Below are 461,373 nucleotides of genomic sequence, written 5' to 3'. Positions count from 1 at the left end.
AAATTCAGCATAAGAATGCATGTAATGCGCATCTATATAGTCTTTAAGTTTTTTGATTTGATCCTCTGTACCAGCCCCCGATATAATCAACCGAATATCTGGATTGTTTTGATGAATCTGTTCAAGAGCACTTAAAATCAGATATAAACCCTTACGTTCTGTAATACGCGCACTATATCCAAATGTAGTAACTTTAGATTTCATTGGCACATTATCTGCAAATGAAAGAAATCTATTTGGATCAATACCATTATAAACAATATAATATTTACTAGTATTCTTAATAATAGGTGTCATAAGGTCATCATAAACGAGTTTAGATACACATACAAAGGCATCTACTTGTGAATTGATCCATTTATGATACATATCTATTTTACCAGGTACAAGATTATGTTTAATAAACATCAATTTAGCACCCGTTAACTGCTTAAGAGCAATACAGAATAAGATATATTTACCAGAGTGGCATACAATTGTATTAATTCCTTGTGCTTTCATCTGTTTGGCTACTGCATTAACAGATAGAAAACCCTTCAAAGTATAGAGATTGGCAGTCATCACATGGCCGACTTGAGCATAGCGAGATTGCATCTCTTCATTTGATTGGTCTACTAAGGTATAAGCAGCCCTATGTCGTTGTTGTAATTGTTTACAAATATCATATACATATTGTTCACCACCGCCCCAAATTTTGGCGCCTACAATATTGATTATAGACATAGGTTCCTCCTATCATATACAGATCAATACACATATAGTGGCATCCATTGATGTATTCGAAATAATGTTTACATATACATCAATAGATATCATCGTCTAATTATACTACGACTTATTCATACTGTCCTCATGATTAATGAGCCACATGGTCAACAATGTCCAATCACGAGCATCATCCCCATGATTATCAATAGGCCGAATTGGCTCAACCGGTTTATAGGACGGTATGTTGCTTTCACCATAATCCATGCGAACATCGCCCATCATATGCGGCGTAATCCACTGGTACGGCGTAACTAAAGTTTCTGGCTGCTCATCAAACAAGGACGGCACAATGGAATAATATTCAAAACCCTTTGGTGCAATGGTTTCAATAATGGTAGGCATGAGGCTCATATGCGTGCCAATGGGCACCGTAATCACATCCTTAGTGAAAGCAGGATGTTGTAACAACCCTACGGTACAGAATGTATCGCGCAAGGTATAGTCCCGTTGAATTAAAGATGTATTATTCAATGAGCCAAATAGATTAGAGTGATCACCTGTAACAACAAATAAACTATCTGGAAAGGCCTCTTTCATAGCATTTACAAAGTTAAATATTGCCTTATCACTATAGCGATAGGTAGCCAATTCTTTATTGCGTTTCTTATTAGATTTTAGATCATCCCCAAGATTCGGCATGACCTTTTCAGGATCATAATCTAATAAGGAATCCTCCATTTTATAAGGACCATGATTGGATGTAGTGTAAATAAAATGGAATGTCGGATGATCTAATCCTTTAATTTGTTCCGTTATATTCTCTAAAAATACGTGATCGTATACGCCCACCCAAGTTTTAGGTGCATCAGGACCACAGAAAACAGAAGCGCTTTCCACACGGTCAAAGCCTTGAGCCTTACCGAAGTGATTAAAGTTGCCGTACGACGCATTACCACCATACCAATAAATCGTATCATAGCCTAATCGCTTCATTTGAGCTGCCAAAGAGGTCGGCAACGGTTCATGCCAAAAAGCTTCCCGTTCATTGATTTCCATACCCGCATCATAGACGCCGGATAATAGACTTACAATGGATGGACGAGACACATTACCAGCAGGCAAGAAATTAGGTACTTGCACCGTATGAGGATTATCTTTAAAATCCCATAAACCAGGACATATATTGAGATCCTTATAAGGTTCATCAAGAGACCATTGAGGGATACTTTCACCAACAATAAAGAAAATATGCTGCGGTTTATCAATACGAGGACTTGATGCAACACGTTTAAATGCATGAAGCGGTGTACTCAAATCCTGCCAGGAATCTTTGTATTTGTTAGGAACAATACGATGTATAGCGTCATCAATATCCTCAGGTGATGCGGTATATTCATCACGTAGCGGATGTTTAAACACCGTTTCTAAGGCACATAAATCTGGCACTGTAGCACGAGCAAAGAATATATCTTCTTTTACCACTGTAGGAATCGTATCCCATTCTGGTTTATCATCATGAGATAAGGTACCACCGTAGCGGAACCAATAGAATCCTAGAACAGATGCCGCCACAAGTCCTATATTCCAAGCTACAGTAGGCCAGGTTCCTTCAATATTTGGATATGGTATAGATGGCAAGGATAAGAAGAAACCTCCCATGAACCAGGATATAACTGCAATAGGAATCAATCCTAGAATGACAAGAATTCCTCGGTCTTGATTAAAGAATACATCAATCAAATTCCGTTTCTCTGCATGATTTCCATAATGAACCATATAGTTGTACGTATCATGGAAATGCTTGTAGAAGATCATTTTTCCTGCAAAGGCTGCGTACAGTACACAGGAATACATCGTTAGACCTACTAATCGTATGGAATCTTCTATTTGATGGTACCCTTCAAACCATAGTGCAGGGAGTGTCACCAAGACTAAAGGTAGTAAGAATACATAGGCATCAAAATCCATGCCCCACCAAAAGCCGTAACGCAATGAACCTAGAGCTGATTTCCAACGACCTTTCCATGTTGGATACGGATTATAAATAATCATAAAAATGATTCGAAAGATACTACTCAATATGGGTGCCCAAATCATTAATTTTATATTTTGTTGTAGGGATAGAAAAAATTGTTCACTCATTTATACTTCCATATCTACTTAAAGAACAATACTTCCCCATAGCAACCTACTTATACTACATTACTGATTATAATTGTCCATTAGATTTATTCAAATAATACAATTTTACATACTTTGTCATGGTGTACATCATATGATAGATCGATAATAAAAAACCTATTTTTCCGTCTAATATGCCACCTTGCAAAATATATATCTTGAAAAATGCCCATGTAGGGCGCAATATAATATCCCCTAAAAAATTACAAGACTTCCCTTGTGCCTTGTATTTATTAGCTGCTACCGTCGTATACTTATTGAACTTCTCAAAAATTGATGCCAGTTATCATACGTATAATGATACAATTTTCCCTCTAATGTATCTTGTGGATACGGACTGATAAAAGCTTCGTGAACAGCCCCTTCCACAGTTGCTCCCTCTCGAGGCATCAATCGTAATACCTTATCAGGCCTCACCACACCATGGGTTGCCTGATTATAATGGAATAGATTATATCTGCGTAACCAATACGCCTTCGGTTCACCTTGAATAGCTCGTTGAATAGACTTTGCTAACTCTAGTGATACACGTTCATCAGAATCGACAAATAGAATCCATTCACTCTGGGCTTGTAAAATACCAAACCGTCGTTGTTGTGACCAATCTCCATTTAAGGGATGTGGTATAACCTTTGCACCCAATCCCGTAGCAAGTGATACTGTCTGATCTGTACTGCCATCATCGATGACTAAAATTTCATCAGCAAATTGAATACTCTTAATACAATCTACAATATGTTGTTCTTCATTGCGCGCTAAGATAATAGCCGTCACAGTACTCATAGATAATCCTTTAACTTACAAATCAATTAAATTTAATGGATAAAAATGTATATTTCTTTATTTGATGACATCCCCATGTTTAATGCGCCATGCCGCAAGTTCACGCATGTTTTTAATCATATCCCCATAGGATTGAGGCATGCTCGCACTTTGTTCTAACACTTTGCCACTTTTATCAAGATATAGTCTATGATTAAATACAAATTCCTCTTGTGTAAACAAGCTTGGTACCATCGCTTCATAGGTTTGACCAGGTCGGCCTACCAATTCCGCCAAGGTTGGAATGATTTGAATGCTCATGCCGAACGCATTAGGTGCAAGCCAATCTTTATGAATACCACGACCATAAAAAATAATAGGAATAGTAGATGCCACATTAGGACCTACTTCACGAGCAAAGTTAAAGCGTTCGCTATGGTCACCTGTAATGACGAACAGTGCAGACGGATCTGCTGTTTCTTCGCGAGCGATAAAATCACCCATTACGTGGTCTGCGTACCAAATATGGCCCATTTCGTTCAATTGCTTATCGTTTTCTTCGATAGAATCTGGCAAATGCCCTTTTACCTTATTCACATCGTAGCCTTCCTTAGCCACATTGATGCTATACGGTGGATGATTAGAGGTGGTCATAATCACATTGAGGATTTTTTCCCCTCTATGCTGATCCATGTAGGCAGAAATAGCTTTAAACAAGTCTTTATCGCCTACGCCCCAAGCATTGCCGTCTTCGCTTGGCATTTCAGAGGCATCGTGGAATTCATCGAAACCTTGAGATAAAACAAAGTTTTTAACATTTTGCCATGTGCTAAAGCCACCATACCAGAATACAGTCTTGTAGCCTAGCTTTTTCATAACAGGACCAATGCCTAAACCGTAAGGTTCTTTGAAACTTTCACCTTCATAATTAGGATATAGCCCTGTATCAGGCATCCCCGTCAACAAACCATTGATGGCCGGCATCGTACCGGTGCCTTGGGCAAGGGCTAGCTGCGTGCTCATCGCTTGAGGGCTGGCAGCGTATTTACGACCTTGCTCAACGAGGTACGCACCAGGCCCGTTATATTCAGCGAGGAACGGCCACAAGCCATAGGATTCTCCAAGAACGAGGTTTATAGACTGCGGTTGATCCGCTAATCGTTGTGTCGTAATGGTTCTCGTGAAAGAACCGTCAAAATTTGTACCGTTAAACTTACCACCAACGGCAGTGATTTTTTCATTTAACTCTTGAGGCGTTAAGTTAATAACCTCAAGCTCAGCCGTCCGTTTTGCAATGCTTTTAACACGATAGAGAGCCTGCACATCGTCTAGAATATTTTCGTTCAACAAATTGGAACTAAGTCGGGCCGCACTTTCCCAGTTAATAGAATTTGTATAGCTGAAAGCACCGCCAAATCTAAAGAATAGACCTATTACACCGATAGCGACAGTTAATCCAATGCCCGTCATCCATTGCGTTTTCTTCGTTTTAGGATACCAAGTAGTACAAAGTCGTTGATGATCTGCAAAATCACTATTTCTTACATTATCCGCATCATCACAATTCCTTAGATCAACAGCGTAGTCACTATATTTCTTGGCCCCCCACGCTAGGAAACGAACTAGAAAATAGCAAAGCGCTGCGCTCAATACAACGGCCCCTATGATGTACATGAGGGCATTATATTCATTGATAGCGGTATTTACAATGGCGCCGATATCATCGTTTTTACCGTTGATGAGCATCGCATTGTAGGAAGAGTTAAATATCTTGTAGAACGGAATGCGTCCCAAAAACAGGAAGGTCAACAATATAGTCGCAATGGAGTAGAGGACCTGTTTAACGCGCAAGGACGGCCATTTTGGCACAAAGGTATGTACCAACGTCCCCCCTAAAAAGCCTAGTAAACACAAAGAACCGACGGTCTTGAGACTCAATCTAAATCCTAGCCACAAGGATGTAAGGATATTCTCCATCGTCACGGAAGCTAGTTGTGATTGAAATACTGCAAGAAACACGATTCTAAATGCAGTCAACAGAACAGAGAAAAAGATAAATACCTTAATCTCTGTTCGTATGCCTTCAAATAATCGCTGCCATCGGTTCATCATTAACCCCTAACTGTTGAATCTTATAACCAAATTGTTAATTCACTAATCCAACTATATTGTTACAAATGTAACAAAACTACATAACTATCAATTATTTCGGATATTTCTTACATTTAGGACCTTTACATCGTTTGCATTTACCGCATCCACGGTCGATAGTCTCAGCACCTGCTGATTTCTTTGCACTAGCACTCTCCTTGACCATCTTTTCAGAGGCCTTACTATTCCATACGGAAACTATCGATTCTGCTTTTTTGCGGATTCATCCTTTTTGGATTTTTTATCCTTTTTCTTGTCTTTCTTCTTATCTTTTTTCTTGAAAGTATCAGCTAAAAAGACTGTTTTTAACTTATCATTTAAAACTTTAAGCTTCTTTTCAGCCTTGTCTTTCTTTTTCTTTAACTTTTCTTCGTCTTTAGAGCGTTTTTCTTCCTTAGACTTCTTGTGTTTTTTCTCTTTTTTATCTTCTTTATACTTTTTATCTTTCTTAGATTTTTTGTCGTCCTTGGACTTTTTGTCTTCTTTGGATTTCTTATCCTCTTTAGATGTTTTATCTTCCTTGGATTTTTTATCGTCCTTAGATTTCTTATCTTCAGAACCGTTAATACGCGCCCATTCATCGTCAACGCGTTTCAATTTCTTTTTAAGAAGCTTCTCCATCTTCTTATTTGTTTTATCGGACTCTAAACCGGCTTTACCAAATAATAAAGCATTCACCGCCGTGTATGGATCGATAGAGGACATATCCTCATCATCCACGTTAGCTGCCTCTAATTTCTTATCTTTTGAAAGTTCTTCAAGACCATCTACATCTATCGCTTCATCTTCATCTAAATGATGAATTGCTAAACTTTCAACGCCTTCTAATGGTTTTACATCAAGGTGCTCAATCGCAGTATCTTCAAAATCCGCCATTTCCTTACCAGAGCTTTCACCAAAACCAGTAAAGAGACCACCTATAGATTTTAATTCATTCAATTTAATATGATTCATGCCCACCGTAGAATCATGATGCACAGGAACATCAGATAATTGTACCTGTTCCATAGCATATGCATCATCATTATAACTAGCGCCCTTGCCAAGTTCAGATGTATTAGAAATAACGATATCTTCCTTATCGTCGCCTAACACATCACCAAATAAATCTTCTTCTAAAGATTCGTAAGAATGCAATAAGGCCATACGTTTTTGAACATCTTCAATTTGATTCCACAAATCAACGAGAGAAGATGTATAGTACACCCGTTCTTTTACCTCTAAATACGCTTGGTAAACGATAGATAATTCGGTTTCATTAAGGCCTTCCTCTGCACCAATTTCTTCAATCATTTGTTGAATCTGTTGATCTCGGTCATATCGTTTAATTAACGCCTTACGAATGCGTTTAATCAACATTGTATCGATGAGTTCCATATGCACCTCCTATATTCAATACACTCAGTCCTACCCGCTACATTAGCGTATACGAATCAATGTATAGAATCATAAAAATGAATTGATTTAATAATCTCTAATATATTATTATAGCAGAATTTATCTGCTTTTTCCTTAATAATATGTGTAAAAGTTCCTTAAAAATAGAATAAAACCTCAATTTAAATACGTCCCTAATTGTATGCATTTCATACTACTAAAACACTATTCAAACCGAGGTTATTTAATTAACTGTTACATCAAAATATATCTAATTGTTACATAAATGTCTTAAATTACTGCACTAAAACAAGTTAACTGAATAGACGAGAATTCGCTCCTTTGCATCGCTAGCCTCAAAGAGGTCACTACAATCAATAGCTTCCTCTTGTTCCAAGCGCACATGGTTATTTAAAAAGTTCTCCACCTCTTCATTAACATAGTAGAAAAATAACTTAATCTCCCGAGGATTATGATATAGCGAATCAAAGATATTTCCTAATACCCGCTTAATCGTATGGAGTGCAAAGGGATTAAAGAAAAAGCATCGATCAGACTGATCTGGCAATTTATACAGCGCCGCATCACCTAGTACAAAGCTTACACGATTACGAGCAGCAGGGCTTTCACCATTGATTAAAGCCTTTTCATAGAGCCGTTCATCATATTCGATGCCTATGGAATGGCAGCCCGTTTGGTAAGCCATAAAAATACTCACTCGGCCCTTGCCACTGCCATAATCGATGAGCGTATTTTTCTTGCGAATATGACCGCTATTTGCCAAGCGCTCCAGCACGCAATAATCTGTCGGCTCGTACGGATGATGCTCCGTATCGGAACGACTATCATCGCGACCAGAGGTTTTAATTTGTAATACACTTTCCCACTCTTGCTCTGTTGCCATCTATATAATCCTATTATGAGGCCAAAATATATGACCTAATATTTAATACTAATCTTAATTTCTATACATACTATACCCTTATTAGGGCACTATTTACTAGTTCAGTAACACCTATAGTATATAACAAAAATATCCACAATCGGGTGCTTTTGTTATATGAAACACTTATTAATGTCGATATGGTATACTAGGAGTAATATTTCTATTATTCTCATGTGCAGAATTATATGTCATTAAAAAGGAGTATCTACTTACATGGACAGTGATCTGACCTTAGATTTTATCATTATCATCGTATTAATCATTGCAAATGGTTTATTCTCCATGACGGAGTTAGCCATTGTAAATGCGAAAAAACGTAAGCTTGAAGAGTTGGCAGAATCAGGCAATGAACGTGCGAAAACAGCCTTTGAATTGTCAGAGAACCCAAATGAAATGTTCTCTACCATTCAAATCGGCATTACCCTCGTAGGCATTTTAACTGGTTTGTATTCTGGTGCTACCTTCTCTGGACCTTTAGAAGATATATTAGTAGCAAATATTCCAAGCATCGAACCATACGCAGCCTCTATAAGCTCCTTCATTATCGTTGCTATCATCACCTATTTATCCCTCGTTATCGGCGAACTCGTGCCTAAACGCTTGGCCTTAAATAGCCCTGAAAGCATTGCCGTTGTAGTAGCAAAACCAATTTACTGGCTATCTGTGGCGTTAAAACCAATCGTTAGCTTCCTCGGCGTTTCCACAGAATTCCTCTTAAAAATGCTAGGCGTTACTGTAAAAGAAGAAGCACCTGTTACAGAATCTGAAATTAATAAAATGCTTACCGAAGGCGTTGCTATGGGTGCTTACGAAGAGGAAGAACCTATCCTCGTAGAAAATATCTTCCATCTTGCAGATATGAACGCAGGTGATATAATGACTCCTCGTACACAGCTCAAATGGATTGATCTTAATGGCACGGAAGACGAGATCATGGAGGTCCTCAAGAATGCCAACCATTACCGCATTCCTGTAGGTACCGATTCCTTGGATGAATTAAAGGGTCTCGTTACCGTATCCGATGTATTAGTTCAAATTATGCAACGTCCTAGTGAAAGTTCCATTCATGATATCATCAAAGCTTGTTTGAAAGAACCTGTTCTCGTTCCTGAATCCATTTCACTCATGAAATTATTGAACGTTCTACGTACAGAAGGCGTTCATGAAGCAATTATCCTCGACGAATATGGTGGTTTTACTGGCCTTGTCACCTTGCATGACATCATGGAAGAAATCGTAGGCCTTATGCCTTCCGGTGAGGAAGAAATCAAGGAAGAAGAAAACAAGATCATCGAACGCGATGGTGCATGGCTCGTAGATGGCCTTCTCAACGTAGATGAATTTAAAGAATTCTTTCACATCGATCAAGAATTACCAGGTGAAGAAGACGATTTGTACAAAACTATGGGCGGTCTCTTAAACGTCCTCTTCGGTCGCATTCCAAAAGAATTAGACAAGGCAAAATGGAACGGCTATACCTTTGAAGTCATCGATATGGATCATACTCGTATCGATAAAATCCTTGTAACCTATGAAGAACCTATTGTAGAACAAGAAGAAGAAAAATAAAGTTCAAATTATATAGACAAAATCTAAAGAAGTGAGTTCTCTTACTATGAACTATACCCCAAAAATTGTACATATTTTTGGATACAGCTCAATCAATAGAGGACTCACTTTTTTGCTACATTTTTGTATTCATAAAATGAGTAATACATATACTAGCAAATACTAGCAAAATATAGATTACTTTTAAAAATTATCGTTAAAATATATCATCAATTATATAAATTAAGTATATAATTCTTTTATTTTCTGCATAAAGGCTAGAACTTTCAATATAAATATAGTATTATTAAATTGTATAAAATATATAATTATTTTTTTCTATAAAATATATAATTAGAAATTAGAGTTTTCTAATATACATATAGAGTCCTATGATTACTACCTATGTGTAGTTCTGTGTCATAGGGCTTATATGCGGTAGTCAAAGGAGAGATTCTATGAATCAACGAATCATAGCAACCATAGGAGCCCTATTAATAGGGACCGCCATCATAAGTGGTTGTGGATCAGAAAAGCCCCCTGAAGATACAAGTCTCAAGGTGCGTACCATCACTATAGGTGAAGAGTCTGGAACTACTGATGCTGGCTATGCAGGCACCATTCATAATAAAACAGAAACAAACTTAGCCTTTCAAATTGGAGGGCGTGTCATCAACAAATTTGTAAATGTTGGCGATGTAGTGCAAGCAGGCCAAGTGATTGCTCAAGTCAATGGTTCCGATACATCAGCTCAGGTGCAAAATGCTGAAGGTGCTGTAAAAGCTGCTCAATCGGCCTACGAATTGGCAGAAACCAATGCTAAACGATACCGCGAGCTTTATGCACAACAAGCGATTAGTAAATTACAATTAGACCAAGCTGAAAACCAATTGAATGCCACATCTGCTCAATTACAACAGGCACAAGCAAGCCTTAATTTGAGCAGCAATCAAAATAGCTATACTAATTTGACGGCTCCTGATACAGGTATTATTACAGCTTTCAATATTGAAGCAGGACAAGTCGTAGCAGCCGGTCAAAGCGTTGGTACCTTAGCGGCTGGTCACGACCCAGAAGCAGTCATTGCCCTTCCTGAACAAGAGTTGAGTAAAATTCATGTAGGAAGCCCTGCTACTATTACCTTCTGGGCCTTACCAGATGTAACAGTACAAGGCGTAGTACGTGAAATTTCACCAGTTCCTGACCCTGTAGCGAGAACGTATACCGTAAAAATCACCTTGCAAAATGCGCCTAAAGAGGTACAACTAGGTATGACGGTCAATGCTAATCTATCTACCACAGATAGTACCAATATTTCTATTCCGTTGACGGCTCTTGTGAAAGACTCTAACGGTAATAATGCGGTCTATATCATCCGCGATAAGAAGGCTCATCTCGTGCCTATCAAAACTGGTGAGTTCGGTAAGAACTCCGTCATCGTCACATCTGGTTTAGCTAAAGGTGACATTGTCATCACCGCAGGTACCCAACAATTACAAGAAGGGACGGCGGTTAGTCAATGAAACAATTTAACTTAGCCGAATGGGCTCTTAAACACAAGTCCATTATCTACTACTTCATGGCTGTGCTCCTCACCTTCGGTATCTTCTCATTCACCCATATGGGACGCATGGAAGATCCTGATTTTACGATGCGCACCATGGTGGTCGGTGTTGCTTGGCCGGGGGCTTCTCCACAAGAAATGTCGGATCAGGTAACGGACAAACTCGAAGAAAAACTACGCGACCTTCCTGGTGTAGATTATACAAAATCTTTCACAGATGGCAGCAAATCCGTTATTTATATCAATTTAAGAGAGGATTTGCCATCCGATAAAATTCGTCCCGCTTGGGAAGAAGCGCGGAATATGATCAACGACGAATGGAAATCATTGCCTGCAGGCGTTCAAGGACCGACCATTAACGACAGGTTCGACGATGTATATGGCATTATCTATGCCATCAGTGGTGATGAGTATTCGTACGAAGAAAAACGACAACAAGCAGAGGACTTAAAACGTCAGCTTTTATCTGTTCCTAATGTTAAGAAAATCAGCCTCATTGGGGTGCAACAACAAACCCTCAATGTAACCATAAACAAGGATAAACTCGCATCCTATAAAGTCAGTACACAACAGCTGTTAACAGCGCTTAAACAGCAAAGTATGATGGTTCCAGCTGGTGTGATTACAACGGATACAAACAATGTATATCTCCGCGTCAATGGCCTATTCGATAGTCCTCAAGCGGTGCGAGATATGCCGATCCGCATCAATAATCAAACGTTGCGCCTCGGTGACATGGCTGATGTAACCATGACCTACCAAGACCCTAGCGATCCACAGTTCTATTACAAAGGTAAGCCAGCCATTGGCATCGCTATCTCCATGGACGCAGGGGGCAATAATATCGAATTCGGCGAAGCCATCGACAAAAAACTCGGGGAATTACAGAAAACGATTCCTGCCGGCCTCGAACTCAATCAAGTATCAAATCAACCGCATATCGTTAAGGAATCTATTGGCGATTTCTCTCAATCCTTATTTGAAGCCATTGCCATCGTATTACTCGTAAGCTTTGCATCTCTCGGCTTACGAACCGGTATCGTTGTAGCCCTCACCATTCCAGTCGTTGTGTCTACAACGTTCATCTTGATGTATGAAAGCGGCATCTATCTACATAAGGTTAGCTTAGGTGCCTTAATCCTAGCTTTAGGCCTCCTCGTAGACGATGCCATCATCGTTGTAGAAATGATGAGCGTTAAGCTCGAAGAAGGGTGGGGCCACTTTAAATCGGCTACCTTTGCTTACCAATCTACAGCATTCCCAATGCTATCGGGTACGCTCATTACCTGTGCAGGTTTCTTGCCATTAGCATTGGCACAAGGTATGGTAGCAGAGTTTACAAAGTCCCTATCCATCGTTGTATTTATGGCACTCATCCTATCTTGGTTCGCCTCTGTTCTCGTCAGCCCTGTATTGGGTTATAAAATCATCGAAAACAAGGCTCCCAAGCCAGAATCGGAATGGACTAAACGAGACCGTATCATGCACAAACTCAATGTGACCTTCTATGATAAGTTTGAAAAACTATTACATTGGGCTCTAGGACATCACAAGGTAGTCTTGCTGGCCACATTAGGAGCTTTCGTTTTATCCTTGCTTTCACTACCATTGATCAAACAGGAATTTTTTCCATCATCAACGCGTAATGAAATCATTGTATCCATGCAATTTCCTCAAAGCTCGTCTATCGAGTATACTGCTAACCAAGCAAAACTCATCGATGAACATTTGAAAGACGACGAGCGCATTGCAACCTTCACCTCCTACATTGGACAAGGTTCTCCACGTTTTGTCCTCACCTTGGAACCGGAATTACAACGGAACAACTTCTTACAATATGTAATTGTTACAAAATCCTTAGAGGATCGCGATAAACTCTATGCTGAATTGACTCCGTATTTAAACGAGCAATTCCCATCGGCCCTTGTAAATACGCAATTCTTACAAATCGGTCCACCATCCAAATTTCCAGTTATGCTTCGCGTTGCTGGCCCTGATCAAAAGATGGTAAAAGAAATTGCAAATCAAGTAAAAGCTAAAATGCAAGACGATAAAGACTTACAAAATATCGCCTTTGACTGGCCAGATACAGAACCTGTAGCCAATATTCACATCGATCCAAACAAGGCACGTTTACTCGGCATCGATAGCTACGCTGTATCCTTGCACTTGCAAAGTCTATTGTCTGGTACTAAATCTGGTGAATACTACGAAGGGAACCAAACCATTCCTGTTACCTTCCGTTTAGGTGACAACGAGCAACATAACTTAAGTGCTCTTTCATCCTTGCCAATTCAAACAGGAAATGGCTCCTATGTACCACTTAGCCAAATTGCAACCATTACCATGACACAAGAGGATGGTATTATTTGGCATCGCAATATGATGCCAACCATTAGTGTGCATGCCAATGTAAAAGCAGGTGTATTGGGTAATGCGAAAACGAAAGAGATTTACAAATCCTTACAAGACATTCGCGATTCCTTGCCTATAGGCTATTCTATTGACCTAGACGGCGCCGCTGAAAAGAGCGAAACAGCCGTTCAAAAGCTATTAACACCAATGCCGATTATGCTCTTTGTAATCATGACAATCCTCATGTTCCAATTAAAGCGTATCGCCCTCATGGTAATGGCTCTACTCACGGCTCCATTGGGGCTAATCGGTGTTGTATTAGCACTCAATATTACGAGAACGCCATTAGGCTTTATGGCTATTCTAGGGATTATCGCCCTCTCGGGTATGATCATCCGTAACTCCATTATCTTATTAGACCAAATCGAAATCCACAAGGCAGAAGGCCAAGAACCTCGTGAAGCGATTATCAACTCCGCTACACTTCGTTTCCGCCCTATCATGCTCACCGCTATCGCAGCGATTTTAGGCATGATTCCTCTCATGGGATCTGTATTCTGGAGCCCATTGGCCATCGCCTTCAGCGGCGGCTTACTAGTGGCAACGGTTCTAACACTCATCGTATTACCTGTCATGTATGCAAGCTGGTATAAGGTAAAATAGGATACCATAAGACAAGATAAGATAAAACACAATACAAAAACCCCCTTAAAAAAGTATTAGAAACTTTTATAGGGGGTTTTTAATAAATATCATATAAAAAAACAGCAGGGCTTTCCCCTGCTGTTTTTTTAGTCACAATAATACATTACGACTTACTTATTTCCCTTAGGATTATATTAATAATTATATCTGACTTAGTCTATTATTTATTAAACTACAACGGCTGTACCATTGCATGTAATCATAAGCATGCCATTTTGTGCACCTACTGTGCTGTATTGGAAGGATACGCCAATAATAGCATTAGCACCCAATTTAGAAGCTCGTTGAGACATTTCATCGAGAGCTGCTTTGCGCGCATTCATCAAAGAATCTTCATAGCTGCCACTACGACCACCAACGATATCGCGAATGCCAGACATGAAATCTTTCACAAAGTTACGGCCTTCTACGACTTCACCAAATACAATACCTTTGTACTCTTGTACAGGTTTGTTTTCAATATGCATAGTTGTAGTAATAATCATAATTGTATCCTTTCTAATTGATTACAATATATTTTAATTTATTATAACAAGACTTTTAGATAAAAACAAATATAGCTTTCACATAAAACAATTACATAGTATATCTCCAAAAATTACATACTATATATCAAAAATTTACATATTATACATCAAAAAAAGACCTGTTCACTACTTTCATAATGAACAGGTCTAATTTTATGTTATCTATCGAAGTCACGATCAAGGTTAACTTCTTTCAACGGCACAACTTTAGTTTTGTTGATGTATTTGTAACCAAGGTACACTGCGAAGAAGATTGGTAAGCCAATGTAGGCAACGGATACGCCGTACCAGTCGATGGTATCACCTGTGAAAGCGGAGTAGTTTTGACCACAGATGATGATGACGCAAAGAATGAACGCCAAGATTGGGCCAACTGGGAATAACCACGCTTTGTATGGCAATTCACTAAGATCTCTGCCTTGTGCGATGAAAGCACGGCGGAAACGATAGTGAGATACTGCGATACCAACCCATGCGATGAAACCACATAAACCAGAGATATTAACAATCCATGTATAAGCTGTACCTTCACCGATAAAGCTTGTTAGGAACGCAAATAAACCGATTGCTGTCGTTAAGATTAACGCAGGCACTGGAACACCGCGTTTATTTAACTTAGCAAAAATTTGAGGTGCTTGACCTTCCTTAGCGAGTGCGTACAACATACGCGTAGAAGAGTACAGACCAGAGTTACCAGCACTCAATACAGCTGTTAAGATGATAGCATTGATAAAGCTAGCAGCAAAGGCAAAACCAAAGCGGTCAAATACGAGTGTAAATGGAGAAATAGATACGTTCTCTACACTAGAGTTCAACAAATTTGGATCTGTGTACGGAATCAAGAAACCGATAACCGTGAAAGCACCGATATAGAATAATAGAATACGCCAGAAGATTGTATTAATCGCTTTTGGCACATTCTTTTCAGGGTCTTCCGCTTCACCAGCGGCTACACCGATCAGTTCAGTACCTTGGAAGGAGAATCCTGCCACCATAAAGATAGCAAGAATAGATTCCCAGCCACCTACAAATGGAGCTTCACCTACAGTCCAGTTTGCAAATCCTGGAGATGTGCCACCAATGCCAAAGATGAGCATAAAGCCACAGAATAGGAATACAAATACGGTAATCACCTTGATGCTAGAGAACACATATTCACTTTCACCAAAGGAACGAGTAGATAAATAGTTCAAGCCGAATAAAATGAGCAAGAACAGAGCAGACCATACGATGGCAGGTACATCAGGGAACCAATATTTCATGATGAGCGCCCCTGCTAATACTTCAGCAGCCAAGGTAATAGCCCAATTAAACCAGTAATTCCAACCTAAGGCAAAACCAAAGGCAGGATCTACATAGCGTTTTGCGTAAGTCCCGAAGGAACCTGGAATTGGCAAGTATGTAGCCATTTCCCCAAGAGATGTCATGAGAAAATACACCATGATACCAATGAGGCCATAAGCTACAAGAGCACCACCAGGGCCAGCTGTACTTACCACTTCACCACCAGCAACGAATAAACCTGTACCGATAGCACCACCTAAAGCAATCATATTCATATGACGCGCTTTTAAGGACCGTTTTAGGTGTTGATCTTTGTTAGACGTAAACTCTACGTTACTATTATGATTTTCAGACATGGGTCACCTCTTACAAATCTAGATTACGCACGTATTTCGCGTTATCTTCAATAAATTTACGACGAGGCTCTACCTTATCACCCATGAGGACTGTAAAGATTTTGTCAGCTTCGATAGAATCTTCTAAGCTAACTTGTAAAATCGTACGATTATCAGGGTTCATTGTAGTTTCCCATAATTGTTCAGGATTCATTTCACCTAAACCTTTATAACGTTGAATTGTAGTACCATCGCGACCTACTTCATCAAGTTTAGCAGTCAACTCTGCATCAGAGTATACATACCAGTGAGATTTACCCTTCTTGATTTGATACAAAGGTGGTTGAGCAATATAGATATGGCCTTCCTCTACCAATGGTTTCATATAGCGGTAGAAGAATGTTAATAACAAGGTACGAATGTGAGCGCCGTCAACGTCCGCATCTGTCATGATGATAATCTTGTTATAACGGGATTTTGTAATATCGAATTCATCGCCAATACCTGTACCAAAAGCGGTAATCATGGAGCGAATTTCGTTATTAGCCAAAATCTTATCTAGACGTGCTTTTTCCACGTTGAGGATTTTACCACGCAATGGCAAAATCGCTTGGTAACGACGATCGCGACCTTGTTTTGCAGAACCACCTGCAGAATCACCTTCCACAAGATAAATTTCAGTCATAGATGTATCTTTTTCGGAGCAGTCCGCCAATTTACCAGGAAGGCTAGATACTTCCAACGCATTTTTACGGCGTGTTAAGTCGCGGGCTTTACGAGCAGCCTCACGAGCACGGCTCGCCATCGTTGCTTTTTCGATGATTTTCTTCGCATCTTGAGGATGTTCTTCGAAGAATGTTTTAAGACCTTCTGTAACGATAACGTCTGTAATACCTTTAACTTCGCTATTGCCAAGTTTAGTTTTTGTTTGGCCCTCAAATTGAGGTTCCAACACTTTTACAGATACGACAGCTGTCAAACCTTCACGTACGTCTTCACCGGAAAGATTAGACTCACTTTCCTTGATCAAACCAGATTTACGGCCATAATCATTGAGGGTACGAGTCAAGGCAGCACGGAAACCAGATAGATGTGTACCACCGTCAATCGTATTGATGTTATTTACGAAGGACAACAAGTTTTCGCTATAGCTATCGTTATATTGCAATGCTACATCTACCACAACATCGTCTTTTGTATTTTCAATGTTGATAACAGTTGGATTAATTGCTTCTTTATTTTCGTTCAAGAAGGTAATGAAAGAAACCAAACCACCTTCATAGTGGAAGCTTTCAACACGAGGTTCCTCTAAGCGCAAATCGCTCAATGTAATGCGAAGGCCTTTGTTAAGGAATGCCAATTCTTGTAAACGCATTTTCAATGTATCAAAGCTAAATACGGTAGTTTCAAAGATTTCTGCATCTGGCTTGAAAATAACTGTAGTACCAGTGCCTTCGGCCTTGCCAATTTCGTGCAACTCGGAAGTTTTATGACCACGAGCAAAGGAAATCTCTTGAACAATACCATTTTGAGATACTTGAACCTTAGTCCATTCACTCAATGCATTAACTACGGAAATACCTACGCCGTGAAGACCACCAGATACCTTGTAGCCGCCACCACCGAATTTACCACCGGCATGCAATTTCGTTAATACTAGCTCTACCGCAGACATACCAGATTCATGCATCCCTGTTGGGATACCACGACCATCATCGACAACGGTAACACTATTATCTGGATTGATGGATACTTCGATATGTGTAGCATAACCAGCAAGCGCTTCGTCTACAGAATTATCTACAACTTCGTATACGAGGTGATGCAAACCACGCGCAGACGTACTACCAATATACATCCCTGGGCGTTTACGCACCGCGTCTAGACCCTCAAGAACCTGAATATTCTGAGCGCCATAATTTTGTTCAGGCATGAAACAAACTCCTCCTAACAATCTATCATACTGCACTTGATTGAAATAAAGTAACAAAACATGTACAGGATTAAACTTTATCTCTTTATTATACTATAAAACTCATCAATCCGTCTCATTAAAGTCTTAATACTGATACCAGATCCATACACACAATCATCTGTGACCACATAAGTCTTGATTTGCTCCTCTGGCACCATGGCGATATATTCTAGTGTTTCATAGTAATGAATAGGACTTTTATGGGACTTTCCACCCTTAGCATGCACCATCGTAATAATGGATTCTATGGGCACGGAAATGGTATCTCCAATATGAACGTACATAAGAATGCCCCCTCTACTTATCTAATGTCCCATTAAAGGCATCGATTTTGCGCTGTTCCTCTTCAGCAAGGAACTTTGATCGATATTTATTACACAAATTAATAACGTGCTGATCCGTCAACTCATCAGGCTTTTTGTGAGTGATGAGCATGGCCACCATAAACATATGACGGCGATTGATAGATCCTTTATAAATCTTATCCAGGTAAAAGTATATGGATTCTCGCATCGCTTCTGCAAAGTCTGAAAAACTACACTGTATAAATTGCTGGCAGTCGCTATATTTAAAGTACGGATACTTTCTAATAACCGCCTTAATCTCCTTGATATGAGCCCGATGCAATTCATATTCACAGGTTGGACAAATTTCCTTTTTAGATTTCATATGCATGCCACATCGTTTACAACGATGGTATCCATGCTGCTCTAAATAAATTTCTCGCTTTCGAGCCGTAATCTGTACTTTTCGGAAAGCAGCTTTTAATGCTTCGTTATCCGTTTGTTTCAACGATGTATCGATGGCGTCTACATCCTCTTTTGAAAGCACGATATCTGCAAAATTAATACGTTTTGTAATAATTTGTTCATCAGGAATCGTGAGAGATGTGTTAGTTTCTACTTTCACATAGCTTTGACGTTTCATGATGAAGCGAATATCAGTGATTACATCTTGGCGATAATACTTGTTGATAGCCTCGATAATACGTCGTTTTTGCATCTGTAATTCCTGCATCCACATGGAATTATCTGCACTAATAACCATATTTGGAGGCTTGATGGACACAATTTTTGTATGATCCGCAATGACATCACCTACTACATCACGCCACTTGTGAACAAGGGTATTTAATTTATATTGTTCCAGTAAATTCAGTTCTGCTAAGGCCTTTGGTAAACAAAGATCAAGGCTGTCCATACTGAACTTGTCCCCCTTCACAAGAAATAAATTGAACGGATTTCAAATCTTTAAAATCGTGAATATCTGTAGTGGTAATAAATGTTTGAATTCGTTTATGAATAAACTGCAATAAATTCGTTCGTCTCGACTCATCAAGTTCGCTCAATACATCATCCAAGAGAAGAACTGGATATTCTCCTACCTCTGACTTGATAAACTCAAGCTCACTCAACTTTAAGGACAATACAGCGGTTCGTTGCTGACCTTGCGATCCAAATTTCTTTAAATCCATAGCATCGGAAAAGAATCTTAAATCATCGCGATGAGGACCTACACTAGTGCTCAAACGATGACGATCTTGCGGCAACGCTGCTTTGATGCGTTCGTAAAAGCCTTCCTTTGTATATTCTAGTGAACCAATGTCCATATACGGCTGTTCATAACCGATGGTCAAATTCTCGAGTCCACCCGTCAATTTACGGTTCATCAAATCGATGAGCAGATTAATTTTCTTTAAGCTTTCTAATCGTTTCTTTACGATAAAGCTCGCCATATCTGCTAGCTGCAAATCCCATTCTTCAAGAGGAATAGTATTCTTTCCTCTATATTCTTTTAGGACTGCATTTCGTTGCTGTAACAGCCGATTGTACTGCATCAATTGATGATAGTATATAGCACTGGTCTGAGAGATTTCCATATCGAGGAAACGCCTACGTCCAGACGGAGTCCCCTTGATGAGCTGTAAATCTTCAGGACAGAAGATAACTGTATTTAATGTACCAATCAGTTCTTTTTGAGATATTTTTGTGTCGTTTAATCGAATATCCTTAGGGCCCTGACGGAATAATTTAATATTTACCTTTTGAGGCGTATCTTTTTTCTCGAATTTTACAACTATGCCTGCTTCTTCGGCATTGAACATGAGCATATCTGACGTATCGTTCGTACGATGGCTTTTACCAATCGTACCAACATAGATAGATTCGAGGATATTCGTCTTACCAGCCCCATTAGTGCCATATAGAACAATAATCTCAGGATTAAACTGTATCTGTACATCCTTATAATTACGAAACTGAAATAACTGCAGTGAGTCAATTCTCACCGATTATGCCTCCTCTTGTTTAATCACGAGGTCTACATCGAGACCTTCACAAGAAATCACATCACCAACGCGGCATTTCTTGCGTTTTTCCGTTACGACCTGACCATTCAAGGTAAGGATGCCTTCATCGATGAAAGATTTAATTTGACCACCTGTTTCAATGATGCCTTCTAACTTCAACAACTGATCAATTTGAATGTACTCCGTATGAATGGGTACCTGCTGTTGCTCTTTCATAACGTCCTCCTAAAGTAGACAATTAACATAAGCATATATATCATACTGAGTCCAGGTCGCTCGCTGAGCATTTTTCTTTGAAAAATTGCACGCTCCGACCAAAGTGATGTGTGTCTCCCATCGTCGCTACCGCTCCTCTGTTAGCTCACACCCTACTTTAAGCATTTGTGCGAACTGGTGTTACTACGTATGTATAGTTTGGATTATTGTCTTGGCGAATGACAACAGGACCATTTTGTTTTAAGAACAAGTGGATATTGTCACCTGTGCTGTGACGCAAGATGTCAGAGATGTAGCGACCATTGAAGGAGATTGTGAAAGGTGTGCCTTTAAATTCAACAGCTACGTCTTCTTTTGCCATACCGATTTCAGTATTTTGAGTAGACAATGTGACATTACTTTCAGACCAATCATAACGAATTACATTATAGCTGATGTCTTTAGCCAACAAGGATACGCGATCAACAGCACCAGCAAATTCGCGGCGATCAATTACAGCGCTAGAATCGAATTGAGAAGGAATTACCTTTTCATATTCAGGATATGTGCCTTCGATTAAGCGAGAAATAATATAAATAGATTCAAAATTAAATACGATTTGTGTACGATTCCAAATGATATTGATCATAGCTGGATTATCTGTTGGTAATAAACGAGATACTTCAGCCAACGTTTTTGTAGGGATGATAGCGCGCATTGGAGTCGTTGCTGGTTCATCGATGGTAATTTTTTTAACAGCCATACGGTGTGTATCGGTAGCAACCATAGTCACTTCGTTTTCTTTGATTTCAAGAAGAGCACCGGTAAATACAGGTCGATCTTCATCAGTAGCAGCTGCATAATTTGTTAAATCGATGAGTTCTTTCATAGCAAAGCTATCGATGTTTACATGATCTTGGTCGTGAATTTGTTCCACCAAGGAAAAATCATCTGGATGTAATGTAACAAGGTTAAATTCGGAAGATCCAGATGTGATGGTCAAAGAACTTCCGTCTTCTGGTTTGTAAAGTTCAATAGTATCGCCAGGCAATTTGCGAATTAATTCTTGGAAATAGCGGGAACCTACCACTAAAGTACCAGGTTCTTTAATGTCTCCATCGATGGTTAAGCGAATGCCGAGTTCAAAGTCGTTACCTTGCAATTCTACTTGACCATTTTTTGTAGTCATATAAATAGCGCCTGGTAAGTTGGAACTTGTTTTATTTTGAGATACCTTTTGCAATACGTTAATTGCTTTTTGGAGATTTGCTTTAGGGAATGTAATATGCATATGTTACTCCTTTATAATTTTTATATATTGTAAAAGCACTAATAATTAATTGCTTTGTTTGTAATATTCTATGTTTACTATCTTAGATGCTCTATAGATATTCTACGGTAGATCTATTTCTACTGGTTTTTTGATTGTTTGTTAGTTTTAGTAGTAGTAATAGTAGGGGCCTGTTTATATGTGTAAAAGTGATTTGGCGCTACTAACTGTGTGAATTATGAGTTGTGTATAACTATGTTGATAGTTTGTACCTACTTATCCACATATTAACATCAAAGTATGAGTTTTAGGATATCCACAAAGTTATTCACCGTATATCCACAGAGTTATCCACAGGTTGTTAATTTCTGTTTAATTTCTGCAACCATTCGTTTAGTTTCTTCGTTTTTTTCAATTTCCTTCGTTATTTTATCGTACGCATGGAGAATTGTCGTATGATCACGAGAAAAAGCTGCTGCGATTTGAGGATAGCTTTCATTGATCATATCGCGGCATAGATACATGGCGATTTGCCGTGGAAATGCGAATTGGGCTTTTCGTTTCTTGCCGAGTAGGTCTTGCTTTTTAATATTGAAATAAGAACTAACAAAATTCTGGATGCTTTCAATATTAACCATATTCACCTCTTCGGTATGAACGAGGCCCGCCAAGGCGTGTTTTGTGTATTCTAGGTCGATAGATTCGAGACGTTGATCGATGGATGCTGTACCGATGAGCTTGGTAAAAGCACCTTGCAATACGCGGACGTTTTCGCTAAATTGCAATGCTACGTAGTTAATTGAATCATTATCGATACGAATAATGCGATTCTTTTTATATTCTCGTTCGAGCAGTGATCTGAAGATGGCAATGCGTGTTTCTAAATCTGGATTTTCCATTGTGGCAATGTAACCAGCTTGGAAACGAGAGCGAAGACGATCTTCGAACTGCTCCATATCGTTTGGCATCGTATCAGAGGTAAGAACGATTTGCTTGTTGTTATTTAATAATTCATTGAACGTATTAAATAGTTCAGTTTTCGTACTTTCACGGCTTTCAAGGAACTGAATATCGTCAATCATGAGCACATCGATATTGCGGAATGTGTTGCGGAACAATTTACCTTGGTTGCGCTGTAATGTTTCAACGAAAATATTCATAAAGTTTTCGCTCGTAATAGACATGACCTTCATATGTGGATGATTTTCCTTGATAGCATTACCGATGGCGTGCATCAAGTGTGTTTTGCCGAGGCCCGATGGACCATAGATAAAGAGCGGATTATAGTCTCCACCTGGAAATTCAGCTACATTTTGAGCGGCTCCAAATGGTATTCGGTTCGCATTGCCCGTTACATAATTATCAAAACGGTATGCCGGATTGAGATTAGATAGTGATAAATCCACAGGTACATTGTCAGACTGTAATGTTGGCGTTGTTTCTGATGGTTTCTTTGGTGTCGCTACCATTGGTTCGTCTGGAATCTCCACAGGCGCTGGCGTGCGGTCGATATAGACAGGATCTTGATAGACTGGTGTGTAAAACTCCTCTTGATGAGCCTTTTCCTCTACTATAGGTGGTAAAGGCATCGGCGGTGCTACAACAGGCGTATCGATGAGATTTTCATCAACAAAGGTAGTATCTACACTTTCTTGATTGAAATCGAATAACACCATATCTCGATGGGAACCGATAACCGTAGTAATCGCATCCTGCAAAGCCTTGCTAATTTGCGGCTGCTGGTCGATTAAGTTTTTTACAAATGTTTGCATGACCCCAATATGGATTGAATGACTTTCGAGAGACATGGGAATCAACGATGATGTGACGCGCAAATACAATGCATCAGGTAAATGTTGCATATTCTTTTTCGCCTCTTGCAATATATGCTCCCATATATTATTTAAATCAAATGATTGCATGACGTGCCTCTTGTGAATAACTATTGCAATAAATGTGTATAACTTTAGGAATAATGTGCATAACCATTGTAAAAGCTGTGGAAAAAACTATTATTCCTGTGAATAACTTGTGTATAACCTGTGAATAAGTAAAAAATAAAAGTCTATTTTATATAGATAATTACTGACTTTTCAGTTTTTATAAACTAAAAGAGAAAAAATGTGGATAACTTCGAAAGTTATCCATCAAAAACCTATAAAAATATATAATTTTTCCTAATTTCAAGTATGATTGTACCAAAAAATAAGTAATTTGTCATTCAATCTGTGGATAACTTTTGATTATCTGAAGGAAATGTGTTAATAAATCAATAATTATCTTATCATTTGTTCATCAATTACTTTTGGGGGAGGAATGAAAACTACTTTTATCGCTCCATTCTAACGCAAGTCGCTCAAAAAGTAGTTTTCATTCCCCTCCTCCAATAAGATAATTTTTATGATTATTATACACATAGATGGAAAAGTAATTGATGAACATAACAACATCAACCTTCAGATAATCAAAAATAAATGATAGATAAAAATGACAAACTAGTGATTTTTCTAAAAGGGAGTGTTAGGAGCAGGAATAGATGTGGATTTTTGACCGAAACGATGAGTATGGAGGGAGAAAACCACATCTATTCCTCCCCTCTCTTCAACTGGAGATCAAAACATAAATTTGCCAAAGTATAAAAAGATTTGAATTGTGAGTTCTTGTATGTTGATAAATTGATGTTACGTTTACATCGTGTAGTGGTGTTGAAGGTGACATTAGGGTTGTCTTAGGGAGGGAATATAGGGTCCTTTTGAGCGACTTTACGATGAGTATGGAGCGATGAAGGAGCCCTATATTCCTCCCCCTGGAAACGTAACATCAATTATTCCCATTTCCTCTCTCCTCAAGAGGTTAAAAGGTAAGATTTGTTAAATCTTAGATCCGTATTCTGAAAGACTTTTAGATTTCCTATAAAAACTGATACTACTTTTTATACTGGTGGTAGGTGTATGAGTAGTCATTAGAGTGTGTTAGGAGCAGGAATAGATGTGGATTTTTGACCGACTTACGATGAGTATGGAGGGAGAAAACCACATCTATTCCTCCCCCTATAAAAGTAGTATCAGTTTTAAGTTCTATCGGATTTAAGTAAAATCCACATGAAAGTCTTTCAGAATAGCCCTAAATGATTGACAAATTTACGTTTTACCTCTATAATTACCCTGTTATGGTATAAGTAAAACAATACAGAATGACGAGGAGGTGTTTTACTAATGAAACGTACTTACCAACCAAATACTCTTTGGAGAAAACGTACCCATGGTTTCCGTGAACGCATGAAAACTATTGGTGGCCGTCTCGTTTTGAAAAGAAGACGTGCAAAAGGCAGAAAACGCTTATCTGCATAATATAATAGCTGTTAGGCAGGAGAAAAAACTTGGCGCTGCTGCCAAGTTTTTCTATTCTTAGGACTTAAGGACAATGCATATGGATTATTGCCTTGATAAAGCAAGACGACTGACGCACAATAATGAATATCGCCTTGTGTATAAGCACGGAAAATACGAAGTAGGCCGTATGTGTGTACTGTATCGTATGCCCGTGGCAAAGCAACCTACGCGCATTGGTTTTGTAACAGGCAAAAAGGTTGGTTGTGCAGTGGAGCGCAACCGAGCTAGACGCCTGATGAAAGAGGTATATCGCCTCAATCAGCACGCCATTCGCGAAGGGTATCATATCGTAATTGTTGGACGTGGCCCTCTGAAAAACGCTACCTACGAAAAAGCGGAAAAGGAGATTTTGTATCTCTTGCGAAAAAGCAAATTATTGATACAAAATGATAAATAGGACCACAAGTTAGAGGCTTTGGTCCTTTTTGTGTATATGGAGGTTTCCATGAAACGCTGTATAACCATGCTTTTACGACTTTTAATTAGGTTTTATCAGCTCGCCATATCTCCCTTAAAACCTGGATGTTGCCGTTATTATCCGACATGTTCCACATATACTCTGCAGGCCATCGAAAAATATGGTCCTTTGAAAGGTAGCTGGATGGGGTTAAAACGCATTCTTCGCTGTCATCCTTTCCATAAGGGTGGCTACGATCCAGTTCCCTAACCCACGTGGGATTAGGCTGGATGCGTTCTGTGAAAGTTACTTTCACCATCACCATCAAGCACAGTTTTGGAAATACCTGAGCATCTGTATGGATGAAATTTAGACCATACCATAACGATATATAGATGCGCAAAGGACGATTTCGGACTGTATGAAAAAGGAGAAACAATGGACTTTTTAAGTGGTATTTTCCAACCTATCGTTGATTTAATGAGCACATTGGTAACTTATGCATTCCAATTGACTCAAATGATAGGTTATCCAAGCTACGGTGTGGCTATTATCCTTTTAACAATCGTTATTAAAGCGATTTTGGCACCACTTACTGTTAAGCAAATCAAATCCATGAAGGCTATGCAAGAATTGCAACCTCGCATGAAACAATTGCAAGATAAATACAAAAACGATCCTGCAAAACTGCAAGCAGAAATGGGTGCATTGTACAAAGAAATGGGCGTTAACCCATTGGCTGGTTGCTTGCCATTGTTGGTACAAATGCCATTTTTGATCGCGATTTACTGGGCTTTGAAAGATTACCCATACGATCCAAACTTTGTACAATTCTTGTGGTTGCCTAGCCTTGGCGATCCAGATCCAATGTATATCTTACCTATTTTGAGTGCATTATCCACATGGGTTATGTCTCGTCAAACTAGTAATGGTGCAACTGGTGCAGCTGCGCAACAACAAAAGATTATGACAATCTTTATGCCTTTATTCATTGGTTACATTTCTTTGAGCTTCCCATCTGGTCTCGTTATCTACTGGGTAGTTTCTAACGTATTCCAATTGATTCAACAGCATTTCATTTACAAAAATTTGAACGCTAAGTAGGAGGCAATTATGGAATTTATCGATGTATCTGCTAAAACCATTGAAGATGCCATTGCTAAAGGTGTAGCTCAATTAGCCGCTGAAGGCCAAGAATTGGTAGAAACTAAAGTCTTAGAACAACCTTCTAGTGGATTTTTAGGCATTGGTCGTAAACCAGCAGTTGTTCGCTTATTCTTCACTGCTTTGGCTCAATCTGCTACTGCAAAAGAAGTAGCTAACGCAGAAGAACAATCTGTAGCTATTGCTTCCGAACCAGTGGCAACAAGCGAAATAGAAGTACAAGATACAGCAGTTGAAACTTCTGAAAGTACTGTAACGGAAAAACCTTCTAAAAATGAACTTTCAAAAGAAGATCAACAAGAAATTGCTGAAAAAGGTAAACAATTCCTCGATGATATGTTTACGCAAATGGGCCTCACTGTGGTTATCGAAAAGATGATGACCAAAGACAAGATTACATTCCAAGTACACGGCGAAGAGCTAGGTATTTTGATCGGCAAACATGGTCAAACCTTGGATGCTATTCAATACTTAACAAATCTCGTGGCTCACAAGGATGTATCTGGCCACTGCCATATCGTGGTAGATGTGGAAAACTATCGTTCTCGCCGAGAAGAAACATTGGTAAATCTCGCGAAACGTTTGGCTTCTAAGGTGAAACGTAACCGTCAAAAGGTTTCCTTAGAACCGATGAATGCTTTTGAACGTAAAATCATTCATACTGCCCTTCAAGGGGATAAAAACGTTGTTACCAACAGTGAAGGGGATGAACCATTCCGTCACGTTGTGATTTCGTACAAAAAATAAAATATAGTGGTGCAGCTTTCAAGTAACTGATATCCTCGGTTGCTTGAGGGCTGTTCCCTTTATTCTTTAGGTTATGGTGAAAGCTAACCTAAGTTAATCTTCGCATGCAAAGATTAGTTTAGTTTAACTTTCACAGGCGAAGAACATATACAAAAACAAATACTAGATAATCGAAATACGGAGATATGTATGTATATAGATGATACAATAGCAGCCATTGCGACACCGCCCGGCATCGGTGGGGTTGGTATTATTCGGGTCAGCGGCAAGGATAGTTTTCCTATTGTAAATAGCCTGTTCAAGAGCACTGGCACCGTTCCTTTGATGGACCGCCAAAATAGAACGATTCAATATGGGACCATTGTGGATCCAGCGACGAACAAGACCATCGACGAGGTTCTTGTGTTATTAATGAAAGGCCCTCATTCCTACACGGCAGAGGATGTAGTGGAAATTCAGTGTCACGGCGGTATTGTGCCTGTTCGACAAATTCTGAAATTGCTCGTCAATCACGATGTGCGCATGGCTGAGGCCGGCGAATTTACGAAGCGCGCCTTTATGAACGGACGTATCGACCTCACTCAAGCGGAGGCGATCATTGATATTATTGAAGCAAAAACAGAGGACTCCCTCTCCCTCGCTGTGGCACAGCTAGATGGGACTGTTTCGTCTTTTGTGAAAGATGTGCGAGAACAGCTCATCGCCATGATTGCTCATTTAGAGGTAACCATCGACTATCCTGAGGAGGATATCGAGGAAGTAACGAGCCAAGAAGTTCGCGATCAGTTGCAGCCTATTTTGAAAGCTATGGATGAATTGTTATCCACAGCTAATACGGGTCGCCTTATTCGGGACGGTATTACAACGGTTATTGTAGGCCGTCCAAATGCAGGTAAATCGAGCTTGATGAACGCTCTTTTGCGTGAAAACCGCGCTATCGTAACGGATATTCCGGGGACGACGCGGGACAGCATTGAAGAATATATGACCGTAGAAGGCATTTCTCTGCGCCTCATCGATACGGCAGGTATTCGGGACACACAAGATACGGTAGAAGCCCTTGGTGTGGAGCGTGCTCGCGATTATATCAACAAAGCAGACATCGTGCTCTGCGTTATTGACGGATCTACTCCGTTAAATCCTGAAGAAATCGAAATTTTGACCTCTGTGAGCGGTTTAAACACCATCGTACTCCTTAATAAGTCCGACGTGGCACAAGTCGTTACAGATGAAAATATTAAAGAACATGGGAATTTTACAGCTATTGAACGCATTAGTGCTAAAGAAGGGGAAGGCTCTGCAGTTCTCTCTAAATGGGTACAAGAACTCGTCTATGGCGGTCGCGTAAAACAAGACAACAGCGCCATGATTAGTAACGTGCGCCACATTAGCCTTATGGAACAAGCAAAGGCACAAGTCGAACAAGCCCTCTCCTCCATCGACATGGGCATGCCAGTAGACTTTGTAGCTACCGACCTGCGCAGTGCCTGGGAACTACTAGGCGACATCACAGGCGATACCATCCGAGAAAGCATGATAGATGAATTGTTTAGTCGTTTTTGCCTTGGTAAATGATTTAAACTTTCACAATAAGATAAGTAACAAATATAAGGAATTTAATTGATATGTACACAGTAGATAATTATGATGTCATTGTCATCGGCGGCGGTCATGCTGGTTGTGAGGCGGCTCTCGCTACTGCCCGCATGGGTCATCGCACGTTGCTGGCGACCATCAGTTTAGATAATATTGCGCTTATGCCGTGCAACCCTGCCGTGGGTGGTCCTGGTAAAAGCCATCTTGTTTACGAAGTTGACGCATTAGGCGGTCAAATGGGTATTAATGCGGATGCTACAGCTATCCAAATGCGTATGCTCAATATGGGCAAAGGACCTGCCGTTCATTCTTTGCGTTGTCAATCCGACAAGATTAAATACCAACATTTGATGAAACAAACATTGGAGAATACAGATAATCTCAATGTTAAGCAAATCATGGTGACAGAGCTTAAGGTTGAGGATGGCAAGGTCACAGGTATCGTTACGGAGCTTGGTGAATTTTATGGCGCTAAGGCGGTAATTCTTTGTACAGGTACCTATTTGAAAGGTAAAATCCTCATCGGCGATATCGATTATGTGGGCGGTCCAAATGGCCAACGCGTAGCGGAACATTTCTCTCAATCTTTACTCGATAATGGTGTTGAATTGATGCGCTTTAAGACGGGTACACCAGCACGTGTAGATAAACGTACTTTAAACCTCGAAAATATGGTAGTTCAAGAAGGCGATGCACATCATCACGCATTTTCCTTTATGGATGAATGGATTAACCGTAATGAAGATGTATGTTGGTTGACCTATACTAACAAAGAAACGCACGAAATCATTCATAGCAATATTCACCGCGCTCCTATGTATAGTGGCAAAATCGAAGGCGTAGGCCCTCGTTACTGCCCTTCCATCGAAGATAAAGTAGTGCGCTTTGCCGATAAAGAACGCCATCAATTATTCGTAGAACCAGAAGGTATGGGTACAAATGAAATGTACGTTCAAGGCATGAGTACATCCCTTCCTATGGACGTACAATATGCATTCTTGCGTACTATTCCAGGCCTTGAAAATGTAGAAATTATGCGCCCTGCCTATGCTATCGAATACGATTGCTTGAATCCAACGCAATTGACACCAGCACTTCAAGTGAAACATATTGAAGGTCTCTACTCTGCGGGTCAAGCCAATGGTACATCTGGCTATGAAGAAGCGGCTGCTCAAGGCCTCATGGCTGGTATCAACGCAGCATTGTGGCTTGAAGGTAAAGAACCGTTTATCCTTGCTCGTTCTGAAGCGTACATCGGTGTTCTCATCGATGATCTTGTAACAAAAGGTACAAATGAACCGTACCGCATGATGACAAGCCGCAGTGAATACCGCTTATTGCTTCGTCAAGATAATGCAGACATGCGTCTTACGGAAAAAGGCCGTGCAATCGGTCTTGTAAAAGATGATCGTTGGGATAAATTTACAGCTAAAAAAGCTGCTATCGAAGAAGCAATGGACATGTTACGAAATACACCTGTCAATCCATCCAAAGAAACACAAGCTTTGCTTGAAAGTTTAGGTACAGCACCTATTAGAACAGGTATTCACGCTTATGATTTAGTAAAACGTAACGAACTCTCTTATGCCGTCGTAGCCGATGCATTTGGTTTGAAACGCTATACACCTGATGTAGAGGAAGCTGTCGATATTTCCATTACCTACGAAGGTTACATCAAAAAGCAAATGGAGCAAGTCGATAAGGTTCGTAAACTAGAAGAAAAAATTCTTCCAAAAGAATGGGACTATACACAAATAAAGGGTATTTCCCTTGAAGCTCAACAAAAGCTCAACAAAATTCGTCCTCACTCCATCGGCCAAGCAAGCCGTATCTCTGGTGTATCACCTGCGGACGTATCTGTTCTGTTGATCCAACTCGAACAATACAATAGAAGTAAATAAAAATAGCATGTAATAACATGCATTTTATATGAACTTTTTAGAAGCTATTTCTTATAGATTTTAAAAGATATTTCCTATAGATCTTATTGTCCTATACATATTAGACAATTCATTAGGTGTACTTATGAAAGAAAAATATGATGTGCCTATAGCACCTCAGTCTGAATTTGTTTCGTACATGATGGAGCAAATGAGCCATTTTGGCTTGCCTTGTACGGAAGAGCAAGCCAAAGACTTTTACATGTATTATGCGCATATGATTGAAACAAATAAATATCTCAATCTAACGGGTATTACGGATATGAAAGAGGTCGTGGTTAAGCACATGATTGACTCCCTCTCCTGTTATGATTCTGAAATTATCAAATCTGGCATGACGATTATCGATGTTGGTACCGGTGCAGGTTTCCCTGGTATTCCATTGGCTATCTATGACCGTAGCCTCAAGGTTACCCTGTTTGATTCTTTGAAAAAGCGGCTTACCTTTTTGGAATCGGTTATAGATGAACTAAAACTGACGAACTGTACTACCTTACACGGACGTGCGGAGGATTTGAGTCATCAAGATTACCGTGAAAGCTTTGATATTGCTACGAGCCGTGCCGTGGCACGCTTGCCGATTCTTTTAGAATGGACTGTGCCATACGTAAAAGAAGGTGGATACATAGTTGCTTTAAAAGGAGCTATCTACGAAGAAGAAGTGAAAGAATCTAATAAAGCCCTTAGCACACTAAAAGCTACTATCGAAGAAGTAAGGACCGTTACTTTGCCAACCTTAGAGGATAAACGAGCAATCGTGTATATAAAGAAAATTGGAAAAACACCAAAACAATATCCACGAAAACCAAAAGAAATCAAAGACAAACCGTTAGTATAGCAGTTAATGATTTAGGCGTAGAAACTAATATAAATAAACTCTATGCTATATTGCTACATAAAGAAAAAGAGGATGCAAATCTTAGATCTGCATCCTCTTTTTTTTCTTAGTAACGAATTAGTTCGCATTCCCTCCCCTACCCTATATCTATTAAATGATATCGTTTACAACAAAATTATATATTTTGTTCACTATATGAGGCGGAGATAAAGATACATATAACACCTTTCCCTAAGAACGACTTAGTTCACTATGGAGGTCGTGGGAAAGGTGTTATATGTTAATCTTAGAATGACTTTATACGTGGTCAATAATATATAATGTTGTATCGATATCATTTAAAGGCATAATATGTACGCCTGCTGCCATTTTCTTGATTTGTTCAAGTGTTTCGATTGCAATTTCTGTACCCGCCTCTTTACCACCTTTTTCCATGCGGTCCAAGATTTCTTGAGTAAGATTGATTCCAGGCACTTTTTCATGGAGGTATGTAGCCATTTTAAAGCTTTTAAGTGGAATCAAACCAAGCATGATAGGTACATCGAATTCAGACATCTTGTCAATGTAGCGTTTTGCCTGTTCTAAATCGTAAATTGGTTGTGTTTGTACAAAGTGAGCGCCATTTTGAATTTTAGCAGCTAATTTTTGGCGTTCAATCTCTAAATCTGGAGCACCAGGATTACCAGTTGCACCGATGTAGAAGTTCGTAGGTGCGTCTAGGTCATTACCTGCAAGGTCTTTGCCTGCATTTAATGTCTTAGCGATGTTGAGTAGTCCCATACAGTCGACTTCAAATACGGATTGTGCAAATGGATGGTCCCCATTATCTGGTTTATCACCAGTGAGTGTTAAAATATTATGCACGCCCAAAGCTGCTGCACCGAGTAATTCAGATTGCAATCCGATAATATTACGGTCGCGGCATGTAAGGTGGAAAATAGTTTCAATTTCTTTGTTATGTTGTAATAAATAAGAAAGAGAAATTGGGCTCATGCGCATTTTGGACATAGGGCTATCAGCGATGTTGATAGCATCCACCTTCCCTTTCAAACGGGCTGCTTGTTCGAAGGTCTTTTCTGCAGAACTGCTTTTAGGAGGATCCAATTCAACAGTAATGGTGAACTGCCCTTGTTGATGTTTTTCTCGTAATGTCATCATGTACCTCGTTACTATACATTATTTTTCTAGTGTTTCAAAGAAATCGTTAGCATGGTTAACAGCAGCGATGCCGTCCTTAGCGTAGATATCCGCGCCTGCTTGGTCTGCGTAGTCTTGAGATACTACGGCGCCACCAACCATGACCTTAGTTTTAAGGCCTGCTGCACGGATAGCAGCGATAGTATTGTCGATTTGTGGCATGGTTGTCGTCATCAAGGAACAGATGCCAACGAGGGCAGCTTTGTTATCTTTAATAGCTTGTACGATAACTTCTGGGTCAACGTCCTTACCCAGGTCGACGATTTTGTAACCATTGTTTTCGAGCAATGCTGCTACGATATTTTTACCTAAATCGTGAATGTCGCCTTTAACTGTAGCCACGACAACGGTGCCTTTATCTAAGCTTTCACTAGCAGGAATAATTTCTTTAATGGTGTTGAAAGCAGCCTGCATTGTTTCAGCAGCAAGCATTACTTGTGGTAAGAATAATTTACCAGAACCAAACTTATCCCCCACTACGTTCATCGCTTCAGATAAGCCTTTTTTCGTAAGATCTAATGGATCGATACCATCTGCTAAGGCTTTTTTTACAAGATCAATGATAGCTTCTTTTTCGCCTTGTTCTACACATGCGCGAATATTGGCTAAAGGATCATTACTATCGAAGGACTTTTTATCTGGCCCTTTAGGAGCAGAGTTACCAGGAGCGGTAGTTTCGTCTTCATAGCCGTATTCTTTAATAAATTCAGCAGAACCTGGGTCCCAGCCTAGTAAGGTAGTACTAGATACAAATGCTTTTTTGGCTGGATAATTGAGTGGATTCATAATCGGTGTTGTTAAGCCACATGCAAGGGCCATAGTTAAGAATTGGCCGTTCAAATATGGACGTTGAGGCATGCCGAAGGAGATATTGGACAAGCCCATTACTGTTGGGAAGCCAAATTTTTCTTTATATAATTGTAGCGTACGCAATGTTTGGCGTGCACTATCTTCCCCGCTGGCAAGTGTTAATACTAATGGATCGAGTAATAAGTCATGTGGTTGAAGACCATAACCATAAGCGCGATTTATGATGCTTTCAGCTAAAGCAACGCGGTCCTCTGCTTTTTCAGGTAAGTCACCACTACAGATTGGCAAGCAAAGCAATGCTGCACCATACCGTTTAGCCAATGGCATTACGTGAGTAATAGACTCCTCCTCCCCATTTACAGAGTTGATGAGGGCACGACCTGGATAGTTTTTAAGAGCTACTTCCATAGCTGCTGGGTCTAATGTATCAATGGATAAAGGTGTTTCTACGAGCATCGATAATTCGAAAATAGCGCGTTCCATTAAAGGAGTTTGATCCATGCCAGCTACGCCCATGTTTACATCGAGGATATCTGCGCCTGCTTCTACTTGATCTAATGCATCCCGTTTAACACGGATGAAAGAACCATCGCGTAATTCTTGAGCAAGTACTTTACGGCCCGTTGGGTTAATACGTTCACCAATGATAAGTGGTTTTGTATGATGGCCCAACTCTAAAAGTTTAGTACGACTTGTAATAATTGTTTTAGGTGTAATGTGGGTACGTTCTTTTGGCGTATGAGCTTTCACAGCATCGGAAATAGATTGAATATGGGCTGGTGTTGTACCACAGCAGCCACCAATATAACTAGCACCTGCATCAACGATATCAAGCATTAATGGGCCCATTTCTTCTGCTGTAAGTGGAAATACAGTTTGCTTGTTGATTAATTGTGGCATACCGGCATTTGGTTGGCAGCTTATAGGTAAATTTGTAACGCTTGCAATCTCCTCGATAAGAGGTGTAATTTGTTCAGGTCCAAGAGAACAGTTGATACCGATGATATCTGCACCTATAGCTTCTACGATGGTAGTTGCTACTGCTGGCGGTGTACCAGTAATAGTACGACCGTCTTCACTGAAAGAAAATTGACAGATGATTTGAATATCTTCTTTTGTTTTTCCCGCTGCTTCACGAGCATCTAAAGAGGCTAATAAAGCGGCACGCATTTCCTGTACGTCAATAATAGTTTCAATGATGATGAAATCAACACCACCTTCGATTAAAGCCTCGGCTTGCTCGCGGTATGTGTCGTAAATATCATCAAAACTCATATTGCCTAATGGTTGTAAGAAACGACCTGTAGGACCCATAGAGCCCGCTACACGAGCAGATGGTTTAACTTCTGCAATCGCTTCTTTGGCTACTTTTACAGCAGCAATATTTATTTCTCTTACACGATCTTGTAAGTCATAATCTTCTAGTTTAAGCCCACAAGCGCCGAACGTATTTGTTGTGATTACATCACTGCCATGTTGTAAGTATTGAGCATGAATATCCTTTACTACTTCTGGTCTTTCAATATTAAATAGCTCTGGACAATAGCCTTCTTCTAAGCCTGCAGCTTGAAGCATTGTGCCCATAGCACCGTCAAATATATACATAAACATCTTCCTTTAACATCCTAAATTACAATGTTTCACGTGAAACACTATTGTATTGGTTGCCCCTTCATGGCAATACCAGAAATGTCGGCAGTAGTTTTACTACCTTCCTCTTCTCCCCCATCTTGGGTGTTGACTGTTGCTTTCTCTGGTAATTTTCGAGATGCACAGTTTTGTTGTGAACAAGATGTACAGCCTCGTTTAGTTTTAATATCTTCGTTTGCTGGCATTAAACCGATGATAGCCGTTACAGACTTACGTGGGAATAATAAATAGTTCTCTGTTACTTGTAAGCCAATCATCTCTGTTTTGATGATTTTAGCTAATTGTGGTTGGATTTCTAGTGGCCAGTTGCCATAACCAGGGCTAAAACGCCAAGTTGGCTTATAGCCTTGTTTTTTAGCAATTGTATTGATTACTTCGTTTACCTGATCAGCTACCTGTTCTACAGCAGTTGTGGCTGCTGCATCAAGTAATAAGCCTACCGTATAGTTACCTTGTTTAAATAACTGTTCACTACGAATTTCTACATCTTCTCCAACTGTTACGCCTAATACGTATACTTTAGTAGATTTTTCTAGATGCTTTTCGATGATAGACCCTTCAATTTTAAGCGGTGGATTGCTTAAAATTGTTTTTGTTTCTGCATCGTAATCATATTCTTGATATACACCTCTAGGTGTAGCCAATAATTGGATTTCCTTACATGCTTCGTCAACATAGTTTTGTGGAAAATCCTCAGCGTGACGAAGTCCTGCGTATCGTTTTACTTCTGCTTTATCGATGGCAGGAAGCATTCCGTTATAGATGGGCATAGAAACGCCTCCTCTTCAAAATAAAAAGCTCTGCGTGTCCGTAGAGCGTGTGCTTACTGTTATTAATTGTATATATAAATCTTATAAAGTGATTTTTCTAGACTCTTAAGATTATCAATCTAATTACTATCTAACTAATAGTATATAGATATGAATAATACCTGTCAAAGTATATGGGGCCTGTATTCTCATATAATTTAGTAGTATATAGGTATAGTTTAAAGTTATATCAAAATGATTTTTGTTCATAAAAGTTATTGATAATGAAGGTTTTATATGTTTAATGTTAACCATAATGTTTCACGTGAAACAATTTATTAAATATAATCTAATAATTTGTTATGAGTATATAAGTATATTAATATTAGTTCATTACATTTCGTATATTATTGTTATATATAATGTTACCGATCAAAAGTTGATTACTTTATACCTTTCGCTAATGGTGTTGTTCTATAAATAAAAAAAGATGATATAAAATAATTTTGTGTATATTTGTCTATTGGTATAGATTTATATTAATATGATAATTTTTTACTGTAAAATTTTTTATTAATTTTACAACTTAATTTTTGCGTTAGATTTTAATCCTTAAATGTTTCACGTGAAACATTTAATCGTAAAACTTATAGAACATTTGATGTAATTTTTCTTATTTTGTGTTGTACTATATAGTAAAGGAATAAATTGCTATGTTTCACGTGAAACAATAAAAAATAAGTGTTGTAATTATATTAATGAAGTTATTTACCTATAAGTTTATGTGCGTAATATAAATGTAAGTGGGAAAAATGTAGTAGATAAATAAAATAATATAGTAGAAAAAAATTAATGATAATTTGATTTATAAATACCGTAATTAGCATTGTTTTATGTTATAATGGAAAAGAAATATTTTGAACGAAGATGTGAGGTGAATTAAGTGGGCAAAGTTATAGCTATTACTAATCAAAAAGGCGGTGTTGGTAAAACTACAACATCAGTAAATTTGAGTGCTTGTTTAGCTGATGCAGGTAAAAAAGTATTACTGGTTGATTTGGATCCACAAGGTAATGCTAGTTCTGGGTTAGGTATTGAAAAGGATGATTTAGAGCTCTGTGTGCATGATGTTCTAATTGATGGAGAACCAATTGCTGATATTGTACAACCTACAATGCTTGAAAACCTATTTGTGGCGCCTGCAACAATTCAACTAGCTGGTGCTGAAGTAGAACTAGTTTCCGTTGTTTCACGTGAAACAATGTTGAAAAAAGCATTAGCGTCAGTAAGAGATACATATGATTTTATCGTTATTGACTGTCCACCATCTCTCGGGTTATTAACATTAAATGCCTTCACTGCTGCTGATAGTGTATTGATTCCGATTCAAAGTGAATTTTACGCATTGGAAGGGGTTAGTCAATTAGTTAAAACGATAACAATTGTACAACAAACATCAAATAAGGATCTTGAAATTGAAGGCGTGCTATTGACTATGTTTGATGGCCGCACAAATTTATCGATTCAAGTAGCCGATGAAGTAAAAAAATTCTTTGGCAATAAAGTATATAAAACAATTATTCCTCGTAATGTACGTTTAAGTGAGGCACCTAGTTATGGGGAGCCAATCATTGTATATGATCCAAAATCCAAAGGTGCTGATGTATATACGAAATTAGCTAAAGAGGTAATTAAAGCATCTAAAACTAAATAAGCACTAGAGATAAATAAGTATTAAAGCTCAATAAACACAAAAGCGAAGTAAGTACCTAAAGGTAATAAGTATCTGTTATATGTATGTATCTAATGCTAAGAATATTAGTTTTTGGTGGTTTGCGTGATTTACATATTTTAAATTTGTAAATATTTGTAAGGCCGAGAGAGGTTAGTTGTATGCCAAGAGAAATTAAAAGCAAAAAAAGCAAAGCGTCTGGATTGGGGAAGGGCCTTGAGAATTTAATGAAGGTTGACTCTGTAGAGTCTGTATTGCCTGAAAAGGAGATACATGAACTGCCAATTTCTGAGTTAGTTCCAAATGTAGATCAACCGCGTAAAAGTTTTGATGAAGATAGTCTAGCTACATTGGCTGAATCAATCAAGAATCTTGGTATTTTCCAACCGATTGTAGTTCGTAAACAAAAGAATAAATATCAAATTGTAGCTGGTGAGCGCCGTTATCGTGCTGCTATGATTGCTGGATTGAAAACAGTACCAGTTATTGTTAAAAAATATAATACCGAAGAAATGACAGAGGTTGCTCTTGTAGAGAACCTACAACGTGAAGGATTAGATCCCATTGAAGAAGCATTGGCTTATCAAGGATTGATGGATACTTATAAGCAAACGCAAGAAATGATTTCTGCTCGTCTTGGCCGTAGCCGTTCATATATTGCTAATATGGTTCGTCTTTTAAAATTATGTGATTCTGTACAAAAGGATCTTATCGAAGGTGATTTGACGGTTGGTCAAGCTCGTCCATTATTAGCGTTAAGAAGTGCAGCTCAACAAATGGAAGCAGCTGAACGTATTAAAGAGGGTGAGCTAAGCGCTAGACAAGCAGAGGCCCTTGTTAAGTCTATGCAAAATAAATCGTCTAAAGCAAAGGCTGGTAAACCTCAAAATACGGCAGAAGTTCGTGCTCTAATGGACCGTTTAAAACTAAGCTTAGGATCCCCTGTGAATATTAAATTTCGTGCAGGTAAAAAGGTACAAGGAAAAATTGAAATTGCTTTCTCCTCTGAAGCTGAATTAGAAAGACTTATTGCATATATGGATGGGCAAGATCAAATAGAAGATGCGGAAACAATAGAGTTTAGAGTATAATTGGCTAGCAAAAGCAATAGCAAAAGCAATAGCAATAGCAATAGCCGTAACACCAACAATAATAGTAACGATAATAGTAACAACAATAACAATAATAACAGCTATAGCAATTGCAATAGTCGTAATAGTAATAATAACAATCTGCAGTAAAAGTGTAGTCTACGGGCTGCGCTTTTACTGTATTTTAAGAGATTATAATAAATAATAGGATAAGTTATTAGATAATTTATCAGAAGCTTTATAATATATTTGTAATATATGTGAAGGTTAAGTAACAAGGATAGGTTATGGAACAAACACCTAAGGCAAATCGCATACATATTGGCTTTTTTGGCCGTTGTAATGCCGGTAAGTCTACATTGATCAATATGTTAACTGATCAGCCTGTATCGTTAGTATCCGATGTGGCAGGGACTACAACAGATCCTGTAAGCAAAGCTATGGAAATCTTACCACTTGGCCCTGTGGTGATTACTGATACTGCTGGTATAGATGATACAACTGAATTAGGTGCATTGCGCATGGAGAAAACAGAAGAGGTCGTGAAAAAGATTAACTTGGCTGTTTATGTGCTTCGTACCGATGAAGAGCCAACCTCCGACGATATGCACTGGTTAGGTCTTTTGAAACAAAATAATATACCTGTTGCACTTTTCATTAATGAGATTAATGCGGTGCCAAACAATTTAACGGAGTCTAAAGCTAGTGTAGGTAGAGATATACTGGGAGAGCGTTATATAGCAGAGCATACGGGTTTATCTGATTTGGTTACTGTCATTGGCTCTGCTGACTTCACATCTGATGCGAAACGATTAGAGTTGCTTGATCTACTCGGTGGGCTAACACCACTTGATGTAGAAGGGGAGCAAACTCTTTTACAAGGTTTAGTTGAAGAGGGGGATACAATCATTCTTGTATGTCCTATCGACAGTGCCGCACCAAAGGGGCGACTCATCTTGCCACAGGTACAGACTATCCGAGAAATTCTCGATCATAAAGGCCTAGCTTTAGTCTGCCAAACAGAAGAATTACCGGCTATGATTCACTCGCTTAAGAATCCCCCTAAAATGGTAATCTGTGACTCCCAAGCGTTTGATCGGGTTGATGAGTTAACACCTGATTCGATTCCGTTGACGTCTTTTTCTATTTTGATGGCGCGGTTCAAGGGAAAATTACAGGATTTAGTAGCTGGTGTTAAGGCTATTAAGAATTTGAAAGCTGGTTCCAAGGTTCTCATCAGTGAAGGTTGTACACATCGCCGTCAATGCGATGATATTGGGACTGTAAAAATACCTAATCTTTTAAAGAAGCAAGGCTATACAGATTTACAGTTAGAATTCACTAGTGGGGGAGCATTCCCTAAGGATGTATCACAGTATGATTTGATCATCCACTGTGGTGCTTGTATGTTAACACGCCGTGAGGTGTTACGTCGTATAGAATGCGCTGTTGTACAAGGTACACCCATTGTAAATTACGGTGTACTCATAGCAGCTCTACATGGTATACTAGAACGAGCAATAAGCCCATTTGTTGACGAACTAGAGGGCTGATAAATAGCCTAATAAATAGCATTGTAATATGTATGTAATACATACATTTAGATATACATTACATGCTTGTTATATACATTATTATATAGGTATCATTTATCTATATTAGATATATTAAATATTAGATATATTAAATTAAATTGCATGCAGTCATTTAACTTTCACAATAGGAGTGGTATAATTAACTGTTGGAGTTTTGATGATTGTATAGGAAGGAAAATACATGTTCGAATCGATTCAACCGTGGATAGGCATGGTTACCATCGTTCTTGTTATAGTGTTATTCGTATATTGTGTAATCTTACACATTCGTTTAGGTAGCTTGAAAAAGAAATACGATTTCTTTATGCAAGGGGAGCATGGTGCGAGCCTAGAGCGTAAATTATCTGTAGAGGTCAGTGAAATTCGCGATGCTGCGAAAGGCCTTGAGTCCTTGTTATCCGAGCAAGTGGCAATTCGCAATATTCAGAGTAATACGATACAAAAAATTGGCTTTATTAAGTATAATGCCTTTGAAAATATCGGAAATGATTTGTCCTTTGCGCTTACCTTGCTAGATGGCAACAATAATGGTATCTGTATCTCTAGTATTTACGGTCGTAGCGAATCTCGTATTTTTAGTAAACCTATTGTGAAAGGTAAAAGTTTAGTAAGTCTTTCACAAGAAGAATTAGAAAGTTTGAACGAAGCGTTGGGTGAGCGTACTAATGAGGAAGCGTTGACGAGCGCTATCGTTTCGAAATAAGGAAGTTTTATGTTGAAAATACCGGCATTCATTTCAAACAAAGTTGAAAGAAATGGTGACAACTGCATATTGACATTAACTACCAAGCAAGCGAAACTCGTTGCCATTATTGGTTCCGTAGTATTGGTCTTGGCATTGGTACTCGGTATTTGGGGCATCGTGCGCCAAGCTGAGATTGTGCAATTACGTCAACAAACGCAATTGCAATCGGAACAGTTGAAATTGTTACAACAAAAAACAGAAGTTCTGGATAAGAAAATTCAAAACTTAAATCAAATTAGTGAAGAGAATAAGCAAATGCTGAAGGGCGCTGAATCTGGCACACCAGCTCAAGGTGGCGGGGATGGTAGCGACCCAAAGCAGGAAGCCGCTGATAATAGTGAAGCACAGACGTTAACAGCGGCACAATTATCGGCTCGACTATCCAAAATGGATAAGGAAGCACAAAAATTGCTTGTTAGTTTCTATACGATGCGCAATATCCTTCGCGATGGTGGCGCACAAGATTTGATGGCATTACAATCCATCAATTTCTCCGCTGGTTCTGGTGGTGCTGTGAATAGTACGACACCTAGTATTTGGCCAAGTAAGGGCGTTATTACATCTCCATTTGGTAGCCGTGTTGACCCTGTTACGGGTGCTATTGGTGCATTCCATGAAGGTATCGATATTGCCGATGACTATGGTTCCCAAATCGTGGCTACTGCGGCAGGGGTGGTAACCTTTGCGGGGTATACAAGCGGCGGTTATGGTAATCTCGTTGAAATCGATCATGGCAATGGCTTTGTTACCCGTTATGGCCATAATAGTGCCGTATTGGTAACGGTAGGGATGAGCGTGAAACAAGGTCAAACCATAGCTTTGATGGGTAGTACTGGTAAAAGTACGGGTGCCCACGTTCACTACGAGGTACGCCTTAACAATACGCCTGTAGACCCTATGATCTTCTTACCAATTAGCAATTAGAAATATAAAAGCTTATATAAGACCTAAAAAGAACTTGTTATGCGTGCATATGCGCTTATAGCAAGTTCTTTTTCTTTCCTTTTGTATATATATATTGTAAAATAAAAGTATATGAACGGAGGTATATCTATGAAGGCCTATGTACAAGTTTATACCGGCGAAGGCAAGGGCAAAACAACTGCCGCAATCGGCCTAGCCATTCGTGCCATCGGCGCTGGCAAGAAAGTCCTCTTCTTACAATTTATGAAATCTAAAGTATATAGTGAGCATACTATTTTACCTACCTTAACAAATTTAACCTTAGAAACTGTGGGCAAGCCATTCTTTATCATCAAAGAAGGGATGAAGAGTAAGGATGAACTTGCTAAATGGGGCGATGAAGTCGTTGTCTTTGAGTCTGGTAATCCTCCGAAGGATTATGTAGCGCTCATCGAAAAAGGCTATGAACGTGCACTCGCTGCTATCAGCAGTGGTGAGTACGACCTCGTTGTACTTGATGAGTACAATATGGCTCTCTTCTTTGAACTCATTACATGGGATAAAACTAAAGCTTTACTCGATGCTCGTCATCCAGAAACGGAACTCGTATTTACGGGACGTGGGGCTCCTCAAGAATTAATTGATGAGGCCGATCTCGTAACGGAGATGAAAGAGATTAAACATTACTACCTACAAGGCGTAATGGCTCGAAAAGGCATTGAAAACTAATCATAGGAACACCTAAGGAGGTGATGTGGTTGAGTACAGTGGCTATTGTGGCCCTCGTTATTGTGGCCATCATTGTAGCACTCATCTTGACTATCCTACTGGCACCAATCACATATAGCATCGAAATTGATGGGCGGACACCATATCGTGGCGAGCTGCGCATCAAATGGCTGTGGCGCGTATTTTCACTCCACTTAGCGTACATTCAAAATAAACCATTTTTTAAGGAATTATACGTTTTAGGTGTACTTAAGATCGGTCCTGTGAAAGACTATGAACAATGGCTTGAAAATCGTGTAGATGAAGAATATCAAAAGGTAATGGATGATGACGGCGACATATCACAGGCAGAAGCTTTTGCAAAGGCTATGCAAGGAGGCGGACAAGGTCCAACTGCAAGCTCTAGCGGCACAAGCTTTGATGACTTGAAGAGCGCCCAAGGCTCCGATACAATCTTTGATGATGACGAATCACCAGGGGCGGGGAGCGCATCTAGGGCAAAGGAGCGCATTGAGCGACCTGATGCGGCTTCTAAGGATATGGATGCACAAGCTCGTGCTGAGCGGTATGATTCGATACAACAAGATCCAACGGCTCATATTCAAGATGATGATGAAGTAATAAGTCATGTTACTTTCAATAGTGACGGCTCTATCAAGGAAAAGGTCTTTACAAAGGTAAATGATATTAAAACGACTGTGAAACAACGTTTTGGAAAGCCTGATTCCAATGATCCGGTAGCATCATTCAAGTCTGAAATTCCTACATTCTGGTTCATGAAACACTTGAGAAATACAGAGTTGTGGCGTCAGATATTCCTTGTGTCGAAACGATGCTATAATCACTCTAAACCACGTGATATGGCTATAGAGGGCCGATTTGGTATTGGTGATCCGTATCGGATGGGGCTTATTGCCTCTATGTTATATAGCATTTGGCCTGAGCAAGCAGAGTCTATTGAGATAGATTATGTGAACTGGGTAGCTGAAGGCAGCGGCCATATTAAAGGTCGTATGATTCTTGCCGTATTGGCATGGTATGGTACTAGATTCTTGGTATCTAAACCTATGCGTTCCCTATTGGGTGAAAGTGCTCGTGTCTTCTGGGTTAAACGGAAGGAAGCAAAGCAGCTAGAAAAGCTAAAAGCCGAACAGGGTCAAACAGCGTAAGGATATATAAAGTCAATTGAGTATATGAGCTATATTATTATAGCTATAATACTTTCACAAAAAGCGGAGGTACTGTGATGGAGAACAGTAATGTAAAAGAGAATTTGGAAGTCCTATTCGAGAAGTTTAAAAATATGATTAAAGTGGAAACTGTAGTTGGTGAAGCTGTGCAAATTGGCGATACTACGCTCGTTCCATTCGTTGATGTAACCTTTGGCTTCGGTACTGGTACAAACCATTGCACAGCCAACAAAAGCCAAGAATCTGGCGGCGGTGGCGGTGGTGCCAAAATGGAACCAAGCGCAATCCTTGTTATTAAAGGTGACCGCATCGAATTGTTCAACATTAAGGGCAACCCTTACAGCAGCAGCTTTGATCGCCTTATCGGTTTGGTGCCTGATCTCGTGTCCAAATTGAAATCCGATAAATACATCTATTTAAATGATGAACAATAATTCGGTGAATAATAAACCATAATTTGATGACAAATTATAAATAATTGGTGAAAGTCGAAATGCCCACATGTGTGTTCTGAATATGTCTGTATCGATTGCTTTAAGGGTCTCAGAGTATGCTTGTGGGTATTATTTTAAGTTCTAATAACTTTCATAAGTAGTTCATAGGGCTTTATTATGCTATTTATCATAGTCTTGTGAAAGTTAGCAAGATTTGTTATAGTAAAAATAGTACACTATTGGATTGTATAGTGACACTTTTAATCGAGGAGGATTTCAGATGAAATTATCTAAAAAATTGACTACCTTAGCTATCGTTGGTGCTATGTCTGCTACTGCTGCAGTAGCAAGTGCTGCTAACATTGGCTTAGTAAATATGAGCCAAGTAGTAAATAGCTACCCTGGCTACGGTGCATTAGATATGAAAATGCAACAAGTAGACGCTCAATACCGTCCACAAATTGAAAAAAAAGTACAAGAAATTGAAAAAATTAAAGACTCTGCACAAGCAGAAGCAGAATTCAACAAAACTGTAGCTCCATTGCTTCAAAAAGAAAACGAAGAAATCAATAAAATTGCTCAACCTATGATGCAAGCAATTCACAACACTGTTGAAGCTATCCGTGTTGAAAAACAAATGGACGTAGTATTGGATGATCCATACACAATTCGTGCTGCTGACGCTAACAGCAAAATCGAAAACATTACTAACGAAGTAATTAGCCGTCTTAAAAAATAATAAGCACGAAACCCCCTAACTGAGGTATCAGCTAGGGGGTTATTTATTAAAATACATTTTAATAAATCCGATAAAGGAGTGAGATTTAATGAAAGATTTTAAAGTATTAGCCACAGAGCGGTATTCGGTTCGAAAATTCGATACTCGACAAGTGGAGCAGGAGAAGGTAGATATGTTACTAGCAGTCGCTCGATTAGCACCTACGGCGCACAATTATCAGCCACAACGACTGCTCGTGTTAAATACAGAAGATAGCTTAAAGAAACTAAAAGATTGCACTAATGGTCACTTCAATGCACCGTTGGCAATTATCGTTTGTTACGATAATACGGTGAGCTGGAAGCGAGAATACGATGATGCAGATATGGGGGTTGTAGATGCTAGCATTGTGGGATCCCACATTATGTTTACCGTAGCCGATATCGGTCTAGGCACAACGTGGATTGCTCATTTTGATCCTGCTAAAGTTCGCAAGGCATATAACTTGCCTGATAATATCATCCCTGTAGCTATCTTCCCAATTGGTTACCCTCATCCAGACTGTGTTCCTGCACCAGGCCATACAAAACGCTTTGATGTGAGTGAATTTACAATCTATAATTCCTTTTAAAAGAATGTTTTTAGACTATGTATTACTCTATAAGTATTTAATAACTATGGATATAACTGAACTATTGAACAGTTATATAAAACTTAATAACTATATGATTTCTCTTTAATACATACTCCATATAAAAAGGACAGTTGCTTGTATCAACTGTCCTTTGGTATTTTATTCTGGTTTATGAATGAGGTTTACAACGAATTCGCTGTCTTCTACGAGTGTAGCTTGGATGTAGTTGTCGCCATTGAATTCCAATACTTGGCCTGGTACAAGTACATGCTCTTCCGTTTCATTAAGGAACACTTGTACTTTACCTTTTACAACTGTAAAAATGACATTAGCTTCTGGATGGTTGTGTTTTTCCACCTTTTCACCAGCCTTACCGCCTTTTTTTACGATTACATAGTTAGGGCCTTGGAATAATAAGCCTAATTCTTGATTAACTGTGCCTGCCATAATAGACCTCCTAATTCTAGCTTTTTATGTTCTGAAAGCTTACGCTAACACTTAATTTTACATTGTGTAATTACCTTATGATTATATTATAAATGATATTGCTTATCAATGCTGTGCCTATAGCTACAGTTTTGAAAAAATATGTTACATTCAACATTGTATGCTTTTTTTACCTATATTGAGTAAAATAGGGTGGAGTAAATGTTGGTAGATTGGATATATAAAGATTAATTAAATATACAACGATATATTTACTATATAAAAAACGAACGTAACATGTTACGTTCGTTTTTTCGTCCATTTTCATCCGTTTATATTTTCTTAATCAAACGAACTGTTATGGATTTATTTTTTCTTAATTGTATATAAACGTATGCCGTTTTCTTCAGTCGTTACAAGTTCAAAGGCTGGATCGATAGCTTTTACAAAAGCTTCGAACCATGTTTGGTAAGCTAATGCCATAAACTTAGGGTCAACGCCCGCTGTACGCCAGTAGCCTGCTTGTAATCTGTGGTCGCCAACCCAGGTAAATTCTTCTGGACTTTCAGAAACCACTTGGTCACCACCATCACAAGGCATGCCATTTACGTAGAAGTTTTGTAACGCATTGTAAATCGCTGGTGCAGTGTGTTCTTCAAGGTTATCTTGAGCCACAACGCCACATGCTTGGCCTTGTACTGCAAAGGCATCTAGAATAGCGGTTACTACGTGTACTGCTTCATCGCCGGAATTTGTGTCGAGCATATCTTTGATGAAAGCTGCTTCACGAACGGAAGCAATATTGATTTGGTTAGCTAACCAGCCGTGAATATTGCCATGGTCGATGATGTTTTCCAAGGGAATGCTTGGATTAATTGGCTCGCCGTATGTATCTACGGAGATGGAGTGTAGTTCCTCCGCCAAATCATCAACAACTTTAGAAGTTTTTTCTAAAATCAAATTTTCACGCTCAACGAGCAATTGAATTTTGCGATATAACCAGTAATGGATGTGACCTAAGAATGCGGACATATTAAGCTCCTTTTCGTGCTGTTTCTAATTTCTCTACTAAATCGTATACATTAAAACCGTGGATTTCTGCGGCTTGCCATAATGGTTCAGCTGTTGCAGATGGGCAACCTAGGCAGCCCATACCAATACCTTGTAATACAGGTACAACATGTGGGTAGGTTTCAACGATGTCGCGAATAATTGTGTCTGGAGTGATAGGGGAACCTGCTTCGAGGCGTGGTGCTTCTACTTCAGGATCGTTACCTTGACCAGGCAAGAACACAGCTGGTTCTTCGGACTTACTTTCAGCTGGAGCCCCTTCAAGGTCGCCCAATACAGCTGCTTTGAAAGCCTCTAAACCAATGCGGTCGATGAATTCGCCCATGCGTTCGATTTGTGCGTTTTCTTTATAGTATGCGATGATTCGATCAACTAATGCAAGAGCTTCTTTTTCTGTTTTAACTTCTGCGATGAGGTCACCGATGCGAGGATGCGCACCGCCGCTACCGCCAGCGTATACATTCCAACCGTCTACAGTACCGATAACGCCCACATCTTTCATGCGGCTTTCAGTACAAGAGTTTGGACAACCGGACACGCCGATCTTCATTTTACTTGGCATTTCAAGAGATAAATATTTGCGTTCAATTTGCATGCCAAGGTGTACGCTGTCTTGTTTAGCGCGTTTACAGAAGGTAGTACCTGGGCAGATTTTTACGCTGCGCACGCGGTTGGACACAGTGTACGCTGGCTCCATGCCAAGCATTTCCCATGCTTTATCTACGTCTTCTGCTTTCAAATTCGTAATCATAATGCGTTGGCTGCCAGTTAATTTAAGAACTGCGCCGAACTCATTTGCTACGTCGATATATTTTTGTAATTGATCTGGTTGAATAAAACCTGCAGGAACGCGAGGTGTAATTGCATAACGGCGTTGACCGTTTTTTATGCGTTGTAAATTTGCTGCAATTTGTGTCATATTAAATCCTTTCTCGAGCCCTCTCTGCGGAGAATAGTGGCTAAAACTACTTAGTTAATCTATAAAACTCTTTATATATTAATTATTTACGCCCTAGGGTTTTGTGAAAGCTTCGCACATATATACGGACAAGTGGGATGAGATCAACTAGGCGATGCCTTATCAAAACCCGGCGTAATGATCAGTATGGGTATTTAGAATACTGACCCGACGCTCTTAGTATAAACCATTTTAACAAACAATAATGTAACTCAAGCTACAAAAATAGAACTTTTTTAATATTAATTATTGATTATTTACTAACTATCATTATATACGATACTGTTTACAGATGAAACCCAAGGTTACATATCGTATAATAGACATATAGAGTGTTCTTGATGTAGGAGAAACGATGAAAGTCCTTTACGATACTATTTTAAAAGCAACATACATAGGCCGCCCGAATCGTTTTGTGGTGACTTTAGATTTGAATGGTGAAAGTGTGCTCGCTCATTTGCCAAATCCTGGTCGCATGTGGGAGCTCTTGTTTACGGGGGTAACGATGTACATCGTGCCTCACGACAAGCCGGATGCAAAGACGAAATATCGCGTGGTAGGCATCGAGCGCGATGGCGTTGTTATCATGCTCGATACAAACTACAGCAACGATGTGGCGCAACATTTGATTGAAAATAAACGTATCCCTGGTTGGGAGGAGTGGTGCGTAGTGAGACGGGAGTATACGGTTAAACTACACGGCACATCATCTCGCTTTGATTTGCTCCTCACCAATGATAAGGGGGATGAGTTTTTATTGGAGGTTAAGTCCTGCACCTTGTTCTCCAAGACGGGAGCCATGTTCCCTGATGCCATTACAGAGCGAGGCCGCAAGCACTTATTGCATCTGAAAGAATTACAAAATGAAGGCTACCACACGGGTGTTCTATTCCTCGTACAATGGGACCAAGCGCAGTGGTTCTTGCCAGATTATCATACGGATTTGGAATTTGCCAAAACCTTTAAAGAGGTGGCACCTTCATTAGATTGGAAAGCCGTTGCTGTGGCGTGGGATGAGACTTTCACCATGCCTACGGTGACACATGAATGTTCCTATCCTAGTAGTATCCTCGACACAGAGGCTCATGATAGTGGCGTGTATGTGATGGTCATGCACCTCAATTACGATCTAGATCTCGAAATTGGTTCTAAAGGGATGATGCATTTTAAACCTGGTTACTATATGTACGTTGGTTCCGCGAAGGCAAATTTAACGAAACGCATTGAACGTCATAAACGAAAACGGAAGAAAATGCATTGGCATCTAGATTACTTCCGCGGTCACTGTGAAATGATAGCGGGCTTGCCGATTCGTACTAGTGGGCGGCCGCAGGCTATGACAATTTCTGCTCAGGAACGGCGTAAAGGTAAACTCTCTGATGATTCGGCTGCTCGTGAAAGCACAGATGTAGATTTAACCAAAATTGACGTAGAATGTGCTCTCGCTGATGCGGTGCGAGCTATTGCGGAATGGAATGTATCGAACTTTGGGTGCAGCGATTGTGACTGCAACAGCCATCTATTCGGAATGAGCGAAAATCCGATACATAATAAAAAATTTATGAACGTAATAGAAAATTACAGGATGAATATGCTAGATGAACTAGTTAATAGGTAATTATTATTGATGGGGCCCGAGAACTATATACGTAATTAATTAAAAAGTGCTATTACCTATCTCTTCGCTCCATAGTGACCTAAGTCGCTCATCAATAGGTAATAGCACTTTTTAAAACACTAGCTATAGAGGTGTCCCATCAATAATAATATAGTTCTATCCATAGTTATCCCAGCATATTCATTCTATAGTTTCTACATAGAGAGAGGGGAGGTTTTGTGTATGAGGTTGTTTGTTAAGTTTGTGTTGTTAGGTATCGTTAGTGTTTGTAGTGTAGTGTTGAGTGGTTGTTCTTTCATTTGGACGACGGAGAATGGTGATCCTGCGACACCAGAGGATATCAAGTCTAGCGTGGAGAAGGAGTTCTCGGTTGTACATCCGAATCTTGTTCTTCAGTCATCTGTTGTGGAGAAGGAGAAGCCATTCCAGCGAAATGTGTATGTGTTTTATGATGAAAGCAATGGTATTTCCTTTACTACAAATTCTGTAGTCAAGTGGCCAACATTGCCGGCCCCTGGTGGCGAGCGAAAAAATGATGCGGATTTTGCGTATTCACAAGCGTATTTAGTTCATTTGAATGGTTCGTTAGTGGAACGTGCTAAGCAGTATGGCATGCGGATGGCGACGCACGAGGAAGCCTTGGAGTTAGCTAAGTCTAAAGCGACACGTGTAGCAGGTACTAATAAGATATCTCTATTCACATATGATGAGATTATCTTTGTAGACGAATCTGTAAAGGGTGGAGATATTCTAACCTTTATGAAATCTATATATAGCCTGTATAAACCGCAAGACAACCCAGCCTTATTGCACCCTCGTTCTGATAGAAGCGTAGGATTTTATTATCTACCAAAAGGAGAAGCGGACAAAACAAAAGCTAAGTATTTGATCGCCTTTCGATTTATGGCAAAAAATGATTGGAAAGAAACCATGCTAACAGGTATTGGTAGTACTGGTAACGACACTTCGGCTGTAGAACGAGACTTTGTTAGCATTTTAAATCATATGATACAACATGCAGTGCATTAAATAAGAGATAGAGGTTACTATAAGTGTGAAATAAAGTGAGATATAAATATAGAGGGGAGCTAGATGCGTCAGCAATTATTTCCAAAATGGAACAAGTTCAAATAGAAGGCACTTATATCATAAAAGGGCGTGCAATTCAATCTGATTTGCACGCCCTTTATATATGTTAAGATTTTTATATGAATTTTTACTTTTCTTCGATGGTTGGTATGTTTGTTTGAGTTGCTTTCATGATGAAAGCAACAATCATTAGGATAGCCTCAAAGGTCATAACGACGATGTATAGTGCAATCATATATAAGTTTATATAACCTGGATTGATAAATTAGCATAGTTTTGATAAATTAAGGATATGAAATGCTTTATGACTAAAAGATGAAGAGAAAGGTCTGAGTAGTAATATAGTGAGGATATTATTATGGTAACGATTGCAATTGGATCAGCAGGAAGTTTTGCGAGAGTTAGAGAGTCTATGGTTCCAAATGATAACCTAATAGAATGCGATATTAGTTTATTAATTAGCTTAGTATATGACTCCAATAGTTTTTCTAGTTTTAATAATCATGAAAGTATAGATGGTAGTGATTCTGATTGGTTAGATGATACAGATATAGAGCGTGAGCGGATTAGAGAATACTTGTATTGTTGTTGTCAAGATCTTGGTATAAAGTATCCGGAGGGTTTATTTAATTTAAGAGGTAGTATTTTCTGGCCCAAAATACAAGACCACTTATTTAAAAGCATCGAAGAGTTTTTAGTTTTTGGTACGTATGCGAGACGGCCATTAGTTTCTACTGCTAGAACTGGTAACTATCGATTTTATGAATTATTAAATTATTCGTTTAGTGATAAAAAATGTAAGCTCGAAGAGACTGGTAGATATATCCATCATAGATATATAAGTATGATGCAAGATTTTGTAAAAAGGCTATATTCTACAACTAAAAACTTTAAGGGTATAAAATATATAGAGCTACCAAATAAATATAAGGGGATAGATAGTTCTAGAAAGAAGTTAGATGAGCAAGATTTTTTGGAGATGGGCTATAGGTTAATTAAAAATCCAATAGGATATAGAGGGAGTTGTAGTAGAGGTTTCTTAGGAGAAGATAAAGAGTTTATAGAAGCTAGTTTAGAAAATATTTTAGATAGTGAAGATAAAGGGATATATTCAGTAAGAAGTCAATCTCCTTTTATAGGGTGTCCCTATCAATCAGTTGGTGTTTCTGAATTTGTATTTTTAGCAGACCTAATTGGAGCGTATATTTTCTCTAAATTATCTGATAATTCAAACACAGAAATACTTGAAGTATTAAAAAATATTAGTTTGTATAAATCTTTATATTGTGCTCTTGATGTGCCAGAAATTTTAGCAAAGAATGTATCTTTAATTAACTGGTATCAAGGTGGATTTGAGACTTTACAGACATCTATTTCGGAATTTTATAATAAGGATTATTTTAATTGCTATTCCCCATTAATGAAAGATAATCGAGCTATTTATGGGTATCAAAGCGAGTCATTTGAGGTTTGGAGAACTGTACTAACAGAATTTTTTATATCTCATTGTACCCCTCCAGGACTAATATTATCGTTAACAAATACCATAATAAAAATAAAAGAACAAGGATTTAAATATGATTTTGTTTATATGGTTGATTTCTTAGATAAATGTATTTTTGAATTGCTGAAACGAGATTATTTTTTGCGTAGTCATTTTGATATAAAGACTTTAAATCAATTACTTGATAGTATAGTGGATTTTTATGGATATATTAAAGACGCTTTATCAGAACCGTCATATTATTCTAATGAAACTATTTATGATATAGTAGAGTCACATTTTCAGTTTTTTAAGTTTATTAAGAAAAATAGTCTTTGTGATTTTGATGATATAAATCTATGTAAAGACTTTCTACTTAATCGAGATATAAATAGTTTAAAAATTTTATCTGCAGAATATAAACATTCTCAATTAAAGGCGATTAAGTATTCAAAATTTGAGAATGAGGAAGCTATAGCAAAAGAGTTACAAGGTTTCTTTTCGTTTATGTTGGCTATAGGTAAAGCATTTGAAGGTGAAAAAAATCTTAATACTGATTTTAATCGATTGATGAAAACACAGATTCCAAAAGAAGAAATATTTTTTTATTGGTTGATGTATTGTATAGATCAAAATGATCATAATACATTTGCTAAGTATATTGGAGTATATTTAGGGGAATCTGATACAAGCCTTTTAAAGCCTTATTTTATATTTGATTTAATTGATAAAATTAACAGGAAGAAGATTAGTAATAGAATTAATCATAAGCAACTACTAGTAATAGTTAAAGGTGTGTATTTATTGTATTATGAGTATCTCACTATAGATAATTGGTATGTATTAAGGACGTTTATAAAAAATATTCCATTAAATGTTGATAATAATGACGATATTCTTAGATTAATATACAAGTATATGAGTTTTATTGCTTTAAAGTTTAATGATAAAAAATCAGTTATGTTATATAAGAAATTAATCTTGAAAAATGAAAGGGGAACTATCGAATATAAAAAGACAAAAAAATATTCTTATAATTGTTTATATCAATATCTACAAATCTTAGAAGCTATTGGGAAAACAGATAATATTAATGATTTGTATAAAAGACTTTGTGAACAGTTGTTAGAAGAAAATAAATCTTTAATGATCAAAAGAAGCTCGAAATTATTTCTATCATCTATTTATAGGTATATAGATAATTAAAGTAGATTAGTGTTTTTGGAGTAATGATAAGTTATTGTTTATTACTCTAAATTATCATTTGAGATAAAATTATAATTTTAGATAGATTGTATGCTATAGACATAGATTTGTAATTTTTAGATTTTAGTCATAGCATAATACTTTATTAATATAGTCCCTTCTTTTACAAAATATAGCGTTAAACCTTTAAAAATGCTATAATTATATGATGAATTAGTATCAGTGTTAGTAAAATGAGGTGAGATTGTGGCAGACCAACAATGGTCCCACGGGAATATTCATCCCGTTCAGATTGATAAAGAAATGAAGAATGCGTACATCGATTATGCAATGTCCGTAATCGTTATGCGTGCGCTTCCAGATGTGCGCGATGGCTTGAAACCAGTACATCGCCGTATTTTGTACGCGATGCACGAAACAGGCATGACGCCAAATAAACCGTACAAGAAATCCGCTCGTATCGTCGGTGATGTACTCGGTAAGTATCATCCACATGGTGATAGTTCCGTTTATGATGCGACAGTTCGCTTGGCGCAAGATTTCAATACTCGTTACCTCTTGGTAGACGGTCACGGTAATTTCGGTTCCATCGACGGCGATAGTGCCGCTGCGATGCGTTATACTGAAGTGCGTATGGCGAAGATTACAACAGAAATGCTTGCCGATATCGACAAGGAAACTGTTGATTTCATGCCGAACTATGATGAAAGCTTGCAAGAACCAACTGTATTGCCGGCGAAGATTCCAAATCTTCTCATCAATGGTTCCAGCGGTATCGCCGTAGGGATGGCGACAAATATTCCACCACATAATCTCAATGAGGTATGTAATGGCCTAGCGATGCTCATCGACAATCCGGATGTGACGGTAGATGAATTGATGACCGCTATTAAAGGTCCAGACTTCCCGACTGGTGCACTCATTTTGGGCCGAGAAGGCATCAAAAAAGCGTACTCCACAGGTCGTGGTAGCGTTAAAATGCGTGCTCGTGCAACCATCGAAGAGATGTCCAAGGGCAAGCATAAAATCGTAGTGACTGAGATTCCGTACCAAGTGAATAAGGCTCGTGTGATTGAAACCATTGCGAACTTGAGCCGTGATAAGGTCATCGATGGCATTACAGCACTTCGTGACGAATCTGACCGCCAAGGTATGCGCATCGTCATCGAATTACGGGCTGACGTGCAACCAGACATCGTACTTAACAAATTATATAAACACACTCAACTTCAAGAAACATTCGGCGTGATTATGCTAGCCCTTGTGGACGGTCATCCTCGCGTATTGAATTTGAAAGAAGTATTGGGTTACTACTTAGATCATCGTCTAGATGTTATCGTACGCCGCACTCAATTCGAGCTTAATAAAGCCGAAGCTCGTGCTCACATCTTGGAAGGCTTGTTGATTGCCCTTGACCACATCGATGAAGTAATCGCAACAATCCGCAGTTCCCAAACTGACGAAATTGCACGCAATGCATTAATGCAAAAATTCGGGCTTTCAGAAAAACAAGCAGTAGCCATCCTCGACATGCGTTTACGCCGTTTAACAGGTTTGGAACGCGAGAAAATCGAAGAGGAATACAAGGAATTGTTGGCATTGATCGAAGATTTAAAAGCTATCTTGGCTAGCGAAGCGCGTCAACGTCAAATCATCAAAGACGAACTCGATGATATGAAGAAGAAATACGGCGACCCTCGTCGTTCTGAAATCACCATCGATACGTCTGACCTTGATGTAGAAGACCTCATTGCTGACGAAGAAATGGTTATTACCTTGACTAAACAAGGTTACATCAAACGCATGAACGCGAACGTATATCGCAACCAACATAAAGGCGGCGCTGGCGTTATTGGCATGAAGACGAAGGAAGACGATTATGTAACGCAAATTATGCATGTGCGGACCCATAATACATTGTTATTCTTCACATCTGCAGGCCGTGCATATCGCCTCAAGGCGTACGAAGTGCCGGAAGCAGGCTCTCGCAACTCTCGCGGTACTGCTATGGTTAACGTATTGCCGCTCGCGGTAGGCGAATCCGTTACGACTATGATTGACCTTGAACGGGTCCATGAAGATGTAAATTTATTCATGGTCACTGAGTTCGGCGTTGTAAAACGTACGGCTATTGAAGAATACCGCAATATCCGTCGTTCTGGCCTCAATGCAATTAACCTCGACGAAGGCGATCGTTTGATTTCCGTTAACGTAACGACTGGCAACCAAGATATCTTGATTGGCACTAAGTTGGGTATCGCTATTCGCTTCAGCGAGCACGATGTGCGCCTCATGAAACGGGCGGCTCACGGCGTGCGCGGCATTAAATTGAATGCAGGCGACGTAGTTGTAGGCGCTGGTGTTCTTAATACTGATGAAAGTGAAGCACAAGTGTTTACTATCTCTGAAGAAGGTTTTGGTAAACGCAATGATGCGGAAGCTTACACATTGCAAAAACGCGGTGGTAAAGGCTCTAAGAACTTCAAGATTACAAATAAAACCGGTGATGTAGTAGCCGTAGAGGTTGTTCATAACGATGACGAAGTCATGCTTATTTCTGAGCAAGGCAAAATCATCCGCTTCAATATGAATGACATTGCTGTGAAGAAGGGCAAAGCTATTTCTGGTGTGAAAACACAAAATCTCGACGAAGGTGATAAGGTAGCTAGTATTGCTGTTATTCCAGGCGCTGAAATCGAAGAAGAAGTAGAATAATATAAAACACTATATAACTATTAAGTAACCATGGGCGACCATCTTAGATGGTCGCCTCTAGTGTTGAGGAGTTTAAAAATGAAAAAATGGTTAGCTGCTATGTTTGCAGCAGGGGTTTTCTTTGTAGGTGGCTTTGGTCAAGCTAGTGCTGCTGACTGGTACTATATCGATGCTGATGCTGACGATGCGGCATGGTTTATTGACAACTCTTCTGTATATAAAACAGATGATGCGGCTACAGTACTTGTTAAAATTAACAATGTAGAAGGCTTTACATATATCTACACAGTACGGATCGATCGCAAAGAAAAAACATGGACAGAACTTGATACAACAGTATATAGCAATGCTGGTATAGCATTGTTATCCAGTAAACAAGCACAAAAACCTACGAAAATTGAACCAGATACCATGGGGGCGGAAGTTATGCAGGCCCTATGGGGGAAATAATCCAACAATTTAATAGAAGCTGATATTCGCTCTGTCTATTTAGATACTCAGAACGTATAAGTAGCCCCGAACTATCCTGAAAGCCTCCATAGTGACCTAAGTCGTTTTCAGAATAGTTCGGGGCTTTCTATATTATTAGTACTCTTACAGAGCGAATATTCATATTCAATCGTGTCAGATTCATTTTTTTCATACAGAGAGAATATTCCAAGGTGAGTGTGTTTTTGTTTTAGGTAGGTGTGTTATTGAATAGATATGACAAAGAGGCTGTAATTAAAACTTAGTTTTAATTACAGCCTCTGGATTAGATTGTATTAACTATTATGATGGGAAAATTTAAATACTTCTTTTAAACTTATAATAACCAGAATTAGTGTAATTCCCCATCCAATTCGAGTTGCTAATAATAAATCATTTGACCAGATATTTAAGCAAGTTGCACCAATAGCTGAACCGATTGAAATCGCAACATTTTGCAGCATTCGTTGCAAAGCTCCTGTACTTCCTTGGATTTCCATAGGACTGGCTTGCATAATACTGGCAATATTAGCAGGTTGAAAGTATCCTCCACCAATACCGTAGATGAATAATCCTAATGTTAAGAGTTGATAAGGCCAGTTAGGATTGATCAGTAAGAGAAAAATCAAGGATATGATAATAATACTTAGACCAATATGGCTAAATAGCTTATTTTTATTGCCGTTATTGATTTTACTGGATATTCTTGAAAAAAGCACCAGCCCTGTAGGAGCTCCTAGAACAAGAAATCCAGTTTGCCCCACTTCTAGATGATATGATTGTTCAAAAATGAAGGGGGGAAGTAAAAAGATCATTGCAGAGGCAAAGCCAAAAGTAACTGTTTGAAAAAGGTAAGAGATTACTTGAGGATTATTTTTTAATCCTTTGATATCGATAAGTGCGTGTTTGTTCTTAAGTTCCATATAGTAAAATATAATTCCGAGCAACAAGCTAGATAGTATCAGGATTATACCAACTACAAATAGATGTGATTTGTTTAATAAAGATAATCCTAATAAGAGAGAAACTAACATGAGAGTGTTTATAGTAATTCCAAGCATATCTAATTGTCGGTTGTTGTTTTTTTCGGAGAGTTTATTGAGAAGGAAATTATTACATGCAATTCCGAGAATTACAAAAGGAATATTTATCAAAAAAATAAGTTGCCAGAAACTTAACGAAAGTATGATCCCGCCTAAAGAGGGCCCTAGAATAGGGCCTAAACCAATCATAATTCCGAGGATACCAATAGAGCTATTTTTACGTTTTTCAGAAACTAAAGTTGTAATTAGTGCGGCAGAAGTAGCTTGTAAAGCAGCCGCTCCTATGCCTTGAAAAATTCGTCCAATAATTAATAAACTGATATTGTTAATTAAGCCACAAAATAAAGAACTTAGACCAAAAAGCACGAATCCTAAATACGAAATTTTTAATTTTCCAAATTTATCGCTTAATACGCCTAAAGGTAGGATAGAGATAGCTAAAGCTAAAGTATAACCGGTTATTGTGAAGGCTGCAATATCAGTTGAAGTTTGAAATTGTTCTTTTAAAAAGGGTAATGCTATATTGATAATTCCTGTATCGAGAGTGGATAATAACATTCCCATACCTGCAACAATTGTTATGAGTAGATCTTGCAATTGTTTATTCATAAAGATTTCTCCTTTTCTTTAAAACTATTAAGTATAATATAATAAGTCTAAAGTCTATAATCAAACGATTCAAAAAATATCGAATCGTTTAGGAGGATGTTTATGTCTATTACAATTCGGTTTAGCGATTATGCTTTGGAAACAAATGAAACGTTAATACAAAGAATACAATTTGTGTATTCCCCTTTAAATGAACTTTTTAGAAGTTTACATGTGCTTTTAAATCCGCGCCATCATGGAACTAATATTGATTGGGTGATTGAGATACAAGATAAACTTACTGAAGAATTTTATGAGAATCTTCATTATTTCCAACTTTTTTATGAACTGGGGGTCTCTCCTATTTTACTTTGTAATTTTCGTTATCATATGACAACGATTGAAGAGGAAATACAAAATTTAAAGAAATTTCTGGTTAATTATCCGACTATTCAATTAATTGAGTATTTGGAGAGAATAATAGATGATAGAGAAAATGCCTTTATTCCAACATTAGCAAAAGGACTAGAGTGGAAAGATTTTTCTTTAAATGAAAATGATCAATTGCTTAAAGATTTGAAGCGAAATGCTACAAGTGTTTATAGGAGATTTTTTTCTTTTATTGATTGGTATAGAAAATCAATTTTTGATGATACTTGGAAAGAAAAATCAATTGAGCAAAAGCTTTTAATTGAAATACAAAAGCAATCTTCATTTTTGAGGGAAAAAGGTTTTATAGAGATGTTTAATCATTTACAAATTGATCGAATCCATTGGGAAAAAGGAGCTTTAGCTATTATTAAACCTTTTAATCAAGAGGTTTATTTAAAGGACAGTGACTCTATTATGTTGTTACCAAGTTATTTTATTTGGCCGCATCTGTTTGTTGAATCTTTTAATCAAGGAATTGCTATTACTTATGATATTGCGGAGCAACCAAGTTATTATAACTCCACACCGGAGGGATTAGTTACTATTTTTAAAGCCTTGAGCGATTCAGTGCGGTTGCAAATTATGAATTATGTTTTGGAAAAACCAAGTACGACACAGTCTTTAGCGCAAATTTTATTAATGACTGAATCAAGCGTATCGAGACACTTACAAATTTTAAAAGACGCAAAGTTATTGAAAGCAAGAAAAGTGAAGAAGTTTGTTCTATATGAACCGACAGAGTTAGTTACTCAACTTATGCCGAATTTCTATCGCTTCTTTCGAAATTAAGAGAAGATGAATTACCATGTTGTGGGTTGATAGAGATAGTTTTCATATAACATTTAGTTTTTCCTTATATACTATTTTGTATATTTTTATATTTTCTTTGAGAGGTATTAATATGAAAAAAACATTGGCAGCTGTTTTGGCAGCAGGCGCATTATTAATCGGCGGTATTGGTAGTGTTGATGCGGCTAATTGGTATACAGTAGGCACAGATAGTAATGGTGTTACTTGGTCTATCGACAACGATTCTGTTAAAAAAGATGATAAAAAAGCGGTAATGGACATTAAAGCTATGGACTACGAAGGTTACCACTACATCGTGACTGAAGAGTTTAATCATAAAAAACGGGAAGTTAAGGATCTTAAGGTGACTCTTTATAACCCACAAGGTTATGTTGTAAAAGAGGAACAAGTTAATAAAAATAGCCGTAAAGTTGAGCCAGGTACGCCTGCGTACGCTGTATTCCAACTTATTTGGGGCGGTAAATAATTGAATCCTACAGACGAGTACACTGTTGATCAGTTTAGGCTTGTTTAGATTGAATGATTTTGTAAAAGCTTCACTGGCGCACGTTCTTTTAAAGAGCGTGCGTTTTTTAGATGAATTATTCATCTTTCTATGGTAAAATGTGATTTATATTACACTTTTTGGAGGTTTTGTGCAAAAGTGTAACAATTCTACATAGTATAAACTTTCACCATAGCGTATACTATAGGTAAGATGCAGAAGTATGGCTTGGGCGCAGTGCTCCGTAGTTTAGCATATTTCGCCCCAATAGGTTTGGTAGTTATAGTTTGTTAGAGGAGGTCCTCATGTCTCAATACGAATTTATCGATAAACGCGTGCCGATTGCACTGGACAATCCATCCATTTATCACGACATTTCCAAGTGTAAAAACTGTACGTTATGCCGTCGCGCTTGTGCGGATGTAATGAGCGTACTTGATTACTACGACCTTGATGCAAACGGCGATGTGCCTGTATGTATTCATTGTGGTCAATGTGCGGCAGCATGCCCATTCGACTCCATGCATGCTAAATCCGAGCTTGAAAAGGTAAAAGCAGCCCTTGCTGATCCTGAAAAAATCGTCGTAATCCAAACAGCGCCAGCAGTTCGTGTATCTATCGGTGAAGGCTTTGGCTATGAACCAGGTACATTCTTGGAAGGCAAAATGGTTGGTGCCTTGCGTAAACTTGGTGCAGACTATGTAGTAGATACTAACTTTGGTGCGGACTTAACTATCATGGAGGAAGCATCCGAGCTTGTGGAACGCCTTAAAAATGGCGGTCAAATTCCTCAGTTTACAAGCTGTTGCCCAGCGTGGGTGCGCTTTGCGGAAATTTATTTCCCTGAATTGATTCCTAACTTGTCTTCTACACGTTCTTGTATCGCTATGGAAGCGGCCATGATTAAAACGTACTTTGCAGAGAAAAAAGGCATCGATCCTCGTAATATCGTATCCGTATCTGTAAACCCTTGTACGGCTAAAAAAGCAGAAACGAAACGGGAAGAAGAAAATGCAGCGGCTCGTTACCACAATGACGAATCCCTTGGCATGGACACAGATATTTCCATCACAACTCGTGAATTCATCCGTTGGATTCAAGAGGAACATATTGACTTCAACACAGTAGAAGAATCTCAATTCGACGACTTAATCGGCATGGAAACTGGCGCATCCATCATCTTCGGTAACACAGGTGGTGTTATGGAAGCGGCGTTGCGTACGGCTTACAAGCTCATCACTGATAAAGAGCCACCTCCATACGCGTTGACTCACCTTGAAGACGTTCGCGGTATGGAAGGCGTAAAAGAGGCAACTGTTCAATTGGGTGATGACGTAACATTGTCCGTTGCCGTTGTTCACGGTGGTAAAAATACACGTGACTTCTTGAATGCATTGAAAGATAGCGGTAAACACTACGACTTCATCGAAGTTATGGCGTGTCCAGGCGGCTGTATCGGTGGCGGCGGTCAACCGCGCACTAAATTGCCGCAAGCTGTGAAAACTAAAGAAGCTCGTATCGGCGGTCTTTACGAAGCTGACGAAAACTACAAATGGGTTGCGTCCTATGAAAATGAAGAAATTCAAACATTGTACAAAGATTTCTTAGGCGAACCATTGGGCCATAAGGCACACGAACTTTTACACACACACTACACAGACCGCAGCGCGGTTCTTGGTACTCGTAAAGACGTAACACCTGAAACATGCCCAACATCCCCTAAATTTAAAGGTTAATGATAGCCGATTACTCAAACAGCAGGCTGTTATAAAGTAATCAAATGTTTATACACTCATAGTAGAGTTAGCCATTTAGGGTATAACAACATAAAATAGAAAATCCTACGGGTCATGAGTGACTTGATACTCACGTAGCCTTTTGTTACAGTGCGGTCACTTTTTAAACGATTCGTAGGATTTTTTTATATAATTATTCAAAATTCACATATTTTTACTGTATAACTTTATTATAATAATTCAGTATAAAAAAAATTATTTTATTATGAGGAAAAGATGAATCATTTAGTGTATAATATAAAAATATACTGTACGGATCAAGAGGGGACTTATGGGTGTTGCATTGGGAGAGCAACATAGAAAGCCCATAATATTCATAATATTGCGTAAGCATTAAGGAGCTTTTAGGAGAGATGAACCAGTTTTTTCGGCGGGTCCTGAGTGGCCTCGCCTTACTAGTTGCTGTCGTTGGTACAACTGGATGCCAACATGAGAGTCAGGCAGAACAAGAAACGGTACGAACCGTATCGTACCGTGCCGTCCTGGAGTCCAACAAACCCGTGTCTGAAAAGGTGGACACTTGGATTGCGGCCATGTCTCAAGAGGATAAGGTGGGGCAGCTGATGATGATCAGCCTTCATGGTAGCACGATAGGACAATCCCAAAAGGATGTGATCCGAAAATACCGTGTCAGTGGCGTTATGCTAACGAATGAAAATCTTATTAATAAGAACCAAGTGAAAACTTTCACCAGCGATATTATGCAAACGGCGATAACCTCTAGCATGGTGACACCCTATATTGCGGTGTATCGTGATCGCATATTGCATGGGAATGAAAGTTTCTTGCGGTTGCCGAAGCCCAATCGGTGGGGGCAATTGCCTATGGATCGTATCATTAACTTGGCCACGCGATCTGCCATTGAAATGCGGGATATGGGCTTTAACTTGGTCATTGGGCCTAATGCTAACCTTGGCGTACCGAATATGTCCTATACATCTGACCCCACGTGGGCAGGTCACATAAACCTTGCCATGGTGGAGCGTTACCAAATTAATCATATGTGGTCCGCTTATAACTACTTTCCGGCAGTGACCTTAGGGGATGCATCCTTTGGATCAGCTAATGAGGCGAAAGCGTATCTCAGCAATAATGATGTAGCCGTTTTTAAACGTCTCATTGCGCAGACGACGGCGAATAGCTATATGCTTGTGATGAGCCACATTCAGATTCCCGCTATCGATAACGAACACTTGGCGAGTTCCTCTAAGCCGATTATAGACGGTTGGCTTCGCAAGGAGCTCGGTTATAAGGGTATCGTTATGACGGACCGTATCGATGTGGGTGCGTTGCAATCCAATCAAAAGATAGGCGATTACGCTGTGGCTTCCATTTTGGCGGGCAGTGACCTCATTCTTGTTGATGCGGATACGATTCATATCGATGAAGTCCATCGTGCGCTGACGCAAGCGGTGGCGGATGGAACGATTACGACCGAGCGCCTTAACGAATCGGTTAAGCGCATTTTATTGATGAAAATGCAAACGCAAATGGATCCATAAGATATTTAAGAATATCAGATTTTGTAATTAGGAATTTATGAATTAGATATTTACCATTAAGAAACTTAGTATAAGAAAATTCAGTAACAATTTAATATGCTTAATATGCAAATGACGTGCTATACCTTTTAGGTAGCACGTCATTTTTAAAATATATGGATTAAACTATATAGATTAAACTATATAGATTAAATTATATAGATTAAAATCTATAGTTTAATATGTATAATTTATCTTATAATGTATAACTTATATAACCACGCCTTATAGGATATGTTGATATCAAAGGTATATGAAAATAAAGTAATCATAAGGCCTTTTATGATGATAAGGCAACACGTATCGCATGAAAGCTCTGATTTGATGCGTAAAAAAATTAACATAATAAAAAGCTATGTTAACTATATGAAAAAAAGTTTAATAATGATTTAAAATTATGATATAATAATTTCCGTAAATAGTTGGAGGTGAGTATATGAATTTTGTGGGACGTGCTGAAATTATAGAGCGTATCCAGTCCCGAATTGCAATGGGCCAAATGAGTTTATGTGTTGTATATGGTCCTCATCGCAGTGGTAAATCCTATGTGGCTTCGCAACTTGTACGCCGTCATAAGGCGATATATTTGGCGGGGCGTATGGCTAATGAATCCGTCCATGTGGCTGATATAAATAGAGCTCTTGAGGCACGTTTTGTTCCTGCTAATGCTCAAGATACATTCGAGCCTGTAGAGAGTTTGCAGCAGGCTTTTGTGAGACTTTTTGAAAGCAGTGTGAAAACACCTCAGACTGTGGTGATTGACGATTATCCATCCTTGGTGGAAGCAGTTCCTCAGTTTCCCATTCACTTGCGCGATTTATTAGATACCTATAAAGATACGAGTCGTTTGAACATCATATTGATGGCTAATGGTCTGGAACAGCTCGATGGCCGCATCATTGGCGATCGCAGCCTTATCGGTCCTTTCGTGTCCGAATATCTCGAGGTGAAACCTTTTTCCTTGGTTGATATGAAATCTTTGGGGCTTCACTATGCAAAGGATGATTTGCGCACCGTCTTTGCCGTAACCGGTGGGTTGCCTGCCTATGTACAATACTTTGATAATGGTGAAAGCATCGATACGAATATTATTAACTTATTCTTCTCAGTAACGGGAGCTCTCTTTGAAGAAACACAATATATCTTGCATCGAGATATGAAAAATATAACCGGAGCCAATGCTATTTTAACGGGCCTTGCTAGCTTGGAAAGACCGTATTACGTGGAGCTTTTACAAGAAAGCCAAATTAAAAGTGGTACCTTTACATCCCGTTTGAACGATCTCATGTCGATGGGACTCGTGGGTCGCATTCAAGCAAGTAACCGTGGGAACGCAAAGTACGCGGATTACCATTTTACGAACAGTATGTTCCATTTCTGGTACCGCTATGTATATAAATACTGGGGCGATATCGTGCGCGGTTATGGCGCTGATGTATATTATAATCATGTAAAACCGCAGCTAAAGGACTTTGTCCAAGCCGCGTGTATTGCGATTTAATCAGACAATTTCAGATTGAATACTACTACCTAAAGATTGAATACTATTACCCAATGATAGTATATTTCCTCTTATAATGACACCACATTGCGTATGTGGTGTCATTTTTAGTAATAATATATTTTCAGCAATTACCCTTTGAATCGCATACGTATGGTGTACTGTGGATGGAAACTAAGTCTCAAATATAACAGAATATAGGGAAATTCCGAGGAATTGCCAATTTGTCAAAACACTCTTTCCGCGGTATTGTGTACATAAGCGCTATGCCATGGCAGGAAAGGGGATTTATGTTATACACAAACGAAGAACCTTTAGTACAAAAAATATGTATTAAAACTGCAAACTTACAACATGACAACTATCAGTCAGAAACGTTAGAAACACAGGCATTACCATCTCATTCTTTACTATCGAAAGCTGATGAGTCTACCCGAAGTATTCCAGAGGAATTGAAATTACAGACCCTTGTCTGTGGTCATCAGGTCTTATCGTCCTTGTCGGACAAGAGTCTCGTGTCCATCTGTCAAAAGCCAAACATGAGGATTCAGACGGTAGGGTATCAGCCGTGGTCCGTTGACGAGCTTCGTCATGATGCGGCACAAATCGAGCTCTGTCGCAGGTATCGACCGCTCATCTTGCACTATACGAATCGCATGGGAAACCGTGAGTTCCGCGAGGACGTAGAGAGCTATCTTTGGGCCATCCTCATAGAATCGATTTATAGCTTTGACTTGAACGGGACCGTACCGTTCCCAGGCTTTGTGAAAGCTGGCATCATGTACGGTTACATGCGGTACTGGAAGCGTGAACGATTGCGTTATCACCGTGAAATTCACATCCCAGATCGCACTACCGATGATGGAGAAGTCGCCTTTGGCATGGATATCTTCGCATCTGGCGAGAATGTGGCGGATATGGTGATGAGTGCCGACGAAGAGCATAGGCTGCGAGCGCGCCTCGTATGGGCCTTGGGCAGACTATCTCCTGATCAACGAGACCTACTGCGCCGTGTCTACGGTGAGTGCCAAAGCTTGGTATCGGTTAGTGAAGAACTGAACTGCAGCCGCCAAGCCATCCAACGGCGTCACGAACGAGCTATTCGGAAGCTGCGTAGGTATTTGAGTACGGACTTTAAGGACGTGCGTGTACATTAGTTATTATAATTTAATTTCTTATTTATATCCTATATATTGCATATTTCTTTTAATCTCGATTAACGAATATACATAAAATATGCAATTCTCAATTTAAATGAGAAAATAATGACACATCAAGGTATATATAACTGTTACAAGATCATAAAGTCATTAAATATACATAAATTTCTATAGTTTTGTATATATATTTACAAATTATACAGACTGATATACAATAAGGTCAGTAGCAGATTAAAGCATGCTAATCTGCTTTCACAGAACACGTGTTCATTGTATTGTTGAAAGGAATGTTCCTGATCAGATTGGAGAGGATTCCATGGCAATAGATGATAAACCAACAGATTTGATGGCTGCTCGGCTATCTAAGGGAGAAGATTTGGATTTGATCTACACGAATCCAAAGAATCACATTGTTTGTTTTATTCCTACCTATCAACCTAGTGGTGGGGACAGTACGAAGTGCTATTTTGTGGATGGACGCGAAGAAATGGTCCATTTGCCGATGCGAACGATTACGCGAGAGCTGGCGATGCAGGAAGGGCTGAGGCCCAATTACATCATGACCAGTGATGGTCGGCGTAGCAGCTATACCGCGCCTAAGACCTATGGTCCGCATCTAACCTTTGCTCATATTAAATGTCGCCGCCCTATCGGCAAGGACGTGGTGTACGGCCTCTTTAACGTGGCTATACCCTATGAATATATCGTTACGGAAGGTCCAGAACCCGATACGAGCTATATTCATGTGGCGGACTTTGCACCCATCTTGGTGTACCAATCCCCGCGTCATGTCAAACACAAATTGAACGAAGCGATGCTAGAACACTGCAACTACGTGCGAAAAATGCTAGCCCGCATCAAACTCAGCCAAAACCCTCAAGTCGTGGCCGAACTATTTATCGCCTGGAGAGACCTAACGAGATAACTCGTTGGACGGTGAAAGTACAAATAGGAGGGTGGAGAGAAATCTGGGAAAGGAGGATAGGCGTATAAGAAAATAAACGAAACTGCGGGAGCAGATGAATTATTGAAAATAAGTTACATATGGCACCTCAATAGAGCTACCTTATATAAGGTGGCTCTATTTTCATATGTTTTTCATTAATGTTAGTGATGTGCTATAATAGACCTAGATTTAATCTCTGAAAAACTAAATCTGCGCCGTTGTGATAGTGGCGCGGTTAAACGGCATTATTTTAGTTTACTAAAGTGCTTTTTAGAGAAGATTTACAATCTCCGCCGTTTTTGGCATTTTAGAACCAGTAAATATCTGTTGTTTCAAAGACAGGGTTAAATTAAATGATCCCCATTAGGGGACGGAAACTTTCTTCCTTTAATAAAACTAATGATTTATACGCACGTTTTATCGTTAAATTAAATGATCCCCATTAGGGGACGGAAACTTACATCTATTTCTGATTTGATATTATGGAATACAATATTTGAAGTTAAATTAAATGATCCCCATTAGGGGACGGAAACATGGTAGATAATGAATATCAAGAAGCTATTGTTAGAAGTACGTTAAATTAAATGATCCCCATTAGGGGACGGAAACTAGTTTCTAGAATCTATTCAGATAAAGAAATCTATGTAAACGTGTTAAATTAAATGATCCCCATTAGGGGACGGAAACTTGTAGAAATAATCTTGAATTGTTCTATATGTATATTCCATATAGTTAAATTAAATGATCCCCATTAGGGGACGGAAACAATAGAAAGGTAGTTAATATGAATAAACAAATTGAAGAAACAGTTAAATTAAATGATCCCCATTAGGGGACGGAAACTTTTTATGGCGAACTTGACACCAATAAAAGAAATTTGATGTATGTTAAATTAAATGATCCCCATTAGGGGACGGAAACGAATTAACTCTGGTCTCCGCATCAGCGATTTAGTCGGTCTAACGTTAAATTAAATGATCCCCATTAGGGGACGGAAACATTAACGGAGTAGCGTCTCCGATCTTTAAATCACCTGGACTTGTGTTAAATTAAATGATCCCCTAATGGGGACGGAAACACTGTGTTCATCGTTGTAAATGAACGCATCATATTGATGAATTGTTAAATTAAATAATCCCCTGATGGGGACGGAAATACGTTACCATTCAACATGACATTAAACATCTTGAATCGTGCTAGTTAAATTAAATAATCCTCATTGGGGGACGGAAACCAATTAACATATAGCCCATTATTCCTCGTCCTCCTTAAGTTAAATTAAATAATCCCCTGATGGGGACGGAAACCAAAGACAACTCCTGTTGTCATCATTGAAATTACAGCTAATGGTTAAATTAAATAATCCCCATTGGGGGACGGAAACGAATACCATTTTTTTGTATTCTTTACCCTCTACTTTTTCGTTAAATTAAATAATCCCCTGATGGGGACGGAAACCATAAAACCCAGCAATAATCATTAGCGTTCATACTACGTGATTATTAAATTAAATAAACCTCTGATGAGGACGGAACCCCTTTTTCTTGGCCGCTAGTTTTGCCGTCATTGAACACATATTGAGAGTTAAATTAAATGATCCCCTTTAGGGGGCGGAAACATATGGAAATCATCATTAATGATATGCAGCAATTCATGTCTAATGTTAAATTAAATAATCCTTTTACGGGACCGGTTCTTATGTCAAAAACTCATATAGGTACAAAAATATAGCCAGTATATTCTTTTTAGTGGATATACTGGCTTTTTGTATAAATTAGATAGTTTTCTATTGGTTTTAATCAGAAATGAATATATAATGAAATCGATAGACTGTGAGTGTTATATATTCAGATATGCGTAACATAGAAAGGAGGGATTTTATTGTCTGATAATGTAGAGATTATGTCTATAGAGTTGGTTATAGTTGCAGATCTATCTATCAAAATTGTACAGTCTATAGGTAGTGTTTTACATGGTGTACTAATGGAGCTTGTGGGAACAGAGTATGCAGGCCAATTACATGAGACTGGTTTACGTCCTTATAGCCAATATATTTACTTTGATAAACATAAAAAACAATATATATGGCGTCTTTCAGCTGTAACAGCTGATGCAGTTAATCGTATAGTAAGACCTACGTTAGAAATGCCTGAGAAAATCTTTTTAAAGCAAAAGCGAGGTTATTTATATATTAAAGACAGAACCATTTTGGAAGAGACATCTTATGAGGCTTTGATACATAAGTTCTGGAGTAGTGATGCATTCTACTCTCAGACCAAGTTACAGTGCATGAGTACCACAAGTTTTAAAGTAGATCAGCAATATACAATCTTCCCCGAAGCATTTCGTATATACCGCTATTTATTGCGTCAATGGAATCACTTTAGTACTTTTGGAACGATGGATGCTGATTCCCTTATAGATACTTTTGAGAAGGGAGTATTTATACGAGACTATAATCTACGTATGGGAATTTATAGTCTTGAAGGCATAAAGATAAGAGGATTCCGAGGTCAAATTGTTATGCAATTTAAAAGAAATATAGAATTGCAAAAAATTTTGGCACTATTGAGTTATTATAGTCAATTTACTGGACTTGGTATTAAAACGGCACTTGGTATGGGTGGTGTGAAGTGTGAAATTATAGAATAGTTTCCACTAGAAATATATGAATGTTAAAAAGCTAATATTCATATATTATTGGCTTTATCTGAATTTATAGATAGAGTTTTTCGTACAGTTTTACTTGTTTATCTAGGTATAGTAGATAGTATCTTAATTGTCTAAATATGGTATTAAATGAGAAGAATTGACATGGATATTATGGTATGGTCTTAGACTAAGGGTAATAAGGGTAGATGATTGATTATATTTTTCTTTAAACTCAAATGAAAAGAAAATGAACTTAATTGTTGACGTAAAATCTATAAACCCTTATAATAACTGTGATCTTAGAAAAATCATTTACCACTAGTATTTACCTATGCTCATCGACATTTTAGAGCCAATGGGAGTACAATTTGACCGTTTACGGTGTGAGGTTTGCCAAAACCTATTTTTAAGCCCCATGAATACTGGCTTTCTAAGACACGCTGTTGCAACAGTGCTTACCGTTTACGGTATTGAAACCAACTCGGTCTTAACAGCAGTAGCGATACTGTTGGAATTTGTTGCAACAGTGCTTACCGTTTACGGTATTGAAACCATCTATATTCGACCATTTTTTCAACTCTCTTTTCCGTTGCAACAGTGCTTACCGTTTACGGTATTGAAACTGACCACTAAATGCATACTCATCAGTAAGTGCTATATTAGAAAGTTGCAACAGTGCTTACCGTTTACGGTATTGAAACTATAATTTTATTTCAATTCCTTGTCTTATTGAGCTGAAGTTGCAACAGTGCTTACCGTTTACGGTATTGAAACTGACATTTGATCAGATAGATAAAATTATTCAAGAAGGTTGCAACAGTGCTTACCGTTTACGGTATTGAAACATTTCGACCGCCCCATCGGGACGGCCTTCCCAATCAGGTTGCAACAGTGCTTACCGTTTACGGTATTGAAACTGTCCAATCAAGCTTGGAGCTATGATTAGAATGTCTACAAGTTGCAACAGTGCTTACCGTTTACGGTATTGAAACTTATCGGAGTTGAGCCAGCTCCACGCATCAATTAGTTTTTTGTTGCAATAGTACTTACCGTTTACGGTATTGAAACTCCATTAGATCGTTATGGATATACCCTTCTGTTGGGCGTTGCAACAGTACTTACCGTTTACGGTATTGAAACTGGCATACGTTAGCACTAGATGCACTTGTTTTATCGTTGCAACAGTACCTATCGTTTATGGTATTGAAATCTAGCATATGCAATTACACACATATTTTATTTACCCTCGTTGCAATAGTACTTACTATTTACGGTATTGAAACTGCATTTCGTTCAAGGGAACTTCTTGCTTCATTAAGTGCGGTTGCAATAGTATTTATCGTTACGATATGTGTATACTACAGATGGTGAGGTAGAAGTGGCACAGCACAACGATGAAATCTACCATATTGCAGTTATCTATACAGATTGAAGGTAAATAAAGGTGATAAGGGGTTGCACTATATTTTTATATCTAATAGAAAACGAGTGAATTTTTTGATTCACTCGTTTTTTTAGTCTTAGTTTTTTTGAATTTGGTTATATTAGATTTCATCCTATACTAAAGATGTAGCCGATAAGCGGTAATAATTTTAATATGCTTAGGGTATCTTAGTTTTGTATTAAATCATTGGTAGCTTGTTGGGGATTGTAGAAAATATGTATAGTGTTAGGTATAGGAGGTAGTATATGAACGTTAATTGGAATGGATTATCCCAATAATAGTATATTTAGTTGTAATGATAGGAGGGATGTTATGTCACCTTTAGCAGTGGATTCTGCAGTAGCAGTGTTAGTAGCGGTGCTTGATGCACTTGAAGAGTAATTTTATTTATGTATGTTGATCGGTTAAAGTGTGTAAGGTGGTGATATTTTGAGTAAGTATAGAATTGGATTAGAAAAGTAATTATTTTGTTAAATTGTATAGACAGTTAATCATATGTCAGGCTTCATACTATCTCGAACAGAGCGTAGTAAGTGACCTCGGTTTTTTGGATTCGTTAAGTTTTAGTACATAGTATTATTGTATAATTGGTGTAGATTTTGATTTGGATACAAGAAAGTTAAAGGACCTAGTGCATAGAGATATGTGACTAGGTCCTTTAGTTTATTAAAAGGATACCTCTATTGTATATAAAGGTATCCTTTTAATCGTATAATTTTATAAATATTAGATACTAGGTGCATGAATGAGTGCTGTTTTATAAATTGTTTCCAGTTGCTTTTTTAACGGACTATCATCTGTAATTCGGACTGCACATCCTAGTTTTAATAAATGTCGTAAGATATCTATTTCCTGGAAGGGAAGATAGCTAACTTCAATGGTAAACTCTTCATCGTTGATATCTTTAGCTTGAATTGTATAGTTGCTAAAATAGTTAAAGCAACGATCAACTGCATTGTTTGCATCGTACAAGGTAAATGTTACGGTTCGCTTTGATTCATCTCTATAGTTAGCATATATAGTTTCTATATCTTCTAGTCGTGGTGCAGCCGTTTTTATGATATTAGATTCATTGCGTAGTGGATAGTCTAAAAAGGTATCCGTTGCATGGTCATAGGCAATAAGTGTATAGCCATTGCTTCCTACAGAGTATTCTATCCGACAAGGAGATAGCTCCTTATCTTGAATCATGATACGTTCGTTATTTTGGATAGCTTGTAAGCACTGGGTGATTACTTGCATTGTTAACGGAGTATCGTCTGTCATGGTTGGAACACGTGTCCATGATCCTCTTGGAAAGGTAGTGTCTACAGTTTCTAATTCAGTAGATAATATTTGACATAGCTCTGGTGAAAGCAGCCAGTTAGCTCGAGTATCAGAAATGAGGTCCTTTAAGAACATTCTTTCAGCATCAGAGATAATAACAAGAGGTAAATCTGGAAGGATGGACTCAACCTCTTCACCATTTTCATTTGGCTCTACTAATGCATCGGCTAGAAATTGCTCATAATCATCATTCCGCAATACTTTTTTGTATGGGGCTGGCGTGAGCAGCCTACGATGATTAATTAATCCTTCTATATCTTGTTTTGTATGGACAACACCATTAATTAAGTCTAATTGCAATTGGTATTGTGTCGTAAAGGTAATAGCGTTGATATCGTTTAAAACGGATGATACATAGGTACCATCTAAGTCTTTGTCTTTTTTTGTTTTGTTATTATCAGATTCTTTTCTTTGAAGTGGATGAAGGAATCGATTAATTTTCTTTCGCTTTTTATATCCTTCTGGTTCTACAAAATCTATATTTAAAGAGGCGTATAAATTATTGTAGAATTTATCCTTAATACTGGATTTGTTTGTGTATGTAATATATACATAAGGTAAATAGCTACGTAATTGCGGTAATAATTGTAATGCATCTTGTACTTCTAGTTGTAATTCTATATATTCATCTGTGCTTGAGAGCACTGTTAGTGACTCTTTGAAATGACGAATAAATTTATCGTAGACCAAATCATAATCTTTTAAGGTCAAGAAGTGAATGATACAAGTATCAAATGTTTTATCTTTTGTTTGTATTTGGGGTACAGTATTAGTACTGTTATATTTTGTAACCTCAAGAGACTTGATGCGATCGATACGATTCCATTGGATACGTCCATTATTAATACTACATAGCATATTTTTATTTTCCCCATAATAGGTTTGTAACGCTAATGGACTAACGATTTCCCTAGGTTTCCCAGATTCATAAAAGGATAGACGCACCTTTTTTTGTCGATGTAAGGCATCGGCTAAAGGGTAGAAAATATCTCCATCAATTACATTATTTGGGTTATTATCCTTGAAAGAAAAATATGTATTATTAAAGTCATAGTACATACACTTTTGTTGGTCTTTTAAAGAAAAGTCATTAATTAAATACATAATTTTCTTGAGTAAGATATGACCTGCTGCTGAAGTAATAGAAACATTAGTATAAAAGAATACTGCCATTGCTAGCTCTTGCAACTGCTGTTTTGATAGTTCCTCTATAATAGTTGGTTTTATTGAATATGTATAGCCTTTTGTGAGCTCTGTTTTGGTGATAGCACCTAAAATTTCTAATGTCTTTACTTGGCGTTGAATATATTGTTGGTCAATAATGCAAGGTGGCTCTTGTTTTTTATTTCGTTGTTCATATAGGTTTTCTACTAAATCAATATAGTGATCCAAGTATGGTTCTTGGTTTAAATTAGTATATAAATCTGTAATAGTTACATCATCGTTTGCTCCAATATATGATAAGATGCAGAGCTGTACATAAATTTGTTCTGGAACGGCAGCATATAATTCATATAAATTGTTAAGATAATTATAGCCATCTACAAAATCATCTTTTGCCAAATGATGAATGGATGTTTTCCCAATTCTTTGCGTGTAAATGTGACGTATGATATCAAAATAATCAAGGCGACGAATCACATCGTCGTGCTGACTTTCTTTGATACCACGAACTGTTGCTTTACCTCTATTATGGTTCCCGAAGGTTAAGCTGCGGATAAATTGGCGCATACTAGCTAAATCATTTAGATAATTAGTTGTTGTTGCCATTATTGACTCCCTTTTAAATATGTACATTCCCGACTGTACAAAACGATTCTTAATTATGAATATAACATGATACAATATAAAATGTAAGGATAAAATTCGAGGTTAGGTTCTGATAATGCACGGATGACTAAGTGTGGTTAATCAATTAATGTAGGTTTGGTGAAAGCTATGGCAATTCATAATATATTTTTATCTTTTTTGAGTAAGGTGTCTAATACGAGTATAAAGACGATTGTAAATACAGATATAGAAGATGCTATTCGTAGTAGCATTGCCACGAATGAGTCGTCTTTGAAATATATTTTATACCATACATGGAAGGATGAAAAAACAAGAGATATATCCTTTGATAAGATATATTTATTATGTACTGATGGTGTAATGGCACATCAAAGTAATAGTCCATCATCTTATGATATCTTTGTTAATCAAATGTGTAAGTTTTATAACGTGATGGGCCACAATGAGCAGGCCTTTTTTGATGCTCTTGATCATGTCCCATGTGGTACAGACTTAGATGATATTAGTCGTATTAAGTCTAGCATCATTGAGATGTCAAAGAAGATTCTTGATTTTAAAGATACTTTCACCAATGATAAAGATGAGGTCCGCCTCTATATGGATATCACTGGTGGCCCACGCAATGCAGCTATGATTCTCCTTGTTATTAGTAGACTGCTCGCCTATCATGGTATCATTGTTGATGATGTATATTACTCTGGTTATAAGGAGATTGAGAACGGCCCAGGAGAAATTACAGTTCATAAAGTGCTAGATATTTATGAGCTTTTTGATATTATTGCAGGATTTGAAGAGTTTAAACTATTTGGTAGTGCCAAAAAATTAAATACTTACTTTAAGTCTCCTGAAAATATTGGAACAGGTAATATTGAATCGACTGCTACCGCTACAAAAAAATTGCTAAAAGCTATGGACAGCTTTTCAGAAGCTATTAATATTTCAAGCCGTGGTGCATTTGAAAAATCTATAGCTCGTCTTGATGATAGCTTATCCTTAGTACATAGTATGGCAAATAATACAGATAACAATAAGACCTTTGACCAAGAATTAATTGAATTATTGCATAAACCTATTGAGCAGTCGTATACTACCCTTTTACAACATCATCGTAATCATGCCTCTGATGAACTAGCCTATATTGACTGGTGTTTAGATCATGATTATTTGCAACAAGCACTTACTTTATTTTGTGAATATGTACCGGAATACGCAGTAGATAAAGGTATTATAAAGTGTGATTCACTCGTGTTTAATGCATATTATGAAGATACGCAACAGAATAAAGAAAAGAGATTGCTCCAAGCTGCTATAAAAGCATGGAATAGAGCGGGAAATAATATTCATTTTAGTACATTTTATAATGTAGTCATGCCCGATCATGATAAGAAAACTTCTGAAAAAGATGCACGGTCTATGCCTATGCGCTTATTTAATTCTATTAATAACGCTCGTATGCAATACTTGGCAGCTATGATAAATGCAAAAAAAGATGAAGTAGCTCCTAATATCGATAAAGTAATTACTTATTATATTAAATTCGTAAGAAACGAAAAAAAGAAAATACAAATTGTTGAAAGAGACCTCCAAAAGCAGAAAGAACGTATTCATCTGATGGTGGATGAAGAAACTACTAAACTTAGAGAAAAATGTGAGGTTCTTTTAAATCAATATGGGTTTACACTTTATTTACAAGACGATAGATATGCTGAAAATTATACATTATTAGAATATATCTTGTTTTTGCAAGATATTCTTGAAAGTGTAGAGAATATAGAAGCCTTTAATAATATCTTAGAGTCATTACGTAAAAATATAATATCTGAAGTCTTAAGTAAAGAGGAATTTAAAGAGTATATTATTTGTGATGCAGATAATTCTTCATTTAGGTTGAAAAAAACAAGTATGTTAGCGCGTAATGTGGTATGTAATGCTATATTAAATCATTTAATTGAAGAAAAGAAATATAAGGCTTATAAAAGTTTGATTATGCATCAGTTACCAGATACTAAAGATAGTGCAGTTACTGCGGCTGAGCTTTTGTTATCACAGAAAAAGTCTAATCATAGAGGAGTTCCTTTATTTGAGGTCTCTGGCGTGTACATTCCACATGTTCTATTAGATGATATAGCTAAGACTATGAAGTTTATTGAACAATACTTTGAGATAAAAAAAGCACGTAATGATAGTAATCATGCGAATAAAGAAGTATTATGTAAATATACTACTTCACAAGAATTGCTAGATGAGATGCGTAAATGTGTGGCAATGGCAAGAGAATTGAGTAGAAAATAGGATATTTAATATAAGAGGCTATAGATAGTAATAATCTATAGCCTTTTGGTTTTTATGAAATTATTGTTGATTATACGTACAGATATATTCACGAACCTTACGAATATCATTAAGACATTGTTTTAACTCCCTTTTTATGTCTTCACTTTCAATAAACTGGCCCCGTTTTTCTTCACGTGCATGTGCCGTATCATTTCGACTACCTTTTAATGTTCTATAAAGGTTTAATATGCGAGCTACTTGTGTTATTTTTTCTGGATTGCTTTTTAATACTGAATTAAGTGTGAGTCCATCTATTCCATAAAGTTGATGGGGGAATAAATCTATTGGATATTGATATGATACAAAATTAGCAAATAGAAAACGATATATATCATCATTGTTTGAGTTCGTGAAGATTGAAATAAATGCATCTCTTACCTTAAAGAGTTTATTAGTGTCGTTAAGTGTAATTTCATATTGATCATTAACTGTTACAACATCGCTAGGTAAATCTTTAATTTCTTTTAATTGATGTACAAGTGCAGCAGTAAAATATCTTCTAATATCTTTACTGAACTCATTTATACCTACAATAGATTTGGTATTTATACCTATATTACTGATAAGTCGCAGTAGCTTACTAGGCACATTAACATTATTATTGGTAAACGTTTTGTATTTCAAATAATTATGTGGCTCTTTTTCTGCTTCTTTTAAGATTATTTGATTAATATCGTTTATTAGTTGCTCCTCAAATTTAGGGTATTGTGTATCCTCTCTAGTAATGTTAGTGCTAGTGTTATTTTTCTTGTCTTTTAATACTTCTTTGATAATTCGCTTAGACTCTTTTGAAAAATCACCACTAAAGTATTTCAGTAATACGCTTTTTATTTTATTATTAATCTTAGTCGCTCTATTGTTTACGATTTCCATTGTTTTGGCGGTATACTCATTAATCGTATTAAAGTTCTCCATAGAGGCACTCAATTCATTGTCTGAGTCTGTAGGGAAGATTGTGTCATCTAAAATAATCATTTTAGATTCTAAAATAGCACGAGGTACAAATTCAGCGAATAGTGCTAAGGCTTGCTGTAAATAACCATTATCTAGGCACCAATCAATGTATGCTAAATCGTCTTCTTTATTAGCTAGCACTGTTTTATAGTTATTTTGAATTTTGCCACTCATTAATTTGAGTGCCTCAATTTCAAAGTTTTTATGGTTTTCCCTATTATTTGCAGGTATTTCTTGTTTAGAGGATTCGATATCTGTTAAAAGTTTATGAATGTCCTCCATGGATCTTTGGAATATACCGCGACTAGATAGACGAACGGCTTCTGAAAAATCTCCCATGCTAGAGATTAGTTCTTTGATTTGGACATCGGGATTATCTAAGGTGTTTACATAGTTTTTTAAGGTATCAACACTACCAAATTGGTTGAACTCAGCAAATCCTGTAATCATATCGTAAATATTATAGATGGAGTTCCCTTCATATACTCGAACTATGCTATTGTTATTTGCATTTACATTGGCATATAAAATAGATCCAATTTCAATACCTTGAAAAGCTACTAGTCTAATGATGGCAATCATCAGCATAATAGCTGTTCGTGGGCCACCAGATAAGTCTACATGTAAGATAACCCTGTCATCAGATGACTTGCTTTTATAATATTCCATTATAGCTTGAGACATATCTATAATGCTGTCCTTTAGATTGTCTATATAGTCGATGTCACCACAATCTATATAATTAATTGTTTCTGGGCTCCACGTAATAGGTATACTTGTTTTATTGATATAATCACACATTTGCTCTTCAAATACGTTGAGGCTTGATATGGTAGATTCTTTAAATGTATTCTCCATTTCTGGTGATTTAAAAAAGAATAGCTTATCTAATTTGAAAGTGGAGTTCTCTTTTCTTTTATTATGTAAAAGATACTTTAAAGCTGATTCATTGGTTTGACGGATGACATTAAAGGGAGCTATTTCAGTAAGATTAACAACCGTTTTTTCTAGCTTTTGCGGATTATATGGATTATTTTTCGTATGTAAGGTGCTTAAAAATGTTAGGTAAATATGATGTTCCATAATATGGCTCCTAGAGAATCGAGAATAAAAAATGAAGCTTTTATGAATACTATACCAAATTTTATATAAATTACATAGAGCCTAGCCCACAGTAAAATAATAGATATATAAGCGAATCTTAAAATTTATGTTTACGTCTTAGTTTTCTTGAATAGGGATATATGGGTTCACATTTTATAATAACCTTGTAACCTATATACAATACCTTTTGATTCGTAAAACTAAAGATTCGTTCTACTTTTATGAACTCATAGGTAGACTGGATTGGTTCATACTTTAGATGGTTAATTTAAGTTTATATAATAAGGAGGTAACATGTGTAGAAAGATTGGTCGTGTAGATTTGTAATTGTGTTATTCGAAGCTTTTAATATAGGAGGAGGTGTTTGTATGGGACTATTTGTTGAGTTTGGTTTAGTTCATGTTTGTGTTGAGGAGTAATTTTGATCATTATAATTGAATCTGATGTTAATTAGACCTATTCATATGATGTCATATGAGTAGGTCTTTTATATATGTAACATTCGGTCACAATCATTTTCTACTGTAATAAATGTATTATAAAATTTGCTGAATATAAGTTTTATCTGTATTTGGCTAAGATGATCAAAAAAGAAAATGATGAGGAATATTGACGCCAAATTCAAAAAACCTTATAATAACTGTAATCTTAGAAAAATCATTTACCACCAGTATTTACCTATGTTCATGAGCATTTTTAATCTAAGGGGAGCACAAACTGACCGTTTTCGGTATGAGGTTTTCCAAAACCTATTTTTAAGCCCCATGAATACTGGCTTTCCAAGAGACACTGTTGCAACAGTACTTACCGTTTACGGTATTGAAACTTATGGCTACTGCAGAAGTAGATCCTGTTCTTAAATTGTTGCAACAGTACTTACCGTTTACGGTATTGAAACTCTCATTTTATTTACCCTCTTTATACATATTCAAAACAAGTTGCAACAGTACTTACCGTTTACGGTATTGAAACCTATGGAACTATAAACAAATTTGCTGATTTTTTAGGTAGTTGCAACAGTACTTACCGTTTACGGTATTGAAACCATCTTGAAAAGTTCACTACCAGTACATATAAAACCACTGAGTTGCAACAGTACTTACCGTTTACGGTATTGAAACTGGTGCAGCAAACAAACCTACATAAGTATTCAATTTTTGTGCTGTTGCAACAGTACTTACCGTTTACGGTATTGAAACTTTAGATTTAGATACCATCTCTGACACAGCATCTCGTTGCAACAGTACTTACCGTTTACGGTATTGAAACTCGATATACCTCAATGGGTATGTATTGACATCCTAGGAAGTTGCAACAGTACTTACCGTTTACGGTATTGAAACCTGTACCATTGCAAATGTTTTCATCTGCTAATGGTAAAGTTGCAACAGTACTTACCGTTTACGGTATTGAAACCTAATACCATGGATTAACGAAGACTCTTAGTAATAAGGTTGCAACAGTACTTACCGTTTACGGTATTGAAACTCTGTGGTGAAGTTATAGTAGACGATGTATTATTTAAGTTGCAACAGTACTTACCGTTTACGGTATTGAAACAACCAGGCGATAAGGTAGCAGTACCTATCTATCGCGTTGCAACAGTACTTACCGTTTACGGTATTGAAACGGACACGACTAATGAACAAATAATTAGTGTACTCTTTCGTTGCAACAGTACTTACCGTTTACGGTATTGAAACTTACCAACCTTAAGAACCATGGCTTCATCAAAACTTCGTTGCAACAGTACTTACCGTTTACGGTATTGAAACTTTATTCCTTTCGATAAACTCAATAATATGAGTAATGTTAGTTGCAACAGTACTTACCGTTTACGGTATGCGCCGAAGGGTGCGAGACAGCAGAGGCGCAAAGCGACGATGAGGTCCGCACATCTCAAGTACCTGAACGAAGTGAAGGTAAAACGAAGGTGATAAGGGATTCAGCCTACCGTTTACGGTATTGAAACGCAATCATGCATACCAATACTGCATATTGCAATGTATTAAAGTTGCAACAGTACCTACCGTTTACGGTATTGAAACTTTACTCCTTTCCCGAAGATTTCACGAACTTCTTCGAGTTGCAACAGTACTTACCGTTTACGGTATTGAAACTCCATAAGCATTGCATTCTGTGCTTGCATTGCGGCAAGGTTGCAACAGTACTTACTGTTTACGGTGTTGAAACAGCCAGATGGGCCGGGATTCTTCGAAAGTATTATATTGTTGCAACAGTACTTACCGTTTACGGTATGCGCCGAAGGATGCGAGACAGCAGAGGAGCAAAGCGACGATGAGGTCCGCACATCTCAAGTACCTGAACGAAGTGAAGGTAAAACGAAGGTGACAAAGTAACAGTTTTTATCGTTTATGATTGTGTATTTTCATATTTAATGTAAAAGGGTGAATCTTTAGATTCACCCTTTTTTGCGTCTTAGTTTTTTTGAATATGGACTCGTCGATTTTCATTCTATAATTATTTTGTAGCCCAAAGGGAAATACTATGAATTATAAAGATGATAGTTCGCCTTAGTTTTTATGAATTCAATTGTATCTTTGATAAGGTTATACTATGGATAGTTAATTTAGTCATATGAGTTGGGAGGTAATGAATGACTTGTAGAATTGGATATTTGAAATTGTAAATGTCAAAGGATTTGTTTTGTTTATATGTATTTTAGGAGGAATTAATATGCTACCATTATTTGCAGCAGCAGCGGCCGCAGCCGCATGGGAAGGTTTTGCAGCAGGTGTATTATTAGGTGTGTCCGTATATCAAGCCGTTAAGTCTGATGACTAGTTGTTGGTTGATATATTAAGAAAGGTAGATGATAGTATGTATCCATATATAGGCTTTGCCGTAGGATTAATAGTATGTAAATTATTTGAGGACTAATGCAAGGAGAAAATAGTATGAAACAATTGTTACAATACAAATTAGTAGAAAACAGGAGATGTAAGTTTTAAGGATTGTATTAAAAGGTTTTAATTGTAATGAGGTGAAAATATGGATGAACTATTGGATCTAGTAATAGAAATAGCTGTTGATGAAGCAGTAGATTTTGTACTAGACGAATTATTTGATTAGGGATAGGTGGGTGTTGTTCATGTCAGCTTTAGTAGGATTATTATTGTTGTATATATTCGCTTGGTATCTCGAGGATTAATAGTAAAAGTAATGATGGAATTTAATTGTATATAGGCCTATTCGTATGATGTCATATGGGTAGGTCTTTTTTATATGTTGCAGATAGACTAAATCCTTTTCTAAGGTATTAAAATTAATTTAAAGCTTGCTAAACTTAGATAATACCAGTATTTTAATAAAAATAGGACAAAAAGAAAATGATAAAGAATATTGACGTAATATTCAGAAACCCTTATAATTACTGTAACCTTAGAAAAATCATTTACCATCAGTATTTACCTATGCTCATCGGCATTTTTGATCAAATGGGAGCCCAATCTGACCGTTTACGGTGTGAGGTTTGCCAAAACCTATTTTTAAGGCCCATGAATACTGGCTTTCTGAGGCACGCTGTTGCAACAGCTCTTACCGTTTACGGTATTGAAACTACCTTCTCGCCTGGTTTAATAGAACGAGATGTTGCAGTTGCAACAGCTCTTACCGTTTACGGTATTGAAACTGGCATCTTGGCAAACGCAACTAAATCTATCGGCATCGGTGGTTGCAACAGCTCTTACCGTTTACGGTATTGAAACTGCCAAAATAAAATAATTTTAATTAATTAAATGAGGGTTGCAACAGCTCTTACCGTTTACGGTATTGAAACGTATTCAACGCCGTGATACATATGGTCATATGACTAGTTGCAACAGCTCTTACCGTTTACGGTATTGAAACTTAAAAAATATCGATGTTGTATGTTGAAAGTTTTCTATCGTTGCAACAGCTCTTACCGTTTACGGTATTGAAACCTTGAATATAACCAACTTCGATGTCTTCTACATCAGTGTTGCAACAGCTCTTACCGTTTACGGTATTGAAACAAAATCTAAAGTCATCTTTTCGATCTTTTTGTTCATGTTGCAACAGCTCTTACCGTTTACGGTATTGAAACGAGAAATAACTACCTAAAACTAATTGTGCAATAGCACAAAGTTGCAACAGCTCTTACCGTTTACGGTATTGAAACAGTGCACAAGACAGTTCACCCTTTCTCTTTATTTTAATTGTTGCAACAGCTCTTACCGTTTACGGTATTGAAACCGCTTATTTTCTTGTATTAAATATTCTAAATCTTTTTTGTTGCAACAGCTCTTACCGTTTACGGTATTGAAACCTATATTCAATGGAGAGTCTCACCGATGAGAATTATGTTGCAACAGCTCTTACCGTTTACGGTATTGAAACCTATAGCGTTCTTTATCTACATACATCGTATCCATATCGTTGCAACAGCTCTTACCGTTTACGGTATTGAAACTCAATTAAATCAGTAGCGTTCCATTCTTCTTGAAGTTGCAACAGCTCTTACCGTTTACGGTATTGAAACCGCACAACTTCAGCTGGTACTAATAAATCGCTACGTTCTGGTTGCAACAGCTCTTACCGTTTACGGTATTGAAACGATTACTATCTTTATCATGGTGTTTCAGAATGATTTGGGAGTTGCAACAGCTCTTACCGTTTACGGTATTGAAACTTGAAAACCGGACGGTATACATCGACGCCTTCCACCTTGTTGCAACAGCTCTTACCGTTTACGGTATTGAAACTTGAAAACCGGACGGTATACATCGACGCCTTCCACCTTGTTGCAACAGCTCTTACCGTTTACGGTATGCGCAGAAGGGTGCGAGACAGCAGAGGAGCAAAGCGACGATGAGGTCCGCACATCTCAAGTACCTGAACGAAGTGAAGGTAAAACAAGGGTGATAAGGGATTCAGCTTACCGTTTACGGTATTGAAACATCGGTTGCACACGTTTATCACTAGCGAATTTCGCGATAGTTGCAACAGTGCTTACCGTTTACGGTATGCGCAGAAGGGTGCGAGACAGCAGAGAATCAAAGCGACGATGAGGTCCGCACATCTCAAGTACCTGAACGAAGTAAAGGTAAAACGAAGGTGATAAAGGATTCAGCTTACTGTTTACGGTATTGAAACTCTTTATCAATTTCAGTAGCTTTAGGTAAATTTACAGTTGCAACAGCTCTTACCGTTTACGGTATGCGTCGAAGAATGGGAATATCTAACTTAAAAATTACATAATAATAAAGAACTGTGTTCTTGTGTATGTTACACAAAGATACAGTTCTTTTTTTGTTCCTAGTTTTTCTGATTAGTTTACTTTTAGTATGATTCGTATAATGAACTCAACAAGTTTAATTGGTCTTATATAGGAGGTAGTATATGGCAATGTTGTTTTTAACTTTATTGGTGTGGTTTGTATTACCATCACGGAATGATTATTAAGGAGGGTATTATGGAAAATTTACAGCAAGAATTAAAGTCTATGTTGTCCTTATCAGGGCGTATGAATCGTCGCTCTTATTTTATGAATTTGTTGATGATTATTGGTATTGGCTATCTTGGGGGCCTTTGTATTAGTCTTGCCCCTGTATCAAAGTTTTTCTGGGTATTGGGTTGGTCAATCATAGGGTATTCTGTTGTTCGAGAGTTAGCTATTGCATCGCGGCGTATTCATGATTTAAATGGACCAACTTATTTAGCAGGTATTTATATTGTAGCCGCTATAATAGCTATTTTTGAGCCCACTTTGGCTAAAATAATGGGATTTGTAAAAATTGGTTTAGTGCTTATGCCAGGGGATGAAGATCCTAATAATTATGGTGAAAGACCGGATTCAATGATTGTTGTTTAATAAAGGAGTAAATGGAATGACTGGCTTCATAGGGATATTTTTGTGTGGGATTGTATTGCTTATGATTTTTGATTCTCTGACTAATGGTAGAAAGTAAAGATACAGGAGGTTCTGATGCGGTATCTTATTTCTTATGATATTTCCGATACTAAAATTAGAAATAAGGTAGTTAAGTATTTAGAATCCTTCTGTTACCGCGTACAGTATAGTGTGTTTTTATGTGTTCATGCTCACGTTAGAGTAGAAACGATTGCCAAAAAGCTCGAGGTACTAACACAAGGGGATGAAACACGGCGCCTCCTCATCGTCTCTATTTCTGACACAGCTAAGACACCTATATGGTGTAATAAAATGATTCCATTAACAGAGGATAAGATGTTGATTATTTAATTTTTTAGGAGGTTGTGATGTTAGAAACTTTATATGTAATGACACCTGGTATATCGATACGGCAAGATGGAGGATTGTTAGTACTTGAAAAAGATCATTCTGTTATTAAAGAAATTCCTATAGCGACTGTATCAAATCTTGTATTAGGTCGAACGATTCAAATTTCTACGCAGGTTATGTTTTCTTTAGTGAAGCAAGGTTCTCTCATTCAGTTTGTAGATCATAAGTATCAGCTTGTAGGGACCTTAGGGGATGAGCATACGACTTTACAACGTTTATTGTGGCAAGTAGCATGCTTTCAAAATCAAGAATTTGCCTTAGATGGGGCAAAATATATTGTTCGTCGTAAGATTAAAGGTCAGATAGCCTTGTTGAATCAGTACAAAAAGAGTAAGTGCATTCCAAATTTTGTGGTCGTACATAGAACGATGCAAGCATTGCTGAAACGTGTAGAAAGAACAAAAAAAGTAGACACATTACGTGGTATAGAGGGTTTAGCATCTAGGACTTATTTTTCTGTATTAGGGCATGTATTATCTGAACCATGGGAATTTTCTGGTCGTAAACGTCATCCTAGTCCTGATCCTGTTAACGCTATCTTGAGTTATGGCTATTCGTTTTTAGAACGGGAAGTCCGTGCCTGTTTGTTGACTGCTGGTTTAGATGTACGTATAGGTGTTTTACATAGCACGAATAATCGAAAGGATAGTTTAGTATACGATGTAATGGATATATTTAGACAAGATATAATCGATCGCTTTGTATTAAAACTATTGAATCGTCATATGATGCTCCCTGAAGATTTTGATCTATCAGAACGAGGTTGTTTTTTATCTAAAGAGACCAATAAGAAATGGGTGGAGCTTTATGAGGACTATATGAAAGCGGAGCTTTCTCGTCTTGATAATCTAGCACCAAGAAAATGGATTCAACAAGAAATACAAGCTTTTATTTCATATCTCAAATCGTTAGGTGAAACAGTAGATATTGAAAAATCTGAGAATATATCTTGATAGTAGGGGTCGATGTATATGTAAAAATATGGTATCAGCCTATACATTCGTGTAATTATATACAATTTATAAAATATGAAAAATCTTTCATAAATCATGTATTTATGAGTGATTTTTTTTATACGATTTGCTATTATTAAAGATGAATAATAAATGAATTTTGTTTTGTAGTTTGTATAGTGAGGAGTGGTTATGTTTATCAATCATACGAATCATCCTTCTCAATATTGGTCGGATGAACAGTTGGCAGCAGCTCATCAATATGGTGAGGTGGTAGATATACCATTTCCCCTCATTGATCCAGCGTTACCATCTGGTGAAATTGGGCAGCTAGTACAGGAATATGCAGGGAGGATTATAAGTCTCAATCCACAGGCTGTCTTGTGCCAGGGGGAATTTGTATACTGTCACGCTTTAGTGGAACGACTATTAGCAGTGGGAATTACTGTATTAGTAGCCACTAGTGAGCGCTTGGTGAGTGAATCTTACGAAGCAGGCATAAATGAGAAAATCGTCAACTTTCAGTTTGTTCAATTTCGAGAATATTGTCATTTATAAATGTTGTGTTAATAGGTAAGGAGTGAGCCTATGCAAGTAAATGCCATATTGTTTGATGTGCAGTCTATTCAAAAGTATATTTTTGCTAACAATAAACTGAAGGCCAATGTTGGAGCATCGTTTATTGTGGATAGATTGTTTGAGGATGTATTGTGTAAAGAAATTATCAATAAGCTTGGGGTAGAGGCTGACACTACATCCTGGTTGACACGTAGTGACAGCATTACATCTCTTCCAAAAACTATATACGTTGCGTATATTGGCGGCGGTAATGCTCTGGTTCTTATAGATGATAAACATGAAAGTTTGGTTCAAGATATTGTTAAGAAATTTACGACTCAAGTTTTGGTGCAGTATCCAGGTCTAAAAGTAGGTGCCACAACTGGTTACATTACTCTTGATGGAACACAGTTTTCTGCAGATCTCGGCAAATTATATAAACAATTGAAAGCTAATCAATTTGCATTGAATCCAATAGTGCATCCTGCTAATACAGGTTTGACAACTATTTGTGATTTCAGTGGTGATGTAGCAGATACAACGCAAAGCTTTGGCGATGAAAAGCGCTTAGTTGCTACATCCTTCACAGCTAAATTTGAAGCCTTTGAGGCTGCGAATAGCCGGTTAAAAATAGACTTATTTGGTACGGAAACGACTGATTGGGTATTTCCATCTGAATTTGAAGAGTTAGGTCAAAACCAATCTACCGAAAAGAGTAAAACAGGAATTAATGATATTGCTATTGTTCATATCGATGGTAATAACATGGGTGCTCACTTTAGACAATGTAAAACATTAGAAGAACGCAGTGCTCTTTCTAAACGTGTAGCTACAAAAACATTGGAGAGCTTTAAAGCATTGGTGCAATGGATTATTGATAAATACGATATTCTTGATGAAAACCTCGAATTGTCTAAGAATATGTTGCCAATCCGTCCGATTATCATTGGTGGCGATGATATTACTTTTATTTGCAATGCTCGTATTGCAGTGCAAGCCTCTCACTATTTAATGCAACAACTCTTGAGTGATAAGAACGGCATATCCATTTCTTCTTGCGCTGGTATTGCTGTAATTCCTACGTCTTACCCATTCTTTAGAGGCTATGAAATGGCAGAGCAGCTTTGCGATAGCGCTAAATCTAAAATGCGTGAATATAATGCGGTGCACAAGGTTAATGAGTCTTGTTGGATGGATTTTGCGTTCCTTCATGGTGAGACCGCACCTACTTTGGAGCAGTTTTTTGCTAATGAATATAGCAGTTTAACAGGGAATATGCATTTTGGGCCATATCAAGTGTTTAACGATAATATTGAAGCTGAAAAAGATATATTTGCTCTTTCAAAATTATTAGAGTGTACAAATCAATTTATTTTGGTTAAGGATAAAGCATATTCAGGTGATTTGCTGGCTCATAATAAGGTCAAAGAATTGCGTTCTGTATTACAAGATAATGAACATATGTGGACTGTATTCCTCGAGCAGCTGCGCAACACTAATAAATTTATGCCTACTGTATCTGGTTGGGATGCTTTCAAAGAAAAACTGTGGGCTAAGGTAAATGGTAAAATGCGTACGCCATATGTTGATGCCATAGAATTAATGGATTATGTTTTGCCTGGATTGGAGTAAGTATGTACACATTAACTATTAAATTATTGTCGCCAACGATGCTTATGTCCGGCCAAGGCGATGTCAACACGGACAGCACTATCGTCCATGATCGTTATGGAATTCCTTTTATTCCTGCTAAACGTGTGCGTGGTGTTTTATATGAAAGTGCCATTGAAGTAGCTGAAATGATGCATGCCGCAGGTTTGAATACCTTTACTATTGATGATGTAAAGGTATTGTTTAATCGCCTTGAAGGTGCAGAGGATAACCCTAGATTATCTATTTCTAATTTAACAATTGCTGATTATGACGTGGTAGCTAGTGAATTAGCGGCTCTTGAAGAGCAATATCCAGCAGTGTTTACGAAGGAACGTGTCCTCGAAGAGTACACATCTATGCGTTATTACACATCTATCGATCAAGTAACAGGTACAGCACTAGAGGGGACGTTGCATAACTCTCGCGTTCTCAATAGAGCTCTTGCTTTCAGTGGTCAAATCGATGTGGAAGATATGACGGAAATAGAACGATTGATTTTAGCATGTGCGGTACGCAATTTGACTGGCATTGGTGGTAAACGTAACCGCGGCTTTGGCCAAGTAGAATGCACAATTGATGATGCGTCTTTTGATTTAGAATCTTTAGGGGGTACATTATGGAACAAGTAAATATTACGATTACTGTTAAATCCCCAACGCTTATTGCGAATTCCTCCACGGCAGGTGTATTAACATCTACGCGTGGCTCTATTGATGGACGAGTATTGCGCGGTCTTTTCGCATCTCAGTTTATTTCCTCTCATAAGCTTGGTAGAGAGGCTCATAAAAACCAAGATTTTATGAATTTATTCTATGGTGACTTGCGATTTGTTGCGGCCTATAAGCATACGCCAAAAGGTACGTCTTTTCCAGCACCGTTGAGCTTACAAAAGAATAAAAATGCAGAAGGCTATGCCAGTGATGATGTCGTAGACTTCTACACCGGTAAAGATCTTTTGGGTTTTAAAGGTGTTAAAGGTTTTGTCATTGTAGATGGCAAGGAATGTAGTCCTGTACAAATTGAAACGGCTATTAAATTACATATGTCTCGTTCCTTAGAGCAAGAACGTGTGCAAGGTCGCAGTAATGAGGGCAGAAATATTTTTAACTATGAATACATTGAGCCAAATCAAGTATTTGTAGGTTCTGTGGTGGGGCCAAAAGCTGCATTAGAAGAGTTTGTTCGTCAATTCCCTAAACAGTTGGATTGTCATATCGGACGCTCTCGTCGTACTGAATATGGTCATTGTATCGTTGAAATTGGTGATATTACAGCTGTTCCAACGCCAGTAAATAGTGGTAACTCTATATATGTAAGACTTCATACGCCATTAGTGCTAGGTAATGAGTCTATTGGTCATGTAGTAGCTCAAGCAGTCCAATCAATTGGTTCAGATATCTCTGTAGGTACTGTGTTTGCCTCTTATCAAGAGGAGCAAAGCTTTAATAGTATTTGGGGCGTTCGTAGTAGTGCTGAAGCGTCTGCATCTGCTGGTAGTATCGTAGAGCTTGTAAAGGAATCTGGTTGGTCTCAAGATGATCTAGATAAACTACAAAATATTTTGTATAACGGCATGGGTACTCGACTTCAAGAGGGCTACGGTCAAGGCCGTTTATGGACTCCTGGCGAGTTCAAGATGGTGAAATTAGGTAAGCAAGAAGCACCTAAGCTCAAATCTTTACATACACTAACACAAGAAATTGCTAAAAAGGTATTGGAAAAACAAGTTATTGTAAATGCTCGTTTGCGTGCTGCTCACGATGTAGATACGTATATTAAACGTACTATGTCTAGAAGTGGTATATCTAAGCATTTTGCATCTGTACTATTGACTGAACTTGGTACAAATCATGAAACTGGTCATAAGCAATTACAACAATTCTTGGAAGACAAGAAGGCAGAAGGGCAAAAGAAAAATGAGCCTAGAGTTATTGAAAAGAACTTGCGTGAGTTCCATTTAGGGCATGCTTATACGCGCAGTGAAACAAAACGTGTTAACTTGATGGAGTATATCATTGATTTTGATGCTCCTACATTAGTGGCCGCTTGTTTGGCAAAATCTGGTGAAAGTGGAACATACTACGAAATTCCTGCTGAATTAGTCGATATGGTAGGGCTCGACAAACAAAAACTTTCAAATGTAGTGGCCTACGAATATTGGACATATTTCTTTAGACATATTAGAAAGATTAAGTAAGGAGGACCGTCGTATGTTAAACTCTGCAAGTGTAATAGGGCGGTACACTCTAACTGGTACTGTCAAACTCACAAGCCCTCTCGTTATTCGAGCTGGTGTTAGTAATGATATTTTAAATGATACAGTAGATGATATCGTGGTAACCTATCACGATGGTCAACCATTCATTCCTGGGACATCCTTAGCAGGCGTATTGCGCCAAGCGATTCAAGGCCTTGAACCTGTATCTGAAGATGTATTATTTGGTTCCATTGATGACAAAGGTACACAAAGCGCATTACAGATTAATGATATTCCATTAGATAATACAAATATTGTCGTTCGTGATGGCATCTGTATAGACGATGTGCGTGGTGTCACTAAAGATGGCGCAAAATATGACTTCGAGGTAATCGAGTCTGGTGCGACTGGTCGATTGCGTATTGATTGCGTGATTCGTCAATGTCACGAAAATCAAGTGGATAAGATTGAGCGAGCTCTGGTAGCACTAGCTAATCTACTTAAAAATGGCATCTCCGTTGGTGCTCGTACGGTGAATGGTTTAGGCCGCATAGCATGTAAAGATATTTCTTTAGAGCATTATGACTTCACTAAGCCAGAACATGTAAAAGCGTGGTTACTACGTAAAGCGGGTACATCTGTTGCTATTCCTGAGCGATGCATGATTGCTGAAAAAGACCTTGTTATAGATATAGAATGCTGCTTAGAAGATACAGTTCTTATTAAATCTATTTTCGAAGAGGCTTGGGAAGATAAGTCCGTAGCTCTCTTTATTCCAGGTACATCCATTAAGGGCGTATTACGTCACTATTGTAGCCGTATACTACAGGCATTAGGCCGTAGTAATCAAGCGGTAGATGCACTCTTTGGCTATAGCATTGAGAAAACTAATGAAAGTCGTAAAGGTCGTGTCATGGTAGATGAAGTTTACTTTGATAAATCTTTTACACAAGAGGAACAACCTCGCATTCGAGTGGATCGCTTTACAGGTGGTGCCATGAATGGTGCTTTATTTCAAGACCATCCTGTACGTAAGGGTAAAGGTAAAGAGTTAGTATTCCCATTGCGCATGACTGTTAAAGATTGCAGTGATAGTGAAGCGGGCCTTGTGCTACTCCTTGTAAAAGATCTTATGACAGGTCAAATTACGTTGGGCGCTAATCGTACAATCGGTTATGGCCGCATTAAAGGTAACTCTGTTGCGGTTCAATATCATGGTGAAAGCTATGGTATCGATGGTACTGGTAAGGTTACGGAAGGTGAATCCACTAAACTTGAAGCTTTGGTACAAGCATTACATCAATCTACAGAAGATACAATGTTAGCTAAGGAGGGTGCTCATGAGTAAACAATTACATAGCTATGAAGGTGTATATACACGTACTTGTGGCATATGTGGTCCTACAGCTAATGTGAATGTACTAGCTGTAGCAAAAGAACAGATGAAACAAGAGGGCTTAGTGATTACGTGGTCTGTCCATGAAGTTAAATGGGGCTATTACAAGCAAGGTGGGTTCCAATTTTCTGATGGAACAACTGATGTAGACTTAGCATATCTACAAGATATGCGTATCTTTAATGAAATGGAAGAATTGCGTCTCACTGTACAACATGGTGAGGTTGTGTACCGCTATATTAACGATGAAGCTGGTAAAGCTGTAATATATGTTGATTCTTCCTCTCGTATGATTGGTGAAGTTGATGCGGGTCGTACGCAGCTAAACCGAGTAGAAAGCTTTACAAGCTTAATTGATACAGGCCGTAAACTTTCACAAATTATCCCTGTATCCACTACAAAACAATACTGTTATTTAACAACACGTAATTACATTGGCTATTTAGATAATCATCAAGCGAGTTATACAGATTATCGATATGTCAAAATTGAAGCTAAGGAGGTCTAGTATGGCTGGTAAAGGTAAAAGTAAAAATAGACATGCTGCTAGTGAGGCCTTCTTTGCACGAAATAACCCAGGGATGGATGTTGAAAAAGTAGCCAATGAAAGACATTACGGTGGCAATCGTGGCGGTCAAAATCGCTCTGGTGGCTATAATAATTCCTACAATAATCAAGGCGGCAATCGCAGTGGTGGTAATAGCAAATACCCAAGTGAGCCAGCAAGTGCAGCGTATAATTTTGTACGCTTGCCAGAGCATGTAATTCCAGCTGAGTTTTACAATGGTCACTTTGAAGGGGTTACAAAAGATGTGCTAAAAGCATACTGTGATCATGTACAACAAGCTGACACACATACAGGCTATATCGACCTTACGATTACTACTGAAACACCATTATTCATTGGGGGACCATCTAAACAAGACGAGGATACACCACTTGAATTCTATGGTGGCCAAGATAATCCTACAATTCCGGGGGCAAGCCTTAAAGGTATGGTAAAAGAAATCTTCAAGATTGTTACAGCTAGTAGCTTTAGACCATACCAGCGGGGAACGGGTCTTGGTGATTTCGAAGATAGATATCTTTATTTCCGTGATTTTGCAAGTTCTATTAAATCCCTCAAAGAATACTATGCTTCTCGCATGGTAGGGATGGAAAAGAATGGCAAAGGTGAAATGAAGGCGGCTACAAAAGCGACACCTGGCTTTATCATTCAGACTGTAGATAATAACTATTTTGCTGTACCTAGTGAATCTAGAAAAATGTCGTATTCTGGCGATTATGAAATGCAAAAGAAGAAAGATACGCCATCTATTGATTGGAATGATCAGTATGTAAATATCCATACAGGTAGAATGAACTCTAAAAAATCTTACATGCGCATTACTCGACCTGGTAATTTTGAAGGTAAGCGTATTCCGATTCTTCAAGAATGTATCGACAGTTATAAAGACGATAAGAACCGTGGTACATTAAATCTATTGGATAAAAAAGTCGGTAAATCTGGTGATGCAGCCAAGAATTATACTCGTTGTGATGATGTTAAGTTTGTAGTGCCATGTTTCTTCTCTGAAAAAGATGGTATTGTAGAGCATTTTGGTCATGGTCGATTCTATCGTATTGCATATGACTTGAAAATTAGCGATCACTTACCAACTACATTAGAGCAACATAATAATGGTGTGGATCTTTGTGATAGTGTATTTGGCTACGGTGATAATTGGGCTGGCCGCTTATCCTTCTCCGATGCTCATGTTGTGGGACCTGTGAGAATGTGTCAATCTGATTACCCACATCCATTGATGGGGCCTAATCCAACATCCTTTCAATTGTATTTAGAGCAAGATGTAGATAATCACTCTACTTATAACCATTGGGGACACGAAGGGGCATCCATTCGCGGTTATAAAATGTACTGGCATCAACCTTTAGCAAAAGCAAAAGATTGGACTCGTACAGAAGCGGAAAAAGCCATTCAAGGTACTCGTAAAATCCGTCCAGTTGATACTGGCGTTACCTTTAAAAGCCGCATTCATTTTGAACGTTTAAGTAGCGTTGAACTAGGTGCATTGTTGATGTCCCTAGATTTAGATCATTACTCTGGCGGTAATCGTCGTACATACTATAAACTTGGTATGGGGAAATCCATCGGTTTTGGTAGTATTAAACTAGAGTCTGCTGTAACGGTTTTCGATAGTAAAGAACGCTATGGTAGCCTATTTGGTGGGAATACTTGGAATACTGGAGCTAGCATAACTACTCCTAATGAGTATGTGGAATCCTTCACTCAGTATCGCGATAATGCATTAGGTTCTAACATATCCTCTTATAAAGCTATGCTAGATGATTTATTCATGATGCTAGATTGGAATATTGCGAATGGTCCAAATGCAGCTAAGAACTGGACCGAAGGTATTTCTATGATGACTATTAAGAATAATAAAATGGATCCTCGTATCAAATACCGTAGCAAGTTAGATACACCTAAATCCTTCATCGCAAAGTGGTCTAAATAATGCTTGGAACAGTTACGATTGCTTTAGAGGTTCAGAATAGAGGCAGCTTGCCTGCCTTTCCTGGGCGATATCTACATGCGGCACTTTTCTCTATTCTTAGTCATGTAGATGCAGATGAGGCTACATGGTGGCATGATATGGAAGGAATAAAGCCTTTCTCACTACAATTATCCTTTAAAGAGCCTCGTCAAGATAATATCATTCGACGTGGGGATATCTTATATTTACATGTTTCTGTATGGCATAGTGAGTTATGGGGATTACTAGAAGGTATATCTGAGGGCTTAGAATTAGTCTTTGGTAGACTACGAACTACAATTGTAGGGGTTCGTTACGGGGCACCGTTTAATCTACTGTTGAAAATAGATAATGAACTGGAGCTTATTAGTCGGCGCCTTTCTGCAAAACAGGTGGGACGTATTACTTTTGAAGTTATGACGCCTACGTCCTTTAATGGAACACATGGAGATATAACCTTCCCTACAGCAAGTCTTATTTTCTCCTCTCTCGTAGACAAATGGAATGCTGGTGATATGACCGACGCATTAAATAAGGATTTAATACGGACGGTCGTTGAGAAGGTTACCCTTGAACGTTGGGAAGGTTATACAAAACGAGTGTTTTATGGTCGTGATCGAGGGCTTACTGGTTTTGTAGGTAAGTTTATCTTTAATATCTCCAGACTAACAGAAGAGGAAAATCAACTTATCACCATTTTGGCTCTTTTTGGACAGCATTGTGGCATAGGTCGTTTGTCTAGCCAAAGTCTTGGTCAAGTGCATGTGACATTACAAAACAAATAGGGTTTATAGCCCGTACAGCTGAATTCTATGGGAGTTCAAATATAGTTACTCTCAAGTAAAGAGGTCTTAAAGGCATCTGTTATAGATGTCTTTGAGACCTCTTTTTTTGTTCCTAGTTTTTTTGATTATCTCTATTTTTGTTTAATCCGTATAATGAACACACAAGTTAAACCTGAGGGGTTGAAACATCAAGTAGCATGATAGTTCTCCTTTTAAAAATAAATTTTCTTCTCTCTACACACATAAATCTCCTTTGTTTGGAGACCGTCCTTGACGGTTTGAAATTGAGTGATGGACACCCCACAGGTTTAACAATAATTATGTAGTTTTTTATATATATGGAGGTTCATATGGAACAGTTAATTAGACGTTTTACTTTATCTAGCAATGAATATTTATCTCGTGATTGTGTTGGTTATTATCGTGACTTGTATTTGCGCTTTCGTGAGCCAGGAAATCCTGATTTTCTTAATACCTTAAAAAATACATTGAACAACTATTGTCCTAGTGTCTTAAAATCTGCCCGTCAGGAAGTGTATGATAGAGTAAAAAGGGATATACCCGATATCATGAAGGCTGAAAAGCTTGAGGAGGCGGTTGTTGCTGTTGTACCTAGATCTAAAGCATTTATGTCACCTAACCAGTTGGGCTTCCGCGATGCGGTGCAAGAGTGTGTCAGAATATTACAGGCCAACGGATACTCAGGTATCACAGATGGCATCAGTTGTATTATGCGACATACAAATACGAAGACAACACATATTCATAAAAATTTGCCAGGCTTTGATAATTGTGGTAGCGAGCCCTATGTGGGGATTACAAATGACACTTGTCATATCAATGCCGATGTAGTTCGAGACAAAACGGTTATTTTAATTGATGATATTTATACAAAAACAGTGAACGTTGATGAGGATTGTATTCAGGCATTATATGATGCGGGCGCAGCTCGTGTTGTATTCTATGCTGTGGCATACACCTACCGTCGTTCTTCTTATAGAAAAGGGGCATAATATGAACATTTCACCGATAGCTTTAAAAATCTGGGCCGTCCATAATACGACGAGTCGCATTACAACGAGAAAGAGCTTTCATGATAACTGGAAAACAGAGGATGAGTTCCTCGCTATGATGAGCGATATTCCAAACATCGATGATGTAGTGCATGACCTATCCGTTGCGGTAGATGACATGGACTGGATGGACGGTGCGGTATGCTGCTTTGATGCGGATTTTCCAGTTATTAATGAAAGCGCTCCTAAAGGGGATCGTCCGTATCTCTTGTTTTATAAGGGTGACTTGTCTTTGTTGAGTGATTTGAATCGGAATGTGGCTGTTATTGGTTACACAACGCCGAACGAGGACATCATGGCTCGTGAAAGTAAGATTGTTGAGCAATTAGTACAGCGCAGTCAGCATATTGTGAGCGGCCTTGCAAAAGGTTGTGATGCTATTGGGCATACCGTTTGTATGGATTACGGAGGAAAAACAATTGCCATCTTGCCATCACCATTAAATGCTATTTCACCGGCAGACCATCGGGACATGGCCCATCAAATTATCGAAAAAGGTGGTCTTGTTATTTCTGAATACTACAATGGGCCACGTAGTCGTAATGAAGCGATTAATCGTTATGTAGAGCGAGATCGGTTGCAAGCGTTATTTGCCAAGGCTGTAGTGCTCATCGCAAGCTATGAAGGCCGTGATGGAGACAGTGGATCCCGCCATGCTATGGGAAAAGCATATTCTTACGGACATCTTGCCTGTGCTATGTACGATGAAACGACAGATAGCGAAGTGTTAGAGATGAAACTGAACCGTAACTTGATTTCACGACAAAAAGCGCGGCAATTAGTGACAATTCCAAGTGTGGTAAGTGCTGCGGGGTATACATCGGTAACGGTGGATGACCTAGTAGGCCTTGTAAATCCAGCTCTAGAGGCACAGCAAAAACTATTTTGATATGTATATGACTAAAGGAGGTTCTCATGTTTCACATTGTAGATGTAGATAATACATTGGTCTTTACCGATGAATTAAATACAGCTGGCTATGTACACGCTTTGGCATGTATGGCATTAGAACCCCGTAAGGTCGTGCCACGTATTACTCGTGAAATCGTACAGGAATGGTATCCACAGCTGTCAGAGTATGACTTAGTTCATATCGCTACCCTAAAACAATCATATGTAGAAAGCCACTTAGATATGTCTCAATTGAATTCCTCTGTAGCTCGTGTGCTCAGCACATATGGCAGAGAGCGATGTGCCTTATGGACAGCGGCTAATCCTGAACGGATACGCATGTTGCTAAGACACCATATGGTCACTGATTATAGAGCGATACGCTTTAGCAATAAAACAGAGAACGATATATCCCATGCGGTACAAGATTTCTGTGTGCTCTTTGATTGTGAACCAGAGGAACTATGCTTTCACGAAGACAATCCTGAGGTCATTAACCATCTGCGAAAGCTAGGTATGACTGTAATGGCTGTTGAAGTGAAAGCGGAAACAGTTGCATAGGGTATTAAATAGAGAAATAAGATTTAATGTAATAATTGAGCAAATAGCTGTCATATGTTAAACCGTTTGAATAAAGAGAGTTTGTTTTTATGTAGTATTGCGGACAGGGAGGGTTTATGAGATTTTTAACCTTAAGTACAACAGGTATATTTAATGCTATTCGACCATCGTTGTTTCCACCTATAGAAGGAAAGGAAACAACGACATTTTTGCTTGCTTTGGATTATTATGTACCAGATCGATGTTTCCTAGAGGATGAACAAGAGGATGTGGAGGCAGCTCGAAAAAGTTATGATTTAGAGTGTAAACGTATTCGTGCTTTTGTAAAAGCACTTTGCAATGACTGGGGAAAGCCTATAGAGGAGTTGCGAACAGAAATTATCAATTGTTTGCCAGAGTTTATTAGTCATGGTACCTATAATGGGGAACCATTATTATCTGAACCTCGTGATGGATATTATACTATTTATCCTATGTATAAAAGCTATCGAGGTAGGGATATGCTATTCCCAACACATCAATCTTCTAAAGAGGAGGCTCAGTATATATTCGATCATATGCTTAGATATTTTTTAAAGGCCTTCTTTGAACCAGATGCTTTTTTTGGTTATTTAGACGGTGCATTTCATATTGATACCCCCTTATCTGTCACAACAGTTCAACAGATTTTGGAAGATCTCGAGCGTGAAACAGTACCATCTCCATTGTCGGTTTCCTCAATTTCCAATACCCATACCATGGACGAACCTACGATAATTAATACAGAGTTCCTATTAATCACTGATGCCTTTGGTGCTTACATGGTACAAGCAATGGAAGGTGATACAGAGAGTGAACAGTTAGCTGCTTTAACAGAGGATCCATTTGTCTGTGAGATGTGTTGTAGTTTACATAAGTGTTTTATGATTAACAATAGATGTTTTAGCATATCCATTTATGATGAATGTAATATTTGGATAGATAAATTATTAGATGCCTATGCTATGCATGATTATTTACAAATTCTTAGCGTTTATAATGATGATTTTCCATGCTATGACAATGGGGTAATCGGCTATGAGAAACAATATCTTGTGGAACCTTTACTTGATAACCTTGTAAAAGACCTTACACGAGAAAAACTGTTAGTTCAGTTATCTCCCCAAAATGAGCAACGTAAGGACTATCTTAACTTTATACTCACTCATGATGAGTCCGTGCAGTCTATTTTTGAGGAGATATATGAAAAACGTTTGGATGGACGAGATATCTATAAGCAGCAAGATTTAGCAAAAGTACTAACTCTAGACGTGCGTCTGTGCTGTACCTTTTATTGTATGATTGACGCATGTCGACATGCCTTTAATAGACGTATGTATGCCTCTATTCTACCGATTGTAGATAAGTTAGATACTCAACTTGCAAAGGTACAAATTTCTGCGACAGATACTTGGCAAGTTGAGTATTTGGTGAAAGCATCTCGCATATCTCAGTGGTATCGAGCTTTAGCCTATGCTTGTTTAGGAGATGAAAGAATAGAGCCAATACTACAAGATCTAATGGTTATGCAACAGCAAGATCCAGTTTTGTATAAAGAACAGATGGATTCTATTTTTGAGAATTTAGACGATCCAGAACATGCTTTTAATACAGAAGATTTACGCTATGCTTTGCTACATTATTATGTAGAAACCAATAATCAACCTGGCTATGAACGGTATATTAAAGAACTATATCCACCAATATTGGGGATAGATTCAGACTACAAAGTACAAAAGAATATACTGTTATACGGTGAAAATGGTAAATATTGTGAAAATTATTCTAACAGAGATTTCTATTTATGGCTGAAAGCGTTGTGGACGTTCTACTTAGATGATATTGATAAAGAATTTTGGAATGAAATAGCAGATCAATGGGAACAACAGGACTATATACCTATTTTTTATGGCATAAATGACTATGAGCTATGTGCTAACTATATGATTAAACTAGCTGTTCATTTTGGAGATATCCAACGAGCTGAGAAATATAAAAAAGAATTTGATATGGCTATTCCTAATAAGAAAGAACCTATGGAGGATGCACCAAGTGGGTATAGATGGCCTTTCTTCGACTACTACCTAATAGCGCAAGTTAATGAATCGTTAGGAAATATAGAGATAGCGAAAGAACACTATCACAAAGCCCTTTCCTTGGCTACTTTCGGCGAAGCACGCTGGGAACAATACGAAGAACAACATGGTGGCATATGGAAGACCTACAAAGACTTCGGCTATAGTGGACCAGATTTGAAATTTGAAGATTGGATTAAAGATAGTACCGTGACTTATGACACCATAGAAGAATATAAAAAAGTATTAGATAAGTATGTATTTTATATGTATAAATAGAGACTATATAGAGAAATTTATATACCTGTTTTTATAAAGGTTTCCATGCAAAATTTTATATATAGATTGAGGTTGTGAGCCTAAAATATAACTATATAGTTATAATCTTTATGCCTTAAAGATAAAAAAATAACCCGCCTAACAAAATTTTAGGCGGGTTATTTTGTTTAAACTATTTATTGAAAAAGATTAACTATCAAAATTTTATTAATAGTATTTCCTTAAAATATAATGAAAAGAAAATGAATTAAATATTGACGCAAAATATGAAAAACCTTATAATTACTATAACCTTAGAAAAATCATTTACCACCAGTATTTACCTATGCTCATCGGCATTTTTAATCCCATGGGAGTCTAATTTGACTGTTTACGGTGTGAGGTTTGCTAAAACCTATTTTTAAGCCCTATGAATACTGGCCTTCTGAGGCATGCTGTTGCAACAGTGCTTACCGTTTACGGTATTGAAACTACTATCCAATTTGGGAACTATAGCAATACAATTTTTGGGTTGCAACAGTGCTTACCGTTTACGGTATTGAAACGTTCGCCCCAAAGTTTATCAAGACCATCTGTATTAATTGTTGCAACAGTGCTTACCGTTTACGGTATTGAAACTAATAATAAATATGAAAGAGTCGAAAGAATTAGGGTGTTGCAACAGTGCTTACCGTTTACGGTATTGAAACTATGAATACAACAATTAAACTTAAGATGACTAATGAGTTGCAACAGTGCTTACCGTTTACGGTATTGAAACGTCTATGTCATATGGTCATCACGTATTCGATGACCTTCTTGTTGCAACAGTGCTTACCGTTTACGGTATTGAAACTTAAATCCATTTGTATTTTAAGCATTGGTTTTTTAGAGTTGCAACAGTGCTTACCGTTTACGGTATTGAAACCTCAACACAAAAATAAATTGTGTCGTAATCGTTATTATGTTGCAACAGTGCTTACCGTTTACGGTATTGAAACTGATTAGTATCTTTTAGCTTTTGAAGCCATTTAGGTTGCAACAGTGCTTACCGTTTACGGTATTGAAACGTTCCATATTGACTTCCATCTATACCAATTTTAGCCAAGTTGCAACAGTGCTTACCGTTTACGGTATTGAAACGGTAAACGATTCATGATCGAGGAATCGTTATTGCCAAAAGTTGCAACAGTGCTTACCGTTTACGGTATTGAAACTTTTTCAACTAAATATTCTTTTTTCATAATATCCTGCTGCAACAGTGCTTACCGTTTACGGTATTGAAACGAGTAAGCTTCAAGCATACCACAAGTATCAATGATTAGGTTGCAACAACAATTAACGTTTATAGTATATTAATAGAACCATTATTTTTAGTTTGACATATTGATAGAGTTATCTCACTAATGCCAATGGTTCTATTTTTTTTGTTTATGGTATAATATAGCTAGATTTAAAACTCGGAAAACCAAATCTGCGCCGTTATGATAGTGGTGCGGTTAAATGGCGTTATTTTAGCTCGCTAAAGTGCCTTTTGGGGTGGATTTACAATCTCCGCCGTTTTTTGCATTTTGGAACCAGTAAATATCTGTTGTTTCAGAGACAGGGTTAAATTAAATAATCCCCTGATGGGGACGGAAACAATAAATTATAAACTCATCAAAACGATATATACTTATCATTATGTTAAATTAAATAATCCCCTGATGGGGACGGAAACTGACTAAGTGAAACTGGCGTAATAATTAAATCTGCAGTTTCGTTAAATTAAATAATCCCCTGATGGGGACGGAAGCGTATCAAAGTGGCTAGGTGCGAATAAGGTTTTAGGCGTTAAATAGTTAAATTAAACAATCCTCATTAGGGGACGGAAACAATACTCAACCCCTTTCGCTTTAGGTCTTGCCATTATATAAGCGTTAAATTAAATAATCCCCATTAGGGGATGGAAACCGTCAAGCGTCATGAATAGCATTTTTTCAAAGCCGTTGGTGAGGTTAAATTAAATGATCCCCTGATGGGGACGGAAACATAATTACGTTAGGTTTGGTACGTAATTACGTGCTTGATTAGTTAAATTAAATAATCCCCTAATGGGGACGGAAACAAGCTATTGTTTGAGGTCTTAATACATCAACAGGGACATTTAGTTAAATTAAATAATCCCCTAATGGGGACGGAAACCCTACATTAATACGTGCTGCATTATTCATGCTGCGGTATGGCGTTAAATTAAATAATCCCCTAATGGGGACGGAAACAAGTACCCTTTAAGGTCTATCGGTATTTGTTGATGGTTGGCGCTGGTTAAATTAAATAATCCCCAATGGGGTCAGAAAAGCACTATCTTATTATTTGTAGATAGTGCTTTTTCTTATTTTATATAAATATTAATTCTTTAAGGCTGCCATTTTGAATATCCAAATCCCATCATAATAATGCTCACCACGAGCATGCCGTTACCAAGGGTAATGGTGCTTTCACTTGTGGCTAGACAGGTAATAAAGGATCCGATGCCCATAATGATTGTGCCTAGTATAGCTGATAGTTTATGAATTGCCATGATAATCACCCTTTGCTTTTACTAACAACATTAGGTTTAACAATATACGTAATGAGTGCGTACAGTAGGGCACCGATTACAATCCCGTTCAGCGAAGCCAGTCCGAATGGAATGAATTTAACACAGACCAATGCGATGGCCCATGTGATCCATGGAACTAGATTCCATTTTTTGAAAGTCGCTTTGTTGTAATCGATATATTTTCCACGATGAACCAGGTAAAAGTCCGCTAAGATAATACCGCATAGTGGCGGAACGATGATGCCTAGTGTACTTAAGAATACAAAGAGGGAGTCGATTTTATATGGTTGTGTCATTGTTGCTAATGCAGAGATAGCAATGAGCACGGCTAGCATAATATTTCGGTTCAGTTTGAAAGAGTTTGCTAGGTTCAATGATGTGGAATAGAGGTTCGCACCATTTGTAGTGAAGATATTTGTAGTCAACAATAGTAAGCTTGGGAACACGAGGCCAAAGCTTAATAGTACGTTGATTAAGTCACCATCATTCATAGCAACGCCTGCGATAGCACCGCAACTAATCATCAACGTATTGCCGCCCAATAGACCGATTGTGCTCGCTGTAATAACATCTTTCTTGCTTTTACCATAGCGCATAATATCGGCGATACATGTGGCAGTGGATAGAATCCATGTACCGATAACGATGGTAATGCCTGACAGTAAATCGATAGATTGTAATGGCACATAGTTAAATAATTCTTGCCAGCCACCGATTGTTTGAACCGAGCGAGCCGCTGTTCCTAGGGAAAGGAATACGATGGACGGAATTGCAATATAGCCGAATACGGCGAGGGATTTAATGCCGAGAACTGCAAAGATACCCATGATAACGGCGCTGAGCATCATAGCAATAATTTCGCCTATGTAGGAAAGGTTGAATACTTGAGCAATAAAATGTCCGTATAAAGCCGCTTGAATCGTGTACCAACCTAGATTGACGATAGGTACGAAGAGAGAGGCAATTCTAGATCCTTCCTGACCGAAGCTGTATCTCGTCAAAAGGGCAAAGGTAAGGCCTGTTTTATAGGCGATTACACTCACTAGCCCTGCGATGATACATAAGAAAATATTTCCTAGAACCATGGCTAATAGTAATTCGTTGAAAGTCAGCCCCGCAGCTAACCCGCCACCAGCCATCATACTAGTAACAAGAAACACGAACCCAGTCCAAACGATAGTGAGAGAAAAGCAGGACTTCCTTGACCCTAACGGGACAGGCTCTCTAGAATACTCATTATCTGTGTTTGTATTAACTGGTTCTACAAACTCTAATTTCTCCTTACTCATACATCTATACTCCTTTACGTAATAAAAAATCTACCATGATGTGTTTAAGATTTATATAAGCATGGTAGTAAAGACCTATTATGTAGCGTAAATATAGTGAATTCTTCTAATAAAGGATAGATATTTAATTTGTCATAAACGAATGGTATTTGTCTTCATTAAAACATACGTAGAATGAATATTCAATATGTATACTATGCATATTAAGCAATGTTGAGAATAATAGCTTCTATATTATAGTTCCTATATTACTAGCAAGTTTTAATGTTACAATAGGTATAGATTACGTATCGTTCTTAGTGTTGCTGTGCTGATTCAAAATGTAGTTTCAAGGTGTAGTATCAAGGTGCAGTATTCATATAGTGGCGATTATTAAATAAATGCAGAGCAGTATGCATGTTAGTGTGTATATAGTTTTATAGTAAAAGGATGTTGTATGTATAATGTAACAATTACGACGACAGGCATTTTTGATGAGATTCGTCCGTCTTTGTTCCCACCTATAGAGGGCAAAGAAGGGATTACGTTTATGAATGCCTTAGTGTATAGAGTGGATCCTAAGTCATCTTTTGAAGAGGGCGATGCTATTACGGATAATGATCCAGAATTCGCACTAGAGCGCGAGCGTATTCGTGCTTTTGTAGCAGCTCTTTGTGAGGCATATGGTAAACCGTATGGTGAATTGCGAGATGAGTTCGTAGAGGCTTTGCCTGAGTTTATGTTGTATGGTACCTATAAGGGACAAGCGTTGCTTTCAACAGGTAGAAATGGGTACTATCAAGTGTTTCCCATGTATAAAAGCAATAGGGGGCGTCGCTTATTATTTCAAGATGGATATGCACCCAACCAGATTACGAAGTATATTTGTGACCATATGTTACGCTATTTTGTCATAACTTTGTTTAGTAATATTGGTGCCTTTGGATCGGATGCAGGGGTACAGCATATTGCCACGCCATTGTCACTATATGGACTTCATCAAGCCTTAGATGATGTGGATAGAGCGTATTTGTCTGAATTGATTACCGTTAATAGCTTAGATAATACATATTCTATGGATGCATCGAATCAATCGGAATTCTTATTACTTGCCGATGCTTTGGGCGCTTATATGGTGCAGGCCATGGACGGTTATACGGAGTCCGAGCGGCTCGATAGCTTGTCTCAAGATCCATTTTTCCGTAAGATTTGTGAACCTGTTCATCGGTTCTATATGAGTCTAACCGGTGATGCGGTTCTTTCAGTATATGATGACAGCAACCATTGGTCAGATTGCTTGTTAGACCATTATATATATGACAGATATTATAGATTTGCTTATGATTTAGAGTTCTGGGAAGAGGGCGATGAAGGCGTACTCGCCTATGTGAGAGGGCGTATTCTTCTACCTTTGGCAAATGATCTGATTAATCAACTGTCTCAGGAGAAGCTACATGTTGATCTATACCCTACATTGGATAAGACTTTAGAGTATTTGAACTTCCTGATCCACTATACGAGTAAGGCACAGGAGATGCTTGACGCCATAGAGATTACAATGGGCAGTTCTAATAGTATGACTGAGCACAAGGATGAAAGTGCTACTACATATGAAGCTGAAGGTACTACGTTATTAGCTAATTCAACAGTAGGTCTATCTGTCTATGACCAGATATATTGTTTGCTTGAAGCTTGCTCTACTGCTATTCGAAAGTATGGGGCGTACGGTTCTCTACTGCCTATCGTTGATGCTTTGGATACGGCTATCGGTGAGGTAGATATAGAATCCCCTGACTCTTGGCAGGCCGAGTATGTGCAGCGGGTGTCTCGCCTATCCAAATGGTATCGCATGTTAGGACATGCTTTCACAGGCAATGATACCTATGAGCGGTTGCTGCAAGAACTCATCACAGCTCAGGAAGAAAGTCCATTCATTCATGAAACATATTTTAATAACTATATTCGTGATTTGGACGGTCAGGACAATGTGTTTAATCTCGAGTGCTTGCAATATTTACTGTTGCATCATGATATTGAAAAAGGTGACTGTGAAAGCTTCGAGCAGCATGTTCAGTCTATCGATCATCCGTATTTCAAGATGCCTTTCGAGAGATTTGGCGAGATACATGGGCTCGTAGACCTTAAGTCTCGTGAGGATAGCAATGATATTGTATATTTCTTGCTTCTTTTAAAAGCAATCTATCGTTTCTATTTAGACCAATTAGACCAAGATCTATGGCAGGAGCTGTTGCGGTTGTGGTCTATGTATGAGAAACGAAAATTCCAAGATTATCACGCACAGTGGTTATGTGCTAAGTATATGGTTGCGCTCGCTGTGCATATGGGGGATAGAGAACAGGCAGAGCTCATCAAGCAGGATTTAGCGATAACCTTTGATGAACCATTACATAGACGTAATTACTCAAGCGCCTATCAATGGTCTCCACTTGCGTTCTACACGATGGCTCAAATTGACGAAGCCCTTGGTCACCTAGACCTTGCACAGGATAACTATGATAAAGCCTATGTTACACACGCCTATACACAAGCTCGTTGGGCTTACTATAAAAGCAAATGTGCTAGCCTTTGGAATGTAAATCAACTATCAACAGCTGAAACGAAATCTGCAGAAACTGTAACAAAACCTATAGAACTTGAACGTAAACCTACAACAACGGTAATGAAATCTACTACAAGTGAAATTAGAACTACAGTAACTGAAATAAGCCTTGTGGTAGCTGAAATAAAACCAGATTTTGAGGCTGTTATACAAGAGAATAAAGGAAAATTCTTCACTATGGATGAATATAAAGAGTACTTTAATGCACATATGATTTATCTATATAGATAAATCGTTGTATAGGATAACTAAAAAAGCCTTACAAAAAATAAATAGCCCTTCATTTCCACTAATCTGGAGATTAGTATAAAACGAAAAGGCCATTTCTTCATGTTTTTGTGTAACTAGAGATGCGCCTGACGTTACGACTCGTCTGACTATCTTCTTATATTATAGTAAGGTTATTATATATCGTCAAATTATGATGAACATGTGTATGGCATACAGTTTGATGAGGGTATTATAAAATGAGAAAACTCCTATTGGCTTTTACCGATAGGAGTTTTTGGTTTTATAATTGTAATTTTTTAGCACTTTTAAGTCTATTATTAAGTTACAGATTATAATAAATTGATTATATTTCTTTTACATCATCAGGTATAGCCGGAGGAGCCGGTGGTTTACCCATGGCTCTTTCAATGCATACGACAGCTACAAAGACGATGAGGCTGACGATGGAACCGAAGATGATGGACATAATACCATATGGGTTGCCAACAAATTCCCAGTACACACCTGCGATGGAGCCGAGCACGATGGACCAAATGCCAGCGCCAGCTGTTGCATTTTTCCATGTGAGACCTAGTAGGAATGCGGCGAATGGGCCAGCGGATCTCATGGTGAAAGCAAATACGAGCATCGGAATGATGGCTTTGCTTACGAGGGAGATGATGATGGCGATGATACCGAGGAATAGCACGCACAGACGACTGTAATTTGTGAGCTGAGCGTCAGTGAGGCTTTTACCAAAATGATGTTCCACAATATCCTTGGTAAATACAGTAGCGGCGCCTAAGAGATCGCCTGCGCCTGATGAAAGCGTAGCCGAAACGACCGCAGCCATAACGAAGCCTGCCATTATAGGAGGCATGAGGTTAAGCGCTACCGTTGCCACCGCATTGTTCGCTTCGATGTTCGGAAATTCAGCCAATGCTACGAGGCCTAAAATTGCAGGAACAAAGGCGAATAGAGCCATGATAATACCACAAATGATAGAGCCGAGAACGGCCGTTCTTTCATCCTTCGCTGCAAAGTACCGTTGTACGGATTCTTGGCCGGTGGAGAAGGTCATGAAGTACATAATGATGAGGCCGATGATGGTTTTCCAACCAACCTTCGTAAATCCTAATTGTTCAGGCGGCAATTTTGCAACTACCGATTCCCAGCCGCCCACATTGTGCAATACGAATGGCACAGCGAGGGAGAAGCCACCAACGAGGACGAAGAAATGGATAACATCCGTCATCGTAACGCTCCACATACCGCCGGACATGGTGTAAATTACGAGTACCGCGCCGCAGATGAGGATGGCGAGCTCTGTTGAAAGCCCGGTGAGAACGCTAATAATGGTTGCAGTTGCTGTAATCTGTACGCCTGCTAGTGTAATCGTTGCCAGCATGGACAGAATAGAAGTAATGAGATGGCTAGACGCGCCGAAACGACGGCCGATGATCTCTGGTACTGTTGTTGCCATGGCACGCCGTAAGAGCGGTGCAATCAACGCAACGAGGATAACACCAATCCCTGCAGATACTACGTACCAACCTGCAGATAAACCCCAAGAACCATACGCTTTCGCTGCTACACCTACGGTACTCCCACCACCGATTTCCGTAGCTGCTAATGTGCCTGCCGTCATAAGAACCCCAATACGACGACCTGCGAGTAGATAGTCAGTACTATCTTTTACACGAATATGACAATACACGCCGACTAATAAATTCAGTAATAAATAGGCGCAAATAATAACCCAAATAATAGTCAGAGAATCCATATGACACCTCCAAAAATTTACACTATCCAGAGATTCATACTAAATCACCCTTACTACTTGCGGTGCATATATCAAGTATAGTTTAATTATCCATAAAAACTGGGGAAAATACAAAGAGGAGTTTTACTGCTCGTTGGAGAATATATATATATTAGGAACTAAAATATAAAATTATTAATCATAGGCACAGCCTTATTTACATAGTATACTTATGCTAATAAGACTGTGCTTATTTTATTGAGAGACAAGATTCATTTTTTGAGAGAGGTTTTTATGATTCAACGTATTTTGATGCTAGCTCTTGTGTTGCTGGCTTTCACCATGCCTACAGAGGCAATTACATTTCAGGAGCTGAAGACATCACCACAGTTTAAGTTGGTTCATCAGCATGAGTATGAGAAACCGAGTGCAATTGTTAATGATGGTGGTATGTATGTGTATTTAAATACCTATTCTGTGGAGGTCCAAAAGTATGCGCCGCCACAGTATACATTGAGTGCTATTTATTATGTGGTACATACGTCGCACTATCAGGCTGAGATTATTGAAAAAAGGCTCACTGTAAATTATGATGCAAACTATTCATTGGCCACATTGATTAAATCATCTCATACGATGAATCCGAGTCCATCTATGTTGGCTTTGATTGAGGCTAGTGAAAGTAAGTCGGGCTTATTTATGTCTGATTCAGACCGTGCAATTTATACACTGGATGGTGCGCTTAAGAAGAACCCATCTTCGGAAGGTACTAGGAATCTTCCGCTTAATCGCAAGAATATTATTATGTATGATTTAGCAGATGCTATGTTTATGTCTGCCTATCAGCAGCATTTTGATGATATTGTGGTACAGTGAGGTGGACGATGAAACGCATATATTTACTTTCACTATGGTTATTAGCCTGCCTTGTATTACCTATGAAAGGTCAAGCCGTATCACAAGCGGAGTTACTAAATCCGGAGCATTATCAACATATCGACTCTACCGTTGATTCTGGCCGAGGAGATGGCAAATACCTGGATCTTAGTTCTATTAAAGCTGTGGATGCACCCGATGGTCATCGACGTGTGGAAGCGACCATTTACGTGTTAATGCCTGCATCAAATCTCATTCAAGGCATTCAACTGCAATATGATTACGACTTAGAGCAATCCTTACGTCATTTGATTACAATTCATGACAGAGGATTACAACAAGGAGCTAATACTCCATACATCTCTATTTGGCGTGCAAAACAGGAAAATTCCGGTATCATAGGAACCGTTACCGGTGGCATTGCTTTTAATAATGAAGGTAAAACACGCCGTCAACGACTTCAAAAAGAACATTTAGAAGCGATGATATTACCACCTCAATTTGGAATGGAACGGTATACAATAGCAAACATAATCTATCAGAAGGCCTATGGCGTAGCCTACGATGATGAGCCTTGATAGCTTATGAATAGCACTGGAATGGTTGAAACAGTGAATACAATCAGAGGAATAATTAAACTTGTTTTTGGGCTTTTATTAGTTAATTCGTATATTTATATAATATAATGCTTATTGTATCGTATATTAGTTCGTTCTATAATAGACTTAGGATAGTTGGACGAGGTTGGGTCTCTCTTCGTTTTTGAAGGGAGGGTTGCTTATGAGTGGTTATAAAATCATTATGATTATCCTTGGGATTTTATCAGTCATGATATCCTTTGGAGCACTTGTGGCGCTTATTTGTCTAGAAATAGCAAAATAGCCCTTCGTTTCTTCGGAAATTAGATAAAACGAAAAGGCCATTTCTACATATTATTAAGTTTGTGAGATGAGCCTGACGTCACTACTCGTCTGACTATCTACTTATATTATAGGGATAAAAGTATATATCGTCAAATTGAGATAAACCTTATAAATACTAAATATATACACAAAACTTATACATACTAAAATATAAAATTATTAATAATAGGCACAGTCTTATTTGCATAGTATACTTATGCTAATAAGGTTGTGCTTATTTATGTTGTAAATGTGAGAGAAAAAGAGAGGTTTTTATGTTACGTAAAAGTGTAATGATGATGGCATTAGCAGTTACTTTCACCATGAATGTAAGTGCTATTCAGATCGAAGTGCCAGCCGGACAACCGGCTATGCCTGGGTCAGATGCGAGCATTCCTGCCAATGCGTATGAAAATTATCGTCATGTTAATGAAGTAGCAGAGCAGAATGCTGAGTCATATAGCGAGTTTATAAAATCACAGCCTATGAATCCTAAGTCAGGGATGGATAAGCTATATCGGGAACGCCCTGGCTTGGCTAAGGCGTTGGAGTTAGCAGATTACTCTCAATCTACGGTAGTACTGATTCATGAAGGGAATAAGAATATTCGATTATCCGTGCCAAATGTTAGCTTCCGTGGAGATACTGTAGAGTCTAAGTCTGGAAAAGGGCCGTTATATGCGGTGCGAAGCCTTAGTTCATTTTTAGTGGTAGGGCCGCCACATGGTAAAGAGCTTAATAAATATGCTGAAGAAGAAGGAAAATATACATATCCAGGTTTGCACGATACATCTTGGAAACTAATGTCAAACAATGCCCGTGTAATGTATACGGAATTTACACCGAATGATTCAAAGACTACCTATGGGATTACTTATGGCGGTTGGGTTAATACGGAAGATCCGTATCAAGATAAATCACCGGAAGTTGTGATGAGTAATTATATTATTCCATCCATAGAATCCTTGTCTGGATTAGATACTTATAGTCGTGTTGAGCATTGGGGTAATTTTAGTTATCGCGTTCCTAAGACTGCAAAGCTAGTGAGTGAGACTGTAGAGAATAGTCAATATGATGTGAGAACCTATGAGGATACAGGTTCCAAGATACGTGTAGTACGTACTTCCATATTGGGTGAAAAACGAGATGGAACGGTCATCAAGAGTTCAATATTATCTTTTTTGAGAAAGTATAATGATTTAGAAACACCTACACAATATGCAGTCGTATGGAATAATGGAATCGCAGGCTCTTTGATCGATTCTTACAAGCCTAATGGAGAGTCTTATCTCCGTCATGTGGTGAAAGATTCTGTGTACTTTTACAGTTATCGTATTAATTATGATGAAAGTAAGACCTCTTATACACATAAACAATGGAGAGATATGATTGAATATGTAGGCTTTGATGATGCGGTCAAACTCAGAAAAGGTCCACAATGGAGAGAAGATGGAACCTATAAAGAGAAACTAGAAAGTGGGCCTATATTTATTCCTTGGTATATGGAGTGGGTTAAACTGTTGAATCAATAAGAAATTTAGTTTTAAAGTTTTTATGGTATTAGATAGGAGAGAGCCAATGAGTAAACTCAAATACATCAAAACTATATTAGTGCTTTTGTTTAAGGCTTATCTTGTCTATCTATGGATTAACTTTGTAGAGACGTTTACTCAGCTACTCTATGACATCTATGTATTAAAAGTATATTCAGTGGAGCATTTTGGCCTGTTTTTATTCTTTCTATTTGGTAATATATGCTGTATTCTGTGGCTTGTTTTATGGTGTAAGCGATTATCTCCAGCCTTTAATAAACCAAGCATATATTATAGGGTTAAAAACTGGATACGCTTAAAAAAAGAAGAAGCACCTATCTATAAAGTTCTGTTTGTCAGTTTAGCGCTTTTGTTAAAACTATGTCTTGTGGTGTATATCTTAATTGTCGTCTCCACTGTGTTAAGCATTCCACTGGTAAACTATTAGTCTATTTCATACTTTAAATACACTAAAAAAAATGAGCTACTATTTGATTAGTAGCTCGTTTTTATTTGTCTCACAAAAACAAATAGCCCTCCGTTACTTAGTGTAACTAAATAACTGAAAGGCCATTTCTTCATGCTTTTGTGTAACTAGAGATGCGCCTGACGTTTCGACTCGTCTGACTATCTACTTATATTATATGAATAAAGATATATATCGTCAAATTGAGATAAACCTTATAAATACTAAATATATACACAAAACTTATACATACTAAAATATAAAATTATTAATAATAGGCATAGTCTTGTTTGCATAGTATACTTATGCTAACAAGGTTGTGCTTATTTATTTTATAAAAATTGAGAGAGGGTACTATGTTACGTAAAAGTTTGATTATGATGGCACTAGCAACTGCTTTCACCATGAACGTAAACGCTGTGCAAATCAAAGTGCCAGAGGGGCAACCACCTGTGCCTGGGGCCGATGCAAGCATTCCTGCTAATGCATATGAAAATTATTCCCATATTAATGAAAAGGCGATACAAGAAGCAGAGGCATTTAGTGCCAAAGTACAGAAGACCGTAGAGAAACCTAGCATTGCGATAGAAAAGGTTTTCAAAGAGAAATCTGGATTGGCTAAAGCGGTTAAGCTGGGGGAGTACTCACAATCTACTGTCATCTTACTTCATGATGAAAAGAATAATATCCGTTTAGCTGTTCCAAATATTAGCTTACGTGGAGACACGGTTGAATCTAAATCGAGTGACGGTCCTTTATTTGTGGTTCGTGGTTTTACAAGTATTTTGATGGTGGGGCCACCACATGGTAAAGAATTTAGTAAACGTATGCACAATGAAGGTGTCTATACCTATTCGGGCTTAGAAAATGCATCTTGGAAAATCCTTAAAGCCAAGACACATGTAATGTATACAGAGTTTACACCTAAGAACACGAACACTACCTATGGTATTACATATCTTGGAGGTGGTGATGTGAAGGAACCATACCAAGATAAAATAGCTGAAGTGGTAATGAGTAATTATATTATTCCATCTATTGAATCTCTATCTAGGCTGGATAATTATAGCCATGTTAAACATTGGGACAATTTCAGTTATCGTATTCCTAAAAAGGCTAAGTTAGTGAGCGAGGTTATGGAAGATAACAAATATGAGGTTCGTACTTATGAAGATGCAGGCATTAAGATCCGTGTGTTACGCTTTCAAATAGACCCTAATGTTGTTGATAAAAGTTTGGCAAAAAAACAAATTTTTGCATTTTTGAATAAATATGGTGACCTTGAGGCGCCTACACAGTATGCAACAGTTTGGAATAATGGTCTTCCAGGCTTCCTAGTTGATCGCTATAAATCTAATGGGGGATCCTATTTACGCCATTTTACAAAGGATTCTGAATATTATTATAGTTATCGCATTGACTATGATGAAAGCAAATCTTCGTATAAGCATAAACAATTGCGCGATATGGTTGAGTATGTAGATTTTGATAATGTTGAAAGTTTACGAAAGGCACCTCAATGGCGTATAAGTGATAGCCATAAAAAGAAGCTTGATGCGGATCCAATCTTTAATCCGTGGTATATGGAATGGATTAAAATATTAACTCAATAAGATTATGTATAAAATAAGTGGTTTGAGTTGTTCATAAAATAGTTCAGGAGAGAGATCATGAAAAGAAAATATTTGATTACAGGGCTTGTTATAGGCCTGCAATTGGTAAGTGGTTATAGTTATGAATCGGATGCAAGTTGGCTGAGTAAAACTTGGGACCGCCTTGAAACAAATGCAGCGAAGCAGTCTTATGATTGGCCCAAAGCTGAGCAATATACTCATTATGCTGGCGGGCAAATTGTAGGTACTACCTTGCCAGATGAGGATATGATGATCCTTGGTGTTTCGTTGGGTAATACATTTGATAGTGTGAAAGCTAGCTTAGGGCAACCAACTAAAGAGACAAGTAGAGGACTTACCTATGGTGGTGTTACATTTGGGAACTTTAAAATGGATGGTGTGGGCCCTATTGTCACCTATATGATGATTGAGAATCGTGATGCTACTACACATAGAGGTATTGCCGTAGGCGACTCCATGCGAAAGGTCCTTAATGTATATGGCAGACCCGATTTAGTAGATTCTAATAATCGATGGTTTTATGGGAAATACCGCTATCGAACTGATATGATGCATGGCATACAATTTGAACAAAAAGGCGATAAAGTCAGTAAGATTTTGATTTATAAATGATTATATTCTTACCATATCTATGAAAAAAGCCGAGCTTTTAATTCATAGAATTAGCTCGGCTTTTATTACTGTATTCATATATTTGTATAATATAATGCTTATTGTATCGCATATTAGTTCGCTATATAATAATCATAGGATAGTTAGACGAGGTTGGGCCTCTCTTCGTCATCGAAGGGAGGGATAAGCCTATGAGTGATTATGAAATAATCATGCTCTTATTACAGGTGATAACTGTGGTTATTGCTTTTGGAGCTTTAATAGCGCTTATTTGTCTCACAAAAGACAAATAGCCCTTCGTTATCTTAGATGATTCGATAACTGAAAGGCCATTTCTCAAGCTTTTTTGTTTTCAGAGATGAGCCTGACGGTACGACTCGTCTGACTATCTACCTATATTATAGGGGTAAAGATTTACATCGTCAAATTGAGATAAACTGGAGGTTCTTATGAAACCATTTGAAACAAAGGATTATAAAGCTTTTACCATGTTTGAGAATCATTGGGCTCTTGTTACGGCTGGAACGCTTGATAATTTTAATACGTGTACGGTTAGTTGGGGCAGTATGGGCAACATATGGGGCCCTAATGGTGGCGATATATCCACTGTGACGGTGTACATCCATCCGGCGCGTTACACTCAAGAGTTTATGGCGAAATACGATACCTTTACAGTTAGTTTTTTCCCTGAAAGCTATCGCAAGGCTCTTGGTTATTTAGGTTCTCATTCTGGCCGCGACGAAAATAAGGTGGCAAATTCTGGCCTAACGCCAGTTGCGGTAGGCGATGGGGTGACTTTCAAAGAAGCAGAGTTAACATTTGTATGTAAAAAGCTATATGAACACCAATTCGATGAAGCCCATTTGGCAGAAAAGGTAAAAGATTATTACGCATCTAATCCTGCTGTATATACACAAACTGGGCATGATCGTTGGGAACCACATTATATGTACATTGGCGAAGTAGTTGACGCCATAGAGGACTAGTCTGTCCACATAACAAATGAAGACATACATACAATTCTTTGGGATACCGTGAATGCTGCATCTTAACTAAGTATATTTTAGTTTTCTAGTACTAAAAAAGTCGAGCTTCTATCGTTTAGTTGCTCGACTTTTGTTAGTTAATTTATATATTTGTATAATATAATGCTTATGAAAGCTATTTTATAATGGTGTTGATATAAATCGTCTATGCTTCTGGAAATAGAACATGTTCTTGCATTTTAAAACTAGGATTATTGGTAGAATCAAAGAACTCAATCATATTTCGTAATTTTTGAACCTCTTCAGCATGTAAAAAACTTGGATAAAAGATGATATAGGTAAAGCTATAGGTCCCATCATAGGAGTTAAAGGTTAGGATGTGATTATCCTTATGAGGTGTATAGATGTGTGTGGATAATCCAGGAATATTATTATTCCATATAACGGCATAATTAATATAATCTGATGTTGGCTGGGAATAGTAAATATCCCAGAACGTATCTAAATTAATTTTAAAATTGTAATGACCGTTTACAACAAGATCACGCGCATATGGGTTTTTAGGAATATTATTTGTAGAAACAAAGAATATTATGTCCCCCTTTTTGTAGTATCTAATATCTTGGTGTTCAGAGCCCTTACTTTCACCTTCGTATATGGCGTCTTTTGGTACGCGGTATTGTACACCGTTTAAGCTTTCTATGCGTGAATATTGATTTAATTCATTTAGGTTTTGTACAGAGGGAAGCACATAATTAGCCAATAATTTATCTGTAGGAACCTTGTTCAGGACGGGGTTGTTATCATAATAGACAAATCCTGCGTGATATAAGGGATGACGCATGTTATAGCCCTTAAATTTAAAATTGATCGTGTCGATGGTGAGCGTTGTTTTTTTACCGTTTTTAAAGTGTGGCATCTTCATGCTATCCCAAGTGCTGTAGGTAACAGTAGGATATGAAAATACAGTGCCCTTTATATCAGAAATCTGTTTGGAGGACTTTCGTTTCGCATTGTCTTGCAAGAAATTACGGACGTCTTTGTCTGTTAGCTTTTCATAAGCTATTTTGGTGTTGCGCCAGTCGTAATCTTTAAAATCTGCGTAGTCAATTTCTAAATTGAGACTTCCATTATTGGTTAACACTCGATAGTCCTCAATGGTTCGACTTGGATTTTGGTAACGTCCTATATGATAATCACTTTTTATGCCCGCTACTGGGAATGAAAGGCGAATTTGGTTGTATTGATCATGAACGGAAATGACCGTATTATGGTAATTTTGACCGCGATATATAGAGGCTGCTTTAGTATACTCAATTTCGTTTTTATTAATACCGTTAGCCTTGTCCGTTAACTTTAATGTTTTCACATAGTTTGCTACATCCTTTTCAATATCAGGGTTCGTGGTTTGGTAATTTATGTAGGCATCCTTGGAAAACTTAGAATCTGCACCAGGAATATTAACATCGATGGCTCCTATTGGTGATAATATAGTGCTCATGATGAAAGCACACGCTAATAGTGGTAGTTTAGTCATGGTGGTATCTCCCGTTTACATTTCTATATTTATTAGTATTGTAGTAATCCGTAGGTTATGTCATTAAGTATAATTATATAACTAAATGAATATATTTTTAAGTGACATGGAGCGTGTTTTGCTTACATGCTATTACTTCCTGTAGGACATGAGTGCTTTTTTATAGATATTGTAGGTATATTTTTTGAGCACAATGGCAGTAAGGTGACGAAAATTATTATTAGTGACAACTAAACTGCTTTTATTAGTGAAAGCCTTAATACATACATGTAGCCCTTTATCTATTAAAATGGATAAAGGGCTTTTAGAATGATGAAATAGAGAGGAATAGCTTTATAGTAACTTCTTTTGTTGATCAGTACTATAAATAGTGTAAATTGATAAAATTTTTATAAAATATAATCCCACAAGAACTGCAAAATCTGATATAATATTAATATGAAAATCGATGTATGTAAGGACTAAACAATGGTGTATATGAAGTGATTTTCTAGCCTAGAAAATCGCTATATCCTTGGTATTCAGTCGATATAATCGGAATGTTGTATATATGAAATGACTACGCAAATGCGTAGTTTTTATTATTTTTTGTTTGGTGTAGGTAGTCCCATGAGTGTAGTGAAGCCCTTATTATGGCTATTAGAACCGTATATTGTATACAAAGCCTATTTGTGGGGTGCCCGTTTCATGGCACAACCCTTCACGTGGGAAGGCGAATTAGATTGGTTTGCTTTTATGTTAACCCTATTGCTCGTCATTGATGTGGTGGCGTTGCCCTTGGTGATCTTCTATTGCCCTGGTTTGAATCCTGGGGTACGTGTTCCAGACTGGATTCGCCGTTTAGGAATGCCTATTTACACCGTCCATAATTGGCTTGATAGTAAGGTGGGTGGCGACACATCTACGCCGATTATATGGCTTCGTAAAGCCTTGCATTCCTTGCTTTTATTCATTTATTATCTAGTGTCATTTTATGTGGGTGGTCATCTCATAATGGGCCTCGTAGTAGCGCTCATGTATGACGTCCTCGTATGGGCTCATGGAGGTGTGTGATGACGACTTGTGAATGGCCGACGACGCCTTTATATCAGGATTACCACGATTACGAGTGGGGCCGACCAATTCATGATGACCAACATCAATTTGAACATCTTTGTCTTGAAAGTCTCCAATGTGGACTCAGTTGGCTTACGATTTTGAATAAACGGAACATCATTCGAGCATGCTTTGATCATTTTGATATTGATGCGGTGGCTGCTTATGGTGAAAGCGACATTGAACGCATCATGCAGACGGTGGGGATGCTTAAGCATCGTCCTAAAATTGAAGCCATTATCAATAATGCTGCTGCTTTTAAACGTATTCAATCTGAATTTGGTTCGTTTTGTAACTATATTTGGGGATTTACAAATCATAAAACGATTATTTATGAAAACCATCCAGAAGGTCATTTTCCTACAAAGAATGGTTTATCTACGCGGATAAGCAAAGACTTAAAGCAGCGGGGCTTTAAGTTTGTAGGTCCTGTTACAATTTATTCGCATCTACAAGCTAGTGGCCTCATCAATGATCACGGTAAAGACTGCCCTTGCTTTGAAGAGATTAATAAAACAGCAGATATCGTATGGTTACCTGTAGACGATGAAGCGTAAGGGCGATAAGTATAAATTAGTTAACAATAGTTTTTATGCATACTTGTGTTTACATAATTGAATTTGTTGTTATGTGGAATTGGGTGTACACTAAAGTCGATGAGGCGATAGCGACTCATCTCATGTCGGCCCGCTTTATATATAAACACATATACTCTCTCTCTCCTAAGTGGGTCTATCATTAGTTCTCTCTCAACGCTATAAACTATACAGAGCCTCTACCTTATTAGGTAGAGGCTTTTTGCTGTATATAGTGTTATAAGAGGAGCAATACTGTATTAGGGAGCCATATAACAGCATTAAACAGGCTATATGTATGGTCTTAAAGAATCTTTAATTAATTCAATTTCATAGTATATATTTTATACCATATAAATTGATTTCTTTCGATGTAGTTGTTATACTGAAGTAAATTGATATTGTTACTTTCACAATTAAAGAAGGGAAATATATGATTGGTTTGGGAACGGCCATTAATATTGGCCTCATTATAGCTGGCAGCCTATGTGGTCTCGCGTTTGGTCGCTTTATGAAAGAAAATTTAAAGCAGACGCTCATGATTGTGAGCGGTATTATCGTGCTCCTTCTCGGTATGAGCGGGGCCATGCAGTATATGCTCGTCATTGTCAACGGATCTCTACAGACAACGGGCCCGCTGTTGATGATTATTAGCATGGTCGTAGGCGCCGTTATTGGCGAAATAATTGACCTTAATCATTGGATTACTGTGTTTGGTGACTGGGTGAAAGCTCGCACTGGCAATGCTGGTGATCCAAAGTTTACACATGCTTTTATTACTGCATCTTTGACGTTTACTGTAGGGGCTATGGGGGTACTGGGCTCTATTCAAGACGGCCTTACTGGAAATTATCAAACGCTATTATTGAAAGGCATCCTCGATGGTATTATCGTTATGGTTATGGTATCCTCTATGGGAAAAGGGGCGCTGTTCTCCTTTATTCCTGTAGGTATTACGCAATGGCTCATCACGGCAATGGCACATATTGCAGCGCCTCTGATGACACCTAGTGCCATCGATAACCTATCCTACGTTGGATCTATTCTGATTTTCTGTGTTGGTATCGACCTCATCTGGCCTGGTAAAATACGTATTGCCAACCTCTTGCCAGCCATCTTCGTGGCAATGGGGCTTACATTTTTGCTATAATTAGCATTACAATAATATATAGATTTTTATAAGAGACCTATATTCTCTGAACCTTTGATGTGTACTTTGTACATGATACGGTCGAGGATGTAGGTCTTTTTACATTTTTAAAATCAATTTAGTAGATGTGCGAATTAATGATAGTTTTAATTCAATTATGACAATAAGGTAAATTTATTACATTCCGAAATAGGTGACCAATAGAGTCATCGCAAGTGTAGGATTTAGATAATGTTTTATAGAATCTTTTTACCAAAATTGTTTGTAGAATAATTTTAATTTTATGTATAGTTATTATTCAAGTATATGTTATTGAATTATACCTGTTAAACAGGTATAATCAAAGGAGAGATTCTATGATTATCGGATTTGTAGATTATCATTAATAGAGAGGAAATTAATATGGAAAAGTTTATTCCTACACCTACCATTAGTGAAATATTAAAAGAAGAGTTTATGGATCCATTAGGACTATCTGCATATCGATTAGCTAAGGATATACATGTGCCTGTTTCACGGATTCAAGAAATATTGAATGGTACACGATCTATTTCAGCAGATACATCGTTGCGTTTAGCGAAATACTTTGGTGTTTCGGAAGGGTATTTCTTGCGTTTACAGATGGATGTTGATTTGCGTACAGCAAAACTTAGTGAGGGGATGGATGAAGTATTATCCTCTATTGCACATTGTGCTTCATTAGAACCCGTAGATTGTCAATAAGAGATTGATAGTTTTCGATGTATTTGGTACAATTATCTTAAATTAGTAAGTTGTTACAACAGTGAATATTGATATAAGGAGAACCTATGTTATTCGTTGAATATCCTAAATGCACAACATGCAAAAAAGCAAAGAAATTCTTAGATGATCATAACATTAAGTACACAGATCGTGACATCAAGTCCGAAAATCCTACAGCAGAGGAAATCGCTGCTTGGTATCCACAATCTGGCAAGGATTTGAAAGCATTCTTTAATACTTCTGGTATGATTTACCGTGAACAACAATTAAAGGATAAATTGCCAAACCTTAGTGAAGAAGAAAAACTAGCTTTATTAGCATCTAATGGCATGCTTGTAAAACGTCCTATCTTGGTTCTTGAAGACAAAGTACTCGTTGGATTTAAAGAAGCAGAATGGGTTGAGGCGTTGAAGCTCTAATTTCATAACCTTGGGTCAAAGCCCCTATCTCTAAAAGCCTCCATAGCGAGCTAAGTCATTTTTAGAGATAGGGGCTTTTCCTTTTATATGAAATTAGTATCTCCAACTAGGACCTATTAAAATAACCTCCATAGCGAGCTAAGTCATTTTCAGAGATAGGTTCGTTCCTTTTTTATACAATTTATGAAATTAGAGCAACAACTGGGGACTCTAGGGAGGCTAAGTTATTTTTAAAGATAGGGGTTTTCATTTATTAAAAAATTTGATTTGTATATTTCTTTTATGTTTTGTATAATAATTACACTATAGCAATACCCCTATGGGTATTTTAAGTGTTAGCAATATTAATTATAGAAGTAAAAGGTATTTCCGGATTAAGTAAGGCCGGTATCTCATTTATAGAGAGGTCTATATGAAGTTTTTACAGTCTTTATCAGCGCAGGTTTCTCTGCGTACGCAGGGGGCTATTTTGGCACTCGGCTTGTTATTTATTATATTAGATGCGCTTACGGAGCCTATGAACCCAGCTATTGATTTGGCGTGGGTAACGGTCATCATTTGTGGCTTGCCATTGCTCATTAACAGCGTGCAAAGTATTTTGGATCATTTAGAGATTCATGCTAATTTTCTCATCGTGATAGCCATGGTGGCGCTTATTGCGATTGGAGATTACCATACGGCGGCTTATGTAGGACTCATCGTACATGGTGGCTTTTTCTTAGAGCAGCTTATTACGGGTGACGTACATTATACATTGGATGATGATATGTTGCCGACCATGCCTACACAGCTTGTAGCCTTGCGTCAGGGCATTAACAATTATTCATCTGTTATTGTTGTGGCTGTTATGTTGCTTTCCATGGGTTCCTATGCATTGACGCAGAACTTTATGCATACCATTACATTGCTAGTTATCCTTTGCCCATGCTCTTTGGAACTCGTTCTTGTGGCACTCATGATGGGTTCTCTCGTAGATGAAAACTCTCCAACAGCGGGGCTTTCAAAAGAGGCAAAACAATGCCATTTGGGCCTACTTATCGTGTCCATAATGTTCCACGTTGCCATCATCGGTGCTGGTGTGTTAGGATCTATCAATCCAGTAACAGCTGCTGCATTACATGGCTTGGCTCGACTTGGTCTCGTGTATAATTTGAAAGTATTAAACGGTTCCTTGTGCGTCGCATAAATAATTAAACTCCCCTAGTAATCATAAGTATTACTAGGGGAGTTTTGTATATACAACAGTGAGTTGTACAGTACGTATTTATACATTACGTATTATACAGTACGTATTCTATTGTTGTCCTTTGTCTCCAAGGGTGAGGAGTAGGAATACGATGGATAGGATACATGCACCAACGAGGGCAATGAAACCACCATCCCAACCGTAGAGGTCAACCATGAGACCCATGAAAGCACCAGCACCGGCAGAACCGATGAGGTAACCAAGAAGGCCTGTAAGGCCAGTAGCTCCACCTGTTGCTACGCGTGGCACCATATCTGCTGCTTGAAGGCCAATCATCATAACAGGACCGTAGATGAGGAAGCCGATAGCGATGAGTGCTAAGTTATCGATGAGAATATTGCCTGCAGGGTTAAACCAGTACACGAGGATCGCCAAGATAACGAATAGCATGAAGCAAATTGTAGCTGGAGCACGACGGCCGCGGAATACGCGGTCACTCAAGTAACCACTTACGAGCATGCCTGGAATACCAGCCCATTCGTATAAGAAGTAAGCCCAACGGGAACCTTCTTTTGTGAAGCCTTTCACAGCGGTTAAATAGGTTGGTGCCCAGCTAACTACGCCGTAACGGATGAAGTATACAAAAATGTTTGCAATCGCAAGATACCATAAGTATTTATTATGCAAAATATATTTGTAGAAGATTTCTTTGAAAGTACTTTTTTCTTCATTTTCTGTATGTGTATGAACGACTTCGTGTTTGTATTCTTCGATAGGAGGTAAGCCACAGGATTGAGGCGTATCTTTCAACAATACAAAGGTAATAATCGCTAACACGATAGAGATAAGGGCAGGGAAGAAGAAGATACTATGCCATGTACCGAATAGGTAGATGCCAAGCGTAGCAAGAGGAGCGATGATGCCGCCACCTAGATTGTGGGAAACGTTCCACCAGGACCACCAAGCACCGCGTTCGGAACGGGAGAACCAAGTTACCATGTTTTTCGCATATGGAGGGTAGCCCATACCTTGGAACCAACCGTTTAATAAGGCAAGAACGCACATGATAGGAATACTGCTCATAACACCTGGTAAGGTGCCGAATAATAACATAACTAAAGCACTAAGCAATAGACCTACTGTGGAGAAGTATTTTGGGTTAGAGCGGTCAGACGCATTACCCATAACAAATTTACTTACGCCGTAAGCTACGGATAAGATGGTCATAACTATACCGAGATCCGCTTTGGTGTAGCCGTACTCAGCAATCATGTACGGAACAGCCAAGCTAAAGTTTTGACGGATCAAATAGAATGTAGCATAACCAATAAATGTACCTGCAAAGACTTCGCGACGAAGACGTTTGTAGGTGGAATCGATTTGCGCCTCTGGTAAACGTTCAATATGAGGAGCAGGAGAGAAAATCGACATCGTTACACATCCTTTCTACAACATGTCATTTGTAATAATACCATGTAGGGTATGTAATCGACTATACTTAATTTTTTATTATAATAAATAGTTATTAGAAAACTGAATTATGGATAACATTAATTAGGGTGAAATAGGATTGAATAGGTTGAAAATATCTTCTATGTAAAAATTATCAATTTGCAAATATATATATGAATAACTGTTCATGCATTTGCGTAATAAGGCTATGCATGAATAATATAATCTTATTGAATCCGCATTTTTCTGTACTTTTGAGTGTATATGAGTAATTGTACATATTTTGTTATTGACACAAGGTAATGCGAAAATCGTTAGCTTGGCTGACCGTTGGGTCACATGGATTGTAGTGATTGCGTTATTGGCCGCGGTTGGCACCTATGTGGTAACTGGAGAAATCATTCGTGCCGTAACCATCCTCGTTGTGTTCTGTCCTTGTGCTCTCGTATTGGCAACGCCGGCAGCGATTATGGCGGCTATTTCTAATGCGAGCCAACACGGTTTCCTCGTGCGCCGTGGTAATATTATGGAACGCTTGGCGAAGGTTGATACGATGACCTTTGATAAAACAGGTACCTTGACCTATGGTACACCTGAGGTGACCGCCGTTGAGACTGTGGGTCCCATGCCTACTGATGAGTTGTATCGATTGGTTGCTTCGGTAGAGACTAAATCTGAGCATCCATTGTATATGTTGCTGTTGATGGTGTATTGGCTGGTTATGTGGCTTTGGCGGATCGTGTTCGCCGTGAAAGTCGCGCCGTAGTAGAGTCCTTAAACGAACTTGATGTGATGCCTGTTCTTTTAACAGGTGACCATGTGGCAACAGCGAAAACGATTGGTAAACGATTGAACGTATCCAATGTGATTGCAGACTGTTTGCCAGAAGACAAGATGGATACAGTGGCTCAATTACAACAAGACGGCAATATTGTAGCCATGGTTGGCGATGGTGTAAACGATGCACCAGCCCTTAAAAAATCCGACGTTGGCATCGCCATGGGTGGTGTTGGTAGCGATATCGCGGTAGAGGCAGCAGATATCGTTCTCGTAAACGACAATATTACAGAAATTCCTCACCTCGTGGCCTTATCTAAACGCATGATGACTACCATCAAGGTAAACCTTTCCTTCTTGTTGATCTTGAATTTTGTGGCCATCATCTTGGCAATGGTTGGTACTTTATCTCTAGTGTGGGGGGGCCTTGTTCATAACGGAGGGAGCCTTCTCGTAGTTGCAAACTCTGCATTACAATTGCGTTGGGCTTATAAATCTAATTACATAGTAGATGATGATCATTCCGTTCTCATGAACGCAGCTCGTAAACGCGTGTTTGAGGCTTAATAGTAGTTCATTATAAATATAAGTATGGAGTGTGTGTATCGATTTGATTACTAAATCGATGAGCGTTAAAAAATAATATAGTCAATAAAAAGCGCTATCTATCCCTAAGGAAACTCAAATAGAGTCGTGGAATAGATAGCGCTTTTGTTTTATATATTATGAGTTTCGATTAATCAATGTATGTTACAGGATAGCCTTTTGCTTCGATTTCGCGGCGGTTAAGGCCGTTTGGCATATCTGGATAACCGATAGCTAGGCTAGCGTAGACTTTTTCGTCTTCGCTAAGACCTAGTTCATGCATTTTGGCTTGGATGCGTTCATTATCTTGAAGATGACGGATTTGGTTAACCCAGCAACTACCAAGGTCAAGTTCATTGCAAGCAAGCATCATGTTTTGCATAGCACATGACACGTCAGCAAAGTTGTTGGCATAACTTGGTTTACTAGCCAATACGATGAGTACAGGCGCTCCATAGTTGAATACAAATTTGCCTTCGGCGGACATCTTAATGATATTCACCATGTAAGGTAAAGTATTTTCTGTAATCGGCATTTTGCCGTATTCTTCCTGAACAAGAGTTACTAATTCGTTGAGCACATCTTGGTTTGTGATAACCATGAAATGTGTTAATTGTGTGTTGCCACCAGATGGAGCACGACGACCTGCGTCGAGCACTTGATCGATGAGCTTTCTAGATAATTGATCAGCTTTAAATTTTCGCGTACTATGACGAGTTTTAATACATCCTAAGGTGTTCATGTGGTCCTCCTATGACAAATGGGATTTGATATAGAGTTTCTTTTATTATACTACGAGGAAGGACCTAGTAGGGGACATATAATTTCTTCCTATTAATTCTATAGAAGTGCCTAATTCTTAACGAATAAGAAAATAAATATTAATTAATTGACAAATTTAAAAATATCTGTTCAAAGTGGGCTTTTTGCGTTGACTGTTTACCGTAAAATTGTGTACAATTAATTAGTAGATAATTGTGTGCATATGGAGGTAGAATATGGCAGAAATTGGTGTACTTGAAGGGTACAAACATAAAGAAGATGTTCCTGATTCAGAATATTTAAGATTGGAAAATCAATTGAGCTTTCCACTCTATGTAGTGGCAAAGGAAATTGTTAATGCATATCGTAGTCACTTAGATCCTTTAAATTTGACATATACTCAATACGTCGTAATGATGGCATTGTGGCAATATGGTGATTTATCCGTTAAGGAATTGGGACAAGTATTGCGCCTTGATTCCGGTACATTAACACCGCTTTTAAAGAAATTAGAAGCCAAAGCATTCTTGAAACGCAAACGCAGTCGTCAAGATGAACGCGTAGTTATGGTAACCCTTACTGATACGGGCAAAGCATTACGTGATGTAGCGGTTCATATACCACGCCGCTTGGCTGAATCGTCAGGTCCTATATTTGACGTAGAAGAGACACGTCAATTGCGTATGTTGCTTAATAAATTGCTAGAAGCAATCGATAACGCAAATGCAAAAACAGCAGAGAACATGAAGGGCTAATTTGATACAACCTCATATGCATATATTCTGTAACCTTGGAAATCTAAAAATTTTATTAAAAATGTGATATACTATACATATAGCGTATTGTATTCAAGTCATGTGAGAGTATGACTGATTCGTGATTTGCCCTCGTGGCACAAAGGAGATCATTATGAATAAAAATTTATTAGGTGCATTTGTATTAGCCGGTACATTATTAGTAGGTGGTGTTGCAAACGCAGCAAACTGGAATGGGTTAGCTAACTACCCAGAGGTTCCAAATAGTGCAAATGGTACAGAAACGTATTTCTTTGATAAAGCATCTGAGTTTAAAGGTATCGATAGCAGCCGTAACAACGTATTTGGTGTTAATGTAATTAACATGCATAATAACCAATACGGGGAAGCTACATTGTTCAAATATCTTGTTAATCCAAGCTTACATACTGTATATCGTTACGCTCCAGATGGTCAAGTTTACCAAATTCAACCTGGAACAAATGAGTTCAATATGTTTATGGCTGCTTGGAAAGAAGTATACGGCACAACTTTCGAATTCCCAGCGTTATAATCTGATGGCCCGTGCCGTAATAATTACATAACTATTGCTGGTGAAAGCTCCTTTTGGGCTTTCACCAGTGTTGTTTATGGAGGTTTTTTATGTCTAAATCTGAATTTGCTCAAGCCTATACGGAGCGTATGTTCCCTGATATTGCAGCCCCAGCAGGTTATATTGATCCAGAGTTTGAAGTATTGTTTGATAATTTTGCCTTTGATGAAGTCATCACCGAAGAAGACCGTAATGTACCGGCAAAGGATCGCTTCTTAGCCATTCTCGCTACATTAGTAGGCGCCTCAGCTGTTGATGAGTATGCATTAATGCTACCGGCAGCATTAAACTTTGGCCTTATTCCTGATGAAGTGGTAGAGCTCATTTATCAAGCGGTGCCCTATCTTGGCATCGGACGTGTGCGCCCATTCTTTAAGGTGACCAATAAGATTTTTGACTATCGAGGAGAGGCTATTGTTGATCCCTCTCGCAGCACAATCACTGGAGAGTCCCGTCTTGAAAAAGGCGTAGAAAAACAAGTGGAAATCTTTGGGGAGTCTATGCGTAACTCTTACCAAGAAGGGCCAGAAGATATTCGTCATATCAACAAATGGCTTGCCAATATGTTCGGCGATTACTATACGCGTAAAGGCCTTAGCGTGGCTCATCGTGAAATGATTACCTTCTGTTTCCTCGCAGCTCAAGGTGGCTGTGAAGCTCAACTCAAGGCTCATGTAGAAGGCAATTTGAACGTAGGGAACAGTAAACAATATTTGATTAACATCGCATCCCAATGCGTGCCGTATATCGGCTATCCTCGTACCTTAAATGCCCTTCGTTGCATTCAAGAAGGCTACACCGCATGGGAAGCTAAACAATAAAGGAGTTCTATGTTTGATTTAAATCCGGTTCAGATATTAGCAAGTATTCCTGCTATTATGATCGTTTTTTCTATCTTTGGATATGCAGAGGCAAAGGTAGCAACTTGGTTTGGTGATCCAACGCCGCGTCTGGCGGGACGCCTCACATTGTCACCAATGGCACACCTTGATCTAATTGGTACCATCTGTATTATTCTTGTTGGCTTTGGTTGGGCAAAACCTATGTCAATTAATCCATCTTACTTTCAAGATCCACGACGTGATATAAGCTTGCTTGCCTTTGCAGGTCCTGTGGCAGGTCTTATAGCAGGCTTTATATTCACCTTTATATATATGCTCCTTGGAAAATTAGGCCTCATGGAGTCCCAAGGTCTTGCCATGGTTATGCAATATATTATTTTATATAGTATTGGCTTATCAATCTTCTGTTTGATTCCGTTCCCACCATTGCCTGGTTTTAATATTATCTTGCCGTGGTTGCCTACAGAGTGGCAGATGAGATATTACCAATTAGGGATGCTTAATTTATTATTCTTTATCATCCTTATTAACACACCCATTATTTCCATCGTTATTCGTCCATTACAACAAACGATATTTAAAATCTACTTTGCCATTATTGGGCTCATACTATAATTATATTTTGTGAAAGTTTCTACCATAAAGATAATATCTTTATGGTAGTTTTTTATAGTTTATAGATAGATTTAGCTTATCTTTACATATAATGTATTTGTAAATTTTTTTCGTTTTTTATAGTAACAATTTTACTTTTGACTGTTCTTTGGATTTTATATTAAAAACTATCGATATAGTTCCTCAATTGTGTTATAATAAATAAAGAAATCGTAAATTTTCGATATATTAATATTACAGTGTATTATTAGATACTATCGATAGAGTAAATTGATCCGCTACATCGATATGTAAATCAATACACTAAATCGACACGTAAATCGATATATAAAATCGATACAGTATATAGATATTCAAGTGAATAAATGAGGAATTACATATGAATTTTGAAGAAAATCAAGTGCCAGAGGCGATTCTGGACAAGCTTACAAAGGTGTGCACATGTCGTAGTATTACGCGCAAAACGATTAAAGAAGCCATTTTAAATGGTGCTCATACATTTCCACAAGTAAAAGAAGCAACTCGTGCTGGCACGGGTGCTTGTGGTGGCAAAGGCTGTGGGCCTCGTATCGTAAAGCTCTTAGCGGAAATGAAAGAGCAAGGAAAAATTTAATTTGCGAAATGTAACATACACATTTTACACATCCAAAATGTAAGATACATAGTTTACACTCCAAAATGTAAACTATAATGTTTACACAACAAAAATGAAACATATAAAGATTGTTATTTGATTCTCTCAATGGATATACCCATTGGGTTTTCGAGTAACAATCTTTTTGTTTTGTAAGATACATGTACTATAGTGCTGCTTGTCGTGTGTTGGTTATGTTGGGCTCGTTTATATTTTTTGATATACTATACATAATACTTTTTAGAGATTTGAGGGAGGTATGCATGTTTCGACGTTTCATAGCAGTCACTATGATTGGTGCATTAGCACTCACAACGGGCTGCGGTTTACATAATCCATTTACTTCAAAGGCAGAGCCTGTGACCTATGAGTCCGTGGCACAAAGCGAGCTTTCACCGGAGCAAAAGGTGGACAAGTTAGTGGCTAATATGTCCGATGCAGACAAGGTAGGCCAATTGTTGATGATTGGCATTCACGGCACAACGTTAAATGATGACGCTAAATTTATGCTCAACGAGTATCGTGTGGGCGGCATCATCTTGTTTGATCGTAATATGGAGTCCAAGGATCAAGTTAAAACGCTCATTGCAGATATTAATAAGGCTGGTAAAAGCGTCGGTTTAACGCCATTGTTCCTCGGCATCGACCAAGAGGGTGGTGCGGTAGCGCGCATGGATGATAAGCTCATCAAGGTTCCTCCTGCAGAAGAATTGGGCAAGACATCTGTTGAGCAAGCGGTATCCTTAGCAAAACAGTCTGGTGTGGAACTAAAAGACTTGGGATTCAATATTAACTTTGCTCCTGTGGCGGATTTGGGATTAACCTATGGCCGTTCCTTTAGTACGAACCCTGATGAGGTCGTTCGCTATGCAGGTGCCGTTGGCAAGGCTTACGATGAAGCGGGCTTGTGGTATTCCTATAAGCATTTTCCAGGCATTGGTAAGACCGATGTAGACTTGCACGCGGATACAAGCATCGTTCCTGTATCTAAAGAAACATTGCTTTCAGAGGACACAAAGGTATTTATAGACCTTATCAAACAGTCTAAACCGAATACCTATACAATCATGGTGTCTCATGCGATGTACCCACAAATCGATCCAGATCATCCTGCTAGTTTATCGAAAGCGATTATTACGGATTGGTTGCGCAAGGACATAGGCTATAATGGCGTTGTCGTAACGGATGACATGGACATGGGGGCCCTCGCAAAACACTATACCTTTGGTGATATGGCAGTGCAATCCATCCTCGCCGGCAGCGATATCTTGCTCGTATGTCACGAATACGAACACATGCAAGAGGCTTATAATGGCCTTATGAAAGCCGTGAAAGACGGTCGTATCTCGAAAGAACGACTCGATGAATCGGTGAAACGAATCTTGCTTATGAAAATGAGCAAAATTTAGAATCATTACAATAGAAAAATATATAGTGTATACATAGCAAGATATCAAGGATTTTATTAAACCGATAGAGAATTAATAGGTAAAGTAATTCTCTGTCGGTTTATTTTTTATTGTATAGTTTGTTTTGTTAGGAGTGAGGTATATGGCTCGCAGAATTATGCTGAACGGTACGTCCTATTTTGGACAAGGCGCGATTCAGGAGATTGTGAACGAAATTAAGAATCGTCACTTTAAAAAGGTTCTCGTTACGTCTACACCTGATTTATTCGAGTTTAAGGTAGCTACAAAGGTTACAGACCTACTTGATGCGGCAGGTATTGCTTATGAAGTCTACGACGGTATCAAACCAAATCCTACCATCGAAAACGTAACGGCTGGTGTTGAGGCTTGTAAAGCGGCTGGCGCCGATGTTATCGTTGCTGTTGGTGGCGGTAGCCCGATCGATACAAGCAAGGCGATTGCTACTATTATTACGAACCCTGAGTTCGCCGATGTACGCAGCCTTGAAGGTTTAGCGCCTACTAAGAATCCGTGCTTGCCAATCATCGCTGTTACTACTACATCTGGTACGGCAGCAGAGGTTACTATCAACTATGTTATTACAGATGTTGAAAAGAACCGTAAATTCGTTTGTGTTGATCCACATGACATCCCAATCGTTGCCATCGTAGATCCTGATATGTCTGCGTCTATGCCAACAGGCCTTTGCGCTGCCACAGGTATGGATGCCCTCGTACACGCCGTAGAAGGTTATATCACAAAAGGTGCGTGGGAGCTAACTGATATGCTCCATTTGAAAGCTATCGAAATTATTGGTCGGTCCTTGCGCAGTGCCGTGGCCGGCGATTACGCAGGTCGTGAAGCTATGTCCTTAGGTCAATATATTGCAGGCATGGGCTTCTCCAACGTAGGCCTCGGCATTGTTCACTCCATGGCGCATCCATTGAGTGCTGTGTACGATATCCCTCATGGTAAGGCTTGTGCGATGTTGTTAACAGCAGTATTGAAATTCAATGCCCCTGCTACAGGTGAAAAATATCGTGAAATCGCGCGTGTTATGGGCGTTCCGCATGTAGATACTATGGATGAAAGCACCTATCGTCAGGCTGCAATTGATGTAATTCAAAAATTAGCTGACGACGTAGGCATTCCTAAATCTCTTAGCGAAGCAGGTGTAAAAAGGGAAGACATTTCATTCCTCGCTGAATCTGCTTTCAATGATGCATGTACACCTGGTAACCCACGGGACGCATCTTTAGAAGAAATAATCGGCATCTATGAATCCATATTCTAATTAGCGTCTTTACATATTTCAAATGCCTCCGAATGTGTAAAGAAAATACATTTACACACTTGTTTAACAAAACTAGCCATCTCTTTTTAGAGGTGGCTAGCTTTGTGTTTAAAGCGCTATCTATTGTTTTATGACTCGGACCTTTGACCTCGTGTTCAGTGAGAAAGCTATTTTTATACGTAATCCTTTCTTGAAAATGGTAGTTTACATAAGTATACTAAGGATATGAATAGATAGTTTGACTGAGAGCCGAGCGATTTTGGTAGATGGCACTCAATGACTAGGTGCTTAGTTCAACTCGTTAAATCGCTGAGATGGTTACATGTGATGTTTAGATAGGTGTTAGATAGTAATGCTAAGGAGAATCTTATGAAATTATGGAAATTTAATAAGCGGAGTTCTACCTTGGCAGATATGTCTATGAATCGTGTGCTTTTAACGGAGCTTATTGCAAAGGGGGCCCTTGTTGGGGTGATTGCAGGTTTCTTTGGGGCATCATACCGTTATTTGATACTTGAATCAGAGCATATTAGGTGGCATCTGATGGATGGTATTACTATGGAATGGGCCATAGGTTGGCTTGTGGCCATGGTCATTTTTGCGTTTATCGTAGATCGATTGCTCGCGTGGGCCCCATTGTCCGGTGGTTCAGGGATTCCTCAAATCGAAGGGGAAATGCTTGGACTCTTTGATATGAAGCCCTATCGGACACTAGTATCTAAAATGATTGGTGGCGTACTGACCGGCTTTGCAGGATTTTCCGTAGGTCGTGAAGGGCCAGCCGTACAGATTGGTGGTTCTGCTGGGAAGATTGTGTCTTACTGGATGAATTCGGGGCTACGAGAACAGCGTATTTTGACATCCGCAGGTGCTGGGGCAGGCTTAACAGCTGCCTTTAGTGCGCCCGTATCGGGGGCGATGTTCGTCTTTGAAGAGGTACATAAAAGCTTTTATCCGTATCTCGTTGTACCAACCTTCGTGGCAACTTTGATTTCTAACTATATTACAGTTAGTATCTTTGGACTTACACCAGCGCTGGGCTTTACGGTGACCTCAGGGGTTCCTCTTGAATATTTCCCGATACTGCTCATGGTTGGTGTTATCATGGGGCTATGTGGCGTGTTATTTTGCCGTATGATTTTTGCTTTCAAGAGGTTCTTTGACTGGCTCAAATGTTCTCGATTCTTGAAATTAGCCCTTACCTTTGTGGCGGTGGCAGCCATTGGTTTTGATTCGCAGCTCCTCTTGGGTGGGGGCAATGACCTTGTGGGTCAGCTTGCCTTTCAATCTCATGGCGTATTGCTCTTAGGTGGCATCGTATTAGGCAAGATTTTACTTACCACCTTCTGCTATGGCAGTGGTGCTCAAGGGGGCATATTTTTGCCCATGCTCGTAATTGGTGCTGCAACAGGTGCTTTTTGTGAAAGCTTACTTTCAACCTTAGGACTTATTTCTCCTGATTTTGTACCACAGTTCGTTATCTGTGCCATGGGAGGTATGTTAGCGGCCGCTATGCGGACCCCAATTTTGGCGATTTTGCTCGTTCTTGAAATGACGGATAGTTTCTCTAATATTTATGCTATCGGTATCGTTACGCTCGTGGCCTATCTTGTGGCGGAGCTTTTAAAAGAACCGCCGATTTACGATTCCTTGTTGCAAGCCATGAGTGGTCAAAGCAATCTAGAATCGGTGCAAACCTTCTTTCAAACGAAGGTGCCTGTGGTGGCAAATTATACGGATGTACAGCTACAAGACTTGGCATTACCAGATGGTACATTGATCGTAAGTATTCGCCGTAATGGTACCTACATTGTGCCATTAGGCGATGTAAAACTCGAGCCAGGCGATGAATTACAAGTCTCCTGTGAACGTGGCCGATTGAAGGCGGCTAAGGAATTTTTCCAATCAAATTAGTCATTATATCTAAAGCTAATCGTTGATTCGTGGTATATATTAGGAGTAGTTTATGAAAATTGTGAAAGCTACTGAGTCAGATGTATTGGATCTGTACCGTTTGCAATTGCTTACATTTGAAAGCGAAGCGGAGATGATTGGAAGTCGAATGGTTCCTGCATTGATGGAGTCGGAAGAGGAGTTTAAAGCTACTTTCACCCAATGGCATACCTATAAACTAGTAGATGATGGGGGAAGAATCATCGGAGGTATTCGCTATCAATATGACGATGGAGTGGTAGAGGTCGGTCGCTTGATGGTGCATCCAGACTATCGGCAACAAGGGCTGGCTCGGAAATTATTAGCCTTCGTAGATGAACAATGCAGTCAAGATCGGCGCGTATTATATACATGTACGAAAAGCTGGATTAATATAAAGTTATATACAAAAATGGGGTATAAAGCCGTTAGAGAAATACAGGATGACACGGGATTATCCTTTGTATATATGGAGAAGCAATAATTCAAACGGCATGGGAGGTCTTAATGTGCTTGATAATATAGTGGTATTCTATATATTCTTTACCATAGTTGGCTTTTTAGCGGCTATGCTTGGCACCATCATCGGTGCCGGTGGGGGACTCGTATTCGTGCCTCTCTTTATGTATTGGTTCCCTGAGTGGTCTCCGTCCATGATTGTAGGGACGTCACTCTTTTCTGTTATGTGTAATGCTATTTCTGGATCTATAGCGTATCTAAAACAAAAAAAGGTATATATTAATGCTGCTATTGTATTTAGTTTAGCTACATTCCCAGGCGCCATTTTAGGGGCTCAAATGTCGGGATGGTTCTCCGGCAAGGGCTTTATGTTTGCCTTTGGATGCTTTATGCTGTGTGCATCTGTATTGATTGGTTTTAAAAATTTTAGAAAAGGGGAACGCAAGGAAGAGTCTCTGACTCTTGAGCAGTTGAGCTATAGTAAGCCCATCGGTATTAGTATTAGCTTCTTTGTAGGCTTTATTTCTAGTATCTTTGGTATCGGTGGAGGACTTATTCATGTGCCGGCTTTGATTTATCTCATGGGATTTCCTACACATATGGCAACGGCTACAAGTCAATCTATTCTCGCCGTATCAACAACGGTGGGGGTTATTACACATTTGATTGAAAGTCATATTGTATTTAGCATTGCTATCCCTACTAGTATTGGCGCTATCTTTGGCGCTCAAGCGGGGGCCCGTATTGCAAAACGTCTCAAAGCAAAAGCTATCCTCGCTCTCATGAGCGTAGCTGTCTTTGCATTGGCGGTACGCCTCATTCTTAAATCTGGTATCTTGGGATGATATAATTTAATACAAGCCCTCTAATGGTGATTCGTAAGCATGTTACCATTAGAGGGCTTTCTGTATTTTCAGCATTTTATAAAAGGGTATAACTAAAAGTCATAGAGAACTATAAATGAGAATGAAAAATTTAAAATATATAAATCATACTATTTTTATGCATAATGTTAGTAATGTATTTACTATAGAATTATAGGTAGTACGAATCGTTATTTAGAGAGGTTTTAGCATATAATTACTGACTATATCTATACATGCTTAATAAATAAGGATTCTTGATTGTATATGAGGAAAAATGGGTACATGATAATGCTAATGAGATGTACTTTCAACTGAGGGAATAAAAGGGGAATGCATATCGATTTTTATTAGAAGAGATATAAATTATGCATAATTATAGTGAGGAGAATGAGAACGGCGTATACTAAAAGTAATAGATTCCTTAAGAAAGGATAGGAGGAAATAGAAGTGAGTACACTTATTAGAGATTATGAACGTTTTGCCAAGGAGGCAAATGAGATTTGTAAAGGTCGCGTATACACCGATCATTTACGTCGTTATGCATATGGCGTTGATGCGTCTTGCTATAGCTATTTACCAAAGGTAGTTGTTAAAGCTGAAGATGAACGAGAAGTAAGACGACTTATTCGTTTGTGTCAACAATGTGGGACACCATTTACATTCCGTGCGGCCGGCTCCTCCTTGTCTGGTCAATGCTCCAGTGAAGATGTGCTCATCGTATGTAATGATGGCTTCAAGAAAATGGAAGTTATTGATGATGGGAAAGCCTTGAAATGTGAATGCGGTGTTATCGGTTCCGATGCGAATGATTTATTGAAACCGTACAATCGTAAAATTGGTCCAGATCCTGCAACGCTTGCTACAGCATTAGTAGGTGGTATCTTGAATAATAACTCCTCTGGTATGTGCTGTGGTACGGCGCAAAACTCTTATAAAACAATTCGGTCCATTCGCGTTGTATTATTAGATGGCTCCATCCTTGATACGTCTGACCAAAAGAGTATTGATCAATTCCTTAAAGAAAAACCTCAAATGGTAGAGGATATCTTACAATTGCGTAAGGATATTTTGGCCGATGAAGAATTGACACACTTGATTCACCATAAGTACAAAATCAAAAATACCACAGGTTACGGCTTGAACTCCCTTGTTGATTTTGAAGATATTATTGATATCATCAACCACTTGTTCATCGGTTCTGAAGGTACATTGGGTTTCGTATCTGAAATCGTATATAACACTGTTGAGGACGTACCTTACAAAGGTTGCGGTCTCATGTTCTTCAAAACATTGAATGATGCATCTCTTGCGGTTGTAGCCTTGGCTAATATGGGTCGTGACAAGGTTGTAGCTGCTGAAATGATGGACTATCAATCCCTTAAGGCCGTTCAATCGCTAGATAATGTGCCTGAATTTGTTCGTGAAGTTCCTGAAGGTACAAGTGCTATCCTGTTCCAAACTGAAAGCTACTCCAAAGAAACTGTCGATGAAAACTTAGCTTTCATTAAAGACAAATTGAAAGATATTCCAACGGCTATCCCAAGTCTTTACTCTCAAGATCCTAAAGAATACGATTCCTGGTGGGCAATCCGTAAAGGTATCTTGCCAATCGTTGGTGGTCAACGTAGAAAAGGCACCACTGTTATTACAGAAGACGTATGCTTCCAAATCGAAGATTTCACGAAGGGCATCGAAATGCTTACCGAATTATTCCACAAATACGATTTCGTAGACGGTGGCGTAATCTTCGGCCATGCGTTATCTGGTAATGTTCACTTTAACATTACGCCTGATTTCAGTGATCCTAAAGATACTAAGAACTTTGGCGATTTGGTAAAAGAAATGTCCGAACGCGTTTCTGGCTTCGGTGGTTCTTTGAAAGCTGAACATGGTACGGGTCGCATGGTGGCACCGTTCATTGAAATGGAATGGGGCCGTAAAGCGTACGAAATCAACCGTCGTATTAAAGCTATCTTTGACCCTGAACGCATCTTGAATCCTGATGTTATCATTACTGATGACCCAGATGTGTATAAGAAAAACCTTAAAGCTCAATGCGTTATCGATGATGCTTTCACAATCTGTATGGAATGTGGTTTTTGTGAAAAACATTGTCCAAGCCGTAATTTAACATTGACTCCACGCCAACGTATTGCATTGTTGCGCGAAACGAAACGCCTTGAAAACGAAGGCAATTTCACATTGGCTGCAGAGCTTAAAAAAGGCTATGAATACTTTGGTGTAGATACCTGTGCTGCGTGCTCCATGTGTAAAGGCCTTTGCCCACTCAGCATCGATACGGCTCAAATTGCATTATCTATGCGCCGCATCGATCCTCCAGCACCAGAATTGGCTAAGAAGATTTACGATAATTTCCCTACTACACTTCAAATGGCTCGTGCCGGCGTAAGTCTCGAAGGTATTGCAGGCTCTATTGTTACACAAAAAGCGATTTCCAAGATTACAGAAGGCTTACATGGTGTAACTGGTATTACTCCGTACATTCCTAAGACTACGCCTAAGGCCAACCGTTACAGATTAAGAAGCCGCATTAAACCGACTAATTTTGAAAAGGTTGTATACTTTAGTACCTGTGCGAACCGCGCTTTCAAACCTAATCAAGGTTATGACGATGAACGCAGCTTACAACAAGTAGTGGAAAGCCTTTGCAACAAGGCCCATATCGATATTATCTACCCTGAACATATCGAAAACCTCTGCTGTGGCTTGAGCTTTGAAAACTACGATGACGTTCATGAGCGTGCTGTAAAAGACTTACACGATGCGTTGATGAAAGCATCTCAAAATGGTAAATACCCAATCGTGATTGACCATAGTGCATGCTTTAATCATGCTTTCAAACATATGCCAGACTTAGAAATCAACGATATTTCTGAATTCTTGTGCAAATACGTTGTGCCTCATCTCGACATTGAAAAATGCGATGAACGGGTCATCGTACACAAACAATGTAAGATTAAATCCTTGAATAAATCTCAATATATTGAAGATTTGGCTCGTCTATGTACAGACCATGTATTCAACATTAAATCCTTTGCATGCGATGGCTTTGCTGGTCAAAAAGGGTTCTTCACACCAGAACTCAACAAATGTGCTACCAAAGACCTTGCAGCTGAAATCGCTGAATACGGTGCAACACTAGGCGTAAGCTCCAGCTCTACCTGTGAAATCGGCCTTGGCGAAAACGGCGGCATCCCATTCATTGGTGTTGCATTCCTATTGGACCGTTGCTCTAAGGCTAAGAAATAAGTCTTGTATAGCTATTGCTATTTACGTTAATGTTGCTAGTAGTTTACACTAAGGGTACTAGTAGGTTGGGTTAAAGTAACTGGTAGTTTATATTAATATTGCTTTAATATTGCTCGTAAATTATGTTAAAACTACTAATAGTTTTTTAGGAGTTTTATGAGATTTATTGCTAATTCTTTATTTTTCTAAGAAATGTGGTATACTAAACGTAGGTAGTAGAGTGTATGAAATTACCTGCAATATAACCAAAAAAAGGACGAGTGGCAGCTCGTCCTTTTTCTTGCTTATTTTTTGTTTTTATTGTTAAGCCAGTAGCTGTAGGTAGTTACAACTAAGGCAACAATAATAGGGGCAAGCAAGGTGCCCCAGAGTGTATAAAACAGCTCCTGCAATATACCACCTCCTTTCGGGAGGTATTTTATATTATATCATCATGCTATGGAGTCTTGTACATAATTAATGATTGGAGAATTCTTAATGAAGAAGGTTGTGCTTTTCTTTCTTTTAATAACAGCCCTTACGGGATGTGGATTGAATCAAAATACGAATAGTAATAAAACAGAATCAAATGCAACTAGTTCTGCTACTGGTTCCTCTACATCTGCTGCGGGAATCAGCCAAGCGACTACCAAGCAAGATGGACATCTAATTACAGCAAAGCAAGCCTTATCCGCTGGTGAGTATGCGAAAGCCATAGAGGAAGCTACAGCGTCCATTAAGGATAATGCTAATAATGCAGAAGCCTATTCTGTACGTGGCTTTGCAACAGCATTAAACGGTGATGCGGCTAAAGGGTTGACAGATACTAAAAAGGCTTATGATTTAGACCCTAATAATGTGGCTAATTACTATAACATGGCGATGGTCTATAAGTTGCAAGGGCAGTTAAACGATTCTAAACAATGGTTTGAAAAGGTATTGGAAAAGGACCCTAGTAACACCTGGTCTGTGTATGGTATTGCTACCATTTATGCAGACCAAGGGGAAGATACTAAGGCCCTTGATTGGTTAGAAAAGGCTATAAAAATTGATCCCTCTGTAAAATCCGTTGCAGCCGAACAAGACCATTTTGAACGCTTTCACAATAACGGACGATTTAAAACGTTGGTAGAATTATAGACATGGATGTGAAACAGATGATTCGCCTTATTATAAAGGTGATAGGATTTATATATTGGCTTATTTTTCTATACCTTGGCGGTCTAATGGTCGTAGACTGGTCAGGGTTTATGACTCGGTACAATATTGAAACACCAATTTTCCTTAGCTATATAGTGGTGGTAGGGTGTATTGTTATGCCTTATTTGGTGTTTTATTGGAAAAAACTGAATCCTAATGTTAAACCGCCCTATTTGGTGCGATGTCTTAGTGCCTATATGAACCGTCTAGAGGACCAACATAGTATATGGTTTGATGTGCTATATGTACTCAAGCTACTGCTCTATTTTGTAACAATCCTGTGGATGATCTGTATACTATTACTCATCTTAGCAGCTATTGCATGGACAATAGTTCTAATTTTACTGAGCAATTGATGATGTAAATTACATTGTTTTCTCTACTAATGCTTCTTGTAAAAGTTGAGAAAAATTAATTCCTTTAGCCAATGCTCTGTCGTTAAGCCATGCAGGAATCGTTAAGGTTTTCTTTACGGACTTACTATTTTTAGCTAAATCAATATCTGTTTGCACTAATGTAGGATATGTTGTATCGGTACATGGTAAGCTGCGAATAGATGTGGGGGTAGGTAGAGTTTGTCCATCTTCTAAAGCGCCTAATATATAGAGTTCCATAGCCTCTTGTGCATTGGTTATTAATTCTGTTAGTGTTGAGCCGGTGCTACTAGTGTATTCGAGATCTGGAAATTCGGCCCAGAAACCATCGGCATCATCATGGATTATGGCAGGGTATATAAATTTCATAGGTCCTCCTTATTTTAGTCCCGTACGTTTCAAAATGGCATTTAATAAACCGATAGGTACATCTTTTCCATGTACGGCAATAACTTCAACTTGATCATCCTTTTTTAAACGATGATGACTACCTCGTTGCCGTACATCCTTCCAGCCATTTTGCAGTAATAATTTAAGTAAATCCTTATCCTTCATATTCTCTCCTTTTATGATAACACGTGTATACGTACAAAACAATTATTAGGAGTTATACATTCTTATTTATAGTCTAACAGTATATAAAGGAAAATAGGGGTGACCATTGGTCACCCCTGATTCTATTAGTCACTTGACAAAATTGATAAATGACCTTCATATATTAATCCTATTCATAAAAATTATATCAGTATATAATTAATATATATAAATTAGGTTGTGTATTGATGGAAGGAGAGGATTCATCATGAAACTATTCGGTAAAAGGGTAGCAATGGCTGTATTGTGTGCGGCGACATTGGTATCCCCATTTTTTTTGAGCGGTTGTAGTATGTCAGAGCTATGGCAGGGTACTGAACAGAGCCGCAAGGAAATTGCGCAGCGGTCTGAGCAGGATCAGGTGCAGTTATTTAATCAATATGTGAAAGCTGTAAGTCGATACAATCGCATGGCTGTCATGTTTGATTATGCGAATACGCCAACTCTTAATGAGTTAAAAGCAGGGCAGCATTTAACTGTATTTAGTGCACCGAACTTTAAGCAGCTACAAAAAGAATTAGAAGAGGCTAAGCAAGCCGGTGTTCCGTATGATGAAATGAAGGAGCCTTTAGATAAGCTGCTTTCAAAATTGAACGAAATTACACCAGTAGCCGAAGAGCTCGATGCATACTATAAATCTAAAGGGTATACCACAGATAATTATGCTAAGGAGCAACAATTAGGCCCTAAATATGTTCAATTATATGAACAATTTGTTCCTATTTATGCTGACTTTGATAATGTTATGCATAAAATTAATACAGACCGCTTGCAACAACGGTTGCAACAATTGCGTGATGCAGGCAAGAAAAATGCCGCTGCAGCACAAGAGGTTCATTTGCGACTTACTGCGGTCCTAGAAAAGATCGATAGTGAAAAACAACTAGATGTAAATGCTATCAATCAAGAGTTGCAATCTATTGGTGATGTATCAAATGGTATTACTAGTCCTAAGTATGATTCTGTTAAGACCTCTGTAAACTCTACGATTGGTGCAATCCGTACCTATATGGGTTCGAAACAAGATAATGACTATAATCGTATGATTGAGGCCTATAACCATTACATTTCTAATCTGAATACGACCAATATGAATGAGTTAGATTAAAATAAGTTAGATTAATACGTCTATATAAAAGAAAGCTGTATCAAATGAGAGTATCATTTGATACAGCTTTTTAGTTGATATATAGGATATACCTTACTTTTTTAGGCTAATGCGTGTTGTAATTTGGCTTGATAAGGAGAATAATACTAAGGCTATCCAGATACAACCGAAGGCGATCATCTGTGGTGTGCCAAAGCTTTCACCAAAGTAGAAGATGGCTAGCAATAAGGCAATGGTAGGGGATACATATTGCAAGAAGCCTAGTAGGTTAAGCGGCAATAGCTGTGCACCATAGGAGAATAGAACCAATGGGACAGATGTAGTTAGACCGCAGGCTATGAGCAACATGGTTGTATACCAGTTTGTGCCGAAATAGGACCACACGGTATTATCGACCATGGTCGTATATAGTAAGGCTAGCGGTGTTAATAGCCAGGCCTCAAAGGCGATGCTCGTAAAGGGAGAGATGAGTAGTTTCTTTTTTACGGCTCCATAGAGGCCGAAGGAAATGGCGAGAATCATCGACACTAATGGCAAGGATCCCACTTGATAGGTGAGTAAGGCGATGCCGATGGTAGCGATGAGGACACTCAGCTTTTTCGGTATGGATAGAACCTCTTTAAATAGGATGACACCTAATACTACATTGAAGAGTGGGTTGATGTAATAGCCAAGGCTCGTATTCATAACTTGATTATTGGCGATGGCCCAAATGTAGGTGAACCAGTTTACACTGATGATGACTGCCGCAATTAACAGTAGGAATAGTTGTGAACGTTGTTCTTTTAGTAATTGAAAGTCCTTTTTGAATTGTTTAAAGTGTAAGCCAAATACAACGATAGCCATGCAAACACCTGACCAGATAATGCGCTGTGCCAGTATATTATACGGTGAAACATGGTTTAATAATGCCCAATATAGAGGGAGTAAGCCCCAAATTATATAACAACTAAGGGCTGTGATTAACCCTTTTTTACTTGTATGGTCCATAATGCCTCCTCGTGATAGTACTTATTATATCACTAATACTCAAGTCATGCGTTTTAGTTATTGCATATGATTTTCAGTTATAACTTTGATTTTGGCACTTATGATTAAATGTTATGTTCATTGACTTTGTGCATATTGTTACACTATATTGGACTTAGAACAACGAATATAGAGAATAGGTGTCGTAAGACTTAATAGAGAAATCGGTATAAGCCGATGCGGTCCCGCCACTGTAAGGATGAGTCTGCTTTCATACATGTCACTGGAGTAATCTGGGAAGGCGAAAGCGAGGTGATGATCCCGAGCCAGGAGAACTGCCTATTTGATAATCACCGTTATGTACCTACGAGCGATAGGAAGGGGATTGGGGTATGCTGGCTACAGTATTTTTTAGTGTACCTTTCAATAAGAAACCTTACGTGTCACTTTAGGTGGCACGTTTTTTATTGCCCTTAGAGTGGATGTTGAGTATAGGAATCAGGTTTTATAGATATTAAACAGATGGACACATTTTGAGGTTGATGTGGTCCAATAAGATAAAGCTCGAGTGATTCATATATCTAACAATTCGCAGGTACGGTGCGCTGTTTCTCGGTATGGTTTCGAGTTGAAAAGGAGGCACATATATGTCTGACAAAAAGACTTCAAAGGATGCTGAACGTGATTTATTAGCACCTGTATCCTTTGATGAGTTTAAGAAACCTACGTATGAACAATGGCAGGCCGAGGTTGAAAAAGCGTTAAAAGGTGGCGACTTCCATAAGAAGATGTTCACTAAAACCTATGAGGGAATTACGTTACAACCAATTTATACGCCTGCATTGCATGGAGAAAAAATTCCAAAGGGTGTATACCCTGGGGCAGGTGAGTTCCTACGTGGCACAAAGGCAAGTGGTTATATTAAAGACTCTTGGGGAGTATCCCAATATGTAGACGAATCTTTTCCTAAGGATGCTAACCATGCAAGTTTATACGAAATTGTAAAAGGTGGCACCATTCACAATATTCGTCTTGATGAAGCAACACGCCATGATCAAGATGTGCAAGTAGGCGCAGCTGTTGGTATCGGCGGTACATCTCTGTCTACTATGGATGATTGTAGCCAATTGATTGAGCGTTTTAATTTGAAGGAAAACCCTTTATACATTGAAACAGGTGCTTCTGCAGCTATCTTGCTCGGTATGTTAGCGGCTACGGTGAAAGGCTCTAAAAAACAGACCTCTGACTTGAAAGGTCTCGTTGGTGCAGACCCTATTGGTGTTTGGGCTAAAGATGGTACATTGCATATGTCTTTAGATACAGCCTTTGATGAAATGGCACATACTGTTGTATGGGCTAAAGAGCAAGCTCCAGAGCTTAAAACTGTACTCGTATCTGGTGATGTATACGCTAATGGTGGCGCGAACGATGTGCAAGAGGTTGCGTATGCATTGGCGACAGCGGTTTGCTACGTACGTCAATTGGCACAACGTAACATCGATATTCACACTATTGCTAACAGCATGATGTTTACATTCTCCTTGGGTGCAAACTTCTTCATGGAAATTGCTAAATTACGTGCATTACGTGTGCTTTGGGCGCGCATCATGGAAGCGTTCGGTGCCGAAGAAGCTGACCGTGCTGTTCATGTACACGGCAGAACATCGGCTTTCACAAAAACTGTATACGACCCATATGTAAACTTGTTGCGCAATACAACACAAGCATTCTCTGGCGTTGTAGGCGGTTTGAATAGCCTTGAAGTGTCCCCATTCGACCAACCAATTCGCAAAGCTGACGATTTCTCTCGCCGTATTGCCCGTAATATTCAAGTGATGTTACAAACTGAGTTCGAGTTACGTCAACCAGTGGACCCTGTAGGTGGTTCTTGGTATGTGGAAACATTGGCAGCTGAATTATGCGAAAAAATTTGGGCCGAGTTCCAAACTATTGAGTCTAAAGGTGGTATCATAGCAGCCTTGAAAGAAGGCTATCCACAAGCTCAAGTTAAAGCAGTTCTTGATGAACGCTTCAAAAACCTTGCATTCCGCAAAGATGTGGCTGTAGGTAACAACATGTATGCGAATATGACTGAAGAATTGCTTGATCCAAAACCAGAAAATCAAGAAACATTGCGTCAAAAACGGGTTGCTCAAATCGAAGAGTACTTGGCGAGTGCGGAGCCAGATGCGGTTGTGAAAGCACAGGCTACCCTAGAAGCAGGTACTACGGAACCAGGCGCTTTGATTGGCCTTATTGAACTCGGTGCATTACATAAATTAACAATACGTCAAATCCGGAAGGCTTTAGACGCTGGTGATATTGCTTCTGAAACGATTGAATCCATTTCAGCTCATCGTTGGACTGAACGGTTTGAAGCACTTCGCATGCGCACCGAGAATTATAAACAACGTACGAAAGATAATGTGAAGGTATTCTTGGCTAATATGGGCCCAATCCCTCAACATAAACCTCGTGCGGACTTCTCCACAGGCTTCTTCGAAGTAGGTGCTTTTGAAGTTATCAAAAATGATGGCCATGAAACAACGGCTGATGCTGCGAAAGCTGCTCGTGAAAGTGGTGCTGATGTTGTCGTTATCTGTTCTACAGATGATACCTATCCAGAATTGGTGCCACCACTCGCTAAGGAATTGAAAGAAACTATGCCGCATGTAACGGTTATTTTAGCAGGGGCACCGCCTAAGGACTTAGAACCTGTGTACCGTGAAGCTGGCGTGGACGACTTCATTTCTGTTCGTGCAAATTGTTACGAAATCTTGAATACGTTACAAGATAAGAAAGGGATGTGAGCTCATGTTCAAAAATCCAGACTTCTCCTCTCTTGGCTTGGAATCTCAGAAAGCAACATCTCGCGATGCATGGCTTGCTGAACTTCAAAAAGAAACAGGAAAAAGCTTTGAAGATTTATATAATACAACAATGGAGCAAATCCAACTAAAACCTCTCTATACAGAGATGGATTATGAAGGGATGACACACCTTGACTATATGGCTGGTGTACCTCCATTCTTGCGTGGACCTTATTCCACAATGTATGTTACTCGTCCTTGGACAGTACGTCAGTACGCTGGTTTCTCCACAGCGGAAGAATCCAATGCGTTCTATCGTCGTAACTTGGCAGCGGGCCAAAAAGGCTTGTCTATCGCCTTTGACCTTGCTACTCACCGTGGTTATGACTCCGATCATCCTCGCGTAGTAGGTGACGTTGGTAAAGCGGGTGTTGCGGTAGACTCCATCCTCGACATGGAAATTCTATTCTCCGGTATCCCTCTTGATCAAATGTCCGTATCCATGACAATGAACGGCGCCGTATTGCCAGTAATGGCGTTCTACATCTTGGCTGGTGAAGAACAAGGCGTAGATAAAAAGGTTATGGCTGGTACAATCCAAAATGATATTTTGAAAGAGTTCATGGTACGTAATACCTATATTTACCCTCCAGCTACATCCATGCGTATTATCGGTGATATCTTTGCGTATACATCCCAGTACATGCCTAAGTTCAACAGTATCTCCATTTCTGGCTACCATATGCAAGAAGCGGGCGCTACTGCAGATATCGAATTAGGTTACACATTGGCCGATGGTCTCGAATATATCCGTACCGGTGTTAATGCAGGTCTTCACGTTGACCAGTTCGCACCACGGTTGTCCTTCTTCTGGGCAATCGGCAAAAACTACTTCATGGAAGTGGCAAAAATGCGTGCGGCTCGTATGTTGTGGGCTAAGATTATCAACAGCTTCGGCTCTGAAAATCCTAAATCCATGGCACTTCGTACTCATAGCCAAACATCTGGTTGGTCTCTTACAGAACAAGATCCGTTCAACAACGTGGCTCGTACATGTATGGAAGCGATGGGTGCCGCATTAGGTCATACGCAATCTCTACATACAAATGCGCTTGATGAAGCGATCGCGTTGCCTACGGACTTCTCTGCACGTATTGCGCGTAATACTCAGCTTTACATCCAAGATGAAACTAAGGTATGTAAGGTTATCGACCCATGGGGCGGTTCCTATTATGTAGAAGCATTGACAGACGAATTGATTCGTCGCGCTTGGGGTCATATTCAAGAAATCGAATCCCTTGGCGGTATGGCGAAAGCTATCGATACAGGGCTTCCTAAGATGCGTATCGAAGAAGCTGCGGCACGTCGCCAAGCTCGTATCGACTCTGGTCGTGAAGCGATTATTGGTATCAATAAATATCGTCTAGATAAAGAAGATCCATTGGATATCCTCGACGTAGATAACACAGCTGTACGGGAAGCGCAAATTCGTCGCCTTGAACAATTGCGTGCTAACCGGGATGAAGAAAAGGTTCAATCCTGTCTTGAAGCGATTACAAAGGCTACAGAATCGGGCGAAGGCAACTTGCTTGCCCTTGCACTTGAAGCAGCTCGTGCTCGTGCGTCCTTGGGTGAAATTTCCTTTGCTGTTGAAAAGGTATGCGGCCGTCATAAAGCGGTTATTCGCTCTATTTCCGGTGTATACTCCAGTGAATTTGAAGATGACGATGTAATCAAAGAAGTACGCCAAATGGCGGATAACTTTGAAGAACTCGAAGGTCGTCGTCCTCGTATCATGATTGCGAAGATGGGCCAAGACGGTCATGACCGTGGTGCCAAAGTTATCGCTACATCCTTCGCGGACATGGGCTTTGACGTGGATATCGGACCTTTGTTCCAAACTCCAGAAGAAACAGCACAAGATGCGGTGGATAATGACGTTCATATTGTCGGATTTAGTTCTCTTGCGGCGGGGCATAAGACATTATTGCCTCAACTTGTAGAGGAACTCAACAAGCGGGGCCGTGGAGATATTTTAGTTGCCATCGGCGGCGTAATCCCTGCTCAGGACTATGAATTCCTACGCGAACATGGCGCAGTGGCTATCTTTGGCCCTGGTACAGTTTTGCCAGTAGCGGCGAAAAAATTACTAGAAACATTGACTAGTCACGTTCAAGACGAGTCTCATGACTGATAACAAACGGCCTACTCCGGATGAATTGCGCAATACACAGGACACAACTTTCACCACTGGTGAAGGCAAAGCCCCTGAATTAGGTGTAAAAAACGCAAGCACCGAGGGTAGTACCTATCGTCCCGACTGGGTGCCAGAAGAAGCGAAAAAAGATGACACTTACGCGTGTCACGTAATGAAAGGCGTCAAGGAAATGCATGACGGCCTCTTATCCAGCTCTGCTCATCTGGCTCCAGCGGTACGTCCCGTACAGCGGCGAAAGAAATTAACTGTCGCTGATTATGTACGCGGTATCGAGCAGGGGGACCGCGTTATACTTTCACGGGCTATCACATTAGTAGAAAGTAATAATAAGGACCATTTCAAACTAGCTCAACAGGTGTTGCAAGCCGTATTGCCTCGCACGGGCAAGGCATTGCGCATCGGTATTACTGGTGTGCCTGGGGCCGGTAAAAGTACGTTTATTGAAGCCTTCGGTAACATGCTCATTGAAGCGGGTTACAAGGTTGCCGTACTGGCTGTAGACCCTACGAGCCAAGTCACAAAAGGCAGTATCTTGGGTGATAAAACGCGGATGGAAACGTTGACGAAACATCCAGAGGCTTATATTCGTCCATCGCCGGCTGGTGGTACGCTAGGCGGTGTGGCTCGTAAAAGTAGAGAAACTATGCTACTTTGCGAGGCTGCTGGGTACGATATTATTCTCGTTGAAACCGTTGGGGTTGGGCAAAGCGAAGTTACCGTGCGTTCCATGGTAGACTTCTTTATGCTCATCGTTTTAACGGGGGCAGGCGATGAATTGCAAGGCATCAAAAAAGGCGTTATGGAACTTGCTGATGCTATTGTGGTCAACAAGGCTGATGGGGATAACCTCAAACGAGCTCTCATTGCTCGTAGCGACTATGATCGGATGTTACATTACATTCGTCCAGCTACGGAAAAATGGAAGACTCAAGCCTATACATGTTCAGCTGTCACAAAGGATGGCCTCGATGAATTGTGGGATGTTATCCAAGAATTCACTGAACAAGGCAAAGAAAATGGGGTCTTCTTAAAACGCCGTCAAGAACAATCCCTCCGTTGGGTACGCGATATGATTGACGAACACTTGCACAACCTATTCTTTAATAATGTAGTCATTCAAGGTCGCATGGGCGAAGTCGAAGCTGCTGTCTTAGACGGTGAAATGAGCGAATCTCAAGCCGTTGAAGAGCTTATTGGCGTTTTCGATAAGTCTTTACAATAAGTAGATCGGTAAATACATATTGTATTGTTAAATATATATTAGATAAGCCGGCATAACTTATCTTAATACGCACTCCGTTAGCAATCGTATGTATTTCGATATAATTAAAGATGTATTTGTAAAAGGCATAGTATTAATTTCACTGTTGGATTTGGACCAATAGTAGTTGCATACTATGCCTTTTTCTATATCATAATAACTAGTTCCCATTAATTGTCTAATAAAAGATGATTAATATATAAGTTCATCTTTTTAAAATGCAAAAATCAGTGTATAATTAAGTTATATTATTTATTAATCGTTTAATGTTACGAGAGGGGCATTCAAATGAACAAAAAATTATTATTACCTGTAGGTGTAGTCGTTCTAATTATTGGTATTGCGATTCTATTATTAAATCCAGATCCAGGGGCGGCTAATTTGGAAATTGCGAGAAATGCTACAAATGCTCAAGCGGCAGCAAAGGCGATTTCTGAGAATAACCAATCTTACACATTGTGGTATACTATTGGCATGTTCTGTAGCGGTTTAGGCATTGCACTGTCAGTAGGTGGCTTCATTGTAGGCTTTATTAAAAAAGACTAATCTATTTAGGAACGCATAAAAGGCTGTACTAGAATGTATATCATTTCTAGTGCAGCCTTTTTGTATTTTAATTTTATCCTGTGGACTTTAGCTAGCTTATGTCTATCTAGCGAATTAGTCTATATTTATCTTGTAAGTCGTCCTATATCTATTTATGTTGTGGTTTTACGCTCTATATCTGTTTTCGGTGGGATAAAACGTGGTATAATTAACCCGGATAGAGCCTAAAGGTATGTGGCTTTTGGAGGTTAGTATGAGTAGTATAGCGCATTTATTTGTAGCTGGTGGATTTGTTATGTATCCGCTGGTGATTTTTTTACTGTTTACCTTGATGATTGGCATTGAACGTATCTTTCTATATCGCAAGTTTACAAAGGACTTGCGCCGTTTTAATAAGGTCTTAGAGAAGAATCAATCTTGGATTATGTTACCAAGTGTTTTAGAACGGGATACAGAGGAACTTGGTTCTTTATTTGCCCGTGCTATCCGCAATGCAAAGAATTATAATGGCTTGGAAAATCGCCTTCAAGATGTGGTGTCGTACGCTGATGAACGTTTAAAACGCGGCCTTAGTTGGCTCAGCATGGTTGTAACAATGGCTCCGTTATTGGGGTTGCTAGGGACGGTCCTCGGCATGATTCGTGCGTTTGCTGTGGTAGGCGGCGATATTGGGGCTCCGACCATTATTACAGGTGGTGTTTCTGAAGCCTTAGTGGCAACGGCTACAGGTTTGACCGTGGCCATTATTGCCCTTGGCTTTCACAGTTACTGTGCAGCAAAGGTTAATGATTCTGTGGCGACATTAGAACATGAGTGCGGCAACATCCTTGATGCGTACAACGAGGAACATGATATATGAGACGACGCACGTTAGGGGTTAAAAAAGAGCCTACCATCATGATTATTCCTATGATTGATATCGTATTTTTTTTATTAGTATTTTTCATGGTAGGCACGCTGTATATGAATACAGAGCAACAAATTCCGCTAAATTTACCATCTGCATCGACGTCTACGGCGAAGTCTATCGAACCTATCACCATCACCTTGACTACAACGCACACGCTATATATTGATAATCAGGAAATTTCTTCGGATCGTTTGGCGCAAGAGGTCAAATCTATCGTTACACAAGCGCCTCAACAAGCTTTTGTTATCCGCGCCTCAAAAGATGTGTATTATAACGAGGTTATTGAACTTTTGGATATGCTCAAGGTGAACGGTGCTAAATACATTAGCGTCGCTACGGAACGGAAGTGATTCCATGTTTGAATCACATTATCTGAAACCTTTTATTGTGTCTTTAGGCATTACAATCATGCTTATCTCTGGCATGGGGCTTTCCTTACGTGGTATCGTTGGAACAGGTGTGGCTTATGATGCCGCAGAGGTTAGCTTTCATCTGCCTGAGGATAGTGAAAGTGATGCGGAAACTACCGCTATTGAGTCTATACCTAAGGATAAGTCACCGGTTGAACCTCCGACTCCAGAAGGGCCTGCGCCTAAGGCAGATCCTCTTGTAACGGAAAATACAGGTGATGAAAGTGCTCACAATTTAAATGCCAATAAGACTACATCTAATGCTCGTCGTGAATGGGCCGTTCCAAAGGCCATAGAATCGGAAACGACTAATAATGAACAAGCTGTAGTTACGGGTGGAAATGATTCCAAAGACGGGAAATCCTCTAAGCCTGACAATGCTCCTATGGGTAAGGATATAACATCTGATCCGAATGCCAATGGAAACGGCTTTGCCGAAGCTAGTGATTTATCCTTCCTATCTGATCTTGCGTGGGGGCTCCTAACACCAGGGCAACAAGCGCTTTTACAAAAGTCGGATATCAACCCCCAAGAATATTTACGAACTGTACAAGAACAGGGGAAGGGGTCAATCGTAACAGGTAAGGTTGTAGTGCGCGTTAACTTTGACGTTAATGGACATGTCATCGTGGGAGAACATACACCGCTCATCGCAGAAGATGTGCCGCAACCTGTAAAAGAGGAAGCAATGCGCATCGTTAAAAGCAGTGGTTCTATTATCAATCGAAGAGGGGAACCTGTATATCTAGCAGTTCCTGTTGTTTTAGGACAATAAAGAGGCATATCTTACATACATTAGTATGGGATATGCCTCTTTGTTATGGTTGTGAAAAAAGATTGTATTAATTTTGATTGGTAAGCATTGTTTTTGTAGAGTTGAAGACCGCTAGATATACGATGGCGCCGCCGATGAATAATGTGACTTGCATAGGGGTGCTGAATTGATCAGCTCGCCACAATGCAAAAGCGTAGAAGAACATGGTAATCAACATGATGAGAAATGCGATGATAACGCGTATATTTGTGTTTACTGCCAAGGATGTAGTAATACGCGATTTATTCGTCATTACGTAAATTAAAGATACTACGATGTCTGCCGTAAAGATGGAGAAGATAAAGTTGTAATCAAACTCGCCAAAAAGGACTATCGCCAAGCCGATAAAGCTGAGCCCAAAGAATAGGCGTAATAGCATTCCTATAGTATTAGATTCGTTGCGCTGTGCGCGGCGTTCCTTACGATTTAAAGTTGCCATGAAAGCCTCCCCCATAGTAGAAATGTTTGTTACTATTAGTATAAAGCTCGTGTATAGATTGAGCAATTATTCGCAGTACATTTAGTCTGTATGTTTATTATATATCACAATGTATAGCTATGATATAGTATTGATTAATTTATTACTATATAACTATATGAGGAATTAAAGAGAGCGTATAGATCAAGTTATTCTTATCTATGTTATTAATGGTATGATCGTGTTTGTTTTTTTCTTATTTTAGAATCTGTAGTTCAATATGTGCATCCTTTTTTCTAGAAGTGGACAACTACGGTTTGACAACTAAAGTCGAACGATAAGTAAAATTAATATAATTATCATTCGGAAAATTTAGCTCCGTTCGTTGAATGGAGCTTTCACATATGGTACAATAATCCTATAAATCTAGCTTTTATCATGCAAAGGAGATATCATGATACCACGTTATACACGAGAAGAAATGGGCCATATTTGGAGCGAACGCAACGAATTCGACACAATGTTATTGGTGGAGACCCTCGCATCTGAGGCACAAGCTGAGTTGGGCGTTATTCCTAAAGAAGCGGCGAAAACAATTCGGGAAAAGGGCAATTTCGACGTTGAGCGCATTCATGAGATCGAAAAGGAAACGAATCATGATATCATTTCCTTCGTAACAGCAGTGGGCGAATACGTAGGTCCTGAAGCGGCTAAATACATCCATCTTGGTCTTACCTCTACAGATGTGAAAGATACGGCGCTTGGGTATATGATGAAACAAGCCTGTGATATCTTAATTGATGATTTAAAGCGTTTGCACGAAGTATTGCGTCGTCGTGCAGCTGAGTTCAAATACACACCTATGATTGGCCGTACCCACGGTATCCACGGCGAACCAACTACATTCGGCTTGAAATTGGCGTTGTGGATGGCAGAGGTAGAACGTGATATTGAACGCATGGAACATGCGCGTAAAAGCGTTGCCGTTGGTAAATTGTCTGGCGCTGTTGGTACATACTCCAATATCGATCCATTCGTAGAACAATATGTGTGTGAAAAATTAGGTCTTGAACCTGTTAAAATTGCTACACAAGTGGTGCAACGTGACCGTCACGCTGAATTGTTGTCCACTATTGCTGTTGTAGGCGGCACATTGGATAAAATCGCTTTAGAAATCCGTCACTTACAACGTACAGAGGTGCGCGAAGCAGAAGAATATTTTAGCCCTAAACAAAAGGGTTCCTCTGCGATGCCTCATAAACGCAACCCTATCACATGTGAAAGAATTTGCGGTATGGCTCGCTTACTTCGTGGCTATGCACAATCTGCTTACGAAGATCAAGCATTGTGGCATGAACGCGATATTTCTCATAGCTCTGTAGAACGAGTTATCTTGCCGGATGCGACAATCTCGTTAAATTATATGTTGCACCTAACAATCCGAACCATTGATAAATTGTTGGTATACCCTGAAACTATGCTTAAAAATCTTAACCTTACAGGGGGCCTCGTATTTAGCCAAACAATTTTGACACACCTTGTAGACAAAGGTGCGGTACGTGACGAAGCATATCGTTGGGTTCAAAAACATGCTATGGAACGCTGGCTTGAAGGCAAAGATTTCGCAACAGGTTTAAAAGCTGATGAAAACATTAAGAAGTACATGACTGATGAGGAAATCGATGCATGCTTTGATCCGTATAAATTGCTAAGACATGTAGATACAATCATGGCTCGCTTTGGCCTATAATTGTAGGGTACTTCCCACATAACATATGAAAGACTAGGGTAGGTATAGACCAACAAGCCTATGGTACATGCAGTAGGTGTTGGCTATATCTACCTTTTTTGTTTTGAAAGCAATATGCCATTTTAGATAGAAGTATATTATTTTAACAGATAATTATAAATTAGTTTTCTAGCAGGCTTTTATATACTCGTCTTACATTAGGAAACCATCTATCTGTTTTAGGAGGTTATATGAAACGTATTATACGGAAGTACGGACCGCCTATTTTTCACTGTATTAATGACTTTGGTCAAGGTTCGCTGGCGGCCCTCATACCGTTTTTTATCGCTAACTTTGGCCTTAATTATTATCAATCGGCTTCCATCATTTTCTGTAATACCGTGGTGGCTTCCGTGGCACAGCCCGTATTGGGCTATGTGGCAGATCGGTGGCGCGTACCCTGGTTTATTCCCGTTGGGTTTACGGTGACTCTTGTGTCGATTAGCGCTATGGCATTGGCTACGAGTTACGAAATGATTCTTGCTTTGTCGCTCTTGGCCGGGGTAGGTGCTGCGTTATTCCATCCCGAGGCGGCTCTTCTTGTAAATCGTACGCAATCTCATGAAATCGGTAACGCCATGGGCCGCTTTGCAGTCGGCGGCAGTGCGGGCTTTGCGTTGGGACCCTTTATTGCTGGTGGTGTTTACGTCTTTGGGGGACAATTCCTTTGGGTATTTACGCTTATCGCTCTACTTGGTGTATTGTTATATCTTTATGCCTTTATGGGTGAGGGTGAAGCTGATACCGATGATACTGATATTGCTGATTCTGCTGATACTGGTAACCGTGAAAGCCGTGCTAAGGTTCTTAGTACCGGTACAAATGATTGGGTGAGTTTCGGTAAGTTATTTTTTGTGATTGCTTCTCGATCTATACTCTTCTCTGTATTGGCTATCTTTATTCCTATTTTGTATATTACTGTTATTAATGGTGAAGCCGGTGCATCTAGTTTGGCCCTTACTGCGTACTTCACGATGGGGGCAGTCCTTACCTATATGGGTGGTGCCTTATCTGACCGTTTGGGCTTCCTAAAAACCGTGCGCTTAGGGTATCTTATCTTCTTGCCATCTGTACTTGTATTTATCTTTGTACCTAATATATGGGGCTTCTTTGGTGCTATGATACCGATGGCTTTTGGTGTATTCTCACAATACGGACCAATTACGGTACTAGGTCAAAAATACCTTGCAAAAAATGCAGGCTTTGCATCAGGTATTACGCTAGGTCTTGGGATTACCTTAGGGGGCCTTGTGGCACCTTATGTAGGACATCTAGCAGATATCTATGACGTACAAACGGCATTGATGACCTTGATACCGGTAGGTGTTATAGGCTTATTGATGAGTTTTTGGTTAAAAGAACCAAAATAGCCCATGCGTTTGGGAAGAAACTAAAGATTGAATTTGTATAAATACTTTCACAGAATCCGAACATTGTTGTATAATGATATTGAATTATTTAGACTTTCATATGGAGGATATAGATATGGCAACTAGTATGGTTATCGGCACTCAATGGGGTGACGAGGGGAAAGGTAAAATTGTTGACTGGATCGCAGAACGTGCGGATGTTGTGGTGCGCAGTCAAGGTGGTAATAACGCGGGTCATACTGTTGTAGTTGATGATAAAGCGTTTGCACTTCGTCTTTTACCAAGTGGTATCTTATACGATAACAAACAAAATATCGTGGGTACTGGTGTTGTTATCGATCCTAAAGTTTTGCTACAAGAAATTGAAGGTCTTGAAAAGCAAGGCAGATCTGCTAAATCCCTTCAAATTTCCGACCGTGCACATGTCATTATGCCATACCATATCGCTCTAGATACTGCGGAAGAAGCATCTAAAGGGGATGCTAAAATCGGTACTACTAAAAATGGTATTGGTCCTTGTTACGCTGATAAAATCAATCGTATCGGCATCCGTATTTGCGATTTGTATGATATGGAAACATTTAAACAAAAATTAGCGTACAATGTAGAGTTTAAAAATAAAATGCTTACGAAGGTATACGATGCTGAACCTGTTAACTACGATGAAATCCTAGCGGATTACACCAAATACGCTGAAGCGTTGAAGCCTTATGTAACAGATACTAATGCGGCTGTTCTTAAAGCTGTAAAAGAGGATAAAAAGGTATTGTTCGAAGGTGCTCAAGCTACTATGCTCGACCTTGATCATGGTACCTATCCATTCGTAACATCCTCTCATCCAATCGCAGGTGGTGCTTCCACGGGCGCTGGTGTGGGTCCTAACTACTTGAAAAACATCTTTGGCGTTGTAAAAGCATATGCTACACGTGTTGGTGCAGGCCCATTCCCTACAGAGCTCCTTAACGAAACTGGCGATAACCTTCGTGAACTTGGTCATGAGTTCGGCACTGTAACGGGTCGTCCTCGTCGTTGTGGTTGGTTAGACCTCATGGTTGTAAAATACGCAGCAGGTCTTAACAGCCTTGATTACTTAGCAATTACACGTTTGGATATTCTTGATACCTTTAAAGAATTGAAAATCTGCGTAGGTTACAAATTGAATGGTAAAGACGTAGAAGGGTTCCCAGCTAACTTAAAAGATCTTGAAGCTTGCGAAGCAGTTTATGAAACATTGCCAGGTTGGGAAACTGATATTTCTGGTATCCGTGAATATGATAAACTGCCTGAAAATGCCCGTAAATATGTAGAACGTATTGCAGAGGTAACAGGCGTGCCTTTAGGCATTGTATCTGTTGGTCCTAACCGCAGCCAAACTATCGATTTAGTAAATGTATTCTAAGCTATACTAATTTGATATAATAGAAAATTTGCATTTGGTAGCATTGATAGAGTGTTATATATTTTAACATTTTTCGCTATGCAATCGATTTATAGAATTATACAGATTAGACCCCTCACAGAGGGGTCTTTTGTATTGAATGGATGCAGAATACAAACGTGGATCCTCTATATCTAATCCTTTAGGTTGCTACAGTAGTGCGGTATATCGAAGTATGCTTTATAGTTATTAAAGTGTGAGTATATCGAGAAATATATAACAAATAATAGAGTATAATTATTATATATGCAGAAAAATGTATATTCAAATAAATCTATCAAATAAAAATTTGTTTAAAATATTCATTTTATACAAATAGCTACGTGCTTAAATTAGTTTACAATGAGGCAAAATTTACTTATCTATAATTTTTTTTGTATTCATAATAAATTATTAAGATACAAATATAAAGAAAAAAATAGATTTACATTAAGAAATAGTATATAATAGTACCAAGAAGTAGATTGATATTTTTTGATAAGGATCTGAGGAGTTAAAGATATGGTTGAAGTTTCTTACGAACGTTTAGCGACGATTTTTAAGGCATTAAGCGATGAAACAAGATTACACATCATCGATATGTTGTCTTGCAATGAATTATGTGCAGCCGATATTTTAGCGAGCTTCAATTTGTCTCAATCTACGTTGAGTTACCACATGAAAATCTTAATTGATGCAGGTGTAGTTAACTCTCAACGTAATGGTTTATGGACGCGTTACTCCATTAATGAAGCTACATTTGCAGATATTTTAGATATTCTCCCTCAATTATACAAAACTAAAGATGAGTGCATTTGCGCGCAAATTAAATACTGCCGCATTTCTGAGCACGAAAAAGAAGCGTAACAATGAGACGTTGGATTATGCATGTTGATATGGATGCATTCTTCGCGTCCATAGAACAACTGGATCATCCAGAGTATAAAGGCCACCCCGTAATCGTGGGTGGTCTTTCTTCACGTGGTGTCGTAGCTACCTGTTCCTATGAGGCCCGAAAATTTGGTGTTCACTCTGCGATGCCAATATCGAGGGCTAAGAAACTCTGTCCTGATGGGATTTATGTATATCCTCGAATGGATCGCTATAAAGAGGTGTCGAACCAAATTTTTTCCATTATGAAAGAATTTACCCCTTATATTGAGCCTTTATCTATTGATGAAGCCTTTCTTGAAGTGAGCGGCATGTCCACCATGTATAGCGGCCCCAAAGCGCTAGGACGAGCCATTAAAGATCGTGTATTCGAGAAAACAGGACTTATTATTTCTGCAGGCTTAGCACCCAATAAATTTCTTGCTAAATTGGCCTCTGATTTAGATAAACCTGATGGTCTTGTGGTCATCCCATACGGTCGTGAAAGAAAGGTGCTAGCTCCTTTGCCTGTTAAACGTATTTGGGGCGTCGGCCCTCGTACAGAGAAAATTTTGAGAAATGGCGGCTTTCATTTGATGCGCCATATTCAGGCCTTGCCTGATGAGAGCAGTTTGATTCCTCTCGTTGGGAATCAGGCAAAGCGCATATGGGAACTAGCGAATGGTATCGATGATAGACCTGTTGAAACAGATCGCAAGATACAATCTATTGGAGCCGAGGAAACTTACGAAGAAGACCTCACCGATGGCCGTGCTATTGAACTAGAGTTTAGGTACTTTGCGAATCGTTTATCGAAACGGCTTCGGAGGCGTAGTCTTCATGGACATACTGTATCTATCAAGGTTCGGTATGATGATTTCACTACCGTATCACGGCAGAAGCGGCTAGATACGCCGTCAGATCATGAGCATGTATTTTTTGAAACTGCGCTGCTCTTGTGGAATAAGCTCATGCAAGATAAAACGAGTAAGAATCCGAAAGGTACAAAGAAAGACGTAGAAGCACTAGGGGCAACTATGAAAGTGAAATCTACTGATTTTAGATATAGTAGTTCTAAAGATAATCGTTCTAACCATATTGGGTCTAAATATAGTAGTTCCAGTGAGATTACTTTTATGGATCCGCCTGGTCCTATCCGTTTATTAGGTCTTACTGTGAGTGGTCTCGATGAGGAGGTTCCTATGCAGGACAGTCTCTTTGAATCCCCACAGGATAAAACAGAGGATAAGCTATCTAGTGTGTTAGACTCCTTAGAGTCTAAATTTGGTGAAACCGCTGTCATGAGTGGGGCGTTATGGCAACGCTTTCACGGAGACAATGGAATACGCAGAAAACGGTCAGAGTTGAAAGCGGCAGTGGATGCACAGCCTGATCAAGAGGATGGGGAGTCTACTAACGTTGATGTAGTCTCAACTAAAGAGGCTAATCGGTCTACATTTGCAGATACACACCCATCTATTGAAGGACCTAAAAAGACCGTCAAAAAGGACTTATAAAGATTATATTGAATACTTTCGCTAATATAATTGTTCGTGTTACAATATGGGTGTAGTGTTAATAAATTACCGCAAGAGAGGTATAGATATGAGTTTATTTCGTGTGGCCATTCATTATGGCGTAAACAGCAATGGTTTCTTGTCCTATGATACAGAAACAAAAACAGTGTCCGTAGATTTACCTGAACAAGAGTGGGTGGATAAGGTAATCGCTTACTTGAATAATGAACATGCTATTGAGCATGCTACAGGTCTTGATACGTATGAACGATTGACCGTAAAACCATTAGAATCTTTGGATAATCTTAAGTTAGCTTTAACACGTATGTGGGAAGCAATCGACGTACAAGTTGATTGGAGTCGTCCGGCATAAATTGAATGAAAACACCTTGTGATCTACAAGTTAGTAGAAACAAGGTGTTTTTTGTTTTGCGTATTTTTGTAGGTACATCTTAACAGCATTTAAATATATAGCATTGAAATTCTCATTTTAAAATTATAAATGATATCGTGTATACAAAATTTATAAAGGTTTAGGGTTGTTCTGTTAAAAAATTTGTGCTATTCTAATTATATATTAATGGATAATAATTATCCGTTAATAATTTTTATCGTAATTGAGATATATGATTTAAAAATTATGTAAAGTAAATTACTTTAATTTTGATCTCTAAGTAGGAGTTTGTAACATGAATAATGAAAAGAAACTAACAACCGCCTTTGGCGCTCCCGTACCAGATAATCGCAATTCTGCTACAGCAGGTAAACGTGGTCCTGTATTGATGCAAGATGTTTGGCTCATGGAGAAATTAGCGCATTTTGAGCGCGAAGTGATTCCTGAACGCCGCATGCATGCTAAAGGATCCGGTGCATTTGGTACTTTCACAGTAACTAACGATATTACAAAATATACGAAAGCAAAAATTTTCTCTGAAGTAGGCAAGCAAACGCCGTTATTCGTACGTTTCTCCACCGTTGCCGGTGAGCGTGGTGCGGCCGATGCAGAACGCGACATTCGTGGCTTTGCCGTAAAATTTTATACGGAAGAAGGAAACTGGGACCTCGTAGGTAACAATACACCGGTATTCTTTATCCGCGATCCATTGCAATTCCCTGATTTGAACCGCGCTGTAAAACGGAATCCGAAAACAAATCTTCGCGATGCGACAGCAAACTGGGATTTCTGGACTAGCTTGCCAGAGGCAATCCACCAAGTAACTATCGTCATGAGTGACCGTGGTATTCCTAAATCCTATCGCACGATGCATGGTTTCGGCAGTCATACATACAGTCTTATTAACGAAAACGATGAGCGCGTATGGGTTAAATTCCACTGGGTTTGCCAACAGCCGATTGAAAATCTTTCCGACGCTGAGGCGGCTAATGTGGTAGCTAGTGACCGTGAAAGTCACCAACGTGACCTCTTTGAGGCTATTGAAAAAGGCGATTTCCCTAAATGGAAATTATGCATCCAAGTGATGACCGAAGAACAAGCTAACAATATGCCGTACAATCCATTCGATTTAACTAAAGTATGGTATCATGACGAATTCCCATTGATTGAAGTTGGTGTAATGGAACTTAATCGCAACCCAGAAAATTATTTCCAAGATGTAGAACAAGCTGCATTTGCACCGACTACTATCGTTCCTGGTATCTCTTTCTCTCCTGATAGAATGCTTCAAGGTCGTTTGTTCTCCTATGCGGATGCGCAACGCTATCGTCTAGGGGCAAATTATTATCAAATCCCTGTTAATGCCGCTAAATGCCCTGTAAATATCTATCACCGAGATGGGCAAGGTCGTATAGATGGAAATCATGGGTCTACAATTGGCTACGCACCAAATAGCTTTGGTGAATGGGCTGAACAACCAGAATTTAAAAATCCTCCTCTCGACGTATCTGGCCCAGCCTACCAATATGACTTCTATGAAGACGACTCTGACTTCTTTACACAACCAGGTAAACTGTTCCGCCTCATGAGCCCTGAACAACAACAAGTCTTATTTGATAACACCGCAGCAGCTATGAATGGCGTACCTGATTTTATCAAAGAACGTCATGCAAAACATTGCTACCAATGTGATCCAGCTTATGGCGAAGGCGTTGCTAAAGCCTTGGGTATGAACATCGATTTCAGCGATGTGAAATAAGATTAAAGATATTATTTAAGCAGCATTAAAATAGTTTATCTAAACAATACTAATGCGATAAAAGAACTTTCTTAAACTAACACGAAGCCCCTCCTTGCTATGTAGCTCATAGTAAGGAGGGGCTTTTGTTGTGGAGAGTGTATTTAAATATTACTAATCAAATTTTTTACTTGTTAAGTCTTGATACATGAGCTTAGCAATTTCATATTGTGGATCACCCGGTTGTAGCTGGTGTGTCGGTAGTTTAAATACGGTTTCAGCTATTTCACTTTTCTTGATATCGATGCCTTTTACATCTTCAGAACGACTTATGGAAATCGTATGCGTTGTTGGGTCTATGAAGTACGCATTTACATCGATGCTGAAAGCTTTATTTTCGTCCTTTCTCATGATTGTACGTAGAATCATGGCTGAAATAGCAGTAGTATCATTTTTTTCACCTAATAGTTGCTTAGATGTATAGTCCACATAATCTGCATAGACATAAATATCGCCGGGTTTGGCCTTGTCGTAATCTTGTGTGTAGGCCTCTACTAAACGCAAATCGAGTTGTCTCCCAAATGGTTGAGAGAACATTTCGCTTTGTAATGCTCGTGTTTCATTAACAGGTGGATACATAGGTATTGCTTTTAAACCTTTTAGCATATCCGCGCGAGTTTCATTTTTTCGTTTAGCACGACGTTCCGCACTGACCTTGTCTAAGCGTTCACGCTCCTTTAACATGGCCTTTTCTTGTTCTTCTTTAGTTTTGTAGGTCTTTACGGATACAACACGGTTACCGGTCATAGTGACTGTCGAATAGACGGGCTTATCTTTAGTAGGCTTTCCCTTAGAAGCAGCAAGAGTAGATTGGACCATAGCCGGTGTTGCACTTTCGATAGATTTTTTTAGCTCTGGAAGATTGGAGTAATCCATATCAACCATAGCAGTATCTGTGTTTTCGGTAGATTGCACAGGGGCAGCTGCATATGCAGATGATATAGCTAATACAGCTAATAGTGAACTGATAATAATTGATCGTTTACATAGTTTCATTACATATACCTCTCTTTAGTAAGAAATCTCTAATACCATCAATAGCTGTATTATAGCATAGTTTTTGCATAGATAGATTTAAAACTGTACTTATTAACTCCTAAAAGAGCCTAAGCAACTATCTGAATCGAATCGATTTATGGTATGGTGCATAGGATCTTTTTTTGCTTTTAGAAATATACAAATTTTAAAAGGATTTTAGTATAACTATGTAGAATTATATGATGTGTTGAATTTACACGAAATGTTACATGTGAATAGGAGGCAGTTATGAAATCTAGTAGTTTGGCATGGTATGTGGCGGTGGCTTGTATTGGAGGAAGCCTTTGTATAGGGCCTGTGGTACAAGCGGATTCTCCGACTAAGGTAAAAATGAATAGCTCTGTTTCTGCTGCTGTTGTAATGCAGGCTCAATCAGTTCAGCCTGTTACTGTTACAGCAGTTAAGAATGATGGAGTTAGTGCTACAACAAATCATACAGTAACTAATAATGTAGTAGCTAATGATGTAGCGGCACAGGAAGCCCTCAAGCAAAAGCAACAGTACCAAGCCGAAACTGAAACGATGGGCTTGCTATGGATGCGTACCTCTGCAGAGTACAGAGCGTTGGCGTATCAAGGGTATAATGTGGCAATGAATGCCGTTAAGATGGCCGTTACTGATCCATCTCATCAAAGAAAACCTTTAGCTATCGTTCTTGATGCGGACGAAACCGTAGTGGATAATACCAAGTTGATGGGTGAAAGCATTGTAAATGGTAATGGCCGTTTTGATGCTCCTTGGTGGCGTCAAGCCGTGCATCAAGGCAAATCGCAAGCCATGCCTGGCGCTGTTGAATTCCTAAATGAAGTACATAAACAAGGGGTAGAAATCTTCTATGTTTCAAACCGCTACGCACCTGTAAACCTTGATGTAACGATACAGAACTTTAAAGAACTAGGATTCCCCTCTGTCGATAAAGACCATGTACTACTATTCGAAAAAGACTCTGATAAACAACCTCGCTTTGATATGATTGCTAAAAAATATTATGTCATTGTATATATGGGCGATAACGCCGGTGATTTCCCAATCGGCACAAAAGGTAAGACACTAGCTGAAAGAAATAGCATCATCGATGCTCATAAAGAAGACTTTGGTACTACCTTTGTGGTATTCCCAAACCCTGCTTACGGATCTTGGGTAAGTGCATTAGCTAAAGGCTACCAAAACTTCAGCCCAGAAGAACAAAAACAAGTAAATAACCAATACCTACAACAATAAGGACGCCTTGCGTATACTTTATTAAAAACGATATAATAAAGTATACATGCGTCTATAGCTCAGTTGGATAGAGCGGCAGTTTCCTAAACTGCGTGTCACTGGTTCGATTCCGGTTAGGCGCACCAATTAAAATCTATTAGACATAAGGCTTTAAATGCCTTGTGTCTTTTTGTTTTACCATTTAATATTGTTATAAATAGGTAACCTTGTATTTATAGTCTATTTTTTATATTATAAAAAGATTGATAGTATTTTTGTATAATGAAGGGTGTAAATAAACAATTTGTACAATTAATTATTATGGACCCATTTAGGAAGGATAATATAGTGTTAGAAACGAAGTTATATAATGAAGATTGTATAGTAGCAATGAAAAAAATTGATACAAATTCTATTGATCTAATCATCACAGATCCTCCTTATAATTTGGGAAATTTTATGAGAAACCGCGATACGAATCTTAGTAAAATGAGAGATAATTTTTTTGGATCAGCAGGCTGGGATGATATGGACTTTTCGGAATGGGAAAAATCTATGGATTGTTTTTTTGAAGAGTCAGCTAGAGTTATAAAAAAAGGCGGTTCAATGATTGTCTTTATGGCTATTATAAAGGTAGAGACAATTATAAGATTAGCTCAGAAGCATGGATTTTATTATAAAACAACGGGGATTTGGCATAAAACTAATCCTATGCCAAGAAATATGAACCTACATTTTGTGAATTCTACAGAGGCTTGGATATATTTTACGTATAAAAAGAGAACGGGTATTTTTAATAATCAGGGAAGACTTATTCATGATTTTATCGAAACTTCGGTTACCCCTAATGGTGAGAGACGATATGGGAAGCATCCTACGCAGAAACCCGAAATTCTAATACAACACTTTATTGATGTTCTATCTAATGAAGGGGATTGTGTACTTGATCCATTTATGGGAAGTGGAACTACAGGTGTTGTAGCACAGAAAAATAATCGACAATTTATTGGAATTGAGTTAGATAAAAAGTATTTTGATATAGCTGTTTCTAGAATAAAAGGATGACTTATGGAACCAACTGTTATAGATTTATTTGCAGGCGTAGGAGGACTTTCATTGGGATTTGAGATGGAAGGGTTTGATATATTATTAGCAAATGAGTTTGACCAATCAATTGCGACTGCATATAAGGAGAATCATAAGAGTACAAACGTTGTTGTGGGCGATATAACGTCTTTAGATTTGAGTAAAGTATTTGGAGAATATGTTAATAAAATAGATGTAGTAATAGGTGGACCACCTTGTCAAGGATTTTCACAAAAGGGTAAAAGAAAAACAATAAATGATGAAAGAAATTTTTTATTTAAACATTATGTTGAAGTAGTAAAATTCGTAAAGCCTAAGTATTTTGTAATGGAGAATGTTCCTAATTTATTAACAGCAGAGAAAGGTTTCTTTCTTAATGAAATTAAGGGGTTGTTTAAGGGCTATGGATACTCTATACGATATGGCGTTCTGAATGCAGCAGACTATGGGGTACCACAAAATCGTAGAAGAGCCATTATTATTGGAAAATATTTAGCGACTCCACCTGAATTGCCCCTACCTTGTAAGCAAAAGGTCACTATTTGGGATGCGATAAGTGACTTAGCATATCTTGAATCTGGTGAAGGTGAATTTGAACAGGAATATCGAAATTCACCTAAGAGTGATTATGAAAAGAAAATGCGTAAAGGATCTAAAATCCTATATAATCATATGGCAACAAAACACTCTGCATTGGCATTAGAGCGTTTATCATTGATTCCTCCAAATGCGGGGAAAGAAATACTTCCGAAGGAACATATTACGAAGTCTGTATATAGTGGGACTTGGAGTAGAATGAAACAGAATGATGTAGCAGTAACAATAACAACTAGATTTGATACTCCTTCCTCTGGAAAATTTACTCACCCATTTTTAAATAGAGCTATTACCGTCAGAGAGGCGGCTAGATTACAATCTTTTCCTGATACTTTTAAGTTTATTGGCAGTAAAATGTCCCAAATGAAGCAAGTTGGAAATGCTGTTCCGCCGTTATTAGCTAGAAAAATAGCACGTGTAATTATGAATGATATAAAGAGAGATAATAATGAATAGACCAAACCCCTTGAATATATATCCTGATATTGATTTAAAATTAGGTATAAAATCTTCATTCCCTAATATTAAAAGTGCTTTAGCTATGATTATTTTCCTATGGGTCGTTTCTGATTCTCCAGGAGAATTAGAGTATTCAGTTCAGGATAAGGATCAGATTATTTTAACTAATGATTTAAATGAAAAAATAATTAGTATGATAGATACTTTTGAAATTATAAGTATTGATAAAGATAATCTATTGAGTAATCTTAATGCAAACCCAATATTTACAGCGCAAATAGAATCTTTAATTGTTGCTTTTGAGTTGATTTGGAGATTGGCTAAAGTTGAATTTTTAGATAGTTCTAAGCCTTATAGTGCTGAAAGAACTGGAAGGGTTAGATACCCTAAAAAATTAATATATACAATCAATATAGACATTATTAATTCTTTGATTGAAACTGATAGAGAGTTATATTTAGGTGTGTTGTTATATTGGTTGGGTATTGAAAAAGATTATAGTCAACAAGATAATTATGCTAACCGTTTGAAACAAGCAGAAAAGAATTTGATAGAGTTAATAACTGTATTATCTGAACCTGCTGTATTTAAACTTGTAGATAATAATAAGGATATTATTTTTAATTTGGATAGCATATATAGAAAAATTCTCGATGCTAATGGACCAATAGATATTAATGGTGATGAAGAGCCTAAGGGCTCATTAAGAATATTAAAGTCATTGTTAAAGGATAACTTAAATTCGTTTTTAGAGTATTCCAATAATGTAGTTGATATTGTGCCTGATAAAGATATTGATTTACAGAAATATGAGAGCAGAGTTAGATGTTTTTTGCGGTTATCTTCTAACAATATTAATATTAGTTACTCCAATCAATTTAATATAGACTCAGCTATTAGCTCAAAATTAGATGAGCCTATCTATATAGATAATAATATATCTAGACAAAGAATTTTTTTTGGCGCACCAGGGACAGGGAAATCTTATGCATTAAAGCTGGAAGCAGAGGCTCTAGTTAGCAATAATGATGAACAGATTGAAAGAATAACATTTCATCCAGATTATACATATGCAAATTTTGTAGGTTCTTATAAACCGATTATGAAGACAAGTAAATTTGATGGATTAGATGAAGATACGAAAAATGTTATCTCAGTATTACTAGATGAGACTAAGACTACACAAGAAAAATATGATACTCTTGTAGAAACCTTTCAAAATAATAATGATTTGACACGGTTACCTGCTCTTTTAGGATTATATTTTGATGATGAGTTTACAACGATTAAGCAAGATGGGACTCAGGCTGCTAAGAATAATTCAGTTGAACGAAATCATGGACGAGCATTAAGAAAATATGTCCAGTTGTTATCAAAAGATTCATATAAAGAAAAAATTTCATATGAATATGTGCCGGGTCCGTTTATGCGACTCTTAGTAAAAGCATTAAAAAACCCTCATAAACCTTACGTATTAATTGTAGAGGAAATTAATCGTGCTAATGTTGCAGCTGTGTTTGGAGATATATTCCAATTGCTTGATCGAAATGATAATGGGGAAAGTGAATATAGTATAACAACAAGTGATGATATGAGACACTTTTTAAAAAGCCAGCTTGTGGGCAAATATGATGTTAATACTATCAAAATACCTTCGAATATGTTCGTCTGGGCAACTATGAATAGTGCAGATCAAGGTGTATATCCTATGGATACAGCGTTTAAACGGCGTTGGGAGTTTTCCTATTATGGACTTGATGATGGAGAAGATAAGCTATCTGATCTTGGGGTACGGCCAAGATTTAAAGTCGGAAAATCGGACAAGTTGATTTCTTGGAATGGGTTGCGTAAGGCAATTAATGATGAGTTGTCTACTGAAAGTTATAACATTAACGAAGATAAATTAATGGGGCCATTTTTTTTGAAAGAATCTGCATTACAAGATAATGATAGCTTTAATAAAACCTTTAAAAATAAGGTGTTAATGTACTTGTTCGATGATGTAGTTAAACAAAAACGTCGATTATTTTTTAAATGTGAAACTAGTAGTAGATATTCTTCTATTTGTAGTGCTTTTGATGAAGTTGGAATTGGAATTTTCCCCGAGGGAGTTGTTAATTCTAAATGGTTAAAGAATACAGAAGAAACAATAACTGAAAATAGTGAATCGAAGGTTGTAGAAGTATGAAGTCGGTTTACATCCGCGAAAGAAAACTTTATACAAAGTCAGAACTGATGGAGTTGTTTTCTGAGTTAGATGCTAATCAATTAAATATATTTATAAGTAATCTTAAGGCTTATGGGATTTTAAAGCTGGTTAAAGGAATATCTAAGCATTTAGAATTATCTAATCTTGTTATTTTAGATGATTATTTATTTTGGGAAAGTGATAATCAAGATAGTTCATGTTATATCTTTAACTATGTAGGAATTATAATTGTTGATGGGTATTTGTTATGTTGTTATCCCAAGTATCTACTTTCACATGATAAGATAGAGGATAAAACTGAATGTAGGCAGTTATTAAAACAGGTTCTTAAGGTATTACATCGATATAATACAAATACTCAGTCTATACAATTATATTGTGAAGGTCTCCAAGCATCATCATTTAGTAGATTATCACTAATTATAGCTTTGTTAGATGATTATTTCCAAAATGGAATTTATATTAATACACAGAATGTACATGAATTTAATGGTGTTGGAGAAATTAATTGGAATCGAACTATTAACTTTATTCACCCCATGTGGCAAGAGGAAGAGCCTTATTATATAAATTTATGGACACGCAAAAATACAATTGATGATAAAAACTTCATTCAACGAATTCATGAGTGTTTGCTTACTCATTGTAGTCGTGAACTTGAAGAACTGACATTACTTGAATTATTAGATATACAAGGTGTTGATTTGACAGATCTTTTGTTAGAGGATTTGGGCGATAAAGAATATCTTCTTCATCGTATTTCTAATGAACTTAATATTGAATTTAATTCGAGAAAACAGTATGTACTGAAGCTCATGTCAGCATTGATAATGGAATACTCATCTGTAAGTGAGGCTAATAATATCAATTTATTTGGGACTAATAGTTTTAATCTAGTATGGGAATGTGTTTGTGCAGATGTTTTTGATAATAAGTTGAAAGTACCTTTATCATCATTACCTTTACCACAACCGGTAAAGATTCCTAATAATATATTAGATACTAAACCTAAGACTTTACAGGATTTAATAGAACGCCCCAAATGGATATCTACAAAGAATAATATTGCTTTTTCAGATACTCTTATACCTGATTTGATCTCTGTAGAGCAATATGGGAATGGATATAGCTTTGTTATATTAGATGCTAAGTACTATACAATACGATTAGAAAATAATAAGATAAATGGTCAACCAGGAATTGGGGATATCACAAAACAATATTTATATCAATTAGCCTATAAAGATTTTATTGAGTTAAATGAAATACAACATGTAAAAAACTGTTTTTTGATGCCTACGGAAAAAGATGATATTACTCATATAGGCTATGCTCAGTTAGAGATGCTCAATAAAATAGGTTTAGAATGTATTCAAGTGCGAGAAATTCCTGCGCATATAATGTTTGAATATTATTTGCAAAGAAGAAAAATGGCTATTAGCAGATTGCATTTGTAAAAGTAAAAGTTAAATTATATCTTGATATTGAGATATTTTATTCTTAATACGTGTTCCTAGTTTGATTTTTAGCTGAGTGCATAAAGGCCATATTTATATTTCATGATCAATTATTTTAGAGGGAGTATATTGTTATTATGGGTGATTAATATGATAGAAAGTATTATTTATGATTTTAATTGGACTCTTATTATAGCAATATTTAGCTGTTTTATTTCGGTAGTAAGCTTGTACAATAGTTGGAGATCTCGTACAAACAATGAAAAGTTTTGGCTGAAAGAACAGTATTATAAATCACTTAGTGAAGCAGTAAAGATAGAGTCTAGCTATGACAATATATTTCCTGATGAAAATAGAAGTTTGATTATGATTCATAATAAATCTGATTTTAAAGTATATGATGTTATTGTCCTTCAAGGCTTGAATAATATGGATATATTTAATGGGCAATGCACTTCAAAAGCTTGCTATGTTAGGGAGATATGTGGGCAGTGCCGAGAATACTTTACGATGCAATATCGAGGGCTAGGAATGTCTAAATTTTTAGTGGTTGGCGTATTTTTTAGAGATTTTCAAGGAAATGAATGGTATAGAGATAGTTATGGAATAACGAAGGTGGGGGACGGTTATAAAGAAAAACTTTCTAAATTGAAGTTAATAACTCCACCATATCCTTATAAAATAGATAATCGATGATTGCGTTTAAGAATTTTAAATTGAAATTATAATTTATGTATTTAAGCTATAAAATAAAGTAGCTGTCATTAGGAAAGTCTAATGACAGCTACTTTTGTAGGCAAGCTACTCTTTAAGAAACAGATATCTGTAAGGGGCTAGCCCTTGTCTATATCTATATTATAAATGGGCTTTACTCAAACGTCAATTCGGCTTTGTGAATTTAGAAATAATCTCCTGATCAAGTCGATCTAATGTAGATGTAGATAACATTAATTGGTATAAAGGGTGTGATTTATACTGAGGAGAAATAATTCGTGCTTTACTAATAGTCGTGATATCTTCTACTTTTAAAAAGCTAGACTGTAAAAGCTTAGGGGAGGATTTGTAAAAGTTATCAAATTTTTTTAGTGATATTAGTATTTGTTTTAGAGTATTTCGTAATTCAATATCTTCATCTGATAAATATGTCATGGCATGATTGATGAAGTTAGTACAATTAGGAAGTATTGTATCATATGCTCCTATAGCTGGTGAAATTGCTGTAAAGCCTCTAGTCTGTAATTCGGGATATATCATTCTAAATGGTTTCCAAAAGTTAGAGCGTTCTTTATCTCTAATTATAGTTTCTAAGTTATCTGCGAGTTCGTAACTGATGGATAATTGATGGGGATGGTATTTAGATGTTATTGGAACTACTGTTACTTTAGGATTGTTTTTGGGACTATTATTTAGTGCTACACAATAATGTTTATATCTGAATTCACTTAGAACATTATACCCAAAATTAACATAAAGAATTTGACCGCGTTTTATATTTGGAAGCTTTGTTTCACAATTTTTGTTTTCTAGAGGAATAAAATCAAGATATGTATTTATCCAATCGTCGAGTTTTTTAAAATGCACATGTGAATTTCGGGAGATGGAATCTAACTTCTGAACTATACTTTGAATAGACATATTCATCACCTATTTTATAGTTTGAAAATAGTATTAAGGATATTATATTGTTATAGTAGCGGATTATTTATCACATTTCAATATGTATTTAAAATCTTTTGCGGGTACTAATTTATGATACTGGTGTTATTCCTAAAAATTATACTTTTGAATATAAAGGGAAAGTAAGATGAGTATATTAAATACAAGATAAAGGAGAGTCTTCTTATTATTAAGTTATAATTATAATCAATAGATACACTCGTATTAAATAGATATATGATGAAAATTGTATATCTATTTATAGTTAATAGATATCACTGGTTCGATTCCGGTTAGGGGTACAAAGATATGAAAGACCTATCTGAAAAATATAATGAGTTAGAACGAAAATATAATGAATTGGCAGCTAAGTTAGAATCTAAATAAAAATATAAATATAAATAATGTGATCAATACTCCTACAAGATGTACTTGTAGGAGTATTTTTTTATCCTATTAAATATGAAAGTACAGTGCCTTTATGATAAGCATTCCATTTAAATTTAAAAGTGCCGTCCTTTTATTATAAGTATTTCTTAATAATGATATAATTAAGATACATATTCAGTTACATAGTCAGTTACATAGTCAGTTAAGTATTATATGTAAGCAACAGTATATAGTGGAGAGTGTATATGAGCTTTTACAATTGGATTCAAGAAAAGCTCTTCGATAACTACGAAGAGTGGCGTATGAAGAGCCCTGATTATAATCGAAACGGTTTTAACATAGTTGGTATAGATAATACTCTAAAGGCCATGCATGATGGATTTTTCATGTACATGGAGTTATACCCATCTCATGCGATCAATGGTTGTACTGCGATGAAAGCTCGTGTAGGGAAAACGCAGGACGCAGTGGATATATTCTTAGACATAGATGGTAAGACCTATCGTATGGCAGATGTGAGTTATCCTGATGCGGTGAAGATGATGCGGGCTTTTGTGAAAAAACGCAGAGTACCTGATCGTAGTTTGTGTGTAGAAGTAGCAAATCTAGATATAGAGCAGATGAAACCAACATTTACAGAGCTAGCAACGTTATTACTAGGCGATGCTAAACAAGCTAAATCTTTTATGACCGAGGCTAAGTTGCGCTCCATGGAAGAATTAGAAGATAGCTGGTGGAACCTCTATGAGAAACTAGTCTCTAAAGGATATGCCGTAGAGTTAAGCTATAAATGTGAACTAGAGGATTTTATTTATTATGTACAGATGTTAATACGTAATAAGTCTTTAGATGCTGGCGAAGATTTAGTTGTTGATACCGCTACACTAGATGAAGAGCAATGCATTACAGATTGGAGTACAGATCTTAATTCTACGTGGAAAAACTATAAGTTAGTAGATATGGACATAGGAACAGATAGCTTTGTGCTAATAGTGCTTTCATATGAGGAATTCAAAACAGCCCAAGAACTAGCAAAAGAGCTGTTACATAGAATCGATGTAGCTGAACGCTCGTGATATAACAGAAAATTATGATGAGTAGCGTGATTATAATGTGGCAGTATCCATAAAAGGTCGTAATTCTTAACTGTAAACAGTTTGCACCGTATAAATGTGATGAATAGGAGAGAGTATTATGAGTATTGTACGTTTGCCAGAATATGAAGCCGAGTTTGAATCGGAAGAGTTTGAAATTTATGCATTGCCGCGCAGTGATGCGAATGGGGCTAGTCCTTATTTGGATAAGTACCATAGACCATTAGTATCCACCGATGCTATCCTAGATACACGAACTGGAGTACTTGACCGCAGCGAAGGTATTTTGACGTGGATTATTGATGGTCTTAAAGATAGATGGGGTTATTCTTTTGAGCCTCATGGTGTCTATAAATTGTTAGTTAAGAAAGCAAAACCCTTGGAGGACTTAGGCTATATGCGTCCTTCTTGGAATAATCGCTATTATGTGCTTGAGGTATTAGAGGAACATGCTAAACATAGCGAGTTAGAGGCATTGTCGGCTTATTTGAAAACCCCTAAATACCTTCATACTGACAGGGGCAATTTCCTGTTAAATCGAGAGTATCAATATTACACAGCGAGAATTGATGATTATGCATTCACTCTTGATGTGGACGAGGGTTCTGATGAAAGCTGCACCGTTGCATTGGAGGCTTTCAATAAAATCGATAATTTCAAAGACTTTGAACAACGAATTAGTGCATACATTAGTGAGCACTTATTAGACCTTGCTAATGATTGGCTCGACAATGATGACCAAGACCCGATTACAGCGGACGTATTTGCCAAGCGTATTACTATGGGCGAATTGGCGTTTCGTAATGATGGCACCATAGAGGTCTATTATGACGACGATGATATCTTCTGGGGACACTGTATCATAGCCCATATTGATGCGGATGGGAACCCTGTTGATGCAGATATTGCAGGCTGATTAACTAATGGAGCGTCCTAATGAGAAAATCGGAATTAATGACATTATGGAATGTTGAAAGCTGGTCTGAAGAACCGTATGGCGTTTACTTTGTATCTCGCCGATTGGGTACTAATCGTTTAGAGAATGTAGGACAAGCCTTTAAAAAACTTAATATTAGTTGTACCGGTTATACTGAAGATGATGTACTTTCACTATCAATATGGGAGCAATTATATGTTCAATTAGATGAATTAGACCAACTGGCGAAGGGGCTCATACAAAAGGGAATACCGCAAGAAGAGTCTGTTGTACTAACGTTAACGGATATAATGCTGGATAAATCAGGTTGTTACGATGCATTTGCACTAGGCTATGACGTGGGAGAATCTCTGGTAGGGCATTTGTATATATTAGTTAGTTTTGATGATAACTTTATTGCTCAACAAGATGTGATTTACGAAACATTCTAGAGTTATGTTAAAGTGGCGAAATGGGTGTAGTAGCCTAGCTTAAGACATAAAAGGTATATAGGAGAGTGACGATGGAAGGTATGTATAATCTAGTCAAAGATTTCTTTAGTAATGATATGAATCTAAATGATTTATTTGATTCCGAAGCTATCAGCTGGATTGACTGGCGCGAGGATGACGAAGATGTGGTGAACTATTTTAATGACATGATGGATGAGCCTATCGATATTCAACCCGTTAGTAATGGCAAACCCTATGGTGACGATATTATGCTACAAAAAGGCGATAAAGAACTCTTAATTCCTTACGGTAATGAGAAAGATCGGGATGTGACCATCAAATACTTCAACGACTTCGTTAAACCTGATTATGAGGTGCGTTGGTTTGTTGAAAGCCTTGGAAATGATACGCTCGGATTTACCGTGCTTTCAGGGGCAGAATGGTCCAAATTAGACGATGAATTTGGGGCGGATACGGTTCGCTACTATTTTGAGCCAATTGATCTTGAAAGTAATATGTTTAATCTCGACATGGATGAAGTTTCTGCATTATTGGCATTACGAGAAAATAATAGATGAAATAGAGAGATGAGAGAATCAATAAGAGGGAAGAATATGGATTATTTAAAACTATTGTGTGAAGATTCTAACTTGGCAGCAAATTTTGATGCTCTATTTGATTTCTTTTTACTCGATGAACCTACAAAACGTGATGAGGTAGAGGGGCGATGTACCTTTTCCGTGGACGGAGTAGCTTTTGCTCGTGATGGTGCCGGTGGCGAATATCATCAATTAGAGGATGGCTCTATCGGATATATGAGTAGCGAGGGGGAATGTGGTCGTATAGCTGAAAGTGTAGATGATTTAATCCATTTGTTGGTGTATAGCATTTGCTGGCATGATTATTGTGACGCCAGCCAATATACGGACATATCTACTCTTGAAGCCTATGCCAATGAGCGACATGATCAAATCGCTTCTTATACAGAAATGGATGTATGGGAAACCGTTGTTCAGGTGCTAGGCATGCCTTTAGAAGCAAATGTGGCTGCTGAATTACAAAAATTCTATGACGCTGCACATCGAGTTCCTTTATATATTTGTTATTTCCATGAAGATGATGGAACCGTTACAGAATCACATAATCTGTTTTTCTAGACGTATTGTTTAAAAGGAGAATTATATGGCTATTGATGGAGTAAAAATCATAGATAGTGATGATGGCCATGATATTTATAATTTGATTGTTGAGCGCTATAGAGATGGTATCAGTATTGATACCATTGTTTCAGAAATTCTGGCTGAAGAGCAGAATTTTTGTACTGACGAATTCTATACAGAAATTTATTGGACTGCCGTAGCCTATTCGCTGTGGAAGATAGGTCATCTGCCGCAGGATATCAAAGAGAATGCATTAGACATAATCGCGAAGGGCGCTCATGAGTTTTGGCTAGAAATTGATAGTAAGGCGCTCAAACAACGGCAAAAGGTGTTAGATACATTAGCCGTACAACTACAAAGTGAAAATCCAAAGCCTCTAAAGGTTCGTAAATCTAAAACAAAGCGAGAACCTCATTTTAAGGTGGGCGACGTATTAGCTGTTAAGTTTGAAAACGAGTATGGAGCTATTTTTGTATCTGACGTGGATCAATCACCGCGGAAAATCGAGTACCATTTGGCCTGTACAAGACTTTTACAAGCGCACAAACCTAGTATGGATGATTTTTTAAATAGTCAAATTTCCTGTCGTAAAGATAATACAAATTTCGGTATCGATACCGATTGTTGGTTTAATCATAAAGATCTAGGCCTATTGCTAGACCATTTAGAAATCATTGGGGCTGTTGAACTGTATCCGTGCAAGCTGTGGAAACTAGCACCGGCAGGCACATTGGACGATATCTACACCGAGATTACAGATGAGCCTAGAAGAGGTAGAATTCGCCTGATAGATACTAATGAATTGGTGAAAGATATTGTTCACCAATAATTATTGCGCTAAAAAAGGGAGTAGATGCGATGAATGCAACAACTCAAACATATATAGAAACTGTGAAAGTCAGTGATATACCCTGGCATCGTTTGACCACAACTTACGGCCGTGCTACAGATTTTCCTGCTCATTTTGAGGTGTTGTGGGATATGAAGGACGTTGATGCCATTGATGCGGCAGGTGAAGAGCTGGCCCAAAACATTGAGCATCAATCGACTTTATGGCATGCTACGCCCTTTGCGTTGATTTTTCTATTACGTATTTTAAAAAAAGCCGTTGAAGAACAAGGCCATAATCAGATCGCAAGATATTTAGTAAAAGAATTAGCTGAATTATTCATCATTATTGCTGAGTGTATTAGAGATGGTCTTATGCTAGAACATGTAGATCAATTATCGAACTTTGAGGATATGCTCAACGAAGAGTATCTTTGGTCTGAAGAATATGATGAAGATGAAGATGTTCTTAGATATGAGGAAGAAGAGGTATTTCCGGATGATCTGTTCTTTAGCTTCTACTACTATTCTTTACAAGTGCTTCTATTATGTAAGCCATTGTTAGACAAAAATAACAAATATGAGGTTACGTTGCTAGAATTGTTGACAGAGATAGAGAACTAACTATCAGTGGAGGCTTCGAATTATTCGGCATTTATGGAGATTATAGATTCCTAAGTAACTATGTAAGTTTTAGATTACTGAGTATCTAGGGAGGTTTTAGAGTATGGGACTCATTGCAAATTATAATTGTATAAGTGATGAAAGCTTAAAAGAACTCAAAGGGTTAGGCTCATCAAAGAAGGATCTTTTTGAAACCGTTGAAGAGTGGAGCGATGAGGACGAGTTATTGCTCGACATCGATAAGATGTGGGATGTCCTTCACTTCGTGCTTACTGGTGTGAGTACTGATCATAGAATAGATGATAATCCACTTAGTCAAGCTGTGCTTGGTGTAACGTCTATAGAGGATTTATCAGACTATATGGCCTATACGGAACATTCTCAAATAGCTGATATCGTAGCGGCTCTAGAGCAGTTTGATATGGATCAAGCACTCGAATCTTTCGATATGAAAGCCTGTAAAGAGGCTGAGTTATACCCAAATATTTGGGACTATGACGAAGAAGAGGAGGAAATCATAGATGAGCTTCTCCATGACTTCGAGCAGATGAAGGTGTTCTATAAAAAAGTGCTAGAAGCGAAGGGCCACGCAGTAGTTTCGATTTGTTAAAAAGGTGGTTATAATGGACAAAGCGCGTAAAAAGGAATTGCTAAAGGCTTATGCTGATGAGCAAAGGCAATCGTTTAAAGATAATCTGCCTATGGATGAAGAGCTATTTTGGAATCTCTTTGACTATGTAGATGAGAAATTAGAGACAAATGATGGTTGCGATCATAGTTTGACTTTCACAAGAGAATTTTTGGAAAAGCAGAGCGTAGATGTTGAAAGTGTACTAGCCTGGATTATTAACGAAGGTGGCGGGTGTGATTGTGAGGTTCTCTACAATGTAGAAGAGAGATTTGAAGAGTAATATCTATGTAATTGGGAAGGTTTTCGTATACAGTTTGTTTTTGACTTAGCGCAAACTGTAAGCAGTCTAATGTAAATTTATTTGTGATTTTGGTAACCAAGTAATCTTTGGTAAAAAATCATAGTATACTAGAAATGTTAAATACTGCTGGCGATCTTAGCGATTTTATCTAAGAAACGCCGGCGTTTTTCGTCCGAACTGTTTTCTGTGCCCGTCAACTGGGTATGTGTAACAGGTTTAATGCCACAGGATTTCAGAACCTGATTTTTTAATACCTTGCCATAGTCCTGAATAAACGGCGTCAAAAAGACGGGAGTGTTATGTGTGGTGATAATCCAGGCTGATTTCCCTTGTAAATGACCTATAAGGCCTCTTTTGCCGTATGAATAGGCAAAGCCTGCTGTAAATACGCGATCAATAAAGCCTTTGAGCATTGCGGGCATACCGCTCCACCAAATTGGGTAGATAAAGATGATATGGTCTGCCCAAGTAATCATATTGCGGTACTTTTCCATGTCTGGCACAGTGCTTAAATCTCGACGTTTGTGCGTGTTATCAAATCGCAATATAGGATCGAATTGCTCCTCATATAAATCCAAGATGTTCACATTGTGATTCTTTGAAAGATTCTGTTGCACTACTTTCAGAATAGCGCTATTAAAACTTTGATGATTAGGATAGGTGTAAATGATTAAAATGTTCATGACTAGTTCCTTTCTGATTAATCATCGTTGCTTGAGGGAATCTGGATAATAAAATGGTATCTATATTAAGTTAAAGTCCAGTGAAGAGTATTTATTCTGAAAGTAAATGACGATAGAATTTGCTAAGGAAGTATTGTTAATTTCTTTTATTTGCAGGTGTTACTATAAAGGTATATAGTATAGACATGTGATGGATATAGTCACATGTCTATTTTTATAAGGAGGACGCTATGCAACACGTTCAAACCCGCAGTACTACGTCCGCGTTAGTACTCACAGCCGTATTGATTGCCCTCGCAACATTGTTTACCATGTACACGAAAATTCCAGTACCTGGCATTCGCGGCTATTTCAATGTAGGAGATGTCGTTATTATGACGTCAGCTCTATTATTAGGTCGAAAATATGGCGCCTATATTGGTGCTATCGGTCCGGCGCTAGCTGATTTATTTCTCGGCTATGCAGTCTTTGTACCTATCACCTTCGTGGTGAAAGGCATTGAAGGCTATCTTGTCGGTACTGTCTATAACAATAAGACAACTACCTCTGCCTTGGTAGCAACTATCGTAGGCGGTATTGTTATCGTAGCAGGCTACTTTATCGCCGAATACTTTGTATTCGACCCAGGCGTAGCCATTGCAAGTATTTTAACTAATACTATTCAAGCTGTTATGAGCGTTATTATTAGCATGATACTCTATGCGATTTTGCGTAAACGACTTGGATAGTAAATTGACAGTCTTTAGAATTCAGACTATACTATAAGTACAAAAGAGCCAATTAACGTGTTCTAGGCGTTAGGCTCATCAAAGAAATTGTGAATTTGATAAACCTAACGTGTCTAAGTATTGCCGTACTTAGTCTTAAACGTTAGGTTTATCTTATTTTATAATCAATATATTGATTATTTCTTAAGAATTAACACTACGAGGGTAGCGAATAAAATCATTAATGATAATGCTTCGTATACAGTCATAATGTCACCTCCCTCAAAAGACGGAGATGAACCCAACTCACGTTAATGGCTCTTTCGTTATTAGTATATAGCAGAAAATATTGATTGAAAAATATGGATTAATTTCGTACAACTTGTACACAAATAAAAGGGAGACTCTATCAAGAGTCTCCCTTTTATTAGTTATAAATAGACTAATATTTATTAATAGATTTTTATTGCATAGAACATAAGTTCGGTTTATAATAAACGTAAGATAGTCGAACGAGGTTGGGATACCCTTTTTCTTTGAAGGGGGTGAAAGCCTATGAATGCTTATGAAGTCATTATGATTGTCCTCGGGATTTTAACTGTCGTTATTTCCTTTGGCGCATTGATAGTGCTGATTTGTCGTAATAACGACAAATAGCCCTTCGTTACCAACTGGTAGCTGAAAACGAAAGGCCATTTTTGCATGTCTTATAATGTTTTGGGATGAGCCTGACGGAACCACTCGTCGACTATCTCTTTATTACATTATAATGAGATTGTCGTATATCGTCAATCTGGATGCGTCGTGTAATGTACATAATATAATAATGCTGTTGAGAGGGTCCGTCGGGATCCTCTATTTTTGTTGCCGTCGTTATAGTACGTTTCGTTCTTCAAAGACTGCTTTCACCGTAAATAGTGCATTCAGTACGCGTGGAAATCCTGCATAGGGGATGCAGTGGGTGCAGACCTCTACGATTTGCTCGGGCGCAATACCGACATTGAGTGCCGCATTAGTGTGTACTTTCAGTTGAGCCTCGCAACCACCCAGCGTTAAGAGGGATGCGAGTGTAATCAGTTCCCGTTCCTTGAAATTCAAGTTGGGGCGCGTGTAGATGTCGCCGAATAGCTCGACCAATAAAGCGGCTATGGCCGGTGAAATCTCTTGAATTGTGTTATACACCTCCTCGCCGTGCAGTCCGTCAATTTGTTTCAATGTGTTCATACCGATGTTAAAACGTGTTTCTTTCATAATTATTACCTCCGTCTAGACGTATGATATATGCTCGAGTATACTTGAGGTCAAGGTGGTGAAAGTATGAAAATCGGTGAATTTTCAAAATTGGTAGGACTGTCTATTTCTACATTGCGATATTATGAGGATCAGGGGTTCCTTCACATCGAGCGACAGAACGGCATTCGCAATTACCATGCGGAGGACGTGGGTTTTGTACAGTTTGTTAAACGCTTGAAAGACATGGGGATGCCGCTTGTGAACATCAAGCGATATGCGGACTTGCGGTATGCCGGAGCTCATACGGCCCGTGAAAGAATGATACTGTTGCAGGAACACTATCGGTTTATTGAGGCTGAAATCAAACGATTGGAAGGCTATAAGAACAATCTTGAAGATAAATTGAAGTTATATGAAACTTTAGTAAAGAAAAATGAGATTGAGTAGTTTTGTATTGTAGATATTATATAGCCATTGTATTAATATGAAGCCAGTGGTCATCATATCAATATAGAGCTCGGTTTCCAAGGTATGGTATAATACTTTCATTATGTAGTGAAAAAGGAGATCTAAATGGCAAATTTACCTAACTGCCCTAAGTGTGGCGATGAGTACACATACGAAGACGGCCATATGTTTATCTGCCCTATGTGTGGCAACGAATGGACAGCGGCTGATGCACAAGCTGCAGCTGAAGCGGGTATCATTCGCGATGCTAATGGCAACGAGCTTGCTGATGGCGATACAGTTGTTGTTGTAAAAGACCTCAAAGTAAAAGGTGCGGGTGTATTAAAACAAGGTACGCGCGTAAAAAATATTCGACTCATCACCGATGCAAGCGACGGTCACGATATCGATTGTAAAATCGATGGCTTCGGTGCGATGGCATTGAAATCTGAAATGGTTAAGAAAATCTAATCTAAGGAATCCCTACCGATAAAAATTCGGTAGGGATTTTTTCGTGGTATAATCAACTTATAATGCATATAGTATGAGAGTATTTAGATGAGAGGAAACTATGTTTAACCGTGTTATATTGTTGGCTTTATTAGTGTCTGTGATGAGTCCTATTAGTTCTATAGCTGCAGATATAAAGCCTGCGGACAAGCGTAATTATGAATTGCAACAACAGATTTCTTATAATGTGATCATTCCACCAGAGGCTTTTGAAACGAGTGCAGATGGAACATTAATCGTTCCTATAGAGATTAAGACGGATGATAAGGGTAATATTGTAGCTGTTGAAGCAGGTCCTAATAATTGGAAACTAGATCGTGAAGCGTACCCTATCTTTGAGGAGGCTGCTAAAGAAGCGGCTTGGAATACTAAACATGTTGATACTGATGAAGCGCTTGTTGTAACGATTCCCGTTAGTATTGTCATGCTACCTGATACTAATTCTAAGAAACGATAAAGGAGGGCTTATGGAAACTACGAAAGATTTAGAGAAATATACTTATGATCTTCTCGCTGAGCGTGGTGTCACATTAGATGACATTGCAGAGCTTGTTTTTTACGTACAAAAACCGTATATGCCGAATTTAAAACTAGAAGAGTGTCGCACAAGTGTGGCTTCTGTACTATCTAAACGCGAGGTGCATAATGCGATTATTACGGGTGTAGAGCTTGATAAGTTAACGGAGCAGAATAAATTATCTCAGCCATTGCAACGCATTGTTGCTAATGATGAAAGCCTGTATGGGATTGATGAAATTTTAGCCTTTTCCATCGTTAATTTATATGGGTCCATTGGCTTTACAAACTATGGCTATTTAGACAAGGTGAAGCCAGGTATCATCAAAAAACTAGATAGCGAAGAAGGGGGACGCTGTAATACATTCCTCGATGATTTGGTAGGTGCCGTAGCGGCAGCAGCGGCAGGAAAATTGGCACATAATGAACCAAATCGCGTGCAACATGCTATAGCAGAAGAATAGAAGTCCATTATATATCTACTTGTCGATAAAGTATGAGGTGGGCTTCGATGACTCATTGATAACACTTTCACAATAACTTGATGACACTTTCACAACAACATGATAATAATGTATAGAGTTGCTAGATACTATTGATGGTATAAAGAATAAAGAGTATAAATAATAAAGAGTATAAATAATATTGATTGGAAATAAGTACTTTGTTTTGTAGCCTATATACAGGAGGAGCTATGCAAAAGGTTCTAGTAGTTATCGATATGCAAAATGATTTTGTAGATGGTGCCCTTGGTTCATCGCAAGCACAGTTAATCGTAGATAATGTGCGTAAGAAAATTGAAAGCTTTGATGGTCCTATTATCTTTACTCGCGATACACATGATAGGGATTACTTGGAGCGTCAAGAAGGGAAGCTTTTACCAGTGCCACATTGCGTGAAAAATACCGAGGGATGGCATATTGTAGACGGCTTGATCGAGGCGGCGGAGAACCGTAAAATTATGAGCCCCGTATCCTTTGTGGATAAACCCAATTTCGCATCTTTTGAATTGGTGAATCGACTAGAGGGGATGAATACCGTTAATCCTATCGAGTCTATTACTCTCATCGGCTTATGCACGGATATTTGTGTTGTTTCCAATGCAATCTTGTTGAAAGCAGGCTTGCCAGAGATTCCTATTCATATTGATTCGAATTGCTGTGCTGGCGTAACAGAGGAGTCCCATCAAGCGGCATTAACAACGATGAGAATGTGTCAGTGCATTATTGACTAATTTGTAGATTAAATTTATATAAAACTATGTGTTTTTGCTGATCAAAAGTCACATAACAATTAACTAATTAAAGGCTGTAGGAGTTCCTATGGCCTTTTTATGTTCGTCTTTTATATTGACGTTTTTCTATATAATGTGTACAATTAGATAAAGAATGATAATTCATATCAATTTGTTAGCTAAAAGATTATATCCTAACTTCTGGTTACGTTAGGATAATCAGTCTCTTCTTAAAGTATATATGCTATGCTAGTAGATTGATTCTATATTACCGATGCAGGTGCATCGAATCGCTTTCACAAGAACGATGATACGAAATAGTTAGCATTGTTCTATGCCCTAAATTTAAGGAGGACTACTATGAAACCTTTCGAACTCGCACCATTACCGTATGCTTATGATTACCTTGAGCCTGTTATCGATGCTGAAACAATGAAATTGCATCATGACAAGCATCATCAAGCATATGTTAATAATTTGAACGCTGCCATCGCGAAATATCCTGATCTTCCGTATGGTTGTGTAGACTGCATTCTCGGCGATATTGCTAATGTGCCTAAAGATATCCGTCAAGCAGTTATCAACAATGGTGGCGGTCACAAGAACCATACCATGTTCTGGGAAATCATGACAAAACCAGATACTTCTAAATTGCAAGGTCCTTTGAAAGAGGCTATCGACGCTGAACTTGGTGGCTACGATGCTTTTGTTGAAAGCTTCTCTACTGCGGCAGCTACACGCTTTGGCTCCGGGTGGGCTTGGCTTGTAGTTAACAAAGATGGCAAGCTAGAAGTGACATCCTCTGCGAACCAAGACAACCCTCTATTGGAAGGTAAAAAAGCAATTTTATGTTTGGACGTTTGGGAACATGCATACTATTTGCACTACCAAAACCGTCGCCCAGACTATATCAAGGAATTCTTCCGCGTTATTAACTGGGACAAAGTTTCTGAAAACTACGAAAAAGCATTGAAACCACATCATGATTAAGTGGTACACTTGTTAGAAACAGAAACAGAAACAGAAACAGAAACAGAAACAGAAACAGAAACAGAAACAGGCATAATAATATAATGTAACGTAAATACCGGATAGTTGGTCTACATGATCGATTATCCGGTGTTTTATTACTGTTATTTCATCTTATAAATAACTTTCAAAAGTATAGCCATGGATACAGATTTTCTAATCGATATCGTTTATCATAGAACCATAGGTCATTACATATAGACCTTTTACCGTAAATAAATAGCCTCATATGTGTGATATACATATATAGAGGGATGATACTATTTTATAAGTATAGTATAGAAATTTTTGACACGAGGGGAACAAAATGGAAAAGAAATTAGATTTATCCAAATCTGTATATGATTTGGTAAAAGAATATCCTGAAGTAACAGATATTATGAAGGAATTAGGATTCAGCGAAATCACAAATAAGGTGATGTTGAATTCTGTTGGCAAAATCATGACTATCCCAAAAGGGGCTAAGATGAAAGGTGTATCCATGATTGATATCGTGGGTGCTTTTATGAAAGCTGGTTTTACCTTAGAAGGTGACATGCCAAACCTATCGGGTGATGATGCGGAATCTACGGGTCATCCTGGCGTGGCACCTACTGCAGCGGTTACAAAGTCTAATGTTACGGATGCATCTGCTAAGGTAGCTTCTAGTACAGTTGCAGCAGACGCAGTAGAAATAAATGCAGCAGCATCTACTACAGCGAAAGCTAACACGGAAGAAAATTCCGAAGCTAAGGCTGAAGATGCTGTTCAAGATAGCGAACGTGTAGAGCAACTTAAAGGATTCCTGAAACGTTTAGGCACAGGCGAAGACCTGGGTGCCGTTCGTGAAGATTTTGCTAGTCAATTCGCCCATGTTGAGGCTAGTGAAATTATGAAAGCTGAGCAAGGTCTCATGCGTGAAGGTACACCGTTAGCTGAGGTGCAACAATTATGTGACCTTCACTCCGCCTTGTTCCACGGTTCTACCATTCATGAACAAATGGAGTCAGAACATGCTAAGGTTGAGGCTGTGCTAGAGGCTCAAGAGAAGAGCAAAAGTGTGGTGTCCTTGATTGAAACTGTAGGACATCCACTCCATCAATTAACAGAGGAAAACAAGGCTCTTGATGCGTTAATTGAATCCATTCGACCTAAGGTGGCAGATAAAACGGCAACCGTTGATGATGTAAATGCAGTGCGTCAAGTATCTGTTCACTATGCTAAGAAGGGTGACCTTTTGTATCCGCATTTGAAAGTAGCCTATGATATTTCTGGTCCATCTATGGTCATGTGGACTGTTGATGGTGATATTCGGGACCAACTAGGTGATTTAGCTAAGTCTAGCCAAAGCGTAGATGATTGGTATAGACGTTTTGATGAGCTTCTTACACGTGCGCAAGAAATGATTTATAAAGAACAAAATATTTTGTTCCCAATCTGTGCAGAAAACTTCAGTACTGAAGAGTGGTACCAAATCTACAAAGATACAGCACAGTATGAAGAAATCTTTGGGGTAAAACGCACTGCTTGGCTAGAGGCTGAAACCGCATTAGCAACACAAACAACAAAAGCAAGTAGCGATGATAATACCATTGCTCTAATCGGTGGTAGCTTGACTGTGGATCAATTAAATGCCATGCTTAATACAATGCCAATGGAAGTAACCTTCGTTGATCACGAAGACATTAACCGTTACTTCAACGATGGTGAAAAGGTCTTCAAACGCCCTACGACAGCTATTGGTCGCGATGTGTATTCCTGCCATCCACCAAAGGTAGAACCAATCGTACGTGGTATCATTGATTCCTTCCGTAAAGGTGATCGCGACAATGTAGCTGTATGGCTTGAAAAACAAGGTCGTCCGTTCTATGTTAATTACATGGCTGTTCGTGACCAAAACAATAACTATATTGGTACATTGGAACTCGTACAAGACATGCAATTTGCAAAAGATCATTTCGCTAGAACTAAATAAGACCCTATATATGTGGTAACCTGAATAGGTAACATATATGAGACATATATAGAAAAGTAAGACATATATAGAAAAAAGGCTGCTCTACACGATTTGGTGGTAGAGCAGTCTTTTTGTATGCCTTATAGTTTACCGCACATACATCGCTGTATGTACTAAGGTTGTGTAGGGGATAGTATGATTGGATACAATTACTATGCTTAATATGACTGATATGTTAAATATTTCTAATAATGCTGTGGGTAGCGGTTTTTATGTTTTCTAGGCTTGTAGCCAAGTTCAGACGTACAAAGGTTGCGTAGTTTTCGTCTCCGAACCATTCGCCAAAGCTTGGTGCGAGGTGGCATTTGTTTTCAAATAGGTCGTGCATATCTTCGGGCTTTACATAGGCACTAAAGTCAATCCACGCTAAATAGGTGCCATCCATAGGGCTGATGCGGATTTTTGGTAATGCCGTACAAAGCTCTCGGCATAGATATTCATAGTTTTCACGAACCATGGCCAGTACATCTGTTAACCATGCTTCGGCCTCTGGGTGAGTGTAGGCTGCTGTGATGGCAGTTTCGGCAATAACGTCTGAGTCCGTATGGTATACATGAGCTTTATAGGCGTTGAATTGGCTTCGTAGCTTTTCGTTAGGAATGATAACCTCTGCGTGGTGCAAGCTAGCCATATTGAACGACTTGGACAAGGAGGACATGGCAATCATGTTATCTACATAGGCTCCGCTCTTTACGGTTAAGGATGATGTAAAGGCTGTTGGGCCTGTAATAAGGTCTTGATGGATTTCGTCGCTTATGATGAGCACATGGTGGCGCTTACAGATGCCAAATAATCGGCCCATCTCCTCTTCCGTCCACACATGGCCCACAGGGTTGTGTGGGTTGCAGTGAATGAACAGCTTCACATCGTGCTCGATAATTGCTATTTCAAAGGTCTCATAATCGACAGTATAGCGATTATCTTCGTTCCGTTTCATCGGAACTGCGATGATGTGACGTTGTGCATCGCTGGCGCTCGTATCAAAGGCGCCGTATACAGGACTTAGAACGGCGATGGAATCGTTTGGTTTTGTGAAAGCCCCAATACACCACATAATACCGGTAATGACATTGGGGGTGCTAGCGAGCCATTCTTCTTGAAGATTACAATGATGACGACGTTTATACCAGCTTATAACAGCCTCTATATAATTTGGATTTGTCATAGTATAACCTAACGGATTGGCTTTCACATAGTTACAGATGGCATTTTGGATGCACTGAGGTGGCATAAAGTCCATATCGGCTACCCATAGTGGTAATAGGTCGGTACGAGTGAATTTTAAATGCTCACCGTCCCATTTGCGGGAATGAGAACCGTGGCGGTCTATATAGTATTTGCTAGTGAATTCTGCTGTGTTCATAAGAAACCTCATATAAGGATATACCTTGGCTTTTATATCTTTAATTCTTATATGTATATTTAATTACGAAATAGATATTTCTATTCCGTAAGGTGTATCTCTAATTCTTATTACTGTATCTATTATCAGTATACATGCATCCTATTATATGTAAATGGACTTGTATAAAATCTATGCAATCCTTGCATGAATAGGGGCTATATTCGTATACAAAAGGTGTTATATTTGCTTGACTGTTGGGACTTTCACAATTTAGAATATACTATAGAATAGTGTGAGTCTGACCAGTGACCACACGTCTATCGAATGGTTACAAAAGATAAATGTTAGCAGCATGTGGCGGCGTCCCTATGTGAGAGGGCTCATCGGAATGCTTAGGTGCATGCAACGCTGTAAGTATAGTATACTGGATCCTTGTTAGGAGGCATGTGCCATGAGTAACGAATTAAAACCACTACATTTTGATGCGGATTATACGATGGAGGAAGCGCTCGCGGAGGCGAAACGTTGTCTAAATTGTCCAAAACCTTTATGCCGTATGGGTTGTCCTATTGAAAACGAAATACCTCGTTTCATCCAAGCTATCGCACGTGGTAATTTTGGTGAAGCTAATGATATCTTGGCGGAACGAACAAATTTACCGTCTATCTGCGGTCGCGTGTGCCCACGAGAAAATCAATGCGAAGGCAACTGTATCATGAATAAGGCGAAAAAACCGCCTATTAACATCGGTAAATTGGAACGCTTCGCTGCTGACTTTGAAAGCATCAATGAACTTCGCAAACCTAAGAAGATTAAACAAGATCTTGGTAAGGTAGCGGTAGTAGGGTCTGGTCCTGCAGGTTTGTCCGTAGCAGGTGATGTGGCTAAACTCGGTTATGAAGTAACCGTATTTGAAGGTCAATCTGAACCAGGGGGCGTACTCTTATTTGGTATTCCGGAATTCCGCTTGTCTAAAGCCGTTGTACGTCGTGAGATCGCTCGTCTTGAAGGGTTAGGCGTTAAGTTCGTATGCAATACATTTATCGGCCAAGATAAAACTTTGGATGATCTCTTTGCTGAAGGGTATGATTCTATCTTCATCGGTACTGGTACGCATATTCCTCAAGACGTGCGCATGGAAAACGATGAAGTACCTGGTGTATTCCAAGCAATGTACTTGTTGACGAATGTACAATTGGCAGAAAATGGGGAACTTGATGAAAATCAAATTCCTGTTAAAAAAGGTGACCGTGTTATCATCATCGGCGGGGGTAACGTAGCGATGGATGCGGCTCGTACATGCGTACGTTTAGGCTGCGAAGCGGTAACAGTAGCATATCGTCGTAGCCAAGAACAAATGCCAGCCTTGTTGTCTGAATACGAAGAGGCCCGTGCTGAAGGCGTTCAATTCCAATGGTTCGCTTCTCCAGTAGGCGTAGAAGGTACAGACAAGGTAGAAGGCTTCAAATATGAAGTGATGGCGCTTAATGAAGATGGTGCAGGTATCCACGGTACTGGTAACTTCCAAGTCATGCCTGTTGATAAAATCATTATCGCCGCAGGTCATAAACCAAATGCTCGTCTTGTAGGTGAAGGTAATAACTTAAAAGTAGATGAAAAAGGTTATATTATTACATCTGAAGATCCATATGGTATGACTAGTCGCGAAGGCGTATTTGCAGGTGGTGACGTTGTTCATAAACCTGCTACCGTAGTATTGGCTATGCGTGAAGCTAAAAAAGCCGTTGATGGTATGGTTAAATACATGGAAATCAAAAAAGCACAAGAAAGCGCAAATCAATAATTTTATATAAATACATAGAAAGGACTATACAGTTCAGCTGTATAGTCCTTTTGTATTGTTAATAGACTTATTATTTCTAAATGTATTTTAACAATATTGCGTATTTACTATATATCGCATTTACTATATATCGCATTTACTTTATATCGTATAGTCTTCTTGTATTATGAATAGAACTAGGTAATTTTATAAATCAAGTGTATGCATAATGTATGAATACTGTATAAAATTTGCAATATATAGATAATACCTGTATTTTTGATTTGCTATCTGTATTTTTAATGATAATAACTTTTATATATACTAAAATTCCACGAAATGATGAAATCCTACGCAATGAAATCTGCATAGTACAAAAGCCTTAACTAAAATGATTTACACATTAGTTTTTGTTAAGGCTTTTGTGTTATCGCTTTTCAACCACTACTAGGAAATGATTGAGCCCAGATTTATAGTAAAGGCATAAATATGTGTTGAGGGAGAAAGTAGATAGAGGTTGGCATGAATCCTATCGTATGTTGTCAAGATCTACAAGTTCGACAAGAAGTTCACAAGCTTGGTGTATTGATTTTACTTTGGCGCAGACAATTGGGAATGACTCAATATCAATTGGCAGATAAATCTGGTTTAGCCCAATCTTATATTAGTGACCTTGAAAGTGGTGCCGTAGATCCTCGGTGGTCCACAATTTATAGAGTAGTGTATGGACTTGGAGAAATGAATATACAAGATTTTTTGAATGGGCCGCAAACAATTAGAAGCCTAAAGATTCATTAATGATGATGACTTCCATAGTTTGCATATTGCGCATCTTTTTATAGTAAATCGTTAATGCATTGCATATACGGTCTGGAGAACCACAGTCATAGCATTTCTCTTCTAATGTGGCACATGGATTGAGAGAGCTCTTTTTGTTCTTTTTGCTGTTGAGCGGAGCGGCTACATTTCGTGCGCGATAGATGGCGGAAGCTAAATCTGGCGTGATTTTGTTGATGCCTAGCACAAAAAATACCTCCTGAGAGCCGAATAAAGAGGCTGCAACACGATTACCCGTACCATCGATATTCACCATCTCTCCCGTCTGAGCAAGAGCGTTGACTGAGGTGAGGAATACATCACGGCCCATGGTGCGTAATGCGGTGTCGCGGAAGCTTTCACCGGGAAGCGGACGTTGAATATCTGTTATGTCATCGTTGACCTGGGCTAAGACATCATGAACCTTGAGCTCCAATAAGGTGTGAGAATCACCGATGGCTACACGTTTATTTTGAATACGGCCTTTTAAATAGGAAATAGCTTCTGCGCCTGTTTCAAAATAATGAACTACAAATTTATTTCGCTCCAAGGCTTTAATCGTTTTCTCTATGTCTATAGGCGTTTCGTTATTTTCTGGATTTATAACGGCGTTGATTGTTGTCTCAGTATTTGCCATAAGCCCTCCTAAATGAGTGTATAAGGAATATAAATTGGCATTTTGCTATCCGTATTTTATTTCTATTATTGTAGCGTGTATGTGTAAAGAGTTCAATTATTGGTATGTAGTTCGTAGATAAAACTTATTTGAGGCGTTAGGTTTTAAATTAAAAAATTAGGAATCTAATCCAATCTTATATTTAAAATGATAAAAAGTTGGAATGAAATCCAAGTTGATAGTTAAAATTGAGAAAAGTTGGAATGAGTTCCAACTTTCACAAAAGAGTATAATACTAGGAATGATATGTTAAGAAATAATTTTTACTTTTACCAATAGGTTGAATTTGCTATAATAATAGTATTGATATGGCGTAAAGCCAATGTTAAGGAGGCAAAAATCGTGGATTTAATTCAAAAATTAAAAGACCAAGTAAAACCATTAGGTAAAAAAATCGTGTTGCCAGAATACAAAGATGAACGCGTATTGAAAGCAACTGAAATTATTTTGAAAGAAGGTTTTGTAACACCTGTACTCGTTGGTAATCCTGCTGAAATCGCTGAGGCTGCTAAAGCTGTTGGTGTATCCATCGAAGGTGCTGAAATCATCAATCCTGCTAACTACGATCGTTACCAAGAAATGGTTGATACATTCGTAGAATTGCGCGCTAAAAAAGGTATGACTCCTGAAAAAGCTGACGCAACTATGAAAGGCGATTGCTTGTTCTTCGGCGCTATGCTTGTTCGCCTTGGCGCAGTAGATGGCATGGTTGCTGGTTCCGCTTGCCCAACAGCAAACGTATTGCGCGCTGCATTGCAAGTTGTAGGTACTAAACCAGGTCTTAAAACTGTATCTTCTTCCATGTTCATGTTCACAAGCAAAAAAGAATATGGCGACGACGGTATGCTTGTATTCTCTGACTGCGGCGTATTGCCTAATCCAACTAGCGAACAATTGGCTGATATTGCAGAATCCACTGTAGAAAAAGCTCGCAAAGTTGTTGGCATGGCTGACCCTCGCGTATCCATGTTGTCCTTCTCCACAAAAGGTTCCGCTTCCACTCCAGAAGTAGATAAAGTGGTTGAAGCTGTTAACATCTTGAAAGAACGCAACGTTGATTTCAAATTTGACGGCGAATTACAATTGGACGCTTCCATCGTTCCTTCCGTAGCAGAAAAGAAAGCTCCTGGCTCCAACGTAGCTGGTAAGGCTAACATCTTGATCTTCCCTGATCTTCAAGCTGCTAACATTGGTTACAAATTGGTACAACGCTTCTCCGGCGCTGATGCTCTTGGCCCATTGATTCAAGGCTTGGCTAAACCAGTTCATGACCTTTCTCGTGGCTGCTCTGCTCAAGACGTTGTAGACGTTGCCGCTATCGCTGCTATTGAAAGCATCTAATAGTTACTCACACAATTATATATAAACATATGTCATATATATTTTGATATGCTGAAAGCTGGCTCTATGGGGCCAGCTTTTTGTATGTTCAATATATATCTATGTATTTTTATATTCATTACTTTATGTTATTTTCTACAGCATTACCATTGTTGTCATGTTACTTTCAAATTCGTAGCCACTGCGACAGACAGAATCCATGGTTGATCGTATAGTATAACTATAAGAATATAGATCGGCGTAAACCATTGGAGGTGTATCTTATGAGTTTTGAAACTATTAATAAATCCATGACCGTAGCTGATGCGGTTAAAGTAAATCCAGAGTTAATGGATGTATTAGCAAAAGATGGAATTGATTTTTGCTGTGGTGGTGGACATCCTTTAGCAGAGGCTATTGCAGAAATAGGTAAAGATGTGGATGCATACATTGCTATGTTAAATGATGTACAAGTTGCTCAGAAATCTTCTCGTGCAGAGGTGCTTAGTTATTCTAAAGACCAATTGATTGACTACATCGTTCATACCTATCATCGAGAACAATTGAATATGATTGATGAAATTGACCAAGGACTGGCAAAACTACTAAATGTACATTATGACCATCATGGTGAGGAATTGACAAAGATTTATCAAACCTTTTTGCAACTCAAATCCGCTCTTGTACCTCATTTCCGGCATGAAGAACATGTAGACTTTCCTGAGTTTAAAGCGGGTAAACCAATAGACTTTGATGAACTTCGGGCTGAACACGAAGCTGCAGGTGTACTTTTGGAATCCTTAAGTGCATTGACCAACCAGTACACAGCACCAGCAGATGGCTGTGCTACTTATGTCTATGTATTTAAGACCATGAAAGCCTTAGAAGAAGGCCTGCATGAACATATTTTCTTAGAAAATTCTGTTTTGTTTGACATGAAATAGATTATAATATCATCTGTATAATGACAAGAAGCTATTACAAAATGGCTCCTTGTATGTAGTAAAGACACCAATCGAATGGTTGGTGTCTTTTGTTATCTTGAGAATCATGAGTTTGTAGCTATAGTATGGGGAAATACATCATTTGCGTAAATTCATATAGAAGGTGTATGATTAAGTTAACTATATTTGATTAATATCTTTAATCAATATATTGAGTAAATGCACTTGATATATACAGGTGTAGTTATGTTTGAAGTCGTGAAAAGGAGAGGGCTATGATTTCTGTATTCGACACAAATCCTGTTGTTTTTGAAAGTACGGATCGTATATTGACGGTTAGTTACAATGGTGTACTCTGTAAAGATTCGAATGGACAAGTTATAACTGACATTGATTTTGATGATGTAAATGAGCTTCATCTTACAAGATATTTAAATTCAAATAGTAACTATTCGATTATATTTAGAGACCATAATTGGAAAAATATAGAAGGTCAAGATTTAGATACTGACCGTACAGATTATAATACTGGTCATAATATTCGTGAAACCAAAGCAATCATTGCTGCCTTTGCTCGCCATAAATTGACAGCGGACTTCCCTACAAATTTAGACACCCTTCAATTGCCACTAGATTACTCCTATATGGGGAAACGAGAAATTACCATTAAAAACGGTGTTATCTCGAATGGTAAGGTAGATATTCCTATTAATGAAATTCGTCGCGTAGTATGTGCATCTAATGGTACAATTAGTAAACTATTAGTATATAAAGAAGAAAAACCTAGTTCTTTCTTTAAAAAGATTTTCGACAAATGTGATATGAAAATTACGTTGAATGCCATTACGTTGCCTTTGTTGGAAGCTATTGTAACACGCAATACTGGTCATGGTATCGACTTCTCCCGCGGTAATGGGTTTGATCAAAAGGATTCCAACTATATTATTATTCGCTATCTTGACTCTGGATTCTTCCTTGAAAAAGATGGTACAGCAACAACAGAATGGCAAAAAACTGCGGCGGAAACAACGGCAAAATTTAATTATGATGTGAAAACATTATTAGTGTAATAAAGATTTTTAATTTAAATTAGGAGATTCCATGTCTGTATATCAATTTTCCCTGCCTACTAAGTCTGGTGAATTACAATCCTTACAAACTTATGAAGGTAAGGTTCTTATCATTGTTAACACGGCGAGCAAATGTGGATTTAAATTATCTCAATGGTATCGATCCTAATTATTTAAAGGACGATGAGGTAAAGTGGAACTTCACTAAGTTTGTTATAGATCGTAAAGGTAATGTGGTAGGGCGCTTCGAGCCTGTTGTAAAACCGATGGAAATGGAAGCTTTCATTAAAAAACTCATTTAGTAGAGTCATTAGTATGGTAAAGAAAAGAACCGCTAGTTTTTGTAACTAGCGGTTCTTTTGCGTATATAAATATATATATATTTATTTTTTTATTTTGGTTTATACATAGTAATGTAAGGTTTTATGTGAATAGGAAATAAAAATTTCCTAGGAGATTTTTGTATCTTTATGAGCTTAAAGTATGCTTTGAGGCTCATCCTCAAAGATAAATCCCGTCATTGATAGGGAGCCCAAACTATAGGTTTGATTAAATACAGTCGGTTTTGCACCTTCACTAGCGCCCATAATATAAATTAGTGGTAAGTAGTGATCTGGTGTAGGTGCTGCATAGCTAGCCTGAGGATGTCGAGTGTAATTAACAATAGCATCTATATCGTTTTCTAAGACGGCCTTAGAAATGTATTGGTCAAACTCAATTGTGGCAGAGGTGCCGGATGGACTGTCCCATTCTATGCGTCTTAGATTATGAACGATATTACCGCTGCCCATAATAAGATAGCCTTCATCGCGTAATGACTGAAGTTTTACGCCTAATTGATAGGCTTCTTTTGGGCTTAGGTATTTATTGATAGATAGTTGGACAACTGGAATTGATGCATCAGGGAACATGTGAACTAACACAGTCCACATGCCGTGATCGATACCCCAAGTGTCATTTATAGAAACGGAGTTACCCAGTAATTTTTGTACTTCTTTCGTTAAATTGCTGTCACCCTTTGCAGGATATACAACTTCGTAGAGTTCTTGCGGAAATCCATACATATCGTAAATTTGTTTTGGATTCTCTGTGCTTTGAACATAGGTGCCATCTGCATACCAATGAGCAGAGATGGCACCTATGGCTTTTGGTTTGCCATAGTTGTTAATTATATTTTGTCCTATACTTTTGAAAGTATTTGTTGTTTCTGTATGTTCTAACGCCATCATAGGGCTGCCGTGACCGACGAATAGTGTAGGCATGCGTTTCATAATATCACCTAATCCTTCAATTGATAATGTGTAATCTGTTTAATGCTGTAAAATTGATACAATTGTTTAGCTATAAAGGTTGATGACTAAATCTAATAGTTATTGATTCACCAACCGATAATTGTATTTAGTTAGTGAGTTTATTATATATTGGTGCAAATATTTTGAATAGTAGAATTATTTGAGATAGGTACTATCAAATATGATAGAATTGTGATATTTACTGATTAAAATATTTTCAAAAATTTTTGTACCCTAAAAAAAGATACTATAAAATACTTGCAATTCTAAAAAATTGTGATATGATTTGAACTACATTAAGTGGAAATATTTCTAATACCGAAATAGAAATTGTAGTATAGCTATAAAGAGTAGCATAGTTATAAATGTTAATTTTGTTATAACAAGCTACTTAAGCTAGATATATAAGGAGAATGATAATGGCAGAGCAACTCGTAAATGTTCATGATCTAGTTGGCAGATGTCCTTTTGCAACGAGCCAAAAGTTATTGGCTGGCAAATGGTCTTTGTTGATTATGCATGAATTATCTGAAGGTCCTGTGCGCTTCCGTGAACTAGAGCGGAGATTACATCCAATTACACAAGCTACACTTACAAGAGCGTTGCGCCAAATGGAAGATGACGGCCTTGTACATCGTGAAGTGTATGGAACCATTCCACCAAAGGTTGAATATAGCCTTACCGAAGTGGGAGCTGGTTTTAAAACTGTATTAGCTTCCCTTGAAAACTGGGGTAACCAATATATCGACTATATGAAAGCCGCTGGCCGCATCTAAGAAATGCCAGCGGCATTTCTGCCCTTATTATGATATATATGGGGCACTATATATTTGATAGGACATTAAAAAGTCCTTTATATGTGTCATGAATAGCCATTTGTTTATGCCATGCATTTAGAAAAATATGGTATAATAAAAAATACGAATGATATAAATTCTCAATAAATTAGAGGTATTGATAATAATGTTACATGTTACTTTTTTAGCGCATAGCGGATTTCTCGTAGAGGATGGTAAGCGTTGCTATGTGTTTGATTATTATAAGGATCCTAATAATATTGTTTGGCAGTTGGCTAAACGAGGTCGTGAACTTTGGTTCTTCGTAAGTCACATTCATGGAGATCACTTTAACCCATCCATTACGGAGTTTGATGGTCCTCAAACGCGCTATATTTGTCATCAAGATGTGCCGTTAGAGGGCAAGGTAAAAAAATGTATTACCATGCGCCCTGGCCAAGATGCACTATTAGATGATGTAGGCATCCATATGTATGGCAGCACCGATGAAGGTGGTTCTTTTTACGTAAAGACAAATACGGCGAATATCGACTCTGACTCTATCTTCCATGCAGGCGATCTTAATTGGTGGCATTGGCTTGGCGATACGCCAGAAAACAATGCGGATGCAAAGCGTATGGCTTGGCGTGAGTTCAAGGAATTAGACGGCTTATCCGTAGATGTAGCGATGTTCCCAGTAGACAATCGTTTGGAAGACGCTATGGAGTGGGGTAGTATTGAGTTTTTGCGCCGTGTACAGGTGAATAAAGCCTTTATTCCAATGCATTTAAATGGTCCATTATGGGCACCGTCTGTATACTTTAAAGCTCTCTTTGGGGAGGTGCCGATTTGGGAACCTCAAAAAGATGGCGATGAGGCTACTTTTTAGATTGTAGATATAATTTGTGAAAGTCCGTAGGCCTCGAGGTCACTACGTTATATAGGGATAGTCTATATGCGTAATTGAGTAAGTTAGGATCAAGTGATGATGAAAACCAAACCAGTGGCAACCACCCTATTGGTTGTCATGGCTATTATATTTTTAATTTCATATCCGCAACGACATGATACATTTTGGGCCTTTATCATGCATATCTCTGGAGCAGCTATGATAGGTGGCCTCGCGGATTGGTATGCAGTAACGGCTCTCTTTACGAAGCCTTTAGGTATTCCTTTCAAAACGGCAATCTTGCCGCGCAGTAAGGAACGATTAATTCAGATAGGCCGCACTATGCTCAGCGAAGAGCTATTGCGCGTGCCACAGATGTATTATGCTATCAAAAAAGAACGCGTTATGGTCCGTATCGTTGAATACGGCATGAGCGATGTGGGACAAGTTCAAATTCGAAATCTCTTGTACGGTGTGGGCAATCAAGTTTTATCTCATATGGATATTGAACCGATGCGCCAAGAGATTAATAAGGCCATTTATAAGGGGGTTACAAACTGGAAAGCAACACCCCTTGTTATTCTCTTTGGTCGTTGTATGCTAGAACGTCACACAGCAAGCGTGTTTTGGCTTTATTTTAACCGCACATGTCAGCGTGTTATCGCATCAAATCAGGTATATCCCTATTTGTATCGCGTCATGCTAGACATTATGAAAACTTATACAAAGGATTCTTTCTTTCGTGAATTGGCCATCGCCTTTGGCGGAGATGGACTTTCACCAGAACGATTGGTAGAAACGGTACAGAAAAAGGCCGTTCAATTCTTGAAGGAAAATGAATCTATTGACTCTGCATTGGGACGCTATGTATGGGGCCAAGCTATTCGCTTTTTCAATAATTTGGAAACTAATACAGAGTGGCAAGCTTTCATTGAAGAACATAAAAATCAGTGGATTAGAATGGTTCTTGAAGAATGGGAAGGCAAACTTATCGATGGGGATACATTGGATTGGAAACGCCTCATGGACATCGTTATGGAGCGCTTTAATGTGCTCGGTACCGAAATTTTGTTGAATCCAGACAAGCAGGCGCCTTTTGAGCGGTTCTTCTTGTTGCGTAGTATTCCGTGGTTGCAGAAATTGAACCCCCTCATCGACAGTGTGGTAGGTCAAGAATTATCCCGCTATTCGCCTGATGAAATCACTCAAATTGTTCGCGGCAAAATGTACTATGACCTTCAAATGGTGCGTATTAATGGTTCCCTTATAGGGGCTGTCCTTGGCGGCATCTTATACGGTTTGACCATCATTGTAGAGGGGGTGCTCAAATGATTAGTTATTTGAAATCCCTTACCTTGAAACAGCGTGCTAATGGCATTCTAGGCTTGACTGCCGTATTGTACTGCTTTGCTTTCGTAGGACAATTTTTCTTTGGCTATGAAAGTTGGTATCAACCGTTGTACTGGGCGGTTCAATCTGCCCTCATCGGCAGTGTGGCTGACTGGTTTGCTGTAACGGCTTTATTTCGCAAGCCACTAGGCTTCCCATATCATACAGCGCTAATTCCTCGCAATAAAGATCGCCTCATTAATGGTGTCATTAAACTTGTAGAGACGAAGATGCTTACCAAGGAGCGTTGTAAGGTATTATTGAAAAATGTGCAATTTGTGCCATTGTTTGAAAAGTTCTTGTTGTCTCCTGAGGGGCAGAGAGCAGCGCGCCTTGTGATTCATCAAGGACTACACCTTTTATGGAAATCTCAAACTAATGAAGAATGGGCACAATGGGGGGCAAAACGCATTCGCGGGTTGCTTCAACAACATTCTCTCGTGCCTGTTTTGAAACACGTATTACTCGATTTATGTGAGCATAATCGCTATGAAAGTATGGTTGTGCAAGTTTTAAACGTGATTCAAGAACGGATTAATCATCCAGCTATGGTTACCTGGCTTACCGCTGTCGTAGCAGAAGAGGCACATAAGAAAAAGCGAAAAGGCTTCTGGTCTGATTTCCTTATTTCTATGTCCGAAGCTACCGATGTAGTAAACTATCAAGAAATGGCAGAGGCTATTGTCCAAGAGGCCTATGCTATGTTGGAAAGTTGGAAACGACCCAATAGCCCTGAACGAACAGCTTGGTTGCGACAATGGGTAGAACCAATTCGTAATATTGAAGAGAACCATGAAGTCTGCGATGCTCTTGATGAAGCGTGGGAACGTTGGATTCGCGAACAAGATTGGGAATCTGTTATCGAAAACCATTTATGCCCTTATATAGAAGAATTATTGCTCATAGGGGATGAAAATGGGGAGACGCCAGCTCAGGTTTTAGTCAATATTGCTCTTGAATTATGGAATGTATACGGTCAATCAGAAGATCTTAGAAATCGTATTGAAAAAACCTTACACGATATTGGCGACTACGTACTTGAACAAGGGTATGACCTCATTGAAACTATCATACGTCAAGTATTAGGTGGCCTCAGTACAGATAAATTTATTTACTTTATTGAATCTAAGGTGGAGGATGATCTCAGCTGGATTCGTATTAATGGCGCTATTGTTGGTGCTGTAGCGGGTCTACTTGTATGGACCTTCCTAGAATATGTATATATGCCGTTTTGGCAACAATTTGTAGGCTAAAGTTAATTATCTGTAATAAGTTGCTTTAAAACTAAATACATAAAAACTAGCATATAGAAGGAGCTTCTATATGCTAGTTTTTTATGGTTTAATTAATTTCTACATTATGGGCTTTTTGGATTAAAATTGATATAGAAAAGGGACTGACCAATGGTCAGTCCCTTTTATGTTATTCTTCCGTTGTGTTGTACGGCAATCGCACTGTAAATGTAGTCTTTACTTGTGGTTCACTCGTGGCCGTTACTGTGCCATGGTGTAAGTTAATAACTTTATTTACAAAGTATAGACCTAGACCTATACCGTGATTAGATTTTTTGTTTCGCGATTGTTCCGTCTGATACATACGATCCCAAATATGATCCAGGGCTTCAGGTTCGATGCCAATACCATTATCTGTTACGGTAATGACTAAGTCTCTGCCTACGAGTTTAGCCGAAATATCAATAGTAGAGTTTGTAAACTTAATGGCATTGTCCACTAGGTTTGTGATAGCTCGACGTAATGATACTTCGTGAGCATTCATATGTAAATTAGGCTCAATGTGAGATGTAATCGTAATCTGTTTATCTGTATTTTCTGTACAAAGTCTTGTATAGTCGTGCACCATATTGGATAACATCAATGATACATTGACAGGTGCAAAGCTTAGACTTTGTGCATTTTCAAGGCGGGCTACATCAAGCAGTTGGCTTACAAGATTAGTCATGAACTTGGCTTGCTCTAAGATATGTGTTAAACCTTCCCGTAGATCTGCTTCCGTACGACCGTATTTTAAAGCAAATTCACTTTCTGCTTTAATAACAGCAATTGGTGTTCTCAATTCATGAGATACGTCAGAACTAAACTGTCTTTCACGATTGGAAGAATCCTCAAGACCTGAAATCATACGGTTAAACGTTGTGGTCAGTTCGTAGATTTCATCTCTTGCCGTGCGAGCAGGGATGTCGATACGACGGCTCAAGTCGTTGTTTTTACCGATGACTTTAGCTGTTTTCGTCAAAGTTCGGACGGGCTTAAGTCCTTTTTTGATAAAAAGATAACCACCTAGGGAGGAAATTAGTAAGAAAATGATATTTCCTAATAATAGGCTGTATAAAAGGTTTTCCGTCTTTTTAGAGGCTATTTTTACTTTTGTAACAGCACGCAAAATACCACGATAGTTTGGTTCATTGACAGGCGTATCGTAGTAGTAGAAGGTATCGTCACCTGCAGCAATTTCACCAACTTGGCCTAAGGAAAGAATTGTTTGGTTTGGAAACCCATCTGGCAAGGCTCCTTTAATAATATAACCGTCTTGAGTTGATACAAAGAAGAATGTATTATCTTGGTACGGTTTAAACTTGCGGATATCCGTAGCCATAATCATCGCTTGCTGCTGTAAGCGCTCGCGCACTTCTTTGTTGTCGGATTCATGTGTATATGCGTAAATCCATGCGGATGCAACCATCAAAATGATAAGCAAAAAGATGGTATACCACGACATAATTTTAAAGGTTAGGGGCAGCCGATTAAATAAATCGGTGGCTGCCCCAGACATGGTATCTAGATCTCGGTGAGGATCATTAGTTTTCTGTTTTGAGGACATACCCTACTCCACGAACCGTTTGAATGAGTTTTACATTTTCATCAGTATCAATTTTCTTGCGCAAATCTTTAATGTATACGTCGATAAGGTTAGAGTAGCTTTCATAATCGTATTCCCAAACATGGTCAAGGATTTGTTGACGAGATAATACGATATTTTCGTTACTTGCTAAATAGAATAATAGGTCGAATTCTTTTGCAGTCAATGTAATTGTTTCGCCGTCGCGTTTAACTGTACGTTGAGGAACATTGATGGTAAGTGGACCTACATGGATATCGTTTTGTGCATGACGCGCATTACGACGAGCTAATGCATAAATACGAGCAGTTAACTCTTCAAGATCGAAAGGCTTTACAAGATAATCATCTGCACCAGTGTTAAGGCCTGTAACTTTATCTTGCAAGGAATCCTTTGCTGTTAAAAGCAATACAGGTGTTGTATTACCGTCGTTACGCATTTGTGCAAGAGCACTGATACCATCGAGGATTGGCATCATAATATCCATTACAATAACGTCATAGCTGGATGTGTTAACGTAATCGATCGCTTGTTGTCCGTTGAAGCATGTATCAACTGTCATATTCTCTGCACGTAAATATTTAGCCGTGATACCATTCAGCATTTCTTCGTCTTCTACAAGTAAAATTTTCATTCTCTGTTCTCCTTATGTATGATTTAAAAATATAGCTCTCCAACTACATTAATTATAGTCATTATATATATATAAACTTCCTTTTTTTGAAAGCTACAACACCATATAAGGTGACTATATATATAATATTATATAACTTATTTATCTATTATCATACCTTATACAATAGTAATGAGCAAAAGATGAATGTACATGCGAGTTTACAAGACTTTTCTTCATCTTTAAAAGCCTTAAAAATGGTGAAAGACAGAAACTTAATGAATTCTGCTAATGAATAAAATCTAACTATATCGAAGATTGCCGTATGCGCATAGATGAGGATGATTTTATCGATTTTAGATGATGTGCGATAAATCACTAAAAAAACTTATGATAATTATTATCACAGAAATAAATGCTTGTTATGAACGGAGAAATACGATAATTTTCGATGATTAAATTCGAGGTAAATTTAGTAGGAATTTAATGGATATTAATTATTAGGAATGGTTAGCAATAATTAAAAAGCTAGTGTTTATGCGAATTCTATAGATACCAAAGGAAATAAAAACATAGAAAAATTTCGGAACCGAACTACTTTCGTAAAATCCTTAACTTCTTGTAAAAATTATTCATATAGGTAATTTTTTGACTCCTTTTTTTACCTTAAAAATGCTAAGTGAAATAAATTATCAATTAGATTAATCAAAATTAATTATGCATAATAGGGTTTAGACATGACCTGAAATGCTCTCTATAATTATAGGTAAAGAAATAAGAAAAATCGCATAAGTATGGGGTTTTTCTTGAAAGAAAAATGATTAGGTTATCAAAAATTTTTATAAGTTTTTGAAATGAGATAGTCTAACAGGTTTCTTATTAATAGGTAGTTATGAGGAGGTCATTATGGAACAGTTTGATGTTCTAGTAGTAGGTAGCGGTGGCGCCGGCATGCGTGCGGCTCTTGAAGTAGGTCGTCGCAAAGGCTTAAAAGTAGCTCTTATTACTAAAATTTTCCCAACTCGCTCTGCAACAGCAATGGCGCAAGGCGGTGTAAATGCATGTTTGAACAACGTTGCAGCTGAAGATACAGTTGAAACTCATACTTTCGATACTGTAAAAGGTTCTGACTATCTTGGCGACCAAGATGCAATCGAATTCTTCTGCTCTCGTTGTCCAGAAGGCGTACTTGAAATGGACCACATGGGTGCTCCATTCTCCCGTACTGAAGAGAATAAAATTGCGCAACGTAACTTCGGTGGTCAATCCTATCCACGTACTTGCTACTCTGCGGATAAAACTGGTCACGTTATTTTGCACACAACTTACGAACAATGCTTGAAAGAAGGCGTACACTTCTTACAAGAATGGTATCTTTTAGATCTTGTTAAATCTGCAGAAGGTCACGTTGGTGGCGCTGTTGTGTGGAACATGAAAGAAGGTCGCGTAGAACAAATTAAAGCGAAAGCTATTATCTTGTCTACTGGTGGTGCAGGCCGTATCTTCTGGACTCGTACTACAAACCCATTCCTTTCCACAGGCGATGGTATGGCAGCAGCATTCCGCGCTGGTAACGGCTTGAAAGATATGGAAATGATCCAATTCCATCCAACTGGTCTTGGTCGTACTGGTATCTTGATGTCCGAAGCGGTTCGTGGTGAAGGTGGTTACCTTCTTAACGCTGAAGGCGAACGTTTCATGAAAAAATATGCGCCTAACAAAATGGAATTGGCATCTCGTGACGTTGTAGCGAAAGCGATCGAAGATGAAATCGCTGCAGGTCGTGGTTTCGGTTCTGGCCTTAACGCATATGTAGTAGCTGACCTTCGTCACTTGGGCCCTGAAGTTATTATCGAAAAACTTCATGGTATCCGCGACTTAGCTATGTGCTTCGAACATTGCGATCCATTGACTCAACCGGTACCTATTCGTCCTACATGTCACTATACAATGGGCGGTATCGACGTAGTGGATTACAAAACTTGTGCATGTGAATTGCCTGGTTTGTTCGCTTCTGGCGAAGCATCTTGTATCTCTATCCACGGTGCGAACCGCTTGGGTGGTAACTCCTTGGCAGACGGCGTAGTATTCGGTAAAGTATCCGGTGCTGGCGCAGCTGATTATGCTGAAACACATGAACAACCTAACGTAGATGCGGAACTTGCTGCAGCTGCAAAAGCTTGGGAAGCTCGTTTCACAGAAGTAACATCCCGTGAAGGCGGTCGTCCGGTTGTAGAAATCCGCGATGCATTGGCTGATGCAATGTGGAATAAAGTAGGTATCTTCCGTAATGAAGAAGGTATTACTGAAGCCTTAAAAGAAATCGAACAATTGATTGAAGATTATAAAACTTGCTATGTAGGTGACCCTGAACGTACTTACAACATGGCATTCGTAAACTATTGTGAAATCGGCTCCATGTTAACAGTAGCAAAAGCTATTGCTATGGGCGCTTTACACCGCCGTGAATCTCGTGGTGCTCATATACGTGAAGACCATCCTAAACGTAATGATGAAAGATACTTAAAACATTCTTTGATCAAATTAGGTGCTGACGGTCAATACGAATTAACAGAACGCGACGTAGTGTTCACTAAATACGAACCACAAGAAAGGAAGTACTAAGATGAGACAAATCACCTATCATATTCACCGTTACCAACAAGGTCGCGCGTTTGTACAGACTTTCAAATTCGATTATGAACCTGACCGTACAATCCTCTGGGGCCTTCAAAAAATTAAAGATACTCAAGATCCAACATTGACATTCTTGGCAGCTTGCCGTTCCGCAGTTTGCGGCGCTTGCTCCATTCGTGTAAATGGCGAAGCGATGCTCGGCTGTGAATCTAAAATCGATGAATTAACAGAACGTTATGGCACAGACGAATTGACAATCGCTCCAATTGGCAACTTCCGTGTTATCCGTGACTTAGTTGTTGATTGGGAATCCAAAGTTGATCGTTTGAAAACAGTTGCTCCTTGGATTTTCCTTAAAGCTGAATTCAACGAAGGAGACAAAATTGTTCGCCAAACTCCAGCTGACTTCAAAAAATTCGTTGCTGGTACAGAATGTATCCTTTGCGGTTGCTGTGCGTCTGAATGTAACAAATTGACTGCTCGCGAAGACGACTTCTTAGAACCATATGTATTCACAAAAGCTAACCGTTTCGTATTGGATAGCCGTGATGATGCACCTATGGCTCACATTCAACCTGCATTCGACAACGGTCTTTGGAAATGCGTTCACTGCATGAACTGTATCTCCCGTTGCCCTAAACACTTAAAACCTGCTCAAGACATTTCCAACTTGCGTAAAGAAGCTACAAAAGCTGGTCTTACTAATAGCAAAGGCGTTCGCCATGCAGTTGCTTTCAAAGAGGATCTTTACAAAACTGGTCGCTTGAAAGAAGTTTCTATGAGCTTGAAATCTGATGGTGTTGTAGATTCCGCTAAACAAGCATTCTATGCATTGCGTTTGTGGAAACACAGCAAAATCAACCCATTTGAACTTGTAGTACCTCAAAAACCTGTAAACGGTATTGATGGTGTTCGCAGACTTATGAAAGCAGCTGAGGAGGTAAGCAAATAATGAAATACGCATTTTTCCCAGGTTGCGTTCTTGAAAGCGCTGCCAAAGAAGATTACTTAGCAACAGTTGCTGTAGCTAAAAAATTAGGTATTGAGTTGGAAGAACTTGACGGCTGGACTTGCTGCGGCGCTTCCCACGTTCAAGATATCGCTCCAGAAGTTACACTCGCTACAAACGCACGTAACATTGCATTAGCAGAAGAAAAGGGTTTAAACCTTTTAACTGTATGTAATACTTGTACTTTGATGCTTCGTGAAGCTAAAAATGAACTTGATGCAAACGAAAAAGAAAAGAACGAAGTTAACAAAAAATTGGCTCAAATCGGTAAACAATACCGCGGTACAACTGATATTACTCATTTCTTATGGGTATTGATTCGCGATTACGGTTTGGATAAATTGAAAGCTAAAGTTGTTAAACCGTTAACTGGTTTACGTGTAGCTGAATACTATGGTTGCCATATTCTTCGTCCTCAAACTGAACTGGGCTTCGAAGATTATCAAATGCCTACATCTTTAGCAGATTTGATCTCTGCTATCGGTGCTACACCAATTGACTTCTCCCGTAAACTTGATTGCTGCGGTTTCCATGCTGTATACCCTGCGCATGATTCCGTAATGCAAATGACTGGCTCTATCAATAAAGATGCGGCAACAGAAGGTGCAGATTGCGTAGTTACTCCTTGCCCACTTTGCCAAATGCAACTTGATATGTTCCAAAAAGAAGCTAAAGAAGTTGTTGGCGGTGGCAAAGATATGCCAATCTTGCACATGTCCCAATTAGTAGGTCTTGCTCTTGGCATTTCTCCTGCTGAAATGGGTATGCCTAAACGTCACTTAACTGATACTGCGGCAGTGACAAAATTTGTAGGTTAATTCGTTTGATTTAGACATGATCAGAGTTGGTCTATATAGTAGTCTGAATCTAAACCTATTATCATAATTACCAGAAGAATCCCCTAGCTTAGGCTAGGGGATTTTTCTTTTTTATAAATAGAGCTCCAGTAATGTTAATGGTAATAGATTTGGATTTAAGTGTACTGAAATATTAATCGTGAAATATATATAAACCGATAAATGTAAAATAAATACAGTAAAATACTAACTTTATAAATAAATTTGATTTTGATATCGATTGATAATTGTAGTATAATAAGTACACAAATTGTATACACTTATATGAGTAATAGCTAATATGTTGTAATTCATAAATTATTATAATGCTATATATACTAGACTATACAATATAAATTTGGGAGATATTATATTGGAAATACTAGTTATTATGCTTTGAGAGGGTGATTAGCATTATAGAGTGTATATACGGGGGGAAAATAATGAATGATATGCTATTAGAATATATCGATCGAATGATTGATCAAGAGACAGAACATCGTGTTTTTTCTGTGGATTTTAACAACAAACAGTACTTTGTAAAACAGGATATAAGTAACCATCGCTCTAGTTGGATTAAGCCCGCACCTAGAGCTTCTTTTGATTATGAGTTTTACAAGATTTCTTTTGTGAATACGCAATTACCAGTAGCTCCTGTTATTGCTGGTTTTAGAGAACATTATTTTGTTACAGAAGATTGTGGCAAAACGTTAACATATTATAGCCAATTGCCTGCTCAACATCCAGAGGATGATAGTTTGCAAGATATGTTAAGTCATATTTTTTATATGTTTGGCAAGACATTGGGTCGCTTGCATGATTATGGTTTGAGTCATGGCCGTCCTGCTATGCGCGACATTACCTATGAGCCTGAACTAGATAAGATCACATTGCTCGATTGGGAGAATAGCCGTCGTTGGCCTGAGTTAACACCGCAAGGCTGGGATTTACTCGTCTTCGTTCACAGCTTCCTTCGGGAGGATAATTTATCCATTTCGTATCTATATGCTATGATGAATGGCTATAGCTCAGCTTGTACAGCCCGTGAGACAGTGCTACATATAAAAGACATTTTGCGTAAACATGAATATCTTTTTAAATTCTGTCGTATGTTAAACCCTCTACATTTTGTGGACACTGAAGCCGCTGTTAAAGCATATGACTTTATATTGGCGTTGAAAACCGAATAATATGTATATGGATAGTACTCGCAGTAAGAGTACTTTGTAGACCTTTACTGGTGGTATCTAGAATATTAAGTTTCTAGATAACACTTGGTAGAGGTCTTTTTCTATTTCAATTCATCATATTACAAGTAGAGTTCAGCTACTTTCACCATAAGTACCTTAAATAACGGCAAAGGGGTTGTCGAATGAGGACCTCAGGAATATAAGAGGGTGAAAGGAGGTGATACGATGGCTAACATTAAACGCACTAAATTGGTGTTGCGTTTTAACATCGGTACCGAAGATGCGCCGAAGTACAAAGACGTAACCTATACTCGTGTTGCAGAAGAAGCGTCTGACGATAATGTGAAAATCGTTGGTAATGCGCTGGCAGCCTTGTATGACCACAGCTTGTCCGACGTGGTCCGCGTCAATGAAGTATCCTTAGGGCATTAAGTGTAGGTTTTCTACCATTTTGTTTTAGGTGATCCAAACACATTGTTAATTGCTGATTTCATACAGCCTCACATAGTCGTAAAGAGGTGTAGAAATAGCAAGTCCACACATTCCCATCCTTATTGATATGAATCGAAGATATGTATATTTGTAATCTAACATGTTTACAGCCTATCTAGATTCGATGAACTTGTTTATGAAACGTGAAAGGAGGCGCCCACATGGCGGAAAAACGCGTTGTATATCTTACATTTTCTACGGTCGGTGGTAAAAGCACATCAGTCACAATTAGTGCTCCTCGTGCTGGAATTACTTTACAAGATGCTAAAACAGCGGCTAATGCGTTAGTGGCTAATAAAGTAATTCTTGGTTCTGGTGATGCAGAATTAGCAGCATTTACTACAGCTCGTGAAGTAAAGACACAAACTACTGAATTGCAATAGTACTGCTTCTATGATGTAGTCTAGAAAGGTACAAATATAATCTAAAGGTAGTATAAAAGCGATCATGGAGAAATCCTGGTCGCTTTTTTGCGTATTAATTGAGATATAAATTCAAAATTATTTCAGATTCATAGATTATAATGCTCTTAAAGTGCTTGTTATACATATAAGATTGGAAAATGTAGTATGATATGATAGACTTATTAAGTGATTTTATTTATCAATTAACAATAGCATAGTCTGTTTGCAATCAGTTTGTTAGTGTAGGAAATTAGTATATAGAATTAAGCTACTTATAAAGGAGGTTTACGATGAAAGAGGCGTGGGAATTATTCTTACATGGTGGATTTGTTATGTGGCCGCTACTAGTGGCACTTATCATAACCGTAGCTATAGCGATAGAACGTATAGCTTATTATCGACAATTGAAGCGGGAAATGTTTGCTCTGAATGATGCATTAGAAGAGAGCGAAATAAACTGGCAATCCTTATTAACTAGCTTAGAATCTAAATATACAGCTAATATTTCGTATAATCTGACTCGCGTGCTTGGACAGTGTCATGATCGCAATGTATTGCAATCCAAAATGGAGGATATGGTGGCCCATGTTTATACGCACGCTTCACGTGGCCTTGATTGGCTCTCTACTATTGTTACGATAGCACCATTATTAGGCTTGCTTGGTACTGTAACGGGTATGATTGGTGCCTTTCAGGTGTTCGGTGCTGACGGTGCGGTACCTACTGCTATTACCGGTGGTGTGGGGGAAGCCCTTGTCGCAACTGCTTCTGGTCTTTGCGTGGCTATTGTGGCATTGTGTTTTCATGCCGGGTTTACTCATCATGTACGTATGACAATATCTCGTTTAGAAGATTCGTTTTCTCGTATTTTAGATTCTTATGATCGGGGGCATGCTGCATGAAACGAATGAGCCGTATGGAGGGAGAAAAGCCTACTTTGATGATTATCCCTATGATTGATATCATCTTTTTCTTGCTCGTATTTTTTATGATTAGCACCATATATACGATTCCACAACAATCCTTGTCTATTATGCTACCAAAAACGAAAACGCAGCAGTCTGCTGAGTTGCGCCCAGTTTTAATTGATTTTGAAAAATCTGGGCAGTTGATGATCGATGATGGATATGTGACGAAAGAACAGCTTATTAGCTCTGTGAAAGCCAAAATTGGAGAGAATAAAAATCAAAACTTCCTTATTCGTGCTGACAAGGATTTGAGTTATGGCAAGGTCGTGGAATTAATGGATGATATGAAATTAGCCGGCGCTGCAAGTATTAGTATTGCCACTGTTAATAAATAGGTGATGCTATGGCAAAAAAATATGTAGATGTGTGGAAATATCCACATATGACCTATAAAAAAGCCTTTGTTATTGCTACCATTATAAGTATTATTACGGTGGGTATTGCTTTTATTTCTTTTTCTGATTATATCGAATCTCAAATGACCGGATCGTTACAAATTAATTTTCTAACGGAACAGGAAGCAGAGAAACAAGTAGAGGAAATTAAAGAGCATATTAAAGAAGAGAAAGCTCATGAACTTCAACACCAAAAAGAATTGGAAAATAATAATGTTCAACCTGATAACGGTGGAGCCGGTCATGGAGGACAAAATGGAAACTCTGCTGTTCCTACAAAAAGTGATATAAGTCCGTCTAGTCAACAAGCGAGTATTGGTGAAATAGGAACGGTTAAACAATCTTCTGTTGGTAGCAATACGGGGAGTGGACTTGTCGGAGCTGAAGGTTCTGGGATCGGGTATGCACCAACAGGTAGCGGAGAAGGGCTTAGCGATCGTGAAGGTACCGGAGGTACTGAAGTTGATGTCGGTGATGGCGGCACATTCAGTTATGATGGGTATTGGAGTAATTTACAAAGTGCAATTAATAGTAATTACCCTACAGATGCATACACTATGGGAATTCAAGGTGATGTAACACTAAGAATTTATTTTGCCCCAGGTGGCAGTGTTGCCAGTGTGGAGGTACTCAATTCTGATGACCCTATGTTATCAGAGCATGCTAGGGAATATGCTCATAGTGTAGGTGGGGCTGAAAATTCTACAGGTACACAGCAATATGCAGATATCACAATTCACTATAATTTATAAGTATAATAAAAAACTAGTATCTTTATAGATACTAGTTTTTTTATATGTATATATATTACTTTAATAACATAAAATAATATTGATAGTTATTCCTGATGAATATATAATTGAGATTAGATATCGTTTTATACTATTAGAGCCCTAATATATTTTCTGGAGGTGTGTGATGAAAAAGTCATGGGCAGCACTATTGTGTGTTGTATATCTAACATCTGCTGCAGGTGTGGTAGGTGCAGAAAATAATAGTTCTACAAGTGTAGTTAGTGTAAATGAATCTCAAAATAATGCGAGCGATGAGCAGTCAAGACGTATGAAAGATATTACGGTTACTGCTACTCGTACGGAGGCTTTGGTTCGGGATGTACCAATTGCGACAACGATTATTTCACAAGAGGAAATTAAAGATCGTCAATATCGTAATTTAGAGCAAGCCTTACAAAGTGTGCCAGGCGTTGCTTTCAGCACCGATGCTCATGGTGGACAAAATATTACGATGCGTGGCGCCGAATCTCGTCATACATTAATTCTTATTGATGGACGACGTGTTACGGGAGAGTTGACGAAAACGAGAGCTAATGCCATGGGCTGGCTTCGTCAAGGCATGGATAATGTGGAACGAATCGAAATAACTCGTGGTCCGTCGAGTGCCCTTTATGGTTCTGAGGCGAATGGTGGGGTTATTAATATTATTACAAAGCAATCTAGAAAGCCAAGTGTAGAGGTTAATACTGAAATTTCTCGTCGTGATGCATCGAGTGCGACAGGATATAACTTCAATGTATTGGCTCGTAGTGGGCAAAAAGGAAAGTGGAACGGATCGATTGGTGCAGGTATTCGCAGGAATATAGCGGGTAATAATGATTCTGGCTCGGATAATAATTATCATGGTGACCGAATACCGCTTCATTTTGACGTATCTTATCAAGCGGGAAAAAGGGATAAATTTTCCTTCTTTATAGATCGAGAAACTGAAGACTTGGATATGAATACGAAAAAGGGTAGCGCATTAACTCAATCGGTTGATAAAAATACGACTACTACAAGCACAGGTCTTCGTTGGAATGGCCGTCGCGGTCGGTCATCGCTTATGGTGCAGTCTTACTACAATCATTACAAAGACACTTATGATCAATATAAGCGCACGGGTGGCATAAAAAAACTATCCATTTGGGATGAATATTATAATAAAGAATGGATTACAGACGCACAGGTTAACACGGCAATTGATAAGAAGAATCTCTTGACGTATGGCGTTCAATTCCGTCGTCAAGAAGCGATTAGTACGCGTATTAATAATGGCTCCATAGCATGGTCAAGAACTCGAGAAGGTATTACAGATACCGCGGGTAAGGCAACCATTAATTACGGTAGTTACTTTGTGCAACATCAATGGAAACCTAGTCGTAAATGGGTAATTATTCCTGCTGTTCGCTACGATACGTCAAATGCATTTGATAGCCATTGGTCGCCTAAGATTGGTGTTACCTATAAAGCAAATGATAGTCTTCGCTTTAAAATGAATTATGGTGCAGGCTATTCCACACCTGGTATGACGGAAATGTATCATCATTGGCTTATGGCATCTAATGTGCCGAGAGGACGATTAGGAGCTTTCGATATATATTTGCAAGGTAATCCTAATTTGAAACCTGAAAGCTCATATAACTTTGATTTCTCTGTAGAAAAAGATTGGAAACGGACAAATGTTAAGGCGTCCTATTTCCACAATGTTATTAAAAATTATATTGAAAGCGGTGCTAATCGTATTGATATGGCAAATCGCCGAATTTATGTTTCGTATTCCAATTTACCTCGTGCTGTATTGCAAGGTGTGGAATTATCTGTAAATCATAGACTCAATGATAAATGGGATGTATTCGGCAATTATACATATTTGGATGCGAAAAATGACGTGACCCACGACCGTCTGTTAAACCGTGGTCGCCATGTATTCAGTGGTGGTGTTAATTATCATCAAGGTCGTTGGACTGGTGCGTTCTGGGGTAATTATTACATTAACTACCTTGATGGCATTGATGCTATTGTTGTTAACCCACGTCTCAGCATCCCGAAAAAGAAAAACATTCAAACATGGAACATCATGGTGACTCGTCAGTTGAATGACAATGCATCCATGTATGTAGGGGTTGAAAATATATTTGGTGAAAAACAAGACTTACGAGATATTCATGGCGCCACTTACCGCATGGGCCTTAACCTGCGTATGTAATAGTGAGATATTAATGTGTGTATGAAATGCTGAGGCTTTAATGCATGTATTTCATACATAATATAGTGGTATTAATTTGAAATTATAATCTATGAGGTTTAGCTTGCATAAGTTATCTGCGAGGTGATTATTATCAATAGGCCGTTATTATGTTTATTGGGGATTGTGGCCGTTGTGGGAGCTTTCACTACGGTTATAAGTTTTGAAGGCAAGCGAGAGGTATTCAGCGAGGCAGGTGCTATTCAGATTGAAGATGATACGAAGCAAATAGTGTCGTTGCCAAGCGTAGCAAGTCGTGTAGTATCCATTTCTTCGGCGGATAGTGAATTACTCATCGCTTTAGGTGTTAGCCCCGTAGGCGTAGTAAATTCAAGGGAGTTACCGGCAGATGTGCAGGCTAAAATCGCACAGTATCCAAATATGAATAGTGCTGTATCTCCAAGTATTGAACGAATTATTATGTCCGACCCAAATCTCGTTATCGGCATCGCCATGCCGTTTCAAACGGCGTTGCGCAAAGCATTTAATGCGAATCATATTCCTAGCTTTTACCATCTATCTTCCAATTATGATGACATTATGGACCATATCCGACATGTGGGCACCATGACTGGTCATGATAGGGAGGCGGCTGCGTTGGTCCAGAAATATAATGATATCCTAACGGAAATCATACAGCGTCATAAAGATGAGTCTGCACCGCGTGTCCTCATCGTTTTTGGGACGCCTACGAGTTACCAACTAGCCTCCAGTAAAACATATGTGGGAGATATTTTCCAAAGATTAGGGGCAAAAAATGTGGCTGATGTATATTTGCCGCAGGATGTATCGGAGAATGCTTTGGATGGATATATTCCGCTTAATCTGGAGACGATGGCCGTTCTTGATTGTGACAAGGTTATCTTGATTAATCATGGCAGTAGCGGTGAGAAAGATATAGCAGCTTTTAAAAAGGCTTTTAAAACGCCGGCATGGCAGAATGTACCTGCTGTTGCTAATGGGAATATAGAGGTCTTGCCGGGTCCTTTGTTTGCGTCGGTGCCGACCGCTCGAATGGATCAAGTGTTATTATATGCGGAAAAGGTGTTATATGGACAATCTCATTAATGTGCAGGAACGTCGTGGCTTACGCATTTTTGTGGCTGCGCTGATTCTGTTAATAGCAGGGGTGTTGCTGAGTATGAAACTGGGCGCCGTTCCATTAACTTGGGGCGAATTATACCAAATCATAACGGGGGGCGACACATCGAAAATTGGTCAAATTATCATGACTATACGCTTACCACGTGTTGTAGTGGGCTTTTTAGCCGGCATGAATCTTGCCTTAGCCGGTGTGATTTTACAAGGTATCTTGCGAAATCCTTTGGCAGACCCCGGAATTATCGGCATTACCTCTGGCGGTGCTTTGGCGGCTATGATTATCATGATTCTCATGCCTACTTACGTTATGCTTGTTCCTATTGGTGCTTTTGTTGGTGCATTAGTGGCATCGTTTTTGGTTTACGGGATTTCTTGGCAAGGTGGGCTCAATCCGTTGCGCCTTATCTTGGCCGGTGTGGCGGTAGCTGCTTTCTTCGGCGGATTTAATACGATTCTATCCGTGTTTTATCCGGATCGTGTTCAAGGAACGGTGAGCTGGATGGCAGGTGGTTTTGTAGGGCGCAGCTGGGACGATGTAATGATGATCTGGCCTTATACGGCTATAGGAATTATTGGATCTATGATATCTATCAGATGGCTTACATTGCTTAGTTTAGGCGATGATACGGCGCGCACTTTAGGTGTGCATGTTGAAAGATGTCGATTGTCCTTACTCGTATTAGCTTCTTTATTAGCCGCATCAGCGGTGAGCGTGTCGGGAATGCTGGGCTTTGTAGGCCTTATCGTGCCTCATGTGGCGCGTCTCATTGTAGGTGTGGATTATCGCTATTTGATTCCTACGTCTATGGTTTTTGGTGGCATATTAATTGTTTATGCCGATACTTTGGCGCGCATGATGATTGCGCCTGGTGAAATCCCTGTAGGCGTACTGATGAGCTTTTTGGGTGCTCCATTCTTCTTGTATCTATTGAAAGGGGTGGGGCGAAGATGAGTGTGTTAACAGTCGATAATATAACGGTAGGTTATGGAAAACGATTGATACTGGAAAATCAATCCATCGTCTTTGATAAACCGGAAATAATATCTATTATCGGTCCGAATGGTTCGGGAAAATCAACGTTTTTGAAAGCTTTGGCCCGACTTATTAAGCTAAAACAAGGCACCATATCGCTGGATGAAAAATCTTTACATTCGTGGAATACAAAGGAATTAGCGCGCCATATAGCTTTGTTACCGCAAATTACGACAGCCCCTGAAGGAATGTTAGTTGAGCAGTTGGTTCGATCCGGACGAAATCCGTATGTATCTATTTTTAAGGAACTATCTGATGCGGATTTAGCTGCTGTGGAGCAGGCGATGAAATGCACAGATGTATGGAAATATCGGTATCGGCAAATAGGGGAACTATCCGGCGGTGAACGGCAGCGTGTATGGCTTTCATTAAGTTTGGCGCAAGAACCGAATATTCTACTCCTCGATGAACCGACTACCTATCTCGATAGTCGCCATCAAATTGAGTTGATGGAGCTAGTTAAACGCACACAGCGGGAACGAAATATTATGGTCGTTATGGTGCTCCATGATTTGAATCTAGCTTTGCGCTATAGCGACCGCATTATTGCCCTTAAAGAGGGTGCTATCGTAGGTGATGGAGCTCCGCATATGATGATGACCCCAGAGAATCTAGCAAATTGGTTCGGCATTAAAGCGGATATTTTACAAAGCCCTCGCAGTGAAGAAACATGTCCTATATGTGTACCATATGGTCTTGCTTAGACCGAGGAGATTAGGTACCGTATAGTCAGTTAATTGTTAGCTGTTTTTACTGAGATGTATACAATAGCAAAAAAGTTATTGCGAAAATTGCATACTGTTTATACCTTAAAGAGGCCCCACCTGTGGTGAGGGTCTCTTTATTATGGTAAAATATATGGTGTACCAAATGGTTGGGTGAAATTTTCACGAAATGATGTACCAGAATAAGTACATTATAGAACCCGGATGGGGATTTTTAATGAGGTAAAATAGTGGAATATATTATTTCGTTTATGGAAACATATGGCTATACGGCCATGTTTATTGCAATGGTTCTAGAAAATGCTAACGTGCCTATTCCAAGTGAAATCGTACTTGGTTTTGCGGGGTATTTGATAGCTCAAGGCATATTTGATATGCATACAACAATGGTGGTAGGTATCTTAGCAGGTATTGTTGGTTCTATAGTATCCTACTGGATGGGTGAGCATGGTGGGCGCCCTTTATTATTGAAATATGGTAAATATATATTCTTTAATGAACATAAATTTGAACTGGCAGAAAAGATGTTTAATAAATATGGCGGTGTAGCTGTATTTTTTGGTCGACTTTTACCTGGTGTTCGTACCTTTATCTCCTTCCCTGCAGGAATGGCACGCTATCCCATGTGGCATTTCATCATCTGGACGGTACTCGGTACGATTCCTTGGACGATTTTGCTCGTTTACTTAGGTAAGGTACTTGGTGAAAATTGGCAAGACCTTATCGAGTACAATCATGAGTTCTTGATTGTTATGATTGTTGTATTTGTCATTATAGCTGTAGTACTGGGCTTTAGATACTATCGTAATCGTCGATAAGGAGGCCCTTATGAAACTCTCTCGATTAACACCAGTCGTATTTATTGTGTGGCTAGTGTTTTATATGTTTGGCAATAATATGTTGCCTGTTACAGATCCCGTTGAATCTAATTATGCGTTAACGGCAAAGGAAATGGTTCTTTCAGGTGATTGGCTATCTCCGCAGATTTATGGTACTTATTGGTACGATAAACCCATCATGATTTATTGGCTCATTGCTCTTGGCTTTAAAATCTTTGGAATTGCTGATTGGGTGGTGCGCCTACCGAGTGCTATTTTCGGTGCTTTGTCGGTGGCGACCATGTATCAATCTACGCGTACCATGAGCGGTAAGTGGGCACTTGGTCTAATTGGGGCATCCGTTCTGGGCACATCTCTTATGTTCTGGACCGTAGCTCATGGCGTTATTACGGATATGGTGCTCCTTTATACGACATTGATGGTCATGATTTACTCCTACAAGGGACTGGTGGAACAGAAACCGTATGCTATGATTGTGGCCTATGTATTCGCTGCGTTAGGCGTACTCACTAAAGGTCCTGTAGCGATTGTATTGCCTGGTATGATTCTGCTTGTTTTTGCAGGTATTAATCGTTCTTGGTCTATGGTGAAAGCCATCTTCGATTGGCGTGGCATTTTAGCTTTTTGTGTAGTTTGTTTGCCGTGGTATGTGTACATGTATAGCGTTCATGGTCAAGACTTTATCAATGGCTTCTTAGGACTTCACAATGTAACGCGTGCTACTCAGTCGGAACATCCAGAAGATAATGTGTGGTGGTATTATCTCGCTATCTTCCTTGGTGCTTCTATGCCGTGGACGGGTGCTGTTATTTACGGTATAATCGATGGCTTTAAACAACGTCATACAGGGTTTATCTATAATATGACTTGGGGTGTTGGAATTGTGCTATTCTACACCTTGATGGCAACAAAATACCCTCTATATACCTTTGTTAGCTTAGTCCCATTTAGTGCTATCGGTGCTTTGGGTGTTATGAAGCTTATTCGCAAAGGCAAATCTAGAGCCTTAAAATGGATTATTATGGGGCCGACGTTGCTTTTGTGGATTGCTTATGTAGCAGGCTCTTTCTTCGCACCATGGGGCTTCTATTTCTTGCTCTATGTAGTGGTTGCTATGGCAATATTGGCTATGTTCTATACATGGTATACGAAACGAGGATATCGTTTAGTTACAATTATTGTCCTTGGTACGATGGTTATATCTTCTATAGTTGTTATGGAAGGTTTAGAGCCATTCGTTAAGCAACGTAGTAATATTGATGTTGTTCCAGTAGTGGATTCCTATGAAGGGGATGTCTATTACTATAACGGCTATAGTACGGCTGTTGTGTATTATACGGGCCATAAGGTTATCAAGATTAATGGTGATGAAAGCCGCTGGGATGATCGAGATAAATTAAAAAAACGTAGCGCTGAATGGCAGAAGAAATATCTTATGGAACAAGTAAGTGAAGAGGAATTTAACAAGATTATCGAATCTGGTAAGCCACTTATGTTAATCGTTCCAAAAGGGGAAATTAAGCATTTCCGTCAGTCCTCCATTTATCCACATGTATCTGAGTCTAGTGAAGCAGGTACATCTGAAGTTTACGTATTAAATAAAAAGACTCTATTCAAATAATTGTGAAAACTTAATAAACATTAAAAACAGGTAGTATCCAATGGATGCTACCTGTTTTTTGTTAATTAGCGCCTTACCACTTTTTGTTAATTAGTTGTTTGCTGTTTTTGGTTGATTAAAATCTTGCGGCTTTATGTTATCTGAACGTTTACTGGTGTTGATCCTCTACATACTATCTATTTATTTGCCTTTTATATTAAAATGCTTATTTAAATGAATAGGCTCTTGTCTATATTGACATTTTTCGTACATAAATAATAATACCTACAATATTAATATGATTTATTGACATAATTAATACATATTGTTATAGTAGGTTATATTAAGTTTAGAAGACGAGGTGTTCTAAAGCCTGATTTCATCTAAGGTTTAGAAAAATGCGGAAATTGATATGAGTCATAAACGCCCCTTGTTGTGAGGTAGAAAGAGGGGACATTATGAAGAAAATTTGGTATCTAATCATTGCTGTTGTGCTTCTCGTTATCGGAGGTGCGGCGTATGCATATTATCAGCATACGGTACCGAAGTCAGCACAGGAGCTGAAGACCGTGCGCGTTGCGTATTTACCGATTACGCATGCGCTACCCGTATTTGCTACGAAGGAATTGGAGACAGCAGATGGTCCTGTCCATGTAGAGCTTGTTAAATACGGTTCCTGGCCGGAACTCATGGATGCGCTCAACACCGGTAAAGTAGATGCTGCAGCCGTTCTCGTTGAGCTCGGCGTAAAGGCTCGTGAACAGGGCATAGATGTGCGCGCGGCGGCATTAGGTCATACGGAAGGCAACATTATCGTTGTAAATAACGATATTAACTCTGTACAGGATTTGAAAGGTAAATCCTTTGCTATCCCTCATAAGCAATCAACTCAAAAAATCCTCGTAGACCTCATGCTTGAACGGGCGGGTCTTAGCGAGAAGGACGTACAGATAGTGGAGATGAGTCCTCCCGAAATGCCGTCCGCATTGTCGGTCGGTCAAATCGCTGGATATAGCGTGGCGGAGCCATTTGGTTCTCTTGCTATAGAAATGGGAGCTGGGAAGGTCTTTGAAGACCCTGATCACTTATGGCATGACAATATTTGTTGCGCCCTCGTGTTCAACGGTCAATTCGTCGATGAACACCACGATTTGGCGAAGGCTTTCACAAAAGCTTATCTCGATGCAGGTACATATTTAGACGAGCATCCGGAGGCGCAAAAGGAGATTTCCTTAAAATACATGAAGTTTAAGGATCCTGTTATTGAACGTTCCCTCAAAGTGATTGGGTTTAAAGATTTAGCCCTTACAGAGGAGCGTTACAATGCGCTCGTGCATCACATGACACATATTGATTTAATCAAAAATGTGCCGAGCTATTCAGAGTTTGTAGATCAAACATTGTTACCATAGGAGGGGGACCATGAAGAAATATACATATGTGCCAGGCTCATTTATCGCAGCGTGGCTAATTTGGGAATTAATCGTTCGCCTCGGCGGATTTAACGAAGCCTTGCTGCCGACGCCATACAAAGTGTTGCTCGGCTTTGGGGAGCTCATCGGAGACGGCGTGTTATTCAAGGATGTTGCGGACAGTTTGGTGCGCTTTTTCATAGGCTATATCATTTCCGTCGTAGCCGGCGTGTTTTTAGGACTTATTTTAGGCTGGTATAAAGGCATTTGGAATTATATCAATCCCATCGTTCAGGTGATTCGTCCCATTTCACCGGTGGCATGGTTGCCGTTTATCGTCCTGTTCTTCGGTATCGGACAGGCGCCGGCCATCGTCATCATCTTTATCGCAGCATTTTTCCCAGTTCTATTGTCCACGGTGTCCGCGATTCAGAATATCGACCCCGTATACATCAAGGTGGCTCGAAATTTTGGTATCAAGCAGCCGGAACTGTTATTTAAAATTGTATTGCCCGCCGTGTTTCCCGGTATTGCATCGGGACTTCACATCGCGCTCGGAACGGCGTGGATCTTCCTGGTGACAGGGGAAATGGTAGGTTCACAGACGGGGCTTGGATTCCTCATCATCGATATGCGGAATAATTTGCGTAACGATCTTCTGATGGTGGCGATTTTGACAATTGGCTTTGTAGGACTTTTGCTCGATTGGGGCGTATCCCTCATCGAAAAATGGATTTATAGACGTTGGGGCATTGAGAAATAGGAGGTGGACGCATGGGTTACATTTCGGTGCGCAATGCACACAAGGAATTTATGAAAGATGGAGAACCGCTCACCATCCTTGAAGATATTAATCTGGATATTGAACGAGGCGAATTTATTTGCCTTTTAGGTCCATCCGGGTCCGGTAAAAGTACGCTTTTAAATGCTATGGCAGGCTTTGAGCTCGTTACCTCGGGCTCCGTTACCATCGACGGCGCGGAGGTGAAAGCACCTCAACTGCGGTATGTAACGGTCTTTCAAAATTACGGACTGTTGCCGTGGCGAACGGTGGAAAGCAATATTGAACTGGGCCTTGAAAGTAAGAATGTGCCTAAGGAAGAGAGACCTGCTATTATCGACAAATACGTGAAAATGGTGGGGCTCGACCATGCGCGCAATCGCTATCCGGCGGAGTTGTCCGGTGGGATGCAGCAACGTGTATCCATTGCGCGGGCGCTGGCGGTCGATCCGGATATTATCTTCATGGATGAACCGCTAGGGGCCCTCGATGCGTTGACACGCATCAATTTGCAGGACGAAATCTCCCGCATCTGCCGTGAAGAGGGTAAAACGGTCGTATTCGTTACGCATGACATCGAAGAGGCTGTAGTCCTTGCAGACCGTGTTGTAGTGCTTGCCGCTAATCCGGGACGGGTGCAAACGATCATCCCTGTCAATCTCATCGATAGAACGGACCGGACCTCGGCGTCCTTCGTCAATATTCGAAACCACATATTTGAACAATTCCAACTCGCCAAAGAAGACAAAATCGAGTTTTATATATAAATGTGATGTCGCATGTAGATATATTTGAGTATTAATTTTGCATCAAATTTTCAGAAATGGATGCTATTATAAATATAGTAACAGCAACATTTTATGTAGTGCGTGATTATCGGATATAGTATCACATATCATGATTGGGCATCGTAATATATGGATTGTATTACTATAGGTTTTAGTGTATAAATACAGTATATAAAAGCTTGGTAATCATAATATACAGCATTATTAATTATATGGTTCGATAGTATAAATTGGAGGAGAGCCCATGTCCTTATTTGCACCAGAGGAAGAAAAAACGCTGTCTTTTGATGAATATATAGCCTCGTTTGATACGAATCAGATTGCAAAAGTACAGCAGTTTGTAGATTGGCTCGGTCAATATAGGGGCGAGCTTGTTCACAATCCGTGGGGTGAGGTGAATACTGACCTTGAAATTGTTCGGCCTGGCTTTGATGCGGCTCAGGTGCGTCGTAATAATTTGATGGCGTATTTGTTGCCGCGGTTGGGGCGCTCCAAAATCTTTGTAGTGGCGGAGGCTGTCGGATATCAAGGTGGGCGCTTTTCGGGCATTGCCATTACTTGTGAACGCATGTTGTTGGATAAGCATAAAACGATTCGGGCTCATCAGATAACACCTGTTACATTACACAGAACTAGCTCCCCTGTGAGTCCTATGCTGAAACGGACTCAACAGGAACAAGGGTTTAACGAACCTACGGATACGGTAGTATGGAGTGCCATCATTGAACAGGGAATCGATCCGTACGATGCACTGTTGTGGAATATATTTCCCTTTCATCCTCATAAGGCGGACGAACCGCTCACTAATCGGACACCGACCGAGTCGGAGCAGCAGCTGGGCTGGGAATATACGAAAAGACTGCTGGCATTGCATACCGAATTAGGTGGACCGAAGCCGCTCGTGCTCGCTGTCGGTCAAAAATCGGCGGACACGATGGGGCGATTCGGCCTTTCAGCCATCGGTCTTAGACATCCGGCTAACGGTGGGGCTAATTTATACCGTGAAGGTTTTGCTAAAGCTATAGGCCAATCAATATGGTGAGGCGTTGAGGAACATCGCCATTGACAAACGGTTGGCATCTATTATGAAGATATCGCCTACGAGTAGCGCTTTCACTACTCGAATTCTCGTTGCATTGCTGGTGAGTGCATATTGAAGGATTTTATAAAAGTATGCCAGATGATAAATAATGAAATGCTTTGGGGCGGTTCAGTTTGAGCCGCCCTTTTAAGTAGTAGTAAAATTTTATGTTACTTTTGATGAATCAAGCGTAGAACTCTTTTGTTTATGTTGTTTTTATGTTATAATGAGCACAACGTATGAAAGTGAGGCTTTCATCAAAACAGATCGGACTATATTGCACTGCGTATCGGATTGAGATAAAAATAGAAGTCTCTTGCGGTTGAAGCATCTGATAGTGCACTATACTCATTTGCTACGGCAAATGGCACACAAACTAGGAACGGCAAAATTTGATAGCGCATTTTTGCGCCCATTTGACGAGACGCTAGTATAATAGCGCCTTTTTCTTTGTGTGACATTTCCTCGTGGCATAGATCAATTCAAGTGATAGGTGAGAAAAACTATGTTAAATAAATTAATGAACAAAATTTTAGGAGGAACTGTGAATACAACAGATAATCAGGTTACTGCGCAAGTGAAAGCAGAACCAACAGTAGCAAAAACTGCTACTCTTACAGCTGCGGCTGAAGGCGAGCAAAAACAAACGCGTCGCCGTACAAATACGCGCCGCCCTGCTGGCGAAGGTCGTACGCGCCAACAAACAGCTAGTGAAGGTGAAGGTGCAACACGCCAACGCCGTTCTACAAATACTCGCACAAGTGCGAATGGTGGCCGTACTAATACGACTCGCCGTACAAATACACGTCGCAATGCCGAACAAGGTGAAGGTCAAGAACGCAAAACTCGCCAAACTCGTGCACCGCGTGGTGAAAATACACGTAATACGCGTACTAATAATGGTCGCAATGGTCAAAATGGTCAGAACCGCAATAATAACCGCCCAAATAACCGTTCTACAGGTTGGAATAATCAAGAGGAACAAGTGGAATTAGTCGGTCGTACGCCAAATGGCGCCAACAAGGGAAAATTCCAAATCATTCCATTAGGTGGGCTTGGTGAAATTGGTAAAAATATGACCATCTTCCAATACGAGGACGAAATTATCGTTCTTGATTCAGGGCTTGCATTCCCTAGTGAAGATATGCTTGGCGTAGATATCGTTATTCCTGATATGAGCTATATCATCGAGAATAAAGACCGCGTGAAAGCTGTCGTAATTACTCATGGTCATGAGGACCATATCGGTTCTTTGGCGTACCTTATGAAAGAAATTAGTTGCCCAGTATACGCAACAAACCTCGTTTGTGGATTAATCGAAGGCAAGTTTAAAGAACATAAGGTATCTCCAAAATGTCTTCGTACGATTGCTGCCGGCGATGAAGTTCAAATTGGTCAAGTGACTGTTGGTTTCATCCAAACAAATCACTCCATTCCTGACTCCTGCGCTGTATACTTTAATACACCAATCGGGACGGTTCTTCATACAGGGGACTTTAAAATTGACCAAACCCCAGTTGATGGCCGTTTGATGGATATGCACAAATTTGCTGAGCTCGGTAACAAAGGCGTATTAGCGCTATTATCGGACTCTACAAATGTAGAAAAACCAGGTACTACCGGTTCTGAAAGTTCTGTAGGTCCTGCGATTAAACAAGCTGTTGGAGAAGCAAAAGGCCGCGTTGTTTTGGCAACATTCGCATCCAACGTATCCCGTATCCAACAAGCTATTGATGCGGCGGTTATGTTCAACCGTAAGGTTGTAGTTATGGGCCGCAGCATGGTCAATGTTACAGAAATCGCCCAAGAGCGCGGATACTTGAATATTCCACCAAATACAATTATCGACGTAGATGTAATGCACAACTACACAGATGACCAAATCATGATCTTAACGACTGGTTCTCAAGGTGAACCGATGGCAGGCTTGTCCCGTATGGCAACAAGCAATCATCGTACTGTAGAATTGGCACCGAATGATACTGTTATCATCTCCGCTACACCAATTCCAGGCAACGAAGGTGCTGTAGGTAGAACTATCGATAACTTACTTCGTTTAGGTTGTAATGTGGTATATGGTAAAGACCGTGGTATCCACGTATCTGGTCATGCGAGCCAAGAAGAGCTTAAAACAATGCTTAACCTTGTTCGTCCAGAATACTTTATCCCAGTTCATGGTGAGTACCGTATGTTGCGTCGTCATGGTGAACTTGGTGTGGCCATGGGCGTAGATCCTAAGAAAGTTCTTATCGGTGATAATGGTCAAATCTTTGAATTTGATAAAGATGGTGGTCGCAAAGGCGGCCGCGTACAAGCTGGCGCTATCTTCGTTGATGGCCTTGGCGTTGGTGACGTAGGTAATATCGTTATCCGCGACCGTCAACAATTGGCACAAGAAGGTATGGTTATCGTTGTTATGGCGATGGACAAAGCTTCCGGTACTATCGTAGCTGGTCCAGACCTCGTATCTCGTGGCTTCGTATACGTTCGTGACGCAGAAGAACTTATGCTTGCTGCAGAGCGCCGCGTAGAACAAGTTCTTGAAGATTGCGAAATGCAACGCATCAAAGACTGGACAACTATTAAGCAAAACGTACGTGATGCATTGGGTAAATTCTTCTATGATAAAACCCGTCGTCGTCCTATGATCTTGCCGATTATTCAAGACGTATAATCTTATATAATACAGAAAAGTACCGCACCTCATGGTGTGGTACTTTTGACATTTTAAAAGAGCAATAAAAACTACCATTAATAGCACTGCTATCGCATTCGTCTACTATATGGGGTATTTGAAGTTACCGTTTTAAACTGTTATAATTAAAAGATACCAATTAATATATCTTCTTATGTAAGAATGGTGATTTATGAATAAAACAAATACAAGAGCGATGGTGGAAACTGCCTTTGTATCGACCATTGTTGCTATGTTGACTATAATTGGGGCAGTCATGCCGTTTTCAGCTTTTCTAGCAACTATGGTAGCTCCAGCAGGTATTTCTATCATTGGTATCCGTTGGGGTAGTAGATATAGCTGTACTTCCTCAATAGTAGCCTTTATATTAGTAACACTCTTTCTTGGACCATTAATTGCTATGTCTACCATTTTAGTATATTCATTGCCTAGTATATTTTTGGGGGAAGCTTTTAGAGCAAACTGGTCTTTTAGAAAGTTAATATTAGTGCCTGCTGCTGTATTGCTTGGTATGGGCCTCTTACAATTAGTGGTTGCTAATAGTTTTGCATCTGTAGATTTTATTAGCTTAGGACAAAATGTAAATAATGAGTTAAAAGAAGCTATGATTGAGTCTATACGACAGCAATCAGCACCGCAAGAACAGATTGATACGATGATTCAGCAACTTAATTATTCATTTGCTCAAGCAGAACGTATGATGTTGTCATTATGGTTCTGTGCATGCTCTATCATAACGTATATCATGGCTAAGTTAGTATCTTATATTGGTCGTCGAACTAATACAGTTCATAGAGAATTACCTCCCATGGCTACTTGGCGTATGCCGATTTGGGGTGCTGGAGTTCTAGCCATAGGGATTATTATTATTTATGGCTTATCCTATATTGGATATGATAATAGTTTACTTAAAGATATCGGAATGAATGTTGCTTTTGTGGGGGCTTTCATTTGCTTAGTTAATGGTATTACCTGTTTAATGGCAGTTATGAAAAACTATGGAGTAAATGGATTCTTTCAATTTATAATTCTTTTCTTCTTATATACAATGAGTCCGTATGGTCTTGTTTTCTATGGTATTTTTGATATGTTTTTAGATATGAGAGCACGTTTCGAAAAACGTAGCTCATAATAGAAAGGAGGCCGTTATGAAATCCTTTCAACGGAGATGGAAAGGTTTAGAAATTACCATTGTTGCCGTTCTCGTATTATTGCTATTATTGCTGGCCTATTTAAATTGGGCTATTGCGATTTTAGCATTAATCATTGTAGTAGCGGCGTATTTGGTTAATTATAATACCCTTCATAACCGGCGTCGTTTAGCAAGAGAACAGTTTAGTGCGATGATGAAAAATGTCACACAAGCTTCTAATTTTGCTTTACAAAATTTGCCAATGGGGATTGTTCTTGTTAATAAACAAGGCACATTGGTGTGGAATAATAGTGTTTTCGCTGACTGGGTTAAGGTCGACTGGAATAAGCTCCAAAAAATGTCTGCCTTGTTACCTGGTTTCCGTATCGATAAAATCTGGGGTAAGTCCGGATATATGACGGAAAAATATGAAAATCGATATTTTCAAATTATTTATAAATTTATCGATCCTCGGGATACCCGATCAGATATTGATAGTGAAGATGAACTGGCAGAACATGCAGTGATGGCATTGTACTTCAAGGACATTACAGACCTAGAAAAAGCCCGTATTAAAGCCGAAGAGGGGCAACCTGTATGGGGTATGATTCAAATCGATAATCTCGAAGAATTGACAAAAGGCCTTAGTGATCGTGAGTATACTAGTATTTGGACAGATATAAATAATATCATTATGGATGAAATCGATCGCTACGAAGGTTTTATTCGTAACTTCCAAGATGATATGTATACCTTTGCCATTTCTCGTGGTGCGCTTCATGAGATGGAGGAAGATGGTTTTAAAGTGCTCGAACGAATCCGTAAAGTACCATCTCCACGTCAAGTACCAGCTACGATTTCCATTGGTATTAGTGAAAATGTAGGCTCTGTGAAAGATGTATCTGGTCGTGCTCGTGCAGCCTTAGATATCGCCTTAGGTCGCGGTGGTGACCAAGTCTGTATTATGGATGGTGAAAGTACACGTTTCTTTGGTGGTAATACGGCAGGCGTTGAAAAGAATACGCGCGTTCGTGCTCGTGTTGTATCTCAAGCAATACATGAGCTTATGATTGATTCTGATAAGATTCTTATCATGGGGCATCAACGTGAAGACTACGATGCATTAGGTGGTATTATCGGTGTAGCCGCCATTGCTCGAGCACTTGGTAAAGACGTGCGCATTGCACTTTCAAAAGAAACTAGCGCCATTGATAAAATGGTGAATGTTCTTAACGAGTCAGAGTTCTGGAAAGAGAATATTATTACTGCAGAAGCTGCAAGAGTATGGGTAGATGCGAATACGCTCACTGTCGTGTGTGATACGCATCGTCAGGAAATGGTGGCGGCTCAAGAGGCGCTTGAAATTTCTGAACGACGCATCGTTATCGACCATCACCGTCGTGCAGCGGACTTTGTAGAAAATCCATTACTTACCTATTTGGAACCATCTGCATCGTCTACATCTGAGCTCGTAACAGAGCTTGTACAATATGCAGGTGTTCCTGTGAAACTTTCAAAAGCGGAAGCTACAGGCATTTATGCAGGTATCGTATTAGATACGAAGAACTTTGTTCAACAAACTGGTGCGCGTACCTTTGAGGCTGCAGCATTTTTGCGCCGTGCAGGAGCGGATATCGACAGAGTTAAACAATTGTTTATTGAAACTTTCGATTCTATCCAATTGCGTGCTAAAATGGTATTTGAAGCAAGTCGTACTGAAGGGATTGCTATTTCCGTAGCGCCTGAAGGTTTGAAGGATATGATGGCGTTGGCTGCACAAAGTGCGGACATGCTCATTAGTAATGAAGATATTGAAGCAGCTTTTGTACTATATTCCCTAAATGATGGCGGTATCGGCGTCAGCGCTCGATCCAAAGGCAAGGTGAACGTACAAGTTGTAATGGAAGCCTTGGGTGGTGGCGGTCATAGAACTGTGGCTGGTGCTCAATTACAAGGTATGACCATAGAGGAAGCGAAGCAGGCCATTTTGGAGCATGCTCTTGATGCGCTTCATTCCGTAGAACAAGAGGAGGAACAACAATGAAAGTAGTATTGTTAGAAGACGTTAAAAAAGTTGGTAAAAAGGGCGAAATCGTTGAAGTTAGCGACGCATATGGTCGTAATGTATTGATCAAAAAAGGCCTCGGCCTTGAAGGTACAGCAACTAACGTAAATAATGCGAAACAAAAACAAGAATCCATTGCTCATAATAAAGCCGTTGCAAATGACGAAGCTAAGATCTTGGCAGCTCAATTGACTAAGGTTGAAGTAACTGTAAAAGTTCGTATGGGCGAAGAAGGCCGTGTATTCGGATCCGTTACTGCTAAAGATATTTCTGATGCTGCTAAAGCTCAATACAAAGTAGATATCGATAAAAAGAAAATCGAAATTAAAGAACCATTGAAAACATTGGGCGTACATGACGTACTAGTGCGTGTTCATCCTGAAATTACAAGTACTATCAAGGTTAATGTGGTAGCCGAATAATAGTATTCACCATGCTCTTGGAGTATGGTGAATTCTTTTATCCATAGTGGTTGTGTGAAGGGGATTATCATGGATGTACGCATTCCGCCGCATAATTTAGATGCGGAAAAGGCCGTTTTGGGGGCTTTATTAACTAATGGATCCAATATGGGCGCCGTTGTAGATACGGTGACAAGTATTCTTAAATCTGAAGATTTTTACCGCGATGCACATCGTATTATTTACGATGCCATTTTAGAAATCGTGCATGCCAATAAGACAGCTGACTTTATTACCGTTGGTGAAGAGCTAGATCGTCGTAAGCGCCTCGATGCGGTAGGAGGTCTTGCTTATATTACATCTCTTGCGAATGAATCGGTGTCATACAATGTTGAGGAACATGCGAAAATCATTAGCGAGAAAGCTCAGTTGCGGCGCCTCATCGATGCAGGAAATAAAATTGTTGGCATGACGTATGCTGGCGAAGATGAGCCGACGGCTATCCTTAACAAGGCAGAGCAAATGGTATTAGATGTAAGCGGTCAAACCCAGTCTGAATCATCCTTTGCTGCCATTGGGGAAGTGGTTTTATCTAATCTAGATAAACTTAATGCATTGCAACAGCATGATGGCGCTATTACAGGCGTGCCAACAGGCTTTAAAGATGTGGACCACATTTTTAACGGCTTACAAAAATCTGACCTCATCCTCGTAGCAGCTCGTCCTGCCATGGGGAAAACAGCTTTCACCTTGAACATTGCTCAAAATGTAACGATGTTGTACGACAAGACGGTGGCGTTCTTTTCCCTAGAAATGGGCAAGGAACAGCTTGTGGGCCGTATTTTGTCCTCCGTGGCAGGTGTGAGCTCTGAAAAATTGCGCCGTGCGAATATGGATCCTGCTGACTGGGAAAAGGTGATTGCCGCAGCGGACCGCATGAGCAAATCCAAGCTTTTTATCGATGATACACCGGGCCTTACTGTACAAGATATGCGTTCTAAGTTGCGCCGTCTCAAGGTGGAACATGGCCTTGATCTCGTTATCGTCGATTATATTCAGTTGATGCAAGGTCGAAATGCTGGTAAGGGTAGCGAAAACCGTCAACAAGAGGTGTCCGAAATCTCTCGTAATCTTAAATTGATTGCTCGTGAATTTAACGTGCCGGTTATCGCTTTGTCGCAGTTGTCTCGTAGTGTTGAAAGCAGACCAGATAAACGGCCTGTGCTTTCGGACCTTCGTGAATCTGGCTCCCTCGAGCAGGATGCAGATATCGTTATCTTCTTGTACCGCGATAAATATTACGATGAAAACTCCGAAAAAGGGGACAATGCAGAAGTCCTCATTCGTAAACACCGTAATGGCTCCGTCGGTACCGTGGAACTCCAATTCGTTGGAGAATTAACACAATTTAGAGACGTAGAATTCCGAGACTTAGGGCCGGAACAATAATGAAAACTATCGTGGGGGTGCCCTATATTGATGGGGCCCCATAACACAGCTACATTTTAATTAAAAAGAAAGGACTATACTTCTTTGCTCCTCGTGACCTGATGTCGCTGCATAAGTATAGTCCTTTCTTTTTATCACTGTAGATATGAAGGTGTCCCATCAATATAGTGGCACTCGATAGTTTTCGTTGTATTGTTGGGAGAGGAGCGTATGATGGTTAGAGGTACTGAGTTTTTTGTGTTTTACTTCTTTTGTGTGGCTCTTGGGTTAATAATTAGTGGGTTGTATTTAATTATCAAACGATTTTTATTACGTCACAATGGAACTCCAGTAACGATTGTGTCTATACTTCCACGAGTTACAAAGGAAATACCATTTAGAGTGATTGGTGCGGATAGATATATTTATGGTTATGATATTAAGTATATTTTGAATGGTGAAACTCATACTGCTGAGAGTGTAGAGTTTTATATTCCTTTTGCACCAACCAGTGGACCTATGGTTCAATTTAGTCCGACAGGTGTGCTTGCAAAAAATGGAGAAGTAAGTATAGATAATGTGACGATAACTATTGAGTATGGCGCTGTTTCAATTGTATTAGGGGGATTAGTGTTATTAAGTTTGTTTTGATAGAAATAAATTAGCTATCTTTAATAGTCTGTTAAACATATGGCATCTAACATTAGATTATATATCTAGAGTTAGGTGCTTTTATTTTCTATAAATTTACTAGCATAAAAACAAACATATGTTTGAAAATACTTTGTTTTTTTGTTATACTAGTCATACAAATTCTTGTGTTCTTAATTTTTGTAAAAGCTACTTGTTTAGCGGTTTAGGGAGGTGTTTGTATGGGTTCAGGTGATACGGATCGGATGTATATGTGTATTGATTTGAAGTGTTTTTACGCGTCTGTAGAGTGTGCCGATTTAGGACTGGATCCGTTTACAACACCTCTGGTGGTGGCCGATGGTTCTCGTGGCAAGGGGGCTATTACGTTGGCTATTTCTCCAGCCTTAAAAAATTTAGGTGTGAAAAATCGCAGCCGATTATTTCAGATTCCACCGCATATTGAGTATTTGACGGTGAAGCCACATATGAAGCGGTATATGCAGGTGTCTGCTGAGATTTATGGAACCTTGCTCAAGTATGTGGCGCCCGAAGATGTACATGTGTACTCTATCGACGAGTATTTCATCGATATCACGCCCTATTTACCACTATATAAAAAGACGCCTCGTCAGTTGGCGCAGATGTTACTCGATGCTGTGCTAGAGGCAACGAAGATTTATGCCACCGTTGGGATTGGTACGAATCTGTTTCTCGCCAAGATTGCCCTCGATATTTTGGCGAAACATGCGCCTGATTTTATAGGTTATCTTGATGTAAGCCTTTTTAAAGAGAAAATTTGGTATCATCAGCCCTTGACTGATATATGGCAGATTGGTAAGGGTATAGCTAATCGCTTGCATAAGTACGGTGCTTATGATTTACATGGTATTACCATGATTCCAGAAGCGAAGTTGTACAAGGAGTTTGGCATTAATGCAGAGCTCATCATTGACCATGCTTGGGGCCGTGAGCCTTGTACGATTGCGGATATCCATGCGTATCGACCTATTAAGCACTCTATCTCGCACAGTCAAATTTTGTTGCGTAATTATACCTATGAAGAGGCATACGTGCCTATGCGCGAAATGGTAGAGTCCTTGGTATTAGAGCTTTTACAAATCAAAGGGGTTACGAACCATATTCACGTTCATATCGGCTATGCTGATGAAATGATGCGCTCTACAGGAGGTTCTAAAAAGCTTAAGCAGTACACTGACTCTTTGCAGGTGTTAACGGCGGCAGTTATTAAATTATACGAGCAGCATTGCCGTAAAAATGAGCTCATCCGTCGCATAGGAATCAGCTTTGAGGATTTAGTCAATCAATCCGCCATACCTCAAGAGGTGGACCTATTTAGCACTCTTACTACAAATGAAGAGGAAAAAGAGCGACAGGTACAAGAGGCTATGCTATCCATTAAGGAACAGTTTGGTAAGAATTCTATTTTGCGTGCATCGAGCTTACAAGAGGAAGGAACCATGCGCTTTAGAAATACCTTGGTAGGCGGTCATAATGGGGAATAGATATTATAATGGATACATTGGAAATACATTAGTCGCGTAAGGGGAGGTATAAATTAATGAAACATCGCATGTCTCGGTTACAGCGAGCAAAACAATTTATGCCCTTTGCGGCATTGAGGGGATTTGAAGCGTTATTAGCCGCTGTAGCAAAGCCAAAAGAAAATCGGGCAGAGTTATCAGAGGATCAAATAGACGAGTTAAATACAGTTTTACAATCTGTACGTTGTGGGGAATGGGTACGAATCGTTTACTACAACAAACGAAAATATACGGAACTTATAGGAGCTGTTGATATGATTAGTGAGCAATTACAAATTCTATCTGTACAAGAAACTGTTATTCCTTTCAGATATATTAAAGAGCTGAACTTGTATGATATATAAATATAAATGATGGCTTTTACTGTGTATGGTAAATAGACTAGAGTTAAGAAATAATTAGGTATACAATAGTATCATGGGTAAATATAGCTTTATAAAGATTTCTTGAGTTTTGTTGACTCTAATATACCTATATAATTTTTCGTGTTTTTTGACTTAGAAAGGCGGTGTATGTAATGCATGATGTCATATCATTACTTATAAATCGCTATGATTTTTTCCTCCAGCTATTATGGGAGCATATAGAAATTTCAGTATTAGCTTCTGTTATTGCTACCATCATCGGTGGATTATTGGGTGTGTTTATATACGAATATAAACGGCTAGCTGCGCCAGTTATGGTAGTGGTTAATTTCCTATATACAATTCCATCTATATCGATGTTAGGCCTTTTGTTGTACGTATCAGGTGTTGGTAATACGACGGCTATCATTGCATTGGTTATATATGCTTTATTACCGATGGTACGAAATACATTTACTGGTCTTAACCAGATTGATCAAGCCATGTGTGAAGCGGGGATTGCATTAGGGCTCACGCGGATTCAACGTTTGTGGAATATAGAGATTCCTTTGGCTATGCCGACGATTATGGCTGGTATACGGACTATGCTCGTTATGACCATTGCCTTGACAGGTATTGCATCCTTTATTGGTGCTGGTGGTTTAGGTGTGGCGATTTATAGGGGCATTACAACGAATCAAAGTGCTTTGACGATTGCCGGTAGTCTACTGATTGCACTATTAGCCATTACTGTTGATGCGCTCTTTTCTCTAGGTGAAAGAGTAACGCGTATTAGCCCTCATATGAAGCGTTATACGATTATATTTGTTTCGATTATGACGCTAATTGCAATGGGTATAGGTGGCTGGGCTATGTATTGCCGTCATGTGAAGACCGATGTTATTCATATTGCAACGAAACCTATGACGGAACAGCTTATTTTGGGGAATGTTTTAAAAGAATTAATCGAGAAGAAGACTGATTTAACCGTAGAGGTTACAGAAGGTGTAGGCGGTGGTACATCAAATATTCAACCAGCTATGCTTTCCGGCCAATTTGATATATATCCTGAATATACTGGTACGGCTTGGTCTGCTGTGCTGAAACGTACGGATGCGTATGATGAAAGCCTATTTAATGAGCTTTCACAGGCCTACAAAGAGGAATATAATTTTGAGTGGGTCGGCATGTACGGCTTTAATAATACTTATGGCATAGGAGTGCGCAATGAGATTGCTCAGGCCTATGGTGTAAAAACGTATTCCAATCTTGCTCGTATAGCACCATCCCTAACATTAGGTGGGGAGTATGATTTCTTTGGTCGTGAGGATGGCTATGCTGGATTACAACGTGTGTATGGCATGAGCTTTAAAGCTACTAAAGATATGGATATAGGGCTAAAATATACGGCTATTAGTCGTGGTGAGGTGGATGCAATGCCGATATTCACGACTGATGGCCAATTAAGTATTGCACCGATTACGGTGTTACAAGATGATAAACATTTATATCCATCCTATATGGCTGGTAATGTCGTACGTAGCGAAGTGTTGATTGCTCATCCTGAACTGCGGCCTGTATTAGAAAGTTTAAATCATACGATTACAGATCAAGAGATGGCGAAGATGAATTACGCCGTTGAAACGGAACATCAACTGCCAGCTGATGTAGCACATAAATTCCTGGTAGAACGAAATTTGATATAAGGTGAATATAGTTAGAACTAAAGTAAATAAAATTTGATATATATTGAATATGATTTTGTATTGACATTTAATTTCCTTCGATGTAATATAAACATATGAACAGATATTCATATAAATAAAAATATCTGATGAATAATGTTTAGGAACATATATAACAAGATATGAAACAAGATATGTCTAATAAGTATTAGAAATAGACAATAAATTAACTTATAATACAGGATAGAAGCTTTCACTATTATCAAAGGAGATATCATGGAAGAAACATTGTTATTGAAGGATTTGAACTGTCCGAACTGCGCAGCAAAAATTGAAGATCGTATCCGTAAAATGGATGTGGTAGAGACTGCCAATTTCACACTTGCTACACATCAATTAAAATTAACCGGCTCTTGGGAAGACCGCGAAGCTCTTAAACGTGATATTCAAGAGATTTGTGATGCCATCGAAGAAGGCGTTACAGTAGCAGATTATGAACGTAAATCTAAAGCGGCTATGGATGATCATGGTCCTGACCAGGATCGTGGTAGTGATGCTGTAACAATTGCAGTCATCGTAGCAGGCTTGTTATTCATGCTTTATGAAGTTTTGTCATCCTTTGTCCCATCCATCAGCTTGCCAGAGAGTATTGAGACTCCAATTTACTATGTTGCGTATATTCTTCTTGCGTTCCCAGTATTGCGCATCGCAGGTCGTAATATCCTAAAAGGTGAAGTATTTGATGAAAACTTCTTGATGTCTATCGCTACATTGGGTGCTATTGCTATCGATGCATTACCTGAGGCCGTAGGTGTTATCTTGTTCTACCGTATTGGTGAGTTCTTCGAAGAAAAAGCAACTGATCGTAGTCGTACAGAAATCATGAACGCTGTCGATATGCGTCCTCAAGAGGTGCGGGTTGTAGATACAGACTGCGGTGGTGAAATCGTAGTTATGGCTCCTGAAAAGGTTGAAGTAGGCTGGACTATCGAAGTTCGTCCTGGCGATTTAATTCCTCTAGACGGCACAGTGCTTGAAGGTGAAACACGCGTTAATACAGCACCTGTAACAGGTGAACCTGTACCTGTTCGCGCCGTACCTGGCACTCAACTTATGTCTGGTTGTATCAACGAATCTGGTCGCATTACAATGCGTGTAGATAAGGTTCTTGAAGAATCCATGGTTACTAAAATTCTTGATGCCGTGGAAAATGCAGCATCCTCTAAACCTAAAATCGACCGTTTCATTACGCGTTTTGCTCGCGTATACACACCAATCGTTGTAGCTCTTGCATTGGCTGTAGCTATCATCCCATCCCTTATTACTGGTGAATGGCATAAATGGATCTACACAGCTTTAACATTCCTCGTTATTTCCTGTCCATGTGCATTGGTACTTAGTGTGCCACTCGCATTCTTCTCCGGTATCGGCAATGCTTCTAAAAATGGTATTTTGCTTAAAGGTGGTCGTGTTATCGAGGCTTTGGCTAATGTGAAAGCAGTAGCTCTCGACAAAACTGGTACCATCACATCTGGTGAATTTAAAGTACAAAACGTAGAAACTGTAGGCTCCCATGTGAGCAATGCTCAATTGCTATCCATGGCTTCAGCTATTGAAGCAGTATCTACGCATCCAATCGCAACAAGCATCGTTTCCGAAGCAAAGGCACAAGGTATTGTAGTAGAAGCGTCTGACTTTGTTCAAGAATTAGCCGGTGAAGGTATGGTGGGCACCGTTGATGGTCAACAAGTCCTCGTTGGTAACCGTCGTCTCATGGAACGCTATGCTGTTCAAGGCTACCCAACAGAAGCTACTGAATACGGCACAGAAGTATTAGTAGCAGAAGGTAATGTATACCTTGGTCGTATCATCATCGCCGATGAAGCTCGCCCAGACTCTGCTGAAGCGATTGCTAATCTTAATGGTCAAGATATTAAAACTGTTATGCTTACAGGTGATGCTGAAGCAAGTGCAAATTACATTGCTAAAGAAACTGGCGTAAGTGCTGTACGTGCTCAGTTGTTGCCTCAAGATAAATTGTCTGTTGTACAAGATATTCGCTCTGAATATGGTCCAACTATGTTCGTAGGGGATGGCATCAACGATGCTCCAGTACTTGCAGGTGCTGATGTAGGTGGCGCGATGGGTAGTGGTGCTGATGCGGCTATCGAAGCGGCAGACGTCGTATTCATGCGTCCATCCTTGACTGCCATTGCACACATTCTCGACTTGTCCAAAGCGACCTTGCGCGTTGCTTGGCAAAACGTAGTGTTCGCTATTGCTGTTAAAATCCTTATCATGGCGCTTGGCCTCATGGGCTATGCATCCATGTGGTGGGCGGTATTTGGTGATACTGGCGTATCCATTCTTTGTATTTTGAACTCTATTCGTATCTTGCGCCGTTAATTTGGTGAAAGTAATCTTATAGATTAATGCAGAAATATAACAAATGACATGATTCTGATTTGACAGAGTAGGATAAAACAAATAACCTCTATATTAGCGATAAGCTAGTATAGAGGTTATTTTTATAAGATTTAACCTAATGATATATTGCTGATTATTTGTTTGCATGCTTACTCACTGTAAGTTTTAGTGGTTTAATCTTTTGGTGGATTTTTTAGTTTAGCAGCTTTATCAATCTATCTGTTTGCTAGATTTTTTTGTAGATTTGATATAAGAATAGTTTTGAGATGCTTTTAACATATACAGTTGTGCATTGTTAATAGACATAAAGCGGTTTATGTATATACTATATAAACAAAACTTTCACAATTGAATTGAATAATAGCTATAAAATAGTATATAATTTATTAGATGATTACTATATGTTCGTTGGAAGGAGGGATAGCATGATCACGGTGTACAAACACATAGAAGAAGAGTTGGTTTCAGACTGCACTGTATCAGATGCCACAAAAGGTTCTTGGGTAAATTTGGTGAACCCAGACCCCGATGAGTTGTCCCTCATCAATATTTTGACGGAAATTCCAACGGACGTTTTAAAGACCGCTCTCGATATGGAAGAACGTTCTCACGTGGAATTAGAGGACAACTATATTTTCGTGGTTATCAACATTCCTGCGATTCGCGGTAATGATATGTACGATACGGTGCCACTTGGTATCTTTTTGACGCCTGACTTCTTCATTACTGTATGTCTTGAAGAATCCGAGGTGTTGTATCCGTTCATTTCAAACCAACTGTCTACATTCTATACATATAAAAAGACGCGGTTCTTGTTCCAAATCTTGTACCGTACAGCCACATTGTTCTTACGTTACTTACAACAAATTAACCGCCGTACCGACGATATTGAAGTTCAGTTGCGTCATACGACGAAGAATAAAGACTTCTTCCAACTATTGGAATTGCAGAAATCCATGACATACTTTACCTCTGCGTTGCGTACGAATGGAACTGTTATGGAACGCCTATTGCGCTTGCGTGGTCACAGCACTTATAGACATTTGCTTAAAATGTACGAAGAGGATGAGGATCTTTTGGAAGACGTTATCATTGAAAATAAACAGGCCATCGAGATGGTTGAAATGTACTCTAATATCTTGATGAATATGATGAACGCCTTTACATCGATTATCTCAAATAACCTCAATATGGTGATGAAAATGTTGGCGGCCCTTACGATTACTTTGGCAGTGCCCACAATCATATTCAGCCTGTGGGGAACGAATGTGGCGTTGCCATTCCAGGATGATCCAAATGGATTTTACGAAGTAGTAGGTATTTCTGTGGTGTGTTCTATCATTGCTATCATTGGCATGTGGAAAAAAGACCTATTCTAACATATATGATAAATAACTAATAGATTAGGGCAATACTAAATGTTAAATACAAATGAAAAAGCTGGCTGTAAGTCAGCTTTTTTGCTTGCTTATGTATTATATTATTGCTTATTTACGTATTACGTTGTTGCTTATTATTAGACCAATTTGATATAATAGTACCGTTATGGAGAGGTGTCCGAGTGGTTTAAGGAGCTGGTCTTGAAAACCAGTGACTCCGCAAGGGGCCGTGGGTTCGAATCCCACCCTCTCCGCCACCAATACATACAACTATCACAGATTATAACAAATTGTAACGAACTACAACAAACACAGTAAAAATAAAGGTTTATAATGATATTATGGAGTTGGAATTATAACGAATTGTAACGAATTATAACACAATTTTGCCACCATTTTGCCACCAAAAGAATAAAATAATTTGCCCCCATTGTATGCAGTATGTAATGGGGGCATTTTATTTATATTCTATAAACTAACACTAAAATGTACTGTCAAAATCTATCTTATCTTGAACAAAGTTAACAAATACCTTCTCAAAATTATTCATAAAATCACTCCAGTTTTTGGAAATTCTCATGATTGCAATGACTTGCATAAGGTGGTCATGTAAATCACGTTGACCAATGTCGTTAGTTAAATGTTGATGGCGGGGTGCTTTTAACATGAATTTATATCTTATTTATATGAGTAATTAATAAAGATACGCTTTGATAATATATTGACTATAAAAGCATTGATAGATAGATTTATCAAAATTATCTTTCGTATATACATGAAGTTTTTCTTTAAGTTTTGGCAATGGTTTATAACATTTGATACAAGTAAGTCTATTGCTTTTTGATATATATGCCAGTATAGCAAATGTTTTTAATGGCAATTGTATGGGGAAAGAGATTATTTTTTTTCTAACTTTTTCTGTTCTTTTTCTAATTGTTTAATACTTTTTGGTGGAGTAGGTAGGTCTTCAGGCATAGTACCACCTAATTCTTTAATTGTTTGACGCACTTTTGCACCGACTTCTCGATGCGCTATGTTTGCATTTTCTTTACCTTGAATATTATCGCGACGTAATTTGCCTTCTGTTTGTGTTAATCTAAACAAATTGGCCGCTAATTCCTCACTTCCCATATGATCTAATATTTTTTGTGAAGGTTTCAGCCCTTTTCGCTTATGGATTTCCTTGTTACCTAAGCCACCATATAAACCTTGATAGCCTGAGTTATGGAATTTAGCAAAGTCCTGAGGTGTTTCAACTCCTGCATTATTGGCTGCTTCTGATAATGCTGTATTATGTTCCTTTATATCTTGCCTGATTAGTAATCGACGTTCATCCTCGGACAAGGATATAAATTGTTCTTGCATTTCACGTTCATGAGTTTTAACTGCAAAATAGGTTTGGGCCTGTGCGATAACCGATTTTTTTGAATCGCCATTCATCGCTATCAGGTAACAAGCATATCTAGATAATACAATATCTTGTATCTCTCTATTAGCAACCCCAACATGTACTATTTTCCCGACGTCGGCAAAATGGTCGGAAATAGATAATTCGCTATTTTGACAAGCTATTTTGGCTTTTTCAATAACATTTAAGAAGTTATCCCATTTTGTATATTCTAAAATAGCTTGTAAATCTCGTGCATACCAAAATTCATTTCCATTAGCATCAATTTGTTTGATAGAGTCGAAAGAGTTTTCAGTATTATTGCCTATGGGCCGAATATCATTAAAGAAAAACATAATACAATCTCCTATGCGGGTAATTACAGATTAGTAATATTTTTAGCATCTATAGTTATATTGCTGGAGATACTAAATTATACTATGAATATTAACAACAAAGACTCTTTATTGCTTTCAGTATAGCATAGGTGAAAGCAAATGAGAATTGACGATAGAGAGAATAGTTTTATGTAGCCAATCTTTACTCACTATGATATGCTATCGATATATTTATTAGATATTCTGTAGAAAGGAGCTCGTATGAATCGACTTAGTTTCTCGCGAACTCAAATATTAATTCTCCTTAGCGTGTGGCTCACGTTCTTGTTGAGCTTTGTTATGCGCTTGTCTTGGGCATCTGTTATGCCTATCCTCAATGAGGCATTGCATTTTACAGCTAAAATGGGGTCTCAACATATTTCGGCCTTTTACTTTGGTTATGCGTTAACGGTATTACCAGGCGGTATTTTAGCCGATAGAATCGGTTATAGACGTACTATCTTGTTTAGTTTGATTGGTATGGCTGCTGTAACGGCTTTGATGAGTACCATTACAGACTATAACATGGCTTGGGGCTTGCGCTTCTTGTTAGGCGTTATGTCTGGTCCTGTACAAGCTTCTTGTTTGAGTGCTATCGGCGATCACTTCGGTCCGAACCAACGGGGTGCGGCCGTAGGTATCTTCATGAGTTGTACCTCCTTTGGTATTACTACGGTAAACCTTTACGCACCTTATGTGGCTACACATTACGGTTGGCAAACTGCATTCCTTGCTACAGCCATCTTGCCGTTGGTAGTACTCGTATTATGTTACTTCACGGTGCGTAAGCCGAGTGCAGAAATTCTCGCACAACGAGAAGCAGAGGCTTCCGAAGCGGCTGCTAAGCTTGGCGTAGGACAAACGTCTTTAGTAGAAAACTTGAAGCATATCGTTTCTAACCGTAACATTCGTTGCTTGGCGATTGCGGGATTCTTCGCAACAGGTACGACTTGGGGCGTAACACAATGGGCGAACTTATACATGGTTAAACAATTAGGTGTAACGGCTATCTATGCAGGCCAGGTCATGAGCGTGTTCGGTACGGCTGCGCTAATTGCGAAACCAACGATCGGTATTTTATCTGATATCTTACCAATTAAGAAGAACCATTTAGCGGCTCTCGTTATGTTCTTGTTTGGGCCAGCTTTAATTTTGTTTGCAAGCACGTCAAATCCAAATATGCTCTTTATAACAGGTCCGATTCTTGGTATTGGGGCCTTCATGCATAGTGCGTTGACCAATGCTCTCGTAGTTCAATCTGCAGCACCTCATTTGCGCGGTACTACAGCGGGCTTTGTAAACTTGTTTAACCAAATTGGTGCACTCTTGGCACCACTTCTCTTGGGCAATGTCCTTGTCATGACGGGTAGCTACCAAATGTCTTTGATGTCTATCGCTATAGCTCCTATTATTGGTGCATGTGCATTATTCTTTATTCGTCTTAAATAATATAAATGGATCCGTACATGAATTGCTCTTCTAAAAATTGCGTCTAATTGGAGGGCAGATCAAAACGGATCCTTTTTTGTAATTAATATGTATATTGTGTATGGTATTCTTTTATTATATGATTAAGTCATAGTACAGGAGGGAGGGGTGAAGATGGGAATCATCTGTTTTGGCGATAGCATTACGCGTGGCTATGATGTGCCCTATGGACGCGGTTGGGTCGAAATCTGTGATGCATCCATAGAGGGTGTTAATTTTACAAACTACGGTGAAGATGGCTGCTCCGTACAGGGTATGATTTATAATATTGAAAATTGGGCGGTTACTGCTGTATCCGATCCAACACGTCATATTTTCTTGATGTGTGGCACTAACGATATTTTACAAGGTCGAGATAGTACCTATGTGTACAAGACTTTGGTCAAAGCTATTGAGCTAGCTAGTACAAAAGGGACGGTAATCATCGGTTTAGAAACTCAAATTGATAGCGATATGGACGGATTGGATCTGGTTGTACGAGAGGTTAATGAACAGCTAAAAGCTTACGCAGAGGCGCATAATATTAAAGTTATAGATTTCTATACTACCTTGTTTGAAGCAGATCAAATTGGACAAATTGTCTTTGCCGGAGAGGTTCATCCCAACGAGCGTGGTTATCGATTAATGGCGTATAAGGCATTAGAGGTCTTTACGCGATTATAACGGAGCTATAATAGAACTGGAACGGGATTATAATACAACGTAATATAAAGAACATAAAAACTCCCCTAATGAGTTGCCTCATTGGGGGAGTTAGTGATTTATAGTCTTTTGTGCTAGTGAAAGTTGGGGGCTTTCACCAGATAAAAATAAATTCGTAACGAATTATTTTTTAGATTTAGTAGATACTTTGTTATTGGACACCTTAGCAGATTGTGCAATTGCGTATGCAGTGCCTTTTACTAAATCAGAAGCTTCAGCAGTGTTGCCAGATACGGTTACAGCTGCTACAGTGTCTTCAGTTACTGCGAATAATGCAGTTGCGTAAGGGTGTTGCGCACCATTTGGTACAGTTACAGCACCGGATTTAACAACAATGTAACGACCGTTGTTGTTGAAGATATCGTAATGAGCTGCTTGTTTTACACCATCATAGCTTTCATTGTAAGCGAACAATGCAGCTACTTCACCACTTGCTACTTGACCAGATTGTTGCATGGAACGCAATTTAGCGGCTGCCACAGCTGTTGGTTGAGTCATGTTTACAGTGATGCGCAAAGAGTTGTTATTTACAACTGCTTCAGTGATTACGTTTGTAGAGAATACATTCGCAACACCGTTGCCAGCACGGTTGTAAGAGCTAGCAGTTTTAACTTGGTAGCCATTAGTGTATGCAGGCAAGTCATATGTATAAGTTTTGCCATTTAACAATAAGTCAAACGCATTCAATTGGTTAGCTTTGTAGCGAGAAACGTAGGAGCTGCCGTTGCCATTAGCTGTTACGGAGTTTACAGTTTCTTGGTATACAGGTTGGGCTTCAGTAGGGATAGGATCCATGATTTGAAGACCTACAGCTGTTGTTTGAGGTGCCACAAAGATTGGATCACCTAATTCTTTAGATACAGGCATTTGTTGAGCCATATCGCCTGCTGTATAAGGCACTGCTGGCAATGGTTTGTAACCAGGACGTGGTGCACTTGTGGCATAACTAGTTTGGTAAGCTGGCGTAGCCGCTTGTGGTGCAGGATAAGAATATTGCTCTGCTGAAGCACGTTCATAAGCGCGTGCATTAGCATCGATAGTTGCAGCAAAAGCAGAGAAAGACATTGTTGTAGCTGCAAATACTGCAAAAGCAGTTGCTAAATGTTTTTTGTTCATAATAATTTACTCCTAAATACATGATTTTACAAATAACACAGATACTAACTTGTATTATATAGGAATTCATGCTAATTGTAAATAAAATATAAAATATTATCTTAATTATAAATAAATATAATCAGATGAGTCAAATATTGTACAATTAGCCATAGAATGTCATATTACTATATAATAATAATCAGTATAGTAATTTATTATATCGAAAAATTTCGTTTAATGCTATATCTAATTCGTATAGTGCTACAACTAATTTGTGTAGTGTTATATCTAATGCGTTAAATGATATGAGCAACATACATTTGTGAATTACATCAATTGAGATGGTGAAAGTTTCACTAGGGAGGTCTCATGAGTATTAGCGTCTATTATGGACGGGCTGGATCAGGCAAGACACGTGCCGTATATGAGCGCATACGTCAGGTCATGACAGATTGTCCAGGGGAACCAATAATTTTACTTGTTCCTGAACCTGCCACCTATCGGGTAGAACGGGAGCTAGCTGAATTTATGCCTGAAAAAGGCTTTACTACGGTTCGTGTCGTAGGCTTTGGGCGTTTGGGTTATCAGGTATATCAATCGATAGGCTCAAAAGGGGCTGGTCAATCAAGTTTATCAAGCTTTGGCCGGTCTATGTTGTTGCGCCTTGTAATGAAACGAAAGCAAAAGGAACTGGGGCTGTTAGAACAGGCTACAAAGCGGCCTGAGTTTTCCTCCGTATTGCAACAGCTCTTTTCTGAATTCCGTGCCTTTCGTGTAGGCCCTGCTGACCTAGAACGAGGGGCAGAATCTGTTAAAAATAATGTATTACAAAAGAAATTACGCGAGCTAGCTATCTGTATGTCTGCTTATGAAGAGGAACTCAGTCATCATGGGGAGCGCGACATCGATCCTATCATGGAAATCGTAGAGGCTTTGCCACAATCTCCTCTCATGGAGAATAGCCACGTCTTTATCGATGGTTTTCATTGGTTTACGCCCACACACTACGAGTTGATTTATACCTTGTTTGACTTGGCAAAGGAAGCCGTTATTACTATCGATTTACCGATGGCCCCAAAGGCGTTAAATTTAGCTCGTCGAGGGGAGCATCTTTTCAGCCGCCCTTTAGAGATTTACGACACCTTAGTTGCTCGTTATGGCTCTAGTATCAACTGGGTTGGCTTTGATGGGAAACGAGGCCCTCAAATCGTTCAAGAGCTAGAGGCTAATTATTTTGCTAGCCCTAGTAAGAAAAATACTACAGATGCAACGATTCCGCTTATTCGAGGCTATAACAGGGAACGCGAAGCCGATGCGGTGGCTCGTCGTATTTTAGCCTATATAGAATCATCTGAAGAGGCTCGTTACCGAGATGTATGTATCATGCTCCGCGAGTCTGAAACCTATGGTGACACTTTAGAAAAGGTTTTTGCTCGCTACGGCATTCCGCACTTTATCGACCGTCAGCGGCCTATGAAAAACCATCCATTAGGTGAGCTATTGTCGGCTCTCTTTGATATCGTGCGTTATAACTATAGTCGGGACAGCATGTTCCTCTTGCTCAAGACAGACTTGATGCCGCTTACTCGTGAGGCTGTAGATGAGTTAGAGAACTATGTTCTCGAGTTTGGTATCGACCATTATAAATGGGAACGTGAAAGCTGGCCGTACTTACGAGGCTTTCATGAGGGGCAAGATGAAGAGAGCTACGTAGATGCACCACGCAGAGCACGTGTTAACAAAGCAAGAGAAACTATTATGGATATATTATCTCCATGGTTTGACTTTGCTGCTAATGCGGAGGGTCATACAGGGGCTGAGTGGGGTACACAACTTTATGGTTTATTAGAAATCTTACAAGTGCCAGAGCGGCTCTATGAATGGGCGAAGGACGCAGAAACTATAGGTGATCAAGAATCCAAAGCTAGTCATGAACAGATGTATAATGCGGTTCTTTCCTTTATAGACGAAATTTCTATGGTCATGAAGGATGAAATATTGACTCTGGATGAGATGATGCTCCTCCTCGAAGAAGGCCTTAGCGATGTAAACTACTCTATGATTCCGCCGTCTTTAGACCATGTGGTGATTACCACTATCGAACGTGGTTACAGCCAGTGGTGGCCTAAGGTGTTCGTAATGGGCCTCAACCAAGGCGTATTCCCTCAAAGTATGGGAGATGAAGGCCTCATCAAGGATAAGGAGCGTCAAGAATTGGCCGATGCAGGCATTACCTTAGCAGAAGGGGCCTTGCCGAAGGCTTTCAACGAGAATTTTCTATTATATCTCGCCATGACACGGGCATCCGATTCGTTGACCTTGTCCTATGCGGGCTCTGGTGAGGATGGAACAGGTCTTGAGCCATCCCTCGTTGTAAAGCGATTAGAATCTCTTGGGTACGTAGATCAGGCAGTAGATATTCCTCTCTCCATTGCACCTGATACAGAGGCAGATTACGTGTGGCGCCCACTCCAAAGTCTGTCATTGCTATCTGAGCGTTGGGGGGCTCTCTTTAGTGGTTATGAGGTCAATCCTCTTTGGTGGGGACTCTATAACTGGGCTCGTGAAAGCGAAACTTATCGTCCTCGTTTAGCGGAGGTGTCACGTGGCATTCGAGATAATAACGATGTGCCTGTCATAACGCAGGATTTAGTGAATGGGCTGTTCTTGTCTAAAGGCTACATGTCTGGTTCTGTGACACGCCTTGAACGATACCAACAATGTCCGTTTAAGTTCTATGCCCAATATGGTTTGAAACTAGAACCGCGTCCAGTACGCTCCTTTGGAGCTCCTGAAATCGGTACGTTCTTGCATGCTAATTTAGAGCGCTTAGGTAATTATCTACTAGAAAATAACAAACAATGGCGTGACCTCGACGAAGAGGAACAAGAAAATCTATGCCGTACTGTGGCAGACGAAATCTTGCAAGAAAATCAGCTAGGTGAAGAAACGAGCGATGCCTACCAAAAGGCCATTGAACAGCGTGTACAGAGAACATTACATGTGACGGTAGACCGCCTCATAGAGTGGTCTAAGCGCAGCGATTTTGATACGAAGTATTTAGAGCAAGACTTTGGTCGTCAAGGTGGCTGGGATCCTATTCGGGTCCCTCTTGGTGAAGACCGTTACTTGCGACTCATCGGTCAAATTGACCGCATCGACGAATATACACGGGATGATCAAACCTATGGCATGGTTATCGACTACAAGTCGGGTGGTGCTCATGTGACGGCCCAAGATGTGTATTATGGACTTAAACTGCAACTCATGACCTATCTGTTGGCTTTGGAGTCCGCTTATGGTAAAACACATGGCGGATCTATGTCCCCTGCGGCGGTGGTTTACTCTTACGTGAAGAACCCTAAAATCCCTGCTGATGCGCCTATATCTTATGAAGATGCGGTTTTGTTGGCTAATGAAAGCGATGCTTGGCAAAACAGTGGGTACTTCTCCGATGATATTGAGTTGTTGACGCATATTGACAATAAGTTCTTGTCCTATGGTTCTAAGCGAGGGCCTTATGTGCCGATTGCTACGAAAAAAGACCAAACCATTTCCAGCAGAGATTTGCGGAAGGTTAAGTCTACAGGCGAATTTGACGTAATGTGCCGCTATACAAATCATGTGATGGCTGAGACGGGACGTAACATTGGGGACGGGCAGTTCCCAATTAAGCCATATCAATTGAATGGCCTTAGACCTTGTACATACTGCGACTACAGAACGGTATGTCGCTTTGATTCTAGCCGTAATCGATATAATTATTTGTCTAGATTGTCCGAAGATGATGCATTAGAACGGATGAAAGAGGTCTTAAACGACGGAAATAATAGTAGCGAAGGAGGTGAAAACCATGGGTGTTAAATGGACACCAGAGCAAGAGTCTGCTATTATAGCGCCTAAGGATTCCTCCTTAGATAATCAGACCTTACTTGTTGCGGCCGCTGCCGGTTCAGGTAAGACCGCGGTTCTTGTAGAACGCATTATTACGCGTCTTAAGGACATGGATAATCCCTTATCTGTTCAAGAACTCATGGTTGTAACTTTCACAAAGGCTGCAGCTCAAGAGATGAGCGCTCGTATTGGCCTTGCCTTGGCTAAAGCCATGGAATCTACAGATGATGCTGCACTACAAGCGCGCCTTGAACGACAGCTCAATCTGTTGCCCTCGGCTCATATTTCTACATTGCACTCCTTTTGCCAATGGGTAATCCGGTCCTATTTCTATAAGCTCGACATTAATCCGACAGCGCGCATCGGCAATGAAGCAGAAATGACATTGCTACAACAAGAGGTATTAGCCGATTTATTAACTAAATCCTATGAAGAGGGCCTTTATAATATCTATGAGCTAGCAGATTTCTTCAGCGATGATAAATCCGATGCAGGCTTAACGGCGAAGATTATGTCCCTGTATAACTACGCCATGTCCCTCGCCAATCCCGATGGATGGCTACGCAAAGCCTTAGAGCCTTATAAAGAGGCGATGGACATAAACCCTAGTGATACGTTGTGGGGTCAATATATGTGGTCTAATTACATGGCTGTCATCGATCGCATTCGCGAGCGCTTAGAGCGGATGGAACAAATCTTGCTCGATCCAACAGGACCTCATAAATGGCAAAACATATACGATAATCAACTGGCTGCACTAGGCATGCTTTCAGCGGCTCAAACTTGGGACGACATGGGGGAAGCTTGTAAACATATGGATACCTTTATTAAAGATCAGTTCCGTATGGGCTCAAAAGAGGCGCAAGCCTATGACCCTATATTGGTGGCAGAGTTTAAATCTTTGGGTGGTCAAAATAAAGATGACCTCAAAGCTATGCAAACCGCTATATTCACCGTTCCGGAGGCTACCTTGCAAGAGCAGTTTAAGGCTCAATATCCAATCATAGAAGGGTTAGTAGAACTGACGATTGCGTTCCATCAAGCGTATCGGGATATGAAACAAGAGCAAGGCATCATGGATTTTAGCGACCTTGAGCATCTATGCTTGGCCCTTCTCGTTGAGCCTGGCACAGAGGATGATCCTCAGCCATCTGAAGTAGCGAAGGAACTACAAGATACTTTCAAAGAAATCATGGTTGATGAATACCAAGATACGAACGGCGTGCAAGAGACGATTATTAACTTGATTTCTCGCATCGATAATAGGTTTTATGTGGGGGACGTGAAGCAGGCTATTTATAGCTTCCGTATGGCCGATAGTTCTCTGTTCATGGAGAAATATAATACGTACGGCGGCAATGATGCGGTAGAACGTCGTATCGACTTGGCAAAAAACTTCCGATCTGACGCAAATATTTTGGCGGCTACGAACTTCTTGTTCTACCAAATCATGACGGAAGACGCGGCAGAGCTCAATTACACAGAGGCTGAATCGCTCATTCCTGGCCGTATCGTGGAGGATGCGCCTGAGGATTGGGTCGGTGGTGACGTAGAATTGCAACTCTTAGATGTGAGTAAGGATACCCTTGGTGCTAGTGAAAGTGACGAAGATGAAGGGGATGACCCTGAAAACAACGAGCGTGAGCTAGATTTTATCATTCAAAAAATCAAAGAAATCCATGCTGCTAAGAAGCAGGTACAAAATCCAGATGGCACATTCCGTCAAATCGAGTGGCGAGACTTTGCTATTTTGCGCAGATCCTTAGCGGGCTGGGGGACGCGTGCCGTAGAAGCCATGCGGCAAGCGGGGATTCCTGCGGTGGTAAATGAGCGAGACGGTTACTTTGAAGCCCAAGAGATTCAACTCTTATTGGCGTTGTTATCCGTCATAGATAATCCGGAACAAGATTTGCCGATGGCTGCCGTGTTGCACTCTGGCCTCGTAGGCCTTGATGCCAACGAACTAGGTGCATTGCGCCTGTCTGGTGAGGGCTCCTTATGGTCTCTTATGCCAGCCTATGCAGAAGAGGCTCAAGATGAGCGTTTATTGGCCTTTATTGAGCATATGGAAAGGTGGCGCACCTTATCGCGTCGTCACGGTGTGACCGACTTGTTGTGGGATATTTACGAATCTCAAGACTATGTAAACTATGTGGGAGCTATGCCGAATGGCCTCGTTCGCCGTGCCAATGTGCTCGCCTTATACGATAGAGCCAAGGGCTATGAAGCCTCTGGCTTCCGTGGGCTCTTTAGGTTCTTGCGCTTTGTGGAAAGCTTACGCGACAGCAACCAAGATATGCCTCTTGCCAATGTGGTGAGCGAGGCAGACAATGTGGTGCGCCTTATGACCATCCATAAGAGTAAGGGCCTTGAATTCCCTGTAGTGTTCCTATCTGGTGTACAAAAAAGATTCAACATGATGGACTTGCGTTCAGAGCTTCTTATCGATAAAAATGCAGGTCTTGGTTTGAAAGGGTATTTCCCAGATATTCGAGTGTCCTTCCCGACCATGCCTTGGTTTTATGTGAAAGACGTAAAAGAAGCGGCCCTCAAGGCGGAGGAGCAGCGCATTCTCTATGTTGCCTTGACACGGGCACGAGATAAGCTGTTCATGACAGGCTTTATTAAAGGCTTTAAAAATTCTAAAGGTGTGTTAAGCACCATAGGTGAGCTCATTAAAAATGCGGCTTCCGTAGAAACTCAACAGTTACCGACAGATATTATTACACAAGCTAATACCTATCTAGACTGGATGATGATGGGCTTTGCTCGTCATTTAGATGGCGGTAATCCATTGCGCGTAGCCATCGAGTACGAAGGCCCCACCTATTTTGATTTGCCTGATAAACAGTGTCGTTTAAAGGTTGAAATTCATGATGGTTCTCTCTATGGTGATCTCGATTACAAAGCGGATATTGACGAGACAACAATCAATAAGGTGCGGGACTTAAAAGCTGTTAATTCCGTAGAATTACCGCAGAAAATCGTGGACCGTTTTAACTATATCTATCCATACAACGATGCTACACGACGTACTGCTAAAATTTCTGTTAGTGAATTGAAGCGACGATTCCAAGAACGAGAACTTGAAGCAGGAACTATTGATACTTTGAATGAACCGATTGCAACGGTAGAAGTTTCAGCAGATGCCCTAGCAAACTCCGTATTCGGTCGAAAGCCACAAGCATTACAGTCTGAAGATGATGTATTGACCGGTGCTCAATGGGGTACCTTGATGCATGAGGCTATGCAATGGCTACCTCTTGTGAAGTATACGCAAGCTTCTTTGACGAAAGAACTCGATGCATTGGTGGCGAAAGGGACTTTTACAGAGGAAGAACGGAATTTATTAAGCGATACAAGTTTGTATAAATTTTTCAACTCTGATCTTGGTAAGCGCCTTATCAATGCAAAACGTATCGAACGAGAGTTGCCGTTTAGCATGCTCTTTGAAGGAAAACGCGTATACGATACTTTAGAGGACGGGGAAAATCTGTTCCTTCAAGGTATTATTGATACGGCCTTTGAGGAGGATGGCGAATGGGTTCTCGTAGATTACAAAACGGATCGCGTTACATCCGGAGAAGAACTCATTAAGCGCTATAAAATCCAAATGGACCTCTATAAAGAGGCCTTGCAGCGATTGACGGGAATGCCCGTGAAAGCATGTTACATTTATAGCTTCCGCTTGCATGATGCAATCATTGTGGACTAATGCGCATAGATTCTTATAAATTAATAAACACAAAAGCTCTCTATCCGTTGATAGAGAGCTTTTGTGTTACCAATTACTTATTATATATGTGGTAGTTTAGGCAGATTTAAGGCTTTTTTCTTTTTGTGCTTTGCAGGTGCAAATACTTTGAGTACGCGTGGCAATACTTCAATATCCACAGGCATATCCGGACCTGCATCACCATCCATATTAGTCGATAAATCATCGACGTCAGATAGAAGTTCGATATGAGCTTTTTTTACCGTTAATGTCGTTGTATAACGAGAATTATAGATGGCACCACTGATAATGAGTGGTAATACGCTGAGAATATCGAGGATAAAATATTCCTTGAAGATGATGATACGCATATAACCATCATCTACAGAGGCTTCTGGCATAAAACGTTCAAAGCTAGAGACTACATTGGTAAGTAGGGCTAAAACGAGAGGGGATTTGCAGATGAAATCGTCGTTCTCTGTTTTGATGCGGTACGTGTAGTCCTTTGTAGTGAACAACGCTTGGCCTGCTCGCAAGAAATACGCAAGAGGGCCGAGTATGCTTTTTTCCTTTGGCGTAACTTCATCCACAACCTTAGGAATAACACCAGCTGCAATATTATTGCAGAAATACCGATCATTACAACGGCCGATATCAATGGTTCGAGTTTCATTGATATCGATACGCCTGATAGCTTGTGTTGGATTTTGGTGAATGCCGAGCGCACGAGACATATCATTTACTGTACCAACGGGGATAAACCCAAAGGTACAGGAGAATCCACCTTGGGCAATACCATTAACGGTTTCGTTAACAGTGCCGTCACCACCCATGCAGAATACGGCATCAAACCCGCGCTCACAAGCGTTCTTAGCGAAACGTGTAGCATCGCCTTCACCTCTGGTGAATTTAACCTCAATCGTTTCGAACAAGGTGCTCAATTTCCATTGTAAATCGAGGGCGTAACGGCGCGCTGCACCGCCTCCTGAGACAGGGTTGATGATAATCAAACAACGGCTCATAGTATACTTCCTTACTTTCAAAAATGAGATATAGCTATTATCTATAGTTAAATTGACAGTCTTAATGATGAGTTCTATAATTGTAATGTATGTACTTAATTTCGCACAACATACTGTCTAAGATATGTTGTATACTATATTATACTCATTTTAACCGTTCTTTGAAAGTCTGAAAGCACGAATGGTTAGCAAGGTTTAGGGGCTAGTAATGGGAAGACAAAGTTCAAAAGATAAATACAAATTGTCCGCAGTGGATTCTATCGAAAGATTACCTCTCAGTGAACAAGTATATTTAACATTAAAAACAGCTATCTTAACAGGCGAATTGATGCCTCAAGAGAAGCTTAACGAAGTAAAGATTGCAGAACAATTACAAGTGAGTGCTACACCTGTGCGTGAGGCATTTCGCAAATTGGCTAAAGATAATCTCGTAGTTATCGTTCCTTGGAAAGGCGTTACTGTAAAAGCTGACACGCCAGAAGAAATCGTAGCGCTTTACCAAGTTCGTGAAGTAATGGAAGGACTTGGTGCTAGATTATGTGCTCGTCATGCTACACCTGAGCAAGTACAAGAGCTAAGAACTCTTTGTAAAGAAATGCATGAAATTGAAGATGCCACAGAACGTGTTGATGTGAATAGCCGATTCCATACAATGATTGCTCATTACTCTGGCAATGAACGCATTGTAGATTATCTAGCAGGTTTCCGTGAACGCGTTAATCGCGACATGTACATCAGTTCTTTCAATGCTGTACGTACACATGATTGTGATGACGAACATGATCAAATCGTAGACGCTATTGAACGTCACGACGAAGTTGCTGCAGAAACAGCTATGCGTCAGCATATTAACAATGCATTTATCTTTAAAAAAGCAAATGCAGAAGTACAACATAAAAAACTTAATGAAGTGTAATGCCTGCTGATGCTGATGATGATGTAATAGGCATAATAACATATGAAAAGCTCCGCCATTGACGGAGCTTTTTTGATTGTTATTTTGAATAGTTAATTCAATTTTCATTTAGAGTATTTCGAGCATCTTGATATAAATTAGTTATCATTTGTTGTATTTAATTAACTGTTCTTTTAGTCTATCAGATTAGTTTGTTCTTGTTTTGTTTCGAGACGTTCTTTTGGTGTGGTTCAGAAGCTCTAGTCGTTTATAGTGTGATGTTAGGTGCGCATTACAGTTTTTATAATCTACAACACGCAGTCTTACGAGTTGACCTACGTTGATTTGAAAGGCTTGGGCGATTTTAAAAAGAATTTCCAAAGACATGCCAGAGATGCCTGTACCACATTCTAATTTACTTAAATAACTACGACTGATACCAATGTGACGAGCTAACTCTTGTTGAGACATATTTAGGGATACGCGAATAATGGCAATTTTATGACCTAAACAAACATATTGATGTTGTAAAAACGGGTCTTCGTATGTGTTGATCCGCAGTTCGGTGAGCGGTGTAGACGAGGGGTGCATAGGGACTCCTTTCTTTTCCCTACTCTCTAAATATAGTATACTGAGATTATTAGCATCTGACTAATATAGAAAAGTAGATAATTATCGGCTATTACAGATAATTACACGAATTGTGAAAGTAGTATTACATGTATGCTATAGTAATGTGATCATACCATCTAGTATGTTATCTTGAGTAGAGGAGGCAATATGGAAAAATACATAGCCGTTGCCCTCGGTGGCGCCACTGGGGCCTTATGCCGTATGGCTCTTGGTGAATGGGTGATGACAAAGGTCAGCTCGTTTCCGTATGGTACGGTAGTAGTAAACCTCGTTGGTTGCCTCATTATCGGTCTAGTCTTAGGCCTTTATATGCAAAAGCCAGATCTACCTCAATGGGCGAGATTCTTCCTCGTTGTAGGTGGGCTAGGTGCATTTACCACCTTCTCAACCTTTGCCTTTGAAATGCTACAGCTTATGATGGCTGAATCCTATGTACAAGCATTATGGTACGGTGCAGTACAAGTCGTAGGGGGCTTAATCCTCTGTTGGGTTGGTATGCTAATAGTGCGTCTACTCTGTACTATGTAAACATATTAATATTGAATAATAGTATTAAATACATTTTGATGTTATACAGTAACGTATTTTGTTATTAATGACTTGGGAGATATTATGAAATCTATTAGAACACAAGATGCCGTAGGGCAAATATTATTACACGATCTCGTAAGAATCGTCATCGGTGAGGTGAAAGACACGCCCTTCCGCCGTGGACATGTAATTACAGAAGAGGACATTCCTAAACTCTTGGATCTTGGCAAGGAACATGTATTTGTAATGGAGCCAGAAGATGAGGGGTTCTTGCACGAAGAGGATGTAGCTCGTGCTTTATACCATATGGCAGGCGGTGAAAACATGCACGATGGCCCTATGGCACAAGGTAAAATTGAAGCCATTGCGGATGTAGATGGCCTTTTCAAGGTCGATGTAGACCGATTATATGCTATCAATAGTATTGGTGAGTTGACTATTGTAACGAGATTTAATAATACACCTGTGAAAGCTGGTGATAAACTAGCAGGCATGCGCTGTATTCCATTGTTGTTAGAAGAACAACAAGTAGAAGATGCAAAGAAAATTGCTGATGGTAAGCCTTTGTTACATGTAAAGCCGTTCGTGCGCAAAACAATGGGTATCGTTACGACTGGTTCTGAAGTATTTGAAGGTCGTATTAAAGATGCTTTCACACCAATCATTGAAGAACGTTGTGCTGAATTTGGTGTTACAAAGGTAGCTCACGAAATTGTAACGGATAATACAGACGATATCGTGGCGGCTATCGACAAGGTGAAAGCAGCAGGCGCAGATATCATTTTCTGCACTGGCGGTATGAGCGTTGACCCAGATGATCTCACTCCAGGAGCGATTAAACGCTATGCAGATCGAGTAGTTACCTATGGATTACCTGTGTTACCAGGGTCCATGGTTTGCATTGCTTACTGTGCAGATGGCACACCAATTCTTGGTGTACCAGGTGGTGTATTGTTCAGCAAACCGACTGCTTTTGATGAAATTGTGCCACGCCTCATCGCAGATGATGAAATCACCAAAGAAGATTGTATAGCTATGGGCCATGGAGGATTCTTGGGCTAATAGGCTAGTATAACAAGATTAGCTAGAATAACCAATATAGCTATTCTAAGTAATATAGCTAAAGCAAATAATATAACTAGAATAATTAGTATAGCTAATATAATGAATATAGTTAATATAGCCAATATAAGGAGATAAGATAAATCTTATCTCCTTATATTGTTATTATGCTATTAATTTATAGTATGATGAATTTGATAGAATTTTTATTTATAGATAAAATTGATAATTTTATCTATTTTGTTAAAAAATTCGTTTACTTCATTTAATATTTAAAGTACAATAATAGTTAAGGATAATGATAATACATTAGTTAATAATGGACATATTTTATGCTGAGTTTTGTTGAATATATATTATAAATGATAATATATTATCCGTTGTATTTATAATTTTAGATGTAGGGAGGAATAGTAAACGATGAAAAGAAAACAAGTTGCATTATCATTGGCAATACTACTTGCGTTAGGCACGGGAACTGTATTACATGTAGAAGCACAAGGAAATCCGACAGAGTATTCACGTCACTTTGGTGATGAAAACACGGTTACCAGTGACCATAGTTTAGCAGTAGGTTTCAGAAATACGGTATCCGGTTCATATTCAACTGCTGTAGGACAGTCTTCTACCGCATCTGGTGAGACTTCACTAGCTATCGGACGAAGTGCACAGGCAACTGCTAATAATACCAATGCTATTGGTCGGAGTGCACGAGCAGAAGGTGAAAATGCTACTGCAATAGGCCATGGATCAGTTTCTTCAGGGCGTAATTCAAATGCCTTTGGTTCATCCGCTAAAGCATCTGCTGAAGCTTCTACAGCGGTTGGCAATAGTACAAAGGCTAGTGGTATTTCAAGTACCGCTACTGGCTTTAATGCTGAGGCATCTGGTAATTTCTCTTCAGCATATGGTAATGATGCTAGAGCAAAGGGAAATCGTTCAGTAGCCGTTGGATATAATGCAAAAGCTGAAGAGAGTGCAACTGCTGTAGGTAATAATGCTAATGCTGGTGCTGCAAATGCTGTTGCAGTAGGTTCAGGTAATACGATTACTGCACGTAGTGGAGTTGGAATTGGTAGCAGTAATTCTGTTTCTGGCATTGATTCTGGCGCTTTTGGGGTTAGAAATAACGTAGCGCAAGCAAATACATATGTACTGGGCAGTAATGTGACGTCAACACAAGGAAATAGTGTTCTCTTAGGCAATGCATCTACCGATAGAGCTGCCACAACAGAAACACAAGCTAATATAAATGGTATCAACTATTCCGGCTTTGCTGGGGTAGGGTCAGCTCGTAACGGCGTTACGAGTGTTGGTGCATCTGGTAAAGAACGTCAGGTGATTAATGTAGCATCTGGGAAAGTATCTTCTGATAGCACGGATGCTATAAATGGTAGTCAATTATATGCAGTAGCAAATACAGTGGGCGGAATTCTTAATAATCACAATACATTAATTCAAAATAATATTAATGAAATCGATAAAAATAAAGAAAAAATTGCCGACAATGAACGAAAATTAAAAGATCATACAGATGTCTTACAAAAACATGAAGATATTTTAAATGGACATAGTCAAGAATTAGAAAAACATAATAAATTAATTGTAAATCATGATAATCAAATTACTCGTTTAACTAAAGAAAATCTTCGTCAAGATGCTGATTTACTTCGTCATGAAGATCAAATTCAAAATCATGACATTCAATTAAAAAATCAAACTGAACGTATGAATAATCAAGAAAAACGTATTGACAATCAAGATAAGCGTTTAGATTATTTAGATAATCGTGTTGATAATCATGATGCTCGAATTGAAAATCATAGTGAGCGTATCGAAAGTCATGAACGTCGTATTGAATATAATAAGACTTTAGCCACAGAAGCATTAAAAGAAGCTAAAAAACATACTAGCATTTCTGCAGGTAATAATGTAACTGTAACTACAAGCACAAATGCTGCTGGTGGTACTGATTACAAAGTATCTGTAGATAAAGTTAAATTTGGTAATGTTTCTTTGGACAATAAAGGTCTAAATAATGGTGGCAATAAAATCACTAATGTAGCCGATGGTGAAGTATCCGCTACATCTAAAGATGCCGTTAACGGTAGCCAATTGTATCAAGCTACTAGCGGTATTAGTAATGGTGTGAACCTATTAAATAGCAAAATAGGAAAAGTTGGTGCTGGTGCGGCTGCATTAGCGGCTATTCATCCATTGGATTTTGATCCTGATGATAAATGGAATTTTGCGGCTGGTTACGGTAACTATGCCGGTGAAAATGCGATGGCATTAGGTGCTTTCTACAGACCAAATGAAGACACTATGTTCAGCGTAGCTGGATCCATGGGTAACGGTGAAAACATGGTCAATGCCGGCGTTTCATTGAAATTAGGTCAAAAAAATGGTGTATCTACTTCTAGAGTAGCTTTGGCTAAAGAGGTTCAAGACTTAAAGGCCATTGTAAAAGCCCAAAATGTAGAGATTCAACAAATGAAGGTATCCATGGGAATGGCACCTCAGTATGACAAGAAAGATGTGAACTTCCCTGATGTACCGGCTAATCATTGGGCTTATGAATATGTGAAAGACTTGGCTGATAAAGGTCTTGTTGAAGGTTATCCTGATGGCGAATTTAAAGGCGATCGTGCGATGACTCGTTATGAGTATGCTGCAATCATTTATCGTGCTTTACAATTGGGTGCTCCAATTGATGGCAAAATGGGGCGTGCGATTAACGAATTTAATCCTGAATTGGCTCGTCTTCGTGATTTGGATCGTACTCGTGTAGATCGAATCTCTGGTAAAGATAATGATCGTCATAAGGTAGAACGACTTCGTGTCAACAATAAAGACAATAAGCAAACTAATGATTACAGAGACGTTTATGGTAGTCATATCGAGCGTAATGCGAAGTAATTACTTGTCATGAATTAACCTTTTAAACTAAAAGGAAGACAACAAAATAGTTCTTGTATAAACTAAAGAAAAAACAAAGGAGGCTGTGATAAACAGCCTCCTTTGTTCAATTAATTGCATTATTAATTGCGTTATTAAAATGATTTTTTACCTAGTGTAGGGTGGCTACAACGTTTTAGCGTTAGGGTATCAATCATATGGACGGCTTCGTCCAATGTAATATCTTCGCGCTTCGTTGGTGTTTCTAGGACAGCTAACGGATGATCCGTGCCTACCTCACCAGAAGGCAAGTATATATATTCTTGGTTGACGGCGTCACCAAAGATATAGCCGGCTTGTAAATGTTCTTTGTGAATGCGACTCATGGTCTCTCCTTAAATAATTTGCTTTAGCATGAAGTCTAGATAGTCTGCAGATACTAACTCTAGTTTTGTCGTACCAAATTCCTTTGGAATCCGGTTAAAGGAAATTTGATCGTGTAAGTGGCCAAAAATGCAGATATCTACCTTATATTGCTTCATGAGGTCCGTAAATCCCGAAGGGGCGTTGGACTCGTTGAATGGAGGGTAGTGTAGCAACAATAATTTGGTTACTGGAATATTCTCTATATCTATAATTAAATTAGATGTTGTAATTGAATCAGATGTTGATGAATAGGCCTTTTTAGAACAGGTCACATCTGTGACCTTTGTTTCCTCCTTAAGTTCTTCAAGCATATTATGTATAGCCTTATCTATTTCTTGAAGTGCCGCTTCAGTACGCATCACTTCTCTATCGTAAATGGATTGGTCCGTTTCTGGGGAGAAGTGGGAGTCTCCAGGACAGAGGTAGGCACGCGTTCCTCCGAATGCAATAAGACGCGGACCTTCTTCGGTTTGGATGAGTTCTGCGGTGCCGTGACCTTGTATAAAGGTAATAGCGTCGCCCATGAGATTATGCATCTTGTTTGCCGATGCCCACCAATAATCATGGTTGCCGCGAATCATATATTTTTTACCAGGTAAAGATGCAATTTCTTGTAAATCGCAGGCCGCTTCCTCGAGGCGGAGGGCCCAGCTCATGTCTCCTACGAGAAAGACGATGTCTTCATCGCTTACATTGGCATTCCAATGCTCTTTGATGCGGGCCCAGTGATCATTCCAGTGAGGACCAAAAATATCCATCGGCTTTGTGGGGGGATTGCCAGATAGATGGAGGTCGCCGATGGCAAATACTTTCATAAAAATCCTTTCAAATATGTATGGTTAAAACCATATATCAAATTATCTATCAAATTATGTACAGTATATAGTTAGTGCTATTTAGTAGCTTGAAAATAAGGTGTAATATCGTGCTTGATTTTGGCGGCTCGTCCCTCATCGCAAGTTTGTGGAATTTTGTAGCCTACATAGAGGGGCGTTGTTACATAACGCGCCACTACCTTGATGTAATCATAGCCGTCCTCAAGATTATATACAAAGTAATTATAGGACTGGCTAAAGTTTGCTACACTATGCAATACATAGCGCAAAATTTGCTGTAGTCGAAGGGCTACAGCACGAACCGGTGTATCTGGTTTAAAGCGAATATTGTACTCAAAGAACCCGATAATCGGATGGGTAGACAAGGTGATGCGTACATCTTGATCCTCGTGCAAGAGCCAACCCTCCATATTTTGGGCCGTAATATCTTTGTGGTAATCGTAATTCTCAAGTCCTATGATTTGGCTGTGAGGATGACGAATAGAGCCACCGGACATATAGCCATGATTCTTGAAGAACAGTACGGATTTGAACTCTTTACGCTGACGAGTTTCGCGCCATTTATCGAGACCAAATTGGAGAATATGGGCGGCTTCGTCTGTAGGTAAGGTAGAAAATTCGCCTTCGTCAGTTTCCGTTTCGATAATGACGGTAGGCCAAGTTTTTTCTAATACAGGATACTTGTTCATGAGCCATATAATATGGCCTGATGTATCGAGAATATCCGTTAATTTGGAACGATCACAGAAGGGACAACGCACTTGTTCATTGCGAATATTGACGGGCTTTGTCCGTCCTAATTCGATATTAAATCTAAGTGGTTTGTTCATCATGTGCCTCCTCCCTTGTAAGAAATTCTATACTCTTAATCATACCACAACTAGCACATTCGTACATGAAATAATGGTATAATAATAGTGTGTTATTTTTGTAATTAAGGAGACCCTATGAAACCAACGACACTCGTATTTCCCATTGATGAACAAAATCGTATATTGTTAGGGCGTAAGAAGCGTGGTTTTGGGGCTAACAAATATAATGGTTTCGGTGGTAAACTTGATGATGGTGAAAGCTTCCGAGAGTGTGCCATTCGCGAACTCTATGAGGAATCTGGCCTTCAGGGAACCCCTGAAGACTTAGAATGTGTCGCGGCTTTTGATTTTCAATTTCCTTTTGATGAAAGCTTAACGCACGTGAGTTATGTGTATTTCTTGCGTGCTTTCACAGGCAATGTAGAGGAAACAGACGAAATGGAGCCTCATTGGCTAGAACCGAATCAAATTCCTTATGGACATATGTGGGATGGTGACCGCAGATGGTTGCCGATGTTGTTAGAAGGTAAGAAATTAAAAGGACCTATTGTGTTTGGACGAGATAATAATATGGTGGATAAGATGGATTTGACCACTGTTGATACTGTTCTTGAAAGCGAACACTTGGCGCGCATCGATCTGTATATTAATGGATGATGAATGTACGATTTGTTACAATTTAACGTTAAAATCGTTATCTGGTGGGTATTGGAGTATAAAATAGGGATTATGTAGCCGTGAAAGTGGTACTAGGCTCCTAAATTTATAATATATTGAGGTAATATGACTGATAAAAAGAACCCAAAGTGGGTGCCACAGCTATTGGCGTGGTATGATGTACATAAACGGGAGTTGCCGTGGCGCGGTTGTGGGGACCCTTATAAGATTTGGGTTTCCGAGGTGATGAGTCAGCAGACCCGCATTGAGGCAATGAAACCCTATTATGATAACTGGATGCGTCTATTTCCAACCTTGGAGGATTTGGCAAAGGCCTCCGAAGATGAGGTGGTTCACGCATGGCAAGGGCTTGGTTATTATAGTCGTGCTCGTAACTTGCGTCTTGGCGTAAAGGACGTCGTTGAAAATTACGGCGGTATCGTGCCTCATGACCGTAAGACCATGGAATCCTTGAAGGGCGTAGGTTCTTATACGGCAGGGGCTGTGCTATCCATGGCGTACAACGAACCAGAGGTGGCTGTAGATGGCAATGTACTGCGCATTTATGCTCGGTTGTATCGCATCTTTGATGATATTTTGAGCACTAAAGGTAAAAAGGCTATTACGGCTATCGTAGAGGAGACTTTACCTCACGATCGACCTGGCGACTTTAACCAAGCCTTGATGGACTTTGGGTCTGCCGTATGTATTCCAAAGACACCCCGCTGTGGCGAATGTCCTATTGTAAATATGTGCGAAGCATACCAACATAAGGATACAGATAAACTACCTGTGCGCATCAAGAAAACAAAGGTAGTAGAGGTGCCTTTATTCGTGGGGATCTTGCAGTATAAAGGCTATTATTTATTGCATAAACGGCCGAACCGTGGACTTTTACGATCCATGTGGGAATTCCCATCTGTGGAAATGGTATCTGCCTTTGAGGACGGAGAACGAGGCCTTGAGGAATTAGTTCAGGCCCTTGGCTTTGATCTATCTTTGCAACCAGTACTTGTGAAAGAAATAACACATGTTTTCTCTCACCGAAAATGGTTTATGAAAGCATTCCGCGGTGATTTAACGTACACAGGGGACGCTAATAATATATTGATTGCAGATATCCAACAGCAATTGCCAAAGGACTGGATGCTCATCAAGCGCGATGAGTTCTCCGACTATGCTTGGGCGGGACCTCATGGTAAACTGACGGAAATCGCAAAGTAATTTGTAGGAGCAATGAATGAGAATTCTATTTAATATCATTTTTTCTGCCATCCTCGCAATAGGTCTGGTAGGATTTTGGACTCTATTCCTCAACTTGTGGAAGCCTAAAAAGAAATGGCCTGCCTGGGTGGGCTATATCATCATTATCGGTGCGTGGTTCGCGGCTATCCGATACTATATACTCAATCAAGTGGATTTATATGGTACGATGTACTATCCTTTGATGAATATGTTCCGTACTGAAAGCTATGGATTCCTCTTTGGCGTATTCCTAGCGATTCCTGTATTTATCATACTTAGTCTATTATATTGGACAATTAATAAGATTTGGAGCAAAACACCAGAGGAAAATAGAACGGGTCGTCGTGCTTTCTTTAGAACTGCTGCAACTATAGTGCCGTTGGCTACTATCGGTGGTTCTAGCTATGCTGCCTTTGCAGGTCAACAAGAGGTAGTAGTAACGCATGAAAGCTTTGGCTACACGAATCTACCACCTGGTTTGAAAAACTATAAAATTGTTCAACTTAGTGATATTCATATAGGTCCGAGTATCGACTTAGATGACTTTGATGAAATCCTGAAACTAGCGCTTTTACAAAAGCCTAATCGCGTTGTTATCACTGGTGACCTCATTGATAAGCTTGCATGGTTGCCGCAAGTCTGTGAAAGACTGACAACCTTTGCAAAACAAATCCCAGATGGGGTTGACTTTATCTTGGGAAATCACGAGTATCATCACGATGTAAATAAGGTGCTGGATTCACTTAAACGAAATACACCTATGAATATTCTTGTGAATAGTAATATTCAAATCATGGGGGGCAAACAACCTGTATATATTGCGGGCGTTGCGTACGATAACGATCGGGAAAAAGAAAAGCGTGAAGCTATGATTGATAAGGCTTTATCTGGAATTCCAGACTATGCCTTTGTTATCCTATTGGCTCATCACCCTGAATTCTTCGAAGAATCTATTGAACGAAAGATTCCGTTGACTCTATCTGGACATACCCACGGAGGTCAAATCGTATTTATGGGCGTACCATTAGTACCAACGGGCACACCATATACAAAAGGTCGCTATGTAGAAGAACAAAGCGTATGCTACGTTAATAACGGCACAGGACACTGGTTCCCAATTCGTATCAACTGTCCACGAGAAATTACGGTTATTACATTCTTTGATGGAGTAGCTTAGTTTGAAAGACAAACTCACTATAGGTATACATTAATGTATAGTAAATCCTTTATTTATAAAATCCTTATATGTATTATTGTGCTTATGCTATTTGATATCTCTCTAATCTACGATATGACAGCGGATATATATAAGAGATATCTCAAAATAGCAATACTAGTGGCAATTGGATGCCATTTAGATTTATACCTGGAACTTAGTAAACAAGAAATACTGCTAATACAGGCGTTTAAGAATGATACATTTAACGAGACCTATGAACTGTTAAATACAAAACAGGCTATTCTCATCATATTCTTGATTATATTAATGACTATAAACCTTGTGAATATATAGGTTTTATGTTGGGAGTAAGCATATGTTTTTAAAACTTTATAATTATTTTGTGCGAGGCTTAGTACTTTTTTTACTTATATGTATTCCATATAGTCTTGTCACAAATCCAGAGTTGATTGAAGATGAAGTAGATTTTTATTTCTTTGTTATCGCATATGTTATAATACTTTTGTTTTATGTGGTATGGAACTATATTTATAACTATTTAAGACGTAAAAGAGGGTAGCATTTGTGTGCATTCATTTACCATTAGTTCTGGAATCTATCTTTTTTCGGTGATTGTTTTATATTGGATTATATAAAATACTGCTAAAAACTTTCACCATTATTGGTATCTATATGATAATTAAAAGTATGAAACAGTTTTTAGTTGATGAATTTAGTAAGTTTAAAATTGAAGTAGTAGCGTTAATTCAATATGTAAGAAATCTTAAAACACTTACGATGAATGTGCAAACTTATCTTTCAATAAATATTTTAGTTTTCTTGGGCATAGAAGCAAATATTTTCATGCTTTCTCTTCCTTTTGATAGAATATATAATCAAGAATACTATAATATGTTATTTTATGTAGGGCATACTCTTTATATTCTTTTTGTTTTTATTACAAATTACATGCGGTTGAATTATTATAAAAAGGCTTCTTTTAATTGGCTTAATGTCATTATAATGATTTCTTTAGTAATGGTTTTACTTTTGGGTAAAAGTATTACTATTTCTAGTTCTAATTTTAGCTTTAGAGGCACTACTGATTATATATTGGGGAATGAGGTACTATGGAGCGTAGATACACCTGAGATGTTCTTTCCTTTTCTGATGGGGTTGATACTATTTTGGGCATTTGGAATCGATAAATTATGGTCTGCTCATAATACTATTGAAACTAATGGGATTATTTTTGATAATAAAGTTATTGATGTGTGGTGGGGCAATAGAAATGATTTAACCGATGGGCAAATTAAGACCTTAAAGTTATATTATAGTCGACAGGAGTCCTACCCTTTTTGGATTGATATCTATAAAAGTATTTTAATAGATAGTTTATGGTTTTATGGACGCAGTACTGTTCGTCAGTGGCATATGTTTAATGTGTTTTTAGCTTTTATTATGTATAATTTTGTTGTAACTTATACTATTGAGCCATCCATTCTAAGATATACTTTATACATTTATCTTACATATACTGTAATTACTATGATATGTAGACGCTTGATGGATACCAATAGTAGTATTTTTTGGCTTATTTGCTTATTTGTACCTTTAGTTAATATATATGTGCTGTATTTACTATATAATAAAACATCTGCATTATATGATCAGGAAAGTAACTCAATCTTTTATTATCCTTTATAACTGATATTCTCCTGCTATGAGAATCTAGTAGCAGGGGGTATGAAAAAGCTGAATTAGTGAGAGAAAATGAATAAACTAGAAGAGATAAGATGTTATCTAGACATGAACGAAGAGGTTGAGTTTAGATATAAAGGATTAGAGTGTTTTATAACTCCAAATAGTGTTATTTGGGAGTTTTGGATTAATGATGAATGTGTCATTAAAGAGCCAGATTTAGACACTTTTTTAATGATACCTTGCTTAGAAGATCACACAATTAGTGATATTTTTGCTAATGAGTTATATGATGAAAAATCTTTGTACATTTTTTAAACCTTTAATATCAGTGTTTATAAGGTAATTGGCAGCATCTTAAGGCTAAGTATGTTTGACTAGAAAAATTAGGAAGGAGTAAACATCAATGAGTGATTCGGGTGCTTCTTTATATGATGAAGTTTTTGAAGGCTTGAAATGTAACAGAGAGTTAGAAATATATTATAATGATTCCACATATGGGGTTGTTACTTATAGGACGTTATGGCAACTCTGGAAAGATGAGGATCTTTTAGTAGAATGTAATGATTTTTTACCATTATTAGAAAATCCATTAATAAATGGGAGGAGTTTAAAAGATATTATAGAGCAGAGCGAGTGTGGATTGCTTTTAATGTAAAGGGTCTGAATTATAATCTAATGAAACTATAGAAGGAATGTAGATGATAGAATTAGAATCTATTAAGCAGATAAAAAGTCCAAGTTTAGAAAATGTTATAATTTTTGCTTTGCGATGTGCAAATTATATGATTATAAATGATAAACTTAATGGTTTAATTGTTTTGGACCTGGAGTGGAGAGAAGTTAATAGAATTTATATAGGCGAACAATTATTACTTATTGAAGCAATTTACACAGATGTGGTGAGAAATAGAATTGTATTTAAGTTAGAGTCGTCTTTATGCTTTGTAGATATCGATGCACATTTTGTTAAGATAATACCTATTCCTAATAATATTAAGGAATTCTATTTTTATCAATTATATAAATTTAGTGATGACATAATTTTAATGCGTACCAATAAAGGGGTAGTATCTTTGTCATTGATTGATTATTCTGTTCGTATTATAGATGAAATAGCAGACTATGATGAAAAATTTGCATATTTTGTTTATGAAAGTGAAATAAAAGAGTCCTTTCTTCATAATGGAAAATTAGTATGCTTGGATACAAATAATATTACGATATTAGATAATCTAAAAAAGATTCAGATTCAAAACCCTATTTCTGTTCCGTATTATGACATATCTGTGACTGATAAATATGGATTAGCTGTTGCAGAGAATCAATTACAGATTTTTAATCTCAATGGAGATATAAAAAGCAAGATATTATCATATAAAAGACCATGGTATGGTGGGAGAGCTGATATAGTTGAAAAAGATGATGGACTTCATCTATATGTAATAAGTCGTAATGATTTGGACGAATTAACAAGTCTTTCAGAATATGTAATGCCGTTTGATAAGATGCCTAATCATGTAGTGTTGTTATAAGATTTATATTTAGAAAGTCGTTTCTAGAAATGTCGGTTCTTTTACATCTGTTGCGGCAAGTGAGAGTGTGCTACAGATAAAATTAAATCTGATTAAAGAAGGATGTAGATAAGTAATGTATCAAGATCTGATTATAATATTGGGGATTATATTTCTCATATACAAACTTATTACGCATGAAGGTAAGCTTAGTATGGCTAGAGTTATTGCAACGTTTTCTATTATTGTCGGTTGTGGATTAGTATTGCTGAGTAAACTGATATCTCCATTTGTTTTACTATTTTGGTGGCTAATATGTATCGGGATTTCTTTGATAGGAATGTATTTTGTGCCAAGTAGTGAGAATTATGATGAGGATAAAACTCAAAAGCATCAAAAGCTATATAGAGGGGCTTTATACTCCTGGATATTTATGATAGCTTTATATATTTTTCTATATATTTTGATTTATTATTAGCTATATCCTTATTATTGAGCTAAGTATAATACCAATATAATATCAGGTGTATAAATCCACAAGGGAGACGCTAGCGTTAATATTCAAACACTGTAACGAGATACAAATGATAGCTTGAATAAGCTTGATGAAATCTTTGATAACAAGAAAATTGAAGAACGTCAAGAATTATCTAAATTATTTGCAAAAGAAGCCTTTGGCCAATTACATAATTTGAATCCAACCTCTAAAGAAGGTAAAGTTGCAAAAGCGATAGCCCATGGCATAGTCGCTGAAGTATCTTCCCGTATGGCAGGGAATAAACCAGGTAGTGGTTTTTATGCTGGTGCTACCAATGAAGCATTAATTGGAGAAATTCAAAAAATTGCAAAAGAAAAACCTGATGTAGCTCAAACATTAAGTGCATTACTAGGTGCTGCTGTAAATGGTACTTTAGGTTATTCTCCTGTAACAGGTGCAGCTGAAGCACAATATGGGACTAAATGAAATCAATTGAGTGAGCATCAGATAGAGTCTTTAAGAATTGCAATTATTAGAAACCTTGATAATAATGGTAGTGTTGAAGAGTTAATAAGAATACTTGAAAATGGCGTAACTATAAGTTATATTCAAGAAGCTGAGAATCCTTTTCTTAGTAAAAATGTAGATGGAACTTATACTATTAAAGCTGAAGGTTATTTTTATGATGATGATATGTTTCTAGGGGTTAAAGGATTAGGAGCAAGGATAGTCAATAAGCTAGGCATAAATTATCATGTCACTCTTATGAATAAAGATGTATCATTAGGTACTACAATCATACTAGATGAAATGGCTACTTTGGCTAGAGCCAAATACAGTAATGGATCCAATAATGAAAGATTCATTTTTGTTGATACATCTGATAAAGTGAGTGTAATGCCTGTATCTGAATCTAAGTCTATATTTGTTTGGACTAAGGATGCCTTAGGCAAGTCTGTTGCTCAAAATGTATTATCTGAAGTAGCAAATCAACCATGGGTTGGATATGTGTATTATGCAGAGAACGCATCAAAAATTACTCGAACTGTAGCGAAAGTTGGAGGGCCTGTTTCAATAGGTTTCTTACTTAACGATATACAAAATGATTACCAAATGTACAGTGGGCGTGAACTAGTAAAGGCTTGGGGAGCTAATTTGATTCCAGTAGCTACTGGATTAGGGGGTGGAGTTGTAGGAGGTAGTGCGGGCCCTGTAGGGTTTTTGCTGTTGGTGTTGCTGGAGCGTCATTTGGGGATTATTATAAGGATAGAATCAAATCTAATTTAAAAAAGGATATAGAGAAGTAATGCTTCAGGACTTAATTATAATAATAGGAATAATATTTTTTGTATACAAATTAATTACTCATGAAGGTAAGCTTTCATTAGCCAGAATTGTGGCAATGTTAGGTATGTCTATATGGCTTGGGGTAGGTTTGCTCCATGAAGTCGTTTCGATATTTGTATTATTCTTTTTGTCTTCAGTTGTTATGGGGATTTCTTTAATCGGAATGTATTATATACCTCGTAGTGAAAATTATGATGCGGTTGAAACACAAAAGCATCAAAAATTATTTAAAGGCGCCTTATACTCTTGGCTTTTTCTAGTAGCCTTATACATATATTTATATGTTTTAACCTATTATTAAATATTATACTTTTGCTTGGATTCGTTTAGCGTGAGTTTTTGCAAGTGGTAATCTAGAATTCGTGAGAAATCTGGATTTGGTATTAGACATGCGGATATTAAAAAATATTCTTATTACTATTCTAATTTTATTTCCTTTTTGTTGGTTCTATAATTTTGATTTAGATGGCACAATGAATTGGGCTTTAGGGCGATATGAATGGCCGTATCAATTTAATATAGCATTACGGGATAATTGGAAAAGAGTAGGAATAGAAGGTTATGTCTTTTCTTATGAAACACATTTTCCTTTTATATATGTTTATGGGGCTGGAGGGTTCACAAAAATATTAAATGTTCCGTTTATAGGTTATATAGAGAAACTACCCAATGATAGTTTTTATAATCAAAAAGGATACGGTGAAAAGTTAAGTTATGCTGATGATACAATAGCTGATATGAAAAAAGCCTATGGTAGCACATTAGTTATTTATACATCATTTAATGATTTCTCTATACACGACCAAGAAATTTTTAGAAATATGGTAATAAATACAAAAGCAAATGATTATAGATCTCCATATAACGCAAACGCTATTCAAGAAGGATATATTAATATTATTAAAGTTTTCAAAGGGTTAGAAGCTTTATTAGGTCAAAAAATTACAATCTAATTTTTTTAGTCTTATAAAACTCAAAAGAACGCTATAGTCTAATCTTCAGTAATAAGTAGTACTGAAGGTTTCAAGACTATAGCGTCCTTTTATTTTCCGTTCATTTGAGGTATGAGAGGATGTTACAGATATGTCATAGAGGTGAGAGATTTTATTTCATGCGAACTGCTTCGGCAAATTCGTCTTCGGTCATGAGTTTTTCTTCCAAGATGATTTCTTTAATAGAGCAACCGCGTTTGTACGCTTCTTTTACCACCTTAGCGCTCTTGTCGTAGCCAATATATGGTGTTAAGGATGTAGCAATCATGAGAGATTGTTCTACGAAGAAGTTGAGTTTTTCAGGTACAAATTCTACGCCGTCGATACAATGTGTTGTGAAAGAGTTCATAGCATCTGCGAGGAGGCGACAGCTTTCAACAAAGTCATAGATCATGATAGGCATATACACGTTCAATTGGAACGCACCGCTGCCTGCACAGAGCGTCATAGTTGTATTGTGGCCGAATACTTGGGCGCATACCATGGTCAAAGCTTCACATTGAGTAGGATTTACCTTGCCTGGCATGATGGAGGAGCCCGGTTCGTTTTCAGGAAGATGCCATTCGCCGTAGCCACAGCGAGGACCAGAGCCTAAGAAACGGACGTCGTTGGCGATTTTAAATAGGGTAGTCGCTAATGTGTTAAGTGCACCGTGAGCCATCATAAATGCATCTTTGAGAGCAAGTCCTTGGAATTTGTTATTCTTAACACGGAATGGAGCACCTGTTACCTCTGGCAATACAGTTTCCATAACGTCTAGATAGCCCTTAGGTGTGTTCACACCTGTACCGACCGCAGTACCACCGAGTGCTACGTCGAGTAGGTGGTCAGCATTTTGAAGGAGCATAGTTTTGGCAGTTTTTAGGCCGTCCACAAAGGCGCTAATTTCTTGGTCTACCATGATGAAAGTAGCATCTTGTAGGTGGGTACGACCAACTTTTTGCAATCCTTTTCCTTTTTTTTGCAATTTTTCAAAGGATCCGATAAGGCCGTCCAATGCAGGAATTACGCGTTTTGTAATTTCAAAGTATGCACAGATATGCATTGCCGTAGGGAATGTATCGTTTGTACTTTGACCGCGGTTTACATCGTCGTTAGGATGAAGCGGATTGGATTCATCTAACTGTTTAGCTCGGTGAGCGATGACTTCGTTCACATTCATGTTAGTTTGTGTGCCGGAACCTGTTTGGAATACGGTTAACGGAAATTCATCATCCCATTTTCCGTCCACGATCTCATCTACTACTTGAGCGATGAGTTTCGCTTTTTCCTCAGTTACTGCGCCACACTTTGCATTGGTTAAAGCACATGCTTTTTTTACAAGCGCAAGCGCCTTGATTTGTTCAATAGGGATGCGGTGGTCACCGATCTTAAAATTATTGAACGAGCGTTGCGTTTGAGGTCCGTAAATTCGTCTAGCGTCGACTTCGACTGGTCCCATTGAATCGTATTCAATTCTTGTTTCCATAATGTTTACAACCTCCTTAAAAGACATGCCGACCCTACTGTCGGTACTTTAATTATATAAAATCCTGTATATTTGTACAGAATAAAAGAGAATGATTTCTATTTTCATATAATTGATAGGTGTATATGCATAATGCGCATATACACCTATCTCCTCCCTACAATATATATGTGATGATTTATATTTAATTTGTATATATGTTTTATATAATGCTGATCTGAGAGGGAGAAGGCGATAGCCCAAAACCGACTTAGCGGCCCCGCGGAGCGGGGTGGGTGGCTTTGGAGGCTTTTGGGCTATTGCCTTTTCCATAGATCAAGAGTTGGAGAAAATATGTATACATTATAAATGTCGCATATATATTGAAATCATCGCTTTAACACGATAAAATGGAAGTAGCTTAGTATATTGTTTTAAGTTTATGATTTCACAGAGGAGGTAAGTACTTATGAAACATGACTTTACGAGCCATGACCTTCATCTGCCGGAACTGACGTTACGTGGGATGCTACTTGGTGCATTGATTACTGTTATTTTTACAGCATCTAACGTATATCTTGGTTTGAAGGTTGGTTTGACGTTCTCGTCATCCATTCCGGCTGCTATTATTTCAATGGCGATTTTGCGTTTTTTCAAGGATTCTAACGTTCTTGAAAATAACATGGTACAAACGCAGGCTTCTGCCGCTGGTACATTGTCCGCTATTATCTTTATCTTGCCAGGTTTACTCATGCTTGGGTATTGGAATGGCTTTCCATTCTGGCAAACATTTTTGCTCTGTGCCTGTGGTGGTTCTCTAGGTGTATTATTCACCATCCCATTGCGTCGTGCCATGGTAGTGAATAGTGATCTACCATATCCTGAAGGCCGTGCAGCAGCAGAAATTTTAAAGGTTGGCTCTCACAATGGTGAACAAGGCCCTCAATCTAGCTCCGGTATGACAGACATTGTGTCCGGTGGCTTTATAGCTGGCCTTATTAGCCTTTGTGCAAATGGTTTCAAAGTACTTGGCGATAGCATGAGCTTCTGGATTCCTGTAGGTAGCAAAGGTATTACTCAAATTCCTTTGGGCTTCTCTACAGCGTTGTTAGGTGCTGGTTACCTTATCGGTATCGCTTCTGGTATCGCTATCCTCGTTGGTGTACTCATCGCGTGGGCTGGCTTCGTGCCTTACTTCACTAATATGTTTGCTCCAGATGGCGGTGCTACTGCCAAGTTTGCAATGGCTGTTTGGAAATCTAAAGTTCGTTTTATCGGTGCTGGTGCTATCGGTATTGCTGCGATTTGGACTTTGATTACCTTAATCAAACCTATCATCGAAGGTATGAAAATTTCTGTTAAATCCATGAATAGCAGTTCCGCAGAACGTGAATTGCATCGTATGGATACAGATATGAGTACAAAATCCGTTTTAGGTGTATTCATACTTATTCTTATTGGTTTAGTATTTACATTCTGGGATTTCGTATCTGTCGTACCTATTAGTGCAGGTTTAATGTGGACACTCGTTGTAGTAGGTATCGTAGTAGCTTTATTAATTGGCTTCTTCGTAGCTGCAGCGTGTGGTTATATGGCGGGCCTTATCGGTACATCTGCTTCTCCAATTTCTGGTATCGGTATTTTAGCGACTATTATTTCTTCCTTAGTTGTATACTTTATCGCAGCGGAAAATAATTTATTTGCTACACAAGAAGGTGTTCAGTTCGCTACTGCTATGGCTATCTTTATGACATCCGTAGTTATTGCGATTGCATCTATTTCTAATGATAATTTACAAGATTTGAAAACTGGACAACTCGTTGGTGCTACACCTTGGCGTCAACAAATTGCCTTGTTACTTGGTTCTGTAGCCGGTGCCATTGCAATTGCTCCAGTTCTTAACTTGCTTTACCAAGCATACGGTTTCACAGGTGCGTTACCACGTGCTGAAATGGATCCAAGTGCTGCATTATCTGCTCCTCAAGCGACTTTGATGACTACCATTGCACAAGGTATCTTCAACTCTAGCATGGATTGGGACTATATCTTAATCGGTGTTGGCGTTGGTGTTGTGGCGATTATCGTCAACTTGATTCTCAAGAGCACAACTGCAACCTTAACATTGCCTCCATTGGCTGTTGGTATGGGTATTTATTTACCACCTACTTTAGAAGTACCGCTTATTATTGGTTCTTTCATCAGCTACTTCGTAGGTCGTTATCTTGTAGCTCGTGCTAAAATGCGTGCCGGTGAGCTTGCTGACTACGATGTAGAGCAATCCAACCGCCGTGGTGTTCTCTTTGCTTCTGGTCTGATCGTTGGTGAAAGCTTGATTGGTGTAATCATAGCTGTTATTATTGTATTGTCTGTTACAACTGGTGGTGGGGAAGCTCCACTTGAATTAGTAGGGCCTGAATTTGAAAGCACAGCACAATGGTTAGGATTGCTTGCATTCATATTCGCTGGTCTCTATCTTGTTCGCCGTGTTGTTACACACAAGTTCAATAAAGAAGAAGCTCTTGCTATGAAAGCTGAGCAAGAACAATAAGAGGTTAAACAATGAAATTAAAACAGTCTGTACTCATCATTATGGCTGCTGCATTGCCAGTAGCCTCCTTCGCAGCAAGCGAAGTAATACCTGTAACGCAAGATACTGTAAATGTACAAGCAAATCAAACAAATGCGAAACGTGTTAACCGTAATGATTTAACATATCGTATTTCTAGTACTGCTACACCTGAGCAAAATCGTGCGTTGCGCTCTAAAGCGTCTAAAGTAGATCGTAATGCAGTGGAAGTGGTAGCTCCAAATGCGGACCGTTATATGGATCGTAAAGAGGTTGCTGTATCACCTGTGGAATCTACTACAGATCATTTGGATTTAGTATTCCCAGAGGTTAAATCTGTTAGCCCTGCGGTAGAAAAAGCAATCAATACGACCATCAAAAAGTATGTTTCTAAAATACAAAATGATGTAGAAAAGTTAAATGCTAAAGAATCTGATAAAACAAATGTAGTTATGTACTATGATGTTAAAACAGATAAAAACGGTATTTTCAGCGTATTGATTCACACATATACTATGCGTGATCATGATGCCAATGGTGTAAACTATGTAAAAGGCTTCACATTTAACACTACAACAGGGCGACAATTGTCCTTGTACGATCTTGGTGGTCTTAATAAAAAAGAACTGGTGAATGCGATTAATAATAATCAAGATGTGAAAGATAAATTAGGTGGCGATGTAAATATCGATAAAATGCCTACTGAATTCTACACAACAGATGATTATTCCGTTGTAATGATCTTGCAACAAGATGTGGATGCAATCCATAGCGCAGGTACGGTATATGTACCAGTTGGTATCTTGCGTGACCGCGAAAATGATGTAACAAAAAAATAATCGAACTGTGTAAATTCGATTATGTGTGTATAGTAACAGCTGTTTAATTGTGAAAAGAACCGCTCCTAAGGGGGCGGTTCTTTTTTGTCTATGTTATTGTTTGTCGTTATAATAGTTTACGCGTGGTGGTAATGGGAATTGAATGTTTCCGTCTGACTTTGTAAGTGGTTCTGGTGGTAACTGTAAGAATACATTATCATGGAATTTCTTTTTAAATGCTTTCAATGTCGATTTTTGAATAGAATCAACGGTAATGAGAAGGGCACTTGTATCAGTATTTGGGGAGATGGAAAGAATCTTTCCTTGAGGTTCTTTTTGTTGGTAAAGGGCGATGGCATCGGATTGATACTCCTCTAGTTGGGCCTGATTTAATTTACCTTTTGATACGACTACAGTTCTATCTAGCTGTGGATCATGAGCCTCTGTAATCGCTTTGGAAACAAGGTCAGTTTTCTTTTGATCCGTTAAAGATGCATGTAATTGGCCTGCCTCCCAGAATAGAGCTCCGTCTTGACGGAATTTGGTGAAATCATTGCCATAGCCTAATGCTTTGTCGATGATATTAGCTGTTTTGTTTTCTACTTGTTGCTTGAACAATGTATTGTGGAAGGCAAGTGCTTGTTCTGTTTGTGTCATGCGGTACGCAATTTCCGCTGCTTCTGCACGAGTCACATATTTTTCAGGGTTAAACAATGTACCTGGAGCGTAGTTTGTGAACCCAAGATAGGCAAGCTCGCGAACGGCATCTTGTGCCCAAGGAGCTACAAATTTTTGGTCTCCATAGGCTATATTATCAAGAACTGTTGGGTCTTCAGTGGTATATCCTAAGTAATGGATATAGTTATCTGCTACTACCGCAAACTCTTGGCGGGACATATATTTCTCAGGTTTATAAGTGTCATCACCATAGCCGCTGATGATATTCTTGCGAGCTACAGATTCAATAGCAAGAGCAGACCAACGGTCAGATGTAATATCTTTAAATTTACTTGATAAAAAGGCGGCCGTACCATCATCCGTAATATTGTTGAAGAGCGCTGCTACTTCTTCACGTGTCATAGGTTGGTTAGGTCGGAATGTACCATCAGAATACCCTTTCATTAGGTTTGCTTTTGTTACAGTGCTAATCGAGTTAGCTGCCCAAAAATCACTAGGCACATCTGTAAAGATGTGGGCGCGGATTTTTTGAATATCTTGAGGTGTACCGATAGAGGTGTTTACAATTGCAGGTGATGCGGTATTAGTAGATTTAACGTTAGCCGCTTCTGTTTTAGTAGTCTCCATCTTCGTAGCATCTGTTTTAGCCATTGGTGCTTTAGTTGTTTCCATTTTAGTGGCTTCAACAGTAGTTGCAGGAGCATGAGTTGTAGTGGTTGTGTTTGCAGAAGCAAAACCAAGGCCTGTTGTAGTCAATAATGTGCCGAGTACGAGGGCACGTAATGCGTGAGGGGTATTCTTGTACATAAAAATCCTTCCTAATCATGGTAAAGGCTAGCGCTTGATAGCCGTAGAATATAAACTTTCACCAGCATAAAAAGCTATATCCGTCGCATCATAGTCAATTAGTTGGCATGCATAGTGATATACAACAAAGCAGCGTAGTACTGTCGAGTATACGCTGCCTTGGCTGGTTAAGTGTAACGCCGATTAGCGTTTTACTGTCATTTTTACTTTGGAACCGAATAATTTAGAGATCCCTTGTTGTGTTTCTTTAGATGCTGTAGATACAACTGCGTAAAGTTGGTTATTTTCTACATCAGGGAATGTAGCTAGAATTGTACCTGCTTTTTCATTTTTGTTGTAGTAGTTGCGGAAGTTTGTATCGATTGCATCGTATTCAGCTTGGCTGTATTGGGAGGATTCAACTACAACATAGTTATTTACAGTAGAATCACCACGGTTTGCAAGGTTAGCTTTTACTGTGGAAATATCGCTGTCTGTTTTCAAAGCTACGTGTAATTGATTGTCACGCCAGTACATTACGCCATAATTTTGGAATGCATCTTCTGTTTTATAAGTTTTATTTAATTCAGAAAATACTTTGTCTTCTAATGCAGCTTGTTGTTTTTGATCAAGTGCTTTTAGTGTGCTGCGACGAACAGGGCGAACGGTGCGAGTAGGTTCAGCTTTTTCAGCTACTGCAGCATCTTTATTGCCTTTTACGTCTTTTTCAACTTTTTTTGCATCAGATTTTACAGCTTTATCAGCTTTAGCTACATCCTTTTTAGCGTCTTTACTTACTTTAGATGTATCTTTCTCTAATGCTGTATCAGCTTTTTTGGCATCTTCTTTTACAGCTGTCTCAGCTTTAGCTTCAGTTGTACTGTGTTTCGGTGTTGCAAGGCCAGCACCATTAAGCATGCGGTTCAAGATTGTTGCCGCTTGTGCTCTTGTTACAGGTTGTTTAGGGTTAAAGTTTTCTGTTGCCCCAGATGCTACGATGCCTCGTTGTGCCATGTATTGGATATCTGCCAAGTAAGCAGAGGAGATGCTAGCTTCGTCTTTGAATGTTACTTTTTCTGCTTTTACAGGTGTAGAAAGATTCAATTTTTTAGCTAGACTAGCAGCAGATGCAACGAATTGTTCGCGGTCCATAGTTTTGCTAGGTGTGAAAGCTGTTTTAGATGTGCCTTCCATTACGCCTGCAGCACTAACTAATTTGATAGCAGAGCTAGACCAACGATCTGCTTCCACGTCAGAGTAGGAGGTAGAGGATTCTTTTGTTGCAATCTCTGCTAATTCTTGTTCGTTTAAGTTGTGTTGTAGCACTTTGCCATAAATAGCAGCTGCTTGTTCACGAGTAATTTGTGCACTAGGTTTGAATGTATTATCAGCATAACCAGAAAGGTAACCAGCTTGTGTCATTGCTTGGATAGCATCGCGAGCCCAGTTATCTTTTGTGTCAGGGTATACACCAGTAGGTAAGTTTTCTTTAGTTTTTACAACTTTTTTACCTTCTACCTTTGCAGCATCTTCTTTTACATCATTTTTTACGGAAGTATCAATGCGTTTAACGTCATTTTTTACAGAAGTATCAACGCGTTTAGCATCGTTTTTTACGGATGTATCAGTGCGTTTAGCAGCGTTTTTAGCGGATGCATCAGCATGTTTTGCATCACGTTTTACAACTGTGCTACCATGTTTAGCATCATTTTTGACGGATGTATCAATACGTTTAGCATCGTTTTTAACAGATGTATCAACACGGTGTTCATCCGCTTTAGCAGATACCTCAGCTCTAGTAGCCACATTAGATACTTCAGATTTTATATGAGTCGCAGTTGTTTCAGCGTGAGCCATGCTGAATGTAGAACCAAGGGCCAATGTAATTGCTAAAGACAAAGATAATTTATTTAGTTTCATGAAAAGGGCTCCTTTCAAACTATACTTATATAAAATAAATTATAACACTTTTTAAATTTATACACTACTATAAGAAAATGTAATCTATAAGGATAAAACTTACATGAATTTGAAAATTTGAGTACCATTATATAAATATAAAATGAAATATAGATAAAAGTTGATTTTCTAGTAGTTAAAAATGCAAAATGATAAACATTCGCAAAATCTAGATTTTATGGGGCTTTTACAAGAAAAAATGATAAATGAAATAATAGATGTGATAAAATTCAATGTTTGTTATTACAAAAAGTCATAACGATATAAGAAATAAAAGGGTACATACGAATATAGCAATTCTTTGGACAATATCTACATGATTAATTTATAATTATAGCGATGAGCTTTTGAATATTTATTTGAAAGCATAAGTAATGTTCAGGGCAGAAATTTAGTCGAAAAATTCACTACTAAAAATTGCCATAACACATACATATCAAAATTTTTTATTAGGTTAAGTACTAGAAAAGACGAGGAAGATAATATGAAAATTCATCTTTTCCAACAGTGTTTGATTGACATGTTCTACCCTCATGTAGGTATGGCTGGTGTAGAAGTACTTGAAAGATTAGGTTGTGAGCTTGTAGTACCTAAGAAACAAGTATGCTGTGGACAAATGTTCACTAACTCCGGTTATAATGACGCGGCTATGGACGCAATTAAGAATACAATCGAATGCTTTGAGAACGCTGAATATGTAGTCAGCATGTCCGGTTCTTGCGCTTTTGCAATCCGCGATGAATATCATCATTTCTTAAAAGATCAACCAGAGTGGTTGGCGCGCGCAGAAAGATTGAGTGGTAAAATTTACGAATTCACTCAATTTATTACTGACGTATTAGGTGTTGAAGATGTAGGGGCTCGTTTTAACGAATCCGTTACATACCATACATCTTGCCACGTAACTCGTTTGATGGGCATTAAAGAGCCTCCTTTCAAACTCCTTAAAAACGTTAAAGATATCAACTTGATTGAATTACCACGTGCAGATCGTTGCTGTGGTTTCGGCGGTACTTTCTCAGTTAAAAACCCTGAAATCAGTGAAGTTATGACACGCGAAAAAGCATTGGAAATTGCTGGCACAGGTGCCAACGTTATCTCCGGTTCTGACCAAGCGTGCTTAATGAACATCGCTGGTATGCTTGATCGTCTTCATAAAGAAGGCGAAATTGATCGCCGTATCAAAGTTATGCATATTGCTGAAATCTTAAACTGCCGTTAAGGAGGAGACGACATGGCACTTATATATGACAATCGCCCCTATAAAACACGTATAAAAGAATGTTTGGCTGACGATTTCAAAGTTGCAGCTATTAAAAAAGCACAAGACGTGTTTTATGATAAACGTAATACAGTAGTTGCGGATGTTCCTGAATGGTTAGATTTCCGCGCTGAAGCGGCTAAAATTCGCGATCACGTACTTAACAACTTGGATTACTATGTAAGTCAATTTGCTGACAATGCTGAAAAAGCTGGTTCTAAAGTTCACTTTGCGTTCGATGACAAAGAAGCGACTCAAATTGCATTAGATATCCTTCGCCAACGCGAAGCAAAAATGATCGTTAAATCCAAAACTATCTTAACTGAAGAAATTGGTTTGAACGAAGTATTAGAAGAAGCTGGTATTGAAGTTAACGAAACTGACTTGGCTGAATTTATTTTGCAAACTGCAGTAAGTCCTCCATCTCACATCGTAGTACCAGGTCTTCATTTTGAACGTAACAAAATCCGTGAAATTTTTGCTGAAAAATTAGGTTATACAGGAACTGAAAACCCTACGGAAATGACTCACTTTGTACGTGGTTATGTACGTGAGCGCTTCTTAAAAGCTGATGTAGGTGTTAATGGTTGTAACTTTGCAGTTGCTGAATCTGGTACATGTACAATCGTTTCCAACGAAGGTAACGGTCGTATGGCTAGTTCTATTCCTAAGACTCAATTAATTTTCTTAGGTACAGAACGTATTGTTCCTGATTTCAAAGCTCTTGATGTTATGATGGAAATGTTGAACCGTTCTGCAGTAGGTTCTAAGATTTCTAACTACTTCTCCATGATGACTGGTCCTGCGCGTCCTGGTGAAGCTGATGGTCCTGAAGAAACTCATATCATCATTATTGATAACGGCCGTTCTGGCATCTTGGGTGGTACATTCCAAGAAATGCTACGTTGTATCCGTTGTGGTGCATGTATGAATATCTGTCCTGTATACCGTCACGTTTCCGGTCATGGATATGGTTCTGTATATCCAGGTCCAATGGGTGCTGTATTGACTCCATTATTCAAAGGTTACGATGTAGCCGGCGATCTTCCATATGCTTCTACATTATGCGGTGCATGTACAGAAAACTGTCCAGTAGCTATTCCATTGCATGAATTGTTGATGGAGCACCGTCATATCATGGCTGATATTGAAAAGACTCGTCCAAAAGCAGAAGAAGCTATCTTCACAGCAGCTGCTAAGATGTTTGGTAATGCAACATTATTTGATCTTGGCACAAAAGCTGGTGCTATCGGTATGAACTTAATTAGTAATAAAGAAGGTAACATGCCTGAATGGACTCAAGCTATTCCAGTTATGAACGGTTGGACTAAGTCTAAAGAGTTGGGTTCCTTGAAATTCAAGAAATTCCGTGATTTATATGCTGAACATGAAAAGAACAAGAAGAAGGAGAAAAAATAATGGATGTAGCTAAACGTAATCAATTTATTGCACGTTTATCTCGTGCATTAGGCCGTGATCAAGAAATGTGCCCTGCTTTTGTAGAAGGCTTTGATTATAGCCATGGTCCTCAAGAAACTATGTTCCAAGATTTGAGTCGGGATCAAATTTTGACAATGTTTAAGGAACAATGTCAACGTGTTGGTACAAAATTCGTTGAAACTACACCTGACAAACTAGGTGAAACAATTTTGGCAGCTATCGAAGACTGGGGAAACGGTAAAATTGTATTCCCAAGCTCTCCTGAAGTAGAAGAATATAAATTAAAAGAATTGTTCGAACAAGATGCAGCTAATAATGGCGGCACTCGTACATACTTCCAATGGGATCCAGCTAAAGGTCGTGAAGAATGTATTTCTAATACTGCTAATGCTGATATTGGTATTACATTCCCATACTGCGGTATTGCGGAGACTGCTACTGTAGTACAAGCTTCTGGTGAGGACTCTGGCCGTGTGATTAGCTTGTTGCCTACAACACATATTGCTGTGTTGTATACTGATACAATCAACCCTCGCATGACACAAACAATGGAACATTTGGCTGAACGGTATCACAACGATCCAGCTAAGTTCCCTACAAATATCTGCTTGATTTCTGGTCCGTCCCGTACGGCGGATATCGAATTGGTAACTGTAGATGGTGCTCATGGTCCTATCCAAGTAACCTATATCTTAGTTAACAGATAATATAATAGCTAGATTTACTAAAGGCGATTTTCTTCTGGAAAATCGCCTTTTTGGTGTATATATTACAGAATACATTAAATATTACCAAAAATTAAATATTATACTTGTATTTTTTTCGATATATGCTATACTAAGTTCATAACCTATTGTTGTGATATGAATTAAAGAGGTGTATTATGAATATTCCATTCTTTACAGATTACCTCATGTTAAGCAATCCACTAAGTATTGGTATTATCGCGGTGTTCGTGCTCGTGTTAATAGGTATTTATGTATTGCAACGCAAGGGCACATCCTTCGGTAATCTCGTTATTATTGGTACTATTGTTGGTGCCGTACTTGGTATAGCGGTCCAAATTATTGCAGGCTTCCCTGATGATCCATCCAAAGTGGTTTACATCAAGGAAAGTACAAAGTGGTTCTCTCTCGTAGGGGGCGGTTTCATCGACTTAATCCGCATGCTTGTTATTCCTATCGTTTTTATCTCTATTGTTCACGTTATTTTGCACATGGAGGCAGGTGCTAACCTCAAAAAGTTAGTAGTTGCTATGATTTCTACAAATCTCGGCATGGTAGCCGTTGCTGCTATAGTCGGCCTAATTTTGGGGAATGCTTTCGGTTTAGGTCAAGGTTTTGATATTGTTGAATCTGGCAAGAAGATTCGTGAAATCAAACCTATGGTTGATACATTCCGAGCACTAATCCCAAGCAATCCAATTCAAGCGGCTGCTGAAACAAATGTTATCGGCATTGTCGTATTTGCAATTATCTTGGGTAGCGTAGCTCGTCTATTAAAACAAACAGGGACAAACTCTATGGAGGTGTTCACAAAACTATTTGATGAACTTCACCAATTGATTTCCTGGGTAGCTGATTTCATCATTGGTCTTATGCCATATGGTGTAGTTGCTTTGTTAGCTTCTACATTGGCAACACGCGGTGTACAAGCTATTCTTGATATGGGCTTGTTCGTAGTATTGCTTTACGTTGGTCTTTTGATTATGTTTGTCGTACAAGCAATCTTGATTACTAGCTTTGGCTACAATCCGATTACATACTTCAAGAAAGCGAAAGCACCACTCTTATTGGCGTTCACTTCTCGTTCTTCGATGGGTGTATTGCCATTAACTGTAGAGACTTTAACAAAACGTCTTGGTGTAAATGCTACAACTGCTAATACAGTAGCTTCCTTCGGTACTACTGCGGGCATGCAAGGTTGTGCCGGCGTGTTCCCAGCACTTGTTGTGGTGTACATCTCTAATGTAGCCAATATTCCATTCGATATGACTATGTATATCATGAGTGTTATCGTTATTGCTATTGGTTCTGTTGGTATCGCAGGCGTGCCAGGTACGGCTACAATGGCGGCATCTGTATCCCTTAGTGGTACAGGACTTGGAGCGTACTTCACCTCCATTAGTCCAATTCTAGCTATCGATCCATTGATTGACATGGGACGTACATGTTTGAACGTATCTGGGTCATTAACAAATGCTTTGGTAGTAGACAAAATTATGGGAACCATCGATAAAGACGCATACAATAATCCTAACGAAGGTCGCGTATAAAAACTAGCAACACTTAATCATATAATTATTATAAAAAGGGGCTGTAGCTGAATGTGGTAAAACCACATTTGGTTACAGCTTCTTTTGCCTTTTTAAAAGTGATAATTATTACAGATTGTAAACTATATTATTAATAATCGATATTGAAATTGTGAGCTTAGCTACTAACATACTTATGCATATATGGTATACTAAGCGTTATAAAGTTACGAATTATGCTTAATAAATATAAGCCAAGAGGGTAATAGTATGATTACACAAGAATTGAAAGATCGATTAATTGCAGATTATCCAAAGTTTGAGGATATGACACATAAGTTCTATAAGAAAGAATTATCCATTGCAGACTATAAAGGACAATCTGGTGCTTATGGTAGTTACGCTGAGCGCGGTGCAAATACTGGCATGAGCCGTTGGCGCTTCAACGGTGGTCGCATGACGCGCGAGCACATACAGTTTTTAGCGGACTCCATTCGTAAATATAACCTGCAACATGTACATTTCACTACCGGCCAATGCTTACAAATGCATGGCCTTGATGGTGATACTATATTGAGTCTCTATAAGGAATGTTATGACCACGGTATCTATAACCGTGGTGCTGGCGGTGACAATCCCAATGTGGTGGCTAGTATTTTACGCGGCATTGATCCTCGTGAAACTTTAGATATTACGCCATATACAACAGCTATTAGTGAATTTCTTATGGAGCAAATGTTCTATATCAAGATCCCTCGCAAATTTAAAATGGGTATAGATAATGGTTTTGATAGTACCCCACATTCTACGTTCAAGGACCTAGGTTTTAACTTAACAAAACACAATACTTTTGATGTGTATGCTTGTGGTGGTATTGGTCCTAATCCTCGCATTGGTATTCCGGTGGCACATGATGTAGCACCTGAGGATGTTTTGTATCATGTGAAAGCTATGCTTATGGTTTTTGCTAACCATGGTAATTTCAAAAACCGTGGTAAGGCTCGTACCCGTTACATGCCTGCTGAAATGGGTGGGGCGGAAGCTTTCATCAAGATCTATGAAGAAACCCTAGCTATGGTAAAAGAAGTAGAACACCTAACTATTAATCCGGCTGATTATGCTTATGAAATTACAAAAACTGGTAAACGTGATGATTCTGTGGAAAACTATCGTATTCACCGTCAAAAACAAGATGGTTTATACTATGTAGAATACCATCCGGCAGGTGGCGATGCGAACGTTGAACACTTGCTGGCGGCCCTTGACTATGCGGTGACACTTGATCAAGTTGAAGCACGTATTGCGCCAGACCAAGCATTGTTCTTCATCAATCTCACCGCTGATGAAGCACGCAAAATTGCGGAATTAACTGATGATAGTGCTAAAAATGATTTCCGCCGTTCCGTATCTTGCGTTGGTTCTACTATATGTCAGATTGGAATGCAAGACTCTAACGGTCTTTTGAAAGATATCTTCGCACACCTTGAAGAAAAGGGCATAGATACAAGAAAACTACCTCGTTTACATATATCTGGTTGCCCACACTCCTGTGGTACACACCAAATCGGTGAAATTGGTTTCCATGGTGCTGTAAAATTAGTAGATAAGAAACCTATGGTAGCATTTATCCTTGTAGATGGTGGCTCAGAACACATGGGCTCTGAAAACTTCGGTAAAATGGCCGGTAATATTGTAGCTACAAAAATTCCAGAATTTTTGGAATCTTTGGCAAATATTCTAAACCAATCCGCAGAACCAGACTTTGGGACATGGAGAATGACACACAAAGCGCAATACATGGAGCTTATAAAAGCATTTGAGTAAATGTGTGTTCCGCTTGTGATGGGGCCCTAGCATATAAGTAGTTTCTACGTCGATTGCTATGGGGCCCCATTTCATTGCGACAACTTAATTAAAAATAAAACTGGGTACCTCTTTGCTCCGTCCTTCGTAAAGTCGCTGCATAGGGAACTCTTTTTATTATTTGATCGTCTGCTATTAACCAGTCCCATCACAAGCTACATTCGATATTTACTCAATATGCTTTTATAATTAGAGGAGCGGAGAGGCGAGAGCGGCTAAGTAGTTTTGACTGAATTTGCATCAAGACAAGCCAGTAGATTAGCCTCTGGCTAGTCCTTCCCATACGGTGGGCATGGCGCCACTACTATAAAGTTTATTATAATGTGTAAAATGATAGTGTTGTCTATGATTTATTTCAAGGTGTAATTGTAATGACTCTACATAAGTATTAGCTAGATTATTTACGCTTTTGGATGGGGCATCTTTATAAATACAGTGATAAAAAAGTAAGAATACGCTTGTGCAGCGACTTTGCGAAGAACGGAGCAAGCAAGCGTATTCTTACTTTTTTTACCAAGTTGTATTAACGAAACGAGGCCCCATCCAAAAGGCAAATATAGGAACAGGGATTAGCTCCATTACAATTAGAATAATTGTTTAAAACTAGATATGACTTGATTTTGTATGTTATAATAGGCTTTATAGTAGTATTTGGAGGATATTCAGATGTTATTTACCGTCAATACAGAAGTCTGTACACGATGCGGCCTTTGCGTTGCTGACTGTCCGACCGGATTGCTGGTGATGTCCGATGCTGGACCTGTAACTGGCAGGGGAGGTTGTATCTCCTGTGGGCATTGTATTTCCGTATGCCCAACGCTTGCTCTCGATAGCGATATGACACCGCGTAAGGAGCAAATCGATATTACAAAGGAACCTAAGTTAACGCCTGAGCAAGCTGAACTATTTATGCGTAGTCGCCGCTCTATTCGTAACTATCAAAATAAACCAGTCCCTGTAGAGCTCATTCGCAAAGTGCTAAACGTTGCAAGAATGGCGCCAACAGCAACTAACACACAAGGTATTTCGTATATAGTAATCCGAGATAAACAAACGTTGCGCCGTATTGCTGATCTCGTTCTAGAGTGGATGCATTTAGCTGCAAAAACAGTGCCAATTATGCGCCTTTATGCTCGTGCGGCTCAAGCAGAAGTAGATAAAGGCAAGGAGTATATTTTGCGCGATGCACCGGCTCTCGTAGTGGCTATCGGCTCTAAAAAGGATATTCACCGTACCCATGATAGTGGTCACTCTTGCTTGTCTTATGCTGAGCTATATGCGCCGACTTTAGGCCTTGGTACTTGTTGGGCAGGCTTTTTTGAACATGCTGGAGAAGCTGAATACCAACCATTATTAGATGAATTAGGTGTACCTGATGATAAAATTGTAGCTGGTGGCATTCTTATGGGATATCCTAAAGTACGATATCGCAATATTGTAGAGCGTCAACCATTAGATGTTACATTTGATACAGAAGAGTAAAAAAGAGATGCCCCAATGATTGTAATCATTGGGGTATCTCTTTTTAGTTATATAGTGACGATATAAACTTTATTAATTGGCAGTTGTAATAGTGCCTTTGAATGTTTCGTCGATGTATTGTTTAATAGCATCAGATTTGTAAATATCTGCAATTTTTTTGTATGTTTCGTTGTCTTTGTCTTCACTACGAACTGCAAGTACGATAACTGTTAGTGGTTCATCTTTAGATTCGAAGAAGAAACCTTGTTTTTCTACACTAAGACCAGCACTTTGCACATAGTTCATTGGAATAACTGCAATTGTTACATCATCTAGACTACGAGGTAATTGAGCTGCTTCTAGTTCTTGAATCTTTATATTCTTCGGGTTAGATGTGATATCTGCAACTGTTGCTTTGAAGCCGACACCATCTTTTAACGTAATTAATCCAGCTTTAGCTAATAATGCTAATGCACGACCACCATTAGTAGGGTCATTTGGGATAGAAACAGTAGCGCCTTCAGGTACATCTTGTACGCTGTGTACACTATTACTATATAAGCCCATACGCACCAAAATTGTTTTACCGATTGCTACTAAGTTGGAACCATTTTGTTTGTTAAAGTTTTCCATAAATGGTACATGTTGATAAGCATTCAGTTGAATATCGCCATCTGCAAGGGCTTTATCAGGTGTTACATAGTCTGAGAATTCAACTACTTTAAGATCGATTCCTTGTTTTTTAGCTTCTTTTGCTACAGCTTCAGCTACTTGTGCATGAGGACCAGATGTAGCACCTATTTTGATTTCTTTTTGTGTTTGTGTTGATTGATTTGATGTACTACCACAACCAGCGATAGCAAATGCAAGAGCACCGATAAGTAATGGTGCTAACAATGTTTTTAATTTCATATAATCATCCCTTTCAAGTCTTATAATGGTTATATCCTATCATGGATGAAGGGGATTTGTATATGATAAAAGCATATCAGTTAGCTATAGATTAAAACTATGGTGAAATTCTAGCTCATTTATAATACAATTCAATATAATATATTGATTAATGTGTTATATTGAATGTGTGATCGCTAGGTAGTAAATTTATATTTTAAATATTTTTGTATAATTCTAATATGGATTCATATATCTATATGTCGGATATATAGAATTTCATTTAAAGAACCCAGTAGGCATCGATGCTTACTGGGTTCTTCGTTTTATAAATCGGCTAAAATTCTTTAAAATTTAATCAGTTGCTCAACCGTTGCTCAACCTTCATGCCTTTTGATAACATCCTTCACAGATAATATCGCCTCGCCATGCGGTATTTGGTTAACAACGGATATCAATTCATCGACGTCTCTATGAATATACACCTGATTCGTAACATCTTTATGCGAATGCCCCATTAGCGTTTTTGTCATAGCATCAGACATGCCTATCTGTGTAAGAAGAGTGGCGAATGTATGTCTCCCGTCATGGGGCAAATGCCCTGGTACTTTCATTTTTAAATACCGGCTGAGCGCCATTTGTATGTTTTTAGGCGTGGATGTCGGAAGCATATACTCTCCGTGCTCGAATCGACTCGCGCTGTACCATTTTCTTATAAATGGCATAATACAATTGGCTATCGGTATGATGCGGTTTTTACTCGCATCCGTTTTAATACCGCCAATCATATAGCGTTCCTTTATATGCACATCAGCAAATTTTATTGACTTAATTTCGCCAGGTCGCATGCCTGTGTATATTAAGCATAACATGATTCTTGCATATTCATCTGTATTCGATAATTGCCATAAATCATAAATCTCTGCCGGTAAAAATGGCTTATGTAAAGTTGACTTTTCTTTTGCGGGCAACGTGACTAGGCTAGCGTAGTTTTTGTCAACAATGTCATTTCGTATGGCTGCCAGAAAACATCCGTTCATGGCTGTTTTAATCTGTGCTAACGCAGGCCCGCTCATGTGGCTATGATCATCAATAATTGCTTGTAGATGGGCTAATCTAATATTTTTAATTGGGATATTCATAAGATGTAGCATTTTCTTTTTATTGTGAGGGTAACCGCCTTTGTCTAGTTGTATCCCTTTGCGCATCTTATCTTCAATCATCCATTCCCAACATTGGCCAAAGGTCGTATCCTTGGTCTCGTATTGCGGGGCGTTAGCGTCATAAGCAGATAGTGCATTATATGCCTCTTTTTGCGTTGCAAAGGTTCCTATCGATTTTCGCAAGGGTTTACCCTCGGAGTCATATCCAAGGGTCACCACGGCTCTATATGGGCGCCGTAGAGGCTTGTGTTTCATCTTATATACGGTTCCAGTACCATTGGCTCGTTTCATGGCCATAATTACATACCTCCTATAACTAAGCCCCTATCTGAGTAGTATCGGATAGGGGCTTTACGTTTATTAATCATTTGTCTTATAGACTAATTTATTTTCTTTATCCATAAGTTCTGCTAATTTATCAGTGGTAATAGGTATTTCAATTTTATCGCCATTTCCATTAATAAATTTAATAGTATACGGTGGGTTCATAATTATTTGTTTAGGTATTGCATAGTAGACAAGGGCATAGCTATGCGGCATCATATCATAGATTTTGGTATCCATCGCTACTGGGATTATATACTGATTGTCCTTTTCTATAAGTAATCGTTGTGATGGTAGTTGAGGCATTACCGTGCCCGCTAATGGATTCTTTAGATGAAGTGCATATGTAGCTATGTATACATAATCATTACTGTTTAGTATGGCTTTCTTAAAAGATTCGTCTGGAAAAATCAGACGATCGTCTTTGGAATATGATACATATTTAGTGATTGTAGCTGGGGTAATTAATACCGCGGCGCCACCAGCTCCACTCCGAAGTTCAACTCCATAATTAATTGGGCTTTCAAGTTTACGATCAGTTTTATAATTTTGCCAGGTGCTCCAGATTTTATCATACGTTTCTGGGGTTACATCAATAAATTGTGCAAATGAAGAACTAGCAACTGTTGCAAATAATGCCGCGATAGATAAAATTTTATAGAATTTCATTGTTTATCTCCCTTAGTAATCTCCCTTATTAATCTCTTACAAAGTCACATTGTACATAACAACCTTACCAATCAGGTATAAGTCATCTGTATTCTCGTAACTAAATATGATGTCCCGAAATGCCATATCCGAGCTATCAGGTTTAAATACAAATTCTTTATGTTGTTTATCATTGTAGAATCTTTTAACTGTATAATCCCCTCCATTCTTAATAACTACAATATCTCCGTCATGGATATCTGGCAGTTCTATATTTCTTAATACGGCGATAATAGCACCATTTTGGATAACATTATTCATGCTTTCACCGTTAATCGACATAAGTATAATATTCTTATTGCCTGCGTAACGACCCATCATGAAGTCTGGGATAGATATAGTAGGCATGAAGTTAATGGCGTCTATCGTGGTCAACGCGCCCGCTGATACAGATGCAGGTACGTATTTGTAAGTACTGATAGGCATATCCGTTATATTATTGTCAGACTCTTCACCTAGTAATTCCATAATATTGACACGGAGTATATCGGCTAGTTCGTATAATTTACCTACAGGCGGCTCGGCCATACCTGTTTCCCATTTTTGTATAGTTGTAAAGGATTTATATCCTAGCTTTTTTGCTATATCTTCTTGTGATAGATCACGAAGTCGTCTAAATCGTCTAATATTATCTGAAAGCCTCATCTCTTCCTCCTTAATCTCTCTCCCAAACTATATTTAAATTATAGTATATATTTGACTTAAATTCAAATGAATTTAATATTTTTTTGTAAAAACTTGAAAAAAATTCAAATTAACGCTTGACCTTGAATTTAATTCATGTTAAGATGATGTCACAAAAGGAGGTGATATTAATGCCCGAGAAATTTTATTTAGCTGAATTAAGGGCAAGAAAGGGTCTCACACAAGCCCAAGTAGCCGCGGATTTAGGTGTATCTTTACCGACCTATGGCGCGTGGGAAAAGGATATCTCCAACGTGGCTATAAGTAAAGTTGTAGCAGTGGCTGCATACTTTGGGTGTACCGTAGACCAAATTTTTTTGACCAGAAACTTGAATTAAAATCAAGTAAAGGAGGGGCAGTAAATGACAGACATGGAAATTCTGTATAACTCCTATCGTGATAGCGGGTTACAGACCAACGAGGAAATGGAAAATTTACTCGGATGGCCGAACGGTAAGATTAGAACTATGAAAGCCCGGCTAAAGGCAAGAGGACTTATTGATTATGATTTCGGTAAGCCGGTTACGATTTTAAAGCCGTATCGAGAAGATGTGGAAAAGCCAGAAAGCTTCAAAGCAGCTATATACCGAGAGATGCTAGAAGTTTACATGGATGATTTCCGTAATCAAGATACTTTTAAAGATCGTTTACAAGTAGGCCAAGAAATCAGAATGATTTTGAAGGCTATATGAAAAGGAGGGGCAGTGCACATGATTAGAAAAGTGATTTCAGTCGCCCAAATGTCGACTGTGCTCGGTGTTAGCCTAACAGCTATCCGGGAGGGCATCGCAAGAGACCGATTCCCGTTCGCATACGCCTGGCAGTCACCAGGTAAGAAATCCCGTAGCTTTGTCATCGATAAAGAGGGGTTTAGAACATTCCTTGTTCATTCGCTAGGTTGGGATGTGAAAGTAGTTGATGCGGAGTTTAAATCCGCAGGAATTCATTAGGAGGAATTAATCATGACATGGATTGACGCAGGAATGCATTTGAGCTTAGTTGCAGCAGCAGTAGCATCTATTTTATCAATGGTGACGATATAAAGGAGATCAATTTATGGGTTATATGTTAACTGGCACGTTTTTAGTCGCAGGTTCTATGGGAGCCTTAGAACTCGACCAAATTGGATGGGAACAGTTCATATTGCAATCGTTAATCGGACTGGTTATATCTCTATACGGATTTAAAAAAGATATGGCAGAAGTTGACGCAGAAGAGCAGGAAGATGTCACATACATCCCAAGAGTGAGAACTCACGGTGATTATTGTAAAAACCCTTATTACAACTAAAAGGAGACAGAAAATGACAAAACCTTATATCAGTAAACAAAAAGTAAGGGACTTCGTATCTCGTGTCAGTTGTGACAAAACCGATGCGATTGAAAATGAATACGAAGCTCTATTGACTAAAGAAATTAAGTCGCTAGATGCTTTTAAACGTCTGGAAGAAGCTTTATCTGAAGCCCGGAAATCGGCTATGGAAATTAAGCGAGCAGGGTTTGGTGATAGCGTTTTGTATAGTATGCCGGCTTCGGAATTTTTAATCGATCGTATGATTAGTCGATGTAAAAGTTGCTATGATAAGCCGCCAAAAGAATGGGCTGCTATTTGTGAACTCTTAAAGCCGTTCGCGGAACGACTATCAAAAGTACGCAACGCCAGACAAAGCGCTTACAGAATTATTGATGAAGCACAAACAGGTAGAGCTGCTGCGGATGCGTTAAAAGAAGCAGGCTTAGATTATTACACATGGGAAGCTAGAAAGCCTGAGATGGTGCTTGATTTAAGCGCGTTGAAAGGTGGTGATTAAATTGCGAAATTGTAGTACCTGTCCAAAGCGAGATTATTGCATTCCTGATGAATGTGAGGATTTGGGCATAAAAAATGAGCCTGATGATGCGGCAACATCAACAAGCTCAAATTAGAAAAATATCCATTTAAAGTATACCACAGAAAGGACATATTATGGAATTCTTATTAGTTACTTACGATACTAGCGATTATTACTGGCCAAATAATACGCCAGCTCATGACTATGATGAATTTTGGTTTAGATATTACGAATCCGATACAAACGTTCCAATCGATAATATTGGTGTTGGTGATTGGGTGGTTGTTAAATCAAGAAACGGCTTAGGCATTGCTCGTGTTTTGAAAAAGGCAAAAGACCTTGATACTGTTCGGATGCAAGGTTTCAAAGGAAATGTAGTTAAACAGGTCATTGCAGTTATCGATACTTCTAAATGCGATAAACGTGAAAGTGATCGAGCTAAATTGGAGGACATAGAAAAGAAACTCGAACAAAAGGCTAAGAACGCTGAGCGCTTGACCATGTATCGGTTACTTGCAAAAGATAATCCGGAATTCTCAGCGTTACTTACTGAGTATGAATCTGTAAAGGCGTCTGTCGATGAATTATAACGCTTTCATCAACCTCAAGTCTAAAATGTCAGAATCTCACGGATTTGATATTGATACAGGTATGCTAAACAAACACCTATTTGATTTTCAACGAGATATCGTTAAGTGGGCCTTGGCAAAAGGTAAAGCCGCCATATTTGCGGATTGTGGATTAGGTAAAACTTTAATGCAGCTGTCCTGGGCGTATGAGATTTATTTACATACAGGTGGATCAGTACTCATATTAGCACCGCTAGCTGTGGCCGCTCAAACACAATCCGAGGGTGAACGTTTCGATATTCCTGTGACTATATGCGAATCCGATGATGACATTGTACCAGGCGTTAATATTACGAATTACGAGAAATTGGGCCGATTTAATACCGATAATCTGATAGGTGTCGTGCTTGATGAATCGAGTATCCTAAAGTCATTTACTGGTAAAGTACGTACAGATTTAATAAATCGATTCAGTAATACACCATATCGCTTGGCATGTACGGCAACACCTGCACCAAATGACTATATGGAGCTTGGCAATCATGCGGAGTTCCTCGGCATTATGAGCCGTAATGAGATGCTATCTATGTATTTCACGCACGATGGTAGTGATACTGCTAAATGGCGATTAAAAGGCCATGCAGAGAATACCTTTTGGGAGTGGATGGCGTCATGGGCAGTAGTGCTAGATAATCCGGCATCCCTAGGTTATGAAGATGATGGCTATGAATTGCCTGAGTTACATGTACATGAAATCGTCGTTGATAAAACTGGTGAAGATGTTCCTACTTTATCATTACTAGAACGCCGCAGGGCTCGCAAAGCATCTCTTGAATCAAGATGTAGAGCAGCAGCTGATTTAGTCAATGCATCTAATGAGCAATGGCTAGTGTGGTGCGACCTTAATGATGAATCGACTACTTTGAAAGAAATGATTGATCTCGCAGAGGACGTCAAAGGTAGTGATAAGGCGACTCGAAAGCAGGGCATGATGTTAGGTTTTGGTTCTGGATTCCTAAAATGTTTGGTAACAAAGCCAAGTATCGCCGGATTCGGAATGAACTGGCAAAACTGCCACAATATGATATTTGTTGGGCTATCCGATAGTTATGAACAGTATTATCAAGCACTTCGCCGATGCTGGCGATTTGGCCAGAAGCATGAGGTGAACGCATATATCGTAATCTCCGAAAAGGAGGGCGCGGTTAAAGCAAACATCGAACGTAAGGAAGCGGATGCTATAAAAATGAGGGACGCTATGATTGCGCTTACTCGTGACGCTGTTCGTACTGAATTATCTAAAACTAGACGGGAATCAACGGAATACAATCCGTGTGTGCCGATGGTGTTACCTAACTGGGCAGAAATGAGGGCTGTTATATGACTAAAATTTACATAAGCCATCCATTCGGGGGATTGGCTAAAAATAAAAAGAATGCTGACTCTGTATTAAAGTGGCTGCAGGACAATATGGGCGTATTTCCAATAAAAGAACCTTTTGGTAGTGATACCCATAACATATTCCTATCACCCATACATATATTGGGGCATTTGTACGATAAGGTCGATTATGATACCGGCATAGACTGGTGCATTGACCTTCTAAGTGGCTGCGATGCAATCGTAATGTGCAACGGCTGGGAGAACTCAACCGGGTGCAACTTGGAATTAGCTTATGCTAAGGGGCATAACATAAGAGTCATCCACATCAATGAGTTAAAAGCAGCCAAATTAACTAAATTAGCTGTTGACGCAGGCATGAATATAGCTATAGCCTCCCTTGCTGGAGTCGCAATGCTGCAAGCGCTAAATAAGAAATCAAAGGAGGACCTACAACATGAACGTGCTAAATCAGTTAATTGAGTCCCGATTTGCAATCTATAATGGTGACTCAGTAGAAGTGCTGAAAGGGCTACCTGATGATAGCGTTCATTACTCTATATTCAGCCCTCCATTTAGTAGCTTGTATGTTTACTCTAATTCTGATAGGGATATGGGCAACTCATCTACTGATATCGAGTTTTGGCAACATTTCAAGTATTTAATCGCAGAACTATACCGTGTAATAATGCCAGGGCGATTAGTATCGGTCCATTGTATGGATTTGCCACTCACAAAATCTAGGGACGGTGTTATCGGAATGAAAGATTTTCCTGGTGACATTATTCGAGCCTTCCAGGATGCTGGATTCGTGATGCATTCCCGAGTCACGATTTGGAAAGATCCTCTCATTGAGGCTACTCGGACAAAAGCGCTAGGGCTTTTACACAAGCAAATTGTAAAAGATTCTGCCATGTGTAGAATGGGGGCGCCTGATTACATCGTGACATTGCGTAAACCTGGTGACAATCCGGAGCCCATCGCGCATCCAGAGGGGTTTATCCAGTTCTTCGGTCAAGAGGAACCTGAGGGAATCAAAGGAATTGAAAGACCTGCGCCCAATCCAGTTTTGTTTGATAAAAAGCAAAAATATAATACAGAGCCTATATATAGCCATCAAGTATGGCGCCGATATGCTAATCCTGTATGGGCCGATATCCGCCAAACGCATACGCTGAATTATAAAGCAGCTCGTGACAATAAGGACGAACGTCATATTTGCCCGCTGCAGCTAGATACTGTGGCTCGATGCATAGAATTGTGGAGTAATCCAAATGATATCGTACTTGATCCATTTGCTGGTATTGGTACGGTCCCAGTTATGGCACTTCGTATGGGCCGTAGGGCTTTAGGTTTTGAGTTAAAAGAATCGTATTACAACCAATCAATTATTAATATTCAGGAGGAGTTAAAGAATGATTAAAGTTGAAGTTCAAGGAGTTAATGTACTAGATGTATATAATCAGCTAAAAGCTGTGTTAAATCAATTCAAAAGTTTTGTAGATAGCGATAGAGCAATGGATGATAAAGCCCCTGGCATGGTAGATACAGTGGTATCTACAGTAGCAGCACCGTCCGTGTGCGTATCTAATTTAGCTCCGCAAGATACAAATCAAGGTGTACCTACTACAACAGTAGCTGTGCAACCAAACTCGGTATCCATGACGGTACCTAATGCAGCTGTACAAGTTACTCCTACTCAAGTAGCCGTTACAGCACCAACTATCAACGTGGCAACTGATGCCCCGGTACAAACAGTTACTGCACCTGTGCAAACACCTGTTACTGCTCCGGTATCTCAAGAAGTTAAGAAGTATACATTGCCTGAAATTCAAGCGGCGCTTGCACCATTACTTGACGCAGGGAAGGCTGTAGAATTGCAACAATTAATGACACAATTCGGTGTTCAATACTTGGGTCAAGTACCTGAGGAGAGATACCCTGAATTAGTAAATGCAATTAGAGGATTGGGGGCAAGAATCTAATGGCACCTCGATCACATGCATTATTAAACGCATCGGGGTCACACCGGTGGCTGCATTGTACAGCCGCCCCTCTCCTAGAGGAGAACTTTCCCGATAGTACATCTGTGTATGCAAAGGAAGGAACCCTGGCGCATGAACTGTGTGAGTTAAAACTACAGAAGTATACCACGGCCATGGCTAAATCCACATACACTCGCAAATTCAACAAAATCAAAAAGGATGAATTGTGGCAACCAGAAATGGACGATACCTCGGAAACATACCTTGAATATGTCAAAGGTGTTATGTTAGGTTGCACGGCAACTCCAGTAGTAGCCATTGAAAAACGCGTTGATTTTAGTCGTTATGTACCCGATGGATTCGGCACGGCTGACTGTATCATCTTATCTGGGGATACCTTGCACATTGTTGATTATAAGCACGGAAAAGGGGTAGTCGTTGATGCGGAACACAATCCGCAAATGATGTTATACGCCCTCGGTGCGATTGACGCATATAGCTTACTCTATATGTTCAATACGGTCAAAATGACTATCGTGCAGCCTCGTGTTAATAATATCAGCGAATGGGAAATCCCTACGGCAGAATTACTGGATTGGGGTAATACATTTGTCAAACCTCGCGCAGATGAGGCTATGTCTGGTAACGGTAAATTTGAACCCGGTGACTGGTGCAGATTCTGCAGGGCTAAGCAGCAATGTAAAGCCCGATATGAGGCAAATGACTCATTGCACAGTGCGCTAGTTTCTAATCATGATCCTCGGCTTATCTCGATGACAGAACTCGGCGAATATCTTCGTCGAGGTAAAGACGTCGCTGCTTGGCTCGAAGACATGAAAGACTACGCACTCACCGAATCCCTTAACGGAGTGACAGTCCCTGGCTGGAAAGCTGTAGAGGGTCGTGGTAGTCGAGCCTTTCAAGACACTGATGCTGCTATTGATACTTTAATCAAGGCTGGTATCGATGAAAGCATTCTGTATGAACGTAAGACATTAACATTGGCACAGATGGAAAAGACCATCGGTAAAACCCAATTTAATGATATGGTAGGCGACATGATAGTTAAGAAAGCAGGCAAGCCTACCCTAGTTGAGGAATCCGATAAGCGCCCTCGGATTACCAATCAACCTACTGCGGCGCAAATTTTTAATATATCTAATGATAATAATGGAGGTAATTAATTATGTCATTCGTTCCACAACCAACTGAAGTATTATTGCAAAATGTTCGTGTATCCTATTGCCATCTATTAGAACCTTGGGCCAACTCCACACAGCCTGGTGCTAAACCTAGATATTCAGCTACTATTCTATTACCTAAAACTGATGTAGCTCAACACCAAGCTCTCATGAATGCTATCGAAGCTGCTATCCAATCAGCTCGTACTAAATTCGGCGCACGTGTTCCAGCACAGCCAAAAACACCAATTCATGACGGTGATGGTTACACACAATCTGGTAAGGAGTTTGGTCCTGAATGTAAAGGCCATTGGGTATTTACAGCAGCACAAGATGCTAGCTATAAAGTTGAAGTAGTGGATCTTCAAGGTAATCCTCTCACAAATCCTACGCAAGTATACTCCGGCATGTATGTCAATGTACTCGTTCGATTCTTCTTCTACTCCAATCAATCCACTGGTATTGGATGTGGTTTGGGCCCTGTTCAAAAAGTACGCGATGGTGAAGCGTTGGGCAGTATGCCTGTTGCAGCATCCTCTGTATTTGGTGCACCTCAAGGTAGTGCGGCTAATGTTTATACCGGTGCTCCAGTAGCAGCAGGTCAACCTGTGCAACAACAAGCCGCTCAACAAGGTTATGTACAACCGGCATATGCTACGACACCTCAGCAATCCGTGCAGCAAGCTCCTGTAGGGATTAACCCTGTAACTGGTCAACCTTACTAATAGGTGCCTGATATGAGGCATCTAAGTATTGATATAGAAACATATTCATCGACCGATATCTCATTCGGAGTGTACAAATATACTGAATCGCCTGATTTCACCATATTACTATTTGCGTATTCCTACGACTTTGGTCCTGTTGAAGTTGTAGATTTAGCGCAGGGAGGAGTAATTCCTGACAGTGTAATTCGTGATTTATTAAACTCAGATGTAATCAAGCACGCTTACAATGCACAATTTGAAATTACGTGTCTAAATCGTGCAGGGTTACTCACATCTGTTGATCAGTGGCAGTGTACGATGATTCACGGTGCCTACTTAGGATATCCTATGGGCCTAGCCTTACTCGGCAAGGCCCTGGGGTTACCTCAGGATAAGAAAAAGGACACATCAGGGAAAGCACTTATCAAGTACTTTTGTACACCATGTAAGCCCACCAAACGAAATGGTGGCCGTACACGTAATCTACCTAGACACGATACGGATAAATGGAATGCTTTTATCGAGTACAACCGCCAGGACGTTGTGACTGAGATGGAATGTTATCACAGATTAGCCTCGTTCCCTGTACCTGATGATACGTGGAAAGATTGGTATCTTGATATCCAAATCAATAGTAGAGGGGTACGCATTGACCATGAATTGGTTGAGGGTGCCTTATACGTTGATGAGGAAAATCGAGAAATGTTGATGAATGAGGCTTATCGAATTACAGGACTTAGCAACCCTAACAGCCGGAATCAATTACTTGATTGGCTAAACAATAATACTAATGTCAGTCTTGAAAAGTTAACTAAGGACACTGTGGCCGATGCTCTGACGGATGCGGATGACGTTGCCACAAAAGTGCTTATGATTCGTAAAAAGCTAGCTAAGTCATCTGTATCTAAATATACGATGACTGATAGTGCCATGGGCGCTGATCTTCGACTCAGGGGAACATTGCAGTTCTATGGTGCCAACCGTACCGGACGCTGGGCGGGTCGTCTTATCCAGGTGCAGAACCTGCCGAGAAATTACATCGAGAACCTCGACACGGCTCGGCATCTCGTTAAAACCAAAAACCGTCAAGGGTTAGAACTTCTATATGGCGATGTATCGGATACGCTATCTCAATTAATTCGTACCTCAATTATTGCTGAAAAGGACAATACATTATGTGTGGCCGACTTCTCAGCCATTGAGGCTCGTGTTATTGCTTGGTTATCGGGAGAACATTGGCGGCAACGTGTATTCGCTGAGGGCGGAGACATATACTGTGCTTCCGCATCATCGATGTTTGGTGTTCCCGTTGTTAAGCATGGCGAGAATGGTCATCTTAGACAAAAAGGTAAAGTCGCTGAATTGGCACTCGGCTATCAAGGCGGAGTGAATGCATTAAAAGCCATGGGAGCTCTTGATATGGGACTTCATGAGGAGGAATTACCTGAAATCGTAAATTTATGGCGCAACGCATCGCCTAGAATAAGAGATTTATGGTATGCCGTTGAGAATGCGGCCGTGTACACCGTTACTACCGGGAATCCTATAGGCCTTGACCACGGCATTATGTTCCGTTTGGAAATCGATCCAATATACGGTTACCGTTATATGACGATTGAGTTACCGAGTGGACGTAAGCTATTTTATCCTAGCCCAAGCATTAAGCAGAATGCATTCGGTAAGGATGCTGTACATTTTAAGACTAAGGTAAATGCTGCATGGGTTACTGAAAGCACCTATGGAGGCAAATTAGTCGAAAACATCACACAAGCAGTCGCTCGCGATTGTTTAGCGTTAACGTTACGCCGATTGGAGGATGCTGGATATCAAATTATCATGCACATTCATGATGAGGCTGTACTTGAAATCAACAAGGAGAATGCAGAATCTACGTTAAATGATGTTAATGCTATATTCTCAATCGCCATACCTTGGGCAGACGGGCTGCTATTATCATCCGCAGGATTTACTAATGACTATTATATGAAAGATTAGGAGGGGATACACTTGCAAAACGATAAACTGATTACCATCAGTATCGGTGCGAGTCGCACATCAAAGCAATGGACCCGTACGGAGATGATGTGGTCCGAGTTTTGTGAACGCCTCAAAATCCCCGTTCGTACAACAGAAACCGTGGACGAATACCACAGATTGCCAAAATCTGAGAAAAGCAAGCTAAAGGACATAGGTGGCTTTGTTGGTGGTACGTTAAACGGTCTGCAGCGTAAAGCTATTAACGTGTCTGGGCGTGATTTGATTACTCTTGATATGGATGCCATATCGCCTGGGGAAACTGAGAACGTCGCTCGCACGATTGACAGCCTAGGCATGGCTTATGTCATATACTCAACCCGTTCTCATACGGTGCACCGTCCGCGGTTACGTGTTATCGTCCCTACTGATAGAACGATGACACCTGATGAGTATGAGCCTATTGCTCGTAAGCTAGCGGAGCTCATCGGCATTGGTATGATGGATGGAACTACGTTCGAAGCTTCTCGGCTCATGTATTGGCCATCATGCCCGAACGATGCGCAATATGTATATTACGTAGGCGATAAGGCATTCTTATCTGCTGACGGTATGCTCGGCCAATACACTGATTGGCGAGATGTGCGTTCTTGGCCACAAGTACCGGGTAAGGAAGCATCTCAGCATGAAAAGCAGCTACTTGCAAAGCAAGCTGATCCGAGAGAAAAACCAGGTATCGTAGGTGCCTTTTGTCGAATATATGGTATCCGTGAGGCGATTGATAAATTCATACCTCATGCATATGTCGATGTTGACGGCAGCGAGGACCGCTTAACGTTCGTTACTGGCTCAACAGTAGCCGGGGCGGTTATATATGATGACGATACATTCCTGTTCAGTCACCATAATACTGACCCGTGTAGTGGTCAATTAGTTAATGCCTTTGACCTTATTCGGCTGCATAAGTTCCACAGCTTAGACGAGACTGCTAAGGATGGGACACCTGGGCATAAGCTACCATCTTACATGGCTATGTCTAAACTAGCTATGCAAGATACGGTAGTCGTTAACGAACTCAACATGGCCCGTGCCCGAGAATCGGCATCAAATGTATTTGCTGATATTATCACGGATGTATCGGCTCACGCTGAGACATCCGACCTCGACCCTAATGCGTTAACGAACGTCGACTGGATGAAAAGTTCGACTTTAAAGTACGACGAGAATGGTCGACCTAAGAACACACTAGATAATATGCTTAAAATCATGCACCATGATCCGGCGCTTGTCGGTAGACTTGCCTATGATAGATTTGGTTCGAGATACGTGGCAAAAGGGGCCCTACCATGGAACCCAACACCAGGACTTCGCATATGGACAGACGCAGATGATGCAGGCTTACGGTGGTACCTAGAAAATAAATATGATATCACCGGTAAAGATAAAATCATGGATGCCCTCATTATGTGCGCTGAGCAAAATGGATTTAATGAAGTACTAGATTACCTTAACGGGTTATCCTGGGACGGCATTGCCCGATTAGATACCATATTCATCGACTACTTAGGGGCTGAGGATAATGTATATACCCGTGCAGCCGCTAGGAAGTCATTTACAGCGGCAGTAGCGCGAGCGTTTGAGCCTGGATGCAAGTATGACACGATGCCAATTCTTATTGGCGGTCAGGGTATTGGTAAAAGTACTCTTATCCGCACAATGGGCAAGAAGTGGTACGCTGACGGATTAAATACCTTTGAGGGTAAGGAAGCTGCAGAAGGCATTCAAGGTAAATGGATTATAGAAGCTGGTGAAATGGCTGGGTATTCGAGGGCTGAAGAAAATGCATCCAAGCAATTCCTAAGCCGTCAAGTAGATGTATTTCGTCAAGCCTATGGCCGACGTACGCAAGAGTATCCACGGCAGTGTGTGTTCTTTGGTAGCACGAATCAATATGAATTCCTAAAGGATATTACAGGCAATCGCCGATTTTGGCCTATTGATCTTGAGATGACGACTCCACGAAAGAATATATTCGTTAATCTTCCAGGGGAAGTAGACCAGTTATGGGCGGAGGCTTTGTATCGGTATAAAAGCGGGGAAAGCCTCATTATCGAGGATGACCCGAATGTACTAAAACTGGCTGATGCGGCTAGAGAGGCGCATATGGAATCAAACACCAAAGCAGGACTGATTAATGAGTTTTTATTAATTAAGGTACCTTTAAATTGGAATGTGATGAGTCGGAGCGCCAGGAGGACGTATCTTAGCATGAATGCTAAACCTGCCGAGGGTCAAGAGTTAGTATATCGTGACCGTATTTGTGCGGCAGAGGTATGGTGGGAATGTTTCGGTAACGACCCAAGTCGCATGAAGAAAATAGAGACCAGGGAAATTAATCAAATACTGGCGGACTCCCCATATACAATGGGCGGAAGTCAGTTGATGAGATTTGGTGAATATGGGCATCAAAGAGGGTTCAGAATCAACGAGTCAAAACTGAAATTATAGTGTTAACATTCTCAATTAAGCGTTAACATTCTCAGTATTTTTGTTAACATTAGAATGTTAACGAATTCGGAGAATGTTAACGTACTATGTTAACGCATAAAGTCAGTATTTATCTATATTCATATAGGTTGGTTAACATTGTTAACATTATATACTGGTAAATATCAAAACAAAGAGTTTTAAGAAAAAATACGCCCTTTACAGCCTTAATTTGAACCCTCATATACGCGTATGTAAACATGTTAACGTTTAAAAATTTCAGAGGTGAGAAATGTTAGAAAAGGATATCGAGAGAAAATTAGTTGTAGGCGTCAAACGCGCGGGAGGTAAAGCGTATAAGTTTGTATCCCCTGGTAATGTCGGTGTGCCTGATCGTATCGTCATATGGCCGAACGGCGTTATTCATTTCGTAGAGTTGAAGACGTCCAAAGGCGTACTTTCGCGGTTGCAGGGTGTCCAAGCCCGTGAACTTCAAAAGCTAAATCAAAAAGTATTTGTGTTAAAAGGTGATGATGCCGTGTCTGGTTATCTGGAACAATTCACAGAAGAATTCGGGGTGAAATCGTAATGCAGTTTAATCCGCATGCGTATCAACGATATTGTATCGACAAGACCGTTAATCAAGATAAGATAGGGTTATTCCTGGATATGGGTTTAGGGAAAACGATTATCACGTTATCAGCCATATACGAATTGAAGTACTCTAGATTTGCCATCCGTAAAGTGCTAATCATAGCGCCTAAGAAAGTAGCGGAGGCTACATGGCAACGAGAAGCGCGAAAATGGGACGGTGTAGGTATATTAAGGATATCTACTGTATTAGGCAGCTTGAAAAAGCGTATTAAGGCTTTAAACACACCTGCTGACATCTACATCATCAATCGAGAGAATGTAACGTGGTTAGTTGATTACTACAAGAATGTATGGCCGTTTGACATGGTAGTTGTGGATGAATCTAGTTCCTTTAAAAACCACACAGCTAAGCGTTTTAAGTCATTAGCCTATATGCATAACCATATCAAGCGCATGGTGTTGTTAACAGGTACGCCAGCCCCTAACGGATTAATCGACCTATGGGCGCAAGTGTATTTATTAGACCGCGGCGAGTCATTAGGGAAAACGTATACAGGATTTAGAGATTACTATTTCGAGCCCGATCAGAGGTCACGCGAAATGGTGTACTCCTATAAACCTAAATCCGATTCAAATGACAGCATTATGACGGCAATATCTGGGTTATGCATATCCATGAAAGCTGATGACTATTTGGAATTACCTCCAGTAATCAACGATATTAAATATGTGCAGTTAGATGCGAAAGCCAAAAAAGCCTACGAAGATATGGAGCGCACATCTGTATTAGAGTTGATTGAAGCCGACGAAGATATCACAGCTTTGAGTGCAGCAGCATTATCCACAAAGCTACAACAGCTAGCGAACGGTGCTGTATATGATGGCGACAGAAACGTTCACGAGATACATGGTTGTAAAATTGAGGCATTTATGGAACTCGTAGAACAGTTAAACGGAAAGCCTGCATTAGTGTTTTACAACTTTAAACATGACTGTAAACGGTTAAAAGAAGCATTAGCTAAGACTAAATTACGAGTCTGTGAGTTAAAGGGTGCCGATGATGAGATAGCGTGGAATGCTGGAGAGATTGATATTCTATTAGCACATCCGGCTAGTACGGCATACGGGCTTAACTTACAGGACGGTGGTAACCACGTAATATGGTTCGGGTTAAACTGGAGTCTTGAATTATATCAACAAGCTAATAAGCGGTTACATCGCCAAGGTCAAATGGAGAAGGTAATTATCCATCATCTAATATGTGAGGGAACTCGTGATGAGGATATGATGGATGCACTAGCCCAAAAAGACCGAGCACAGGAATATGTGCTGCAAAGCCTAAAAGCAAGAATCGATAAATACAGAAAGGATGATTAATATGGGTCAATTTATAACGGCAGGATTAATCGTAGTAATAGTGTGTTACACGACTATTCAAGTTATAGATATCATTGATAATCGAAAACACAAGACAGTATATGAGCTAACCCCAGGTAGATTGTATGAGAGACCTAATAGACCACCGCCACCACCTATTAAGTTATCAGCTAATGAAACTTTAAAACGTTTGGCAGCTAACGAAAATCTAAAACGATTACAGAATGTATCGAATCAATCAGGATTAACAATAGAGAAAGTTATAGCAGATAAATCTCCTAATCGCATAATTAATCAATGCGATGATATAAACCACCCAAGCCATTATACACAAGGAAATATCGAGGTTATCGATTACATCGAAGACAAGAAACTAGGGTATCGATTGGGTAATGTAGTAAAGTATGTATCCCGAGCTGGTCATAAGGACGATGCTATTAAGGATTTGAAAAAAGCCCGTTGGTATCTAAATCGGGAAATCGCAAAGAGGGAAGAACATGACAAAAGTCGAGCGACTACTAATTAACAAAGGGCACTATCTAGATGACACGTATTATCTTGTCATGGATATAGTTAAGGTTGTAGATAATCTTAAGGATAATGTTGCCGAGAGATTAGATGATGACCTGAGTGATGATGCGTACGCCATGTGTGAGGAGATGTTTACCGCTGTTGAGCAATGCAAAGCAGATATGGTAGAAGCCATCGAGGATATTGTCGAACGTATGGAGGTAAATGATGCAAAAGTGTAGAAGCAGGGCAGATGTGATTGTAGGTGCTGTACAGTCAGATTTAAGTCTTGCCATCATACGAGCCCGGAATAGACAACTGAGATCACCTATGCTATATGATAGAATTCGTGAAAGCGGATACATTGACGGATTACTACGAGCACAGATGATTATCAGTAAATATGGGGACTATCGCATATGATGGATATAGAAGAATTACAAGCTGTCCGTCATACTGAGCAGCGAATGCGTGCGTTAGAGATTCAGCTAGGTGCGATTAACCGAGATTTACATTCAGAAGCTATACAGATATGTGAATCGGGAGATGCTATGCCACGAATCAGTAAGCACTTACAAGAATGTAGGGAGGAGCTGAACAGAGAATGGGATGAATTGATTGATTCTCGAAACAAGGTCAAGCAAGTCATCAACCAAATAACTGACGGACAATACAGAGATGTACTGAATCTCAGATACATTAATGCATTGCCATGGGAGCAGATAGCTGTCGAACTAGGGTATTCGTGGCGACAAGTTCACAGACTTCACAAGAAAGCAATAGCTGAATTTGAAAAGATGGCATAGAATGGCACACTCTTAATTTAATATAATGTAAATGTAGTAGATAGCAGGCAGTGTCTGGCCCGCACAATATGTCTGCCTGCTGCACTGCCCCGGGGTAGACCTTACTTAGTTGAGGTCTACCCTTTTTTATTGAGTATCAATGATAATACCTAATTGAGAAAATAAAAATTTGGAAAAGGTACTCCGAGGGCGAAAAATGGCCGCTGGTCGCCCCCGCGCGATGGTCCTCTCTCTGTGAGAAAAATTTTCCTGTTGAATGTAGAAAGACGAATTTAGAAAGGAGTACACCTATGGCGGACACAAAACCGAGAGTGAAATTTGATGCTGCGGGCAATCTGCTCGTATCAAGCACTCAACTATGTGACCTCTTGCGGGTCACTCCGGAAATTATTTCTCGACATCATAAAGCAGGGATGCCTAAAGCCTCTGTAGGTTGGTGGAATCTCCGGGAAGTCCTCGTGTATTTAGGACAGGCGAAAGGTGATAACGCTAAAAGCAAATCCGCATCAACTCGTAAGTTAGAAGCCGAAGCAGATTATAAAGAAGCAAAGGCCGCGCGTGAAAAGAAAATGCTAGATGTGCTTAATGGCGAATATGTCCCTCGTGCCGATGTGGCGCAGGCATGGGCTAACCGAATATTGGAATTAAAAACATCGTTTACCAAATTAGGTAAGCGTATCGGAAGTGAATTCACGGATCCTGAGGAACGTGCTCGTGTAGAAAAGGTGGTGAATGGCCTTGTCGAAGAATACCTCGAAAGCTACGCACGCGCAGGCGAGTACACGCCGAAAGTCAAAGCCACGGGAAAAGGTAAGTCCAAAGGTTGACTGGTTCCCTGAGGAATTAGAGGCATTCAAGCCACCTGAAAGATACACCGTTTCGGAATGGGCGGATAGGTACAGGGTACTGACTAATATATCTGCTGAACCTGGACGATGGCGTACAGCGCGGACACCTTATCTCAAGGAGCCTATGGACAAATTCACAGACCCTCTCATTGAAAGCATCTCGTTATGTTTCGGAGCGCAGATTGGTAAGACGGAAACTGAGCTTAATATGATTGGATATGCGTTACATCAAACCGTATCTCCAACCATGATGGTTTATCCGACGGATACTATCGCGAAATTCGCTAGTGATAAACGTGTACAGCCAATGATTAGGAGCGTAGAGCCGCTTGCGGATATGTATGACGAAAGCAGTAAGCTACTAGAGTTAGACTTCGTTAACGGGAATTACATGGTGCTCGTAGGAGCGAACTCACCAAGTAGCTTGTCAAGTCGGTCAATTAAGTACTTATTCTTCGATGAAATTGATAAGTACCCAGCTTTCTCCGGTAAGGAAGCGAATCCGATTAAGCTGGCTGAGGAACGTACCAAGACATTCGTTGATAAGAAGATTGTAAGGGTGTCAACTCCTACGATTGAAAGTGGCAATATTTGGCAATCCTATATGGGCGCAAATGAACGTAAGCAGTATTACGTGCCATGTCCGCATTGCGGGGTGTCGCAGACCCTCAAATTCAAACAGATAAAATGGCCGGAAGAACACCATGGCAATGCGGATATGATACGTGATACCGCATATTATGAGTGCGAACATTGTAAGCACCGTATTGATGATAAGCATAAGATGGATATGCTCCGGCAAGGTGAATGGCTGGCGGTGAATGAATCGCAAGTTCGAGTCGTCCGGTCGGTCGCCTATCAGCTATCATCTCTATATTCTCCATGGGTCACCTTCGGGGATGTAGCGTATGAGTTTGTCAAATCAAAAGATACGCCAAGTGAGTTAATGAACTTCATCAATTCATGGCTAGCAGAGCCGTGGAAATCTGCGAAAACTAAAAGCACGCAGAACCTCGTGTTTACGCAATCGGAAGTTCCTCGAGGTGTTGTGCCACAGCATGCGCCACTACTTATCGCCTCTGTCGACGTGCAGCAGGATCATTTCTGGTGGGAGGTTAGAGCCTACGCCCATGGTGTATCAAGCTACTTAGTCGATTATGGTCAAGCAAGTAGTTGGGCAGACTTAACCGAGATACTCATCGATAGAGAATATCCATCAGAGTATGGTGAGGCCCGTAAGATTGTGAGGGCCGGTATCGATAGTGGCTACCGAACAGATGAAGTATATCAGTACTGTGCGCAGTACCCAGAAGTATGCGTGCCAGTTAAAGGTGATTCATCGCACAGTCCTCTAGCGCCGCCTTATAAGATGAGCAGCATCGAGAAGGGCGTCATCGGAGGCATGAAGCTGTACGTAGTGAATACCGATTACTGGAAGGACTTTATATTTGCACGTATGGTACGTCCGGCTAATGAGCCTGGCACAATCCATTTATTTAAGGATTGCCCGGAGGAATATTCGGAACACCTCCGGTCGGAGGAAAAGCAAGAAATCCGAAATGTAAAGACCGGAGCAGTTACAGTGCAATGGAAACCATTAACCAGTCATCCAACAAATCACTTGTTGGATACGTGTGTATACAACGCCATGGTGGCGGACTCGGTAGGTGTTAAATACTTACCCGAATATAATCTGGATACCGATGAGGAGGACGAAGATACGGATGTTGAAGACTTTAATGCAGATAGCCGAGGTTGGTTTAGCTAAGAAGGAGGTGAGACCATGAGCGCAAGAGAAGACTTGGAGCGTATTCGAACGATAATCGAGGAAATCGAGACGAATGGATACGCCGAGATGTCTGTAGGTGGTAAGCGTTTTAAAACGCATGACCTACCGACATTATATGCCCGTGAACGTGAGTTAATGGTTCGCGTTGATGATGAGGAATGTAATAGCACGACATCCTACGTGTCATGGGAACGACGATGAACATACTTGATAAGGTAATAGCTTATTTCAATCCAGAGCGTGCTGCTCGCAGGGCATATTTCCGTAGTTCGCTTGAACGTGGATATGATGCGGCGTCAACAGACCGATTGAGTGGCGACTGGATGCCAGTATTTGGTACAGCTGAACAGGTAGCATCAGGCCAACGTGATTTGATCCGCGGTCGTGCACGTGCAGCAGAACTTAATAGTGACCTCGCTGAAAGTGTTGTATTGGCATTACTACGGAATGTAGTAGGTACCGGAATAAAGCCACAGTGCAAAATTAAGACCCGCGCAGGAAAGCTGAATGAAAGACTCAATAAGAAGATTGAGGAGGCTTGGTCTGACTGGGTGGATAAAGAGAATGCGGATATCAGAGGGATATCTACGTTCTACGAATTGCAGGAAATGGCTCTGCGCCGAATGGTCTATGACGGGGAAATCTTAGTTAATATGACCTCCGAAGGCGCAGATATACCACTATCATTACAGCTTATCGAGGGCGAGAATATCGGAGCCGTATCGGTAAGCGAGAATGGCAACAGTATTGTTAATGGCGTGGAAGTTAATAAATACGGAAGACCAATAGCATATCACGTATTCCAAACAGACCCGTTAGGAATACGGTCATTTAATGAGGCACGATTACCAAGTAATAGGGCTTTCCTGTTACATAAGCCTCGTAGACCTAGTGAACTGCGCGGGGTTAGTATGTTAGCCCTCGTATTAAAGCGTATTCACGACGTAGATGAATACATGGATGCCGACCTTATAGCGGCTCGTGTAGCCGCATGTTTCGGCGCGTTCGTAACAAGTAATACTGGGGGTAACCCGATGGTTGCAAGTAAGATTGACAGTAAAGGCAAAAAAGTCCGCTCGATGGCACCAGGGATTATCCAGCATCTACGTGCCGGTGAATCTATTTCGTTTGCGGAGCCTAAGCGAAATGCAGGAACCGCATCAGAATACTCAGCGACACAAACAAGACGCATAGCGTCAGGTATGGGTCTAAGCGCGGACATAGTGACGCGCAATATTAGTGGTAACTTCTCCGCAGCTCGGCAGAATATGCTGGAGGACCAGCAATCATTCAAGCAGATGCAGCGTTTTATAATTGAGCATTTTTGTATGCCGGTATGGCGGGCTTTCATTGAAGCGTGCTACCTGAAGGGAATTATCCCGGCCAATGACTATGCAGCGAACCCAAAACTTTATAAAAAAGTAGCGTGGTTAGCTCCAGGCTGGTCTTGGATTGACCCTGTTAAGGAAGTTAATGCTAACAAGGAAGCGATTAAGGCAGGACTCACAACGCTCGAGGATGTATGTAGTGCATCAGGTAAGGACTGGGAAGAAGTATTAGAACAGCGGAAGCTGGAACAAGACCGCATTAAGGAATTGGGTGTTGCCCTTGATATGAATGGGGACATAACGAATCTAGCGGATGATAACGCCACTGATATGAAAGGAGATGATAGCTAGTGGGGAAATTTGCAAAGAATCAGCTCTTAGGTAAATATGCCCGAGAGGCGCAAATTACAAACATCGAGGCGAATGATGACCGTACCGTCGAATTGTCCTTTTCCTCTGAAGAACCATATGAAAGATGGTTCGGAACAGAGATATTGTGTCATGACGAAGGATGCGTTAACCTAGACCGATTTAATAACGGTTTAGGAACATTACTATTCAATCACAATCGCAGTGCAGTTGTTGGTCACATCGATAAAGTGTGGATTGAAGATAATCGCGGCAAGGCGATTGTTCGATTCGATGAAGATGATGAATCTGAAAAGATTTATCAAAAAGTGTTAAAAGGCACGTTACAAGGTGTGAGTGTCGGATATGACATAAGTCGATATGAGGAATTAATCGATTTCGATTCTAAAAGCTCCAATGGTCGTTTTACCGGCCCAGGATATGTAATTACAGGCTGGGAACCATTGGAAATTAGTATTGTGTCCGTCCCTGCAGATCCAAGTGTAGGGGTAGGCAGAAGTGTAGATGATAATGAGGAGGAACCTATGAAAGGTGATGCAAAAGCAAAAGGCACTGAGCAAAACGTGCCACAAGTAGTACCGGAAGTACCAGAGTCCGGAGTTAAAGGTTTTAATGCGGATGACGCTAAAAAATTGATTGCAGCAGAACGTGAACGTGTATCCACAATCACTAGCCTATGCCGTGATTTCGAAGTTGACGGTGTAGATGAATTCATCAAATCCGGCAAATCTGTTGCCGAAGTTCGTGAGGCAGTAATGGATGCGTTGCGTGAACGCAATAAACCAGTATCCGTTAAAGTTGGTGAAGCAGATTCTGATAAGTTCCGTATGGCTATGCAAGATGCTTTGATGATGTCTGCAGGCATCCCTGTTGCGAACCCTGCACCAGGCGCAAATGAACTTCGTTCTATGTCCTTGATGGAATTAGCTCGTGAGTCTTTAGTTCGTGAAGGATTAACCGCTAACTATGCTGACCGTTTGGAATTGGCTCGTGAAGCTATCAACTCCACGTCTACCTTCCCAATTGCTTTGTCTAACGTAGCAAATAAGTCCTTGGTACAAGGCTATGAAACTGCACCGACTACATTCGATGCATGGACCGGCAAAGGTAGTAATCGTGATTTCAAACCGGCAAAACGTATTTTACTTTCTGAAACAGCTGAATTGAAACTCGTTCCTGAAGGTGGACAATTCAAGGATTCTAAGTTGGAAGAAGCTGGTAACGACGTTCGTGTATTAACATACGGTCGTACATTCAGCTTAACACGACAAGCTATCATCAATGATGATTTGGGTGTGTTCAAAGATATCGCTTCCAAATTTGGTCGTTCTGCAAAGGATACCATCAACAGCATGGTGTACGGATTGCTAACAGGTAATACCGTATTGAGTGACGGTAAAGCACTATTCGGTACTGACAGAGGCAACTTGGCGGCTACTGGTGCTGAATTAAGTGTTGCCTCCTTATCTGCGGGTGTAGCAGCAATGCGCCGTCAAAAGCATATTGGCGAAAATCGCAATTTGAACATCGCACCTACATATTTGATTATTCCGCCAGAACTCGAAGCATTGGCTTACGAATTGGTTAAATCCACAGTGGACCCAGCTCGTAGCAATGGTACAGTTAACCCATTCGGCGGTCGATTCACTATTGTAGTTGATGCGGCATTAACAGATCCACACGCATGGTATTTAGCAGCTCGTCCTACAGATGTTCAAACTATCGAAGTAACGTACTTGAACGGTGTTGAAACACCTCGATTGGAAACACAAACAGGCTTTAAAGTTGACGGCATTGAGTACAAAGTAGCAATGGATTGCAACGCAACAGCGCTCGACTTCCGTGGCTTGTACAAAAACCCTGGTAAATAATTAGTAATTGATTTAGGAGGTAACTAGATATGGCACAATTCATTCAAGAATTAGATCGTATTGATTTTAAAAATACAGCATCCGATATGATTGCCGTAGGGGACATTGTCCCTGTCGGCAAAATGCACGGCGTGGCAATAACTGATATTGCTCCTGGTGCAATCGGTGCGGTTAAGGTCACAGGATGTTTTACAGTTGATGCAGTTGTGACAGATGCATTTGCAGTAGGTGATGTTGTGTATTTTGATAAAACGCAAAAGCGTGCAACTAAAACAGACACAAATCCAGTATTGGGCATTGCCATTTCTGCAAAATCTGCAAGCGCTAAGACTGTTGATGTAGCTCTTTGGCCTAATGTAGAAAAGTAATGTAAGGGCGGGCATACGCCCGCCTACTTCATAGGAGGTAATGCACTATGAAATTAGGATATAAGCCTAATGCACTGCTTTCTGTATTTGGCGAAAAGATTACCTACAAAGGCCAAGCTATCAAAGCTAGCGTGGAGATTGGCGAATATGATGGCAAAGGTTCCGGATTTGTCGATAAAGCATTAGCTGATAAAGCTCAGATTTGGGTGCGTGCTAAGGATGTTCCCGAACCTCGGTCAAAAGACGAAGTGTATATCAATGGCGAGAAATGGTACGTTGATCATATTTCCAATTTTGACGGTACGATGTATTGCCTTGAAATCGTGCATAACGTGAGGGCGGTGAGACCGTGAGTAATGAACCTATTACGATTACAGACACAGCCACGCCGTATCTGAATTTCATTGCAGAGACTAAACCGGACTGGATGCGTAAGGCATTAAAGTCAACAGGTTGGATGATGCAAAAGGAAATCAAGCAGGGCATTCGGTCAGGTGCACCGGGCGGACGTAAGTATCCTAACTTCATGGCGCCCGCGCGACGTGCTGCATTTGAGTCAGCATTTGGTGCGAAACTTCGGAAAGCTTATCAAAGCGGAGGACGGGCAGAACGGGAAGCCTGGGGCTCGAAATCGCGAAATGCCTTACTTGATATGGGTATTAGCGCCAGGACAATCGGCTACAGTCCTCTCGGTAAGCTATCGAATGCAGTCGGATATCAATATGACAAAGGCAAGCAATCCGTCCGTGTCGGGTGGTTATCAAATTCGGCTAAACGGTTAGGTGAACGTATCGAGGAAGGATACACCAAGCAGATTACGGAGCCTATGCGCAAGAAGTTATTTGCTGCAGGTGTACCGTTACCGAAGGGAAAATCGATGTTCAAAATTCAGCCGCGTCATACTTATGGTCCTATGAAAGCAGCGTTACAGCCTAAGCTTAAACCTTATATCGAGGATAAGATAGGCGACTACGCTATATATGGATCGGTAGCACAATCTGCATCTCGACGTAACTACAAGGTAAGGTGATTTGATGCAACAGACAATTCCACTGACGCGCATCGTTGAGCGATGGGCTGAGGCCTTAGCGAATGATGAGGCGTTGACTAAATTTTGTAATGACAAATACGGAAAGCCGGCGCAACTGTATGTCGGATATGATGACGTCGAAGCACCGCTTGAAGAAGATTGCCCTTGCATCATATTACTGCCAAGTAGTAAAAGCGAAGGGCTTGCGGATACTTACACATATTCATTAATAATCGTTTGGGGTATTGTCCATGAAGGCGCAACTCGTGTTAAGAATATCATTCGATACGATGGAGCGCTAGAATCAGATAACCTAGGGCAGTTAATTATTGAATGCATTTGTAAGGTGAATCCGGCGTTCCCAGTAATCGATATTGACTATGAATTAGACTCAATGAATTGGCGCCCGGTGTTTACTGGTCGTTTAACAGCTACTATAGAAATTCCGCATGTAATCGGCGGAAATATTGAATATTAAAGGAGGAAATGCATATGGCAACAGCAAAACGTGCACAGGGCTCTCAGTCCCATGTGGCGATTGCGTTTGAGGCGGATTTTGGTACAACGCCAACCACTGGCGGTGTAATCACTCCGATTATTTCTAGCTCCGTAAAAGCTAGTCAAAATTTAAACGACTCCACCGTAATCCGTGGAGATCGTAATCCTGCAGCGCCATTCCGTGGCAACATTGACACGTCCGGTAGTTTAACCGTGCCTGTTGGTGTAATCGACATCGGATATTGGCTAAAAGCTGCATTCGGTCAACCGACTTCTAATACAACTGGCCAAGCACCAAATAAGAAGTCTGAGCACGTATTTAAAATCGGTAATACGATGCCGTCGTTAACTATTGAACAGGGCTATCCTGATGTTAACGTGTTCCAACAATTCGCCGGTGTGCGAGTTAGTAAATTAGGCTTTAAATTTGGCGGTGATGCTGAATTAACTGCATCTGTGGATGTAATGGGCTGTAAGGAAACATTAGCGGCCACTACATTCGACGCCGCAGCAAAAGCAGTTAATTTCCTACCATTCCAAAATCTAAACGCAACAATTAAAGAAGGCGGCGTTACGGTAGCCAACATTTTAAGTTGCGATATCAATTTTGACTTTGGCTTGGACGGTGACTCTTACGCTATTGGCGGCAAAGGTTTTAGAACATACATTGACCCAGGTATTGCGACTATTTCAGGCACGGTTAAAGCGTTCTTCCAAAACAAAGACCTTTTGAATAAGGCGGTTAACGGTACGGAATCCAGCTTGGAATTACGACTCGAACAAGACGACTGGTCACTTACATTTAAGTTGCCTGAACTTGTATATGAAAGACAATCCCCAGGTATCGATGGCCCTAGAGGCGTTAATATCGAATTACCGTTTAAGGCGTACTACCGTGCAGATGCAGGTAAGTCCGCTGCCATCATTACATTAGTTAATAACCAAGAACAATACTAGGAGGTGCCCATATGGCATTTGAAGATATTAAATTAAGAGGTTTAACATTTGCTGAGCGTAGCGAATTGATTAAGGCTGAATTAGATCCGTTATACACACCACTTCCGGAAGAAACCCCTGAACCGGCTAAATTATTGTGGTATCGCGATTTAGCCGAATGGATTATGAAAAATGTGTATAAGATGTCTGATAGTGAAATCGCAGAAGCACCAAACGATGGCGTTATGGAATTAGCAATTGAAACTATGCGTTTCACTAATGAAAAAAAGGCTGAAATCGAAAAAAACTAATTGATGCGTGGAGTTGGCTCAACTCCGACAAACCAAAATACTGCTCTGATTGTATCAAGATGCAACGTGAGACTAAACAGAATTTTGACTGCTCGGAGTGTGAGTTTAATTCCCCGCATCAATTAGATGGAACGAGACAAGCAATGCGAGTATACAACGCTAGTCGTATGCAACGACGATGGCATTCAGGCGGTATTGCAGGATTCGATATGCCAGCGGTATTAGAAGTGGCGAAGGCTTATGGCATTGAGCCACTACCGCACCTTATCGACTTACTCGTATTATTAGAAGCCAAAGAATTGGAGGTGGCGCACAAGAATGGCCAATAATTTAATTGACATTGTCGTTCAGCTGACAGATAAAAATACGGAAGCCGGACTCAAGAAAATTACAGCTAGTGCTGAAGGCGCCAAATCCGCCCTTGGCAAAATGAAGAATGACCTCATGGCGATAGGTGCTGGTGTCGGTGTTGTAGGCATCGGTGCTAAACTTGCCAAGGAGGCTATCCAATGGGACGTAGCTGTTAAAAAGTTATCAGGCATTACCGGTGCTACGGCAAAAGAAACCAGTGAACTATTAGCAGTGGCCAATTATATGGGCGTTGCTATGGAGGATAGTGCAGGTGCCTTTGCTAAGTTTTCAAAAAACGTCGGAGCGGCCAAAGAGAAAATGGAAGTCGCTCGGGCAGAGGGGAAACTCGGCACTGATATATTCAGTAAATTAGGCTACACGCTTGAAGATATCAAGGGTAAGAATACTGTTGAAGTGTTCAAGATGATACAAGAACGCTTAAGAGGGATGAAGGACGGGGCTGAGAAGACTCGTGTCGAAATGGAACTCTTTGGACGTACTGGGTATCAGATGCACGCCATGCTTAATATGTCCGCTGAACAGATGGACAAAGTGGCTGAACGTGCCAAGGCAATGGGGCTTATCATCGACGATGAGACTGCAGCTAAATCTGCAAAGCTAAATCGGGAATTAAAAGATTTAGAGAATACAGGGAAAAGGCTTGCAGTATCTATCGGCCATGAGTTAGTTCCTGTTTTTAATGATTACGCAAAGGGCGTGTTAGACGTTGCTAAAGAATTCGAGTCGATGACCGCTGAGCAGAAGGAAGCTATCGGCGGAATTGTCAAATTCGGCGCAGAAGCAGGTGCAGTAATCGTAGTTATGAGGTCACTAACCAGCGCACTCGGATTTATGCGATTAGCTACAATTGCTGCTGCAGGTCCTTGGGTAACATTGGCTACGGTAGCAGGGCTCGCAGCTAAGAACATATATGATGCAGTGTATGCATCTAAAACCGCAGGTTCTTATCTAAATGTAGAAGTTGATGGTATGAAGGCCCATCGGAATCTGAACTCCGATAAGGGCACAAGTGAAGCATACATGGCAAACCACGACGGAAGGTATTGGGTTGAGGATAGTTCCTTCTTCGGTTTTTTTAAGAATGACCGCTTAGCTACAAAAGAAGAAGGCGCTAGAATCGATGCGGCTTTAAAGCAAAAAGAAGAGGCGGATGCTGCGAAAGCGAAACTCGATGAAGATCTTGCAAAAGCGAAAGCGGACCTTGCTAATGGCGGATTAACGAATACCGAAGCTATCAATAAGGCAAATGAGGAAGCAGCGAAAGCGGCTAAAGCCCAAGAGCAGGCAGCTAAGAAAACTCAACAAGCGGCAGAGAAGTTAACGAGTGCCGTGGAGCGTATGTCTGAGTTATATCGGTCTCTTACCTTGCAGAGTTTACAAATTGACGGCAGTCAATACGAAATCGATAAGTTAAATGCTAAGAACCAGTATGAAGCTAACAATAAGAATATTCGTGATATCATCCGTTCTGTTTCTGGATTGAGCGGAGGCGTTACAGGGGAAGCCGTGAGTGTGCTAGATGCGGCTAATGAGCAACTTGGCAAGGCATACGAGTTAGGTGCTGATGGTACATGGGCAACGGATTGCGGAAAGCTGTTCTCTGATTCGGTATTGCAGGCATTTGGTAAGGACGTACCTCGATATGTCCCATCTATCATGGATGCAGCTAGAGCCGCAGGTGCATGGCACGATGCAGGCGACGGGTACACGCCTAAGGCCGGCGATGGTGTAGTTGTACTTGGTGATAATCACATCGTCATTAGTGATGGTGCAGGTGGATATACTGGTGCTAATTCTAGTACTGGTGTAGTTAGCAAGCCGAGTGTATCAGGCGATTTCGGTACTATTACAGGATATGTAGACACTAGCTTATTAGCAGGGCATACCGGTGGTGCAGCCGCAGATACAGCTGGAAGCGCAACGAACGCTAAGAAATTAGCCGAGTCTGACCTAACTGCTTCTGTTCGAGCTAAGAATGAAGAGGTGTACCAAAAGCGTTTAGCTGAGGCACAGCGAAATCAAACTATCCGTGTTCGCAAGATGAATGAGGATATTAAGAAACTCGATTTCGAACGCACAGGCGACCGCTTGCAATTACTCAAAGCCGAAGCCGAAGCACAAAAAGCTCAAATCGATGATAACGTTCGCGAGTACACAAAGGCTGTAGGCGATAAGGAACTCGCTGAAAAGAAAGCTCAAGCGGAGCGTCTAAAATTGGCGTCTGATACTGAGCAGAAAATCAGAGAGTTAGCCTACACGCAAACGAGTGAAACCGTTGACCACTTAACTAACATGGTTACACTTGGTCGATTATCTCGCAGTGATGCGGATGCACTACTTGCTGAAGAGTTAAAGACCTATATTGACTATGCACGTAGTGAAGTCAATGAGGCCCAGTTAACAGCTACGCAAAGACTGCAAATTGAAAAGAACCTATTAGAGTCTCAACAGAAGCTATGGGAACTTGCAGGTCGCAGTCTGAAAACGAGCCTACAAGAAGCAGCACGCCAATATAAGCAAGAGACTACCAATTATGCTGATTTAGCTAAATCGACTTTTGACAGTACGATGAGCTCTATCAATTCAGCATGGACAAATAATCTCGAGGCTATGGCAACAGGAACGAAGTCGTTTAGTAAAGGCATTAGGGACATATTCAAGGATATGACAAATGCCATTATTAAGATGATGATTCAACTAACATTCCAACAATATGTAATGCCTAAGTTACTAAGACTATTCGGCGGAGTCGTTAACGGCATCGGTTCTCTAGGTGCTGCAAAAGGAACGTCATCCTTTGCCGGTGGTAGTTCGTTTAGTTCGGTGTTTACGGGAAATCGATTTGCTGCTGGAGGAAAAACAAATCCAGGACTTATGTTGGTCGGTGAAAACGGACCAGAACTATTACAGTCCTCTGGATCACACCGCATTTACACGGCGAGCGAAACCCGTAGATTGATGGGCGGTACTACAAGTAACAACGTAGTTGTTAATATCGTTAATCAGTCTGGTCAAGAACTCGAAAGTAAGCAACAGAATTCTCGGTTCGATGGTGAGAATTATGTTATCGATGTAGTAGTTCGTGCTATGGAATCAAACAAAGGAGGTATGCGTGACGCTATCAAGGCATCCGCAGTATAACTATGGCAGTATTTCCAGATATTCGGTGGCCGATATACCCAATTCAGGAGACTACTCCAGATATTTCGTATAAAGGCCAAGTTGAAAACATGACGCTAATCACCAGGAAGAAGACGACAAAGGCCCGACGGACATATTCCGTCGGGTACAAATTGCCAACAGCTGATTACTATAAGCTTCGGGCGTTCTATGACGAAGTTAACTGTTCGGGTGTATTCGACTGGGTACATCCAGAAACACGGGAAACACTAAATGTACGATTTGCTGATCAGTTAGACTTTGCGGCGAATGACTACGGAGTGTGGCTGGGAACCGTGAAATTACAGGAGGTATAACATGTTACCGCTCTCAACGGCATCGATTTTAGAGAAAAACCAAATATCGGCCACAGGTGTGTGGTTAATGCTGTTAGAAATATCCTATAAAGGGGATACGATTCGATTGGTATACAATACGGAGAATATCCAATTTCAAGGCAATACCTATATCGCATTTCCATTTACCATTCAAGATGTTACAGAGAATGCGACGGATTTACCTAATATCAAGCTATCCGTGTCTAACGTGACTCGTACAATTCAGCGCATGGCAGAGTCTAATAATGGATTCACTGGAGCCAATGTCATCATTCGCGTAGTGAATACGAACATACCTGGTGTGTGCGAGCAAGAGGAGCATTTCGTAATTACGGGAACCCATGCGAATGCTGAATGGATGGAGTTTACGTTGGGGACTGACTTTAGTTTCACTCGACGATTCCCATTAATTCGTGTGATGAAGGATTTCTGTCCGTTCAAATTTAAAGGAGTTCAATGTGGATATAAAGGGCGCGAAACTCAATGCAATAAAACCCTAGCACGATGTCGTGAATTGGGGAACAGTACACGATTTGGCGGAGAACCTACTATACCGCAAGGAGGACTGTATGCATCCAATAAGTGACTTGACTGATATCATAGGCACCCCATTCTCGGAAATGAAATGCTGGGATGTAGTTGTTGAGGTATATAGGCGTAGCGGAATACCACTACCCGAATATACCCAAATCCAAATGGATGAATGGCGCGAGGTTCGTGAGCCAATGCCAGGGAGTGTTTTGGTATTTGCGCTATATGGTAAAAATCTCGATCATGTAGGGGTTTATCTTGGTGAAGGTAAATTTATACACGCTACTGAACACAGCGGCACCTGTATAGAGCACATATCAAAGTACGTGCCTCGATTGAAGCACATTTATGAAAGGAAGGAGTAGCAGATGGTTAACGTAATTATTATAAATAATCCGTTCAAGCCAGAGCAACGGGATACAAAATATTTGCCATTTAAACAGGGCAAGTCTATCAGCTATTACTTCAGTGCACCTGGTGAATGGGTGTACTCAGTAAATGGACATGAGGCGGCACCAGATACAGTTGTAAACGATGAAGACTACATTGTAGTAATGCCCCGAGTTGAGGGTAAGTCCTTTGGTATTCTTCTATCAATAGGGCTGGCTGTATTTACCGGGGGTATTGCTTCGGGTGCTATCTTTGGTATACAAAGCTTAATTTGGCGGTCAGTAATTGCTATGGCGGTAGGGATGATAGGTAATGCTATTGTCTCAAAGCTAACTGCTCCTAAGGTTGACCGTTCGAATTCCGAACAGTCAAATACATATGGCTGGGGAGGTACTGAAACTGTTACTGGGCAAGGCTACCCTTTAGCCGTAACATATGGCCGAATGAAAAGTGCGGGGATATTATTATCCCGCCATGTAATTAGTGATGGTGAAAAGCAATATCTTAATCTTTTATACTGTGCGGGTGAGGGCGAATTATCAAAAATAGAAGATATTAGTATTAATGCTAACCCAATCAGTAATTATAAAGATGTGCAGGTGGATATCAGAAAGGGCACAAATGACCAAACAGTTATCCCAAATTTCAATGATAACTTTGCGGATCAATCTCTAAACTATGAATTGACTGAATCATGGAATACGCAACAGGTACAAGGCAATGCGTGTGACGCGATAGAGTTAACTGTTGGATTTCCAAACGGATTATATTATTCAAATGATAGCGGCGGCGCTGACCGTACGTCTGTCACGTTGAAAGCAGAAATTCGTAAGGTAGGTGATGAGTCCTGGCAGGCATTACCTTTAGCAAATCAAAAGGGAATGGCCGGGCATATTAAGCGCCGTGACGCGTGGAACTTTATTAAGTCAGATAATAACGTGACAAATACATCTGATTACGCAGGACGAATTGAAGAGGCGACAAATAATGCGTTTTATCGTGTATTTCGCTTTGACAATCTCGAAAAGGCGCGTTATGAAATCCGTATGCGATGCAGTGCGAAAGATGGAAAAAGCCTGCGCCATATCAATAAGGTCTACTGGGTACAGCTAACCCAAATTATTTATGACGATTTCGTGCATCCGGGGAAAGCCCTCATTGGAATTAAGGCTTTGGCTACATCTCAGCTAAGCGGTACCGATCCAAAAGTAACATGGATTCAAGAACGTTCAGAGGTGTATGTGTTCAATCCGTACATCAATAAGTATGAAGCGCAACCAGCTGACAATCCGGCTTGGGTTGCTTATGATTTAATCCACATCTGCCGTAAGATTGGCGGTGAATATGTTGTATTCGGACAGCCCTATATGCGCCTTGACTATAACGCATTTAAGGCATGGGCAGATAAGTGCAATACAAATGGATTTACATTCAACTATATATACGACACCGCTATGCGATTATGGGATGCGTTAAAGTATCCAGAAGCAGTAGGTCGAGGAAAAGTAATTCCTGTAGGAACCAGGTTCACATGCGTTAGCGATTATCAATCTACACCAGTACAGTTGTTTACTGTGGCCAATATAAAACACGGCAGCTTTACTGAAGAGTTTCAAGGTGTGGAGGCTAGGGCTAACTCTGTTGAAATATCGTTCCTTAACAAGGATAAGGATTATGAGCGAGACGTCATTCCAGTATATGGGGATACTTACGACGAGTCGGATACGCTAACAAATCCGGCACAAGTTGAACTCATGGGGTGTACTAGTCTTGAGCAGGCCTATAAACACGGTAAGCATTTCTTGCGATGCAATAAATATGAAATACGTACTGTGACAATAGAGGCGTTTACCGATGCCATAGCGTGCACGGTAGGAGATATTATTCTAATTCAGCACGACATACCTGAATGGGGCGAGGGCGGTCGTGTGGTTGCGGTAAGTGGACAGACGATTACACTCGACAAGGAAGTGTCGGTACAACCAGGAAAGAATTATCAATTGCTGATTCGTAGCAACTCTACGGATATCGTCTCTACGTTTAATGTAGTAAATGTATCAGGTCTCAATGTGATTGTTAAAGAGGCTATACCGGTGCAGCCTGATGCGGTATATGCATTCGGAGAAATTTCTAAATCGGCTAAGCCATTTCGTGTGTTGGCTATTACAAAAACACTATCAGAAATGACCCGTAAGATCCAATGCATGGAATATTATCCAGAACTCTATGTATCAGATGATGGCACGGTGCCAAGTATTGATTATACAAATCACGGTGTATCTGATATTCAAGCAGTGGGATTAGTGAGCGATGTATACGGTGCTAACGGCATCATGTACTCACGTATAGGTGTAACATGGCAGTTACCTCGAGACGGAAAAGTCTCAAACGTAGTCGTGAATTACCGAAACGTAAAAAGCGATACGTGGACATATATCGGAAACTACCCAGCATCCACAAATACTACCACGATATCTGATGTGCTACTAGGTGCGACCTATGAGGTGCGAGTGCAGGCTATTAATGAGTTAGGACAGTTAACTACTGGCGTAACAAAATCTATAGCCATACCTAAGATGCAAGCACCTGAGGATGTGCAAAATTTGCACGTACTCAGTCGATATAATCAGACTGCCGATAAAAGTGTTTACTACGACTTACAAGTGCTATTTGACCCGCCTAGTAATCCTGCCAATTTCGATGTGGCCGAGGTTTGGTATCTCTTAAAATCAAAAAGTGGAAAACCTGTAGCGGGGCAAGAATGGCAGTACGCTGGCAGTAGTAATAGCCAGGTTATCATCAAATCATTAGGTCCTGGTGAGGAGTATCGAATCAAAGCAATCTCGGTTGACCGATTTGGCAACCGAGCAGAAACAGCCCAAATGGTTGATGTGATAGTCAAACCTATGGATGCGATACCTGCCATGCCTAGTAATTTTGGTATTGCGTTCGGCAGAAATGCCACCGCATCATGGGATGAGGTGCTGAATGCTGACGTCGACTATTACGAATTACGTACCGATAATAATCCTGGTAAAGATACGAATGCTTTATTGGCAAGAGTTAAAGGTACATCTGCTGTACTTACTCTATCTAAACGAGCGGATACTGTTTATTTATATGCTCGAAGCACGTTGGGCAAATACTCGACTGCAGCAACATATGAGTATAACGTTCCTCAGTTGGCCGCGCCTGAGCTTGTAGTAAAAAGCCAGTTAGGGGGATTTAATCTTTATTTCTCAACTAAACCAGCACAAGCATATGCAATCAGATGCCACGTGATCGGAGATGAACGCACCGATGCTTTTGAAACTACTAGCACCATGCTGACATATTCGAACTCAGCCGGAATATACCGGATACGTTGCTCGTTTGTTGATGTGTTCGGAGATGGATTCGTTAACGAGAAGCAAGTCGTGATTAAGACACAAATTGATGCGAGCTTGCTAGATCTTGAGTCTCTCGGGCTGAATAAAGTTGATGAGCGAATTAAGGAGCTTGATAAGAAATTCAATACGAATTCTAAAGAGACCACTAGAAGAATTACGAATTTGGCGTCACATACGGAATCTCGCATTACTGAGTTAGCTGGTAGCATCGATTTACAAGTTAAAAAAAGTATTGGTGAGATTGATGGTGGTGAGTTGGTGTCTCGCATTAACCTCAGTCAGTCCGGGGTATACATTGCGGGGAAATTGATTCACATCACTGGAGCGACTAAGTTCGATGACAACGTCATTGTTAATAGGATGATTCAGGCTAACGCAGTCACTGCCGATAAATTACAGGTTGATAATTTATCGGCGGTGTCCGGTACAATCGGGTTACTTCGTTCGAAAGAGACCGGCGCTCGTGTTGAGATTCAGGATAATCTTATTACAGGTTTTGATGATGATAACAACCCTCGGATTAAACTTGGGTGCTGGTAGGAGGTATTATGGAACCGCATGTATTAGCTTATGATGCTAACGGCAATATCATACTAAATCTCAAGGAAAGGCTCACACGTATTGATGGGCGGATGTATGTATCAGGCATTCCTAATCGACGTCAGCAAATTACTGTGAATGGATTGCAGCCTGGTCAACATGTCTGGGCTGCAGCCATGGGGCAGTACTTAGTGGCAGAGGTTAGGGGCAATATCATAACATATTATTTTGCAGTGTCCCAGGATGAGTATAATATCAATCGTCAATTTAAGGGTCTTACGTATGAAGGGTGGCTGGCGTATGGAATTTATTAACATCCAGAATAAAGAAGGTGTCACGATTATAAACGATACCTATGACAATCTAGTATATCTTAGTTTCCCTAAACAAAAAGATGCAGTTCTTTACACTGGGGCGATGAGGGGGATAACGCCAACGGTTCAAATCCCGCTCAAACCTGTAGCTTACGCACCTATGCTGGTGCCTACAAGTAAATACCAATACGGATATATTGCAGGGGAAGCTAATGTAATCCAGGTCTTTTATATTACTAATCGCATATATCATGGCGATGCACCTCTTATCGCAGTATCAGTTCCGCAAGGATTTGAATTCGCGGCTCAGTGGGTTCATAAACGTCGTGAGCAGTTAATGGTACTAGTAGTGGATGTAATTAAGCCAGGCGAAAAGGTAACGCAAGCAATGGTTGATGAAGTAAAAGCTGGCATCAAGTTTTACTGCTTCGGTTATTTCGAGGATGTTATGGCTAATGCAGATACGCCTCGTATTCGATTTGTTGACAAGGTAGGAAGTAGTAAGCCTAATACGGCATTGCAAGTTCTTGGCCGTCACAAATATTATAAAGCGTCTTGGGCAACAGATTACAATCTGCACAATGATGTGATATATGATAGCCGCATCAGGTACCTACGTGTAATTGATCACTATGTGCATGATTGGTATAACCAGTTATCAAACTACATTCCGGATACTTTTACAGACATGGCTCGTGACCCAAAGACATATGGCGTCAAGGTTGCAATTATTCCTATGTCCGTAATCGATGCATCCGTTTGGGGGCCTAATATTAATAATGGAGATAAAAAGTCACACACGGGGCGAGTGTGGCAAACGTTCAGATTTCACGATGAGAGTACTGTATCGCTGAAATCGTATCAGTTCATTAATTGGAATACAGTCACTACGTATCCTGTAGGTTGCTCGGGTAAAACCACATCTCAGTATTTGGTAGTCGATGTGACCGGGTACGATAAACAAGGTACGATTCCATTCAATTAAGGGAGACGATAAGTAATGAATGTAAAAGATATAGACCTCAATATTGGCGAGGATTTCGGGATAGTTTACGCAGTCCAAGATGACAATGTGGATTTGACAGGGTTTAAGTCAGTATTCGCCATACGAAAGCGAGCAAGTGGTCCGCTTGTTATTAAAGTGCAAGGGGTAGTATCTGGGAAGATTGCGACATTCAATATTTCCGGAAAGGATACCCTAGAAATTAAGTCCTTTGGTGAGCATGTGTATGATGCTTTTGCATATAAGGAATCGGAGCCTAGCCGATATTATAAACTGGGCATGGGGGTAGTCAACATAATTCAGGATGTGGCCATGCATGATTAGAGGAGGAATGTATTATGCAAAACAAAGCGTTACCAGTAAGAATTGAAGGTCCGATTAAAGTAGAGGCGGAAGTAAAAGCAACCATGGTAGGCGATAATGGAAAAAGTGCTTATGAAATCGCAGCTGCTCACGGGTTTAAGGGTACTGAACAGGAATGGCTTGATAGCTTAAAAGGTCCTAAAGGTGATAAGGGCGAGGACGGACGAGACGGCGCAAGTGCCACAGCTGACAACGCTCATCAGTTATTGCTACAAGGTAACGTATGGTGTGAAAGTGCCAGTGTTGACGATGTACTCACCGCCTTAATTGGCAATATTGGTAAGCCGTTCCCTCGGACTGAATTTAAGCCGTTGACTATTCCAAGCGTAATCCAAAGGCAACAGGTGGTATCCGTTACAGGCGAACCACATTACAGCGTTAAGGTAGTCGGCAACGATACACCTTTCACGCTAGATAGTACTGGGGCTTGCACTATTACAATTCCACCTCTAGGTGAAGATGATATAAAACTCACCTATCACAATTTCACAGGTGCGAAAGTAGGCGATTATACGATTGCTGGCGTTCAAACTGGTGCAGCTGCTGATGAAGAATATACCGAAAATGGTATTGTGTACAAACGCTATGGCGATGTGTTGAAAATGGACATTACCAACAACACAGTGAATGGTAATTTTAAGGGTAACCCTAAGAATTGGGACGTTACGCAAAAGGTAATTTACGCCAATAAGCCTTCAACGCTTAATTTAGGTGATAACTGGAACAGCTACGGCCCTTATTATATTGAAACGCCTGAAAATATAACATTTAAAGGATTTAACAACAATATGCGACTAACCATAGTTACATCAACACAGGGGACTACAACGCTGGCCTTTGATAAGAATACCATTGAATGGAATGCGACTAACCATAGTTACATCAACACAGGGGTCAAAAACAGCGACCATTTGTAATTAATTAAACCACAGGGGGAACACATGCAAGAATTAACTGATTTCATGGGCGAGGCTTGGCGGACATTGACGGATTCGTTCGTTCTAAAGGCCTTGCTTGCATGTGTCCCCATTACGTAACTATCACACTTAGGGGGAGTGAATGGATATATTGAACGACATTTTAGTAATGCTGATTAGCGGTGTATCACATGAGCATATTGTCAGTATGGGCGTTATCATCATCTTAACAACCGTATTGCTATTCATTGACGCCGCGCAACGCATTACGACGGAGGTGCTTAGGTATAACAAGGATAATCACAGGAACAATACGCCTATAACATTACTTACAACGCTCGCATGGTATGGCTGGGGGAAAGGTGGATACGTTGACGCGACTACAGGGCTGAAACGTAGGTACCTTATGAGTGAACGCTTACGATCCGATTTACTAACGAAATTATGCGTACAGTATCCAGCATGGATGGTCTTATCGGTAGTGTTTGAATCGCTACCGGATATCCCGATTCCGAATACTGAACTATTCCTGGACCATATCTTCTCATTCCTATTCATGCTGATTCCGTTCTTCTCAGAATGTTGGTCAATTATCGAAAACTTACGAGAAATGGTTGAAGATGACCTCGTGGACTTTGGAAAGATATTCCAAGGCGTATTAGAGATTATCAGAGCATGGAGGGGTAATGGATAAGTTAGCTATCATTAACCGCATCAAGCGGTCCTATCAGTCAATTAGAATAGCTGGCATACGGCCAACTGGAGTATTAGCAACGAGGGCACTAGTCCTCGTCATGCTAGTACCGATGATACTCGTAGTTGCCCAGTATGCGCTATCAACAATTAGAGGTTATGTATCGCCTGAAGCAAATCAACTTATCGATAAGGGTGTATTAATTATTGACCATATTAACGTTCCGTCGGTACTTATGGCTATCGTAGGGCTGTGTGGCATGTTTATTGACAAAGACCATAACGGGATACCAGATAAGCTGGAGGAACCGAATACGTTGCCTACGAACAGACCTGGCATACAACAATTAGCAGATGACGTTAACCATGATGAGAGGGGGAAATAAATGTTTAGACAACTTACAATGGACGAGTTAAAAGACCTAGCACTAGATGCATACGGCCAAATTGAAAAGGCATACCTGCATTGGACAGGCGTCAAAGGTGGTAAGCACTTCAAGGATTACCATATTAACATTGACAGAGATGGCACGATGTGGACCGATATGGAGGCTTTAACCAATTATAAGGAACACACCTATATGCGGAATAGTAACGCAGTAGGCATTGCTATTGAAGCATGTTGGGATGCAGTCAGTGAAAATAATCTAGGTAGCGAACCACCTACAACAGCACAGTTAACTACTATGGCACAGATTATGGCTGTGTTAACTATTAATGCTGGTGTGCCACTTGACCTACAACATCAAATGACACACGCCGAAGCAGCAGATAATAAGGACGGCCTAGACCTCTATTATTTAGATCCGACTGGATTCCCAAATAACACCTACGGCCCAGACTCCAACGTTGACCGATGGGACCTCTTAGTGTGCCATGAAGGTGACGAACGATGGAGCGGGGGCGACTGGTTACGTGGTACTGCTCGATGGTGGGGTGCTCAGTGGGGTAGTACGATTTAGGAAGGAGCAATTATGTATGAAACTATCAAGAACAAAATTATATCTGCGATTACTCGTAAGCGCGTTATTCTTGGTGTGCTTAGCGTTCTTATCATCTGTTTCGCATGCAGCCTCCTTAGAGGGTACCTCGACACAAGAGCCGACTATCAGCGTACCCGTGAGCAGTTGGAACGAACTCAAAGGGCGCTTGACGAAAGCAGAAAGCTCAATCAACAACTCAGAGAAAGCGTTGCAACAAGCCAACGACTTAACCGCGATGCAGGGAACAGCATTAACAGAATTGAAGATTATCAACGAAGAACGGACGAAGGAATTGAACGCGCTCAAAGCAATCAACGAGAAACAGGGGCAAGAATTAACGAAAGCCTCCAATCTCTTGACAACGCAAGAAGCGAAATTGAACGAAGCCTCGACCTCATTAGAAGAATTGACAGAGCAAATCAAACGCAACAAACGAACCGAGCAACGCCTTAAACGGCAACGGGATACATGGGCCGTGGTAAGCGGTGTGTTTGGATTAGCAGGTGCAATTCGTCGATGACTGAGAGGTGATCCTTATATCTTCTGAGCAGGAGCAGGTGGACTCCTGGTAGTATAGTTTTGATAAAATCAATAGAGCCTACTAACCTAGATTAAATCTAAGTTAGTAGGCTCTTTTTTGTTTGTAAAAATCAAAATAAATACTTGATTATATACACGATATAGGGTATAATATAGACATAGGGAAGGAGGTGATGATAGTGGACATAATAGAAAAGCTAACAAGCTTAGCAAATGCGTTAACGCCACTGGTACTGGCACTAGCAATACTAAAACTTGTTAGCAAGGAGTAGTAAAAAGCAGGCGGGTGAAAGCCCCGCCACCTTTTCAACATCATTGTAAATCAACGAGGTGAATTATGCAATATATAGAATGGTTGATTAATATAGCAACTATTATTATTTTGATACTAGCTGTTAAACGTTTAGTTAGAAGGTGATGAAATTGAAATTTGAACTAGATGATATCATGACAACACAAGAGGCTGCAGAGCGGTGGAATGTTACTGCTGATTCATTAAAACAGAATTGTAGAGGTCGTGTAAAGAATGGATTTAAGGAGGGCGAGTTTAAGAAGTCTGGGAAAATGTGGCTAGTTACACGGCAAGGTATGGAACGGTTATACGGAAAAGAATCCGCTTTAAGTAGTGTAATAAAAAGCGTGTCAGACGAACATTAGGCCTCTAAAACTCTGCAAAATTTGTAACGGTTGCTCAACTGTTGCTCAACTTTTGTCGTACTAAAACGCAAATGGTTGTTGAATTATCAATGTTTTTATAATATAATTCATATGTAAGGGATATATCTATATGTTGGATTAATGGAGGATGTATGTATAATTTTGATTTTTATAACCCTACACATATCGTATTTGGTAAAGACCGTTTAGATGAATTAGATACATTGGTACCAAAGGATGCAAAGGTGCTCATTACTTATGGTGGTGGCTCCGCTGTGCACAGTGGTCTTATTGATCACATTGTGAAAGCTCTTGGTAACCGCAAGGTTGAGCAGTTTGGTGGTATTGAGCCAAACCCATCTCTTGAAACTTGTGAACGTGCGGTAGCTTTCATTAAAGAACATGGCGTAGATTTCGTTCTCGCTGTAGGCGGCGGTTCTGTAGTAGATGCTACAAAACTTATCGTTATGGGTGCTACCTATGATGGTCCCGTTATTGAGGTAATGAAAGCTGGTGTGCCAGAGGTTCCGGTAGACATGGTACCAAATCCATTACCATTTGGCACAGTTATGACACTACCTGCAACTGGTTCCGAAATGAACAATGGTGCAGTTATTACTTATGGTGACGGTAAATACCCTGTATTCAGTAGCTTAGTATTCCCTAAGTTCTCCATGCTTGATCCAACATTGACTTTCACCTTGCCTGAAAGACAAGTTAAGAATGGCGTTATCGATACCTTTGTGCATACCACAGAGCAGTATTTAACATACCCTGTAGAAGGTCGTATTCAAGATCGTTTCAGCGAAGGTATTTTAAAAACTATGATTGAAATCGGCAAAGAAACAGTAGAAAATCCAGAAAACTACGATATTCGTGCTAACCACGTGTGGGCCTCTACATTGGCATTAAATGGTTTAATTGGTGCCGGCGTGCCACAAGACTGGGCAACTCATCTGATTGGCCATGAGTTAACTGCGGCGTACCATCTTGACCATGGTATTACATTGGCTATCGTATTACCTGCATTGTTAGAAGTGAAAAAAGCAGACAAACTTGAAAAATTGGCACAATATGCTACACGGGTATGGCATATTACAGAAGGTACAAACGAAGAAAAAGCGGACAAGGCTATCGCTAAAACTCGTGAATTCTTCGAGTCCCTTGGCGTATCTACGCATTTGAAAGACTATGGTCTTGGTGAAGAAGCAGTTGATAAAATTGTGAAACAATTAGAGGACCATGGCATGACACAACTTGGTGAAAATGGTGATGTAACACCAGAAGTAGCTCGCGAGATTTTAACGCGTGCCTTATAATTAAGGGGATTAACAGTGTAAACTTGTATGATATGGAAAGGAGGCGCTCCCTATAAATAAAATAAAAAATAGAAGTGCATTTTCTTTTGCACTTCCTATTATGATTCCCATGGGGCTTAGTTTCCTTTTTCTTGGAGTAGGCTTTGGTTTGTATGCTACCAGTCAAGGGTTTCCTTGGTGGACCGCTCCTGTTTTAGCTAGTACCATATTTGCAGGCTCCATGGAGTTCGTAACTATTGGGCTGTTAATGGCAGGCTTTGATCCAGTGAATACTTTTATGTTGACCTTGTTTGTCAATGGGCGCCATTTCTTCTATGGTCTATCTGCACTACAGCGATATGTGCATATGGGATGGAAATGGTTTCCTACAGTTGCGTGGATGTGTGATGAAAGCTTTGCAATTAATGTATCTACGAAGTTACCCGATGATGTAGATGAAAAATGGTTCTACTTCCATGTATCGTGGCTTAATTATATCTTCTGGGTGGTGAGTACTCTTGTAGGGGGATTGTTCGGCGATTTATTAGCATCTGTAGATTTGCGAGGTATTGGTTTTGTATTACCTGGCTTATTTATTGTTATATTCCTTGAAATGTTATTTAATGCTAAAAGTAATAATATTCGAGGCTTAGGTGCTGTTGGAGCCGTTGTAGCACTAGCAATGCTTCTATTAACGGGAAAATCCTTATTTATGCTTGCTTCTATGGGGTGTATGCTCGTAGTATGTTATATAGCGTATAAGTGGGGAGGTGTACATCTTGACTAGTTTTGAAATAGTCATTACTGTTGCTATTGTTGTAGCGGGCACATTACTTACACGTTTCTCTGCTTTTCTTATTTTCCCACCTGGTAAGAAGGCCCCAGATTTTGTACAGTATTTAGGCAAGGCATTACCTGCAGCGGTTATGGGGATGCTTGTTGTGTATACCTTTAAAGATACAATTGTGTTATCCTATCCATATGGAGTACCGGAACTTATTGCTTTATTAGTGACCGTTGGCATGCATGTATGGAAACGAAATATGTTTATGTCTATTGGAGCCGGCACTGTAGTATACATGATACTTGTTCAAGCCGTATTTAATATACCTAAATAAAATAAAGTATACTAACATAAACTACAATAAAATAAAGAGCACTAAAATAAACCACTTATATCTATTCCTAAAGGAGGATATAAGTGGTTTTGTTTTTATGTTCTATTTAAGTTGTAATAATCTTTCAAGACCTGGCGCAGTATGATGGTCTTCCAAGAAGTCTTGTTGGTCTAGTAGTTCCATAACGTCCATATCGATGTTGGTGAGTTTGAAATCGAATACATCGAAGTTAGCTTCCATATGGCTCACGTTATTTGCCTTTGGCAATGGAATGATGCCTTGTTGGATGTGCCAACGCAAGATGATTTGATGTTTTGAAACACCGTATTTTTCCGCCAAGCTTTTGATGATTGGATGGTCAAAAATCGGTTGGCGATCACGGGTAAATGGAGACCATGCCATGCCTACAACTTGATGCTTTCTCATCAATTGTAAGAGTGATTGACGTTGGTTGAACGGGTGGCATTCGATTTGGTTGACCACCGGCTTTACATTGCAGTGGTACAGCAAGTCAATGAGGCGGTCTTCGTAAAAGTTAGATAGACCTAACCCACGGAGTACATTTTGATCGTATAATTCTTCCATGGCGCGCCAAGAACCGTAGTAATCACCTAGTGGTTGATGTACTAGCATGATGTCAATATAGTTGGTATCTAATCTCTTTAAGGAGCTTTCAACAGCACGCATCGTATTATCGTAGCCTGCATCAGTGTGCCAGATTTTAGTAGTGATGATTATATCTGTTCGTTTAATACCAGATGCTTTGATTCCTTTAGCCACGGCTTCTTCGTTGCCATAATAGGCGGCCGTATCGAGTAAACGATAGCCTACGCCAAGTGCATTGGCAACGGCCTGTTCAGTCTCTCCTTCGGTACCTGTTTTATAGGTACCATAACCGATGGAGGGAATGAAGCTACCATTGTTTAAAATTCTAAAGTCCATCCGTTCTTCCATGAGAACCTCCGTTATATCCATAAATTAAAGGAATTAGCTTTCATACAATTCTAACTGATTTTATGATATACTAAGGTATTGATAAAAATCAATATGATAGGAAGTGACAGAATGCAAATAAATCGTTTCTGCTCTGTAATTGCTATCCTTGGTGTCATGATTATGGCGCTCGCTATTGCGGGATGTGGTACGAAAACCGTATCCGTCGCAGAGGTAACGTACAAGGATATGCCGTTGCAGATTCATAATGATGCCAATGTAACGGCTCTTAATAAGGCGACGATAACGCCGACATTGACGGGGCAGGTCGTGTATGCTGTGAAAGTAGGCGACCAAGTACAGCAAGGTCAAACTGTGGCAACTGTAGATACATCGGCTTTACAACAACAGCTAGCATCCTTGCAAGGACAATTGGCACAAGCCCAATCACAATCATATGCCACAGCTGTGACGACTACGACTGCAGCATCTATAGACAGTACTCAACTGGAACAGGCTCAACGCATGCGCGAAGCAGGCATAATCACACAAAAAGAATATGATCGTATTTTGGAACGATCTCAACCACAAACTACAACAGTCACAACTGGTGGTGGGGGAGGCGTCAATACGGCGGCTATCGAGGCACAAATTGCTCAAGTATCTGCACAGATGGCAGCTTCTACAATTGTGGCCCCTATAGCCGGTACGGTGACATCTATTTATAACGAAGACCGTCAAATGGCGATTGCGGATCGTCCGTTTATGATGATTCAGCAATCCACGCCGATGGTAGCATCCCTCAGCATTCCCCGTGATGCGGCTATGAAGTTAGGTACAGCTGAAGCCAAGAATGGTATGAAGGTACTTCTCAAGGTGGGGGACCAAGAAATACCAGGTGAATTGACTTATGTAGATATTACTCAGCCTGAAAATGTGCCAAGTGTCCTCGTAAAAGCTACTTTCAACAATGAGAAAGGCCTTATCAAGGCTGGTGAATTCTATACACTTGTTATTGAATCTAATGTGAAAGCCAAGATGCTGACCGTTCCAACTAAGGCGGTTCGGGAAAATCAAGATGGCAAATATGTATATGTATTAACTGAGAATAATACAGTTGACGTACGTGTTGTTGAGGTAGGTATTACTGAAGGTGATGACGTAGCTATTATTTCTGGCCTCAACGAAGGTGACAAGGTTATCGCAACGGATGGCACCTTTGAGTTAGGTGAATCTGTAAAATTGTGATTACGACCCCTATGGGTTTAATACTAGATTGTTAGGATTATGTTTAAACATAATAGAATCGAAACTTTCACAAATCGTGAAAGTAACCTCAAAAGAGGAATCTGATAGGAGGGATTATTATTTTAGAATTTAAACGTTTTGAATTGCGAGATAAACCATTAATCGACAAGTATTTTGAACAACATCATTATGAAGCATCCGATAATTGCTTTACTACATTGTTTATGTGGCAAGATCCATACGGTATTCGCTGGGCTGAAGAGAATGGCGTATTGTATATCCAAGGTGGTGGCAAGCGTGAGCCATTCCTATTGCCTCCATTTGCTGGTAAAGATGCAAAGTTCCTTGATGGTTTGTTGCGTGCTAAAGAATGGTTCGTAGAAAATAAATTGCCGTTCCGATTTAAAGGCGTTAGCAAAGATGTAAAAGAACGCATGGAAGACCTATGTCCTGGTCGCTATGCATTTACACCTGACCGTGACAATTACGAATATATTTACAAGTCCGAAGATCTTATCAACTTGTCTGGTAAGAAATTCCGTCAAAAGAAAAACCATTTAAACCAATTCCGCATGCAATATTCTAACTATGAATATGTGCCGATTACAGATGATATTATTCCATTATGTCGTGAAACGGCAGCATCTTGGGTAGAAACGCATCATGAAGAAGGTATCGAAGATGAATTGATAGCCATCAATTTGTTATTTGATAACTGGGATGTGTTGGGACTTAAGGGCGGTGCTATTAAACTATTCGGCCGTGTCGAAGCCTTTAGTATCGGTGAGCTTCTCAATGACAGAATTGCTTTGATTCACATTGAAAAAGCAAATCCAGATATTCGTGGTTTGTATCAAGCTATCAATAATGAATTCATTCGTCATGAATTTAGCGAAGTAGAATTTATCAACCGCGAAGAAGATATGGGTTTGCCTGGCCTTCGTCAAGCAAAAGAATCTTATAACCCAGATCATTTTGCTGAAAAATATGACGCAGTATATGCTAACGAAGCTGATAATGCGACAGGCGGTAAATAAAAATTTGAGCTATGAAGCCGATGTGCTCCATAGCTCATTTTGTTATAATAGAATTGTTAGCCTATCTATTTGAATGTAACTATTGTATCATCATGGCGATATGATGTGCTTAAATTAGATCAGATTAGATATTATACGCTGTGACGCGACAGATAGATAACGGCTCTTATGATATAACGAGGACATAATTATGGAATTTAGAATTGCGACGGCTCAAGATACGCCTCATGTGGAAAATCTATGGGCGTACTGCTTTGAACCAAAGGAAGATCTATTCTTCCAATATTATTTTACAAATTGTTATGAACCAGAGAATACAATGGTCGGCCTAGAACAGGACCAATTGTTGAGTACCGTTCATTTGCGTCAATACAATCTTAATGTACGTGGTGCCGTATTGCCTACGAGCTATATGGTAGGCGTTGCAACGCATCCAGCAGCCCGCCGTGGTGGTGTAGGCGGTGCACTGTTAACTGCTGCACTAGAGGAGCTTCGTAAACGCGGTCAAGCTATGACGATTTTGATGCCATCCAAGGCGGCGTTCTATCAGCAATATGGTTGGGAACTTTATGCTCATCAATGGGTGAACACCATATCGCTAGAAGACTTGCGCCCTATGACAGATAAAACGTTGAGCTTTGGCTTGCTAAATAGCGTAGATCAATGGACTTTGTTAGATCCAGTATATAAAACATATACGGCTCGTCTTTCTGGCTATGCAGAGCGTGGTGAAAAGGAATGGAAACGTTTGTTAGGCAGCTTTTTTGCAGAAGGCGTAAATGTTGCTGTAGTGCGCAACGATGACCATGTCATTGAAGGCTACGCAGTGTATCGTTTAGGTCAGCCTGAAATTCCTGTTACTGAGCTGGCTTACACGACACGCCGTGCACAACGTGCATTATTGAATTATTTCTATAATCACCGTTCCCAAGGTACGTCTATCCGTTGGAATGAAGGTCTTCACGATACATATTATCGCTTCTATCCTGATGGTAGAACTGGCCACGCTACCATGCCATATATGATGAGTCGTATTGTAGATGTAAAAGCTGCTTTCGAAGCAATTCCTGTCAATCAAGAGGCATTGATGATGCCTATAACAATGACCTTTGCTGTAAAAGATGGGCTTTGCAGTTGGAACGAAGGTCGCTATGAAGTACAATATGGCAGTGCATTAACTCCATCCGTTAAAAAGATTTCTGATACGATAGAGGATGAAACAGATATTACCATTGAGGTCGGTGCGTTGAGCCAGTTATTAATGGGCACAATTACGGCTCGAGACCTTGCGTTTGAAGGGAAACTTTCAGTAAGCGAAGAATGGTTAGACTATTTCGATATTCTCTATCCTGAACAAAAAACGTATATTAACGAATGGTGGTAATATGAGTTGGAAAACATATACGGTGAAAGAACCAACTGAGTTGACGGTTTCTAAATATGTAAAGGAACGATTTTCCTTATCCTCTCGGGATATCCAAATGATGTTTCGCAAGAAACGGGTAAAAGTTAATAGCCGTGTGGCTCATTCGCAGCGAGTACTTAAAAAGGGTGATGTATTAACTTTGGAGTTACCACAAGATAAGGATTATGGGGTTGATGTAGAAAAGGGGCCGATTACCGTTCTCTACGAAGATGCTCATACCTTAGTTGTAAATAAAGCTCCTTTTATGCTCGTTCATCCAGCAGGGCAAACAAAGTCTTGCACTTTAAGCAATTATATAGCTGGTTATTATGCGAAAAAGGGTGTAGTTCATAAGGTTCGCCCTGTGCATCGCCTCGACCGAGATACATCGGGGTGTATTCTATTTGGTAAAACAAAGGAAGCACAACAATATTATACGGATGAGCTACAAGCAGGTCGTATCGATCGTATTTATACAGGACTTGTAGAAGGTCATATTGATGCGGATGGCATGGTAGATGAGCCTATTGGGGTAGATCCAGTATTCGATAATCGCCGTGTTATCGATGAGTTTGGTCAGCCTGCTCAAACGGAATATACCGTTCTCGGTTATGAAGGAGACAATACTCTGTTACGTTTTAAATTGTTGACTGGCAGAACTCATCAAATTCGGGTTCACATGGAACATATTGGCCATCCTATTATTGGTGATGCTATGTATGGTACGCGCAATAAGCCCTATACACGCCAATGTTTGCACGCATCGGAGCTAACCTTTGTACCGTATGGTAAGGATGAAGCTATTACGATTACTTGTGAAGTAGGGGATAATTTTGGTCGAGAAAAATAACTGTTGATTTTTCCACTCAAAATAATAAGACTATCGTATTTATTGGATGAGAAGCTTATTATCCCTGTATCCTTGTATACAAAAAACAATAGTGATAAAAACTCATAGTCTATGCATGAAAAGCATAGACTATGTTTTTTTTATATTTTCAATTCACAGTGGACAGGAGTATACTGTGTATAGACATAAAATTCTATAGAATGTTAAATTGATAATTTTATAGAGAAATAGTTTGTTAGTTATACTTTTACCAAGACCGAACGGAACGATGCCGCAGTGCTTGGAATGATCAAGTGATATGAAGGAGTGCACGTTATGGATATGAAGCAAAGCACAATAGAGCAACAACGTCTAGATCAAGCTAGACTCGAAGCCAATGGCATGTACAGCAGCCAATTTGAAAAGGATGCGTGTGGCATGGGCTTCGTTGTTAATATTAAGGGGAAGAAATCTCATGATATTATCGACGATGGTTTGCGCATTTTGGAGCGCCTTGAACATCGTGGTGGTGCCGGTGCCGATAAGGACACAGGGGATGGTGCCGGTATTTTGGTACAAATTCCGCACGAGTTCTTCAAGCGTGAGTGCGAAGTGCTTGGTATTCAACTGCCTGCAGCTGGCGAATATGGCGTAGGTATGGTCTTTGCTCATAAATATGAAAGTCTCCGTAACGAGCAAAAACGAATTCTCGAAGAGGTCGTACGCGAAGAGGGGCAAGTTGTCCTCGGCTGGCGTGAAGTACCGGTTGATGGTACAAAGGTCGGTAAAGAGGCAGCTGCGATTCGACCTTGGATGATTCAAATCCTTATCGGCAAAGGTCCCGATGTAACTAACAATAAGGAATTTGAACGTAAATTATATATCATCCGTAAACTGGCGGAAAAACGCATCATTCCATTAAGCAAGGAATTATCTAGCGATTTTTATATCGCATCTTTGTCTTCTAAAACAATCGTATATAAAGGTATGTTAACACCTGGTCAATTGCGAGACTTCTACCTTGATTTGAGCGACCTTGACTTTACATCTGCGTTGGCAATGGTGCACTCTCGTTTCAGTACGAATACATTTCCAAGCTGGGCTAGGGCACATCCTAACCGTTTCTTAGTTCATAATGGTGAAATCAACACCATTCGCGGTAATGTAAACTGGATCAACGCTCGTGAAGGTAAAGCGGAATCTCCATTGTTCCCAGATATCAAAAAGGTATTCCCCGTAGTAGATGATAGCGGTTCTGACTCGGCTATGTTTGATAACACATTGGAATTCTTGCACATGACAGGCCGTTCCTTGCCTCATGCGATTATGATGATGATTCCTGAGCCTTGGGAACGCAATAACCTCATGAGCCGAGAAAAACATGATTTCTATGAGTTCAATAGTTTTATGATGGAACCATGGGATGGTCCTGCGGCTATGGGATTTACGGATGGTACAGTTATCGGCGGTGTCCTTGACCGCAACGGTTTACGTCCTGCTCGTTACTATGTGACAACAGATGACCGCGTTATTATGGCTTCCGAGGTTGGCGTTGTAAACGAAAATGCTGAAAATATCCGCGCTAAAGGCCGTTTGGAACCAGGTAAAATGCTTCTCATCGATACAGATGAACAACGCATCATTTCCGATGAAGAAATCAAACATCGCGTTGCTACTGAATTACCGTACAATGAATGGGTAAAAGAACACGTCATTCACTTATCTGAAATTACTCAGGCCGATGAAAGTACCATTCCAAAGGTAGAGGATTTGTTCAAGGAGCAACAAGCCTTTGGGTATACTCAAGAAGACCTTGTGCGCATGATTGTGCCTATGGCAAAAGATGGTAAAGACCCTGTAGGTGCTATGGGTGCCGATGCACCTTTAGCTATCTTGTCCGATAAACCACAATTGCTATATAGCTACTTCAAGCAAATGTTTGCGCAAGTAACAAATCCTCCTATCGACTCTATCCGTGAGGAGATGGTTACATCTACACGGGTTATGCTTGGTAACTCTGGTAATCTAACAGAGCCTAACAAAGCAGGAACCTATGCGCTGTCTATGCGCACACCAATCCTTACGAACCAAGAGTTGGCGTCCATCAAAGCTCTTGATTGTCGTCGCATGAAATCCGTAACCTTGCCAATTCTCTTCGATCCTACTAAGGGTGCTGAAGGCTTGCGCGATGCGCTAAATGATTTATGCGAAAAGGCAGAAGAAGTAGCTCGTACAGATCAAAATGTGTTGATCTTATCCGACCGCGGTGTCGATGAAAATCATACACCAATTCCAGCGTTGTTGGCTGTAGCTGCTGTTCACAATCACTTGATTAACAAAGTGTTGCGTACAGAAATTGGCCTCATCCTTGAATCTGGTGAACCACGCGAAGTTCATCACTTCTGTACATTAATCGGTTATGGTGTAACAGCTATCAACCCATACTTGGCGCTTGAAACAGTTCGCGATTTGCAAGCTCGTAAACGCCTTGGCGATATTACACCAGAACAGGCAGAAAAGAACTACATCAAGGCCGCTGTAGGTGGCATCATGAAAGTTATGTCCAAAATGGGTATTTCCACAGTTCGTTCCTACCACGGTGCACAAATCTTTGAAGCGTTGGGCTTGAATACTAACTTCATTAATAAGTTCTTCGTAAATACACCAACACGTATTGGCGGTATTGGTCTTGGTGGGGTAGCACATGAAGCATTAGCTCGTTTTGAACGTGCTTTCAAATCCGATGAAACAGTACTCGAACCAGGCGGTTGGTATGGTCCTGTAAAAGATGGGGAAGAGCATCTATTCAATCCTAAGACAATCGAACTTTTACAAGAATCTCTTATCAACGGCGACTACACAAAATATAAAGAATACTCCAAAGCGATTCGCAACGATTACCACGTTACATTGCGTTCCTTGATGGAATTGAACTATCCTGTAGGTGGCGGTATTCCTATCGAAGAGGTTGAACCTGAAGAATCTATTGTAAAACGCTTTAAAGCTGGTGCTATGAGCTACGGTGCCATCAGTAAAGAGGCGCATGAAGCTATTGCCATCGCAATGAATCGTTTAGGTTCTACATCTAACTCTGGTGAAGGCGGCGAGGATGTAGATCGTTTTAAACCATTGCCAAACGGCGATAGCATGAACTCCGAAGTAAAACAAATTGCATCTGGGCGGTTTGGCGTAACCGCAAATTACCTCATTCATGCAAAAGAATTGCAAATCAAATGTGCTCAAGGCGCTAAGCCAGGTGAAGGCGGTCAATTACCAGGTAAAAAGGTATATCCTGAAATTGCCAAGGCTCGTCACTCCACTCCAGGCGTTGAGCTCGTATCTCCACCACCGCATCATGATATTTACTCCATTGAAGACTTGGCTGAGTTGATTTACGACTTGAAATGTGTTAACAAAGATGCGCGTATTTCCGTTAAATTGACTTCTGAAGCAGGTGTCGGTACTATCGCTGCTGGTGTTGCGAAAGCAAAAGCAGATAATATCTTGATTTCCGGATACGATGGTGGTACAGGTGCAGCAGGTCGCACATCTGTAAAACATGCAGGTGTACCTTGGGAACTTGGTCTCTCTGAAACTCATCAAACCTTGATGCTCAACAGATTACGTGACCGTGTTCAATTAGAGGTAGACTCCAAGTTGATGACTGGTTTTGATGTGGCTGTAGCAGCCATGCTCGGTGCTGAGTTATTCGGCTTTGGTACATTGCCTCTCGTAGCGGTAGGCTGTAAAATGGCTCGTGTATGTAATCTTAATACATGCCCTTACGGTGTAGCTACACAAGATGAAAAATTGCGTGCTCGTTTCATAGGTAAGCCTGAATATGTTGAAAACTTGATGATTTTCATCGCACGTGAATTGCGTGAAATCATGGCTCGTTTAGGTATTCGCTCCGTAGCTGAGCTCGTTGGTCGTATCGATCTTGTGCGTCAAAAATCTCAAGATGATAACTTCAAATTGTCTCGCGTCGATCTTAAACGTATATTGTTCCGTCCATACATCGATGCCTCTGTAGGCCATATGCACATGGTTGACCAAGATCACGAGTTGGAACGCACCTTGGATATGTCCAAACTCTTGCGTATGTGCCGTCCTGCTATTGAGGATCAAAAACCGATTCGCGCTAAATTGGCTATCACTAACATCAACCGTGTTGTAGGTACCTTGGTTGGTTCTGAGGTGACTCGTCGTTATGGTGAAAGCGGCTTGCCAGACAATACAATTAAGTTGAATTTCGAAGGCTCTGCTGGTCAATCCTTCGGCGCTTTCATCCCTAAAGGCATGACACTAGAACTTGAAGGTGATGCGAATGATTACCTCGGTAAAGGCTTGTCCGGTGGCACCATCACTGTATACCCACCTAAGAAATCCATCTTTGAAGCGGATGAAAATATCCTTATCGGTAACGTTGCATTTTATGGTGCAACCTCTGGTACATCCTACATCAATGGTGTGGCCGGTGAACGTTTCGCCGTACGTAACAGTGGTATCACTGCTGTTGTAGAAGGTGTAGGTGATCATGGCTGTGAATACATGACTGGTGGCGAAGTGCTCGTGCTTGGTAAAATTGGTCGTAACTTTGGAGCAGGTATGTCTGGTGGCTATGCGTATATCCTTGATTGCGATGAACGCTATGTTAACACAGGTCTCGTAGAATTACGTACTGCTAATAATGATGACCTTAAACGCATTAAAGAACTGATAGAACAACATGTATTGCATACTAACTCCGCTAAAGGCCGTCACATCTTAGAAAACTGGAATAACTTTGTAAATAGATTTACAAAAGTTGTGCCTGTAGCCTATGAAGAAATGCAAGCTGCTATTGAACGCTTCAAAGAACAAGGATTGTCCTTGGAAGAAGCACAATTGGCTGCATTTAAAGAGAAATATGCAAAATAATTTTTAATTTGATTGAATATCGTTTGGATAGGATATATGAAAAGCCTCTATAGCTTTGACTATAGAGGCTTTTTCATGTATAATATTTGTATTGCAATATTGGATCATGGCAGTTCTCGGGCCTGTGCAATGGGGGCCTGTGAATCGTGTCAGGACTGAGAGGTAGCAGCACTAAGCGGTAACCTTCATGTGCCACGGGGAACCCGGGGACTGTCGTGATCGAATATTGCAAGGCGGCCTGTGGGGCCGCTTTTTTTATAGAGGGTTTGAAAATGTTATAGAATTTTGTATAATGAGTATGAAGTGAGGTGATTTTCTATGGCAAAGGCATCAGATGTAGCTAAGTTAATGATTGAAATTGCAAATAGTAATCCTAATGAGGATTTAATGACTAATCTTCGCTTGAATAAGCTTTTGTATTTTGCACAAGTTGGTAGTTTAAAGCGTTTAGGCTATTTACTTATAGAAGATGAATTTGAAGCTTGGAAGTTTGGACCAGTTGTAAAACAAATATATGATTCATACAAAATGCATGGACGAAATGGAATTCCAACTGCTCCTTGTAATAGAGAATCCTTAACTAGAGAAGAACAATTATATATAATTGATGTTGTTAGAACTTTTAGCCCAAAATCGACATCTACATTGGTTAGTGACAGCCATTTATCGGGTGGGCCATGGGAAAAAGCTTATAGTTCTAATGAAATAATAATATCAAAAGACTATATAAAAGATTATGATAATAAGGCTATTGAGATAAAGCCATTTAAAAGTAAATTTAAAGAGACTGATTTTATTGGGCATAGAAATGAGTCTAATGTATTAGTACTACCTAAGGAATTGGACTATGCCGAATGAATGGGAAGTTTGGTGGGCCACCGTAGCCTTTGAAGACGATGATGATAGTAAAGTTAGACCGGTTATAGTTTTTGAAAATCGAGAGGCGTATATATTATCTTTAAAAGTTACTAGTCATCCACCAAGACGAAATTATCAAGGGGAATTTGAGTTATTGCGTTGGGATGTGGCCGGATTAGAGATCCCTTCAACTGTTCGCTTGAGTCAACCACTTCAATTAATGGAATCTGATTTTATTAGTAAAATCGGTGAATTGGATTCCTTAGATATCTATGGAATTCAACAACGATTAGAGTTAATGTGATAATAGGCGGCCCGTTATAAACGGGTCGCTGTTTTTATTATATGGTATAATAAAGTATTGTAAGTTTCGGAAAAAGGGGGTGTTCCAATGGCATATATTGCGCTATATCGTAAGTATCGTCCGCAGACATTTACCGATGTAGTTGGTCAGCATCAGGTGTCTGATACATTGATGCGAGCTATCCGGGAGGATAAGGTAGCTCATGCCTATTTATTTGCCGGTCCGCGGGGGACTGGTAAGACGAGTATGGCGAAGATTTTCGCGCGCGCTATCAACTGCGAGCATGGTCCAACGGATCACCCTTGTAACGAGTGTAGTGCTTGTAAATCGATTTTGAGTGGACAGTCCATGGATGTTCTTGAAATCGACGCCGCATCAAATCGTGGTATCGATGAGGTTCGTGCTCTTCGTGAAAGCGTCAAATTTATGCCTGTTGAGGGGCGTAAAAAGGTTTTTATCATAGACGAAGCCCACATGCTTACTACAGAGGCGTGGAATGCGCTTTTAAAAACCATAGAAGAACCTCCTGCTCATGTGATGTTTATCTTTGCTACTACAGAAATTGAAAAATTGCCTGTTACTATCGTGTCTCGTTGTCAACGTTATACCTTTAGACGCATTACTTCTGATGACATCGCGCAACGTTTATCTTACGTAGCAGAAAAAGAAGGCTTTGGCCTTGATTCTGCGGCGGCTCAGCTTATCGCTGTTCATGCAGACGGTGGTTTGCGTGATGCCTTGAGTATTCTAGACCAATGTGCAGGTATGGCAACAGGCTCTATTACACCGCAAGTGGTGGAAGAGTTAATCGGTCTCGTAAGTAAGGAATGGATTATTCACTTCCTAGATGCTTTGCGCAATGGCGATGGCCCTAAAGTATTATCCTACGTTCACGATGCTTTGGCAGAAGGTCGCGATGCGACGCAGATTATGGAAGCCCTCATTCAACATGTACGCGCCTTGCTCGTTGGTAAGGTGGCTCCTGATGCGGATGAACTCAAGATATACGACGCCTTTAAGGATGAGTTTCTAGCTCAGGCCAATAGCGTTGATTTCAATGAACTTAACCAATATGTGCGCAGTGCTCAATCCATCATGAATGATGCGAAACAAGTGGATAATCCACGAACCATCATTGAAATGGGCCTACTCGTGCTTTGTGCTAAATTAGGCTCTGTTGATGAAAGCTTAGAAGACCGTATATATGCTCTAGAAAGTGCTGAGCGATCTGAACGAAATGATTTATTGAACCGCATGGCTCAATTGGAACAACGAGGCCCAGCGGCTCCTACACCAGCTTATGGTGCTAATGCATTTGGTCCACCTAGCGGCTATGCGAACAGCTTTGTTCCTGTAGATAATGCTGCTGTACAGAATACTTCCATGAGTAGTATTCAAAATACTGCTGTCGGTACTGTGCCACCTCCAAGCAGCGTAGGCATGACACTACCGCCTGCGAATGTGGGTATGACTCCACCGACTGCGAGTGTAGGTATGACGCCTCCACCGATGGGAGCACCAGGTAGTACACCTCCTCCGATGAATGGAGTGGGTATGGCTCCGCCACCGATGGGCGGGGTTGGCATGGCGCCACCGCCAAATAATGGGGACATGGCTTCCCGAAAACCTACAAGAAACCAAGCTAAAGGTCGTGCTAAAAAAGGTGTTAGTACACAGGCCATTATTAGTGAACAAATCTTATCTGCTCAAGAGTATCGCAATGTACAATCCAATGTGATTAAATACTTGAAGGATAGCAATCGTAATATGACCTCTACCGTTATTGGTCAAGGTCAACTTGTATATGTAGACCAAAGCAAGGCGGTCATGGCCTTTAAAAATACATTGCATCTCAATGTGATGACTAATGAAGTGAATTTGGCGGAAGCAGCTGATGCTTTCACTTATACACTGGGCTATGCAGTACACGTAGAAATCGTGGATGCCCTCACGCAAGTTTATAAAGACTATAAAAAGGCTGCTGGTAGCACCACACAACGCCAAGTAAAAGCACCCCAACGACCACAAGAACCGATGGTTGACGTAAAGACGACCTCCGGTGCGGAACCGACACAAATGGATTTAACCAATGATTCGCAAGAGAGTAAACCTGATTCTGCAGCTGTGGACGCGGCTAAGGCTGCGGCGATGGCATTCTTAGCTAAGAAAACCGGCGGTGCCGTTGCAAATACGGTAGTTAGTGATAGTGCGAATACAACTACAATAGCTGCATCAGAAACTGCATTAGGAGCTGGCGTAGAAACAGAGCCAGCATCCGGTGGTGATGTGCCAATTACATCCTTTGATGGTAGTCCTGCGACACAGGTGCCAGATGGTGAAATTCCTATTGAGTCTCTAGCAGGTTCTATAGAAGGGGATGATATTCCAGTTCATTCCTTTGATGATGTGCCTGTAGATGATATGGAGGGTTCTTATGTATCATCCTTAGATGATATGCCGCCACATCCATTAGATAGTGTGACTGTTATCAGCGAGGATGGCGAAGTGTTAGAGCGCCCTATGGATAGCGGTGCACATATCGAGGTGGAAGCTGTCCCAAAGTCTGATGGGGGTGAACCTCATGAGAAAACCCCGCATCAAAGTGATGACAAAGCTATGCTTTCATCAGCACCTATTGAAGTAGAGGCTATCGATAGTGTTACGGTGGCTCGAGAATACGCTTGGGATCCAGAGCATATGACAGAAGAGGAACGAAACAATCCTCTCTTGGCGGAAACGCTAGAAAAATTATCTGAAGACCATGACATCATAGTCGAGGTTATCGAAGAATAGATAAAAAATTAATTGTTAGATAATAACCTTTGGCCTTGGGGCTATTAGGTGACACATATGTTATAAATCTATGTCATATATTGTTAATGATGTGGACTTAGAATGTTAGTATAGGACGATGTCTTAAAAGGAGGAAATACAATGTTTGGTAAAGGTATGGGCAACATGGCTGGCATGATGAAAAAAGTTCAAAAAATGCAAGAAGACATGAAGAAAATGCAAGAAGAGTTAAAAACTCGCACTGTAGAAGCTTCCGTAGGTGGCGGTGCAGTAACCGTTGTGATGAACGGTGAAAAAATCATCGAATCTTTGAAATTGAATCCTACAGCTGTTGATCCTGAAGATGTAGAAATGTTAGAGGATTTAGTAATGGCTGCGGTAAATGAAGCTAGCAAAAAAGTAGACGACCTCTTGGCTCAAGAAATGGGCAAAGTAACTGGTGGTCTTAACTTGCCAACAGGTTTATTCTAAATGACAAACGCTTTAGAACGGCTCGTAGAACAGCTGCGCCGTTTACCTGGCATCGGTTCTAAGTCGGCTAGACGCTTGGCTTATCATTTGGTAGAAATGCCGAAGGAAGAGGTAGACCGCCTCGTGGAAACTATCTTAGAAGCGAAGGGGGCTACGCGTCACTGTTCTATTTGCTTTAACTTATCAGCTCAAGATCCTTGCGAATTCTGTAGCAATCCAAATCGCGACCAAACGACGATTATGGTTGTTGAAACATCTCGTGATGTCATTGCTATCGAGCGCAGTGGTGATTATAAGGGCTTGTATCATGTATTGGAAGGCGCTTTGTCCCCTATGGAGGGCATTGGTGCTGACGATATTCGCGTAAAAGAATTGATTGCACGCCTTCGTGATGGTGTTGTACAAGAGGTTATCCTCGCAACAGACCCGGATGTCGAAGGGGAAGCAACTGCTCTGTATTTGGCGAGATTATTAAGTCCAAGTGGCATCAAGGTAACGCGCATTGCCCGCGGTGTTCCTGTGGGTGGCGATATCGAATATGCCGATGAATTAACGCTAGGCGGTGCCGTAGTGAACCGCCAAGAAATGAAAGGATAATAGTATGGGAGCTTTATTAGCATCACCGATTATATCGGCGGTTATTTCCATTGCTGTAGCCTACATTGCTTTCAAAGTAGCATTTTTCACCATTAAACGGGTGGCTATAAATGTTGTGATTGGTGGGTTAACCTACTGGGTATGCGTTCATATACTTAATATTCCAATGGATATTGGGGTGGGTATTTGGGCATTAACAGCAATTTTAGGCCCTATTCCTATGGTCTTAGCTGCTATATATTACGGCATTAAATAACAGGAGGTTTTTATGCTTATCAATCGTGAACAACAACGCGTTATTGATGAAGTGGAACAGAATATCCTCTTGTTAGCGTCCGCTGGGACGGGAAAAACGAATACACTTGCTTATCGGGTGGCTCATCTCATCGAGGGTGGCTATGCGAAGGCGGAGAATATCTTGTGCATGACCTTTACGAACAAGGCCTCAAACGAGATGAAAGGCCGCATTCAATCGCTCGTGGGCAGTCCTGCAAAGGCTGTGGAGGTTAGTACATTCCACAGCTTTTGCTTTTTCATTCTCCAACAAGAGGGCAAGCGCAACGAAACCTTGTACACGGATGTGACCATCTTTGACGAAGAAGACTGCAAGGAACTCTCTGAACCGTACCGTCCTGGTAAATTGCGAGAAATGTCCTTTGCTAATGTTATCTCCATGGTGAAAGAATATCGTTCCTTATATGGCTTTTATTCTGATGATCTCGTAGGTGACTACAAGCGGACAATTGAACGCTTACAGAAGGAACAGCGCGAAGCCATTGAACAGCTCTTCTCTAGCTTTGGTAATGTCCTCTACAGTGAACTCCATGATTTCTTGAACCATGGTCACGAATGGATTGCTGCGTATGATGAAAGCTTAGCTTCCGTGCACGGCCTAGATTTTACAGACCTCATCTGCGGTGTTCATCGCCTATTCCAAGACCCTGTAGTTCGCGAGCGCTGGCGCAGTCGTTACAGCTATATCTCTGTAGATGAAATGCAAGATACAGGCGTACTGGAGTACAAGGTTCTAGAAATGCTGTGGGAAGGTAATTACGTGCTACTATGTGGCGACTATTTCCAAACGATTTACGAATGGCGTGGTTCTGATCCGTTCCGCTTGCTCAAGCAATTTGATGCGGATTTCAAGCCTTTAAAAATTATCTTCTACGAAAACTATCGTTCTAATTGGACACTCTTTACGATGGCTTTCAAAACCTTACAAAATATGTTCCCTGACCTGGTTGGGTCTATCTACACTGAATTGCCTCGTGCCAATAGTGAAAGCAAGGGTAAGCCTGTTCTCATTAAAGGTTGTAAAAATAGCTACCTTGAGGGCCGCTATATCTACGAAGCTATCTGCGCCTTACCGAAGGATGCTAATATCGGCGTTCTCGTGAGGGATAATAAAAAGGCACAGCAGCTAAGTGATTCTTTTGAACGTCTTAACGGCGAACGACCTGAAGAGGAACGTCGTCACTTCATGATTATCGACGAGTTTAAATTCTTTAGACGTCAAGAAATTAAAGATGTTATGGCCTACTTCAAACTGCTCATGAATCCAAACGACTCTGTCAGTGCGAAGCGCATTATCAAGCGATATGTTGCTGGTATTGGTGACGCTCGTATCGCTGCGATTGAAAGCCCAGAGACGCGCCAAGTAGGTTTAAAATTGACAGATTTTATGGATATGCCTATCTTTGAGGCGGAGCCTTATGCAAAGCTTGTCAGTGGCTTAGAGCAGCACGAAGTAGTTGTTTATGACGTGGAGAGCACCGGCACAGATACGTCTCAAGACCGCATCATTCAAATTGCAGCTATTCGCATCGATGAAAATGGACAGGTCTTAGAGGCCTTTGAACGCTTTATCGATCCTGGTGTACCTGTTGGTCAATCCGAAGAGGTACATGGCTTCTCCGATGCGTATTTACAAGAACACGGCGAAGAGCCAGCTATAGTGCTACAAGCCTTTAAGGAATTCTCCAAGAATGCTATTATTGTAGGTCACAATGTAAACTATGATGTGACCATCTTTACGAATGAATTGGCGCGTCATAACTTAGGCAATCCTGAGTTCAAGGCTATTTACGATACCCTCGATATTTACCGTCGTTTCTATCCTAATTTGCCAAATCATAAATTGGGCTTCCTAGCATCTAAGTTCCCTATACATCATGAGCCAACACATAATGCAATGGATGATATCTTGGCTACTGCACAGCTTTTAATTTATGCGGTGAAAGAAAAAATCGTACCGACCACAACGGATCGCATGGTAGCTATAAATAAATATAAAGCAGCTTTCACGGATATCGCCTCTCAAATGGCGACATTGCGTAGAAAAGCCTATACGGAGATGCCAACGAAATTATTGGCGTATATCATGAACCAAATGGGGGTTTTAGAGTACTATAAATCTCATGGGGAAGCGGCTAAAGTAGAGCATATACGCGATTTGTATCGCATCATGGAAAAACTAGATGCGGCTTATGAAGGGCCTGCAGGTTTGGCTCGATTAAATCAAATCTTACAGATGGCGGCCCTTACGGCGGGTGAGCCTGCGCAGCAAGTACGAAATGAAGATCGCATTCCTATCATTACCATTCACCAAGCGAAGGGCAGTGAGTTTGACCATGTATTCTTGGCTGGGCTAAACGAAGGAACTTTCCCGAGTCCCTTTGCCATTGCAGAAGGTCGTGAAGACGAGGAAAAGCGTTTATTCTATGTGGCCATCACTCGACCTAAACAAGAATTGACCATTACCTTTGAACAGACGAACATACGAGGGAGGGCAGTTCAACCAAGTTCGCTACTCAACTATATGCCACGAGATCTTGAACTCGTAGAAAGGAGATACTAATGGCGCGAAAAACACATCGCCCCGATGATATTCTGTGGACCGTGACAGCTGTAGATATAGAAGTTGTACTTAGCAAGAAAAATGCAAGAAAAAAGCTAGTAGGTGATGGTCAAGATATATCAAGTAAAAATCGAGATATATCGAGTAGCAATCAAGACATATCAAGTCGTGATTCCGAGCATATTGGAGAAGTATGCGATATTTCACTTGGTGAAGTGTTAGATACTAGATATCCTCGAAAATCTTTAGTTAAACTTTTTGAAGAGAAATTAATTCATATTAATGGTCATAAGGCTACGCCAAAAGATGCAATCTCTGAAGGCGACGAGATTTGGATTGCTATGGCGAAGGAAAAAATAGATCATGACCCTATCGAAATGGACTTACGCATTCTGTATGAAGATACTGATCTCCTTATTGTGGATAAACCAAGTGGTGTAACGGTAAACTCTAAAGATCAAATATCCCTTGCCAATGGTGTGGCGCATTATTTTAAAGATAATGGTATCAAGCGAAAAGTACGTTTCTTGAATCGTCTTGATAGAGATACGACGGGATGCATTGTCATTGCAAAAAGTGGGTTAGCTCAAAGTCTTTATCAACAGCAAATGGATGATAACACCTTTGAAAAGTGGTATATGGCGACTGTGGAAGGTATTTTAGAAGCCGATGAGGATTCTTTAGTATTCCCTATGGAACGCAGTGCTGATGGGATTCATTACGAAGTGAATCCTAAGGGAAAAGAGACTCGTACAGATTTTTCCGTCCTATGTAGACATTCTTCGCAGGCTGTGGATAACTCTGTGAATAAGTCTAATAATTCTGTGGATATAGCAGCAAAAAATGTGGATATAAACTTAGGAGATGTTGATAAAAGTAGTCAAAATGTGGACAAAACTGTGTATAAGTCCAATAAATGTGGATATACAGAGGTTTTAGTTCGTTTGTACACAGGGAAAACACATCAAATTCGAGTAGCTTTCAGTCATATAGGGCACCCTCTTGTAGGAGATATCTTATACGGTGCACAACCTACGGGACAGCCATTCCAATTACGGGCTCAAAAGGTAGTATTTACACATATGCGCACAGGAGAGCGTATTACGGTTACGGCATAATCTGATTTCCTTAAATCATTACGCGAGCCTAAGTACTGGTTTGATAATAGGTCTGTATTATATATTGTGAAGTCACAATACCTAAAATACTCTAATTGAGAAATGAGAATTATTGATAACTCAGCGAAATCAATAAGTTTAAAAATATTTTTCAAGAAAAATAATGACAAATGATAATCGATAAGCTATAATAGGATTATAAGTAAATCGATATAGTTCAATTTAAAAACTATAAATCAGAATGTAAGAGGTGTAGTATGATTTTACAAGATAATAGTGCAGCACGTAATCGGGGGATTACGCTTGCCAGTATAAAAGGCATTATAGGTAATGTCGTTCTCGTTATTTTTAAAATGATTGTGGGCCTTGCGTCTAATTCCATCGCCATTATCCTTGATGCGGTAAATAACTTAACAGACGTATTGTCCTCTGTATTAACTATTGTGGGTACAAAATTAGCCGCCAAAGGGGCTGATAAGGAGCATCCATTTGGCCACGGTCGTATAGAATATATGACTACCATGGCTATAGCTTTCATCATTCTCGGTGCTGGTATTGGATCCCTTAAGGAATCTGTGGAAAAAATTATCCATCCTGAGGTATCTACATTTGATATTCCAGGTCTTGTTATCATCGCTGTTGCCATCGTTGTGAAAGTAGTGATGGGTCGTTATATCAAGGCACAAGGTGAGAAATATAAATCCGATGCACTCGTAGCATCTGGTATAGATGCCCTTTTTGATGCAGTGATTACCTTTGCTACATTGGTATCTGCAGGCTTAGTATTTTTCTTTAACTTTGATATTCAAGGTTATGTGGGCGCTGTTATTTCTGTTTTGATTTTAAAAGCAGCGTATGATATTTTACGTGAAATGTACAATCATTTGCTTGGTATTCGAGCAGATGATAATTTAATCCGTAATATTAAAGAAACTATTGCACAGCATCCAAATGTGGGTGGTGTATATGACTTGGTATTAAATAGCTATGGTCCGGGAGAAACAATTGGTTCCGTTCATATTTCTGTACCAGATTCTATGACAATGGCAGAAGTTCATCCATTAACAAAGGGCATTGCGGTTCATCTTTATAAAAAGTTTGGCATCAATATGACTGTTGGTGTATATGCTGAAAATAAACCAAGTGTAGAAGTACTTGAAATTAGAAAGGCTCTTGATCAAGTTATTAGTTTATATACACATGTAGTACAAGTACATGCCTTCTACGTACAAGAAGAAAAGAAGGTTATCTACTACGATATTATCTTTGATTTTGACGAAGAAGATCCACATAGTACATTAGAAAAAATCAAGACAGAAATGCAAAAACGGTACCCTGACTATACACAATTCGCCATTGTGGATACGGATTTTAGTAACTAGTTTAGTAATATTGATTTTAGATATCTAAGCGAATAGAAACTTCTAAGTATATCTCTTTACTATATGGGATAATTTCATAACTAATATTATAAAATTAAAGGCTTTTACCAGTAATTGACCGAATATAATCGGTCAAGAATCGGTAGAAGCCTTTTCTTTTATTAGTCGACAGATTTAGTTATACTATAGGTAAGAGAGAGGTGGTCCTATGTTGCAATGGATAAAGAAACATTATATTGTAAGTCTTTTAATTATCCTTATTCTTATTTTGTGTGCCTTACACCTCAATGGTACGAGAAATGAGAAATGTATTTTACCAAAACAAGGGATAATTTTAGAAAAGGATATTACAGTTGATATTAATCGTAATCCTAATGCAATCTTAACAGTTATAAATGCAAGTAATTACCCTGAATCTTATGCCATTGATGTATTACCTATTATGAAAAAATATAACTGTTATATTTTTGATTATCTTATCGTTAATGATGAATTATATCTGCTTGCACGCTCTAATGATACTATTTCTAATATGAATTTATATCCGCTTTTGATTTTGAGGGTCACTGATACATCTTTGACTGCTAATGTTATAGGATATGACTTTGATAAGTTTTCTGCTTCATTAGACTATATCAATGGTAATATTATAGCCTCTAATAGGGAGGGGAAATATATTTTAGATGCTACTTTATCTGCTACTAAAATAGTTGATACAGACCCACGTTTGGTTCAACAAAAGAACGAAAGTAAACATGGTATTAAAAATGATAAAGTAATATTAGATTCTCTTATTCCTAGAGAATTATATATAAATGGTAAGGTAGGAGATACTTATTTGCTCACGGTTACTCCTCTTATATATGCGAAACCAAATTTGAATTTACCTTTTGATTTTTTTAAAGCTGAACAGTATTATGGTATTCCTATATATGAAAATATGATGTTGTTTTGGAATGTTAAGACTAATAGAATGGAAAGTTATGATAATCTAAAATCTATAACTTCTTTCAATATAAAATATATGGATATGAATTATAATACTGAACTTTTCGAACAATGGAATCAAATAATTAAGAAGGTAAATACTGAAAAATCAAATTAACTTGATAATATATAGTTAAATGAATATAATATAATGTGTTGTATAAAATGTAATTTGTGTTGATAAATTCTCTAAGGAGAGGTGGAATGAAAAAAATTGCTCTTACCTCATTAGCTGTAATGGCGGTTGTTGGCGTGTTTGCGATTCAGCCTGTAGATGCAAAAAAGGTAGAACAAGATCCAGTAATGACACCTATTGAAATGCCTATGAATGATGAAATTCAACAGGTTAATGGTGTATCTAAATCTACTAATCAAGAAACACGACGTTTGTCTAATAATTTAGCACAAGCTACAAAAGTGATGATTAAGAAGAATTGGAAGATTATTTATATTAAAGCAGTTCCTGCGGGGGATAAGGATGCTGTGCGCTTCTATTACAAAGATAATAGAGGGCAAGTATATAATGGTCAAGTCATTAGAAATACAGGCCTATCCAAGGGTAAATATATGGCAGGTTCTTTACGTCAAATAGAGGCATTGCAAGAATTAGTTCACCATTTGCAACAGAATGGTCAAGAAGTACCATCCTCTATTGATATCATAATCACTCAAGAAGGCTATCGCATTAAGACTATCTTTAATTACAATGAAGATACAAGTAACTTACCAGCATATCTACAACAATATGAACAACAAAACTTCCCGTCAATGAAGTAAAAGAAAAGCTCGTGCATAGCACGAGCTTTTTTGTTAGATTACGTAATCATCGGAATCGTCTTTTTTAGGTTTTTTGTAAAGTTCTTTTACGCCTGCCATTTCGATGAGTTCTTCCCCAAGGGCATCTTCATCGTCCGTGTTAAGCATGGAGTAGAAGGCCCAAAGAATAATAAACCAAATTGGTGTGAACAAGAGGGCAATTCGCGTATCTTCGTTTAAGGCTAGAATGGCTAAAACGAAAACGAAGAACGCGAGGATAACGTAATTCATTACTGGGTATAGAGGCATTTTAAATTTAGACTGTGCCACTACATCAGGATTTTTTTTGCGATATTTGAGATGGCAAATAACCATCATGGCCCAAATAAAGATAAAGCAGAACGTAGAGATTGATGTAATCATAACGAATACTGCTTCAGGCATTACGTAGTTGAGTACAACCGTAATCAATAATACGGCTGCCGAGAAAATCGTTGCTTGGTATGGCACACTGCTGTGAGTCAAGCGGCGCATCGAACTCGGGGCGTGACCGCGTTTTGCCAAGGCGTAAATCATACGACCAGTACTGAAGATACCGGAGTTTGTAGCAGATGCTGCAGAGGTAAGAACAACGAAGTTTACGATACCTGCAGCGGCTGTAATACCAACGGCGGTAAATACAGCCACAAATGGACTTGCAGCAGGGTTAACGGCAGTCCAAGGGTAAATACTCATGATGATGGCTAAAGAGCCTACATAGAATAAAATAATACGCAATGGAATATTGTTTATGGCCATTGGAATAACCTTTTCAGGATCTTCTGTTTCGCCAGCCGTTAAACCTACGAGTTCTATGCCTGTGAAAGCAAATACAACCATTTGGAATGATAGGATAAAGCCCATCGTTCCATTCGGAAACCATCCTCCGTAATTCCACATATTACTAAAGGCGGCGACGCCAGCATCTGTAGTAAAACCTGTAACAATCATGATGATACCGATGATGATAAGAGAGATAATAGCGATTACCTTAATCAAGGCAAACCAGAATTCCATTTCGCCGAAATGTTTTACAGCTATCAAGTTCATTAACAACAAGACGATTAAAACGAGTAAGGCGGGTATCCATTGGGGTAGCCACGGTATCCAGTACTGCATGTAGAGGCCTACGGCCGTTAAGTCTGCCATGGCTAGTGAAAGCCAGCAAAACCAGTATGTCCATCCCGTGATAAATGCTGCTCGATCCCCTAAGTAATCTTCTACAAAGTCGATAAAAGAGTGGTGGTTTAGGTTAGATAACAGTAATTCGCCTAGTGCTCTCATAATAAAGAAGCAAATAACACCTGTTATTAGGTAGGCGAATATAATGGATGGACCAGCCAAGTGAATGGCGCGGCCGGAGCCTAAGAATAAACCTGTACCAATAGCACCGCCGATAGCGAGCAACTGTACATGCCTGTTCTTAAGACCCCGTTTTAACTGATGAGTATCAGACATAATAAAGACCTCTTTTCTACAAACTATCTATAAACATAAAGGCTATAGATTACCACAGCTTTAACAATCTATAGAATCTTTAAAACTATTTTTTTATAATACAGTATCTATTCTAAAAAGTCAAATGTATTTTTACAGTAGACAAAAGATGATATGATTTTCTGATAGAGTATATCCTTATATTGATAAAAGCAAAGAATATTCTTTTTTTATGAAGTTTATTGACGAATAATATAAAATAATTTATAATAAGTACACTTATAATAAAAGGAGGATATAAAATGGAATTTAGTTTTAGTTTGAAAATAAAAGCAACAAAAGAAGCTGTGTGGGCGTACTATGCGAATATCGAAAAATGGTATGACTGGGAAGAGGATCTAAAAAATATTACATTAAACGGTAAATTTGAGACCGGTTCATGTGGTACAATGGAGCTTGAAGGTATACCACCTATGGAATATCAACTTACTCTTGTAAAACCTTTTGAAGAGTTTTGGGATAAGACTGAAACTCCATTTGGTGCTATTCTTTTCGGACATCAAATAATTGATAATCATGACGGAAGTGTAAATGTAAAACATACTGTAAGTTTAGAAAGTGAAGATAAGCAACATTTGGAATTTTTAAGTCAAGTTTTTTCGGATGTTCCTCAATCTATATTTATTCTAAAAAATTGTTTAGAAAGATAAGGTGATTGCTGTTTGTTTACATCAAAATATAAAGACAATTCAGAAAAATCAACAGGATTATTGTTCATGAGGGTGTACAATAAATGGCATTTTACTATAAAACAAGCGTTAAAAGAGTTGAACTTAACACATCCTCAATTTGTTGTTTTAGCGTCTCTTGCTTATCTGTCACAACATGATAACGAAGTTACACAAGTTATGATTTCAAAACTTTCAGGGATAGATGTTATGACGGTATCTCAAATATTGAGCTTATTGGAAAAACGTGGTTTTGTAGAGCGAAAAGAGCACTCTAGAGATACACGTGCGAAAGCTGTTCTTTTAAATGAAGAGGGCGGTGCAATATTACAAAAAGCAGTTCCATTAGTTGAAGAAATTGATGAAGTCTTTTTCGGAAAGCTAAAGAGTGATGAAGCTCAATTTAAACATCTTCTTGGCAGATTACATGAAGAGTAAGGTGTATTAATTTTCTGATTCTTGTGGAGGCTATTATGAGACGTCAAGATCGTATGGTTACAAATATAGATGAAATTAAGGGCATTTTAAATAGCACTCGCATCATTCACTTAGGTATGATGGATGGTGATTATCCTTACGTGGTACCTTTACATTTCGGTTATGAAATTGTAGATGATATACTCTACATCTATGTACATGGCTATCATGAGGGGAAGAAGTTTAATTTGATTAAAGTGAACCCCCATGTATTTATCGAAATTGACGGTAATGATGAGGCCCTCGTATCAGGTGGAGATATTCCTTGTAAATATAGCTCGGTTTATTCTAGTGTGATGGGCCGAGGAGAGGCTACCTACTTAGAGCGTGTTGATGAAAAAGTTCATGGTTTACAAGTGTTGATGAAGCATCAGACTGGTCGAGAATTAACCTTTACCGATGCCATGGTAAACTCTGTGGGCGTAGTTCAAATTAAGGTTGTAGACTATACTGCAAAAAGACGAAGACAGTTTGAACAAGATATTATTATGCCTCCATTAACTAAATAATGATAAAACATCCTATTGAACTCTATTGTAATATAGCGTTTAGTAGGATGTTTTATTATGTATAACTAGTTAGAATTAAAGCAGCTAATGGCTCATAACTATACTTTCACAATAGGAAAGATAAAAGTTTTGTGAAGTAGCTAGGGCAACAGAATAGGTGGCATGTTTTTGATATAAATAAGAAAATATATCATTATATGTGTAAAGTATATATCAAGTTTTTATAAAAGGAGAGATCATGAAGAAGCTTCTATTTAAGTCCGTATTATCTGCTATGGCTGTAGGTTTATTGTCTGCAGGATATGTTTCAGCTGATGTTGTTAATGATTCAATATCTACCGATAATGTTGGTGTTTCCGCTACTGTTACAAATGATATGCCTAGAGTTCATCCTGATTCAGCAATCAAAGCATTACCAAGAAAGTCTTTATTAGAGTGGCCTATGAAAACTCAAGAAGGGGCTCGTAATTGGAAAGGAATAGTAGAAGCTGCACAGCAACTGCCGTATGAGGTCAAGGCGCCTAGTTATATACCTTATGGTTATCAGCTTTATACAGCACGTCAAGATCGAAATGATGTATTAGAGGTTGTATATTACAAAAAAGGTGTGACTATCTATCGGGATGGGAAAAAATATATAGATAGTATTATGGCCTATAGAATGGGATATTCCTTAGATACCGTAAGAGATATACCATATGTTCCATCTGAGTACGGCGATATTGAATGGTCTAAATCAGGTGATTCTAGTGAGGTTTATTTTACAGGTGATCCTGAAACACATATGGTTCGCAGCATTTCGTGGACGAAGGATGGGATGGCTTATTCTCTATTCTTCTTAGAACGGGTGAAAGAGGCTGATGCGGAATTCTATAAAGAGCATGTAGTACCGTTGAAGAGTATTGATAGCTCTCGTTATGAACTAGTTGGTAACTATCCGACAACACCTAAAACAATTGAAGAAATAAAAGAGGAACATGTAGTGCCTATGAAAGCATAGACTGGTGTGATTTATTAATGGTACGTAATACTCTTGAAAGTCAGTGATCTGAGTTAAAAAATGTAATAGATAAATGATTACTTCGGTAATATATACTTATAAATATCTAAATTTAGAGAGAGCAGAAATTATGAGATTGAAAACAACAAAATCATTATTAGCAATGGGAATACTAGCTGCTGTGTTAAGTAGCTTTGGAGTACAATCAGCTAGTGCGTTATCCCCTTTAGTGGATGAAAATGGAAATACTGTTACCACTGACACAGTGGAAAAGAATAAAGAGCTAGTGAATCGCTATCGGTGGTATGATCAAATTGATAATGGTGATATAGTACTGCTTAATGTTGACGCCAGTACAAATTATTTTGGATATGATTTACAGATTCCATCTTATATGCCTGAAGACTATGCAGTACGCGATGTAAAGTCAAGAGATCATGACGTATTAGAAATCGTGTATACGGAAACGGGCCATAATGGAGAATATGGTCAGAAATTAACCTTCTCTAATACAGATATTGTGTATCGTATGGGGTGGGCTATCGATACCGTAGTAAAGCCTATATTGGAAAAGACAAAATACAATGCTGATGATGTCGTTAGCTTTACTACCCCTAATGGAATCTCTGTACATACGTTAGGCTCTAGCAACGATTCTGTTCAAATTGCTTATTGGGAAAAAGATAACAAAGTTTATATGCTCTACTTTGCTTCCTCAAGAAACCAAAACTATGTAAGCAAAATTGTAGATTCAGTAGGGTCGTTAAGTAATGTGGCTTCTGATGATACTAGATTACGTGGTGACCGAAATGATAAGCAAAATGTTAAAGGCAATAATGCGCAAAGTTTTAAACAAAATGGAGAACAAGATAGACCTTATTTTGAATCTATTGGGCTGCCATTGCGTACACATACGAATTCTGAGTGGCCTATACTTACGAGTAAATCCATCGGCTTACCTAGCGGTGTAATTGATGCATCTCGTAAGCTGTCCTATAACGTATCTGTACCAAGTTACTTGCCTCTTGGCTATACATACTATGCTACACATTTTTATGATAATGATGTATTAGAAACTGTATATTGGAAGCAAGGTCAAGAATATCAAGAACGCAGCGGGCGTTGGGTAAATCATACGATGGTCTTTCGCATGAGCTACTCTATGGATACGGTATGGCCTAAAGAATATGTTCCAACGGAATACCATGACGTACAGTGGATTGACTCTACGCCAACCGGTGATGTGCAGTATACAGGTAATGTAGATAAGGGCTTAGTACGCAGTATTGCGTGGAGCAAAGATAACATGGCATATTTCTTGTTTTTCCAAGTGCCTGTAAAAGTATCTGAAGCAGAGTTTTATAAAGATCATGTAGTACCATTAAAAAATATTGATTTAAGTCGTACAGACTTAATCGGTGTAAAAACGATTCGTTAATACTAAACCCTAATAAGACTCTATAGTACGATTCGGTGATGTCATACGACGTTAGCGTTTAGTAAAAGAGTATATAATAAAAAGAACCTATTTCCTAGATATTAGGGTAATATTTTTGGAGATAGGTTCTTTTAGTATAGTAATATATATTTTGGGTTTGTAGCGTATTAGTGATTTTATAGCTATCGAATATAAAGTAGCTTTCACTAATAGCATCATTATGGGTATACGTTAATTAGAAGAATACGTAGCGAATAATAACGAGAACCGCCAATACGTACATAATCCAGTTAACTTCTTTTGCACGGCCTGCAATGATTTTGAGTAGAGGGTATGCAATGAGACCTGCAGAGATACCGTTAGCGATGCTGTATGTGAACGGCATCAATACGATAACGAGGAATGCAGGGAAGCCTTCTGTCCAATCATCGAAGTCAATATTGCGAATGGCACCTAACATGAGGGCACCTACGATGATAAGAACAGGAGATGTGGCTGCATTTGGAACCAAGGATACCAATGGAGCCAAGAATAAGCAAATTAAGAAAAGTACGCCTGTTGTGACAGCTGTTAAACCTGTACGGCCACCAGCCCCTACACCTGCCGCACTTTCAACGAAAGCCGTAATTGTAGAAGTACCGAGCAATGCACCGGCACTAACACCGATAGCATCTACGGTCATGGCTTTCCCAAGACCTGGGAATTTACCAGATTTAGGATCTGCGATTTTCGCCTCTGTAGCGGTACCAATCAAAGTGCCCATAGAGTCGAATAATTCTACAAATGTGAAGGAGAAGATAATCGTAATTAAGCCCATGTGAAGAGCACCAGGAATATCTAATTGCAGGAATGCTGCTTTGGAGAAATCAGGAATAGCCAATACGGTGAAGTTCTCAGGCATTGTGGAAAGGCCTGTCGCATAGGAGATGATTGTTGTTACTAAAACGCCAATCAAGAGGGAACCTTGAATTTTGCGAGCCATCAATAAAGCTGTAAAGATGAGGCTGAATAGTGCTAACAATGTTTCACCACTGTGCAAATTACCAAGCGTTAAGAGTGCCTCAGATGCTGGAGGGACTAAATTACCATGTGTCTGTACAACCTGACCTAAGGAGTTTGGAGACAAACTAATGGAGATGGCCATCAAGCCGGATAACTTCAAACCGATGATAGAAATGAAGAGACCGATACCAACGGTAATGGCAATTTTCATGGAGGTAGGGATGCCTTCAACAATCATTTGTCGCACCGACGTAAGTGTTAATACGAGGAATACGAGACCTGAAATGAATACCGCACCTAATGCTGTTTGCCAAGATACGCCCATACCGAGAACTACAGTAAAGGAGTAAAATGCCAAGAGGCCAACTCCTGGAGCGAGAGCAATTGGGTAGTTTACGAATAAACCCATAGCAATCGTCACAAGACCTCCACCTAAGGCTGTGGCAATGAGGACCGCATCCTTATCCATACCTGCAAGACTAAGAATGTTTGGCGCCAAGAATAGGATGTACGCCATCGTGATAAACGTAGTGATACCTGCTAAAATTTCTGTTTTAACGGTTGTACCACGTTCACTGAGTTGAAATAATTTATCTAACATTAGATAAAATCCTCCCTATATGAAATTAAAATCATACCTAAATAAAGATATTTCGATATATGTATAGTGTATCATATTTCCCACCATTTTTTGTATGAATTTGTGATATACTATTAATATATTATGAATGATATAGAGGTTAACTTATGAAAATATCTACAAAGGGGCGTTATGCCTTACGGATATTGGCGGATATTGCAGAACATGGGGTAGAAAAAAATGTACCGATTCGTGAGATCGCAGAACGCCAAGGATTTTCCGATAAATACTTAGAGGGGATTGTATCTCGTCTATCCTCCGCGGGCCTCGTTAAAAGTGGACGTGGCAAATACGGTGGATATCGTTTGGTGAAAGATCCATCTGAATACAATGTATATGAAATTTTATATGCCGCAGAGGACTCCATTGCTCTCGTGTCTTGTTTAGAAGATGATGTAGAACCGTGTCCTATGTTTAATGACTGCTTGACAGCTCCATTGTGGCAGTATTTACAAGATGAGTTCCGACATGTTATGGAACATGTTTCCTTGCAAGATGTAATGGATCACAAATTTCCAACGGAATAATTGATAGCTTTTAAAGTTTTTGTATGAGCAATTTTTGCGAATTACTACATTGTATAGCTATCTTTTAAGTTAGTTTTTATGGAAAGAGTCGCGTTTCGTATGCGGCTCTTCTTTATATATGAAATTAAAATGTAATAACATCTTATGAATAGTAACCTAGATTGAAATCTAAGTAGAACTGTAATTTAAATGGAACTGTAATTAAAAGTGATTTATGTGTATATTAGTTTATCTAAACGATTTTATGCGGAAGGGAGGGTACTATGAGTACAAGTGTATATGATGATCGAGGCGGCATGCGCAATGTATGGATTATTACAGCTAGTATGACGGTGCTAGCCATATGTTATACAATGATAATTCCTTTTCTGCCAATATATCTGTTGGAACTCGGTGTTCCTAAGGATGATGTGGCACTTTGGTCTGGTCTCGTCTTTGGTATTACATTCCTAATCGCTGGCATTATGGCGCCAATTTGGGGGAAAATTGCAGATAATAAGGGCAAGAAACGGATGGCTCTACGAGCTGGTTTCGCAATTGCCTTTTGTTATGTTCTCATCGGTATGGTAACGGATCAGTACCAATTGTTGATGGGCCGTGCTTTAGTAGGTTTTGCTAACGGCTTTTATCCTGCGGCGATGACCATGGTCTCCCTCAGTGTGGATGAAAAACAGGTGGGCCGCGCTCTTGGCATATTCCAAACAGGTCTAATTTTAGGTAATGTCGTCGGTCCATTTTTGGGCGGTGCCGTTGAAAGTGTTGTAGGTATGCGTCCTGTGTTTTATATTTCAGGTATAGCCGTATTCATTGCTACTTTGGCAGTATTGTTCCTTGTAAAGGAGCCAAAGCTAAATGTAGAAAATATAGCTTCTAATGAACAGTCCTCAAAACCGGTAAAATCTACCTCTTTACGAGAGGATTTTAAAGTAGTTCAGGAACAACCTGTATTAGTAAGACTTTTATGGATTTTCTTCTTTATGCAATGTGTGATCATGATGCTACAGCCTATCTTGGCGCTTTATGTAGGTGATATGCAAGGCACTATGGAAGGGGCTGCTATCATTTCGGGTACAATTCTTAGTATCGGTGGTTTAGCTGGTTCTTTAACGACTAACTTATGGGTGCGCCTTGGTGAGCACCGTGGCTACTTTAGAACCATTTCCTACTGTATGCTTGGTAGTGGTGTTGTTCTCTTACTTCAAAGTTTACCAGTAGGTATTTGGTGGTTTGGTGTACTACAAGTGCTAATTGGTTCTTGTATTGTGGGCATCAACCCATCTTTGAGTGCAGCCGTAACTCTCAATACGGATCCAAGCTTTAGAGGTCGCATGTTTGGTATGACGACGACAGCTCAACAATTTGGTTCTATGGTAGGGCCTGTGTTCGCAAGTATTGTATCTACCTACATTGGGATATCCTATGTATTTAGTATTACAGGTTTGTTATTACTCTATATGGGATTCCAATCACGGAAACTATCTGTTCAACATGATAAATATAGTGTGTGAATTAGAGTTTAACAAGCTCCTTACTAATATATATTGGTAAGGGGCTTTTACTTTTTTATGCTTTTTTTATAATACGAGGCTTTCAGGTACAGACCGTTTATTGGTAAGCGGTCTTAATCTAGGGTATAAGAAAAAGTGATGTTAATCGTTAATCTAAGAATACTGTTTTAGTGCATAATAGCAGGCTTTCATACGTTTTTAGTGAATAGCAATTCAATATGAGCCGATTGATTGCTTTTACAAAAATATTGGTATATAGTTAGTTTAAGGTAAGTCATTAGTCTCACCGTGTGGGACAGAAAGGAGTTATTATGGTCCGTATCGGTCATACTGTACTCGGCGAAAAGGGCACAAAAATATGCGTGCCTATTGTGGGCACAACAATGAAAGAGATTCTAGATGCCACCGCGGTCGCATGTAATACACCGTGTCACGTAGTGGAGCTACGCATTGACTATTTCGAGCGGGCCCACTCCATTGACGCTATTATTGAATTATTAATGCTCATCAAGCCACAACTGAAAGGTCGTGGGTTGCTCTTTACATGGCGCACCAAAGGTGAAGGTGGGGAAAGAACGATTTCTACACAAGATTATTTTACAATGCTAGAGCGTTTGATTCCTACAGGATTGGTGGATGCTATCGATATTGAGCTGTTTTTTGATCAAGATAGAATGCTTAAAACGATAGAGTTTGCTAAGGTTCATGGAATCACTATTATCATGAGTAACCATGATTTCCATGGTACACCGAGTCGTGAAGTCATTGTAAATCGACTCATTCAAATGAAAGAGTTCTTGGCCGATGTGCCAAAGATTGCCGTTATGCCCCACACAACTGGTGATGTATTAACGCTCCTTGAAGCAACGGCTGAAGTGAAAGCTTTGTATCCTTCGGATCCAATTATTACGATGGCAATGGGAGAACTAGGTACTGTTACACGCACTGCAGGTGCTCTATTTGGAAATGCCATGACCTTTGCCTCTGCTGGTAAAGCATCGGCGCCAGGTCAAATCGATGTGCATGCTTTAAAACGAATTTTAGATACTATTGATGTAGATGGTGTATTTGACGAACAACAACATAAACGGGTAAAAGTGCATTAAAAAAGTCGGCGAAAGCCGACTTTTTTATATGTTTTGTATTTCTTGTAGTATATTCATTTTTGAAGGGCGGATATAAAAAATATATATGTTATTATTAATGACTTTATATAGAATATTTCAGCTCTCCAAATTTATAAATCTTCAAGGAGTTCATTAAAAATTTTTTCCGCAGGTTCACCAATTTCTTTTTCTGCTTGATTTAGCCCTAATTGTATTCTTGTAGTTAAATCTTCTTCAGTCCAGAAATCATTATTAATAGCATCAATCCATTCTGGACGGAGGATAGTAGGTGGAATATCCTTATTAAATTGTATTTGTTTAGATACAAGTGTAACTGTTTGTGACATGGTTAATCCCATTTCTTTTAGAATAGCTGTTGTTAGTGTCTTAACTTTAGGATTGATACGGATGTTAAGAACTCCTGTCTTATCGATTGTATCGAAGGATATTTCTTGATTTTCTTCTCTTGGTGTACCATACGCACCTATATGATCTGAGGCTTTTAATGTAGTTTGTGGTTGTTCATAGGTGCCGTTGTTGAGTGTGCTTGGTGTAGGTGTTTCATCTATAGGTGCCGTTGGTAATGCAATGGCAAACGGAATGCGACGCTCTTTGATGATTTGGCGGAATAGTGCATCTAGCATAGAGGTGTATGATAGACCTTGTGCTTTTAATATGCTAGATACTTCTTGTTTTAGATCTTCGTTGATACGGACTTGTAGGTTTACGGTTTTCATAGTATCTCTCCTAGTATTCTTTTGGCTTATGACTGAAACATCTTGGTTATATTGTTGATTTTATGTTAAAAAGTATTTAAGTTACTCAATCCTATTTGTAATTACATTGTAATTGCAAATGTAGTTTTCTACCAATATATATAATACATAGGAGACCTAAAAAAGCAGTAGTTACCCTGAGGATAGCTACTGCTTTTCAGTTTATATCATGTATGTCATGATATGAGTTTTAGTTTTATCTAAAAATACAGATGTAAATGCTCTCACTTCTAAAAATGTAGAAGTCCTTACTTATATAGAGGAAACAATCTTATAAATACCGTTATATAAACTCTTACAATAAGTTTGCTTCGAAGTCTTCTAGTATAGCCGCTACTGTTTCCGGTGCATTACGATTATGTTCTACGATGCATTGTGCAAAGCTTTCATACATTGGAGTGCGAGTTTCTTCGAGTTCACGTAAGCGCTCTATACCGCCACTAGAGAGAACACGACCTGACGTAGATAGCTTTTCTACAGGCTGCGTTAATTGGTAAATACGACCATTTTGACGTAGATGTACATAGTTTTTAGGTACTGTTACACAGCCGCCACCAGTGGAGATGACAAGGCCAGTTTCTGTGCCTAATTTTGCAATCATTTCTGCTTCTTTTTCACGGAATGCTGCTTCCCCTTGCTCCGTAATATATGTGGATATATCACCGATTTCTTTTGCTAACTCTTGATCGACATCAATACAAGTACGGCCCATCTCTTTGCCGATTGCCTTGCCTACAGTTGTTTTCCCAACACCAGGCATGCCGATGAGGATGATATTTTCCTTTTCACGGCGCATATCTCGCAAAATTTGCTCGATTTCCTTGGTGCCAAAGCTTTCACCTTGGAAATGATTAGCTGCCTCAACGCCTTGTGCCACGAGGAAAGGTAGACCATCACAATGAGGAATATCCATCATTTCTGCTTGTAAAAGCAAAACGGTACGGCGCGGATTGTAGATGAGATCTACAACGCCTTCTAATTTGGAAAATTGCATAATATCTATCAGGCTAGCCGGATTATGCGGATACATCCCGATAGGCGTGCAGTTAATGATAATCTGTGCTGTTTCGTAGTAATTAGGTGCATCGGTATAGAGCGGAGCTGTTTTACGGGATAGATGCGTGATGCTCTTAGCACCTAGATCTTCAAGAGCCACGTGAACGGTAGCAGAAGATGCGCCATCGCCAAGGATGATGCACTCCTTATCAGATACATCGATACCAGCGTGTTTTAGGGTGAATACAAATCCATCGTAGTCTGTATTGTAACCATGCCATTTGCCGTCTTTACGGACCATAGTGTTTACACAGCCAATGCGTTCCGCGCGAGGGTCAACTACATCGCAAGCCTCAAGGGCATTAACCTTGTAAGGAAAGGTAATATTAATACCTTGTAATTCTGGATTTGCGAAGAACTCTTGCAGTTGGCTCGGTTCTCGTTCAAATAATTCATAATTAGTATTTCCCAAAGCATTGTGGATGCGTGGGGAAAAGCTATGGCCCAACGTACGGCCAAGTAAACCAAATTTCATAGGACCTCCTAGGTCAATATACACAAAATGGCTAATAGGCTGTCACCTATTAGCCATTGGAGTTTTAAAACTATATCCATTGTACTATATATGCCATTAATAAGCACTACTATAGAGGAAAATATTAATTTTCAGGATAATTACCGAGCAAGCGGAATTTATCTTGCGATGCGTGGAGTTCTGCCAACACGGAGAGTACTTTTGGATCTGCTAAGGATGCTTCCAAATCAAGGTAGAACAAGAATTCAAAGTTATGTCCTACGATAGGGCGGGACTCAAGTTTTGTAAGGTTTACACCGATGTTAGCAAATTTGGTGAGCAATGTACCAAGGCCACCAGGTGCATGACTTGCAGTGGTTACAACAGAGATTTTATTGGCTCCTGGGTATACGTGGAAGTCCTTACTAATACAGATAAAGCGCGTATAGTTGTTGTCGCTATTTTGGATGTTTCTTAGCAATGGAGACAAATTATATAGGTCTGCACATTGAGGTGCTGCGATAGCTGCCACACCTGGGTCATCACTAGCCGCTACGAGCTGTGCAGCTCGAGCCGTGTTGTCATAGGAGCGTAATTCTACGCCTTCTAACTTATCTAGGAAGTGACTGCATTGGCCCAACGCTTGAGGGTGGGAAATTATGGTATGGATATCTTCTAGTTTAGTGCCTTTTTTTACGAGCAAGTCATGAGAAATCCAAAGGCGCGTGCCGCGAACGATATAGCATTTGCGCTCTTCTAAGAGGTCATATACTTCTTTTACAGAACCATTGGAGCTGTTTTCAATAGGCAATACACCGAATTGACATTCGCCTGACTCTACGGCATCGAATACGGCACGGAAACCCGTTACATAATGGATTTGGCTGAGGGGTAATAATTTATCACACGCCATTTGAGCATTGCTGCCGAATACGCCGGCGCAAGCTACACTGCCCCGTTGAGGTGGCAAAGTAGGGGATTGGTCAATGGCTTTTTTCATTTTTAAAGTGAATTCATTGTCTTGGAATAGTTGCTCAGATTGGTAGGTACGACTCAAGCTAAATAATGCTTCAAAAAAGCGGCGTGCATATAGATCGAGGTCTGGACCTGCATCTTTTGTTACCTTGTCGAGGATGTCGCGCTCTCGTTTGGCATCGTAAATAGCCTTATTCATTTCTTTTTTTGCAGCCGCTACGTCCTTAGAGAGTTCCATGCGCTCTTTGAAGAGGGCTAGCATTTGGTCGTTTATATCGTTAATCTTAACGCGTACTTCATCTAAGTTCATGGTCAATATCTCCTAAGAAATCAAGAATGACAAGGGCCGTAACGGCTTCGATAACAGGTACAGCACGAAGCGCTACACATGGGTCGTGACGACCTTTAATGGTGAGCAACGTGTCCTCTTTTTGTGAAAGAGACACAGAATATTGTTCCTTATAAATGGATGGAGTAGGCTTGATGCCCACTTGCATAATGAGGGGCAAGCCGTTGGTGATACCGCCTTGAATGCCACCGCTATTATTGGTAGTTGTTGTGATTATATCGCCGTCCATGGTGAAAGCATCGTTCACTTCTGATCCAAGGCGAGAACACATGTCGAAGCCACCCCCAAAGGACACGCCTTTGATGGCAGGTACGCCAAAGATCACGCGAGCTAATCGGTTCTCGATGCCATCAAAGTTTGGATTGCCTAAACCAACTGGCAATCCTGTAGCGATAACCTCTACGATACCACCGGTAGAGTCGCCGTCTTTTTTTAGTTTCATGACCAAGTTTTCTACTTCAGAACGCTTGTCTGCATCGACCATAGCGATAGGTTCTGTAGCGATTTCAGAAAGTGCTTTCATATCTGGATGAACCATATCGATAGGAGTATCTTGGATTGTACCAACTTGTTTTAAATGACCGTGAATTTCGATACCTTTTTCACGTAGTAGTTGAAGGGCGATGCCACCAGCTACGCAAAGAGGTGCTGTAAGACGTGCCGAGAAGTGGCCGCCACCGCGCATATCTACCTTGTCACCATAGCGCATGCGAGCCGTAAAGTCCGCGTGAGATGGGCGAGGAATGTCGCGCAAGTTATTGTAATCACCGGAGTGCTGCGATGTATTGCGAATCATAAATGCTAATGGAGATCCACTGAGCATGCCATCTACCATACCTGATAAAAATTCAGGTATATCGGCTTCTTTACGTTGCGTTTGTAATTGGTTTTGACCTGGCGCACGGCGCTTTAAGAAGGCTTGTAGCTCGTCGATATCGATGGTATGTCCACAAGGGAGGCCTTCTACGATACCACCGATGGCGTACCCATGAGACGCGCCAAAGGTAGATACTTGTATGGTTTTACCGAAATTAGATGCCATTATATTAACTCCTACTTATAGTATGTATGACTAGTATTCTTATCTATTGAAACGCATTAGCTGTTACTAGGACGCTATACTTGCTGTGCATTGCCACCTAGCATGTTCCAGTCTTCAAAGAAGTCTGGATAGGATTTTGTGATAGCTTCGCTATCTTTTAATGTCACAGGATTTTCACTAATGAGAGCCATCAATGTGCCTGCCATAACGAGGCGATGGTCGTTAACACAATCACCTTGTCCTCCTTTTAGTATACCACTACCGATGATATATAGGTCATCACCATCTTCTCGGACAGTACCGCCTAAATCTCTCACGAGATTAGCAACGGCTTCGAGGCGATCTGATTCTTTTAACCGTAAGCGAGCACCATTAACAAAGGAGCTTTCACCTTGGATAGAGCAAGCGAAGGCGGCCATAACTGGCAACATATCGGGCATTTGCTCGAGGTCGGCATGGATTGGCTTACTAGCGCGACCTGATACAGTGATATTCATGTCGTCCCATGTAATAGTGCACCCTGAGGATTCGATGACCTGCATGATGCGGCGGTCAGCTTGTACAGAATTCTTGTTCATACCTGTAATTGTAATAGGTTTGCCTGTCATAGTAGCGGCCACCATCCAAATGGCCGTGTTAGACCAATCCCCTTCGATTTGGTAATCGTTCTGTCCTTTGAAAGTAGCATTAGCCGCTACCGTAAAGGATTCTTGGACTGTGTCAGCGGCAGGTATATGGTCGACTGTTACGCCGAAGTCTGCCATCGTTGTAGTTGTCAATGTGACATAGTCGCTAGATTGAAGTGGTGTCGTAGATATAATTGTAGCGCCTTCACATTGTGGAGCTGCTAACAATAATCCAGAGAAAAACTGGCTACTCACATCGCCAACCATACAGAACTTTCCACCTTGGAGACGACCTGTCATGGTGAATGGTGGTTTATCTTGGGAGAATGTTACGCCGTGAGCTTTCATTTCACCGAGCATGGGCTCTAAAGGGCGATCTGGTAAACGCCCTTTAGCATCCACATCTACCTCATTACAAATGGATGCTGCTACTGGTAATAAGAGGCGCAATGTAGTGCCTGATTCGTGTGGAACAAGATTGCCCTTTGTTGGTGCAGGACCCGGTGTAACAGTGATAACTTTATTTTCATACACAATATGTGCTCCTAAGCCTCGTAAGGAGTCCATAGTGGCATCGATGTCTTTAGAGGTGCGGCTCAGTAGTATGGTAGATGACGAGTTTGCGAGAGCTGCGCAAATCAGCGCACGGTGTGCATGAGCTTTTGCAGGGATGGACGCGATAGTCCCTGTAGGGATGGCGTTCGTTACAGAATGCATATAAATCTCCTTAATCTAAATAGGTAGCAAGTTCCTCGTGCGTTATTACCTTGAGTTCGCTGTGACCATAGCTAGTAGGTACTACGATTTTAATGGTTGCTCCTTCGCTTTTTTTGTCGTGCTTAGCGGCAGCTAGAATCTCTTCTTTGCTTATCGTTGTTGTGGTTGGCAAATCGTGTGCTTTGATGAGGGCCTTTAATTTCTCTAAAGCCTCCGTATCTAATTCTCCATGTTTGACAGCACCTTGTGCCATGAGGACCATGCCAATGGCAACGGCATAGCCATGATGCACTTCAAAGTGGCTCGCTTTTTCAATACCGTGACCAAAGGTATGACCCAGGTTTAGGAGAGCACGTACGCCAGACTCGCGTTCGTCTTGTTCCACGATATCCGCTTTTGCTTGTACGCAGCGGGCAATAACGCCACTTACACTACTGCGATGTTTAATTAGTGGTCTGTTCTCGAGTTGAGTGAGTAAACCCGGTACGTCGAGGAAACCGTATTTGATAATTTCACCGCACCCATTAATCCATTCCATTTCAGGTAATGTATTGAGTGTAGCTGGATCACAGAGGACAAGGATAGGTTGTTTGAAAGCGCCCCATAGGTTTTTGCCGGCTTCGAGATTGACCGCTGTTTTACCACCTACAGAGGAGTCTACTGCGGCTAATAGGGATGTAGGAACTTGAACATAGTCGATACCACGTAAATAGGTCGCTGCCGCAAATCCTGCCATATCGCCTACAACACCGCCGCCAAGGGCGATGAGCAAGTCTTTGCGAGTCAATGATTGGGCCGCCATGTATTCTACTAAATCGATGAGTTGATGAGCATTTTTGGAGCTTTCACCAGCAGGGAAAACATAATCACAAACAGCATAACCCGCATGTTCCATATTAGCTTTCACAGAGTCCAAATAGTGGGGCGCTACATTACTATCACTGACGATGATAACACGACAATTTGGTTTTAATGGTTTAATATAATCGGTGATGCGTTGTAAAGCGCCTTCCTCGATGACAACGTCATACGGTGTGGACGCGTTAATATGGATGCGAGTCATGATGGTTCCTTTCATAAAAGAATAAGCTAGTATCTATTATAACGGATACTAGCTTATTTGTGTGGTATTTGAGATTATTTAGTGCATTCCACCAATGCTTGGCGCAATGCGATAATTTCTTTCATAAGGCTAGTGAATTGGTCTGGACGCAATGCTTGAGGGCCATCGCACAATGCTTTGGAAGGATCATTGTGAACTTCAATCATAAGTCCGTCTGCACCGCCGCCTACGGATGCAAGTGAAAGCGGGCGAACCATGCGGCTCATACCTGCTGCGTGGCTAGGATCCATGATAATTGGCAAGTGAGATAATTCATGCATCATAGGAATTGCTGTTACGTCTAAGGTATTGCGAGTCTTAGTTTCGAATGTGCGGATACCGCGTTCGCATAATACAATTTGTTCATTGCCTTCGGACATGATGTACTCAGCAGCCATCAACCATTCTTCGTATGTGGCAGATAAACCCCGTTTTAATAGAACTGGTTTATTCAATTTGCCCACTTCTTTTAAAAGCGTGAAGTTTTGCATGTTACGAGCGCCGATTTGAAGCATATCTACATTATCGAAGTATTGTAATTGGGAGATATCCATAACTTCGGAAACGATAGGAAGACCTGTTTCTTTTTTAGCAAGCTCTAACAATTCTAAGCCTTCTGGGCCCATGCCTTGGAAGGAATATGGGGATGTACGAGGTTTGAAAGCGCCACCCCGAAGGATTGTGGCACCAGCTTCTTTACAAGCTTTAGCAGTGGCTAATACTTGTTCAGGTGTCTCTACAGAGCAAGGACCGGCCATTACTGCGAAGTGACCACCACCGATAAGTGCACCACCTACATTGATTACAGAATCATCGGGATGGAACTTGCGGTTTGCTTTTTTGTATGGCTCTTGAATGCGAGTTACTTTATCTACGAAATCTAGGGACTCGATTTGACGCGCATCAAGAGATGCAGTATCACCAATCAGACCTAGAATATTGTATCGTGTTCCTTCTACTGGGTGGATAACAAATCCTTGAGCCTCTAATTCACTGCGTAAACGAGATACTTCTTCTGCTGCTGCATTTTGTTTCAATGTAATAATCATGATAATTCCTCCTTGTAACTACAGTGAATAGTTGGGCTGACCATACGGATAGCAAACAAAAAAGGCTACCCGTAATCTAATACGGGTAGCCCTTTTACTATTCTAAGCAACTAATGTTGAATAATCCTTAATTAGCGCATCACAAATAGTTCCTTACCCGTACGTTGGATAAAGAACCAATAAAAGTATTGCTTTGCTGTGAGGCTAATTTGGTTAGTCATCTTTGGTTGCTCCTTTCTAAAATGTTGGGTATAGTATAAACCCAAATGATAAAATTATGCAATACCTAAAAATGAATTTCATGGAAGTTTTAAAATATTTTTGATGTGGGAATTAATAGGAACTGAGATGCTTTGTGGTATTAATCGTATTTTTGATATAATAAAAACAAGAAGTTTTCATTGTTTATAGAGTATTTCGTAATACGCCTAAATCGATTCTTATAAATATGCTTATAATCAGAAAGGGCACCTATGATTATTCAAATCTTAGATCATATAACAGAGGAAATAAAACAAATTCGTGTCGATGTATTTATGAAAGAACAGGGGTTTGAAGACGAGTTTGATGAAATCGATGAGACTGCAAAGTTTGTGCTCTTATCCATTGATAGTAAAGCGGCTGGTACGTGTCGATATTTTCCAAGTGACACAGTTGGAGATGCACATATTGGGCGCATGGCGGTACGTAAGTTGTATCGTGGACAACATTTAGGTACTAAGATCATGATGGCCTCCGAAAATGCTATTCGTCGTGACGGCTTTAAAACGTGCTCTTTGTCAGCGCAAGTACAGGCCAAACCATTCTATGAATCCCTTGGATATCGTGCTGAAGGGGACGAATACCTTGATGAAGGCTGTCCGCATGTGATGATGCGGAAAGTATTATAAGCTGTTCAATAGTGTTGTATAATAAGAATTGATGGATATATTATTATTGTACATAGTATTTTATAAGTAAATTGATATATCTTTTTGAGAGGTGAGAGTTTATGAAACTAGCAGAAGCATTACAAGAACGATCTGATTTAAATTATAAAATAAGCGATTTAGAGCTTCGCTTAACTCAAAATAGTTTAGTGCAAGAAGGGGAAGTACCGAATGAGAACCCTGAAGAACTTTTGAAAACATTAGAACAATGTGTAAATAGACTTCAAAAATTAATTGCAGATATTAATTTAACAAATTGCAAAACTATTATAGAAGGTCGATCTATTACTGAAATCATTGCCGAAAAAGATTGCGCTGCTTTGCGCCTAACTGCTTATCGAACATTGGCATCTAGCGCAGGTAGTATTAATTTCCGTGCGAGAGGGTCTGAGATTAAGCTAATGCCGACCGTGAATGTGGCAGACGTCCAAAAAGAAGCTGATCATATCGCAAAACAAGTCCGCTTATTAGACAATCTATTGCAGTCTGCTAACTGGACAACTGAATTGATTGAAAGCTAATCATAGTTGGTAGTTTGAAACAGGGTGGACACAAAAACTTTTGCTTTTACCAAGCTTATTATGAATACATTCATGGGGCGAATGAAAATCTACGGTGTAGGCCTATTTGCGCACAAATGTATTGATACAATTTACAATGTATAACCATGTGTCAACTGTAAAAACGAGGGTGGCGTTTGGGGACTATATTTCTAGCAACATATACACTGATATGATAGTATTTTGTTTTTTAGAGATAAATAGGAGAGAGCTGTTTAAACTTGCAGCAATTCCTCATAACTAAGGTTTAAAAAATCATGAAAAAAGAGCTGATAGCGTTATAGCTATTAGCTCTTTTCTATTGGCCCGTACGTCCTTAGATATTGTATTTTATAACGTCTATTATTCTAAATCGTCAAAGTCAAATGCTGCCGCTTTTGTATAGTTTGTAACTTTTGCTTCGAAGAAGTCAGTTTTTGTACTATTCAAGTTGGAGAAGCTTTCAATCCATTCCATAGGGTTTTCCTTGATTTCAGGATATAGATGAGGCAAGCCGATTGCTTCTAAGCGGATGTTTGCAAGGTATTTGATGTAACGTTCGATAAGAACATTGTTAAGGCCGAGGATTTTATCATCAGTGATGTACTGACCCCAAGCGATTTCGTTCTCTGCACCTTGGCGAATCATGTCCGTGATTTTTGCTTCTAGTTCAGGTGTGAACAAGTCAGGGCGTTCACGACGTAACTCGCGGATGATGTTTTGGAATAATACGAGGTGAGTTACTTCATCGCGGTTGATGTATTTGAAGATTGTGGATGTAGCTGTCATCTTACCTTGGCGTGCCAATGTGTAGAAGAAGCTAAAGCCAGAGTAGAAGTAGATGCCTTCTAAGATATAGTTAGCGATGATTGTATGAATAAGGTTTGCTTCACTAGGATCATCGCTGAAACGTTGGTATGCATCGGCGATGAAACGGTTACGTTCAAGCAATGTTTTATCTGTACGCCATTCGTCATAGATTTTGTCACGTGTAATCGGATTTGTTACAGTGTCCAAAATGTAGGAATAACTTTGAGCGTGAATTTCTTCTTGGAATGCTTGAATATTTAATAAGGATGCCACTTCAGATGCTGTAATATAGCGGCTCAAGTTAGGCAAGTTTTCAGATTGAATAGAATCAAGGAAGTTCAAGAATGCAATGATTTTGTCAAATGCACGACGCTCGTAATCTGTTAAGTATGGGAATTGCTTAACGTCTTCGTTTAAGGAAATCTCTTCAGGAATCCAGAAGTTGTTGAGCATTGTGCGGTACATTTGGTTAGCCCAGTCGTACTTGATACGGTTCCATTCGCGAAGGTTTGTGGTATTACCGCCAATCATGGATTGCGTGCCACGTTCGCCATGTTCGTTAAAGATCAGTTTTTTATCCATAGTAGGACTCCTTTATACAATGATGCGACCTATACGGCTATAGGTCGTCATCAGATTTATAGTGCTGGTGAAAGTATCCTTCTCGAAATCGGTACTCTCTATTTATAGTGAATAGGTTTTGCAAAATATAGCAATTATATTTCCAATATTAGGAGGAGCAGCTAGTGCACTCATCCATTTCGAGGGATTGATTACGGATATAGTAGATTGTTTTAATCCCTTGTTTGTAGGCTTCTACGTAAAGGTCAAGAATTTCTTTCGCTTTCATTTGAGGCGTAATGTACAAGTTGAAAGATTGTGCTTGGTCAATATGACGTTGACGTACGCCACAAGCTTTGATGGACCATTGTTGGTCGATTGTATGCGCCTCTTTGTAGAGCCAGAATGTTTTGTCGTTCAAATCTGGTGCAGTTTTTGGTGTGAAAGAACCTTTCTTTTCTTCGATGAAGAATTTTTTGAAGATAGGGTCGATACCAGCTGTTGTATTTGCAATGTTAGATGTAGAACCTGTAGGAGCTACGGCCATTAAGTAACCATTGCGGATACCGTATTTTGCAACGTCTGCAGCCAGTTGTTTCCAACGATCAGATGTGTAGCCACGACGAGTGAAATATTCACCAGTTTCCCATTCGGAACCTTTGAACGCAGGGTACGCACCTTTTTCTTTAGCAAGCTCCATAGAAGCTTTAATCGCATAGAATGCGATGTTTTCAAATAATTTGTCCGCTACTTCGATATGTTCATCGGATTCCCATTGGATATCATGATTTACGAGGTAGTGGTGATAACCAGAAGTACCAAGACCGATAGCACGGTATTTATCAGAAGTCATGCGAGATTCTGGTACTGGCGCTTGGTTGATGGAAATAACATTGTCTAACATGCGAATTTGAAGGGCAATATTCTCTTCCAATTCTTCGTCCGTAATGCGGCCAAGGCTGATGGAGTTTAAGTTACATGTAACCATGTCGCCTGTATTTGTTTTTGTAGTAATTGTACCATCTTCATTGATGATTTCTTCAGCTAAGTTAGTGAAGCCAACGTTTTGTGCGATTTCGTGGCACAAGTTAGACGCGTAAATCATACCTGCATGTTTGTTAGGATTTGCAGCGTTTACAGTGTCGCGGAAGAAGATGAATGGTGTACCAGTTTCAACAGCAGAACGCATGATTTTTTTCATCATATCTAATGCTGGTACTTCGATGCCGTGTAAGTTAGGATCTTGTTCACATTCGAGGTAACGTTTTGTGAATTCTTTATTGTCATCAGTATCGTAATAGTCCTCTAAGGAATAGCCCTTTACAGCCAAGATTTCATGAGGATCGAAGAGGGTGAAGTTTTCACGAGCTAACATACGTTCCATGAAGATATTTGGAACGGAGATAGCAGGGAAGATATCGTGCGCTTTGCGACGATCATCACCATTATTTGTACGAAGTTCTACGAATTCATAGAAGTCTTTATGCCAAATATCAAGTGTTACTGTAGCGCCGCCCTTACGTTTACCCAATTGGTCTACTGCAACTGCAGTATCATTGTACAAGCGGATCCAAGGAATAACGCCACCAGAGGAGTTTTTAAAGCCGCGAATATCGGAGTTCAATGCACGAACTTTACCAAGGTAGATACCAAGAGCACCACCGTGTTTAGATACGCGAGAGAACTTGCTATTTACGTCGTAAATGGACCATAAGTTATCATCTACACCAGAGATAAAGCAAGAGGACAATTGGTGGAATGGTGTACCAGCATTTGCCAAAGTAGGTGTAGCTGTCGTCATTTTTAATTGACTCATCAAATCGTAGAATTTCTTAGCGTATTCTACTTTATTTTCCCCTTCTACAAGAGCCAAATGCATTGCGATAGCCATGAAACGTTCTTGAGGTAATTCAAAGATTTCTTTGTTAAAACCTTTTACCAAGTAACGGTCAGCCAATAATTTGAGACCTTCATAGTTGAAGAGATAGTCGCGCTTAGGTTTGATATAATCGCCTAATTCTTGCAATTCGTCAGCTGTGTACTCTGTAACGAAGAAGTCTGCGTATTTTTTCTCTTCTACAAGCATGTTGACTAGATTTGGGAAGTTTCCGTAGCCAAATGCTTTGTAACGGCGAGTAATAGCGGCTTCTTTATAGAGATCGAACAAGAATAGGCGGGCTGCTACGAACTGCCAATCTTGGTTCATTTTATTAACTTGGTTGCCGAAGCCGTCGTCTTTTTTAGATATAACTTTTTCGATAGCTGTTTGGACTAAAGTCTTTTGAATTTCTTTAGTAGTCATGCCATCAACGAATTGCAACTTCGCATCCATTTCCAATTCTAGTGGATCACAAGAATCTAACCCCAAACATGCGAAGGCTATCATTCGTTTCGTTTTTTCAACGGACAACGGCTCGAAATGGCCATCCCGTTTCTTGATCATAATCTCCATTACTGTTCCCCTTGAGAGCAAAAAGTCATAAAACTGTTAATATAGTCGTATAAGCATATATAAGATTAGAATGAATTATATAAAATATCTTTAAGTTGAGTCTAATCAGAAAAATAAGAAAACTACTATATATGGTAGTTTTCTTATTTGGCTTATACATTATGTTACGATTATAGCGAAAAAAATCTATATATTCAATATTGACATTTGGAAATTTTTTAATATAGTTTTACAAAAAAATGTCGATATGGCTGAAGATGCCTTAAATTACTAGCTTTCATAATTAATTATATAATACGCTAAAAATAATTCTTCGTGCGCTGTCTTGATATGCGTAGTAGGAGTGGATTAAGAGTTTATATCCCGTGCCTTCTATAATGACTGAATCTGAAGCTGTTTTTGGTACAGTGAGGAATTTTTCATATATATGATGAACCTCGGTCACGCCATTTGGTAGAGATACCTCTAAATCAAGGCCTTCATTGATGAATCTAAAGTTGATAGATTCATAGGATGCTGTTGGTATGTCAGCTGTACTATCAGCAGGCTCACGTACTTCTAATTCGATGTTAGAAATGAATTTATTATATCCTACAAGCGAAATAACATGAGGTTCTTCAACGGCCGTAAAGCTGATAAACTGAATATTTCGTTCCTTATATATTTCCGTTGCTCCTAGTTTTGAAGAATCCCCCTGTATAATCGTCCTGCCATAGTCTGTAAAATCAGGGTTAAATGTTTCTGTAATAGGCAAGTATACGTGCCATTGACCGTCAATTTTCGTATAGTTTGTAAACTCTCGATGGGATGTGTAACCGATAAAAGGCATTAAAAGGACTGCACCTAGGGCGAGCGCCATAATCGTTGTATGGATCGATGGAGTCAAACGCTTTACAAAGGAGTATACATTATGTGCTAAGAAGATTAGATTGAATGCGGCTACGTAAATCGTATTGAGCCAGAGTACGGGCTCATTTATTACACGCTTGCCAATCAGGATTAAGCATAATATTGTAATCGTAATAAATAAGAAACATAGGATCTTTTGTGTCTTGCTGCTTTCACTAGACCTGAAACTAGCCAAGTAAAATAGATAGAAAATGGCTACATACGGATAATATGTGTAAAGGAACCGTGCATCTTCACGGAGGCCTAAGAGGATCAATACCAAGTAGACATTAGCTAGAATACCTGTAATGATGGAAGCCTTTGGTAGTATGATTCCAAAAACAACATTATAGAATGTATTTGGTTCTGGCGGTCCATCAAGCTCCTCTTTGTAAGTGCACAGCATGGACATACAGATAAATATATTAATAGCGGCTAGTACTTTAAAGATTAGATCATCAAAGGTAAATGGTTTGTTCAGAATGATGAAGAAAAACCATAGAGTCATTATTATGACGACATTGTACAGTGTTGATGTAACAATGGTAATACCAATTCGTTTCAGGCGATTGATGATTTCGCCGATGTAGTATTCTCCAGGCGATGTAAAATATAGAGCAATCATAGAGTACAGCCATAGATATGATATGTTTTCTGTGGCTAGCTCAATGCCTCGTATGTGATGGTACGTTTCATGAATCGTATATAGACCAACGCTGATACCTATGCTTAATAATGTATATACTACGGAGAACTTTCGATCTCGTGTTATATATGATTGTAGTATGACGATGAAGAAATACAGCCCATAGAACCAAAGGTCTATATCGGTAAACCAATCTTGCTCTAGATAAAACGGTGTACATGAAAATACGGCAATTAATGCCAGTAATATAGGTGACTGCGTTGCTAGGTCACGCAGCGAAGACCATAAATGTGTAATTGCAGATTTCATAGATTCTCTCCCTTTATAAAAATAAATGCCCCCTCTTATCTGTAGTATACATGTTTTCTAGTGAAAGTCCTATGAGGTTTTACAGGCGTCTGAATATACATTACAATAACATTAAGATCTAGTATTTATAGAAAAGAGGTCGTTCACATGGAGTTCTCTTATTTTTTACCAGTACATATCCAATTTGGTTGGGATAAAGTCGATAGTGTTGCTGATTTTGTTAAGCCTTATGGCAATAAAGCGCTCATCGTAACAGGGCGGACAAGTGCCAAAAAATCTGGACTATATGACCGTGTGACGGCAAAACTTGATGCGGCACATATTGAACATGTATTGTTTGATCAAGTGGATGCCAATCCCTTAACGACGACTGCATTGGACGGCGCTGCTTTAGCTAAATCTGAAAGCTGTGATATGGTTATTGCCATCGGTGGCGGCTCTATCATGGACTGTGCAAAAGGCATTGCATTTATGTCCGTTAACGAAGGTGACATTAACGATTATATCTTTAATCGTAAAACCAGTGATAAGGCGTTGCCTCTTATTGTAATTCCTACAACCTGTGGCACTGGTTCCGAAGGTAATGGCTTTGGTGTACTTACTAATTCCGAAACAGGAGACAAGAAATCCTTGCGATGTAATGCCATCGTACCAAAGGTATCCATTGTAGATCCTGCTGTAATGGGTACAATGCCTCCTCATGTATTGGCATCTGTGGGCTTTGATGCACTCTGTCATAATATCGAGGCGTATACCTCTAAAACGGCACAACCTTTTACCGATGCATTAGCTCATTATGCGGTAACCTTATTAGCACAATATCTTGTGCCTCTATATAAACATGTGAAAGCAATGGCTGAAAGCAAAACAGCTGTTCTCAACGAAATTCAACTTACAAAAGCTTGGGAGTCCGTTACATTGGCTAGCACAATTGGAGGCATGGTTATTAATACTGCCGGTGTAACACTTGCTCATGGCATGGAACATCCTGCTAGTGGGCTTAAGGATATTACTCACGGTGTAGGCCTTGCCGTTATTGAACCTGTTGCGGTGGAATATACATGGAGTGCAAACCCTGATAAGTTTGGTGCCTTAGCTCGCATATTCAACCACGGAGATGGCTCCGAACTAGGTGAAGCATTACGTTTGATTGTACATGACCTAGACCTTACTACGAACCTTACAGAACTAGGTTTTACGAAAAAAGACATTCCTTGGCTTGTTGATAACGTGTATGTCGTAGCAACCGGCAATATTGCTAATACAATGGCCGATGTGAGTCGGGAAGATATAGAAATGTTGTATAAGAAAATGTTCTAAGTATTGTCATGATAGGAGAGAGTTTTGTTTCAAGGATTTTATGGTTTATTAACGGTTATGCTATGCGTGTTGTTTGCAATCGTGGTAGCGCTATTTAACATAGCACCTATTACATACATGGTTTTTGGTATAGCCATAGTATTGAGTGTGTTACTGCAATATGGTCGCTTTAAGAAACAAACCATATCTGAAAAAGCCCATAGCCGACTAGCTTGCGGTTTATTTATTGTTATAACCCTTTGTATATCTTGGCTCGTAGCTGATTGGCTTAAGTATGATATTAATACAAGCGTTGAACAGTTTGAGGATTTTGAGTACAGCACAACTGATTGGAAACGAGGATGGCCTAATAATAGCGAATTACCAGAAGGTCTTAAATCTCCTGAGCAGCTTCCAGAAAGTATTGATAAGGTATCTATGGTGCGAACAGATGTTGCTTGGGCTACTGCGTACCCTTATCGTTATGTAGTTTTAGAGGGAGACCCTAAAGTAATTGCTCAATATGAGGCGATTGCAAAACAACATGCAGCCTATACAGCTCAAATTGATAAATATAATAGATTACTCGATTTAGAAAGTGGGGAATTGAAGCGGTTTATATCTCATCCTACCAGCTATCGGATTATAGATAGCATTGATGAAGAACCTCTAAACTTACCACAACGAAATTTTATAGAGTGGCTACGCTTTGCACCTCGAAAAGAAACAAAAACAGTAGTCAAGGATACATATAATTCTACGCGGAATCATAGATTATATGTATTTGTTGATGATGGTAATACAAAGAGACCTCATTTTGTGGAACTTTTGATTAGTGATGATGGGACACGGGCTGTGTTTTATCAGTCTAAGTAAGGATTATATATTGTGAATCGCTTTATTAAACTATTACAAATGCTAATAGCCCCTCCTTGTGGTAAACATATCATTCTATCAATCTTATTCTTTGCCTTTTTTCTTTGGGGAAATGCATATATTCAATTACCAGGATTATGGTTTGTAATTGTAGGTGTAATCTTATTATTATCAATAAGAATACAGTTTTATTACTACTTCTATCATTTAATATTACCGAAGAAACACATTTTATATGCTTGGTGTACATTAGTTGTAGCAGTACCTTTATTGCTAATGTCTATTTTTATATATGAGCTCCTTTTTGGAAGTGAAGTTAATGATATATCACGATGGAAACAAAGATGGCCAGTAAAAGCAACAGTATTACCAGAACATTTTAGAAATCCTGATATAATTCCGAAAGGATTGCATCCTATATCTTCAAGGGGGACAATAGAAAGTTTTTATGACTTCACAACTACTATTGTCTTTGAAGGTAGTCCCGAAGATGTAAGAGCATTTGAACACCTTGTTGCTGAATCTTCGGCACCGGGTTTAATTATTACGCCAGAGTTGTTTAAGAATAGAGTTTATTCGTATGAGGCCAACTCTATATTTTTAAAAGGGGATATACAAAGTACCTATGATTTTTTAACAGAAGATTATACAAAGTGGAACTTATTTGTGTGGCTTCTATATGGTCGTCAACTAGCAGGTGGATATTATCAACTTGAACGAGTTCCTACCTATGGCTATACGGTTTATGTTCTACACCGAGAGAGTGGAATTGATCCGTATGTGATTTATTTTTTGTTTAGTCCTGATCGTACTCGTGTTGTCTTCTATGATTTTAAAGTGACGCATTAATTGAATATATTAATCTATATATCAAATTATTTTGGTTTGACAGTGTTAAAACATATCTTTATAATATGTTTTAACAAGAGACTAGGATATAACTACTGTCCCAGCCCTAAGGGCTGGGGTTTCTTTTTATAGTCTCATATAGTTTAGTTTGTAGAGAGGTGTTATTATGGCAGATCAAAAAAATAAAAATGTGGATGCCTTAGCGCAAGAGATTACCTTGAAAAGTCGTGGACAAGGAAAATTGCGTCAGTTCATTTTATGGATGGGGGCTCTCATCATAGGCGCTATCTTAGGATGGCAACACATTCCAGCTCTAAATGAGCTCTTTAATTTTATTGCAGCAGTCTTTACTCGCTTGTTCCAATTCATTGCGATTCCAACAGTGTCTTTAGCGGTTATTACTACATTATCTATGCTAGGTGCTAAAAAGGACACAGGTCGCATCTTTGGTCATGCCGTAGTGTATACATTACTTACTACCATTTGTGCAGCGGCTGTTGGTCTTGGCTTATACCTCTGGATTGCTCCAGGTAACTTACCACTTGATGTAATTGGTGCTGGCGCATCCCAAGTACCAGAAAAACTCGGTACCGTTACCTATTACGATCATTTCTTATCCGTTATTCCAAACAATATCTTGCAACCTTACTTACAAGCTAATGTATTGTCCGTGATGTTCATCTCCGCATCCGTTGGTTTAGCCTTTGCTTTCATGCCACGCACAGAAAATCGTGAAGCGGTGTTGAAAGTGTTATTTGGTTTACAAGAGTTATTGTTCACCTTGATTAAAGCATTGCTTTATGTATTGCCAATCGGCATCCTTGCCTTTGCCGGTCAATTATCTGCACAAATCGAAGCGGGCGTAATTGTTGGTGCCTTAGGTAAATATACGGCTGTTGTTATTGGCGGCAATTTAATCCAATTTTTTATCGTAATTCCATTGTTCTTGTTATTCCGTGGTTTAAACCCTGTAGACGTATTCCGTAAAATGTCTCCAGCCGTAGCTGTTGCGTTGTTCACAAAATCTTCTGCAGCAACGTTGCCTGTTACATTGGCATCTGCTGAGGATAATTTGAAAGCGCATCCTGCAGTAGCTCGTTTTGTATTGCCAATTTGTACAACAATTAACATGAATGGCTGTGCTGCTTTCATTCTTGTTACATCCTTATTCGTAATGCAAAATGCTGGCATGGAATTAACGATTGGCACAATGACAGCCTGGTTATTTATTGCAGTTCTCGCTGCTATTGGTAATGCAGGCGTTCCAATGGGCTGCTATTTCTTGACCTTGTCCTTGATGAGCTCCATCGGAGCACCAATCGGCTTGCTGGGTATCATCTTGCCAATCTATACGATTATCGACATGATTGAAACCGCTGAAAACGTTTGGTCTGATGCATCTGTGTGTGCCATGGTTGACCATGACCTTCAGGGTAAATTGGACGACTCTAGTGGCGACGATATGCCACAATTCCAAGGTGCTTAATTTCGTAGGTTAGATAAGCTTAAGAAAATACCTAATTATATAACTCAAATAAAAGGTTATCCTGTGAGGGGATAACCTTTTTTATCTGCTAGATTGATTGTAATTATATAATGATAATTTCAACTAAAAATATAGATGCTAAAAGACTAAAATTCAAAACTAAATTATATTTTTAAAAACTAACAATAGTCATATTACTAGGTATGTATTTTATGTTATACTTTCAGATAGAATAATATCGAATTAATAGAAGGCTAGTTGGCACATTAGTTGTGGACTAGAGATTAGAATGAAAGATAAGTCAGTATTACCTATAGAGAAACAATTAAATAAATTTCTCCAACCGAAATGTCTCATCCCAGGAGGTCTTGGTTTATGGGAAATGTATTTTCGCAAAATTTGCACGGCTTGGGGCGAGATTAATGGTGAAATTCGACCACAGCATATCATATTTTCTGCCGATAATGGTTGTAACATGGAAGGCTATGTAGGTTATAACTATGAGGTGACACAAAAGCAGTCTCGTAATATGTTACTAGGGCGTTCATCGGCGACACAATTTTGTAACTTTAACAATATTCCTTATGAGGTTGTAGACGTAGGAATTGCCTCAGATGATGGTATTGGTGTGGATCGCAAAGTAGCGAAGGGTACAAAGAATATTTTGAACCATCCTGCCATGGCTGACGATGAATTTAATAGCGCCTTTCAAGCTGGATATGAACGGATTCAACATTATGTAGAACAAGGAATCAATCTGTTCTCCTTTGGTGAAATGGGGTTAGGGAATACAACAACCTCTGCTTGTGTTTTGTCTGCATTAACTGGAGCCAAGCCAACGGAAACCGTAGGCCCTGGTTCCTGGCCAGACAAACCAGAGCTGATGAAGCGTAAAATTGATTTTGTTCGGTCTGTTTTAGAGCATCATAAGAACAATATAGTTTCTGAACATGAGTCTGACCGAGTTCGTAAAATCGTAGCTCATGTAGGAGGCTTTGATATTGCTGCTATTCTTGGGGCGATGCTAGCTTGTGTAGATTTTGAAAAGCCTTTTGTTATTGACGGTTTTATAACATCTGTGGCAGCTGCTTGTGCAACGCACATAAACGCTCGTGTTAAGGACTATGCATTGCCATCGCATTATTCTAAAGAAAAAGGTACGGAAATCGCTTTAGCTGAGGTGGGAATCACTCAAGACATGGTTCCTATTCAAGCACAAATGTCGATGGGAGAAGGCACAGGAGCCATTTTGATGGTGCAAATGCTAAAAACAACGCAGCATATGTTTGTAAATGTGGGCACCTTTGCAGAGCTGATGAAATTATAAGGAAGAAGAATGGAAATAAATAAATACTTTGATATACATTTTGAGCGAGCCGATGATGCAACCATTGCTAAAAGGTTGATAGGTGGGGCTAAGATTAAGGGACCTGCTTTGGTTATCCTGATCCTCTCCATGTTTATTGCCTCTATTGGGTTGAATATGAATAGTACGGCAGTTATTATTGGTGCTATGCTTATATCGCCGTTGATGGGACCTATTCTAGCAACTGGTTTTGGCTTCGCTACGCTTAATTTTACAGTTGTGAAAAGCGCTATTTTAAGATTATCCTTACAGATTACGATTGCTGTTTTGGCATCTACTTTATATTTTTATATTTCCCCCGTTCAGACGGCTACATCTGAACTATTAGCGCGTACAGAACCGAGTATTTTTGATGTCTTTATTGCTATATTTGGTGGGTTAGCTGGGATTATTGGACAAACGCGTAAGACCTTAGATAATGTTATACCAGGGGTTGCGATTGCAACTGCACTTATGCCACCACTATGTACGGCAGGGTATGGCCTTGCTAATGGAAATTGGAACTATTTCTTTGGGGCGGGCTATCTATTCTTTATAAATGCATTCTTCATCTTCTTTGCATCTTTTATTGTTTTAAAGGGTGTATATAGTTTGCCATTCCATAAACAAGCAGAAGAGCTTATTCGTCGTAATCAGCTAATATTTCTTGTGATTGGCCTTATTATGGCTATACCAAGTATTTATGCAGGCTATGATATGACCATCAAGTATTCTGAGTCAAATCATATAGAGCAGTTTATTAAGAACGATATTAATCAAGATGGACGTCGACAAGTGATTGATTATTCATTGGATCGAACGAATAAGCTAGTAGACTTAGTAGTTATAGGAGCTCCTGTGAATTTAGAGGAGCAAGCCCAGTTGGATGACAAGTTACAGAAGGATGAGTACTTGCAGCCTTATACATTACGATTTGTTAATAGCGTAGATGAGAAAAAATCTACTATGGATAAGACGAACTTGAATAAATCTTCAGAGAATCTTGAAACATATAAAAACTTGAGTAATCTGTACCAGCCGACTTATCAACTAGTAAGTGAAACTATAAACACTATGAAAACGACAGAAGCTGAAGCAAAGGCGTTGTTCCCATTTGTAAGTAAAGTGGAAGGCATGCCTTTGATAGATAATTTAGAACAGCCTAAAGCGAGTCGCTATATGGTGATTATCTATACCACGTCCACTGTATCTGATGCAGATTTGGAACGAATAAAAGCTTGGCTAGAAGCTAAATTATCAGCACCTGTAACTATTTCTATCGAGCAAACAACGTCAACTCTATAAGTTGATTTTTTGATTTTGATTAGATTGTTTATTATATAGAGCGACATTTATAACGGTACTAAGTTTGATTTTAGCTATTAGGTATATTACCTAGTAGTACGGGAAATCATCTTAATACCGTTTTTATTTGCTTGGTATAGTTAAACGTTATTATTTTATCCTTGCTATAGATTTTAGTTATAAAGATTAATATATAAAATCTATTATGCAAGTAGGATTTAAATTGCTATACTTACAACATCGAAATTATTAAATAATTAAATGTAGATACATGAATAAGAAAATATAAATTTATTACAATATCTACGTGTGTTGTATACGCGTGAGTCCTCGTCAATAGATGCAGGTGTTCATCGTAGATAGGAGGATTACATGAAAAAATGGTTAGCATTAGCAGCGACGGCCGTACTAGGGGCGTCCTTATTGATTAGTGGTTGTGGTTCTTCCACAACCAATGAAAGTTCCAGCAATGCTGGTAGCTCTAAAGCAGAGGTGTTAAAAGTGGCAGCGAACCCTGTACCTCATGCTGAAATCTTAAATCAAATCAAGCCTTTATTGGCTAAGGAAGGTGTAGATCTTCAAATCATTGAATTTACAGACTACATTCAACCAAACATGGCATTATCTAGCCATGAAGTAGATGCAAACTTCTTTGCTAACGTGCCTTACCAAAATAACTTCAATAAAGATCATGGTACAAACTTCGTAAGCTTTGCCCCAGTTCACATCGAACCATTGGCTATTTACTCTCAAAAAATCAAAGATTTAAAAGATTTGCCTAATGGAGCAAAAGTAGCGATTCCATCTGATCCAACAAACAGTGCTCGTGCACTTCTCTTGTTACAAAGTGCAGGTCTTGTAACTTTGAAAGACCCAACTGGTTTGACTAACACACCATTTGATGTGACTAGCAACCCTAAAAACATCCAAATTACAGAGTTAGAGGCAGCTCAAATTCCTCGTTCCATTCAAGACTTAGACGCAGCTGTAATTAATGCTAACTATGCATTACCAGCAGGTCTTAATCCTACAAAAGATGGTTTATTCGTAGAAAAAGCGGATTCTCCATATGCAAATCTTCTTTCCGTAAACCCTGGTGATGAAAATAAACCAGCTATCCAGAAATTAGCTAAAGCATTACAATCTCCAGAAGTTAAGAAGTTCATCGAAGAGCATTACAAAGGAGCTATTATTCCAGCGTTTTAATCAATTAATCGTTAATAACATATATGTATTTAATACAATACTCTCTCATGACATAACTTTATAGATACGAGTAAGATGTACTGTCTTATAAACTAACCCCCAATTAGAATCCATTTTGGGGGTTAGTTTTTTATCTATTGCATATTGTCTAATGCAATTAATATATTTGATTTGTCCTGTTATGTTGCAAAAGTTACGTTGTTTTTCATTGTAAAATGGTATAATATTTTTTACATCCTATTATATATATGACTTTTATATGACTTTGAAATTCAAATCTTAACATATTTTCTATAACATTTTAGATATAGAAATAACTTAGATTTTAACTGCTATTGTTGTATAATAAAGATAGGATATTTAAAAATTTAGATATTTAGTGGAAGTATTATATCCTTATCTATTTTAATTTTTTATTTTAGATGCTTAGTACAGTATATATGTTGTACATATTACATGTGAGACTTTCACAAAAATAAGTATGGTCACTTAGGTGGTCATACAGTCGTTAAAAAGAGAGGTATTTATGCAGCACATGCTACGCATGGGGATTGACGTGGGGTCTACAACGGTTAAAGTTGTATTATTGGACGAACACGATAATTATTTGTATAAAAAGTACATACGCCATTATGCAAACATATTGGACACAGTATATACCTTGCTACAAGAGGCTCAAGTAGGTCATGAAGACGCTCTTGTTCATGTATGTATTACTGGTTCTGGTGGGATGGCTATGGCCGAAAAGGTGCGCATCCCATTCGTACAAGAGGTGATTGCTGAAACGCGAGCTGTAAAAGCCCTCTATCCAGAGACAGACGTTATCATCGAACTTGGTGGTGAAGATGCGAAGGTTACATATTTAGGTCAAACTGCGGAACACCGCATGAATGGTTCCTGTGCTGGTGGTACGGGTGCTTTTATCGACCAAATGGCGACCTTATTGCAGACAGATGCATCTGGTCTTAACCAATTAGCCATGAATGCTGATACGATTTATCCAATTGCGGCACGTTGTGGCGTATTTGCTAAAACAGATGTACAAGCTTTGTTAAATCAAGGCGCATCTCATGAAAATATTGCAAAATCCGTATTCCAAGCAATTGTAAACCAAACGATTGCTGGCCTTGCCTGCGGACATAAAATCGAAGGTAATGTAGCATTCCTTGGCGGTCCATTGACATTCTTATCCGAGTTGCGCCAATGCTTCTGCGATACTTTAGAGTTGGATGAAGCGCATCGCATTATCCCTGAGAATGGTGAGTTGTTCATTGCTTTAGGGGCGGCATTGATGAAAGATGGGTGCCGTGAGATCACTGTTGGTCAATTGACAAAGGAAATCGGTGCACTTATCGGTATTCCTATGGAAGCTACAGACCGTGTCGATCCGCTATTTAAGAATGAACAAGAATTAGAAGAATTTCGTGCTCGTCACGCTAAGGCGGTAACGCCAAAGGCGAATATTGAGGATGCTCAAGGTCCTTGCTATCTTGGTATTGATGCTGGTTCTACTACGCTAAAGGTAGTACTCATTAATAGCAATAAGGAAATTATCTTCTCCCACTATGGTCCTAACCACGGTAAACCATTAGAAAAATCTCGTGAAATTATTGAGCAAATTTATACATTATTGCCTAAAGGTGCTTATATTGCACACTCTGGTGTAACTGGCTACGGTGAGGCCTTTCTTAAACGCGCCCTCGGCATCGATATTGGTGAAGTAGAAACGATGGCTCACTATCGTGCGGCCCGATTCTTCTGCCCTGATGTGTCCTTTATTTTGGATATTGGCGGTCAAGATATGAAATGCTGTAAGGTTCGTGATGGGTATATCGAAGATATCGTGTTGAACGAAGCTTGCTCCTCTGGTTGCGGCTCTTTTATTGATACATTTGCATCCGGTCTACGAATTCCAATCGATCAATTCGCAAAAGAAGGGTTATTGGCGCCTATGCCAATCGACTTAGGCTCTCGTTGTACCGTATTTATGAACTCTAAGGTTAAGCAGGCTCAAAAAGAAGGTGCTACGGTACAAGATATCGCAGCAGGTCTTGCTTATTCTGTAATTAAAAATGCCCTTTATAAGGTTCTTAAGGTGAAAGATCCTAAAGAATTAGGCGATCATATCGTTGTACAAGGTGGTACGTTCTATAATGAATCCGTTTTGCGTGCCTTTGAGAAATTGATGGGCGTAGAGGTGATTCGCCCTGACGTATCTGGGTTGATGGGTGCATACGGTATGGCTCTTCTTGCAGCAGAAACGGCGGAAGAGTTACAAAAGGGTGAAAGCACATTGCTAGATAGTGAAGGTCTTAATTCGTTACAAGTATCTACGACAATGCGCAATTGTGGCCTTTGCCCAAATAACTGCATGCTTACTATTAACGCTTTCTCCGATGGTCGTACATACGTAACGGGCAACCGTTGTGACCGTGGTGCTGGCGATATGATTCAAGAGAAACGTAAGCCAGTTCCTAACTTGGTAGATGTAAAATTACGTCGTTACTTTGATTACTACTTGAAGAAAAATATTCCCGAGTTTGAAGGTAAAATGCGCGTAGGTATTCCTCGCGTTCTCAACATGTATGAGGATTTTCCATTCTGGTTCACATTCTTCAATAGCTTGGGTTATGAAGTAATCCTTTCAGATTATACGACTAAGGATCAATACAATAAGGCTATCGATACAATTCCATCCGATACAGCTTGCTATCCTGCAAAAGCTGTACATGGTCATATTCGAGATTTAGCGAATGCACAGGTAGACTTTATTTGGTACCCTTGTATTCAACATGGCCCTAAGGAATTTAGTCGCGACAATAATTACCATTGTCCAATGGTTATTTCCTATCCAGAACTTATCAAAAATAATATGCAAGAGGTATTGGGCGATACTCCATTCCACGCACCATTCTTGCCGTTAGCTGATAAAAAATCCCTTGTTCCGGCTCTTGTGAAAGCATTGGATTTTTTAAACTTAAAGAAGAAGGATATTGCTAAGGCTGTAGACCTTGCTTGGGAAGAGCAGGAAAACTGTAAAGCGTCTTACCGTGAAACGACAAAGAAAACTGTGTCTCGGCTCGTGGCAGAACAAATTCCGACAATCGTATTGGCTGGTCGTCCATATCATTTGGACTCCGGTATTAACCACGGTATTCCTGAACTTATCACATCTCTTGGTATGGCTGTTCTTACAGAAGATGGCGTTGCACCATTAGGCAATGAAATCAAGCATTTACGTGTTGTAGACCAATGGTCCTACCATAGTCGCCTATATCGTGCCGCTGAATTTGTAAGTAGAACTGAAGGATTCCAAATTGTAGAGCTTAACTCCTTTGGTTGTGGCCTTGATTCTATCGTAGCAGATCAGGTAAAAGATATACTTTCAGCAAATCACAAAATCCATACCTTGCTCAAAATCGATGAAGGTACAAACCTTGGAGCCGTGACAATCCGTTTGCGTTCCTTGCAATCTGTAATGGAACGTAGCTTGCGTCGTCATCATAATCCTGAGGCGCCGGAAGAGGTAGTGGTAGAGAAATTACCAACTTACGATTACAATCGCGTTGTCTTCACAGAAGAAATGCGTAAGACTTATAAAATTTTGGTGCCACAAATGTCACCATTGCATTTTAGCCTTTTAGAGCCAGTACTCAAAAATGAAGGATATGACTTTGAAATGTTGCCAGCGCCTACGCGTGACGATATCGAAGTGGGTTTAAAATACATTAATAACGATGCATGTTACCCAGCGATTATCGTTGTAGGGCAGCTCATGTCCGCACTGTTATCCGGTAAATATGATGTAGATAAGACGGCTGTTATCATCTCTCAAACTGGTGGTGGTTGTCGTGCTACAAACTACATCGGTTACTTACGTAAAGCATTGATTGATGCTGGTATGAAACAAGTGCCAATCCTATCCCTCAATGCGAGCGATATGGAACGTCAACCGGGCTTCAAATTGACAAAAGGCTTCTTACATCGCATGATTCAAGCCGTAGTATACGGGGACGCTATCATGCAATGCGTATTGGCTACACGCCCATACGAAAAGAACCCTGGTTCTACCGATGCATTATGTGATTACTGGCTTAAAAAGATCCGTGAAAACATTACATCTGCAAGCCTTCGTCAATACAACAAGTATATTAAAGAAATCATTCATGACTTTGATAACTTGCCAGTCAACAAGGATGTACAGAAACCTCGTGTTGGCGTCGTAGGGGAAATTTACGTTAAATTCCACCCAAGTGCTAACAACCATATTAATGAACTCATTGAAAAGGAAGGCGGCGAAGTCGTTACATCTGGCTTGCTAGATTTCTTCTTGTATTGTGCAATGGATAGCACATACCGTGCTAAGCACCTTGATGGTACATGGCTATCTGGCTTCTTCGGTACATTGGCTCGTGAAGCCCTTGAGCTCTACCGCTTACCATATGCAAAAGCCGTAGCAGCGTCAAAACACTTTGACCCGCTACAACGTATGACAGAAGTAGCAAAAGAAGCAGCTCAATTCATCGGACTTGGTAACCAATGTGGTGAAGGCTGGTTCCTCACAGGAGATATGATTGACCTTATCGAAAAAGGGGCTAAACAAATCGTATGCTTACAACCATTCGGCTGTTTACCAAACCACGTAACAGGTAAAGGCATGGTGAAAACACTATCCGCTGCATACCCAGACGTGCGAATTGCAGCTATCGACTACGATCCAGGATCCAGTGCGGTTAACCAAGCAAACCGATTGAAACTATTACTATCGACAATGTTCGAGTAAGTAGTTAGTGTATTGCTAATTTTAGCCCAAATAATAGTTGTGTAACTCGATGGAGCTATTGTAAATAAGCGATAAGGCGCTTTCATTTTATAATGGGGCCCGGATATAACTGCATATCATTAGTATAGAAAAAATACAGCCCTCTCTTGGCTCAGTACGTCACTATGTTCCGTAAAATCGCTGCAGAGAGGGCTGTATTCTTTTCTATATACATTCACTATGAAGATGTCCCATTATAAAATGTAAATAATCCAATCTACTATATACCTAATAGCTCCATCGAGTTTGTTATTACATTATTTATAAAAAATTAGCAATACACCTAACGGAGATGGGAGAGGAGATGTGGCTATGCCACATCTCCTTTCGTCTACAACCAGTTGGACAGGTGATTTCTTTTATTGTGCTTATGGTGTTTGTAGGGAACAGGAATTAATCTATTTTAGACATAAGTTATACAGCCCCACAATGGGGCGGCTCTACAGGTAGTGTTAATATAAATAAGATACCCCTTTCCAAAGCGATTTTACGAAGCGTAGCGCCGTACTGAGCAAGGAAAGGGGTATCTTATTTATATACTAAAATATGCTGTTGTAACGGGGCCCCATTGTAGGACTCACACAAATGCTTAAAAGAGATTATTCTTTCTCTACCAAACTATATAGGCACAATAAGGAAAGCGCTGCACATACTAGCATTGTAATCCCCATGGGAATACCCGTATATTCCCCACCAATACCAACAAGTGGAGACACAATCCCTGCAGAGAACATGCTGGCAAAGCCTAGAAGAGCAGAAGCACTACCAGCCATTTTCCCATATTTAGTCATAGCCATAGAGAATGAGGCGGAGCCGAATAGGGATACTGTACATACGGTAAAGAATAGAATAATTGTTACGGGAATAAGGGATAATTCTAGAATCATAGCTACTAAGAATAGTAAAGAACCGATTGTAAGTTGCCATAGGCTGAATGTAAGTAATTGACGGCTTGTTACAACATTACTTACTCGGCCGCTGATGGCACTAGCTAAAATAATGCCACAGCTATTAATACCAAAGAGATAGCTGAATTCTTGGGCGGATAGTTGAAAGATATTTTGGTATACAAAGGATGAGCCTGAGATATATGAGAAGAATGCACCAAAGGCAAAGAATTGGATTAAGGTTTGTCCAAGGAATGGTTTATCTTTCATCAGCGTAAGATAATTTTTTACAGATGTAGTGATACCACCTGCAATACGTTTTTCTTTGGGTAAACTTTCACGGAAGAGAAGAGAACCTACTAATAGAATGGCTGAGAATACAGCAAGGATAATAAAAATAACGCGCCATGTAGTAAAGAGTAGTAACTGGCCACCTACTAATGGAGCAAGTACTGGTGCTAGTCCATTAACCATCATAAGCAATGCAAAGAGTTTGGTTAATTCCTGACCAGATGAAAAATCTCGAGCGATAGCCTTCGCGATAACAACACCAATAGATCCTGTTAAGCCTTGTAAAAATCGACCTAGTAACAGTATTTCAATACTAGGTGCGTAGGCACAGATGATACCAGAGATGACACACAGCAAATTACCAACGATAAGAGGCAGTTTACGCCCCATTGTATCACTAATGGGGCCACCAAATAGTTGACCTAGTGCGACACCAAAGGTCATGATGCCTATGGTCATTTGAATATTAGAGGCGGTTGTATTCAGCTCCCCAGGCATAATTGGTAATGCTGGTAAATAAAGATCTGTTGCGAGCGGTGTTATGGCTGTTAACATGCCAAGGAATACTACCAAGATAAAAGAAACCTTAACAGAATTTTCTTGATTCATAAAACCCTCCTATCTTAAAATGGGAAAAATAAAAGTCTGCGAATCGCACTTCGCAGACTGCATTTAATTTTGCCTTATAATGAGAAGTATTTTAACATAATTTGATGAATTATTCTATAGATTTATATGTAAAAGCTTTTTCTATTCTAGTCCATATATACTTCTCGCCTTTATATACTATTTTACTTAGATTAAATTTTTGTATTTATATATAAAATATTTTTGTGAGTATATAAATAATAACGTAGTGCATAGTGTTTGAGAGGTGGTTGTATATCAAAAGTTTAAGTTTGATGTATTTCGATTTATAGATTAGAATAAATGTATAGAGTAAATCTAAAAAAATCAATATAATTTATCGTATATAGGAGGTTATTATGAAAAAGTTTATGAAAGCCTTGGTATTGGCTGCTGTAGCTGCTGTTGGATTGACAACATTTGCGTCTGCTCAAGGCATTGGTGAGCAAGAGGCGTTAAATCATGCATTGGCACGCGTACCAGGAGCAACACAAGCTAATGTAACTGAATTTGGTCATGACTATGATCATGGTCGATTAGAATACGAAGGTGAAATTCGATACAATGGTTACGAATATGACTTTGAAATCGATGCAGCAAGTGGCAACTTCACAAAATGGGAAGTTGAGCGCAAGTATTTCTAATTATAATTAGTAAGAATAAAAATGTAGTATCTTAATACAGACAAAAAAGAACAGCTCGTAATGAGCTGTTCTTTTTTGTTTCACTAATTCTTAGAAGAAGAAATGATGAATTTCATGAATGAAATGTTGACCGAAGAAGGATATACAACCATGCATTACGATGAATACAATAAAGTATTTGAATGCACTGTTCATGATAACACTTGCTTCGATTTCATGTTCTAGTTTATGAGCTTCTTCAGAGCTGATTTCTTTGTGGTTTTCTAGGTATGCTTTTAAAGCAGGTCCTACGGCACCAATAGAAATCGCGATGGATTGTGGGGACAACATTTTGCCGATACCAGCTGCACCGGAGTTAACTGCTGCCAACCAGAAGCCAAGGTCTTCGAAGTTTGTAGGATCTAAACCTTGAGCTGCAGCGATTTGAAGTGGACCAAACAATACGTTGGAGTTTGTACCAGAACCAGTTAAGAATGCACCCAACGCACCCACGATAGGAGCGAATAGAGGATACAATGTACCTGTACCAGCAACCATTGCTTTTGCAATGTCTGCAGTCATACCAGAGTAAGTCATCAATTTAGCTGTCATAACAACTGTGATGATTGTAAGGTATGTGAATTTCAAGTTTTTAACTGTGCTACCCAATGTACCGAAGATTTCGCCAGCTTTTGCTTTTTGGATGAAACCACCAACAATACCAGCGATAAAAATCATAATACCAGGAGTTGCAATCCATACGAATGTGTAAGGTTTTGCACCAGCACCTTGATAAATAGGTACAGATGTTTTAATGGACGCAAGAGGACCATTAATTGCAGGGAACAATTTAGAAGTTAATAACAATAATACGAAGATTAAGATGAATGGCATTGCAGCTACAAGGCCTTCGCCACCAGAAACTTTAGGGACTTCGCCAGTTTGTTTAACTGCGTATTTAGGATCATTAGGAGGCATGATTTTTGCACAACCAATGATAACTGCCATGATAACGATGGATGCAGAAATTACGGATAATTCTGGACCCATTACAGCGTTGATTACAGTTTCAGGAACTGCTAATGCTAAACCAGAAAGCAATGTTACAAGGAATACGCCTTTTAACGCTTTAATACCGCCACCAATAATCATAACAACAAAGAATGGAGCGATAAGGTTAAGCAAGAACAATTGTACGGAAATGAATGTACCTAAATGGCTTGGATCAAGGTTTGTTAAGGATGCCAATGTAGTTGTTGGAATCCCGATAGAACCAAATGTTGTTGGTACGGAGTTTGCAACGAGACATGCGATGATAGATTTAAGTGGGTCAAAACCTACGGCAACCATCATAGCTGCAGGAATTGCAACGGCAGTACCGAAGCCAGCCATACCTTCCATGAAGGCACCAAAGCCCCATGCAAGTAGTAATGCAAGTACACGAGTATCAGATGTTACAGAAGAAAGCATGGTTTTAATAGTTTCCATTGCTTTCGTATGTACTACCAAGTTATAAACGAAGATAGCAGCTGTAATAACTAATAGGATTGGCCAGATTGCCAATGCGGCACCTTCAAGGGCACCAGTGACCATAATAAATGGGTCAGCTTGGAATGCTGTAATAGCGATAATGAAAGAACCAATCGCAGCAACACTTGTTGCTTGCCATGCAGGTAATTTCAAGATGGATAACGCTACAATCAACCAAATGATTGGAGATAGCGCTAATAGAACGGTGATAGCACTCATTTCTAAGATCATCCTTTCAAGTAAAACAAAAATATATGCTCAACAGGACGACGTAGTTTAATCAATTTAATTGATGAATAAATCGCTATGATGTTAATTTGTAAAAGTTCAGTTAAAATAAAAGCTTACAATAAAATAACAGATATACTTATCATAAAAATTGATATAGTACATAAAATTTTTTAACCTCATAGCCTATGAGGTTAAAAACATAAGAGAGGGGACATAAACAGTGTTTATGTCCCCTTCTGTACTAACTACAAGTCCTTGTTAGGGCCATTACTAAGTTTAGGTATTAGTAGTTACCTTTGAACATTGTAGCAGGAGCTTCTGGTACATAATCGCCGAAGTAGGATTTGAAGTCTAGACCTAATTCATTGCAAAGGTCTTGAACTTCAAGCATTGTACCGTTAAGTACAGGGATGCCTTCAGCTTTAACTTTTTCAACGGATTCATGTTCTTTTTCGCCATGAGTATAGATACGATCTTGACCTTGAGCTTTAGGTGCTTCACGTAATTCTTGTAAGAATTGGGAGAAGTGTTTTTTGATTTCCGCAGGGTCACCGAAGAATTCAGGGTTGATAGCCATGAAGCCATGACAGATGTTGGATTTACCACCAACCATACATTTGTTGGAAGTACCACCTTGGGACAAGATAGAGGAGAACAACTCAGCAATCATGCCGTTACCATAACCTTTGTGACCGCCAAGAACTTCTGTAGCACCACCTAAAGGAAGGATACCGCCACCTTCATGACGGGAGATGTTGCCCAATACTTCAGCTGCATCAGTGGAAGGAACGCCGTCTTTATTAACAGCCCAGCCATCTGGAGTAGCTTTGCCCATTTTGTTGTACATTTCAAGTTTACCACGAGTTACTACTGTAGTGGAGCAATCGAAGAAGAAGTCAACTGGATCAGCTGGTACAGTCCAAGCGATAGGGTTAGAACCAAGCATAGCTTTACGAGCATATGTAGGAACCATGATTGCTTCGGAGTTTGTACAAGAGAAACCGATTAAGCCTTGGTCGGATGCCATTTTAGCATAGTAACCAGCGATACCGTAGTGGTTGGAGTTACGTACAGATACGATACCAACACCGGATTTTTTAGCTTTTTCGATAGCCATTTCCATAGCTTTATGACCCAATAATTGACCCATGCCGTCATGACCGTCGATAACTGCAGAAATTGGAGTTTCTTTTACGATTTCAGGTTTAGCATCGATTTTAATCAAGCCATTAGTGATACCTTTATGGTAACGAACCATACGTTGCATACCATGGCTTTGAATACCGAATAAGTCAGAAGTCAAAAGTACGTCTTGGATGATGTCAGCTTCTTTTTCGGAGAAACCAAATTTTTGGAAAGCGTCCATGCTCAATTTTTTTAGTGTTTCATAAGGGAATAACACAGTGTTTTTTGCGTCTGCCATCGTTAAAACCTCTTTTCAGAAAATATGTACCTGATATAGCTACTTCACATTAGATAACCATGAATTCAAAATGATTTCTTGTGAGTTCTATATCCTCTCAAATGACACTGTCAGTATAGCACAGAAACAAGTGAGATTGAATAGTCTTACAGTCTGAACGACATTACTAAATACGCATACGTACCGGTGATTTTTGTCACATAATCTATACGACACTATTAAAATGTCTGATTATACCTAAAACTATATGGTTATGACTTTTAGTAATGATTACATGATTTTTTTGAAGAATTTTGGTATTTTTATAGAACTTATTAGTATATCTGTTTAGGCATTGGACAAGAATGATAATGGATAGATATCGATAAAACTTGAAATGTTTAACTACATATATCAAAATAAATGATGAGGTCATAAATGTAATGTGATAATTGAATGCATTGATATACATAAAATAATCATTTCTAAAACCTTTTTAATTCAGAATATGTGCAAAAGGTTATACTTATACGAGTCATACTATAATATAATATAAATATACATCCTATAGTTTATACAATTTATAAGCGAGGTGCTTATCATGAAAGAATATAAATCTGTATGCCCTTACGATTGTCCTGATGCATGCGGACTCATTGTATCAGTCGATAATAATAAAGTAATATCTGTTCGAGGGGATAGAGCACATGCTTTCACAAGAGGTACACTATGCCCTAAGATGGCACATTATGAAAAAGTAATCCATTCTCCGTTGCGCTTGAAGTACCCTATGAAGCGTGTCGGTAAAAAGGGAATTGGTGAAGCTCAGTACACTCGTATTAGTTGGGATGAAGCCCTTGATGCAATTGTCAATAATTTCAAAGAAACTATTGATACTTATGGCAGTGAAAGTATTTTGCGTTACTCTTATGCAGGAACAATGGGGGTTATTCAGAGTCCTGCAGCAGATTATTTTTTTCGCCGTATTGGTGCTACAGACCAAGATCGAGGTATTTGCTCTCCTGCTAAACAAGCGGGGTTCCGGTCCGTTTATGGTGAAACATTAGGTATTAAACCACAAGAGGCGCAACATAGCGACTGTATCGTCTTGTGGGGGATAAATGCGACAGCTACAGATGTTCATATTTTACACGATGTGAACATTGCGAAAAAGAAGGGGGCTCGCGTTTGGATTATCGACACTCATAAAACTTATACTTTTAGCCAAGCTCATGAACATATTTACGTTAAACCAGGAAGTGATGGGGCACTAGCTTTAGGGATGCTCCATATCATTCATCGTGATGGCTTGGCAGATATAGATTTTATTAAGAAGCATGTCCAAGGCTACGATGAGTTGGTAAAAGAGGTGTTGCTTGACTTTACGCCGGGAAAAGCGGCTGAAATTTGCGGTGTTTCTGTGGAGCGGATGACTGAGTTTGCTCATGCTTATGCAAAGTCAAAAGCGCCGTTTATTCGTCTCGGCAGTGGACTATCTCGATATGGCAATGGTGCTATGACATGCCGTGCTATTAATGCCTTGCCTGCTGTGGTTGGAGCATGGCAATATCCTGGGGGTGGATTGTTGTCGAGTGCTAGTGGTAGTAAATTTATTGGCAAAGATGTGATGCAACAGGCTCATGTTCATGCGCCAGCTAAACGATTGATGCCTATGATTAAACTGGGTGAAATGCTTATAAACCCTGAAGGAACTAAAGTTCATAGTTTATATATCTTCTCTTCAAATCCGGCTATCACAGCTCCTGACCAGAATGTTGTACGTAGAGGGTTGATGCGCGATGACTTATTCACTGTGGTACATGAGCGTTTCTTTACGGATACTTGTAAGTATGCTGATATTATTTTACCAGCCACAACATCTGTGGAGCATGATGATATTTATAATTCTTATGGTCATTACACAATTGGGACGGGTTACAAATTGATTGAGCCAATTGGTGAATCTCGTTCCAACTGGCAAGTTATCGCCGAGTTAGCAAAACGCATGGGGTTGGAGGATGATTTTTTTGACCTTAGTGAAAAAGATCTTATTGAACAAATTGTGCGGACTTCGAGTCGTATATCCAAGAGGGACCAAGAGTTGATTTTAAATGGTGAGCCTGTGGAGATGACGGTACCTGAGAGTTATAAGATGGATTTCAAAACACCGTCTGGAAAAATTGAATTATATAATCCGCAGGATGTAGAACCATTAATTCGGTATATGCCTCCATATGGTGATAATGCACCGTTTTGGCTTATAAATGGTAATGATATTCGAATTTTGGACTCTAGCTTCTGCGAATTAGACTTTAATGATCCTGAGTTGATGAAACTTCGCATCCATCCAGAAGATGCAAAAATGTATAACATAAACGATGGTGCTGAGGTAGAAATCTATAACGATCGTGGCAGTGTAAAAATTAAAGCATACTACGACGATGAAGTACAGAGAGGGACATTGGTAACACTAGGTGTATGGTGGCAATCTCAATCGAGTGATCCTCACGTGGCAATCAATGCGCTTACCGCAGCTCGTCCTACCGATCAGGGATGGGGGAGCACCTTTTATGATGTACAAGTTCATATAAGAAATCTTTTGTAGTGAATGACCAATTAATAGTCTGTAATGATTACTGTAAAATAGGAATTTATCTACTTATTTCTATAAGTAAAAGTTAAAGTCTGTTACTTATGGGAATAACTCTATACGGATATAGAATAGTGAGGATATTTTTCTTGTATACCCAAGCCCCTTTAGATTATAATAGTAATATTATTTTTATATAACCTAAAGGGGGTTACATTTATGAATGGTAACGATAATCTGTCGACCCGTGCTTATCTGGCTATAGGCATGATGTTATTTGCTCTATTCTTTGGGGCAGGGAACTTGATCTTCCCAGCGGCCTTAGGTCAACAAGCTGGTGATAATGTCGGTTGGGCATTGCTCGGTTTCGTATTAACTGGTGTAGGACTTCCACTCTTAGGGGTTGCAGCTATGGGTTACTCTTCCTGTAAAGATGTTGAAGAACTTGCAAGTCGTGTGCATCCGATTTATGGCTTGTTGTACACAATTTCTTTATACTTGAGTATTGGTCCAATGTTTGCGACGCCGCGTACTGGTACTGTAGCTTATGAAATCGCAATTAAACCTTTTGCTGAAGGTTTAAGCATGAATATGAATATGGAACCAATTTTCTTGGCATTATTCTTTGGTATTTCTTTGTGGTTATCTATTAGTCCGCAAAAACTTGTTAACCGTATCGGTAATATTTTGACACCAGCTTTACTACTTGTAATTTTGTTGTTGATTGTTAAATCCTTTATTACTCCACTTGGTGGGTATGCGGTACCACAACCGGCATATGGTGATGCACCAACGGCTGTGTTACAAGGCTTCTTAGATGGCTACAATACAATGGATGCCTTAGCTTCCGTAGTATTTGCTATTCTTGTAATCGATTTTGTACGCCTCAGTGGTGCTACATCTCGTGCTGTGATTACAAAAACAGTAATGGAGGTAGGTGCAATTGCGGTAGGCCTTCTTGGTATCGTGTATGTATTTATCGCTAATATCGGTGCTACAAGTGTTGAACGCTTTGGTTTGTTCGAGACAGGGGCTCCTGTATTGTCCGTAAGTGCTAACTATTTGTTTGGTGAGTTCGGTCAAATCATCTTGGCTATCATCGTTCTGCTAGCTTGCTTGTCTACAAGTATTGGCCTTATCACTTCTTGCGGTACGTATTTCCACAAGCTGACACCAAAGATTAGCTACAAATTATATGTAGTAATTTTCTCTCTAGCGGCGTTTGTCCTCAGTATGTTTGGCTTGAAAACAATCATCAGTGCAGCAATCCCTGTGTTGATGCTCTTGTATCCGTTGACTATCGTAATCATTTTGTTGGCACTTCTTCATAATGTGTTTGGTGGTCGTCGTTGCGTATATGCATGGACTATGGCTTTCACAATGATCTCTGCCCTCATGACTGGTCTTGAAACTGCAGGTATTGCACCTACAGCTTTGGAACAGCTCTTTGCTCAATATATTCCATTCCAAAGTGCTGGTATGGGATGGGTGAGCTTTGCGGTATTAGGCTTCGTTGTAGGCCTTATCCATAAAGGTCTTGCTTCCGATAATAAGTAATAAAGATAAAGGCTCTATGCTTTCATTTTGTGAGAGTATAGAGCCTTTTTATGTTTTGATTGTTGTCATATAAAATTGATTTTGTGTGTAGAAGTTTCTATAATAAGGATAAATAAGGATATAAATGATAAAAGAAGGAAGGAAATTTTATGCGTAGTACTCATTGTTTACCTAGTTATAGTTTTGGAGGTCATGATGTATTTGACGCTATTCCAAAGTTTACAAAATTATATGGCAAGTCTGTAGCTATCATCGGTGGCGAAACAGCTCTTTCTAAAGCTTTGCCACACATTCGTCCCGTGCTTGATAAAGCGGGGATTAAGGTGCTAGATATTATCCACTTTGGTGGAGAGTGTACTTTTGCTCGAGGCAAGGAAATTGCACAAATGGCATCTGTAAAAGATGCGGACTTTTTGTTTGCTGTTGGTGGTGGTAAGGCCATGGATACAGTAAAAGTAGTAGCTATAGAGTTAGATGATAAACCATTCTTTACAATTCCAACCATTGCATCTACTTGTGCGGCAACGTCAGAAGTGGCAGCTGTATACACGGCAGATCATACTTTTGATGACGTAGCTTTTGTAAATCATCCTCCTGTGCACTGCTTTATTGATGCTGATATTCTCGTAGAAGCACCAAGCCGTTACTTGTGGGCAGGAATGGGAGATACTATTGCAAAACACTATGAAACTCATCTTTCTGCTCGCAATCGCGAGCAAGACTATAATACTCAGTTAGGCCTTACTCTAGCTTCTATGTGTAGTGAACCAATTTTAGCACATGGTATACAAGCCTATAAAGATAGTCAAGCTAATAAACGTAGTGATGCCTTTGATACCATTGCTATGACTGTTATCTTTACTACCGGTGTTGTATCAGGTTGTGTTCCTATGGCATATAATAGCAACATGGCTCATGCTGTATGTTATGGCTGTGTTACTAATAAAGAAACAGAAGAAAATCATTTGCATGGTGAAATAGTAGCTTATGGCTTACTTATTTTGTTAACCGTTGACCAACAAATGGATGAGTTACAACGGTGGTTGCCAGTATATCGCGAATTAGGTTGGCCTACTAAACTTTCACAATTAGATCTTACTGCATCGCATATTCCTCAAATTGTTGAAAAGGCTACATCTGTTCATGATATTGATGTATCTCCATATAAAATTACAGCAGATATGTTGACTAAAGCTATTCAATATATGGAATCTCTTGATTAATATGGTTTGTAACTATTTGTGTATGTTATGTGATGAGGTTATAAATGCAAGAAATTGTAAAGGGTGGCTTATATCGTCATTTTAAAGGCATGTATTATTATGTGCTAGATGTAGCGACTCACTCTGAGACGGGTGAAAAGTTTGTAGTATATCAGAAACTGTATGATGAGCGCGATATGTATGTACGTCCCTTAGAAATGTTTGTGAGCGATGTGGATTGTGAAAAATATCCAGATGTAGTGCAAAAAGAACGATTTAAGTTAATGAGTGGACGTGATTAGGAGGGCCTGTGGAGCAGAAGTTTTTCTTTTTTGATATCGATAATACCTTAGCTGTATGGCCTGAAGGTAAAATCCCTGAAAGTGCTCAATACAGTTTAGATGAGTTAAAGCGTCGTGGTCACCGTGTAGCCTTAGCAACTGGTCGTATTCAAGTGGATGCTAAGCGTTTCGCAGAGCAAGCAGGCCTTACTGATTTCGTAGCAGATGGTGGTCACAGTATCACTGTTAATAATGAATTGGTATCCATGATAGGTATGGATCGTGATGCATGTATTAAATATTTAGAGTATTTAGAATCACATAATATTCCTTGGGCCGTAACTGACCGTAATAAACTCGGTCGTATTACGCCGTATAAGGAAATTTTAGAGTGGCATCCAAATTGGGATGTATTTAAAACAACTGTAGACCCTAATTTTGACTTTCATAGTGTTGAAGAATTTTATAAGATATATGTGTTTTTCAAGGAAGGAGAGGAAGAGGAGAAGGATATCGAGCATATGACACATAAGCTCATTCGTTATGGTGATGGCTGTGTTCTATATGAGCCTATGGAAAAGGCGTTGGGTATTCGTAATATGCTTGAACACTTTGGAATGAAGCCAAATCAGGCTGTTGTATTTGGTGATGGGTATAATGATTTGTCTATGTTTAGGCCTGAGTGGCTAAATATTGCTATGGGTAATGCGCGCCCTGAATTAAAGGCAAAGGCTGATTATATTACTACAGACTGTGATAAAGATGGTATTTATAATGCGTGTAAGCATTTTAAATGGATCGATTAATTATTGATAATTCCTCTAAACTAGGTGAAGCTTATATGAAGATTTGTTTTTGTAGCTGTGGCTACAGAATTGGTGTAGTATAGTTAGTATAATGCGCTTAGTTCAATATTCATGTGTTAAAAGGAGAAGAGAAGATATGAACAATAAACGCAGATTATTTTCAACTTTACTTTGTGTAGCAGCATTGACAGCTGGTTTATTTGTTTCTGGTTGCGGCAGTGATAAAGCGGGTGGCATTGGCTCCGTAGTATCCTCCGTAGTTGATGGCGGTAGCGATGAGAAAGCAGCTGCTAAGCTTAATACACTTATTGATGCAACAAATCGCTTCAATGGTGACAATGCTACTTGGGGTCAAAACTATGCAGACAGTTTGGCTAAATTAAAGGGTGGTTTCCAAGAAGGTGCTATTGGCCGTCAACCTCACTATGATACTTTAAAAGAAGCTTTGGAACAATCTAAAAAAGAGGGTTCTACGTTCAAAGAAGTTGATACAGAACGCGATAATGTATTAAATGTTCTTAATGAATTAGTACCAACATTCAAAGATTTGAAAGCTTATGATGATTCTAAAGCCTACATGAACGATGGTGGTGCTAAAGGTAAAGAACTAGCAGCTAAATATGTAGCACAAGTAGAAAAATTTGATGCAGCTTATGCGAAGTTCAATGATGCTCTTAACAAAGCTAACACCGAACAAACTAAGAAACAAATCGAAAAATTGAAAAAAGACGGTAAAAAAGGCTATGCAGCAGCAATGGAATCTACGCTTCGCTTGACTACTCTTGTAGAAAATGTAGAAAAAGCTCCTAAAAATGCAGATAAACAAGCTGTAGAAAAAGAACTTAATGAAATTCAAACATTGCTTAAGAGCATAAATAATGATCGTGGAGAAGTGCTTGTTAACTCTTATAACTCTGTAGTTGGTTCTGTTCGTCAAGTACTTAACGATGCAAATGAAAACAACCTTAACGACATGATTGAGAATTTCAATAATTATATTGAGTCTTATAACAATACAACTCCAGACCAATTTGACTCTAAATAATCGAATTAACTAAGTGATTAGTTGAGGCCTACAAAAACAGAGCTCCTTTGAAGCTCTGTTTTTTGTTGTTATATTATTTTTTTATATTTTTAATCTCAATAGCGCCATAATATGATATACTAAAAAAGAGCCGCTCATGGGTTGAGCGGTTTTTCTATGTAAATTTTAAATCTACATTTAGTTAAATATAATATTAGTATTTTGGGGGACATATGAACTGGAAACGCTTGGCTTTATGCGCAATGTTGGGGATTACAGTACTTGGTACAACAGCATGTAGTACCAAAACTGGGGAGCAACCACAAGGTAATACTGTGAAAGCAGAAACTGTGGCGATGCCTAATTTTACGAATGCGCCAATTGCAGATGAATATGCTATTTTTGATACAAACTATGGTCAATTTAAGGTTCGTTTGTTAGGGTCTAAAGCGCCGATTACGGTCAAAAATTTTGATTATCTCGTGAAAAAAGGCTTCTATAATGGTGTAACATTTCACCGCGTTATCGAAGGCTTTATGATTCAAGGTGGAGATCCTGATGGCACAGGTGCCGGTGGACCGGGCTATACAATTCCTGATGAATTCTCCAATGATTTACATTTCAATAAAATGGGCGTTCTTGCCATGGCAAACCGTGGCCCTAATACAGGAGGTTCTCAATTTTTCATTACCTTGGGACCTACGGATTGGTTAGATAATAAACACACCATCTTCGGTACTGTAGTACAAGGTATGGATGTAGTTGAAAAAATTGGCAAGGTTAAAACCGGTCGCAATGATAAACCAGTTGAACCTGTAATTATCAATTCTATCACATTGGAACCAATCACTGATGATGCGAAAAATGTCAAATAAGGATGCTAAGTCTGAAGAACGGCACTATGTGTACTTGGTGCGTTGTGCAGATGATTCTTTGTATTGTGGATGGACTACAGATCTTAAACGTCGAATAGATGCTCATAATGGACATATCTCAGGCGGTGCAAAGTATACGCGAGGACGTCGTCCTGTGACCTTGGTATATGCTGAAAGCTTTCACCAAAAACAAGAAGCACAACGTAGGGAATATGCTATTAAACGGATGACGAAGACTAAGAAATTGAGACTCATTAAGGGTGCAAAATAGTCCTTGATTATGGTATAATATGATGATTAATTACTACCATGGAGGTTGAAAATGAAGCGGGTTCTAGTGTCCGTAAAGAGTGTACAACGAGATATGGATGGCAAGGATACCGTAGTGGAACTGATTTCCCCAGGTACGTCACATGAAAAGGGTAATGCTCAATATGTGCGTTACGAAGAATCTAGTGTGACTGGATTGGATGGGGTTAAGACGACCATTAAAATCCATGATGATTCTATCGTGTTGCTCCGAACAGGGGCTGTCAATATGCGTCATCAATACGTCCGTGGTGAAGAACGCGAAGCCGTGTATGAAACACCATATGGTGATTTACATATGGCCGTAAATACTCATGAATTAACAGTAGACTTTCACGATGGCGTAGGTCATGTTCATTTAGGATATGATATTTCCGTCGAAGGTGAATGGCAATTTTATAATCAGTTAGATATAGACGTGCGGGAGGATATAGAGCATGGACATGAAGGAAATCCTGAAATCGGGGATTGAACAGGCATTACAAGATACGATTAACAGCGGTGATTTGCCGGCTGGGGAATATCCAGAAATCGTTCTCGAACTGCCACCTCAAAAGGAATTCGGTGATTTTTCTACAAACATCGCTATGCAATCCGCTCGTGTAGCTCGTCAAAATCCTCGAGCTATTGCTGAAGCTTTGATTAGTCATATGAATTTTGATTGGCTTGAACGTGCTGAGGTTGCCGGCGCAGGTTTTATTAATTTCTTTTTGAAATCTGATATGGTGTATGATACGTTAAAAGCCATTTTGAATGCTGGTACTGAGTACGGTGTTCAACCATTGCGTGCGCGCGATACGATTCAAGTAGAGTACGTAAGTGCAAACCCTACAGGACCATTGCATGTTGGTCATGGTCGCGGTGCTGCATACGGTAGTGCTCTTGTAAACTTGTTACGTGCAGCGGGTTACAATGTACAATCTGAATACTATATCAATGATGCAGGCAATCAAATCGACAACATGGCTATTTCCATTGAGTACCGTTTCCAAGAGTTACAAGGTGCTAAATTAGTATTCCCGCCTAAACGTAATGAAGACGGTTCCATGCCTGAGTTCGATATTCCAGAAGGAGCATTAGTGTTCCCTGAAAATGGCTATCGTGGTCCAGATATTATTGAAACAGCGAAAGCAATTGCAGAACGCGAAGGCTTTGATAAATTAAATGCTATGAACGAAGCAGATCGTATAGCCTTGTTTAAGGAAGAGGGCTTAAAAGAAAAATTAGCTCGCTTAGAGGAAACCTTAAGAAATTTTCGCGTTACTTTTGATAATTGGTTCTCTGAACGTACAGTTCATGAAACGGATGAGATTCATCATTCCGTAGAGGCGTTAAAGGCCCTTGGCAAAGTTTATGAAAAAGACGGTGCTTTATGGTTAAAATCTACTGATTATGGTGATGATAAAGACCGCGTAGTTATCCGTGATAATGGAGTTCCTACGTATTTGGCGGCAGATATTGCATATCATCGCAATAAATATGATCGTGGCTTCAAAGAGATGATTGATATTTGGGGCGCTGACCATCATGGCTATGTATGTCGTGTAAAAGCGGCTATGGCGGCGTTTGGTTATGACCCTGATAAATTAACAGTATTGTTATTACAAATGGTAGCATTGTTCCGTGACGGACGACTTGTTAAATTGTCTAAACGTAGTGGTGATAGCGTTACATTAGATGAATTGATTGAAGAGGTTGGCGTAGATGCGTCTCGCTATTTCTTCTTGATGCGCTCCTTAGACAGCCAACTTGATTTCGATATTAACTTGGCAAAATCTCGCAGTAATGACAACCCAGTGTATTATATCCAATATGCTCATGCTCGTATTCACAGCATTTATAACCAAGTGCATGAAGCTGGCATTGCATTTGGCGATTATAATGAAACTGATTTCACAACACTTACAAGTGAAATGGAATTAGAATTAATTAAGAAATTAGCTGAATATCCGGAAGAGGTCGTTCAAGCTGCCGAACATCGTGCACCTCATCGTATTGCTCGTTATCTATATGATTTGGCAAGCATGTTCCATTCATTCTACCGTCAAGGTCGTATCATTGGCGTAGATCCAGCATTACAACAAGCTCGTCTTGGATTAATTACAGCGATTGCCCTCGTTCTTCGTCAAGGCTTGGGTATTTTAGGTATTTCCGCTCCGGAAAAAATGTAATAGGTGGGAGGCATCATGGCAACTAAGTATATTTTCGTAACTGGCGGCGTTGTTTCTTCTCTTGGGAAGGGAATTACAGCAGCATCTTTGGGTCGCTTACTAAAAAACCGTGGTTTCAATGTAACGATTCAAAAATTTGACCCATACATTAATATCGATCCGGGTACGATGAGCCCTTACCAACATGGTGAAGTATTTGTAACAGATGACGGCGCCGAAACTGACCTTGATTTGGGCCATTATGAACGCTTTATCGATATTAACCTTAGTAAACGTTCCAATATTACAGCTGGTAAAGTATATTGGTCTGTAATCAATAAAGAACGCAAAGGTGATTACCTAGGTAGCACTGTACAAGTAATTCCACATATTACAAATGAAATTAAACAAAATGTTTACCGTGTAGGTAAAGAGGATAATGCTGATGTAGTTATTACAGAAATTGGTGGTACCGTAGGTGATATTGAAAGCTTGCCATTCATGGAAGCCATTCGTCAGGTGAAAAAAGAGGTAGGTCGTAACGATGTACTTTACATTCACGTTACATTAGTGCCTTACATCAATGCCGCAGGCGAGTTGAAAACAAAACCTACACAACATAGTGTAAAAGAATTGCGTAGCATTGGTATTCAACCAGATATTTTGGTATGTCGTAGCGAAAAACATATCTCTGATGATATGAAAGAAAAACTTGCTTTGTTCTGCGACGTAGAACCTGAAGCAGTTATTGAAAATCAAACTTGTAGCTCTATCTATGAAGTGCCATTGATGATGCAAGATCAAGGTCTTGACGATATTGTTATCAAAAAGTTAGGTCTTGAAGATCGTCCATGTGATATGACTGCATGGAAAGAAATGGTTCATAAGATCTTGAATCCTAATAAAGATATTACAGTTGCTATTGTTGGTAAATATGTAGCGTTGCATGATGCGTATTTATCCGTAGTTGAAGCTCTAGATCATGCTGGTATTGCTACGGGTACTAAAGTGAATATTCGTTGGATTGACTCTGAAGAACTTGATGATACATCTGTAGATCCTAAAGAGGTATTTGAAGGTGTTGAAGGTATCATCGTACCTGGTGGATTTGGTTCCCGTGGTGTAGAAGGTAAAATCCGCACAATCCAATACGCTCGTGAAAACAATATTCCATATCTTGGCCTATGCCTTGGCATGCAATCTGCAGTAATGGAATTTGCTCGTAACGTATGTGGCATGGAAGGAGCAACCTCTAGCGAATTCGATGAAAATGCTAAGTACAAAGTAATTGACTTGATGAGTGATCAAGTTGATGTAGATAAAAAAGGCGGTACAATGCGCCTAGGTATCTATCCATGCAAAGTGGAAGCCGGTACGAAAACTCACGAAGCTTATGGGGAAGATTTGATTTATGAACGTCATCGTCATCGCTATGAGTTCAACAATGAATACCGTCAACAATTGACCGATGCAGGTCTTGTGATTTCAGGTACATCTCCAGATGGCCGTCTTGTTGAAAGTATTGAAGTAAAAAATCATCCATTCTTTATTGGTACACAAGCACATCCAGAACTTAAATCTCGCCCAAATAATGCACATCCATTATTCCGTGGTTTCGTAGATGCAATCTTAGAACTAAAAAAATAGTACGTAAAAAGAAGAAAGCTGCTCAGAAATGAGCATCTTTCTTCTCTTTTTTGCTTACATCGAAAAAAGTTGGAAAAAATATATCGATAAATTTAAAAATAACGCTTGCAATATTGAATGATATTTGTTATTATATAGACAAAGATAGATATAGATATGGTGTTAAGTACACCAATATAAATATATTCGTTACATATGGAACTCAAATAAGGAGGACATAACATGTCTATTATTGGTAAACAACTTCCTGAATTTACACTTGATGCTTTCAAAAAACCTGAATTGGTAAAAGTTAGCACTGCAGACGTGTTGGGTAAATGGTCTGTATTTGTATTCTATCCAGCAGACTTCACATTTGTATGCCCTACTGAGTTGGAAGACGTACAAAACTCCTATGCAGAGTTGAAAGAATTGGGTTGCGAAGTTTACTCCGTATCTTGTGACTCCGAATTCGTTCACAAAGCATGGTCTGATGCTTCTCCAAGCATCAATAAAATCGAGTACTACATGTTGGCTGACAAAAAACATGAATTAGCTGATTTCTTCGATGTATTCCAAGAAGAATCTGCTATGGCTTACCGTGGTACATTCGTAGTAGATCCAGAAGGCTTCGTGCGTACAGCAGAAATTCATGATATGGGTATCGGCCGTTCCGCTGAAGAATTGGTTCGTAAAGTACAAGCTGCTCAATTCGTAGCTAAACATGGCGATCAAGTGTGCCCTGCACGTTGGAAACCAGGTAAAGATACTTTGAAACCAGGTCTTGATCTTGTAGGTAAAATCTAATTAAGAAACTTATACTTAAATGCTAGAGTAATCTAGACAACTCCTCAAATGACATAAACACGGGCGCGCATCGTTTTCCTGACGATACGGTAAGTCCCAATACCAGATGAACCCTCTCCAATTCATCATGGTAAACCTCATATAACAAACTACAAACTATACGCAAAAGGACTGGCCTTCGGGCTGGTCCTTTTGTGTTGTTAATATCCCTTTATAAAAGTAGGAAATAAGTTCTTGCATTTTTATAGTGAGTGGTCTATAATGAAATTAATTCCTATTAATATGAAAGGTTTTATAAATAGTTTTATAAATATAATAAAAGCACTTTATAGTATAGGGTGTGTTAATACTAATATTTACAAAGAAAGGCAAAATATATGAGGATTTCCACAAAAGGTCGGTATGCATTGATGGTCCTCATCGATTTGGCAGAGCAAGGTCAAGATAAACCTGTCTCCTTGCGATCTGTAGCAGAACGACAAGGCATATCTGAAAAATACCTAGAAGGTATCGTAGCTCGTTTAGGCGCTGCAAAACTAGTGGATAGTATCCGCGGTAAGTATGGCGGCTATCGCTTATCTAAAAGCCCTAAAGAATATACAATTATTGAAATTCTACTTGCTACAGAGGAATCTATGGCTATCATCTCTACCCTTGATGAAGGGGTGAGTACTGATACAGTGATCAACGAACGTACCGTTGGTTTCTGGGCAGGATTACAAAACTATATCCATGATTATTTAGAAAACGTAACCCTTCAAGATGTAATCGATGGGACTTACGCAAAACTTGATACAAAATATGATAACTGGGATGGTTCTATTTAATAAGGAGTGACCACTATGTCTAAAATTGCAAAATCTTTTGTTGAATTAATTGGTAAAACACCATTATTAGCTGCTACACGTTTTGGTAAAAAATATGGTGCAAACGCTAATATTTTCGCAAAATTGGAATACTTTAACCCAGGCGGTTCCGTAAAAGACCGTATCGCAGCAGCAATCATTCAAGCTGCAGTTGAATCTGGTGAATTACAACCAGGCGGCACAATCGTAGAAGCTACATCTGGTAATACTGGTATTGGCTTGTCTGCTGTAGGTGCTGCGCTTGGCTATAAAGTTGTAATCGTAATGCCTGAAACAATGTCCATTGAACGCCGTAAATTAATGCTTGGTTATGGTGCTCAGCTCGTATTGACTGACGGTTCTCTTGGTATGAAAGGCGCTATTGCAAAAGCTAAGGAAATCGTAACGGCTACAGCTGGTGCTATTGAAGCCGGTCAGTTCGTAAATCAAGCTAATCCTGCAATTCACTACAGAACAACTGGTCCTGAAATCTGGCAAGATACTGATGGTACCGTAGATATCTACGTATCTGGTGTTGGTACAGGCGGTACGTTGACAGGTGCAGGTCGCTACTTGAAAGAACAAAACCCTGATGTACATGTGGTTGCCGTAGAACCAGCAGATTCTCCTGTATTGTCTAATGGTAAACCAGGCCCTCATAAAATCCAAGGCTTAGGTGCTGGCTTTATTCCAGATACATTGGATACTAACATTTACGATGAAGTAATCCAAGTTTCTAACGAGGATGCTTTTGCTACATCTCAAGCTTTCGGTCACACAGAAGGCGTATTGGTAGGTATTTCCTCTGGTGCTGCGCTTTGGGCGGCTCAAGAATTGGCAAAACGCCCTGAAAATAAAGGCAAAAATATTGTAGTAATTCTCCCTGATACAGGCGAACGCTACTTATCTACAGCATTGTTCCCTGAAGTTTAATCGCCTATCATGGTGAAAGCATAATAATTGCTTTTACCTGGCTCAAACACATAGATGCCCCCTGTATTTTACAGGGGGCATCCTTTTTTGATTGAATTCTTTTATTATTATAATAGGGTGATGTACTGATTAAATAATGGTGCAGATTATTCATAGTCGGAGAGGGACTTTCACAATAACATTTATAATTGAATACACAAGAAAATTTATAATTGTATATGAAAAAGGAACTACTAGGTAGCTCCTTTAGTATTTTGGTATGTATTTAATTGTGATTATCTACCGTTTTTAACGATATTATCCATCCAGTTGAATAATTCTTCTAAATCGTAGTCACCAGAGTGATCTACATTAAATGGTGTTGCCATATCTACTCTGTACCCAAGGTTTTGAGCACGTGTACCTACGATTAAAGGAATTGCAACAGATGTATTACTGTCGGCTGTGCCATAACGAATACGATAGAATCGTGCATTTGTCGCAGCAGGAGAACCAAGATAGTTCATTGGGTTCATCATAGTAACGATCTTAGCATTTTCTACGTATACATCTTGGTTAGCTGTTGAATCGTGTAATGCAGCAGTAATGGTAAAGTGATTATTATCTGTAGTACTTGTACCAAATAGATTGTTTTCACCTGTATCATTAGCACGAGAGTCAAAGGCACCAGGCGCTTTTGAGCGACTTACAAAGTGGTTATATGCTTCCCAGTTTATGTCTTTGATAGTTCCTGTTTTATTATCTCGTACAAGGTATGTATGCTTGGATAAATCAGTACCTTTAGCTGCTGCTTTATTAGCGGCAGCAACAATAAATTCTTTTACATAATTTTTGAAAGTACCGTTACCGTTCTTGTCAAGTTTTAGTACACGACCTAGAGAGTCACGTAATTGTAAGTTATTTACGTAATCAGGGAAGTGTTCGCTGAGCATTTTAGAGTATGATAGATCGTCTGCATTCAAGTTTACACGTTGCATCGTGCGTTGTGGTGGAGCAGAGTTGCCACCTACATTAGCTTGTGGTAATTCGCCTTGGCCCATAGTTACTTTGTTAAAGGATGTGATACCATTATAGCTCCATTCGTAAGCCATATCAGCCGCATCAAGGTTAGTGATAGGGGCATACGCAGATACTGCGTATACATTAGTTGCCGCTGTAGCTGCACCTAATGCTTGTAAATATGGTTGGAAGTCGGAACTGTTACCAGTTGCACCTTGTAACAAGGATACACCACCGCCTGCACTTGTACCATTTGTGATAATGCGGTTTGCATTACCTGGCATAGCGGAATCGTTAGCGTGTAAGTAGGCTGTAGCCGCTTGTAAGTCAACGATTACTGCCGGGGCCTTACCGATGAAGTTGCCATCGGAAGCTTTATTGGTACGACCACGAGTAGATGGGGAAGCTACTACATAACCACGGGATAATGCATAAAGAACACTGTTAGGTTTTCCATTTTCCACCTTAGGCGTCATAGCTTGGCTCGGCATGTAACCACCTACTGCATTTGGCATGAAGATAGGGGCTGTTTGGGTATTGTAACCATTGATTGTACCGTTGTTGAAATATTCCTCTGGTACATAAATGTTCATGTATTGCTGATCTATGTCGATTGGATTAGCCACGTAAGGGATATACTCGAAGGCGCGATATTTAATTTCCTTATTATCTACTGTGGTAGACATGGATTCATAATTTTTCGCGTCGAAAGCAAGACTAATCTTTGCAGACGCATCAGCTTGCAATGGGGGTTCAATTGGTTGGGAGAGAATATTTTTCTCTTCTGTAACAGTAGAGCCCTTTGTGGAAGCTTCATTACGAGCGTTTACATAAGATTGCGGTAATTTACTTTCTTGAACCTGTTTAGTCTCTGCGTCAGATTTAGCTTTTGCTTCGGCTTCAGATTGAGCTTTAGCCTTAGCCTCGGCTTCAGCCTGAGCTTTAGCAGCAGCATCTACTTCTGCTTTAGCTTTTGCCTCTGCTTCAGCCCGAGCTTTAGCTGCAGCGTCTGCTTCTGCTTTAGCTTTTGCCTCTGCTTCAGCCTGAGCTTTAGCTGCAGCTGCCGCTTCTTCTTTTGCTAGTTGTTCAGCAGCTAAACGTTCTTGTTCTTCTTGGATCACAGCTTGTCTTGCAAGTTCCGCTTGTTTAGCAGCAATACGTTCTTGCTCCGCTTTTATAGCGGCTTCGCGTTCAGCTTTAGCTTTCTCGGCCGCGATACGCTCTTGTTCAGCTTTTAAAGCTGCTTGCCGTTGAGATTCAGCCTGTTGTGCGGCGATACGTTCTTGTTCTGCTTTAATAGCTGCTTGGCGTTGAGCTTCAGCCTGTTGAGCTGCCATACGTTCTTGTTCTGCTCTAATAACTGCTTGTCGTTCGGCTTCAGCTTTAGCGGCGGCTTCAGCACGTTGGCGAGCTGCTTCTTCAGCCGCTAAGCGTTCTTCTTCAGCCTGTTGAGCGAGGATACGCTCACGTTCAGCTTTTAAAGCTGCTTGGCGTTGAGCTTCAGCCCGTTGAGCGGCAATACGCTCTTGTTCAGCTTTAATAGCTGCTTGGCGTTGCGCTTCGGCTTGCTGAGCGGCGATACGTTCTTGTTCTGCTTTAATAGCGGCTTGTCGTTGCGCCTCAGCTTGTTGAGCGGCGATACGTTCTTGTTCAGCTTTAATAGCTGCTTGGCGTTGAGCTTCAGCCTGTTGAGTGGCAATACGCTCTTGTTCAGCTTTTAAAGCGGCTTGGCGTTCAGCCTCAGCTTGTTGAGCAGCGATACGTTCCTGTTCAGCTCTAATAGCCGCTTGACGTTGAGCTTCAGCTTGTTGAGCTGCCGCCATACGCTCTTGTTCAGCGCGTAAAGCTTCTTGTCGTTGCGCCTCAGCTTGTTGAGCGGCGATACGTTCCTGTTCAGCTCTAATAGCCGCTTGACGTTGCTCCTCGGCTTGTTGAGCGGCGATACGTTCTTGTTCTGCTTTAATAGCGGCTTGACGTTGCGCTTCGGCTTGTTGAGCGGCGATACGTTCTTGTTCCGCTCTAATAGCCGCTTGACGTTGAGCTTCAGCTTGTTGAGCAGCGATACGCTCTTGTTCCGCCTGTTGCTCAGCAATACGGCGTTGTTCCTCTTGGATACGAATGCGTTCCAGCTCTGCCGCTTGACGACGTTCTTCTGCAATACGCGCTTGCTCAGCTTGTTGGGCCGCAATACGTTCCTGCTCAGCACGTAAAGCCGCTTGGCGTTGAGCCTCTGCTTGTTGAGCTACCACACGTTCTTGTTCCGCCTGCAAAGCTGCTTGCCGTTGGGCTTCTGCTTGTTGTTGTGATTGTAGTGCGGCTTGCCGTTGTGCTTCAGCTTGCTTTTGAGCAAGTTGTTGTTGATCAGCTTGTGATAAATTTTCTTGTTGGGATGCTTCTTCAGCGGCTAGTTGAGCTAGACGCTCACGCTCAGCTCGTTGAATATCTCGAATCGTAAGCCTCTGTTTTGCTACTACGGCTTTTGTTACTGTAGTATTTGATACAGTTAATGGAGCTATGGATTCTTGTTGAATAACAACAGGCGTACGCTCTACTTGTGTAGTTTGTACTTGTTGCTTACCATCCACTGGTTTCTCTACAGTAACAGGTTCAGTTTTTCGTTGTACATTTATCAAACTGTGCATTGCTAATGTAGGCTCCATGACAGTTTTTGTATCTTTATTGACAACATACTGAGGTTGAGTTTGAACCTGTTGTTGAGATTGCATTGGTACTACTTGTTGCGGTACTGATTGCAATGGTGTAACTTGTTGAGTTTGTACAGGGCTAACCGTTGCTGGTTGCATCACGTAGGATGGTTGAGGTTGTGCCATCGGTGGTGTTTGTTGTTGTACAACGGTGGCCGGTTGTGGTGTAGCTGGTAAGACTGGCTGAGTTGCAATTGGTTTCACGACTGGAGTTGCTACACTTGTAGGACTCTGTGTCGTTGATTCAGCACTGGTACTCGTACCTACTAAATCATTCATGTTAAGTGTAGGCTCTGCATGGGCAACACCACCCAATGCAGCTGCAGCAAGAAATGCAGCAGTGACCTTACAATTTTTGGATGATTTCATGAATTAGCTCTCCGAACTAGATTTCTAATAATAGTTTATAATTTTAAAGTTTATTAATATTTATATAGTTTAACATAAATCGATGTGATTGTACAATTTTGAGGACTTGCTTCCACTTTTGAAAGTAGTCTAGATTATAAAATATAAAATAATATTAATTATTTTTGAATATCAGAAAAGGACTAGATCACGTATACTTCTGAATTGTTGTTCCAAAATTGTGTCCAATTTTAGGTCAGTTCAGAATACGTATATTCTAGTCCTTTTACTATATCTACTGGTGTGACACCAGCTTTCACCATCGATAAGAGTCATTAATCAATTAGTCGCTAAATGTTAACTATTAGTTACTAACTGCTAATCGTCGAAACTCATCATAAACAATCAACAATTATCAGCCATCAATCAATCATATATAAGCTATAATTGATGGTTAATTTTAATGATTTATTTTGTGATACTATTTTTTAAGCTTGGCTTTACAAGTGCTAAGATAAAGCAAGCCACAACGGAACCGATTGCGATGGACGCAAGGTATAGTAGTGGATTACCAATTGTTGGTACTACAAAAATGCCGCCGTGTGGAGCGCGTAGTGTGCATTCGAAGAACATGGATAACGCACCGGCTGTACCAGCACCGATAATACAAGCTGGTAATACGCGAACTGGATCGGCTGCTGCAAATGGGATGGCACCTTCTGTGATGAAGGAAAGGCCCATGATGTAGTTTGTGATACCAGATTTACGTTCAGCCTCTGTGAAGCGGCTAGGGAAGAATGTAGTACAAAGAGCGATTGCCAATGGAGGAACCATACCGCCTGCCATGACAGCCGCCATAATACCGTATTCGCCAGTTGCAAGAGCACCAGTACCGATAACATAAGCCGCTTTGTTTACAGGGCCGCCCATGTCAACGGACATCATAGCACCAAAGATAAGACCTAACAATACGCGGCTCGTTGTGCCCATGGATTGCAAGGAGTCCATCAACCAGTGGTTAAGTGCGGATACAGGAGGATTGATGATAAAGGTAATGGCGATACCAATGAATAATACGCCAAGCACAGGGTAGAAGAGAACCGGTTTTGTACCTTCTAAGGCTTGAGGTAAACCAGATACTAATTTCTTAACTAATAATACCAAATAACCTGCTGCGAAACCGGCAATCAATGCACCTAGGAAACCAGAGCCACCTTGGTTAGCTAATAAGCCTCCAACAAAACCAGCTACAAGACCTGGACGGTCCGCAATACTCATAGCGATGTAACCCGCTAATACGGGTAACATGAAGCCAAAGGAAGCGCCACCGATTTGCATTAAGAAAGCTGCAAGAGGTGTACCGGAACCAAAGTTTTTAGGATTTGCTGGGTCGAATACATCGAATAAAAAGGCAAGGGCAATTAAGATACCGCCACCGATAACGAATGGCAACATGTGGGAGACACCATTCATCAAATGTTTGTAGATTTGACGACCAAAGTTATCTGCCGCATCGAATGCAGCCACTGCACCATTTTTGTCAGATGGGGAAGCATGGTATACAGGTGCTGTACCAGCCATAGCTTCACGCAATAACTCTTCCGCTTTATTGATGCCGTTCGCAACCTTAGTTTGAATCATAGGTTTGCCATCAAAGCGTGCCATCTCTACTTGACGGTCAGAAGCTACGATAATGCATTTAGCGTGCTCGATTTCTTCTGCTGTAAGAGCGTCTTTAACACCAGATGCACCATTCTTTTCTACTTTTAAAGAAACACCCATTTCTTTAGCTTTGCGTTCTAAAGATTCAGCCGCCATATAGGTATGTGCAATGCCTGTAGGGCAGCCAGTAACAGCAAGTACATCATAATGCGGGTTATCTACAGAAATCTTAGGTGCTACCTTTTCAATTGCTTCTGTAGCCTTTGCTTCGATAGCATCGGTAATGCTGGTTGCTTTTTGATCCTCTGCTGGTTTGATATATCCTTCTACGGATGGGTCAAAGTTTCCTTCTTCTTTAGCTGTAATGAGCTCTAAGAATCGATCAACAGTAGCCGCTTGAATTAGGGCTTCTTTGAAGTCTGGGTCAATCACCATAGTTGCTAGTTTGCTCAATACCTCAACATGAGTGTCAGCGGCGCCTTCTGGAGCCGCAATCATGAAGAATAGGCGAGAAGGTTGACCATCTAATGCTTCAAAGTCTACCCCATTAGGTACAACCATAGCGGCGAGGCCTGGTTCTTTTACTCCTGCAGATTTAGCATGTGGTGTGGCAATACCGTCGCCAAGGCCTGTAGAACCAGACTCTTCACGAGCGAAGACAGCTTTTAAATATTCTGCCTTGTCTGTCAAATAGCCTCCTTTGTCCATCAATTCACCTAAGGTGTAAATGGCGTCAGCTTTTGTGACAGGATCTGCATTCAGTAGGATAGATTGAGGTTTTAATAGATCAGTGATTTTCATATGTGTACTCCTTGATGCACATAAAATATAAAACTATTTAACTCGTACTTGTGAAAGCAGTGTTTCTACTTCTTCAAGGGTTGCGAGGTTTTCAGAGTAAGCGGAGGCAGAGCCACTGGAGATACCCCAATAGAGCGCCTCTTGTAAGTCACCCGTCTTTTCATAGCCCGTAATAAAGCCGGCTACCATGGAGTCGCCAGCACCCACGGAATTCACGAGAGTTCCTTTAGGGGCAGGACTGGTATATACAGTGCCGTCAGCGGACACCAAAATAGCACCATCACCAGCCATGGAGATGAGCACGTGTTGTGCGCCTTTCTCTTGCAATGTTTTTGCTGCTTCTACAAGCTGATCTTTTGTAGATAAAGTGCGCCCAAAGATTTCACTAAGCTCGTGATTATTTGGCTTAATTAAAAATGGTTTATAAGGCAAGACTTTTGTGAGTAGATCCTTTGTAGCATCGACTACGATGCGAATATTTTTATGTTGTAAGCGCTCCATAATGAGTTCGTACATATCGCTTGGTAGGCTAGAAGGAATGCTGCCAGCAAGGATTAAGGTGTCCTTTTCGGTCAACGCATCAAGCTGTTTGTATAGAGCTTCTAATTCGTCGGTAGCAATGATTGGGCCGCGGCCATTAATCTCTGTTTCCTCATCAGAGGCTTTTACCTTAACATTGATGCGGGTTAATCCTTCGCGAAGCCGGATGAAATCTTCTTTCACGCCGAATTTCTTGAGTTGTGTTACGATTTCTTCGCCTGTAAACCCTGCGATGAAGCCGAGTGCTGTCGTATCCATGCCAAGATTGTTGAGCACGATAGATACATTGATACCTTTGCCACCACCGAGAACGTATTCTTGGATGGTGCGATTAATAGTACCCGTCTTGAGGTGATCAAGGCGCACGATATAATCGAGAGCTGGATTAAAGGTAATGGTATAAATCATACAATTTCCCCTTTTGAGATAATACTAATTAGCGTATGATTGGTTGATCTTGCTTCCGTAATCGTAACCAATAGATGAGTGGTACTAGATATAGGAAGAAGGCAAATGGTACATAACCTGTTGAACTTGTACCCATCATGACAATGGGCACGTAGGCAGCGATATTCCATGGTTGTAATGGAGCGATGAGAATGCCACTATTTTCAAAGTCTAGCATTACATCTTCATCTTGAATACCTCGCTGTGCGTAGGTAATACGCATAATAGAGTGCGTCATAACTACCGCAATAGCTTGGCTGCATCCAACCGCACCTGTTAAGAAAGCAAGACCTACATTGGCAGCAAATACATCGCTCCGTGTTTTAGCTCGCTCTAACAGTTGTCGTATATCGTTCCAGAAGCCAACCCCTTCGAGCATGCCTGAAATGGCAGTAGCCATAAAAATTGAAAGGGTAGGGATAAACATCGTTTGTAGACCGCCGCCATGAATGATATTAGCTAGTGGATTATAGTGCGGTAGTTCAAAGCCTGTTAAGGTATACCATCCCAACTCTGAGAGGCTCGCATCCTGATTGGTATAGGCTAGAATGGCCGCCGCTAATGCACTGAGTCCGATAGGCCAACGGATAGATACTTTCAAAGGCAATAGGCCAATGACGATGATGACTGGAATCCATAATGTCCAATCGATATTAAAAATAAAGTGAATTGTATCGGATAGTAAACTATTTTCGTAATTGAGTGGGTACCACTGAGATAGTAATAGATACAGCACTGTAGAGATGATGAGTGCTGGAATACCATCTTTAAACATGATGGGAATATTCGTCGATACCTTTGTATGGGTCAAGGCTGCTACAAGAGATGCACTAGAGGATAGTGGACCGTTTCGATCACCAAAGTAAGCGCCTGCAATAATAGCACCGGCCACAATATTTTCTGGAATACTCCCAGCTCTTGCCATGGTGATGAGTACGATGCCTATCGTTCCTACAGTGCCTAGTGCAGTACCTAACAACATACTCACTATAGCTGTTATTAAAAAGGCACAGACGATAAAGATGGATGGATCAATTAAATCGATACCTGTGGAGATAATCATAGGAATAACGCCTGCTGCTTGCCACATGGCGATGAGCCAACCGATGAGAAGGAAGATTTGCATCACTATGATGGATGTTTTCGCACCTGTCCAAGATAGGTTTAATAATTCTTTTAGTGTATATCCTTTGCGGTAGAACACGTAGGCCATGATGCTCCATACGACAATCAAGGCATAACCAATAGCGATGCTATTGGCTACGGCTATGAGGATGACGAGAATGGATGCAAGTAGTCCCAAAAGGGGCTCTATATTCCGTGGCATGAGTGTGCGGCCCTGTTGGTACCTTAGGAACGCATTTAATATAAGTTGTAACCACTTCATTTTAATCGATAGGAAGTTCTGTTTCGAAGACTTCCTCAGCCGGGCCTGTCATGAGCACCGTGCCATCCTCCAAGTATGAAATATGCAATGTACCTAAATAGAGTTCCACATCTACTTCGCGGCCTGTTAAGCCCTTTTCAAAGGACATAACGGCAGAGGCACAAGATCCTGTTCCACAAGCTAAGGTAGCGCCAGCGCCACGCTCCCATGTGCGCACCTTGATGTGTTTGTCATTTATTACTTCAATGTAGTTTACATTTGTGTTAGCAGGGAAAATATCGTGCTTTTCAAGGATTGGGCCCTGTGTTGTAACAGGGGCCTTTGTAATGTCGTCGATGAATACCTCTGTATGAGGCACACCGAGCAATACAGAACTCACTGTTACGGTTTCACCGTTTACATTGAGGTCTACGTCGATAACCTTATCCATGTTTACATTCATAGGAATGTCTTGGGCCTTAAAAAATGGTTTGCCCATGTCTACAGTAACTTGTGTGACTATACCGTTTTCGATAGTCAATGTAGGCTTCATTACGCCAGCTAAGGTTTCAATGGTGAAAGTCTCCTTCGTTGTTTCACCGTGTTCATAAGCGTATTTGGCAAAGCAACGGATGGCATTACCGCACATTTCTGCTTCACTACCATCGGAGTTGATGATGCGCATGCGCACATCACAGGTTTCGGAAGGAACTAGGATAGCAAGACCATCAGCACCAATACCCGTGCGACGATCGCAAAGGCGGATGGCGAGGTCTGTGTAGTCTTTAGACGTCCCTTGTGGGTCGGCAAAGAGGATGAAGTCATTGCCGAGACCATGCATTTTCGTTAATTTCATAAAGTCTCCTATCAATAAGTAAGACTTTCACCATGAAGCCCGTGAAAGTCTCATATGTTTATTATTATATATTCTATATTATAATATTATATCATAAATAGGTCCTAAGCATGGCATGGAATCGTATAAATTTATAGCAAAATAAAGGGAAAATAAGGAAAGCTTACAACGTTTATTGAGAGTTATAGTAAAACAAAAAATGCCCCATATGGGACGGTTATTTAAGGGAGTATAGGTATTTGGATTACTTTATTGTTTAACAGAGAAATGATAAAATAAAGAGTAATGTAGTTAATCGTAATAGAAAGAGGAACACATATGCGAATTCAAGGGATTTCTGGATCTCGTGGCGTTGCAGTAGGCAATGTATATAGATATATTCAAGAGGAAATTGTCATTCCTGATTACAATGTAACGGAAGACAAGGTAGAAGAAGAAATTGGCAAGTTTGCAACTGCTATGGCATCTACCTTAAAACAATTGGATACTATTCGTAAAAAAGCGTTGGATGAAATGGGGCCAGAAGAGGCGGCTATTTTTGAAGCGCATATGCAAATTGCTCAAGACCCATCCTTATCTGACGGAATTAAATCCCTTGTTGAGTCTAGCCATATGAATGTGGTCGCGGCTACGGCTCAAACAATTGAAACCTTTGCAAATATCTTTCTCGGCATGGAAGACGCCTATATGCGTGAACGAGGCGCAGATATTAAGGATATCGGTGATCGTTTGATGCGTAATATGTTAGGCATGAACCCTCGCGGTTTATCACATATTTCTGGCGAGGTTATCTTGGTGGCTCATGATTTGGCACCATCTGATACGGCATCCCTTGATAAAGCGGTAGTAAAAGGTATCGTTACGGCAGCAGGTGGCCCTACATCTCATGCGGCTATTATGGCTCGCACCTTAGAGATTCCTGCAGTTATGGGCGTTGGTGATATTGAAAGCTTTGCAGATGGCGATAAGGCAGTCGTTCTTGGTACGGATGGTATCGTGGAAATCAATCCATCTGATGCGGATTGGACGGAGTATACAAATCAAGCGTTGGCGTTCCAAGAAGAGTTAAAACGGTTACGCGAATCCGCTAATCTTGAAGCTACTACCATTGATGGTCATCATGTAGAACTATTCGGCAACATTGGTAAGGTGAAGGATGCTAAACATGCGCTCACTATGGGCGCACAAGGTATTGGTTTGTATCGTACAGAATTCCTTTACATGGAAAATGACGAATTGCCTGCAGAAGAAATACAATTCGAAGAGTATAAAAAGGTAGCCCAAGATATGAAGGGGCAGCCTGTTATTATCCGTACCATGGACATCGGTGGAGACAAGGAATTGAAATGCCTTGATTTACCAAGTGAAATGAATCCATTCCTAGGATATCGCGCTATTCGTATATCCTTAAATCGTCCAGACATCTTTAAGGTACAATTGCGTGCCTTATTACGAGCTAGTGCGTTTGGTGATATTCACATCATGTATCCTATGATTGCTTCCGTTGAGGAAGTGAAGCAAGCGAATGCTATGCTTAGTGAATGTAAGGAGGAACTGGAGGCTGAGGGTAAGGATTTCAACAAGGATATCAAGGTTGGCATCATGATCGAAGTACCAGCGGCAGCTGTTATATCTCCAATTCTTGCTAAATATGTAGACTTCTTTAGTATCGGTACGAATGATCTTTGCCAATACACATTGGCAGTAGACCGTATGAACGAAGCAATTGGTAGCTTGTATCAACCATTGCATCCAGGTGTGTTACGTCTTATTAAGCACGTCATTGATGCTAGTCATGAACAAGGTAAATTTACAGGCATGTGTGGTGAGCTTGCTAGCGACCCTGTGGCGACCATGATTCTGTTGGGCCTTGGCCTCGACGAATTCTCCATGACGGCTTCTTCGATTCCTCTTATTAAAAATATTTTGCGTTCTGTTTCCAAAACAGAATGTGAAGAGGTAGCAAATAAAGCACTTACTATGGACACAGCAGAAGAAATTACAGAATACGCTAAATCTGTATTAGCTGAAAAAGGTTTATTATAATTTTACTTTTGTTAAATAGGATTATTACATAGTAAATAGGATGTAATATACTTGAATTGAAATGCTTGATATTGATACAATATATCTATTAGAACGTATGGATAGGCACCGCCTATCGAGATAGAAAGAGGTTATCATGAAAGAATTAACAGTAGAAATTACTAACGAATCCGGTTTACATGCTCGTCCTGCTACAGCTTTCACACAATTGGCTGCTAAGTTCGCTTCCAAAGTGACTATCGCTGCTAATGGCAAAACAGCAGATGCTAAATCCATTTTAACTGTATTGACCTTGGGTGCTACAAAAGGCACATCCGTTACCTTGACTGCTGACGGTGCTGACGAAGACGAGGCACTCGCTGCATTGAGCGAATTCTTAACAACTAACCACGATTAATATGAGGGTAATAAAAAGGACCCTACATTTTGAACTGCACCTCCAAAAATTATGTCCAATTTTTTGGGTGCAATTCATTTGTAGAGTCCTTTTTTATTTACCCATATTTGCAAAGCGCTCTACAGCTTTTGTAAAGTCGCTAATGGTTTTTTCTACGTCACCATGTTCGATACCATCTCGTACGCAGTGGTTGATATGTCCTTCAAGAATTACTTGTCCTACTTTATGTAGTGCAGACTTAGCTGCATTAATTTGGCTCAACACATCTTCGCAGGGAATGTCTTCTTCAATCATTCGATCAATAGCTTGCACTTGACCTAAGATTTTACGCAATCGACGATGCAGATTTTCTGAATCCATACACTGTTTCATTTTACTCCTCCATAGGCATGTTTTTATCATCTCATACATTATACTCTATTTAAAGTTTTTAATACAACTTAATAAGTATAACTAATATGCATTAATCGGTATATATAGATATAGGGTATCATGCCATTATAAGATATATTAAATATATTTGTAGTATGAGTAGACGTAAAAACTAGTGTTTTACATATCTTCTTATTGATTGATGTGATACAATACATTTAATATACTTTATATTTGTATATGTATATAAGGTATTGTATAGATAGCTAGATTATAAACCTATAGTTACATGTGTTTATATTACAGACCTTTAAGAAATAGGTGAAAGAAATGAAAGTATTTCGCTACCTTCGAAATCTAGTTGTGTTCGTGGTGGTCATGATTTTGGCTATGTTTATATATGACGGATACCATAGCTTTCAAGGGACAAATCGTGAGAGTAAAGCTCATACAATTGTTGAAAAACAAATAGAACAAAGTGAAGACACGCTCAGTCGTACGGATCGAATTATACGACTGTTTACATTTAGAGATAAAGTACAGATAGCTCTTAATCAACGTGTTTCAAAAGAGCATTGGGTGAAAGGGGATGTTATTCCTGAGTATACAAAAAATGCATTAATCGCTATTGAAGATAAGCGGTATTATAAACATGGAGCTATTGATGTACTCGGTATTATTCGCGCCTTGTACACAAACACTATAGCAGGTGAAACGCTAGAAGGCGGTAGTACTATTACGCAACAACTTGTAAAAAATCTGTTCCTTTCCTCGAAGCGCATCATGAGTCGTAAGGTGGAAGAGGCCATCCTCGCTAGTGAAATGGAACATTACTACTCTAAGGAAGAAATCCTTACCATGTATTTGAATACCGTATATTATGGTCATAACTATTACGGTATCTACGAAGCTGCTCACGGCTACTTTGGAACAAGCCCTAGTCGATTGACATTAGGACAAAGTGCTATGCTTGCAGCATTACCCAATGCACCGTCCTATTTAGATCCTTATACGAACTATGAAGGTGCAAAGGCTCGACAAAAGCTGGTGCTCGAACAAATGGTAGACCAAGGCATGATTACACAAGCCGAAGCAGACTATGCGTACGAACAGGACTTGGAGCTTGTGGAAGAATAACTTAATATATTTAATAAGCTATATCTGGTGTTCGATTACTAGATATAGCTTATTTATTAGTTCGTAAACGAAATATATTATTAAAATGAATAAAAATAATGCTTGCATTTATAATTATACAGGTGTATACTATTTTTTGTCAGAAGGAGAAAATGCCTGTCGGTAATAGAAGATACCAAGGTGCTTTCACAATTATCTGATATTGTATTGATTATATGAGTCTAAATAGATAGTGGTTTATGAGGTGTTATCATGGGTAAAGCAAATAAAGTAGTACTCGCATATTCTGGTGGCTTAGATACTTCTGTTATCATTCCTTGGTTAAAAGAAAATTATGGCGCTGAAGTTATTGCTGTGTGTGTAGATTTGGGCCAACCTGAGGATTATGATGCAGTTGAGAAAAAAGCAATCAAATCTGGTGCTTCTAAAGCGTATATCGTTGACGCTAAGGAAGAGTTTGTAAAAGATTATGTATGGCCTACAGTAAAAGCTGGTGCAATCTACGAAGGTAAATATTTATTAGGTACATCCTTCGCGAGACCTTTAATTGGTAAAATCCTTGTAGATATTGCCAAAAAAGAAGGTGCTGATGCAATCGCTCATGGTGCGACTGGTAAAGGTAATGACCAAGTTCGTTTTGAGTTGACTATCAAAGCATTAGCTCCTAACATGAAAATCATCGCTCCTTGGAGAGAATGGGATTTGAAATCTAGAACAGACTGTATGGAATATGCTGCTAAACACGATATTCCAGTTGTAGCTACAAAATCTCATCCATATTCTATGGATCAAAACGTATGGCATTTGTCCCATGAAGGCGGCGATCTTGAAAATCCAGCAAATGCGCCTAAAGATGATGTGTACTTGGTAACACATACTCCTGAACAAGCTCCAGATGAAGCTGGTTATGTAACTGTATCCTTCAAAGAAGGTGTACCTGTAGCTGTAGATGGTCAAGAAGGTACTCCATTACAAATATTAGAAAAACTCAACGAAATCGGTGCACACTATGGTGTAGGCGTTGTAGATATCGTCGAAAATAGATTGGTAGGTATGAAATCCCGTGGTGTTTATGAAAACCCAGGTGGCTCTATCATCATGTATGCTCACAGAGAACTTGAATACCTTTGCCTCGACAGAGCTACATACCACTACAAAGAACTCATTGCTAACAAATACGCTGAACTTGTATATGATGGCATGTGGTTTGCACCATTGATGAACGCGTTACAAGCGTTTGTTGACGAAACTCAAAAAACTGTAACAGGTGAAGTAAAACTTAAATTGTACAAAGGAAATATCATTTCTGCAGGTAGTACTTCTCCATATTCTTTGTACAGCGAAGATTTCGTAACATTTGAAGAAGATGACGTATACGATCAATCTGATGCAGAAGGTTTCATTAACTTGTTCGGTTTACCTCTCAAAATTAATGCATTGATGAAAGAGAAAGCAGGTAAATAATGGCTAAATTGTGGGGCGGGCGTTTCACAAAAGGCACTGATAAAGCGGTAGAGGATTTTACATCCTCTATCGCTTTTGATGCGCGGATGTACGCCGAAGATATTGCAGGCAGCAAGGCACATGCGACTATGCTGGCAAAACAACATATTATCTCCGACGCAGATCGAGATGCTATTTTAGCAGGGTTAACGAAGATTAAAGATCAGATTGATAAAGGAGAGTTCCCGTTCTCCGTGGCTCTTGAAGATATTCATATGAATATTGAAAAACGCCTTACTGATGATATCGGTGAAGCGGGTGGTCGTTTGCATACAGGTCGTAGCCGTAATGACCAATGCGCAGTAGACTTGCACATGTATGTGCGTAAAGCTGTTGTGGAAATGGGCGAGCTCATTGTAGATATGCAGAAAGCTCTCATTGAAACAGCTGAAAAATATAGTGACGTTATCATGCCTGGCTATACGCACTTACAACGGGCTCAACCTGTATTGTTTGGGCATCATATGATGGCCTATTTTTCTATGTTGGAACGCGATTTTGATCGTTTGTTGATGGTATTCAAACATGCTGACATCATGCCACTTGGGGCCGGCGCATTAGCTGGTTCTACATACGGCATTGATCAAACATATACGCAAAAGCTTTTGGGCTTTTCTCGTATTTACGAAAATAGTATGGACGCCGTATCTGACCGTGACTACGTAGTTGAATTCTTGTCCTTTGCATCTCTAGTGATGATGCACTTGAGTCGTCTTAGCGAAGAGTTGATCTTGTGGTCTACCAATGAGTTCAATTTTATTGAACTTGATGATGCTCACTGCACGGGCTCTAGCATCATGCCTCAAAAGAAAAATCCTGACGTTTGCGAGCTGGTTCGTGGCAAAACAGGCCGTACCTATGGTCATTTGTTAGGCCTTTTAACAACTTTGAAAGGCTTGCCTCTTACATACAACAAGGATATGCAAGAGGATAAAGAAGGTATCTTCGATGCTAATGATACAGTACACTTCGCATTGTCCATTAATGCGGCTATGATTCGTGGCATGAAGGTCAATGGGGCTCATATGAAAGCAGCTCTTGCTGACGACTTCTCTAATGCTACGGATATGGCAGATTATCTTGCGAAGAAAGGTGTCCCATTCCGTGAAGCCCATGAAATCGTAGGTAATGCGGTGCATCATTGCATCGAAAAAGGTTGTGTACTCCTTGATCTATCCGTAGAGGACTTCAAAGCTATTTCCAACCATTTTGATGCAGATATTCTTGACGCTATCTCCATCGAAGCTTGTGTTGCAGGTCGTAATAACTATTCTGGTACGGCTCCAGAATGTGTGGAACGACAGCGTAATAATGGTAAAATTATTATCGCTGCTGAGGAAAAGCAAATTGCTGAATGGAAAGCAATCGTTGAATCTGTACAAGAGTAGAGCTTAGTGCGGAATAAGCAGTAGATAAAAATAAAGAATAGTTATCAATAAAATCTGAAAAAATAAGATCGATATACATATAAGGATTTCATTAAGGGACTAATATTGCCTATTATACTTATATGTATATCGATTTTTTATTTAAAAGCTAGACGATACCTATAAATCCCAAAATTCTAATTGATAATTCACTATTAAAATGATGCATTTGTGTGTACACATATAGTGGACTGTGAGGAAATAATAGTCTTGTACTAGGACACTATAACCGTGATAGATAGGAAAAATTACATCTATACACAGAATAAAATAGGGTAAAAATATACTTTGCCACAATTAAAATGAGTTCTGTTCAATTTTGATGATAAATTACCTATGATTTATTCAATTCGTGTAATATAGCTTGTCCGCCAATAAAGTACTTTTATTTTGGTTTCATAGGTGTTATTATTTAACTCGTAATAAGAATAAAAACGGTAAATTCACATTCAAGCCCATCACAGCACGAACTGGATTTACTTAGCGGTATATATATTTTAAGTGAATTATGGACGAGAAAAAATTCACCTTAGTGAAAGGGGATTGATACATGAAAACCACCGCTAAAAAAATGTCTGTATTCCAGCTAACCACAATGGTAGCAGCCAATATGCTAGGAGCTGGGATCATTATGTTACCAACTAATTTGGCTCAAGTTGGTACTATTTCAGTTTTATCTTGGCTCGTGACAGCTGTGGGTGCGCTTTTACTAGCGTATATTTTTGCTCAAGCGGGTATGTTCTCCCAAAAACAAGGGGGCATGGGCGGTTATGCAGAACATCGCTTCGGTAAAACTGGACATTTTATGGCGAGCTATGCTTACAGCATATCTCTCATCATTGCTAATATCGCCATCGCGGTATCTGCCGTAGGTTATGGCGCAGCTTTCTTTGGCGTTGACCTCAATGCGACACAAACAAGTCAGGTAACAATTGTGCTCTTGTGGTTTGCAGCGATTCTAAACTTCAGAGGGAATCGTTTCACAGGTCGACTCAGCAATATGACTATTTGGGGCTCTATTGTTCCGGTTTTATTAATCGGTACAATCGGCTGGTATTGGTTTGATCCATCTATTTATTGGGCGGCATGGAACCCAAATGATCTTCCGCTTTATGATGCGGTAAAACAATCTATTTCCCTAACTTTATGGGGCTTCCTAGGATTTGAGTCCGCAGCGGCTAATGCTGATGCTGTTGAGAATCCAAAGAAAAACGTACCTATCGCAACTGTGGCGGGTACATTAGCAGTGGCCGTGGTTTATATCTTGTCCACAAACGTTATGGCAGGTATTGTGCCTAACGTTGATTTATTAAATTCTAATGCACCATTCGGTTTGACATTCGTATACATGTTCAATGATACAATTGCAAACATCGTTATGGCTGCTATGGTTATTTCTTGCTTTGGCGCTTTGCTTTGCTGGCAATTCACATTGTCTCGCGTCTTCAAAAGTGCAGCAGAACATGGTTACTTCCCTAAAATATTCGCTCGTGTAAATAGCAAAGATGCTCCTGTTCGTGGTGTATTGATTTTACTCGCTGTTGAAACATTACTTACTTTATTCACTGCAAGCGAATCCTTGCGTGAGCAATTTGAAATCTTAGTAAACTTAGCGGTTGTAACTAACGTAGTACCGTATGTATTGTGCATTTTGGCAGTACCTACAATGATGCGTATGGCTGGCGTAGCTGAAAGTCGTATTAAACGCTCTAATTACTTGTTCGGTATAGGCGTTCTTTATTGTCTATATGCAATCTACGCATGTGGTTTTGATGCTATGGTAGGTAGCGCAGTGGCAGTAAGCATAGGTTTGGTGATTTATGTTTTGCGTAAAGCGTGGGATACACGCAGAGCACACCGCTTACAACAAAGTATTGATTAACTGAATACATCTCGTCTTATTAGAGGCTATTACTTCGGTAATAGCCTCTTTTTTATGATAATTATAAATTAGACTTATAATTCATGAGTGTCTAATTTGAAAAAACTTAAAGAGCATTTTTATTATTAATCAAATTTTTGCTGTGCATAAAAAGATTTTATAATAAAGTTTTTACGTTGCTTTGTTATTATTAAAATTAATATATATACCGTCTTATACAGTAAATATAATAAAAAATTATTTATATAAGTTAATTTATATGGTTTTATGCAGGATTGTGAATTTAATCACTAATCAATATTTTTTATCAGTATAAAAATTATATTGAAAATACGTGAAATATATATACCCATAAGGGGTATATGTATTGTAAATAGAGTGTTAATATAGTATATTTATAATCGATAAAAATGAATGAACTAGTGAGTGTCGGTATTTACCGAGCGTAAAAGAGGAAAATGGGTGAAAAACCCATACTATGCAAATAGCTGTAATGAGGAGCAAGGTTTCATTATAGGGTCACTGGGAAACTGGGAAGGCCGAAATGTTGCGATGAATCAGAGTCAGAAAGCCTGCTCTAAAGGCATGGTATACATATGCTGTGCTTAATTTGGGTTAGTCGGGCGACTAACCTTTTTTCGTTCCCTAGCCTTTAAGCTTCATCGCTATATAAAAAAGCTAGTACCATTAGTTTGTCATTTGAATTGTTGTTAGTGTTTAGAGAGTTTAGGAGGCGCCTATGGGCAAACGCTTTGTCAAACAATTGGGGCAATTTATTGTTACCTTGTTTGGCATCACATTTTTGACATTTTGTCTCACCTATTTAGCACCAGGTGACCCAGTAACGATGTTACTTGAAACGGCAGATACTATCGTATCTCAGGAGCTTATCGATGAAACTCGAGCTCAGCTTGGGTTAGATAAACCATTTGTAGTACAGTATGCAAACTGGGTCGTCAATGCCGCACAAGGTGATTTAGGGATGAGTTATTCTGCTAAAAAACCAGTAGTAGATCGTATGTTGGAGGCTTTACCAGGTACATTAATGTTAGCGGGTACGGCTTTAGTATTTACGCTGCTCTATGCATTGCCTGCAGGTATTATAAGCGCCTTAAATCGTAACAAATGGGTTGATTATGTGTTGAGATTTCTATCCTTCGTAGGCGTATCTATGCCTACGTTCTGGTTAGGTCTTGTACTGATTTACATCTTCGGTCTTAAATTGGGCCTTGTACCGATTGCATCCTCTCGAGTGACTGCGTCTGGTGTTATTTTGCCCGCTATTACTTTGGCAGTTGTTGTTGGGTCTAAATACATGCGTCAAGTGCGGCTCGTTATCCTTGAGGAAATGCAAAAGGATTATGTTATTGGCGCTCGTGCTCGCGGTGTTAGTGAGATAAAAATTTTATTCGGTCATATTTTACCTAATGCGGTGTTACCACTCATCACTATTCTTGGTGTTGTTATTGGTTGGTTACTAGGTGGTGTGGCAGTCGTAGAAATGGTATTCTCTTGGCCGGGACTTGGGAATATGGCAATTTATGCTATTACTATGCGCGATTATCCATTGATTGAAGGTTTTGTGTTGTGGGTTGCTTTAGCATATATGTGTATTAACGCATTGGTTGATGCATCATATATCTTATTAGACCCTAGATTGAAAAGGGAGAGAGCATAATGGCAGAATTTATTCAAAAACATAAATTGTTCTCTTTCTATAGTGGGTTGATGATTATCATTGTTCTCATCGCTATCTTTGCACCCTGGCTTGCACCGGGCGATGCTTTCACCTCAAATATAAATCAGGCATTGCAAGCACCAAGCAGCCAACATTGGTTTGGTACAGATAAATTAGGACGTGATGTATTATCTCGTATCATTTATGGTACTCAATTATCCTTGTTCATGGGCGTATCCATCGTCGTTATCATGGTGAGCATTGGTACTATCATCGGTGCTATAGCAGGATATTTTGGCGGCAAAGTCGAAATGGTCCTCATGCGCCTAGCTGATATTATGTTATCATTCCCTGGTATCGTATTGGCTATTGCTATTGCTGGTATTCTAGGTGGTAGCATTGTAAATACGATTTTAGCCTTATCTGTTGTAGGTTGGGCAAAATATGCTCGTATTGTACGTTCTATGACGCTCAAGGTGCGCGGTGAGGAATATGTAACGGCTGCTGTTATGATGGGCGCATCTACGACGGCCATCATCAGACGTCATATCATTCCTAATATTATGCCTCTCGTTATTACAACAGGTGCATTAGATATCGGGGCTATCATGATTGAGGTAGCAGGTTTATCCTTCCTTGGCTTTGGTGCTCAGCCACCGACTCCAGAATGGGGTCTTATGCTTAACGAGGGTCGCCAGTACTTGCAAACGAGTCCATGGCTCATGGCATTCCCTGGTATGTCCATCCTTATCGTGGTTGCTATTTTTAATCTTTGGTCCGATTCCTTACGTGATGTAGTGGATCCTAAAAACCAAGGATAATATAGTATATCTATTCATGTTTTGAAAGCTTTTGGTGGTAATTTCTCTTGTAAAAGCTTCTATGTGAATAGGTATAAATAATGGTTTTTCCATCACTGACTATTTTGGATTATCATAGTCTTGATGTTTAAATGTTTTTATGTTTTGTATGTAATTGTACAAGGAGATTTTACATGAAAAAATCTTGGAAAAAGGCTCTCTTAGCAGGCCTCAGCATTGTAATGATGGGTTCCTTCATCGCTGGTTGTGGTTCCGATAACAATGGTGCTGCTAATAAGGATGTTTTAAAAGTTGGTGTAACTAACTTTGCCTCTTCGTTAGATCCTACGGAAAATTTCTTCTCTTGGGTTGTCATGCGTTATGGTATAGGTGAAACATTGACTAAGTTTGATGAGCACATGAAGCCTCAACCTTGGATTGCATCTAAATGGGAAGTGTCTCCAGATAAGAAAACTTGGACTTTCACAATTAATGATAAGGTGAAATTCTCTAACGGTAAAAAAGTTGATGCCGCAGCGGTAAAAGCTTCTATTGAGCGTTCTTTTGAAAAGTCTAATATTGCAAAAACGTTCTTTAATTATGATTCTATTGAAGCAAATGGCCAACAATTAATTATCAAAACAGATAAAGAATATCCTAATATGCCAGGTCTTTTGGCAGATCCAATATTCTTAATTGTTGATGTGCAATCTGAAAAAGATGGCCGTAACTTCGCTAAAGAAGGTCCTATCGGTACAGGCCCATATGTAGTTAAATCTTTCACTAAGGAACGTGCTGAAATGGCGGCGAATGAAAATTACTGGGATGGTGCAGTACCGTTTAAAACCGTAGAAATCCCATCCATCGACGATCCTAATACGCGTGCTTTGAGCTTGCAATCCGGTGATGTAGACATGGCTGTTAATATCGGCCCTGGTGAAATTGGCTTGTTCCAAGGCAATGACAAATTTAAAGTAGATGAAATTGCATCTCTTCGTGTTGTGTTAGCACGTATCAATCAAAAAGGTATTCTTGGTGACGACAAGGTTCGTGCTGCTGTAATCTCTGCAACAGACCGTAAAAACTATGCAGATGTATTATTAAAGGGTACATTCATTCCTGGTTCCGCTCCAATTCCACCATCTATGGACTACGGCTTCAATGACTTGAAAGATCCTAATGCGTATAATCCTGAACGTTCTAAACAATTGTTAGCTGAAGATGGCTGGAAAGATACTGATGGCGATGGTATCCTTGATAAAGATGGCAAACCATTAACATTCAACTTCGTTGTATATAACTCTCGTGCAGAATTACCACTTTATGCAGAAGCTGTCCAAGCCGATCTTAAAAAAGTTGGTATCGATATGAAAATCAAAACAGTTGACTACAACTTGATTGATAAAATGGGTCAAGATGGCGATTATGATATGCTTATCTCCAACATCGTAACTGCTAATACAGGTGATCCAATCTGGTTCTTAGCTAACTACTGGCATACTAATAATAATGGTTCTAACCCTCAAAACGGTTCTGGTTACTCCAATCCACAAGTTGACCAATTGTTAGATGCTGCTCAAACTGAATTCGACCCTGTAAAACGTCGTGAATATGCAATTCAAATTCAACAATTATTGATGAATGATGGCGCTGCATTGTTCTTAGGTTATCCTAAAACTAATATAATTACTGGTTCTTACTTGAAAGGTGCTGTCATGTACCCAAGTGATTACTACTGGATTACTAATAAAATTACAAAATAGTAAGGAGCTATAATGGCAGAAAACATACTAACTGTAGAGAACCTTAGCATTGCGTACCAAGGTGTGCCTGCTGTTATGGATGTAAACTTTACCTTGGAACGCGGTAAGGTATTGACCATTGTAGGGGAATCCGGATCCGGTAAAACTACCGTGATCCGGGCCCTCATGGGTTTATTGCCTGTAGGTGGTGAGGTCACAGATGGTACAATGCTCTTTAATGGTCAAGACCTTCGCACCCTATCTAAGTCAGAATGGAGAGCTATACGTGGTAAAGATATGGCCATGATTTTCCAAGATAGTGGTAGTGCTTTAGACCCAATAGTTCGCATTGGTAAACAGTTTAGAGAATTATTCAAATCTCATATAGAAATTACCAATGATGAATGTGATCGACGAGCAATTGAGTTATTAGAATCTGTGTCTCTTCCTAATGGGGCAGATATATTGCGCCGTTATCCACATGAATTATCCGGTGGTCAACGCCAACGTGTGGGTATTGCTATGGCATTAGCAATGGATCCTGCGTTATTAATTGGTGATGAACCTACATCTGCTTTAGATGTAACAACACAATCACAAGTTGTTATGCAAATGCTAGAACTTGCTAAAGAGCATAATTCTGCTATCGTAATGGTTACGCATAACCTTGGTGTAGCGGCCTATATGTCCGACTATATAATTGTTATGAAAAAGGGTCGTGTTGTTGATGCTGGCACACCGCAAGATATTTTGGAAAACCCATCTAATGAATATACGAAGCAATTAAAAGATGCTGTACCAACATTGGAAGGAGGTCGTTACATTGACTAACTACGCTGTAGAATTAAAAAATGTATGTAAACGATTCCCACTCCCTACTGGTGGTGAGCTCGAAGCGTGTAAGAGTATTAATATTACCTTAGAAAAAGGCGAGTCCCTTGGGATTGTAGGGGAATCTGGCTCTGGTAAAACGACTTTGGTTCGTATGATCATGAAGATGCTGCCTATTACGGAAGGCGAGATTTATGTAGATGGTGTAGAGATTCAACATATGAACTCTGAGCAAACGAAAGAATACCGCAAGAAAATTCAAATGGTATTCCAAGATCCATCTGCGGCCTTCAATCCTCGTATGAAGGTAAAGGATATTATCCTTGAACCGTTATACAATTTTGGGCTTCTTGAAAAAGGAAAAGAAGAACAAATTGCAGGTGACTATTTGGAAATGGTAGATCTACCACGTGAGTTTATGCATCGCTATCCTCATGAAATGTCTGGTGGTCAACGCCAACGTGTTGCCATTGCTCGTGCTATCGTTTTAGAGCCTGAAATCCTCGTACTAGATGAGGCTACTAGTGCTCTAGACGTATCTGTACAAGACTCCATTGCGTACCTTTTGGCGCGTTTACAAAAAAAGAAAAATTTAACATACCTATTTATTGCTCATGATATTGCCTTTATTCGTACGATGTGCCACAAGGTGGTCGTAATGTACAAAGGCGCTATCGTTGAAGAACTAGATGCTTTTCACTTGGCGGATGCAAAACATCCATATACAAAGGTTTTATTGAGTTCCATCTTTGAAATTGGTCAAGATCATAAGCCGCTTACCTTGGATGAGGCTGCATTAGAAGCTTAATAGGAAAATTTACTTTCAAAATTTCAAAAGCACAGATTTGAAACGTAGAGATTTAGATTGGGTAGGTAAACTTAAAATAGCAGTTAGTTTCGAGACTAACTGCTATTTTTTATACATAGTTAAGGTATGAAATTTATTAATAGACATATCGAAATATTTCTCGAAATATACATTGTGTTAACACCTAATATATAGTATAGTTGACTGTATGAAATATACCCCTATGGGTATAACAAGATATGCTCATATGAAGTGATGTACATAGATTCTCTTTATATTAACTATTGTAAAAGCAGGTTATATTTACTAGATTATGTTAATGCAAAAAATAGTGAGTATCTGAGTATAAATAGATAGTTAATGTGTGTAGAAAGGTTAGGTGTATAAATGAAAGGATTACGCAAGTCTTTACTAATTGGTATGACCCTTGGTGTGACTATGCTCGGGACTATTGGTTGTATGAATCAAGATTCTGCTTCATCTAATGATGTATTAAAGGTAGGGGCTATTAGTTTTGCTGGCACATTAGAACCAACGGAAAATTATTTTAGTTGGGCCGTTGTACGATTTGGTATAGGTGAAACGCTTATCAAGTTTGATGATCAAATGAAAGCAACGCCTTGGCTTGCCACCTCTTGGAAGCAAGGTGATGACAAGTTAACATGGACTTTCACCATCAATGATAAAGTTAAATTCTCAAATGGTAATAGTTTGACAGCTGAGGCGGTAAAAGCATCTTTAGAACGAACTTTTGCTAAAAGTAAACGAGCAAAAACGTTCTTTAACTATACAGAAATTACTGCTAACGGTCAGGAGTTGACCATCAAGACTGACAAGGAATATTATAATTTGCCCAACTTGTTAGGAGATCCATTGTTTTTGATTATGGATGTGACAGCAGAGGCGAATGGTCGTGATATTGCAAAGGAAGGTCCTATTGGTACTGGTCCATATGTAGTATCCTCTTTCACAAAAGAGCGTGCTGAACTAAAGCGCAATGATAATTACTGGGATGGCAAGGCAGGCTTTGCTAAGGTTGAAATCCCATCTATTAATGATGCGAATACTCGTGCTATGGCGTTACAAGCGGGCGATGTAGATATGGCCGTTAACATTGGACCTGGTGAATATAGTATCTTCCAAAATGATAAGAAATTCACTATCTATGAAGTGGCTTCCTTGCGTGACGTATTTGTTCGTATGGGGCAAAAAGGGAAACTACAGAATCCTAATCTTCGTGCAGCCCTCATTGCAGCAGCAGACCGTGAGTCTTATGCGAAGAACCTCATGAAGGATACCTTCGTAGCCGGTAAGGCTCCATTGCCACCATCCATAGACTATGGCTTTAACCAATTGCGTGATCCTAATAAATATAATGTAGAACGTGCTAAAGAATTACTGAAACGTGAAGGTTATGAAGATACAAATGGCGACGGTATTGTAGATAAAGACGGTGAAAACCTCGTACTTGATTTTTATGCCTACACAACTCGTCCTGAATTGCCATTATATGCGGAAGCATTGCAAGCGGACTACAAAAAAATCGGTGTAGATTTACGAATTAAAATCGTAGATTATGCGGTTATCGACACATTATCTCAATCTGGTGATTATGATATGATTATCTCCAGTGTTGTAACCGCTAATACGGGTCAACCAGTATGGTTCTTGAAACAATATTGGGGTACAGGCGTTGAAACTAATGGGTCTGGCTTCTCTAATCCTCGTTTCGATGAATTGTTGGATCTTGGTGAAAGCAGTAGCGATCCAGTGGTGCGTCGTAATGCGGTTATCAATGCCCAACAACTGATGTTAGATAACGCTGTAGCATTATTCCTTGGGTATCCTAAAATTAATATTGTAGGTAATAACCATATTGATGGCATTAAGATGACACCTTCTGAATATTACATCATTACAAAAGATTTGAAAAAGAAATAAAGTTTGTTGCTTACATAAAAATAAAAGGACTAGCTCGCATGGGCTAGTCCTTTGTGTTATCTAAATATTATTTTTTTTCTGTTACATCTAAGTCTGCCATGTTAACTGCATTGGCCTTGCCAATCATTTTATTATACTTGGTAAATAATTGCGTATAAGCTTCGCCATAAGATGAGTTGATAATAATGTAGTTGCGTGCCTCTGCAACAAATTCTTTTACTGAGTCTTGATACTCTCTTACCGCATTTTGTACTTCTGGTGTAGTACCAGGTTGTAATTTATTGAGGCGTTGTGTAATTTGTTGTAAGTTTGATTCTACCTTTTGGGTGTCTGTATTCCCATCTGGATCAATAAGGTCAATAGTTTGTGCTGTTATGAGATTTATCTCTATAAAGTTAACCGCATTTTCCCGTTTTTCTCCCCGATACTCAGTCATGCGTTCGTTATAAAGCTCATTATTACGATTATCTAAAGCTAAGTCTAATGCATTATATGTAGCGTAGAACTGTTCTGCTAAAGGTACATATTGAGCTGCTAGCTCATCGCTACCTTTATAATTATCCTTTTCATAACGACGTTCCACATAGTAAGATTGCAACTGATCAGCAATAGGAATAATTTGATCAAGTACTACGAGGACATCATTTGTTGCTTGGTTTACATCTTCGTAGGGCGTAGAACTATCTTGTTTTGCTACCTCTAATGCAGCTTTAAGTTCCTTATATTTAGGTAAGGTAATCGTCGTATTATGAGAACCGTTGCGCAACTCTTCAAGAGTTGGCTGTAATTGGCTAGCATAGGCTACACTGTAGGAGTTATATGCATCTAATGCAACAATATAAGGTCGTATGGCGTTGATTTTATCGTCAACGGTTGATCGATATAAAATTGTCGTTGTATTGGATGATAAGAGTGTATACACCCCATAGATCCCACCACCGATAATAGCAGCACCGAGCACAATGGCTGCTATTAACTTGATGTACCCCTTTTTCAACTGCGCACGCTCCTTGAAAACACACTAACTCTTTTGGATCCATTTGGACAGACTAATGCCCTAAGAGTAATTATTTACATTATATCACAACTTTACGTGGCAAAAAAGACGTATAGATACGATAATTATAAGGAATAGATGAAAATGTTAGATTTGAACATGTATTTATATTTATAATTAACGATTAAACGATGAATGAGGCTGTAAGCTGTTATAAAAATATACTTTTAAAAGTAAAACTATATACTCTCTAGACGTTGCAGCTGTGGCTGGTATAATAGCAAGTATAGTATTCATTATATGGGGAGTTCGTTATGTCAGAATCGAATCATTTAATCAATTTTGCTACATCTTCGGAACTTATTGCTAATGGGGAAGGGCGTAATGTGCTATCTGCCATTGAGGACGGATTACGCAGTTGTGATGAGTTTTTAATATCTGTAGCTTTTATTACATCAGAAGGTTTGTTGACGTTAAAGCCAATCTTAAAGGAATTAGAGGATCGTGGTGTTCGTGGTCGTGTGTTAACGACAGATTATCTTGGTTTTAATAGTCCACAAGTTTTGGAAGATTTAGGAAGTTTAAATAATATTGAGTTAAAAGTGTATTGTACCACGCAAGGTAGTGGTCATGGATTCCATACAAAAGGCTACATTTTTAGAAAAGATGAATCTTATCAGATAATAGTTGGTAGTTCTAATTTAACTATTAATGCATTAAAGAAAAATCGTGAATGGAATACTCGCTCTGAAGCTCATTGCAGTGATACCTATGCTCGAGAAATTACGGAAGAATTTGACTTATATTGGAATTCAAAATTTTCTATTCCCTATGAAGATTTTATTCCTTGGTATAAACCAAGATGGGTACGGCCAGAGCGCGCTTCACAAAAGACTGTAGCAGAGCAATTTAGAAAAATAGATTTGGGTCAACTAGAGCCCAATAGTATGCAACAACAGTTTATTGCTAACTTCAATGAACTAAGGGCTAATAATGCTAAAAGAGGCCTTTTGATTTCTGCTACGGGTACCGGCAAAACCTATGCGGCGGCTTTTGCTATGAGAGAAATGAAGCCTAAAAGAATATTATTTTTAGTACATCGGGAGCAAATTGCAAAACAAGCGATTGCCAGCTTTGAGCGGATTTATAATGATCCATCCATTACATTTGGTTTGGTTTCTGGGAATGCTAAATACTATAATGCGACTCATGTATTCTCTACGATGCAAATGATGGGCCGTAATGATGTAATGAAACAGTATGATCCAAAGGAATTTGACTGTATTATTATTGACGAAGTGCATCGTGCAGGTTCAGATAGTTACCAACGCATCATTGATTACTTTGATCCTCAATTTTTATTGGGAATGACAGCTAGCCCGGAACGTACAGATGGTTATGATTTATATGAATTGTTTGACCATAATATTATTTACGAAATTCGATTACAACAGGCTTTAGAAGAAGATTTATTATGTCCATTTCATTATTTTGGTATTAGTGATTTATGGGTAGATACTCAAGAAGATATTTCTGATATGGAGGTATCCTTTTCAAACTTGTCTACAAAAGAGCGGGTAGATAAAATTATAGAAAAGATTCGCTATTTTGGACATAGTGGTAGTCGTGTAAAGGGCTTAGTATTTTGTAGTAATCGAGTTGAGGCAAAAGAGCTGTCTAATGCTTTTAATGAGCGTGGTATTTATCGTACGATATGTTTAACTGGTGAAGACAGTCAAGAAATTAGGGAGAAAGCAATTGCTCGATTAACTGGCACAGGAGAGTACCAAGGTCGTATTGATGAACAGCTAGACTATATCTTTACCGTAGATATCTTCAATGAAGGTGTTGATATTCCAGAAATTAATCAAGTTATTATGCTACGTCAAACGGAAAGCCCTATAATCTTTATTCAACAACTTGGACGTGGTCTTCGTAAATTTGAAGATAAAGAATATGTAGTTATCTTGGATTTCATTGGAAATTATACAAATAATTTTATGATTCCATTAGCCTTATCTGGTGATAGGAGCTATAACAAAGATACATTGCGTCGTTATGTACAAGCTGGCAATCGTATTATTCCAGGTACATCAACTGTACATTTTGATAAAATTGCAAAACAACGCATTTATGAATCTATTGATACGGCAAGATTTTCCGATATGAAATTAATTAAAGAAGCCTATTTTAATTTACGCTTCAAATTAGGTCGTATTCCTAAAATTTCTGATTTTGCCGATCATGGTTCGATTGATGTTAGTAGAATTTTTAGTAAATTTAAGTCCTATCATCATTTCTTGATAAAGGTTAAGGATAAGGACTATGATATATCCTTTACACCGGTTCAGGAGAGAATGCTACATTTTATATCTCAGAAATTAACGACCGGTATACGTGTAAGAGAGCTTCTATTGTTGCAAGCATTACTAGATGGTCGTGATGATGTGATTAATTATGTTTCCGAAGAGCTATTTGATAGTTATAATGTAGACCTATCGGAATATGGACGTGTTAATCTCATCAATATGATGACAAATCAATTTGGTGTTCAAGTAGCACAAAAGACATTTGCCGATAGTGAATTTATTGAATTTTCCAATGGTAGATATGGTATATCTCGAATCTTTAAACAGGCTTTAGAGGATAATAATTTTAAGGAACAAGTTCAAGAGCTTATTGCTTATGGATTGAAGCAGTTCAATGATAAGTACAAAGATAATATTTATGGTAATACACCATTTGCATTATATGAAAAATATACGTATGAACAGGTTTGCCAATTATTAGAGTGGCCTCAAAACGAAGTTCCTCTCAACATTGGGGGTTATAAATTCCATAAAGAAACAAAGACATATCCCGTTTTTATTAATTATCATAAAGCAGATAATATTCAAGATACCATTAAATATGAGGATAGATTTGAGAATCCAGGATTACTAAAAGCTATTTCTAAAAATAAGAGAACCTTTGCTTCTGATGATGTACAAACCGCGTTTAATGCTGATGAACTAGGTGTTGCTATGCATTTGTTTGTGAGAAAAAACAAGGATGATGAAGAGTCTAAAGAGTTTTATTATTTGGGACCGATTCATTCTACTGGTCAGGAAAATGCTAAAGAAATTTCTATGGTTAATGGTACTGCGGCGGTAGAGTTAGAATATGTACTCGAAGTACCTGTACGGGATGATATTTATGATTATATTGTTAATGGATAAGGATATTTATGAGTGAACAACGAAAACACATTGAAGTTGTAGCAGCTATTATAAAAAAGGATAATACCATATTAGCAACTCAGCGTGGATATGGTGATTTAAAAGATGGTTGGGAATTTCCGGGTGGCAAAATTGAACCTGGTGAACCCCATGAAGTAGCTCTTATTAGAGAAATCAAAGAAGAACTAGAAGCTGATATTAATATTCAAGAGCATATTATTACTATCGAATATTCCGGTTATGAAAAATTTGATTTAACAATGCACTGTTATTTATGTTCGTTGAAAAATGATTCTAATATTACCTTAGTAGAACATGAAGCTGCTAAATGGCTATCTAAAGAAACCTTATATTCTGTAGATTGGTTACCTGCTGATATTGATGCGGTAGATGAAATGTATAGACGTTTATAAGCTTAACATTGAATTACCTAAAAGTCCCTATCTAGGATAGGGGCTTTTTATGTTTACTCTAGTTGTTACATGGCAAGAATAAATAACTTTCACTATACCAAAATAAATTGTATATCCGGTTATAGTCGTATATAATAATATTAAAAGATTTGTATTTTTCGATATAATCAAAGAAAGGAGTACAATATGTCAAATTTTATCACTCCTAAAGAATTATTAGCTTGTCTCGATGAGGTCATCGTTTTAGATGCTAGAGGGTATCAAGATTATAAAAAAGGCCATATTAAGGGGGCTTATGCGGTAGATTTAGACAAGGATTTGACTGGTCCTTTAGGCGAGCATGGTGGACGTCATCCATTGCCAGATATGGAACAGTTAGCTCATACCTTTGAGTCTTATGGCATCACTCGTAACTCAAAGGTTGTAGTATATGATTCGTGGCTATTCTTAGCGGGCCGTCTTTGGTGGACGTTACGTTACATGGGCTTAATAGATGTACGCGTTTTATCTGGTGGTATTGAACGCTGGGTTCGAGAGGGCCATCTCCTAACTAAAGAGCCGACCCCGTTACCTGCTAAACCGTCTATTTTTAACTATGAGTTGCAAACGGATATGGTTATGAGTCGCGATGAGGTGCTCAAGGCTAGTGAAAGCGGAGATCATGTTATCATCGATGCTCGTGCGCCATTCCGTTATGATGGATCTCAAGTGGATACGATGGATGGCATGACAGGACATATTCCTGGGGCTGTTAATCATTTTTATGAAAGTGGTTATACCGTAGATGGTCCTAAATCCTTGAAAGATTTAGAGGCTGAGTATTACAACGAAATCTACCAAAATAGGCCAGTTGTAACGTACTGTGGGTCTGGTGTGACTGCCTGCAATGCGTTGTTAACCATGAGTGAAGTAGGCCTTGAATCTGCTTTATATGTTGGTAGTTCTAGTGATTGGGTAACGTATGAAGGCTTCCCGCTTAGTACAGGTGTAGAAACATTAAACTAACTTAGGAGGGCGAATGAATCTATTAAAACAATTACTAACAGTCGTTGCCTTTGGTTATTTGTGTTATCACATCTATACCTTTGGACCTGGTATGTTTAATGTAACTGTATTAGTGATTCTTATCTTGTCGGCGGTGGCTAACTATTTTCGTGAGAAACGTGAAAGCGATCTTAAAGCAAATGAAAATGCCCGCAAGGCTCGTGCAGAAGCAAGGCATGCTAAGAAACATAAAAAGCAGTAGTATTGCTAAAATATAATCCTTAAATTAGCTTACGTTAAGCAAAAACTTGATGTATATTCTATGTGAAAGAGACTTTCACCAAGTTAAATACGGTGAATATTATTAGATTGATGCGAAGTATTATAAAGAAGTATTATAAAGGAGTAAGAATTGAAATTAATTTCTTGGAATGTAAACGGCCTCCGCGCCGCTGTAACAAAGGGATTCATGGAATCCTTTAATGAATTAGATGCAGATATTTTCTGCCTGCAAGAAACAAAATTGCAACCCGATCAAATTTCTTTGGAGTTGCCAGGGTATGAGCAATATTGGAATAGTGCAGTTAAGAAAGGCTATAGTGGCACGGCTGTATTCACGCGTATTAAGCCATTGTCCGTAACGAATGGCATCGGTATTGAAGAACACGATCAAGAGGGTCGTGTTATCACTGCTGAATACGATAATTTCTATTTGGTATGCTGTTATACACCGAATAGCCAACGTGAATTAGCTCGCCTTGATTATCGTATGACTTGGGAAGATGCATTCCGTAATTATCTACTTGAATTAGATAAGAAAAAGCCTGTCATCCTATGTGGTGATCTCAATGTAGCCCATCAAGAAATCGACCTAAAAAATCCTAAGACGAACCGTAAAAATGCAGGCTTCTCCGATGAAGAACGTGCAAAGATGACAGAACTCTTAGGGGCAGGTTTTACAGATACATTCCGTCACCTTTATCCAGATGCTATTGAACAATACAGCTGGTGGTCCTATATGGGGAAAGCTCGTGAACGGAATACAGGATGGAGAATTGACTATTTCATCACATCTAAACGCCTTGATGATAAAATCCAAGAAGCGAAGATTCATCAACAAATCTTTGGCTCCGATCACTGTCCAGTAGAATTGGTTATTGATCTATAAAATTTTAGTGAATGTAAAAGTACAGCCTCATCTACGGATGAGGCTGTTGTGATAGAAAAGGAGATACTATGGCTCAAAAACAAAAAGCTGTCGTTCTATTTAGCGGAGGTGTAGATAGTACTACGTGTTTAGCCCTTGCTATTGAACGATTTGGCAAAGATAATGTGGTACCCTTATCGATTCAATATGGTCAAAAACATAGTAAAGAATTAGAGGCTGCTATAGCTATTTTAGAGTACTATGGTATGGAAGGTAAAACGATGGATGTTGCTAAGCTATTTGCCTTTAGTAACTGCTCTTTATTAGTACAATCTAGTGAAGATATTCCGCAAGGTTCCTACAAAGAACAACAAGATGCAAAAGGTGAAGGTACGGTAAGCACTTATGTACCGTTTAGAAATGGCTTATTCCTATCCGCGGCAGCATCCTTGGCACTATCTTTAGACTGCGGCTATATCTACTACGGTGCTCACAGTGATGATGCGGCGGGCAATGCATACCCTGACTGTACAGAACAATTCTACAAATCCATGGGCGACGCCATATTTGAAGGATCTGGGAAAGAATGCTCCTTAGAAGCACCCTTTATTAACTCTAATAAAGCAGACATCGTAAAAGAAGGCCTACGCCTCGGCGTACCATACCACCTCACTTGGTCCTGCTACGAAGGCGGAGACAAACCATGCGGACACTGTGGCACCTGCATCGACAGAGCCAAAGCCTTCCACGCCAACGGTGTCGAAGACCCAGCATTGTAAAAGTAGCTATCTCTATATACTTCTACTGAAACTGGCTTAAATTAGTAGTCGCCTTTGGGCGACTACTTTGCATATATTCTAATTGGTTAGAGTGTTCATTTGACTCAAGGCGGACTTTTACGTCACTAGTATTGTGATAAACGTTGATTTGTTTAATTTGATGTGGTGGGAGATACCTTTTCAAAGAGCGACTTTGGCAGGTCGAGGCCCTCGGCCGATGACCGGTTCGCCAGTGGAGCGATGAGGAAAGGTATCTTTCACCACCCCCACCTTACAATCTTGATACTAATCGTAGATGATCATACAAGTCCGCCTTAACCCCAATTAATTGCGAAAATATTAGATATATGATATATTAGTACTGCCTAAAGGCGACAACTAAATAAGACAGTTTGAAACCATCCTGTCTCTAAACAAAACTACGGAAATTCATAAGCATTGTAAGCATGGTAGTTTTGCCATGCTTTTTTATTTTGAGGAGGTGAGTGTTATGATTTCTACACGCAAATTGACTATTTCTGCCATGGTTGTGGCATTGTACATCGTTGTATTGTATATAACGCAAAGCGTTTCTTTCGGGGCGTATCAAATTCGTATAGCAACATCATTATATGCACTTGCTTATGCCTTTCCGTTCTTGGTAATTCCCATGGGGATTGGCAACCTCATTTCTAACTTCCTATTCGGCGGTCTTGGTATCTTCGATATGATAGGGGGCTTTGGTGTCGGTGTAGTAACGACAGGCATCATCGTAGGCATGCGCAAGCTTGGCCTTAGTGCTTGGTGGGCAACGCTTCCTATTGTCTTTGTGCCTGCACTATGTGTGCCATTGTGGCTCAGCCCATTACTTGGCCTACCGTACTGGCCATTAGTATTGAACCTTATCGTGGGTCAAACTATTCCATCTATTCTTGGTTCTGTATTGGTGAAAGCTTTGATGAGCCGTCCTAGTGTGGCTGCTTTATTAGATGCTTTTAAATAATAAGTGCTTTCATCGGCATAACTAAGTAAATACTTGAACCATAAGAGATGTTTCGATTATGTATATAGGTAGATAAAAAGGCGTAAGCTCACATTAAGCTTACGCCTTTTTCATGGCTAACATGTATGGAGGTATAGGAGTTTAACAGTTGTAGCCACGCCATTTAGTTTCAACTACGAGTCGTTCAAGAGCAACCATGTACGCTGCTTGACGAGGAGGTACATTGTATTTATGTTGCATTTCCCAAACAGCTTCGAAGCTATTTTGCATATTTTTAGTTAATCTTTCATTAACCTCTTCTTCAGTCCAGTAGAAGCTTGCTTTATTTTGTACCCATTCATAGTAGGATACAACTACGCCACCGCCATTGGCAAGCACGTCAGGAATGATATCGATGCCCTTTTCATAGAAGTATTTATCCGCATCATTAGTAGTAGGGCCGTTAGCGCCTTCCAAGATGATCTTAGCTTGGATATTTTCCATGTTGTCTTTGTTTAATTGGTTCTCAAGGGCTGCCATGTACAATACATCAACTGGTTGAGCCAATAACTCTTGCGGTCCAATTGTAGTCATGCCTGGTTCGCTGTAACCTTCTAGGGAACGACCGTGGGAGTTAGCATATTCGTATGCTTTTTCAACATCGAGACCGTTAGGATTGTAGATGTTAACACTTACGTCGCCGATAGCCACAACTTTTGCACCTGCTTGTGCAATGAGACGAGCACCTACGGAACCTACGTTACCAAAGCCTTGAACTGCAACTGTAAGGTTTTTAATATCTAAGTTTTTCTTAGCAAGATAGCTTTGCAATGCGATGAGACAACCGCGACCAGTCGCTTCATTACGGCCTAAGGAACCGCCTACTTCGATTGGTTTACCTGTAACGATACCTGGGCTCCATTCGCCTTTTAATGTGCTGTATTCGTCAGCAATCCAGCTCATGATTTGGGCATTCGTATTTACGTCTGGTGCAGGAACGTCAGTATTAACACCAATGATAGGTGCAATACGGCGTACGAAGTTACGAGTTAAGCGTTCTAACTCACGAGGGTTTAAAGTTTTTGGATCGACTTTAATGCCCCCTTTACCACCGCCATAAGGAATGTTAGCGATAGCGTTTTTAATAGTCATCCATGCCGCAAGTGCACGCACTTCATTTTCGTCGGAATCTGGATGGAAGCGAAGACCGCCCTTAGCACTACCACGCAATGTGGAATGTTGGCATCGATAGCCTTCGTATACGCGAACTTCGCCATTGTCTAGTTGAAGAGGAACTGCTACTTTTAGTTCCCGTTCTGGGTGACGCAATACTTCGTATTCACTACGAGTATAGCCGAGCTTTTCAGCTGCTACGTCTAATGTGTTTAACATGTTTTCATATGGGTTATAACCGCTCATAATTACCTCCCGGATAACAGAGTAAATTAATTAGTGCTAATTTTTCACATACTTAAGTATTCGACATTATAAATAGAATACCCTTTATATTTTTATAAATATATTCTATAGTTTTTGACCTTTAAAAGTAGGAAAAATATAGATGGTTACTGTGATATCTGTCACTTTAAAATCTCTTGGTGGAGGATAGTCTTATCTATGAAAATGGATACTTTTACAAAAAATAAAAATCTATATTCCGAAGAATATAGACCCATCTGTATGTATTAATAAAGTATTTTAAAGATTATACGAAAAAGACTGGTGAAAGATACTTTCACCAGCCTCATAGGTCAATATATTTTATTTTTCTACTGTATCTTCAATCGGAGTAGGAGGTACGGAGGAGTCTGTAGTTTGACCATCGCCCCACCATACGATGCCATATGTGTGATTTAGGATGGAACGGTTAAATACAGGCGTTTCAATACCTGCTTTGCGTTGTTTGATATAGTCGTCAAGGGCAAGACCTGCTGTGCGGCCCATGCGTACGATGGAACTTACATTAGTTAATACTAAGAAAGCCATGAATAAATCGGCTAGATTCCATACGAGATCTAGAGAGGCAACAGAGCCAACAAATGTCATAAGAATTACGCCAATACGGAACAAATGTAGGTAGAATCGTTTGTTTGTTAAGTGGCTGATATTGATTTCACCGTAGTAATAGTTACCAATTAAGGAACTAAAGGAGAACATAACGATGAAAATGGCTACGGCTGTAGGCGCCCAAGAACCAAGTTGTTGAGCTAGGTTATGTTGTACAAGAGCAATACCTGTTAGACCTGTAGTGCTGTAATCACCTACGATGAGTACGATGAAAGCAGAAGCTGTACAAATGATGAATGTATCAAGGAATACGCCGAATGCTTGTACAAGACCTTGTTCCACAGGGTGGTTAACAGCTGCCGTAGCGGCTGCGTTTGGAACAGAACCTTCACCGGCTTCGTTAGAGAAGAGTCCCCGTTTGATACCATTCATAACAGTAGCACCTAATAAGCCACCACCTGCTGCAACAGGCTCGAATGCGGAGGAGAAAATAGTATAGATTACATGTGGGAATTGGGTGATATTCATAATTACCACAAATAATGCAGTAGCAATGTATAGAATCGCCATGATAGGAACAATGATTTCAGATGCTTTTGCAACGCGGTTGATACCACCGAATATGATAATACCAAGAAGGACTGCTACTACAGCGCCTGTATAGGACACATCAAGGTTGAATACCTGGAGAGATGCAGCCAAAGTATTGGCTTGTACAGAATTGTAAATCCAACCATAGGTAATACTGATTAAAATAGCAAATAGAACAGATAATGCCTTGTTGTTTAGACCATACCGAATATAGTAAGCTGGTCCGCCATAGAAACCGCCCTTAGCAACAGGTTCTTTGTAGATTTGTGCTAATGTAGATTCGATGAAGCCAGTGGCAGCACCGATGAGTGCGATAACCCACATCCAGAAAATAGCACCAGGGCCACCAAGTACAACGGCAATAGCTATACCTGCGATGTTACCAACACCTACACGAGATGCGGTACTAACACAGAATGCTTGAAATGAGGATACATGGTTCTTTTCTGTAGAGCTACCTGCGCCGTTAATTACGAGGCGAATCATTTCTTTAATCATGCGAATTTGTACAAAATTCGTTGTCATCGTAAAGAAGAGGCCTGCGCCGATAAGAATAAAAATGATGAAATAACTCCATAAATAACCGTTTATGGTAGATATAGCATCATTAAGCATTGCTTCCATAAAAACTCCCTTTCTTATAAAAAAATCCATATTTCATAATAATCAATGATATTGTATCAATTTCTATAGACTATGTAAAACAAAAATCCTTCACAAATAGGAAGGATTTTGCTTTATATAGTATTTTGTAGGATGTTTTTTATGCCTTAGTAAATTCTTGTGACTCTTCCATTCCTTGCAACAAGGTTTGTTCAGAATGTTCCATGTGAATTCGAGCTAGTTTACGAGCTTGTGCGGCATTGTGAGAGGCGATGGCTTCCACTAATTGACGATGTTCCTCCCAAGTTTTTCTAAGACGACCTGGTTGGTTCATAGAAAAACTACGGAAGCGGTAGGTTTGTTCTCGCAAATTGTGAACAATATCCGCCAATCTTTCATTACGAGATGCGCGGTAGAGGACTTCGTGGAATTCTACGTCCGCAGCCACAACGGATTCCATATTTTTGTTTTCCATATGATCGCCGATTTCTACAAGCATTCTCTCCAGCGTTTCGATTTCCTCTTCTGTAATGCGTTCTGCTGCAAGGCCTGCCGCAAGTTCTTCCAGGGCAGAACGGATTTCAAATACTTGCGTAATATCCTTTAAAGATATGTTGGCAACGTAGGTACCGCGACGAGGAACCATAACGACAAAGCCTTCTAGTTCAAGTTTACGTATGGCTTCACGAATGGGGGTACGACTTACACCTAACTCTTCGGCAAGGGGAATTTCCATGAGGCGCTCCCCAGGTTTTAACACCCCATCTTGGATGGCTTGACGCAATGTTTCACTTACCACTTCTCTTAGTGGTTTATACGCATCGAGTCGTATAGGTTGTAACCGTTTTGTCATACTAAGTCCTCCTGTGTACATGTTTTAGTAATGAGTGACAGCCAATCATGACCAGCTGCTTTAATCTCTTCTTGTAATTGTAAGGCTTCCATAGGTTTGTTAAGTAATACTACCATCGTAGGACCGCTTCCTGTCATGATGGTTGGGTAACCACGGCTAGTGAAAAACTCCTTACATATTCCTAGTTCTTCGTGATCTGGGAATAATAATTCTTCGAAAGTATTAGCGCTACTAGTAAAAGCAGATTGTAAATCATTATTCTGAAGATGATTCAGAACGGTATCGATTGTTTTTGCGGTGGCCTTAGATTTACCGTTGAAGCGACCATAAGCAACCGCTGTAGAAATAGATACCTTTGGCTTTACTAGTAATAGCCAATGTGCCTCTGGCGATTGGCTATAGGTTAACACTTCGCCACGACCAGTTCCGCGAGCGGTACCACCTTGTAGTAGGAACGGCACATCAGATCCTAGTGAGGCACCAATATTTAAAAGTTCCTCTTGTGTGAGGCGTAAGTCCCAAAAGCGGTTGAGACCTAATAACATGGCTGCTGCGTCTGCACTACCGCCACCAAGACCCGCTTGAATAGGGACGCGTTTTAATAGGTGGATGGCGGCACCGGCTTTACAACCCGTATAGGCCTGTATGGCGCGTAACGCTTTGAGCGCGAGATTATCTTCTCCATAGCTTACGAGTTTTTGCATGTAGTCAGGCAATTCGGGAGCGCCACCAGAAAATACTACGGAATGATGCTTAGCGAAATAAATAGAATCACTAAGGCGAATCGATTGAAATATAGAATCGATGTCGTGGTATCCATCGTCACGCTTGCCTGTAATAGCAAGCCCAATATTAATTTTGCTGCAACCGAGTTGCTCAAAACTTTTACTCATAATAGCCTCGTTTGTAATGTACAAAATATATGCAGTTTATATGTTTATTTTATACTGTTATAAAGTGATTGAAAATAACCATTAAGTGGTTTATGATGATTTTGTATATACCTGTTGTTTGATTATTAAAAGCATTGTAAACAGCGTATGTTTTAATTAGTTCATTATAGAATATTTATAGTGAAATGGCAATTTGGAGGGAGCTATGTTCGCCAAGTATAAAGATGTTGTCTATCAATGTGTCATAGTTGCTATTGGTTGTGCAATTTTTGGTGCTGGTTTAGATGCCTTTGTACTACCTCACAAACTGGTTAGTACTGGTATTAGTGGGGTAGGGTTGATTTTGTATTATCTAACGGGATTATCCGTTGGTTCTTGGAACGTTATTTTGAACGTCCCTATATTTTGGGCTGCTTGGAAGTGGCTTGGTAAACGCGTAGTGCTTAATACCTTGTATGGTACGCTCATGTTATCGTGGATGATTGATCTGTTTAGTTTCTTGCAATATGACATGATCATTAAGGATCCACTACTCAGTTCTATGATGGCAGGTATCACAACTGGACTAGGGCTTGGTATCGTCTACCGTGTAGGTGGTAATACAGGGGGACTTGATCCAATTGCACTTATCGTTCGCAAATATTATGGCCTTCAAATGGGGTCCATTAATAGCGCTATCAACTGTGCCATCCTCTTAGTTGCTGTCGGCGTTGTTGGACTTGAAGCGGTAGCTGTAACTCTTATCAGTGTGTATGTGTATACTATTATTACAAATAAGGTGGTAATCGGGTTTAATCAACGTAAAGTTGCTTTTATCATTACCTATCGCACCGATGAAGTATGTGAGTGTATTATCAATAAGGTTGGTCGTGGTGCCACTATTATTAATGGTATTGGTGCCTATACACGGACGCCTAAGCAAATTGTGATGGTTGCAGTCAACTTGCTGCAGGTAAATAAATTGAAAGAGGTTATTCAAGAAGCGGACCCAAATGTGTTTATCTTGATTACTGATGCCCAAGAGGTTATCGGTCAAGGTTTTACTCAACCTATTGTTCCTGCGGAAATATCTAAACAGCTAAAATCACAAGATATAACTACCGAAGCGAACAATAATGTTGTAATAGATGAAAATAGTTGTAACAGATAAAAATAAAGAATTATGATAAATCTCTGGCTGTTGTCATCTTATATTAATTATGCGTAAATATAATATTTTATGAATGATACATACATTTTGAAAATAATTTAATGTAATTGATTGAATATCAAGGTTGTAAAATGAGAGGGCTTGCCCTCAAGATAAGATTAGAGGTTTCTATGACTCACAAATTAGCAGGTACGCCTGTACAAGAACAAGATATTATCGATGTGCAAACCCTTGTGGATGCATATTTTGATAATACTCCGGATATTACAGATCCGACACAACTCGTATCCTTTGGCACATCTGGCCATCGCGGTACATCTTTAAATAGTACGTTTACAGATTTACATGTGGCCGCTATTACACAGGCTATTTGTGATGGCCGTGGTCAATTCGGCGCTACAGGTCCGATTTTTGTCGGTCAAGATACACATGCTTTATCTCAGCCAGCCCTTGTGACGGTTCTAGAGGTCCTTGCTGGCAATGGTGTAACGGCAATGGTTGATTCCGATATGGATTTTGTGCCGACACCATCTATATCTCGTGCCATTATTCGTTATAATGAAAGCCATGATGATAAAGCGGATGGTATCGTGATTACGCCATCTCATAATCCTCCAGATAACGGTGGCATCAAGTATAACGCTACTAATGGCGGCCCGGCGGATACTCTCGTTACAAAATGGATTGAAACCCGTGCTAATGAATATGTTCGTGCATATTGTGAATTAGAAGGGTTCAAACGTATTAGTATCGACAATATTGAACCTGATCAACAAGTTCCGTATGACTATAAAGGCCTGTACGTAGAAGAACTGTCTTCTATTATTAATATGGAGGCAATACAAAGTGCAAAACCTAAGGTCCTCGTTAATGCCCTCGGCGGTAGTGGACTAGGTTATTGGCGAGCTATTAAAGAGCGCTATAATCTCAACATGGATATTATCAATGATGAATATGATCCAACTTTTAGCTTTATGACGTATGACCATGATGGTAAGGTCCGCATGGATTGTTCCTCCGAATACGCTATGGCCGATGTTATCAAGCAAATTGGTAATTACGATTTGGCTGTTGGTAACGATCCCGATTATGATCGTTATGGTGTTGTTAGTGCAGAAGGGCTTGCTTCACCAAATGCATTCCTCGTAGCCGCTGCCGATTATCTATTCACAACCCGTGGTTGGAAGGATAAAGGGGTAGGCAAAACGGTTGTTTGTACAACCATGATTGATAAGTGGGCATCCGTTAAAGAAATTCCTGTGTATGAAGTTCCGGTAGGCTTTAAATACTTTAGCTCTCTATTATTCGATGGGGAAATTGGCATTGGAGGCGAAGAATCTGCTGGTGCATCCTTCCTTAAAAAAGATGGTACCGTATGGACCACAGATAAAGATGGTATGATTATGGCTCTCTTAGCAATGGAGATGTACGCTGTAATGGGCGCAACTGTTGAGAGACTATATAACAATATTGTGGAAGGCTGTGGGGATCCACGATTTGGTCGTATTGATGCGCCTTGTACAAAGGTGGCCAAGGCTAAGTTGAAACAATTAAATGCAAGCTCCATTACGGCTACCGAAGTAGATGGTAATGCGATTACTAATGTTCGCACTACTTCTCTGTATAAAGATATGCCTATCAATGGTGTTCGTGTGGAAACGGAAACAGGCTGGTTTGTAGCACGCCCATCTGGCACTGAAGATTTATATAAAATTTATGGTGAAAGCTATAAAGGTGACAAAGGTCTTATCGCATTGTTAACTGCTGGTGAAGAGATTGTGACAAGTGCTTTGTCTGACGAAGTATAACATATTGTTTTCACTAGAAAACTCATAAAGATTTCACTCATGAAAAATAATAAATGTGTTATAATATATTAATATAGTTTATTGAATGCCCTTTACTGGCTATATAGTTTGTAGTGCTTAGAGAAGGTGATGTTATGAAATTAGTTGTTACCGTTGTCGGCGTAGACCGCGTTGGTATCATTGCTGGGGTTAGTACCGTACTCGCTAACTACGGTGTAAATATTATGTCCATTAATCAGACCATCCTTGATGGTGTTTTCAATATGATTATGATGTGTGAAACCAAGTCTGAAGATATGAAAAATCTTACAGCTATCCAAGAGGCTTTGACGACTCAAGGTAAAGAACTAGGTGTTGAAATCCGTGCACAACATGCTGATATTTTCTTGAGCATGCACCGTGTAGGATAGGAGGCACTTATGTTATCTATCGACAATATTTTAGAAACGAATCAGATGATTCACGATAACAAGCTTGATGTGCGTACTATTACGATGGGAATTAGCTTGCTAGAATGTGCATCTAGTTCTGGCAAAGAGTTGTGTGATCGTATTTATGACCGTATTACAAAAGAGGCAGAACACCTTGTATCTACTGGTGAGGCTATTGAGCGGGAATTCGGCATCCCTATTATTAACAAGCGTATTTCTGTAACACCCATTTCTCTTGTAGCTGGTGGCAGTGATTTAACATCTTATGTTCCTGTAGCAGAAGCTATGGATCGTGCAGCAAAAACTGTAGGTGTTAATTTTATCGGTGGCTTTTCTGCACTTGTAACAAAGGGGGCTACACGAGCTGATCGTATTTTGATTGATTCTATTCCTGAAGCACTGGCAACTACGGATATTGTTTGTAGCTCTGTTGCGGTGGGTTCAACTAAAACGGGCATCAACATGGACGCAGTGCGCGACATGGGTATCATCGTTAAGAAAACCGCAGAGCTTACAAAGGATAATGATGCTCTTGGTTGTGCTAAGCTCGTAATATTCTGTAATCCTGTAGAGGATAATCCGTTTATGGCGGGTGCTTTTTTCGGCGTAACAGAAGGGGATAGCGCTATTTCTGTAGGTGTATCTGGACCGGGTGTTGTAAAACATGCACTTGAATCCGTTCGAGGTCAATCCTTTGACGTTGTAGCAGAAACGATTAAACGTACTGCTTTCAAAATAACTCGCGTAGGTCAATTGGTAGCGCAAGAGGCATCTCGTCGTCTCGGCAAACCATTTGGTATTATTGATTTATCCTTGGCCCCAACGCCAGCTGTAGGCGACTCTGTAGCTCACGTTCTTGAAGAAATGGGCTTGTCCTCTTGTGGCTGTCATGGCACTACAGCAGCACTAGCATTACTTAATGATGCGGTGAAAAAAGGTGGTCTTATGGCCTCCTCCCATGTAGGTGGACTTAGTGGTGCATTCATTCCTGTCTCTGAAGATGCAGGCATGATTGATGCCGTATCTTGTGGTAGTTTAACACTTGATAAATTAGAGGCTATGACATGTGTATGTTCTGTTGGCCTTGATATGATTGCTATTCCTGGAGACACTACTGCTGATACCATTTCTGCTATAATTGCAGATGAATCAGCTATCGGCATGATTAACAATAAGACAACTGCGGTTCGCGTAATTCCTGTACCTGGTAAGACTATTGGAGAGGTTGTTGAATTTGGTGGATTATTAGGTTATGCTCCTATTATCGAAGTGAGTCCATATAGTGCAGCTGAGTTCATCGCCCGTGGTGGCAGAATTCCTGCTCCTATTCGTAGCTTAACAAACTAATCCATTTTTACAACCTACTTGTTGGAGGTGTCTTATGAGTGAATATGTGCTCGATTATGTGTGGGCCTTTGCACTAGCGCTCATCATAACCTTTGCACTTACCCCATTGGTAAAACGCTTTGCCGTTGCTGTTGGGGCAATAGATAAACCTGATGCTCGAAAGGTGCATCATGGTGCGATTCCACGACTTGGTGGATTAGCAATCTTTCTTGGTTATGTAGGATCGGTTCTTTTTAACGATTCCATCCCGCATGATCATAAATTGTTTGGTTTTGTCCTTGGTACAGTCATTTTAGTGCTAGTTGGTATTTGGGATGACATTAAACAAATTGAGCCAAAAACTAAGTTAATGGGACAAATTATAGCAGCCGCAATTCTGGTGGCTTATGATATTCGAGTAGATTTCATCAACCTTCCTTGGGGTGGTGTAGTATATCTCAAGTATTGGGCTATTCCATTGACTATTTTCTGGATAGTTGGTTTTACAAATATTGTAAACCTCATCGATGGCCTTGATGGCTTGGCTGCAGGTATTTCCTTTATCGCTTGTATCGCTGTTTGTGCAATGACATTGCAACTTGGTCAAACTGATCTTGCTTGTATTTCTCTTGCCTTAGCAGGTGCGACTGTAGGTTTCTTGCGGTATAACTTTAACCCTGCAAAAATATTCATGGGTGATACGGGATCCATGTTGTTAGGCTATACATTAGCGGCTATTTCCGTTATGGGGGCCGTAAAGACGGCTGCTACGATTGCTCTAGTGGTACCTGCTATTGTGTTAGGATTGCCTATTTTGGATACCTTATTTGCCATTGTGCGCCGTAAAATCAGTGGACGTCCAATCTTTAAACCCGATAAAGGTCATGTTCACCATCGCTTGTTGGCACAAGGGTTAACACAAAAGCAAGCTGTATTGTTGATGTATGCAGTAACAGCTCTTTTCGGCGGTGTATCTGTTATCGTTGCAGAGGTTAATGCTTGGGTCGGCGCGACCTTGGTATTAGTAATTTTCTTGTGTAGTATTTATATTGCACGACGTCTTGGCGTTATCATGCATAGTGATGCGGCAGGGCATCCGTTACCACGTCCTACAATTGAACGTAGCGACTCGGATGATACCATATCCTTTGATCGCGATGAATTGGCTAAAGCCTTGGAGAATACTGATGATTCTCATAAGGAATAACCATCTGTGGGGCGCTTGGCGCCCCATTTTTTCTATCCTACTACGTTGGAGGCAACTATGTTAAAAGTTATGACAATCTTTGGTACAAGACCTGAGGCTATCAAGATGGCTCCTCTTGTAAAAGCATTACAAGCAGCACCAGATATGGAACCTATCGTCACCGTTACGGCACAGCATCGAGATATGCTTGATCAAGTACTAAACTTGTTTAATATTACCCCAGACTATGATTTAAATATTATGAGCCAAGGTCAAACACTATATGATGTAACTAATCGTGCTTTGATGGGCCTTAAAGATGTATTAGAAGAAGCAAAACCTGATGTGGTACTCGTTCATGGTGATACTACAACTACCTTTGCTGGTGCCTTGGCTTCTTTCTACCAAGAAATTCCTGTAGGTCACGTGGAAGCAGGACTACGGACAGGTGATATTTACTCTCCGTTCCCTGAAGAGATGAATCGCAAATTGACGGGGTCTATTGCGACGTATCACTTTGCGCCTACTTCTAGTTCTGAAAGCAATTTAAAAAAGGAAAATATTAATACAGAACATCTTTATGTAACAGGGAATACTGTTATCGATGCTCTTGATACGACGGTACAAGACAACTATGTATTCGATGATGCAGCTATTAATGCTCTTGATCCTAAAAAACGTACGGTTCTTGTTACCACACATCGCCGAGAAAACTTAGGTGAACCTATGCGCCATGTATATCAAGCCATTCGAGATTTAATCAATGAATTTGAAGATATTCAAGTTGTTTTCCCTGTACATAAAAATCCTAAAGTTCGCCAAGTTGTACAAGAGGAGCTTGGTTCTGTGAATCGTGTTACATTAATCGATCCTCTTGACTATGAACCATTTGCAAACTTGATGGCTAAATCTTACTTGATTTTGACTGATTCAGGTGGGATTCAAGAGGAAGCCCCAGCTCTTGGTAAGCCAGTTCTCGTATTGCGTGATACGACAGAACGTCCTGAAGCAGTAGAAGCAGGTACCGTTCGCCTTGTAGGTACTGATAAAGATGCGGTACATAAAGCCGCTTATGAATTATTGAGCAATGCTGAAGCGTATAAGTTGATGTCTAATTCCGTTAATCCCTATGGTGACGGTAAAGCATCTGAACGCATTATCCAAGCGTTACGCCATGAGTTTTTAGGTGATGCAAATCGCCCTGAACGTTTTGGTAAATAATATGGATAAGGATCTTGTGAAAGCCTTCGCTATGGCAACATCGGCGGGGGTCACACTGGTCTCCTGTATAGGTGGTTTTATTTGGCTAGGCCATAAATTAGATGGTTGGCTTCAAACGGAGCCACTCTGTATGGTCATATTTGGCCTAATAGGAGCTATAACAGGATTTTATATGCTATATAAACAAGTTAAGTAGTGAGGTATGTATGAATCAATATATAAAATTCATAGTGCGCGTGCTGCTGACTTGTTTTTTATTGCTTTTTTGGGCAGTATAATACAAGTTTTATGTGGCTTAGAACAGTATCTATGGGGATGGCTTTGGGGTATCTTTATAATGGTTCTCTACTTACTTAGCCTAGCTTTGCATGGACAATCTATTGTGTCAGGAGATCCTTATAAAGCCGTACGTAAATCTCGTAGACAGATGATTTGGCGCCTTATGTTAGTAGGTTCTTTAGTGGTCTTAGGGCTGAAAATTCCGGGTGTAGAGGCTGTTAGCATGTTTATAGGTATCGCGCTTATTCAGCCTGCATTATATGCTATGTACTGGTGGCTTAGTCGCCAGTTTTAGTTCTAGAATGACCTAAAACAGGAACAACAAAGGTATTCCAATTATGCATTGTATACATTATATTTATGATTAATTGGAATTGTTTACCCTTCAAGTGTTGATTATATATCTATAACGATGTATGATGATACATATATATATTATATTTATATTGTTATAAATATATTAGGTTTTTATTATATCTATGAAAGGGGTTGAGAACGTGACATTACATGCGGGACACCATGAGGTCGTGCAGTGGTTGGGGTTGACATTTAATATAGATACCTTGATTGCTACATGGGTTACTATGGCTATTGTAATACTAATAACAGTGCTAGCCACCCGAGGACGTAAATTGGTGCCTGTAGGCTTGCAAAATATAGTGGAATCTATATTAGAAGGCTTAGAGGGGCAACTAGCTCCAAACTTGGGTCGTCATTGGCCGATGGTGAGTTCCTTGTTATTTACGTTTTTCTTATTTATTTTTGTAGGAAATGAATTAGGCTTAATGCCTACACTTAAGGCGTTAACATCACCAACATCTGATATCAATACTACAGTTGCATTGGCTTTATGTAGTACGTTAGTAGTATGGGGTATGGGGATTAAAGTTAAAGGCTTATCCTACTTTAAGCATTTTGTACGACCTTATAAGGCTTTGCTAGTACTTAATATCTTTGAAGAGATAGCTAGACCTGTTACGCTTGCTTTCCGTCTATTTGGCAATATCGTAGCTGGTGAAATTTTGTTAGAAGTATTATACAAATTGCCTTGGTTTGTACCTGTACCATGGGTTTGGATTGCTTTTAGTTTGTTTATCGGTATTATTCAAGCCTTTATTTTTACCGTTCTTACAGCATCCTATTTAGGGATGGCTCTTAGTGAGGAACATTAATTATTATATATGGAGGATATATTATGGAAGTTCAAGGTTTATTCGCATTAGCAGCAGCGATCGCAGTAGGTTGTGGTGCCATTGGTGCAGGTATCGGTGACGGTCTTGTATCTAGTAAAGTAATCGAAGGTATTACACGCCAACCTGAATTGCGTGGTCAATTGATGTCTACTATGTTCGTTGCGATTGGTTTGATCGAAGCGATGCCTATCATCGGTGTAGTAGTTGCGTTTATTTTGTTATTCAGATAATAACGAGGAGGAATAACCTTGGTTGACTTAAGCCTTGGAACGATTCTTGCTCAAATGTTGAACTTTTTTATATTAGTTTGGCTATTGGCGCGTTTTGCATATAAACCATTATTGGCTATGATGACAGAACGTAAAGAACGAATTGCTAAAGATTTAGAAGCTGCTGAACAAGCCCGTGCAGAGACAGAAAAGTTTAAAGCTGATTATGCAGCTCAAATTTCT

394 protein-coding genes, 2 tRNA genes, 1 other RNA gene, 3 pseudogenes, 4 CRISPR repeat arrays and 2 riboswitches (2 of these 406 only partly in view) are annotated in these 461,373 nt (G+C 39.5%); of the genes and pseudogenes, 314 read left to right on the top strand and 86 right to left on the bottom strand.

Annotation, left to right across the window (positions count from 1 at the left end):
* The 6 genes and pseudogenes from B1A77_RS02965 to B1A77_RS02940 form a co-directional block, all read right to left on the bottom strand.
* A protein-coding gene (locus B1A77_RS02965; protein ID WP_008714515.1) for a glycosyltransferase family 4 protein crosses the window boundary here: on the bottom strand, nt 1–723 show its 5' portion. Its footprint begins 363 nt before the window's first position; only the first 723 of its 1,086 coding nucleotides appear in the window; it begins with the start codon at nt 721–723; its stop codon lies beyond the left edge, outside the window.
* A gap of 105 nt (nt 724–828) precedes the next feature.
* Nucleotides 829–2,850, bottom strand: coding sequence for an LTA synthase family protein (locus tag B1A77_RS02960; protein ID WP_008714517.1), 2,022 nt, complete (start codon nt 2,848–2,850; stop codon nt 829–831).
* A gap of 67 nt (nt 2,851–2,917) precedes the next feature.
* Nucleotides 2,918–3,672 (bottom strand): annotated as a pseudogene (locus B1A77_RS02955) (glycosyltransferase family 2 protein).
* Nucleotides 3,673–3,729: 57 nt separating this feature from the next.
* Nucleotides 3,730–5,763, bottom strand: coding sequence for an LTA synthase family protein (locus tag B1A77_RS02950; RefSeq protein WP_077707879.1), 2,034 nt, complete (start codon nt 5,761–5,763; stop codon nt 3,730–3,732).
* Nucleotides 5,764–6,000: 237 nt separating this feature from the next.
* On the bottom strand, nt 6,001–7,179 hold the full coding sequence (locus tag B1A77_RS02945) for a transcriptional regulator (protein WP_077707878.1): 1,179 nt from the start codon (nt 7,177–7,179) through the stop codon (nt 6,001–6,003).
* Between the two features lie 304 nt (nt 7,180–7,483).
* A complete protein-coding gene (locus B1A77_RS02940; RefSeq protein WP_077707877.1) occupies nt 7,484–8,083 on the bottom strand; it encodes a class I SAM-dependent methyltransferase in 600 nt (199 codons plus the stop codon).
* 255 nt (nt 8,084–8,338) lie between these two features.
* Here B1A77_RS02940 and B1A77_RS02935 point away from each other — a divergent pair, with 255 nt between their 5' ends.
* From B1A77_RS02935 to B1A77_RS02925, 3 genes are all read left to right on the top strand, one after another.
* Complete coding sequence (locus B1A77_RS02935) at nt 8,339–9,694, top strand: hemolysin family protein (RefSeq protein ID WP_077707876.1); 1,356 nt, start codon at nt 8,339–8,341, stop codon at nt 9,692–9,694.
* 437 nt (nt 9,695–10,131) lie between these two features.
* Nucleotides 10,132–11,196: an efflux RND transporter periplasmic adaptor subunit gene (locus B1A77_RS02930; protein ID WP_077707875.1), complete on the top strand. Its 1,065-nt coding sequence runs from the start codon at nt 10,132–10,134 to the stop codon at nt 11,194–11,196.
* Entirely contained in the window at nt 11,193–14,255 is a 3,063-nt protein-coding gene (locus B1A77_RS02925) for an efflux RND transporter permease subunit (protein WP_077707874.1), read from the top strand. The genes B1A77_RS02930 and B1A77_RS02925 overlap by 4 nt, the downstream gene beginning before the upstream one ends.
* A gap of 209 nt (nt 14,256–14,464) precedes the next feature.
* On the opposite strand, the gene B1A77_RS02920 is transcribed toward B1A77_RS02925, so the two are convergent.
* The 9 genes from B1A77_RS02920 to dnaA all read right to left on the bottom strand — a co-directional run bounded on the left by B1A77_RS02920 (nt 14,465) and on the right by dnaA (nt 24,113).
* Nucleotides 14,465–14,782 carry a YbjQ family protein gene (locus tag B1A77_RS02920; RefSeq protein WP_004692937.1) on the bottom strand — a complete coding sequence of 106 codons (318 nt, stop codon included), beginning with the start codon at nt 14,780–14,782 and terminating at the stop codon, nt 14,465–14,467.
* A gap of 200 nt (nt 14,783–14,982) precedes the next feature.
* Nucleotides 14,983–16,464: an amino acid permease gene (locus B1A77_RS02915; protein WP_004698078.1), complete on the bottom strand. Its 1,482-nt coding sequence runs from the start codon at nt 16,462–16,464 to the stop codon at nt 14,983–14,985.
* Nucleotides 16,465–16,474: 10 nt separating this feature from the next.
* Nucleotides 16,475–18,376 carry a DNA topoisomerase (ATP-hydrolyzing) subunit B gene (gene gyrB, locus B1A77_RS02910; RefSeq protein WP_004698069.1) on the bottom strand — a complete coding sequence of 634 codons (1,902 nt, stop codon included), beginning with the start codon at nt 18,374–18,376 and terminating at the stop codon, nt 16,475–16,477.
* Between the two features lie 77 nt (nt 18,377–18,453).
* Nucleotides 18,454–18,702 carry a DUF370 domain-containing protein gene (locus B1A77_RS02905; protein ID WP_077707873.1) on the bottom strand — a complete coding sequence of 83 codons (249 nt, stop codon included), beginning with the start codon at nt 18,700–18,702 and terminating at the stop codon, nt 18,454–18,456.
* A gap of 13 nt (nt 18,703–18,715) precedes the next feature.
* Nucleotides 18,716–19,618, bottom strand: a complete 903-nt coding sequence (locus B1A77_RS02900; RefSeq protein WP_077707872.1) for a DciA family protein — start codon at nt 19,616–19,618, stop codon at nt 18,716–18,718.
* Nucleotides 19,605–20,705 (bottom strand): DNA replication/repair protein RecF, encoded by a 1,101-nt coding sequence (recF, locus tag B1A77_RS02895; protein ID WP_077707871.1) that lies wholly within the window; start codon nt 20,703–20,705, stop codon nt 19,605–19,607. The genes B1A77_RS02900 and recF overlap by 14 nt, the downstream gene beginning before the upstream one ends.
* Nucleotides 20,706–20,708: 3 nt before the next feature.
* Nucleotides 20,709–20,942, bottom strand: a complete 234-nt coding sequence (locus B1A77_RS02890; protein WP_077707870.1) for an RNA-binding S4 domain-containing protein — start codon at nt 20,940–20,942, stop codon at nt 20,709–20,711.
* A gap of 157 nt (nt 20,943–21,099) precedes the next feature.
* Nucleotides 21,100–22,212, bottom strand: coding sequence for a DNA polymerase III subunit beta (gene dnaN / locus B1A77_RS02885; RefSeq protein WP_058948345.1), 1,113 nt, complete (start codon nt 22,210–22,212; stop codon nt 21,100–21,102).
* 326 nt (nt 22,213–22,538) lie between these two features.
* Nucleotides 22,539–24,113, bottom strand: coding sequence for a chromosomal replication initiator protein DnaA (gene dnaA / locus B1A77_RS02880; RefSeq protein ID WP_058948344.1), 1,575 nt, complete (start codon nt 24,111–24,113; stop codon nt 22,539–22,541).
* Nucleotides 24,114–25,406: 1,293 nt separating this feature from the next.
* Here dnaA and rpmH point away from each other — a divergent pair.
* The 8 genes from rpmH to rsmG all read left to right on the top strand — a co-directional run bounded on the left by rpmH (nt 25,407) and on the right by rsmG (nt 32,265).
* The gene (gene rpmH / locus B1A77_RS02875; protein WP_004692946.1) at nt 25,407–25,541 is read left to right on the top strand and encodes a 50S ribosomal protein L34; all 135 of its coding nucleotides are present in this window, start codon (nt 25,407–25,409) and stop codon (nt 25,539–25,541) included.
* 79 nt (nt 25,542–25,620) lie between these two features.
* On the top strand, nt 25,621–25,980 hold the full coding sequence (gene rnpA, locus B1A77_RS02870; RefSeq protein ID WP_004692947.1) for a ribonuclease P protein component: 360 nt from the start codon (nt 25,621–25,623) through the stop codon (nt 25,978–25,980).
* Between the two features lie 48 nt (nt 25,981–26,028).
* Nucleotides 26,029–26,250, top strand: a complete 222-nt coding sequence (yidD, locus tag B1A77_RS02865) for a membrane protein insertion efficiency factor YidD (protein ID WP_012865047.1) — start codon at nt 26,029–26,031, stop codon at nt 26,248–26,250.
* 168 nt (nt 26,251–26,418) lie between these two features.
* The gene (locus B1A77_RS02860; protein ID WP_004692948.1) at nt 26,419–27,084 is read left to right on the top strand and encodes a YidC/Oxa1 family membrane protein insertase; all 666 of its coding nucleotides are present in this window, start codon (nt 26,419–26,421) and stop codon (nt 27,082–27,084) included.
* A 9-nt stretch (nt 27,085–27,093) separates the two neighbouring features.
* The gene (gene jag / locus B1A77_RS02855; RefSeq protein ID WP_077707869.1) at nt 27,094–27,891 is read left to right on the top strand and encodes an RNA-binding cell elongation regulator Jag/EloR; all 798 of its coding nucleotides are present in this window, start codon (nt 27,094–27,096) and stop codon (nt 27,889–27,891) included.
* A 189-nt stretch (nt 27,892–28,080) separates the two neighbouring features.
* The gene (mnmE, locus tag B1A77_RS02850) at nt 28,081–29,466 is read left to right on the top strand and encodes a tRNA uridine-5-carboxymethylaminomethyl(34) synthesis GTPase MnmE (RefSeq protein ID WP_077707868.1); all 1,386 of its coding nucleotides are present in this window, start codon (nt 28,081–28,083) and stop codon (nt 29,464–29,466) included.
* Nucleotides 29,467–29,516: 50 nt separating this feature from the next.
* Nucleotides 29,517–31,388, top strand: coding sequence for a tRNA uridine-5-carboxymethylaminomethyl(34) synthesis enzyme MnmG (gene mnmG, locus B1A77_RS02845; RefSeq protein WP_077707867.1), 1,872 nt, complete (start codon nt 29,517–29,519; stop codon nt 31,386–31,388).
* Between the two features lie 124 nt (nt 31,389–31,512).
* A complete protein-coding gene (rsmG, locus tag B1A77_RS02840) occupies nt 31,513–32,265 on the top strand; it encodes a 16S rRNA (guanine(527)-N(7))-methyltransferase RsmG (RefSeq protein WP_021148800.1) in 753 nt (250 codons plus the stop codon).
* Nucleotides 32,266–32,562: 297 nt separating this feature from the next.
* Here the strand turns inward: rsmG and B1A77_RS02835 are convergent, their stop codons facing one another.
* The 3 genes from B1A77_RS02835 to B1A77_RS02825 are packed head-to-tail and all read right to left on the bottom strand — an operon-like array spanning nt 32,563 to nt 36,692.
* Nucleotides 32,563–33,420: a methylenetetrahydrofolate reductase gene (locus B1A77_RS02835; protein WP_004698072.1), complete on the bottom strand. Its 858-nt coding sequence runs from the start codon at nt 33,418–33,420 to the stop codon at nt 32,563–32,565.
* Between the two features lie 21 nt (nt 33,421–33,441).
* On the bottom strand, nt 33,442–35,877 hold the full coding sequence (locus tag B1A77_RS02830; protein ID WP_042986573.1) for a homocysteine S-methyltransferase family protein: 2,436 nt from the start codon (nt 35,875–35,877) through the stop codon (nt 33,442–33,444).
* Between the two features lie 47 nt (nt 35,878–35,924).
* Nucleotides 35,925–36,692, bottom strand: coding sequence for a hypothetical protein (locus tag B1A77_RS02825; protein ID WP_004698043.1), 768 nt, complete (start codon nt 36,690–36,692; stop codon nt 35,925–35,927).
* 922 nt (nt 36,693–37,614) lie between these two features.
* On the opposite strand from B1A77_RS02825, the gene B1A77_RS02820 reads away from it, so the two are divergent.
* The 10 genes from B1A77_RS02820 to B1A77_RS02770 all read left to right on the top strand — a co-directional run bounded on the left by B1A77_RS02820 (nt 37,615) and on the right by B1A77_RS02770 (nt 46,439).
* Nucleotides 37,615–38,385, top strand: coding sequence for a ParA family protein (locus tag B1A77_RS02820; RefSeq protein WP_004698040.1), 771 nt, complete (start codon nt 37,615–37,617; stop codon nt 38,383–38,385).
* A 179-nt stretch (nt 38,386–38,564) separates the two neighbouring features.
* On the top strand, nt 38,565–39,494 hold the full coding sequence (locus B1A77_RS02815; protein WP_077707866.1) for a ParB/RepB/Spo0J family partition protein: 930 nt from the start codon (nt 38,565–38,567) through the stop codon (nt 39,492–39,494).
* 287 nt (nt 39,495–39,781) lie between these two features.
* Nucleotides 39,782–41,047, top strand: a complete 1,266-nt coding sequence (gene hydF / locus B1A77_RS02805; RefSeq protein WP_021148796.1) for a [FeFe] hydrogenase H-cluster maturation GTPase HydF — start codon at nt 39,782–39,784, stop codon at nt 41,045–41,047.
* A gap of 223 nt (nt 41,048–41,270) precedes the next feature.
* Entirely contained in the window at nt 41,271–41,792 is a 522-nt protein-coding gene (locus B1A77_RS02800) for a DUF4446 family protein (protein WP_004694397.1), read from the top strand.
* Between the two features lie 9 nt (nt 41,793–41,801).
* Complete coding sequence (locus tag B1A77_RS02795) at nt 41,802–42,758, top strand: M23 family metallopeptidase (RefSeq protein ID WP_077707865.1); 957 nt, start codon at nt 41,802–41,804, stop codon at nt 42,756–42,758.
* 129 nt (nt 42,759–42,887) lie between these two features.
* Nucleotides 42,888–43,466, top strand: a complete 579-nt coding sequence (locus B1A77_RS02790; protein WP_004694402.1) for a cob(I)yrinic acid a,c-diamide adenosyltransferase — start codon at nt 42,888–42,890, stop codon at nt 43,464–43,466.
* 29 nt (nt 43,467–43,495) lie between these two features.
* The gene (locus B1A77_RS02785; protein ID WP_077708642.1) at nt 43,496–44,635 is read left to right on the top strand and encodes a hypothetical protein; all 1,140 of its coding nucleotides are present in this window, start codon (nt 43,496–43,498) and stop codon (nt 44,633–44,635) included.
* A gap of 77 nt (nt 44,636–44,712) precedes the next feature.
* Entirely contained in the window at nt 44,713–45,090 is a 378-nt protein-coding gene (locus B1A77_RS02780; RefSeq protein WP_004698027.1) for a GerW family sporulation protein, read from the top strand.
* 280 nt (nt 45,091–45,370) lie between these two features.
* Nucleotides 45,371–45,829, top strand: a complete 459-nt coding sequence (locus tag B1A77_RS02775) for an OmpH family outer membrane protein (RefSeq protein WP_004698051.1) — start codon at nt 45,371–45,373, stop codon at nt 45,827–45,829.
* Between the two features lie 88 nt (nt 45,830–45,917).
* Nucleotides 45,918–46,439: a nitroreductase family protein gene (locus B1A77_RS02770; protein ID WP_077707864.1), complete on the top strand. Its 522-nt coding sequence runs from the start codon at nt 45,918–45,920 to the stop codon at nt 46,437–46,439.
* 162 nt (nt 46,440–46,601) lie between these two features.
* Here B1A77_RS02770 and B1A77_RS02765 read toward each other — a convergent pair whose 3' ends face one another.
* The 3 genes from B1A77_RS02765 to B1A77_RS02755 form a co-directional block, all read right to left on the bottom strand.
* Complete coding sequence (locus B1A77_RS02765; RefSeq protein ID WP_004694414.1) at nt 46,602–46,889, bottom strand: cupin domain-containing protein; 288 nt, start codon at nt 46,887–46,889, stop codon at nt 46,602–46,604.
* 345 nt (nt 46,890–47,234) lie between these two features.
* Nucleotides 47,235–47,900: a hypothetical protein gene (locus B1A77_RS02760; RefSeq protein ID WP_077707863.1), complete on the bottom strand. Its 666-nt coding sequence runs from the start codon at nt 47,898–47,900 to the stop codon at nt 47,235–47,237.
* A 1-nt stretch (nt 47,901) separates the two neighbouring features.
* Nucleotides 47,902–48,858 (bottom strand): DUF1858 domain-containing protein, encoded by a 957-nt coding sequence (locus B1A77_RS02755; RefSeq protein WP_077707862.1) that lies wholly within the window; start codon nt 48,856–48,858, stop codon nt 47,902–47,904.
* Nucleotides 48,859–49,252: 394 nt separating this feature from the next.
* Here B1A77_RS02755 and sfsA point away from each other — a divergent pair, with 394 nt between their 5' ends.
* The 5 genes from sfsA to B1A77_RS02730 all read left to right on the top strand — a co-directional run bounded on the left by sfsA (nt 49,253) and on the right by B1A77_RS02730 (nt 57,458).
* Nucleotides 49,253–50,515, top strand: coding sequence for a DNA/RNA nuclease SfsA (sfsA, locus tag B1A77_RS02750; RefSeq protein WP_077707861.1), 1,263 nt, complete (start codon nt 49,253–49,255; stop codon nt 50,513–50,515).
* Nucleotides 50,516–50,737: 222 nt separating this feature from the next.
* Nucleotides 50,738–51,544, top strand: a complete 807-nt coding sequence (locus B1A77_RS02745) for a hypothetical protein (RefSeq protein WP_077707860.1) — start codon at nt 50,738–50,740, stop codon at nt 51,542–51,544.
* A 418-nt stretch (nt 51,545–51,962) separates the two neighbouring features.
* Nucleotides 51,963–54,293: a hypothetical protein gene (locus tag B1A77_RS02740; RefSeq protein WP_077707859.1), complete on the top strand. Its 2,331-nt coding sequence runs from the start codon at nt 51,963–51,965 to the stop codon at nt 54,291–54,293.
* Between the two features lie 246 nt (nt 54,294–54,539).
* Complete coding sequence (gene gyrA / locus B1A77_RS02735) at nt 54,540–57,008, top strand: DNA gyrase subunit A (protein ID WP_004698046.1); 2,469 nt, start codon at nt 54,540–54,542, stop codon at nt 57,006–57,008.
* 78 nt (nt 57,009–57,086) lie between these two features.
* A complete protein-coding gene (locus tag B1A77_RS02730; protein ID WP_004698032.1) occupies nt 57,087–57,458 on the top strand; it encodes a hypothetical protein in 372 nt (123 codons plus the stop codon).
* Nucleotides 57,459–57,772: 314 nt separating this feature from the next.
* On the opposite strand, the gene B1A77_RS02725 is transcribed toward B1A77_RS02730, so the two are convergent.
* Nucleotides 57,773–59,128, bottom strand: coding sequence for an MFS transporter (locus B1A77_RS02725; RefSeq protein ID WP_077707858.1), 1,356 nt, complete (start codon nt 59,126–59,128; stop codon nt 57,773–57,775).
* 102 nt (nt 59,129–59,230) lie between these two features.
* Between B1A77_RS02725 and B1A77_RS02720 the strand changes: the two genes are divergently transcribed.
* The 8 genes from B1A77_RS02720 to cas6 (B1A77_RS02685) all read left to right on the top strand — a co-directional run bounded on the left by B1A77_RS02720 (nt 59,231) and on the right by cas6 (B1A77_RS02685) (nt 70,432).
* Nucleotides 59,231–60,328 carry an ArsR/SmtB family transcription factor gene (locus B1A77_RS02720; RefSeq protein WP_077707857.1) on the top strand — a complete coding sequence of 366 codons (1,098 nt, stop codon included), beginning with the start codon at nt 59,231–59,233 and terminating at the stop codon, nt 60,326–60,328.
* 112 nt (nt 60,329–60,440) lie between these two features.
* Entirely contained in the window at nt 60,441–60,815 is a 375-nt protein-coding gene (locus tag B1A77_RS02715) for a surface-adhesin E family protein (RefSeq protein ID WP_004694437.1), read from the top strand.
* Nucleotides 60,816–61,138: 323 nt separating this feature from the next.
* Nucleotides 61,139–62,569 (top strand): [FeFe] hydrogenase, group A, encoded by a 1,431-nt coding sequence (locus tag B1A77_RS02710; protein ID WP_077707856.1) that lies wholly within the window; start codon nt 61,139–61,141, stop codon nt 62,567–62,569.
* 413 nt (nt 62,570–62,982) lie between these two features.
* Nucleotides 62,983–64,131: a glycoside hydrolase family 3 N-terminal domain-containing protein gene (locus B1A77_RS02705; protein ID WP_077707855.1), complete on the top strand. Its 1,149-nt coding sequence runs from the start codon at nt 62,983–62,985 to the stop codon at nt 64,129–64,131.
* Nucleotides 64,132–64,606: 475 nt separating this feature from the next.
* Nucleotides 64,607–65,671, top strand: coding sequence for an AAA family ATPase (locus B1A77_RS02700; RefSeq protein ID WP_004694443.1), 1,065 nt, complete (start codon nt 64,607–64,609; stop codon nt 65,669–65,671).
* 290 nt (nt 65,672–65,961) lie between these two features.
* On the top strand, nt 65,962–66,828 hold the full coding sequence (locus tag B1A77_RS02695) for a sigma-70 family RNA polymerase sigma factor (protein WP_077707854.1): 867 nt from the start codon (nt 65,962–65,964) through the stop codon (nt 66,826–66,828).
* A 319-nt stretch (nt 66,829–67,147) separates the two neighbouring features.
* On the top strand, nt 67,148–67,756 hold the full coding sequence (locus tag B1A77_RS02690; RefSeq protein ID WP_077707853.1) for a hypothetical protein: 609 nt from the start codon (nt 67,148–67,150) through the stop codon (nt 67,754–67,756).
* A 1,905-nt stretch (nt 67,757–69,661) separates the two neighbouring features.
* Nucleotides 69,662–70,432: a CRISPR system precrRNA processing endoribonuclease RAMP protein Cas6 gene (gene cas6 / locus B1A77_RS02685; RefSeq protein WP_077707852.1), complete on the top strand. Its 771-nt coding sequence runs from the start codon at nt 69,662–69,664 to the stop codon at nt 70,430–70,432.
* Nucleotides 70,433–70,874: 442 nt separating this feature from the next.
* Nucleotides 70,875–71,715: a CRISPR direct-repeat array (repeat unit 35 nt; unit sequence GTTGCAACAGTGCTTACCGTTTACGGTATTGAAAC).
* An 887-nt stretch (nt 71,716–72,602) separates the two neighbouring features.
* Here the strand turns inward: cas6 (B1A77_RS02685) and B1A77_RS02680 are convergent.
* Nucleotides 72,603–74,972, bottom strand: a complete 2,370-nt coding sequence (locus B1A77_RS02680) for a WYL domain-containing transcriptional regulator (RefSeq protein WP_237301811.1) — start codon at nt 74,970–74,972, stop codon at nt 72,603–72,605.
* 168 nt (nt 74,973–75,140) lie between these two features.
* Between B1A77_RS02680 and B1A77_RS02675 the strand changes: the two genes are divergently transcribed.
* Nucleotides 75,141–77,285 (top strand): TM1812 family CRISPR-associated protein, encoded by a 2,145-nt coding sequence (locus tag B1A77_RS02675; RefSeq protein WP_077708641.1) that lies wholly within the window; start codon nt 75,141–75,143, stop codon nt 77,283–77,285.
* A 60-nt stretch (nt 77,286–77,345) separates the two neighbouring features.
* On the opposite strand, the gene B1A77_RS02670 is transcribed toward B1A77_RS02675, so the two are convergent.
* Nucleotides 77,346–79,364: a TM1812 family CRISPR-associated protein gene (locus B1A77_RS02670; protein ID WP_077707850.1), complete on the bottom strand. Its 2,019-nt coding sequence runs from the start codon at nt 79,362–79,364 to the stop codon at nt 77,346–77,348.
* An 812-nt stretch (nt 79,365–80,176) separates the two neighbouring features.
* Nucleotides 80,177–81,235: direct repeats of the CRISPR family, unit length 35 nt; unit sequence GTTGCAACAGTACTTACCGTTTACGGTATTGAAAC.
* A 309-nt stretch (nt 81,236–81,544) separates the two neighbouring features.
* Here B1A77_RS02670 and B1A77_RS10140 point away from each other — a divergent pair.
* The 16 genes from B1A77_RS10140 (at nt 81,545) to B1A77_RS02595 (ending at nt 100,665) form a co-directional block, all read left to right on the top strand.
* The gene (locus B1A77_RS10140) at nt 81,545–81,745 is read left to right on the top strand and encodes a hypothetical protein (RefSeq protein WP_187658829.1); all 201 of its coding nucleotides are present in this window, start codon (nt 81,545–81,547) and stop codon (nt 81,743–81,745) included.
* A gap of 1,185 nt (nt 81,746–82,930) precedes the next feature.
* A CRISPR array of direct repeats spans nt 82,931–84,203; the repeat unit is 35 nt; unit sequence GTTGCAACAGCTCTTACCGTTTACGGTATTGAAAC.
* 637 nt (nt 84,204–84,840) lie between these two features.
* Nucleotides 84,841–85,239 (top strand): DUF805 domain-containing protein, encoded by a 399-nt coding sequence (locus B1A77_RS02665; RefSeq protein WP_237301809.1) that lies wholly within the window; start codon nt 84,841–84,843, stop codon nt 85,237–85,239.
* A 114-nt stretch (nt 85,240–85,353) separates the two neighbouring features.
* Nucleotides 85,354–85,629, top strand: coding sequence for a CRISPR-associated endonuclease Cas2 (gene cas2 / locus B1A77_RS02660; protein WP_232197509.1), 276 nt, complete (start codon nt 85,354–85,356; stop codon nt 85,627–85,629).
* Between the two features lie 17 nt (nt 85,630–85,646).
* A complete protein-coding gene (cas1, locus tag B1A77_RS02655) occupies nt 85,647–86,642 on the top strand; it encodes a CRISPR-associated endonuclease Cas1 (RefSeq protein ID WP_237301807.1) in 996 nt (331 codons plus the stop codon).
* Nucleotides 86,643–86,834: 192 nt separating this feature from the next.
* A complete protein-coding gene (locus tag B1A77_RS02650) occupies nt 86,835–87,200 on the top strand; it encodes a hypothetical protein (protein WP_008601959.1) in 366 nt (121 codons plus the stop codon).
* A gap of 30 nt (nt 87,201–87,230) precedes the next feature.
* Nucleotides 87,231–88,832 carry a Cas10/Cmr2 second palm domain-containing protein gene (locus B1A77_RS02645; RefSeq protein ID WP_077707847.1) on the top strand — a complete coding sequence of 534 codons (1,602 nt, stop codon included), beginning with the start codon at nt 87,231–87,233 and terminating at the stop codon, nt 88,830–88,832.
* A 2-nt stretch (nt 88,833–88,834) separates the two neighbouring features.
* Nucleotides 88,835–89,482, top strand: a complete 648-nt coding sequence (locus tag B1A77_RS02640; protein WP_077707846.1) for an RAMP superfamily CRISPR-associated protein — start codon at nt 88,835–88,837, stop codon at nt 89,480–89,482.
* Nucleotides 89,470–91,050 carry a hypothetical protein gene (locus tag B1A77_RS02635; protein ID WP_077707845.1) on the top strand — a complete coding sequence of 527 codons (1,581 nt, stop codon included), beginning with the start codon at nt 89,470–89,472 and terminating at the stop codon, nt 91,048–91,050. Before B1A77_RS02640 ends, B1A77_RS02635 begins: the two co-directional genes overlap by 13 nt.
* A gap of 13 nt (nt 91,051–91,063) precedes the next feature.
* Nucleotides 91,064–92,398: an RAMP superfamily CRISPR-associated protein gene (locus B1A77_RS02630; RefSeq protein WP_077707844.1), complete on the top strand. Its 1,335-nt coding sequence runs from the start codon at nt 91,064–91,066 to the stop codon at nt 92,396–92,398.
* The gene (gene csx19 / locus B1A77_RS02625) at nt 92,391–92,954 is read left to right on the top strand and encodes a type III-D CRISPR-associated protein Csx19 (protein ID WP_077707843.1); all 564 of its coding nucleotides are present in this window, start codon (nt 92,391–92,393) and stop codon (nt 92,952–92,954) included. The genes B1A77_RS02630 and csx19 overlap by 8 nt, the downstream gene beginning before the upstream one ends.
* A gap of 1 nt (nt 92,955) precedes the next feature.
* Nucleotides 92,956–94,965: a TIGR03986 family type III CRISPR-associated RAMP protein gene (locus tag B1A77_RS02620; RefSeq protein ID WP_077707842.1), complete on the top strand. Its 2,010-nt coding sequence runs from the start codon at nt 92,956–92,958 to the stop codon at nt 94,963–94,965.
* A complete protein-coding gene (gene cas6, locus B1A77_RS02615; RefSeq protein ID WP_077707841.1) occupies nt 94,965–95,768 on the top strand; it encodes a CRISPR system precrRNA processing endoribonuclease RAMP protein Cas6 in 804 nt (267 codons plus the stop codon). The genes B1A77_RS02620 and cas6 (B1A77_RS02615) overlap by 1 nt, the downstream gene beginning before the upstream one ends.
* A 350-nt stretch (nt 95,769–96,118) precedes the next feature.
* A complete protein-coding gene (locus B1A77_RS02610; protein ID WP_237301804.1) occupies nt 96,119–96,781 on the top strand; it encodes a phosphoribosyltransferase in 663 nt (220 codons plus the stop codon).
* Nucleotide 96,782: 1 nt separating this feature from the next.
* Entirely contained in the window at nt 96,783–97,730 is a 948-nt protein-coding gene (locus B1A77_RS02605) for a DNA-processing protein DprA (RefSeq protein WP_237301802.1), read from the top strand.
* 26 nt (nt 97,731–97,756) lie between these two features.
* A complete protein-coding gene (locus B1A77_RS02600) occupies nt 97,757–98,293 on the top strand; it encodes a hydrolase (RefSeq protein WP_077707839.1) in 537 nt (178 codons plus the stop codon).
* 116 nt (nt 98,294–98,409) lie between these two features.
* Entirely contained in the window at nt 98,410–100,665 is a 2,256-nt protein-coding gene (locus tag B1A77_RS02595) for a hypothetical protein (protein ID WP_077707838.1), read from the top strand.
* A 436-nt stretch (nt 100,666–101,101) separates the two neighbouring features.
* Nucleotides 101,102–101,931: direct repeats of the CRISPR family, unit length 35 nt; unit sequence GTTGCAACAGTGCTTACCGTTTACGGTATTGAAAC.
* 1,111 nt (nt 101,932–103,042) lie between these two features.
* Here the strand turns inward: B1A77_RS02595 and B1A77_RS10135 are convergent.
* A complete protein-coding gene (locus tag B1A77_RS10135) occupies nt 103,043–103,207 on the bottom strand; it encodes a hypothetical protein (protein WP_187658828.1) in 165 nt (54 codons plus the stop codon).
* Between the two features lie 5 nt (nt 103,208–103,212).
* Nucleotides 103,213–104,517, bottom strand: coding sequence for a cytosine permease (locus B1A77_RS02590; RefSeq protein WP_077707837.1), 1,305 nt, complete (start codon nt 104,515–104,517; stop codon nt 103,213–103,215).
* Nucleotides 104,518–104,953: 436 nt separating this feature from the next.
* On the opposite strand from B1A77_RS02590, the gene B1A77_RS02585 reads away from it, so the two are divergent.
* Nucleotides 104,954–107,347: a hypothetical protein gene (locus B1A77_RS02585; protein WP_077707836.1), complete on the top strand. Its 2,394-nt coding sequence runs from the start codon at nt 104,954–104,956 to the stop codon at nt 107,345–107,347.
* A gap of 343 nt (nt 107,348–107,690) precedes the next feature.
* Here the strand turns inward: B1A77_RS02585 and B1A77_RS02580 are convergent, their stop codons facing one another.
* On the bottom strand, nt 107,691–109,109 hold the full coding sequence (locus tag B1A77_RS02580; protein WP_077707835.1) for a sodium:solute symporter family protein: 1,419 nt from the start codon (nt 109,107–109,109) through the stop codon (nt 107,691–107,693).
* A gap of 273 nt (nt 109,110–109,382) precedes the next feature.
* Here B1A77_RS02580 and B1A77_RS02575 point away from each other — a divergent pair, with 273 nt between their 5' ends.
* The 6 genes from B1A77_RS02575 to B1A77_RS02545 all read left to right on the top strand — a co-directional run bounded on the left by B1A77_RS02575 (nt 109,383) and on the right by B1A77_RS02545 (nt 116,096).
* The gene (locus tag B1A77_RS02575) at nt 109,383–109,964 is read left to right on the top strand and encodes a hypothetical protein (RefSeq protein WP_077707834.1); all 582 of its coding nucleotides are present in this window, start codon (nt 109,383–109,385) and stop codon (nt 109,962–109,964) included.
* 8 nt (nt 109,965–109,972) lie between these two features.
* Nucleotides 109,973–110,542 carry a hypothetical protein gene (locus tag B1A77_RS02570; protein WP_077707833.1) on the top strand — a complete coding sequence of 190 codons (570 nt, stop codon included), beginning with the start codon at nt 109,973–109,975 and terminating at the stop codon, nt 110,540–110,542.
* Nucleotides 110,543–111,141: 599 nt separating this feature from the next.
* Entirely contained in the window at nt 111,142–112,398 is a 1,257-nt protein-coding gene (locus B1A77_RS02565) for a hypothetical protein (protein WP_077707832.1), read from the top strand.
* Between the two features lie 822 nt (nt 112,399–113,220).
* Nucleotides 113,221–114,477, top strand: a complete 1,257-nt coding sequence (locus tag B1A77_RS02555) for a hypothetical protein (RefSeq protein ID WP_077707830.1) — start codon at nt 113,221–113,223, stop codon at nt 114,475–114,477.
* 57 nt (nt 114,478–114,534) lie between these two features.
* Nucleotides 114,535–115,110, top strand: a complete 576-nt coding sequence (locus B1A77_RS02550) for a TonB-dependent receptor (RefSeq protein ID WP_077707829.1) — start codon at nt 114,535–114,537, stop codon at nt 115,108–115,110.
* 449 nt (nt 115,111–115,559) lie between these two features.
* Complete coding sequence (locus tag B1A77_RS02545) at nt 115,560–116,096, top strand: flavin reductase (protein WP_077707828.1); 537 nt, start codon at nt 115,560–115,562, stop codon at nt 116,094–116,096.
* A gap of 205 nt (nt 116,097–116,301) precedes the next feature.
* Here B1A77_RS02545 and B1A77_RS02540 read toward each other — a convergent pair whose 3' ends face one another.
* A complete protein-coding gene (locus B1A77_RS02540; protein ID WP_077707827.1) occupies nt 116,302–117,633 on the bottom strand; it encodes a hypothetical protein in 1,332 nt (443 codons plus the stop codon).
* 609 nt (nt 117,634–118,242) lie between these two features.
* Between B1A77_RS02540 and B1A77_RS02535 the strand changes: the two genes are divergently transcribed.
* The 6 genes from B1A77_RS02535 to B1A77_RS02510 all read left to right on the top strand — a co-directional run bounded on the left by B1A77_RS02535 (nt 118,243) and on the right by B1A77_RS02510 (nt 122,802).
* On the top strand, nt 118,243–118,686 hold the full coding sequence (locus tag B1A77_RS02535) for a hypothetical protein (RefSeq protein WP_173014537.1): 444 nt from the start codon (nt 118,243–118,245) through the stop codon (nt 118,684–118,686).
* Nucleotides 118,686–119,285 carry a DNA-3-methyladenine glycosylase I gene (locus B1A77_RS02530; protein WP_077707825.1) on the top strand — a complete coding sequence of 200 codons (600 nt, stop codon included), beginning with the start codon at nt 118,686–118,688 and terminating at the stop codon, nt 119,283–119,285. The genes B1A77_RS02535 and B1A77_RS02530 overlap by 1 nt, the downstream gene beginning before the upstream one ends.
* Before the next feature lie 451 nt (nt 119,286–119,736).
* Nucleotides 119,737–120,453, top strand: coding sequence for a DUF554 domain-containing protein (locus B1A77_RS02525; RefSeq protein WP_077707824.1), 717 nt, complete (start codon nt 119,737–119,739; stop codon nt 120,451–120,453).
* 402 nt (nt 120,454–120,855) lie between these two features.
* The gene (locus B1A77_RS02520) at nt 120,856–121,176 is read left to right on the top strand and encodes a HigA family addiction module antitoxin (protein WP_008602005.1); all 321 of its coding nucleotides are present in this window, start codon (nt 120,856–120,858) and stop codon (nt 121,174–121,176) included.
* Nucleotides 121,177–121,262: 86 nt separating this feature from the next.
* On the top strand, nt 121,263–121,616 hold the full coding sequence (locus tag B1A77_RS02515; RefSeq protein WP_077707823.1) for a Spx/MgsR family RNA polymerase-binding regulatory protein: 354 nt from the start codon (nt 121,263–121,265) through the stop codon (nt 121,614–121,616).
* Between the two features lie 412 nt (nt 121,617–122,028).
* Nucleotides 122,029–122,802: a hypothetical protein gene (locus tag B1A77_RS02510; RefSeq protein ID WP_077707822.1), complete on the top strand. Its 774-nt coding sequence runs from the start codon at nt 122,029–122,031 to the stop codon at nt 122,800–122,802.
* A gap of 108 nt (nt 122,803–122,910) precedes the next feature.
* Here B1A77_RS02510 and pgtP read toward each other — a convergent pair whose 3' ends face one another.
* Nucleotides 122,911–124,233: a phosphoglycerate transporter protein PgtP gene (gene pgtP, locus B1A77_RS02505; RefSeq protein WP_004694513.1), complete on the bottom strand. Its 1,323-nt coding sequence runs from the start codon at nt 124,231–124,233 to the stop codon at nt 122,911–122,913.
* 304 nt (nt 124,234–124,537) lie between these two features.
* Between pgtP and B1A77_RS10210 the strand changes: the two genes are divergently transcribed.
* Together B1A77_RS10210 and B1A77_RS10205 are read left to right on the top strand one after the other, a co-directional pair.
* Nucleotides 124,538–125,020, top strand: a complete 483-nt coding sequence (locus B1A77_RS10210; protein WP_237301800.1) for an HAD-IC family P-type ATPase — start codon at nt 124,538–124,540, stop codon at nt 125,018–125,020.
* Nucleotides 124,966–125,598, top strand: a complete 633-nt coding sequence (locus tag B1A77_RS10205; RefSeq protein WP_237301798.1) for an HAD-IC family P-type ATPase — start codon at nt 124,966–124,968, stop codon at nt 125,596–125,598. The genes B1A77_RS10210 and B1A77_RS10205 overlap by 55 nt, the downstream gene beginning before the upstream one ends.
* Before the next feature lie 169 nt (nt 125,599–125,767).
* Here the strand turns inward: B1A77_RS10205 and B1A77_RS02495 are convergent, their stop codons facing one another.
* Nucleotides 125,768–126,358: a nitroreductase gene (locus B1A77_RS02495; protein ID WP_077707821.1), complete on the bottom strand. Its 591-nt coding sequence runs from the start codon at nt 126,356–126,358 to the stop codon at nt 125,768–125,770.
* Nucleotides 126,359–126,614: 256 nt separating this feature from the next.
* Here B1A77_RS02495 and B1A77_RS02490 point away from each other — a divergent pair, with 256 nt between their 5' ends.
* From B1A77_RS02490 to B1A77_RS02440, 11 genes are all read left to right on the top strand, one after another.
* On the top strand, nt 126,615–127,133 hold the full coding sequence (locus B1A77_RS02490; RefSeq protein ID WP_077707820.1) for a MarR family winged helix-turn-helix transcriptional regulator: 519 nt from the start codon (nt 126,615–126,617) through the stop codon (nt 127,131–127,133).
* Nucleotides 127,134–127,287: 154 nt separating this feature from the next.
* A complete protein-coding gene (locus B1A77_RS02485; RefSeq protein ID WP_038125650.1) occupies nt 127,288–127,686 on the top strand; it encodes a hypothetical protein in 399 nt (132 codons plus the stop codon).
* Nucleotides 127,687–127,775: 89 nt separating this feature from the next.
* Complete coding sequence (locus tag B1A77_RS02480) at nt 127,776–128,546, top strand: carboxymuconolactone decarboxylase family protein (RefSeq protein ID WP_077707819.1); 771 nt, start codon at nt 127,776–127,778, stop codon at nt 128,544–128,546.
* 9 nt (nt 128,547–128,555) lie between these two features.
* Nucleotides 128,556–129,182, top strand: coding sequence for a site-2 protease family protein (locus tag B1A77_RS02475; protein ID WP_077707818.1), 627 nt, complete (start codon nt 128,556–128,558; stop codon nt 129,180–129,182).
* A 379-nt stretch (nt 129,183–129,561) separates the two neighbouring features.
* Nucleotides 129,562–129,795, top strand: coding sequence for a (2Fe-2S)-binding protein (locus tag B1A77_RS02470; RefSeq protein WP_077707817.1), 234 nt, complete (start codon nt 129,562–129,564; stop codon nt 129,793–129,795).
* 284 nt (nt 129,796–130,079) lie between these two features.
* Nucleotides 130,080–131,225, top strand: a complete 1,146-nt coding sequence (locus tag B1A77_RS02465) for a glycoside hydrolase family 3 N-terminal domain-containing protein (protein WP_077707816.1) — start codon at nt 130,080–130,082, stop codon at nt 131,223–131,225.
* 142 nt (nt 131,226–131,367) lie between these two features.
* Nucleotides 131,368–132,519 carry a lactaldehyde reductase gene (fucO, locus tag B1A77_RS02460; protein WP_077707815.1) on the top strand — a complete coding sequence of 384 codons (1,152 nt, stop codon included), beginning with the start codon at nt 131,368–131,370 and terminating at the stop codon, nt 132,517–132,519.
* 369 nt (nt 132,520–132,888) lie between these two features.
* Nucleotides 132,889–134,433: a ClC family H(+)/Cl(-) exchange transporter gene (locus B1A77_RS02455; RefSeq protein ID WP_021148755.1), complete on the top strand. Its 1,545-nt coding sequence runs from the start codon at nt 132,889–132,891 to the stop codon at nt 134,431–134,433.
* 52 nt (nt 134,434–134,485) lie between these two features.
* Nucleotides 134,486–134,935, top strand: coding sequence for a GNAT family N-acetyltransferase (locus B1A77_RS02450; RefSeq protein ID WP_077707814.1), 450 nt, complete (start codon nt 134,486–134,488; stop codon nt 134,933–134,935).
* A 25-nt stretch (nt 134,936–134,960) separates the two neighbouring features.
* Nucleotides 134,961–135,755, top strand: coding sequence for a sulfite exporter TauE/SafE family protein (locus B1A77_RS02445; RefSeq protein WP_077707813.1), 795 nt, complete (start codon nt 134,961–134,963; stop codon nt 135,753–135,755).
* Between the two features lie 468 nt (nt 135,756–136,223).
* Entirely contained in the window at nt 136,224–139,046 is a 2,823-nt protein-coding gene (locus B1A77_RS02440; protein WP_077707812.1) for an FAD-binding and (Fe-S)-binding domain-containing protein, read from the top strand.
* Between the two features lie 284 nt (nt 139,047–139,330).
* Here the strand turns inward: B1A77_RS02440 and B1A77_RS10080 are convergent, their stop codons facing one another.
* Nucleotides 139,331–139,405 (bottom strand): type I toxin-antitoxin system Fst family toxin, encoded by a 75-nt coding sequence (locus B1A77_RS10080; protein WP_229039624.1) that lies wholly within the window; start codon nt 139,403–139,405, stop codon nt 139,331–139,333.
* A gap of 118 nt (nt 139,406–139,523) precedes the next feature.
* Between B1A77_RS10080 and B1A77_RS02435 the strand changes: the two genes are divergently transcribed.
* Nucleotides 139,524–140,165: a tetratricopeptide repeat protein gene (locus B1A77_RS02435; protein ID WP_077707811.1), complete on the top strand. Its 642-nt coding sequence runs from the start codon at nt 139,524–139,526 to the stop codon at nt 140,163–140,165.
* A 425-nt stretch (nt 140,166–140,590) separates the two neighbouring features.
* On the opposite strand, the gene B1A77_RS02425 is transcribed toward B1A77_RS02435, so the two are convergent.
* Both B1A77_RS02425 and B1A77_RS02420 read right to left on the bottom strand, forming a co-directional pair.
* On the bottom strand, nt 140,591–140,968 hold the full coding sequence (locus tag B1A77_RS02425) for a type II toxin-antitoxin system HicB family antitoxin (RefSeq protein ID WP_008714666.1): 378 nt from the start codon (nt 140,966–140,968) through the stop codon (nt 140,591–140,593).
* Between the two features lie 9 nt (nt 140,969–140,977).
* Nucleotides 140,978–141,154, bottom strand: coding sequence for a type II toxin-antitoxin system HicA family toxin (locus B1A77_RS02420; protein WP_008714667.1), 177 nt, complete (start codon nt 141,152–141,154; stop codon nt 140,978–140,980).
* Between the two features lie 247 nt (nt 141,155–141,401).
* On the opposite strand from B1A77_RS02420, the gene B1A77_RS02415 reads away from it, so the two are divergent.
* Complete coding sequence (locus B1A77_RS02415; protein ID WP_024061583.1) at nt 141,402–142,301, top strand: DUF3829 domain-containing protein; 900 nt, start codon at nt 141,402–141,404, stop codon at nt 142,299–142,301.
* 93 nt (nt 142,302–142,394) lie between these two features.
* Here the strand turns inward: B1A77_RS02415 and rarD are convergent, their stop codons facing one another.
* Nucleotides 142,395–143,291, bottom strand: a complete 897-nt coding sequence (rarD, locus tag B1A77_RS02410; RefSeq protein WP_077707810.1) for an EamA family transporter RarD — start codon at nt 143,289–143,291, stop codon at nt 142,395–142,397.
* 160 nt (nt 143,292–143,451) lie between these two features.
* Nucleotides 143,452–143,627, top strand: a riboswitch (cobalamin riboswitch).
* A 290-nt stretch (nt 143,628–143,917) separates the two neighbouring features.
* Here rarD and B1A77_RS02405 point away from each other — a divergent pair.
* The 7 genes from B1A77_RS02405 (at nt 143,918) to B1A77_RS02375 (ending at nt 152,200) form a co-directional block, all read left to right on the top strand.
* Entirely contained in the window at nt 143,918–146,080 is a 2,163-nt protein-coding gene (locus tag B1A77_RS02405; RefSeq protein WP_077707809.1) for a methylmalonyl-CoA mutase family protein, read from the top strand.
* Nucleotides 146,081–146,084: 4 nt separating this feature from the next.
* The gene (scpA, locus tag B1A77_RS02400; RefSeq protein ID WP_060919469.1) at nt 146,085–148,274 is read left to right on the top strand and encodes a methylmalonyl-CoA mutase; all 2,190 of its coding nucleotides are present in this window, start codon (nt 146,085–146,087) and stop codon (nt 148,272–148,274) included.
* Nucleotides 148,267–149,520 (top strand): methylmalonyl Co-A mutase-associated GTPase MeaB, encoded by a 1,254-nt coding sequence (gene meaB, locus B1A77_RS02395; RefSeq protein ID WP_077707808.1) that lies wholly within the window; start codon nt 148,267–148,269, stop codon nt 149,518–149,520. The genes scpA and meaB overlap by 8 nt, the downstream gene beginning before the upstream one ends.
* Nucleotides 149,521–149,847: 327 nt before the next feature.
* Complete coding sequence (locus B1A77_RS02390; protein ID WP_004694554.1) at nt 149,848–150,105, top strand: hypothetical protein; 258 nt, start codon at nt 149,848–149,850, stop codon at nt 150,103–150,105.
* Nucleotides 150,106–150,358: 253 nt separating this feature from the next.
* The gene (locus B1A77_RS02385) at nt 150,359–150,964 is read left to right on the top strand and encodes a MotA/TolQ/ExbB proton channel family protein (RefSeq protein WP_077707807.1); all 606 of its coding nucleotides are present in this window, start codon (nt 150,359–150,361) and stop codon (nt 150,962–150,964) included.
* The gene (locus B1A77_RS02380; RefSeq protein WP_012864957.1) at nt 150,961–151,365 is read left to right on the top strand and encodes an ExbD/TolR family protein; all 405 of its coding nucleotides are present in this window, start codon (nt 150,961–150,963) and stop codon (nt 151,363–151,365) included. The genes B1A77_RS02385 and B1A77_RS02380 overlap by 4 nt, the downstream gene beginning before the upstream one ends.
* A gap of 4 nt (nt 151,366–151,369) precedes the next feature.
* Complete coding sequence (locus tag B1A77_RS02375) at nt 151,370–152,200, top strand: hypothetical protein (RefSeq protein ID WP_077707806.1); 831 nt, start codon at nt 151,370–151,372, stop codon at nt 152,198–152,200.
* A gap of 67 nt (nt 152,201–152,267) precedes the next feature.
* Here the strand turns inward: B1A77_RS02375 and B1A77_RS02370 are convergent, their stop codons facing one another.
* Nucleotides 152,268–152,678, bottom strand: a complete 411-nt coding sequence (locus B1A77_RS02370; RefSeq protein WP_077707805.1) for a CAAX protease — start codon at nt 152,676–152,678, stop codon at nt 152,268–152,270.
* 433 nt (nt 152,679–153,111) lie between these two features.
* On the opposite strand from B1A77_RS02370, the gene purB reads away from it, so the two are divergent.
* The 7 genes from purB to B1A77_RS02335 all read left to right on the top strand — a co-directional run bounded on the left by purB (nt 153,112) and on the right by B1A77_RS02335 (nt 161,773).
* Nucleotides 153,112–154,407, top strand: coding sequence for an adenylosuccinate lyase (gene purB, locus B1A77_RS02365; protein ID WP_008714679.1), 1,296 nt, complete (start codon nt 153,112–153,114; stop codon nt 154,405–154,407).
* A 230-nt stretch (nt 154,408–154,637) separates the two neighbouring features.
* A complete protein-coding gene (locus B1A77_RS02360) occupies nt 154,638–155,816 on the top strand; it encodes an MFS transporter (protein ID WP_024061494.1) in 1,179 nt (392 codons plus the stop codon).
* A gap of 115 nt (nt 155,817–155,931) precedes the next feature.
* Entirely contained in the window at nt 155,932–157,215 is a 1,284-nt protein-coding gene (locus B1A77_RS02355) for an adenylosuccinate synthase (RefSeq protein ID WP_077707804.1), read from the top strand.
* Between the two features lie 540 nt (nt 157,216–157,755).
* Nucleotides 157,756–158,100 carry an ArsR/SmtB family transcription factor gene (locus tag B1A77_RS02350; RefSeq protein ID WP_004694570.1) on the top strand — a complete coding sequence of 115 codons (345 nt, stop codon included), beginning with the start codon at nt 157,756–157,758 and terminating at the stop codon, nt 158,098–158,100.
* A gap of 2 nt (nt 158,101–158,102) precedes the next feature.
* Nucleotides 158,103–159,620 (top strand): DNA polymerase IV, encoded by a 1,518-nt coding sequence (gene dinB, locus B1A77_RS02345; protein ID WP_077707803.1) that lies wholly within the window; start codon nt 158,103–158,105, stop codon nt 159,618–159,620.
* Nucleotides 159,621–159,708: 88 nt separating this feature from the next.
* Nucleotides 159,709–159,993, top strand: a complete 285-nt coding sequence (locus B1A77_RS02340; protein WP_004694573.1) for a hypothetical protein — start codon at nt 159,709–159,711, stop codon at nt 159,991–159,993.
* Between the two features lie 316 nt (nt 159,994–160,309).
* Complete coding sequence (locus B1A77_RS02335) at nt 160,310–161,773, top strand: catalase (RefSeq protein WP_012864949.1); 1,464 nt, start codon at nt 160,310–160,312, stop codon at nt 161,771–161,773.
* 153 nt (nt 161,774–161,926) lie between these two features.
* On the opposite strand, the gene B1A77_RS02330 is transcribed toward B1A77_RS02335, so the two are convergent.
* Nucleotides 161,927–162,808: a hypothetical protein gene (locus tag B1A77_RS02330; protein WP_077707802.1), complete on the bottom strand. Its 882-nt coding sequence runs from the start codon at nt 162,806–162,808 to the stop codon at nt 161,927–161,929.
* A 270-nt stretch (nt 162,809–163,078) separates the two neighbouring features.
* On the opposite strand from B1A77_RS02330, the gene B1A77_RS02325 reads away from it, so the two are divergent.
* The 7 genes from B1A77_RS02325 (at nt 163,079) to B1A77_RS02295 (ending at nt 170,554) form a co-directional block, all read left to right on the top strand.
* Complete coding sequence (locus B1A77_RS02325; RefSeq protein WP_077707801.1) at nt 163,079–164,071, top strand: 5'-nucleotidase, lipoprotein e(P4) family; 993 nt, start codon at nt 163,079–163,081, stop codon at nt 164,069–164,071.
* A 48-nt stretch (nt 164,072–164,119) separates the two neighbouring features.
* Nucleotides 164,120–164,196: transfer RNA gene (locus B1A77_RS02320), tRNA-Arg, on the top strand.
* A gap of 202 nt (nt 164,197–164,398) precedes the next feature.
* Nucleotides 164,399–165,115 carry a DNA-methyltransferase gene (locus B1A77_RS02315; protein WP_077708639.1) on the top strand — a complete coding sequence of 239 codons (717 nt, stop codon included), beginning with the start codon at nt 164,399–164,401 and terminating at the stop codon, nt 165,113–165,115.
* A 3-nt stretch (nt 165,116–165,118) separates the two neighbouring features.
* Entirely contained in the window at nt 165,119–166,189 is a 1,071-nt protein-coding gene (locus tag B1A77_RS02310) for a DNA cytosine methyltransferase (protein ID WP_024062607.1), read from the top strand.
* Complete coding sequence (locus tag B1A77_RS02305) at nt 166,182–168,380, top strand: AAA family ATPase (protein ID WP_077707800.1); 2,199 nt, start codon at nt 166,182–166,184, stop codon at nt 168,378–168,380. The genes B1A77_RS02310 and B1A77_RS02305 overlap by 8 nt, the downstream gene beginning before the upstream one ends.
* Nucleotides 168,377–169,858, top strand: a complete 1,482-nt coding sequence (locus tag B1A77_RS02300; protein ID WP_077707799.1) for an LlaJI family restriction endonuclease — start codon at nt 168,377–168,379, stop codon at nt 169,856–169,858. Before B1A77_RS02305 ends, B1A77_RS02300 begins: the two co-directional genes overlap by 4 nt.
* A gap of 150 nt (nt 169,859–170,008) precedes the next feature.
* Nucleotides 170,009–170,554: a hypothetical protein gene (locus B1A77_RS02295; RefSeq protein WP_149026229.1), complete on the top strand. Its 546-nt coding sequence runs from the start codon at nt 170,009–170,011 to the stop codon at nt 170,552–170,554.
* Nucleotides 170,555–170,737: 183 nt separating this feature from the next.
* Here B1A77_RS02295 and B1A77_RS02290 read toward each other — a convergent pair whose 3' ends face one another.
* Nucleotides 170,738–171,493 carry a type II toxin-antitoxin system PemK/MazF family toxin gene (locus B1A77_RS02290; RefSeq protein ID WP_024062611.1) on the bottom strand — a complete coding sequence of 252 codons (756 nt, stop codon included), beginning with the start codon at nt 171,491–171,493 and terminating at the stop codon, nt 170,738–170,740.
* A gap of 656 nt (nt 171,494–172,149) precedes the next feature.
* Here B1A77_RS02290 and B1A77_RS02285 point away from each other — a divergent pair.
* From B1A77_RS02285 to B1A77_RS02245, 9 genes are all read left to right on the top strand, one after another.
* Entirely contained in the window at nt 172,150–172,980 is an 831-nt protein-coding gene (locus tag B1A77_RS02285; protein WP_077707796.1) for a DUF6630 family protein, read from the top strand.
* Nucleotides 172,981–173,098: 118 nt separating this feature from the next.
* On the top strand, nt 173,099–173,914 hold the full coding sequence (locus B1A77_RS02280) for a DUF2262 domain-containing protein (protein WP_077707795.1): 816 nt from the start codon (nt 173,099–173,101) through the stop codon (nt 173,912–173,914).
* A 20-nt stretch (nt 173,915–173,934) separates the two neighbouring features.
* Complete coding sequence (locus B1A77_RS02275) at nt 173,935–174,366, top strand: hypothetical protein (protein WP_077707794.1); 432 nt, start codon at nt 173,935–173,937, stop codon at nt 174,364–174,366.
* 71 nt (nt 174,367–174,437) lie between these two features.
* On the top strand, nt 174,438–174,944 hold the full coding sequence (locus tag B1A77_RS02270; protein WP_077707793.1) for a hypothetical protein: 507 nt from the start codon (nt 174,438–174,440) through the stop codon (nt 174,942–174,944).
* A 36-nt stretch (nt 174,945–174,980) separates the two neighbouring features.
* Nucleotides 174,981–175,523, top strand: a complete 543-nt coding sequence (locus tag B1A77_RS02265; RefSeq protein WP_077707792.1) for a hypothetical protein — start codon at nt 174,981–174,983, stop codon at nt 175,521–175,523.
* A 25-nt stretch (nt 175,524–175,548) separates the two neighbouring features.
* Nucleotides 175,549–176,355 carry a hypothetical protein gene (locus B1A77_RS02260; protein WP_077707791.1) on the top strand — a complete coding sequence of 269 codons (807 nt, stop codon included), beginning with the start codon at nt 175,549–175,551 and terminating at the stop codon, nt 176,353–176,355.
* Between the two features lie 29 nt (nt 176,356–176,384).
* Nucleotides 176,385–176,978, top strand: a complete 594-nt coding sequence (locus B1A77_RS02255; protein WP_077707790.1) for a hypothetical protein — start codon at nt 176,385–176,387, stop codon at nt 176,976–176,978.
* 103 nt (nt 176,979–177,081) lie between these two features.
* Nucleotides 177,082–177,588, top strand: a complete 507-nt coding sequence (locus B1A77_RS02250; protein WP_077707789.1) for a YfbM family protein — start codon at nt 177,082–177,084, stop codon at nt 177,586–177,588.
* A 13-nt stretch (nt 177,589–177,601) separates the two neighbouring features.
* Nucleotides 177,602–177,889: a DUF2695 domain-containing protein gene (locus tag B1A77_RS02245; protein ID WP_077707788.1), complete on the top strand. Its 288-nt coding sequence runs from the start codon at nt 177,602–177,604 to the stop codon at nt 177,887–177,889.
* 137 nt (nt 177,890–178,026) lie between these two features.
* Here B1A77_RS02245 and B1A77_RS02240 read toward each other — a convergent pair whose 3' ends face one another.
* A complete protein-coding gene (locus tag B1A77_RS02240) occupies nt 178,027–178,593 on the bottom strand; it encodes an NAD(P)H-dependent oxidoreductase (protein WP_077707787.1) in 567 nt (188 codons plus the stop codon).
* Between the two features lie 230 nt (nt 178,594–178,823).
* On the opposite strand from B1A77_RS02240, the gene B1A77_RS02235 reads away from it, so the two are divergent.
* On the top strand, nt 178,824–179,321 hold the full coding sequence (locus B1A77_RS02235; RefSeq protein WP_024062721.1) for an ECF transporter S component: 498 nt from the start codon (nt 178,824–178,826) through the stop codon (nt 179,319–179,321).
* Nucleotides 179,322–179,497: 176 nt separating this feature from the next.
* On the opposite strand, the gene B1A77_RS10275 is transcribed toward B1A77_RS02235, so the two are convergent.
* Both B1A77_RS10275 and B1A77_RS02230 read right to left on the bottom strand, forming a co-directional pair.
* Nucleotides 179,498–179,542: a hypothetical protein gene (locus B1A77_RS10275; protein ID WP_414008502.1), complete on the bottom strand. Its 45-nt coding sequence runs from the start codon at nt 179,540–179,542 to the stop codon at nt 179,498–179,500.
* A gap of 631 nt (nt 179,543–180,173) precedes the next feature.
* Nucleotides 180,174–180,551: a carboxymuconolactone decarboxylase family protein gene (locus tag B1A77_RS02230; protein WP_008714713.1), complete on the bottom strand. Its 378-nt coding sequence runs from the start codon at nt 180,549–180,551 to the stop codon at nt 180,174–180,176.
* Between the two features lie 66 nt (nt 180,552–180,617).
* Here B1A77_RS02230 and B1A77_RS02225 point away from each other — a divergent pair, with 66 nt between their 5' ends.
* From B1A77_RS02225 to B1A77_RS02195, 7 genes are all read left to right on the top strand, one after another.
* Nucleotides 180,618–180,980: a MerR family transcriptional regulator gene (locus B1A77_RS02225; RefSeq protein WP_008714715.1), complete on the top strand. Its 363-nt coding sequence runs from the start codon at nt 180,618–180,620 to the stop codon at nt 180,978–180,980.
* 126 nt (nt 180,981–181,106) lie between these two features.
* The gene (locus B1A77_RS02220) at nt 181,107–181,451 is read left to right on the top strand and encodes a zinc ribbon domain-containing protein YjdM (protein ID WP_004698208.1); all 345 of its coding nucleotides are present in this window, start codon (nt 181,107–181,109) and stop codon (nt 181,449–181,451) included.
* Nucleotides 181,452–181,551: 100 nt separating this feature from the next.
* Complete coding sequence (locus B1A77_RS02215; RefSeq protein WP_077707786.1) at nt 181,552–181,947, top strand: hypothetical protein; 396 nt, start codon at nt 181,552–181,554, stop codon at nt 181,945–181,947.
* A gap of 10 nt (nt 181,948–181,957) precedes the next feature.
* Nucleotides 181,958–182,470: a phosphatidylglycerophosphatase A family protein gene (locus B1A77_RS02210; protein ID WP_024061508.1), complete on the top strand. Its 513-nt coding sequence runs from the start codon at nt 181,958–181,960 to the stop codon at nt 182,468–182,470.
* Nucleotides 182,471–182,700: 230 nt separating this feature from the next.
* Entirely contained in the window at nt 182,701–183,240 is a 540-nt protein-coding gene (locus tag B1A77_RS02205) for a cysteine hydrolase family protein (protein WP_077707785.1), read from the top strand.
* A gap of 360 nt (nt 183,241–183,600) precedes the next feature.
* Nucleotides 183,601–184,230 carry a superoxide dismutase gene (locus B1A77_RS02200; protein ID WP_077707784.1) on the top strand — a complete coding sequence of 210 codons (630 nt, stop codon included), beginning with the start codon at nt 183,601–183,603 and terminating at the stop codon, nt 184,228–184,230.
* A gap of 346 nt (nt 184,231–184,576) precedes the next feature.
* Nucleotides 184,577–186,223, top strand: coding sequence for a DUF438 domain-containing protein (locus tag B1A77_RS02195; RefSeq protein ID WP_077707783.1), 1,647 nt, complete (start codon nt 184,577–184,579; stop codon nt 186,221–186,223).
* Between the two features lie 217 nt (nt 186,224–186,440).
* Here the strand turns inward: B1A77_RS02195 and B1A77_RS02190 are convergent, their stop codons facing one another.
* Nucleotides 186,441–187,628, bottom strand: a complete 1,188-nt coding sequence (locus B1A77_RS02190; protein ID WP_077707782.1) for a MalY/PatB family protein — start codon at nt 187,626–187,628, stop codon at nt 186,441–186,443.
* A 433-nt stretch (nt 187,629–188,061) separates the two neighbouring features.
* On the opposite strand from B1A77_RS02190, the gene B1A77_RS02185 reads away from it, so the two are divergent.
* Nucleotides 188,062–189,414, top strand: coding sequence for an NAD(P)-dependent oxidoreductase (locus tag B1A77_RS02185; protein ID WP_077707781.1), 1,353 nt, complete (start codon nt 188,062–188,064; stop codon nt 189,412–189,414).
* A 501-nt stretch (nt 189,415–189,915) separates the two neighbouring features.
* Nucleotides 189,916–190,191: a helix-turn-helix domain-containing protein gene (locus B1A77_RS02180; protein ID WP_004694625.1), complete on the top strand. Its 276-nt coding sequence runs from the start codon at nt 189,916–189,918 to the stop codon at nt 190,189–190,191.
* Here B1A77_RS02180 and B1A77_RS02175 read toward each other — a convergent pair.
* Nucleotides 190,169–190,846 carry a lactate utilization protein gene (locus B1A77_RS02175; protein ID WP_077707780.1) on the bottom strand — a complete coding sequence of 226 codons (678 nt, stop codon included), beginning with the start codon at nt 190,844–190,846 and terminating at the stop codon, nt 190,169–190,171. The genes B1A77_RS02180 and B1A77_RS02175 overlap by 23 nt on opposite strands.
* A 381-nt stretch (nt 190,847–191,227) precedes the next feature.
* Between B1A77_RS02175 and pta the strand changes: the two genes are divergently transcribed.
* The 4 genes and pseudogenes from pta to B1A77_RS02155 all read left to right on the top strand — a co-directional run bounded on the left by pta (nt 191,228) and on the right by B1A77_RS02155 (nt 194,521).
* Nucleotides 191,228–192,226 carry a phosphate acetyltransferase gene (pta, locus tag B1A77_RS02170; protein ID WP_077707779.1) on the top strand — a complete coding sequence of 333 codons (999 nt, stop codon included), beginning with the start codon at nt 191,228–191,230 and terminating at the stop codon, nt 192,224–192,226.
* Nucleotides 192,227–192,489: 263 nt separating this feature from the next.
* Nucleotides 192,490–193,149 carry a DUF542 domain-containing protein gene (locus B1A77_RS02165; RefSeq protein WP_077707778.1) on the top strand — a complete coding sequence of 220 codons (660 nt, stop codon included), beginning with the start codon at nt 192,490–192,492 and terminating at the stop codon, nt 193,147–193,149.
* Nucleotides 193,150–193,424: 275 nt separating this feature from the next.
* Nucleotides 193,425–194,219, top strand: a complete 795-nt coding sequence (locus B1A77_RS02160) for a hypothetical protein (RefSeq protein WP_077707777.1) — start codon at nt 193,425–193,427, stop codon at nt 194,217–194,219.
* A gap of 31 nt (nt 194,220–194,250) precedes the next feature.
* Nucleotides 194,251–194,521, top strand: a pseudogene (locus tag B1A77_RS02155) (hypothetical protein).
* 174 nt (nt 194,522–194,695) lie between these two features.
* Here B1A77_RS02155 and ygiD read toward each other — a convergent pair.
* Entirely contained in the window at nt 194,696–195,490 is a 795-nt protein-coding gene (gene ygiD / locus B1A77_RS02150; protein WP_021148720.1) for a 4,5-DOPA-extradiol-dioxygenase, read from the bottom strand.
* Nucleotides 195,491–195,930: 440 nt separating this feature from the next.
* On the opposite strand from ygiD, the gene B1A77_RS02145 reads away from it, so the two are divergent.
* The 4 genes from B1A77_RS02145 (at nt 195,931) to B1A77_RS02130 (ending at nt 199,818) form a co-directional block, all read left to right on the top strand.
* Nucleotides 195,931–196,287 carry a winged helix-turn-helix transcriptional regulator gene (locus B1A77_RS02145; RefSeq protein WP_004694640.1) on the top strand — a complete coding sequence of 119 codons (357 nt, stop codon included), beginning with the start codon at nt 195,931–195,933 and terminating at the stop codon, nt 196,285–196,287.
* 187 nt (nt 196,288–196,474) lie between these two features.
* The gene (locus B1A77_RS02140; protein ID WP_077707776.1) at nt 196,475–197,176 is read left to right on the top strand and encodes an MBL fold metallo-hydrolase; all 702 of its coding nucleotides are present in this window, start codon (nt 196,475–196,477) and stop codon (nt 197,174–197,176) included.
* Between the two features lie 96 nt (nt 197,177–197,272).
* Nucleotides 197,273–198,508, top strand: coding sequence for a DUF445 family protein (locus B1A77_RS02135; RefSeq protein ID WP_004694645.1), 1,236 nt, complete (start codon nt 197,273–197,275; stop codon nt 198,506–198,508).
* Complete coding sequence (locus B1A77_RS02130; RefSeq protein ID WP_060918951.1) at nt 198,505–199,818, top strand: DUF445 domain-containing protein; 1,314 nt, start codon at nt 198,505–198,507, stop codon at nt 199,816–199,818. Before B1A77_RS02135 ends, B1A77_RS02130 begins: the two co-directional genes overlap by 4 nt.
* A gap of 169 nt (nt 199,819–199,987) precedes the next feature.
* Here B1A77_RS02130 and B1A77_RS02125 read toward each other — a convergent pair whose 3' ends face one another.
* Nucleotides 199,988–201,403, bottom strand: coding sequence for a sensor histidine kinase (locus B1A77_RS02125; protein ID WP_187658827.1), 1,416 nt, complete (start codon nt 201,401–201,403; stop codon nt 199,988–199,990).
* Nucleotides 201,381–202,055 (bottom strand): response regulator transcription factor, encoded by a 675-nt coding sequence (locus tag B1A77_RS02120; RefSeq protein ID WP_004698139.1) that lies wholly within the window; start codon nt 202,053–202,055, stop codon nt 201,381–201,383. Before B1A77_RS02120 ends, B1A77_RS02125 begins: the two co-directional genes overlap by 23 nt.
* 885 nt (nt 202,056–202,940) lie before the next feature.
* Between B1A77_RS02120 and B1A77_RS02115 the strand changes: the two genes are divergently transcribed.
* The 32 genes and pseudogenes from B1A77_RS02115 (at nt 202,941) to B1A77_RS01960 (ending at nt 238,354) form a co-directional block, all read left to right on the top strand.
* On the top strand, nt 202,941–204,659 hold the full coding sequence (locus B1A77_RS02115) for an FAD-binding protein (protein WP_004698304.1): 1,719 nt from the start codon (nt 202,941–202,943) through the stop codon (nt 204,657–204,659).
* A gap of 1 nt (nt 204,660) precedes the next feature.
* Entirely contained in the window at nt 204,661–205,623 is a 963-nt protein-coding gene (locus B1A77_RS02110; protein WP_008714753.1) for a succinate dehydrogenase/fumarate reductase iron-sulfur subunit, read from the top strand.
* Complete coding sequence (locus B1A77_RS02105) at nt 205,623–206,498, top strand: CoB--CoM heterodisulfide reductase iron-sulfur subunit B family protein (RefSeq protein WP_004698224.1); 876 nt, start codon at nt 205,623–205,625, stop codon at nt 206,496–206,498. The genes B1A77_RS02110 and B1A77_RS02105 overlap by 1 nt, the downstream gene beginning before the upstream one ends.
* Before the next feature lie 461 nt (nt 206,499–206,959).
* Nucleotides 206,960–207,706, top strand: coding sequence for a BUD32 family EKC/KEOPS complex subunit (locus tag B1A77_RS02100; protein ID WP_077707775.1), 747 nt, complete (start codon nt 206,960–206,962; stop codon nt 207,704–207,706).
* A gap of 225 nt (nt 207,707–207,931) precedes the next feature.
* Nucleotides 207,932–208,138, top strand: coding sequence for a DUF1659 domain-containing protein (locus tag B1A77_RS02095; protein WP_004694660.1), 207 nt, complete (start codon nt 207,932–207,934; stop codon nt 208,136–208,138).
* Nucleotides 208,139–208,359: 221 nt separating this feature from the next.
* The gene (locus B1A77_RS02090) at nt 208,360–208,581 is read left to right on the top strand and encodes a DUF2922 domain-containing protein (protein ID WP_021148713.1); all 222 of its coding nucleotides are present in this window, start codon (nt 208,360–208,362) and stop codon (nt 208,579–208,581) included.
* A 311-nt stretch (nt 208,582–208,892) separates the two neighbouring features.
* Nucleotides 208,893–209,504 (top strand): MotA/TolQ/ExbB proton channel family protein, encoded by a 612-nt coding sequence (locus B1A77_RS02085; protein ID WP_077707774.1) that lies wholly within the window; start codon nt 208,893–208,895, stop codon nt 209,502–209,504.
* Complete coding sequence (locus B1A77_RS02080) at nt 209,501–209,905, top strand: ExbD/TolR family protein (RefSeq protein ID WP_021148712.1); 405 nt, start codon at nt 209,501–209,503, stop codon at nt 209,903–209,905. The genes B1A77_RS02085 and B1A77_RS02080 overlap by 4 nt, the downstream gene beginning before the upstream one ends.
* 8 nt (nt 209,906–209,913) lie before the next feature.
* The gene (tolA, locus tag B1A77_RS02075; protein ID WP_077707773.1) at nt 209,914–210,717 is read left to right on the top strand and encodes a cell envelope integrity protein TolA; all 804 of its coding nucleotides are present in this window, start codon (nt 209,914–209,916) and stop codon (nt 210,715–210,717) included.
* A 166-nt stretch (nt 210,718–210,883) separates the two neighbouring features.
* On the top strand, nt 210,884–212,947 hold the full coding sequence (locus tag B1A77_RS02070; RefSeq protein ID WP_077707772.1) for a TonB-dependent receptor plug domain-containing protein: 2,064 nt from the start codon (nt 210,884–210,886) through the stop codon (nt 212,945–212,947).
* Nucleotides 212,948–213,112: 165 nt separating this feature from the next.
* A complete protein-coding gene (locus tag B1A77_RS02065) occupies nt 213,113–214,054 on the top strand; it encodes an ABC transporter substrate-binding protein (protein WP_237301796.1) in 942 nt (313 codons plus the stop codon).
* Nucleotides 214,038–215,039, top strand: a complete 1,002-nt coding sequence (locus B1A77_RS02060; protein ID WP_077707770.1) for a FecCD family ABC transporter permease — start codon at nt 214,038–214,040, stop codon at nt 215,037–215,039. Before B1A77_RS02065 ends, B1A77_RS02060 begins: the two co-directional genes overlap by 17 nt.
* Complete coding sequence (locus tag B1A77_RS02055; protein ID WP_077707769.1) at nt 215,036–215,824, top strand: ABC transporter ATP-binding protein; 789 nt, start codon at nt 215,036–215,038, stop codon at nt 215,822–215,824. The genes B1A77_RS02060 and B1A77_RS02055 overlap by 4 nt, the downstream gene beginning before the upstream one ends.
* Nucleotides 215,825–216,075: 251 nt before the next feature.
* Complete coding sequence (locus B1A77_RS02050) at nt 216,076–216,663, top strand: DedA family protein (RefSeq protein WP_008602158.1); 588 nt, start codon at nt 216,076–216,078, stop codon at nt 216,661–216,663.
* 10 nt (nt 216,664–216,673) lie between these two features.
* Nucleotides 216,674–218,305, top strand: a complete 1,632-nt coding sequence (locus B1A77_RS02045) for an ArnT family glycosyltransferase (RefSeq protein WP_024060264.1) — start codon at nt 216,674–216,676, stop codon at nt 218,303–218,305.
* A 437-nt stretch (nt 218,306–218,742) separates the two neighbouring features.
* Complete coding sequence (locus B1A77_RS02040) at nt 218,743–219,696, top strand: ABC transporter substrate-binding protein (protein WP_004698283.1); 954 nt, start codon at nt 218,743–218,745, stop codon at nt 219,694–219,696.
* A 10-nt stretch (nt 219,697–219,706) separates the two neighbouring features.
* Nucleotides 219,707–220,459 carry an ABC transporter permease gene (locus tag B1A77_RS02035; protein ID WP_008602165.1) on the top strand — a complete coding sequence of 251 codons (753 nt, stop codon included), beginning with the start codon at nt 219,707–219,709 and terminating at the stop codon, nt 220,457–220,459.
* Between the two features lie 11 nt (nt 220,460–220,470).
* Nucleotides 220,471–221,244, top strand: coding sequence for an ABC transporter ATP-binding protein (locus tag B1A77_RS02030; protein WP_024060265.1), 774 nt, complete (start codon nt 220,471–220,473; stop codon nt 221,242–221,244).
* 265 nt (nt 221,245–221,509) lie between these two features.
* Nucleotides 221,510–222,307, top strand: a complete 798-nt coding sequence (locus tag B1A77_RS02025; RefSeq protein ID WP_077707768.1) for a uracil-DNA glycosylase — start codon at nt 221,510–221,512, stop codon at nt 222,305–222,307.
* Nucleotides 222,291–222,416: pseudogene (locus B1A77_RS10270) on the top strand (DUF805 domain-containing protein); the annotation flags it as partial. The gene B1A77_RS02025 and the pseudogene B1A77_RS10270, both read left to right, overlap by 17 nt.
* A 435-nt stretch (nt 222,417–222,851) precedes the next feature.
* Nucleotides 222,852–225,020, top strand: coding sequence for a ribonuclease J (locus B1A77_RS02015; RefSeq protein WP_077707767.1), 2,169 nt, complete (start codon nt 222,852–222,854; stop codon nt 225,018–225,020).
* 193 nt (nt 225,021–225,213) lie between these two features.
* The gene (locus B1A77_RS02010; protein WP_077707766.1) at nt 225,214–226,173 is read left to right on the top strand and encodes a DUF2232 domain-containing protein; all 960 of its coding nucleotides are present in this window, start codon (nt 225,214–225,216) and stop codon (nt 226,171–226,173) included.
* 16 nt (nt 226,174–226,189) lie between these two features.
* Nucleotides 226,190–228,217 (top strand): DHH family phosphoesterase, encoded by a 2,028-nt coding sequence (locus B1A77_RS02005; protein ID WP_004698232.1) that lies wholly within the window; start codon nt 226,190–226,192, stop codon nt 228,215–228,217.
* On the top strand, nt 228,214–228,660 hold the full coding sequence (gene rplI, locus B1A77_RS02000) for a 50S ribosomal protein L9 (protein ID WP_004694699.1): 447 nt from the start codon (nt 228,214–228,216) through the stop codon (nt 228,658–228,660). Before B1A77_RS02005 ends, rplI begins: the two co-directional genes overlap by 4 nt.
* A 69-nt stretch (nt 228,661–228,729) precedes the next feature.
* On the top strand, nt 228,730–230,088 hold the full coding sequence (dnaB, locus tag B1A77_RS01995; protein ID WP_004694701.1) for a replicative DNA helicase: 1,359 nt from the start codon (nt 228,730–228,732) through the stop codon (nt 230,086–230,088).
* A 210-nt stretch (nt 230,089–230,298) separates the two neighbouring features.
* Nucleotides 230,299–230,718, top strand: coding sequence for a hypothetical protein (locus B1A77_RS01990; RefSeq protein ID WP_227037275.1), 420 nt, complete (start codon nt 230,299–230,301; stop codon nt 230,716–230,718).
* Between the two features lie 221 nt (nt 230,719–230,939).
* A complete protein-coding gene (locus B1A77_RS01985) occupies nt 230,940–232,223 on the top strand; it encodes a Y-family DNA polymerase (RefSeq protein WP_077707765.1) in 1,284 nt (427 codons plus the stop codon).
* Nucleotides 232,224–232,279: 56 nt separating this feature from the next.
* Nucleotides 232,280–232,606, top strand: coding sequence for a YolD-like family protein (locus B1A77_RS01980; RefSeq protein WP_077707764.1), 327 nt, complete (start codon nt 232,280–232,282; stop codon nt 232,604–232,606).
* Between the two features lie 173 nt (nt 232,607–232,779).
* Entirely contained in the window at nt 232,780–234,312 is a 1,533-nt protein-coding gene (locus B1A77_RS01975; protein WP_077707763.1) for an ABC transporter permease/substrate-binding protein, read from the top strand.
* A gap of 255 nt (nt 234,313–234,567) precedes the next feature.
* Complete coding sequence (locus tag B1A77_RS01970; RefSeq protein WP_077707762.1) at nt 234,568–236,697, top strand: heavy metal translocating P-type ATPase; 2,130 nt, start codon at nt 234,568–234,570, stop codon at nt 236,695–236,697.
* Nucleotides 236,698–237,143: 446 nt separating this feature from the next.
* On the top strand, nt 237,144–238,097 hold the full coding sequence (locus tag B1A77_RS01965) for a magnesium transporter CorA family protein (protein ID WP_004694714.1): 954 nt from the start codon (nt 237,144–237,146) through the stop codon (nt 238,095–238,097).
* A gap of 168 nt (nt 238,098–238,265) precedes the next feature.
* Nucleotides 238,266–238,354 (top strand) — tRNA-Ser (locus B1A77_RS01960).
* A 640-nt stretch (nt 238,355–238,994) separates the two neighbouring features.
* Here the strand turns inward: B1A77_RS01960 and dinD are convergent.
* On the bottom strand, nt 238,995–239,840 hold the full coding sequence (gene dinD, locus B1A77_RS01950; RefSeq protein WP_077707761.1) for a DNA damage-inducible protein D: 846 nt from the start codon (nt 239,838–239,840) through the stop codon (nt 238,995–238,997).
* A gap of 243 nt (nt 239,841–240,083) precedes the next feature.
* Here dinD and B1A77_RS01945 point away from each other — a divergent pair, with 243 nt between their 5' ends.
* Both B1A77_RS01945 and B1A77_RS01940 read left to right on the top strand, forming a co-directional pair.
* Nucleotides 240,084–241,310 (top strand): MFS transporter, encoded by a 1,227-nt coding sequence (locus B1A77_RS01945; RefSeq protein ID WP_077707760.1) that lies wholly within the window; start codon nt 240,084–240,086, stop codon nt 241,308–241,310.
* 153 nt (nt 241,311–241,463) lie between these two features.
* Nucleotides 241,464–242,012 (top strand): SGNH/GDSL hydrolase family protein, encoded by a 549-nt coding sequence (locus B1A77_RS01940; protein ID WP_077707759.1) that lies wholly within the window; start codon nt 241,464–241,466, stop codon nt 242,010–242,012.
* A gap of 162 nt (nt 242,013–242,174) precedes the next feature.
* Here B1A77_RS01940 and B1A77_RS01935 read toward each other — a convergent pair whose 3' ends face one another.
* On the bottom strand, nt 242,175–243,167 hold the full coding sequence (locus B1A77_RS01935) for a hypothetical protein (protein WP_004694840.1): 993 nt from the start codon (nt 243,165–243,167) through the stop codon (nt 242,175–242,177).
* A 351-nt stretch (nt 243,168–243,518) separates the two neighbouring features.
* On the opposite strand from B1A77_RS01935, the gene B1A77_RS01930 reads away from it, so the two are divergent.
* Nucleotides 243,519–247,013: a PD-(D/E)XK nuclease family protein gene (locus tag B1A77_RS01930; RefSeq protein ID WP_077707758.1), complete on the top strand. Its 3,495-nt coding sequence runs from the start codon at nt 243,519–243,521 to the stop codon at nt 247,011–247,013.
* The gene (gene addA / locus B1A77_RS01925; protein WP_077707757.1) at nt 247,003–250,758 is read left to right on the top strand and encodes a helicase-exonuclease AddAB subunit AddA; all 3,756 of its coding nucleotides are present in this window, start codon (nt 247,003–247,005) and stop codon (nt 250,756–250,758) included. Before B1A77_RS01930 ends, addA begins: the two co-directional genes overlap by 11 nt.
* An 80-nt stretch (nt 250,759–250,838) precedes the next feature.
* On the opposite strand, the gene B1A77_RS01920 is transcribed toward addA, so the two are convergent.
* The gene (locus B1A77_RS01920; RefSeq protein WP_008602199.1) at nt 250,839–251,780 is read right to left on the bottom strand and encodes a diacylglycerol/lipid kinase family protein; all 942 of its coding nucleotides are present in this window, start codon (nt 251,778–251,780) and stop codon (nt 250,839–250,841) included.
* Between the two features lie 208 nt (nt 251,781–251,988).
* Here B1A77_RS01920 and B1A77_RS01915 point away from each other — a divergent pair, with 208 nt between their 5' ends.
* A complete protein-coding gene (locus tag B1A77_RS01915) occupies nt 251,989–252,696 on the top strand; it encodes a GntR family transcriptional regulator (RefSeq protein ID WP_004694848.1) in 708 nt (235 codons plus the stop codon).
* Nucleotides 252,697–252,882: 186 nt separating this feature from the next.
* Here B1A77_RS01915 and B1A77_RS01910 read toward each other — a convergent pair whose 3' ends face one another.
* The gene (locus B1A77_RS01910) at nt 252,883–253,266 is read right to left on the bottom strand and encodes a helix-turn-helix domain-containing protein (protein ID WP_008714784.1); all 384 of its coding nucleotides are present in this window, start codon (nt 253,264–253,266) and stop codon (nt 252,883–252,885) included.
* A gap of 189 nt (nt 253,267–253,455) precedes the next feature.
* Between B1A77_RS01910 and crcB the strand changes: the two genes are divergently transcribed.
* The 3 genes from crcB to B1A77_RS01895 all read left to right on the top strand — a co-directional run bounded on the left by crcB (nt 253,456) and on the right by B1A77_RS01895 (nt 257,820).
* Nucleotides 253,456–253,836, top strand: coding sequence for a fluoride efflux transporter CrcB (gene crcB / locus B1A77_RS01905; protein WP_077707756.1), 381 nt, complete (start codon nt 253,456–253,458; stop codon nt 253,834–253,836).
* Nucleotides 253,837–253,920: 84 nt separating this feature from the next.
* On the top strand, nt 253,921–254,901 hold the full coding sequence (locus tag B1A77_RS01900; RefSeq protein ID WP_077707755.1) for a molybdopterin-binding protein: 981 nt from the start codon (nt 253,921–253,923) through the stop codon (nt 254,899–254,901).
* Nucleotides 254,902–255,321: 420 nt separating this feature from the next.
* Entirely contained in the window at nt 255,322–257,820 is a 2,499-nt protein-coding gene (locus B1A77_RS01895; RefSeq protein WP_077707754.1) for an S-layer homology domain-containing protein, read from the top strand.
* Nucleotides 257,821–257,954: 134 nt separating this feature from the next.
* On the opposite strand, the gene B1A77_RS01890 is transcribed toward B1A77_RS01895, so the two are convergent.
* The 3 genes from B1A77_RS01890 to B1A77_RS01880 all read right to left on the bottom strand — a co-directional run bounded on the left by B1A77_RS01890 (nt 257,955) and on the right by B1A77_RS01880 (nt 259,891).
* Nucleotides 257,955–258,185, bottom strand: coding sequence for a hypothetical protein (locus B1A77_RS01890; RefSeq protein ID WP_058948163.1), 231 nt, complete (start codon nt 258,183–258,185; stop codon nt 257,955–257,957).
* 9 nt (nt 258,186–258,194) lie between these two features.
* A complete protein-coding gene (locus B1A77_RS01885; protein WP_058948162.1) occupies nt 258,195–259,040 on the bottom strand; it encodes a metallophosphoesterase in 846 nt (281 codons plus the stop codon).
* A gap of 77 nt (nt 259,041–259,117) precedes the next feature.
* Entirely contained in the window at nt 259,118–259,891 is a 774-nt protein-coding gene (locus B1A77_RS01880; protein WP_077707753.1) for a DUF4931 domain-containing protein, read from the bottom strand.
* Between the two features lie 117 nt (nt 259,892–260,008).
* Here B1A77_RS01880 and B1A77_RS01875 point away from each other — a divergent pair, with 117 nt between their 5' ends.
* The 12 genes from B1A77_RS01875 to B1A77_RS01810 all read left to right on the top strand — a co-directional run bounded on the left by B1A77_RS01875 (nt 260,009) and on the right by B1A77_RS01810 (nt 268,927).
* A complete protein-coding gene (locus B1A77_RS01875) occupies nt 260,009–260,530 on the top strand; it encodes an 8-oxo-dGTP diphosphatase (protein WP_077707752.1) in 522 nt (173 codons plus the stop codon).
* A gap of 126 nt (nt 260,531–260,656) precedes the next feature.
* Nucleotides 260,657–261,754 (top strand): A/G-specific adenine glycosylase, encoded by a 1,098-nt coding sequence (gene mutY / locus B1A77_RS01870; protein WP_077707751.1) that lies wholly within the window; start codon nt 260,657–260,659, stop codon nt 261,752–261,754.
* A gap of 16 nt (nt 261,755–261,770) precedes the next feature.
* A complete protein-coding gene (locus B1A77_RS01865) occupies nt 261,771–262,952 on the top strand; it encodes a metallophosphoesterase (protein ID WP_077707750.1) in 1,182 nt (393 codons plus the stop codon).
* 690 nt (nt 262,953–263,642) lie between these two features.
* The gene (locus tag B1A77_RS01850) at nt 263,643–264,641 is read left to right on the top strand and encodes a DUF805 domain-containing protein (protein WP_229039609.1); all 999 of its coding nucleotides are present in this window, start codon (nt 263,643–263,645) and stop codon (nt 264,639–264,641) included.
* Between the two features lie 66 nt (nt 264,642–264,707).
* Nucleotides 264,708–264,953: a hypothetical protein gene (locus B1A77_RS01845; protein ID WP_038150490.1), complete on the top strand. Its 246-nt coding sequence runs from the start codon at nt 264,708–264,710 to the stop codon at nt 264,951–264,953.
* A gap of 88 nt (nt 264,954–265,041) precedes the next feature.
* The gene (locus B1A77_RS01840) at nt 265,042–265,293 is read left to right on the top strand and encodes a hypothetical protein (protein ID WP_004698184.1); all 252 of its coding nucleotides are present in this window, start codon (nt 265,042–265,044) and stop codon (nt 265,291–265,293) included.
* A gap of 43 nt (nt 265,294–265,336) precedes the next feature.
* The gene (locus B1A77_RS01835; RefSeq protein WP_004698253.1) at nt 265,337–266,170 is read left to right on the top strand and encodes a hypothetical protein; all 834 of its coding nucleotides are present in this window, start codon (nt 265,337–265,339) and stop codon (nt 266,168–266,170) included.
* Nucleotides 266,171–266,363: 193 nt separating this feature from the next.
* Nucleotides 266,364–266,627, top strand: a complete 264-nt coding sequence (locus B1A77_RS01830; protein ID WP_229039608.1) for a hypothetical protein — start codon at nt 266,364–266,366, stop codon at nt 266,625–266,627.
* Nucleotides 266,628–266,741: 114 nt separating this feature from the next.
* Nucleotides 266,742–267,113 carry a hypothetical protein gene (locus tag B1A77_RS01825; RefSeq protein WP_004698225.1) on the top strand — a complete coding sequence of 124 codons (372 nt, stop codon included), beginning with the start codon at nt 266,742–266,744 and terminating at the stop codon, nt 267,111–267,113.
* A gap of 6 nt (nt 267,114–267,119) precedes the next feature.
* Nucleotides 267,120–267,914 carry a hypothetical protein gene (locus B1A77_RS01820; RefSeq protein WP_077707747.1) on the top strand — a complete coding sequence of 265 codons (795 nt, stop codon included), beginning with the start codon at nt 267,120–267,122 and terminating at the stop codon, nt 267,912–267,914.
* A 19-nt stretch (nt 267,915–267,933) separates the two neighbouring features.
* Complete coding sequence (locus B1A77_RS01815) at nt 267,934–268,275, top strand: hypothetical protein (RefSeq protein WP_038150492.1); 342 nt, start codon at nt 267,934–267,936, stop codon at nt 268,273–268,275.
* A 172-nt stretch (nt 268,276–268,447) separates the two neighbouring features.
* Nucleotides 268,448–268,927 carry a hypothetical protein gene (locus B1A77_RS01810; protein ID WP_237301789.1) on the top strand — a complete coding sequence of 160 codons (480 nt, stop codon included), beginning with the start codon at nt 268,448–268,450 and terminating at the stop codon, nt 268,925–268,927.
* 151 nt (nt 268,928–269,078) lie between these two features.
* On the opposite strand, the gene B1A77_RS01805 is transcribed toward B1A77_RS01810, so the two are convergent.
* Nucleotides 269,079–270,434 carry a class II fumarate hydratase gene (locus B1A77_RS01805; protein WP_077707746.1) on the bottom strand — a complete coding sequence of 452 codons (1,356 nt, stop codon included), beginning with the start codon at nt 270,432–270,434 and terminating at the stop codon, nt 269,079–269,081.
* 448 nt (nt 270,435–270,882) lie between these two features.
* Between B1A77_RS01805 and B1A77_RS01800 the strand changes: the two genes are divergently transcribed.
* Entirely contained in the window at nt 270,883–272,961 is a 2,079-nt protein-coding gene (locus tag B1A77_RS01800) for an OPT family oligopeptide transporter (protein ID WP_077707745.1), read from the top strand.
* Between the two features lie 11 nt (nt 272,962–272,972).
* A complete protein-coding gene (locus B1A77_RS01795; RefSeq protein WP_077707744.1) occupies nt 272,973–273,818 on the top strand; it encodes a polysaccharide deacetylase family protein in 846 nt (281 codons plus the stop codon).
* A gap of 93 nt (nt 273,819–273,911) precedes the next feature.
* On the opposite strand, the gene B1A77_RS01790 is transcribed toward B1A77_RS01795, so the two are convergent.
* Both B1A77_RS01790 and B1A77_RS01785 read right to left on the bottom strand, forming a co-directional pair.
* Nucleotides 273,912–275,282 carry an S-layer homology domain-containing protein gene (locus B1A77_RS01790; RefSeq protein WP_004698262.1) on the bottom strand — a complete coding sequence of 457 codons (1,371 nt, stop codon included), beginning with the start codon at nt 275,280–275,282 and terminating at the stop codon, nt 273,912–273,914.
* 183 nt (nt 275,283–275,465) lie between these two features.
* Nucleotides 275,466–277,181: an S-layer homology domain-containing protein gene (locus B1A77_RS01785; RefSeq protein WP_077707743.1), complete on the bottom strand. Its 1,716-nt coding sequence runs from the start codon at nt 277,179–277,181 to the stop codon at nt 275,466–275,468.
* A 523-nt stretch (nt 277,182–277,704) separates the two neighbouring features.
* Between B1A77_RS01785 and B1A77_RS01780 the strand changes: the two genes are divergently transcribed.
* The 6 genes from B1A77_RS01780 to B1A77_RS01755 all read left to right on the top strand — a co-directional run bounded on the left by B1A77_RS01780 (nt 277,705) and on the right by B1A77_RS01755 (nt 285,520).
* Nucleotides 277,705–278,442 (top strand): (Fe-S)-binding protein, encoded by a 738-nt coding sequence (locus B1A77_RS01780; protein ID WP_004698263.1) that lies wholly within the window; start codon nt 277,705–277,707, stop codon nt 278,440–278,442.
* A gap of 12 nt (nt 278,443–278,454) precedes the next feature.
* Nucleotides 278,455–279,900, top strand: coding sequence for a LutB/LldF family L-lactate oxidation iron-sulfur protein (locus tag B1A77_RS01775; protein WP_004694882.1), 1,446 nt, complete (start codon nt 278,455–278,457; stop codon nt 279,898–279,900).
* Entirely contained in the window at nt 279,900–280,628 is a 729-nt protein-coding gene (locus B1A77_RS01770) for a LutC/YkgG family protein (RefSeq protein ID WP_077707742.1), read from the top strand. Before B1A77_RS01775 ends, B1A77_RS01770 begins: the two co-directional genes overlap by 1 nt.
* A 176-nt stretch (nt 280,629–280,804) precedes the next feature.
* Nucleotides 280,805–282,196: a cation:dicarboxylate symporter family transporter gene (locus B1A77_RS01765; protein ID WP_077707741.1), complete on the top strand. Its 1,392-nt coding sequence runs from the start codon at nt 280,805–280,807 to the stop codon at nt 282,194–282,196.
* A 249-nt stretch (nt 282,197–282,445) separates the two neighbouring features.
* Nucleotides 282,446–283,999 carry a nitrite/sulfite reductase gene (locus B1A77_RS01760; RefSeq protein WP_077707740.1) on the top strand — a complete coding sequence of 518 codons (1,554 nt, stop codon included), beginning with the start codon at nt 282,446–282,448 and terminating at the stop codon, nt 283,997–283,999.
* A 705-nt stretch (nt 284,000–284,704) separates the two neighbouring features.
* Entirely contained in the window at nt 284,705–285,520 is an 816-nt protein-coding gene (locus B1A77_RS01755; protein ID WP_004698259.1) for a nitroreductase family protein, read from the top strand.
* Nucleotides 285,521–285,592: 72 nt separating this feature from the next.
* On the opposite strand, the gene B1A77_RS01750 is transcribed toward B1A77_RS01755, so the two are convergent.
* The 4 genes from B1A77_RS01750 to B1A77_RS01735 form a co-directional block, all read right to left on the bottom strand.
* Nucleotides 285,593–286,411 (bottom strand): MetQ/NlpA family ABC transporter substrate-binding protein, encoded by an 819-nt coding sequence (locus B1A77_RS01750; RefSeq protein WP_004694891.1) that lies wholly within the window; start codon nt 286,409–286,411, stop codon nt 285,593–285,595.
* 356 nt (nt 286,412–286,767) lie between these two features.
* A complete protein-coding gene (locus B1A77_RS01745; protein WP_077707739.1) occupies nt 286,768–287,850 on the bottom strand; it encodes a tyrosine-type recombinase/integrase in 1,083 nt (360 codons plus the stop codon).
* A 63-nt stretch (nt 287,851–287,913) separates the two neighbouring features.
* Complete coding sequence (locus B1A77_RS01740) at nt 287,914–288,546, bottom strand: hypothetical protein (protein ID WP_077707738.1); 633 nt, start codon at nt 288,544–288,546, stop codon at nt 287,914–287,916.
* 36 nt (nt 288,547–288,582) lie between these two features.
* Nucleotides 288,583–289,230 (bottom strand): XRE family transcriptional regulator, encoded by a 648-nt coding sequence (locus tag B1A77_RS01735; protein ID WP_077707737.1) that lies wholly within the window; start codon nt 289,228–289,230, stop codon nt 288,583–288,585.
* A 170-nt stretch (nt 289,231–289,400) separates the two neighbouring features.
* On the opposite strand from B1A77_RS01735, the gene B1A77_RS01730 reads away from it, so the two are divergent.
* From B1A77_RS01730 to B1A77_RS01490, 47 genes are all read left to right on the top strand, one after another.
* Nucleotides 289,401–289,607 (top strand): helix-turn-helix transcriptional regulator, encoded by a 207-nt coding sequence (locus tag B1A77_RS01730; RefSeq protein WP_077707736.1) that lies wholly within the window; start codon nt 289,401–289,403, stop codon nt 289,605–289,607.
* A 24-nt stretch (nt 289,608–289,631) separates the two neighbouring features.
* Nucleotides 289,632–289,961 (top strand): hypothetical protein, encoded by a 330-nt coding sequence (locus B1A77_RS01725; protein ID WP_077707735.1) that lies wholly within the window; start codon nt 289,632–289,634, stop codon nt 289,959–289,961.
* Between the two features lie 30 nt (nt 289,962–289,991).
* Complete coding sequence (locus tag B1A77_RS01720) at nt 289,992–290,219, top strand: hypothetical protein (RefSeq protein WP_149026227.1); 228 nt, start codon at nt 289,992–289,994, stop codon at nt 290,217–290,219.
* Nucleotides 290,220–290,325: 106 nt separating this feature from the next.
* A complete protein-coding gene (locus B1A77_RS01715; protein WP_077707733.1) occupies nt 290,326–290,559 on the top strand; it encodes a hypothetical protein in 234 nt (77 codons plus the stop codon).
* A gap of 13 nt (nt 290,560–290,572) precedes the next feature.
* Nucleotides 290,573–291,079: a hypothetical protein gene (locus tag B1A77_RS01710; protein ID WP_077707732.1), complete on the top strand. Its 507-nt coding sequence runs from the start codon at nt 290,573–290,575 to the stop codon at nt 291,077–291,079.
* 155 nt (nt 291,080–291,234) lie between these two features.
* The gene (locus tag B1A77_RS01705) at nt 291,235–291,690 is read left to right on the top strand and encodes a hypothetical protein (protein ID WP_077707731.1); all 456 of its coding nucleotides are present in this window, start codon (nt 291,235–291,237) and stop codon (nt 291,688–291,690) included.
* A complete protein-coding gene (locus tag B1A77_RS01700; protein ID WP_077707730.1) occupies nt 291,680–293,053 on the top strand; it encodes a DEAD/DEAH box helicase in 1,374 nt (457 codons plus the stop codon). The genes B1A77_RS01705 and B1A77_RS01700 overlap by 11 nt, the downstream gene beginning before the upstream one ends.
* A complete protein-coding gene (locus tag B1A77_RS01695; protein WP_077707729.1) occupies nt 293,050–293,532 on the top strand; it encodes a DUF4406 domain-containing protein in 483 nt (160 codons plus the stop codon). Before B1A77_RS01700 ends, B1A77_RS01695 begins: the two co-directional genes overlap by 4 nt.
* On the top strand, nt 293,507–294,472 hold the full coding sequence (locus B1A77_RS01690; RefSeq protein WP_077707728.1) for a DNA-methyltransferase: 966 nt from the start codon (nt 293,507–293,509) through the stop codon (nt 294,470–294,472). The genes B1A77_RS01695 and B1A77_RS01690 overlap by 26 nt, the downstream gene beginning before the upstream one ends.
* Nucleotides 294,465–295,034, top strand: coding sequence for a RodZ family helix-turn-helix domain-containing protein (locus tag B1A77_RS01685; protein WP_077707727.1), 570 nt, complete (start codon nt 294,465–294,467; stop codon nt 295,032–295,034). The genes B1A77_RS01690 and B1A77_RS01685 overlap by 8 nt, the downstream gene beginning before the upstream one ends.
* A complete protein-coding gene (locus B1A77_RS01680) occupies nt 295,034–296,218 on the top strand; it encodes a DUF2800 domain-containing protein (RefSeq protein ID WP_077707726.1) in 1,185 nt (394 codons plus the stop codon). Before B1A77_RS01685 ends, B1A77_RS01680 begins: the two co-directional genes overlap by 1 nt.
* A 2-nt stretch (nt 296,219–296,220) precedes the next feature.
* Nucleotides 296,221–296,940: a DUF2815 family protein gene (locus B1A77_RS01675; protein ID WP_077707725.1), complete on the top strand. Its 720-nt coding sequence runs from the start codon at nt 296,221–296,223 to the stop codon at nt 296,938–296,940.
* Between the two features lie 12 nt (nt 296,941–296,952).
* Nucleotides 296,953–298,917, top strand: coding sequence for a DNA polymerase (locus B1A77_RS01670; protein ID WP_077707724.1), 1,965 nt, complete (start codon nt 296,953–296,955; stop codon nt 298,915–298,917).
* Nucleotides 298,918–298,929: 12 nt separating this feature from the next.
* Nucleotides 298,930–301,404 (top strand): virulence-associated E family protein, encoded by a 2,475-nt coding sequence (locus tag B1A77_RS01665; protein WP_077707723.1) that lies wholly within the window; start codon nt 298,930–298,932, stop codon nt 301,402–301,404.
* Nucleotides 301,405–301,675: 271 nt separating this feature from the next.
* Nucleotides 301,676–301,972, top strand: a complete 297-nt coding sequence (locus B1A77_RS01660; RefSeq protein ID WP_077707722.1) for a VRR-NUC domain-containing protein — start codon at nt 301,676–301,678, stop codon at nt 301,970–301,972.
* On the top strand, nt 301,972–303,354 hold the full coding sequence (locus B1A77_RS01655; RefSeq protein ID WP_077707721.1) for a DEAD/DEAH box helicase: 1,383 nt from the start codon (nt 301,972–301,974) through the stop codon (nt 303,352–303,354). Before B1A77_RS01660 ends, B1A77_RS01655 begins: the two co-directional genes overlap by 1 nt.
* 1 nt (nt 303,355) lies before the next feature.
* Nucleotides 303,356–303,880 carry a DUF3310 domain-containing protein gene (locus tag B1A77_RS01650; RefSeq protein ID WP_077707720.1) on the top strand — a complete coding sequence of 175 codons (525 nt, stop codon included), beginning with the start codon at nt 303,356–303,358 and terminating at the stop codon, nt 303,878–303,880.
* Nucleotides 303,852–304,106: a hypothetical protein gene (locus tag B1A77_RS01645; protein ID WP_077707719.1), complete on the top strand. Its 255-nt coding sequence runs from the start codon at nt 303,852–303,854 to the stop codon at nt 304,104–304,106. The genes B1A77_RS01650 and B1A77_RS01645 overlap by 29 nt, the downstream gene beginning before the upstream one ends.
* A gap of 177 nt (nt 304,107–304,283) precedes the next feature.
* On the top strand, nt 304,284–304,670 hold the full coding sequence (locus B1A77_RS01635) for a DUF1492 domain-containing protein (RefSeq protein ID WP_077707717.1): 387 nt from the start codon (nt 304,284–304,286) through the stop codon (nt 304,668–304,670).
* Between the two features lie 368 nt (nt 304,671–305,038).
* On the top strand, nt 305,039–305,497 hold the full coding sequence (locus B1A77_RS01630; protein WP_237301787.1) for a hypothetical protein: 459 nt from the start codon (nt 305,039–305,041) through the stop codon (nt 305,495–305,497).
* Between the two features lie 145 nt (nt 305,498–305,642).
* Nucleotides 305,643–307,286, top strand: a complete 1,644-nt coding sequence (locus tag B1A77_RS01625; RefSeq protein WP_237301785.1) for a terminase gpA endonuclease subunit — start codon at nt 305,643–305,645, stop codon at nt 307,284–307,286.
* Nucleotides 307,287–307,301: 15 nt separating this feature from the next.
* Nucleotides 307,302–307,508: a hypothetical protein gene (locus B1A77_RS01620; RefSeq protein WP_077707714.1), complete on the top strand. Its 207-nt coding sequence runs from the start codon at nt 307,302–307,304 to the stop codon at nt 307,506–307,508.
* Nucleotides 307,505–308,986, top strand: coding sequence for a phage portal protein (locus tag B1A77_RS01615; RefSeq protein WP_077707713.1), 1,482 nt, complete (start codon nt 307,505–307,507; stop codon nt 308,984–308,986). The genes B1A77_RS01620 and B1A77_RS01615 overlap by 4 nt, the downstream gene beginning before the upstream one ends.
* Nucleotides 308,986–310,875, top strand: coding sequence for a prohead protease/major capsid protein fusion protein (locus B1A77_RS01610; protein WP_077707712.1), 1,890 nt, complete (start codon nt 308,986–308,988; stop codon nt 310,873–310,875). The genes B1A77_RS01615 and B1A77_RS01610 overlap by 1 nt, the downstream gene beginning before the upstream one ends.
* A 29-nt stretch (nt 310,876–310,904) precedes the next feature.
* Nucleotides 310,905–311,243, top strand: a complete 339-nt coding sequence (locus B1A77_RS01605) for a DUF2190 family protein (protein WP_077707711.1) — start codon at nt 310,905–310,907, stop codon at nt 311,241–311,243.
* Nucleotides 311,244–311,290: 47 nt separating this feature from the next.
* On the top strand, nt 311,291–311,596 hold the full coding sequence (locus B1A77_RS01600; protein WP_077707710.1) for a hypothetical protein: 306 nt from the start codon (nt 311,291–311,293) through the stop codon (nt 311,594–311,596).
* 173 nt (nt 311,597–311,769) lie between these two features.
* Nucleotides 311,770–312,273 carry a hypothetical protein gene (locus B1A77_RS01595; protein ID WP_237301783.1) on the top strand — a complete coding sequence of 168 codons (504 nt, stop codon included), beginning with the start codon at nt 311,770–311,772 and terminating at the stop codon, nt 312,271–312,273.
* A 4-nt stretch (nt 312,274–312,277) separates the two neighbouring features.
* Nucleotides 312,278–312,751 (top strand): hypothetical protein, encoded by a 474-nt coding sequence (locus B1A77_RS01590; RefSeq protein WP_077707708.1) that lies wholly within the window; start codon nt 312,278–312,280, stop codon nt 312,749–312,751.
* A 14-nt stretch (nt 312,752–312,765) separates the two neighbouring features.
* On the top strand, nt 312,766–313,728 hold the full coding sequence (locus B1A77_RS01585) for a phage tail tube protein (RefSeq protein WP_077707707.1): 963 nt from the start codon (nt 312,766–312,768) through the stop codon (nt 313,726–313,728).
* Nucleotides 313,729–313,739: 11 nt separating this feature from the next.
* Nucleotides 313,740–314,018 carry a hypothetical protein gene (locus B1A77_RS01580; protein WP_004697615.1) on the top strand — a complete coding sequence of 93 codons (279 nt, stop codon included), beginning with the start codon at nt 313,740–313,742 and terminating at the stop codon, nt 314,016–314,018.
* A 143-nt stretch (nt 314,019–314,161) separates the two neighbouring features.
* Entirely contained in the window at nt 314,162–314,347 is a 186-nt protein-coding gene (locus tag B1A77_RS01575; protein WP_077707706.1) for a hypothetical protein, read from the top strand.
* Nucleotides 314,337–317,531, top strand: a complete 3,195-nt coding sequence (locus B1A77_RS01570; RefSeq protein ID WP_077707705.1) for a phage tail tape measure C-terminal domain-containing protein — start codon at nt 314,337–314,339, stop codon at nt 317,529–317,531. The genes B1A77_RS01575 and B1A77_RS01570 overlap by 11 nt, the downstream gene beginning before the upstream one ends.
* 336 nt (nt 317,532–317,867) lie before the next feature.
* Nucleotides 317,868–318,473: a DUF1833 family protein gene (locus B1A77_RS01560; RefSeq protein ID WP_077707703.1), complete on the top strand. Its 606-nt coding sequence runs from the start codon at nt 317,868–317,870 to the stop codon at nt 318,471–318,473.
* Nucleotides 318,457–318,783 (top strand): C40 family peptidase, encoded by a 327-nt coding sequence (locus B1A77_RS01555; RefSeq protein ID WP_077707702.1) that lies wholly within the window; start codon nt 318,457–318,459, stop codon nt 318,781–318,783. The genes B1A77_RS01560 and B1A77_RS01555 overlap by 17 nt, the downstream gene beginning before the upstream one ends.
* A 3-nt stretch (nt 318,784–318,786) precedes the next feature.
* Nucleotides 318,787–322,737 carry a host specificity factor TipJ family phage tail protein gene (locus B1A77_RS01550; protein WP_077707701.1) on the top strand — a complete coding sequence of 1,317 codons (3,951 nt, stop codon included), beginning with the start codon at nt 318,787–318,789 and terminating at the stop codon, nt 322,735–322,737.
* A gap of 8 nt (nt 322,738–322,745) precedes the next feature.
* Nucleotides 322,746–323,051 (top strand): hypothetical protein, encoded by a 306-nt coding sequence (locus B1A77_RS01545; protein WP_077707700.1) that lies wholly within the window; start codon nt 322,746–322,748, stop codon nt 323,049–323,051.
* Complete coding sequence (locus B1A77_RS01540; protein WP_077707699.1) at nt 323,038–324,036, top strand: hypothetical protein; 999 nt, start codon at nt 323,038–323,040, stop codon at nt 324,034–324,036. Before B1A77_RS01545 ends, B1A77_RS01540 begins: the two co-directional genes overlap by 14 nt.
* Before the next feature lie 15 nt (nt 324,037–324,051).
* The gene (locus B1A77_RS01535; RefSeq protein ID WP_077707698.1) at nt 324,052–324,378 is read left to right on the top strand and encodes a hypothetical protein; all 327 of its coding nucleotides are present in this window, start codon (nt 324,052–324,054) and stop codon (nt 324,376–324,378) included.
* 14 nt (nt 324,379–324,392) lie between these two features.
* The gene (locus B1A77_RS01530) at nt 324,393–325,334 is read left to right on the top strand and encodes a hypothetical protein (protein ID WP_077707697.1); all 942 of its coding nucleotides are present in this window, start codon (nt 324,393–324,395) and stop codon (nt 325,332–325,334) included.
* Between the two features lie 142 nt (nt 325,335–325,476).
* A complete protein-coding gene (locus B1A77_RS01525) occupies nt 325,477–326,028 on the top strand; it encodes a hypothetical protein (RefSeq protein WP_077707696.1) in 552 nt (183 codons plus the stop codon).
* Nucleotides 326,021–326,413, top strand: a complete 393-nt coding sequence (locus B1A77_RS01520) for a hypothetical protein (RefSeq protein WP_077707695.1) — start codon at nt 326,021–326,023, stop codon at nt 326,411–326,413. Before B1A77_RS01525 ends, B1A77_RS01520 begins: the two co-directional genes overlap by 8 nt.
* Nucleotides 326,414–326,989: a peptidoglycan recognition protein family protein gene (locus B1A77_RS01515; RefSeq protein ID WP_077707694.1), complete on the top strand. Its 576-nt coding sequence runs from the start codon at nt 326,414–326,416 to the stop codon at nt 326,987–326,989.
* A gap of 256 nt (nt 326,990–327,245) precedes the next feature.
* A complete protein-coding gene (locus tag B1A77_RS10200) occupies nt 327,246–327,530 on the top strand; it encodes a hypothetical protein (protein ID WP_237301781.1) in 285 nt (94 codons plus the stop codon).
* A gap of 437 nt (nt 327,531–327,967) precedes the next feature.
* Complete coding sequence (locus B1A77_RS01505) at nt 327,968–328,207, top strand: helix-turn-helix domain-containing protein (protein WP_077707693.1); 240 nt, start codon at nt 327,968–327,970, stop codon at nt 328,205–328,207.
* A 152-nt stretch (nt 328,208–328,359) separates the two neighbouring features.
* Nucleotides 328,360–329,526, top strand: coding sequence for an iron-containing alcohol dehydrogenase (locus B1A77_RS01500; protein ID WP_077707692.1), 1,167 nt, complete (start codon nt 328,360–328,362; stop codon nt 329,524–329,526).
* Nucleotides 329,527–329,626: 100 nt separating this feature from the next.
* On the top strand, nt 329,627–330,292 hold the full coding sequence (locus B1A77_RS01495; protein ID WP_004694895.1) for an AzlC family ABC transporter permease: 666 nt from the start codon (nt 329,627–329,629) through the stop codon (nt 330,290–330,292).
* Nucleotides 330,285–330,623 carry a branched-chain amino acid transporter permease gene (locus B1A77_RS01490; RefSeq protein ID WP_077707691.1) on the top strand — a complete coding sequence of 113 codons (339 nt, stop codon included), beginning with the start codon at nt 330,285–330,287 and terminating at the stop codon, nt 330,621–330,623. Before B1A77_RS01495 ends, B1A77_RS01490 begins: the two co-directional genes overlap by 8 nt.
* Before the next feature lie 102 nt (nt 330,624–330,725).
* Here B1A77_RS01490 and B1A77_RS01485 read toward each other — a convergent pair whose 3' ends face one another.
* Complete coding sequence (locus tag B1A77_RS01485; protein WP_077707690.1) at nt 330,726–331,577, bottom strand: aldo/keto reductase; 852 nt, start codon at nt 331,575–331,577, stop codon at nt 330,726–330,728.
* Between the two features lie 111 nt (nt 331,578–331,688).
* On the opposite strand from B1A77_RS01485, the gene B1A77_RS01480 reads away from it, so the two are divergent.
* From B1A77_RS01480 to B1A77_RS01400, 17 genes are all read left to right on the top strand, one after another.
* Nucleotides 331,689–332,804 (top strand): efflux RND transporter periplasmic adaptor subunit, encoded by a 1,116-nt coding sequence (locus tag B1A77_RS01480; RefSeq protein ID WP_077707689.1) that lies wholly within the window; start codon nt 331,689–331,691, stop codon nt 332,802–332,804.
* Between the two features lie 101 nt (nt 332,805–332,905).
* Nucleotides 332,906–333,841, top strand: a complete 936-nt coding sequence (locus tag B1A77_RS01475) for a DUF2156 domain-containing protein (RefSeq protein ID WP_331711869.1) — start codon at nt 332,906–332,908, stop codon at nt 333,839–333,841.
* A gap of 190 nt (nt 333,842–334,031) precedes the next feature.
* A complete protein-coding gene (locus tag B1A77_RS01470; protein ID WP_077707687.1) occupies nt 334,032–335,225 on the top strand; it encodes a GNAT family N-acetyltransferase in 1,194 nt (397 codons plus the stop codon).
* 1 nt (nt 335,226) lies between these two features.
* Nucleotides 335,227–336,096 (top strand): RluA family pseudouridine synthase, encoded by an 870-nt coding sequence (locus tag B1A77_RS01465; protein ID WP_077707686.1) that lies wholly within the window; start codon nt 335,227–335,229, stop codon nt 336,094–336,096.
* 315 nt (nt 336,097–336,411) lie between these two features.
* Nucleotides 336,412–340,995 carry a glutamate synthase large subunit gene (gltB, locus tag B1A77_RS01460; protein ID WP_077707685.1) on the top strand — a complete coding sequence of 1,528 codons (4,584 nt, stop codon included), beginning with the start codon at nt 336,412–336,414 and terminating at the stop codon, nt 340,993–340,995.
* 113 nt (nt 340,996–341,108) lie between these two features.
* Nucleotides 341,109–341,208: signal recognition particle sRNA small type (gene ffs / locus B1A77_RS10305), an RNA gene on the top strand.
* A gap of 105 nt (nt 341,209–341,313) precedes the next feature.
* On the top strand, nt 341,314–341,853 hold the full coding sequence (locus tag B1A77_RS01450) for a Panacea domain-containing protein (RefSeq protein ID WP_077707684.1): 540 nt from the start codon (nt 341,314–341,316) through the stop codon (nt 341,851–341,853).
* A complete protein-coding gene (locus B1A77_RS01445) occupies nt 341,843–342,157 on the top strand; it encodes a type II toxin-antitoxin system PemK/MazF family toxin (RefSeq protein WP_077707683.1) in 315 nt (104 codons plus the stop codon). Before B1A77_RS01450 ends, B1A77_RS01445 begins: the two co-directional genes overlap by 11 nt.
* Before the next feature lie 87 nt (nt 342,158–342,244).
* The gene (gene dnaX / locus B1A77_RS01440) at nt 342,245–344,950 is read left to right on the top strand and encodes a DNA polymerase III subunit gamma/tau (RefSeq protein ID WP_004698235.1); all 2,706 of its coding nucleotides are present in this window, start codon (nt 342,245–342,247) and stop codon (nt 344,948–344,950) included.
* A 141-nt stretch (nt 344,951–345,091) separates the two neighbouring features.
* Complete coding sequence (locus tag B1A77_RS01435) at nt 345,092–345,421, top strand: YbaB/EbfC family nucleoid-associated protein (protein WP_004694913.1); 330 nt, start codon at nt 345,092–345,094, stop codon at nt 345,419–345,421.
* Nucleotides 345,422–346,018, top strand: coding sequence for a recombination mediator RecR (gene recR / locus B1A77_RS01430; RefSeq protein ID WP_004698249.1), 597 nt, complete (start codon nt 345,422–345,424; stop codon nt 346,016–346,018).
* A 4-nt stretch (nt 346,019–346,022) separates the two neighbouring features.
* On the top strand, nt 346,023–346,274 hold the full coding sequence (locus B1A77_RS01425; RefSeq protein ID WP_004698280.1) for a hypothetical protein: 252 nt from the start codon (nt 346,023–346,025) through the stop codon (nt 346,272–346,274).
* Nucleotides 346,275–346,286: 12 nt separating this feature from the next.
* The gene (locus B1A77_RS01420; protein WP_004698172.1) at nt 346,287–348,875 is read left to right on the top strand and encodes a 3'-5' exonuclease; all 2,589 of its coding nucleotides are present in this window, start codon (nt 346,287–346,289) and stop codon (nt 348,873–348,875) included.
* Nucleotides 348,875–349,993, top strand: coding sequence for an RluA family pseudouridine synthase (locus B1A77_RS01415; RefSeq protein ID WP_004698309.1), 1,119 nt, complete (start codon nt 348,875–348,877; stop codon nt 349,991–349,993). The genes B1A77_RS01420 and B1A77_RS01415 overlap by 1 nt, the downstream gene beginning before the upstream one ends.
* Nucleotides 349,994–350,250: 257 nt before the next feature.
* Nucleotides 350,251–351,375, top strand: a complete 1,125-nt coding sequence (locus tag B1A77_RS01410; protein WP_004698103.1) for a cation diffusion facilitator family transporter — start codon at nt 350,251–350,253, stop codon at nt 351,373–351,375.
* 208 nt (nt 351,376–351,583) lie between these two features.
* Complete coding sequence (locus B1A77_RS01405; RefSeq protein ID WP_077707682.1) at nt 351,584–352,480, top strand: hypothetical protein; 897 nt, start codon at nt 351,584–351,586, stop codon at nt 352,478–352,480.
* Nucleotides 352,481–352,566: 86 nt separating this feature from the next.
* Entirely contained in the window at nt 352,567–353,139 is a 573-nt protein-coding gene (locus B1A77_RS01400) for an immunity protein YezG family protein (RefSeq protein WP_004694926.1), read from the top strand.
* Nucleotides 353,140–353,172: 33 nt separating this feature from the next.
* On the opposite strand, the gene B1A77_RS01395 is transcribed toward B1A77_RS01400, so the two are convergent.
* Nucleotides 353,173–354,615: an amino acid permease gene (locus B1A77_RS01395; RefSeq protein WP_077707681.1), complete on the bottom strand. Its 1,443-nt coding sequence runs from the start codon at nt 354,613–354,615 to the stop codon at nt 353,173–353,175.
* Between the two features lie 281 nt (nt 354,616–354,896).
* Here B1A77_RS01395 and B1A77_RS01390 point away from each other — a divergent pair, with 281 nt between their 5' ends.
* The 5 genes from B1A77_RS01390 (at nt 354,897) to B1A77_RS01370 (ending at nt 358,746) form a co-directional block, all read left to right on the top strand.
* Complete coding sequence (locus B1A77_RS01390) at nt 354,897–355,304, top strand: SRPBCC family protein (RefSeq protein WP_004694930.1); 408 nt, start codon at nt 354,897–354,899, stop codon at nt 355,302–355,304.
* A 66-nt stretch (nt 355,305–355,370) separates the two neighbouring features.
* Nucleotides 355,371–355,760, top strand: coding sequence for a MarR family winged helix-turn-helix transcriptional regulator (locus B1A77_RS01385; protein WP_237301779.1), 390 nt, complete (start codon nt 355,371–355,373; stop codon nt 355,758–355,760).
* 35 nt (nt 355,761–355,795) lie between these two features.
* A complete protein-coding gene (locus tag B1A77_RS01380; protein WP_077707679.1) occupies nt 355,796–356,308 on the top strand; it encodes a pyridoxamine 5'-phosphate oxidase family protein in 513 nt (170 codons plus the stop codon).
* Nucleotides 356,309–356,546: 238 nt separating this feature from the next.
* Complete coding sequence (locus tag B1A77_RS01375; RefSeq protein WP_077707678.1) at nt 356,547–357,308, top strand: hypothetical protein; 762 nt, start codon at nt 356,547–356,549, stop codon at nt 357,306–357,308.
* A 130-nt stretch (nt 357,309–357,438) separates the two neighbouring features.
* The gene (locus B1A77_RS01370; protein ID WP_077707677.1) at nt 357,439–358,746 is read left to right on the top strand and encodes a hypothetical protein; all 1,308 of its coding nucleotides are present in this window, start codon (nt 357,439–357,441) and stop codon (nt 358,744–358,746) included.
* 235 nt (nt 358,747–358,981) lie between these two features.
* On the opposite strand, the gene B1A77_RS01365 is transcribed toward B1A77_RS01370, so the two are convergent.
* Nucleotides 358,982–360,349, bottom strand: a complete 1,368-nt coding sequence (locus B1A77_RS01365; protein ID WP_077707676.1) for an NCS2 family permease — start codon at nt 360,347–360,349, stop codon at nt 358,982–358,984.
* Nucleotides 360,350–360,495: 146 nt separating this feature from the next.
* Here B1A77_RS01365 and B1A77_RS01360 point away from each other — a divergent pair, with 146 nt between their 5' ends.
* From B1A77_RS01360 to aroD, 3 genes are all read left to right on the top strand, one after another.
* Nucleotides 360,496–360,915 (top strand): RrF2 family transcriptional regulator, encoded by a 420-nt coding sequence (locus B1A77_RS01360; RefSeq protein WP_008602288.1) that lies wholly within the window; start codon nt 360,496–360,498, stop codon nt 360,913–360,915.
* Between the two features lie 263 nt (nt 360,916–361,178).
* A complete protein-coding gene (locus B1A77_RS01355; protein ID WP_077707675.1) occupies nt 361,179–362,423 on the top strand; it encodes an MFS transporter in 1,245 nt (414 codons plus the stop codon).
* Between the two features lie 311 nt (nt 362,424–362,734).
* A complete protein-coding gene (aroD, locus tag B1A77_RS01350; RefSeq protein WP_077707674.1) occupies nt 362,735–363,529 on the top strand; it encodes a type I 3-dehydroquinate dehydratase in 795 nt (264 codons plus the stop codon).
* Between the two features lie 131 nt (nt 363,530–363,660).
* Here aroD and B1A77_RS01340 read toward each other — a convergent pair whose 3' ends face one another.
* The 7 genes from B1A77_RS01340 to aroF form a co-directional block, all read right to left on the bottom strand.
* Nucleotides 363,661–364,266: a type II toxin-antitoxin system RelB/DinJ family antitoxin gene (locus B1A77_RS01340; protein WP_004694948.1), complete on the bottom strand. Its 606-nt coding sequence runs from the start codon at nt 364,264–364,266 to the stop codon at nt 363,661–363,663.
* Nucleotides 364,267–364,600: 334 nt separating this feature from the next.
* Nucleotides 364,601–365,836, bottom strand: a complete 1,236-nt coding sequence (locus tag B1A77_RS01335; RefSeq protein WP_077707673.1) for a shikimate kinase — start codon at nt 365,834–365,836, stop codon at nt 364,601–364,603.
* Nucleotides 365,837–365,960: 124 nt separating this feature from the next.
* Entirely contained in the window at nt 365,961–367,100 is a 1,140-nt protein-coding gene (locus B1A77_RS01330) for a bifunctional chorismate mutase/prephenate dehydratase (RefSeq protein WP_077707672.1), read from the bottom strand.
* Entirely contained in the window at nt 367,087–368,181 is a 1,095-nt protein-coding gene (aroC, locus tag B1A77_RS01325; RefSeq protein WP_077707671.1) for a chorismate synthase, read from the bottom strand. Before aroC ends, B1A77_RS01330 begins: the two co-directional genes overlap by 14 nt.
* A gap of 74 nt (nt 368,182–368,255) precedes the next feature.
* Entirely contained in the window at nt 368,256–369,524 is a 1,269-nt protein-coding gene (aroA, locus tag B1A77_RS01320) for a 3-phosphoshikimate 1-carboxyvinyltransferase (RefSeq protein ID WP_077707670.1), read from the bottom strand.
* Between the two features lie 10 nt (nt 369,525–369,534).
* Nucleotides 369,535–370,587 carry a 3-dehydroquinate synthase gene (gene aroB / locus B1A77_RS01315; protein ID WP_077707669.1) on the bottom strand — a complete coding sequence of 351 codons (1,053 nt, stop codon included), beginning with the start codon at nt 370,585–370,587 and terminating at the stop codon, nt 369,535–369,537.
* Nucleotides 370,588–370,661: 74 nt separating this feature from the next.
* Nucleotides 370,662–371,675, bottom strand: a complete 1,014-nt coding sequence (aroF, locus tag B1A77_RS01310; protein ID WP_077707668.1) for a 3-deoxy-7-phosphoheptulonate synthase — start codon at nt 371,673–371,675, stop codon at nt 370,662–370,664.
* A gap of 473 nt (nt 371,676–372,148) precedes the next feature.
* Here aroF and B1A77_RS01305 point away from each other — a divergent pair, with 473 nt between their 5' ends.
* Nucleotides 372,149–372,565 carry a GNAT family N-acetyltransferase gene (locus B1A77_RS01305; RefSeq protein ID WP_077707667.1) on the top strand — a complete coding sequence of 139 codons (417 nt, stop codon included), beginning with the start codon at nt 372,149–372,151 and terminating at the stop codon, nt 372,563–372,565.
* Nucleotides 372,566–372,666: 101 nt separating this feature from the next.
* On the top strand, nt 372,667–373,125 hold the full coding sequence (locus B1A77_RS01300) for a DIP1984 family protein (RefSeq protein WP_004694959.1): 459 nt from the start codon (nt 372,667–372,669) through the stop codon (nt 373,123–373,125).
* A 381-nt stretch (nt 373,126–373,506) separates the two neighbouring features.
* On the opposite strand, the gene B1A77_RS01295 is transcribed toward B1A77_RS01300, so the two are convergent.
* The 3 genes from B1A77_RS01295 to B1A77_RS01285 all read right to left on the bottom strand — a co-directional run bounded on the left by B1A77_RS01295 (nt 373,507) and on the right by B1A77_RS01285 (nt 378,809).
* The gene (locus tag B1A77_RS01295) at nt 373,507–374,535 is read right to left on the bottom strand and encodes a ribonucleotide-diphosphate reductase subunit beta (RefSeq protein WP_038123980.1); all 1,029 of its coding nucleotides are present in this window, start codon (nt 374,533–374,535) and stop codon (nt 373,507–373,509) included.
* 148 nt (nt 374,536–374,683) lie between these two features.
* Entirely contained in the window at nt 374,684–376,966 is a 2,283-nt protein-coding gene (locus B1A77_RS01290) for a ribonucleoside-diphosphate reductase subunit alpha (RefSeq protein WP_077707666.1), read from the bottom strand.
* 283 nt (nt 376,967–377,249) lie between these two features.
* Entirely contained in the window at nt 377,250–378,809 is a 1,560-nt protein-coding gene (locus B1A77_RS01285; RefSeq protein ID WP_077707665.1) for a hypothetical protein, read from the bottom strand.
* Between the two features lie 147 nt (nt 378,810–378,956).
* Here B1A77_RS01285 and B1A77_RS01280 point away from each other — a divergent pair, with 147 nt between their 5' ends.
* The 8 genes from B1A77_RS01280 to B1A77_RS01245 all read left to right on the top strand — a co-directional run bounded on the left by B1A77_RS01280 (nt 378,957) and on the right by B1A77_RS01245 (nt 391,958).
* Nucleotides 378,957–380,129: an iron-containing alcohol dehydrogenase gene (locus tag B1A77_RS01280; protein ID WP_077707664.1), complete on the top strand. Its 1,173-nt coding sequence runs from the start codon at nt 378,957–378,959 to the stop codon at nt 380,127–380,129.
* A gap of 24 nt (nt 380,130–380,153) precedes the next feature.
* The gene (locus tag B1A77_RS01275) at nt 380,154–380,984 is read left to right on the top strand and encodes a hypothetical protein (protein WP_077707663.1); all 831 of its coding nucleotides are present in this window, start codon (nt 380,154–380,156) and stop codon (nt 380,982–380,984) included.
* Between the two features lie 12 nt (nt 380,985–380,996).
* Nucleotides 380,997–381,833 carry a hypothetical protein gene (locus B1A77_RS01270; RefSeq protein WP_077707662.1) on the top strand — a complete coding sequence of 279 codons (837 nt, stop codon included), beginning with the start codon at nt 380,997–380,999 and terminating at the stop codon, nt 381,831–381,833.
* Nucleotides 381,834–381,999: 166 nt separating this feature from the next.
* The gene (locus B1A77_RS01265; protein WP_077707661.1) at nt 382,000–383,319 is read left to right on the top strand and encodes a dicarboxylate/amino acid:cation symporter; all 1,320 of its coding nucleotides are present in this window, start codon (nt 382,000–382,002) and stop codon (nt 383,317–383,319) included.
* Nucleotides 383,320–383,608: 289 nt separating this feature from the next.
* Nucleotides 383,609–384,646, top strand: a complete 1,038-nt coding sequence (locus B1A77_RS01260; protein ID WP_077707660.1) for a nicotinate-nucleotide--dimethylbenzimidazole phosphoribosyltransferase — start codon at nt 383,609–383,611, stop codon at nt 384,644–384,646.
* Nucleotides 384,647–384,655: 9 nt separating this feature from the next.
* Complete coding sequence (locus B1A77_RS01255) at nt 384,656–385,969, top strand: DUF389 domain-containing protein (protein WP_012864837.1); 1,314 nt, start codon at nt 384,656–384,658, stop codon at nt 385,967–385,969.
* Nucleotides 385,970–386,341: 372 nt separating this feature from the next.
* Nucleotides 386,342–387,175, top strand: coding sequence for a MetQ/NlpA family ABC transporter substrate-binding protein (locus tag B1A77_RS01250; protein ID WP_077707659.1), 834 nt, complete (start codon nt 386,342–386,344; stop codon nt 387,173–387,175).
* A 526-nt stretch (nt 387,176–387,701) separates the two neighbouring features.
* The gene (locus B1A77_RS01245) at nt 387,702–391,958 is read left to right on the top strand and encodes an acyl-CoA dehydratase activase-related protein (protein ID WP_077707658.1); all 4,257 of its coding nucleotides are present in this window, start codon (nt 387,702–387,704) and stop codon (nt 391,956–391,958) included.
* Nucleotides 391,959–392,596: 638 nt separating this feature from the next.
* Here B1A77_RS01245 and B1A77_RS01240 read toward each other — a convergent pair.
* Entirely contained in the window at nt 392,597–393,784 is a 1,188-nt protein-coding gene (locus B1A77_RS01240; RefSeq protein ID WP_077707657.1) for a multidrug effflux MFS transporter, read from the bottom strand.
* A 377-nt stretch (nt 393,785–394,161) separates the two neighbouring features.
* On the opposite strand from B1A77_RS01240, the gene B1A77_RS01235 reads away from it, so the two are divergent.
* Nucleotides 394,162–394,446 carry a PepSY domain-containing protein gene (locus B1A77_RS01235; RefSeq protein WP_077707656.1) on the top strand — a complete coding sequence of 95 codons (285 nt, stop codon included), beginning with the start codon at nt 394,162–394,164 and terminating at the stop codon, nt 394,444–394,446.
* A 90-nt stretch (nt 394,447–394,536) separates the two neighbouring features.
* Here B1A77_RS01235 and B1A77_RS01230 read toward each other — a convergent pair whose 3' ends face one another.
* Nucleotides 394,537–396,174 carry an L-lactate permease gene (locus B1A77_RS01230; RefSeq protein ID WP_077707655.1) on the bottom strand — a complete coding sequence of 546 codons (1,638 nt, stop codon included), beginning with the start codon at nt 396,172–396,174 and terminating at the stop codon, nt 394,537–394,539.
* A 295-nt stretch (nt 396,175–396,469) separates the two neighbouring features.
* Entirely contained in the window at nt 396,470–397,609 is a 1,140-nt protein-coding gene (locus tag B1A77_RS01225; RefSeq protein ID WP_004698291.1) for an Ldh family oxidoreductase, read from the bottom strand.
* Between the two features lie 580 nt (nt 397,610–398,189).
* Between B1A77_RS01225 and B1A77_RS01220 the strand changes: the two genes are divergently transcribed.
* The 14 genes from B1A77_RS01220 to cysK all read left to right on the top strand — a co-directional run bounded on the left by B1A77_RS01220 (nt 398,190) and on the right by cysK (nt 412,593).
* A complete protein-coding gene (locus tag B1A77_RS01220; RefSeq protein WP_077707654.1) occupies nt 398,190–400,193 on the top strand; it encodes a molybdopterin-containing oxidoreductase family protein in 2,004 nt (667 codons plus the stop codon).
* A 204-nt stretch (nt 400,194–400,397) separates the two neighbouring features.
* Nucleotides 400,398–401,735 carry a branched-chain amino acid transport system II carrier protein gene (brnQ, locus tag B1A77_RS01215; RefSeq protein WP_004694992.1) on the top strand — a complete coding sequence of 446 codons (1,338 nt, stop codon included), beginning with the start codon at nt 400,398–400,400 and terminating at the stop codon, nt 401,733–401,735.
* A 149-nt stretch (nt 401,736–401,884) separates the two neighbouring features.
* Nucleotides 401,885–402,958: an iron-containing alcohol dehydrogenase family protein gene (locus B1A77_RS01210; protein ID WP_004694993.1), complete on the top strand. Its 1,074-nt coding sequence runs from the start codon at nt 401,885–401,887 to the stop codon at nt 402,956–402,958.
* Nucleotides 402,959–403,002: 44 nt separating this feature from the next.
* Nucleotides 403,003–403,239 (top strand): DUF1653 domain-containing protein, encoded by a 237-nt coding sequence (locus B1A77_RS01205; RefSeq protein WP_021148568.1) that lies wholly within the window; start codon nt 403,003–403,005, stop codon nt 403,237–403,239.
* Nucleotides 403,240–403,247: 8 nt separating this feature from the next.
* Nucleotides 403,248–404,024: an HAD family hydrolase gene (locus tag B1A77_RS01200; RefSeq protein ID WP_004695003.1), complete on the top strand. Its 777-nt coding sequence runs from the start codon at nt 403,248–403,250 to the stop codon at nt 404,022–404,024.
* Nucleotides 404,025–404,160: 136 nt separating this feature from the next.
* Nucleotides 404,161–405,069: a DUF3829 domain-containing protein gene (locus B1A77_RS01195; RefSeq protein ID WP_021148566.1), complete on the top strand. Its 909-nt coding sequence runs from the start codon at nt 404,161–404,163 to the stop codon at nt 405,067–405,069.
* A 212-nt stretch (nt 405,070–405,281) separates the two neighbouring features.
* A complete protein-coding gene (locus B1A77_RS01190) occupies nt 405,282–405,923 on the top strand; it encodes a peptidylprolyl isomerase (protein ID WP_077707653.1) in 642 nt (213 codons plus the stop codon).
* A complete protein-coding gene (locus tag B1A77_RS01185; RefSeq protein WP_077707652.1) occupies nt 405,913–406,194 on the top strand; it encodes a GIY-YIG nuclease family protein in 282 nt (93 codons plus the stop codon). The genes B1A77_RS01190 and B1A77_RS01185 overlap by 11 nt, the downstream gene beginning before the upstream one ends.
* A gap of 51 nt (nt 406,195–406,245) precedes the next feature.
* Nucleotides 406,246–406,704: a YwiB family protein gene (locus B1A77_RS01180; protein WP_004695011.1), complete on the top strand. Its 459-nt coding sequence runs from the start codon at nt 406,246–406,248 to the stop codon at nt 406,702–406,704.
* Entirely contained in the window at nt 406,670–408,403 is a 1,734-nt protein-coding gene (gene argS / locus B1A77_RS01175; RefSeq protein WP_077707651.1) for an arginine--tRNA ligase, read from the top strand. The genes B1A77_RS01180 and argS overlap by 35 nt, the downstream gene beginning before the upstream one ends.
* A gap of 15 nt (nt 408,404–408,418) precedes the next feature.
* Nucleotides 408,419–410,029, top strand: a complete 1,611-nt coding sequence (locus tag B1A77_RS01170; RefSeq protein ID WP_004695015.1) for a CTP synthase — start codon at nt 408,419–408,421, stop codon at nt 410,027–410,029.
* Nucleotides 410,030–410,251: 222 nt separating this feature from the next.
* Nucleotides 410,252–410,815, top strand: a complete 564-nt coding sequence (gene ahpC / locus B1A77_RS01165) for an alkyl hydroperoxide reductase subunit C (RefSeq protein WP_004695016.1) — start codon at nt 410,252–410,254, stop codon at nt 410,813–410,815.
* Between the two features lie 377 nt (nt 410,816–411,192).
* The gene (locus tag B1A77_RS01160) at nt 411,193–411,642 is read left to right on the top strand and encodes an RrF2 family transcriptional regulator (protein ID WP_004695020.1); all 450 of its coding nucleotides are present in this window, start codon (nt 411,193–411,195) and stop codon (nt 411,640–411,642) included.
* A gap of 15 nt (nt 411,643–411,657) precedes the next feature.
* A complete protein-coding gene (gene cysK, locus B1A77_RS01155) occupies nt 411,658–412,593 on the top strand; it encodes a cysteine synthase A (RefSeq protein ID WP_012864824.1) in 936 nt (311 codons plus the stop codon).
* A 275-nt stretch (nt 412,594–412,868) separates the two neighbouring features.
* Here cysK and B1A77_RS10125 read toward each other — a convergent pair whose 3' ends face one another.
* The 5 genes from B1A77_RS10125 to dapF form a co-directional block, all read right to left on the bottom strand.
* Entirely contained in the window at nt 412,869–416,666 is a 3,798-nt protein-coding gene (locus B1A77_RS10125; protein ID WP_187658825.1) for a subtype B tannase, read from the bottom strand.
* Nucleotides 416,667–417,113: 447 nt separating this feature from the next.
* Nucleotides 417,114–419,108 carry a PTS fructose transporter subunit IIABC gene (locus B1A77_RS01145; RefSeq protein WP_004695026.1) on the bottom strand — a complete coding sequence of 665 codons (1,995 nt, stop codon included), beginning with the start codon at nt 419,106–419,108 and terminating at the stop codon, nt 417,114–417,116.
* 33 nt (nt 419,109–419,141) lie between these two features.
* Nucleotides 419,142–420,056, bottom strand: coding sequence for a 1-phosphofructokinase (pfkB, locus tag B1A77_RS01140; RefSeq protein WP_004695028.1), 915 nt, complete (start codon nt 420,054–420,056; stop codon nt 419,142–419,144).
* 28 nt (nt 420,057–420,084) lie between these two features.
* Nucleotides 420,085–421,482: a Na+/H+ antiporter NhaC family protein gene (locus tag B1A77_RS01135; RefSeq protein WP_077707650.1), complete on the bottom strand. Its 1,398-nt coding sequence runs from the start codon at nt 421,480–421,482 to the stop codon at nt 420,085–420,087.
* A gap of 1 nt (nt 421,483) precedes the next feature.
* Complete coding sequence (dapF, locus tag B1A77_RS01130) at nt 421,484–422,317, bottom strand: diaminopimelate epimerase (protein ID WP_077707649.1); 834 nt, start codon at nt 422,315–422,317, stop codon at nt 421,484–421,486.
* A 318-nt stretch (nt 422,318–422,635) separates the two neighbouring features.
* Here dapF and ptsP point away from each other — a divergent pair, with 318 nt between their 5' ends.
* Together ptsP and B1A77_RS01120 are read left to right on the top strand one after the other, a co-directional pair.
* The gene (ptsP, locus tag B1A77_RS01125) at nt 422,636–424,363 is read left to right on the top strand and encodes a phosphoenolpyruvate--protein phosphotransferase (protein WP_077707648.1); all 1,728 of its coding nucleotides are present in this window, start codon (nt 422,636–422,638) and stop codon (nt 424,361–424,363) included.
* A gap of 136 nt (nt 424,364–424,499) precedes the next feature.
* Nucleotides 424,500–424,760: an HPr family phosphocarrier protein gene (locus B1A77_RS01120; RefSeq protein WP_004695032.1), complete on the top strand. Its 261-nt coding sequence runs from the start codon at nt 424,500–424,502 to the stop codon at nt 424,758–424,760.
* 93 nt (nt 424,761–424,853) lie between these two features.
* Here B1A77_RS01120 and B1A77_RS01115 read toward each other — a convergent pair whose 3' ends face one another.
* Complete coding sequence (locus tag B1A77_RS01115) at nt 424,854–425,132, bottom strand: metal-sensing transcriptional repressor (RefSeq protein WP_004697521.1); 279 nt, start codon at nt 425,130–425,132, stop codon at nt 424,854–424,856.
* Nucleotides 425,133–425,462: 330 nt separating this feature from the next.
* On the opposite strand from B1A77_RS01115, the gene B1A77_RS01110 reads away from it, so the two are divergent.
* From B1A77_RS01110 to B1A77_RS01065, 10 genes are all read left to right on the top strand, one after another.
* On the top strand, nt 425,463–426,269 hold the full coding sequence (locus B1A77_RS01110) for a transglycosylase domain-containing protein (RefSeq protein ID WP_077707647.1): 807 nt from the start codon (nt 425,463–425,465) through the stop codon (nt 426,267–426,269).
* A 252-nt stretch (nt 426,270–426,521) separates the two neighbouring features.
* Nucleotides 426,522–427,733, top strand: a complete 1,212-nt coding sequence (locus tag B1A77_RS01105; protein WP_004697508.1) for an argininosuccinate synthase — start codon at nt 426,522–426,524, stop codon at nt 427,731–427,733.
* Nucleotides 427,733–429,160, top strand: a complete 1,428-nt coding sequence (gene argH, locus B1A77_RS01100; RefSeq protein WP_077707646.1) for an argininosuccinate lyase — start codon at nt 427,733–427,735, stop codon at nt 429,158–429,160. The genes B1A77_RS01105 and argH overlap by 1 nt, the downstream gene beginning before the upstream one ends.
* A gap of 589 nt (nt 429,161–429,749) precedes the next feature.
* Complete coding sequence (gene potE / locus B1A77_RS01095; RefSeq protein WP_004697529.1) at nt 429,750–431,081, top strand: putrescine-ornithine antiporter; 1,332 nt, start codon at nt 429,750–429,752, stop codon at nt 431,079–431,081.
* 406 nt (nt 431,082–431,487) lie between these two features.
* Nucleotides 431,488–431,675: riboswitch (cobalamin riboswitch) on the top strand.
* Nucleotides 431,676–431,820: 145 nt separating this feature from the next.
* Nucleotides 431,821–432,759 (top strand): nickel ABC transporter permease, encoded by a 939-nt coding sequence (gene nikB, locus B1A77_RS01090; protein ID WP_004697516.1) that lies wholly within the window; start codon nt 431,821–431,823, stop codon nt 432,757–432,759.
* On the top strand, nt 432,759–433,580 hold the full coding sequence (gene nikC / locus B1A77_RS01085) for a nickel transporter permease (protein WP_021148552.1): 822 nt from the start codon (nt 432,759–432,761) through the stop codon (nt 433,578–433,580). The genes nikB and nikC overlap by 1 nt, the downstream gene beginning before the upstream one ends.
* 173 nt (nt 433,581–433,753) lie before the next feature.
* Nucleotides 433,754–435,322 carry an ABC transporter substrate-binding protein gene (locus B1A77_RS01080; protein ID WP_077707645.1) on the top strand — a complete coding sequence of 523 codons (1,569 nt, stop codon included), beginning with the start codon at nt 433,754–433,756 and terminating at the stop codon, nt 435,320–435,322.
* A gap of 12 nt (nt 435,323–435,334) precedes the next feature.
* Nucleotides 435,335–436,132: an ABC transporter ATP-binding protein gene (locus B1A77_RS01075; protein WP_077707644.1), complete on the top strand. Its 798-nt coding sequence runs from the start codon at nt 435,335–435,337 to the stop codon at nt 436,130–436,132.
* Nucleotides 436,125–436,940, top strand: coding sequence for an ABC transporter ATP-binding protein (locus B1A77_RS01070; RefSeq protein ID WP_077707643.1), 816 nt, complete (start codon nt 436,125–436,127; stop codon nt 436,938–436,940). The genes B1A77_RS01075 and B1A77_RS01070 overlap by 8 nt, the downstream gene beginning before the upstream one ends.
* Nucleotides 436,941–437,327: 387 nt before the next feature.
* A complete protein-coding gene (locus B1A77_RS01065) occupies nt 437,328–438,881 on the top strand; it encodes an ABC transporter substrate-binding protein (RefSeq protein ID WP_077707642.1) in 1,554 nt (517 codons plus the stop codon).
* Nucleotides 438,882–438,948: 67 nt separating this feature from the next.
* Here the strand turns inward: B1A77_RS01065 and B1A77_RS01060 are convergent, their stop codons facing one another.
* Nucleotides 438,949–439,878 carry a DUF3829 domain-containing protein gene (locus B1A77_RS01060; RefSeq protein ID WP_077707641.1) on the bottom strand — a complete coding sequence of 310 codons (930 nt, stop codon included), beginning with the start codon at nt 439,876–439,878 and terminating at the stop codon, nt 438,949–438,951.
* A gap of 314 nt (nt 439,879–440,192) precedes the next feature.
* Here B1A77_RS01060 and B1A77_RS01055 point away from each other — a divergent pair, with 314 nt between their 5' ends.
* The 7 genes from B1A77_RS01055 to B1A77_RS01025 all read left to right on the top strand — a co-directional run bounded on the left by B1A77_RS01055 (nt 440,193) and on the right by B1A77_RS01025 (nt 447,401).
* A complete protein-coding gene (locus B1A77_RS01055; RefSeq protein WP_024061592.1) occupies nt 440,193–443,096 on the top strand; it encodes a DEAD/DEAH box helicase in 2,904 nt (967 codons plus the stop codon).
* A gap of 8 nt (nt 443,097–443,104) precedes the next feature.
* Nucleotides 443,105–443,509, top strand: coding sequence for a (deoxy)nucleoside triphosphate pyrophosphohydrolase (locus B1A77_RS01050; protein WP_024061591.1), 405 nt, complete (start codon nt 443,105–443,107; stop codon nt 443,507–443,509).
* A gap of 186 nt (nt 443,510–443,695) precedes the next feature.
* Entirely contained in the window at nt 443,696–444,514 is an 819-nt protein-coding gene (locus B1A77_RS01045) for a sulfurtransferase (protein WP_077707640.1), read from the top strand.
* Between the two features lie 13 nt (nt 444,515–444,527).
* Nucleotides 444,528–444,755, top strand: coding sequence for a hypothetical protein (locus B1A77_RS01040; RefSeq protein WP_004695048.1), 228 nt, complete (start codon nt 444,528–444,530; stop codon nt 444,753–444,755).
* A 150-nt stretch (nt 444,756–444,905) separates the two neighbouring features.
* On the top strand, nt 444,906–445,661 hold the full coding sequence (locus tag B1A77_RS01035) for an exodeoxyribonuclease III (protein WP_004695049.1): 756 nt from the start codon (nt 444,906–444,908) through the stop codon (nt 445,659–445,661).
* A gap of 68 nt (nt 445,662–445,729) precedes the next feature.
* Entirely contained in the window at nt 445,730–446,419 is a 690-nt protein-coding gene (queC, locus tag B1A77_RS01030; RefSeq protein WP_024061589.1) for a 7-cyano-7-deazaguanine synthase QueC, read from the top strand.
* Between the two features lie 490 nt (nt 446,420–446,909).
* Nucleotides 446,910–447,401, top strand: a complete 492-nt coding sequence (locus B1A77_RS01025) for a QueT transporter family protein (protein WP_077707639.1) — start codon at nt 446,910–446,912, stop codon at nt 447,399–447,401.
* Between the two features lie 141 nt (nt 447,402–447,542).
* Here the strand turns inward: B1A77_RS01025 and B1A77_RS01020 are convergent, their stop codons facing one another.
* The 4 genes from B1A77_RS01020 to ispE form a co-directional block, all read right to left on the bottom strand.
* Nucleotides 447,543–448,799, bottom strand: a complete 1,257-nt coding sequence (locus B1A77_RS01020) for a Glu/Leu/Phe/Val family dehydrogenase (RefSeq protein ID WP_008602423.1) — start codon at nt 448,797–448,799, stop codon at nt 447,543–447,545.
* Nucleotides 448,800–449,141: 342 nt separating this feature from the next.
* Nucleotides 449,142–450,602, bottom strand: coding sequence for an alanine/glycine:cation symporter family protein (locus B1A77_RS01015; protein ID WP_077707638.1), 1,461 nt, complete (start codon nt 450,600–450,602; stop codon nt 449,142–449,144).
* A 139-nt stretch (nt 450,603–450,741) separates the two neighbouring features.
* Entirely contained in the window at nt 450,742–451,434 is a 693-nt protein-coding gene (locus tag B1A77_RS01010; protein WP_004697535.1) for a GntR family transcriptional regulator, read from the bottom strand.
* Nucleotides 451,431–452,327 carry a 4-(cytidine 5'-diphospho)-2-C-methyl-D-erythritol kinase gene (ispE, locus tag B1A77_RS01005; RefSeq protein ID WP_077707637.1) on the bottom strand — a complete coding sequence of 299 codons (897 nt, stop codon included), beginning with the start codon at nt 452,325–452,327 and terminating at the stop codon, nt 451,431–451,433. Before ispE ends, B1A77_RS01010 begins: the two co-directional genes overlap by 4 nt.
* 205 nt (nt 452,328–452,532) lie before the next feature.
* On the opposite strand from ispE, the gene B1A77_RS01000 reads away from it, so the two are divergent.
* From B1A77_RS01000 to atpF, 11 genes are all read left to right on the top strand, one after another.
* Nucleotides 452,533–453,477: a YitT family protein gene (locus B1A77_RS01000; RefSeq protein ID WP_012864796.1), complete on the top strand. Its 945-nt coding sequence runs from the start codon at nt 452,533–452,535 to the stop codon at nt 453,475–453,477.
* A 170-nt stretch (nt 453,478–453,647) separates the two neighbouring features.
* On the top strand, nt 453,648–455,285 hold the full coding sequence (locus B1A77_RS00995; protein ID WP_077707636.1) for a phosphoglucomutase: 1,638 nt from the start codon (nt 453,648–453,650) through the stop codon (nt 455,283–455,285).
* Between the two features lie 134 nt (nt 455,286–455,419).
* Nucleotides 455,420–455,695: an ACT domain-containing protein gene (locus B1A77_RS00990; protein ID WP_004695058.1), complete on the top strand. Its 276-nt coding sequence runs from the start codon at nt 455,420–455,422 to the stop codon at nt 455,693–455,695.
* 9 nt (nt 455,696–455,704) lie between these two features.
* Nucleotides 455,705–457,063 (top strand): PFL family protein, encoded by a 1,359-nt coding sequence (locus B1A77_RS00985; protein ID WP_077707635.1) that lies wholly within the window; start codon nt 455,705–455,707, stop codon nt 457,061–457,063.
* Between the two features lie 34 nt (nt 457,064–457,097).
* A complete protein-coding gene (locus tag B1A77_RS00980) occupies nt 457,098–458,249 on the top strand; it encodes a glycosyltransferase family 4 protein (RefSeq protein ID WP_004695060.1) in 1,152 nt (383 codons plus the stop codon).
* Between the two features lie 57 nt (nt 458,250–458,306).
* Nucleotides 458,307–459,449, top strand: a complete 1,143-nt coding sequence (wecB, locus tag B1A77_RS00975; protein ID WP_077707634.1) for a non-hydrolyzing UDP-N-acetylglucosamine 2-epimerase — start codon at nt 458,307–458,309, stop codon at nt 459,447–459,449.
* 1 nt (nt 459,450) lies between these two features.
* A complete protein-coding gene (locus B1A77_RS00970) occupies nt 459,451–459,645 on the top strand; it encodes an AtpZ/AtpI family protein (protein WP_077708635.1) in 195 nt (64 codons plus the stop codon).
* A 6-nt stretch (nt 459,646–459,651) separates the two neighbouring features.
* Nucleotides 459,652–460,023, top strand: coding sequence for a Tat pathway signal protein (locus tag B1A77_RS10195; RefSeq protein WP_237301776.1), 372 nt, complete (start codon nt 459,652–459,654; stop codon nt 460,021–460,023).
* 202 nt (nt 460,024–460,225) lie between these two features.
* Nucleotides 460,226–460,900: a F0F1 ATP synthase subunit A gene (atpB, locus tag B1A77_RS00960; protein WP_237301774.1), complete on the top strand. Its 675-nt coding sequence runs from the start codon at nt 460,226–460,228 to the stop codon at nt 460,898–460,900.
* A gap of 23 nt (nt 460,901–460,923) precedes the next feature.
* Nucleotides 460,924–461,151: a F0F1 ATP synthase subunit C gene (gene atpE / locus B1A77_RS00955; protein ID WP_077707632.1), complete on the top strand. Its 228-nt coding sequence runs from the start codon at nt 460,924–460,926 to the stop codon at nt 461,149–461,151.
* 18 nt (nt 461,152–461,169) lie between these two features.
* Nucleotides 461,170–461,373, top strand: partial view of a F0F1 ATP synthase subunit B gene (atpF, locus tag B1A77_RS00950; protein ID WP_012864787.1) — the 5' end (the start) only. The gene runs 294 nt beyond the window's last position; only the first 204 of its 498 coding nucleotides appear in the window; it begins with the start codon at nt 461,170–461,172; its stop codon lies beyond the right edge, outside the window.

It is taken from the genome of Veillonella parvula (genome assembly GCF_002005185.1).
Taxonomy (GTDB): Bacteria; Bacillota; Negativicutes; order Veillonellales; family Veillonellaceae; genus Veillonella; species Veillonella parvula_M.
Note: the sequence above shows the minus strand (reverse complement) of the source record. Positions and strands in the feature narration are given on the sequence as shown.

Bases quoted from the DNA above. Each gene is read 5' to 3' on its own strand.
- B1A77_RS02960 (WP_008714517.1), bottom strand. From the start codon at position 2,850: ATGAGTGAACAATTTTTTCTATCCCTACAACAAAATATAAAATTAATG.
- B1A77_RS02950 (WP_077707879.1), bottom strand. From the start codon at position 5,763: ATGATGAACCGATGGCAGCGATTATTTGAAGGCATACGAACAGAGATT.
- B1A77_RS02945 (WP_077707878.1), bottom strand. From the start codon at position 7,179: ATGGAACTCATCGATACAATGTTGATTAAACGCATTCGTAAGGCGTTA.
- B1A77_RS02940 (WP_077707877.1), bottom strand. From the start codon at position 8,083: ATGGCAACAGAGCAAGAGTGGGAAAGTGTATTACAAATTAAAACCTCT.
- B1A77_RS02935 (WP_077707876.1), top strand. From the start codon at position 8,339: ATGGACAGTGATCTGACCTTAGATTTTATCATTATCATCGTATTAATC.
- B1A77_RS02930 (WP_077707875.1), top strand. From the start codon at position 10,132: ATGAATCAACGAATCATAGCAACCATAGGAGCCCTATTAATAGGGACC.
- B1A77_RS02925 (WP_077707874.1), top strand. From the start codon at position 11,193: ATGAAACAATTTAACTTAGCCGAATGGGCTCTTAAACACAAGTCCATT.
- B1A77_RS02920 (WP_004692937.1), bottom strand. From the start codon at position 14,782: ATGATTATTACTACAACTATGCATATTGAAAACAAACCTGTACAAGAG.
- B1A77_RS02915 (WP_004698078.1), bottom strand. From the start codon at position 16,464: ATGTCTGAAAATCATAATAGTAACGTAGAGTTTACGTCTAACAAAGAT.
- gyrB (WP_004698069.1), bottom strand. From the start codon at position 18,376: ATGCCTGAACAAAATTATGGCGCTCAGAATATTCAGGTTCTTGAGGGT.
- B1A77_RS02905 (WP_077707873.1), bottom strand. From the start codon at position 18,702: ATGTACGTTCATATTGGAGATACCATTTCCGTGCCCATAGAATCCATT.
- B1A77_RS02900 (WP_077707872.1), bottom strand. From the start codon at position 19,618: ATGGACAGCCTTGATCTTTGTTTACCAAAGGCCTTAGCAGAACTGAAT.
- B1A77_RS02890 (WP_077707870.1), bottom strand. From the start codon at position 20,942: ATGAAAGAGCAACAGCAGGTACCCATTCATACGGAGTACATTCAAATT.
- dnaN (WP_058948345.1), bottom strand. From the start codon at position 22,212: ATGCATATTACATTCCCTAAAGCAAATCTCCAAAAAGCAATTAACGTA.
- dnaA (WP_058948344.1), bottom strand. From the start codon at position 24,113: ATGCAATCATTTGATTTAAATAATATATGGGAGCATATATTGCAAGAG.
- rpmH (WP_004692946.1), top strand. From the start codon at position 25,407: ATGAAACGTACTTACCAACCAAATACTCTTTGGAGAAAACGTACCCAT.
- rnpA (WP_004692947.1), top strand. From the start codon at position 25,621: ATGGATTATTGCCTTGATAAAGCAAGACGACTGACGCACAATAATGAA.
- yidD (WP_012865047.1), top strand. From the start codon at position 26,029: ATGAAACGCTGTATAACCATGCTTTTACGACTTTTAATTAGGTTTTAT.
- B1A77_RS02860 (WP_004692948.1), top strand. From the start codon at position 26,419: ATGGACTTTTTAAGTGGTATTTTCCAACCTATCGTTGATTTAATGAGC.
- jag (WP_077707869.1), top strand. From the start codon at position 27,094: ATGGAATTTATCGATGTATCTGCTAAAACCATTGAAGATGCCATTGCT.
- mnmE (WP_077707868.1), top strand. From the start codon at position 28,081: ATGTATATAGATGATACAATAGCAGCCATTGCGACACCGCCCGGCATC.
- mnmG (WP_077707867.1), top strand. From the start codon at position 29,517: ATGTACACAGTAGATAATTATGATGTCATTGTCATCGGCGGCGGTCAT.
- rsmG (WP_021148800.1), top strand. From the start codon at position 31,513: ATGAAAGAAAAATATGATGTGCCTATAGCACCTCAGTCTGAATTTGTT.
- B1A77_RS02835 (WP_004698072.1), bottom strand. From the start codon at position 33,420: ATGACATTACGAGAAAAACATCAACAAGGGCAGTTCACCATTACTGTT.
- B1A77_RS02830 (WP_042986573.1), bottom strand. From the start codon at position 35,877: ATGTATATATTTGACGGTGCTATGGGCACAATGCTTCAAGCTGCAGGC.
- B1A77_RS02825 (WP_004698043.1), bottom strand. From the start codon at position 36,692: ATGCCCATCTATAACGGAATGCTTCCTGCCATCGATAAAGCAGAAGTA.
- B1A77_RS02815 (WP_077707866.1), top strand. From the start codon at position 38,565: ATGCCAAGAGAAATTAAAAGCAAAAAAAGCAAAGCGTCTGGATTGGGG.
- hydF (WP_021148796.1), top strand. From the start codon at position 39,782: ATGGAACAAACACCTAAGGCAAATCGCATACATATTGGCTTTTTTGGC.
- B1A77_RS02800 (WP_004694397.1), top strand. From the start codon at position 41,271: ATGTTCGAATCGATTCAACCGTGGATAGGCATGGTTACCATCGTTCTT.
- B1A77_RS02795 (WP_077707865.1), top strand. From the start codon at position 41,802: ATGTTGAAAATACCGGCATTCATTTCAAACAAAGTTGAAAGAAATGGT.
- B1A77_RS02790 (WP_004694402.1), top strand. From the start codon at position 42,888: ATGAAGGCCTATGTACAAGTTTATACCGGCGAAGGCAAGGGCAAAACA.
- B1A77_RS02780 (WP_004698027.1), top strand. From the start codon at position 44,713: ATGGAGAACAGTAATGTAAAAGAGAATTTGGAAGTCCTATTCGAGAAG.
- B1A77_RS02775 (WP_004698051.1), top strand. From the start codon at position 45,371: ATGAAATTATCTAAAAAATTGACTACCTTAGCTATCGTTGGTGCTATG.
- B1A77_RS02770 (WP_077707864.1), top strand. From the start codon at position 45,918: ATGAAAGATTTTAAAGTATTAGCCACAGAGCGGTATTCGGTTCGAAAA.
- B1A77_RS02765 (WP_004694414.1), bottom strand. From the start codon at position 46,889: ATGGCAGGCACAGTTAATCAAGAATTAGGCTTATTATTCCAAGGCCCT.
- B1A77_RS02760 (WP_077707863.1), bottom strand. From the start codon at position 47,900: ATGTCCGCATTCTTAGGTCACATCCATTACTGGTTATATCGCAAAATT.
- B1A77_RS02755 (WP_077707862.1), bottom strand. From the start codon at position 48,858: ATGACACAAATTGCAGCAAATTTACAACGCATAAAAAACGGTCAACGC.
- sfsA (WP_077707861.1), top strand. From the start codon at position 49,253: ATGAAAGTCCTTTACGATACTATTTTAAAAGCAACATACATAGGCCGC.
- B1A77_RS02745 (WP_077707860.1), top strand. From the start codon at position 50,738: ATGAGGTTGTTTGTTAAGTTTGTGTTGTTAGGTATCGTTAGTGTTTGT.
- B1A77_RS02740 (WP_077707859.1), top strand. From the start codon at position 51,963: ATGGTAACGATTGCAATTGGATCAGCAGGAAGTTTTGCGAGAGTTAGA.
- B1A77_RS02730 (WP_004698032.1), top strand. From the start codon at position 57,087: ATGAAAAAATGGTTAGCTGCTATGTTTGCAGCAGGGGTTTTCTTTGTA.
- B1A77_RS02725 (WP_077707858.1), bottom strand. From the start codon at position 59,128: ATGAATAAACAATTGCAAGATCTACTCATAACAATTGTTGCAGGTATG.
- B1A77_RS02720 (WP_077707857.1), top strand. From the start codon at position 59,231: ATGTCTATTACAATTCGGTTTAGCGATTATGCTTTGGAAACAAATGAA.
- B1A77_RS02715 (WP_004694437.1), top strand. From the start codon at position 60,441: ATGAAAAAAACATTGGCAGCTGTTTTGGCAGCAGGCGCATTATTAATC.
- B1A77_RS02710 (WP_077707856.1), top strand. From the start codon at position 61,139: ATGTCTCAATACGAATTTATCGATAAACGCGTGCCGATTGCACTGGAC.
- B1A77_RS02705 (WP_077707855.1), top strand. From the start codon at position 62,983: ATGAACCAGTTTTTTCGGCGGGTCCTGAGTGGCCTCGCCTTACTAGTT.
- B1A77_RS02700 (WP_004694443.1), top strand. From the start codon at position 64,607: ATGAATTTTGTGGGACGTGCTGAAATTATAGAGCGTATCCAGTCCCGA.
- B1A77_RS02695 (WP_077707854.1), top strand. From the start codon at position 65,962: ATGTTATACACAAACGAAGAACCTTTAGTACAAAAAATATGTATTAAA.
- B1A77_RS02690 (WP_077707853.1), top strand. From the start codon at position 67,148: ATGGCAATAGATGATAAACCAACAGATTTGATGGCTGCTCGGCTATCT.
- B1A77_RS02680 (WP_237301811.1), bottom strand. From the start codon at position 74,972: ATGGCAACAACAACTAATTATCTAAATGATTTAGCTAGTATGCGCCAA.
- B1A77_RS02675 (WP_077708641.1), top strand. From the start codon at position 75,141: ATGGCAATTCATAATATATTTTTATCTTTTTTGAGTAAGGTGTCTAAT.
- B1A77_RS02670 (WP_077707850.1), bottom strand. From the start codon at position 79,364: ATGGAACATCATATTTACCTAACATTTTTAAGCACCTTACATACGAAA.
- B1A77_RS02665 (WP_237301809.1), top strand. From the start codon at position 84,841: ATGGAAAATTTACAGCAAGAATTAAAGTCTATGTTGTCCTTATCAGGG.
- cas2 (WP_232197509.1), top strand. From the start codon at position 85,354: ATGCGGTATCTTATTTCTTATGATATTTCCGATACTAAAATTAGAAAT.
- cas1 (WP_237301807.1), top strand. From the start codon at position 85,647: ATGTTAGAAACTTTATATGTAATGACACCTGGTATATCGATACGGCAA.
- B1A77_RS02650 (WP_008601959.1), top strand. From the start codon at position 86,835: ATGTTTATCAATCATACGAATCATCCTTCTCAATATTGGTCGGATGAA.
- B1A77_RS02645 (WP_077707847.1), top strand. From the start codon at position 87,231: ATGCAAGTAAATGCCATATTGTTTGATGTGCAGTCTATTCAAAAGTAT.
- B1A77_RS02640 (WP_077707846.1), top strand. From the start codon at position 88,835: ATGTACACATTAACTATTAAATTATTGTCGCCAACGATGCTTATGTCC.
- B1A77_RS02635 (WP_077707845.1), top strand. From the start codon at position 89,470: ATGGAACAAGTAAATATTACGATTACTGTTAAATCCCCAACGCTTATT.
- B1A77_RS02630 (WP_077707844.1), top strand. From the start codon at position 91,064: ATGTTAAACTCTGCAAGTGTAATAGGGCGGTACACTCTAACTGGTACT.
- csx19 (WP_077707843.1), top strand. From the start codon at position 92,391: ATGAGTAAACAATTACATAGCTATGAAGGTGTATATACACGTACTTGT.
- B1A77_RS02620 (WP_077707842.1), top strand. From the start codon at position 92,956: ATGGCTGGTAAAGGTAAAAGTAAAAATAGACATGCTGCTAGTGAGGCC.
- cas6 (WP_077707841.1), top strand. From the start codon at position 94,965: ATGCTTGGAACAGTTACGATTGCTTTAGAGGTTCAGAATAGAGGCAGC.
- B1A77_RS02610 (WP_237301804.1), top strand. From the start codon at position 96,119: ATGGAACAGTTAATTAGACGTTTTACTTTATCTAGCAATGAATATTTA.
- B1A77_RS02605 (WP_237301802.1), top strand. From the start codon at position 96,783: ATGAACATTTCACCGATAGCTTTAAAAATCTGGGCCGTCCATAATACG.
- B1A77_RS02600 (WP_077707839.1), top strand. From the start codon at position 97,757: ATGTTTCACATTGTAGATGTAGATAATACATTGGTCTTTACCGATGAA.
- B1A77_RS02595 (WP_077707838.1), top strand. From the start codon at position 98,410: ATGAGATTTTTAACCTTAAGTACAACAGGTATATTTAATGCTATTCGA.
- B1A77_RS10135 (WP_187658828.1), bottom strand. From the start codon at position 103,207: ATGGCAATTCATAAACTATCAGCTATACTAGGCACAATCATTATGGGC.
- B1A77_RS02590 (WP_077707837.1), bottom strand. From the start codon at position 104,517: ATGAGTAAGGAGAAATTAGAGTTTGTAGAACCAGTTAATACAAACACA.
- B1A77_RS02585 (WP_077707836.1), top strand. From the start codon at position 104,954: ATGTATAATGTAACAATTACGACGACAGGCATTTTTGATGAGATTCGT.
- B1A77_RS02580 (WP_077707835.1), bottom strand. From the start codon at position 109,109: ATGGATTCTCTGACTATTATTTGGGTTATTATTTGCGCCTATTTATTA.
- B1A77_RS02575 (WP_077707834.1), top strand. From the start codon at position 109,383: ATGATTCAACGTATTTTGATGCTAGCTCTTGTGTTGCTGGCTTTCACC.
- B1A77_RS02570 (WP_077707833.1), top strand. From the start codon at position 109,973: ATGAAACGCATATATTTACTTTCACTATGGTTATTAGCCTGCCTTGTA.
- B1A77_RS02565 (WP_077707832.1), top strand. From the start codon at position 111,142: ATGTTACGTAAAAGTGTAATGATGATGGCATTAGCAGTTACTTTCACC.
- B1A77_RS02555 (WP_077707830.1), top strand. From the start codon at position 113,221: ATGTTACGTAAAAGTTTGATTATGATGGCACTAGCAACTGCTTTCACC.
- B1A77_RS02550 (WP_077707829.1), top strand. From the start codon at position 114,535: ATGAAAAGAAAATATTTGATTACAGGGCTTGTTATAGGCCTGCAATTG.
- B1A77_RS02545 (WP_077707828.1), top strand. From the start codon at position 115,560: ATGAAACCATTTGAAACAAAGGATTATAAAGCTTTTACCATGTTTGAG.
- B1A77_RS02540 (WP_077707827.1), bottom strand. From the start codon at position 117,633: ATGACTAAACTACCACTATTAGCGTGTGCTTTCATCATGAGCACTATA.
- B1A77_RS02535 (WP_173014537.1), top strand. From the start codon at position 118,243: ATGAGTGTAGTGAAGCCCTTATTATGGCTATTAGAACCGTATATTGTA.
- B1A77_RS02530 (WP_077707825.1), top strand. From the start codon at position 118,686: ATGACGACTTGTGAATGGCCGACGACGCCTTTATATCAGGATTACCAC.
- B1A77_RS02525 (WP_077707824.1), top strand. From the start codon at position 119,737: ATGATTGGTTTGGGAACGGCCATTAATATTGGCCTCATTATAGCTGGC.
- B1A77_RS02520 (WP_008602005.1), top strand. From the start codon at position 120,856: ATGGAAAAGTTTATTCCTACACCTACCATTAGTGAAATATTAAAAGAA.
- B1A77_RS02515 (WP_077707823.1), top strand. From the start codon at position 121,263: ATGTTATTCGTTGAATATCCTAAATGCACAACATGCAAAAAAGCAAAG.
- B1A77_RS02510 (WP_077707822.1), top strand. From the start codon at position 122,029: ATGAAGTTTTTACAGTCTTTATCAGCGCAGGTTTCTCTGCGTACGCAG.
- pgtP (WP_004694513.1), bottom strand. From the start codon at position 124,233: ATGTCGATTTTCTCTCCTGCTCCTCATATTGAACGTTTACCAGAGGCG.
- B1A77_RS02495 (WP_077707821.1), bottom strand. From the start codon at position 126,358: ATGAACACCTTAGGATGTATTAAAACTCGTCATAGTACGCGAAAATTT.
- B1A77_RS02490 (WP_077707820.1), top strand. From the start codon at position 126,615: ATGGCAGAAATTGGTGTACTTGAAGGGTACAAACATAAAGAAGATGTT.
- B1A77_RS02485 (WP_038125650.1), top strand. From the start codon at position 127,288: ATGAATAAAAATTTATTAGGTGCATTTGTATTAGCCGGTACATTATTA.
- B1A77_RS02480 (WP_077707819.1), top strand. From the start codon at position 127,776: ATGTCTAAATCTGAATTTGCTCAAGCCTATACGGAGCGTATGTTCCCT.
- B1A77_RS02475 (WP_077707818.1), top strand. From the start codon at position 128,556: ATGTTTGATTTAAATCCGGTTCAGATATTAGCAAGTATTCCTGCTATT.
- B1A77_RS02470 (WP_077707817.1), top strand. From the start codon at position 129,562: ATGAATTTTGAAGAAAATCAAGTGCCAGAGGCGATTCTGGACAAGCTT.
- B1A77_RS02465 (WP_077707816.1), top strand. From the start codon at position 130,080: ATGTTTCGACGTTTCATAGCAGTCACTATGATTGGTGCATTAGCACTC.
- fucO (WP_077707815.1), top strand. From the start codon at position 131,368: ATGGCTCGCAGAATTATGCTGAACGGTACGTCCTATTTTGGACAAGGC.
- B1A77_RS02455 (WP_021148755.1), top strand. From the start codon at position 132,889: ATGAAATTATGGAAATTTAATAAGCGGAGTTCTACCTTGGCAGATATG.
- B1A77_RS02450 (WP_077707814.1), top strand. From the start codon at position 134,486: ATGAAAATTGTGAAAGCTACTGAGTCAGATGTATTGGATCTGTACCGT.
- B1A77_RS02435 (WP_077707811.1), top strand. From the start codon at position 139,524: ATGAAGAAGGTTGTGCTTTTCTTTCTTTTAATAACAGCCCTTACGGGA.
- B1A77_RS02425 (WP_008714666.1), bottom strand. From the start codon at position 140,968: ATGAAATTTATATACCCTGCCATAATCCATGATGATGCCGATGGTTTC.
- B1A77_RS02420 (WP_008714667.1), bottom strand. From the start codon at position 141,154: ATGAAGGATAAGGATTTACTTAAATTATTACTGCAAAATGGCTGGAAG.
- B1A77_RS02415 (WP_024061583.1), top strand. From the start codon at position 141,402: ATGAAACTATTCGGTAAAAGGGTAGCAATGGCTGTATTGTGTGCGGCG.
- rarD (WP_077707810.1), bottom strand. From the start codon at position 143,291: ATGGACCATACAAGTAAAAAAGGGTTAATCACAGCCCTTAGTTGTTAT.
- B1A77_RS02405 (WP_077707809.1), top strand. From the start codon at position 143,918: ATGTCTGACAAAAAGACTTCAAAGGATGCTGAACGTGATTTATTAGCA.
- scpA (WP_060919469.1), top strand. From the start codon at position 146,085: ATGTTCAAAAATCCAGACTTCTCCTCTCTTGGCTTGGAATCTCAGAAA.
- meaB (WP_077707808.1), top strand. From the start codon at position 148,267: ATGACTGATAACAAACGGCCTACTCCGGATGAATTGCGCAATACACAG.
- B1A77_RS02390 (WP_004694554.1), top strand. From the start codon at position 149,848: ATGAACAAAAAATTATTATTACCTGTAGGTGTAGTCGTTCTAATTATT.
- B1A77_RS02385 (WP_077707807.1), top strand. From the start codon at position 150,359: ATGAGTAGTATAGCGCATTTATTTGTAGCTGGTGGATTTGTTATGTAT.
- B1A77_RS02380 (WP_012864957.1), top strand. From the start codon at position 150,961: ATGAGACGACGCACGTTAGGGGTTAAAAAAGAGCCTACCATCATGATT.
- B1A77_RS02375 (WP_077707806.1), top strand. From the start codon at position 151,370: ATGTTTGAATCACATTATCTGAAACCTTTTATTGTGTCTTTAGGCATT.
- B1A77_RS02370 (WP_077707805.1), bottom strand. From the start codon at position 152,678: ATGGCAACTTTAAATCGTAAGGAACGCCGCGCACAGCGCAACGAATCT.
- purB (WP_008714679.1), top strand. From the start codon at position 153,112: ATGATACCACGTTATACACGAGAAGAAATGGGCCATATTTGGAGCGAA.
- B1A77_RS02360 (WP_024061494.1), top strand. From the start codon at position 154,638: ATGAAACGTATTATACGGAAGTACGGACCGCCTATTTTTCACTGTATT.
- B1A77_RS02355 (WP_077707804.1), top strand. From the start codon at position 155,932: ATGGCAACTAGTATGGTTATCGGCACTCAATGGGGTGACGAGGGGAAA.
- B1A77_RS02350 (WP_004694570.1), top strand. From the start codon at position 157,756: ATGGTTGAAGTTTCTTACGAACGTTTAGCGACGATTTTTAAGGCATTA.
- dinB (WP_077707803.1), top strand. From the start codon at position 158,103: ATGAGACGTTGGATTATGCATGTTGATATGGATGCATTCTTCGCGTCC.
- B1A77_RS02340 (WP_004694573.1), top strand. From the start codon at position 159,709: ATGAGTTTATTTCGTGTGGCCATTCATTATGGCGTAAACAGCAATGGT.
- B1A77_RS02335 (WP_012864949.1), top strand. From the start codon at position 160,310: ATGAATAATGAAAAGAAACTAACAACCGCCTTTGGCGCTCCCGTACCA.
- B1A77_RS02330 (WP_077707802.1), bottom strand. From the start codon at position 162,808: ATGAAACTATGTAAACGATCAATTATTATCAGTTCACTATTAGCTGTA.
- B1A77_RS02325 (WP_077707801.1), top strand. From the start codon at position 163,079: ATGAAATCTAGTAGTTTGGCATGGTATGTGGCGGTGGCTTGTATTGGA.
- B1A77_RS02310 (WP_024062607.1), top strand. From the start codon at position 165,119: ATGGAACCAACTGTTATAGATTTATTTGCAGGCGTAGGAGGACTTTCA.
- B1A77_RS02305 (WP_077707800.1), top strand. From the start codon at position 166,182: ATGAATAGACCAAACCCCTTGAATATATATCCTGATATTGATTTAAAA.
- B1A77_RS02300 (WP_077707799.1), top strand. From the start codon at position 168,377: ATGAAGTCGGTTTACATCCGCGAAAGAAAACTTTATACAAAGTCAGAA.
- B1A77_RS02295 (WP_149026229.1), top strand. From the start codon at position 170,009: ATGATAGAAAGTATTATTTATGATTTTAATTGGACTCTTATTATAGCA.
- B1A77_RS02290 (WP_024062611.1), bottom strand. From the start codon at position 171,493: ATGTCTATTCAAAGTATAGTTCAGAAGTTAGATTCCATCTCCCGAAAT.
- B1A77_RS02285 (WP_077707796.1), top strand. From the start codon at position 172,150: ATGAGCTTTTACAATTGGATTCAAGAAAAGCTCTTCGATAACTACGAA.
- B1A77_RS02280 (WP_077707795.1), top strand. From the start codon at position 173,099: ATGAGTATTGTACGTTTGCCAGAATATGAAGCCGAGTTTGAATCGGAA.
- B1A77_RS02275 (WP_077707794.1), top strand. From the start codon at position 173,935: ATGAGAAAATCGGAATTAATGACATTATGGAATGTTGAAAGCTGGTCT.
- B1A77_RS02270 (WP_077707793.1), top strand. From the start codon at position 174,438: ATGGAAGGTATGTATAATCTAGTCAAAGATTTCTTTAGTAATGATATG.
- B1A77_RS02265 (WP_077707792.1), top strand. From the start codon at position 174,981: ATGGATTATTTAAAACTATTGTGTGAAGATTCTAACTTGGCAGCAAAT.
- B1A77_RS02260 (WP_077707791.1), top strand. From the start codon at position 175,549: ATGGCTATTGATGGAGTAAAAATCATAGATAGTGATGATGGCCATGAT.
- B1A77_RS02255 (WP_077707790.1), top strand. From the start codon at position 176,385: ATGAATGCAACAACTCAAACATATATAGAAACTGTGAAAGTCAGTGAT.
- B1A77_RS02250 (WP_077707789.1), top strand. From the start codon at position 177,082: ATGGGACTCATTGCAAATTATAATTGTATAAGTGATGAAAGCTTAAAA.
- B1A77_RS02245 (WP_077707788.1), top strand. From the start codon at position 177,602: ATGGACAAAGCGCGTAAAAAGGAATTGCTAAAGGCTTATGCTGATGAG.
- B1A77_RS02240 (WP_077707787.1), bottom strand. From the start codon at position 178,593: ATGAACATTTTAATCATTTACACCTATCCTAATCATCAAAGTTTTAAT.
- B1A77_RS02235 (WP_024062721.1), top strand. From the start codon at position 178,824: ATGCAACACGTTCAAACCCGCAGTACTACGTCCGCGTTAGTACTCACA.
- B1A77_RS02230 (WP_008714713.1), bottom strand. From the start codon at position 180,551: ATGAAAGAAACACGTTTTAACATCGGTATGAACACATTGAAACAAATT.
- B1A77_RS02225 (WP_008714715.1), top strand. From the start codon at position 180,618: ATGAAAATCGGTGAATTTTCAAAATTGGTAGGACTGTCTATTTCTACA.
- B1A77_RS02220 (WP_004698208.1), top strand. From the start codon at position 181,107: ATGGCAAATTTACCTAACTGCCCTAAGTGTGGCGATGAGTACACATAC.
- B1A77_RS02215 (WP_077707786.1), top strand. From the start codon at position 181,552: ATGTTTAACCGTGTTATATTGTTGGCTTTATTAGTGTCTGTGATGAGT.
- B1A77_RS02210 (WP_024061508.1), top strand. From the start codon at position 181,958: ATGGAAACTACGAAAGATTTAGAGAAATATACTTATGATCTTCTCGCT.
- B1A77_RS02205 (WP_077707785.1), top strand. From the start codon at position 182,701: ATGCAAAAGGTTCTAGTAGTTATCGATATGCAAAATGATTTTGTAGAT.
- B1A77_RS02200 (WP_077707784.1), top strand. From the start codon at position 183,601: ATGAAACCTTTCGAACTCGCACCATTACCGTATGCTTATGATTACCTT.
- B1A77_RS02195 (WP_077707783.1), top strand. From the start codon at position 184,577: ATGGAAAAGAAATTAGATTTATCCAAATCTGTATATGATTTGGTAAAA.
- B1A77_RS02190 (WP_077707782.1), bottom strand. From the start codon at position 187,628: ATGAACACAGCAGAATTCACTAGCAAATACTATATAGACCGCCACGGT.
- B1A77_RS02185 (WP_077707781.1), top strand. From the start codon at position 188,062: ATGAGTAACGAATTAAAACCACTACATTTTGATGCGGATTATACGATG.
- B1A77_RS02180 (WP_004694625.1), top strand. From the start codon at position 189,916: ATGAATCCTATCGTATGTTGTCAAGATCTACAAGTTCGACAAGAAGTT.
- B1A77_RS02175 (WP_077707780.1), bottom strand. From the start codon at position 190,846: ATGGCAAATACTGAGACAACAATCAACGCCGTTATAAATCCAGAAAAT.
- B1A77_RS02165 (WP_077707778.1), top strand. From the start codon at position 192,490: ATGAGTTTTGAAACTATTAATAAATCCATGACCGTAGCTGATGCGGTT.
- B1A77_RS02160 (WP_077707777.1), top strand. From the start codon at position 193,425: ATGATTTCTGTATTCGACACAAATCCTGTTGTTTTTGAAAGTACGGAT.
- ygiD (WP_021148720.1), bottom strand. From the start codon at position 195,490: ATGAAACGCATGCCTACACTATTCGTCGGTCACGGCAGCCCTATGATG.
- B1A77_RS02145 (WP_004694640.1), top strand. From the start codon at position 195,931: ATGGCAGAGCAACTCGTAAATGTTCATGATCTAGTTGGCAGATGTCCT.
- B1A77_RS02140 (WP_077707776.1), top strand. From the start codon at position 196,475: ATGTTACATGTTACTTTTTTAGCGCATAGCGGATTTCTCGTAGAGGAT.
- B1A77_RS02135 (WP_004694645.1), top strand. From the start codon at position 197,273: ATGATGAAAACCAAACCAGTGGCAACCACCCTATTGGTTGTCATGGCT.
- B1A77_RS02130 (WP_060918951.1), top strand. From the start codon at position 198,505: ATGATTAGTTATTTGAAATCCCTTACCTTGAAACAGCGTGCTAATGGC.
- B1A77_RS02125 (WP_187658827.1), bottom strand. From the start codon at position 201,403: ATGTCCTCAAAACAGAAAACTAATGATCCTCACCGAGATCTAGATACC.
- B1A77_RS02120 (WP_004698139.1), bottom strand. From the start codon at position 202,055: ATGAAAATTTTACTTGTAGAAGACGAAGAAATGCTGAATGGTATCACG.
- B1A77_RS02115 (WP_004698304.1), top strand. From the start codon at position 202,941: ATGGAACAGTTTGATGTTCTAGTAGTAGGTAGCGGTGGCGCCGGCATG.
- B1A77_RS02110 (WP_008714753.1), top strand. From the start codon at position 204,661: ATGAGACAAATCACCTATCATATTCACCGTTACCAACAAGGTCGCGCG.
- B1A77_RS02105 (WP_004698224.1), top strand. From the start codon at position 205,623: ATGAAATACGCATTTTTCCCAGGTTGCGTTCTTGAAAGCGCTGCCAAA.
- B1A77_RS02100 (WP_077707775.1), top strand. From the start codon at position 206,960: ATGAATGATATGCTATTAGAATATATCGATCGAATGATTGATCAAGAG.
- B1A77_RS02095 (WP_004694660.1), top strand. From the start codon at position 207,932: ATGGCTAACATTAAACGCACTAAATTGGTGTTGCGTTTTAACATCGGT.
- B1A77_RS02090 (WP_021148713.1), top strand. From the start codon at position 208,360: ATGGCGGAAAAACGCGTTGTATATCTTACATTTTCTACGGTCGGTGGT.
- B1A77_RS02085 (WP_077707774.1), top strand. From the start codon at position 208,893: ATGAAAGAGGCGTGGGAATTATTCTTACATGGTGGATTTGTTATGTGG.
- B1A77_RS02080 (WP_021148712.1), top strand. From the start codon at position 209,501: ATGAAACGAATGAGCCGTATGGAGGGAGAAAAGCCTACTTTGATGATT.
- tolA (WP_077707773.1), top strand. From the start codon at position 209,914: ATGGCAAAAAAATATGTAGATGTGTGGAAATATCCACATATGACCTAT.
- B1A77_RS02070 (WP_077707772.1), top strand. From the start codon at position 210,884: ATGAAAAAGTCATGGGCAGCACTATTGTGTGTTGTATATCTAACATCT.
- B1A77_RS02060 (WP_077707770.1), top strand. From the start codon at position 214,038: ATGGACAATCTCATTAATGTGCAGGAACGTCGTGGCTTACGCATTTTT.
- B1A77_RS02055 (WP_077707769.1), top strand. From the start codon at position 215,036: ATGAGTGTGTTAACAGTCGATAATATAACGGTAGGTTATGGAAAACGA.
- B1A77_RS02045 (WP_024060264.1), top strand. From the start codon at position 216,674: ATGAAACTCTCTCGATTAACACCAGTCGTATTTATTGTGTGGCTAGTG.
- B1A77_RS02040 (WP_004698283.1), top strand. From the start codon at position 218,743: ATGAAGAAAATTTGGTATCTAATCATTGCTGTTGTGCTTCTCGTTATC.
- B1A77_RS02035 (WP_008602165.1), top strand. From the start codon at position 219,707: ATGAAGAAATATACATATGTGCCAGGCTCATTTATCGCAGCGTGGCTA.
- B1A77_RS02030 (WP_024060265.1), top strand. From the start codon at position 220,471: ATGGGTTACATTTCGGTGCGCAATGCACACAAGGAATTTATGAAAGAT.
- B1A77_RS02025 (WP_077707768.1), top strand. From the start codon at position 221,510: ATGTCCTTATTTGCACCAGAGGAAGAAAAAACGCTGTCTTTTGATGAA.
- B1A77_RS02015 (WP_077707767.1), top strand. From the start codon at position 222,852: ATGTTAAATAAATTAATGAACAAAATTTTAGGAGGAACTGTGAATACA.
- B1A77_RS02010 (WP_077707766.1), top strand. From the start codon at position 225,214: ATGAATAAAACAAATACAAGAGCGATGGTGGAAACTGCCTTTGTATCG.
- B1A77_RS02005 (WP_004698232.1), top strand. From the start codon at position 226,190: ATGAAATCCTTTCAACGGAGATGGAAAGGTTTAGAAATTACCATTGTT.
- rplI (WP_004694699.1), top strand. From the start codon at position 228,214: ATGAAAGTAGTATTGTTAGAAGACGTTAAAAAAGTTGGTAAAAAGGGC.
- dnaB (WP_004694701.1), top strand. From the start codon at position 228,730: ATGGATGTACGCATTCCGCCGCATAATTTAGATGCGGAAAAGGCCGTT.
- B1A77_RS01990 (WP_227037275.1), top strand. From the start codon at position 230,299: ATGATGGTTAGAGGTACTGAGTTTTTTGTGTTTTACTTCTTTTGTGTG.
- B1A77_RS01985 (WP_077707765.1), top strand. From the start codon at position 230,940: ATGGGTTCAGGTGATACGGATCGGATGTATATGTGTATTGATTTGAAG.
- B1A77_RS01980 (WP_077707764.1), top strand. From the start codon at position 232,280: ATGAAACATCGCATGTCTCGGTTACAGCGAGCAAAACAATTTATGCCC.
- B1A77_RS01975 (WP_077707763.1), top strand. From the start codon at position 232,780: ATGCATGATGTCATATCATTACTTATAAATCGCTATGATTTTTTCCTC.
- B1A77_RS01970 (WP_077707762.1), top strand. From the start codon at position 234,568: ATGGAAGAAACATTGTTATTGAAGGATTTGAACTGTCCGAACTGCGCA.
- B1A77_RS01965 (WP_004694714.1), top strand. From the start codon at position 237,144: ATGATCACGGTGTACAAACACATAGAAGAAGAGTTGGTTTCAGACTGC.
- dinD (WP_077707761.1), bottom strand. From the start codon at position 239,840: ATGTTTTTCTTTAATGATATTCGGCCCATAGGCAATAATACTGAAAAC.
- B1A77_RS01945 (WP_077707760.1), top strand. From the start codon at position 240,084: ATGAATCGACTTAGTTTCTCGCGAACTCAAATATTAATTCTCCTTAGC.
- B1A77_RS01940 (WP_077707759.1), top strand. From the start codon at position 241,464: ATGGGAATCATCTGTTTTGGCGATAGCATTACGCGTGGCTATGATGTG.
- B1A77_RS01935 (WP_004694840.1), bottom strand. From the start codon at position 243,167: ATGAACAAAAAACATTTAGCAACTGCTTTTGCAGTATTTGCAGCTACA.
- B1A77_RS01930 (WP_077707758.1), top strand. From the start codon at position 243,519: ATGAGTATTAGCGTCTATTATGGACGGGCTGGATCAGGCAAGACACGT.
- addA (WP_077707757.1), top strand. From the start codon at position 247,003: ATGGGTGTTAAATGGACACCAGAGCAAGAGTCTGCTATTATAGCGCCT.
- B1A77_RS01920 (WP_008602199.1), bottom strand. From the start codon at position 251,780: ATGAGCCGTTGTTTGATTATCATCAACCCTGTCTCAGGAGGCGGTGCA.
- B1A77_RS01915 (WP_004694848.1), top strand. From the start codon at position 251,989: ATGGGAAGACAAAGTTCAAAAGATAAATACAAATTGTCCGCAGTGGAT.
- B1A77_RS01910 (WP_008714784.1), bottom strand. From the start codon at position 253,266: ATGCACCCCTCGTCTACACCGCTCACCGAACTGCGGATCAACACATAC.
- crcB (WP_077707756.1), top strand. From the start codon at position 253,456: ATGGAAAAATACATAGCCGTTGCCCTCGGTGGCGCCACTGGGGCCTTA.
- B1A77_RS01900 (WP_077707755.1), top strand. From the start codon at position 253,921: ATGAAATCTATTAGAACACAAGATGCCGTAGGGCAAATATTATTACAC.
- B1A77_RS01895 (WP_077707754.1), top strand. From the start codon at position 255,322: ATGAAAAGAAAACAAGTTGCATTATCATTGGCAATACTACTTGCGTTA.
- B1A77_RS01890 (WP_058948163.1), bottom strand. From the start codon at position 258,185: ATGAGTCGCATTCACAAAGAACATTTACAAGCCGGCTATATCTTTGGT.
- B1A77_RS01885 (WP_058948162.1), bottom strand. From the start codon at position 259,040: ATGAAAGTATTTGCCATCGGCGACCTCCATCTATCTGGCAATCCCCCC.
- B1A77_RS01880 (WP_077707753.1), bottom strand. From the start codon at position 259,891: ATGAACAAACCACTTAGATTTAATATCGAATTAGGACGGACAAAGCCC.
- B1A77_RS01875 (WP_077707752.1), top strand. From the start codon at position 260,009: ATGAAACCAACGACACTCGTATTTCCCATTGATGAACAAAATCGTATA.
- mutY (WP_077707751.1), top strand. From the start codon at position 260,657: ATGACTGATAAAAAGAACCCAAAGTGGGTGCCACAGCTATTGGCGTGG.
- B1A77_RS01865 (WP_077707750.1), top strand. From the start codon at position 261,771: ATGAGAATTCTATTTAATATCATTTTTTCTGCCATCCTCGCAATAGGT.
- B1A77_RS01850 (WP_229039609.1), top strand. From the start codon at position 263,643: ATGAAACAGTTTTTAGTTGATGAATTTAGTAAGTTTAAAATTGAAGTA.
- B1A77_RS01845 (WP_038150490.1), top strand. From the start codon at position 264,708: ATGAATAAACTAGAAGAGATAAGATGTTATCTAGACATGAACGAAGAG.
- B1A77_RS01840 (WP_004698184.1), top strand. From the start codon at position 265,042: ATGAGTGATTCGGGTGCTTCTTTATATGATGAAGTTTTTGAAGGCTTG.
- B1A77_RS01835 (WP_004698253.1), top strand. From the start codon at position 265,337: ATGATAGAATTAGAATCTATTAAGCAGATAAAAAGTCCAAGTTTAGAA.
- B1A77_RS01830 (WP_229039608.1), top strand. From the start codon at position 266,364: ATGGCTAGAGTTATTGCAACGTTTTCTATTATTGTCGGTTGTGGATTA.
- B1A77_RS01815 (WP_038150492.1), top strand. From the start codon at position 267,934: ATGCTTCAGGACTTAATTATAATAATAGGAATAATATTTTTTGTATAC.
- B1A77_RS01810 (WP_237301789.1), top strand. From the start codon at position 268,448: ATGAATTGGGCTTTAGGGCGATATGAATGGCCGTATCAATTTAATATA.
- B1A77_RS01805 (WP_077707746.1), bottom strand. From the start codon at position 270,434: ATGGAAACAAGAATTGAATACGATTCAATGGGACCAGTCGAAGTCGAC.
- B1A77_RS01800 (WP_077707745.1), top strand. From the start codon at position 270,883: ATGAAACATGACTTTACGAGCCATGACCTTCATCTGCCGGAACTGACG.
- B1A77_RS01795 (WP_077707744.1), top strand. From the start codon at position 272,973: ATGAAATTAAAACAGTCTGTACTCATCATTATGGCTGCTGCATTGCCA.
- B1A77_RS01790 (WP_004698262.1), bottom strand. From the start codon at position 275,282: ATGTACAAGAATACCCCTCACGCATTACGTGCCCTCGTACTCGGCACA.
- B1A77_RS01785 (WP_077707743.1), bottom strand. From the start codon at position 277,181: ATGAAACTAAATAAATTATCTTTGTCTTTAGCAATTACATTGGCCCTT.
- B1A77_RS01780 (WP_004698263.1), top strand. From the start codon at position 277,705: ATGAAAATTCATCTTTTCCAACAGTGTTTGATTGACATGTTCTACCCT.
- B1A77_RS01775 (WP_004694882.1), top strand. From the start codon at position 278,455: ATGGCACTTATATATGACAATCGCCCCTATAAAACACGTATAAAAGAA.
- B1A77_RS01770 (WP_077707742.1), top strand. From the start codon at position 279,900: ATGGATGTAGCTAAACGTAATCAATTTATTGCACGTTTATCTCGTGCA.
- B1A77_RS01765 (WP_077707741.1), top strand. From the start codon at position 280,805: ATGAATATTCCATTCTTTACAGATTACCTCATGTTAAGCAATCCACTA.
- B1A77_RS01760 (WP_077707740.1), top strand. From the start codon at position 282,446: ATGATTACACAAGAATTGAAAGATCGATTAATTGCAGATTATCCAAAG.
- B1A77_RS01755 (WP_004698259.1), top strand. From the start codon at position 284,705: ATGTTATTTACCGTCAATACAGAAGTCTGTACACGATGCGGCCTTTGC.
- B1A77_RS01750 (WP_004694891.1), bottom strand. From the start codon at position 286,411: ATGAAATTAAAAACATTGTTAGCACCATTACTTATCGGTGCTCTTGCA.
- B1A77_RS01745 (WP_077707739.1), bottom strand. From the start codon at position 287,850: ATGGCCATGAAACGAGCCAATGGTACTGGAACCGTATATAAGATGAAA.
- B1A77_RS01740 (WP_077707738.1), bottom strand. From the start codon at position 288,546: ATGAAATTCTATAAAATTTTATCTATCGCGGCATTATTTGCAACAGTT.
- B1A77_RS01735 (WP_077707737.1), bottom strand. From the start codon at position 289,230: ATGAGGCTTTCAGATAATATTAGACGATTTAGACGACTTCGTGATCTA.
- B1A77_RS01730 (WP_077707736.1), top strand. From the start codon at position 289,401: ATGCCCGAGAAATTTTATTTAGCTGAATTAAGGGCAAGAAAGGGTCTC.
- B1A77_RS01725 (WP_077707735.1), top strand. From the start codon at position 289,632: ATGACAGACATGGAAATTCTGTATAACTCCTATCGTGATAGCGGGTTA.
- B1A77_RS01715 (WP_077707733.1), top strand. From the start codon at position 290,326: ATGGGTTATATGTTAACTGGCACGTTTTTAGTCGCAGGTTCTATGGGA.
- B1A77_RS01710 (WP_077707732.1), top strand. From the start codon at position 290,573: ATGACAAAACCTTATATCAGTAAACAAAAAGTAAGGGACTTCGTATCT.
- B1A77_RS01705 (WP_077707731.1), top strand. From the start codon at position 291,235: ATGGAATTCTTATTAGTTACTTACGATACTAGCGATTATTACTGGCCA.
- B1A77_RS01700 (WP_077707730.1), top strand. From the start codon at position 291,680: ATGAATTATAACGCTTTCATCAACCTCAAGTCTAAAATGTCAGAATCT.
- B1A77_RS01695 (WP_077707729.1), top strand. From the start codon at position 293,050: ATGACTAAAATTTACATAAGCCATCCATTCGGGGGATTGGCTAAAAAT.
- B1A77_RS01690 (WP_077707728.1), top strand. From the start codon at position 293,507: ATGAACGTGCTAAATCAGTTAATTGAGTCCCGATTTGCAATCTATAAT.
- B1A77_RS01685 (WP_077707727.1), top strand. From the start codon at position 294,465: ATGATTAAAGTTGAAGTTCAAGGAGTTAATGTACTAGATGTATATAAT.
- B1A77_RS01680 (WP_077707726.1), top strand. From the start codon at position 295,034: ATGGCACCTCGATCACATGCATTATTAAACGCATCGGGGTCACACCGG.
- B1A77_RS01675 (WP_077707725.1), top strand. From the start codon at position 296,221: ATGTCATTCGTTCCACAACCAACTGAAGTATTATTGCAAAATGTTCGT.
- B1A77_RS01670 (WP_077707724.1), top strand. From the start codon at position 296,953: ATGAGGCATCTAAGTATTGATATAGAAACATATTCATCGACCGATATC.
- B1A77_RS01660 (WP_077707722.1), top strand. From the start codon at position 301,676: ATGTTAGAAAAGGATATCGAGAGAAAATTAGTTGTAGGCGTCAAACGC.
- B1A77_RS01655 (WP_077707721.1), top strand. From the start codon at position 301,972: ATGCAGTTTAATCCGCATGCGTATCAACGATATTGTATCGACAAGACC.
- B1A77_RS01650 (WP_077707720.1), top strand. From the start codon at position 303,356: ATGGGTCAATTTATAACGGCAGGATTAATCGTAGTAATAGTGTGTTAC.
- B1A77_RS01645 (WP_077707719.1), top strand. From the start codon at position 303,852: ATGACAAAAGTCGAGCGACTACTAATTAACAAAGGGCACTATCTAGAT.
- B1A77_RS01635 (WP_077707717.1), top strand. From the start codon at position 304,284: ATGATGGATATAGAAGAATTACAAGCTGTCCGTCATACTGAGCAGCGA.
- B1A77_RS01625 (WP_237301785.1), top strand. From the start codon at position 305,643: ATGGACAAATTCACAGACCCTCTCATTGAAAGCATCTCGTTATGTTTC.
- B1A77_RS01620 (WP_077707714.1), top strand. From the start codon at position 307,302: ATGAGCGCAAGAGAAGACTTGGAGCGTATTCGAACGATAATCGAGGAA.
- B1A77_RS01615 (WP_077707713.1), top strand. From the start codon at position 307,505: ATGAACATACTTGATAAGGTAATAGCTTATTTCAATCCAGAGCGTGCT.
- B1A77_RS01605 (WP_077707711.1), top strand. From the start codon at position 310,905: ATGGCACAATTCATTCAAGAATTAGATCGTATTGATTTTAAAAATACA.
- B1A77_RS01600 (WP_077707710.1), top strand. From the start codon at position 311,291: ATGAAATTAGGATATAAGCCTAATGCACTGCTTTCTGTATTTGGCGAA.
- B1A77_RS01595 (WP_237301783.1), top strand. From the start codon at position 311,770: ATGGCGCCCGCGCGACGTGCTGCATTTGAGTCAGCATTTGGTGCGAAA.
- B1A77_RS01590 (WP_077707708.1), top strand. From the start codon at position 312,278: ATGCAACAGACAATTCCACTGACGCGCATCGTTGAGCGATGGGCTGAG.
- B1A77_RS01585 (WP_077707707.1), top strand. From the start codon at position 312,766: ATGGCAACAGCAAAACGTGCACAGGGCTCTCAGTCCCATGTGGCGATT.
- B1A77_RS01580 (WP_004697615.1), top strand. From the start codon at position 313,740: ATGGCATTTGAAGATATTAAATTAAGAGGTTTAACATTTGCTGAGCGT.
- B1A77_RS01575 (WP_077707706.1), top strand. From the start codon at position 314,162: ATGCGAGTATACAACGCTAGTCGTATGCAACGACGATGGCATTCAGGC.
- B1A77_RS01570 (WP_077707705.1), top strand. From the start codon at position 314,337: ATGGCCAATAATTTAATTGACATTGTCGTTCAGCTGACAGATAAAAAT.
- B1A77_RS01560 (WP_077707703.1), top strand. From the start codon at position 317,868: ATGTTACCGCTCTCAACGGCATCGATTTTAGAGAAAAACCAAATATCG.
- B1A77_RS01555 (WP_077707702.1), top strand. From the start codon at position 318,457: ATGCATCCAATAAGTGACTTGACTGATATCATAGGCACCCCATTCTCG.
- B1A77_RS01550 (WP_077707701.1), top strand. From the start codon at position 318,787: ATGGTTAACGTAATTATTATAAATAATCCGTTCAAGCCAGAGCAACGG.
- B1A77_RS01545 (WP_077707700.1), top strand. From the start codon at position 322,746: ATGGAACCGCATGTATTAGCTTATGATGCTAACGGCAATATCATACTA.
- B1A77_RS01540 (WP_077707699.1), top strand. From the start codon at position 323,038: ATGGAATTTATTAACATCCAGAATAAAGAAGGTGTCACGATTATAAAC.
- B1A77_RS01535 (WP_077707698.1), top strand. From the start codon at position 324,052: ATGAATGTAAAAGATATAGACCTCAATATTGGCGAGGATTTCGGGATA.
- B1A77_RS01530 (WP_077707697.1), top strand. From the start codon at position 324,393: ATGCAAAACAAAGCGTTACCAGTAAGAATTGAAGGTCCGATTAAAGTA.
- B1A77_RS01525 (WP_077707696.1), top strand. From the start codon at position 325,477: ATGGATATATTGAACGACATTTTAGTAATGCTGATTAGCGGTGTATCA.
- B1A77_RS01520 (WP_077707695.1), top strand. From the start codon at position 326,021: ATGGATAAGTTAGCTATCATTAACCGCATCAAGCGGTCCTATCAGTCA.
- B1A77_RS01515 (WP_077707694.1), top strand. From the start codon at position 326,414: ATGTTTAGACAACTTACAATGGACGAGTTAAAAGACCTAGCACTAGAT.
- B1A77_RS10200 (WP_237301781.1), top strand. From the start codon at position 327,246: ATGCAGGGAACAGCATTAACAGAATTGAAGATTATCAACGAAGAACGG.
- B1A77_RS01505 (WP_077707693.1), top strand. From the start codon at position 327,968: ATGAAATTGAAATTTGAACTAGATGATATCATGACAACACAAGAGGCT.
- B1A77_RS01500 (WP_077707692.1), top strand. From the start codon at position 328,360: ATGTATAATTTTGATTTTTATAACCCTACACATATCGTATTTGGTAAA.
- B1A77_RS01495 (WP_004694895.1), top strand. From the start codon at position 329,627: ATGATTCCCATGGGGCTTAGTTTCCTTTTTCTTGGAGTAGGCTTTGGT.
- B1A77_RS01485 (WP_077707690.1), bottom strand. From the start codon at position 331,577: ATGGAAGAACGGATGGACTTTAGAATTTTAAACAATGGTAGCTTCATT.
- B1A77_RS01480 (WP_077707689.1), top strand. From the start codon at position 331,689: ATGCAAATAAATCGTTTCTGCTCTGTAATTGCTATCCTTGGTGTCATG.
- B1A77_RS01470 (WP_077707687.1), top strand. From the start codon at position 334,032: ATGGAATTTAGAATTGCGACGGCTCAAGATACGCCTCATGTGGAAAAT.
- B1A77_RS01465 (WP_077707686.1), top strand. From the start codon at position 335,227: ATGAGTTGGAAAACATATACGGTGAAAGAACCAACTGAGTTGACGGTT.
- gltB (WP_077707685.1), top strand. From the start codon at position 336,412: ATGGATATGAAGCAAAGCACAATAGAGCAACAACGTCTAGATCAAGCT.
- B1A77_RS01450 (WP_077707684.1), top strand. From the start codon at position 341,314: ATGGCAAAGGCATCAGATGTAGCTAAGTTAATGATTGAAATTGCAAAT.
- B1A77_RS01445 (WP_077707683.1), top strand. From the start codon at position 341,843: ATGCCGAATGAATGGGAAGTTTGGTGGGCCACCGTAGCCTTTGAAGAC.
- dnaX (WP_004698235.1), top strand. From the start codon at position 342,245: ATGGCATATATTGCGCTATATCGTAAGTATCGTCCGCAGACATTTACC.
- B1A77_RS01435 (WP_004694913.1), top strand. From the start codon at position 345,092: ATGTTTGGTAAAGGTATGGGCAACATGGCTGGCATGATGAAAAAAGTT.
- recR (WP_004698249.1), top strand. From the start codon at position 345,422: ATGACAAACGCTTTAGAACGGCTCGTAGAACAGCTGCGCCGTTTACCT.
- B1A77_RS01425 (WP_004698280.1), top strand. From the start codon at position 346,023: ATGGGAGCTTTATTAGCATCACCGATTATATCGGCGGTTATTTCCATT.
- B1A77_RS01420 (WP_004698172.1), top strand. From the start codon at position 346,287: ATGCTTATCAATCGTGAACAACAACGCGTTATTGATGAAGTGGAACAG.
- B1A77_RS01415 (WP_004698309.1), top strand. From the start codon at position 348,875: ATGGCGCGAAAAACACATCGCCCCGATGATATTCTGTGGACCGTGACA.
- B1A77_RS01410 (WP_004698103.1), top strand. From the start codon at position 350,251: ATGATTTTACAAGATAATAGTGCAGCACGTAATCGGGGGATTACGCTT.
- B1A77_RS01405 (WP_077707682.1), top strand. From the start codon at position 351,584: ATGTTGCAATGGATAAAGAAACATTATATTGTAAGTCTTTTAATTATC.
- B1A77_RS01400 (WP_004694926.1), top strand. From the start codon at position 352,567: ATGAAAAAAATTGCTCTTACCTCATTAGCTGTAATGGCGGTTGTTGGC.
- B1A77_RS01395 (WP_077707681.1), bottom strand. From the start codon at position 354,615: ATGTCTGATACTCATCAGTTAAAACGGGGTCTTAAGAACAGGCATGTA.
- B1A77_RS01390 (WP_004694930.1), top strand. From the start codon at position 354,897: ATGGAATTTAGTTTTAGTTTGAAAATAAAAGCAACAAAAGAAGCTGTG.
- B1A77_RS01385 (WP_237301779.1), top strand. From the start codon at position 355,371: ATGAGGGTGTACAATAAATGGCATTTTACTATAAAACAAGCGTTAAAA.
- B1A77_RS01380 (WP_077707679.1), top strand. From the start codon at position 355,796: ATGAGACGTCAAGATCGTATGGTTACAAATATAGATGAAATTAAGGGC.
- B1A77_RS01375 (WP_077707678.1), top strand. From the start codon at position 356,547: ATGAAGAAGCTTCTATTTAAGTCCGTATTATCTGCTATGGCTGTAGGT.
- B1A77_RS01370 (WP_077707677.1), top strand. From the start codon at position 357,439: ATGAGATTGAAAACAACAAAATCATTATTAGCAATGGGAATACTAGCT.
- B1A77_RS01365 (WP_077707676.1), bottom strand. From the start codon at position 360,349: ATGTTAGATAAATTATTTCAACTCAGTGAACGTGGTACAACCGTTAAA.
- B1A77_RS01360 (WP_008602288.1), top strand. From the start codon at position 360,496: ATGAAAATATCTACAAAGGGGCGTTATGCCTTACGGATATTGGCGGAT.
- B1A77_RS01355 (WP_077707675.1), top strand. From the start codon at position 361,179: ATGAGTACAAGTGTATATGATGATCGAGGCGGCATGCGCAATGTATGG.
- aroD (WP_077707674.1), top strand. From the start codon at position 362,735: ATGGTCCGTATCGGTCATACTGTACTCGGCGAAAAGGGCACAAAAATA.
- B1A77_RS01340 (WP_004694948.1), bottom strand. From the start codon at position 364,266: ATGAAAACCGTAAACCTACAAGTCCGTATCAACGAAGATCTAAAACAA.
- B1A77_RS01335 (WP_077707673.1), bottom strand. From the start codon at position 365,836: ATGAAATTTGGTTTACTTGGCCGTACGTTGGGCCATAGCTTTTCCCCA.
- B1A77_RS01330 (WP_077707672.1), bottom strand. From the start codon at position 367,100: ATGAACTTAGATGAAGTACGCGTTAAGATTAACGATATAAACGACCAA.
- aroC (WP_077707671.1), bottom strand. From the start codon at position 368,181: ATGGCATCTAATTTCGGTAAAACCATACAAGTATCTACCTTTGGCGCG.
- aroA (WP_077707670.1), bottom strand. From the start codon at position 369,524: ATGCATTCTGTAACGAACGCCATCCCTACAGGGACTATCGCGTCCATC.
- aroB (WP_077707669.1), bottom strand. From the start codon at position 370,587: ATGACTCGCATCCATATTAACGCGTCCACACCGTATGACGTTGTCATC.
- aroF (WP_077707668.1), bottom strand. From the start codon at position 371,675: ATGATTATTACATTGAAACAAAATGCAGCAGCAGAAGAAGTATCTCGT.
- B1A77_RS01305 (WP_077707667.1), top strand. From the start codon at position 372,149: ATGATTATTCAAATCTTAGATCATATAACAGAGGAAATAAAACAAATT.
- B1A77_RS01300 (WP_004694959.1), top strand. From the start codon at position 372,667: ATGAAACTAGCAGAAGCATTACAAGAACGATCTGATTTAAATTATAAA.
- B1A77_RS01295 (WP_038123980.1), bottom strand. From the start codon at position 374,535: ATGGATAAAAAACTGATCTTTAACGAACATGGCGAACGTGGCACGCAA.
- B1A77_RS01290 (WP_077707666.1), bottom strand. From the start codon at position 376,966: ATGGAGATTATGATCAAGAAACGGGATGGCCATTTCGAGCCGTTGTCC.
- B1A77_RS01285 (WP_077707665.1), bottom strand. From the start codon at position 378,809: ATGAAATCTGCAATTACACATTTATGGTCTTCGCTGCGTGACCTAGCA.
- B1A77_RS01280 (WP_077707664.1), top strand. From the start codon at position 378,957: ATGGAGTTCTCTTATTTTTTACCAGTACATATCCAATTTGGTTGGGAT.
- B1A77_RS01265 (WP_077707661.1), top strand. From the start codon at position 382,000: ATGGCAGATCAAAAAAATAAAAATGTGGATGCCTTAGCGCAAGAGATT.
- B1A77_RS01260 (WP_077707660.1), top strand. From the start codon at position 383,609: ATGAAAGATAAGTCAGTATTACCTATAGAGAAACAATTAAATAAATTT.
- B1A77_RS01255 (WP_012864837.1), top strand. From the start codon at position 384,656: ATGGAAATAAATAAATACTTTGATATACATTTTGAGCGAGCCGATGAT.
- B1A77_RS01250 (WP_077707659.1), top strand. From the start codon at position 386,342: ATGAAAAAATGGTTAGCATTAGCAGCGACGGCCGTACTAGGGGCGTCC.
- B1A77_RS01245 (WP_077707658.1), top strand. From the start codon at position 387,702: ATGCAGCACATGCTACGCATGGGGATTGACGTGGGGTCTACAACGGTT.
- B1A77_RS01240 (WP_077707657.1), bottom strand. From the start codon at position 393,784: ATGAATCAAGAAAATTCTGTTAAGGTTTCTTTTATCTTGGTAGTATTC.
- B1A77_RS01235 (WP_077707656.1), top strand. From the start codon at position 394,162: ATGAAAAAGTTTATGAAAGCCTTGGTATTGGCTGCTGTAGCTGCTGTT.
- B1A77_RS01230 (WP_077707655.1), bottom strand. From the start codon at position 396,174: ATGAGTGCTATCACCGTTCTATTAGCGCTATCTCCAATCATTTGGTTG.
- B1A77_RS01225 (WP_004698291.1), bottom strand. From the start codon at position 397,609: ATGGCAGACGCAAAAAACACTGTGTTATTCCCTTATGAAACACTAAAA.
- B1A77_RS01220 (WP_077707654.1), top strand. From the start codon at position 398,190: ATGAAAGAATATAAATCTGTATGCCCTTACGATTGTCCTGATGCATGC.
- brnQ (WP_004694992.1), top strand. From the start codon at position 400,398: ATGAATGGTAACGATAATCTGTCGACCCGTGCTTATCTGGCTATAGGC.
- B1A77_RS01210 (WP_004694993.1), top strand. From the start codon at position 401,885: ATGCGTAGTACTCATTGTTTACCTAGTTATAGTTTTGGAGGTCATGAT.
- B1A77_RS01205 (WP_021148568.1), top strand. From the start codon at position 403,003: ATGCAAGAAATTGTAAAGGGTGGCTTATATCGTCATTTTAAAGGCATG.
- B1A77_RS01195 (WP_021148566.1), top strand. From the start codon at position 404,161: ATGAACAATAAACGCAGATTATTTTCAACTTTACTTTGTGTAGCAGCA.
- B1A77_RS01190 (WP_077707653.1), top strand. From the start codon at position 405,282: ATGAACTGGAAACGCTTGGCTTTATGCGCAATGTTGGGGATTACAGTA.
- B1A77_RS01185 (WP_077707652.1), top strand. From the start codon at position 405,913: ATGTCAAATAAGGATGCTAAGTCTGAAGAACGGCACTATGTGTACTTG.
- B1A77_RS01180 (WP_004695011.1), top strand. From the start codon at position 406,246: ATGAAGCGGGTTCTAGTGTCCGTAAAGAGTGTACAACGAGATATGGAT.
- argS (WP_077707651.1), top strand. From the start codon at position 406,670: ATGGACATGAAGGAAATCCTGAAATCGGGGATTGAACAGGCATTACAA.
- B1A77_RS01170 (WP_004695015.1), top strand. From the start codon at position 408,419: ATGGCAACTAAGTATATTTTCGTAACTGGCGGCGTTGTTTCTTCTCTT.
- ahpC (WP_004695016.1), top strand. From the start codon at position 410,252: ATGTCTATTATTGGTAAACAACTTCCTGAATTTACACTTGATGCTTTC.
- B1A77_RS01160 (WP_004695020.1), top strand. From the start codon at position 411,193: ATGAGGATTTCCACAAAAGGTCGGTATGCATTGATGGTCCTCATCGAT.
- cysK (WP_012864824.1), top strand. From the start codon at position 411,658: ATGTCTAAAATTGCAAAATCTTTTGTTGAATTAATTGGTAAAACACCA.
- B1A77_RS10125 (WP_187658825.1), bottom strand. From the start codon at position 416,666: ATGAAATCATCCAAAAATTGTAAGGTCACTGCTGCATTTCTTGCTGCA.
- B1A77_RS01145 (WP_004695026.1), bottom strand. From the start codon at position 419,108: ATGAAAATCACTGATCTATTAAAACCTCAATCTATCCTACTGAATGCA.
- pfkB (WP_004695028.1), bottom strand. From the start codon at position 420,056: ATGATTTATACCATTACCTTTAATCCAGCTCTCGATTATATCGTGCGC.
- B1A77_RS01135 (WP_077707650.1), bottom strand. From the start codon at position 421,482: ATGAAGTGGTTACAACTTATATTAAATGCGTTCCTAAGGTACCAACAG.
- dapF (WP_077707649.1), bottom strand. From the start codon at position 422,317: ATGAAATTAACGAAAATGCATGGTCTCGGCAATGACTTCATCCTCTTT.
- ptsP (WP_077707648.1), top strand. From the start codon at position 422,636: ATGCGAATTCAAGGGATTTCTGGATCTCGTGGCGTTGCAGTAGGCAAT.
- B1A77_RS01120 (WP_004695032.1), top strand. From the start codon at position 424,500: ATGAAAGAATTAACAGTAGAAATTACTAACGAATCCGGTTTACATGCT.
- B1A77_RS01115 (WP_004697521.1), bottom strand. From the start codon at position 425,132: ATGAAACAGTGTATGGATTCAGAAAATCTGCATCGTCGATTGCGTAAA.
- B1A77_RS01110 (WP_077707647.1), top strand. From the start codon at position 425,463: ATGAAAGTATTTCGCTACCTTCGAAATCTAGTTGTGTTCGTGGTGGTC.
- B1A77_RS01105 (WP_004697508.1), top strand. From the start codon at position 426,522: ATGGGTAAAGCAAATAAAGTAGTACTCGCATATTCTGGTGGCTTAGAT.
- argH (WP_077707646.1), top strand. From the start codon at position 427,733: ATGGCTAAATTGTGGGGCGGGCGTTTCACAAAAGGCACTGATAAAGCG.
- potE (WP_004697529.1), top strand. From the start codon at position 429,750: ATGAAAACCACCGCTAAAAAAATGTCTGTATTCCAGCTAACCACAATG.
- nikB (WP_004697516.1), top strand. From the start codon at position 431,821: ATGGGCAAACGCTTTGTCAAACAATTGGGGCAATTTATTGTTACCTTG.
- nikC (WP_021148552.1), top strand. From the start codon at position 432,759: ATGGCAGAATTTATTCAAAAACATAAATTGTTCTCTTTCTATAGTGGG.
- B1A77_RS01080 (WP_077707645.1), top strand. From the start codon at position 433,754: ATGAAAAAATCTTGGAAAAAGGCTCTCTTAGCAGGCCTCAGCATTGTA.
- B1A77_RS01075 (WP_077707644.1), top strand. From the start codon at position 435,335: ATGGCAGAAAACATACTAACTGTAGAGAACCTTAGCATTGCGTACCAA.
- B1A77_RS01065 (WP_077707642.1), top strand. From the start codon at position 437,328: ATGAAAGGATTACGCAAGTCTTTACTAATTGGTATGACCCTTGGTGTG.
- B1A77_RS01055 (WP_024061592.1), top strand. From the start codon at position 440,193: ATGTCAGAATCGAATCATTTAATCAATTTTGCTACATCTTCGGAACTT.
- B1A77_RS01050 (WP_024061591.1), top strand. From the start codon at position 443,105: ATGAGTGAACAACGAAAACACATTGAAGTTGTAGCAGCTATTATAAAA.
- B1A77_RS01045 (WP_077707640.1), top strand. From the start codon at position 443,696: ATGTCAAATTTTATCACTCCTAAAGAATTATTAGCTTGTCTCGATGAG.
- B1A77_RS01040 (WP_004695048.1), top strand. From the start codon at position 444,528: ATGAATCTATTAAAACAATTACTAACAGTCGTTGCCTTTGGTTATTTG.
- queC (WP_024061589.1), top strand. From the start codon at position 445,730: ATGGCTCAAAAACAAAAAGCTGTCGTTCTATTTAGCGGAGGTGTAGAT.
- B1A77_RS01025 (WP_077707639.1), top strand. From the start codon at position 446,910: ATGATTTCTACACGCAAATTGACTATTTCTGCCATGGTTGTGGCATTG.
- B1A77_RS01020 (WP_008602423.1), bottom strand. From the start codon at position 448,799: ATGAGCGGTTATAACCCATATGAAAACATGTTAAACACATTAGACGTA.
- B1A77_RS01015 (WP_077707638.1), bottom strand. From the start codon at position 450,602: ATGGAAGCAATGCTTAATGATGCTATATCTACCATAAACGGTTATTTA.
- B1A77_RS01010 (WP_004697535.1), bottom strand. From the start codon at position 451,434: ATGACAAAACGGTTACAACCTATACGACTCGATGCGTATAAACCACTA.
- ispE (WP_077707637.1), bottom strand. From the start codon at position 452,327: ATGAGTAAAAGTTTTGAGCAACTCGGTTGCAGCAAAATTAATATTGGG.
- B1A77_RS01000 (WP_012864796.1), top strand. From the start codon at position 452,533: ATGTTCGCCAAGTATAAAGATGTTGTCTATCAATGTGTCATAGTTGCT.
- B1A77_RS00995 (WP_077707636.1), top strand. From the start codon at position 453,648: ATGACTCACAAATTAGCAGGTACGCCTGTACAAGAACAAGATATTATC.
- B1A77_RS00990 (WP_004695058.1), top strand. From the start codon at position 455,420: ATGAAATTAGTTGTTACCGTTGTCGGCGTAGACCGCGTTGGTATCATT.
- B1A77_RS00985 (WP_077707635.1), top strand. From the start codon at position 455,705: ATGTTATCTATCGACAATATTTTAGAAACGAATCAGATGATTCACGAT.
- B1A77_RS00980 (WP_004695060.1), top strand. From the start codon at position 457,098: ATGAGTGAATATGTGCTCGATTATGTGTGGGCCTTTGCACTAGCGCTC.
- wecB (WP_077707634.1), top strand. From the start codon at position 458,307: ATGTTAAAAGTTATGACAATCTTTGGTACAAGACCTGAGGCTATCAAG.
- B1A77_RS00970 (WP_077708635.1), top strand. From the start codon at position 459,451: ATGGATAAGGATCTTGTGAAAGCCTTCGCTATGGCAACATCGGCGGGG.
- B1A77_RS10195 (WP_237301776.1), top strand. From the start codon at position 459,652: ATGTATGAATCAATATATAAAATTCATAGTGCGCGTGCTGCTGACTTG.
- atpE (WP_077707632.1), top strand. From the start codon at position 460,924: ATGGAAGTTCAAGGTTTATTCGCATTAGCAGCAGCGATCGCAGTAGGT.